412 protein-coding genes, 3 tRNA genes, 3 other RNA genes, 6 pseudogenes and 1 riboswitch (1 of these 425 running past the window's edge) are annotated in these 461,373 nt (G+C 39.1%); of the genes and pseudogenes, 215 read left to right on the top strand and 209 right to left on the bottom strand.

Annotation, left to right across the window (positions count from 1 at the left end; translation table 11 throughout):
• Both H8S90_RS18600 and H8S90_RS18595 read right to left on the bottom strand, forming a co-directional pair.
• Positions 1-113: the 5' end (the start) of an RteC domain-containing protein gene (locus H8S90_RS18600; RefSeq protein WP_187339336.1), read on the bottom strand. The gene continues 736 nt to the left of window position 1, outside the view; 113 of the gene's 849 nt are visible here — the first part of the coding sequence; its start codon is at positions 111-113; its stop codon lies beyond the left edge, outside the window.
• 28 nt (positions 114-141) lie between these two features.
• On the bottom strand, positions 142-1,437 hold the full coding sequence (locus tag H8S90_RS18595; RefSeq protein ID WP_222852132.1) for an IS1380 family transposase: 1,296 nt from the start codon (positions 1,435-1,437) through the stop codon (positions 142-144).
• Positions 1,438-1,682: 245 nt separating this feature from the next.
• On the opposite strand from H8S90_RS18595, the gene H8S90_RS18590 reads away from it, so the two are divergent.
• From H8S90_RS18590 to H8S90_RS18550, 10 genes are all read left to right on the top strand, one after another.
• Positions 1,683-3,392: a hypothetical protein gene (locus H8S90_RS18590; protein ID WP_187339334.1), complete on the top strand. Its 1,710-nt coding sequence runs from the start codon at positions 1,683-1,685 to the stop codon at positions 3,390-3,392.
• 56 nt (positions 3,393-3,448) lie between these two features.
• The gene (locus H8S90_RS18585) at positions 3,449-4,039 is read left to right on the top strand and encodes a hypothetical protein (protein WP_187339333.1); all 591 of its coding nucleotides are present in this window, start codon (positions 3,449-3,451) and stop codon (positions 4,037-4,039) included.
• A gap of 25 nt (positions 4,040-4,064) precedes the next feature.
• Positions 4,065-5,291 carry an IS256 family transposase gene (locus H8S90_RS18580; RefSeq protein ID WP_187339332.1) on the top strand — a complete coding sequence of 409 codons (1,227 nt, stop codon included), beginning with the start codon at positions 4,065-4,067 and terminating at the stop codon, positions 5,289-5,291.
• 163 nt (positions 5,292-5,454) lie between these two features.
• Complete coding sequence (locus tag H8S90_RS18575) at positions 5,455-5,745, top strand: hypothetical protein (protein WP_187339331.1); 291 nt, start codon at positions 5,455-5,457, stop codon at positions 5,743-5,745.
• Positions 5,746-6,286: 541 nt separating this feature from the next.
• Complete coding sequence (locus tag H8S90_RS18570) at positions 6,287-6,853, top strand: Crp/Fnr family transcriptional regulator (RefSeq protein WP_187339330.1); 567 nt, start codon at positions 6,287-6,289, stop codon at positions 6,851-6,853.
• Between the two features lie 110 nt (positions 6,854-6,963).
• Positions 6,964-7,548 (top strand): peptide deformylase, encoded by a 585-nt coding sequence (gene def, locus H8S90_RS18565; RefSeq protein ID WP_133713467.1) that lies wholly within the window; start codon positions 6,964-6,966, stop codon positions 7,546-7,548.
• A 74-nt stretch (positions 7,549-7,622) separates the two neighbouring features.
• The gene (locus H8S90_RS25970) at positions 7,623-7,889 is read left to right on the top strand and encodes a transposase (RefSeq protein WP_222852131.1); all 267 of its coding nucleotides are present in this window, start codon (positions 7,623-7,625) and stop codon (positions 7,887-7,889) included.
• Positions 7,890-7,909: 20 nt separating this feature from the next.
• Positions 7,910-8,713, top strand: a complete 804-nt coding sequence (locus tag H8S90_RS18560) for an IS3 family transposase (protein WP_222852130.1) — start codon at positions 7,910-7,912, stop codon at positions 8,711-8,713.
• Positions 8,714-8,828: 115 nt separating this feature from the next.
• The gene (locus H8S90_RS18555) at positions 8,829-9,359 is read left to right on the top strand and encodes a GNAT family N-acetyltransferase (protein ID WP_187339329.1); all 531 of its coding nucleotides are present in this window, start codon (positions 8,829-8,831) and stop codon (positions 9,357-9,359) included.
• Between the two features lie 107 nt (positions 9,360-9,466).
• Positions 9,467-9,700 (top strand): methyltransferase type 11, encoded by a 234-nt coding sequence (locus H8S90_RS18550; RefSeq protein WP_187339328.1) that lies wholly within the window; start codon positions 9,467-9,469, stop codon positions 9,698-9,700.
• Between the two features lie 21 nt (positions 9,701-9,721).
• Here H8S90_RS18550 and H8S90_RS18545 read toward each other — a convergent pair whose 3' ends face one another.
• Positions 9,722-10,537, bottom strand: coding sequence for an IS3 family transposase (locus tag H8S90_RS18545; RefSeq protein ID WP_222852336.1), 816 nt, complete (start codon positions 10,535-10,537; stop codon positions 9,722-9,724).
• A gap of 26 nt (positions 10,538-10,563) precedes the next feature.
• Positions 10,564-10,830 carry a transposase gene (locus tag H8S90_RS25965; RefSeq protein ID WP_222852088.1) on the bottom strand — a complete coding sequence of 89 codons (267 nt, stop codon included), beginning with the start codon at positions 10,828-10,830 and terminating at the stop codon, positions 10,564-10,566.
• Positions 10,831-10,956: 126 nt separating this feature from the next.
• On the opposite strand from H8S90_RS25965, the gene H8S90_RS18540 reads away from it, so the two are divergent.
• The 6 genes and pseudogenes from H8S90_RS18540 to H8S90_RS18520 all read left to right on the top strand — a co-directional run.
• Positions 10,957-11,784, top strand: coding sequence for an RteC domain-containing protein (locus H8S90_RS18540; RefSeq protein WP_187339327.1), 828 nt, complete (start codon positions 10,957-10,959; stop codon positions 11,782-11,784).
• A gap of 23 nt (positions 11,785-11,807) precedes the next feature.
• Positions 11,808-11,987: pseudogene (locus tag H8S90_RS26255) on the top strand (mobilization protein); the annotation flags it as partial.
• 110 nt (positions 11,988-12,097) lie between these two features.
• Positions 12,098-12,667 carry a Crp/Fnr family transcriptional regulator gene (locus tag H8S90_RS18535; RefSeq protein ID WP_187339326.1) on the top strand — a complete coding sequence of 190 codons (570 nt, stop codon included), beginning with the start codon at positions 12,098-12,100 and terminating at the stop codon, positions 12,665-12,667.
• An 80-nt stretch (positions 12,668-12,747) separates the two neighbouring features.
• The gene (locus H8S90_RS18530) at positions 12,748-13,719 is read left to right on the top strand and encodes an aldo/keto reductase (protein ID WP_013407623.1); all 972 of its coding nucleotides are present in this window, start codon (positions 12,748-12,750) and stop codon (positions 13,717-13,719) included.
• Positions 13,720-13,728: 9 nt separating this feature from the next.
• A complete protein-coding gene (locus tag H8S90_RS18525) occupies positions 13,729-14,976 on the top strand; it encodes a metallophosphoesterase (RefSeq protein ID WP_187339325.1) in 1,248 nt (415 codons plus the stop codon).
• Between the two features lie 137 nt (positions 14,977-15,113).
• Positions 15,114-15,581, top strand: a pseudogene (locus H8S90_RS18520) (RteC domain-containing protein); the annotation flags it as partial.
• Between the two features lie 226 nt (positions 15,582-15,807).
• Here H8S90_RS18520 and H8S90_RS18515 read toward each other — a convergent pair.
• From H8S90_RS18515 to H8S90_RS18505, 3 genes are all read right to left on the bottom strand, one after another.
• Positions 15,808-16,719, bottom strand: coding sequence for an AraC family transcriptional regulator (locus H8S90_RS18515; protein WP_187339324.1), 912 nt, complete (start codon positions 16,717-16,719; stop codon positions 15,808-15,810).
• Positions 16,720-16,739: 20 nt separating this feature from the next.
• The gene (locus tag H8S90_RS18510; protein WP_187339323.1) at positions 16,740-17,477 is read right to left on the bottom strand and encodes an SDR family oxidoreductase; all 738 of its coding nucleotides are present in this window, start codon (positions 17,475-17,477) and stop codon (positions 16,740-16,742) included.
• A 544-nt stretch (positions 17,478-18,021) separates the two neighbouring features.
• Positions 18,022-18,129, bottom strand: coding sequence for an AraC family transcriptional regulator (locus H8S90_RS18505; RefSeq protein WP_255501959.1), 108 nt, complete (start codon positions 18,127-18,129; stop codon positions 18,022-18,024).
• Between the two features lie 215 nt (positions 18,130-18,344).
• On the opposite strand from H8S90_RS18505, the gene H8S90_RS18500 reads away from it, so the two are divergent.
• Positions 18,345-19,466: an aldo/keto reductase gene (locus H8S90_RS18500; protein WP_187339322.1), complete on the top strand. Its 1,122-nt coding sequence runs from the start codon at positions 18,345-18,347 to the stop codon at positions 19,464-19,466.
• Between the two features lie 281 nt (positions 19,467-19,747).
• Here H8S90_RS18500 and H8S90_RS18495 read toward each other — a convergent pair.
• The 9 genes and pseudogenes from H8S90_RS18495 to H8S90_RS18455 form a co-directional block, all read right to left on the bottom strand.
• A pseudogene (locus H8S90_RS18495) lies at positions 19,748-19,976 on the bottom strand (RteC domain-containing protein); the annotation flags it as partial.
• Positions 19,972-20,205, bottom strand: a complete 234-nt coding sequence (locus H8S90_RS18490; RefSeq protein ID WP_370525657.1) for an EamA family transporter — start codon at positions 20,203-20,205, stop codon at positions 19,972-19,974. The gene H8S90_RS18490 and the pseudogene H8S90_RS18495, both read right to left, overlap by 5 nt.
• Positions 20,206-20,253: 48 nt before the next feature.
• The gene (locus H8S90_RS18485; RefSeq protein ID WP_187339320.1) at positions 20,254-21,642 is read right to left on the bottom strand and encodes a DUF5982 domain-containing protein; all 1,389 of its coding nucleotides are present in this window, start codon (positions 21,640-21,642) and stop codon (positions 20,254-20,256) included.
• A gap of 113 nt (positions 21,643-21,755) precedes the next feature.
• Positions 21,756-23,039 (bottom strand): histidine kinase dimerization/phospho-acceptor domain-containing protein, encoded by a 1,284-nt coding sequence (locus tag H8S90_RS18480; protein WP_187339319.1) that lies wholly within the window; start codon positions 23,037-23,039, stop codon positions 21,756-21,758.
• Positions 23,036-23,710 (bottom strand): response regulator transcription factor, encoded by a 675-nt coding sequence (locus tag H8S90_RS18475; RefSeq protein WP_187339318.1) that lies wholly within the window; start codon positions 23,708-23,710, stop codon positions 23,036-23,038. Before H8S90_RS18475 ends, H8S90_RS18480 begins: the two co-directional genes overlap by 4 nt.
• Positions 23,711-23,839: 129 nt before the next feature.
• Positions 23,840-24,193, bottom strand: coding sequence for a hypothetical protein (locus H8S90_RS25960; protein ID WP_222852129.1), 354 nt, complete (start codon positions 24,191-24,193; stop codon positions 23,840-23,842).
• Between the two features lie 423 nt (positions 24,194-24,616).
• On the bottom strand, positions 24,617-25,381 hold the full coding sequence (locus H8S90_RS18465; protein ID WP_187339317.1) for a CPBP family intramembrane glutamic endopeptidase: 765 nt from the start codon (positions 25,379-25,381) through the stop codon (positions 24,617-24,619).
• Positions 25,382-25,548: 167 nt separating this feature from the next.
• The gene (locus H8S90_RS18460; protein ID WP_187339316.1) at positions 25,549-26,391 is read right to left on the bottom strand and encodes a sterol desaturase family protein; all 843 of its coding nucleotides are present in this window, start codon (positions 26,389-26,391) and stop codon (positions 25,549-25,551) included.
• Positions 26,392-26,667: 276 nt separating this feature from the next.
• Positions 26,668-27,021, bottom strand: a complete 354-nt coding sequence (locus H8S90_RS18455; RefSeq protein ID WP_187339315.1) for a cupin domain-containing protein — start codon at positions 27,019-27,021, stop codon at positions 26,668-26,670.
• A 570-nt stretch (positions 27,022-27,591) separates the two neighbouring features.
• Here H8S90_RS18455 and erm point away from each other — a divergent pair.
• Both erm and H8S90_RS18445 read left to right on the top strand, forming a co-directional pair.
• Positions 27,592-28,392: a 23S ribosomal RNA methyltransferase Erm gene (gene erm / locus H8S90_RS18450; protein WP_187339314.1), complete on the top strand. Its 801-nt coding sequence runs from the start codon at positions 27,592-27,594 to the stop codon at positions 28,390-28,392.
• Positions 28,393-28,606: 214 nt separating this feature from the next.
• Entirely contained in the window at positions 28,607-29,371 is a 765-nt protein-coding gene (locus H8S90_RS18445) for an SDR family oxidoreductase (protein ID WP_187339313.1), read from the top strand.
• Positions 29,372-29,808: 437 nt separating this feature from the next.
• Here the strand turns inward: H8S90_RS18445 and H8S90_RS18440 are convergent, their stop codons facing one another.
• Genes H8S90_RS18440 through H8S90_RS18430 form a run of 3 tightly spaced genes read right to left on the bottom strand, consistent with a single transcriptional unit; the run spans position 29,809 to position 31,899 of the window.
• The gene (locus H8S90_RS18440; protein WP_187339312.1) at positions 29,809-30,987 is read right to left on the bottom strand and encodes a hypothetical protein; all 1,179 of its coding nucleotides are present in this window, start codon (positions 30,985-30,987) and stop codon (positions 29,809-29,811) included.
• 22 nt (positions 30,988-31,009) lie between these two features.
• Positions 31,010-31,444, bottom strand: coding sequence for an NAD(+)--rifampin ADP-ribosyltransferase (arr, locus tag H8S90_RS18435; RefSeq protein WP_187339311.1), 435 nt, complete (start codon positions 31,442-31,444; stop codon positions 31,010-31,012).
• A 2-nt stretch (positions 31,445-31,446) separates the two neighbouring features.
• Positions 31,447-31,899: a MarR family winged helix-turn-helix transcriptional regulator gene (locus H8S90_RS18430; RefSeq protein WP_187339310.1), complete on the bottom strand. Its 453-nt coding sequence runs from the start codon at positions 31,897-31,899 to the stop codon at positions 31,447-31,449.
• Between the two features lie 504 nt (positions 31,900-32,403).
• Here H8S90_RS18430 and H8S90_RS18425 point away from each other — a divergent pair.
• Together H8S90_RS18425 and H8S90_RS18420 are read left to right on the top strand one after the other, a co-directional pair.
• Complete coding sequence (locus H8S90_RS18425; protein ID WP_255501654.1) at positions 32,404-33,141, top strand: AraC family transcriptional regulator; 738 nt, start codon at positions 32,404-32,406, stop codon at positions 33,139-33,141.
• A gap of 224 nt (positions 33,142-33,365) precedes the next feature.
• Positions 33,366-33,854, top strand: coding sequence for a hypothetical protein (locus H8S90_RS18420; RefSeq protein ID WP_187339308.1), 489 nt, complete (start codon positions 33,366-33,368; stop codon positions 33,852-33,854).
• A gap of 685 nt (positions 33,855-34,539) precedes the next feature.
• Here the strand turns inward: H8S90_RS18420 and H8S90_RS18415 are convergent.
• Together H8S90_RS18415 and H8S90_RS18410 are read right to left on the bottom strand one after the other, a co-directional pair.
• Entirely contained in the window at positions 34,540-35,190 is a 651-nt protein-coding gene (locus H8S90_RS18415) for a YdeI family protein (protein WP_255501653.1), read from the bottom strand.
• A 24-nt stretch (positions 35,191-35,214) separates the two neighbouring features.
• Positions 35,215-35,535: a helix-turn-helix transcriptional regulator gene (locus tag H8S90_RS18410; protein WP_187339307.1), complete on the bottom strand. Its 321-nt coding sequence runs from the start codon at positions 35,533-35,535 to the stop codon at positions 35,215-35,217.
• Between the two features lie 277 nt (positions 35,536-35,812).
• On the opposite strand from H8S90_RS18410, the gene H8S90_RS18405 reads away from it, so the two are divergent.
• A complete protein-coding gene (locus tag H8S90_RS18405) occupies positions 35,813-36,286 on the top strand; it encodes an isoprenylcysteine carboxylmethyltransferase family protein (protein ID WP_187339306.1) in 474 nt (157 codons plus the stop codon).
• A gap of 51 nt (positions 36,287-36,337) precedes the next feature.
• Here the strand turns inward: H8S90_RS18405 and H8S90_RS18400 are convergent, their stop codons facing one another.
• The 3 genes from H8S90_RS18400 to H8S90_RS18390 are packed head-to-tail and all read right to left on the bottom strand — an operon-like array spanning position 36,338 to position 38,226.
• Positions 36,338-36,622 (bottom strand): putative quinol monooxygenase, encoded by a 285-nt coding sequence (locus H8S90_RS18400; RefSeq protein ID WP_187339305.1) that lies wholly within the window; start codon positions 36,620-36,622, stop codon positions 36,338-36,340.
• 12 nt (positions 36,623-36,634) lie between these two features.
• On the bottom strand, positions 36,635-37,528 hold the full coding sequence (locus H8S90_RS18395; RefSeq protein ID WP_222852128.1) for an NAD-dependent epimerase/dehydratase family protein: 894 nt from the start codon (positions 37,526-37,528) through the stop codon (positions 36,635-36,637).
• Positions 37,529-37,584: 56 nt separating this feature from the next.
• The gene (locus H8S90_RS18390; protein WP_187339304.1) at positions 37,585-38,226 is read right to left on the bottom strand and encodes an NAD(P)H-dependent oxidoreductase; all 642 of its coding nucleotides are present in this window, start codon (positions 38,224-38,226) and stop codon (positions 37,585-37,587) included.
• Between the two features lie 95 nt (positions 38,227-38,321).
• Here H8S90_RS18390 and H8S90_RS18385 point away from each other — a divergent pair, with 95 nt between their 5' ends.
• Entirely contained in the window at positions 38,322-39,239 is a 918-nt protein-coding gene (locus tag H8S90_RS18385) for a LysR family transcriptional regulator (RefSeq protein WP_187339303.1), read from the top strand.
• A gap of 155 nt (positions 39,240-39,394) precedes the next feature.
• Positions 39,395-39,574 (top strand): histone H1, encoded by a 180-nt coding sequence (locus tag H8S90_RS18380; protein ID WP_187339302.1) that lies wholly within the window; start codon positions 39,395-39,397, stop codon positions 39,572-39,574.
• 209 nt (positions 39,575-39,783) lie between these two features.
• Here H8S90_RS18380 and H8S90_RS18375 read toward each other — a convergent pair whose 3' ends face one another.
• Complete coding sequence (locus tag H8S90_RS18375; RefSeq protein ID WP_255501958.1) at positions 39,784-41,232, bottom strand: alkaline phosphatase family protein; 1,449 nt, start codon at positions 41,230-41,232, stop codon at positions 39,784-39,786.
• Between the two features lie 62 nt (positions 41,233-41,294).
• Here H8S90_RS18375 and H8S90_RS18370 point away from each other — a divergent pair, with 62 nt between their 5' ends.
• Entirely contained in the window at positions 41,295-41,594 is a 300-nt protein-coding gene (locus H8S90_RS18370) for a transposase (protein WP_187339052.1), read from the top strand.
• Positions 41,507-42,457 carry an IS3 family transposase gene (locus tag H8S90_RS18365; RefSeq protein WP_187342851.1) on the top strand — a complete coding sequence of 317 codons (951 nt, stop codon included), beginning with the start codon at positions 41,507-41,509 and terminating at the stop codon, positions 42,455-42,457. Before H8S90_RS18370 ends, H8S90_RS18365 begins: the two co-directional genes overlap by 88 nt.
• Positions 42,458-42,471: 14 nt before the next feature.
• Here H8S90_RS18365 and H8S90_RS18360 read toward each other — a convergent pair whose 3' ends face one another.
• The gene (locus tag H8S90_RS18360; protein ID WP_187339301.1) at positions 42,472-43,206 is read right to left on the bottom strand and encodes an alkaline phosphatase family protein; all 735 of its coding nucleotides are present in this window, start codon (positions 43,204-43,206) and stop codon (positions 42,472-42,474) included.
• Positions 43,207-43,476: 270 nt separating this feature from the next.
• Between H8S90_RS18360 and H8S90_RS18355 the strand changes: the two genes are divergently transcribed.
• From H8S90_RS18355 to H8S90_RS18290, 14 genes are all read left to right on the top strand, one after another.
• Positions 43,477-44,211 (top strand): ImuA family protein, encoded by a 735-nt coding sequence (locus H8S90_RS18355; RefSeq protein WP_187339300.1) that lies wholly within the window; start codon positions 43,477-43,479, stop codon positions 44,209-44,211.
• A gap of 6 nt (positions 44,212-44,217) precedes the next feature.
• Entirely contained in the window at positions 44,218-44,985 is a 768-nt protein-coding gene (locus H8S90_RS18350) for a DNA polymerase Y family protein (protein ID WP_187339299.1), read from the top strand.
• 39 nt (positions 44,986-45,024) lie between these two features.
• The gene (locus tag H8S90_RS18345; protein WP_187339052.1) at positions 45,025-45,324 is read left to right on the top strand and encodes a transposase; all 300 of its coding nucleotides are present in this window, start codon (positions 45,025-45,027) and stop codon (positions 45,322-45,324) included.
• Positions 45,237-46,187 carry an IS3 family transposase gene (locus H8S90_RS18340; protein ID WP_187342851.1) on the top strand — a complete coding sequence of 317 codons (951 nt, stop codon included), beginning with the start codon at positions 45,237-45,239 and terminating at the stop codon, positions 46,185-46,187. Before H8S90_RS18345 ends, H8S90_RS18340 begins: the two co-directional genes overlap by 88 nt.
• Positions 46,188-46,331: 144 nt before the next feature.
• Positions 46,332-46,976, top strand: a complete 645-nt coding sequence (locus tag H8S90_RS18335; RefSeq protein WP_187339298.1) for a hypothetical protein — start codon at positions 46,332-46,334, stop codon at positions 46,974-46,976.
• Positions 46,977-46,982: 6 nt separating this feature from the next.
• Positions 46,983-50,126, top strand: a complete 3,144-nt coding sequence (locus H8S90_RS18330) for an error-prone DNA polymerase (RefSeq protein ID WP_187339297.1) — start codon at positions 46,983-46,985, stop codon at positions 50,124-50,126.
• A gap of 105 nt (positions 50,127-50,231) precedes the next feature.
• Complete coding sequence (gene fdhD / locus H8S90_RS18325; RefSeq protein ID WP_187339296.1) at positions 50,232-51,098, top strand: formate dehydrogenase accessory sulfurtransferase FdhD; 867 nt, start codon at positions 50,232-50,234, stop codon at positions 51,096-51,098.
• Entirely contained in the window at positions 51,095-51,445 is a 351-nt protein-coding gene (locus H8S90_RS18320) for a hypothetical protein (protein WP_187339295.1), read from the top strand. The genes fdhD and H8S90_RS18320 overlap by 4 nt, the downstream gene beginning before the upstream one ends.
• Before the next feature lie 11 nt (positions 51,446-51,456).
• Positions 51,457-53,802: an FdhF/YdeP family oxidoreductase gene (locus tag H8S90_RS18315; protein ID WP_187339294.1), complete on the top strand. Its 2,346-nt coding sequence runs from the start codon at positions 51,457-51,459 to the stop codon at positions 53,800-53,802.
• 134 nt (positions 53,803-53,936) lie between these two features.
• Positions 53,937-54,092, top strand: a complete 156-nt coding sequence (locus H8S90_RS26485; protein ID WP_187339293.1) for an AraC family transcriptional regulator — start codon at positions 53,937-53,939, stop codon at positions 54,090-54,092.
• Positions 54,093-54,172: 80 nt separating this feature from the next.
• A complete protein-coding gene (locus tag H8S90_RS18305) occupies positions 54,173-54,613 on the top strand; it encodes a VOC family protein (RefSeq protein ID WP_187339292.1) in 441 nt (146 codons plus the stop codon).
• Positions 54,614-54,628: 15 nt separating this feature from the next.
• Entirely contained in the window at positions 54,629-55,009 is a 381-nt protein-coding gene (locus tag H8S90_RS18300; protein ID WP_187339291.1) for a VOC family protein, read from the top strand.
• Positions 55,010-55,218: 209 nt separating this feature from the next.
• Entirely contained in the window at positions 55,219-56,256 is a 1,038-nt protein-coding gene (locus H8S90_RS18295) for an RluA family pseudouridine synthase (RefSeq protein ID WP_187339290.1), read from the top strand.
• Between the two features lie 45 nt (positions 56,257-56,301).
• Positions 56,302-57,162: an aminotransferase class IV gene (locus H8S90_RS18290; RefSeq protein ID WP_187339289.1), complete on the top strand. Its 861-nt coding sequence runs from the start codon at positions 56,302-56,304 to the stop codon at positions 57,160-57,162.
• A gap of 32 nt (positions 57,163-57,194) precedes the next feature.
• Here the strand turns inward: H8S90_RS18290 and fmt are convergent, their stop codons facing one another.
• Entirely contained in the window at positions 57,195-58,112 is a 918-nt protein-coding gene (fmt, locus tag H8S90_RS18285; protein ID WP_187339288.1) for a methionyl-tRNA formyltransferase, read from the bottom strand.
• A 72-nt stretch (positions 58,113-58,184) separates the two neighbouring features.
• Here fmt and H8S90_RS18280 point away from each other — a divergent pair, with 72 nt between their 5' ends.
• Together H8S90_RS18280 and H8S90_RS18275 are read left to right on the top strand one after the other, a co-directional pair.
• Positions 58,185-59,405 (top strand): FtsX-like permease family protein, encoded by a 1,221-nt coding sequence (locus H8S90_RS18280; RefSeq protein WP_187339287.1) that lies wholly within the window; start codon positions 58,185-58,187, stop codon positions 59,403-59,405.
• Positions 59,406-59,434: 29 nt separating this feature from the next.
• Positions 59,435-61,588 (top strand): S9 family peptidase, encoded by a 2,154-nt coding sequence (locus H8S90_RS18275; RefSeq protein WP_187339286.1) that lies wholly within the window; start codon positions 59,435-59,437, stop codon positions 61,586-61,588.
• 75 nt (positions 61,589-61,663) lie between these two features.
• On the opposite strand, the gene mazG is transcribed toward H8S90_RS18275, so the two are convergent.
• The gene (gene mazG / locus H8S90_RS18270) at positions 61,664-62,467 is read right to left on the bottom strand and encodes a nucleoside triphosphate pyrophosphohydrolase (protein WP_187339285.1); all 804 of its coding nucleotides are present in this window, start codon (positions 62,465-62,467) and stop codon (positions 61,664-61,666) included.
• Between the two features lie 8 nt (positions 62,468-62,475).
• The gene (locus tag H8S90_RS18265) at positions 62,476-64,254 is read right to left on the bottom strand and encodes an aminopeptidase P family protein (RefSeq protein WP_187339284.1); all 1,779 of its coding nucleotides are present in this window, start codon (positions 64,252-64,254) and stop codon (positions 62,476-62,478) included.
• Positions 64,255-64,402: 148 nt separating this feature from the next.
• Here H8S90_RS18265 and H8S90_RS18260 point away from each other — a divergent pair, with 148 nt between their 5' ends.
• The gene (locus H8S90_RS18260; protein ID WP_187339283.1) at positions 64,403-64,603 is read left to right on the top strand and encodes a hypothetical protein; all 201 of its coding nucleotides are present in this window, start codon (positions 64,403-64,405) and stop codon (positions 64,601-64,603) included.
• 13 nt (positions 64,604-64,616) lie between these two features.
• Complete coding sequence (locus H8S90_RS18255) at positions 64,617-65,063, top strand: hypothetical protein (protein WP_187339282.1); 447 nt, start codon at positions 64,617-64,619, stop codon at positions 65,061-65,063.
• Between the two features lie 6 nt (positions 65,064-65,069).
• Here the strand turns inward: H8S90_RS18255 and H8S90_RS18250 are convergent, their stop codons facing one another.
• The gene (locus H8S90_RS18250) at positions 65,070-66,167 is read right to left on the bottom strand and encodes a mandelate racemase/muconate lactonizing enzyme family protein (protein WP_187339281.1); all 1,098 of its coding nucleotides are present in this window, start codon (positions 66,165-66,167) and stop codon (positions 65,070-65,072) included.
• Positions 66,168-66,381: 214 nt separating this feature from the next.
• On the opposite strand from H8S90_RS18250, the gene H8S90_RS18245 reads away from it, so the two are divergent.
• From H8S90_RS18245 to H8S90_RS18235, 3 genes are all read left to right on the top strand, one after another.
• Complete coding sequence (locus H8S90_RS18245) at positions 66,382-68,406, top strand: thioredoxin domain-containing protein (protein ID WP_187339280.1); 2,025 nt, start codon at positions 66,382-66,384, stop codon at positions 68,404-68,406.
• Positions 68,407-68,426: 20 nt separating this feature from the next.
• Complete coding sequence (locus H8S90_RS18240; RefSeq protein ID WP_187339279.1) at positions 68,427-68,924, top strand: peptidylprolyl isomerase; 498 nt, start codon at positions 68,427-68,429, stop codon at positions 68,922-68,924.
• A gap of 129 nt (positions 68,925-69,053) precedes the next feature.
• Positions 69,054-69,458 carry an EVE domain-containing protein gene (locus H8S90_RS18235; protein WP_187339278.1) on the top strand — a complete coding sequence of 135 codons (405 nt, stop codon included), beginning with the start codon at positions 69,054-69,056 and terminating at the stop codon, positions 69,456-69,458.
• 56 nt (positions 69,459-69,514) lie between these two features.
• On the opposite strand, the gene H8S90_RS18230 is transcribed toward H8S90_RS18235, so the two are convergent.
• The 3 genes from H8S90_RS18230 to H8S90_RS18220 form a co-directional block, all read right to left on the bottom strand.
• Positions 69,515-70,036 (bottom strand): acyl-CoA thioesterase, encoded by a 522-nt coding sequence (locus H8S90_RS18230; protein WP_187339277.1) that lies wholly within the window; start codon positions 70,034-70,036, stop codon positions 69,515-69,517.
• A gap of 45 nt (positions 70,037-70,081) precedes the next feature.
• Positions 70,082-71,365 (bottom strand): type IX secretion system plug protein domain-containing protein, encoded by a 1,284-nt coding sequence (locus tag H8S90_RS18225; protein WP_187339276.1) that lies wholly within the window; start codon positions 71,363-71,365, stop codon positions 70,082-70,084.
• Positions 71,366-71,514: 149 nt separating this feature from the next.
• Positions 71,515-73,425, bottom strand: coding sequence for an ABC-F family ATP-binding cassette domain-containing protein (locus tag H8S90_RS18220; protein ID WP_187339275.1), 1,911 nt, complete (start codon positions 73,423-73,425; stop codon positions 71,515-71,517).
• 153 nt (positions 73,426-73,578) lie between these two features.
• Here H8S90_RS18220 and H8S90_RS18215 point away from each other — a divergent pair, with 153 nt between their 5' ends.
• A complete protein-coding gene (locus H8S90_RS18215; RefSeq protein ID WP_187339274.1) occupies positions 73,579-74,607 on the top strand; it encodes a quinone-dependent dihydroorotate dehydrogenase in 1,029 nt (342 codons plus the stop codon).
• Between the two features lie 52 nt (positions 74,608-74,659).
• Here the strand turns inward: H8S90_RS18215 and queG are convergent, their stop codons facing one another.
• Positions 74,660-75,592: a tRNA epoxyqueuosine(34) reductase QueG gene (gene queG / locus H8S90_RS18210; RefSeq protein WP_187339273.1), complete on the bottom strand. Its 933-nt coding sequence runs from the start codon at positions 75,590-75,592 to the stop codon at positions 74,660-74,662.
• A gap of 264 nt (positions 75,593-75,856) precedes the next feature.
• Here queG and H8S90_RS18205 point away from each other — a divergent pair, with 264 nt between their 5' ends.
• Positions 75,857-76,192 (top strand): Rieske 2Fe-2S domain-containing protein, encoded by a 336-nt coding sequence (locus tag H8S90_RS18205; protein ID WP_187339272.1) that lies wholly within the window; start codon positions 75,857-75,859, stop codon positions 76,190-76,192.
• Here H8S90_RS18205 and H8S90_RS18200 read toward each other — a convergent pair whose 3' ends face one another.
• The 14 genes from H8S90_RS18200 to H8S90_RS18135 all read right to left on the bottom strand — a co-directional run bounded on the left by H8S90_RS18200 (position 76,193) and on the right by H8S90_RS18135 (position 92,580).
• Positions 76,193-76,891 (bottom strand): sulfite exporter TauE/SafE family protein, encoded by a 699-nt coding sequence (locus H8S90_RS18200; protein WP_187339271.1) that lies wholly within the window; start codon positions 76,889-76,891, stop codon positions 76,193-76,195.
• An 11-nt stretch (positions 76,892-76,902) separates the two neighbouring features.
• Positions 76,903-77,388: a FixH family protein gene (locus H8S90_RS18195; RefSeq protein ID WP_187339270.1), complete on the bottom strand. Its 486-nt coding sequence runs from the start codon at positions 77,386-77,388 to the stop codon at positions 76,903-76,905.
• Positions 77,366-78,781 carry a cytochrome c oxidase accessory protein CcoG gene (gene ccoG / locus H8S90_RS18190; RefSeq protein ID WP_255501651.1) on the bottom strand — a complete coding sequence of 472 codons (1,416 nt, stop codon included), beginning with the start codon at positions 78,779-78,781 and terminating at the stop codon, positions 77,366-77,368. The genes H8S90_RS18195 and ccoG overlap by 23 nt, the downstream gene beginning before the upstream one ends.
• Positions 78,744-79,655, bottom strand: coding sequence for a cbb3-type cytochrome c oxidase N-terminal domain-containing protein (locus tag H8S90_RS18185; RefSeq protein WP_187339268.1), 912 nt, complete (start codon positions 79,653-79,655; stop codon positions 78,744-78,746). The genes ccoG and H8S90_RS18185 overlap by 38 nt, the downstream gene beginning before the upstream one ends.
• An 11-nt stretch (positions 79,656-79,666) precedes the next feature.
• Complete coding sequence (locus H8S90_RS18180) at positions 79,667-79,852, bottom strand: hypothetical protein (RefSeq protein ID WP_187339267.1); 186 nt, start codon at positions 79,850-79,852, stop codon at positions 79,667-79,669.
• Positions 79,853-79,863: 11 nt separating this feature from the next.
• Positions 79,864-81,975 carry a cytochrome-c oxidase, cbb3-type subunit I gene (gene ccoN / locus H8S90_RS18175; protein ID WP_187339266.1) on the bottom strand — a complete coding sequence of 704 codons (2,112 nt, stop codon included), beginning with the start codon at positions 81,973-81,975 and terminating at the stop codon, positions 79,864-79,866.
• Positions 81,976-82,075: 100 nt separating this feature from the next.
• A complete protein-coding gene (gene ccoS / locus H8S90_RS18170) occupies positions 82,076-82,270 on the bottom strand; it encodes a cbb3-type cytochrome oxidase assembly protein CcoS (RefSeq protein WP_187339265.1) in 195 nt (64 codons plus the stop codon).
• Positions 82,271-82,287: 17 nt separating this feature from the next.
• Positions 82,288-84,696: a heavy metal translocating P-type ATPase metal-binding domain-containing protein gene (locus tag H8S90_RS18165; RefSeq protein ID WP_187339264.1), complete on the bottom strand. Its 2,409-nt coding sequence runs from the start codon at positions 84,694-84,696 to the stop codon at positions 82,288-82,290.
• Between the two features lie 11 nt (positions 84,697-84,707).
• Entirely contained in the window at positions 84,708-86,072 is a 1,365-nt protein-coding gene (gene hemN / locus H8S90_RS18160; RefSeq protein WP_187339263.1) for an oxygen-independent coproporphyrinogen III oxidase, read from the bottom strand.
• A gap of 31 nt (positions 86,073-86,103) precedes the next feature.
• The gene (locus H8S90_RS18155) at positions 86,104-86,529 is read right to left on the bottom strand and encodes a lactate dehydrogenase (RefSeq protein ID WP_187339262.1); all 426 of its coding nucleotides are present in this window, start codon (positions 86,527-86,529) and stop codon (positions 86,104-86,106) included.
• 165 nt (positions 86,530-86,694) lie between these two features.
• Positions 86,695-87,738, bottom strand: a complete 1,044-nt coding sequence (locus H8S90_RS18150; protein ID WP_187339261.1) for a response regulator — start codon at positions 87,736-87,738, stop codon at positions 86,695-86,697.
• 29 nt (positions 87,739-87,767) lie between these two features.
• Entirely contained in the window at positions 87,768-88,961 is a 1,194-nt protein-coding gene (locus H8S90_RS18145) for a PAS domain-containing sensor histidine kinase (RefSeq protein WP_187343096.1), read from the bottom strand.
• Between the two features lie 97 nt (positions 88,962-89,058).
• On the bottom strand, positions 89,059-90,897 hold the full coding sequence (yidC, locus tag H8S90_RS18140) for a membrane protein insertase YidC (RefSeq protein ID WP_187339260.1): 1,839 nt from the start codon (positions 90,895-90,897) through the stop codon (positions 89,059-89,061).
• A 69-nt stretch (positions 90,898-90,966) separates the two neighbouring features.
• Positions 90,967-92,580: a CTP synthase gene (locus tag H8S90_RS18135; protein ID WP_222852127.1), complete on the bottom strand. Its 1,614-nt coding sequence runs from the start codon at positions 92,578-92,580 to the stop codon at positions 90,967-90,969.
• A 319-nt stretch (positions 92,581-92,899) separates the two neighbouring features.
• Between H8S90_RS18135 and H8S90_RS18130 the strand changes: the two genes are divergently transcribed.
• The 4 genes from H8S90_RS18130 (at position 92,900) to H8S90_RS18115 (ending at position 96,565) form a co-directional block, all read left to right on the top strand.
• Positions 92,900-94,159, top strand: a complete 1,260-nt coding sequence (locus H8S90_RS18130; protein WP_187339259.1) for a DEAD/DEAH box helicase — start codon at positions 92,900-92,902, stop codon at positions 94,157-94,159.
• 21 nt (positions 94,160-94,180) lie between these two features.
• Positions 94,181-94,909 (top strand): lysophospholipid acyltransferase family protein, encoded by a 729-nt coding sequence (locus tag H8S90_RS18125; protein ID WP_187339258.1) that lies wholly within the window; start codon positions 94,181-94,183, stop codon positions 94,907-94,909.
• 57 nt (positions 94,910-94,966) lie between these two features.
• Positions 94,967-95,722, top strand: a complete 756-nt coding sequence (locus H8S90_RS18120; protein ID WP_187339257.1) for an ABC transporter ATP-binding protein — start codon at positions 94,967-94,969, stop codon at positions 95,720-95,722.
• Positions 95,723-96,013: 291 nt separating this feature from the next.
• Positions 96,014-96,565, top strand: coding sequence for a cob(I)yrinic acid a,c-diamide adenosyltransferase (locus H8S90_RS18115; RefSeq protein ID WP_187339256.1), 552 nt, complete (start codon positions 96,014-96,016; stop codon positions 96,563-96,565).
• A 5-nt stretch (positions 96,566-96,570) separates the two neighbouring features.
• Here the strand turns inward: H8S90_RS18115 and H8S90_RS18110 are convergent, their stop codons facing one another.
• The 4 genes from H8S90_RS18110 to trpS form a co-directional block, all read right to left on the bottom strand.
• Positions 96,571-97,512 carry a serine hydrolase gene (locus H8S90_RS18110; protein WP_187339255.1) on the bottom strand — a complete coding sequence of 314 codons (942 nt, stop codon included), beginning with the start codon at positions 97,510-97,512 and terminating at the stop codon, positions 96,571-96,573.
• Positions 97,513-97,620: 108 nt separating this feature from the next.
• The gene (kdsB, locus tag H8S90_RS18105; RefSeq protein WP_187339254.1) at positions 97,621-98,346 is read right to left on the bottom strand and encodes a 3-deoxy-manno-octulosonate cytidylyltransferase; all 726 of its coding nucleotides are present in this window, start codon (positions 98,344-98,346) and stop codon (positions 97,621-97,623) included.
• Between the two features lie 57 nt (positions 98,347-98,403).
• Entirely contained in the window at positions 98,404-99,018 is a 615-nt protein-coding gene (locus H8S90_RS18100; protein WP_187339253.1) for a deoxynucleoside kinase, read from the bottom strand.
• 96 nt (positions 99,019-99,114) lie between these two features.
• Positions 99,115-100,110, bottom strand: a complete 996-nt coding sequence (trpS, locus tag H8S90_RS18095) for a tryptophan--tRNA ligase (RefSeq protein ID WP_187339252.1) — start codon at positions 100,108-100,110, stop codon at positions 99,115-99,117.
• A 670-nt stretch (positions 100,111-100,780) separates the two neighbouring features.
• Between trpS and H8S90_RS18090 the strand changes: the two genes are divergently transcribed.
• The 3 genes from H8S90_RS18090 to H8S90_RS18080 are packed head-to-tail and all read left to right on the top strand — an operon-like array spanning position 100,781 to position 101,967.
• Complete coding sequence (locus H8S90_RS18090; protein WP_187339251.1) at positions 100,781-100,972, top strand: RHS repeat-associated core domain-containing protein; 192 nt, start codon at positions 100,781-100,783, stop codon at positions 100,970-100,972.
• A 27-nt stretch (positions 100,973-100,999) separates the two neighbouring features.
• Positions 101,000-101,551 (top strand): hypothetical protein, encoded by a 552-nt coding sequence (locus H8S90_RS18085; protein ID WP_187339250.1) that lies wholly within the window; start codon positions 101,000-101,002, stop codon positions 101,549-101,551.
• A gap of 2 nt (positions 101,552-101,553) precedes the next feature.
• Positions 101,554-101,967, top strand: coding sequence for a hypothetical protein (locus H8S90_RS18080; RefSeq protein ID WP_187339249.1), 414 nt, complete (start codon positions 101,554-101,556; stop codon positions 101,965-101,967).
• A gap of 55 nt (positions 101,968-102,022) precedes the next feature.
• Here the strand turns inward: H8S90_RS18080 and H8S90_RS18075 are convergent, their stop codons facing one another.
• Positions 102,023-102,280 carry a helix-turn-helix domain-containing protein gene (locus tag H8S90_RS18075; protein WP_187339248.1) on the bottom strand — a complete coding sequence of 86 codons (258 nt, stop codon included), beginning with the start codon at positions 102,278-102,280 and terminating at the stop codon, positions 102,023-102,025.
• Positions 102,281-102,597: 317 nt separating this feature from the next.
• Here H8S90_RS18075 and H8S90_RS18070 point away from each other — a divergent pair, with 317 nt between their 5' ends.
• The 5 genes from H8S90_RS18070 to H8S90_RS18050 all read left to right on the top strand — a co-directional run bounded on the left by H8S90_RS18070 (position 102,598) and on the right by H8S90_RS18050 (position 105,870).
• Positions 102,598-103,311, top strand: a complete 714-nt coding sequence (locus H8S90_RS18070) for a hypothetical protein (protein ID WP_370525656.1) — start codon at positions 102,598-102,600, stop codon at positions 103,309-103,311.
• 9 nt (positions 103,312-103,320) lie between these two features.
• A complete protein-coding gene (locus tag H8S90_RS18065) occupies positions 103,321-103,908 on the top strand; it encodes a hypothetical protein (RefSeq protein ID WP_187339247.1) in 588 nt (195 codons plus the stop codon).
• Between the two features lie 3 nt (positions 103,909-103,911).
• Positions 103,912-104,109 (top strand): RHS repeat-associated core domain-containing protein, encoded by a 198-nt coding sequence (locus tag H8S90_RS18060; protein WP_187343093.1) that lies wholly within the window; start codon positions 103,912-103,914, stop codon positions 104,107-104,109.
• A gap of 231 nt (positions 104,110-104,340) precedes the next feature.
• Complete coding sequence (locus tag H8S90_RS18055) at positions 104,341-104,649, top strand: Imm53 family immunity protein (RefSeq protein WP_187339246.1); 309 nt, start codon at positions 104,341-104,343, stop codon at positions 104,647-104,649.
• A 15-nt stretch (positions 104,650-104,664) separates the two neighbouring features.
• On the top strand, positions 104,665-105,870 hold the full coding sequence (locus H8S90_RS18050) for an exo-beta-N-acetylmuramidase NamZ domain-containing protein (protein ID WP_187339245.1): 1,206 nt from the start codon (positions 104,665-104,667) through the stop codon (positions 105,868-105,870).
• 21 nt (positions 105,871-105,891) lie between these two features.
• On the opposite strand, the gene H8S90_RS25955 is transcribed toward H8S90_RS18050, so the two are convergent.
• The 9 genes from H8S90_RS25955 to H8S90_RS18010 form a co-directional block, all read right to left on the bottom strand.
• Positions 105,892-106,035, bottom strand: a complete 144-nt coding sequence (locus H8S90_RS25955) for a hypothetical protein (RefSeq protein WP_222852126.1) — start codon at positions 106,033-106,035, stop codon at positions 105,892-105,894.
• Between the two features lie 105 nt (positions 106,036-106,140).
• Entirely contained in the window at positions 106,141-107,415 is a 1,275-nt protein-coding gene (locus H8S90_RS18045) for an MFS transporter (protein ID WP_187339244.1), read from the bottom strand.
• A 22-nt stretch (positions 107,416-107,437) separates the two neighbouring features.
• Positions 107,438-107,893 (bottom strand): nuclear transport factor 2 family protein, encoded by a 456-nt coding sequence (locus tag H8S90_RS18040; protein ID WP_187339243.1) that lies wholly within the window; start codon positions 107,891-107,893, stop codon positions 107,438-107,440.
• Positions 107,894-107,929: 36 nt separating this feature from the next.
• Positions 107,930-108,874 (bottom strand): RraA family protein, encoded by a 945-nt coding sequence (locus tag H8S90_RS18035; RefSeq protein ID WP_255501650.1) that lies wholly within the window; start codon positions 108,872-108,874, stop codon positions 107,930-107,932.
• 50 nt (positions 108,875-108,924) lie between these two features.
• Positions 108,925-109,959 carry a FecR family protein gene (locus H8S90_RS18030; protein WP_187339242.1) on the bottom strand — a complete coding sequence of 345 codons (1,035 nt, stop codon included), beginning with the start codon at positions 109,957-109,959 and terminating at the stop codon, positions 108,925-108,927.
• A 92-nt stretch (positions 109,960-110,051) separates the two neighbouring features.
• Positions 110,052-111,548 (bottom strand): mandelate racemase/muconate lactonizing enzyme family protein, encoded by a 1,497-nt coding sequence (locus H8S90_RS18025; RefSeq protein WP_187339241.1) that lies wholly within the window; start codon positions 111,546-111,548, stop codon positions 110,052-110,054.
• A 50-nt stretch (positions 111,549-111,598) separates the two neighbouring features.
• Positions 111,599-113,152 (bottom strand): SusD/RagB family nutrient-binding outer membrane lipoprotein, encoded by a 1,554-nt coding sequence (locus tag H8S90_RS18020; protein WP_187339240.1) that lies wholly within the window; start codon positions 113,150-113,152, stop codon positions 111,599-111,601.
• A gap of 13 nt (positions 113,153-113,165) precedes the next feature.
• Complete coding sequence (locus H8S90_RS18015) at positions 113,166-116,603, bottom strand: SusC/RagA family TonB-linked outer membrane protein (protein ID WP_187339239.1); 3,438 nt, start codon at positions 116,601-116,603, stop codon at positions 113,166-113,168.
• Positions 116,604-116,962: 359 nt separating this feature from the next.
• Positions 116,963-117,529, bottom strand: coding sequence for an RNA polymerase sigma factor (locus H8S90_RS18010; RefSeq protein WP_187339238.1), 567 nt, complete (start codon positions 117,527-117,529; stop codon positions 116,963-116,965).
• 298 nt (positions 117,530-117,827) lie between these two features.
• Between H8S90_RS18010 and H8S90_RS18005 the strand changes: the two genes are divergently transcribed.
• Together H8S90_RS18005 and H8S90_RS18000 are read left to right on the top strand one after the other, a co-directional pair.
• A complete protein-coding gene (locus H8S90_RS18005; RefSeq protein ID WP_255501649.1) occupies positions 117,828-120,182 on the top strand; it encodes an alpha/beta fold hydrolase in 2,355 nt (784 codons plus the stop codon).
• Between the two features lie 92 nt (positions 120,183-120,274).
• Positions 120,275-120,670: a DoxX family membrane protein gene (locus tag H8S90_RS18000; protein ID WP_187339236.1), complete on the top strand. Its 396-nt coding sequence runs from the start codon at positions 120,275-120,277 to the stop codon at positions 120,668-120,670.
• A gap of 2 nt (positions 120,671-120,672) precedes the next feature.
• On the opposite strand, the gene H8S90_RS17995 is transcribed toward H8S90_RS18000, so the two are convergent.
• Positions 120,673-121,188: an O-acetyl-ADP-ribose deacetylase gene (locus H8S90_RS17995; protein WP_187339235.1), complete on the bottom strand. Its 516-nt coding sequence runs from the start codon at positions 121,186-121,188 to the stop codon at positions 120,673-120,675.
• A 167-nt stretch (positions 121,189-121,355) separates the two neighbouring features.
• Between H8S90_RS17995 and H8S90_RS17990 the strand changes: the two genes are divergently transcribed.
• The 3 genes from H8S90_RS17990 to H8S90_RS17980 all read left to right on the top strand — a co-directional run bounded on the left by H8S90_RS17990 (position 121,356) and on the right by H8S90_RS17980 (position 126,322).
• Entirely contained in the window at positions 121,356-121,574 is a 219-nt protein-coding gene (locus H8S90_RS17990) for a hypothetical protein (RefSeq protein WP_187339234.1), read from the top strand.
• 252 nt (positions 121,575-121,826) lie between these two features.
• Complete coding sequence (locus H8S90_RS17985) at positions 121,827-124,853, top strand: TonB-dependent receptor (RefSeq protein WP_187339233.1); 3,027 nt, start codon at positions 121,827-121,829, stop codon at positions 124,851-124,853.
• A gap of 26 nt (positions 124,854-124,879) precedes the next feature.
• The gene (locus H8S90_RS17980) at positions 124,880-126,322 is read left to right on the top strand and encodes a RagB/SusD family nutrient uptake outer membrane protein (RefSeq protein ID WP_187339232.1); all 1,443 of its coding nucleotides are present in this window, start codon (positions 124,880-124,882) and stop codon (positions 126,320-126,322) included.
• A gap of 80 nt (positions 126,323-126,402) precedes the next feature.
• Here the strand turns inward: H8S90_RS17980 and H8S90_RS17975 are convergent, their stop codons facing one another.
• Positions 126,403-127,416, bottom strand: a complete 1,014-nt coding sequence (locus H8S90_RS17975; protein ID WP_187339231.1) for a zinc-binding alcohol dehydrogenase family protein — start codon at positions 127,414-127,416, stop codon at positions 126,403-126,405.
• Positions 127,417-127,553: 137 nt separating this feature from the next.
• On the opposite strand from H8S90_RS17975, the gene H8S90_RS17970 reads away from it, so the two are divergent.
• The 4 genes from H8S90_RS17970 to H8S90_RS17955 all read left to right on the top strand — a co-directional run bounded on the left by H8S90_RS17970 (position 127,554) and on the right by H8S90_RS17955 (position 133,842).
• Positions 127,554-128,417 (top strand): AraC family transcriptional regulator, encoded by an 864-nt coding sequence (locus tag H8S90_RS17970; protein ID WP_187339230.1) that lies wholly within the window; start codon positions 127,554-127,556, stop codon positions 128,415-128,417.
• Positions 128,418-128,546: 129 nt separating this feature from the next.
• Entirely contained in the window at positions 128,547-129,788 is a 1,242-nt protein-coding gene (locus H8S90_RS17965) for a hypothetical protein (protein WP_222852125.1), read from the top strand.
• A 206-nt stretch (positions 129,789-129,994) separates the two neighbouring features.
• Complete coding sequence (locus H8S90_RS17960; RefSeq protein ID WP_187339229.1) at positions 129,995-132,244, top strand: tyrosinase family protein; 2,250 nt, start codon at positions 129,995-129,997, stop codon at positions 132,242-132,244.
• Between the two features lie 53 nt (positions 132,245-132,297).
• Positions 132,298-133,842 (top strand): SCO family protein, encoded by a 1,545-nt coding sequence (locus H8S90_RS17955; RefSeq protein WP_187339228.1) that lies wholly within the window; start codon positions 132,298-132,300, stop codon positions 133,840-133,842.
• Positions 133,843-133,947: 105 nt separating this feature from the next.
• On the opposite strand, the gene H8S90_RS17950 is transcribed toward H8S90_RS17955, so the two are convergent.
• Positions 133,948-134,021: transfer RNA gene (locus H8S90_RS17950), tRNA-Arg, on the bottom strand.
• A 37-nt stretch (positions 134,022-134,058) separates the two neighbouring features.
• A complete protein-coding gene (locus tag H8S90_RS17945) occupies positions 134,059-134,442 on the bottom strand; it encodes a DUF488 domain-containing protein (protein ID WP_187339227.1) in 384 nt (127 codons plus the stop codon).
• A 191-nt stretch (positions 134,443-134,633) separates the two neighbouring features.
• Here H8S90_RS17945 and H8S90_RS17940 point away from each other — a divergent pair, with 191 nt between their 5' ends.
• Genes H8S90_RS17940 through H8S90_RS17925 form a run of 4 tightly spaced genes read left to right on the top strand, consistent with a single transcriptional unit; the run spans position 134,634 to position 139,012 of the window.
• Entirely contained in the window at positions 134,634-135,593 is a 960-nt protein-coding gene (locus tag H8S90_RS17940; RefSeq protein ID WP_187339226.1) for an SUMF1/EgtB/PvdO family nonheme iron enzyme, read from the top strand.
• Positions 135,594-135,630: 37 nt separating this feature from the next.
• The gene (locus H8S90_RS17935; RefSeq protein WP_187339225.1) at positions 135,631-136,956 is read left to right on the top strand and encodes a Gfo/Idh/MocA family protein; all 1,326 of its coding nucleotides are present in this window, start codon (positions 135,631-135,633) and stop codon (positions 136,954-136,956) included.
• Between the two features lie 5 nt (positions 136,957-136,961).
• Positions 136,962-138,020, top strand: a complete 1,059-nt coding sequence (locus H8S90_RS17930) for an FAD:protein FMN transferase (protein ID WP_187339224.1) — start codon at positions 136,962-136,964, stop codon at positions 138,018-138,020.
• A gap of 59 nt (positions 138,021-138,079) precedes the next feature.
• Positions 138,080-139,012, top strand: a complete 933-nt coding sequence (locus H8S90_RS17925; RefSeq protein ID WP_187339223.1) for a hydroxypyruvate isomerase family protein — start codon at positions 138,080-138,082, stop codon at positions 139,010-139,012.
• A 71-nt stretch (positions 139,013-139,083) separates the two neighbouring features.
• On the opposite strand, the gene H8S90_RS17920 is transcribed toward H8S90_RS17925, so the two are convergent.
• From H8S90_RS17920 to lepA, 3 genes are read right to left on the bottom strand one after another with little or no spacing between them, the layout of a single operon-like run.
• A complete protein-coding gene (locus H8S90_RS17920; RefSeq protein WP_187339222.1) occupies positions 139,084-139,494 on the bottom strand; it encodes a hypothetical protein in 411 nt (136 codons plus the stop codon).
• A 59-nt stretch (positions 139,495-139,553) separates the two neighbouring features.
• Positions 139,554-140,435 (bottom strand): bifunctional 5,10-methylenetetrahydrofolate dehydrogenase/5,10-methenyltetrahydrofolate cyclohydrolase, encoded by an 882-nt coding sequence (locus tag H8S90_RS17915; RefSeq protein ID WP_187339221.1) that lies wholly within the window; start codon positions 140,433-140,435, stop codon positions 139,554-139,556.
• Positions 140,436-140,467: 32 nt separating this feature from the next.
• Positions 140,468-142,255: a translation elongation factor 4 gene (gene lepA / locus H8S90_RS17910; RefSeq protein ID WP_187339220.1), complete on the bottom strand. Its 1,788-nt coding sequence runs from the start codon at positions 142,253-142,255 to the stop codon at positions 140,468-140,470.
• A gap of 77 nt (positions 142,256-142,332) precedes the next feature.
• On the opposite strand from lepA, the gene H8S90_RS17905 reads away from it, so the two are divergent.
• Positions 142,333-143,220: a fructosamine kinase family protein gene (locus H8S90_RS17905; protein ID WP_187339219.1), complete on the top strand. Its 888-nt coding sequence runs from the start codon at positions 142,333-142,335 to the stop codon at positions 143,218-143,220.
• Positions 143,221-143,302: 82 nt separating this feature from the next.
• On the opposite strand, the gene H8S90_RS17900 is transcribed toward H8S90_RS17905, so the two are convergent.
• Both H8S90_RS17900 and H8S90_RS17895 read right to left on the bottom strand, forming a co-directional pair.
• Complete coding sequence (locus tag H8S90_RS17900; protein WP_187339218.1) at positions 143,303-143,527, bottom strand: hypothetical protein; 225 nt, start codon at positions 143,525-143,527, stop codon at positions 143,303-143,305.
• A gap of 90 nt (positions 143,528-143,617) precedes the next feature.
• Positions 143,618-145,720 (bottom strand): cation-translocating P-type ATPase, encoded by a 2,103-nt coding sequence (locus H8S90_RS17895; protein WP_187339217.1) that lies wholly within the window; start codon positions 145,718-145,720, stop codon positions 143,618-143,620.
• A gap of 244 nt (positions 145,721-145,964) precedes the next feature.
• Here H8S90_RS17895 and H8S90_RS17890 point away from each other — a divergent pair, with 244 nt between their 5' ends.
• Positions 145,965-146,828: a helix-turn-helix domain-containing protein gene (locus H8S90_RS17890; protein WP_187339216.1), complete on the top strand. Its 864-nt coding sequence runs from the start codon at positions 145,965-145,967 to the stop codon at positions 146,826-146,828.
• Positions 146,829-147,153: 325 nt separating this feature from the next.
• Positions 147,154-147,717, top strand: a complete 564-nt coding sequence (locus H8S90_RS17885) for a mechanosensitive ion channel family protein (RefSeq protein ID WP_187339215.1) — start codon at positions 147,154-147,156, stop codon at positions 147,715-147,717.
• Here H8S90_RS17885 and coaA read toward each other — a convergent pair.
• The 5 genes from coaA to lpdA all read right to left on the bottom strand — a co-directional run bounded on the left by coaA (position 147,714) and on the right by lpdA (position 153,031).
• The gene (gene coaA, locus H8S90_RS17880) at positions 147,714-148,661 is read right to left on the bottom strand and encodes a type I pantothenate kinase (protein ID WP_222852124.1); all 948 of its coding nucleotides are present in this window, start codon (positions 148,659-148,661) and stop codon (positions 147,714-147,716) included. The two genes, H8S90_RS17885 and coaA, sit on opposite strands and share 4 nt — an antisense overlap.
• Before the next feature lie 137 nt (positions 148,662-148,798).
• The gene (locus tag H8S90_RS17875; RefSeq protein WP_187339213.1) at positions 148,799-149,209 is read right to left on the bottom strand and encodes an OsmC family protein; all 411 of its coding nucleotides are present in this window, start codon (positions 149,207-149,209) and stop codon (positions 148,799-148,801) included.
• 64 nt (positions 149,210-149,273) lie between these two features.
• Positions 149,274-150,506, bottom strand: a complete 1,233-nt coding sequence (locus H8S90_RS17870) for a nucleoside recognition domain-containing protein (protein ID WP_187339212.1) — start codon at positions 150,504-150,506, stop codon at positions 149,274-149,276.
• A gap of 10 nt (positions 150,507-150,516) precedes the next feature.
• A complete protein-coding gene (locus tag H8S90_RS17865) occupies positions 150,517-151,578 on the bottom strand; it encodes a patatin-like phospholipase family protein (protein WP_187339211.1) in 1,062 nt (353 codons plus the stop codon).
• 64 nt (positions 151,579-151,642) lie between these two features.
• Positions 151,643-153,031 (bottom strand): dihydrolipoyl dehydrogenase, encoded by a 1,389-nt coding sequence (lpdA, locus tag H8S90_RS17860; protein WP_187339210.1) that lies wholly within the window; start codon positions 153,029-153,031, stop codon positions 151,643-151,645.
• A gap of 639 nt (positions 153,032-153,670) precedes the next feature.
• On the opposite strand from lpdA, the gene H8S90_RS17855 reads away from it, so the two are divergent.
• The 3 genes from H8S90_RS17855 (at position 153,671) to H8S90_RS17845 (ending at position 159,031) form a co-directional block, all read left to right on the top strand.
• Positions 153,671-157,015: a carboxypeptidase regulatory-like domain-containing protein gene (locus H8S90_RS17855; RefSeq protein WP_187339209.1), complete on the top strand. Its 3,345-nt coding sequence runs from the start codon at positions 153,671-153,673 to the stop codon at positions 157,013-157,015.
• Positions 157,016-157,144: 129 nt separating this feature from the next.
• The gene (locus H8S90_RS17850; RefSeq protein ID WP_187339208.1) at positions 157,145-157,624 is read left to right on the top strand and encodes a hypothetical protein; all 480 of its coding nucleotides are present in this window, start codon (positions 157,145-157,147) and stop codon (positions 157,622-157,624) included.
• A gap of 138 nt (positions 157,625-157,762) precedes the next feature.
• Positions 157,763-159,031, top strand: coding sequence for an ectonucleotide pyrophosphatase/phosphodiesterase (locus H8S90_RS17845; RefSeq protein WP_187339207.1), 1,269 nt, complete (start codon positions 157,763-157,765; stop codon positions 159,029-159,031).
• 102 nt (positions 159,032-159,133) lie between these two features.
• Here the strand turns inward: H8S90_RS17845 and H8S90_RS17840 are convergent, their stop codons facing one another.
• Positions 159,134-160,672, bottom strand: coding sequence for a SusD/RagB family nutrient-binding outer membrane lipoprotein (locus tag H8S90_RS17840; RefSeq protein ID WP_187339206.1), 1,539 nt, complete (start codon positions 160,670-160,672; stop codon positions 159,134-159,136).
• A gap of 14 nt (positions 160,673-160,686) precedes the next feature.
• A complete protein-coding gene (locus tag H8S90_RS17835; protein ID WP_187339205.1) occupies positions 160,687-163,869 on the bottom strand; it encodes a SusC/RagA family TonB-linked outer membrane protein in 3,183 nt (1,060 codons plus the stop codon).
• A 372-nt stretch (positions 163,870-164,241) separates the two neighbouring features.
• On the opposite strand from H8S90_RS17835, the gene H8S90_RS17830 reads away from it, so the two are divergent.
• On the top strand, positions 164,242-165,609 hold the full coding sequence (locus H8S90_RS17830; RefSeq protein WP_187339204.1) for an exonuclease domain-containing protein: 1,368 nt from the start codon (positions 164,242-164,244) through the stop codon (positions 165,607-165,609).
• Positions 165,610-165,697: 88 nt separating this feature from the next.
• Positions 165,698-167,032, top strand: coding sequence for an NADP-specific glutamate dehydrogenase (gdhA, locus tag H8S90_RS17825; protein ID WP_187339203.1), 1,335 nt, complete (start codon positions 165,698-165,700; stop codon positions 167,030-167,032).
• A gap of 87 nt (positions 167,033-167,119) precedes the next feature.
• Here gdhA and H8S90_RS17820 read toward each other — a convergent pair whose 3' ends face one another.
• Complete coding sequence (locus tag H8S90_RS17820; protein WP_013666684.1) at positions 167,120-167,341, bottom strand: DUF2795 domain-containing protein; 222 nt, start codon at positions 167,339-167,341, stop codon at positions 167,120-167,122.
• Between the two features lie 231 nt (positions 167,342-167,572).
• Complete coding sequence (locus H8S90_RS17815; protein WP_187339202.1) at positions 167,573-168,715, bottom strand: putative sensor domain DACNV-containing protein; 1,143 nt, start codon at positions 168,713-168,715, stop codon at positions 167,573-167,575.
• A 141-nt stretch (positions 168,716-168,856) separates the two neighbouring features.
• Here H8S90_RS17815 and H8S90_RS17810 point away from each other — a divergent pair, with 141 nt between their 5' ends.
• Both H8S90_RS17810 and mgrA read left to right on the top strand, forming a co-directional pair.
• Positions 168,857-169,765, top strand: a complete 909-nt coding sequence (locus tag H8S90_RS17810) for a L,D-transpeptidase (protein ID WP_187339201.1) — start codon at positions 168,857-168,859, stop codon at positions 169,763-169,765.
• An 84-nt stretch (positions 169,766-169,849) separates the two neighbouring features.
• Entirely contained in the window at positions 169,850-170,884 is a 1,035-nt protein-coding gene (gene mgrA / locus H8S90_RS17805; RefSeq protein ID WP_187339200.1) for an L-glyceraldehyde 3-phosphate reductase, read from the top strand.
• A 70-nt stretch (positions 170,885-170,954) separates the two neighbouring features.
• On the opposite strand, the gene H8S90_RS17800 is transcribed toward mgrA, so the two are convergent.
• The 3 genes from H8S90_RS17800 to H8S90_RS17790 form a co-directional block, all read right to left on the bottom strand.
• Positions 170,955-171,281 carry a hypothetical protein gene (locus H8S90_RS17800; protein WP_187339199.1) on the bottom strand — a complete coding sequence of 109 codons (327 nt, stop codon included), beginning with the start codon at positions 171,279-171,281 and terminating at the stop codon, positions 170,955-170,957.
• Positions 171,282-171,472: 191 nt separating this feature from the next.
• Positions 171,473-171,652 carry a histone H1 gene (locus tag H8S90_RS17795; RefSeq protein WP_187339198.1) on the bottom strand — a complete coding sequence of 60 codons (180 nt, stop codon included), beginning with the start codon at positions 171,650-171,652 and terminating at the stop codon, positions 171,473-171,475.
• A 306-nt stretch (positions 171,653-171,958) separates the two neighbouring features.
• Complete coding sequence (locus H8S90_RS17790) at positions 171,959-172,708, bottom strand: DeoR/GlpR family DNA-binding transcription regulator (RefSeq protein ID WP_187339197.1); 750 nt, start codon at positions 172,706-172,708, stop codon at positions 171,959-171,961.
• Between the two features lie 93 nt (positions 172,709-172,801).
• Between H8S90_RS17790 and H8S90_RS17785 the strand changes: the two genes are divergently transcribed.
• Entirely contained in the window at positions 172,802-173,323 is a 522-nt protein-coding gene (locus H8S90_RS17785) for a 5'(3')-deoxyribonucleotidase (RefSeq protein ID WP_187339196.1), read from the top strand.
• A 7-nt stretch (positions 173,324-173,330) separates the two neighbouring features.
• Here H8S90_RS17785 and H8S90_RS17780 read toward each other — a convergent pair whose 3' ends face one another.
• The 5 genes from H8S90_RS17780 to H8S90_RS17760 form a co-directional block, all read right to left on the bottom strand.
• Positions 173,331-174,059 carry a LytTR family DNA-binding domain-containing protein gene (locus tag H8S90_RS17780; protein ID WP_187339195.1) on the bottom strand — a complete coding sequence of 243 codons (729 nt, stop codon included), beginning with the start codon at positions 174,057-174,059 and terminating at the stop codon, positions 173,331-173,333.
• The gene (locus tag H8S90_RS17775) at positions 174,056-175,159 is read right to left on the bottom strand and encodes a sensor histidine kinase (RefSeq protein WP_187339194.1); all 1,104 of its coding nucleotides are present in this window, start codon (positions 175,157-175,159) and stop codon (positions 174,056-174,058) included. The genes H8S90_RS17780 and H8S90_RS17775 overlap by 4 nt, the downstream gene beginning before the upstream one ends.
• Positions 175,160-175,161: 2 nt before the next feature.
• On the bottom strand, positions 175,162-177,192 hold the full coding sequence (locus H8S90_RS17770; protein ID WP_187339193.1) for a BamA/TamA family outer membrane protein: 2,031 nt from the start codon (positions 177,190-177,192) through the stop codon (positions 175,162-175,164).
• 145 nt (positions 177,193-177,337) lie between these two features.
• Entirely contained in the window at positions 177,338-177,988 is a 651-nt protein-coding gene (locus H8S90_RS17765) for a class I SAM-dependent methyltransferase (protein WP_187339192.1), read from the bottom strand.
• 8 nt (positions 177,989-177,996) lie between these two features.
• Positions 177,997-178,911: a UbiA family prenyltransferase gene (locus H8S90_RS17760; RefSeq protein WP_187339191.1), complete on the bottom strand. Its 915-nt coding sequence runs from the start codon at positions 178,909-178,911 to the stop codon at positions 177,997-177,999.
• 203 nt (positions 178,912-179,114) lie between these two features.
• Here H8S90_RS17760 and H8S90_RS17755 point away from each other — a divergent pair, with 203 nt between their 5' ends.
• From H8S90_RS17755 to H8S90_RS17735, 5 genes are all read left to right on the top strand, one after another.
• The gene (locus H8S90_RS17755) at positions 179,115-179,942 is read left to right on the top strand and encodes a universal stress protein (protein ID WP_187339190.1); all 828 of its coding nucleotides are present in this window, start codon (positions 179,115-179,117) and stop codon (positions 179,940-179,942) included.
• Positions 179,943-180,042: 100 nt separating this feature from the next.
• Positions 180,043-180,642, top strand: coding sequence for an RNA polymerase sigma-70 factor (locus tag H8S90_RS17750; protein ID WP_255501648.1), 600 nt, complete (start codon positions 180,043-180,045; stop codon positions 180,640-180,642).
• Positions 180,639-181,652: a FecR family protein gene (locus tag H8S90_RS17745; protein ID WP_187339189.1), complete on the top strand. Its 1,014-nt coding sequence runs from the start codon at positions 180,639-180,641 to the stop codon at positions 181,650-181,652. The genes H8S90_RS17750 and H8S90_RS17745 overlap by 4 nt, the downstream gene beginning before the upstream one ends.
• Positions 181,653-181,657: 5 nt before the next feature.
• Entirely contained in the window at positions 181,658-183,313 is a 1,656-nt protein-coding gene (locus H8S90_RS17740) for a carboxypeptidase-like regulatory domain-containing protein (protein WP_187339188.1), read from the top strand.
• Positions 183,314-183,382: 69 nt separating this feature from the next.
• Entirely contained in the window at positions 183,383-184,468 is a 1,086-nt protein-coding gene (locus H8S90_RS17735) for a hypothetical protein (RefSeq protein ID WP_187339187.1), read from the top strand.
• Between the two features lie 71 nt (positions 184,469-184,539).
• Here H8S90_RS17735 and H8S90_RS17730 read toward each other — a convergent pair whose 3' ends face one another.
• Positions 184,540-186,987, bottom strand: coding sequence for a TonB-dependent receptor (locus H8S90_RS17730; RefSeq protein ID WP_187339186.1), 2,448 nt, complete (start codon positions 186,985-186,987; stop codon positions 184,540-184,542).
• A gap of 258 nt (positions 186,988-187,245) precedes the next feature.
• On the opposite strand from H8S90_RS17730, the gene H8S90_RS17725 reads away from it, so the two are divergent.
• Together H8S90_RS17725 and H8S90_RS17720 are read left to right on the top strand one after the other, a co-directional pair.
• Complete coding sequence (locus tag H8S90_RS17725) at positions 187,246-187,779, top strand: YceI family protein (RefSeq protein WP_187339185.1); 534 nt, start codon at positions 187,246-187,248, stop codon at positions 187,777-187,779.
• 160 nt (positions 187,780-187,939) lie between these two features.
• Positions 187,940-188,629: a YafY family protein gene (locus H8S90_RS17720; RefSeq protein WP_187339184.1), complete on the top strand. Its 690-nt coding sequence runs from the start codon at positions 187,940-187,942 to the stop codon at positions 188,627-188,629.
• Between the two features lie 13 nt (positions 188,630-188,642).
• Here H8S90_RS17720 and H8S90_RS17715 read toward each other — a convergent pair whose 3' ends face one another.
• From H8S90_RS17715 to ribD, 5 genes are all read right to left on the bottom strand, one after another.
• Entirely contained in the window at positions 188,643-189,986 is a 1,344-nt protein-coding gene (locus tag H8S90_RS17715) for an alpha-L-fucosidase (RefSeq protein ID WP_187339183.1), read from the bottom strand.
• 192 nt (positions 189,987-190,178) lie between these two features.
• The gene (locus H8S90_RS17710) at positions 190,179-191,045 is read right to left on the bottom strand and encodes a nucleoside phosphorylase (protein WP_187339182.1); all 867 of its coding nucleotides are present in this window, start codon (positions 191,043-191,045) and stop codon (positions 190,179-190,181) included.
• Positions 191,046-191,056: 11 nt separating this feature from the next.
• Positions 191,057-191,674: a YigZ family protein gene (locus H8S90_RS17705; RefSeq protein WP_187339181.1), complete on the bottom strand. Its 618-nt coding sequence runs from the start codon at positions 191,672-191,674 to the stop codon at positions 191,057-191,059.
• 21 nt (positions 191,675-191,695) lie between these two features.
• On the bottom strand, positions 191,696-192,565 hold the full coding sequence (locus H8S90_RS17700) for an EamA family transporter (protein ID WP_187339180.1): 870 nt from the start codon (positions 192,563-192,565) through the stop codon (positions 191,696-191,698).
• A complete protein-coding gene (ribD, locus tag H8S90_RS17695; RefSeq protein ID WP_187339179.1) occupies positions 192,565-193,611 on the bottom strand; it encodes a bifunctional diaminohydroxyphosphoribosylaminopyrimidine deaminase/5-amino-6-(5-phosphoribosylamino)uracil reductase RibD in 1,047 nt (348 codons plus the stop codon). Before ribD ends, H8S90_RS17700 begins: the two co-directional genes overlap by 1 nt.
• Positions 193,612-193,713: 102 nt before the next feature.
• Between ribD and prmC the strand changes: the two genes are divergently transcribed.
• From prmC to H8S90_RS17680, 3 genes are all read left to right on the top strand, one after another.
• Positions 193,714-194,577, top strand: coding sequence for a peptide chain release factor N(5)-glutamine methyltransferase (gene prmC / locus H8S90_RS17690; RefSeq protein ID WP_187339178.1), 864 nt, complete (start codon positions 193,714-193,716; stop codon positions 194,575-194,577).
• A 16-nt stretch (positions 194,578-194,593) separates the two neighbouring features.
• The gene (locus H8S90_RS17685) at positions 194,594-195,385 is read left to right on the top strand and encodes a glycoside hydrolase family 25 protein (RefSeq protein WP_187339177.1); all 792 of its coding nucleotides are present in this window, start codon (positions 194,594-194,596) and stop codon (positions 195,383-195,385) included.
• A 158-nt stretch (positions 195,386-195,543) separates the two neighbouring features.
• Entirely contained in the window at positions 195,544-196,101 is a 558-nt protein-coding gene (locus H8S90_RS17680) for a biliverdin-producing heme oxygenase (protein WP_187339176.1), read from the top strand.
• Between the two features lie 70 nt (positions 196,102-196,171).
• Here the strand turns inward: H8S90_RS17680 and H8S90_RS17675 are convergent, their stop codons facing one another.
• A complete protein-coding gene (locus H8S90_RS17675; protein ID WP_187339175.1) occupies positions 196,172-197,410 on the bottom strand; it encodes a serine hydrolase in 1,239 nt (412 codons plus the stop codon).
• A 288-nt stretch (positions 197,411-197,698) separates the two neighbouring features.
• Between H8S90_RS17675 and H8S90_RS17670 the strand changes: the two genes are divergently transcribed.
• The 3 genes from H8S90_RS17670 (at position 197,699) to H8S90_RS17660 (ending at position 201,174) form a co-directional block, all read left to right on the top strand.
• Entirely contained in the window at positions 197,699-198,760 is a 1,062-nt protein-coding gene (locus H8S90_RS17670; RefSeq protein ID WP_187339174.1) for a YncE family protein, read from the top strand.
• A 156-nt stretch (positions 198,761-198,916) separates the two neighbouring features.
• Complete coding sequence (locus tag H8S90_RS17665; protein ID WP_187339173.1) at positions 198,917-199,984, top strand: oxidoreductase; 1,068 nt, start codon at positions 198,917-198,919, stop codon at positions 199,982-199,984.
• Positions 199,981-201,174 carry an NAD(P)/FAD-dependent oxidoreductase gene (locus tag H8S90_RS17660; RefSeq protein WP_187339172.1) on the top strand — a complete coding sequence of 398 codons (1,194 nt, stop codon included), beginning with the start codon at positions 199,981-199,983 and terminating at the stop codon, positions 201,172-201,174. The genes H8S90_RS17665 and H8S90_RS17660 overlap by 4 nt, the downstream gene beginning before the upstream one ends.
• Before the next feature lie 95 nt (positions 201,175-201,269).
• Here the strand turns inward: H8S90_RS17660 and H8S90_RS17655 are convergent, their stop codons facing one another.
• The 4 genes from H8S90_RS17655 to H8S90_RS17640 form a co-directional block, all read right to left on the bottom strand.
• Complete coding sequence (locus H8S90_RS17655; RefSeq protein WP_187339171.1) at positions 201,270-202,451, bottom strand: homoserine dehydrogenase; 1,182 nt, start codon at positions 202,449-202,451, stop codon at positions 201,270-201,272.
• Between the two features lie 39 nt (positions 202,452-202,490).
• On the bottom strand, positions 202,491-203,549 hold the full coding sequence (gene metX, locus H8S90_RS17650) for a homoserine O-acetyltransferase (RefSeq protein ID WP_187339170.1): 1,059 nt from the start codon (positions 203,547-203,549) through the stop codon (positions 202,491-202,493).
• Positions 203,550-203,574: 25 nt separating this feature from the next.
• Entirely contained in the window at positions 203,575-204,879 is a 1,305-nt protein-coding gene (locus H8S90_RS17645) for an O-acetylhomoserine aminocarboxypropyltransferase/cysteine synthase family protein (RefSeq protein WP_187339169.1), read from the bottom strand.
• A 253-nt stretch (positions 204,880-205,132) separates the two neighbouring features.
• Positions 205,133-205,241, bottom strand: a riboswitch (SAM riboswitch).
• A 160-nt stretch (positions 205,242-205,401) separates the two neighbouring features.
• Positions 205,402-205,932: a GNAT family N-acetyltransferase gene (locus H8S90_RS17640; RefSeq protein WP_187339168.1), complete on the bottom strand. Its 531-nt coding sequence runs from the start codon at positions 205,930-205,932 to the stop codon at positions 205,402-205,404.
• A 252-nt stretch (positions 205,933-206,184) separates the two neighbouring features.
• Between H8S90_RS17640 and mqnE the strand changes: the two genes are divergently transcribed.
• From mqnE to H8S90_RS17625, 3 genes are all read left to right on the top strand, one after another.
• Positions 206,185-207,384: an aminofutalosine synthase MqnE gene (gene mqnE, locus H8S90_RS17635; RefSeq protein ID WP_187339167.1), complete on the top strand. Its 1,200-nt coding sequence runs from the start codon at positions 206,185-206,187 to the stop codon at positions 207,382-207,384.
• Between the two features lie 54 nt (positions 207,385-207,438).
• Positions 207,439-208,077, top strand: coding sequence for a histidine phosphatase family protein (locus H8S90_RS17630; RefSeq protein WP_187339166.1), 639 nt, complete (start codon positions 207,439-207,441; stop codon positions 208,075-208,077).
• A 110-nt stretch (positions 208,078-208,187) separates the two neighbouring features.
• Positions 208,188-208,907, top strand: coding sequence for a menaquinone biosynthetic enzyme MqnA/MqnD family protein (locus H8S90_RS17625; RefSeq protein WP_187339165.1), 720 nt, complete (start codon positions 208,188-208,190; stop codon positions 208,905-208,907).
• A 57-nt stretch (positions 208,908-208,964) separates the two neighbouring features.
• Here the strand turns inward: H8S90_RS17625 and H8S90_RS17620 are convergent, their stop codons facing one another.
• Together H8S90_RS17620 and H8S90_RS17615 are read right to left on the bottom strand one after the other, a co-directional pair.
• On the bottom strand, positions 208,965-209,918 hold the full coding sequence (locus H8S90_RS17620) for an aldo/keto reductase (RefSeq protein WP_187339164.1): 954 nt from the start codon (positions 209,916-209,918) through the stop codon (positions 208,965-208,967).
• Positions 209,919-210,034: 116 nt separating this feature from the next.
• Positions 210,035-211,156, bottom strand: a complete 1,122-nt coding sequence (locus H8S90_RS17615) for an AI-2E family transporter (protein WP_187339163.1) — start codon at positions 211,154-211,156, stop codon at positions 210,035-210,037.
• A 125-nt stretch (positions 211,157-211,281) separates the two neighbouring features.
• Here H8S90_RS17615 and H8S90_RS17610 point away from each other — a divergent pair, with 125 nt between their 5' ends.
• The 6 genes and pseudogenes from H8S90_RS17610 to H8S90_RS17590 all read left to right on the top strand — a co-directional run bounded on the left by H8S90_RS17610 (position 211,282) and on the right by H8S90_RS17590 (position 216,219).
• Positions 211,282-212,208 carry a DMT family transporter gene (locus H8S90_RS17610; protein WP_187339162.1) on the top strand — a complete coding sequence of 309 codons (927 nt, stop codon included), beginning with the start codon at positions 211,282-211,284 and terminating at the stop codon, positions 212,206-212,208.
• Positions 212,209-212,369: 161 nt separating this feature from the next.
• Positions 212,370-213,270, top strand: a pseudogene (locus tag H8S90_RS26250) (alpha-L-fucosidase).
• A gap of 159 nt (positions 213,271-213,429) precedes the next feature.
• The gene (locus H8S90_RS26245) at positions 213,430-213,954 is read left to right on the top strand and encodes a hypothetical protein (RefSeq protein WP_255501646.1); all 525 of its coding nucleotides are present in this window, start codon (positions 213,430-213,432) and stop codon (positions 213,952-213,954) included.
• A gap of 155 nt (positions 213,955-214,109) precedes the next feature.
• Complete coding sequence (locus H8S90_RS17600) at positions 214,110-214,841, top strand: alpha-L-fucosidase (RefSeq protein WP_187339161.1); 732 nt, start codon at positions 214,110-214,112, stop codon at positions 214,839-214,841.
• A 71-nt stretch (positions 214,842-214,912) separates the two neighbouring features.
• Positions 214,913-215,506 (top strand): DUF6580 family putative transport protein, encoded by a 594-nt coding sequence (locus H8S90_RS17595; RefSeq protein WP_187339160.1) that lies wholly within the window; start codon positions 214,913-214,915, stop codon positions 215,504-215,506.
• A gap of 26 nt (positions 215,507-215,532) precedes the next feature.
• Entirely contained in the window at positions 215,533-216,219 is a 687-nt protein-coding gene (locus H8S90_RS17590) for an NAD-dependent deacylase (protein ID WP_187339159.1), read from the top strand.
• A gap of 308 nt (positions 216,220-216,527) precedes the next feature.
• Here H8S90_RS17590 and H8S90_RS17585 read toward each other — a convergent pair whose 3' ends face one another.
• From H8S90_RS17585 to recQ, 3 genes are all read right to left on the bottom strand, one after another.
• The gene (locus H8S90_RS17585; RefSeq protein WP_187339158.1) at positions 216,528-216,776 is read right to left on the bottom strand and encodes a hypothetical protein; all 249 of its coding nucleotides are present in this window, start codon (positions 216,774-216,776) and stop codon (positions 216,528-216,530) included.
• Positions 216,777-217,011: 235 nt separating this feature from the next.
• The gene (gene kdsA / locus H8S90_RS17580; RefSeq protein ID WP_187339157.1) at positions 217,012-217,827 is read right to left on the bottom strand and encodes a 3-deoxy-8-phosphooctulonate synthase; all 816 of its coding nucleotides are present in this window, start codon (positions 217,825-217,827) and stop codon (positions 217,012-217,014) included.
• A gap of 45 nt (positions 217,828-217,872) precedes the next feature.
• Positions 217,873-220,062 carry a DNA helicase RecQ gene (gene recQ, locus H8S90_RS17575; RefSeq protein ID WP_187339156.1) on the bottom strand — a complete coding sequence of 730 codons (2,190 nt, stop codon included), beginning with the start codon at positions 220,060-220,062 and terminating at the stop codon, positions 217,873-217,875.
• Positions 220,063-220,158: 96 nt separating this feature from the next.
• Between recQ and H8S90_RS17570 the strand changes: the two genes are divergently transcribed.
• Together H8S90_RS17570 and H8S90_RS17565 are read left to right on the top strand one after the other, a co-directional pair.
• Complete coding sequence (locus tag H8S90_RS17570; protein ID WP_187339155.1) at positions 220,159-221,124, top strand: SIS domain-containing protein; 966 nt, start codon at positions 220,159-220,161, stop codon at positions 221,122-221,124.
• Positions 221,125-221,177: 53 nt separating this feature from the next.
• Positions 221,178-222,257: a mannose-1-phosphate guanylyltransferase gene (locus tag H8S90_RS17565; RefSeq protein WP_187339154.1), complete on the top strand. Its 1,080-nt coding sequence runs from the start codon at positions 221,178-221,180 to the stop codon at positions 222,255-222,257.
• A gap of 48 nt (positions 222,258-222,305) precedes the next feature.
• On the opposite strand, the gene H8S90_RS17560 is transcribed toward H8S90_RS17565, so the two are convergent.
• The 5 genes from H8S90_RS17560 to H8S90_RS17540 all read right to left on the bottom strand — a co-directional run bounded on the left by H8S90_RS17560 (position 222,306) and on the right by H8S90_RS17540 (position 230,151).
• Positions 222,306-223,493: a lipopolysaccharide assembly protein LapB gene (locus tag H8S90_RS17560; protein ID WP_187339153.1), complete on the bottom strand. Its 1,188-nt coding sequence runs from the start codon at positions 223,491-223,493 to the stop codon at positions 222,306-222,308.
• Positions 223,494-223,499: 6 nt separating this feature from the next.
• Positions 223,500-224,624 carry a lipopolysaccharide assembly protein LapB gene (locus H8S90_RS17555; RefSeq protein ID WP_187339152.1) on the bottom strand — a complete coding sequence of 375 codons (1,125 nt, stop codon included), beginning with the start codon at positions 224,622-224,624 and terminating at the stop codon, positions 223,500-223,502.
• 51 nt (positions 224,625-224,675) lie between these two features.
• Positions 224,676-227,258: a DNA gyrase subunit A gene (gene gyrA / locus H8S90_RS17550; RefSeq protein WP_187339151.1), complete on the bottom strand. Its 2,583-nt coding sequence runs from the start codon at positions 227,256-227,258 to the stop codon at positions 224,676-224,678.
• A gap of 141 nt (positions 227,259-227,399) precedes the next feature.
• A complete protein-coding gene (gene hemF, locus H8S90_RS17545) occupies positions 227,400-228,305 on the bottom strand; it encodes an oxygen-dependent coproporphyrinogen oxidase (RefSeq protein WP_187339150.1) in 906 nt (301 codons plus the stop codon).
• 610 nt (positions 228,306-228,915) lie between these two features.
• Positions 228,916-230,151, bottom strand: a complete 1,236-nt coding sequence (locus H8S90_RS17540; protein WP_187339149.1) for an MFS transporter — start codon at positions 230,149-230,151, stop codon at positions 228,916-228,918.
• Between the two features lie 218 nt (positions 230,152-230,369).
• Between H8S90_RS17540 and H8S90_RS17535 the strand changes: the two genes are divergently transcribed.
• From H8S90_RS17535 to H8S90_RS17505, 7 genes are all read left to right on the top strand, one after another.
• Positions 230,370-230,858 (top strand): DUF4442 domain-containing protein, encoded by a 489-nt coding sequence (locus H8S90_RS17535; protein WP_187339148.1) that lies wholly within the window; start codon positions 230,370-230,372, stop codon positions 230,856-230,858.
• Positions 230,859-231,064: 206 nt separating this feature from the next.
• Positions 231,065-231,694: a helix-turn-helix domain-containing protein gene (locus H8S90_RS17530; protein WP_187339147.1), complete on the top strand. Its 630-nt coding sequence runs from the start codon at positions 231,065-231,067 to the stop codon at positions 231,692-231,694.
• A 79-nt stretch (positions 231,695-231,773) separates the two neighbouring features.
• Complete coding sequence (locus tag H8S90_RS17525; RefSeq protein WP_187339146.1) at positions 231,774-232,211, top strand: hypothetical protein; 438 nt, start codon at positions 231,774-231,776, stop codon at positions 232,209-232,211.
• Positions 232,212-232,220: 9 nt separating this feature from the next.
• Complete coding sequence (locus H8S90_RS17520; RefSeq protein WP_187339145.1) at positions 232,221-232,865, top strand: SCO family protein; 645 nt, start codon at positions 232,221-232,223, stop codon at positions 232,863-232,865.
• A 2-nt stretch (positions 232,866-232,867) separates the two neighbouring features.
• Positions 232,868-233,305 carry a cytochrome c gene (locus H8S90_RS17515; protein WP_187339144.1) on the top strand — a complete coding sequence of 146 codons (438 nt, stop codon included), beginning with the start codon at positions 232,868-232,870 and terminating at the stop codon, positions 233,303-233,305.
• Between the two features lie 124 nt (positions 233,306-233,429).
• Positions 233,430-233,808, top strand: an RNA gene (gene rnpB, locus H8S90_RS17510) — RNase P RNA component class A.
• Positions 233,809-233,865: 57 nt separating this feature from the next.
• On the top strand, positions 233,866-235,281 hold the full coding sequence (locus tag H8S90_RS17505) for a sigma-54 dependent transcriptional regulator (protein WP_187339143.1): 1,416 nt from the start codon (positions 233,866-233,868) through the stop codon (positions 235,279-235,281).
• A 53-nt stretch (positions 235,282-235,334) separates the two neighbouring features.
• Here H8S90_RS17505 and H8S90_RS17500 read toward each other — a convergent pair whose 3' ends face one another.
• Positions 235,335-235,895 (bottom strand): YqgE/AlgH family protein, encoded by a 561-nt coding sequence (locus tag H8S90_RS17500; protein ID WP_187339142.1) that lies wholly within the window; start codon positions 235,893-235,895, stop codon positions 235,335-235,337.
• 200 nt (positions 235,896-236,095) lie between these two features.
• Here H8S90_RS17500 and pdxH point away from each other — a divergent pair, with 200 nt between their 5' ends.
• The 6 genes from pdxH to H8S90_RS17470 all read left to right on the top strand — a co-directional run bounded on the left by pdxH (position 236,096) and on the right by H8S90_RS17470 (position 242,153).
• Entirely contained in the window at positions 236,096-236,743 is a 648-nt protein-coding gene (pdxH, locus tag H8S90_RS17495; RefSeq protein ID WP_187339141.1) for a pyridoxamine 5'-phosphate oxidase, read from the top strand.
• Between the two features lie 4 nt (positions 236,744-236,747).
• Positions 236,748-237,245: an NADH-quinone oxidoreductase subunit C gene (locus H8S90_RS17490; protein ID WP_370525653.1), complete on the top strand. Its 498-nt coding sequence runs from the start codon at positions 236,748-236,750 to the stop codon at positions 237,243-237,245.
• Between the two features lie 113 nt (positions 237,246-237,358).
• Positions 237,359-238,507: an NADH-quinone oxidoreductase subunit D gene (locus H8S90_RS17485; RefSeq protein ID WP_187343088.1), complete on the top strand. Its 1,149-nt coding sequence runs from the start codon at positions 237,359-237,361 to the stop codon at positions 238,505-238,507.
• An 86-nt stretch (positions 238,508-238,593) separates the two neighbouring features.
• A complete protein-coding gene (sucC, locus tag H8S90_RS17480) occupies positions 238,594-239,784 on the top strand; it encodes an ADP-forming succinate--CoA ligase subunit beta (RefSeq protein ID WP_187339140.1) in 1,191 nt (396 codons plus the stop codon).
• Between the two features lie 162 nt (positions 239,785-239,946).
• Positions 239,947-241,392, top strand: coding sequence for an asparagine--tRNA ligase (gene asnS, locus H8S90_RS17475; RefSeq protein WP_187339139.1), 1,446 nt, complete (start codon positions 239,947-239,949; stop codon positions 241,390-241,392).
• Positions 241,393-241,532: 140 nt separating this feature from the next.
• Positions 241,533-242,153 (top strand): L-threonylcarbamoyladenylate synthase, encoded by a 621-nt coding sequence (locus H8S90_RS17470; protein WP_187339138.1) that lies wholly within the window; start codon positions 241,533-241,535, stop codon positions 242,151-242,153.
• A gap of 40 nt (positions 242,154-242,193) precedes the next feature.
• On the opposite strand, the gene H8S90_RS17465 is transcribed toward H8S90_RS17470, so the two are convergent.
• Positions 242,194-242,826 (bottom strand): DUF1684 domain-containing protein, encoded by a 633-nt coding sequence (locus tag H8S90_RS17465; RefSeq protein ID WP_187339137.1) that lies wholly within the window; start codon positions 242,824-242,826, stop codon positions 242,194-242,196.
• A gap of 150 nt (positions 242,827-242,976) precedes the next feature.
• The gene (locus H8S90_RS17460; RefSeq protein WP_187339136.1) at positions 242,977-243,810 is read right to left on the bottom strand and encodes an energy transducer TonB; all 834 of its coding nucleotides are present in this window, start codon (positions 243,808-243,810) and stop codon (positions 242,977-242,979) included.
• Positions 243,811-244,084: 274 nt separating this feature from the next.
• Between H8S90_RS17460 and H8S90_RS17455 the strand changes: the two genes are divergently transcribed.
• Positions 244,085-245,389, top strand: a complete 1,305-nt coding sequence (locus H8S90_RS17455) for a GDSL-type esterase/lipase family protein (protein WP_187339135.1) — start codon at positions 244,085-244,087, stop codon at positions 245,387-245,389.
• Here the strand turns inward: H8S90_RS17455 and H8S90_RS17450 are convergent.
• The 3 genes from H8S90_RS17450 to H8S90_RS17440 are packed head-to-tail and all read right to left on the bottom strand — an operon-like array spanning position 245,370 to position 248,998.
• Positions 245,370-247,028, bottom strand: coding sequence for an MBOAT family protein (locus tag H8S90_RS17450; protein ID WP_187339134.1), 1,659 nt, complete (start codon positions 247,026-247,028; stop codon positions 245,370-245,372). The genes H8S90_RS17455 and H8S90_RS17450 overlap by 20 nt on opposite strands.
• A gap of 2 nt (positions 247,029-247,030) precedes the next feature.
• Positions 247,031-248,491, bottom strand: coding sequence for a hypothetical protein (locus H8S90_RS17445; protein ID WP_187339133.1), 1,461 nt, complete (start codon positions 248,489-248,491; stop codon positions 247,031-247,033).
• 15 nt (positions 248,492-248,506) lie between these two features.
• On the bottom strand, positions 248,507-248,998 hold the full coding sequence (locus tag H8S90_RS17440) for a glucosaminidase domain-containing protein (protein ID WP_187339132.1): 492 nt from the start codon (positions 248,996-248,998) through the stop codon (positions 248,507-248,509).
• Between the two features lie 351 nt (positions 248,999-249,349).
• Here H8S90_RS17440 and H8S90_RS17435 point away from each other — a divergent pair, with 351 nt between their 5' ends.
• The 3 genes from H8S90_RS17435 (at position 249,350) to H8S90_RS17425 (ending at position 251,465) form a co-directional block, all read left to right on the top strand.
• Positions 249,350-249,631, top strand: coding sequence for a SelT/SelW/SelH family protein (locus H8S90_RS17435; RefSeq protein ID WP_187339131.1), 282 nt, complete (start codon positions 249,350-249,352; stop codon positions 249,629-249,631).
• A gap of 54 nt (positions 249,632-249,685) precedes the next feature.
• The gene (locus H8S90_RS17430; RefSeq protein ID WP_187339130.1) at positions 249,686-250,513 is read left to right on the top strand and encodes an SMP-30/gluconolactonase/LRE family protein; all 828 of its coding nucleotides are present in this window, start codon (positions 249,686-249,688) and stop codon (positions 250,511-250,513) included.
• A gap of 106 nt (positions 250,514-250,619) precedes the next feature.
• Positions 250,620-251,465 (top strand): S1 RNA-binding domain-containing protein, encoded by an 846-nt coding sequence (locus tag H8S90_RS17425; RefSeq protein ID WP_187339129.1) that lies wholly within the window; start codon positions 250,620-250,622, stop codon positions 251,463-251,465.
• 183 nt (positions 251,466-251,648) lie between these two features.
• On the opposite strand, the gene H8S90_RS17420 is transcribed toward H8S90_RS17425, so the two are convergent.
• Positions 251,649-252,569: a helix-turn-helix transcriptional regulator gene (locus H8S90_RS17420; RefSeq protein WP_187339128.1), complete on the bottom strand. Its 921-nt coding sequence runs from the start codon at positions 252,567-252,569 to the stop codon at positions 251,649-251,651.
• Positions 252,570-252,863: 294 nt separating this feature from the next.
• On the opposite strand from H8S90_RS17420, the gene H8S90_RS17415 reads away from it, so the two are divergent.
• Positions 252,864-253,139, top strand: coding sequence for a hypothetical protein (locus H8S90_RS17415; RefSeq protein WP_187339127.1), 276 nt, complete (start codon positions 252,864-252,866; stop codon positions 253,137-253,139).
• 284 nt (positions 253,140-253,423) lie between these two features.
• On the opposite strand, the gene H8S90_RS17410 is transcribed toward H8S90_RS17415, so the two are convergent.
• Entirely contained in the window at positions 253,424-254,164 is a 741-nt protein-coding gene (locus tag H8S90_RS17410; protein ID WP_187339126.1) for an EcsC family protein, read from the bottom strand.
• Positions 254,165-254,278: 114 nt separating this feature from the next.
• Between H8S90_RS17410 and H8S90_RS17405 the strand changes: the two genes are divergently transcribed.
• Complete coding sequence (locus H8S90_RS17405; RefSeq protein WP_187339125.1) at positions 254,279-254,542, top strand: hypothetical protein; 264 nt, start codon at positions 254,279-254,281, stop codon at positions 254,540-254,542.
• 94 nt (positions 254,543-254,636) lie between these two features.
• Here H8S90_RS17405 and H8S90_RS17400 read toward each other — a convergent pair whose 3' ends face one another.
• The 6 genes from H8S90_RS17400 to H8S90_RS17375 all read right to left on the bottom strand — a co-directional run bounded on the left by H8S90_RS17400 (position 254,637) and on the right by H8S90_RS17375 (position 260,105).
• Entirely contained in the window at positions 254,637-255,200 is a 564-nt protein-coding gene (locus H8S90_RS17400) for a helix-turn-helix domain-containing protein (protein ID WP_187339124.1), read from the bottom strand.
• Positions 255,201-255,308: 108 nt separating this feature from the next.
• Positions 255,309-256,607, bottom strand: a complete 1,299-nt coding sequence (gene bioA / locus H8S90_RS17395; protein WP_187339123.1) for an adenosylmethionine--8-amino-7-oxononanoate transaminase — start codon at positions 256,605-256,607, stop codon at positions 255,309-255,311.
• Positions 256,608-256,689: 82 nt separating this feature from the next.
• A complete protein-coding gene (gene bioB / locus H8S90_RS17390; protein ID WP_187339122.1) occupies positions 256,690-257,670 on the bottom strand; it encodes a biotin synthase BioB in 981 nt (326 codons plus the stop codon).
• Positions 257,671-257,681: 11 nt separating this feature from the next.
• Positions 257,682-258,293 carry a dethiobiotin synthase gene (gene bioD / locus H8S90_RS17385; RefSeq protein ID WP_187339121.1) on the bottom strand — a complete coding sequence of 204 codons (612 nt, stop codon included), beginning with the start codon at positions 258,291-258,293 and terminating at the stop codon, positions 257,682-257,684.
• A 56-nt stretch (positions 258,294-258,349) separates the two neighbouring features.
• Complete coding sequence (locus tag H8S90_RS17380) at positions 258,350-259,441, bottom strand: 8-amino-7-oxononanoate synthase (RefSeq protein WP_187339120.1); 1,092 nt, start codon at positions 259,439-259,441, stop codon at positions 258,350-258,352.
• 10 nt (positions 259,442-259,451) lie between these two features.
• Complete coding sequence (locus H8S90_RS17375; protein WP_255501644.1) at positions 259,452-260,105, bottom strand: hypothetical protein; 654 nt, start codon at positions 260,103-260,105, stop codon at positions 259,452-259,454.
• An 81-nt stretch (positions 260,106-260,186) separates the two neighbouring features.
• Here H8S90_RS17375 and H8S90_RS17370 point away from each other — a divergent pair, with 81 nt between their 5' ends.
• The 3 genes from H8S90_RS17370 to H8S90_RS17360 all read left to right on the top strand — a co-directional run bounded on the left by H8S90_RS17370 (position 260,187) and on the right by H8S90_RS17360 (position 264,403).
• On the top strand, positions 260,187-261,680 hold the full coding sequence (locus H8S90_RS17370; protein WP_187339119.1) for a PLP-dependent aminotransferase family protein: 1,494 nt from the start codon (positions 260,187-260,189) through the stop codon (positions 261,678-261,680).
• A gap of 111 nt (positions 261,681-261,791) precedes the next feature.
• The gene (locus H8S90_RS17365) at positions 261,792-262,307 is read left to right on the top strand and encodes a hypothetical protein (RefSeq protein WP_187339118.1); all 516 of its coding nucleotides are present in this window, start codon (positions 261,792-261,794) and stop codon (positions 262,305-262,307) included.
• A gap of 194 nt (positions 262,308-262,501) precedes the next feature.
• On the top strand, positions 262,502-264,403 hold the full coding sequence (locus H8S90_RS17360; protein WP_187339117.1) for a long-chain fatty acid--CoA ligase: 1,902 nt from the start codon (positions 262,502-262,504) through the stop codon (positions 264,401-264,403).
• 93 nt (positions 264,404-264,496) lie between these two features.
• Here H8S90_RS17360 and asnB read toward each other — a convergent pair whose 3' ends face one another.
• The 4 genes from asnB to rplU all read right to left on the bottom strand — a co-directional run bounded on the left by asnB (position 264,497) and on the right by rplU (position 268,204).
• Positions 264,497-266,197, bottom strand: coding sequence for an asparagine synthase B (asnB, locus tag H8S90_RS17355; RefSeq protein WP_187339116.1), 1,701 nt, complete (start codon positions 266,195-266,197; stop codon positions 264,497-264,499).
• Positions 266,198-266,396: 199 nt separating this feature from the next.
• Complete coding sequence (locus H8S90_RS17350) at positions 266,397-267,473, bottom strand: exo-alpha-sialidase (RefSeq protein ID WP_255501642.1); 1,077 nt, start codon at positions 267,471-267,473, stop codon at positions 266,397-266,399.
• A 97-nt stretch (positions 267,474-267,570) separates the two neighbouring features.
• Positions 267,571-267,843, bottom strand: a complete 273-nt coding sequence (gene rpmA / locus H8S90_RS17345; RefSeq protein WP_187339115.1) for a 50S ribosomal protein L27 — start codon at positions 267,841-267,843, stop codon at positions 267,571-267,573.
• Positions 267,844-267,892: 49 nt separating this feature from the next.
• Positions 267,893-268,204: a 50S ribosomal protein L21 gene (rplU, locus tag H8S90_RS17340; RefSeq protein WP_187339114.1), complete on the bottom strand. Its 312-nt coding sequence runs from the start codon at positions 268,202-268,204 to the stop codon at positions 267,893-267,895.
• A gap of 318 nt (positions 268,205-268,522) precedes the next feature.
• Here rplU and H8S90_RS17335 point away from each other — a divergent pair, with 318 nt between their 5' ends.
• Genes H8S90_RS17335 through hutG form a run of 5 tightly spaced genes read left to right on the top strand, consistent with a single transcriptional unit; the run spans position 268,523 to position 274,482 of the window.
• Entirely contained in the window at positions 268,523-269,026 is a 504-nt protein-coding gene (locus H8S90_RS17335; RefSeq protein WP_187339113.1) for a MarR family winged helix-turn-helix transcriptional regulator, read from the top strand.
• A gap of 16 nt (positions 269,027-269,042) precedes the next feature.
• On the top strand, positions 269,043-270,605 hold the full coding sequence (gene hutH, locus H8S90_RS17330) for a histidine ammonia-lyase (RefSeq protein ID WP_187339112.1): 1,563 nt from the start codon (positions 269,043-269,045) through the stop codon (positions 270,603-270,605).
• Positions 270,583-272,256 carry a urocanate hydratase gene (gene hutU, locus H8S90_RS17325; protein WP_187339111.1) on the top strand — a complete coding sequence of 558 codons (1,674 nt, stop codon included), beginning with the start codon at positions 270,583-270,585 and terminating at the stop codon, positions 272,254-272,256. The genes hutH and hutU overlap by 23 nt, the downstream gene beginning before the upstream one ends.
• Before the next feature lie 22 nt (positions 272,257-272,278).
• Complete coding sequence (gene hutI / locus H8S90_RS17320) at positions 272,279-273,502, top strand: imidazolonepropionase (RefSeq protein ID WP_187339110.1); 1,224 nt, start codon at positions 272,279-272,281, stop codon at positions 273,500-273,502.
• Complete coding sequence (gene hutG / locus H8S90_RS17315) at positions 273,478-274,482, top strand: formimidoylglutamase (RefSeq protein WP_187339109.1); 1,005 nt, start codon at positions 273,478-273,480, stop codon at positions 274,480-274,482. Before hutI ends, hutG begins: the two co-directional genes overlap by 25 nt.
• On the opposite strand, the gene H8S90_RS17310 is transcribed toward hutG, so the two are convergent.
• Together H8S90_RS17310 and H8S90_RS17305 are read right to left on the bottom strand one after the other, a co-directional pair.
• Positions 274,479-274,892, bottom strand: a complete 414-nt coding sequence (locus H8S90_RS17310; protein WP_255501641.1) for a hypothetical protein — start codon at positions 274,890-274,892, stop codon at positions 274,479-274,481. The genes hutG and H8S90_RS17310 overlap by 4 nt on opposite strands.
• A gap of 179 nt (positions 274,893-275,071) precedes the next feature.
• Positions 275,072-276,490 carry a dicarboxylate/amino acid:cation symporter gene (locus H8S90_RS17305; RefSeq protein ID WP_187339107.1) on the bottom strand — a complete coding sequence of 473 codons (1,419 nt, stop codon included), beginning with the start codon at positions 276,488-276,490 and terminating at the stop codon, positions 275,072-275,074.
• 178 nt (positions 276,491-276,668) lie between these two features.
• Here H8S90_RS17305 and H8S90_RS17300 point away from each other — a divergent pair, with 178 nt between their 5' ends.
• The 7 genes from H8S90_RS17300 (at position 276,669) to rnhA (ending at position 282,443) form a co-directional block, all read left to right on the top strand.
• Positions 276,669-277,166, top strand: coding sequence for an RNA polymerase sigma factor (locus H8S90_RS17300; RefSeq protein ID WP_187339106.1), 498 nt, complete (start codon positions 276,669-276,671; stop codon positions 277,164-277,166).
• Entirely contained in the window at positions 277,153-277,758 is a 606-nt protein-coding gene (locus tag H8S90_RS17295; RefSeq protein ID WP_187339105.1) for a hypothetical protein, read from the top strand. Before H8S90_RS17300 ends, H8S90_RS17295 begins: the two co-directional genes overlap by 14 nt.
• Positions 277,759-277,899: 141 nt before the next feature.
• Positions 277,900-278,340 (top strand): MarR family winged helix-turn-helix transcriptional regulator, encoded by a 441-nt coding sequence (locus H8S90_RS17290; RefSeq protein ID WP_187339104.1) that lies wholly within the window; start codon positions 277,900-277,902, stop codon positions 278,338-278,340.
• Positions 278,341-278,383: 43 nt separating this feature from the next.
• The gene (locus H8S90_RS17285) at positions 278,384-279,772 is read left to right on the top strand and encodes a TolC family protein (RefSeq protein ID WP_187339103.1); all 1,389 of its coding nucleotides are present in this window, start codon (positions 278,384-278,386) and stop codon (positions 279,770-279,772) included.
• A 19-nt stretch (positions 279,773-279,791) separates the two neighbouring features.
• The gene (locus tag H8S90_RS17280; protein WP_187339102.1) at positions 279,792-280,751 is read left to right on the top strand and encodes an HlyD family secretion protein; all 960 of its coding nucleotides are present in this window, start codon (positions 279,792-279,794) and stop codon (positions 280,749-280,751) included.
• 14 nt (positions 280,752-280,765) lie between these two features.
• Positions 280,766-281,944, top strand: a complete 1,179-nt coding sequence (locus H8S90_RS17275) for an ABC transporter permease (protein ID WP_187339101.1) — start codon at positions 280,766-280,768, stop codon at positions 281,942-281,944.
• A 43-nt stretch (positions 281,945-281,987) separates the two neighbouring features.
• Positions 281,988-282,443 carry a ribonuclease HI gene (rnhA, locus tag H8S90_RS17270; RefSeq protein WP_187339100.1) on the top strand — a complete coding sequence of 152 codons (456 nt, stop codon included), beginning with the start codon at positions 281,988-281,990 and terminating at the stop codon, positions 282,441-282,443.
• A gap of 38 nt (positions 282,444-282,481) precedes the next feature.
• On the opposite strand, the gene H8S90_RS17265 is transcribed toward rnhA, so the two are convergent.
• Both H8S90_RS17265 and H8S90_RS17260 read right to left on the bottom strand, forming a co-directional pair.
• Entirely contained in the window at positions 282,482-283,129 is a 648-nt protein-coding gene (locus H8S90_RS17265) for a carbohydrate-binding family 9-like protein (RefSeq protein WP_187339099.1), read from the bottom strand.
• Positions 283,130-283,268: 139 nt separating this feature from the next.
• The gene (locus H8S90_RS17260; RefSeq protein WP_187339098.1) at positions 283,269-284,399 is read right to left on the bottom strand and encodes a phosphotransferase enzyme family protein; all 1,131 of its coding nucleotides are present in this window, start codon (positions 284,397-284,399) and stop codon (positions 283,269-283,271) included.
• 392 nt (positions 284,400-284,791) lie between these two features.
• Here H8S90_RS17260 and H8S90_RS17255 point away from each other — a divergent pair, with 392 nt between their 5' ends.
• The 4 genes from H8S90_RS17255 to H8S90_RS17240 all read left to right on the top strand — a co-directional run bounded on the left by H8S90_RS17255 (position 284,792) and on the right by H8S90_RS17240 (position 287,952).
• Positions 284,792-286,141: a Gfo/Idh/MocA family protein gene (locus H8S90_RS17255; protein ID WP_187339097.1), complete on the top strand. Its 1,350-nt coding sequence runs from the start codon at positions 284,792-284,794 to the stop codon at positions 286,139-286,141.
• Between the two features lie 130 nt (positions 286,142-286,271).
• On the top strand, positions 286,272-286,895 hold the full coding sequence (locus H8S90_RS17250) for a 7-carboxy-7-deazaguanine synthase QueE (RefSeq protein ID WP_187339096.1): 624 nt from the start codon (positions 286,272-286,274) through the stop codon (positions 286,893-286,895).
• A 60-nt stretch (positions 286,896-286,955) separates the two neighbouring features.
• Positions 286,956-287,531 carry a Crp/Fnr family transcriptional regulator gene (locus tag H8S90_RS17245; protein WP_187339095.1) on the top strand — a complete coding sequence of 192 codons (576 nt, stop codon included), beginning with the start codon at positions 286,956-286,958 and terminating at the stop codon, positions 287,529-287,531.
• A 103-nt stretch (positions 287,532-287,634) separates the two neighbouring features.
• Positions 287,635-287,952, top strand: coding sequence for a multidrug efflux SMR transporter (locus tag H8S90_RS17240; RefSeq protein ID WP_187339094.1), 318 nt, complete (start codon positions 287,635-287,637; stop codon positions 287,950-287,952).
• A 94-nt stretch (positions 287,953-288,046) separates the two neighbouring features.
• Here the strand turns inward: H8S90_RS17240 and trxB are convergent, their stop codons facing one another.
• The 9 genes from trxB to H8S90_RS17195 form a co-directional block, all read right to left on the bottom strand.
• Complete coding sequence (gene trxB / locus H8S90_RS17235; RefSeq protein WP_187339093.1) at positions 288,047-289,012, bottom strand: thioredoxin-disulfide reductase; 966 nt, start codon at positions 289,010-289,012, stop codon at positions 288,047-288,049.
• 142 nt (positions 289,013-289,154) lie between these two features.
• A complete protein-coding gene (locus H8S90_RS17230; RefSeq protein WP_187339092.1) occupies positions 289,155-290,783 on the bottom strand; it encodes an acyl-CoA carboxylase subunit beta in 1,629 nt (542 codons plus the stop codon).
• A gap of 145 nt (positions 290,784-290,928) precedes the next feature.
• Positions 290,929-291,966 carry a LacI family DNA-binding transcriptional regulator gene (locus H8S90_RS17225; RefSeq protein WP_187339091.1) on the bottom strand — a complete coding sequence of 346 codons (1,038 nt, stop codon included), beginning with the start codon at positions 291,964-291,966 and terminating at the stop codon, positions 290,929-290,931.
• A gap of 98 nt (positions 291,967-292,064) precedes the next feature.
• A complete protein-coding gene (locus H8S90_RS17220; RefSeq protein WP_187339090.1) occupies positions 292,065-292,703 on the bottom strand; it encodes a hypothetical protein in 639 nt (212 codons plus the stop codon).
• A gap of 14 nt (positions 292,704-292,717) precedes the next feature.
• On the bottom strand, positions 292,718-293,191 hold the full coding sequence (locus tag H8S90_RS17215; RefSeq protein ID WP_187339089.1) for a hypothetical protein: 474 nt from the start codon (positions 293,189-293,191) through the stop codon (positions 292,718-292,720).
• Between the two features lie 10 nt (positions 293,192-293,201).
• Positions 293,202-293,852, bottom strand: a complete 651-nt coding sequence (locus H8S90_RS17210; RefSeq protein WP_187339088.1) for an ABC transporter ATP-binding protein — start codon at positions 293,850-293,852, stop codon at positions 293,202-293,204.
• A 232-nt stretch (positions 293,853-294,084) separates the two neighbouring features.
• Positions 294,085-294,840, bottom strand: a complete 756-nt coding sequence (locus H8S90_RS17205; RefSeq protein ID WP_187339087.1) for an ABC transporter ATP-binding protein — start codon at positions 294,838-294,840, stop codon at positions 294,085-294,087.
• A gap of 4 nt (positions 294,841-294,844) precedes the next feature.
• Positions 294,845-295,717, bottom strand: a complete 873-nt coding sequence (locus tag H8S90_RS17200; RefSeq protein ID WP_187339086.1) for an ABC transporter permease — start codon at positions 295,715-295,717, stop codon at positions 294,845-294,847.
• A 105-nt stretch (positions 295,718-295,822) separates the two neighbouring features.
• Positions 295,823-296,797 carry an ABC transporter substrate-binding protein gene (locus H8S90_RS17195; RefSeq protein ID WP_187339085.1) on the bottom strand — a complete coding sequence of 325 codons (975 nt, stop codon included), beginning with the start codon at positions 296,795-296,797 and terminating at the stop codon, positions 295,823-295,825.
• A 145-nt stretch (positions 296,798-296,942) separates the two neighbouring features.
• Here H8S90_RS17195 and H8S90_RS17190 point away from each other — a divergent pair, with 145 nt between their 5' ends.
• Together H8S90_RS17190 and H8S90_RS17185 are read left to right on the top strand one after the other, a co-directional pair.
• Positions 296,943-298,103: a methionine aminotransferase gene (locus H8S90_RS17190; protein WP_187339084.1), complete on the top strand. Its 1,161-nt coding sequence runs from the start codon at positions 296,943-296,945 to the stop codon at positions 298,101-298,103.
• Positions 298,104-298,201: 98 nt separating this feature from the next.
• Positions 298,202-298,981: an amidohydrolase gene (locus tag H8S90_RS17185; protein WP_187339083.1), complete on the top strand. Its 780-nt coding sequence runs from the start codon at positions 298,202-298,204 to the stop codon at positions 298,979-298,981.
• 114 nt (positions 298,982-299,095) lie between these two features.
• On the opposite strand, the gene H8S90_RS17180 is transcribed toward H8S90_RS17185, so the two are convergent.
• Complete coding sequence (locus H8S90_RS17180) at positions 299,096-299,530, bottom strand: hypothetical protein (protein ID WP_187339082.1); 435 nt, start codon at positions 299,528-299,530, stop codon at positions 299,096-299,098.
• Positions 299,531-299,704: 174 nt separating this feature from the next.
• On the opposite strand from H8S90_RS17180, the gene smc reads away from it, so the two are divergent.
• Positions 299,705-303,244: a chromosome segregation protein SMC gene (gene smc / locus H8S90_RS17175; RefSeq protein WP_187339081.1), complete on the top strand. Its 3,540-nt coding sequence runs from the start codon at positions 299,705-299,707 to the stop codon at positions 303,242-303,244.
• A 190-nt stretch (positions 303,245-303,434) separates the two neighbouring features.
• Positions 303,435-304,364, top strand: coding sequence for a M20/M25/M40 family metallo-hydrolase (locus H8S90_RS17170; RefSeq protein WP_255501640.1), 930 nt, complete (start codon positions 303,435-303,437; stop codon positions 304,362-304,364).
• Between the two features lie 80 nt (positions 304,365-304,444).
• Here the strand turns inward: H8S90_RS17170 and H8S90_RS17165 are convergent, their stop codons facing one another.
• The 3 genes from H8S90_RS17165 to H8S90_RS17155 form a co-directional block, all read right to left on the bottom strand.
• Positions 304,445-306,043 (bottom strand): S41 family peptidase, encoded by a 1,599-nt coding sequence (locus tag H8S90_RS17165; protein WP_187339079.1) that lies wholly within the window; start codon positions 306,041-306,043, stop codon positions 304,445-304,447.
• A 252-nt stretch (positions 306,044-306,295) separates the two neighbouring features.
• Positions 306,296-306,571, bottom strand: a complete 276-nt coding sequence (locus H8S90_RS17160) for a hypothetical protein (RefSeq protein WP_187339078.1) — start codon at positions 306,569-306,571, stop codon at positions 306,296-306,298.
• Between the two features lie 288 nt (positions 306,572-306,859).
• Positions 306,860-307,603, bottom strand: a complete 744-nt coding sequence (locus H8S90_RS17155) for a DeoR/GlpR family DNA-binding transcription regulator (protein ID WP_187339077.1) — start codon at positions 307,601-307,603, stop codon at positions 306,860-306,862.
• Between the two features lie 590 nt (positions 307,604-308,193).
• On the opposite strand from H8S90_RS17155, the gene H8S90_RS17150 reads away from it, so the two are divergent.
• The 8 genes from H8S90_RS17150 to H8S90_RS17120 all read left to right on the top strand — a co-directional run bounded on the left by H8S90_RS17150 (position 308,194) and on the right by H8S90_RS17120 (position 321,432).
• Complete coding sequence (locus H8S90_RS17150) at positions 308,194-311,478, top strand: TonB-dependent receptor (RefSeq protein WP_187339076.1); 3,285 nt, start codon at positions 308,194-308,196, stop codon at positions 311,476-311,478.
• A 12-nt stretch (positions 311,479-311,490) separates the two neighbouring features.
• Complete coding sequence (locus H8S90_RS17145; protein ID WP_187339075.1) at positions 311,491-313,191, top strand: RagB/SusD family nutrient uptake outer membrane protein; 1,701 nt, start codon at positions 311,491-311,493, stop codon at positions 313,189-313,191.
• Between the two features lie 196 nt (positions 313,192-313,387).
• Entirely contained in the window at positions 313,388-314,641 is a 1,254-nt protein-coding gene (locus H8S90_RS17140; protein WP_187339074.1) for an exo-beta-N-acetylmuramidase NamZ domain-containing protein, read from the top strand.
• 12 nt (positions 314,642-314,653) lie between these two features.
• Positions 314,654-316,492 (top strand): PQQ-binding-like beta-propeller repeat protein, encoded by a 1,839-nt coding sequence (locus H8S90_RS17135; RefSeq protein ID WP_187339073.1) that lies wholly within the window; start codon positions 314,654-314,656, stop codon positions 316,490-316,492.
• Positions 316,493-316,495: 3 nt separating this feature from the next.
• Positions 316,496-318,322 (top strand): glycoside hydrolase family 9 protein, encoded by a 1,827-nt coding sequence (locus tag H8S90_RS17130; RefSeq protein WP_222852123.1) that lies wholly within the window; start codon positions 316,496-316,498, stop codon positions 318,320-318,322.
• A gap of 53 nt (positions 318,323-318,375) precedes the next feature.
• Positions 318,376-319,020, top strand: coding sequence for a polysaccharide deacetylase family protein (locus tag H8S90_RS25950; RefSeq protein WP_222852122.1), 645 nt, complete (start codon positions 318,376-318,378; stop codon positions 319,018-319,020).
• Between the two features lie 91 nt (positions 319,021-319,111).
• Positions 319,112-319,927, top strand: a complete 816-nt coding sequence (gene murQ, locus H8S90_RS17125) for an N-acetylmuramic acid 6-phosphate etherase (protein ID WP_187339072.1) — start codon at positions 319,112-319,114, stop codon at positions 319,925-319,927.
• Between the two features lie 26 nt (positions 319,928-319,953).
• Complete coding sequence (locus H8S90_RS17120; RefSeq protein WP_187339071.1) at positions 319,954-321,432, top strand: sodium:solute symporter; 1,479 nt, start codon at positions 319,954-319,956, stop codon at positions 321,430-321,432.
• Positions 321,433-321,460: 28 nt separating this feature from the next.
• On the opposite strand, the gene H8S90_RS17115 is transcribed toward H8S90_RS17120, so the two are convergent.
• Positions 321,461-322,663 carry an acyltransferase family protein gene (locus H8S90_RS17115; protein WP_187339070.1) on the bottom strand — a complete coding sequence of 401 codons (1,203 nt, stop codon included), beginning with the start codon at positions 322,661-322,663 and terminating at the stop codon, positions 321,461-321,463.
• 476 nt (positions 322,664-323,139) lie between these two features.
• On the opposite strand from H8S90_RS17115, the gene H8S90_RS17110 reads away from it, so the two are divergent.
• Both H8S90_RS17110 and H8S90_RS17105 read left to right on the top strand, forming a co-directional pair.
• Complete coding sequence (locus tag H8S90_RS17110; RefSeq protein WP_187339069.1) at positions 323,140-324,000, top strand: RNA polymerase sigma factor RpoD/SigA; 861 nt, start codon at positions 323,140-323,142, stop codon at positions 323,998-324,000.
• 173 nt (positions 324,001-324,173) lie between these two features.
• Positions 324,174-325,622 (top strand): glyceraldehyde-3-phosphate dehydrogenase, encoded by a 1,449-nt coding sequence (locus tag H8S90_RS17105; protein ID WP_187339068.1) that lies wholly within the window; start codon positions 324,174-324,176, stop codon positions 325,620-325,622.
• A gap of 65 nt (positions 325,623-325,687) precedes the next feature.
• Here H8S90_RS17105 and htpG read toward each other — a convergent pair whose 3' ends face one another.
• From htpG to H8S90_RS17090, 3 genes and pseudogenes are all read right to left on the bottom strand, one after another.
• Positions 325,688-327,574 carry a molecular chaperone HtpG gene (htpG, locus tag H8S90_RS17100; protein ID WP_187339067.1) on the bottom strand — a complete coding sequence of 629 codons (1,887 nt, stop codon included), beginning with the start codon at positions 327,572-327,574 and terminating at the stop codon, positions 325,688-325,690.
• A 348-nt stretch (positions 327,575-327,922) separates the two neighbouring features.
• A pseudogene (locus H8S90_RS17095) lies at positions 327,923-329,446 on the bottom strand (IS1182 family transposase); the annotation flags it as partial.
• A gap of 137 nt (positions 329,447-329,583) precedes the next feature.
• Positions 329,584-330,321, bottom strand: a complete 738-nt coding sequence (locus tag H8S90_RS17090; protein ID WP_187339066.1) for a DUF6733 family protein — start codon at positions 330,319-330,321, stop codon at positions 329,584-329,586.
• Positions 330,322-331,066: 745 nt separating this feature from the next.
• On the opposite strand from H8S90_RS17090, the gene H8S90_RS17085 reads away from it, so the two are divergent.
• The 4 genes from H8S90_RS17085 to aroC are packed head-to-tail and all read left to right on the top strand — an operon-like array spanning position 331,067 to position 335,455.
• A complete protein-coding gene (locus H8S90_RS17085) occupies positions 331,067-331,894 on the top strand; it encodes a prephenate dehydratase (protein ID WP_187339065.1) in 828 nt (275 codons plus the stop codon).
• 42 nt (positions 331,895-331,936) lie between these two features.
• The gene (locus H8S90_RS17080; RefSeq protein WP_187339064.1) at positions 331,937-333,043 is read left to right on the top strand and encodes a chorismate mutase; all 1,107 of its coding nucleotides are present in this window, start codon (positions 331,937-331,939) and stop codon (positions 333,041-333,043) included.
• On the top strand, positions 333,044-334,300 hold the full coding sequence (gene aroA, locus H8S90_RS17075; RefSeq protein ID WP_187339063.1) for a 3-phosphoshikimate 1-carboxyvinyltransferase: 1,257 nt from the start codon (positions 333,044-333,046) through the stop codon (positions 334,298-334,300).
• Between the two features lie 48 nt (positions 334,301-334,348).
• Positions 334,349-335,455: a chorismate synthase gene (aroC, locus tag H8S90_RS17070; RefSeq protein ID WP_187339062.1), complete on the top strand. Its 1,107-nt coding sequence runs from the start codon at positions 334,349-334,351 to the stop codon at positions 335,453-335,455.
• A gap of 99 nt (positions 335,456-335,554) precedes the next feature.
• On the opposite strand, the gene H8S90_RS17065 is transcribed toward aroC, so the two are convergent.
• The gene (locus H8S90_RS17065) at positions 335,555-337,972 is read right to left on the bottom strand and encodes a thiamine pyrophosphate-dependent enzyme (protein ID WP_187339061.1); all 2,418 of its coding nucleotides are present in this window, start codon (positions 337,970-337,972) and stop codon (positions 335,555-335,557) included.
• Positions 337,973-338,289: 317 nt separating this feature from the next.
• Here H8S90_RS17065 and H8S90_RS17060 point away from each other — a divergent pair, with 317 nt between their 5' ends.
• The 7 genes from H8S90_RS17060 to H8S90_RS17030 all read left to right on the top strand — a co-directional run bounded on the left by H8S90_RS17060 (position 338,290) and on the right by H8S90_RS17030 (position 343,665).
• The gene (locus H8S90_RS17060) at positions 338,290-338,670 is read left to right on the top strand and encodes a DUF1573 domain-containing protein (protein WP_187339060.1); all 381 of its coding nucleotides are present in this window, start codon (positions 338,290-338,292) and stop codon (positions 338,668-338,670) included.
• 198 nt (positions 338,671-338,868) lie between these two features.
• On the top strand, positions 338,869-340,068 hold the full coding sequence (locus H8S90_RS17055; protein ID WP_187339059.1) for a pyridoxal phosphate-dependent aminotransferase: 1,200 nt from the start codon (positions 338,869-338,871) through the stop codon (positions 340,066-340,068).
• 245 nt (positions 340,069-340,313) lie between these two features.
• Positions 340,314-340,680, top strand: a transfer-messenger RNA (tmRNA) gene (ssrA, locus tag H8S90_RS17050).
• Between the two features lie 203 nt (positions 340,681-340,883).
• On the top strand, positions 340,884-341,180 hold the full coding sequence (trxA, locus tag H8S90_RS17045; protein WP_187339058.1) for a thioredoxin: 297 nt from the start codon (positions 340,884-340,886) through the stop codon (positions 341,178-341,180).
• A 204-nt stretch (positions 341,181-341,384) separates the two neighbouring features.
• Positions 341,385-341,747 carry a PleD family two-component system response regulator gene (locus tag H8S90_RS17040; protein ID WP_187339057.1) on the top strand — a complete coding sequence of 121 codons (363 nt, stop codon included), beginning with the start codon at positions 341,385-341,387 and terminating at the stop codon, positions 341,745-341,747.
• Positions 341,748-341,801: 54 nt separating this feature from the next.
• Complete coding sequence (dinB, locus tag H8S90_RS17035) at positions 341,802-342,869, top strand: DNA polymerase IV (protein ID WP_187339056.1); 1,068 nt, start codon at positions 341,802-341,804, stop codon at positions 342,867-342,869.
• 148 nt (positions 342,870-343,017) lie between these two features.
• Positions 343,018-343,665: a porin family protein gene (locus tag H8S90_RS17030; RefSeq protein ID WP_187339055.1), complete on the top strand. Its 648-nt coding sequence runs from the start codon at positions 343,018-343,020 to the stop codon at positions 343,663-343,665.
• Positions 343,666-343,768: 103 nt separating this feature from the next.
• Here the strand turns inward: H8S90_RS17030 and H8S90_RS25945 are convergent, their stop codons facing one another.
• The 12 genes and pseudogenes from H8S90_RS25945 to H8S90_RS16975 form a co-directional block, all read right to left on the bottom strand.
• Positions 343,769-344,359, bottom strand: a complete 591-nt coding sequence (locus tag H8S90_RS25945) for a transposase (RefSeq protein WP_222852120.1) — start codon at positions 344,357-344,359, stop codon at positions 343,769-343,771.
• On the bottom strand, positions 344,360-344,668 hold the full coding sequence (locus H8S90_RS25940) for a transposase (protein WP_222852119.1): 309 nt from the start codon (positions 344,666-344,668) through the stop codon (positions 344,360-344,362).
• A gap of 174 nt (positions 344,669-344,842) precedes the next feature.
• Positions 344,843-345,496: an IS3 family transposase gene (locus tag H8S90_RS17020; RefSeq protein ID WP_187339054.1), complete on the bottom strand. Its 654-nt coding sequence runs from the start codon at positions 345,494-345,496 to the stop codon at positions 344,843-344,845.
• Entirely contained in the window at positions 345,475-345,672 is a 198-nt protein-coding gene (locus H8S90_RS17015; RefSeq protein WP_187339053.1) for a transposase, read from the bottom strand. The genes H8S90_RS17020 and H8S90_RS17015 overlap by 22 nt, the downstream gene beginning before the upstream one ends.
• A gap of 32 nt (positions 345,673-345,704) precedes the next feature.
• Entirely contained in the window at positions 345,705-346,004 is a 300-nt protein-coding gene (locus H8S90_RS17010) for a transposase (protein WP_187339052.1), read from the bottom strand.
• A 57-nt stretch (positions 346,005-346,061) separates the two neighbouring features.
• Positions 346,062-346,649 (bottom strand): annotated as a pseudogene (locus H8S90_RS17005) (transposase); the annotation flags it as partial.
• Positions 346,650-346,789: 140 nt separating this feature from the next.
• Complete coding sequence (locus tag H8S90_RS17000; RefSeq protein WP_187339051.1) at positions 346,790-348,043, bottom strand: sulfate adenylyltransferase subunit 1; 1,254 nt, start codon at positions 348,041-348,043, stop codon at positions 346,790-346,792.
• Between the two features lie 63 nt (positions 348,044-348,106).
• The gene (gene cysD, locus H8S90_RS16995; RefSeq protein WP_187339050.1) at positions 348,107-349,012 is read right to left on the bottom strand and encodes a sulfate adenylyltransferase subunit CysD; all 906 of its coding nucleotides are present in this window, start codon (positions 349,010-349,012) and stop codon (positions 348,107-348,109) included.
• 13 nt (positions 349,013-349,025) lie between these two features.
• Positions 349,026-349,727, bottom strand: a complete 702-nt coding sequence (locus H8S90_RS16990) for a phosphoadenylyl-sulfate reductase (protein ID WP_187339049.1) — start codon at positions 349,725-349,727, stop codon at positions 349,026-349,028.
• Positions 349,728-349,731: 4 nt separating this feature from the next.
• Positions 349,732-351,270, bottom strand: a complete 1,539-nt coding sequence (locus H8S90_RS16985; protein ID WP_187339048.1) for a TSUP family transporter — start codon at positions 351,268-351,270, stop codon at positions 349,732-349,734.
• The gene (gene cobA, locus H8S90_RS16980; RefSeq protein ID WP_187339047.1) at positions 351,245-352,033 is read right to left on the bottom strand and encodes a uroporphyrinogen-III C-methyltransferase; all 789 of its coding nucleotides are present in this window, start codon (positions 352,031-352,033) and stop codon (positions 351,245-351,247) included. Before cobA ends, H8S90_RS16985 begins: the two co-directional genes overlap by 26 nt.
• A 97-nt stretch (positions 352,034-352,130) precedes the next feature.
• Complete coding sequence (locus tag H8S90_RS16975) at positions 352,131-354,224, bottom strand: HEPN domain-containing protein (RefSeq protein ID WP_187339046.1); 2,094 nt, start codon at positions 354,222-354,224, stop codon at positions 352,131-352,133.
• Between the two features lie 329 nt (positions 354,225-354,553).
• On the opposite strand from H8S90_RS16975, the gene H8S90_RS16970 reads away from it, so the two are divergent.
• Positions 354,554-355,108: a hypothetical protein gene (locus tag H8S90_RS16970; RefSeq protein ID WP_187339045.1), complete on the top strand. Its 555-nt coding sequence runs from the start codon at positions 354,554-354,556 to the stop codon at positions 355,106-355,108.
• On the opposite strand, the gene H8S90_RS16965 is transcribed toward H8S90_RS16970, so the two are convergent.
• A complete protein-coding gene (locus tag H8S90_RS16965) occupies positions 355,105-357,324 on the bottom strand; it encodes a BamA/TamA family outer membrane protein (protein WP_255501639.1) in 2,220 nt (739 codons plus the stop codon). The genes H8S90_RS16970 and H8S90_RS16965 overlap by 4 nt on opposite strands.
• Before the next feature lie 125 nt (positions 357,325-357,449).
• Here H8S90_RS16965 and H8S90_RS16960 point away from each other — a divergent pair, with 125 nt between their 5' ends.
• From H8S90_RS16960 to H8S90_RS16945, 4 genes are all read left to right on the top strand, one after another.
• Positions 357,450-358,193, top strand: coding sequence for an RNA methyltransferase (locus H8S90_RS16960; RefSeq protein WP_187339044.1), 744 nt, complete (start codon positions 357,450-357,452; stop codon positions 358,191-358,193).
• A gap of 75 nt (positions 358,194-358,268) precedes the next feature.
• A tRNA-Cys gene (locus H8S90_RS16955) sits at positions 358,269-358,339 on the top strand.
• 30 nt (positions 358,340-358,369) lie between these two features.
• Entirely contained in the window at positions 358,370-358,549 is a 180-nt protein-coding gene (locus tag H8S90_RS16950; RefSeq protein ID WP_187339043.1) for a spore protein, read from the top strand.
• A gap of 100 nt (positions 358,550-358,649) precedes the next feature.
• Positions 358,650-359,198, top strand: coding sequence for an RNA methyltransferase (locus H8S90_RS16945; protein WP_187339042.1), 549 nt, complete (start codon positions 358,650-358,652; stop codon positions 359,196-359,198).
• A 34-nt stretch (positions 359,199-359,232) separates the two neighbouring features.
• Here H8S90_RS16945 and H8S90_RS16940 read toward each other — a convergent pair whose 3' ends face one another.
• Both H8S90_RS16940 and gltB read right to left on the bottom strand, forming a co-directional pair.
• Positions 359,233-360,705: a glutamate synthase subunit beta gene (locus H8S90_RS16940; protein WP_187339041.1), complete on the bottom strand. Its 1,473-nt coding sequence runs from the start codon at positions 360,703-360,705 to the stop codon at positions 359,233-359,235.
• A gap of 19 nt (positions 360,706-360,724) precedes the next feature.
• Entirely contained in the window at positions 360,725-365,239 is a 4,515-nt protein-coding gene (gene gltB, locus H8S90_RS16935; protein WP_187339040.1) for a glutamate synthase large subunit, read from the bottom strand.
• Between the two features lie 272 nt (positions 365,240-365,511).
• Here gltB and ffs point away from each other — a divergent pair.
• The 7 genes from ffs (at position 365,512) to purE (ending at position 370,423) form a co-directional block, all read left to right on the top strand.
• Positions 365,512-365,610, top strand: an RNA gene (ffs, locus tag H8S90_RS16930) — signal recognition particle sRNA small type.
• Positions 365,611-365,706: 96 nt separating this feature from the next.
• Entirely contained in the window at positions 365,707-366,366 is a 660-nt protein-coding gene (fsa, locus tag H8S90_RS16925; RefSeq protein WP_187339039.1) for a fructose-6-phosphate aldolase, read from the top strand.
• Positions 366,367-366,588: 222 nt separating this feature from the next.
• Positions 366,589-367,557, top strand: a complete 969-nt coding sequence (locus H8S90_RS16920) for a YpdA family putative bacillithiol disulfide reductase (protein WP_187339038.1) — start codon at positions 366,589-366,591, stop codon at positions 367,555-367,557.
• Positions 367,558-367,611: 54 nt separating this feature from the next.
• Positions 367,612-368,196, top strand: coding sequence for an NADH-quinone oxidoreductase subunit A (locus H8S90_RS16915; protein ID WP_187339037.1), 585 nt, complete (start codon positions 367,612-367,614; stop codon positions 368,194-368,196).
• Between the two features lie 2 nt (positions 368,197-368,198).
• Positions 368,199-368,693: an NADH-quinone oxidoreductase subunit B gene (locus tag H8S90_RS16910; RefSeq protein WP_187339036.1), complete on the top strand. Its 495-nt coding sequence runs from the start codon at positions 368,199-368,201 to the stop codon at positions 368,691-368,693.
• Positions 368,694-368,739: 46 nt separating this feature from the next.
• Complete coding sequence (locus H8S90_RS16905; protein ID WP_187339035.1) at positions 368,740-369,882, top strand: 5-(carboxyamino)imidazole ribonucleotide synthase; 1,143 nt, start codon at positions 368,740-368,742, stop codon at positions 369,880-369,882.
• A gap of 31 nt (positions 369,883-369,913) precedes the next feature.
• A complete protein-coding gene (gene purE, locus H8S90_RS16900) occupies positions 369,914-370,423 on the top strand; it encodes a 5-(carboxyamino)imidazole ribonucleotide mutase (RefSeq protein ID WP_187339034.1) in 510 nt (169 codons plus the stop codon).
• 66 nt (positions 370,424-370,489) lie between these two features.
• Here purE and H8S90_RS16895 read toward each other — a convergent pair whose 3' ends face one another.
• The gene (locus tag H8S90_RS16895) at positions 370,490-372,205 is read right to left on the bottom strand and encodes an IlvD/Edd family dehydratase (protein ID WP_187339033.1); all 1,716 of its coding nucleotides are present in this window, start codon (positions 372,203-372,205) and stop codon (positions 370,490-370,492) included.
• 93 nt (positions 372,206-372,298) lie between these two features.
• The gene (locus H8S90_RS16890; RefSeq protein WP_187339032.1) at positions 372,299-374,125 is read right to left on the bottom strand and encodes a glycoside hydrolase family 15 protein; all 1,827 of its coding nucleotides are present in this window, start codon (positions 374,123-374,125) and stop codon (positions 372,299-372,301) included.
• A 222-nt stretch (positions 374,126-374,347) separates the two neighbouring features.
• Between H8S90_RS16890 and H8S90_RS16885 the strand changes: the two genes are divergently transcribed.
• The 4 genes from H8S90_RS16885 (at position 374,348) to H8S90_RS16870 (ending at position 379,386) form a co-directional block, all read left to right on the top strand.
• Positions 374,348-375,121, top strand: a complete 774-nt coding sequence (locus H8S90_RS16885) for an SDR family NAD(P)-dependent oxidoreductase (protein ID WP_187339031.1) — start codon at positions 374,348-374,350, stop codon at positions 375,119-375,121.
• A gap of 86 nt (positions 375,122-375,207) precedes the next feature.
• Positions 375,208-376,296 carry a tRNA 2-thiouridine(34) synthase MnmA gene (mnmA, locus tag H8S90_RS16880; protein ID WP_187339030.1) on the top strand — a complete coding sequence of 363 codons (1,089 nt, stop codon included), beginning with the start codon at positions 375,208-375,210 and terminating at the stop codon, positions 376,294-376,296.
• Between the two features lie 192 nt (positions 376,297-376,488).
• A complete protein-coding gene (gene topA, locus H8S90_RS16875) occupies positions 376,489-378,849 on the top strand; it encodes a type I DNA topoisomerase (RefSeq protein ID WP_187339029.1) in 2,361 nt (786 codons plus the stop codon).
• A 129-nt stretch (positions 378,850-378,978) separates the two neighbouring features.
• Positions 378,979-379,386, top strand: coding sequence for a hypothetical protein (locus tag H8S90_RS16870; protein ID WP_187339028.1), 408 nt, complete (start codon positions 378,979-378,981; stop codon positions 379,384-379,386).
• A 79-nt stretch (positions 379,387-379,465) separates the two neighbouring features.
• On the opposite strand, the gene lysA is transcribed toward H8S90_RS16870, so the two are convergent.
• The 8 genes from lysA to H8S90_RS16830 form a co-directional block, all read right to left on the bottom strand.
• Entirely contained in the window at positions 379,466-380,644 is a 1,179-nt protein-coding gene (lysA, locus tag H8S90_RS16865) for a diaminopimelate decarboxylase (RefSeq protein ID WP_187339027.1), read from the bottom strand.
• Between the two features lie 33 nt (positions 380,645-380,677).
• Positions 380,678-381,994 carry an aspartate kinase gene (locus H8S90_RS16860; RefSeq protein WP_187339026.1) on the bottom strand — a complete coding sequence of 439 codons (1,317 nt, stop codon included), beginning with the start codon at positions 381,992-381,994 and terminating at the stop codon, positions 380,678-380,680.
• Positions 381,995-382,388: 394 nt separating this feature from the next.
• The gene (locus H8S90_RS16855; RefSeq protein WP_187339025.1) at positions 382,389-383,279 is read right to left on the bottom strand and encodes an exopolyphosphatase; all 891 of its coding nucleotides are present in this window, start codon (positions 383,277-383,279) and stop codon (positions 382,389-382,391) included.
• A gap of 1 nt (position 383,280) precedes the next feature.
• Positions 383,281-385,353, bottom strand: coding sequence for a polyphosphate kinase 1 (gene ppk1 / locus H8S90_RS16850; protein ID WP_187339024.1), 2,073 nt, complete (start codon positions 385,351-385,353; stop codon positions 383,281-383,283).
• Between the two features lie 139 nt (positions 385,354-385,492).
• Positions 385,493-386,173 (bottom strand): hypothetical protein, encoded by a 681-nt coding sequence (locus tag H8S90_RS16845; RefSeq protein ID WP_187339023.1) that lies wholly within the window; start codon positions 386,171-386,173, stop codon positions 385,493-385,495.
• A gap of 61 nt (positions 386,174-386,234) precedes the next feature.
• Positions 386,235-387,263: a Gfo/Idh/MocA family oxidoreductase gene (locus H8S90_RS16840; protein ID WP_187339022.1), complete on the bottom strand. Its 1,029-nt coding sequence runs from the start codon at positions 387,261-387,263 to the stop codon at positions 386,235-386,237.
• A gap of 113 nt (positions 387,264-387,376) precedes the next feature.
• Positions 387,377-387,916 (bottom strand): DUF4142 domain-containing protein, encoded by a 540-nt coding sequence (locus H8S90_RS16835; RefSeq protein ID WP_187339021.1) that lies wholly within the window; start codon positions 387,914-387,916, stop codon positions 387,377-387,379.
• Positions 387,917-388,021: 105 nt separating this feature from the next.
• Positions 388,022-390,595 (bottom strand): phosphoenolpyruvate carboxylase, encoded by a 2,574-nt coding sequence (locus tag H8S90_RS16830; RefSeq protein WP_187339020.1) that lies wholly within the window; start codon positions 390,593-390,595, stop codon positions 388,022-388,024.
• A gap of 532 nt (positions 390,596-391,127) precedes the next feature.
• Between H8S90_RS16830 and H8S90_RS16825 the strand changes: the two genes are divergently transcribed.
• Positions 391,128-393,296, top strand: coding sequence for an FUSC family membrane protein (locus tag H8S90_RS16825; protein WP_187339019.1), 2,169 nt, complete (start codon positions 391,128-391,130; stop codon positions 393,294-393,296).
• An 8-nt stretch (positions 393,297-393,304) separates the two neighbouring features.
• Here the strand turns inward: H8S90_RS16825 and H8S90_RS16820 are convergent, their stop codons facing one another.
• The gene (locus H8S90_RS16820) at positions 393,305-394,045 is read right to left on the bottom strand and encodes a hypothetical protein (RefSeq protein WP_187339018.1); all 741 of its coding nucleotides are present in this window, start codon (positions 394,043-394,045) and stop codon (positions 393,305-393,307) included.
• A gap of 61 nt (positions 394,046-394,106) precedes the next feature.
• Positions 394,107-394,721, bottom strand: a complete 615-nt coding sequence (locus H8S90_RS16815; protein ID WP_187339017.1) for a WbqC family protein — start codon at positions 394,719-394,721, stop codon at positions 394,107-394,109.
• A 144-nt stretch (positions 394,722-394,865) separates the two neighbouring features.
• Between H8S90_RS16815 and H8S90_RS16810 the strand changes: the two genes are divergently transcribed.
• From H8S90_RS16810 to H8S90_RS16800, 3 genes are all read left to right on the top strand, one after another.
• Positions 394,866-395,735: a lysophospholipid acyltransferase family protein gene (locus tag H8S90_RS16810; protein ID WP_187339016.1), complete on the top strand. Its 870-nt coding sequence runs from the start codon at positions 394,866-394,868 to the stop codon at positions 395,733-395,735.
• On the top strand, positions 395,732-396,757 hold the full coding sequence (locus H8S90_RS16805; protein WP_187339015.1) for a glycosyltransferase family 2 protein: 1,026 nt from the start codon (positions 395,732-395,734) through the stop codon (positions 396,755-396,757). The genes H8S90_RS16810 and H8S90_RS16805 overlap by 4 nt, the downstream gene beginning before the upstream one ends.
• Positions 396,758-396,828: 71 nt before the next feature.
• On the top strand, positions 396,829-397,536 hold the full coding sequence (locus H8S90_RS16800; RefSeq protein WP_187339014.1) for a membrane or secreted protein: 708 nt from the start codon (positions 396,829-396,831) through the stop codon (positions 397,534-397,536).
• 15 nt (positions 397,537-397,551) lie between these two features.
• Here the strand turns inward: H8S90_RS16800 and aroQ are convergent, their stop codons facing one another.
• A complete protein-coding gene (gene aroQ / locus H8S90_RS16795; RefSeq protein WP_187339013.1) occupies positions 397,552-397,965 on the bottom strand; it encodes a type II 3-dehydroquinate dehydratase in 414 nt (137 codons plus the stop codon).
• Positions 397,966-398,205: 240 nt separating this feature from the next.
• Here aroQ and H8S90_RS16790 point away from each other — a divergent pair, with 240 nt between their 5' ends.
• Both H8S90_RS16790 and murI read left to right on the top strand, forming a co-directional pair.
• Positions 398,206-399,849: an FMN-binding glutamate synthase family protein gene (locus H8S90_RS16790; protein WP_187339012.1), complete on the top strand. Its 1,644-nt coding sequence runs from the start codon at positions 398,206-398,208 to the stop codon at positions 399,847-399,849.
• A 74-nt stretch (positions 399,850-399,923) separates the two neighbouring features.
• Complete coding sequence (gene murI / locus H8S90_RS16785) at positions 399,924-400,748, top strand: glutamate racemase (protein WP_187339011.1); 825 nt, start codon at positions 399,924-399,926, stop codon at positions 400,746-400,748.
• A gap of 44 nt (positions 400,749-400,792) precedes the next feature.
• On the opposite strand, the gene H8S90_RS16780 is transcribed toward murI, so the two are convergent.
• Complete coding sequence (locus H8S90_RS16780; protein WP_187339010.1) at positions 400,793-402,214, bottom strand: ATP-dependent RecD-like DNA helicase; 1,422 nt, start codon at positions 402,212-402,214, stop codon at positions 400,793-400,795.
• A gap of 61 nt (positions 402,215-402,275) precedes the next feature.
• Here H8S90_RS16780 and H8S90_RS16775 point away from each other — a divergent pair, with 61 nt between their 5' ends.
• The 3 genes from H8S90_RS16775 (at position 402,276) to coaD (ending at position 404,181) form a co-directional block, all read left to right on the top strand.
• Positions 402,276-403,094 carry a DUF3822 family protein gene (locus tag H8S90_RS16775; protein WP_187339009.1) on the top strand — a complete coding sequence of 273 codons (819 nt, stop codon included), beginning with the start codon at positions 402,276-402,278 and terminating at the stop codon, positions 403,092-403,094.
• Entirely contained in the window at positions 403,085-403,639 is a 555-nt protein-coding gene (locus H8S90_RS16770) for an RsmD family RNA methyltransferase (protein WP_187339008.1), read from the top strand. The genes H8S90_RS16775 and H8S90_RS16770 overlap by 10 nt, the downstream gene beginning before the upstream one ends.
• A 74-nt stretch (positions 403,640-403,713) precedes the next feature.
• The gene (coaD, locus tag H8S90_RS16765; RefSeq protein WP_187339007.1) at positions 403,714-404,181 is read left to right on the top strand and encodes a pantetheine-phosphate adenylyltransferase; all 468 of its coding nucleotides are present in this window, start codon (positions 403,714-403,716) and stop codon (positions 404,179-404,181) included.
• Here coaD and H8S90_RS16760 read toward each other — a convergent pair.
• Entirely contained in the window at positions 404,176-404,763 is a 588-nt protein-coding gene (locus tag H8S90_RS16760) for an NUDIX hydrolase (protein ID WP_255501638.1), read from the bottom strand. The genes coaD and H8S90_RS16760 overlap by 6 nt on opposite strands.
• A 22-nt stretch (positions 404,764-404,785) precedes the next feature.
• On the opposite strand from H8S90_RS16760, the gene pyrE reads away from it, so the two are divergent.
• The 4 genes from pyrE (at position 404,786) to H8S90_RS16740 (ending at position 411,815) form a co-directional block, all read left to right on the top strand.
• Positions 404,786-405,436, top strand: coding sequence for an orotate phosphoribosyltransferase (gene pyrE, locus H8S90_RS16755; RefSeq protein ID WP_187339005.1), 651 nt, complete (start codon positions 404,786-404,788; stop codon positions 405,434-405,436).
• A 21-nt stretch (positions 405,437-405,457) separates the two neighbouring features.
• Entirely contained in the window at positions 405,458-405,859 is a 402-nt protein-coding gene (locus tag H8S90_RS16750) for an SRPBCC family protein (protein ID WP_187339004.1), read from the top strand.
• Between the two features lie 358 nt (positions 405,860-406,217).
• The gene (clpB, locus tag H8S90_RS16745; protein ID WP_187339003.1) at positions 406,218-408,815 is read left to right on the top strand and encodes an ATP-dependent chaperone ClpB; all 2,598 of its coding nucleotides are present in this window, start codon (positions 406,218-406,220) and stop codon (positions 408,813-408,815) included.
• 441 nt (positions 408,816-409,256) lie between these two features.
• Positions 409,257-411,815: a hybrid sensor histidine kinase/response regulator gene (locus H8S90_RS16740; RefSeq protein WP_187339002.1), complete on the top strand. Its 2,559-nt coding sequence runs from the start codon at positions 409,257-409,259 to the stop codon at positions 411,813-411,815.
• 8 nt (positions 411,816-411,823) lie between these two features.
• Here H8S90_RS16740 and H8S90_RS16735 read toward each other — a convergent pair whose 3' ends face one another.
• From H8S90_RS16735 to H8S90_RS16725, 3 genes are all read right to left on the bottom strand, one after another.
• On the bottom strand, positions 411,824-413,200 hold the full coding sequence (locus H8S90_RS16735; RefSeq protein WP_187339001.1) for a sigma-54 dependent transcriptional regulator: 1,377 nt from the start codon (positions 413,198-413,200) through the stop codon (positions 411,824-411,826).
• 111 nt (positions 413,201-413,311) lie between these two features.
• A complete protein-coding gene (icd, locus tag H8S90_RS16730; protein WP_187339000.1) occupies positions 413,312-414,589 on the bottom strand; it encodes an NADP-dependent isocitrate dehydrogenase in 1,278 nt (425 codons plus the stop codon).
• Between the two features lie 10 nt (positions 414,590-414,599).
• Positions 414,600-416,768, bottom strand: a complete 2,169-nt coding sequence (locus H8S90_RS16725) for a cation:proton antiporter (RefSeq protein ID WP_187338999.1) — start codon at positions 416,766-416,768, stop codon at positions 414,600-414,602.
• Between the two features lie 319 nt (positions 416,769-417,087).
• On the opposite strand from H8S90_RS16725, the gene H8S90_RS16720 reads away from it, so the two are divergent.
• Positions 417,088-417,423, top strand: coding sequence for a MerR family transcriptional regulator (locus H8S90_RS16720; RefSeq protein ID WP_187338998.1), 336 nt, complete (start codon positions 417,088-417,090; stop codon positions 417,421-417,423).
• A gap of 7 nt (positions 417,424-417,430) precedes the next feature.
• Here the strand turns inward: H8S90_RS16720 and fbp are convergent, their stop codons facing one another.
• The 8 genes from fbp to arfB all read right to left on the bottom strand — a co-directional run bounded on the left by fbp (position 417,431) and on the right by arfB (position 424,627).
• Entirely contained in the window at positions 417,431-418,456 is a 1,026-nt protein-coding gene (fbp, locus tag H8S90_RS16715) for a class 1 fructose-bisphosphatase (RefSeq protein ID WP_187338997.1), read from the bottom strand.
• A 206-nt stretch (positions 418,457-418,662) separates the two neighbouring features.
• Positions 418,663-419,157: a metallophosphoesterase gene (locus tag H8S90_RS16710; protein WP_187338996.1), complete on the bottom strand. Its 495-nt coding sequence runs from the start codon at positions 419,155-419,157 to the stop codon at positions 418,663-418,665.
• A 13-nt stretch (positions 419,158-419,170) separates the two neighbouring features.
• Positions 419,171-419,746 (bottom strand): Maf family nucleotide pyrophosphatase, encoded by a 576-nt coding sequence (locus H8S90_RS16705; protein ID WP_187338995.1) that lies wholly within the window; start codon positions 419,744-419,746, stop codon positions 419,171-419,173.
• A gap of 30 nt (positions 419,747-419,776) precedes the next feature.
• Entirely contained in the window at positions 419,777-420,295 is a 519-nt protein-coding gene (locus tag H8S90_RS16700; RefSeq protein ID WP_187338994.1) for an HAD family hydrolase, read from the bottom strand.
• Between the two features lie 17 nt (positions 420,296-420,312).
• Positions 420,313-421,104, bottom strand: a complete 792-nt coding sequence (locus tag H8S90_RS16695) for a Rossmann-like and DUF2520 domain-containing protein (protein WP_187338993.1) — start codon at positions 421,102-421,104, stop codon at positions 420,313-420,315.
• A gap of 89 nt (positions 421,105-421,193) precedes the next feature.
• Entirely contained in the window at positions 421,194-423,644 is a 2,451-nt protein-coding gene (locus tag H8S90_RS16690; RefSeq protein WP_187338992.1) for a heme lyase CcmF/NrfE family subunit, read from the bottom strand.
• A gap of 57 nt (positions 423,645-423,701) precedes the next feature.
• On the bottom strand, positions 423,702-424,106 hold the full coding sequence (locus tag H8S90_RS16685; protein WP_187338991.1) for a cytochrome c maturation protein CcmE: 405 nt from the start codon (positions 424,104-424,106) through the stop codon (positions 423,702-423,704).
• Positions 424,107-424,216: 110 nt separating this feature from the next.
• Positions 424,217-424,627, bottom strand: coding sequence for an alternative ribosome rescue aminoacyl-tRNA hydrolase ArfB (arfB, locus tag H8S90_RS16680; RefSeq protein WP_187338990.1), 411 nt, complete (start codon positions 424,625-424,627; stop codon positions 424,217-424,219).
• Positions 424,628-424,727: 100 nt separating this feature from the next.
• On the opposite strand from arfB, the gene cmk reads away from it, so the two are divergent.
• From cmk to H8S90_RS16665, 3 genes are all read left to right on the top strand, one after another.
• Positions 424,728-425,405 (top strand): (d)CMP kinase, encoded by a 678-nt coding sequence (gene cmk / locus H8S90_RS16675; RefSeq protein WP_187338989.1) that lies wholly within the window; start codon positions 424,728-424,730, stop codon positions 425,403-425,405.
• A 362-nt stretch (positions 425,406-425,767) separates the two neighbouring features.
• On the top strand, positions 425,768-427,708 hold the full coding sequence (rpsA, locus tag H8S90_RS16670) for a 30S ribosomal protein S1 (RefSeq protein WP_187338988.1): 1,941 nt from the start codon (positions 425,768-425,770) through the stop codon (positions 427,706-427,708).
• A gap of 157 nt (positions 427,709-427,865) precedes the next feature.
• Positions 427,866-430,250, top strand: coding sequence for a glycoside hydrolase family 3 N-terminal domain-containing protein (locus H8S90_RS16665; RefSeq protein ID WP_187338987.1), 2,385 nt, complete (start codon positions 427,866-427,868; stop codon positions 430,248-430,250).
• A 76-nt stretch (positions 430,251-430,326) separates the two neighbouring features.
• Here the strand turns inward: H8S90_RS16665 and H8S90_RS16660 are convergent, their stop codons facing one another.
• The 3 genes from H8S90_RS16660 to H8S90_RS16650 all read right to left on the bottom strand — a co-directional run bounded on the left by H8S90_RS16660 (position 430,327) and on the right by H8S90_RS16650 (position 436,707).
• Positions 430,327-432,246 carry a SusD/RagB family nutrient-binding outer membrane lipoprotein gene (locus H8S90_RS16660; protein ID WP_255501637.1) on the bottom strand — a complete coding sequence of 640 codons (1,920 nt, stop codon included), beginning with the start codon at positions 432,244-432,246 and terminating at the stop codon, positions 430,327-430,329.
• 25 nt (positions 432,247-432,271) lie between these two features.
• Positions 432,272-435,385 (bottom strand): SusC/RagA family TonB-linked outer membrane protein, encoded by a 3,114-nt coding sequence (locus H8S90_RS16655; protein WP_187338986.1) that lies wholly within the window; start codon positions 435,383-435,385, stop codon positions 432,272-432,274.
• A gap of 134 nt (positions 435,386-435,519) precedes the next feature.
• Positions 435,520-436,707, bottom strand: coding sequence for an ROK family protein (locus H8S90_RS16650; RefSeq protein WP_187338985.1), 1,188 nt, complete (start codon positions 436,705-436,707; stop codon positions 435,520-435,522).
• 218 nt (positions 436,708-436,925) lie between these two features.
• Between H8S90_RS16650 and ychF the strand changes: the two genes are divergently transcribed.
• The 3 genes from ychF to H8S90_RS16635 all read left to right on the top strand — a co-directional run bounded on the left by ychF (position 436,926) and on the right by H8S90_RS16635 (position 438,992).
• Positions 436,926-438,026: a redox-regulated ATPase YchF gene (gene ychF / locus H8S90_RS16645; RefSeq protein ID WP_187338984.1), complete on the top strand. Its 1,101-nt coding sequence runs from the start codon at positions 436,926-436,928 to the stop codon at positions 438,024-438,026.
• Positions 438,027-438,160: 134 nt separating this feature from the next.
• Positions 438,161-438,232: transfer RNA gene (locus H8S90_RS16640), tRNA-Arg, on the top strand.
• 325 nt (positions 438,233-438,557) lie between these two features.
• On the top strand, positions 438,558-438,992 hold the full coding sequence (locus H8S90_RS16635; RefSeq protein WP_187338983.1) for a DoxX family protein: 435 nt from the start codon (positions 438,558-438,560) through the stop codon (positions 438,990-438,992).
• Between the two features lie 36 nt (positions 438,993-439,028).
• On the opposite strand, the gene H8S90_RS16630 is transcribed toward H8S90_RS16635, so the two are convergent.
• Complete coding sequence (locus H8S90_RS16630) at positions 439,029-439,742, bottom strand: hypothetical protein (protein WP_187338982.1); 714 nt, start codon at positions 439,740-439,742, stop codon at positions 439,029-439,031.
• A gap of 229 nt (positions 439,743-439,971) precedes the next feature.
• Here H8S90_RS16630 and H8S90_RS16625 point away from each other — a divergent pair, with 229 nt between their 5' ends.
• The 3 genes from H8S90_RS16625 (at position 439,972) to H8S90_RS16615 (ending at position 441,986) form a co-directional block, all read left to right on the top strand.
• Positions 439,972-440,838, top strand: coding sequence for a helix-turn-helix domain-containing protein (locus H8S90_RS16625; RefSeq protein WP_187338981.1), 867 nt, complete (start codon positions 439,972-439,974; stop codon positions 440,836-440,838).
• A gap of 69 nt (positions 440,839-440,907) precedes the next feature.
• A complete protein-coding gene (locus H8S90_RS16620; RefSeq protein ID WP_187338980.1) occupies positions 440,908-441,384 on the top strand; it encodes a VOC family protein in 477 nt (158 codons plus the stop codon).
• A gap of 125 nt (positions 441,385-441,509) precedes the next feature.
• Positions 441,510-441,986, top strand: a complete 477-nt coding sequence (locus tag H8S90_RS16615) for a YdeI/OmpD-associated family protein (protein WP_187338979.1) — start codon at positions 441,510-441,512, stop codon at positions 441,984-441,986.
• 78 nt (positions 441,987-442,064) lie between these two features.
• On the opposite strand, the gene H8S90_RS16610 is transcribed toward H8S90_RS16615, so the two are convergent.
• The 3 genes from H8S90_RS16610 to H8S90_RS16600 all read right to left on the bottom strand — a co-directional run bounded on the left by H8S90_RS16610 (position 442,065) and on the right by H8S90_RS16600 (position 444,595).
• Positions 442,065-442,544 carry a CinA family protein gene (locus tag H8S90_RS16610; protein ID WP_187338978.1) on the bottom strand — a complete coding sequence of 160 codons (480 nt, stop codon included), beginning with the start codon at positions 442,542-442,544 and terminating at the stop codon, positions 442,065-442,067.
• 55 nt (positions 442,545-442,599) lie between these two features.
• Complete coding sequence (locus H8S90_RS16605; protein ID WP_187338977.1) at positions 442,600-443,871, bottom strand: hemolysin family protein; 1,272 nt, start codon at positions 443,869-443,871, stop codon at positions 442,600-442,602.
• A 73-nt stretch (positions 443,872-443,944) separates the two neighbouring features.
• Positions 443,945-444,595 carry an MgtC/SapB family protein gene (locus H8S90_RS16600; protein WP_255501636.1) on the bottom strand — a complete coding sequence of 217 codons (651 nt, stop codon included), beginning with the start codon at positions 444,593-444,595 and terminating at the stop codon, positions 443,945-443,947.
• A gap of 143 nt (positions 444,596-444,738) precedes the next feature.
• Here H8S90_RS16600 and H8S90_RS16595 point away from each other — a divergent pair, with 143 nt between their 5' ends.
• Complete coding sequence (locus H8S90_RS16595; RefSeq protein WP_187338976.1) at positions 444,739-444,927, top strand: PLDc_N domain-containing protein; 189 nt, start codon at positions 444,739-444,741, stop codon at positions 444,925-444,927.
• Between the two features lie 59 nt (positions 444,928-444,986).
• Here the strand turns inward: H8S90_RS16595 and H8S90_RS16590 are convergent, their stop codons facing one another.
• Positions 444,987-445,967, bottom strand: a complete 981-nt coding sequence (locus tag H8S90_RS16590; RefSeq protein WP_187338975.1) for a GlxA family transcriptional regulator — start codon at positions 445,965-445,967, stop codon at positions 444,987-444,989.
• A gap of 466 nt (positions 445,968-446,433) precedes the next feature.
• Here H8S90_RS16590 and H8S90_RS16585 point away from each other — a divergent pair, with 466 nt between their 5' ends.
• Complete coding sequence (locus tag H8S90_RS16585) at positions 446,434-446,847, top strand: hypothetical protein (protein ID WP_187338974.1); 414 nt, start codon at positions 446,434-446,436, stop codon at positions 446,845-446,847.
• Positions 446,848-447,145: 298 nt separating this feature from the next.
• On the opposite strand, the gene H8S90_RS16580 is transcribed toward H8S90_RS16585, so the two are convergent.
• Positions 447,146-448,426: a M23 family metallopeptidase gene (locus tag H8S90_RS16580; RefSeq protein ID WP_187338973.1), complete on the bottom strand. Its 1,281-nt coding sequence runs from the start codon at positions 448,424-448,426 to the stop codon at positions 447,146-447,148.
• A 251-nt stretch (positions 448,427-448,677) separates the two neighbouring features.
• Here H8S90_RS16580 and H8S90_RS16575 point away from each other — a divergent pair, with 251 nt between their 5' ends.
• Positions 448,678-449,814 carry a P1 family peptidase gene (locus H8S90_RS16575; RefSeq protein WP_255501635.1) on the top strand — a complete coding sequence of 379 codons (1,137 nt, stop codon included), beginning with the start codon at positions 448,678-448,680 and terminating at the stop codon, positions 449,812-449,814.
• A 22-nt stretch (positions 449,815-449,836) separates the two neighbouring features.
• Here the strand turns inward: H8S90_RS16575 and H8S90_RS16570 are convergent, their stop codons facing one another.
• The 8 genes from H8S90_RS16570 to H8S90_RS16535 form a co-directional block, all read right to left on the bottom strand.
• On the bottom strand, positions 449,837-450,697 hold the full coding sequence (locus H8S90_RS16570) for an aminotransferase class IV (RefSeq protein WP_187338972.1): 861 nt from the start codon (positions 450,695-450,697) through the stop codon (positions 449,837-449,839).
• A gap of 122 nt (positions 450,698-450,819) precedes the next feature.
• A complete protein-coding gene (locus tag H8S90_RS16565; protein ID WP_187338971.1) occupies positions 450,820-451,569 on the bottom strand; it encodes a DeoR/GlpR family DNA-binding transcription regulator in 750 nt (249 codons plus the stop codon).
• A gap of 22 nt (positions 451,570-451,591) precedes the next feature.
• Entirely contained in the window at positions 451,592-452,782 is a 1,191-nt protein-coding gene (locus tag H8S90_RS16560; RefSeq protein ID WP_187338970.1) for an MFS transporter, read from the bottom strand.
• A gap of 123 nt (positions 452,783-452,905) precedes the next feature.
• Positions 452,906-454,492, bottom strand: coding sequence for a sodium:solute symporter (locus H8S90_RS16555; protein ID WP_187338969.1), 1,587 nt, complete (start codon positions 454,490-454,492; stop codon positions 452,906-452,908).
• A 47-nt stretch (positions 454,493-454,539) separates the two neighbouring features.
• Positions 454,540-455,685, bottom strand: coding sequence for a four-carbon acid sugar kinase family protein (locus H8S90_RS16550; protein WP_187338968.1), 1,146 nt, complete (start codon positions 455,683-455,685; stop codon positions 454,540-454,542).
• A gap of 2 nt (positions 455,686-455,687) precedes the next feature.
• Positions 455,688-456,722, bottom strand: a complete 1,035-nt coding sequence (gene pdxA, locus H8S90_RS16545) for a 4-hydroxythreonine-4-phosphate dehydrogenase PdxA (protein ID WP_187338967.1) — start codon at positions 456,720-456,722, stop codon at positions 455,688-455,690.
• On the bottom strand, positions 456,715-457,653 hold the full coding sequence (locus H8S90_RS16540) for a dihydrodipicolinate synthase family protein (protein WP_187338966.1): 939 nt from the start codon (positions 457,651-457,653) through the stop codon (positions 456,715-456,717). Before H8S90_RS16540 ends, pdxA begins: the two co-directional genes overlap by 8 nt.
• Before the next feature lie 63 nt (positions 457,654-457,716).
• Positions 457,717-458,865 carry an iron-containing alcohol dehydrogenase gene (locus H8S90_RS16535; protein ID WP_187338965.1) on the bottom strand — a complete coding sequence of 383 codons (1,149 nt, stop codon included), beginning with the start codon at positions 458,863-458,865 and terminating at the stop codon, positions 457,717-457,719.
• Positions 458,866-459,128: 263 nt separating this feature from the next.
• Here H8S90_RS16535 and H8S90_RS16530 point away from each other — a divergent pair, with 263 nt between their 5' ends.
• Complete coding sequence (locus H8S90_RS16530) at positions 459,129-460,001, top strand: AraC family transcriptional regulator (protein WP_187338964.1); 873 nt, start codon at positions 459,129-459,131, stop codon at positions 459,999-460,001.
• A gap of 91 nt (positions 460,002-460,092) precedes the next feature.
• On the opposite strand, the gene H8S90_RS16525 is transcribed toward H8S90_RS16530, so the two are convergent.
• Positions 460,093-460,515, bottom strand: coding sequence for a hypothetical protein (locus H8S90_RS16525; protein WP_187338963.1), 423 nt, complete (start codon positions 460,513-460,515; stop codon positions 460,093-460,095).
• Between the two features lie 287 nt (positions 460,516-460,802).
• Positions 460,803-461,189 (bottom strand): hypothetical protein, encoded by a 387-nt coding sequence (locus tag H8S90_RS16520; protein WP_187338962.1) that lies wholly within the window; start codon positions 461,187-461,189, stop codon positions 460,803-460,805.
• Positions 461,190-461,373 lie beyond the last annotated feature (184 nt).

The raw sequence follows: 461,373 nt of genomic DNA, 5'->3' as shown, positions 1-461,373 counted from the left end.
TGGAGGTAAATCGTCATTTTATACGCCTCGTCAATGAAACTGGATGTTTCGGCTGACAGCTTTCTTTCTTGCTTTTGGATGTCAGCCACAATGTTGTTCAAAGGATGTCTCATAGCTAAAGTTTTTAACCCGGATTATGCATTAAGAATATTTGAGTTTAGGCGGTAGATTTTCGATTTTAGAGAAAATTCCGTCCATCCAAGCTCTTCTTTTTACAGGTAATGCTATTTTCAGCACCTTTCTGTTGGCGTGATTTACGGTCCAGGCTCCTAATGCAAAGCAATAGGATTTGAGTGTGTTGTGCATAGCTTTATTGTGTTCATTTAATGCAAAATGACGGAATAAACTAATCAAATTATAAGCTACCATAATGAATCTGAAAGAGGCTTCTGTTGCCCAAAAGTTCTGTAAGCAGAAATTTTCCAGTCCGAAATCCTGCTTAAGTTCCTTGATTCTATTTTCACAATCGGCTCTACTGTTATAGATATTCCAGATTTGATCCAATGGCATGTCCATATTGGTCACATAACAGCTATACCTGTAGCCGGGCATCTCATCAAAAAGTTTTCCGCCGCTGTTAGGGCGGTCATCTACTCGCTTTTTGACGATAATGTAACGACGTTGCTTTCCATTAAGATGTCCGAATGTCATTTCGGATAATTCTATTCCCTTGCTTAACGAGATCCAATTGCGTTCTCCCAAAACTTCCGCTTTGATATTGGGATACATCCTAACAGCAATCACATAGTTTTTATGTGATTCTTCCAGATAACCTAAAATATCCTCCGTATAAAAGCCGCTATCTGCCCTTACCAACCCCACATTCTTGCTGGACAAACAGCGGTCAAATGTTTCCTGCATGAATGCTATACAGGATGAACTGGCTGCCGTGTCCCCTGGACGAAGCCAGGCATTGGCCACCATACGGGTCTGACTTATAAATGCCAGCAAAGGATGGTGAGAATTACGGCCCCGCTTATTCGGGTTATAACCTTTAGCACTTCCCTCTTGGTCTCCATAACGGGTAATTACTGTACTATCAAAATCGACTGTGATGCTCCCGATATCAAATTGTTGCATAAACCAGTCTTGAAGAGCAGGAAAAACTTCCGTATTTACCGATTGATTGAATTTTCCAAAATACCGACTATAGGTGCTCTGAGAGGGCATCTGATCCAGACCGAAAATATCCTGCAACACCTTGTCATAACGCAACCAATCACAGTGGATGTATCGAGAGGCTCCTGTCCAAATTCCTAACCAAAAAGATAAAACCAAATCTTTGGGAGAGTAACCTCTATTTGAACCAGGCATTGGTAAATTCAAGGACGAAAGCGCATCTATAACACCTAATTTATCTATCATACGTTTCAACAAACTCATACCCCCAAAGGCGGTAACTGGCTTGTCTGAATATGCTATAGGTAAGTTAACCATATGGGTGATTGGGTAAAGCTAATAAAACTACTCAAAAATAAACACTTACACGATTTTTGAAAAGTCTAATGCATAATTAAGGTTTAATAGGTACACTATCACTATCTAAACACAAATATTATCCTTTACAATGAGTTTGGTACAGGACACAGGTCGAAGTAGGGAAAGATTTTTTTTATTGGTTTTCTCGTTCATCAAGATTTTTGGTCGGTAGCAACGGGAATTTCAGTAAATTTAAAATCAATATGGAGGGAATAAAAAGTTTAAAGGTGGTATATGGTTATCAGGATGTTTTTAATGCATCACTGCCGAGCGATACATTTTCACTGTTGCGAAAATACTCCACAAAAAATATCCTAATTAAGATTGCTTATATAAACGCCATAATATATCACGTAAAAGAAGAAGAACATGACAGAAGAATTTTTGAGGAAGTTCTTTTTGGAGAAATATCTGTCGTAAGAAAGTTAGTAGCTCATCTTGATTATAAAACAAGTAATGGTAGCTTTTTTGCCTCTGCCAATTTATCTGAACTCATAAAAGATGCTTTAAATAACTATAATGAAAGTCAGCCGGAGGATTTGCCATATACTGAATTTGCAATCGACCTTTTCAAAACTATACTCATTTATAACGAAAAATATAACGACAAATTAGATGCTACCAGCAATTTGACCAGTTTCAGAGATGTTTTTGCGTTAGATGCATTACAACAATATTATATACGTGATACAACACCGATAATATACCTTTTAAAATTTGCATTCATGTGCAAATTTCTAAGTGATAATGTACAGCTAAGAAATCCGACAATAAGTTTTTGTCAAGACTATGGTATAGCCTCTCCATGGAACATTGCCAAATTTTTGATAGGACTATATACAGATAATGACAAGAGTAACGTAAAATTCGTTTTGAAGAAAACGGACGTTCCAACTGACTTTCTCAAAGATTGGACAATAGGAAGAGAATATATAGATAAAAAACAGGAAGTAACTTTGAATTTTGATATTATACCAAGACCATTATTTGATTGTGATAATGACGAGTTCATAATACTTGATTTCAATTTTTTTCAATACACGATAGACCAAGGTTTTTTCTTTAAGATTTTCAAAAAAACTATTGAGCCATCCAGAAGTAAGTTGAGCAATTTGAATAATTTTTTATCTTTCATTGGTAAAGAATATTTTGAGGGTTACCTCTGTAAAATTCTACTTCAGAAAATTTTCTCACATAACCGACAAGTAGTTCATAGTGATGATAAATATCAAGATTTTCTCATAAAGACGTCATCAGACAATCTCCTTGTCATAGAAACCAAAATGACAAACGTGCATGTAAAGGCAATGGAGAATATTGACTTTGACGCCTTTAGAAAAGAGATAGAGGATAATTTTCTAAGCAAGAAAGAAGCAAGTGGTAAAAACAAGGGTGTTTATCAGATATTACATCAACTAAAGCAAATTTCTGACAATGCAAATCACGATGAAGTATCAGACATTTTCAAAATTAAAAAGATTAAAAGGTTGAATATTTACCCCATCTTGCTGACATCAGATACAAATTATAATGTGTTTGGTATAAATGCTTTTATTAATGAAAAATGTTCAGCCGATTTTGACGAGATAAGAGAGAAATACCAAACCGTTAAACCTGTTCTTGTTCTAAATGTAAATACATTAATAAAATATTTTGGCTACCTCAACCGTGATAAAAATAACTTCACAAACTTAATTAAAAGCTATTTCAAGGAGATTGACAGACAAAAAAAACAATATAATTCAAATAAAAATGATATATACAGTTACTTAGCATCATCAATATCTTTCGATAGTTATCTGCAAAAAAAACTGAAAGATGAGACTATTGGCAACCTTTTTAAACCATTTTCAGAGAATTTTGCAACAGAGCTGTCAGGGCTTGATTTTTCACCATCTCAGTCGAAATCTTAGTGTTTGCTGGTAAGCAAGTTGATTAGTATCTTTAATTAATGATTATTGTATAAAATATGTTATTTGAAGAACTATTAAACAAGAAATATGGAGAGCTAATAATAGAGTTCGATAAGTTACATGAACTCATTGTCAAAAATCAAACGCATGACAGTGATTTGTTGTTGGTGCATTTAAATGCATTTTACAATCCTGATGTACATAATTGGAATAATACTGAGCAAAAAATGAGTCCTTACATGTTTGGCCCTAATCACGAAGGTCACTCCGAGAATACTCATCATTCCTTTATAGGCCAATACATTAAACATAATACCTCATCAGAAACGTTAGAAAACCACTTAAAAAACTTAGTGTATTCCGAAGAAAAAAGGAAAGAAATTGACCAAATAAACTTTGATGAAGCAATATCCATCCAAACGGAAATGTTGATTTATTTGAAAATTTGGGAGTCAGATACTTTTATTAAGAAGTTTTTTCAACTCGCAAATCTTTCTTTGGGGTTCGCTTATGATTGGCATTACAAACTTCAAACAACAAGTAGAGAAAAAGGTGCAACTGGAACCAGAGACGTAATTATACGGACTAAAATTCGAGACCGATTCAAGCGAGACTGTAAAATAGACTGTGTCAAGGATAATAAATAGAAGTATTATTTTTGACATAGTAATTATGAGTATTAAAGAAAGCGATTTTGATTTTGAGTCCATGAAGGATAAAGCTCTGGAACAGTTACGCAGCGGAGAATCACTTTATGGCAAGAACGGAGCTTTTGCTCCTTTAATGAAGAAATTTTTAGAAGCCGCGTTGGAAGCTGAAATGGAGAGCCATATGGACGAAGCCCAACGCTCCGGTGGTAATCGGCGTAACGGCAAGTCCAGTAAGCAGATTCGGACTTCTGAGGGTACGATCGATATCGATACTCCCCGTGATCGTCGATCCAATTTCGAGCCCCAACTCGTTAAGAAACGGGAGACGATTTTAGCTGAGAGCCTAGAGAAGAAGATTTTAGGCATGTATGGCTTGGGTATGAGTTTTCGGGATATTTCCAACCACATCAAGGAGATGTACGATACGGATATCAGCCACAGTACACTTTCTTCGATTACCGATAAGATTATTCCCCAGGTCAGGGAATGGCAATCACGAAGCCTGGATTCTCTTTATACGATTGTTTGGATGGATGCCATGCACTACAAGGTGAAAGAAGACCATCGTTTTGTTTCTCGGGCTGTATACAATATCCTTGGCGTTGACCGAAACGGACATAAGCATTTATTAGGGATGTATGTTTCGGAGAGTGAGGGGGCTAACTTTTGGCTGAGCGTACTGACGGACTTACAGAACCGAGGTGTAGAGGATATCTTAATTGCCTGTATCGATAACCTAAAAGGGTTTTCAGAAGCAATACAGGGTGTTTTTCCCGATACCGAAGTACAGACCTGTATCGTGCACCAGATCCGGAATAGCTTAAAGTATGTGGCCAGTAAGGACCAAAAGGAGTTTATGAGCGATCTAAAGCCTGTCTACCGGGCTGACACATTGGATCTTGCCGGATTGCGGATGGATGAACTTCAGGATAAATGGGGTGAAAAGTATCCGGTGGTCATCGACTCCTGGCGGCGTAACTGGGATCGTCTGACCACCTATTTCCGATACGATAAATCCATCCGAAAATTGATCTACACCACCAATACGATCGAGGGATTCCATCGCCAGGTCCGTAAGGTCACTAAAACTAAAGGTGCCTTCACTTCAGATATGGCGTTATTGAAACTGATCTATCTAGCCCATAAAAACATTAAGAAGAAATGGACGATGCCACTGGCCAATTGGGGAACAACAGCACAGAAATTAGCCATTTGGTTTCCGGGAAGAATGGTGTTAGATTTGCAATAAGCAAAATGGCTGAATTACCGCCCCGCGGGGCGGTAATTCAGCCATTGACACAGTTTGTTTTACACTCCCATTCAAGCAATCAATCCCAAGATTATATGATGCGTTTAAAAATACTTATAATTTTCAAATCAGAAATTCAATCGCCCACTCTCAATACTCAATATTGGGAAGAAGCATTTTATTGAATAATTATGTCAAAAATGACCCTTACAGCCAATTGCGTAAACAATCTTTTGAAGAATGGACAGAGAGATTTCATGAAACATTAGCCCTGTATACTCTCTATCATAAACTATTGGATGTCATTAATGATAATTATGGAATAGTAGCCTCGCAAATGGATAATTCCCTGCCGATACGTATTTCAAGGAAAGACCCAAAGGAAGAAATAGAATATAGAATAGTATATTATCGGGCATCTTTTAGAGATTGGGGGTGGCATCCCGATGAATAGTCATAATTTTAATTTCCCTTTTTCAAATTTACATTTATCAACCGATTTTTCATCTAAACCATCATGATATGGACTGTCTTTCAATTGGTTTAACCGTCTTAAATCTTCCAAAAATTGGTTCGGCTGACGTACCAGTAAGTTCACAAAAAGCCTCACAGAAATGTGGGGCTTTTGTAGTTTATAGCTGGGATGAGAACAGAAGGGGTGGCCGGGTTCGAACTTGCTCTTGGCGGCCGACAGTGCGGGAAAAGCGGGACGCCAACAATCCCAGCGGGATCACCTCTTGGGACAAGTCTAAAAAAGAAAGACTTGTCCCATTTTTTTTGCCTTGTAACTTGTTGTTATTCTGATAGATAAGAGCAATCGCAGAATTTAGCCTCGGAGTTCGATGTTGTGTTCCGTCAAATTCCAAAAATTCGGGGAACATCGAACTCACTATAAGCCTTTTTTCCTCAATATCGCCGTTTTCATAGCGTTTATTATAAAAATGCTAAATTTGTATCTCCTTTCTTTAAAGACAGACTAAAAAGAGAATATTTTTATGGGGCACATCAGAGAATACTACGAGCGGATACTAAAATTACAGGAAACAGAATGGGAATTTATAGCTTCCCACTTTGACAGGAGGTTTTTTGCCAAAAACGAAACCATCACACGACAGGGCGAAACAGAAAAATACCTTTCCTTTGTAGAAACAGGCATCGTTCGATTTTATATTCCAGATGATGAAAACGAACTGACTTTTAATTTCTGTTTTGATAAAGAATTTACCTGTGCTTACAATTCATTCCTGACCCAGACACCATCTGAATACGAATTGCAGGCATTGACGGAAACCGTGGTTTGGCAAATATCTTATGATGATTTGCAAAAAGTATATGCAGAGACCAAAGCAGGAAACTATTTAGGGCGTTTTGTGTCGGAGAAACTGTTTTTGCAAAAAAGCAAAAGAGAATTGTCGCTTTTAAAACATACAGCCAAAGAACGGTATCTAAACCTGTTCAATGAGCAACCTGATATTTTAAAATTCATTCCGTTAAAATACGTTGCTTCCTATATCGGGATAACACCACAGGCTTTGAGCCGGATACGCAGACAAATTGCATAGCAATCACAAACATCGTTGAAAATCAACGGAATCCGTGCGCAAATACTTAACATAGGTTCATTGCCTACCATGTTTATTCTTTGGAAATTTGTTGAAAAATCCAAAGAATAATGAAACGATCTATCTTAGCATACGGACACCATATCTTAAAACAGAAATGCAACGACATCGAAAAGGATTATCCTGAACTGGATAAATTAATTGCCGATATGTGGGAAACTATGGAAAATGCCAATGGTTGCGGATTGGCATCACCACAGATAGGACTTCCGGTTAGATTGTTTATCGTGGACAGTAAATCAACTTTTGATAACCTCGGAGAAGAAGAGAGAAAGTTTTATTTCCCCCAAGATGATAAAGGCATAATGGAAACTTTCATCAATGCCAAAATCATCCAACGGTCTGAAGAACTTTGGGAAGACGAAGAGGGCTGTTTAAGTATTCCAAATTTATTCTACAAAGTAAAGCGGAATTGGGCGATAACGATTGAATATTATAATCGGAATTTTAAAAAGCAAATCCGTACATTCAGTGGAACGACCGCGCGAATGATACAGCACGAATACGACCATACCGAGGGAGTTCTCTATCTCGATTATCTCAAGCCTTTGACAAAAAGGCTTATGGCTTCCAAACTTCAAAAAATCCTAAAAGGTCAAATTGTACCGACCTATCCCATGAACTTTATACGATAGAAAAAGCAGCTGTAACCCTTCCTAAAAATCGGACTGGTTGAAGCACGAAAATTCGTAACTTTAACAACAGAACGATGAAAAAGTCAAGAATCAGTGAGAACCAGATCGTTTCAGCGATCAAAGAACATGAGTCAGGTAAATCCACGTCGGATATCTGCCGGGAACTGGGGGTGCACCAAGCCACTTTTTATAACTGGAAAAAGAAGTACTCAGGGATGGACAGCCAGGAACTCCGCCGGATGAAAGAACTGGAGGAGGAGAACCGCCGTTTAAAGCAGATGTATGCAGATCTGGCCCTTGACCATAAGATCCTAAAAGACGTACTGTCAAAAAAGTTCTAAAGCCCTGCCAGCGCAAAGACATGGCTGCTTATGTGATTTCCACTCATCATACCAGCATCAGCAGGGCTTGCAGGGTGGTTTGCCTACCCAAGTCCATGTATTATTATACGAAGAAAAAAGACGACAGCGAAACCATTGACAAACTCCGGGAGCTAGCCGAAAAGCATCCCACCGAGGGTCAGGATCTTTATTATTCACGTATCCGGCGTGAAGGTCTGAAATGGAATTATAAACGTGTCCGCAGGGTCTATTTGCTCTTAGGCATGAACCGCCGGAGAAAAGTGCGCAAGCGCGTCCCTGCCCGGGTGCAGGAGCCGCTGGTGATACCGGAGGCGCCCCTTAAAACGTGGTCATTGGATTTTATGGGTGATGTATTGACCAACAAGCGGAAGTTCAGGACATTGAACGTGATCGATGATCATAATAGGCAGGCGATCGCCATAGAAGTCGCCCACAGTATGCCAGCAACCACAGTGACCGGATTATTGGAACGGATCATCAAAGAGCATGGAAAGCCCTTACGTTTCCGTACAGATAATGGGCCGGAGTTTATCAGCAGGGAATTTCGGGAATGGTGTGCCAATAAAGGAATCGGTATACAGTTCATCCAACCGGGCAGACCGATGCAGAATGGGTATATTGAGCGGTTCAACCGCACATTCAGGGAAAATATATTAGACGCCTATCTGTTTGATAATATCACTCAGGTTCAGATTCTTGCAGAGGAATGGATGCAGGACTATAATTACAGTAGACCCCATGAAGCACTTGGGGGAAAGACGCCAATGGAATACCGTGCCCTGCCGGCGGCATGTTGTTATTAGGTCAACTTTAAAAAGATTGACCTAATAACAACAACTATTTTTACATTTGGATAATCGTCCCGACGCCAGTCCGAAAATGGGGAGGGTTACACAGCCATCTTAAACATACTTACTTATGATAAATATTAGAAAAGCCGACATAGATGACGTGATAACTATTTCAAAATTGGGACGTATAACATTTTCAGATACGTTTGAGTCTTTTTTCAACGACAAGAACGACCTGTTGGATTACTTGGAAGACATTTTTTCGGAAAAAAGGATTCACGACAGTATACTAAAAGCGAAATCCATTTATTGGATTGCTTTCTACGATAGCATTCCTGTTGGTTATGCGAAAGTTAAACTGGACTTCACAAGCCAATTGATAATCCCACCAAATACGTGCTATCTTGATAAGATTTATGTCGTAAAAAAATTTATAAGCAAAGAAATCGGTAAAGAACTGCATAAAATTTTAATGCAAGAAATAATTGCTTTAAAATATCAGCGTATTTGGCTCTCTGTATTAAAAGAGAATCAAAAGGCAATAAATTTTTATCACAAAAAGGGCTATCAGATAATAAGTCAGTATTCACAAAACATTGGTTCTCAGAAATTCGACTTTTTTGTAATGGCACTGAATTTAGACGAAAAAGCTACATGAATTTGCATACAGGGGCGCTGTTTGTAACTTCTATTTTGTCATTCACCCTTGAGATAAATAAGTTGCTATTGAAGTTGTTTCGAAACCCCGGTCTGATAAACAGAAACATGAAAACAGTAGAAATTTTTAAAACAGATGTACGGGATGAAAAAAACGCCTGTGAAATTATAAAATTCCTTTTAGTACAATACAAAACTGTCTACAAAATTAACTTCGACCTTGAAGACGAAGATAATATTCTTAGAGTTGAAGCTAACCGCACTGAAATTAAAATAAGAGATATTATACAAACTGTGGTTGGTTTGGGATACTGTAGGCTTACCAAATTTAGGACAGCATAAAATTCAGAAAAAAATAATTAATTAACCCGATTCAGCGAAGAATTTTAATTCTTTGCTGAATCGGGGTTTAAATTCCCTCGGTGATTTATTGCCCAATGAACTATGGGGATGGTTATTGTTGTAGTCCTCAGTCCATTCCCATACCTTTTCTCTCATCTGGTATATATCGTTGAAATAATAGGCGTCCAGTATATCCTCTCTGAAAAAACGGTTGAAACGCTCCACATATCCGTTCTGCATTGGTTTTCCGGGCTGCGTATATCTGATCTCTATGTGATGCCGCTGGCACCAGTTTATGAAAAGCTTCGAAAGAAATTCCGGCCCGTTATCGCACCTGATATATTTCGGTGTACCGATCTCATCCCTTAAGTTCTCCAGAGTTTCAATAACTGTACGTGCCGGAAAAGACAATCCAATATCGGAAGCCAGTGCCTCCCGGTTGCAGTCATCGATCACGTTGAATACCCGTATCCTTCTGCCATCGGTAAGCGAATCGCTCATGAAATCCATGCTCCAGCATTCATTTAGTTCCAGGGGAACCTCCAATGGGCATTTCTCCCTTCCGGGCAGGCGCTTTTTATGTTTTCTCCTCAATTTCAGTTTCATCTGGCGGTATACGCGCAGAACCCGTTTCCTGTTCCATTTCAAGCCCTCACGGCGGATCCTGTAATAATATTCATCGAAACCCCGGGTGGGGTATGCGACCGCAAGCTGGGAAAGTTTTCCGATCAACTCACTATCATCCCGCTTACTGCTGTAGTACCACATGGATCTGGTAAGTCCCGCAACTGCGCACGCACGCTTTATCCCGATTTTATATGAATTCATCAGATACATGGCGCACTGCCGTTTGCCGGAGGGCTTTAGAACTTTTTTGACAACAGGTCTTTCAGCATTTTATTGTCCAGACTCACATCCGCATACATCTGCTTTAAACGCTGGTTTTCCTGTTCAAGTTCCTTCAGGCGTTTCAGTTCCCCGCTCTCCATGCCTCCGTATTTTTTTCGCCAGTAATAAAACGTGCTCTTGTCTATGCCCAGTTCCCGGGATATATCCCCGACACTGCGGCCTCCTTCGTTCTCCTTTAATGCCTTGACGATCTGGCTCTCGCTGAATGTGTGTTTTCTCATGATAACAGTTAAGTTCTAAAATAACATTTTTTGGATAAATAACTGTCCTATTTCCGGGGAAGGCTACAATACCGTTGTGAAAGGATAGAATAGCTTTTGATAACGAATTAATGCATAAACCACTGAATGGACAATTTTTACAATGGAATAATATCTAAACTCGAAACGGCAATCGACACAATGGAGATTGAAGCAGACTGTTCTATTCAGCGGATAGAAGCGGTGATCCACCTTATCCTCGGATGCCTGTCCGAACTGAAAGCATACGTTCTGAAAAGAGGTTTTAAAAACATCGATGAAGAAATCCGTTTTTTCAAATATCAGAAACCTGCCATTGTTGCCAAGCTCATTTACTACAATGCCATCTACAAAATCGAAACAAAAAAGCCTTATGGAACAAAGCCCATAAGGAAATACCTTAACAAAGAACTGACAAAGCTAAAAAGGTTCTTTGACAACAACCTCGATTTTTACAAGTACTACCGTAGCAATAACTCGTTCCTCGACGAGAAAATGTTTTTAAGGGGTAACCACGATATAAAGCTATGGTTGGACACTTATTATTTCCAGTCAGACCACAATTTTTCTACATCACATGATTACAAGGTCGCCAAGATAATAGCCAACGATTTGATACAGGTTTACATCGAAGACCAGTTGTATAACAAATTCCAAAAAGACAAATCGAAAGCACCGAAAAATCTGAAATGGACAGGTAGCAAAGTGGCATTGATAGAATTGATTTATGCCCTGCATTATCAAAATGTGTTTGACAACGGGAACAACGATATAAGGGAAGTAGCCCAATATTTTGAAAGTGCCTTTGGCATTGATTTGGGCAATTTCTACCAGACCTATTTGGAATTGAGAAACCGGAAGATGAACCGTACTAAATTCCTTGATACACTTCGGGAGGAACTAATACGGAGAATGGATGAGCGGGATGAAAAGTAAATAACTTCATTGCCTAAACCAAAGCCTACAAAAAGATACCAAAGATATTATCCTTTACCGATGAACACGGCAACGACAATATGAAGCAGGTCATTGAAGCCAATTACAGGCAGGTTAAAACGGACGTTATGCAGATTGTCGAAAGCGAAATGGAGCGGATTAAGAACGACCCCGATTTACAGCATTTGATACAGCAGGAGTAAGGGTATAAGAATAAGTGACTAAACGATAGTTACCTTAGGAAACACAGAAATAATATTGCATTTTGTCATTTGGCAAATCGTCATACCAAACCATTTAATAATTTTGTACTATGGAAGAATTTATAAATTACCTGTTGCAGTTCGGTAATTTGAACAAACAGCAGATAGACTTGATTACAAGAAAGGCGACAGAAATAGAACTCAAAAAAGACGAATATTATTGGGAAGCGGGAAAAACAGTTAGACAGGTTGGGTTTCTTACGGACGGTGTTATTCGTGTTTTTTATTACAACAACAAAGGTGAAGAAATTACACGCTATTTTATTGAGGAAAACCATTTGATTTTATCGGGAAACACAGTTGATGAAGTTTTTACGCCTTCCGAATATCTGTCTGCCATTACCGATTGCAAATTGGTTGTTTTTTCAAAACAAAATTGGAAAGACCTTTCCGCAACGATTATTGGTTGGGATAGCATTATTCAAAAAATAATCACTAAACATCACGGCGAAAAAATTGCAAGAAGAAGCGAATTGGTTTCGCAGGACGGAACAGAACGCTACCTTGACTTTATCGAGAAGTTTCCAACATTGGTAAATCGTGTGCCTTTGTCATACATCGCTTCCTATTTGGGCATTACGCAATCATCTTTAAGCAGAATAAGAAAGAATATCCGCTAAAATCACTTTTTGCCAAATGGCAAATGGTTTCATTTTTTATTGAGCCAATTTTGTACTAACAAATTTTAAAATCAAAAAAGATGAACAAAAGAAAATTAGGAAACAGCGGATTGGAAGTATCTGTATTGGGTTTTGGGTGTATGGGATTAAGTTTTCCGAATGCACCTACAAAGGAAGACAGCATAAAGTTAATACGTTCGGCAGTTGAACACGGAGTCACTTTCTTTGACACGGCGCAAGGTTATGGAGAAAACGAACTCTTGGTAGGCGAAGCACTTGAACCATTGCGTAATGAAGTTGTGATTGCTACAAAATTCGGTTTCAAAGACGGGGATGGGAGATTGGGATTAGACAGTAGTCCCGAAAACATAAAAGCCGTTGCCGAAGCGTCTTTGAAAAGGTTGCGGACAGACGTAATTGATTTGTTTTATCAGCACAGGTTCGACCCGAATGTTCCTATTGAAGACGTTGCAGGTGCTGTAAAAGACCTGATAAAAGAGGGAAAAGTAAAACATTTTGGTTTGTGTGAAGTAAATGCAGAAACCATTCGCAAAGCAAACGCCGTTTTGCCTGTAACCGCTTTGCAAAGCGAATACTCAATGTTTTATCGTGAGCCCGAAGATAAAATTATTCCGACATTGGAAGAATTAGGTATTGGTTTTGTGCCTTTTAGTCCATTGGGCAAAGGATTTTTGACAGGAACAATAAACGCAGATGTGGAATTGGATAAAACCGATGCAAGAAATATGTCGCCACGTTTCAGCAAAGAAAATAGGGAAGCCAACCAAGCATTAGTTGATTTGGTTGTTTCCATTGCGAAAGACAAAAACGCTACACCTGCACAAATTGCATTAGGTTGGTTATTGGCTCAAAAACTTTTCATCGTTCCAATTCCGGGAACATCAAAATTACACCGCTTACAAGAAAACATTGGTGCGACAAATGTTTCATTAACCAATGACGAGTTGAGCAAAATAAATGCAGCATTGGCGACAATTAAAATTGTAGGCGAACGCTACCCTGCACAGGTTCAACAAAAATTAGGCAAATAAATATACCGTATGCTTCTTTTCTATGCCATACTTATTGTCGCTTTGGACTTTTATGTTTTCTTCGCATTGCGTGGGTCGAGCATCCCCTTTGCGAAGAAAATATGGTTTGGATGGCTGTGGTGGGGGTATAGCATCATGCTCCTAATCGGGTTATTCACAGCGCTTCGCTCCGATTTTCCGTTTGCTTACCGTTCCGGTATTGTGATTACATTTATCATTACGACCATGTGTAAATTTAGCTATGGACTGGTCTTGGTTACTGGCGACATTAGGCGTGGAGGCGTGTGGATTTCCCGTTTTCTCTTTCCAAAAAAAGAAAAAGAAACTCCCTCTCCCCAACTTATCGGAGACAAGCAGAGGCATGTAATCACACGTTCCGATTTTTTGCTCAAGTCGGGATTGGTCGTGGCTTCGTTGCCGTTCTTTGGGCTATCGTGGGGTGTAATTTCGGGTGCATACGATTATAGGATTCGTCGGCAAAAGCTGTACCTGCCTAATCTTCCACAAACCTTTCATGGTATGACCATTGCACAGATTTCGGATGTGCATTCGGGTTCGTTTTACAATAAAAAAGCGGTATCAGGTGGGATAGAGTTATTGATGGGGGAAAAACCGGATATGATTTTTTTTACGGGCGACTTGGTCAATCACCTTGCTTCGGAGATGTGGGACTATCAAGATTTGTTTTCCAAGTTGAAAGCCGATTTAGGGGTATTTTCGGTACTCGGAAACCATGACTATGGCGATTACCATTTCGGTTACGGGGATTCTCCCGAAAAGCACCGAAACCTCAAAAACCTCGTTGGCACACATAAGGTCATGGGATGGGATTTGCTTCGCAACGAGAACCGCAAGGTCAAAGTGGATAACGAAACTATTTCCATCGTGGGAGTAGAAAACTGGGGTACGAGGAACTTTTCGAATAGAGGGAATATTCAAAAGGCATTGCTCGGAACCGAGGAAGAAGCAGTAAAACTACTCCTGTCACACGACCCATCGCATTGGCGTGAACAGGTATTAGATACGGATGTTGATGCAATGTTTGCCGGACATACACATGGAATGCAGTTTGGTGTGCGGAGCGAACACTTCCAATGGAGTCCTGTGCAATACATTTACAAAGAATGGGCAGGGCTTTATTCGGAGGGAAACAAGCAGCTATATGTTAATGCTGGTTTTGGATTTCTTGGATATCCCGGTCGTGTGGGTATACTTCCAGAAATCACCATCTTTGAATTGCAGAAAGGCAGTGTTTAGCTATTCTTTATTAAAAAAATAGCGTGTAGATGATGGGTAGCCCTGTCATCTCTCTAAAATTATAAACGAGGAATTGGATAATGCCTAAACACAACAGATTTAGGCATTTCTAATAAAATAGCAATTAAAATAATTGGATGGATAAATTTTACAATGAAACACTTTCTAAACTGGAAACCTCAATCACCGAAACTGGAATAGATGCTGATTGCTCTGTACAACGAATAGAGGCTGTTATACACGTAATTGTACAATGCTTGTCCGAAGTAAAGGAATATGTCTTGAAAAGAGGGTTTAAGAATGTGAATGAAGAAATCCGTTTTTTCAAATATCAGAAACCTGCTATTTTAGCAAAACTCATTTACTACAACGCCATTTATAAAATCGAGACAAAGAAGCCCTACAGAGCAAAGCCCATAAGGAAATACCTCAAAAAAGAACTGAAAAAGCTAAAGAGGTTCTTTGACAACAACCTCGATTTTTACAAGTACTACCGTAGCAATAACTCGTTCCTTGACGAGAAAATGTTTTTACGGGGCAACCACGATATTAAGCTATGGTTGGACACTTATTATTTCCAGTCTGACCAGTCCTTTTCCACCTCACTGGTTGTTGTATTCAAAACAACGATGGAGAAATAGCAGACGATGATTCCCAAGAAGTGAAGAAATTGACCAGAGGGAAGATTGAGAAATTAGAGAAGCGATTAAATGACTTGGCGATAGTAGGCCTGATATTCCGGGTATTGAAAAAAATGCCTAAATCATAATATTTAGGCATTATCCTGTTTTCTTTTAAACCCTAATTTTCTGTGTCTCTCTTCCTAATTCTTTAATTAAAGGATTGTCTAAATTCCAAGGGAGATAGGTTTGTTTTTGTCTTGAACAATCGGCTAAATGACTGCGGATGCTCAAATCCTAATTGGTATGCTATTTCAGCTACGGATAAATCAGAGGTTGACAGTATTTTTTTCGCTTGCTCAATTAGTTTGTTGTGAATGTACTGTTGCGTATTTTGCCCTGTTAACGAACGTAGCATATCGCTTAAATACGTGGCTGATAAATTGAGTTGTTCAGCCAAATATTGCACAGTCGGAATACCATTGTCCAATGTTTTTCCACTATTGAAATAATCTTCCAAAATGTCTTCAAACTGTTGCAATAAATTGTTGCCAATCGTTTTGCGTGTAATGAACTGGCGTTTGTAAAACCTGGTGCTGTAATTGAGCAGCAACTCGATCTGCGAAATAATAACATCCTGACTGAAATCATCGATCCTGCTGTTCAGTTCATCTTCGATGATATTAAAGACAGAGAAAATGGTTTCTTTTTCCTTTTCAGATAGATGCAGTGCTTCGTTTGTATTATAGGAAAAGAAACCATACTGCCTTATTTTTTTTGCTAAGGGATAAGATAACAAAAAATCAGGATGGACAAGCAAAATATATCCTTTATGGATACTATTGCGCGGTTTCTCAAATAATTGACCGGGTGAAGTAAACACTAAGCCGCCCTCTCCAAAGTCATAATGATGCTGTCCGTATTTCGCCTTTCCGAGATTGTCTTTGTAGGCAATCTTGTAAAAGTCCAAAACCAATTGGTCCGCTAATTCCCCGGGCGGTATTTTCATGTCTTCAATGCGGATAAGACTTACCGAAGGATGCACGGGTTTTGATAACCCGAACACCTGATGGAAGTCTGATAACGACTGAAACTTATGTAGCTTATTCCCCTTACTTTTCATCTCACTAAATTACTGAATTATTACCACGGGGTTTCTCCGGTTTCAGGATTATATTCTTCACTGATGAATTTTCCAGTTGGTTCGTTTTCTCCAATCATTGCATATTTGGCAATACGAATACCACCTTCCTGAACGGTTCCAGTTCCCCTGTGACCATTGAAATCGGTAGCCACAAATCCCGGACATACTGCGTTTACTTTAAAAGGTGTATCCCTTAACTCATAAGCGAGATTAATCGTGTACATGTTCATTGCTGCTTTTGAAGCACCATATAGGGCGGCTTTATGCGTATAATATTTCCAGTTCGGGTCGCAATGTAGTGTAAGTGAGCATCCGCTTGATGATACATTGACAATTCTTGGTTGCTCCGATCTTCTTAACAAACCAATGAATGCCTGCGTTACCCTTATCACTCCATATAAATTGGTGTCCATTACTTGCTGAAAAGCATCGACACTTGATTCCAATGCTGCCTGTGGAAACCCTCCGTTGATGCCTGCATTATTAACAAGTACATCGAGTACCGCTATTTTATTATCAATTTCCTGACAGGCAGCTTGTACTGAAGTAGCATCTGTCACGTCTAACTGTATGGCTTCTACATTTTCAAAACCCTCGCTTTTCAATTGTTCTACCGAAGCAATACCATTGTCTAAATTTCGGCTTCCGATGAAAACGTAATATCCGTTTTGCAAAAGCTGTTTTGCTGTCTCGAAACCAACTCCTTTATTGGCTCCGGTTATTAATGCTTTTTTCATTTTTTTAAAGTTTGGCTGTTTTGTTTATTATACTTTGTTGATGCAAAATTGCGGCGCCGGGAAAGAAAATAAATAACAGAATTGCGGTATTGTGTAACAGAAATGAGGATTGAAGTATAATGTGTAAGGTCTGTGTTTGACGCTATTCTCAAATAGGAACAAATCATTTAGTTTTTCTACCCGGCTCTTTTTTATCCATTTGTCTCTCCTTTTTTTGGAATAAAAAGCACCGAAAAAATTATCGGAAAACAGCGATTTTGCTCGTTTCAAATTTCATTCTGACGGTTCTTCTTTTCAGGTTCTATTTTTGTTGCAACAAATGCTGTAAATCGGGGTCATTTTTGATACACTCCATTTCGCTTTCTACAATCTTAATAATGTACGATTTTTATCACCTTAAATCTTCCAAAAAAGGGTTCGAGTTCCGTACCAATAGGATCACAAAAAGCCTCACAGAAATGTGGGGCTTTTGTTGTTTATAGCTGGGATGAGAACAGAAGGAGGTCAACAAAATTAGGCCTATCGGCTTTTCAGAGACCCTCGTTTAATTTAAGCTTCGATGCTCATTCGGTGTTACCCCTGCTTTTTGCTTAAATAATCGCGTAAAATGTTGCGGATACTTAAAACCCAGTTCATAGGCAATTTTACCAATGGATTTGTCGATGTCAAAAACAAAGGCTTATTTGTTTTTTGAGGTGGTGAGCAGCTTGGTAAACCAATGACGACAGAAATCCGTCAACGGTTTGCCATCTGAATACACAAATCCGTAATAATGGTATGAAAATCAGTAATCTGTATAAATCAACACTACGATAAGGTTCGGAAATTTGCATGATCAAGTAGTATGAACAAATAAAGAATAGGATCATGAAAAATAACCGTCGCAGAAACTTTTTGAAAGCGGCCGCCTTAGCAGGCGGAGCATTCCTTATTTCCCCGGCAATGGGCTGTACCCGACCAACAGGGAAAGATGAAAAGGACCCTGATGCAACAGTGATCAAATACCGGACATTAGGTTCGGGCAACAATGCCTTGCAAGTGTCCGCTTTAGGGTTGGGTTGTATGGGCATGAGTTATCACAGGAGCTTTATTCCCGATAAAAAGCCGATGATTGCTTTGCTTCGCAGGGCGTATGAACTGGGGATGAATCTTTATGACACAGCCGAAGCCTACGGGCCTTTGGTGAACGAAGAACTGGTGGGCGAAGCCGTTGCCCCTTTTCGCAAGGACATTATCATTGCCACCAAATTCGGATTCAAAAATGGCAAACCAAGCGAAGGTTTGGACAGCAGACCCGACAGAATAAAGGCTGTGGTTGAACATTCTTTAAAAAGCCTGAGAACGGACTATATCGATTTATTGTACCAACACAGGGTTGACCCGAATGTACCGATGGAGGATGTTGCCGGAACGGTCAAGGATTTGATTAAGGAAGGGAAAGTGAAGCATTTCGGATTGTCCGAAGCGGCAGCGGAAAATATCCGCAAGGCACACGCCGTGACGCCTGTTACTGCCCTGCAAAGTGAATACTCGCTGTTCACCCGTCAGCCTGAACATGACGTGATAAAAGTCTGTGAGGAACTGGGCATCGGATTCGTGCCATACAGTCCGTTAAGTCGGGGGATGATTACCGGTTACCTGAACGAACGAACAAAATATAACGCTGCCAATGACAACAGGCCTTCGCTGCCCCGTTACCAGCCCGAGTATGTCATCGCAAATTGGGGACTGATCGACACGCTCAAAGAATTTGGCGACCAACGGGGATTAACCGTGGCACAGGTGGCATTAGCCTGGCTTTTGGCACAGAAGCCCTTTATCGTACCCATCCCGGGCACGACCAAACTGGCACACCTACAGGAAAATATATGGGCGGCAGATATTGAATTTTCCGGCGAGGAACTACAAAAGCTTACTACGGAACTGAACAAGATAAAAATTGTTGGCGAAAGATATACGGGTACCGCAGCGCAGCAAACCGCAAAATAGCGATGTAATGAAATATCCGGATTATTTTTACTCATTAAATCAAACGATACCAAAAGGAAGGTCGTCTTGAACTTCGGGGAAAACCGTAAATCCTGAACTTCTTGAGAAGGCAAAATATAGCGATGTCGTTTTTTTTCAATAGCATAATCGTTGTTGTCCAGTCGAAACTGACCTTTTCCACCTTGGCAAAGGATATGCGTGAAATAGGATTGCTCAAAATATTTGGGCGCTAATTCGTTATTCAGATGCTCTACCACTATGATGTCTTTCATTTTTTATTAGTATTTCCTAATGGGTTTTGCTCCATAGGTTTTTTTGTCTCGATTTTGTAAATCGCATTGTAGTAAATGAGTTTGGCTATAATGACAGGTTTCTGATATTTGAAAAAACGGATTTCTTCATCGGTGTTCTTAAATCTTCTTTTTAACACACATTCCTTTACTCCGGACAGGCATTCTACAATTAGTGTATAACGGCTTCAATCCGTTACACCGAGCAATTGGCTTCAATTTCCTACTAATTGTAGTGCTTTGAAATAAAACAGCCACGATAAGCTTGTTACCATTCCCGAAATGATAAGAAAAACGATATTCTGCTTTGATAAGGTGCTAATTCTTGTTACTTCGCCTCTTGCGACAACAATATTCCAAATCATTATCAGTATCACGATTGTCCGAATGCCTGTTGCAAGGTTTGAATTGACATTTGCGATACCTAACTTGGCAAATATCGCAGTCAATGAGTCAAACAAAGCTGATAATACTGCGTAAAACCTTTTACTACAAAGTTAAAATGCCTGCCCTATTCCAAAGAAAAACAGCCTATCCTCTTTAGACATTCCATAATCAAATGAGATAACAGTTGATTGGTTCCATGCAATCCGCAGCCCTCCACCATACGAATACTTGATGCTTTTAAAGTTCAGGTCTTGCCAACGGTCACGTACCGTTCCTGCGTCAAAAAACGGGGCTACTCCAAAGGCAAAATGTTGTTTACCCAATTGGGTTTCAGCCACTCTTGCACGTAATTCAATATTGGTAAACCACATAGACCTTGCTAAATACCTGTTTGCCCTGTATCCCCGTAGTGAATGTCTACCGCCCATGGCATTAATGCTTCCCTCGGGACTCCATTGATCTTGATATTCAAAAAATGGGGCATTGCTCCCAAAAATATTCCCTACTCCAACACGTCCTGCCAAAACCGTTCTCGAACCAAAAGGCAATTGCTGATAATAGCGTCCCTGTATGAATAACTTATCAAAATCGAATTGAGAACCTATATATTTACTCGAGTATTCATTGGCAATCTCGAAGTAAGCACCTTTAGTGGGGTCGGGTTCAAAATCCCTTGTATCATAAATGATAGCGTTTTGAATAATGGAAACCCAACCGCCATTCAGTCCTGAAATCAAACCCTGTTCAAAATCCCGCCTTAATAGTGGGGTTCCATTTGGTGCTTTGATGTTGTTGCCTGTTACGGGGTCTATGGCATCGGCTTCCATTCCCTCAAATGTCCTGTAACTTAAATGCTGGATTTCATAACCGCCCATAATACGCCATTTGCCATTTCCCAATGCGTAATCAGCTTTCAGGTTAAGCATAAATTCGGTTTCCCTAAAACGGTTAGACAAAGCATCGGTTACAAAATCATCTTCGCCAATTCCACCCGCACGCAATGTTTTTCTTGCGCTGTCAAATGCTCCGTAGGTTGCGAAAGTAGTGTTCGCATCAGACGGAAGATGCAACGCACCTAATGTATTTTCAGTAAGTCCGAAATACAGGTTTGCGGGGTTTTGCTGTGCTTTAAAATCAATCTTAAACCGCCAACGTGTGCCTTTGTAATAGGGAACGTCAAGCGATAACACTAATTCTCTTGCATTGGAACTGTAATAAGCTGCGTTGGCCCTCAAACGCATCAGATACGGCGTGTAGGCAAACAAACTGTCATTTCGTGTACCGTTCCAATGGATGTTGGTTCTTACTCCAAAACCAAATCCCGTCACAGGGTCTGAAGATAAATCGGGAATACCCGTAATAAATGTTCCCTCTTTCTTTTTTGCCAAATCTGCATCAGACATTCGTTTTGATTTAATAAACGAAAGGCTGTCGGTAGTCTGTGCAGATGAATAATGTACAATTGATGATAAAATCAGGCTTACTAATAAATGCTTCATTTTTCGGATAAATTTTTATTTTACCCTGCAAAGCTCCCAAGCGATTTAGAAGAAATTTTGAATTGCGAAGCAATCACGAACACCATATATGAATGAAAAAACTGTGAGTAACTTTACAATCGGATAGAAAAAAACTGTGTGTTATCCATAAACTGATAGTTGATAGTCCAATTATGGCGATTGCAGATTTGTTTGATTATTGCCAATCCTAATCCGCTTCCTGCGCTGTCGTTTGATACTTTTGCGAAGCGTTTAAAAATAGCTGATGAGCTTAATGCTGTATTTCCTGAATTAGCAATCCCCAATTCCTTTTTATTAAGCACAATAGTAATTGTGCCGTTTTGCAGGTTGTGGCGAATAGCATTTAACACTAAGTTGTTCAATAGGATTTCAATCAGTGTTTTGTTTCCCTCAATAATGATATTAGGTTCTATGTCGGGTTGAATAATAATATTTTTATTGTTAGCGTGTTCTTTAAATTGTTCTAAACATTTTTGGGTTAATTGACTGATATTAATCGTTTCGTTATCATCAAACTGATGATTTTCTATTTTGGCAAGCAACAGCAAGTTTTTGTTGATGCGTGTGCTGCGTGTCAATGCCCTGTTTATTTCTTCAATGATTTGGTATTGGCGGTCTGTTACTGTTTCTTTTTGCAGTAGTAAATCCAATTTGTTTTTGATGATTGCCAAGGGTGTTTGCAACTCGTGTGAGGCATTTTCGGTAAACTCTTTTTGGGTTCTGTAAACAGAAATATTGTGTGCTATCAGCTTCCGTAATGCTTCGTTCAGTTCTTCAAATTCAAGGGTATTGGATCGCTCAAATTCGATTGGTGTTTGACTGTTCAGGTTGAATGTTTTTAGTTTGGACAACGTACTTCTGAAAGGTTTCCATAATTTGGCTGATAACCGTCTATTCAAAATCCAAAACCCGACAACCATAATGAGAAAAAACAAAAGCGTAACAACAGCGATATAAGCCATAGTTTCTTCGCTTTCTTCCACATTGGTTTCAATGGTAACCGTAAAGTTCTTATTATTGATTTCAATATTCGTTATCAACCCTCGAAAACGGTCGATTGATTTCTTTTCCAAATAAGGGTTTTGTCGGCGAATGGTATAAACGCTGTCTTTTTGCAAGGGTTTTAGCGTAGGCCCAATTCTTCCTACGGATTGTATTTCATTCCAAAACTGTATGCTTTCTTCTAATTTCTCATCACTGATTTGTTGGTCGTTAAATTCGTTTTCGATACGTTGGACAATCAGCTCATTGTTTTCGTCCAATTCTGTTAGCCAAATCCAGTCAACTAACAGAAAATAGGATGGTATACTCAATGCAAAAACAATGGATGCAAAGATAGTAAGTGGTTTGAGCGATTTTTGTAATAAGCTTTTCATACTCCCCATTTATAGCCTGTACCATAAACCGTCTTCAAATAATTACTACATCCTGCCTCGTTGAGTTTCTTTTTCAAGTTCTTAACATGAGCGTACACAAAATCATGGCTGTCCAGCATATCGGCAAAATCTCCCGAAAGATGCTCTGCCAATGTACTTTTTGAAATAACCCTGTTTTTATTGCCGATAAAGTAAAGCAACAAATTAAATTCTTTTTTAGTCAATGAAACCAACGCGTTGTTTACTGATACAGTTTTAGCCAACAAATCAATTTGTAATTCGTTTTGCTGAACGGTGTTTGAGTTCCCAAACTGTTTTCTACGAATAACGGAATATATTCTTGCCGTTAATTCTGCAAGATGAAAGGGTTTGGTCAGGTAATCATCAGCACCAATTTGTAAACCTTGTATTTTATCGTCCAAAGCATCTTTTGCAGAAATAATAATAACACCGTCTTGTTTGCCCTGCTGTTTCAGTTCTTTTAAAATTTTCATTCCGTTGCCGTCAGGCAACATAATATCCAAAAGAATGCAGTCGTAATGATAGTTTTCGATTTTATCCAATGCCTGATGATAAGTAGAAGCAAACTCACACAAATAGCTTTCTTCCGATAAATATTCGGCTATGCTTTGTGCAAGGTCTTGTTCGTCTTCTATTATCAGGATTTTCATATTACAAATTTAGCGTTTCAATTTTGAAGAAATTTTGAAAGGCTGAAACAAATGGCCCATTTGGGTTTGGGAAGTATTTGCATTAGAAAAATATAAAACCTATTCATTTAAACCGCCAATTCACTCCTGCTACATCAAATGCTGTAAATCGGGGTCATTCTTGATACGTTCTAATTCGCTTTCCACCACCTGTACAATATCCGCGTTAACCTGCCTGTAATTGGCTTCAATTACCTGTTTCATATTATCGTTGTGGTTTTCATCGGAAGGATAATATGTGTGGGATCTTCTTATAGGCTTTGGTTTCGGCCTTTTTTGTTGATTAACCTTTTCTACATTCAAATCAGGCTGGTAGGTACTGTCTTTCAATTGGTTCAATCGTCTCAAATCTTCCAATAAAAAGTTCGAGTTCTGTACCAATGGGATCACAAAAAGCCTCACAGAAATGTGGGGCTTTTGTTGCTTATAGCTGGCATATCCCATCTACACAACGCACTATTGGGAATGGTAGCTGGCAAAACTTTTTTCTAGGAGTATAGTCCAAAACTCAAAACGCCTCAAAAATTGTCTTTTCGCTATTTTTAAGGTGAATGTGGCGTCAATTAGGAAGGAAAGTTTTATCAGGTTATCCCACTTTGGGCGGATTGTTGAAATGCTTGCGCTTTCCGTATTATTATTTTCGTGGAGCTACCTATATACGAATTCCGCTTTTTTAAGCTGACCGCTAACGGTCCGGTATTGTCGAAGACGGGGATTTTTAGCAATAAAGTTCAATAGAACTGTATCTGTTGAGCACTAAATGTTGTTCATTTGCATTTTCAGAATGTGTCTGTCAAGCGGCTTTGAATTCTCTGTCTTCATTTTTTTCGCGATGTCTGTTTAGTTTACCGTTGGCTTGAATGAAAGTTAGCATTGTATTGCCAGCCTGAGTAAAGGTATCCATCCAATACTATTCAGAACACCGTGGGCAACTATACCAATCCAGGCACTCTTACGGTACTGGGACATGAAAGATATTCCAAGGGCAATAGGAATCAGGGATATGATATCCCAAGGCTGGAACATATGGAACAAGGCCCACAAAAGCCCATTTGCCACCCACGCGTTCCTGCCAATACCTTTGACCTGTCTGGGGAGTATATACCCACGCCACCATACTTCTTCACCAATAACATTTGCTAAGTAAATGATTAGAAAAACAGCAATTAACCAACTGTTCTGTTCGACTGGGATGCCGAAAAACATTCCGTCTCCGAAAATTTGATACTGCCACGAGGGAAGGCCGAAAGGCCAAATACTTAATAACCAACCTGTAACACCCTGCAACTCTTTATAAGTCGCCAGACCGATAAGCCCAATAACAAGACCTATAAGAACATCCGAGACCCGGGAAGGTTTAAGCCAAAGTCTCCTGTATATTGAAGGCTTTTCTGTCTCCTTTTTCGCAAGGATAATCCCCAGGCAACCGAGTGTGGCAAGGCAGCCAACGAAGAGCCCTGTAAAACTCCATATCATAGAAACGCCAGCAGAAGTCAATGCCCTTACTGCCCACCAACTCATTACTGCAAAAAATAAAGAGGGCAGCATGAAGTACGGAATTGATTGGAGAAACGACAAAGGTGGAGGGGTAGGGTTGGATTTGTCTGTGGTCAGTTGTGTTGGTTTTTCCATTTGTTATTCAGTTTTTAGTTGTAGGGTCGTTTTTAAGTTGACCGCTAACGGTTCGGGTATTGTCGAAGACGGAGATTATCGGCACTACTGCTCGATAGAATTACACATATTGAATTACTTCCTTCAGCCCAGTAATATTGTGTCAGCCCGCTTTTGGCAATACCTTGTTAGGTGCTGGTTTTATTTTCGTCTGATTTTAGATTGTCAGATTTGTTTCTTCTAATGTCTATAAACGGACTTTTCATAAGATACAGGAATGTTTGTTTTTCTTCTTGTTCAAACTCTATTAATCCATGTTTCATTTCTCCGGCAGGAATTAGCTTAAATGTACCAAAAATTCTGTCCCATATAATTAAAATATCTGCAAAATTGGAATCAGTGTAAAATTGCTCTTGATGATGATGTACTCTATGATGGTCTGGCATTACAAAAACTAACCCTAATGTGCTGTTCAGCCATTTAGGATAATGCAGACTTGAGTGTTCAAGAAAGAAGAAAATATAAATGATGAAATAATATAAGGCCATCGAAGTTACATCTGTTCCAAATATTCCTGCTGTGAGAATATTTCCAGTTTGGTAGATCAAAATCAGTTCTAATGGATGAAATCTAAAAGTAGTTGACGAATCCATTGTTGTATCACTATGATGTACTCTATGTAGTCTCCATAAAAGAGGACTCTTATGTGATGCTCTATGAATCCAATATGTTGTAAAGTCATATAGCACCACACTCAGAAACAGCTTTGTCCAGAATGGGAATTCTACAAGATATAGCAGTCCAATTTCATTAGAATTCAACCACTCAATGCAATAGACTTGTATAGATACAAAAAATATATTTAGTATTGTCAATGTGATTTGAAAAAGGATATTCTGAAATAGATGATTCCCCCTTTTTTTCAATGAAAAAGGAGTTCCAGAAACTTGTTCCAAAGTGAAGAAAACTGCAAGTAATCCGATTATAATATAATTCGGATTTATACTCAGAATTTTACCCAATATTTCCATATTGTTTCTGTTTTAATCATTGTCTAAAACTCCCTGAACGTATTCATCTAACTGGTACCTAACATTTCGCGGCTATGCCCCGGGTGGGGCTTTTACCATCAACTTTCTCGTAAAGCAAGGGCATACAAATTTAGCGAAAAGTTTCATACAAAGACGTTTCCCTACCCATGCTTGCAAAACTGATGTTAGCGGTTCGTTTCTATTTTTCCGCTCGTTCTGTCAGTACTTCTTTAATTAAAGTTGAACATCAGAAGCTTGTTTTGTCGTTATAGTTTATCATTGTTCTATTGTAGTTCTGTCGTTATTGGTTGTCGGTTGGGAAATTACAAGAAAGTCAAGTTGCTCTGTGGTTTCATTTGCAATATAATGTTTCGTTTTCGGCTGAATTAATATTCCTTTTTGTTCGGCTACAATTACTTTAGTCTCCTCTAAATAAAAAGTTGCAGAACCTTTGAGAATATAGAAAAATTGTTGAGCGTTGGTATGAAAATGTAACTTTTCTCTTGTTAAACTTGGCATACTTTCTTCTTTAACCGAAAGCCCAATTGTATCAGTTAAAATCCAACTGTCACAATTGTCGCCCCATAAATAATGTTCTGCTGTTTGTTTGTCAATTATCTTTTTTGTCATAAGCGGTCGTTTCTAAAAAGCTGTACACAACTCGTTAGTATGCGTAATTAAATCCGCATGCGAATGGATATAATCGGCTCTATTCTTGTTTCTTATAAGATGGCCAATTTAAGTTATACAGAATACGCAGTCTTTTGCAAGCCCACATCACGATTGATCTTGCCTAGCTAGGTGCGTCTTCGATTCTAAAGATAAGGATATCTTCCGAAAATGATACTATCTCACTGGCCTTAGCCGCCTCATTCCGCTTTGCTCCGTTTGGCCGGTTTTCCTGACCAAATCATAAAAATATGGATCTGCATTTCTAAAAGAAATCTAATAACCCTATATTTGCAGCATCAATGCAAAAAAGTATATTATGTTAATAACGTCATTTTTCGGTTTCTTTAGACCTTGGGCTACTGCACAGTAATCGGTAGTTAATTCATTACTGGATGTTAATACTATTGCCATATCGGCAATATGCTTTTGGGCGCCTAATACCCATCACGCTATTTTCTTAGAGTTGGATGCTGCCGTCATCACGTATTCCGTGATGCCATTTTTAGTATTCATTCTTAAGAAATTTTCATGCAAAGATATAGAAGACCCGTTAGGTTCACTGGTCAGCATTTTACCATAGATAATGTATTGATAGCCGACGCCATTAATCTTGTTAATCTAAAACAAGATGATACAGTTTTAGATATCGGGGCAGGAAAAGGCTTTATAACTACTCATTTGACTAAACATTGCGATAAGGTGTATGCCGTTGAGAACGACCCCACTTTGGCCAAGTTACTCAAACAACGATTTCACGATAACAAAAGCGTTGAAATAATCAGTCTGGATTTTCGAGATTTCGTAGCTCCCAAAACTAGTTTTAAGGTAGTTGCCAATATTCCATATTGCCTTACATCAGCGCTTCTAAAGTACCTGATGTATGTTAATATGGAGTATTTTACGTCTGCATCGCTTATAATGCAATTCGAACCTGCTCAAAAACTGACAATGAAGTCTGGCACAGACCCCTATAAATGGTTTTACCGCACATTTTACGACTTCCAGATCCTATATGATATAGGCCCTGATAGTTTCTTTCCTCCTCCAAAGGTTAAATCTGCCCTTTTACGGATTACCAAAAAGAAAAACTGGAACATTGGGGTGGAAATGAAGGAAAAGTACCTCAGCTATCTTTTTTTTATGTTTAGAAAACCCAATTCAAATGTATCAACTATCCTGAAAACAATATTTAGAAAGAATCAGGCCAGGCACGTAATTCAAAAGCTTCATATCAGGGAAAATATCAAAGTCGCGGAATTGTCAGCAGAAAAAATTGCCGGATGTTTCGATCAAATGCTATTAAAAGTTCCTGACAGGTTCCATCCTTAACGTGAGCTTTGTGGGTGTATATCGTGAACTTATAGCTAGGGGCTTTTTCCATATTGGATTAAGAGACCCTCGAGATCGAATGAAATAGAGTAAATAAAATAAAATTGAAATGAAAAACGCTTTGATGACAACCAGATTGCTCAGATCATCATGGCTGTTGTTACCATAAATGCGTGGAACAGGATTATAGTAAGTACCAAGAGAAAAATAGAAAATGGATAGGAAAGTTTTAATAACAGGGGCCAATGGCACACTAGGTCAACAGCTAGTTCAACTGTTGGGAAAAGAACTCCCGCTGATTTTATGCGCTCGACGGCAGGAAGATAATACTGCCAATGGTATGGAATGGAGAAGATTCGATCTGGAGAACCCAACAACTATTTCGATGGACGGTGTGAAAACTATTGTTCACCTTGCATCCAGTATCGAGAAGAAAAGCTTCAAAATCGATGTGGAAGGAACAAAAGATCTATTGGCACAAGCACTTAGAAACAAGGTAGAACATTTTGTTTTCATCTCGATAGTGGGCGTTGATAGCTTTTCCACCAGATACTTTAGGATCAAAAACCAAGTGGAGCACGAAATCCAACAGTCCGGCATACCTTATACCATATTACGGTCAACTCAGTTTTTTCCCTTTTTTGAGCAGGAAATAATCAAATACCTACGTTTCCCCATCGCTTTTTTGCCGTCAGGCATCTTGTACCAGCCCATAGAGATTTCAGTTGTCGCAAAAAAATTGGCAAAGATTTCCTTGGCAGAGCCTGTCAATGGTATCGTGGAAATAGGAGGGCCGGAGGTACTGAATCTTGGAGAGGCTGCCCGTGTTTTCATGGAATATAAATCCTTGTCCAAACCCATTGTGAATGTGCCCATTTCCCTTCTGGGAAAGTTGGGGAGAACACTTCAGAGCGGTGTACTGACAACGAATGAACGTAATCAAGATGGTTTGAAATGGAGTGAATGGCTGAAAAAATAGGGTATAGATTTGACAATTTTTTCTTTTTAGAAGTATAAATCGTCAGCAAAAAATGGAAATAATCAGATAAAAACGAAAATAATAAAATGAAAAATAAAATGGATAACCTGCCGTCCATCTATATGGTTATTTTGGGGATGGTTTCTGTCCAAACGGGCACGGCGATCGAATTTATCGGGCCGTTGGTTTGGCTATTTCAACGTCCAGAAAGTACGTGGATTTTATCTGGGCGCTATTGACGGGGTTGGGAATCGCTATAATGGCACCTTGGAGTAATTCAGGTGCCATTGACTTCACTGGGGGAGCGCTGGCTGGACTGGCGGGAATATTTTGGGCTGGCGATATTTTGTGCGGGAAAAGCGTGTCCACCAAACGCATTCGCCAAATTTGTGTTCTAAAGATCGTTTTTATTTGTTGAAAAGGGAATTGCCCCGTAATTATTTTTTTACTGTTATTATAATCTTATCATCTGTCATATTCGAAGATTTATCAATTGCTGTAAAAGTCAGTTCAAAATCGCCCTCTACAGAAGGCAACCCTGATAATTTCATCTGCTTACTATCAAAATCCAGCCAGTCAAATTGATGTTGGTTGACGCTGTAAGTCAATTGTTTATCATCTATATCTTTAAAGTAATCTTTAGGGACGCATAGTTCGAATTTTTCCCCAACTTGAACTATTGTGTCAGAAAGTGAATGATAAACAAATGGTTTAAACAGTTTTGAAGTATTAACCCAAAATATATCTGATTCGGTTAACCCCTTTTCTCCGATTTGCAGTCGGGTAAAAAATAAAAATTTATTGTCGATACTTACAAATGGTCTTCTGTCCCAATCTTTTGAATTTATTGTTGAATCAATTATTTGAGGTTCAATCCAGTTATTATTAATATCACGATAACTGATATATAAATCCATCCCTGTTTCATCGTCTGTATATCTACAAAAAATGATGTATTCTTCCTTTGGGGAAATGAAAACACTTTCCTCATCATTCGATGAAATAAATTCAGAAATAATATCCACGCTTTGATACTCATTATCCGTTAGTTTTGAATAGAACAAATCAGCGGTGTGGCAATTTTCCTTTCCGTCACAATTCCTATTAGAAGAAAAATAGATTGTACCATCATATGTCATACAAGCGTTGGCTTCCCTACTTGTCGAACTTAATGGAGCTTGTATCACCTTTGGAGAAACCCAATCATCATTAATCTTTTCAATCATCCAAATATCGGTGTACACGTTGCCTGTATCAGGTTTACTTTGAGCATAAAGTAAAGATTTGCCATTAGGTGAAAAATAGGGCAGATATACACATTCATTTTTTAATGGTTCGAAAACCATCGGTTCGGTCCATTTTTCATTAATCTTCTTGGAATAAAGTATTTTTCCACTCAGGTCATCCTTGTTTAGTATCCCAAAAGTTAATTCCCGTGTATTGGGTGTAAATGAAATACCATGTTCTAATCTGTCTTTCATTGAAACGATACCTGGTGCAAAAATCACGGGAATAGAATCAGGACAGGTTTGCCCAAGATAATCGCTCGATTCGGTTGATGATTTACAACTGATGAGTAAGAGAATGAGAATAAATGATAGGATTATTTTAGTCATTATGTTGGTTATCGCAGTAATCTTAATCTTCTATTGCCTCAATACCCTGTTCTTTGAGCTTCGCTAAATGTTCTTTCATTGCTTTTACCTGTTCCGACGGATGCCTTTGCCAAATGGTAATTTCTCCTACAACCTTAAAAGGATGCTTTGAGCGGTAGGACATCGTCGGATTGCCTTTGAATTTTTTGTCAGTTAAATTGGGGTCGTCTTCTAATGAACCGGTCGTCTCTACCAAGTAAATTCTTTCTCTGCCTTCACCTAAGGCAAGCTCTGCCCCCCAGATAGCAGCGTCTAAAGTTGCAGTCAGATAGATGTAATTCGCTTTATTGTTTTGCCCGTAATTTGAGTTAATTCCGGTTTCGATATAGTCGCCTATTTTAAGGTCGGCTTTGGTTCCGTGGAAGTACGTTTGCGAAAACGGACTTTGAGCAGGCGTATTTGATTTGATGTCGTTCATAATTATTTATTAAACTTATTTTTTGTTACGCTCATTAATTCTGTGTTTTTTAGCAGGTACGATTTAATGATATTGATTTCAGTATCCGAAAAAGAAGCGAGCAAATCCTCCGTTTCTTTTTGAAATGCTTTATAAAAGGGTTCAAAAAGTGCCGTTATCTTTTTGGTATCCGGAACGATAAAGACTTTTCGCCTGTCACTTTTATCATATTGCCTTGTTACCAATTTCTTTTTTTCAAATCTGTCTATTAAGCCTGTTACTGCCCCTGTGGTCAATCCTGTTAAACCTGCAAGTTCTCCTGCCGTCAACTTTCCCTTTTGTAAAAAAAATCCCAGGTATTTGTGGTCAGTTCCTGAAAAGCCAGCTTGTCTGGCAATGGTTTCGTGCATTTGAATAGATGTATAAGCATAGAGCTGGCTTAGCTTTCTTACTTCAATTATTAAATCCTTACCCATTTTTACCTCTTTAACTAATTGTCTTAGTTACAAAGATATTTATGTTGTTTCAAATAAAAGCAAAAAATCAATAAAATTTTAGATTATTGCCACAATCGAACAATTTAAAAAGCTTACAGAAACAGTCTCATGAAGAACCTGAACAATCCGAAAGTCTGTTACATGACGACGGTGAGAGGTCAGTTGGATTAACAGCTGTTTCACTACAGTAGGCTTGCAATGCTCGTCCAAAAAATTTTGCTAAATTTAGCGTAATGTTGAATGAGCATTGTGCTTCTAATCTTGCACCATCGACAAAACATAAACATTGGTTATCATTGTAAAACAACGGTCTGCAAATCGATTGATAAATACGGCTGGGAGGACAAGGAGAATATTTTAAAACAAATGGTTACTGACTACAAAAAAATTGATTTGTATGGGAAAACTCTAATCCAAAAGGTGGTTTTAAAATCGCCTTTTGAATTTATTTTCCCTGTTTCGGAACAAGCTTGCTTTTTATATATGTTAGCAGGTGAGATGCAATATCAATTTGATGATGAGCATATTAATATTCCTACCAATTATTCATTATTGCTAAACTGCATACACTCGGGAAGACGAATACACGAATCAAATTTAAACAGCAATGGGGAAATTGTAATAGTTACTTTTCATTCGGATATATTAAAGAAGGTTTATCAAAGAGAATTCCCTATTCTCTTTCAGCAACCACAGAATAAGGTAACCAACCAGTCAAGCGAAATAGTAAATAATGAGTTTCTAATCAAAAAATATATTGAGGGATTATTGTTTTATTTTGAAAATCCATCTTTGGTAAGTGATGAAATTTTGATTTTAAAATTGAAAGAAATCATCCTTTTATTATCGCAGACACGAAATGCCGAAACCATACAGGTAATATTATCTCAACTTTTTTCGCCAATCACCTATACTTTCAAACAAATTGTAGAAGCAAATCTGTTTTTACAGATTGGTATTGAGGAGTTGGCACAACAAACCAATTTAAGTGTTTCTTCGTTTAAAAGGGAATTTAAAAAATTGTACAATGATTCGCCGGCCAATTATATTAAAACTAAAAGATTGGAGAGGGCTGCCGAGTTACTTTTAATTTCTGATGAACGTATTACAGACATCGCCTTTGATTGCGGATTTAACGATTTGGCTAATTTCACTAAAAGTTTTCGTGATAAATACGACATTACACCTACAAATTACCGGTTAAAACTAAATAATAAGTAATGGTGAATACAATAGATTAGTAGAATTAGTTAGCTATAAATTTTTTAAAAAAATATGCCTTAAAAGCATGGTAAAAAGGCATACCTAAAATTCGCACTTTTTAGGTATGCCTTTTTTTTGAACCATATTGCCAAATAATTGAGCTAATCTACAAAACCATTCTGTTTTTTGTATTGCAATTTTGCAATATCAATAAAAGACATTCAAATTTAAAAATTAAAATAATGGGACTATCAAATTTAGGAATTTTTCATACGGTCATAGGTATTGTTGCTATTGTTGCTGCAGTTATTGCTTTTATAAGAAGTGGTAGAATTGACTTAAGCCAACTTATTGGCAAGATCTATTTTTATGGTACACTTGTTACTTCACTAACAGCTTTAGGATTATCTAAACATGGCGGATTTAACCCGGGACATGCTTTTTCCTTAATTATCATAATTTTAATACTAATAGCGTATTTTCTCTATTCCAAAAGAAAGGGACACATTAAGGCCCGCTATTTTGAAAACTTTCTTCTTTCCTTTAGTTTTTTCTTATCGTTAGTTCCTACAGTTAATGAAACATTTACCCGTATTCCAATTGGACATCCTTTGGCAAAGGATATTAGTGATCCAGTCATTGGCAAAACGCTCCTTGCTCTTTTGGTACTATTTATTGTAGGCTCTATTTCTCAATTTAGGAAGCAAAAGAAAATTAATAAATCAGTATAACCTCTAGTCACTTCTGTTAACCATCCATACATTAGGATTCCAAAATAACTGATTGGAAAAATTTCACAACGAAACACTGGACAGGTTGGAAACGGCAATCAACGAATTGGATATTGAAACCTTCCTTGCGGACTGCTCGACCGAGATGCTGCCGTATACTATAGTCGTATGAGACCATTTTGAACGCGGTTAAATATGATCCGCTGGTTTCTTGAGTGAAGAAGGTGTAAAGAATCAATACTTCGGTGAACTACCCGAAGAAATATTACCCAGGGTCAGTCCGGAATTATGGATGCTTGATTGGGAATTTTTGAATTCGATGAGGTTTTGAAGCTGATCAGGGGGTTCCTGAATTAATAACAGTTAATCAGTACTTTGCGGCGGTAAACATAAAAAGCTGCTCTTATTGTAATTAGTATTGTGCCATAGCTGGATTAATGTTTTCAAGGATAACCTAATTGCTGCCAAACTCGTTACCATTCTAACTATCTGGCATTGCAAAAGTAATTTTCACTTTTGTTGACGGAGATGTGACCGGACCGCCTTGGCTGGCTGCTGATGCTTTGTTATCTTTGTTGAGGTTTAGGTTGATTTGAAAGGTCCGGCAATCCCAAAAAGCCGGGCTTTTCTGTTTTTTTGTAAGTGGCTTCAATCCCATATTAACTGGCTTTCTTTGGATGTTTATTTAATCATCAATTCCTTTCCCGTCTAAAATGTGCTGATAGTATTTTTCAATTCTCGCTTCTCGTGTTTTGGACTGTTTGGCCTGGTTGAAATAGAATAAATATCCTTTTTGTCGTCCCGATGTTAATGAATGGAACGCTTTAGTCAACGCTTTGTCTTCGTCTAAAGCTCGCTGAAATTCCTCAGGGATGGGATAGTCGGCAACTTTTTTCATTTCCACCTTTTTCCCGGATTTTTCAATTTCAACCGCTTCGTTGATGTAATCCCTGATAACAGGTTTCAGCTTTATGATTTGTTCGACATCGGTAAATCTGATTTGCCTTGCTGACTGCACATTTTCTGTTTGCTGTATTAAAACGTCTTTTGTGTCTTTTATCAAAGCGCCTTTGTGAAACAGCAATGCACAATATTCCTTAAATCCGTGAATAAGTACAATGTTTTTACCTTGGAAGGTATAACAGGGATGCATCCATTTATAATCTTCTTTGAGCGATTTATTTTCGCGGATGATTTCCCGCAACAAATGAAATTCTTCTTTCCATTTTTTGGCTTTCTCGAAAAAGCGTTCTGCTTGTGTGTTCATAAGTAGGTCTAATTTTTGTCCAAAATGATTCTTCTGTAATTGTAAGTTCCTGTTTACCTTCTTCGACATTGATTTTTGTTTTTTGTTCCATATTTAGTCATTTTTATAATTTTTCATTATAGCTTCCAGTTTGTTGAATCTGTCATCCCACATTTTGCGGAACGGTTCAATGAATTCAGCTATTTCTTTCATTTTTTGAGGGTTGAGGTGGTAATAAATTTCCCTTCCGTTTTGTTCGGGTTTTAACAGTTCACACTCGGTCAAAATCTGCAGGTGTTTGGAAACCGTTGGTCTGGCGGTGCCAAAGTTTGAAGCAATAGTGCCTGCGGTCATGGATTGCGAAGCAACCAACAGAAGTATTGCTCTTCTTGTAGGGTCGGCAATGGCTTGGAAAACATCTCGTCTTAAATTCATTACGAAGTCATTTGGCTATAAATATAAATGTAGTTATTTAACTACACAATTTTTTATAAAAATTTTTCCCGTTGACTCACATGACCTAATTTTATGAGCTGAACCCTTTTCGACTGCACTCAACGAATCCGTGGAAATGGTCGAGAACAAGCTCGAAGAGCACATATGTCCCACTGGCATTGTGTCATGAGTCGGTATTGACCTGTTTTACTTTAACCGCCTTTCGCCATATATTTGTAATGGCAAGAGAACCATTGACCTTTAACCGCAAACGATTATGATATCATTGTTTTTCAGAAACCTGCTCTTCACGATTTTACAGCCGGGTGTTGTAGCGGCATTGTTGCCTTACCTGATCCTTGGAAACAGGATTACGCAAGCCCTTGGGGAACCTTTTAACTTACGGCATTTTGCCGCATTGGCGGTATTCGTATTTGGATTCATCATCATGCTGGTCTGTATCGGAAGCTTCGCCATTTACGGCCGAGGCACTTTATCACCTGCAGACCCTACGAAAAAGCTGGTGGTGCAGGGGCTTTACAGATACTCCCGAAACCCGATGTATGTCGGTATCATGCTGATGTTGATCGGTGAGGGTTTTTTCTTCGGGTCGGGCGTGTTATGGGCTTATACACTGATTATTTTTATCCTGTTCAATATCTTCATAAGGTATTTTGAAGAGCCCCGTTTGATGCGTGATTTCGGTGCCGAATACACCCACTACCGCCAACGGGTCGGGATGTGGCTATGATTATTGTTTCCAGATAAATCTAAGCTGAAAAATAGAACATCGTGAGGTGACTTACAGTTTTCGGGTTAAATAAATCGTCGGGACCTCCTCTAATTTCTCCGGGACCGATGCTCCGAACGCTTTTATATAAGGTTGTTCATTATGTCGATCTAACCCTGCCTGATTTTGCCATATTTCATAGAAGACGAACAGGCTTTCGTTGTCCATCCCTTGGTGCAGGTCGTAGCGGATACAGGCTTCTTCCTTTCTGGACTGTATGACCATGTTGTCTAGTATGGATTTTACTTCGTCGACAAATTTGGGTTTGCTCTTGACTATTGCGGTGATATAGATCATAGTTATATTTTTTTAGTTGATGAATGGGATAATCGAAGAATGATATGGATTCCAACCCAATTCCTTCCGTGCTTTATCTGCATTGCAAAGGCTATTGGAAGCAAAACCGAAATATCCTCCCGCGGGCCCGAAACGGTCAAGGGCCACCTGTACACTGACCGAACGGGCTGGGCTGAGATTAAGCCTTTCGCTGATGCTTTCGGCTAGTTCCCTGAGCGTCGAAGAACCATTTTCGGTATAGTACAACGATCCCGGCTTAGCCTTTTCCAGGGCAAGCACGTAGAGATCGGCCAGGTCTTCAATATGCACGTTAGACCAACGGTTCAGCCCTTTACCGAAATATATACCGAAGCCCATTTCTTTGGAAAAATCGATGAGGGCAGGCAGCTGTATGCTATCTTTTTTCAGACCGAGTCCCTCACCATAGACCATCGTTGGGACAATGACGATACTCCTGACTCCTCTGTGTGCGGCCTGTTGCACGAATTGATTGAGCAAAACACGGGAAACCATTTCCAATCGAGGCTGTAGGGGAATATCTTCTGTATACACGAAGGGGTTGGCGTCTCCGTTTTCCTTTCCACCCAAAATGGCCGATCCCGAAGTCACGATCAAGGTTTTATGCGTGTCTTCCAGTAACCGGATAAGACTATCTGCCGAATACGCGTCGTCTGCTGATTCTGCCGTATGGATAATAGCATCAACATCTTGAATAGCATCTTTGAGCAAGTCCTCGTTATGTATATTCCCCAGAACACCTGTTATGCCCAATTCCCGCAGTCGCCGCAGATCATCTTCTTTACGCACAAGGCCGCTGACCCGGTATCCTTTTTTCTTTAGTTTAACCGCAACCGTACCGCCTATATAACCTGTGATTCCGGTGATGAATATATGATGTATGTTCATTTTTATTTGAATAAATAGTCCTTGTTTCCGAATATGAAAAAAAATCTGTTTGTCTGTCAATTCGCTGATAAATGTGCTCCATCCGTAAGTGATCTTTCGAAAACGAACGTTTGCCTTAGATGTTCCATGTATCTTTGCTTATAGTCGTCCACCTGCTCCTGTGTGACATTCTTTTCGAGGTCGTGGAAATGTATGCCGGGTAGCCGTTCCAGTGAAAGGAAAGCGTTCATGTGATGGAAACCAAAAAGCACACCGTCATCCACGCTGGTCTGCCCAAAAAATTCTCCCGGCAATGTGAACGCCGTTTCCGGTGCATTCCATGTGGAGATGACCATATACTTTCGCCCATGTAGTGAGCCACCCTTGCCATAATTGAGATGGGGAGTATCGATTTTTCGTCCGTCGCTGTAATACAGTCCCTTGCGATGGCCCGCTGTAAACACTTCGTCAATGTATTTCTTCAGTTTGAAAGGTACCGAAAACCACCATATCGGGAAATGATAGATAACCACGTCTGCCCATACATATTTCTCCACTTCCTCCATGAGATCGTATTCATCGTTGATATCGGTTATTTGTAACTGAAAGCCGTTTTCAGGTGTAAAAAACTCCCTGTCCAATTCAGTTAATGTTTTATTGAATTTTCCGCCTGAATGGGCGAATTGCTGCCCTCCATTGATGACAAATATCTTTTCCATAAAAATTCCCATTTTGTTATGAAGCAAAGATCTTCCAAAGTTATTTATAATAAAAATAATTTAAATTATATATTTGTATCATAAAAATTATAGAAATGCAAAGTAACTTGGAATGGTTTCGTACGTTCAGGGCGATTTACGAAACCGGCACTTTATCTGCTGCCGCGCAGGCGCTTTACATATCCCAACCCGGGGTGAGCCTACATCTCAATTCATTGGAAGCGTACACGGGTTACAAGCTCTTTGACCGGTCGGCCAGACGCATGGTACCGACAGAAAAAGGAAAGATCTTATACAACTTCATCCTTGAGCCGCTCAAGAAGCTCGAAAACGCCGAACAGCACTTTCACCGGCGTTCGCAATCGGAACGGCCCACGATCAGCGTAGGAATGTGCTTTGAAACTTTTCAGTACACATTGGAAGAACATATTGCCAAGTTACCATTCAACCTCATCATTAAATTCGGCGAATACCCACAGATGCAACAGGACCTAGACAACGGCCTTTTGGACCTGATCATCACGCCGCAGAAAGGAGACCAGAAGAACCTGATCTACCGCCCTTTTTCCAAGGAGAGGATCGTGCTTATCGGAGGAGGGGAGACGGACGTTACGGAATTGATCAAACTGTTGCAACATAACGAAATTCAGCAGGCCGGGCAATTCCTGAAACAACAACTTTGGTATAGCACTGCCGCCGACATGGAACATTTGACTCATTTTTGGTTGAAGAACTTCGGCGAGCACCCCGATTTCAAGCCCAACTACATTGTTCCCAATATAAGCTCCATTATACGTTGCCTGAGTGACGGAATTGGTTTCTCGATCGTTCCCGATTTTCTTTGCCGGGAGGCACTTGATTCGGGAAAGATAAAATTCGTGTGGGAGGGTAATAAGGCATTGGAAAATACCCTTTACTTTGGCACACGGAAAAAGACCATCTACCAACAAGAGCTGGAACAATTGGAACAGATCTTCAGGGAAAAATGGGAAATGGAGCCAGTAGTTATCTAGTTAGAAATACCGTATAAATTTTTTTGTATTTTATGATATTGGACGGCGATTATAGCATAACCAAAAATAAATATATATCATCTCGTATCTAAGATCTCTTGATAATATGTTCGAAATGCTTATTTTGCAACGGTACAATTTTAAATGGATAAATTATGAAAAAATTCAATGAACTAAAAGCACTTATCGCTTCAATTGAAGATGATGCAGTGAAATTCTATGAAAAAGGAAACAGTGCGGCGGGTACAAGAGTACGTACCGGTTTGCAGAAAGCGAAAACACTTGCCCAGGATCTTCGCAACGAAGTAACTGCGATCAAAAACAAGGCTAAATAAGTAAAGACACGCCACTTCCTGTGGCGTGTCTTTTTAATACCTGTTTCCTCCGCGTGCTGTATCAATTGATTAAACAATATATAATTATTTGTAATGTAAATATTTATATAATTTATTTTAACTGTTTATAGAGATATATTCTCTTCCTGTGAACAGAACTGTAAAGGCATTGCAAACACCATAATGATAATGTTAGAGGTAAGAATTGTCTAACTAACTGTCGATTCTTGTATTTCGGCTGCCATTGCGGGATCGCTAATTCCCGGTCGACCTGTTTCTACCCTTCCTGCAAATCTATGCAAAAAACCGCCTTCGGACTTGACTGTAAAATCATACCAATTACTGCTCTTCTCCAGACCTATAGGTATGCTTAGTTTTTTTCCTGGAGTCAAGGATATAGCGTCCAGTTTCGGGTATTCGTATGCGTTAGCTTTAATTTCCAGATTTAGGGGCTCCGATGAATTATTCCCTAGTAGAAAAGTAATACTTCCATTACTATGATCATATTGTAATTGGATTTCAGGTTCAACGTTCCAGATATTGCCGGTGAATTTGTGGAAGTAGCCATTAGGACCATAGACTTCAAGATCATAAGTACCGTCCGTTTCAATTAGGTCCCATTCATCTTTCAGCGATTTCGCAGCCTCCACCGTATACCGTCGCGGTATCATATCCAGTTGTTTCATATTGTAAACATGGTATACGGCACCTTTATTACCTTTATTCTCGAAAATAAGTTGAACCTGGTTATCGCCTTTAAGGTATTTCAACGTACAGTGCAAACGGTAGGGGAGCGCCCTTGACAAACGTGTTCCTTTTTCCTGATATAATTTGGATGGCTGTGCAGGGGCTGTAGCTTTAGGTAATTCTTTTGACGCCTTATCTATTTGCTCAAATCCAGACGTATCAGGCATAGCTGGTGGCTTTGGATCGTTGGGTGTGATAAAATCAAACGCCGAGGTAAGATCACTGCTGACAGCTCGGTGCCAAGGCGAAATAGCAGGGATGATTACACCGAACCGTTTTTCTATAAATTGGCCAACCGATGTATGGTCTGCCACAGCTGAATCCACCCATCCGCCCTTGCTCCAAGGGGAAAGGATATACATGGGCACACGCGGTCCCATGCCCCAAGGGCGTAATTTACCGGAGATAGTATCTCTTTTATCAATGTAGACCCGATCGGTTACAGTATCCTCAAGGTTGTCCTTGTCATTGTCAAAATACATACCAGCAATATCCAGGGTCGACTTGCCTGCCAGCGTATTGTTGAGGTTGTAAGAAGGTACGGCTGGAGCAGGCAAATGATCGAAAAGACCGTCATTTTCATCAAATGTCAGAAAGAACGCTGTCTTGCTCCATACTTCCGGATTTGATGTAATAGCAGACAATACTTCGTGTGTGAAATTAGATGCCCGATATGGACTTGAAGGTGCTCCCGGATGTTCTGAATTGCTCTGTGATGGCAGAATCCAACTCACCTGGGGTAACGTATTGTTCTTTACATCGTTGGCCAAGTCTTCAAGAGACCAGTGTCGCATGCCATTTTCATAAATCGGGGAACCTGGTTTGGCATTCCGAAAGCTTTCAAATGCCAAGCAGCCGTGCATGGCTCCGGTCCAATTGTCATTTGGATCCTGATAAATACGCCAGCTGATACCAGTGGAGTTGCTACCTTTAAAGCGAGACAGATTTAGACAGTAATTTTAAATTTGTAGAAATGCATAGAAAATTTGATGATTCGTTTAAGATAATGGCGGTCGATTTGAGCGTTGTTAAGGGATCTGTAGCCGATGTAGCTAAGGAATTAGACATAGACCCCAGTTTACTGAGTAAATGGCGTAGAAATCCACGTTATAATGGGAATAAGGTTTTACCTGACAATCCCAAGATCAGTCCGGAGGAGCAGGAGTTAAGGATTTTACGCAAGAAATTAAGAGATACAGAATTAGAACGCGATATCTTAAAAAAGGCCATAGCCATCTTCTCCAGGGGAGACGGTCCATATACCGGTTCATAAAGGAGAACCGAGAAGTATATTCCGTAGAGAAGATGTGCGAAGTATTGAACGTTAGCAGCAGTTGTTTTTACCGTTGGCTGGTTTGGCCCGAATCCCCCAGGGAACAACGCAGTAAAGCACTTGTGGATAAAATACAGCAGGTACACAGTGACAGTAAGTATATCTATGGCAGCCCACGGATAACCGCAGAGCTGCACAAAAAAGGTGAAATGGTATCAAGAAGCTACGTAGCAAGATTGATGAAGAAACATGGGATACGAAGTAAGGTTAAGAAAAAATATAGGGTGACCACAGATTCGAGCCATAGTTATAGGATAGCTGAAAATCTCCTCCAAAGAGATTTTTCAGCGGATTCCCTATCGCAAAAATGGGTTAGCGACATTACTTACATCCATACCGGCAAAGGGTGGCTTTATCTAACAACGGTTATCGATCTGGCGGACAGAAAAGTCATTGGATGGTCTTTAAGCACCGATATGACGACTAAAAACACTTCTGTACAAGCCATCAAAATGGCTATTAGAAACCGAGGTATCAAAGATGGTCTTATCTTCCATTCGGATAGAGGGATCCAATATGCCTGCGATGAATTCAGGAGGGTAATTGTAAAAAACAAGATACTTCAAAGCATGAGTAGGAAGGCCAATTGCTGGGACAATGCAGTAGCTGAGAGCTTTTTCAAGACACTAAAGGCTGAAATGATCTACCATAGAAAATTCATCGATCAGCAATCGGCTAAATTGGAGATCTTTGGATATATTGAAGGTTTTTATAATACCAAAAGAACACATTCTGCCCTGGGATATAAAACCCCTAAGCAGATCGAAGAGATGCTATTGGAAAAAGAGAAAATGGCAGCATAAAAAAGTCTCCTATTTTAAGTTGCAATTCCACCAGCCTCCTGCAGTACGTCCGGAATGGTAGGCCAATTGAATGCACTGCCTTGATAGGAATAGCCAGGTTCGGGCATTTCCCCTTTTATCCAACATCGGAGATTTACCGGTTCCGAATCTGCATCGGTACAATTGATACCGGCAGCTCGCTTTTCGGGATTGTTTACCGATCCCGACCAAAACACGATTCGATTGGGATCCGTTCCTGTGGCTACCGAACAGTGATAAGCATCACAAATCGTAAAATATTCTGCCATGGCATATTGAAAAGGGAGCTCCTCCCTTGTATAATAAGCCATTGAGTATGGTGTCTTGAATAAAGGCCAAAAGCCGTACTTACCTTGGTTCCAAGCGGCCTGCGTATCGGGAAAATTATGTGGAGTGCCACTAATGAATGCCGCATTGGATGTTTTTCCGTCGGCACGGAAAGGTGGGATGACCTTTTCGCCGTCTGACTGATGGAAAACCCGTTCACCACTTTCAAGTGGTATGGGAAAGCGGTCTCCAAATCCTCGAACACCTTTCATCGCTCCGAAATAATGATCGAAAGAACGGTTTTCCTGCATGAGAATGACAATGTGCTGTACATCATTTATTGAACGGGTGGCATTATATGCCTCTACAGCCAACGCCTTTTTTAAGAGTGGCTCCCATATGGATGCAGCTAGGCCTGCTGTCGCCGACATTTTAATGAAATCTCTTCTGTGTAGTTTAGACATGGTTAATTGCTTTTGTACAAATGTTACGTGTTTTTTCGGGATAATCAAGAAAAAACAATTATGAAATCATTAATTCCTAGCTGGTATATGGTGTAAGATGAATATTTTCGAAACCCCATTCTTCCTAACAGAATCTATCCACTCTTTCCGATTGCTATTGTAGCGTGCGGACGTTAAGTTTAATGTGTGCTAAATAAAATAGTATACCATATTTGTTTACTAAATAAATTAGTATTATTTTTGTTGTTCGAACTCAACAACAGGGCTGTGATGTTAAAAGACAAACATGAGGTATTAAGCCAATTGAAAAAGGATCTACTGTTTTGGCAGGGATTTAGGCGAAAAGAAAGCCATATGGACAGCATTGGCCTAGGCCCCCTGGAAGCAGCCTTTCCTAATGGCGTTTTCCCAACCGGTAGTATCCATGAGTTTATCAGTACATGCAGGGAGGAAAGTGCTGTTTCGAGCGGTTTCATAAGTGGTCTGTTGGCCAAACTGATGAAAAATGGGGGGGTCTGCATTTGGATAAGCAGCGTCAAAGCACTGTTCCCACCGTCTATCAAAACCTTCGGTGTAGAGCCGGATCGTATCATTTTTGTATACACGGAACGGGAAAAGGATGTTTTGTGGGCGACGGAAGAAGCGCTCAAATGCGAAGGAATTGCTGCTGTTATTGCCGAGCTTCAAGAATTGGATTTCGTGCAATCACGACGTCTGCAACTGGCTGTAGAAAAAAGCGGGGTAACGGGCTTTGTGCTCCGCAGTAACCCTCGAAGGATAGGTGCAACGGCTTGCGTTGCTCGCTGGCGGATAAGCTCCCTATCGAGTGAGTTAGAAGAAGGTTTGCCAGGAGTCGGCTTTCCAAGGTGGGAAGTCGAACTGCTCAAAGTGCGTAATGGTAATCCGGGAACATGGAAGCTGGAATGGTCAGAAGAGCGTTTCGTGCCTGTCACCCAGTCTCAAGAGGCTATCCATTCAATAGAACAGGGCCGAAAATCAGGATAATGAATAATGAAAAAACGGTTTGCTTCAATATGGTTCAGGCATCTAACAACGGATTGGTTTGCAATTCGACGTCCCGAGCTACGCAGGGTACCGTTCGTGTTTACAGCACCTGTTCATGGCCGCTTGCTCATCACGGCCGCTAACCCGATAGCGGAAGGACAGGGAGTGGGCGCCGGGATGGTGGTAGCGGATGCCAAAGCTATATTACCCAGCCTTGAGGTCTTCGATGACAGGCCCGGTATGGCCGAAAAATTATTGAAAACAATCGGCCTTTGGTGCATACGTTATACTCCTGTTGTCGCTATGGACTATCCCGATGGACTGACGCTGGATATCAGTGGATGTGCTCATCTTTGGGGTGGAGAAAGGGAATACCTGAGAGACATTGTAAGCCGACTAAGGGGTAAGGGATATGATACGAGGATGGCCATAGCCGACACCATTGGAGCTTCTTGGGCAACAACTCGTTTTGGTAAGGTGGTGCCCATTGTCGAGAGCGGTTCCCAGCTTGAGACCCTGTTGCCCATGCCTCCAGCAGCATTGCGACTGGAACAGGAAACGGTACAGCGACTACATAAACTTGGCCTCAAGACCATCGGCAGCTTTGTGGGAATGCCTCACGCTGTACTGCGTCGGCGTTTCGGTAAAGGTCTTTTACTAAGGATAAACCAGGCACTTGGTGTGGAAGAAGAGTTTATCGAGCCACTGAAACCCATACCTCCCTACGAGGAAAGATTGCCCTGTCTTGAACCAATCTGGAGTTGCTACCTTTAAAGCGAGACAGATTTAGACAGTAATTTTAAATTTGTAGAAATGCATAGAAAATTTGATGATTCGTTTAAGATAATGGCGGTCGATTTGAGCGTTGTTAAGGGATCTGTAGCCGATGTAGCTAAGGAATTAGACATAGACCCCAGTTTACTGAGTAAATGGCGTAGAAATCCACGTTATAATGGGAATAAGGTTTTACCTGACAATCCCAAGATCAGTCCGGAGGAGCAGGAGTTAAGGATTTTACGCAAGAAATTAAGAGATACAGAATTAGAACGCGATATCTTAAAAAAGGCCATAGCCATCTTCTCCAGGGGAGACGGTCCATATACCGGTTCATAAAGGAGAACCGAGAAGTATATTCCGTAGAGAAGATGTGCGAAGTATTGAACGTTAGCAGCAGTTGTTTTTACCGTTGGCTGGTTTGGCCCGAATCCCCCAGGGAACAACGCAGTAAAGCACTTGTGGATAAAATACAGCAGGTACACAGTGACAGTAAGTATATCTATGGCAGCCCACGGATAACCGCAGAGCTGCACAAAAAAGGTGAAATGGTATCAAGAAGCTACGTAGCAAGATTGATGAAGAAACATGGGATACGAAGTAAGGTTAAGAAAAAATATAGGGTGACCACAGATTCGAGCCATAGTTATAGGATAGCTGAAAATCTCCTCCAAAGAGATTTTTCAGCGGATTCCCTATCGCAAAAATGGGTTAGCGACATTACTTACATCCATACCGGCAAAGGGTGGCTTTATCTAACAACGGTTATCGATCTGGCGGACAGAAAAGTCATTGGATGGTCTTTAAGCACCGATATGACGACTAAAAACACTTCTGTACAAGCCATCAAAATGGCTATTAGAAACCGAGGTATCAAAGATGGTCTTATCTTCCATTCGGATAGAGGGATCCAATATGCCTGCGATGAATTCAGGAGGGTAATTGTAAAAAACAAGATACTTCAAAGCATGAGTAGGAAGGCCAATTGCTGGGACAATGCAGTAGCTGAGAGCTTTTTCAAGACACTAAAGGCTGAAATGATCTACCATAGAAAATTCATCGATCAGCAATCGGCTAAATTGGAGATCTTTGGATATATTGAAGGTTTTTATAATACCAAAAGAACACATTCTGCCCTGGGATATAAAACCCCTAAGCAGATCGAAGAGATGCTATTGGAAAAAGAGAAAATGGCAGCATAAAAAAGTCTCCTATTTTAAGTTGCAATTCCAATCCGTACAGACAAGGGAATAGAAATTGCCCTTGAACGATTACTGAAAGGTCTATGTAGACGACTTTCCGGAGAAGGCAAGGGACTGCGCGAAGCGATCTTGAAATGCTATCGTGTGGATGGTAGATCAGTGCAGGTGGCTATTGGCACCAGTCGTTCCACGGCCAGCGTTCGGCATATATTCAAATTATTTGCTCTTAAAATACCACAGATAGAGCCTGCATTGGGCATTGAACTGTTTGTATTGGAGGCACCAAAAGTGGAGGATATAGACCCCGGGCAGGAAGCCTTATGGGGCAATGAACCCGGGCTAGAAGATGTGGCACTAGCCGAACTGCTGGACAGGTTGAAAGGTGGAGAGGGTACCTGTTCCATTCATCGTTACCTGCCCGACGAGCACTATTGGCCAGAGCGCTCGGTCAAAGTAACTACATCCATCAAGGAAAAGCCCTCCACAGCGTGGTACAGCGGCAGACCGCGGCCTACGCGACTGCTGCCCAATCCCGAACCGATAGAGGTGACGGCACTGATACCGGATTATCCGCCCATGCTGTTCCGTTATAAAGGTAAAGTACACCCGATAAAGAGGGCTGATGGGCCGGAGCGGATCGAGCGGGAATGGTGGATGGATAAGGGCGAGCATAGGGATTATTATTATGTGGAAGATGATAAAGGCTGCCGGTACTGGCTATTCCGTTCGGGACATTATGGAGGAGAAGACCATACTCGGCAATGGTATATACATGGTTTTTTTGCTTGAGTGGTTATGGGCTATACGGAATTACAGGTGACAACGAATTTTAGTTTTCTACGGGGAGCATCGCACCCCGATGAGTTGGTGGAACGCGCAGCGGCATTGGGTTATAAAGCCATTGCCATTACCGATAGGAATAGTTTCGCAGGTATTGTTCGAGCACATACCGCTGCCAAAAAACATGGTATGCGTATCATTCCTGCTTGCCGCCTTGACCTGTTGGATGGCCCAAGCCTGTTAGCCTATCCCACAGATATGGATGCCTACGGGCGGCTTTCCACATTGCTGACAGTAGGTAATCTTCGCGCAGAAAAAGGGGAATGTCATTTATATAAAGCGGATGTTTATGCTCATAGCAAAGGCATGAAATTTATTGCCGTGCCACCCGATAAACTAACCACGACTTTCGAACTGGAACAATCCTTCGTACAGCACATGGGGGAATATCGGGAGGTTCTGGGTAAACATATTTCTTTGGGCGCTACCCGAACTTACCAAGGTGATGATGCGAAAAAGCTGTTCAGGTTGCACCAGCTATGCCAGCAGATTGATATCCCTATGGTGGCTTTGGGTGATGTGCATTATCATGAGCCGGCCAGACGGGAACTGCAAGATATACTGACCTGTATCCGGGAGAAATGCACCATTCACAACGCGGGTTTCCGGCTGCATCCGAATGCCGAGCGCCACCTTAAACCAATGGCGGAAATGCATCGCCTGTTTCGCCAGTATCCCGATGCTGTCAGTTATACGGAAAAAATTGCAGAAGCTTGCAGTTTCTCTCTCGATAGCCTGAAATATGTTTATCCCGAGGAACTGACAAGAGATGGCCGTACACCACAGGAGGAGTTAACCTATATTACATGGAAAGGCGCAAAAGAACGATTTGATGACGATATTCCCGAAAATGTTGTAAAGGCAATCGTTGATGAGCTGAATTTCATCCAGCGGAAAAATTATGCTTCATACTTCCTTACCGTGTACGACTATGTGCGTTTTGCACGTGAACGGGGCATCCTTTGTCAGGGACGTGGTTCAGCAGCCAACTCAACGGTATGTTATTGCCTGGGTATCACATCAGTGAACCCTTCGAAATTCAGGCTCCTTTTTGCACGTTTCATGTCTGACGCTCGAGATGAACCACCCGATATTGATGTGGATTTTGAGCATGAGAGGAGGGAGGAAGTAATTCAATACATTTATGAAAAGTATGGCCGTCACCGCGCCGCTATCGTAGCTACGGTAACACAGGTACGCTCGAAAGGTGCCATACGTGATGTCGCGAAGGCTATGGGACTGTCATTGGATGCCGTAGGTCGTCTATCCGGAGTTATCAGCAGTCATTGGGATGACCATATCGATTTGGAAAGGCTTGCCGAACAAGGCTTTAACCCTGATGATCCGCATTTAAGGAAAGTGCTCGAATTGACTTACCAATACATGGGTTTTCCCCGTCAATTGGGTCAACACACGGGAGGTTTTGTCATTACACAGGGTAACCTCCATGAACTTTGTCCCATCATCAATGCGCGAATGGAAGACCGCACGAACCTCGAATGGAACAAAGATGACCTGGAAGCATTAGGTTTCCTGAAGGTGGATGTACTGGGATTGGGTATGCTGACCTGCGTCCGCAAGGCTTTTGATCTGGCCAAAGCGCACTATAACCTTGAACTCACCTTGGCAAACATACCAGAGGACGATGAAAAAGTATACAAAATGATAAGTCATGCCGATACCCTTGGTGTATTCCAGATTGAGAGTAGGGCGCAGATGTCGATGCTTCCCCGCCTGCGCCCCAGTTGCTTCTACGATCTGGTCATCGAGGTGGCCATCGTAAGGCCGGGGCCGATACAGGGTGATATGGTGCATCCTTACCTACGTAGGCGTAACAAAGAGGAGCCAGAAGATTATCCGTCAGAGGAAATCGAGCACATTCTGAAAAAGACGTTGGGCGTTCCCTTGTTCCAGGAGCAGGCCATGGAGATTGCCATCGTAGCGGCGGGCTTTACGCCTGCTGAGGCCGATGAACTTCGCAGGAGCATGGCTACCTTCAAAGCCAAAGGGGAGGTGAGCCGTTTCCATAAGAAAATGGTGGATGGAATGGTGGCAAAAGATTATTCTGAAGATTTTGCCAATCGGGTATTCAAACAATTGGAAGGCTTCGGAAGCTACGGGTTTCCCGAAAGCCACGCCGCCTCGTTTGCCCTATTGGTATACGTTTCCTGTTACCTGAAATGCTATTACCCCGGTATTTTCGCAGCGGCCTTACTGAATAGCCAGCCAATGGGTTTCTACCAACCGGCACAGCTCGTTATCGATGCCCGTAAACATGGTGTGACCGTGCTTCCCATCGATGTCAACTACTCGGAGTGGGACAATACATTGGAAGGTGAAATGGGCAAAGAGCATGCCCTGCGCCTTGGTTTTCGACAAGCGGATGGCATATGTGAGGAAGATGCGGACTTGTTAGTGAACAAACGGAGCAATGGTTATGCCACCATTACTGCCATAGTGGATGCGGGTGTGTCGCTATCTGCGATGGAAAGACTAGCTGATGCGGACGCGTTCCGCTCATTGGGGATCGACCGAAGACAGGCATTGTGGGAGATTTCGGCTTTACAAGATAGGCCGATCGCGCTGTTTGAGGGACAACCGTTGAAATGTAGCAAAGAGGGGCAAATAACACTGCCCCTGATGACAACCAGTGAGCATGTAGTGCAGGATTATGCAGCTACCTCTTTGTCTATCAAAGCACATCCCGTCAGCTTCCTCCGCGAGAAACTGAATCTGCTACATGTCGTGCCAACTGAAAAGTTAAGTACGATGAACAACGGTATGCACGTAAAGGTTTGTGGCATGATAACGGTGCGCCAACGACCAGGTACGGCCAAAGGCGTGTTGTTCGTAACCATCGAAGATGAAACGGGATTTGCAAACCTTGTGGTTTGGGGCAAGGTGTTTACGAAATACCGGAAAGAGATCCTTAGGTCGAGGCTGTTTATGGTAGCCGGTAAATTACAAATCGAGGGTGAAGTCGTCCATGTAATTGCCCAACGCTGTTTTGATATGTCAGGATTATTGCGTGGACTTGTAACAGCGGATGATGAAGATATCACTAATAGCGTATTCCATAAGGGAAGGAATTTCAAGTAAGTGACAAACAACAAGCCGCCTATCAGGCAAATTATAGAAAAAGATGTTTTTTGGTCGGATTTTTTATTAAATTTACGTATTATGTTTTAATATATTTTTTTGAAAATGAACGGTTTGGAGTTAATTTCAGTCAAGCATATGCCTGTAAAAAAGGTAAACGGCTTTACAAGTTCACGGCTATCAGACATACTCTCGGTAGAAGAACCGCTGGAAATAAGAATTGACTACGGCCCTAGAGCAAAGCGAATACAAAAAAATATCTCCGTCACCATGCGCACGCCGGGTGATGATATAGCACTTGCTGTTGGCTTTTTATTCACAGAAGGAATTATATCCTCCTATCACGACGTGGTAGATGTCTACCATGCAGGTATGGAGTGTTCTTCAGGTAAAGAAAATATTATCCAGGTAGAACTCACTGAAAATTTCACACCTTCTCTAGCGCAGACAGACAGGAATTTTTATACAACATCCAGTTGCGGTGTTTGTGGAAAAAGTTCTATTCAATCCATAAGAACGGTTAGTTCTTTTTGCAACCTGAACAAGCCCCGGCTACATCTAAGTATAAACGTATTATACCAGTTACCCGCGAAGTTAAGAACCGCCCAAAGCAATTTTGAGGTTACAGGAGGCATCCATGCATCTGGCCTTTTTACTATTCAGGGTGATTTGGTTTTTTTAAGGGAAGACGTCGGACGACACAATGCAGTAGATAAATTAATAGGTGATGCTTTGATTAACAATTTATTGCCATTAGACCGGCATGTTTTACTTCTCAGTGGAAGGGCAAGTTTTGAATTGATTCAAAAAACGGCCATGGCCGGTATCTCCATTGTAGCGGCTATAGGGGCACCGTCAAGCCTTGCGGTAGAACTTGCCAGGGAATTTGATATTACCCTTTTGGGTTTTCTTAAAGAAAATAGATTCAACATTTACAATTCGAGTGATCGAATATTAATACAGAGCGTATGAAAATTAGAATCAAAGGCAATTCGGTAAGATATAGGTTGACTAAATCCGACGTAGAGAAATTAGGGGCTACAGGTTTTTTGGAAGAACGCTCGGAGTTTGCGGGAAAAACATTGGTATATGCAATAAATTCAACAAAAGACGATACACTTTCAGCTGATTATGTACTAGACCGTATCGAGCTCAGAATGCCAAAGGTAATGATCGATGAACTTAATAATACCGACAGCGTAGGATTTGAAGATCGAACCGGTCCTGTAAGTTTGCTTGTGGAAAAAGACTTTACTTGCCTTGACAATGTTGAAGAGGATCAAAGCGATAATTTCCCCAATCCACTAATACGCCAATAAATACCTGGATTATGGAAAAAGATAACGATAAAAAAATACCCGCTGCAGAGAACCCCTACAAGTTATTAGACTTGAAATTAACCAAGGTGAAAACATCAGCTGCAGGTTTACCTGCTGTGATAGCGGCATTTAGCGATTTTTTTGAAGAGGGGGTGCCGTTTAGAGGAACACGGGCCTTATTTAAAATGAATCAAGTGGGTGGTTTTGATTGTCCGAGTTGTGCATGGCCCGATCCTGATGATGACCGATCGCCATTGGGCGAATATTGTGAAAATGGAGCAAAGGCTTTGGCAGAAGAAGCAACGACAAAAAAGGTTACTGCAGCATTCTTTCAAAGCAATTCCGTTTATGATCTGGCTAAATTGGACGATTTTAAAATAGGTCGGATGGGAAGATTGACAGAACCTATGTACATGCCTAAAAACGGAACACATTATAAACCCATCAGTTGGGACAATGCGTTCAAAAAAATTGCAGAACACCTGAATGCCTTAGACTCGCCGAATGAAGCTGCGTTTTATACTTCTGGAAGAACGAGCAATGAAGCATCGTTTGTATACCAGCTATTTGCAAAAGAATATGGTACGAACAATATGCCTGATTGCTCGAATATGTGTCACGAGACTTCAGGAACTGCTTTATTGCCAACCATCGGGATTGGCAAGGGAACAGTCACATTACATGATTTCTATGATACAGATGTGATCGTAATTGTTGGACAGAACCCCGGAACCAATGCTCCTCGTATGATGACCGCCCTGGAGAAAGGCAAAAAAAATGGCGCGAAGATCATCGCAATCAACCCGTTGCCTGAAGCTGGTTTAATGGGATTCCGGAATCCACAGCAAATAAATGGCGTTATTGGCAAGGGGGTTACACTCGCAGATCTCTATTTGCCGGTGAAAATAAATGGTGACATGGCTCTCCTAAAGGCTATCGAGCTCCTATTGTTAGATTTCGAAAGAAAATCTCCCGGAGAAGTATTTGACCAACAATTCATAGGAGAAAAGACAGTGGGATATGATACATTTATCAAGCAATTTGATGATTATACACTGGAAGAGCTCGCGGTCGCTGCTGGCATATCGCCTGCAGCAATTTATGAGGCGGCTCAGCTGTTAGCATTCAAGAAGCGCATTATTTTTTGTTGGGGCATGGGATTAACGCAGCAACCAAATGGCGTTGATATGATTCGGGAGATCGTTAATTTGTTGTTGCTCAAAGGAAGTATCGGCAAACCGGGAGCAGGCGTTTGTCCGGTCCGTGGGCACAGTAACGTCCAGGGAAACAGAACTATGTTGATCAATGAAAAACCTACCAACGAACAGCTGGATAGGATACGGGACGTTTTCGGCTTTGAACCTCCACGTGAACACGGTTACGATGTTGTAGGAGCTATTAAGGCCATGCACCAAGGGAAAGTCAAAGTACTTTTTTGTATGGGAGGTAATTTTCTGTCAGCAACACCTGACACAACTTATACTTCTAGGGCGTTAAGAAAACTCAATTTAACCGTATGTGTGTCTACTAAACTAAATCGGGGGCATTTGATACATGGACAAGAGGCTTTGATACTTCCAACATTTTCGCGAAGTGATATCGATATAGTGAATGGTAAGCCTCAGTTCGTAAGTACAGAGAATTCAATGGGCGTCGTACAATCATCAAAAGGTGTATTAAAGCCAGTGTCCGAGATGCTTATGAACGAAACGCAGATTGTATGCCGTATGGCAATGGCCACTTTGGGAAGTAAATCCGTTGTTAATTGGCAGCGATACGCCGAGAGTTATGATACAGTGAGGGATGACATCGAAAAGTGCATTCCGGGCTTCGAAGACTATAATGTCAAGGTGAGGCAAAAAGAAGGATTTTATCTTCCCAATGCTGCACGGGATGGAAAGTTCATCACTAGGGATTTCGGAGATCGCGCGCCATTTACTTTAACCGTCGTACCGGATAATGAACTTGGTCCTGATGAATATATGATGGCTACTACCCGCACGCACGATCAATTCAATACGACAATTTATGGCCTCGACGATCGGTATCGTGGTATAAAGAACGGGCGTAGAGTAATTTTTATGAATGAAAAAGATATAGGGGACGCCGGGTTTAAAACGGGTGACAAGGTAGATTTATTCAACTACGACGATAATATCGAAAGAATTGCCCCTTTGTTCATTATTGTTGCTTATCAAATACCCGAACGGAATACGATGACGTATTTCCCTGAAACAAATGTATTGGTTTCTGTAAATAACGTTGTTCGGGAAAGTAACATGCCGGCATCAAAATATGTTAAAATTAAAATCAGAAAACATGACCCTAAAATATATGACTTAATAGACCAATTGTAATTAAGTACATAGTTTTAGGTCTCATTACCGTTGCTTCGCTGGCATGTTTTTAGAGGGTACAGCGTATTAACTTTGATATAAAAATATGATTTACACCCAAGTTGAACCTCATCCCGATTTAGTAGACTACATTGATGCTTTTTGGACACAGGCTTGCTCTTTCAAAAATAAAGCGCAACAAAGGGCAAAAAAATTTATTGGATATTGCTTTTGACTGCGGATATTATGACCACGCCCACCTTAGTAATGAAATAAAACGATACACAGGACTTGCTCCATCGCAATTTTAATTTTGTCGTTTTTTCCCAAAGTTGTTTATTATCAATAAGATAACTTTGCAGTAAAACATGAACCACAAAGTAAATTAAAAATGGAGCAAAGAATAAGCGTATTGACGATTGGTGCAGATGACTTAACTGCTATGAGAAATTTTTATGAGGAAAAATTGGGATGGAATCCGGTAGCTGTGAACAAAGATATTGTTTTTTACAAAATGAACGGTTTTTTATTTAGCATTGGAAAACGAAAGGAGTTAGCAACCTTTATAGGCATTAAACCTGAAGGCAGCGGTTTTCGTGCAGTTACTTTTGGTTATAATGTTCCGACAGAAAGAGAAGTAGGAGAGCTTTATAAACAGCTAAAGGCTAAAGGAGTGAAAATGCTGAGTGAACCAACTAAGCCACCTTTCGGCGGATTATTCTTTTACTTTGAAGATATAGAAGGTAATATCATTGAAATTGCCTACAACACCTTTATTCCACTTGATAAGAACAATAACGCCATTGACCATAAATCGATTAACCATTTGTAAATTAAAACCAAGATAATGGGAAATAATAAAATTTTAGGGCTTCGAACAGTTATTTATAAAGTTGGAGAGATCAGTATTGCCAAAGAATGGTATGCCAAAGCATTCGAAGTCGAACCTTACTTTGATGAACCGTTTTATGTGGGGTTTGATATTGGCGGATATGAACTTGGACTTCAACCCGAAGAACAGTCCAGGAAAGACCGGGTCGAAAGCGTGATAGCCTATTGGGGAGTTGATGACATTGCTACCGAGTTCAACAGGTTAGTAACCTTGGGAGCAACAGCCTATGAGAGGCCTAAAGATGTTGGAGAAGGCATTATCGTCGCGCAACTGAAAGACCCTTGGGAAAATATTATTGGTCTTATTCACAACCCTCATTTTAAGGTTACTTTCTGATATTACCTTGGATAAGAACGGATCGTTAATAAATTACAGCGCAAAAAAAGTAAAATAAAAAAATCCCTCCACATAGAAACTATTACTCCCTCTTTGGAGTTCCAACAACATCATATACTTTTGATGCTCATTTTAAGAAGAAAAACATTTAACAACCTTTTGGCTTAGCGGGGTTCAATAATCGAAGAAATATTATTTACTTTTGCAGCATGACTGAAGAATTCGATATAGAAGAGAACGGCGAGCAGGATTTATATGAACATTTACGCATAGCGGTAGATAAAGGGCAGGCGTTACTACGTATTGATAAATTTTTAATGCATCGCGTGGAAAATGCTTCCCGAAATCGAATTCAAAATGCTATTGAAGCAGATAATGTATTGGTTAACAACAAGCCAATAAAAGCAAGTTACAAAGTTAAACCTTTCGATATTATAACGGTCGTTCTACCACATCCGCCCAGAGATACCGAAGTATATCCTGAAGATATCCCTTTAGTAATTCCATATGAAGATGATGATTTATTAATTGTGAACAAGCCGGCGGGTATGGTTGTACATCCGGGCTACAATAATTATACCGGCACGCTGGTAAATGCCTTGGTTTTTCATTTCAGTAAGCTGCCGCATCTACCAGGTAACGATGGACGACCAGGCTTGGTACACCGAATCGATAAAGATACCAGCGGACTGCTGGTCATTGCCAAGAATGAACGGACGATTACCCAATTGGCTAAGCAGTTTTACGATCATAGTATCCACAGAAAATATCTAGCACTGGTTTGGGGAGATATCGAAAAGGATGGAACGGTAGCAGGTTATATAGGCAGAAGTTTAAAAGATCGTAGAGTGATGTCGGTTTATGACAATGAAGATAAAGGTAAATGGTCTGTGACACATTATACGGTATTAGAAAGGCTCGGTTATGTAACACTCATTGAATGTCAGTTAGAAACAGGACGCACACACCAGATACGGGCACATATGCAGTCTATTGGCCACCCGCTATTCAATGATGCGTTGTATGGAGGAAATAAAATCCTAAAAGGGACTGTATTTACAAAGTATAAACAATTTGTTGATAATTGCTTTGGCATATTACCCCGGCAGGCGTTACACGCTAAAAGTTTAGGATTTATACATCCCCAAAAGAAAACATATATAACCTTTGAAGCTGACTTACCACAAGATTATGCTTCCTGCCTAGATAAGTGGCGTTCCTATGTGCAATATGAAAGATCAAAATAACATTATTCAAGAACTAATTTTTCCTTTTTCCCGTTAAGAATACTGATGAACGATACATACATAAATAATAACGGCACCTTGATGCCGGAAAGTCAACCAGTGATACTCGCAAATAACCGAAGTCTACGTTATGGTGATGGAATATTTGAAACCATGCGTTGGGTAGATAATGATATTCGCTTTTTACAATACCATATAGAACGACTTCAGGAAAGCATGGAAATATTACATTTGGAAGGTGCCAATAAATTTGATGCATATTTCATTCGTGAGAAAGCAGCAGAGTTGGTCAAAAAGAATAAACTGGGTGAGGCAAGAATACGTTTAAATATCTATAGGGGCGGTGCTGGATTGTACAGTCCAGACACGAATAAATGTAATTACCTACTAGAAGCAACTCCTTTAGAGCATAGTGGCTATCGTCTGAATAAGACCGGTGTCATTATAGATGTCTACAGAGAGCATAGGAAACCCGTTAATAGTTTATCAAAATTAAAAAGCAATAACGCCCTGATATATGTACTTGCAGGTATAACACGCAAAAAGCTTGGATGTGATGATATGCTGATCTTAAACAACGAAGGATTTCTTTGCGAATCGTTGAGCGCTAACATATTTGTCTGGTATAATAAAACGTTATATACACCTGCGTTAAGTGAGGGATGTATCGCTGGAGTAATGCGTAGAGTTGTAATAGAGATGGCAAAAGAATACGGCATCGAGGTAGTAGAGGCTCAAATAAGTCCCGAAATACTACATGAAGCAGATGAAATGTTTCTAACGAATGCCATTCATGGTATTCATTGGGTAATGGGGTATAAAAAGAAACGGTATTTCAACTATTTGTCAAAACGGCTACAGGAAAAGCTTAGTAAATGGCAATTGGAAATTGATCTTGACGAGTAAATAGTGGGTACTACCCACTATTTCTTTATTGTTTAAAGCCTAATGCCTCTTAGAAATTCATCTATCTTCATTTTTTTCTTTCCTTCGAGTTGTATTTCCCCTACCGCGATATAACCATCTTTTGTTGCAAATTTCAAGTATTGTTTACCATCACTCACAAATTCTCCCGGATGTCTATCTACCGTAATTTTCTCCCGGGTACATGTAAAAATTTTTAATATTTTCCCTTGAAAGTCAGTGAAAGCCGTAGGGTAGGGGCTTAGCCCTCTGATTTGATTGTAAACATCATCAACGGATTTATTCCAGAGAATCTTGCAATCGTCTTTAAAAATTTTAGGAGCTTCCTTTAATACCGAATTTTCTGCATCTACTTCTTGGGAAATTTCCTCGAACATATTAGCTTTTATTGCCTGTACCGTTTTTACCAACAGTTTTGCTCCTGTATACATCAACTTATCATGAAGGTCTCCAGCTGTGTCATGATCTGCAATAGCCACACGTTCTCTAAACAATATATTCCCGGTATCAATTGCATGCTGTAGTTTAAAAGTGGTGACGCCGCTTTCTTTTTCCCCATTGATGACTGCGTGATTAATAGGTGCTGCACCGCGGTATTGTGGTAAAAGGGAGGCATGAAGGTTAATAGTCCCCTTTGGCGGCATATTCCAAACAACTTCAGGTAACATTCTAAAGGCTACTACTACTTGCAAATCTGCTTTGAAACTTTTAAGTTCTTTCAGAAAATCGGCATCCTTTAAACGAACAGGTTGAAGAACAGGGATATTTTTAGAAAGGGCATACTTCTTTATGGCAGATTCCTGTAGTTTTTGCCCGCGACCAGCAGGTTTGTCTGCAACGGTCACAACGGCTACTACTTCTTCCCCCGCATCTAACAGTGCTTCCAGAGAAGCAACTGCAAAATCCGGTGTGCCCATAAATATTATTCGCATTATTTTAGTTCTATGTTTTTTTTAAACAATCAATCTTTACCTTTGCTAAGGTACAAATTATATATTGCAGACTTGAATTTTCCTTTATACTTAGCGCGTCGTATTAGCCAAGGGGGGCAACGCACATATTCGAAATTAATAGTTCATGTGGCGATAGCAGGCATTATGCTTGGTTTAGCCGTGATGATTTTAGCAATAGCCGTGTTAAAAGGGTTTAAAGGTGATATCATTAACAAAGAAAGGGGCTTTAATGGAGATATCACGATTTTTAAGCACGATTTAAACAGCTCCTATGAACGTATGCCTTTTCATTTAAATGATGATAGTTTACATTTACTCGGTAAGCTCCCCGGCGTTAGTCATATAAGAGCCTTCGCTACCAAGGCAGGAATTATCAATGCGAATGATGAGGTGGAGGGTGTAGTGCTAAAAGGTATAGATAGTGCTTATAATCAACAATCGTTAAAACATATTCTTATCGAAGGTGATACGTTGAACTTCGCTGATAGTATACCTGCGCAACAGCAAATTCTAATATCAAAATATACCGCCAATCGATTGAAGCTTAAACTCGGCGACGATTTTTTGATGTATTTTGTGCAAGAGCCCTTACGCAAAAGAAAATTTACCATCGTCGGTATATACAATTTAGGTGTTGAGGAGATCGATAAAACCTATGTAATAGGAGATATCTCGTTAATAAGAAGGTTAAACAACTGGCAGTCAAAAGATGTAGGCGGATATGAGGTAGCTGTGAACCATTTTGAAAATGTCGCTCAAATTAATCAAGATGTTCTGAGTTTTCTACCGATACACCTGGTTTCAGCGACCGTTTTAGAGCAGTTTCCGGAAATTTTTGAATGGTTGGCACTGTTAGATATCAATTCACAGGTGATACTCGTTTTGATGGTACTGGTGGCTATTATCAATATGATTTCTGCTCTACTGATCATGATTCTCGAAAGAACAAATATGATTGGTATTTTAAAAGCATTAGGTTTAGATAACCTTTCTATCCGTAAAGTTTTCCTCTATAATGCATTTCAGTTAATAGGGGTGGGGCTCATTTTAGGAAATTTATTGGGTGTTGGCTTATGCCTTTTCCAACACTATACGCATTTTTTTACGTTGGATGAAAGCGCTTATTATATTTCCTACGTACCGATAAATATTGGGTTCGTAGAGGTCTTCCTTTTAAATATTGGTACAGCAATGCTATGCTTGATCGCCCTTTTAATTCCCTCCGGCCTGGTAAGCAGGATAAGCCCAATTAAAGCCATTAGATTTAAATAGTTACATAAACGTTTACAGCATTTAATTACATGAAGAGAAAATTATTTTTACTTGTCTTTTTTATTCAAACAGCTAGTGTTACCTGGTCGCAAAATGGAACCGATCCTATCTTAGTTACAGACATGCTGCGCATACAGCAAATCGGTCAGCTTGACTTATCACCTGATCGGCAAAAAATGTTATTTACAGTACAGCGAATCATTGAACGGGAAAATGATAAAAACAATTATGATTACGATAATCAACTATGGATTGGTAATACCTCAGGGCAGTATGAGCTAAGGCAACTAACCTATTCAAAAGATAATCCCAGTCAGGCAAAGTTCAGTCCGGATGGACAATCAATTCTATTTGTCCGTACAGTAAAAGAAAAGCCTCAATTATTTATGATGAGTCTTAGTGGGGGCGAACCGAAGCAAATCACCGATTTTAAATACGGCGCTACATCTCCTACATGGAGCCCTGATGGAAAGAAAATATTGTTTTCGTCTGCTATTAAATTGGATGAATTACTGCAAGACTCGGTTCTTAACCCAAACAAGCTTTTACCAGAATGGGATGCGGAAAAACCCGGTTATACGGATAACAATCACCTACGCCCGGATTCAATAAAAGCAAATCCCGATGGCAGTATAGAAGAGATTCGGGCATACCTGCTAAAAAATGAGCAAGATAAAAAGGCAAAAGTGATCAATAAATTACAGTTTCAAGGTGAAGCAAGCACTTCTGGCGAATTTCGCTTTAATCATCTGTTTGTTCTGGATGCAGAAGGTGATAAAGCACCCGAATTGCTTACTTCTGGATTTTATTCCTATGCAGATCCACATTTTATTAATAACCGTGAAATTCTGGTAAATGCAAAAATTAACGAAAAAGAAATTGGCGATCGCGTATTGGAATCTGCCGTGTATCGTATATCCTTAGAAACCAAGGAACTCAAAACTGTCTTTTCGGAAAAAGATAAATCATTTTTTGTGGAAGAAATATCTCCCTCAGGGAGATACGCTGTATACGCCGAAGCGAATACCGGTACACCAAATGTTCCTAAGGTGCATATTTATGATTTACAATCCGAGAAAGTATTGATGAATATCGACTTAGATCGTAATATGGGCAATTTTAAGTGGACGAGTAAGGAAGACGAACTTTATTTTACGGCATTAAGTAATGGGGGTGCCTTTCTGTATCGATTGGGGTTAAAAGATGGTAAGGTCAAAAAATTATCGGCTGAAGATGAGGGAATCGGCGATTTTGTTGTAGGGGACGGGAAATTATTATACGTAAAAACAAGTGTAGCAAACCCCAGCGAATTAGAGGAGGCCGATTTGAACATGAAGAACAATCAACCAATCAGTTCGTTCAACAGTTCTTGGTTAAAAGATAAGAAATTGAGTTTACCGGAGAAACATCATTTTACGAATGAAGAGGGTATGGAGGTTGAGTACTGGGTGATGAAACCGAGTAATTTTCAAGAGAGCCACCAATATCCTTTACTATTGGAGATCCATGGTGGGCCAAGTGCTATGTGGGGACCGGGCGAGGGGAGTATGTGGCATGAATATCAATATTTTTGTTCTCAGGGTTATGGTATAGTATATAGTAATCCTAGGGGGTCTGGCGGTTATGGAGAACAGTTTCTACGGGCAAACATGAATAATTGGGGCAAAGGACCAACAAGTGACGTTTTAGAAGCTCTTGATAGGACCGTCGATGAGGGGTGGGCAGATACCGGTAAACTGCTGATAACCGGAGGGTCTTATGCTGGTTATCTCGTAAGTTGGATCGTTGGACACGATCAGCGTTTTAAGGCCGCCTGTAGTCAACGAGGCGTATACGATCTAAAAACCTTCTTCGGTGAGGGTAATGCTTGGCGCTTGGTGCCCAACTACTTTGGTGGCTACCCCTGGGAAGAAGAGACACTGCAGACCATCGACCGGGAGTCACCTATCAATTATGTACAGAATATCCATACCCCCTATATCATATTTCATGGGGAGAACGATTTGCGAACAGGAGTAATACAGAGCGAGATGCTATATAAAAGTTTAAAAGTACTAGGTAGGCCAGTGGAGTACGTCAGACATCCCGGAGCCACTCATGAAATCACTAGAAGTGGTGATAATAGACAGCGTATAGATCAGCTACTGCGTACATATGAGTTTTTTGAACGGTTTGTTCGGTAATTAAAAATGTAATATAAAAAACTAAGGTTATCAAAGAGCCATATTAATGTTAATATCGCCCTTTGATAGCTCTTATTATAACCGCTTGGCTTCATTCCAGTAAACATCCATTTCTTCCAAGGTCATGTCCTCAAGGTTTTTACTGAGGGTTTTCGCTCGGTTTTCCAGATGATTGAAACGGGTAATAAATTTTTTATTGGTTTTTTCCAAAGCATTTTCTGGATTGATACCCAGGAAACGAGCGTAATTAATAAGAGAAAATAGCAGATCACCAAATTCACCTTCAGCCTTTTGTTGATCTATAGTGGTGCCTTTAGTAATATCCAGTTCATTTTTAAATTCTTGGAGTTCTTCTTCTACTTTTTCCCATACCTGTTTTTTATCCTCCCAATCAAAACCTACACCTCGCGCTTTGTCTTGGATGCGATAGGCTTTTACCAGCGCCGGTAAAGACTGGGGTACGCCCTCCAAGACAGATTGGTTGCCTTCTTTGAGTTTTAGTTGCTCCCAATTCCGTTTCACATCCTCTTCATCAGTCACTTTCACATCACCGTAAATGTGTGGATGCCTGCTTATCAACTTATCACAAACACCATTTAAAACATCCACAATGTTAAAATCGTTGTTCTCTTCAGCTATACGGGCGTAAAAAACAAGGTGCATCATAAGATCACCCAATTCTTTTTTTACTTCATTTAGGTTCTTATCCAGTATAGCATCAGCCAGTTCATAAGTTTCTTCTATGGTTAGATGTCGCAGACTTTCCATCGTTTGCTTCCTGTCCCAAGGGCATTCTATTCTTAATGTATTTAACACTTCCAGCAACCTTTCAAAGGCTTTGGCAGGTGTTGATTGAGCGATTGGAGCTGTATGTGGCATGTGTATATTTAAATAATAGCCGTTTTTTCGGCCAACCATTGTTGCTCTTCTACTTCTAGTAAGGGCGAGATACGTTCGTAAACCATGTTATTATAACTATTTAACCAATCGATATGCTTTTGGTCCAGTAAAGTCTTATCAACAAGCTGTGTGTCAATATAGCACAATGTAAGTGTTTCAAAAGCCATGAACTCACCAAAATCGGTTTCCTGATCAGCAATACTCAATACCAAATTTTCTATTCTTATACCATACCTCCCTTCTCTATAAAGCCCCGGTTCTATAGAGGTAACCATACCTTCTTCTATTTCGATATCAATATTGGCGGTATTGAAAACATGTGGTCCTTCATGCACATTCAGAAAAAAGCCAACACCATGGCCCGTTCCATGCCCATAATTGCGAAGCCTATCCCACAAAGGCTTTCGGGTAATAGCGTCAATTTGATACCCTCTGCTTCCTTTAGGATAGGTGGTGGTGCTTCCTTCAATCATACCCTTTAGAACCAATGTATAATCTACCCGCTCTGCGTCTGTCAATTCCCCAAGAGAAATCACACGGGTAATATCGGTAGTTCCTGTTCGATATTGCCCACCCGAATCAATAAGTAACAGTCCTTTGGACGCTAAGGTTGCATTACTTTGGTCTGTAGCTTTATAATGGGGTAGTGCGCCATGAGCGAGATAACCTGCAATGGTATCAAAACTTTCATTTACAAAACCTTCCTGCTGTTGTCTAAATTGTAGAAGTTTATCCGTAATGCTAAGCTCTGTTAAAGTCGTCTGGCTGATGTTTTCTTCCAACCATTTAAAAAAGCGGGTGAGCGCAACACCATCTTTTACCATTGTTTGTCTGATATGTTCGGCTTCCGTCGTATTTTTAATAGCTTTTAACCTGGTCGTTGGATTAAGCCCTTCAATAGTATTCTCATATTGGGGTATTTGTGTGTACACCGCATAACAGGTTCGTTTTGGATCAATAAGCACTGAGCCACCTACGGGAAGTTTTGCCAGTGAATCTACCAATTGATCATAAGCTGCAATATGTACTCCCGCCTTTTTGAGCTTTTCCTGATCATGCGGTTGGAGTTTTTCCTGATCAATGAACAATGTAACCTCCTTGTCAGATAACAGCGCAAAGCTTAACACCACGGGATTACATTTTACATCGTTACCACGTATATTGAATAACCATGCGATATCGTCTAACGACGAAATTAAGTGATATTTTGCACCAGCTTTAAGCATGATGTCCCGTACTTTTGCTATTTTCTCTGAAATCGCAGCACCAACTGTTTTTTCGTCTAATAGGTAAGCTTCGTTGTTAGGTAGGCCAGGTCTATCCGTCCAAATTTCATCCAACAGATCAACCGTTCCATCTATTAAAATTTTCGAGGGTTGAAGCTCAGCAATTAAATGCTTAGCTATGCTTACGGAGGCCAGTTTGCCATCAAAAGCAACTTTATTTCCTGCTGTCAAGGAATCAGATAACCACTCAATGTATTCTGGTTTGCCCTGATTTTTTAGCTTTACCAGCTGAAAGCCACTGTCCTTCAATTGCTCATTAGCCTGTACAAAATAACGTGCATCTGTCCACAGACCGGCAAAGTCTTCTGTAATAACTAAGGTGCCTGCCGAGCCCGTAAAGCCAGAGGCAAAAGCAATACATTTAAATCGATCGGGTAAATATTCACTGATATGAGGGTCTGAAGAAGGAATAATATAAGCGTCAATCTGCTGCTCTTTCATTTTTTTACGAAGCCCCAACAGTTTTTCAGTATATGTCATGGTATTATTTTGATTTCGCGCAATTTAAGCATTGACGGTTGATTGATGCATATTTTTTTGTAAAAAAGTGGTGATTGGTTTACAGATGAGTACAGGGACACTTCTTAGATTTCAAGACAATACCACCGTTTTTATTAAGTACAGAATCGTGAAGTTAATAATAGACTGTGCCGGTAAAGTCCTTTACAGCGATGATAGAAACTATTTCGCTGTGGAATCATTAAATGATAGTGATAAAGGTCTACTCCACTTACAATACAAGAGACGGTTTACTTTAACTTTTGTTATCACCGACGGGAAGGATGCCTATATATTGAGAAATTTTGGAGTCAGAAATAATGTTTTTTGATTAACTTCGTAAGATGAAAACTTTAAAACTAGTTATTGTCTGGGCATGCATGGCATTTATATTTGCCGCTTGTGCCACCAAAAAAAGTAGTAGCAACGAGGAAGAGGAAGACTGTCCTCCAACGCCTTGTACTATGGATTTTAGGAGTATAGGAGTTATCTTTAAAGATGCCAAAGGAGATACAGTTTCGGTAAACAATTACGCTGTTTCTCTAAAATCAACCGGCACATCTTTACCCAGTGCTTCTTCGGAGTTGTCATCCCCTGAAGGCACAGGTTACTTAGTTGCCAACGATGGTGATAAAAGCGAATTAAGTGTAGAAGGCGACACCTTAATTATTACAGGTACACACCCACTTACTGGTGAGGTCAAAACCAGCGAGATAGTTGTTTCCGGCGGCCGATGTGAATGTCACGTAAATAGAGTGTCTGGCGAGGAAGTAATCGTATTCAATGAATAGAAGGTGTTAAATCACCCATTTTTCACATGATTTTAAAAAAGAATCATCTACCGAAGCGCCGATCCCAGGTGCTTCGGTAATATTGACCTGAAAACCATCAAAAGTGACGCCATTGGTTATGGGATCTTCCAGATGTCCGATCATACAGGTATCCATATCGAAATATTTTATCCCGGGGCACGCATATGCTAAATGTACCTTAGCTGATAGCGCCAGTCTGCTTTCCAACATACCACCTATCATACACGGCACCTGATTGGTGTAAGCGATGTCATGAATTTTCATCGCTTCATTGATACCTCCCGATTTTGCCAGCTTGATGTTTATTGCATCACAAGCGTTTTCTCTAATTAAACGTTTCGCATCAAAGTGATCATAGCAACTTTCATCGGCCATAATCGCAATAGGCGATACAGACCTCAATTTAGGCAATAGAAAATCGTTATAAGTGCGCATCGGTTGCTCGCAGAATTCAATATTAGCCGTGGCCAAAGCACTAAGTACGGTTATCGCTTCATTATAGGTCCATCCTTGATTGGCATCTATCCGGATGGGAATCTGAGAACCGATTACGTCTCTTATCTGTTTAATACGACGAATATCTTCATCCGGTTCTTTTCCTAATTTCACCTTAAGTATGGTAGCCCCCTGCTCTTTAAAGTTAAGGGCTTTTTGAGCCATTATTTCGGGTGCATCTATCCCAACAGTTATATCCGTTGTAATTGGTTTCACTTCACCCTTGAGATATTTATATAGTGGAACACCGGAAGACTTAGCCGCTAGATCATAAAGAGCCATATCAAAAGCACTTTTTATGGTCATATTTCCCGCAATATACCGGTGGAGCTCATTCAAACGCGCCTTTATATCTAAAGGGTTTTTATTTTTCCAAATATGTGCAAAATCTCTAGCTAGAACCAGGCAGGTATCCTGTGTTTCTCCTACAATCATCGGAAAAGCCGAGCATTCTCCAAAACCAATTAGCCCCTGATCGGTATAAACTTTTATTAGCGTGTTCTGTGCATAGTCCATGGTACCGGTTGCAATAACAAAGGGTTCCATTTTGATACTGAAGCGATAAATTTCTACATGTGTTATGAGCATAATTGAAAATAGAACTAAATGGTGATTTTCCAAAAGTAAACATTAAAAAAAATGTATCTACAAAAAACTTTAACCTACATTTTTCATATCGATCCGCTTGTGCCACGTTATACATCAACTATAAAATATACACTGCCTAAAATAGGTATATGCCAATACAGCTATAAGGGCGTATTTTACCCTTTCCACATAAAATAGTACCTTTACCGATATTATGTCTAATAACCTGCAGAACGAAACGTCTCCTTATTTAAAGCAGCACCAGAATAATCCTGTTAATTGGTATCCTTGGGGTGAAGAAGCATTTACAGAGGCGAAAGCAGCAAACAAATTAGTAATTGTCAGCATAGGTTACTCCGCTTGCCACTGGTGCCATGTTATGGAGCGCGAAAGTTTTGAGAATGCAGGGGTAGCTGCCGTTATGAATGCAGATTTTGTATCAATCAAGGTAGACAGGGAAGAACGGCCTGATATTGATCAGATTTATATGACTGCTGTTCAGTTAATGACCAACAGCGGTGGATGGCCTCTACATTGTATCTGTCTACCGGATGGCCGACCAATTTATGGAGGAACTTATTTCAGACCAGATGATTGGAAAAATGTATTGGGGCAGTTACAGCAAATGTGGATGAACGAACCAAATGTTGCGTTTGATTATGCCGATCGGTTAACGCAGGGAATTAGAACAAGCGAGCAGCTCAATATCAGACGTGCACCTGAAAGTTACTCAATAACTGACCTGAATGAAATTGTCAACCCTTGGCGAGCAATGTTTGACAAAAGGGAGGGCGGGCTCCAGCGTGCGCCTAAGTTTCCGATGCCTAATAATTGGTTGTTTCTTCTTCGATACGGCTACCTAAGTAACGATAAAGAAATTTTAGCACATACGCATTTTACCTTGAGGAGTATGGCTTCGGGAGGTATTTATGATCACGTAGGAGGTGGTTTTGCCCGTTATGCCATAGATAGTCATTGGCATGTTCCACATTTTGAAAAGATGTTGTATGACAACGCTCAACTGGTAAGTTTATTTGCGGAAGCTTATGCGCAGCAACCCGATCCTCTGTATAAGCGTGTGGTAGAAGAGACCTTAGCATGGGTAAGTCGCGAGATGACTGCTGATACCGGAGGTTTTTATGCAGCTTTGGACGCCGACAGTGAAGGTGTAGAAGGCAAATTTTATACTTTTAACAAGAAGGAGATCGAAGAAGTACTAGGGGAGGATGCCGCGCTATTCGTCGAATATTTTTCCATTACGCCCGAAGGAAATTGGGAAGATGAAGGTATAAATGTATTGAAAACGGCTATCGATGCTGACAGGTTGGCAGTAGATGCGGGATACAGTTCGGAAGAATGGGCTATTTATTTAGGGCAAATAAAAGCTAAGTTACTGGCTTATCGATCTAAAAGAGTAAGGCCTGGTCTAGACGATAAAATACTTACATCTTGGAATGCTTTGATGATCAAGGGTTTTGTGGATGCTTATCGTGTTTTTAATGAAGAGAGGTACCTGCAAACTGCTATAAAGAATGCTAACTATATTTTAAATACCTTACAGACGGATGAAGGTGTTTTACTTCATCAACCAGCTTCTGCAACCAAGAAAATTGAAGGTTTTCTCGATGATTATGCTTTTACTATAGACGCATTGATAGCGCTGTACGAAGCAACTTTTGATATTACTTGGTTAGATCATGCAAAAAAGCTCGTAAATTACGTTTTAACACATTTTTACGATAGTTCAGCTGCTGCATTTTATTATACTTCTGATGTAGCAGAGGTGTTAATAGCACGTAAGTTTGAGATAATGGATAATGTAATCCCTGCGTCTAATTCCGTCATAATACATCAGTTGAATAAATTAGGCCTGCTTTTTGACATACCCCGTTACAAAATGATCTCCGCTCAGGTATTAGCCAATGTTTTTCCACAGATCAAGCGTTACGGCTCAGCATATTCCAATTGGAGCATAAGGTTACTGGAAGAGGTATATGGCGTTTACGAAATCGCAGTGACCGGACCCGAATGTGTTCCGCTTCGGAAACAAATTGATCAACGTTATCTTCCTAATAAGATAATATTAGGTGGGAACGAGGAAGGTTTACCCTTATTGATCGGAAGAATAAACGAGCATACAAAGGTTTTTGTTTGTAAAAACAATACCTGCAGTTTACCCGTTGACAATTTAAGAGACTTTGAAAAATTAATTTTTGAACCGGAAATCGAGAAAGGTTAGATTTCCATAAATTTAGATAGATGACAATTACACCAAACAGCGTGGTAGCGCTAACGTACAAATTGCACACCATTACAAATGGAGAGAGAGAGTTTGTTGAAGAAGCAGACAAAGCGAACCCACTGGTTTTTTTATATGGTGCAGGTATGATGTTACCAAAATTTGAAGAAAATATCAGCGGACTTAAAACAGGAGACACCACTGATTTTGAGTTGGTGGCCGCCGATGCTTACGGCGAAAAAGATGAAAGTGCTGTTGCTCAACTACCTGTGGATATGTTCAAAGAATCAGGTATACCTCCGGTTGGAGAAATTCTTCCTTTACAAGATAATCAGGGAAATCAGTTTCGTGCAAAAGTAGTTGAGGTTAGTCCTGAAGTAGTTATAGTTGACTTAAATCATCCAATGGCCGGACAGCATCTGCATTTTGATATCGAAATTTTAAGTGTGCGCGAGGCTACGTCAGAAGAATTAGCTCACGGACATGCACATGGAGCTGATGGCAATCAAGGTCATTAACGGTTTAGCAAGTAAGTTCAAATTCTTACATTAAAGTACTTTGGGGGGATAACGTTATCTATTATGTTATCCCCCTTTTGTATCTGGGCTTTTTATTATATTCGCAGTATTTTTAAGATTCAATAAACTATGAATTATTTCCTTGTAAAATCAGAGCCCTTTAAGTATAGCTGGGAACAATTATTAAAAGATAAGCAAACCTTCTGGGATGGAGTACGCAACTATCAAGCAAGAAATAACCTACAAGCCATGAAAAAAGGCGATCTCGTCCTTTTTTATCATAGTAACGAAGGCAAAGAAGTAGTAGGCATTGCCAAAGTAGTAAAAGAATATTATCAAGATCCCACTACTAAAGATGAACGATGGGTTGTAGTTGACATCGCACCTGTAGAAACGCTGAAAAAGCCGGTATCTCTAGAAATGGTAAAAGCGGATGAGCAATTACAGGACATAGCTTTGGTGCGGCAGGGAAGATTGTCGGTTATGCCGTTAAAGCGAGAAGAATTTGACCGGATTGTCGCGCTAGGCAGTTAGGCAGATTGCCCTTCCGGATGATGGTAGGGTTATCCGGAAGGGTGGAAAAGCCTTTATCAGGCCCCAATCTGATTAAAAAAACTATATAATTCCGTAGCTTCTTCAGGCTTCATCTTTCCCGCTAAAATCAAGCGTAATTGTCTTCTACGTAACGCCTCTACAAATAACTTTTTCTCCTCCTCGGTTTCGGGTAAAAGCTCGGGTACGGCAATCGTTCTCGAATTTTGATCAATTGCCACAAATGTATAAAAAGCTTCATTAGACTTAACTCGGGTACCCGATGGTATATTCTGGGCATATACTTGTAATCGAACTTCTACAGAAGTGTTAAATGCTCGGGTAACCTGTGCTTCGATGCTTATCACGTCACCAAGTTTAACGGGATGCTTAAAGGATACGTTGTCAACAGAAGCAGTCACCACAATGCGGTTGCAGTGTTTCTGTGCCGATATTGCTGCTGCGATATCCATCCAGTGAAGAAGTCTTCCCCCCATTAAATTGTTTAAGGTATTGGTATCATTTGGGAGAACCAATTCATTCATGATGGTAAACGATTCCTTGGCAAATTTTTTATTCATGCTGCAAACATAATCATTTTTGTCGGCATCGACCTTGCTGCCACATTAATTTGGTCGTGTGTTGGGTGTACTAACGAGCGTTCCATACCCCACTAACTCCTCCCACCGTGTCGCAGGTCTTTGGTAGTAAACCAATATGTCATAGGTGTTTTCGGTTTCAAAATGGCTGCCATTGTATTTATTGGCATTCTCGCTTGTGCTTGTGTAGGTGTAATGATATATACCTTGTTTAAGCAACAGATTACCCACCCATGCGCCCAAGCTCGAGTCATAGGTCATTTTATTTTCTTCCGTTTGTTGATAGTTGTTGAACAGCCCAACAATATACACATCTTCGTCATGCGCTGGAGTATCGCTTTCTAAAAAGAACTTGACCATGGCATAGTCACTTTCAATTGCACTATCACCAAAATCGTTGTTACGGATAAAAAATTTCCCATCTTCGTCAAATGCAAAAGCATAAGTTTCGTTCAATAAATCTCGATCGGCAACCAGAGAAAACTTTCTTATTTCCTCAATAGAGGTCTGATCAATGTGCTCAGAAAGGAGCCTGAAACTGCGAAGATCTACACTCCTAAACTCATTGCCACCATCAAAGTCCAATGTCTGGTTGTCATTATAAACCAATTGATTGTTTTTAATAAACATGGGTTTGCTGAGTATTTCCTGTATATCGTCTCTTCTATTTTGTTTAACAATAACTTTTATGTCCTGGTAAGGATTATTTACTTGAATGTTTCCAAGGTTAAGTGTTATATTTAATTTTTGATTAGTTTGGCGTTTATCGATTTCAAAAGAGGGAATAACCTTCGTTGAGATACCTACCTCTCTCGTTACAACATAAAACCTTCTAGTGAGGAGCAGTTGGGTCTGATCGCCATCTTCATAAACTTTTAAAAGGTAATTTCCGGATAACTTAGGTTTCATGCTACCGTCAGTAGGAAACTGAAAGCTATAGTGCGTGTATAACTGCAGAGTGTTTACGGAAGTTTTATAATCAAATATACGGTCTTCGGTCAATCCTTCGATATATGCCAACGCAGATAAGTTACTGCTTGCCCAATTTGCGGTACAATGCTCAATGGTATAATACAATGTACGATTATCAGCTCTTAGATCATCGAAAGACATAAGCAATTTTTCATTGTTATTGAGCACTAGGATGGGAATAGATTGTTCCTCTTTCGATTGGTAAAACTGAACCGATTTTATTGAAGAAATATAATCATGATTATCGTATACCAGTTTCTGTGACGTATTGAATGAATAAGCAACGTTACTGATAACGAGAAAAACAGGAAGTAGACAACTGGTTGTTAAACGTTTCATATATTGGTGAATAATGGTTATAGCGAAATGCAATAGGCTTTTCATCGGAAAAACCCTGATATATCGGACACCGCATTGAGTCATCAATATATCAGGGTTGATGTAAAAATAATACCTAAATACAACAAGTCAAAATACGCCGTTAAATTTTAACTTTCCAATAGCAGTATCTCTTCAGCTAGTTTTTCCCAAGCTAATTGCTGTCGCTCGAGATCGTTTTTTTTCCGTGCGTATAATAGGTTTGTTTCTTTCAACAATTCAGGATCGTTGTAAACTTGTGGGTCGGCTAAGAGTTTTTCCGTTTCAACCAGTTCATTTTCAAGTTTGGTTACCACATCTTCTAGCTGTTGTAACTCTTTATTCAGCTTTTGAAGTTGCCTATTTTTCTCTACCGGTTTATTTTCAACTGGCGGTTGTTTTTTAGGGCTGACCTTTTTTTGTTCTACAGATTTTTGCTGTACCGGCCGCTTTGCCTGCCATTCTTCATACTCTTGGTATGTGCCCGGATATTCTTTGATTTCCTGATCTTCGATAAACCATATCTTATTCGCTACACTATCTAGAAAGTAACGATCGTGCGATACGGCAATGAATGTGCCTTCAAATTGCTGTAAAGCTTGAATCAATATGTTGACCGATTGTATATCCAGGTGATTGGTTGGTTCATCGAGTATCAGGAAGTTGGCATCAGCCGTAAGTGCTTTAGCAAGAGCAACCCTTGATTTTTCTCCACCGGAGAGCACCCTTATTTTTTTGAACGCGTCGTCGCCCGTAAAGAGGAAACACCCTAGAATGGATCTTAATTCTGTTTCCGTATGTTTGGGTGCAAAAGCCTGTAATTCTTGTAATATTTCACTTTCCAGATGCAGGGCTTCCAATTGATGCTGGGCGAAAAATGTGGTGGTTACATTATGACCAGTCTCACCGAAACCAGTGAATTCTTTATCTGCATTTGCAACAATCCGTAACAATGTTGATTTACCTTTTCCGTTAGCTCCAATCAAGGCAATTTTATCACCTTTTTCAATAACGGCATTTGCATTTTTTAAAATAGGAACACCAGGATAAGCTTTTGTAATATTTTCTAAGCGAACCACATGCCGACCAGATTGCTTGCTGAATTTGAAACTGAAATTCACCGTCGGATTATCATCGTCAACATCGTCTACGCGCTCCATACGTTCTAAGGCCTTAATTCTCGACTGAGCCATTTTAGCTTTGCTAGCTTTAGCGCGAAAACGTTCGATCAAACGCTCTTCCTGCTTAATTCTTGCTTGTTGATTTTTAAATTGGCCCGCCTGTATTTCATTCCTTAACGCTTTTTCTTCCAAATAGAAGCTGTAATTTCCAGCATACAAGGTCAGTTTACCTTTTCGGGATTCTACCGTTTTATTGATCACTCTGTCTAAGAAGTAGCGGTCGTGCGAGACGATCACGATAGCGCCTTCAAATGCCTGGAGGTAACTTTCAAGCCATTTAATAGAAGGTAGATCCAAGTGGTTGGTAGGTTCATCGAGTAATAAAATATCAGGTGCTTGCAATAAAATCCGGGCCAGCATCACACGCATGCGCCATCCCCCGGAAAATTCTGAAAGCTTCCGTTCTTGCTGTTCCTCGTCAAAGCCCAGACCGGCAAGAATTTCATGTGCCCGATATTCGATGTTGTATCCATCTAAAGCTTCAAACTCTACCTGTTTATCACTTAATTTATTGAGGAGATCTTCACTATAGTCGGTCTCCATTTTCTTTAAAAGATTCTCAATTTCACTATGTAACTGGTTTTGTCTTTCAAAAGCTTCCATTGCCACGTGAAGAATGCTTTTTTCAGATTCGTATGATAGTAAATCTTGGTTCAAGTAACCGATTTTGAGATCTTTTGCCATGGAAATTGTTCCAGAAGTTGGCGTGTATTCACCCACAATTATACGCAACAGCGTTGTTTTTCCGGTACCATTTGCACCGATAAGCCCTACTTTATCACCTGGTTTAATATGCCAATTAGCTTCGTCATATAGCGCTCTGGCACCTATCTCGAACGTTAAATTATTAATTGCTATCATTACGGGTGCAAAAGTACCAAAATTTTCATACAAAAATTAAGACTTTCCGCTTTATGCAAAAAGCAGCTAAATCGGTTGATCTCTGCTAAATATAACCAACAACGGTAAACGGATCATCTTGTTTCATTGATCAATTTTGTTCATCTTTGCCGCATGTATAAACTGGTTAAACCACTATTTTTCTTAATGAACCCTGAAGTTGCGCATCATAACGTTACCGGGGGACTAAAAGCTATAAATAAGATATGGGGAGGGAGTAAGCTGGTACGGACGGCATTTACGGTTAACAATGCTGCACTTAAAACACAAGTATTTGGTCTTACCTTTAAAAATCCTGTTGGTTTAGCTGCCGGCTTTGATAAGAATGCTGAATATGTGGACGAGCTGGTTGATTTAGGATTTGGCTTTATCGAGATAGGTACTGTTACACCCCGGCCGCAGCCGGGAAACGAGAAGCCCAGAATGTTTCGCTTAACAGCAGACGAAGCGCTTATTAACAGGATGGGTTTCAATAATTTAGGCGTAGATGTAGCTGCTACACGTTTAAAGTATCTGAAAAAACGCGAAAATATCATCATCGGCGGAAATATCGGGAAAAATAAAGTTACCCCGAATGAGCAAGCCGTAAACGATTATATCAGCTGTTTTGATGCTTTATTTGATGTGGTAGATTATTTCGTAGTTAATGTCAGTTCTCCCAACACACCTGGCTTAAGAGATTTGCAAGAGAAAGAACCCTTAATGCACATCCTGAACACATTACAACAACGCAACCTTAAAAATGGTGTTTCTAGACCCATCCTGTTAAAAATAGCTCCCGATTTAACCAATAGCCAGCTTGACGATATCATTGAAATTGTAGCAGCAACCGGTATAGCCGGTGTTATTGCTACCAATACCACTATTTCTCGGGATGGTTTACGGTCATCGCCAACAGTAACAAAGGAAATGGGCGGCTTAAGTGGCAAACCGCTAACCAAACGATCAACGGAGGTTATCCGGTATCTCTCAGAAAAATCGAATAAGGCTTTCCCGATAATAGGTGTTGGAGGAATACATAGTGCTGAAGATGCGCAGGAGAAGATTGCTGCAGGGGCATCCTTAGTACAATTATACACCGGTTTTATCTACGAAGGACCGGCATTAGTTAAAAGGATTTGTAAGGCGCTCCTAAAGAAATGATGTGTCGATAAAAGTATATGAATGCGGTTAATGTATAGAAAAATACCAGCTGCTATCTCTTTAGAAAATCTATATTTCGCTTAATACCAGCATATTTCGTTCTTTTTACTGCGGATTTTTTGAATACGCGCTTAAAGGTTTCCTCCGTTATTTCCTCCCAATCCTTTTGTGTCATATCCAACAAATCCCCGTGTGGTTGAAAGGCTTGCTCCTGATGTTCTGAAGAGAAACGGTTCCATGGACAAACGTCCTGGCAAACATCACATCCGAACATCCAATTGTCCATCTTACCGGAAAAATCCGAAGGTATTTCGTTTTTTAACTCGATGGTCAAATAGGAAATGCATTTGCTCCCATCAACTACTTGAGGAGAAACAATTGCTTCTGTAGGGCAGGCGTCGATACATTTGGTACAGGTGCCGCAATAATCTTTGGTAGCTGGTATATCACATGCTAATTTAATGTCAACAATAAGTTCACATAAGAAAAAATAAGAGCCTTGCTGTTTGTTTATTAAGTTGCTGTTTTTTCCAACCCAGCCAAGTCCAGATTTCTTTGCCCATGCACGATCAAGCACGGGCGCAGAATCTACAAAGGCCCTTCCGCCGATTTCGCCAATCTCGGTCTGCATATAGCCAAGTAACTGCCGCAGTCTATCTTTGATAACGGTATGGTAATCCATACCGTAGGCATATTTGGATATTTTAGGTGCATTTTTATCAGTCTGTAAATTAGCTGTATAGTAGTTGTAACCTAAAGAAATGATAGATTTAGCGTCGTCAACTAATAATCTCGGATCTAAACGTTTGTCAAAATGGTTCTCCATATATTGCATTTCACCATGCATCTGTCCTTTTAACCATTTTTCCAGGCGCGGCGCTTCTTCCTCCAAAAAAGCTGCCTCAGAAATACCGCAAAAAGAAAAGCCAAGACGTTTTGCTTCATCTTTGATTAAGGCACTATATTTTGATGCTGCGTTTTGCATAGTGCAAAATTAGGTAAAGAACCGCTTATATACAATCAAGCTTAAGATAGGAATTTGTTAAGTTACGCAAAACGAACCAAGGTTTCTTTTATCCTACTCGGTAATCCAGTATCTACTTTCATATCTTACTTATTAATATCATATTTGTATGAACAGGCTATAAGCAAAGAAGTTTCATTTTCGTTAAGGTTACGAACAATTGATGTTTAAGCTTGTTGAAATTGTTTTATTACGTTTATTGAAGAATAAAAGTATCCACCAAAAATGACTAAATGGTACAATATTGATGAAGATTTGCCCAGCGTAAACACCATACGTAAGATTAAACGCGCTGGTAAGCATATTTGCCTCATTAACCATGAAAACAAATATTTTGCGACGTCGTGGCGTTGTCCGCATGCAGGAGCTGATCTTTCGAACGGATGGTGCGAGGAAGGACGTATTGTTTGTCCTTATCACCGGCATGCTTTCGATTTGGAAACTGGGCGCGGTGATAAGGGCCAAGGTAATTATATCAATACCTACCCGATAGAAAAGCGGGACGGGAAATGGTACGTGGGATGGAAAACGAATTGGTTACAACGTTTACTTGGCGGTTGATTACCTGCATAGTATATCTCCACGTTGTGGTGCCGATAAAGGACTTAAATAGGGAATGCCCAGATCCGCGCCACGTAATATAAACCATATACCAAGTACAAAAAACAGTAACTGTAGCCATCTAGAACGGTTAAACTTCATAAAACCTTTGAAGAAGTTACCGATAAACCCGGCTGTTAAAAGTAGTGGTAACGTCCCGGCGCCAAACATCAACATAAACAGAAACCCATCTGCTGGTGTGCTGGTGTTCAATGCAGTAGCCAAGGCCATATAAACCATTCCACAAGGTAATAAACCATTGAGTAGACCAACCATGAAGTGTCCGCCGGGCTGCTGTATCCAATAGCTCATCTTTTGGAGCAATGGTAAGAATAGTTGTTGTTGACGGCGAGCAATGAAGGAAACATATCGTCCGAAAATATGATAAACAGCCATACCTATTAGGAATATGCCAGTAAACATACTGAGGTATTGTTGCCAACCATGAACGTAGCTACCTGCACCTATGGCGCCCAATACCAAGCCTAGTAAACCATATGTCAATAAGCGCCCAAACTGATAGAGCAACAGGCGCTTTAGCCCTTTAAGGGAAGAACCGGAAGGACTAGGCATCGAAAACATCAAAGGGCCACACATACCTACGCAGTGGATACTGCCAAGCAAACCAATAAAAAAAGCCAAAATCAGAGTACCGTTCATTTCTTCGAATCTTAAGGAATATAAAGCTCTTCATTTTCCAGGTAAGTAATACCAGCGCTTTCCCACTCTAAACGAAGATGCCAAACACCCTTTCTTAGTTCATTGATGGGTATTTTATATAAAGGTGCTGTAGTGGTAAAAACGACGTTTCTGTCCATGGCGCGATCTGAAGGTCTACGAAAGCTGATCATGCCCCGGTTCTTTTCATGCTGAAAGTTTATGATCAGGCTGTCGTTCAGCAGTTTGATGGCCGGTCTTGCGTGATGGACAAGTACGTTTTCTTTTTTTGCGTACTCATCATCATAGCTCAGGCCTTTTTCATAATAGTCGCCCTCCTCCAATGTGTCGGTATCTTTACTGACCATGTAAATACCGGTCGCTACAATGGATGTCATGGCCATAGCCATGCCGATTACAATTTTTAATCCCCAATTCATCTCTTTGCTATGCTTATATCTTTGAATAATATTCGTTTCATTCTTGCGTTTTCCCGCCATTGGGAGGAGCGATAAAAGTAGTACTCATTTTCTTTACGATTTTACCAGCCGATAATATATTGATATCTACGCTGGTTTTATAAGTTTTCACCTCGTTCCTTGGGATGATGAGAAAGAAGGACAACTGTAAGGACTCGCCTTTTTTTAAAGTCTCTTTATTAGCTATTACCTGAATATCAAACGAATCATCCGCATTTTCTATCGTAAAAGGTAAAGTGAAAGTACCTTTATTTGTGATATCCAGGCTATAGAGGTTTGCTACAGTTCCGTCGTCCCTAAATATATAACTGGTTCCTTTTGTACGCAGTAAGGTTCCATCGATGATGCTTCTATTAAAAATCAGCCAGCCAAAGATGATCATGAGCAAGGCCAGCACCGAACTGTACGCAATGGTCCTCGTGTTGCTTTTTGGTGATAAAGGATTTTCAATGCTTTTTGTTGAATAAAAGCCGATGAGGCGTTTAGGCCGGTTTAACTTCGCCATTACGCCATCGCACACATCGATACAGGCTGTACAGTTCACACATTCCATTTGGATACCCTTTCTGATATCAATACCCGTTGGACACACCTGCACGCATAAATTACAGTCTATACAGTCGCCCATAAGATTCGTTATGACCTTGTTCTTTTGAATTTTACCACGAGGTTCACCTCTTTTGTAATTATAAACCACTGTAGTGCTCCTATCATCTAGTAATACCCCCTGGAGACGTCCATAAGGGCAAATAGTAGTACACACGATCTCTCGCATATAGGCAAACACGGCATAGAATACCAGCGTAAATAAAGTGATGGCAACAAACCCGCCCACATGTTCTTTTATAGGGTCGGTAACAATTTTAAATAAAGCATCAGCACCGATAATGTAGGACAAAAAAAGATTGGCGATCAGAAAAGACAACAAAAAGAATAATCCGTGCTTGATTAGTTTTTTCAACACTTTACCACGGGTTACAGGCGCTTGATCTAACTTACGTTGCTGAGCAGCATCGCCTTCGATCCAATATTCTATCCGCCTAAATACCAGCTCCATGAAAATTGTCTGTGGACATGCCCATCCACACCATACACGTCCGTAAACGACCGTAAAGAGTACGATGCATACCATGGCAATTAACATTCCCAGTACAAAAATATGAAGATCCTGAGGGTAGAATACACTTCCAAAAACCGAGAATTTGCGTTCAATAATATTAAACATCAACAAAGGCTCACCATTTATTTTAAGCAATGGCCCAGCAAACAAAATGCCCAATAGGAAATAGCCTACGTATTGTCTATAGCGAAAAAGCCGACCTGTTACCTTTTTGACATATATCCATTGACGCCCATTGGTTCTTTTTGCCTTTATCTCAATTTCCGGATTCATTGTCTCGTAGTGCTTGCTCAAGTGTTCCGTAGTGAACCGTATCTTCTAATACATCATTGACTGGTTCATATAGCTCTCCCTGCGGTGCTTTAGCATTAGAAGGGCCGGTACCTACAATTGAAGATATATAGTTAGACACCTGTGCTATCTGTGCTGGCGTCAATTGTTGTTCCCAGGCAATCATCCCTTTGTCTGGAACGCCCTTTTTGATAGTTCTGAAGATATCTTTAATGCTACCACCATGAAGCCAATAATTATCGGTTAAATTCGGACCGATACCTCCTTCACCCAGCGCACCATGGCATGGCATGCAACTTTGATCAAAGATCACTTTACCGGCAGCAATGGTTTCTGGATGCAGATCAAGCTCAACCGTATTTTCATCGACGTTATTTGCCTGGCTTTCGAGGTAAGCTTTGCGCTCGTTTTCCGCCAGAAGCATTTCCTGTTCATATTCTTCCTCTTGGCTTAACCCAACACCAAAAACATGATACACGGATAGGTATACTGCACCAAAAACAATAGTAGCATAGAAAAGCCCCATAAACCAAGCAGGTGTGGGGTTATCCAGTTCGCGGATACCATCGTAGGCATGGTCGATAACTAGATCATCTTCCTCAGCCAAGGGGTGCAGTCCCATTAATTTATTCCACCAGTTTTTACGGGCTGCAGCACGGTTCTTTCGTTTATCGGCAAGCATTTCCCTATCGGCTAGTGCTACTTCAGGCATCGTCACCCGTATAATTGTTTTGAAAGCTTTAAGAAGTACCAGCGCAGCTGCTAAAACCGTAATCATAACTACCATGAGCGCCGTTATTAAAATGATGTCGTGTAGATTAGTTACGGTAGTAGGCGTTTGCACATTGGCCACAATAATTAATACTAGGCTATTCATGTTGTTGTTGTTTAGTCGGTATTTGTATGCTGTTCACTTTCTTCATCACCAAAAGGTAGGTTACTCATGTAGGTTGTATGTTGCTTTTTCATTCTTATCAGGATAATACCCACGATAATAAAGAAGATAAAAAATATCCAAAGCGAAGCAATTAGGTATGCTTCGTTACCATTTAAACTGGTGATTTGCTTAAACATGACGTTAACTATTAATTTTCTGCTACTTTAATATCTGTTCCTAAACGTTGGAGGTAAGCAACAATCGCTACTATTTCCCGATCGCTAAGTACTTCTACCTGATTTTCACGTAAGTCGGCTCTAATTTCCTCTGCCTGTTTGACCAGGTCATTATTAGCTTGCTTTTCGTAACCAATTGGGTAGGGCACTCCCAATTTGCGCATCGCGCTGACTTTGCTCGCAGTAGTACTCGTGTCAAGCGCTTGATCTATGAGCCATGCATAGGCAGGCATAATACTTCCCGGTGAAGTGATGGTTGGATCCAACAAGTGATCATAGTGCCATTTATTCGGATATTTTTTACCTATGCGGTGCAAATCAGGTCCGGTGCGTTTTGAGCCCCAAAGAAAAGGGTGGTCATATACAAATTCACCGGCTTTGCTATATTCACCATAACGTGCGGTCTCCGAGCGGAAAGGTCTGATGGTTTGTGAATGGCAGTTCACACACCCTTCACGGATATAAATATCACGCCCTTGCAGTTCCAGCGGGGTATAAGGCTTCACACTACTGATGGTTGGCACATTAGATGATATCATGAAGGTTGGCATCATCTCTACCATTCCGCCTATTAAGATTACAATAAGTGCCAATACCATAAACAACGCAGGTTTGCGTTCCAACCTGCGATGCCGTGATTTTTCATTTACAACCAGTGGCTGTAGCGGCATAGCCTGAGCTGGTTCGTTAGCTAGCAGCGTGCCCTTCTTCATGGTTCTCACCAAATTGTATGTCATCAGTATTACGCCGCCTAAATATAGTGCGCCACCAATTGCCCGCATCATATGCATTGGGATTATCTGTAGGGTAGTGGTGAGAAAAGTAGGATACTTCAATACACCTTCAGGTGTAAATTCTTTCCACATAAGCCCTTGCACCACCGCTGCCCAATACATGGGAATGGCGTAGAAGAGAATCCCCAGTGTACCTACCCAAAAATGTATGCTAGCTAACTTTTTGGAATGTAATGATGTTCCGTATATTTTCGGTATAGCCCAATAAAGAATGGCGAAGGTCATGAAACCGTTAAAGCCCAATGCACCTACATGTACGTGCGCAACGATCCAGTCGGTGAAGTGTGCAATCGCATTAACCTGTTTCAGCGACAGCATAGGCCCTTCAAAGGTAGCCATACCATAAGCAGTTAATGACACCACCATGAATTTCAAAATCGGTTCTGTACGTACCTTATCCCATGCACCTCTAAGTGTTAACAGGCCGTTGATCATTCCCCCCCAGCTCGGCGCAATCAACATGATGGAGAATACCACGCCCAAAGATTGGGCCCATCCCGGTAGCGAGGTATAAAGTAAGTGGTGCGGCCCGGCCCATATATAGATAAAAATAAGTGACCAAAAGTGAAGGATGCTCAATTTATAGGAATAGATCGGGCGGTTGGCCATTTTAGGTAGAAAGTAATACATCATACCTAAATACGGGGTAGTTAAGAAAAATGCCACCGCATTATGCCCATACCACCATTGTACCAAGGCGTCTTGAACACCTGCGTATAGGTAATAGCTTTTCCAGGCCGATATAGGCAATTGAGCCGAATTAACAATATGAAGAACGGCTATGGTCACAAAGGTTGCAATAAAAAACCATATGGCCACATACATATGTCTTTCTCTTCTTTTAATGATCGTTCCAAACATGTTGATACCGAAAACCACCCAAATAATGGTAATAGCGATATCTATGGGCCATTCCAATTCAGCGTATTCATGCGAAGTAGTTAACCCGAGGGGCAGGGTGATAGCTGCCGCAACAATAATCAGTTGCCAGCCCCAAAAATGAATCTTACTGAGCAGATCACTATACATTCGTGCTTTGAGTAAACGTTGTAGTGCGTAATAGACAGCCATGAATATGGCATTTCCCACAAAGGCAAAGATTACCGCATTGGTATGGAGCGGACGTATACGCCCAAAAGTTGTGAACTGATTATTTAGGTTCATAAATGGCCAAACGAGTTGTACGGCGACAAGAAGCCCCACAGTCATACCAATAATTCCCCAGAAAATGGTTGCAATGCCAAAGTTTCGAACAATCCGGTTGTCGTAATTAAAAGTTTCGAGCTGCATAGTTGTTTATTTTAGCCAAAAGTAAGCGACGGGGCTGTGCTGCCAAATGACCGATCTTTTGGTAAAAAATGATGTTGATCACATATTAAAATCTATAGATTTAACCGCTATGGTTGTTAGTTGTTTCGGTTGTTGTTGTCGTATCAGCATCTTTCAACTCATCGTCAAACAGTATCCGTATTGCCGGCGTATAGGTGTCGTCATGTTGACCGTCTTTATTCGCCCAAAAAAAAGCGATCAGGAATATCAGGGCGATGATAACACTGCAACCGATGAGAAAATAAATAGCACTCATTTGTAATCTGTTGGAGATTAAAGCTTATTTTTTACTGCGCATACATGTGCAGCGATACTGGTAAATCCTATAATGCTTACCGTACTTAAGGGCATCAGTATCGCTGCAAATAAGGGCGACATCGTTCCCTGGACGGCGAAATATAAGCCTATGATGTTATACGTTAGCGAAATGCAGAAACTTGTATATATAATGTTCATGCCCTGTTTTGCCAAGCGCATGAATTGTGGTAATTTCCTGAATGATTGCCCTTCGAGTATGGCATCACAGGCCGGTGAAAAGTTATTGATATTATCGCTAACTGCTATGCCCAGGTGAGCTTTTCTCAGGGCTCCGGCGTCATTCAGGCCATCGCCCAACATGGCGACTTTTTTAGTCGTTTTTTGTAGATCATTGATATAATTCACTTTATCGGAGGGTGATTGATTAAAATGTAAATATTCTTTTTTTGGAAATAAGATCTCCAAAGCCTCTTGGTCGCGATTCGTATCTCCCGATATTAAGTGTAGTTCATAACGTGCCTGCATTTTGTGCAGCACATCGCCCAGTTCACTGCGCCACTGACGTTTGGTGTAGAAACTCCCTTTCATTACACCATTGATGCTTATGTACGTTTGGGCCTTTTTATCCATTGCTTGTGTTAAACCCAGAAATGCAGCGTTTCCTATGATGACGTAGGTGTTTTTATCAATTTCAGCCTGAATGCCACTACCGGGAATCTCTTTATAGATCCTTATCTGAGGAAGGTCGGGCAGCACCAGTTCTTTTTCCAATACCCGAACAATCTCCCGACTAATGGGATGATTGGAATTTCGACACACCGCAAATGCCAATAGCTTTTCTGCAGTAGTCAATGAACCGTTAAAAGAGAGTTCAGTGGCATTAATCGACGTAATAGTACCTGTTTTATCAAATACCATAGTGTTTACACCGGCCATTTTTTCCACAGATGCCGTGTTTTTAAGGTAGAAGGAATGCCGATCGAATATACTTAGGACTGCCGACAAGGTAAATGGGGAGCTCAGTGCCAACGCACAGGGGCAAGCGATAATTAGCACTGCTGTAAAAGCTCCCCATGCCAAATAGCTATTGTGTTGTAATAGCCAATAAATTGCACTCGTGAAGGCGATTGTTAAAAGCACTAAGGTGAAATATTTACTAACGGTGTTGCTGAAAGTATTGAAAGGGACCCGATCTTCTTCTTGCTCGGTATTATTCCATAAGCTTGTTAAATAACTCTGTGATACGGGCTTCACTACCTCCAGTTCAATAGCTCCTTTTGTTTGTTTTCCACCAGCATATATGATTTCTCCCAATACTTTTTCTACTGGTTCTGCCTCGCCGGTAACAAAGCTAAAATCGATGAAAGCGCCCCCTTTTAACAATATGGCGTCTGCCGGTACGATTTCGTTGTTACGGATCAGGATCCGGTCGCCCACCTTCAGTTGGGCAAGGGGGATAGCTTTTTCATGGTTTTCTGCACTTATACGTGTAACTGCTACTGGAAAGTACGACCGATAGTCGCGTTCGAAGGAGAGGTGATGATAGGTCTTTTGTTGCACCCACTTACCGATAAGCAGGAAAAAGACCAACCCACAAAGCGTATCTGAAAACCCGGCCCCGCTGCCGGAGACAATTTCTATAACCGACCGGATGAATAAGATTGCGATTCCTAAAGCGAGCGGCACATCGAGGTTCAATTGCTTTTGTCGCAAGCTGAACCAGCCAGAGCGAAAGTAATCCCTGCCACTGTATAGCATGACAGGGAAGGCAAAGCACAGATTGATCCAACCAAAAAGTGAAGCGTATTTTCGTTCAAATTCAGCCATACCAAAGTATTCCGGAAAACTGATCATCATGGCATTTCCGAAACAGAATCCCGCTACGGCTATCTTTTTAATCAATCCGTTTTGATTGATTTCTTTGTTGTCTTTTATAACATCTTGCAAGGTGATAACCGGAGGATATCCTATATCTTTTAAGAGCATTACCAGCTCTTTCAAAGAAATGCAAGTATGGAGGAAGCTTATCCGAACTTGTCGTTTCATAAAGTCTGCCCGGGAAACGATAATATGTTCGTTTATCCTATACAGATTTTCCAATAGCCATACACAAGAGCTACAATGGATATTAGGGATGTAAAGGTTAATGATACTCAGCTTATCGTCTTTAAAATCAAGTAGTTTTGAGGCAATGATCTCTTCATCCAGATAATTAAGATCAGCTATTCCTTCACCGGTTTTTTTCCCTGGATGATTATTATAGGTATAATAACCGGTTAGATTATTGTTACGGAGTAACAGATAAACACTTTGGCAGCCAAGACAACAAAAGAAATGCTGGTTTATTTGGTATAGGTTATCACTCACTTTGTCACCACAGTGATAACATTGCTGATCTGCACAGGTAAGTGTTTTGGTTCCCATTAAAAGATACGTTAAATTGCTTTACTAAATGTTTGTTTATCACTGTTACCTCCCAACATATCCAGCCTTTCATCAAATGCCATACAGATATTCCGTAAGAATGATTTACCGATAGGTGTAACCACTAGGTCATCGTTTTCCAGTGATAGCAGGCCGTCTGTTACAAGTGGTTGTATGCGCTTCAGGGTAGGTAACGACAAAACAGTATTCATAATATTGAGTTTCCTCTCGCACATCATGGAATGTATTTGTTCTTTTACCATTAGATCTGTATTACTATGCACATGGCCCTTCAGCAAGGGGAGTTTACCATCATCGATATATTGTTTATAATCCTCAACATTTTTTATGTTCTGGGCAAAAGCATCTCCGGTATCACTAATAGCAGAAACCCCTAAGCCCACAAGTAGGGATGTTTTTATATCGGTATATCCCATAAAGTTACGGTTCAATTTTCCAGCAGATGCCGCAATCGAAAGTTTATCGCCGGGCAAAGCGAAATGATCCATACCGATATCCCGGTAACCGGCATTTTTTATCATTTCTTTACCGGTAATATAAAAACCGAATTTCTCCTGTTCGGTGGGTAAATCGCTTTCGGTAAACATACGCTGTCCAGGCTTTAACCAGGGCACGTGTGCGTAGCTGTAATAAGCAATGCGGTCTGGCCGCATTGCTAAGGCTAGGTTGATGGTTTCTTTGATACCCTGTAATGTTTGTAAAGGCAGGCCGTAAATAAGATCAAAGTTTATTGAGGTGTAACCTAATTTATGGGCCTGTTGTATTACCCGGATGACATCCGCGGGGTTTTGCTGCCTATTGATGATCTTTTGCACTTTGGGATCAAAATCTTGAATCCCCAAACTCAAGCGTCTAAATCCCAGATCATAAAGTGTTTCCAAATGATCGCTGCTTGTATTGGCGGGATGTGCCTCAAATGAAAACTCAGCTCCAGCTAAGGTTTCCGTGTCTTCCAAAATTGCTGATAGAAGTCGAGCTAAGTTTTCCGGACTGAAAAAAGTAGGCGTTCCTCCACCCAAATGGATGTCGTGAATACGTGGTTTATATTCAAAATAAGATTTATAATACTGCCATTCTTTTAATACAGCCTCAACATATGGCTGTTCTACTCCATGATTTCTGGTAATCCGGGTATTGCAACCGCAGTACGTACATAAACTTTCGCAAAAGGGGAGGTGTATGTACAAACTAATGCCATCACTTTTACTTTTTTGTGCTGCTTGCGCAAATTTGTCTAACCAGATTTCTTCACTCCATTGATCCTTATCCCAATGAGGTACTGTGGGGTAGCTCGTGTAACGTGGAGCAGCCACATTATACTTTAATAATAAATCTAAGTGCGAAGGATTATTCATGTGCACGTTTTGTCAAAAATTCAATAATAATTTATTCAGTGCCGTGAGAAGTACCATTACATATTTTTTGGCAGCAACAGGCCTTACCCACACATTTACCAGCCTCCCACGAGTTTAAGTTCTTGATCGTTTGCCTGGCCGTATTTTCTGCCGACTGATCATCAGTATGGTTATTAGCTACTTTGATGCCCAGTGTAGCGGCAGCATTAAGGTCTATGTGCGCGGTTGTTTTAGATCTCGTGATAATATGTTTTATACCGATCTGTTTAAGTAAAAACAACAAACGCTCATCGAGCCTATCCCATTCCGAAATGATTACGACAGTTTTACCTGAACAATAAGATAGGGTTGAGTAGTTTAAATCATTGGATATCAGTGTTAAGTCATGTGTTTTAGCATTTGACTTGACAAGGAATTCTTTCTCATTTTTATTTATACTATAAGCAATTGCTTTCATGTAGTTGGGTCTGTCAATTAATCTGTTGTCTCAACCATTATAAGTTAGGAACAAAGCTAAATGGCAAAACCAAGAAAGCCTATGAAATCAGGCACCTTAAAGAGTGACGGTGCTCACTTTTTAAAGGCCGTAGGGTAATCTGGCTTAATAAATAAAATTAGTTTTTTATTGCTTGATTTTACTCAATTTTTGGATGGAGTGTATAATGATGGCATTACCGTCTTTGGAAAGCAGTTTCTCATCTTTGAAATCAGCTAATGTGCGACTGATAGTTTCGTTTGCGGTACCCGCCATAGCCGCTAAATCGTCTCTGGAAATACGAATAGTGCAAGTATCGTGCTTTTCTTCTGCCGTAAACTTCTTAGCTACTACTACCAATGCGTCAGCTACACGTTTTCGTACCGAATGATAGGCCAGTCGGAGCAATTGTTCTTCTTTAACACGGATATTGGTCGATAATAGGCTTATAAATTTTTGCGCCACGGCAGGGTTTTGATATAGGAGTTCAAAAAAGCTATCCTTGTTAATTAAACAAAGCTCACTATCTTCAATAGTTTGTGTATTATCAGAGTACTTTTCGTGTGCCAACAGTGCTTCGTAACCAAAATAATCCCCTGGCGTATATATGTTTGTTGAAAGTTCGCGCCCATCGTGGTAAAACAGGTAACTTCTCACTTTTCCGCTTTTTACCTGATAGATAAACAAGGGGGTATCACCTTCTTCGTATATACCTTGTTTCTTTTTATATAGCTTATTACGTCCTTTCAACTGAAGATCATTGAGCAGGAGCTTTTGTTCTTCTGCGCTTAGCCGCTGGTTTGCTGTATGTATTCCATTTTTTTCTTTCTTCTTCAGACGTATTTCAATGGCATTGAGCAGCTCCATATCGTCAAAGGGTTTGGTGAGGTAATCGTCGGCCCCCATTTCCATGGCTTTACGCATATCAGCTCTCTCGGCCTTAGCGGTAAGAAAGATAAAAGGTATATTCGATGTCTCGGCATGTTTACCCAGCAGAAACAACACCCCGTAACCATCAAGGTTAGGCATCATAATGTCGCATAAAATAATATCAGGACGATGTTGCAGAGCGATATCCACTCCAGACTTGCCTTCTGCTGCACTTCGTACATCGTATCCAGCCATTGCCAATATTTCCGCTGTACTTTCTCTGATATCGTCGTTATCTTCTATGATCAATACTTTCTTCATACGAAATTGCTTGTTTTACCTATAAATTACTAACCTTTCAAATGCGTAAAAATCAAGGTAAATATAGTACCTTCATTTTGATTACTTATAACGTTTACCTCACCATTCATGAGTTGTACGTATCGTTTCACGATATTGAGTCCCAGGCCAGTTCCTGGAATATTTCCCGTATTATTTGCACGGAAAAAGGGTTCAAATAAGCTTTTCTGTTCTTCTTTCGGTATACCTATCCCATTATCCCTAACTGTTATAATGCATTTATTTTCAGTAATTTCGCTATTGAACTCAATAAAAGTGTTCTCGCCCGAATATTTGACGGCATTAGAAATTAAATTGATGATGCTGTTTTTCAGCAAATTCGGATCGAGCTTGAACATTCCCGTTGAACCCGTGTGTTGGTAAACAATATGCTGGTTCTGTTTAGCCAACAATTGCATTTCTTCCGTGATATCTTCCGCCAGCTGAACAATATTGGTTTGTTCGGCAACCGCCATCACTTTTCCCGCTTCAAGCCTTTCCAGTGAGAGAAAATCATTCAGAATATTCGTCAGTAACTGTACTGATCCCTTTATTTTATTGGTATGTTTAGTGATGTTTTCAAAATCATGTTTATCCAGATAGCGCTCTATTAGTGAGGCAGAAAGCTGAACCGAACTCAGCGGCGTCCGGAATTCATGGGATGCCATTGATACAAACCTCGACTTTAATTGATTAAGATCTTTCTCCTTTTCCAATGAAAGGCTCACGTCTTCTTTTGCTTCTTCCAGTTCGCTGATCACTTTGACAAGGTCTTTCGTTCGTTCGCGAACCTTATTTTCAAGTTCCTGTGTATATTCCAACAATTGTTCTTCGGCTTCTTTCTGTTTAGAAAGATCATGTATAAAACCGGTGAAAATTTTTCGATCTTTATAACTCACTTCACTCACCGCTAAACGAAAAGGGAAGGTGCTGCCATCTTTTTTCTTACCCCGCACCTCTCTTCCAATACCAATAATATGTTTTTTCCCGGTATGCAAATAATTGCTGATATAAGAATCATGCCTACTGTGGTCGGGTTCTGGCATCAACATCGATATATTGTTCCCAATAACTTCTTCCGCGGTATAACCAAATAAGGTAAGCGCCGCCGGGTTGATAGATTCTACGACGCCACGATTATCGATAGTAATGATACCATCAATAGCATGATGAATAATGGCTTCGAGTAGTTTGGCTGATTCCATCATAAAGTTATCATATATTTAGGTCCAATATAAATGGTTTTTCACGCAAAAAAAAGAGGCGCACAACATGCGCGCCTCTTTTTTGTTTTCCCGTTATTTATTTCTTACTTTTTGCAGATTGCTGCTGGCGCATATATTCTTCCATCCTACGCTGAAAAGATGATTTTTTACTTGCTTCAGGTTTCTTTTTATTTGCCTGAATCATACCGTGTATCTTTTCATCGTTGATCGATTGTCTGATGAATACCTGTATGACGAAGGTAAGACAAGTAGAAAGGAAATAGTAGTAATTTAAACCGGCAGGGTAACTGTTAAGTACGAAAAAGAAAATAAGTGGCATAAAGTAACCAATATATTTCATTTGTCCGGTAGCACCAGACACCAGATTGTTATACCAGGTAGACACTAAAGTTGCGCCGGTCATCAATATACACATCAAGCTAATGTGGTTGATATTCAGAATTGGGATATTCGGGAAGCTAGCGATTGAATCGTAAGTTGACAGATCTTTCATCCATAAAAAACTTTCTCCCCGCAATTCAAAAAGGTTTGGAAAGAAGAAAAAGAAGGCAATCATGAAAGGCATCTGCAGAAGCATCGGAATACAGCCACCCATTGGGTTAACACCCGCCTGCTTATATAGTTTAAGATATTCCTGCTGCAACAAGGTTTGATTATCTTCACCAACTTTAGCCTTTATTTCATCCATTTCAGGCTTAAGCACACGCATCTTAGCCATCGAAACGTAAGATTTGTAGGTAAGAGGTGAAAGCACTAGTTTCAACAATACCGTTAGCACCAAAATGATCAGACCGTAGTTCCAATTAAATCCTTCCAGCAGATTAAATACGGGCAAAGTTATAAAGCGGTTAATCCATTTCATTGGGCCCCAACCCATATTGATCTGTTTTTCCAGGTCATGGCCGTGATCCTTCAGGATGCTGAATTTATTAGGACCAAAGTAAAAAGACATGGGATAACTGTTAATGTCCTGGCGGTTAAAGTCTAACTTGAGGTTAGCAATGAATGATTTAACAATATCGCCACCATCTACCGTTATCACCCTTACAGAACCGCCACTAAATCCATCCTGTGCCAAAATGACATTTGAAAAATAGTGCTGTTTAAAAGAAACCCAATCTGTTTTTCCCAACTCTTTGTCATCGTCACTGGTGGTACTAAGCTCGTCAACGTCTCCGTCAAATTCTTTGAAGTAAGCTGTTGAGCGATTGCGTTCATCTTTGAGGTCTTTTTCTTTCTGGGGCAGCTCCGCCTGCCAATTTAAAATCAACTGATTTTGATCAGGCGCTACCACTTCATGCATGCCTTTAGTCACAACGGTGAAACCCAGTTGGTAGCTATCCCCCTTGATACTATAGATATAATCAATATACCTGTTTTCGGCATAGTTCAGACGGAAAGTAACCGAAGCCGAGTCGGTCTCAGCTACCGTGATATTACTATTATTTTCTGGTAAAAAATACAGGTCGTTGGTATTGATATTGATACCTGCCGTAGTAAATTGCAGGCCAAATCTATTTTTATCCCCGCTGAATAATTGCAGTGGGTTGCCTAAATAATCTTTTTCACCTTTAATTTCAACAGATTTAACCCTTGCACCTTTTGTACTGATATTCGCTTTGATAACGTCATTCTCCAGTACAATAATTTCTTCATTCCCTACTTTAGCTGCTCCAAAAGGCCCGCTTATCGCTGCAGAATCAACAGTACTGGCCTCCAGTCCTTGCTGTGCCGCAAACAGACTGTCTTCGATAGTACTTTGGTTTTCCTCTGCTGGCGACGATTTACTTTGAGCGATGGAATCCTGTAGTTGCTGTTCTTTTTTTATTTCCTCTTCTGAGGGTTTCATCAAAAATACCGATCCTGCTAAGATTACCATGATCAAAAACAGGCCAGTAAAGGTATTTCTATCCATTTTTTATATTACGATTCAGTCTAAAATTTATATTTAATTTAAATTTCACGGCGTGTAAGTCCGTTAATATTATTTCCTCTTCTCCGCTTTAGCTAAAGAAGCGGCAACAAAGTTAACAAAAAGTGGGTGAGGATTAGCTACTGTTGATTTTAATTCTGGATGAAATTGTCCGGCAACAAAAAACGGGTGGTTTTTTAATTCAATTATTTCCACCAAATTATTATCTGGATTTATACCAGAAGCGACCATTCCAGCTTCTTCGAACTGTTTTAAATACTTATTATTGAATTCGTAACGGTGTCTGTGGCGTTCACTAATCCTTGCTTTGCCATAAATATGTGCTGCCTTTGTGCCTTTTTTAAGTTCGCAGGGATAGGCCCCGAGCCGCATTGTTCCCCCCATGTTTTTAATATTCTTCTGTTCTTCCATAAGGTTGATAACAGGGTGCTTAGTTTTAGCATCCATTTCAAAACTATTGGCACCTTTTAAGCGCAGCACATTGCGTGCAAATTCGATTACGGCAATCTGCATGCCCAAACATATGCCAAAGAAGGGTATATTATTTTCTCTTACATATTGAATAGCTGTTATCTTACCATCCAGGCCGCGTTCTCCAAATCCGGGGGCAACTAAAACGCCATGTAAACCTTTTAGCTTTTCCACTACATTTTCCTTATCGATACTTTCGGCCGCAATACTTTTAACGGTAACCTTACACTCATTTTTGGCGCCTGCATGTATAAAAGCTTCGTTAATAGACTTATACGCATCAGGAAGTTCAATATATTTACCAACCAACCCGATTTTTACCTCGGAAGTTGGATTTTTAATGCGTCCTAAAAAAGCTTTCCAGTTTTCCAGATCAGGTTCATTTTTATTGGATAATTTCAATTTAGCAAGTACCGTTTTGTCCAATTGCTCTTTTAACATCAACAAGGGTACATCGTAAATGGATGATGCATCGGCCGATTCGATGACCGCATTTATGTTAACGTTACAGAATAGCGCTATTTTTTTCCGAATATCATGACCGATTCTATGCTCCGTTCTGCAAACTAAGACGTCAGGTTGAATACCATATTCCAACAGCATTTTAACCGAGTGCTGTGTTGGTTTTGTCTTTAATTCGCCCGCGGCAGCCAGATAAGGAACGAGCGTTAGGTGAATCACCAGTGAATCGTTGTTACCTAACTCCCAACGTAACTGCCGAACCGCTTCAATGAAAGGTAAGGACTCGATATCACCCACTGTCCCGCCGAGCTCGGTAATCACAATATCATACTCACCTGTTTCACCCAAAAGCCGCATACGCCTTTTTATTTCATCGGTTATATGCGGAACAACCTGTACCGTTTTACCCAGGTAGTCACCTGCACGTTCACGCGCGATAACATGCTGATAAATTCGTCCGGTAGTTACATTATTGGCTTGTGAGGTAGAAGTGTTCAAAAAACGTTCATAATGGCCAAGATCAAGATCTGTTTCGGCGCCGTCTTCGGTTACAAAACACTCTCCGTGTTCGTAGGGGTTCAAGGTACCCGGATCGATATTAATGTAAGGATCAAATTTTTGAATGGTAACTCTGTACCCTCTCGCTTGAAGTAGTTTTGCTAATGAAGCCGAAATGATACCTTTACCTAAAGATGAAGTAACACCGCCCGTAACAAAGATGTATTTGGTCATGATAATAAAATGGAAAATTTTGTGCTGTGTTGCTGCTTTATTGCATTATCAGCATGTTCTTGTACGGGATACAAAAGTAGCGTTTTTTTTGGTCTTTTCTAGCAAGAAAAGATTATTTCTTCAGAATAACTATAAGTATTTGATTTTGAAAAGCGTAATTTTTCAGTTGCCGGTTACATGGAATAAGCCAATTCAAGCACTTTGATCCACATATGGATCCCAAATCGTGCATGATGGCCAAAGTGTTATCACGAGAGGGGTTGTATATTAACGTAACTTTAGCTAAGTTTGTATACAATCAAAAACAGTAAGTAGTATCTTGAATTTTAACGATTTTAATTTTGACGAAAGGCTTCATGAAGGCCTGAGTAGCATGGGTTTCAAAACCCCTACACCTATCCAGTCAGAAACTATTCCCATTATATCAAATAAACATGATCTTATAGCATGCGCACAGACAGGTACCGGGAAGACTGCGTCCTATCTTTTGCCGATAATGGATGCCATCTGTAAGGATACAGATAGACCTGCTATAAGCGCTTTGATCTTAGCGCCAACAAGAGAGCTAGCGGTACAGATAGACCAACAGATAGAAGGTTTAGCCTATTTTACCGGTATAAGCTCTATCGCCGTGTATGGTGGCGGAGACGGGATTGGGTATGAACAACAACGTAAGGCCCTCCGGGAAGGCGTAGACATTGTTATCGCAACACCTGGGAGGCTTATTGCCCATATCACTTCGGGATCCTCCCTGTTGAACAATATACGGTTTTTGGTATTAGACGAGGCCGATAGGATGTTGGACATGGGCTTTAAAGATGATATTTCGCGTATTGCCCGACAGCTCCCAACGCAGAGGCAAACCCTATTGTTTTCTGCTACCATGCCCCCCAAGATACGTACGTTTTCAAAAACAATGCTCAACTCTCCCCAACAGGTAAATATAGCTATTTCGCAACCTGCAGAGAAAATCAAGCAATTACAGTATCGGGTGTTTGACGAACAAAAAACAGCTTTAGCCAAGTTCGTGCTGTCGGCGGAAGATTATAAAAGTGTTATTATCTTCTCCTCGACAAAAGAAAATGTCAAACAGCTGGATAAAGAACTTCATAAAAGTAACCTTAAGGTTAAAGCTTTCCATTCAGATCTGGCACAGGAAGAGCGGGAGAAAATTTTGCTTGAATTCAAGAACAGGCAATTAAACGTGCTCGTTGGAACAGACGTGCTATCGCGGGGTATTGATATTGAGGGTATCGATTTGGTCATCAATTATGACGTGCCTTCAGATCCCGAAGATTATATTCACCGAATAGGTCGTACGGCCCGGGCAGAACGTACTGGTACGGCTATTACCTTTGTTAACAATCGGGATTATAGAAAATTGCTTTCGATAGAGAAATTGATGGAGCGAAAGGTAGAGGAAGGTCTTTTGCCCGAATTCCTAGGAGAGGGACCGAAGATTGTACCTATTCAAAAAAGAGGGAACAAGAAAAGAAAAGGAAACGGCGGTAAGGGCAAGCACAAATTTTTTAATAAAAAAGGAAAGAAAGAGAACAGTGGAGAATCTAAAGCCTCTTAGCGATTACTTTTTATAAGAACTATGTTCATCAGACTGTTGAGGAAAGTCCATCTAGGTATTTATGTTTTTTGGGTGGTTTTCTTTTTTTGCCTGTTTTACCCCTTTCTTTATTTTGCCTCCAAAAATCCAGATAGACATTTCTCGTTAATAGTAAATATACGCAAAACGGTAGCCTGGTTAAGCACGTTTTGCAGTGGCTTTTTCTACAAAGTATCTTTTTCCGCACCGATTGATTGGTCAAGAACCTATGTTATCTGCCCCAACCACACTTCGTTATTAGATATTTCTTTTGTAGCTATAATATGTAAATTGGATTTCTCTTTCATGGGAAAAGTGGAGTTGTTAAATAACCCAGTTACGCGTATCTTTTTCAATACCATCGACATACCTGTAAACCGACTGAGCAATATTTCATCATATCGCGCTTTTAAACAGGCGCAATCACGTCTTGCAGCTAACAAAAGTGTGGTCATCTTTCCTGAAGGTAGAATCGACGATACCTATCCTCCTATATTGCAGTCTTTTAAAAATGGACCGTTTAAATTGGCAATTGAAAATCAAGTGCCTATTTTACCCCTTGTTATGCGTGATGTTTGGAAGTTGTTATGGGATGAAGGGCGGAAGGGGAGCAAACCTGGTTTTTGCCGCATTGAAGTATTAGAACCCATCGAAACGCACAATTTTAAACCAGAAGACGCCGATTTACTAAAAGATATGGTTTTTAGGTCGTTTACCACCTATTTAAATTAGTTAATCGTGTAACATTTAACTTAACTTTCCGTCATAAGTTATATCAAGTATCATGCTATGTCATCACCACTTATAGATATTAAAGAAATCGGCAGGAAATATGTCATTGGTGCAGAAACCATTCATGCTTTAAAGTCAGTTACCCTACAAATCAACAAAGGCGAATTTGTGGCATTAATGGGACCTTCAGGGTCTGGGAAATCAACCCTGATGAATATCTTGGGCTGTTTGGACACGCCAACCCGAGGGGATTATATACTAAATGGTATTCGGGTAAGTGATATGACAGATGATGAGCTGGCGGAGGTACGGAATGAAGAGATCGGTTTTGTTTTCCAAACCTTTAATCTTTTACCGAGATCTACCTCTTTGGATAACGTGGCATTACCTCTTATTTATGCGGGATTGAATAAAACGGCGCGCGTAGAGAAAGCACAGAAGGCTTTGGAGAGCGTTAATCTTGGTAATAGAGTAGATCATAAGCCGAATGAGTTATCGGGTGGACAGCGTCAACGTGTAGCCATTGCGCGTGCTTTAATTAACGATCCGTCTATCATTTTGGCCGACGAACCTACTGGTAATCTAGATACCAAAACTTCCGTTGAAATCATGGGGTTATTGGAAGAAATACACTCCAAAGGAAACACTATTGTATTGGTTACCCATGAAGAAGATATTGCGCAGCATGCCCACCGCATTGTACGGATGCGTGATGGATTAATTGAAGATGATTATCCCAACCCGGAGATCAAGAACGTCTCACCAAGGTTAGCAGCGCTAAAAGAAAAAGGTACTGATTTCGAAGGGATTTAAGCAGTGATGAACCGATGAAACCTGCATACATAGGTTGCCCTTTACAGAAAAATAACGCATATAAACCTCATTGCCATTAAAATAAAGAACAGTTTATTCTAATGAAACCGAGATGTAAATAATATTGACACGCAGGGAAATGATTATTGACAAGTATTTACATTTTCAGGTGTCAATGAGCTTCGCTGTCGCTTCGGTTATTTACATCGAGCTCTCATCAGCCATTAACCGCCGAAGGCAGCATGAATGCTTATAAAAACAAGCAAAAAATGAATAAAAGAAAATAAATAGATGAAAATATATACCAAAACAGGAGACAAAGGGCAGACATCATTAATCGGGGGAACTAGAGTTTCCAAATACCACGAGCGGGTAGGGGCTTATGGAACACTGGATGAGCTAAACTCTTATATAGGCCTTATACGCAGTTACGACATTGATTTACGGTCAAAAGAAGAGCTGATAGCCATTCAACAACTGCTATTTGCCATTAGTGCCTTATTAGCTGCAGATCCTGAGAAATCTAAGATGAAATTATACACTATCCTGGACAGCGATATTGAATATTTAGAAAAGGCGGTTGATTTCATGGATAAGCAGTTAAAACCGTTGAAAAACTTCATCCTGCCTGGAGGTAACATCGTCGTTTCACATATTCATATTGCCCGTTGTATCTGCAGGAGAGCGGAACGGCTAGTTGTGCGTGTGGCAGAAAACAGTAATGTTCAGGAACTTATCATAGTTTATCTCAATCGTTTGAGCGACTATTTGTTCGTACTGGCAAGAAAAGTGGCCCAAGACACGAATTGTGAAGAAGTAGCATGGTATCCTCGGGAGCAATAAGTTTTTTAATAGCGCATTCCTTCAGCGAACTTATCAACCCCCTTTGCCGGCTTCCAGTCTGATTCGGGTTCAAAATAATTCCAGAGATAAGCTGATATTTTTCTAGCTAATTTCCATGCCTCATTATTTACTTTCCAACTTTGGTCTTTCAGGTTTTTAGTAGCAATATAGCATACATAATCTCCACTTGGCGCATTCACCATAAACAGCTCCGAACGCGAGTCGTTCACCATTCCCTGTTTGGATGCCGTTTGTATGTAGGGCGGTATTTGCGAGAGCGCGTATTCGTCATAATAAATATTGGTAAGCAAGCGATACATTCTTTCAGAGGCTGCCGGATTAATGATTTCGCCGTTTCTGATTTTTATTAATAATTTTGCCATCTCCCTAGGCGTTGTTTGTCCCCATCCATATTTTTTCCAAATTTCTTCACGGCCTTTAGTTCTGGAGTTTACTTTGGTATTCGGAAAGCCATAATCGTCCATTAAGTGATTGATAGCTTCGCCACCACCAGCCAGGCTCTGGCACCACAATGACGTAGTATTATCGCTATAAGTAATCATTAGCGCAGCTAAGGTGCTGAGATCTGTTTTCGTACTATCTTTAAAGAATTGCATCAAGCCAGAACCACCGTATTTAATGGAATCGTGGTAAACCAGCTCTTCATGGTATTTAAATTCACCCTGATCTATTTTGTCAAATAACCCCACCAGTATAGGTACCTTTACGATACTTGCTGTTGGAAATATCGTGTCGGCATTTACAGACGCCTTTTCACCCGTCTTCAGATTATACACGTAAACGCCCGCGGTGCCCTTAAAAGATTTTATCATTTTCTCCAAAGCATGTTGTAGCTTATTTTCCGCTTGCTGGGCCGGTAGTTTAACGTTGCAAATTGTTAGCGATAGCAAGGCCAGTAAACGTATAGTAATTATTCTGCGGTGCATATACCAATGGTTACTTAGTTTAAAGTTTGAAATTTTAGCAATAAATCTAGCGCTTAACAACAAATGAGCAAGAGACAAAAGCTATATGACATTGCCGTAAAGCATAATCTATTTAAGTTTATTCAAATCATCCGGTTCATCAATCGCCAAGGTTTCCAAAGATGTCTCTGCCGTTTTAATACGATAGCCATTTTCCAACCAGCGCAATTGCTCCAACGCTTCCGCTTTTTCCAATGCAGATATCGGCAGATTAGTCAATGCTGTCAACACTTCACATCTATATCCATAGATGCCGATATGTTTATAATAAACATAATGTTCGAGCCAGTTTTCAGGAGCAATATCCCGTTGAAAGGGGAGGGCGGTACGACTAAAATAGATTGCTTCCTGCATATTGTTCAACAATACCTTGGGCGTATTCGTATTGAACAGCTCATGGTAGGTATTTATTTTTTTTACCAATGTTGCAATTTGTGTTTCACTATTTTCAAAACAACTGGCAAGTAGTTCTATCTGTGCCGGATCTATATAAGGTTCATCGCCCTGGATATTAATAGCGATATCATATGTATTTTCAATTGCAATTACCTCAGCACATCTATCCGTTCCGCTCTGATGGGTAGGGGCGGTCATGATAACCTTTCCTCCAAAGCCGTCAACATGATGAGCTATCCGATCGTCGTCTGTAGCCACTACCACTTGCTGAAGCGAGGGCGCTTTTGCGGCCTGCTCATACACACGCTGAATCATACTCTTCCCATGAATAGCTACTAAAGGTTTACCCGGAAAACGAGTCGAGGCATAGCGGGCTGGTATAATTCCTATAATATTCATGTTTTCTAGTTATCAGTTATCAACAATTAGCCCGGAGCTAATCGTGTGTTCATCACTTTAAAACAATCCGTTCAAGTTCTTCTCAATTTCTTCAATAACAAAACCGAGATCTTCCGGCTTATTGGCAAAATCCAGTTTATCCTTATCCAGTATCAGCAATTTCCCGCCCTTATAACTGTTTATCCATTTTTGATATTTATCATTTAATTTAGATAGGTAATCAAGCCTTATACCCGCTTCGTAGTCGCGCCCACGTAATTGTATGTTGTCTACCAAGGTAGGAACCGAAGCTTTCAGATAAATCAGCAGATCAGGCGGTTTAATGAATGAGACAATACTTTCAAAAATACTGCTATAATTATCAAAATCCCTAGAGGTCATCAGTCCCATATCATGCAGGTTCTCTGCAAATATATAGGCGTCTTCATAGATAGTACGGTCTTGTATGATGTTTGCATTTCTCTTCTGGAGTTCTAAGATATGCCGAAAACGACTGTTCAGGAAGAAAATCTGCAGATTGAATGACCAGCGCTTCATGTCGCTGTAAAAATCTTCCAGATAAGGATTATCTTCTACCGCTTCAAATTGTGGTTCCCAGCCCAGATGTTTGGCCAAGAGTGCCGTTAAGGTCGTTTTACCCGCACCAATATTACCTACTATAGCTATATGCATGTTTTTTTATTTAATATAAATCGGCTATTTTATTTAACAATAACACGTTTTTATCACTTCCGCAAAAAAGCATTTATAATACCCTAAGTTTTGCGGCTAAAATTTACGGAATCCAATAATCTCTCTTACATCTTTAATCGTTTGCTGCGCACTTTCCCTTGCTTTTTCAGCGCCAAGGTTTATCACTTTTCGAATATATGCGTCATCAGCAGCAATTTCTTCAATTCGACTGCGAACCGGCTCAGTGGCCACCACCATATCTTCTGCTAACTGCTTTTTTAGATCACCATAACGTATTTGGCATTTGTTATATAAATCATCAAAATGTTGCACCGTATCTGAGGTTGAAACCACTTGCATTAAGTCAAAAAGATTCTGTATTTCTGTTGGTTTAACCTGGTTTTCCTGCGTAGGACCGCTGTCCGTGACCGCTCGCATAACTTTTTTACGTATAGCTTCGGGTTTGTCCGACAGGTAAACGCAATTGGCATCTCCTTCCGATTTGCCCATCTTACCTTTTCCATCAAGGCCAGGTATTTTTATCAGGTTGTTACCATAGCTAAAAGCATAAGCTTCCGGGAAATATTCGTTTTTGTACAATCGGTTAAAGCGGTTACCGAAGGTACGTGTCATTTCTAAATGTTGTTCCTGATCTTTTCCCACAGGAACCTTTGTTGCCCTGTGTAAAAGAATATCGGCGGCCATCAACACGGGATAGGTAAGTAATCCGGCATTGACATTATCCGGATTGGCACGTACTTTATCTTTGAAAGAAGTAGCCCTTTCCAGTTCCCCCAGATAGGCATTCATATTTAAATAGAGGTAAAGCTCTACTACTTCCGTTACATCGGACTGCACATAAATAGTTGCCTTCTCCGGGTCGATACCGGCTGCTAAATATTCTACAATAACTTGTTTTACATTGTCTTGCAGGTTTTCGGGAGTAGGATGTGTAGTTAGTGAGTGCAGATCGGCAATAAAGAAAAAGCAGTTATATTCATCCTGCATTTTTAAGAAATTCTTTATTGCACCATAATAATTTCCAAGGTGTAATTTTCCGGTACTCCGGATTCCGCTAACAACTGTTTCCATATGACGGCGAAAATAAGGAATTCTTCCTATATTTCCGCAAGACTCCTTCAAGCATGCGGTGATTTTCGGCGAAACACTTAATGATTAATCCGGTTTAAACCTCATTGACATGTCTTATACGGACATAGCTATAACAATTTAAGACGGCAAGCCGGGACACAGCGATCAACTTCCTAATGTATTCGGACAAACTTCGACTCTTCTCCACATTTCCAACAGGTTTTGTTCAGGTTTTCATCAGATATACCTGGTAAAAACCTGACGGGATCTGATAAAAACCTGGTAAACTATCGAAGGTAGTAGGGTAAATGTACGAAGCTGTTCCGAAAACATTTCCCAAATGATATTACACAATATTCACCTTAGGTTTAAAGGCAACTTTCATTAATATATCATAGAAATTAAGGGTAAGTTCTTTTCATCGACAACCGCACCCTCTCGCAGGAACATGCCCAGCAGGCCATAGATAATCAGCTGGACGGGAACCACTGGGAACAGCGGTCCATGGCATTGAGGCCGCTACACCTTCCGAAACCATCCCGATTTCATCGGGATAGCTTGATTGCCTTTGAAAACAGACAAGTGAATCAAAAATAACTATCTTTACAACGGAAAGGAAACCGTTTACGGTTCATGAGGACCGATAAAGAGCAAGTTGTTTACCGAATAATTGCAGGACAGACTGGCACTGTACGATTACGGGGCAAGGTTCTATGACCCGGTGATCGGTAGGTGGGGAAGCGTTGATCCGCTGGCGGAGAACCATTATGAACATACACCGTACAACTATGTGCTGGGGAACCCGGTTAAGTATGCTGACTTTATGGGACTGGATACGATCTCACTCAACAATAATACATAGGCTCCAAAAGCCGGGGATGACGTTCAGTTGGATGATGGTAGTTATGCTGTAGCATCAATAGATGCTGCCGAGGTAACAGCAAAGGTAGATAAGCCGAAGGATAATAGCTGGCTGCCGGAATTCAGTAAATGGAACGGGGGTATCGGTACACTTGCTGGCGGGGTTGAGATTCTTTCCGGAAGTGCCAGGATAGGAACTGAGTTCAAGTTACATAAGCCCATTTTAGATTTTAGACAATATCTCCCAACTACAAAAATAGCTACTTTAGGAAAGCTGGGAGGTCTTGCAACACTTGGTTTGGGAACAGTCGTAGATGGTGTTGGTGTTCTAAATTACTATAGGCTAGGAGCAAGTAATCCCAATTCGATTAGCCCTGCTAAGTTTGGGGTCAATACTGGGGTTGGAGTTTATGGGCTTTTAGGAGGAATCCCTGTGGCCATAGTTGGCGCTGGATATTACGGGATTGATACGTTTTATCCGGGAGGTTTTCCAGCCGCTATGGATAAATGGGCAGAGATAGATAAAAACGAACGGAAAAGTACAGGATATGGCATATTGACCGGGCCAAAAGGTTTTTAAAGATGAGAAATATAGTCAAGCCCATTTATTTGTTCTTTTTGGAGATTTACTTGTTTTTTGAGTCGATCTCCAATGATGGATTTAGTGAATGGAAAGCAGCATTAGTCGTTCAAACATTGCAGATTTTTATTTTACTGATCTTGTTTGGCTGGCTTGAGATAATTACAGGTGGAAATATTATTCCTACTGGGGATCCAAAATTGTGGGGTATACCAATAGCAATAGGATTGGCAATCATTAATTACTGTTTATTCTTGAGGCACAGTGACTTGAAGACCGAATATCTCAATGAGCTAAAAACACTTTCGAGAAAGAAAAGGGCTATTATTAGTGTCCTCACTATAATTGCTTGTTTAAGTGTTGCCCTACTTTTGGTTTTTACGTTTTACAAAAAAAGCCAAGTGAATTGGAGTTAGGGTGCTCTCAAAGGTGTTATAAAGAAAATAACCCGATCTTCTGACCGGGTTATTTTTATTTGAGTATAGCCTGTAGCTTGCTTTTTGCTAGGAAAGCATCGAGCAGGGCAAACATATGTTCCTTTTCGCCAGCTTCCAGCTTTTCAATATCCTGCAACCTTTCCACGGTCTTTCTGTCGAATGCGGCGCTGGTGGCCTCACCCCGTTCATATTTGCCTATCATCTCCCTTGAGACCTTGCTGTTGGTGGCGAGATCGGTCTGCGACCATCCCCGTTCTTTGCGCAGGGAAGTGATAATATTACCTTTTTCCATAGCTTATATTGCCTAATTGTGAACTATAATCACCTGTTACTGCAAATTTACGTAAATAAAAGCCATAAAAAAACCGGATAAGACTTGTATATTTTGGTAATATCAGATGATCAATCCAACCTAAGCACCAACCGGAACGAAGAACGAAATAACCCCTTGTAAATGCACTTTAAACCGCTATCTTTGGGGAAAGAAGAGTTCTTTGAATACAGCCTGAACCGTCGGTAGGAAACTTCACCGGAAACGTAAAAATCTGCAAAAGGACGTACGATTACGGCGCCAGGTTCTATGATCCGGTCATCGGAAGGTGGGGTAGTGTGGATCCATTGGCTGAGAAGTATTATTCCTATTCCCCTTATGGATATGCTATTAATAATCCGATAAAGTTCCTAGATCCCGATGGAAAGGATATCGAAATCTTCTACAATGTACGGGACAATAAGGGGCATTGGGTAGAGAATTCTTTCGTTTTCAATGGTTCTAACATGTCCAAAGCACCGGATAATTATTTCGTTCAGAATGCACTGAAAGCGTATCAATACAATGTCGAAAATGGAGGAGGAGATAATTTAAGATTAGCAGCGAATAGTGAAGATTTTACAGTATCCTTATATCAGTCAACAGACGATGTTCACCGGGAAGGAAAGGTTTATTGGAATCCATTTACTGCTCATGAATATGGCGATGTAACTTTATCTGCGGCAACAGCCTTAGAGCATGAGGTCTCTCATGCGGTGTCGTTTTTAACAGATCCCAAAGCTCATAAGGAAAGACAAAACCAATTTGATAATCAATATGAAACTAAGGAAGAAAGAAGAGTGATAACGGGATCGGAAAGGAAAACTGGAAGAAATAATGATGAACTAAAGCCAAATCAAGTTAGAAAATCACATAATGCGGGAAAATCTATTATGACGTATGATCCAACCTCCACTAAAGAATCGTCCGGTCTTCCTTGGTCTATATTTGATAACAACTTCCAAAACAATAATATTCTTAATAGGAACAGTAGACCATTTTTCGAATGGTAAATGTTACACATGAATAGAACCGAAATGAAAGAAAACTATAAAAAAAACATTGGTCTTATTCTGATCGTATTTATACTCCTTAGTTGTACAGGAGGTTCTAAAAATTTTCAGAAGGAGCATAATAAAAAAATAGAGATATATTATTTCAAAGGGTTAGTGGATGCAGCAGTTCCTTGTGATAAGGAATTTTCGTCCTCGGAAGTAGAGGATCTTGGTCAACGATTAATCGATACAGCCGTTTTTCTGGAAATAGCAGAAAGAATTGGTTATTTGAACAAGAATATTGACGCTAAGGAAGATAATTGCAATTTTAGAATGCAATGTAATCTATATAATGAAAATGGAAGTAAACAACGACTGTGCATTAGCCAGTTTAATTGTATGGTAGTTAACGGGGAAAAAGTAAAGGATGACAAAAAATTGATATATCTCTTAAGAAAACTTAGTGGCTATTACAATTATTTTGATTCCGATGTAGTGAAATCCTTCAGTGAAGTGGAGCAATTTGGTGTTCCAGATTCTTATAAGAATAGTAATGAAAATATCGAACAAAACAATTCAAGATTATATGCAAAAGTCGTATTATTACAGAGGTAAGGAATCAGTAAGCGACTGAATCTGTATGATTACGGAGCAAGGTTCTATGATCCGGTGATAGGAAGGTGGGGAAGCGTGGATGCGCTAGCGGAGCAGATGCATAGGCATTCGTATTACAACTATGCATTCAACAACATGATGAGGTTTATTGACCAGGATGGGATTGCATCTATTGATCCCCCGACTAGAAAAAGCAGATAAAGGTAGCAGGTGTTGTGTCGGCAGGAACCTGTACTATCATCGGAGCTCCTATAGGTTTGGCAGTTGGAAGCATTGCAGCTGGTGGACTTATCGCTACGAGAAGAACTCAAGAAACCCTAGCGGATTTGATAAAAAACAGAGGTTAGGAAATACCTACTCCGCACGTTCGTGAAGGGAAAAATACACGACCAGCAAGAGAGGATGAGTTAACGGATCAAAAAAAGATAGATTATGGAAAGTATAAAGCAATTGATGGATTGGTATGCTTCGAATTGTGACGATGATTGGGAACATACGTTTAGTATAAAAATACAAACTATTGATAATCCAGGTTGGAGTTTTAAGGCGGATATTATGGAGACGGAAGTTGAAGGTAAAACCACTTTTGAAGAATCAATAGATGATGACAATGACTGGTATAATATAAAAAGTGACGGTGAAACTTTTAAGGGATATGGAGATCCGACAAAACTCGGTTTCCTGCTTAATAAGTTTGCCGAGTTTGTAAAAACACCTGTTAACGAGATACCGCTTTCATGAACATACTTTAAGATTATGACAATAAAACTATTCATCGTTCTTTTTCTCTCTATACTTGTCTCTCCTTTGCAGAACAGCTGTGAAGCAAATAATGGAGACGGGATTGTTACAGGTGCCGACCAAGTGGAAACTTATCTTCCTTTGTTAAAATGGAAGCGAGTGGGAATGGTCGTCAATCAAACCTCTATCATCGGTAATCAGTTAAGTATTGATAGTCTGCACGCCCTTGGCGTAGATATCCGCTTTGTTTTTGGACCCGAGCATGGGTTCCGTGCGAATGCCAGTAATGGGGCTGAAGTGGACGATGAAATAGACAAAAAAACCGGAATACCCATTATATCGCTTTATGGTAAAAACCGAAAACCTTCCAAAGCAGCCTTGGATTCCATCGATGTAATGGTTTTCGACATACAGGATGTGGGTTGCCGTTTTTATACCTATATCAACACCTTGGCTGATGTGATGGAAAGCTGTGCGGAACAAGGTAAAACCCTCATGATATTAGACCGTCCGAACCCAAATGGCTATGTGGATGGACCTATACTGGACATGCGCTTTAAGTCGGGTATCGGAAAATTTCCAATCCCTATAACGCATGGAATGACGATGGGTGAATTTGCACAAATGATAAATGGTGAGGGGTGGCTTCCGAATGGTTTGCATTGTAAATTGCAGATCATTCCCCTGAAAAACTACGACCACAGCTTATACTACGAACTTCCGGTCAGTCCGTCACCTAATCTCAACTCGCAAGCGTCTATCATCCTCTATCCGTCCATTTGCCCATTTGAGGGAACCATTATCAGTCAGGGCAGAGGCACCCACATGCCATTTGCAGTCCTTGGCGCACCAGCGCTTAAAGGAATCTACGATTTTTCATTTAAACCGGTCAGTATACCGGGGATGTCTGAAATGCCGCTGCACCAAGATCAGACCTGCTATGGTATTGACCTGAGGAACTATGATATCAAAAGTTTACATGCGTCTGGAAAAATCAATCTCCAATGGATGATAACATCTTATCGGGACTATCCCGACAAGCAACTGTTTTTCGATTCTTCTTTTAGCAAGGCGATGGGGAAGATAGAAAACCTGATGGGGTATGATCAATTTCGGAAACAGATAGCGGAAGGGAAAACGGAAGAAGAAATAAGGGCTTCCTGGGAGCCGGGGCTTAGTCAGTACAAGCAGATGCGTATGCAATATCTGCTGTATGAATAAAATAATGCCCTTCATAATTTCTTATCCGAAACTGCCACCCATTTGGAATAAAGGTAGATACATGGCTATAAGGATGATACCCACAAAAATTCCGAGAAAAATGATAATAAAAGGTTCCATCAGTGAGGAAATCATGGCCGATTGGTGCTCATTAAAATGCTTCATTTACAAATTAATCGCTATTGTAGACAACTGGCGTATATAAACGAAAGCCTTATGTCAAATTAAGATTAACCATAACCACTAAGCTTGTGCAGCTAATTATACTAATTATAAAAGATCATCACGTTGTCTAATTAAAGCCCGTGGCGACTTCACTACCCACATGGTTAGGAGAGATGAAAGCAATAAGGTAACCGACATCAAGATATAAGAGGCTCCGAAACCATTGGTTACGCCATTAAGATAGCCAACGATGTAAGCGCCGCCAAAGGAGCCTAGGGCTCCCATACTATTGATCAAGCCCAGCGCACCACCAACTACGTTTTTAGGAAGAATATCTGTAATTGCTGCGAAAAATGGCCCGTAAGGAGCATACATAGCGCCGCCGGCCAATACAAGCAAGCTGAATGACAACCAAAAGTTACCGGTACCTATTAAGTAGGAGCCGTAAAAGGCGAGGGCTCCGACCAGCAAAAAAGGCCAGATGAATATTTTTCTGTTCAAGGTTTTATCAGATGCGTAGGACGCAACGAGCATGGTTATAATAGCCAATATGTAAGGAACAGCAGCTAACCATCCCGTGATAACGATATCCATATCCGGGGCCGCCTTAATAATCGACGGCAACCACATGACAAAGCCATACAGACCCATACTCCAAAACAGGTATTGCAGACACAAGAGGATCACGGTTTTTGATTTAAATGCCACAGCATAGTTTTTTACGGGTTTAATCTGTTGTTGCTCTTCCTGTAATTGTTTTTCTACCACTTCCCGTTCCTGAGGGCTTAACCAAGCTGCTTCGCTCGGTTTTTCATCGATTAAGCGCCACCAGATAAATGCCCAAACCACGGCTGGAAGTCCTTGAATAATAAACATCCAACGCCAACCCAACGCATGGATCAGATAGCCTGATAACACCGACATCCATAATACCGTTGCCGGATTACCCAAAATTAAAAAGGTATTGGCTCTGGAGCGTTCCGTTTTCGTGAACCATTGGCTTAGCAGGATGAGCATAGCGGGCATTACGGCACTTTCTACTACACCTAACATAAAACGGATAACAATCAGCATATTGACATTGCTCACCATACCGGTAGCAGCGGCTAGCGCACCCCATAATATTAACGACCAAAAAATTAACTTCTTGGCGCTCTTATGCGCTGCATAATGGGCGCCGGGTATCTGGAAGAAAAAATAACCCAGAAAAAAAAGTGACCCTAACAGCGATGAAATAGCAGGAGTGATATTTAAATCTTCTGCCATACCTCCCGCTGCAGCAAAACCAAAATTTGCGCGGTCTAAATAGGCGAGGCTATAGGTAATAAAAACTATGGGTATAATACGGTACCAGCGCGATGGCGCTATTTTCTGCTGCATATTTTTGCGGGTTAAGGGGTATTCATTGGATCTTAACTGCCTGCCTGGCCAGTAAACGCCATTGGTCGTCCTGTAACTGCCAAACCTGAAGAACCTTTAAGCTAACTGTACCGGGCTCTTTTCCTTCATCGTGTGTATGCGCAAAAAACTGGTGCCGCACAATAGCGGTATGGCCCTCCACGTCAACGCTTTGATCGCTTAACTCAATACTGTTGAACTTAAATTTGCCATCCACCATAGAAGCAATACAGGTTGCTCGATCTTCTATCAATCCATTGGAATGCCCATAGGTGAGTGCCTGTGCCGTTAAGGCTTCAAATTTTGCTTGATCTGGTTGTAACATCGTCTGCCTAAAAGATTCGACAGCTTCTTCAACGGCCTCTATTTGCCCGGAGGCACCTGCCGGAGACTCATTACAACTGAAACTGAGTATAGCAATGATCATCATAGGCATTAACCTTAAACTTTTATATATCATAAAAAACTGATTTTAAATATTATATATTAATTATTTTTAGTAAAAATCACGATTTTTCAGGTAGGCATCAAGTTCTTCCCTTGACATGGGTAACTCTTCTCCCGGTAAATCGGCTAACCATTGAATGAAATCGTTTTTGATGTCGTCGGTCCACTTACTATCAATCTGACCGGAAAGGTATTTTTTCTCCCGTAAGCGCTGGGCGCCAAAAGCATCTCTCAACATCGTAAATTCCGAACTGAGCACCAGCTCTTCGACAAGGTGAGATGGTATGAAGATGGTACCGTACTTATTGGCCAATACCGCGTCACCTGGAAGGACCGTCGCACGACCGATTCGGATCGGCGCATTGATTGTGGTGAGCGTCATTTCCATAATGTAGGAGGGATCCTGACCTTTCGCCCACACATTGAAGCCTTCAATCTGGCTCAGTCCATCCATATCTCTAACGGACCCCCAAAAGATCACACCATTCTTTGAATTGGTATAAATGGTATTGCCCAGCATATCACCAATCAGTGTGCCATCAACAATCTTACCGTAGCTGTCGGCTACATACACGTCATTGGATGTCAGGACATCTATGGGCCAGGTATTATTGCCGCCTTGTGTCGACCGACCCTCTTTTAGACCTTGAGCCTTGATCTGCTCAAGTAAATCTGGCCTTGCTGGCATATATTGCGCCGTGACCGCCCTCCCCACCATTACTTGGTCTGGATACATGATCAGTTCCCAGTTGGATTCAAACTGATTGTTATATTTTTGGCTTCGGAGATAACCCCAAGCTTGTTCCATGGATATTTTTTTCAGCCTTTCCAGCAGATTGTCCGGAATTTTCGGACGGCCATCGGGCAATCGTTCACCCTTCCATTGGGGGGTAAGCGCTTTGATATATTCGACAGATGAGCCTACCTGTTGGCTTTTCACACCTTGTACGGCCACTAAAAATAATAATAGGGTAGCAATTGCTTTCATCATCATAACATTTTTATTTTATTCAAAAACAAGAACCGGAATCCAGGTAGTATCCGCTAATAGATAAGGATTTCCTGCTCTTCGATTTTATACTGAAAAGGTTTAACTAGCTGCATGGCATCTAATAATTGTTTGATATCTTCACCTGCGATATTTGCGGTGTACCGATACTGCCTGATCTTTGGATCGCTTATCCGAATATTAACATTATACCAGCGTTCCAACTTAGGTAGCAGTTCTTCCATGCGCTCGTTCTTAAAAATGAGCTTATTCTCAATCCAGGAAGTCTCTTGTATGTATTCCTGATCTTTCATCTGAACTTTGGATAAGTTACTTAATGTAAAAACTAAACTACCTTCACCTTTTTTATTAGGTTTAATGACTTGATCATTATGTAGTACCTCGACTTTTTCGGATGGCTTTAACTGTATCTTTTCTTTTGGACGGTCTTTTATCGCGAGTTCAATAGCCCCACTAATAAGTGTAGCCTCCGTCTGCTGATCGTTTGGATAGGCCTTCACGTTAAATGCTGTTCCCAATACACTGATTGCAAGTTTGTCTGTCTTGATGATAAAGGGTTTGTGTTTATTTTTCGTTACATCGAAATAGGCTTCACCTGTTAAATTTACCAGTCGCTCGCCCTCTTTTTCAAAATCATTATACGACAATCTGCTATCCGCATTTAACCAGACCGCAGTTCCGTCGGGCAAATGCAACTTTTTGCGTACACCTTTTTCAGCAATAATTTCCGTGAAAGCATCTGAAGCACTTTCCGTTAAAAAAAGCTTCCAGAAAATACCCGTCAACACCAAACAGAGTAGGCAGGCAGCGAGCCCATACGCAAAGGTGTTTTTCTTCTCTGCCGAATCAAAATCCAGTTGCTCTCCGAACCTTTTCTTATGCCGCTGATAGGCCAGAGAAGCATCAGAAGACTGATCTTCTTTATGATGCCATAGTTCGCTGACAAATTCTTCATAATAGATCGCCTCAGGATTCTCTGCCAGTAATTTCGATAGCTCTTCCTGTTCCCTGTCGCTAATCTCACCCGCCATCTTACGGGTCAGCAGTATTATTATTCTGTTGTTATTCATATTATTCAGAGGCATCTTCTTATCCTGACGACGGTCCCTACTATAAAGACAGGAAATTACGGTAAATTCCCTAAAGTATATTTTATTTTTTGTTAGCTCCACGTCCGATCATGCGACCGCTGATCGTCCCATTGAGGTGTTGGTTCGAAATAGGATTGATCCTTTTCAATAAGATGTTCTTTGACCACATCATCGTTTAATTCTACGCCGAGCCCCGGTGCTGTCATTGGCACGTTGGCATAACCCTTTTCTATTAGTTTTCTGCCATCAGTGGTTTTAACCAGGTCTTCCCACCAAGGTACATCTACCGAATGATGCTCCAAGGATAAAAAGTTTTCGGTGGCGGCGGCGCAATGTACATTGGCCATGAAGGAAATGGGTGTGCCGGCTTGATGCATGGCCATACCTATTCCAAACTCTTCGGCATAGTCACCAATCCTTTTTGTTTCCAGCAGTCCTCCTGATGAAGCTAAATCCGGATGCACCAAATCGACCGCCCGATTGTGGATCAGGTCTTTAAAATTGCGTAGCAGGTAAATATCTTCGCCGGTAATGGTAGGTGTCTCAATAGCCTCGGTAATTGTCTTCCATTGTTCGGTGTATTGCCAGGGCACCACATCTTCAAACCAGGCTAACCTGTATTTATCCAGGACTTTGCCCAATCTTATGCCGTTGTTCAAATCAAAATGACCATAGTGGTCTGTAGAAATAGGAATATCATAACCCACCATATTCCGTACATTTTCCACAATTTGTGCGAGCTCCTCCAACCCTTTATCCGTAATTTGTATTTGCGTAAAGGGATGCATACGATTGGCATAGGACATGTAGTCATTGTCTCCCCATTGTGCCAATCGCCCCTCTAAGTTTTCCCAAGCCTTACTATTAACCACGGTTCCCGGCTTGCCCCTAAGCTCGCCAATCGATACATCCATCTTCAACCAGGTATAGCCTTGATCCTGAATACGGTACTGAATGAGTTTCTGCTGTTCTTCTACAGATTTAGATTCAGGGGTATCTGCATATAGGCGTACTTTATCGCGATACAACCCACCTAATAGTTGCCAAGCAGGCACATTATAAGCCTTTCCACAGATATCCCATAGCGCCATTTCAACGGCACATACACCGCCTGCTTGTCTTGAATCTCCTCCAAACTGCTTAATCATTTTAAATATTCTCTCGACATTACATGGGTTTTCCCCAAGAATTCTGCTTTTGAGGAACAAGGCATACCGCTCATCGGCTCCATCACGCACTTCGCCTAAACCGTAGATACCTTGATTGGTATCGATACGGATAATAGGTGTACGTCCCATTACGCGGGTCACACAGTAGCGCATATCGGTAATTTTGAGATCTGATGGGGCAGAAAGCCTGTTTACGCGTGATGTGCTATGTGCCAAGGTGTCTTCAAAAGGCAGACTTACCAGCCCCCCGAATGTGAGTCCTCCCATCGCCATTTTTTTTAGAAAATCCCGGCGCGGCTCACCGGTGCTTAGTTGCTCACAGGCTATAGCAGCCTCTTGCCGTTGTTTTTGTTCGGCAGTACGTGTTTGTTCTTTAATTACCTGAATGATATTTTTCATCTTAATCAATTTTTAGTAAATTTTTATCTGCTCGTTGTGCATAAAAGCGTTTATTCGGGGCTATCCCAAAAAAGACGGGTTCCCAAACTGTTTCCACCCATTCTACCGATTGCTTCCTGGACATGGGTAGCATTTACAGAGACCTCCCTCAACGGGTACACCAACCGTCTAATGAAACCACCGGCGGCAGGAACAGAAGGATCCTGGGAAGGAAAATTCACCGGTCTCAATTCCGGATATCCTGTTCTCCGAAAATTTGCCCAGGCTTCCGACCAGTTGCGGAACGAGCTCACCCAATACTGCGTATTGATCTGCTGGAGTGCCTGCTCCTGACTAAAGGCTATTTCGGCTTCCTGCAAATAGGCTTGCTTTTCCTCAGCACTGATATTGACCGTATTACCATACAATGGTGTCTGCTCCATATGTGCCTCTATACCACTTTCATAATAGCTCTGTGCATTGCCGATGCTCAGGTATCCCCGAACGATTGCTTCGGCCAGCAACAACTGCGTCTGTGAAAAAGTAACCATAAACTCCGGTGCATTAACACGCATAACGGTAGCACGGTTAAATTGCGAGTAACGCCATGCGGCACCTATCTTCCCCGGATAATCCGGCGCGCGTTCAATCGAACTTTCATCATAACCATAGGGCATTCCCTGTTGGTCTTCCGGGTTGATATTGGCCGCACCTGCCGTGGCCAGGGGATTAGCGGGGATTTCGTACTTCACGGCTATGTAGCGCAGTCTAGGATCGTTATTGTTTTTAAGAAAATCTACAAAAGGGGCACTGACATAATAGTTGGCACGTTCACCCCCCAAGAGTGGATTGGAGGTGCTATTGGTATAAGTGTCGTTAAATTGAATATAGGCATTGTCGTCATTAGATTGCATCACACCCCCGCGGGCGGGATCAACAGCGATACTTACGAGCGTTTGCGCTTTTGTTTCATCAAGTTTGGTAAAACGCATGGCAATCCGCAGCAGCAGCGAATTTCCCAAACGTTTCCAGCGATCAACCGTACCTTCATAAAACAAATCTGCCGCACCAATACCCGCTTGGTTGGGATCAAGGGCATCGGTAGCTTCCGTATATTCCCGGATGATCGCCTCGTAAATATCAGCCGCCGGATCGTATTTTGGCAAGTAATCGGCTTGCATAAAACCTAAACCAGCTTCACTATAAGGTACATCACCGTAAGTATCTACTAATAGTTGAAAACAGTAAGCTTTCCAGATGCGCGCCATTTGGTAGAGATTGTTTTGCTCTGGGATACCTGCTGTTTTGTCCATTACCTCTACGAGGTAGCGAATCGGACCGGTATAAAGTGTATTGAACGCCTCAGCCGCATGCTGGTCGTTAATGATATTCCGGTTTCCGGCGGCTAACAGTCCGCCATATGGCGTATTTATCTGTTGTACAATTTCGCCTTGATAATGGTATGTAGCGATAGCGGATAGTCGCTGGGCATTGGAAAACAGATAGGAGGGGTCAAGTTCATTGGCCAATGATGGATTAATATTGATCTCCTCAAAATCTCGATCGCAGGCGCTATACGTACATAGTACAATAACGGCCAAAAAACATCTGTAGATTTTTTTCATAACTGGCATACTATTAAAAATTAACATTGAGGTTTAAGCCGTATGTCCGCGTTGTGGGTAAAGCATGGGCCTCTAAGCCCGCGCTTAAATCCGACGCCGAATACTGCGTCTCTGGATCCAGGTTGTCGACCTGTTTTCGGATAATGAACGGATTGTTAACAAACAGGTTGGCATTGATGGATTTGATGAAGGTCTGGCGGAAAAACCTGCTCAGATCATAGCCTAAAGAAAGCGTGCGCGCGCGGATAAAACCGGCATCATAAATAAAGGGGGTTGCAATATTCCCGGAGCGGTATTGACTATAAAACAATTCTGCTTCAACAGGAGTGGCATTTGGTGAGCCGTCGCTATTTACGCCATCAAACACTACACCGCCTTCCCGACCAACCAAACTATTCTGATGTAGGCCATGTCGGGTCCAGTTGAAGTTGGAATTGGAGATCATTTTATGTCCTCCCTTGAAATCGATCTGCGCAAAGAAACGGATGCCTTTATAGGTAATCGTATTGAGCCATCCACCGGTATGAAGCGGTACTGCGCTACCGTAAGTGACGATATTTCCCGGAAGAAAAAGGCCGTTTGACGTAATAATCTCTCCGTTTTCATTACGGAGATAATCGACACCACGCAGGGAGGCCATGGGTAGGCCGACCTCATGCGAAACCACACCGATATATTCACCGGTACCGACATCAAATCGGCTTTGATTATCGGCCAGTTGCAGTACCTTGCTTCTATTATAGGCGTAATTGAACACCGATTCCCACTTTATATGTTCCTTTCTAATGGGCTCTACTGTAATTGACGCTTCGATGCCTCTATTTCGCAATCTGCCTACATTGACAAGTGTTTGTTCATAACCTGAAGCATTGGAAATATCAACGTTTAAGATTTCGTCCACCGTCAATTTATTATAGGCAGCCACATCAACCGATAAACGGTTATCAAATAGTTTAAAGTCGATACCAAATTCTGTTTCTTTTACGGTAAGTGGTCTTAAATTGGCGTTAGGACTAATATTGGATGTAATGATTCCTAAGGGAATCCCGTTGAATAAGTTGTTTTCGATATTGTAGTACAGGGTGTTAGTATAGGGGTTGGTATCACCACCCACCTCCGCATAAGAAGCCCGCAATTTACCGAAGTCCAACCATGATGGTTTAGACGTCCATATTTGACTGAATACAAAACTGGTGCTGGCAGAAGGGTAGAAGGCGCTATTGGATGCGGGATTTAAGGTAGAAAACCAGTCATTTCTGCCAGTCAAGTTCAAAAACAGGAATTCGTCAAAAGAAAAGTCTATAGTGCCAAATACTGCGTTTACCCTCTTATGCGATAAGGTGTAGATGGGATTTTTTATTTGGCCATTATCGACTGTGTATAAGTCGCGTATGAAAAAATTCGTTACCGAGGTACCCATACCTTCAGATTTTTGATCCATTGAATTCATCCCAAAAGTGGCATCGATACCCCATAATCCGATCTGCTGATTGGTACCCACCAAGAGATCGATGTTCCGTTCGCGGAAGGTGGCGGTATTCTGAAAATAGTTTCCGTTGAAACCGGTGGGTGCTACAGGTAACATTGCTGTTCCGCTAGGTCGATTGGCGTGCCGTACATTGGTGAAATAGTCTTGACCGATACGTCCTTGTGCCCATAACCATGGTGCAAATTGGTAGCGTAGGGAAACATTCCCGAAGAGCCGATCACGCTTTTGCGTTTCAAAACGTTCATTGATAGACCAATAGGGATTCGTGCGATCCGTAAACCGGGAAAGTCCGATTTCATCACCCGTTTCTGCATCTTTATAGGCATTCTCCAGCCATTGTAGATCAATACTATTGGCCAAGGTATAAAGGGTTTGATTAACATTGAAAGCTTGCTGGTTCACTACCGGTGGGTTGTCATTGAACTCATTGGAATAATTGGCGTTAACCTGTACCGATAAGTCTTTGCTCAAATTGTAATTAAGACCAACATTGAATATTTTTTTATTATAATTGGAATTGGGAACAATGCTATTGGCGGAGGTATTGGCAAAGGATACACGAAAATTACCTTTTTCATTTGCTCCTGATACGGCAAGTGAATTGGTAAATGTTCTCCCGAGATCGTAAAAATCCCGGACACGATTTCTGTAAGGTAGGTAGGGGCGTTCCACACCGTCATGTTGCATGATAGGTAAGCCATCGAAACGCGGTCCGAAACTCCATACACCGGTTCGCCTGGCATCGGCCAATGTTTCATTCCGAATACCATATTCACCCTGCCCGTATTCGTATTGAAAGTCCGTATAATCCAGGGCCTGATCTGCCTGGAAACTTGAACTGTAGCTGATGCCTAAACCGCTTTCCAATTCACTCCCAGCCTTGGTTGTGATAATAATGGCACCATCTTTTGCGCGGAAACCGTACAGTGCTGCAGCCGCCGCCCCCTTTAGCACGGTAAGGGAAGCAATGTCGTCCGGATTGATACTTTGTAAGCCATCGCCCAAATCGGTATTTACTTCCCCATCATTGCCGGCGCTGGCATCATTTGCACCGCCCTGCGGCGCGTTGTTGATCGGCACACCATTGACCACAATTAAGGGAGAATTATTCCCTCCAAAAGAGGACTGGCCTCTTAAACGAATTTTGGAAGAACCGCCCGGACCGGTTGGAGATGGCGACACGTTTAAGCCAGCAACCTTTCCGCTCAGGTTGTTTCCGAAATTTGTCATTCGGTTTTCAATCAGCTGATCTGGATTTACTGCCGAGGCGGAATAACCCAGCTTTTTATTTTCCCTTTTGATCCCCATGGCGGTCACTACTACTTCACCTAGTTGCTGCGCATCCTCTTGCAATACCACATCCAAGCGGTTTTCGTCCGAAACCGTTATCTCCTGCGATAAATAGCCTAGATAGGTAAAGATAAGCGTAGCATTGGCAGGTATCTCCAGACTATAAGAGCCATCTGCAGCCGTTCGTGTACCTTTCCCCTGCATGCCTTTGATAAGCACACTTGCACCGGCTATGGCTTGACCATCAGCGCTTTTAACCAATCCACTGATAGTTCGTGACTGTTGTTGGGATTTGTCGCGCACGACAATCAAATCGTCTTTTAGCTCTTTGTACTCCAAGCCTGTATCAACTAATAAACGGGCGAGCACCTCAAGCACAGGTATACCTTTGGCATCGATGCTTACCGGGATATGCAAGGCGGTACTTTCCTCACTGTACATCAGCCTGATTTTGCCTTTTTTTTCCAATATGGGAAGTACATTTTTGAGTGCGACATTTTGCACTGAAAGATCGATTTTCTCTCCCCGGTCAACTGATGTTGATGAAGTACTGAATGAGCAAAGAATAAGAAGCGCCAAAGCGCAGAGAGGTAGTAACCGTTTCGTTCCGGTAAGAATATAAACAAAAGGCCTCCCTTTAAGAACCCTTTCGTTTAGTTCTTTATTTTTCATAGTTTTGTTCATAATTGTAAAAAATCTAAGGATTAGTATTACACTAATTCAAGGAAGCAAATGAGAGGTGTTGGCGCACTTCTCATTTTTTCTATTTATGTTGCTCTCATAATGAAATCGTTTATAATGTTAACAATACATTTTATCGCTTAAGGCATAATGCTTTCCTACTAAAAGACGCAGCTTTGGAAAACGGTTTTATTGGTTCTGTTTTATCAGCATCTATTATAAAAGACAACTTATTTTTAAAATTTCCCTAAAAAAAAATAATTTTATAAAAACGGGCAGGTTTCTGGTAGTCGAAGGTCTTTGGAAACAGTAGGAACAGGTGATGGTGACAATATAACTTTGTCGAAAAGCTAAGCAAATCTAAATTCGGCTTTTAGGAGGTGGCTTAGTTTTTTCATCGCGTTTACTAAATGCGCATCAACCGTTTTTGTAGAGACTCCCAATAGTTCTGCGACTTCCTTATACGAAAAGCCTTCTTCTTTTACAAGTTGGAAAATGAGTTTACATTGTTTGGGTAGTTTGGCTATGGATTGTTCCAGTTTGATTTTCATTTCTCCATGAATAAATATCGCTTCCGGACTGGGACTATATAATTGAATATCCATATCTACATCGTCCAGTGATAAAACTTCCTTTCCCGTTTGTTGTTTTAAGCTATTGAACGATCTATTCTTTGCCGCGATAAAAGCATAATGCTTGACATTTTTTACGTCCATCAGTTGCTTACGCTTATCCCATAATATAAATAATACATCACTGGCAACCTCTTCGGCAAGCTCGGCCGACTTCAAGATACTGTAGGAAAATTTCCTGAGGGGTTCAAACAACTCCTTAAATAGTTCAACGTAAGCTAATTCGGCATTATTAATTGCCATCTGACGGACCAAAACGGTCAAATCACGTGTTTTCTTGGTCATGGTTATATAATTGGAGAAGTCAAACTTAGATAAATTTCCGCTATAAAAAAAAAAATCTAAGGCAGAGGAGAGGATAATTTGCCAACGTTGTCCTTATGGGTGAATAGTTAAAAAAGATTTAGAATAAATTTTTTTAATAAGAGACAACCGGGTTCAGATCAGCTAGCAGACATTAATAATAAAACATTTGGAAGTACAAATTTTATTCCAGTACTTAGTGTGTACGTTACCGTAAATTATAAACCTGTAGTAAAATGGGTATTACATTACACTTATCAATTTAGAAAATTTGTTGCTTATGCATAAGGTAATTACACTGTATCTATTCCTTACAGCTATTATTTCAACAGACGCCTTTGCCCAATCGTCAATTGCGCGCCGGAAGCAATTTTTAGCCGATACCAAAGAAATCATAATCAAACAGCGGTTCCGTGAGAATACGCGCCGGGTATCTGTGCAAGACAGCACCTGGGACGATTGGCTGAAAAGAACAGGCGAGCTCCCGCCGGATTTTGATCAGATGCCTTCCATACCGCTACTTCCAGATCCTTTGATTACCACCGATAGCGGTAAAATGAAACCAATAAAAACGAACGAGGAGTGGCAACGTAAAAGGGAATGGATTAAAGCAGAATATCAGCAATGGATCTCGGGACATATGCCTCCTGCCCCTAAAGATGTCAGGGCGGATATTTTGTCGGACAAAGTGGAGGAGGGTACGCGTATACAGACGATAGAGCTTCATTTTGGGCCTCAGAATCGGGCAAAAATGACTATAGAATTAATAATTCCAACTAGCAAAAAACCTGCTCCCGTATTTCTTACACAGTGGAACCACCGCGATTGGGCACAGCTTGCGGTGAAAAGGGGATATATTGCCTGCGTGTATGCGGCAGCGGATATAAAGGATGATACTGATCCCTACCAGTCGTTATACCCTGATTATGATTTTAGTTCACTTATGCGCAGAGCTTGGGGCGCCTCCAGAGTGGTAGACTATTTATTAAAACGCGAAGAGGTAAATGATGAGCAAATAGCCATTACCGGGCATTCGCGCAATGGGAAACAATCACTATGGGCGGCTGCATTTGATGAGCGGATAGCGGCTGTTGTTTCCAGCAGTTCGAGCACAGGGGGAGATGCGCCCTGGCGATACGGAGACCCTCAGTATGCCAGTGAAACACTGGATTATGTAACGGCGTGGAACGGGCATTGGTTTCATCCCAGATTGCGTTTCTTCTTCGGCAGGGAAGATCGGTTGCCGGTGGATCAAAACGCATTGGGGGCCTTAATCGCTCCCAGACCGCTGCTCTACCATTATTCCATTGTTGAGCGTGGACTAAATTCCTGGGCCAATGAACAGAACTATTATGCGGTTAAACAGGTATATGACTTTCTGCAGAAACCAGAAAACATTGGTGTGCTTACCAGAATGGGTGAGCATCCGGTTGCGGCAAGGGACGTGGAACGGACGCTGGACTTCTTAGATATTCATTTTAATAGGCTGGATGATAAATGGATTAACCATTTATACTACACGTATAGTTTCGATGAATGGGAAGCGTATCACCCAAATGATAAGGCAATTGCCGCTACACTACCGTCTGTTACGCTCAAAAAGGATTATACGGATACGTTGTCATTTCATAAAGATCGAACGGCTATTATTGAAAAACTGAATTGGCTTCTGGGCGATGAACCAACAGGTTTGAAGGCCGTTAATGTAGGTGCCTGGGATAACCCAAGACAAGACTGGATTGAAAAAATCAACCCACGCCCGAAGGTGAAGGGAGCAAAGGCTATATATTTAGGCCCCTATACAGCAATTGGTGATCATATAGGTGGCGTTTTATACTGCCCTGTTGACACATCTGATCAGCTTAAAACGAGAACAAATGGTAAATTACCGGTTATTATTTACGCGCATCAATACGCACACTCTACCGGTTTTTCTAAAGGATATGACAAAGATGGGCGGGCAGGCACCGCTGAATTGTTTCAAGAATTGACAAAGATGGGCTTTGCCGTTCTGGCCATAGATATGTTTGGCTTTGGGACACGTATTGAAGAGGCCAAAAATTTTTACAAACGGCACCCTACATGGTCAAAAATGGGAAAGATGATCAGGGATTTAAGGGGATGTATCGATGCAGTGGAACAGTTGGATTACCTGGATAATGAACATATATATCTTTTAGGAAATACGATAGGGGGCAGTGTATCGTTAATGACGGCTGCCTTGGACGATCGTGTTGCAGGCCTGGCAACCGTGGCTGCCTTTTCTCCCTGGAGAACTTCAAACGATCAATATGAATCAATAAGGATATATGCGCATCTGCATGGGTTTATACCTAGGTTGGGTTTTTTTGTAGATTCTCCACGGAACACCCCCATTGATTTTGGTGAAATTATAGCTGCAGCGGCCCCTAAACCGATGAAAATAATTGCTCCAGAACTCGACCGCCATACAGATATCCCTGCTTTGCAAGATATGATAAGTGCTGTGAGTGGCGTTTATGAGCTCTATGGAAAAAGGAAGGAGTTGGTATTGACTTATCCGCGTGAAATTAACCGGATGACCGTAGAAATGTATCAGGAGCTTGCTGATTTTTTTGATGGCTTATATCAGGATGGTAATCAAAAAGGACACTGAATCTATAAAATAATCGGTACATAGCCTTGATTCAATAGCCTAATGATAAATTAATAGACAGATTTTTTATCTTTGGGTAAAACATCTAAAATATGAACAACATCGCATTTCTCTTGGCTCGGTTGGCGATAGCAGGCAGTATGTTCGGACATGGACTGGTGCGCTTGCCGAAACTGCAGACTTTTAGTGAGGGAATGGTGGCTGATTTTAAAGATGCCGCTCTGCCGATAAGCCTTGTTTCTGCTTTTAGTTATATTATCCCGATCGCAGAGTTTGTAATTGGTCTTTTATTACTGCTAGGCTTATTTACCCGAGTGGCATTAATTGCCGGCGGTATCTTGATGCTTTTCTTAATTATGGGAACTTCGGCCATTGAAAACTGGGGCGCACTTCCGTCGCAACTGATTCATGTTGCTTTCTTTGCTGTATTGCTAAACCATGTGCAAAGTAACTATTTAGCTGTAGATAATCTCCTGAATAAAGGATAGTGTTAATCGATCTGTAACAGATCTTTATAGATAGCGTAGTTCTCTTCGTCAAAGCAAACGAAAATTACCTTTTCTATTTTATCGGTTGCGTCTAAAAAATCTTCTACCGTTTTAATCGCGATTTGAGCTGCGTGCTCTTTCGGAAAATGGTAAACTCCAGTGCTTATATTGGGAAAAGCAATGGTCTTGACGTCATGCGCTATAGCCAGTTCAAGGCTGGCTTCATAAGCTGATGAGAGTAAAATTTCTTCCTTGTCCTTTCCGCCATGCCAAACGGGTCCAACCGCATGGATGATATATTGAGCTGGCAAATCACCTCCATGGGTAATGACTGCTTCTCCGACCTTACAACCTCCCTGTTTTTCGTTAATCTTACGGCATTCTTCTAAAATACGCTTACCTCCCGCTCGATGAATAGCGCCATCTACACCATCACCGCCCAACAAAGAGGTGTTGGCCGCATTTACAATAGCATCTGCCTGCACTTTTGTAATGTCTCCCTTAACTAGCTCCACCATAGTAATCCTTTTTTTAACCTAAACTGTTTAACCCGATATATTGTTTGTGTCGAAAGTGTTTAATACGGTCTCATCAGTGTTATCTTGTAGAACAAAGAAAAGCGATAAATTTGGTAAGAGTAAAGCGATAATATTTTACCTTTGGCTTCGCAAAAATAATATAACAAATGACACCGGAAGAGATAAAAACATACTTTGACGATAACCCTCCGCCCTTTGAAGTGGAATGGAAACCTTGGGCTAAAATTATCAATTCGAAGAAATTTCTAGAAGCATGTTTTAACGGTATTCAACAATATAAAGGCAATTACACGAATTGTCCGGATTATTGGCATCTACTGGCGTTCTATCAGGATATTATCGGTAATAATGCCGATAATTCATGATATCGGCAATAATACCGATATGTTTTCACGCACCGATATGTAAATATTATTTAATCATTGGCTAATTGAGCAGAACTGACTCCACTTTTTCTGTTCTATATTTACCGCCACGAATATGTGCGATACTGGATGATTAAACTACATCTTGTTTAACTTACATGATGGTGTCGCTAAAGCTGCCTGTATAGCAAGCAACTGGTGTGACTGTTTTGTCATTTAACCAATTATTTATATACCAATTAATTTAATATTATGATGAACCGAAAAATCCTTATCGGCGGCGCGGTCTATTTATTAACGGCATTGGCCAACCCCTCCGTTCAAGCCGAAGGTTCCTTGAACACAATCAGTAATTATTCCCTGAAACAGTTTCCGACAAGTCTTCGGCAAGAGCTTATCGTTAAAGGAACCGTACGTGACCAAGACGGTAGTATACTACCTGGTGTATCCGTCACAGCCAAAGGAAATGAGACTTTAGGAACAATGAGTGACGACAATGGCAATTTCTTGCTCGAAGTTCCGGATGCAAACACTATTCTGGTATTCAGATATGTAGGCTATCGAGCAAATGAGGTTACAGCTGCGGAAAGATTGGAAGTGACCTTAACCATTGACGACAATCTCTTGGACGAGGTGGTTGTTGTGGGGTATGGAACCCAGAGACGACGGGATATCACAGGAGCTGTTGCCACCGTGTCTAGTCAAGACTACCAGAGCACAGCTATTACGAATGTTGGTCAGGCGCTGCAGGGAAGAACCGCAGGGGTACAGGTCGCAATGCCTTCTGGTCGACCAGGAAACGCCGCACAGGTGCGGGTACGCGGCGTTGGTACACTCGGCAACAGCAACCCAATTTACGTAATCGATGGACAGATTACAGAAGGTGGTATCACACATCTTAACCCAGATGATATCGAAAATATGTCAATATTGAAGGATGCTGCAGCATCGGCAATCTATGGGTCAAGAGCAGCTAATGGCGTGGTGATGATTACCACGAAACGTGGAAAGGCCGGAGCTGCTCAAGTTTCCTTCAATGCTTATTATGGTTTGCAGCAGATCAGCAATTATCCCGATATGCTTGATGCCCAAGGTTTCGCAACACTGCAGAACGAAGCTAGGGAAAATGCAGAATTAAATCCCCATTGGGAAGATCCCGCTTCCCTGGGAGTGGGGCATGATCGGCTGGCCATGATTTTTCGCACGGCACCAATGCAGAATTACCATACTTCAATAAGCGGTGGGAGTGAGCGTTCTCAATATGCCGCAAGTTTGGGGTTTATGAATCAGGAAGGCATAGGTGTGGGGTCTGACTACAAACGATATTCTGCCAGCTTCAATTCAGACCACCAAATAACTAAGATCTTTAATTTTGGCAATAGCTTAATGTTGACCCGAGGCGACCGAAGGGATGGTATTTGGCGAGAATCGCTCGTGAATTCAATTAGATACTCTCCTACAATACCGAAATACTTTGAAGATGGAAGCTACGCTTATGCCACACGGCCCGGCGAACAAGTTGGTTACCTTTCACCATTACCTTTATCCACTATTTTTGATGATGATGAGTCCATTTATCGTGTTTTAGGAAATGTTTATGCAGAATTCGTTTTTAATGATTACTTGAAGTTCAAGAGCACGCTTGGTATTGATTATCAGGTCACCAACTCCATGAACTTTGACCCAACTTATGCCTTCGGTACGCGCACAAATACCATCAATAGACTTTGGAAAGGTAATGACTTTTCCCGCACTTGGTTGAATGAAAATACGTTAAGCTATGATCGTACATTTCAGGAAAAGCATGAGCTATCCGCGCTAGTTGGACTTACGGCACAAGAAAATTATACCGAATATTTTTCTGCCGAACGTAGGAATCTGCCCAACAACGACCTACGTGCACTCAACGCCGCAAGCACTAATGACCTGGCACGGGGCGGGGGTTCCGATTGGTCATTACTTTCGTTTCTGGCGAGGGTAAATTATATTTATAATGATAAATACTTGTTCTCAGCAAACTTTAGGGCTGATGGTTCATCTAGGTTTGGACCGGATAATCGATACGGTTATTTTCCTTCGTTCTCTGCAGGATGGCGGATCAAGAATGAAGCATTTATGCAAGACCTCACATTTATTGATGATATGAAAATACGTGCAAGTTGGGGGCAGCTGGGTAATCAGGAAATTGGTTTATACTCCTATGCCAACGTTGTCGATCTTGCACAGAATTATGTTTTTGGACAAGAACAGGGAATAGCCAGTGGAGCGGCACCAATAACCTTAGGTAATAGAAATGTACGCTGGGAAACGACTCAAATGAGTAATATTGGTATAGACTTCACCTTATTCAACGGCAAATTGGATGTGGTGACGGAGTATTTCATTAAAGACACAAAGGACATGCTCTTGCAGACACCGGTACCATTGAGTACCGGCATTGCTGAGGCACCTTACCGGAATGTAGGAAAAATCCGTAATCAGGGCTTTGAACTGAGCCTGATTCATCGGGGAGAGGTAGGAGAGTTGCAATACCAAATCGGTGGGAACCTATCGACATTAAAAAATCGTGTCATTGAATTGGCAGGTCTTCCAGTCATCGATGGGCAATTCCGATCAGTAGAAGGTCGATCCATACGATCAATATTCGGTTTTATTCATGATGGTATTTTTCAAACACAGGAAGAAGTGGATGGAGCTGCTACGCAACCTGGAGCGGCTCCCGGAGATATCCGTTGGCGTGATCTTAATGGCGACGGTGTAATTAATGATGCTGATCGTGACTTTATCGGAAATACGATACCTACGCTTAATTATGGCTTTAATGCCAGCCTGAATTATAAAGGTTTCGACATGAATATCTTCTTTCAAGGTGTATCGGGAAATGATATTTACCTAGGCGGTTTTGGACGTGGCTTCATGCATAACTTCGATAATAGTGTGGCAGAATATTTAGGTAGATGGACCGGCCCCGGAACATCGGATTATCTCCCTAGAATGGTGTGGGGAGATCCGGCCAGTAATGGAAGAACATCTAACTTTCACGTATTCAGCGGAAGTTATCTACGCTTGAGAAATGCGCAATTAGGTTACACCCTTTCTAACAAAGTATTTGGCCTTAATCGCTTGAGGCTGTACGTAAGTGGCGAGAATTTACTGACCTTCACAAAGTATCCTTGGTTTGATCCGGAGGTTGTAGATGGGACAGACAACAATTTCGAAGAGGACATGACATATCCACTTGCCAGAACGTTTATGTTCGGCGTAAATGTCACTTTTTAAGCTAATATCCATTAATTGAAAAAAAAATGAAAGCATTTATCAAAAATATTTTATTCCTAGTAACTGTTTTTGGCCTAACAAATTGTTCAAACTTCCTCGACAAAGAACCGTTGGAGGCACTGGTCGATGAAAATTTTTACCAAACGGAAGAAGATGCATTGAGAGCTATCAATGCGACTTATGCGCCTCTGGCTAGTGGAGCTGGTCCGCTGATGGTAAATCGAATTGGCGACAGGATGGCAGGAGATACACAAACAGCAGAAACGGATGATCCATTGTCGCTTTTTACGATTTTACCTAACAATGAGACGGCAACAGCCTCTTGGCAAAATGCATATGCGGGTATTCTTCGGGCAAATCTAGCCATAAATAGGTTGGCGGATGCTGAACTCGACGAAGAATTAAAAAGTCGGCTACTCGGCGAAGCTCACTTTTTGAGAGGTTTGTACTACCACTACCTGGCGATCATTTTCGGTGAAGTTCCATTGATTTTAACCCCTTCAACAGATACTGATGATTATCTGGTAAGTCGCACACCGATCGACGAAATCTACCGACAGATTGAACAGGATTTGGCATTTGCGGAAGAGCAATTACCGACAAATTACACTGGAGCAGACGTTGGTCGAGCTACCCGGGGAGCGGCTAAGGCGTATTTGGCCAAAGTACATTTATATCAGGAAAAATGGGAAGAAGCCGCGGCTAAGGCGGCCGAAGTAACCGATAATGCGGCGTCTTTTGGCTATCGCTTGATGGATGATTATTTCCATGCTTTTGAACTCGAAAACGATAACAGTCCGGAATCGATATTTGAAGTGCAATATGCCTCTTTTTTAGGTGGCTTGGGTTCTATCTTAAATGATTACGACGCGCCCCGGGCATCAGGTTTTTCGCCCGACGGTGGCTATGGTCAAGGAACAGTCAGGAGAGCATTCGTTGAACATTTTGCGGAAGGGGATCCACGATTGGGTTTCAGTGTTTTTATGGAAGGAGATGTCTTTCAGGGTATTACCTACAACCCTGCCTTCACGCCAACAGGATTTAGTACAAAAAAATATATTGTTGGAAGAGGTCCGAACATTGAGCCCAGTAATAGCCCTAAGAATTTCATCATGATGCGGTACGCTGAATTATTACTTATTAGAGCGGAGGCACTGAATGAAGTAGGAAGTACAGCAGAAGCAGTAGTATATGTCAATCAGATAAGACAACGACCAAGCGTTAATATGCCTACAATTGCCACGGGAATTTCTCAAAATGCGCTACGCGAAGCAATTAAACTGGAACGTCACTCGGAACTGGGGCTTGAAGGACATTTTTTCTTTGACTTAGTACGTTGGGGCGATGCGGAATCTTATTTGTACGGTATTGGAAGAACTAATTTTAGACCGGGCGTACATGAACGGCTTCCAATCCCACAAGCAGAAATGGATCTTAATCCAAACCTGACACAAAATCCCGGATACTGATAATTGGGACAACAAATAAGTAAGTGGATGGTGCAGATATTGCCGGACCATCCACTCACTTATACCAGACAGCAGAGCAATCAAAATTTTACCATAGCTTTTATGACAGCGGAAGCAGGATCTAGCCAAGATGGGAAAACTTGTTCTACGTCTTCGAATCCCACCTGATGCGTAATATAATGTGTTGGTAGAATATACTGCCGCTGCATACAGCTTATCACATAGTCAAAATCTGTTCGGGTAGCATTTCTGCTGCTCATTAAAGTTGCTTCCCTCTTATGGAATTCAGGGTGGCTAAAATTGATGAATTCCTTTTGTAATCCGATGAGCACATATCGGCCGCCGTGGGCTATATACTGAAAGGCATTGTTAATAGCTTGCAGGTTTCCGGTACAGTCTATAACTACTGTAGGCATATTGCCAGATGTTATTTTTTCCAGCTTTTCGATAGGGGATGCCTCAAGCGGATTAATGGTATGGGAAATAGCCAGTTTGTCCTTGCAGAAGGCCAAGCGTTGATTGTTGATATCCATGGCAACGACTTCAGCACCGGCAATTCGGGCAATTTCCATTACGCCTAAACCAATCGGACCCGCACCAATCACCAATACATGTTCACCCGATTTTATGGCAGCTCTACGAATACCGTGTGCACCTATAGCTAAAGGTTCAATCAGCATTAGTTCGTTGAACGAAAGTGATGCGCCCTTAACAATAGCAGGATTTGGAACACAAATATATTCCTGCATGCCACCGTCACAATGTACACCAATGACTTGCATATCAACGCAGCAATTTGTTTTTCCATTACGACAGGCAATGCAGTTATCGCAGTGCAAGTATGGAATAACAGTTACTCGTTCACCTATTGTGAAACCGCTTCCTTTTTCAGTTTCGGCGATCTCGGCAGCAATTTCATGTCCGAGTATACGTGGATATTCAAAATAGGGCTGTATACCTTCAAAAGCATGCAAGTCTGTACCGCATATACCAATACTTTTTATTTTTAAAATGGAATGGTCGGGTTTAAGACTTGGCTTTTGGGAGTGTGTGAGCTTGAGCTGCCCGGGTTGCACGCACGAAATACTTATCATAATGTGCAAAATACGCTTATTCCATCAATATAAAGCTTATGTTGTTTAACCACCTTTTAAGGAATTTTAACATAAAATTGCTTTTCCAAGGTTTTTTTTGAAAATTGCTTTTAACTTATTGATATTCCGGGCTCCAAATGAAAGCAAAGCAATTGATTGTGCCGCATAATGCATCCAGTTCTTTTAGCATACGCAAAGAGCAGTTACCCAATATAAATAATAAGTGGCACTGCCATGTAGAAATGGAGTTGATCCATTTCCATAGAGGCTCGGGCACGCAGTTTGTGGGTGATCATGTGAAACGATTTTCTGCTGGTGATGTGGTGCTTGTTGGAACTAATTTGCCTCACTATTGGCGCTTTGACCAAGAAACGATAAGCAATAACCCAAAACCGTATTCAACAGTTCTACATTTCAATGAAGATTTTATCGGAGATCGCTGGAAAATCGCACCGGAGTCAAAAATGATTCAATCTCTCTTTAGAAAAGCCGATCAAGGCGTTTTGATTACCGGTAAAAGTGCTGCCAAGGTAGCAGAACATCTGGAAGCTATTTATGAGGCTGAAAGTTTTCAGCGTATTCTATGTTTATTGCAATGCCTGCACGAGATTTCATTGATGAAAGAGTTAAAACTACTTTCCTCCCTAGGTTTTGAATATAAAAACACCCGGGTTGAAACGAATAGGTTAAATGACATTTATACCTTTACGCTAAACAATTTCCGTAATAAAATCAGTTTGGAAGATATCGCGGCAGTGGCCGACTTAGTGCCCAGTTCTTTTTGCAGGTATTTTAAACATCATTCAGGAAAGACATATACGCAGTTTCTACAGGATATCAGAATAGGTTATGCCTGTAAACTCCTGTTGGAAGATAAAAACAGTCTGAAGCAAATCTGTTATGACAGCGGCTTTTCTAATTATACTTCCTTTCACGAAATTTTTAAAAGCGTAACCGGTAAAACTCCCCGGGAATATAAAGCGCAACATCAAGCCCTTTAATTTTATATTTTGCATCTTTGCGCTTTATTCAAAATATAGTGCTATATGCTGTTACGTCTATTTATTTTTGTGTGTTTTGGCGTTATAATGCTACCATTACAAAAAGCTTTTTCGCAACTTAATGAAAAAATGGAACCTGGCCATCGCGATACCATCTTGAGCGAAAAGCAGGAATTTCAACAACAACCCGGATTGGCCCTTGCAGCTTCTAAGATTTTCTTTTCTGACAAACGTTATGCTATCAGTGGTTTTGGTGAATTTAACTACGTACCTGTTCAGACAAATGTTGACAAAGGTTTGGGCGATCTGGAACTATATTATTCCGGCTTATACCGTTATTCCACTTTCTTTGGATATAAAATCACCGACAAACTTATATGGAATTCTGAATTTCAATTGGAGTTTATACACGATGGGGATAGAGAAGCGCAACACGAAATAATGGTAGAAGCATTTGTTGATTATCTTTTTAGGGATTACCTCAAGGCGAGGATCGGTTTTTTTCCGCTTACTATCGGATATGTAAACAATAATGATGAACCTATCATGTTTTATGCGGTGAATCGATCGGAGGTAGAACGGTTGATTATCCCTTCTACATGGATTGAGTTTGGTACAATGTTGTACGGAAACATTTCAAACGCATGGAATTACACACTGGGTTTTTCACAGGGTTTAAACAGCAAAAATTACTTAAGTGGTACCTGGATCAGACAGGGGCGCGAAATAAGGTTCGATCTTCCTCGGGCTATTAGTGTTAGTCCTCAACTTAATTATATAGGTGTAAAAGATCTGACACTATCTGTGTCTGGCTATTATGGAGATTCCGGACAAGGAGAAACGGTTATTTTAAATGATGTGGAAAATCGTGTGCGAGCAAATATCGTCCTAGGATCGGCCTATGCCAAGTATGATTGGAATAATTTTAGATTGTTGGCCTTGGGGACATATGGAAAACTATCCGATTCAGATAAAATATATGAGTTAACCAAACAAGATGATGGGATAGGGCAGGTGTTGGGAGAAAATGTTTATGGTTATCTTTTTGAGGCTGGGTGTGATGTGCTTCCCTATATAAGAAAACGTAAGCCCGTGAGTAGTGAGTCGAATTGGTTCTATGATCCTAAACAGATGAAATTGAGCTTTTTTGGTAGATACGAACGTTTAAATACCCATCAACAGGTGAATCAACATTTACGATCGTTACCACGAACAGAAAACAACCTTGCTATCTGGACAACCGGGCTGAACTTCAATAGTCGCGAGAATATTGTTTTTAAGGCTAATTACCAATATCGAAAGAATAAGTTTGAAGGCGATTTACATCCATCTAAAAACTTGGTAGAAACTGGAATAGGTTTTATTTTCTGAGCGGCGAAAAACGTCTTAATAACAAAAAAATAGCTGTTTTTGAGGTTTTTTGCTTAATGGTAGAATATAAGATCGATTTTGCCGGCAGCTCGTTAATTCCAAAAATGATATAATGTTGATATTTTGAGAACATTTTAGCTAATGTAAGTGTTTATCAATCAATATTTAAATCAACTTTCAATAATCAACATTCAAAAACCAAGATTATGAATTTGGAATTTGCAATCAACAATAGAACGCAAGGTTCATTCTATGCGGTGTATACGCCCGTTAGCTGTACCTTAAGACGAAGAGACGGTCAACCAGGCGCGGCGCCTGTGCCTGTGTTGGTTCGTAATCAAAACACCAATCAGGGTGGACAATTCGTGTTTTATACCGATTTATCTGCTCCACCAAGTGATTCGTTTATTTTGCAAGTGCCTGGAGATGGTTCTACCGTTAGCTTCTATATCGGAGGTAAACCAAACGCTCCAAGTACGAATTACAATGATGCTGCAATCGATTTTAGAAATGGTGGCTTCTCGCGCCTAGTCGTTCGGTTCACCATCCGAATTCGGAAGAATGCGAATAATCTAACGGTAGTGGAGCGGGATAAGTTTTTGAACGCATTTGTGCGCGTGGTGCAGGAAGGAATTTATCAGCAGTTTCTAGACATGCATAATGAAGCGGTAAGTAGCGAGATTCATAACCGAGCGGCTTTTCTCCCCTGGCATCGCATTTATCTCCTCGACCTGGAAAGACATCTGCAATTGTTCGATAGAAGTGTAACTATTCCGTACTGGGACTTTCAGGCCCCTGCACCTAACGTGTTCAGCTTGGATTTTATGGGCATACCGGCCAGTGGGTCTGGTGGACAGTTACAATTCAGTCCTAGTAACCCGTTAAATAATTGGTACCTGGAAAATTTGCCACCCCTTGCCCGTGTCCCCAGATTCAATACACAGCAGGATCGTGCTCTAGTGGAAGCACGAGCGACCACGCTGGCTAGACAACCTGGATTCAACAGCTTTGCCCGTATGGAAGGCAACCCTCATGGGAATTCCCACACCTCTTTTACAGGGCCCATAAATTTTGCACCAACAGCTCCTCAAGACCCCTTGTTTTTTATGCTGCATGCAAATGCTGACCGTATCTGGGCCGAATGGCAAATGCTAAATCCATCAAATGTGTTATTTGATGGGACAAACTTGTTGGCCTATAACCCTTCCACAATGAGGTCGCCTAATCCGCGAATTGGCGATTATCCGGATGATACGATGTGGCCTTGGAATGGAGTTACCGGAAATGGACGACCTGACACTGCCCCTGGTGGCCCCCTTATTGATTCGCCATTTACGAATTACCCTGGTCCGGAACCTAAAGTAATTGATACTATTGATTATCAAGGCAGGATAACGGGAAAGAGCCTCTATTTCGACTACGATCACTTACCTTTTGATAATACGGTTCCACCGCCGAGTCCACAGCGCTCAGGAATGGCTACAACAGCCGGCGCATTAGCCGTACAGGAACATCAAGAAGCCAATAAGCGTTTGTCAAATGCATTTCGCGAGTCGGAAACAGCAGACGAACTCATAAGGTGTTTAAACCACATTGATATGTTAACGGAAGAAGATGATATAACTAAGGCTATTGCCATATTAAAGGATACAAAACTTGATGCTGGTCTTAGAGCATTAGCGTTAAACCGACTCATTGAAGTTGTTTCTTTGAATGAAGACTTGTTCATATATGTTTTAAAGGTCTTGGAGAATCAAGAAGAGCCCTCCGAGCTCAGAAAGGAAGCGCTTAGGACTATCGAGACCTGCAGCTTTACTTCGCCAATCTTTCCGTCTTTAAAGCCCAAAATTATTCAGGTATTCCGTGGTCTGACAGATGACCACGATCAAGAAATTCGTGAGAACGGTATGAGTTTCCTTGCCAAATTTAAAGATGAATTTTTACAACGTTTATTAATAGAGGGCTTAGAGGTCCCTCAAAAAGCACTTGTACCGGAAGAGTTCGCCATAAGTCTTTTAGGTTATGATATTCACGCGGGTATTTACCCCTTATTGCAAAAAATCGTACGGACAACGAACAATGACAACAGTCGCGCCGCAGCCCTATACCTGCTCGCAGGTGATCCCAACGCGGAAAAACTATTGGTCGAAACTTTCCTGAATAAAGACGAGCGATTTGATGTACGCAAGAATAGTTTAATTGCCCTAAAACAACAATCTCCTGAGGATTTCCTGGAAATTGCTTTAAAAACGATTGCTGACAAAGACGAAAACGAAAATATCCGAATTATTTGTTTAAATGCTGTTCGTCAAATGACTCACATTGAAAAGACAAAGAACCGCATATTTACGCAGCTGCAGCGCATAAACCTACAAGAGGTACCAACCACCTTAGCACGTGAACTCCATACACTCTTGGCACAACAAGCTTCTGATGAAAACGGTGAAAACTTGTAGTCTAATCATTGTTGGTTAAAAAGCGTCATTGATTACCTGTAACCCGCTAAATTATGGATGAGTTTGCATTTAAAACCCGTATAGATGAGCTCAGGGCCCAATCCGATGCGAAAGGGCTCATCTCTTTTTTGAAGGAGCAACACCCGGCGTATAAGGAAAAAAGTGCCAACGCCGTTACACGGATGCGGGCTTATGTTATATATTCTTTTTATCTAGTTGGCCTTCCTGAAGAGGCGTTGCTTTTTATTTATGAAGAATTGGAGTCGAGCAAAGAGCCTTATTTGATAGCAGCGGCAGCTATTGCGTTACGAAGATCGCCGCAAAAATACACTGAAATGGCTGCTTTGCTGGTTACTGCCATTCATAACGTAAAATCTTCAGACACCTATATTTCCTTTCATAATTATTACCAACCCTGGCCATTAAATAATCCAACCACCGCCATTGGTGAGGTGCTGACCACTTTGCAATGGTTAGGTGCCTACGCAAGAAGTGTTTTACCGAAACTTCATACGCTTAGCCTTAACAGCAATCACTTCCTTAACGCTGAAAACTTAAGAGCACTTCGAGAAACTATTCAAATCATCGAACAGGATCAGACTATAGTAAAAGATTGTTGCAGTGATATTGCCGACTTAAACAGCCTGAGCACGGTTAATGCAAAGAAAAACAGGAAAAACTCCTTGAAACAGGTTTTACTTGAGGATCACGACGGAACGCGAATACCATTGGGGGCCTTACTCAAGGGAAAACTTACCCTCATTGCTTTTTTTTATACCAGGTGCGACAACCCGCTCAAGTGCTCTTTAACCATCACTAAACTAGCAGATCTGCAAAAGAAATTAGCGACAGCTTATTGGAACAAAGAAGTTAATTTAGTGGCGATCAGCTACGACTCCTTTTACGATCTGCCGTACCGGATGAAAAAATATGGAGAAGCCAGAGGGATGATGCTTAACGAGCAAGCACGTATGTGTAGAGCGCTGCCAGATATTGGCGCGCTCAGTGATTATTTCGACTTGAGTGTCAACTATACAGGGGAAGTGGTGAACCGCCATGCGATAGAACTTTATTTATTAGATGATAAGGCACAGATCATCAAACGCTTTAACCGAAGACAAATAGATAATAGCCGGATAATGGCTAATTTGGAAAAGATTGTAGTCAAACAGCAAACGAAAGTGGGGCAGTGGTTTTCAAACCTTAGGTATATGACAAATAGTGCCGCTTCTGTCGTATGGCCGGTGATGATATTGTTGCTTCCGAAATGCCCGTTTTGTTTTGCGGCATATTTTAGTGTATTGGGCATAGCCAGTATGCAGGTGATGCCTTATTTAAAATATATTTTCCCGATCCTTTTATGTGCAATGGCTATCAATATATATGCACTTTATAAAATGGGCTTAAGACGAAACAGCTTCATTCCATTGTACCTGTGTGTTCTGGGCTCCACACTGGTTATTGTATTTGGTTATTTTAGTCCAATGCAATTTGGCTTAATCGCCGGATTGATACTGCTCTTTTTGAGCGCCACGCTAAACAGCCTACCTAATCGGGTTTATTTAAAACTAAAGACGAAATTCCATTTGTTGAGTTAACCGTGGTATGGTAAGGTTGTACTGTTTAATTTGGAAAAACAATAAAAGGGCCCTCAAGATCGAAAGCCCTTTTATGTGTCCGAACACAAATTAAGATCGGTTAAGTACCCCCAACAGGATTCGAACCTGTGACCCACGGTTTAGAAAACCGTTGCTCTATCCAGCTGAGCTATGGAGGCCTGCTTCTTTAAAGCGATGCAAAGCTAATAAAATCTTTTATTCTGACCTAGATTTATGTGAAAATATTTTTCTATTAACCCCCTCTAAATAACGCTGAAGTACTATTGCATGGTTATATTCTTTATTATGAGCAGCATAAAGTAGCGTTACCCGCCGGTGATCATTCCATAGGCCAGTAAGCGCTTTCAGTTGCTGATTGCTTTCAAGTTCATGGAGGTAGCGTGTTTCAAACGTAGGCCAGCTGCCGCCTTGGTGAAGCCACTTTCTAAGTGCGGTAGATGGAGCGATATCTTTGGCCCAGAAATCTATCTTAGCTTTCTCTTTGCTGAGACCTCTTGGCCATAACCGATCAATAAGCAAACGAAAACCATCTTGCTCTTCTACGGGGTCATATATTCGTTTAATACGGTAAACAGTCATATTTCATCATGGGCGGGTTTTCTTTGCTTTAACAAAATAAGTAAAAAATTGTGTGTGCGTTAATCAATCGATTGCATGTCCATACTAGTGTCTATGTTACACAATTATTTTGCAATACATTTGTAAATCTTATAAAATATAACTTATTTAGTAAACTAATCAAAAACAAAAAGGCCAATTAAATAAAAATAATGTACAGAAAACTGATCAGTTTATCAATACTCGCTATTTCTCAATTAACATTGCATGCTACACAAGATACCAGCAGTTACACACAGGCTATAAACGGAACAAACCTCAGTTTCGAAATGAAGGCGATTCCCAAAGGCAAATTCAAAATGGGAAGCGAGTCGGGGAATCCAGATGAAAAACCTGTTCACGAGGTAGAGGTTGACGGCTTTTGGATTGGCGTACACGAGATAACATGGGATATTTTTGAACCTTTTTTATATAAGGATTATGAAGTGAGCCAAAGCATCGACGGAGAAGTACCATCAAATGTGGACGCCGTTACCAGACCTACAAAACCTTATTTAGATATGACTTTTGGCATGGGAAAAGAAGGGCATCCCGCCATCGCAATGACGCATTATAATGCTATTCAGTTCTGTAAATGGTTATATGAACGTACTGGCGTTTTTTATCGGCTACCAACGGAGGCAGAATGGGAGTATGCTTGCCGCGCTGGAAGTATAGGTGATTACTGTTTTGGAGATAGTGCAGAAGAACTAGAAGAGTATGCTTGGTATTTGGATAATAGTGATGGAAAAACACATCCGGTAGGTACTAAAAAACCAAACGCATGGGGTTTATACGACATGCATGGTAACGTGTCTGAGTGGACATATGATCAATATGATGAAAATTTTTATGCTTCCAGTCCCTCAATGAATCCAGTTAATGAGCCAAAAAAATTGTACGCGCACAGTGTTCGTGGTGGCGCTTATGACGATGAAGCTTTTGATGCGCGCGCAGCTTCACGCTTGGCATCCGATCCTTCCTGGAAACAGCTTGATCCGCAGATTCCAAAGAGTAACTGGTGGTTCCCTGAAGCTCCATTTGTCGGCTTCCGGGTGGTAAAGCCGTCCGTCCAACCTTCAAAGGCCGAAATAGATGCATATTATAATACCCCCCCAATTATTGACAAATAGGTAACTTTATCAGATATAAACAAACAATAAACCGAAAATGAATAATACATCAAAATTACAACAGCAAAGGCGTGATTTCCTGAAAGCGTCTGCTGTTATTGCAGGAGGGACCATGTTAAGTAGCATCCCTCTAATGGGCCATTCTTCTGTAAATGACATCATAAAAATAGCTTTAGTGGGTTGTGGTGGCAGAGGAAGCGGAGCCGCGGCACAAGCGCTTTCAACCAAATTTAATGTCAAACTTGTGGCCATGGCTGATGCCTTTAGAGATCAATTAGACAACAGTTATAAAGATCTCGAGGAAAATTTCAAAGAGAAATTGGCAGTACCTGAAGAGCACAAATTTGTAGGTTTTGATGCCTATAAAAAAGCTATTGAGCTGGCCGATGTAGTCATTTTAGCAAGTTCGCCGGGATTTAGGCCCGATCATTTTGAAGAAGCTGTTAAACAAGGTAAGCATGTTTTTATGGAGAAACCTGTTGCCGTTGATGCTCCTGGAATCCGTAAGGTATTGGCTACTGCCGAAGAAGCTAAAAATAAAAAGCTTAATGTAGTTGTTGGTTTACAGAGAAGGTACCAAAAAAACTATCGTGAGACAATTAAACGTATTCAGGATGGCGAGATAGGCGAGATTGTTGGCGGACAAGTATATTGGAACAGTGGTGGTGTATGGGTAAGAGAACGTAAGCCTGAGCAAACTGAAATGGAATACCAGATGCGTAATTGGTTTTATTTTAACTGGTTATGTGGTGATCACATAGTAGAACAACACGTACACAATATCGATATAGCAAATTGGGTTAAAGGTTCTTATCCGGTTTCAATTGAGGGAACGGGAAGTAGGGCTTGGCGTACCGGCAAAGATTATGGTGAGATCTACGATAATCATTCTATAGAAATGACTTATGCAGATGGGTCTGTCATTTACAGTCAGTGCAGACATTTCGAAGGCACGCAAAATAGGGTAGACGAGACTTTCTTTGGCACCAAAGGTAAAGCATACCTATCTGCCGGCAATGCCGGTAAGTTATGGGATCATCAAGGTAATTTGCTGTTCAACCATCCGACTAAAAGTCAGGCAAACCCTTATCAGACCGAACATGACGAGTTATTTGAAAGTATCAGTAAGGGAGAGTATAATCATTGGGATGCCGAATACGGTGCAAAAAGTACCTTAACAGGAATAATCGGCCGATATGCAACATATTCCGGTAAGGTAATCAAATGGGATGAGGCTTTAAATGCTAACAACTCATTGATGCCTGAAACGTTGGATTGGGACGCCAAACCTAAGATTTTACCCGATGAAAACGGTCTGTACCCATATGCTCAACCGGGCTTATTTAACTGGCAAAAAGCATAAGGCACATGTTTTTTAATTTCGGTAGAACAAGGGGCTTTGTAAAGAACACATCCAGCTGCTGGCTTTGCGTTTTGGCACTCTTGTTCTGTTCCTTTAGCATCAGTGAAATAGACGATGAAAAGGTTACTTTGACTGGCTTTGCACAGGGAACCAGTTACAATATAACCTACTATTCAAGTTTAAATAAAGTATATAAAAGTGAGATAGACAGCATTTTAGATGTCATAGATAATTCAATGTCTCTTTATAAAGATAATTCATTGATCAGTAAATTTAATACCGAAAATGACGGGATCACGATAGATGATCACTTTAAAAAGGTTGTTGAAAAATCAATACAGATCTATGAAGACACCAACGGTTTATTTGATATTACCGTAGCCTCTCTGGTAGAAGCGTGGGGTTTTGGTGTAAAGTCAATAAATGAATACCCAGACAGCGCAACGATACGTAATCTAAAGGCCTGTGTTGGTACCAATCTGCTTATATTGGAGGGTAACTATTTAAGTAAAAGCAGACCTTGTGTTAAAATAGATGTAAATGGTATTGCTCAAGGTTACAGTGTTGATGTAGTTGCCAATTACCTGCTCAGTAAGGGGATTAACGTTTTTGTAGTAGAAATAGGAGGAGAGCTAAGGATAAATGGGCTAAAGCCTGATGGGGATAAAATGCGTATTGGCATCGAAGGTCCTTCGGCTGATAATCAAGAACCTGTAATAAGGCATGTTGTTGCTTTACATGAAGGAGCCATTACAACCTCGGGTAATTATAGAAAGTATAAAACAAAAGACGACAAACGAATTTCACATTTAATTGACCCCCGCTCTGGTTTTCCTATCGAAACGCCACTCATCAGTGTCACACTGGTTGCTAAGGATGCAATTACTGCCGATGGATATGATAACGCTATAATGGCAATGGAAATCGACGACGCGTTACAGTTTGTTGAAAATCATAAGGATATGGAAGCCTATATTATTTATCATGATAATGCTGAGGCTAATAAGCAAGGCGTAGTAAGAGATACCATGACCAGTGGTTTTAAAAAATTACTAACTAATTGAAGACATTTACAAAATGACAGCGCTCACATTATAAATCTAGCTATATAATTACCAAAAAGATGAAAAGAAATGAATTTTTAAAAAACAGCTTATTAGCAACGGGAGCAATTGTAAGCGGCAGTTCGCTAATGGCTGGCACGAATACCGGTACAACGACTGTTTTTTCAACTAAGGCCAATGGACCTTTTAATCTAAATTACGGTCCCCATGACGGCATGTTCAAAAATTCAGCAGGCAACAATTTTCTTGATCAGATTCAATATATGTACGATCAAGGTTTTCGCGGTATTGAAGATAATGGTATGTCTGGTCGTTCAACGGCCGACCAGGAGAAAATCGGAGATTTATTAGCAAAGCTGGGCATGGAAATGGGGGTTTTTGTGCTAGATAAAGGTGGAAATGGAGCCAATACCTTGGCTGCGGGAAAAAAAGATCACATTGACGTATTTCTGAAGGGGTGCCATCAGGCAGTCGAAATTTCCAAAAGGTGTGGTGGCAAGTTTACAACGGTGGTGCCAGGCGATTTTGCCAGAAATTTTTCCCTTGACATCCAAACAGCAAATGTAATTGAAGCTCTACGACGGGGAGCCGAAATTTTAGAACCTCACGGCATAGTGATGGTACTTGAACCTTTAAGTGATACACCAGACCTTTTTCTGCGTACATCCAATCAGACCTATCTAATTTGTAAGGGCGTAAACAGCCCCTCATGTAAGATACTTTACGATGTCTACCATATGCAACGTAATGAAGGCGACTTAATTGCGAACATGGAAAGAACGTGGAGCGAGATTGCTTATATTCAAACCGGTGACAACCCGGGGAGGAATGAACCAACAACAGGTGAAATTAATTATAAAAACCTATTTAAGTTTCTTCATGAAAAAGGCTATAAGGGGGTAGTCGGTATGGAACATGGTATTTCGGGAAGTGGCAAGGAAGGCGAGCAACGTTTAGTGGAAGCTTATCGTGAAGTAGATAATTTCATGTAGTAATAATGATGCAAAAAAAGCCGTTAAAACAATTTAACGGCTTTTTCTTACTTTTTATCGTTGCGAAAGACTTAATCTTTCTTTTTTGTCGCGTCTTTTACACCTTCTTTCGCGTCCTTAAAGCCTTCCTTAGTTTTATCGGCAACTTTATTGGCTGCATCCTTAATATCTTTACCGGCTGCACTTGCAGCATCTCCAACTTCGTCTTTAGCTGCATTTAGGTCGCCCTTAATGTTTTCACCAGTAGTTTTTGCTTCACTTTCAGCTTCTACAGCAGTAGCATCTACTCCTTCTTTAGCCCGCTGACCTACTTGCTCTAAGGTGTCGATACCTTCATCAATTTGTTCACCGATAGTTTCATCATCAATAGTGGTGTCAATAGTATCTGATGAGTAGCTATCTTCTTCAGTATTTGAAGCATTGTTGCACGCTGCAAAGGCCATAGCAGCAGCGAAAGTCGCAATTAAACCTAATTTCTTCATTGTAATTTTTTTTTAATTTACCCCAATTGTAACAATTACGATGCCAAAAGGTTTTACAATTAGGAATAAACCTCTTTCTTAGCTGCAGCCAAGGTGTTTTTCAATAATCCGATAATGGTCATTAAACCTACACCTCCAGGCACCGGTGTAATATAAGAACTCTTTGGAGCCACCGATTGGAAATCAACATCTCCGTAAAGTTTATAGCCTGATTTGGTTTTCGTACTCACCTCACGATTAATGCCTACATCAATCACGATCGCTCCCTCTTTAACCATATCTCCTGTAATAAAATTTTTCTTACCAATAGCCGCGATAACAAGATCAGCTCTTAAGACCTCCTCTTGGAGGTCCTTCGTTTTGCTATGGGTCAACGTAACCGTACAGTTACCCGGTTGGGTGTTTCTTGCTAACAGGATACTCATAGGGCTGCCCACGATATTACTCCTACCTACGACGACAGCGTGCATGCCTGAAGTATTTATTTTATAATGTTCCATCATAAGTAAAATACCGTAGGGAGTGGCCGGAATGAAACAGGGCAAATTGCGTTGCATTCTTCCAAGGTTCACTGGGTGAAAGCCGTCAACGTCTTTTTTATAATCAATTGCTTCGGTAACGTTTTCTGGATCAATATGTTTAGGTAATGGCAACTGTACGATGAGCCCGTCTATCGTTTCATCCTGATTAAGCTCTCTAATTTTATTGATCAGTTGTTCTTCTGTAATATCGTCTTCATATCGAATGTTGGTTGAATCAAAACCTACCTGCTGACAATTTCTCATCTTACTGGCAACATACGTTTCGCTCCCCCCATCATGGCCAACCAAGATAGCCACTAAATGAGGTTTTCTTCCGGTTGTCATTAAAAAATCGGCTGCTTCATTAGCAATGTCCTTTTTTATTTTCTCTGATACAAGTTTACCGTCTAATAGTTGCATATGTGATAAGTATCTTCCTATTTATTATGATGCTAATCCAATTTCAAAACTGCCATGAAAGCCGACTGCGGAATTTCTACATTACCTACTTGGCGCATCCGCTTTTTACCTTTTTTCTGTTTTTCAAGGAGCTTGCGTTTCCTTGAAATATCTCCACCATAACATTTAGCGGTAACATCTTTCCGTAAGGCACGCACATTTTCACGAGCAATTACTTTTGCACCAATTGATGCCTGTATGGCAATCTCAAATTGCTGACGAGGTAACAGCTCACGTAGCTTCTCACATATTTTCTTTCCAAACTCATAGGAGTTGCTTCGATGGATCAATGAAGAAAGTGCGTCGACTGGTTCACCATTAAGGCGTATGTCTAGCTTCACAAGATCTGATTGTCTGTAACCGATCTGATGGTAATCAAAAGAGGCATATCCTTTGGATATTGTTTTGAGTTTATCGTAAAAATCAAAAACAATCTCGCCCATGGGCATTTCGAAAACCAGCTCTACTCGATCAGCTGTAAGATAGTTCTGGTTAATAATAACGCCACGCTTCTGAATACATAAGGACATTACCGGTCCAACAAATTCAGCTTTGGTAATGATATTTGCTTTTATATAAGGCTCTTCCACATACTCCATTTTACTAGGGTCTGGAAGATCTGAAGGATTGTTAACCTTTATCTCACCATCTCTGGTAGTATACGCTATATAAGATACGTTTGGTACGGTGGTAATAACCGTCATATCGAACTCTCTTTCCAAGCGCTCTTGGATGATTTCCATATGTAGCATACCTAGGAAACCACAACGGAATCCAAAGCCCAGAGCAGCGGAAGACTCGGGTTCAAAAACTAATGATGCATCGTTCAGCTGCAAACGGTGCATACTTTCCCGTAACTCCTCATAATCTTCCGTATCTACCGGATAAATACCCGCAAAAACCATGGGTTTTACTTCTTCAAAACCTTGAATAGCTTTTTCGCTAGGCCGTTTTACATGGGTGATGGTATCACCAACCTTCACTTCACGTGCCTCCTTAATACCGGAAATGATATATCCTACATCGCCTGTGCGAATCACGTCCTTGGGTACTTGACTGAGTTTCAACGTCCCAATCTCATCAGCTATATACTCTTTACCTGTAGCAATAAATTTTACTTTATCGTTCTTTCTGATTTCACCATTTTCTACTTTAAAATAAGCCATAATACCTCGGAAAGAGTTAAACACCGAATCAAATATGAGTGCCTGCAATGGTGCAGCGGGATCTCCGACAGGCGGTGGTACACGTTCTACTATAGCTGTCAAGATATCTGGAACCCCTAAACCGGTCTTTCCCGAAGCGGGTATAATATCCTCTCTTTTTCCTCCAATGAGCTCAATAATCTGGTCTTTTACTTCTTCGGGCATTGCCCCCGGTAAATCCATTTTATTTAAAATCGGAATTATTTCCAAATCATGTTCAAGCGCGAGATACAAATTAGAAATAGTTTGTGCCTGTATTCCCTGTGAAGCATCTACTATAAGTAATGCCCCCTCACAGGCGGCAATGGAACGTGATACTTCATAAGAAAAATCAACGTGCCCGGGTGTATCAATGAGATTTAAAACATATTCTTCCCCCTCGTGTTTATAATTCATTTGTATGGCATGACTTTTTATGGTAATGCCACGTTCTCGTTCCAAATCCATATTATCGAGCAACTGGGCTTGCGCCTCACGTTGTGTAATGGTGTTGGTGAATTCTAACAAACGATCTGCCAAGGTACTTTTACCATGGTCTATGTGTGCAATGATACAAAAATTGCGGATGTGCTTCATGTAGGCAAAAAAATTGCGTATTAAACGGCAAAGATAAAATTATTACGCTTACATTTATAATACTAGATTTATAAATCATGTTTTTGTCATCAGATTTTATTAAATATATCGAAGAGGTGCTTACACAGCTGGTAGGCAATCGATTCTCTCTGGAGAAGATTTTACCGATATCAGGCGGGGATATCAATGATTGTTATCGAATTGAAGGTAAAGATCAATCGTTTTTTATGAAGGTTAATCATGCAACGAAGTTCCCAAATCTTTTTGTATTAGAAAGGGAAGGACTACGTCTCTTAAAGCGTGTGGGCGGTGCAGCTGTACCCGATGTGCTAACAGTAGGGCAGTTTAATGATGACGCTTTTTTGATATTGGCATGGATTGAAAAGGGAGAACGTACTAAGATATCCCAAGAAAATTTGGGGCGTATGGTAGCGCTGCTACACAAGAATACAGCGGATGCCTTTGGGCTTGATTACGATAATTATTTAGGATCTATACCACAAATTAATAAGCAGCATGAAACATGGGTTGGCTTTTTCATTGCAGAGCGCTTAGAAAAACAACTGAGCCGCGCTACCGATAACGGCTTGATAGGAGAGGAGCTGCTTGACAAATTTGAGAAACTTTATCCTAAACTTCCTGATCTATTTCCGGTAGAACAACCCACCCTTTTACATGGTGATCTCTGGAACGGAAATTACGTTGTCGGCGCCAATAGTAGTGTTTATTTAATAGACCCCGCGGTATATTTTGGACATAGAGAAATGGATATAGCGTTAACATCGTTATTTGGCGGTTTCGATGATGCCTTTTATGATGCCTATCAGGAAATAAATCCCCTGGAAAAGGGGTGGCAAAGTCGACTGGACCTTTATAATCTTTATAGTCTGTTATTTCACGCCAATATATTTGGTGGGGGCTATATTAAACAGGTTGAGGCTATAGCGAATACGTATGTGGAGTAGTAATTCTAAAAACAGTCAGTTTGCTGGCTAACATCACCAACAAATTGACTGTCTTCCTCCATTTATTATGCACCACAACTAATTAAAACAGGTCTTTAACCTTGTTCACTATTCCACCTTCTCCATTGTCTTTATTGCCTAAAATTGACTGAACGTCAAGATTGCCATTCAGTAAACTTTCACCTTTTCCTTTAAGCGCTTCCGGTAGGTTTTTGTTAACATAGTCTAGCACGACGTCTGAAGCTTTTTTTGCTAGATCTGGCGACAAACCTGCTTTTTGTATCAATTCGTTAATTAACTTTTCCATTTTTTAATGTTTTTACGTAGAGAACAATCATCGTTAACCATTGTTTGATTTTATCGTAAGACCTATGCAATTAATACAAAAAACGTTTCCTTACCGCATTTTTTTATATTTCAACCGAATGGAATTACCAATAACCACTACATCGGAACAAGCCATGGTCAGCGCAGCCAGCATCGGGCTCAGAAACCCAAAGGCGGCCAGAGGTATCGCAAAAATATTGTAAAAGAAAGCCCAGAATAGATTCTGCTTAATAGTTAACAACGTGTGTTTACCAACTTTAAGAAGTGTAACAATAGACTTTAGGTCATTGTTCAGCAAAATCACTTTCGCTGACTGTATGGCGATCTGAGTCGAATCGCCCAGAGAAATTCCGACATCTGCTGTGGTAAGAGAAGGGGCATCGTTGATGCCATCACCTACCATGGCGGTTTTGCCTTTTGTTTTTAACGTCTCGATAAGACGTAATTTGTCGCTTGGAAGTTGCTCAGCATAAACCTCCTCGATACCAATTTTTTTTGCAAGGGCTTCACACTTTTCTTTTCTGTCGCCACTTAGAAGCACCGGCTTGATATCTTGTCGCTTCAATATGGTCATTAGTGAGGCAGCCCCGGATTTTAGCTCGTCCTCGATTGCTATTTTCGCTATCAACTTATCGTTTTTGAGGAGAAAAATATCATAATTGCTGTCATCGGTCTCTACAAGTTGTTTGGATCCAATCTGATAAGCATTTCCTTCACTATCAATTGCTTTTATGCCAATACCTTTTACTTCCTTTACCTGTGTAAATACGATTGGCTTTTTTACCTTGTCCTGTAGGTTACCTACCAGCGATTTGGCTATCGGATGATTGGAATAGCTTTCCATACCCACTACCATGGCAGCGACCTCCTCTTCGTTAAGTTCACTGCTCACTTCGCGGATAGCAAATTTACCGGTAGTGAGTGTACCTGTTTTATCAAATACCATATATTGGAGATTGGCCATTTCTTCCACCGTAGCCCCACCTTTAATCATCACGCCATTCTTGGCACCTCTGCCTAATCCAACCATAACAGCCGTTGGTGTTGCCAACCCCATAGCGCAGGGGCATGAAATAACCATTACAGCTATGGCATTCATCAATGACTGGCGGAAGCCTATATCGAACCCAAAATAAGCTAATAGGAAGGTCAATATTGCAATAGCGATGACAGTTGGTACAAAAATGGCAGCAACCTTGTCGCCCAGCTTCTGTATAGGCGGCTTAGCAGCTTGTGCACGCTTCATGAGGTCAATGATTTGTGAAAGTACCGTTTTACTGCCAACCTTTGTTACCATTAACTTGATGCTGCCGCTCTCTACAATGGTACCACCTATAACCGCATCGTATTTAGACTTCTCTATTGGAATACTTTCTCCGGTTAACATCGATTCGTTGATGGATGCGTCCCCCCAGATAATATCTCCATCGGTTGGAATTTTATCACCCTCATTCACCAATAGCGTATCACCCACGGCAATTTCCGTAGCATCTATTAGCTGATTTTCTCCATTTATTACTTTTGTAGCGGTGCTTACCTGTATCTTCATCAAATCTTTTACAGCTGATGTGGTTTGCGCAACAGACCTTTTTTCAAATACATTTCCTAATAAAACAAGCGTGATAATGGTAGCAGCTGTTTCATAGAACATATAATTTGGCCCTAAGGACATAATTGTTCCTATCAGGCTATAAACAAAGGCAGATGTCGAACCAACAAAGATGAGTACATCCATATTCGGCACACCGCCCCTTATGGAGTTGATAGCACTTTTCCCAAAATGAGCGCAACCGACAAGAAATACAGGCAAACACAGCGCGAGCTGTACATAGGGATTATGCAGCCACCCAAAAGGAAGGAACATATGTAAAAATAAGGGGAGGGTAAATATGAGGCTAAAAAAGAATTTATTTTCTACTTTATCAAAAAAGTGCTCCTTTGAAAGCTGTAGATCATCATGCCTAACTTTAAAGCCCAAGCCTTCAATATCAGCAATAACCTTTGGAAGGTTCACCGTTCCGTCTGACGAAAACTTCACCTCTTCACTGGCAAAGCTTACCAATATATTATCATAACCTTTCTTTTCAAGCATTTTATGTACAGATAATGCGCAGTTGTTACAATGCATGCCTGTTACGTGTAATTCTATTAATTTATCTTGATCTTGTTGCATGTCTTTCTTATTTCCGGTATTATGACGCCTGATATTCTTCGAATAGTATACATGTTCTAAAATTTCTCTTATGGAGAAAACCAATTACATATACAAAGATAGGTGGCATATAAAACTTTCCCTATAACAAAACAAGGCAATAATAGTACTTATCATGGATTTTTATATTTATAGCTATAAAATTTATTTTGCACATAGGATCTATTTCTCTATGTTTGATATATTTTAAGCAGCTACGGTAAACATGCCAAAAAAAAGTATACCGATTTACAATGTTTCCTCAGATAGTGACGGAAATTCGGAAGAATTCAGTGTTTCCAAGTTGGATTATGGCAGTGGTAGTTACGAAAAAACTACTCATCCACACCGACATCATCATTACACGCTTTTGGTACTATGTGCAGGTGAAACGAAGCAATTTATAGATTTTAAGGAATATAAGGCTGACGAAACCGCACTGATATTGATGCGGCCGGGCCAGGTGCATTACGAGGTAAATCCCGGGCATTCAGTGATGTATATGATCACTTTTACGGGAGAATTTTTATTTTCATATTCTGCAGACAACCACTGGGAGCAACAATTTAACATCAATTTGCTGCAGCTTAGGCAGGAAGAGATACAATCATTGATTCCCTTTTTAGAATTGCTGATTACAGAATACCGTCTATTTAAGAAAAACAAGGCAGTGGTAGCTCAGTTGTTGCTGGCGGTATTAGAAAAGACAGAATCCTTTATTGCTATGCATAGCGCCATCGAAGGCAGAAAACGTTATAGCACGTTGATGCGTAAATTTGCTGCTTTAATAGAGAAGCATTTTTTAACTGCAACAAAAGTGAACGATTATGCATCGATGTTATTTGTTTCTGCAGGACATTTAAATGATGTGGTAAAAGAAATGACGGGAACCAACGCTAAAACAATAATCGATGAGAGGAGAGTGCTGGAAGCTAAGCGTATGCTCTTCTGGACACAGCTTCCCATTAAGGAAGTAGGGTGGAAGATAGGTTTTGAAGATCCCGCTTATTTCACCCGTTTCTTTAAAAAACATACGGGGAAATTACCAGCAGCCTTTCAGCGCGATATACAAAAAGATATTCACCATTAAAATACTTATGAACGCCCAACAGGAATATATCCAAAGAACCAGTCATCTGAAAAGAGACTTTCTGATATTGATCATTAAAATCGTTTTATTCATACCATTAACCTATACCCTCATTGAATACGAATCGTATTATAGCGAAACACCCTTACTAAGACGTTTGATGTATGCGTTAAACGTATTTCTATCAGCAAATATTATTATATCAACCGGTAGAATATTACTTATATCCTGGTACAAACGGCGGTCATTATTTTTCCACTCGAGTACTAGAGGAAGCTTTGTTCTTGGTATTAATAGAATAACGTCGGTATTAAATACTATATTTTTGATTATTGGATTAATGTTAGCGTTCGGAATTGACCCAAAGGAATTTCTTACGAGTATTACGATCGTTGCTGCAGCATTGGCACTTACATTCCGCGACTACATAACCAACATGATCAGCGGCCTAATCATTATGTTTTCAGACCAACTTACCTTGGGAGATTATGTAAAAATAGGGGAACACCAAGGTCAGATTATTGATATCACCCTAGTTAATATCGTCATTAATAACGATGACGATGACATCGTGATGGTACCGAACAATTTTGTATTTACAAACAATATCATCAATCAATCTTTTCAGAATTCTAGAAAAGTAAGTGTTGAATTTGAGCTCGACCTTGCACATGCAATTGACCGCGAAATACTCAAGGCACGCCTTAGCGATTTACTTGCTCAGCACAACAACGAAGTACAGGAAGACAGTATGAAACTGAAAGTACTTGCCGTACAAAAAGATCTTGTGAAGTACAAAGTACAATTTACACTAACGAATAAAGGTAAAACACAATCGCAGTTTATAAAAAATGCTGTATTAAATGAGGTAATGAAGATAAAAAATTAAGTTTTCCTTAATTTTACACCTTTCACAAAATGATGACTACCTTTTTCTAGAATTAAATTAGCACGAAAACGTGTTGGCAAAATATTCTTAATAAGGTTGGGTTTATTAATCAAATCCCAAATATTATTGGCAAGCGTAAGTGTCTCTTCTTCAGAAAGTGAAGCATAACGATGAAAATACGAGCTTTCGTTCTGAAAAGCAGTACGTTGCAATTGCTCGAAGCGCGACACATACCACTCCAATAAATTCTTTTCACTGGCATGTACGTAAATAGAATAGTCAAAAAAATCAGAAACGAATACCTGAGGTCCCTTGTGTTTATCACTCAAATTCACCTGTAAAACGTTAATTCCTTCAACGATCACAATGTCGGGATTTAATATCTCCTGCGTTTCATGAGGTATCACATCGTATTCAAGATGTGAATAAATAGGAATTTCAAGTTTTTCCTTTCCCGCTTTCACATCTGCTAGAAAGTTAATAAGCTTTTTAGTATCATAACTTTCGGGAAAACCTTTTCTATTCATAATCTCCCGTTCTTCCAATATTCTGTTGGGATAAAGGAAGCCATCTGTTGTAACCAGTGCTACATTAGGCCGGTTGGGCCACAGTGATAAGACTTTTTGCAATACCCGTGCTGTAGTGCTTTTACCGGCAGCTACGCTCCCCGCAATGCCAATAATAAAAGGAGACCTTTTTCTAGCACTTTTGATATAGGCCCTTTCTGCTTTATAAAGATTATTTGCGTGATCGATATGAATATTGAGTAGGTGAGAGAGAGGAAAGTAAACTTCTTGTATTTCTTTAAGATTAAGTGGTTCGTTAAGGGCGTGCAATTTGTCTATGTCATCATCAGATAAGGAGAAATTCAGTACACCGTTCAGCGTTTTCCAGTCCTCCCTCTTTATATTTATATAGGGAGAATATAAATTTTTTCTTTCCATATCGGTCATGAGACAATATATTAGTGGTTCGCGTCGCAAACCTAACATAAAATCTATTTATTTAAAAATGCAAAAAATCATTTCTAAAGAAAAAAATCATCCTTAATTAATTATACGAGCAAACCTTTCAGCCTATATTAAACGGGCAACAAGTTACTATCTACTACTACAGGGTTCGATAAAATTTTATGTATCGGACATAATTCGGCGATTTGGAGCAAGCGTTGCCGTTGATCTGCATCAAGCTTACCGATAAGTTTAATATGATTTCTTATATAGGTGGTTTGTTGATGGCTGCTAGGTACCACTTCCATATTCAGTGAAATAATCACTTTCTGGAGATCCCATTTCTTGCGATCGGCATACATGCGTAAAGTCATTGCCGTGCAAGACCCCAAACTGGATAAAAGCAGTTCCTTAGGACCTAATCCTTGATCCGTTCCTCCCATAGACTCCGGCTCATCAGCGATGAGGATGCCCCGGCCATTACTAACCTCGGTCTTATATTTTTCTTTTCCGATGGTTACGGTTACACTTAAGTCTGACATATCTATTTAGTTATTAGCTTGCTGTTGCCACTATCATTTTCTCATGGAGTAGCAGCTAAATTAATTATCCGAAAAATATATAGGCGATAATAATTGCAGCAATTACACCGGCAAGTTCAGCTAAAAGCGCTGCTGGCAACGCATGTCGCGTTTTCTTAATGGCTACTGAGCCGAAATAAACGGCCAACACGTAAAAGGTGGTTTCCGTACTACCTTGGATAACACAGGCCACTCTTGACGCAAAATCATCCGCACCTTTTGCATGCATTAAATCGATCATTAGTCCCCTTGCACCACTTCCACTCATAGGCTTCATGAAGGCCACAGGCAGCGCTTCCACAAAGCGAGTATCAAGCCCCATCCAGTTCACGCACACACTCACACCCTGCACAAGATAATCCATTGCTCCAGAGGCACGAAAGACGCCAACCGCAACCAAGATACCAACTAGGTAGGGAATAATTTTTACAGCCACTTCAAATCCCTCTTTAGCACCTTCAATAAAAGATTCAAAAACATTTATTTTCTTGTAACAGGCCAATGCTATAAAGGAAGTAATTACTGTAAACAAAATAACATTACTGGCAACCTGCGATATGACGTTTATCTGATCCTGTGGAAGGGTAGAAAAATAATACAGGGCAGTACCAATCATTAATGTTAGGCCGCCGATATAGGCTAAAATTACCCGATTTAATAAGTTGATGCGCTGATAAATTGCGGTTACAATTAGTCCTACCATAGTCGAGAAGAAGGTGGCAAGTAATATGGGAATAAAAATATCCGAAGGGTCTGCAGCGCCAGCTTCTTTACGATATGCCATAATGGTGATAGGAAGCAGCGTTAGGCTAGAAGCGTTGAGCACCAAAAACATGATCTGTGCATTACTGGCTGTTTCCTTGTTGGGATTAAGTTCCTGCAATTCCTTCATTGCTTTTAATCCGACGGGAGTAGCGGCATTATCGAGCCCCAACATGTTAGCTGAGAAATTCATGAGTATGGAGCCCAACGCGGGATGGTTTTTGGGAATTTCAGGAAAAAGCTTATTAAAAAAAGGTCCGACAAGACGGGCAAAAATGCTGATCATGCCCCCTTTTTCACCGATTTTCATAATGCCCAGCCAAAAAGACATCAAGCCAATCAGCCCGAGTGATATCTCGGCTCCTGTTTTGGCTGTATCAAAAGTACCATTAATAATCGTCTGAAATATCTGTTGATCGCCCAGAAAAATAAGTTTAAATAGCGCAACGGTGAAGGCAATCAGAAAAAAAGCAATCCAAACGTAATTTAAAGCCATTTATTGATTGTTAATTATTACCTCTATTTAAAAAGCTCCACGGTTTACTTCCTGAACCGTTTTTCTTTCTTTCTTCAATTAAAAAATCAGTCATTTTATTCAATATGGCATCGTTCTCACTTATTGTACGATCCCCAAGGGCAATCAAGCGCTTCATATTAGCCTCGTTTGCGGCATCTAAACTTTCTTCTATGCTGTGTAAGTTGTCTGGTTCTATCCTAAGATAATCTTTATCCTTGTTAGAAGATTTAAATAGTTGATGTAAGAAAAAATCGCTACTTTCTGCTACGCCACTCATCATGATATCGATTAGTGCGGGTACCATTGACATTGCTCGACTTTTTTTAAAGTGCTCCAGATTATATGACTTTCTAGACCTGCCAGTCCCTAAGGAAAATATATGGATATCATTGATTTTTGTTTGATTAAAAGCCTTTGTAACCTCAACTAACCCGCTCAAAGCCGGGTTTGTAGCAAAGACGCCCCCATCTAATAAGGGGTATCTTGTACCAGCTATGGAGTAGATTTCAGCTACGCTGAAATAAGTAGGTGCTGCGGAAGTAGCCCTACAGACATCCTTCAAGTAAAAATCGCGCACATCGCCGCGTTCTATCGCCGTTTGCTGCCTAAAAAAGTGTGTTTTACGAAGTTCAATATTATAGGCCGAAATAATACAAGGTTTGATCAGTTCACTTAGCTTGCATTTACCAAAGTACTTGAGAAGAACGCGCTCAAGTGTATCGCTGTTATACCTTTCGCTTGCTAAACCTAATCTAGATACAACACGTTTTACAAAGCTCATTTTGAATATATCATGCCCATATTTCAAATAGAGGTCCAAGGCCTCCTTTGCCGAAAAACGCGGGCGCTTAGGGTCTTCCTGATCCGGACATAATAATAAACAAATAAGTATGCCACCAGTACTGGTACCGGCAAAAAAATCAAAAAAATCAACAATTGCGGCATGAGGATCTTCAGTCTTATTTTTGAGTTTCTCTTCCAGGGCGACCAGTATCATTCCAGGGATAATACCTCTTATACCTCCGCCGTCAATAGACAAGATTTTTTTCATTGGTTTTGAAGGGTTAGTCAATTAAAAAGGTGGTTAATAATTATTAACCACCTTCCTATTACTTTTATAAGTGAATCACCTCGCCATAGGCGTCAGCAGCGGCTTCCATTACCGCCTCACTCATAGTGGGATGAGGATGTATTGTTTTAATAATTTCATGCCCAGTGGTTTCAAGTTTACGTGCCGCAACAACTTCTGCAATCATTTCGGTTACATTGTTTCCTATCATGTGTGCTCCCAAAAATTCACCATACTTAGCATCAAAGATAACTTTTACAAAACCATCTTTAGCGCCCGCTGCGCTTGCTTTGCCGGATGCTGAAAATGGAAATTTACCAACCTTGATTTCATAGCCTGCATCTTTTGCTGCTTTTTCTGTATAACCAACAGATGCAATCTCCGGAGAGCAATAGGTACAACCTGGGATATTGTTATAATCAATTGGCTCCACGTGTAATCCTTTGATTTTCTCCACACAGGTAATTCCTTCAGCAGATGCGACATGTGCAAGAGCTTGACCTTTCACAATATCACCTATGGCATAAACACCGTCAACAGTTGTTTTATAAAAATCATCTACTATAACACGGCCTTTATCGGTTTTAACACCTACCTCTTCTAATCCAAGATTTTCAATATTTGGTGTAATACCAACAGCAGAAAGTACTACCTCCGCCTCGATAGTTTCTTCACCTTTAGCCGTTTTTATTTTCACTTTACTAGGGTTAGCGGAAGTATCTACCGCAGTTACTTCAGCTTTTGTTAATACCGTTATCCCATTCTTTTTCAAGCTTCTTTCCAGCTGTTTTGAAACCTCTTCATCTTCAACAGGTACAATACGATCAAGGAATTCCACAACGGTTACCTTGGTTCCAATAGCGTTATAGAAATAAGCAAACTCAACACCAATGGCACCAGACCCCACAACTACCAGTGATTTTGGTTGTTTTTCTAGATTCATTGCCTGACGGTAACCGACAATTTTTTTACCATCTTGTTTTAAGTTGGGCAATTCGCGGGAGCGGGCACCCGTTGCAAGAATCGTATGCTTTGCAGTATATTCTTTCGTTGAACCGTCGCCTCCTTTTACTTCTATTTTACCGCCCTTTTTTATTTTGGCGGTCCCCATGATCACGTCAATTTTATTTTTCTTCATCAAGAATTGGATCCCCTTGCTCATCCCGTCAGCAACGCCCCGGCTGCGTTTAATAATAGCATTAAAATCTGCCTCACCACCTTCAACCTTAATACCATAATCCGCTGCATGGTTTAAATATTCAAATACCTGAGCACTTTTAAGCAAAGCTTTTGTAGGGATACAGCCCCAATTAAGGCAGATACCACCAAGAGACTCTCTTTCAACGATAGCCGTTTTGAACCCTAACTGTGACGCTCTGATGGCTGCAACATAGCCACCAGGGCCACTTCCAATTACAATGATGTCGTAATTCATTCGTATTTTAGTATTAGTAATTAATCGATTTTTATACCGCAAACCTAATATAAAAATCTTAGATTCTGAACTATCTGGCTACCTACATACGTTTTTTTTAACCTTTTACATAGAAACCACATTTCATGTTAAAGAAAAAACTTAGACGGTAAAACTTCCATACGAAGCCATGTTTTCTCGGTAATGAAGGATTTTATTGGATTACGCCGTTAATATTTTCCCGTACAGCGCTATACATCGTAAAATCATTTAAAAACAGTTGAGATTTACAATGTAAATCAACTTTTATGACGGATTTTATTAGAATCGGTATCTTTTGTTACAAAAAGAACTAAAAAAATAGCCAGATAAGGTCTTTTTTATGCTTAATACAGAGAAAAGTTATCCACAATCCACAACTAGTGATATAAATTATATTTCTCCATAAGAAAAACATCTCTTTTTTTACAGGTCTTTTTTTTCTTAACAATAAGAATCTCTCTGAAACATCAATAATTCAGTAATTGCTGATATTATCTAATGCCGTAACCTAACATTAATTTAATATTAACTTAATAGAAATGATGGTGAATTTTCTAGTTTACGTCATTAATTTTGCAGGGAAAAACAAATCAAGATTAGTTATTTAATTCAACACACATGAAGAAGTTTTTACTTTCTTTTTTAATGTTACTCGGAACTGTATTAGTACATGCACAAGTGACAACCAGTAGTATGAGTGGCACGGTATTACAATCTGATGGAGAACCGTCAATTGGTGCCTCGGTAAGGGCTACTCACGTACCGAGTGGTACCATATACGGTGGATCTACCAACGAAAATGGCCGCTTTAATTTAGCGAACATGCGTGTAGGCGGGCCTTATTCCGTAGAAATTACCTATATCGGTAGCCAGCCGGCGAAATACGATAATATTATTCTGCAATTAGGGCAACCTTATGTGTTAAATGTAACCTTATCGGATGGCCTAACCCTTGATGAGGTCGTAATATCAGCCACAGGCTCTAAATTAAACACAAATAAAACGGGTGCCGGAACGAATGTTAATACCGATCAAATAAATACTTTACCGGCAATAAATAGAAGTATTGAGGATCTTACCAGACTAACACCTCAAAGTAATGGCTTCTCGATGGCTGGTAGAGACGGCCGTTACAACAACTTTCAAGTCGACGGTTCTAACTTCAATAACGGTTTCGGTCTGAGCGATACACCTATACCTGGCGCTCAACCAATATCGTTGGACGCTATTGAAGAACTTCAAGTAAATATTGCGCCATACGATGTGCGGGAGTCTGGGTTTACCGGTGGTGGTATCAACGCTGTTACAAGAAGCGGCACAAATATATTTACCGGTTCAGTATATGGCTTTTATAATAATGAAAATTTTAATGGCCGCAAAATATTCGGTAACCGTTTAGGGGAACAGGATCAAGCCATGCAGAGGACTTTAGGCGCCAGGTTTGGCGGTCCCATAATTAAGAACAAGCTGTTCTTCTTCGTGAATTATGAAGAAGTGATCAATGAAGGCGGGAGTGTTGGTGGTGTTAATTTATGGAGACCATCTCAGGATGGTGTAGCTGATCCGGCCAATAACATTACAAGAGTAAGGGAATCGGATTTAATAGCTGTACGAGACCACCTGATTAATCAATGGGGATATGATCCTGGCGCCTATCAGGGCTATGCCAACGAAGCAAGATCTACCAATAGAAAAATCCTTGCACGTATCGATTGGAATATTAATGAAAAACATCGACTGGCATTTCGGTATAATCAATCCATTAGTGAAGCACCGAGCTTAGTTAATGGTAATTCGGGACCAAATCCACGTTCGCCATTCAACCGTGTAAGTCAACAGTCTATGGCTTTCGAAAAATCAAACTATTCGACTGAAAACTCCGTTAGGTCTTTTGCTCTAGAGTTAAACAGCACTTTTAGTTCCAAATTATCCAACCAATTCTTAGCCACTTATAGCCGTATCCAGGACGTCCGCAATTCGCCAAGTGAAGAATTTCCCTTTATTGATATCGGTGATGGAACGGGACAGAGCACCGGTTCAAACACATCTTATACCAATTACATCACAGCGGGGTACGAACTGTTTACCAAAAACAATGATCTGCTGAATCAAAACTTTGGCTTCATCAATAACTTAACTTACTTAGCCGGTGATCATACAATAACGGGTGGTTTAGCATTTGATGTACAGAAGTTTGGCAATAATTATGTAAGGCTTGGTACTTCTTATTACAGGTATGCGACCGTTGCAGATTTTCTGGCCACGGGAGGTCCGAACGAAGTAGCTCCGATAAATTTTGGTATTACCTATCCATACGAAGGTATGGACCCTTATGCGCGTACAAATTACGGCTTAGCAAGTGCATACATACAGGACAAATTCAATCCAAATGAAAAGCTCGAACTGACAGTAGGGTTAAGAGCCGAGCTTCCTCTTTATTTGAATAATTTGACGCCAAATCCTTCTATAGACGCGCTAGAATTGTTAGATACGGATGGTAACACTGCTCACTATTCGACAGGCTCATGGCCGAAGTCAAGGATAATGCTTTCGCCCCGTGTAGGCTTTAGGTATGATGTATTTGGAGACCGTACCTTACTATTACGTGGGGGAACGGGTATATTTACCGGGAGGGTTCCCTTTGTTTGGTTGAGCAATATGCCCACAAACTCGGGTGTCCTACAAAATACTATTGAATTACCTTACGGAGATATTACGAATTGGATCGGAAATGTACGGTTTAATCCTGATCCCTACCATTGGGTTAATAATCCTCCTGCGGGAGGGGAAAACGTCTTTATAAGGACTCCCGACGATGGAATTCCTTCTAATTTTGCTTTAGTTGATCCTGATTTCAGGATGCCTTCGGTATGGCGTACCAGCATAGGAGGAGATTATCAAATCCCTGGTACAGCATTAATTGCAACTGCTGATATCATGTATACTCATGATATTAATGCGGTTATGCAATTTGCGCCGAACAGATTGCCGGCAACAAATAATCTTCAAATACCCGATGAAAATGAAAACCGTGAATTTTGGCCGGGAGGAAGTGGCTTAACTTATAATGATGCAATAGGCGCCAATAGCGGTGTTATTCTCACAAACGCCAAAAAGAGGGGGTATTCTTTCTCGTCTACAGTGGGATTATCCATCGCTGCCAGAAAAGGGTTATACGGAGGTCTATATTACACTTACACCGATGCGAAAGCAGTTTCTGATAATCCAGGCTCAAATGCTGGCTCTGCATTTGTGGGGTTAAACTCAATAAATAGTCCTAATGATCAAATTCTGCATCCTTCACAATACGGTATACCTCATCGCATCATGGCAAATTTATCTTATCGATTTGAGTACGCTAATCATTTAGCCACCACTGTATCTGTTTATTACGATGGTTCTCACCAAGGAAGATTTAGTTATATTTATTCTGGTGATGTAAATGGGGATGGAATTCCCGGCGACTTACTTTATATTCCAAATAATGTAAACAATTTAAATTTTGAACCTATTGTGGTAAGAAATGATGCTGGAGAAATTATCTCAATGGCATCAGAAGCAGATCAACGAGCAGCTCTTGAGGCATATATTAGTGGCGATCCTTATCTTTCTACGCGCCGGGGTCAGTATGCTGAAAGGAGCGGTGCTCTTCTCCCTTGGTTGAATCGCTTTGACGTTAGGGTATTGCAGGATATCTTTACCGATATCGGAGGTAGAAGACATAGTTTACAGGTAAGTTTAGATATTCAAAATTTTGGAAATCTACTTAACTCCGGATGGGGAATAATGCAACGCAATACTGGAGCACAGAGTTTAATGTCAATAGCCAGTGTATCGGAGAACGGTGATCCAACATATCAGTTAAACAAAGTCAATAATGCTTTTCCAGTTAGCGCAACAGAGAATTTGTCAACCGTTGCAACAACATGGAGCATGTTATTAGGTTTACGTTATATATTTTAAATAATAATAGCAAAACATAACTCAAGAAAGCACCTCCTATTAAGGAAGGTGCTTTTTCATTATTTAGACTATGGAGATGTAGCATATAGATACCCTTTTCCGTTAATAACAGCAAACAACCTTTCTGTTATGAAAAAGATCTACCTTACCTACCTAACTTTTGTAATCTTTGTTGTTGCCGTTTCACAATTGCTTTCCTGTGCTAAAGTAGACGACGAACCTGAAATTTATTGCTATAGCCCAGTAGTACACTTCATCCGCTTAAATTGGCAGGATAGTGAAGGTAAGGATCTGATATTTGGTAACAATGCGCCATACAAGGTAGGTGATATTTCATTCGAATCCGACTATAATGGGCAGATATTTACGGCAGAAGAGATGTATTTGCAAGTAGATTCTGTAATATCCGACACCTTATCGGTAGTGATGTCTTACATAGGGAATGGAGCGCTATCTCTTGGAGATCTGTCGCCCGATAAAATAGCCTTTTCTTTTGAAAATGTAAGCGGCGAACCGTGCGCGGCCTCTCAGTTTACCAAATTGACAATCAATGACAGTGTGGTCTGTGAGCCCTGTACTTCTCTCGAGCGCGTGATATTGAAGAAATAAAAGAGTGATACATCAGACTGGTTGTCTATTGTTTATCTAATAGACGGAAATGGGGTAATAAGAAATAATAGCTAAGAAAACGCTGTAATATAACCTTGCCCTAACAATTAATTCCATTAGATTTCCTAATATCGCAGTATGAATAAAGTACTACGTTTTCTTTTTAGCTGCGCTGTTTTATTTAGTAATTACTTAAATGTTTACAGTCAACCAGACACTGCTCAGGTTATCGTTCCAAATAGAGTGAATGCTTTTGAACAACAAGGAAAACCTTATGTTATTCTTATATCTGCGGATGGTTTCCGTTATGATTATACAACTAAATACAAGGCCAAACAGCTTAATAAACTCGCGGCTCGGGGAGTAAGGGCAGACGCTTTAATACCTGCTTTTCCTTCTGTTACTTTTCCCAATCATTATACTATTGTTACGGGCATGTATCCTGCACACCATGGATTGGTTGGAAATAATATTTATGATATAAAAACCAATAGCAGATATACCCTCAAGAACTTAAAAGCCGTAAGAGATGCCTCGTGGTATGGGGGCGTTCCCATCTGGACATTAGCCGAACAACAGCAACTATTAAGTGCCAGTTTTTATTGGCCGGGATCCGAAGCGCCAATAGGTGGTCTGTACCCTTCATACTACTATCCGTATAACGAAAAAATATCCATTGCCCGGAGAATACAAAAAGTTGTGGAGTGGCTGTCATTGCCTGCGGAGAAAAGGCCCCATCTGATCAACTTCTATCTTCCAGAAGTGGATCATGCGGGTCATTTGTTTGGACCGGACGCGCCGGAAACGGGAAGAGCCGTTCACTTTGTGGATTCAGCTATCTATGCGTTAACAACAGCCGTGAAAAAAACCGGTTTACCAGTTAATTTTGTTTTCGTATCAGATCATGGAATGCTTAACATAGACAATGAAAAGCCCTTAAAACTACCTTTCAATATTGACACCTCGCAAGTTGTTATTGCCAACAATGGTACTTTGGTAAATATCCATGTAAAGGATAAAAAGAATATAACACGGATATATAAAAGCATAGCTGCCAACGACGAATATTTCAGCGTTTACTTAAAAAAAACGCTCCCTTCAACGTATCATTATGGAAAAAAAAATGATAGATTTAATAGGGTAGGAGATATCGTATTGGTAGCTAATGCACCGTATTATTTCGCCAATAATAAACCTCATCCGGGGGCTCATGGCTATGATCCATATGAAACGCCGGAGATGAACGCAACATTTATCGCTTGGGGGCCCTCATTTAAACAGGGCAAGATCATTCCAGCCTTTGAAAATATTCACATTTATCCATTATTAGCAAAATTATTGGATCTCCGTTATCAACATACTATTGATGGCGATGACCGCGTAGCACAGGAAACATTAAAACATTAATATGATGTGGGGTTATTTATGTTTCCAGATTTTCCAGCACGTACACACACCTATGCGACAAATCATAAAAGGCAGTTTTTTAAAAAACTGCCTTTTATGATTCTACTTGTTCCACCACAAAGCGGTGGTAATTACGTCGTCTCCTTGAGCTGCCAACGCTTGTTGATAATTTTCCCTATTCACATTCTGTTCTTTGTTCGGATAATATAAACGTTCGGGTATACCATTGCCAAACAAGGGTTGAAAGGTATAATTGACAATGCCATTTTCTGTTTGCCTGCGCCATACTACTTCACCAGGTTTTATCAAAAAGATTGGAAAGCCCGTTCTCCTGATCTCTGACCATGCTTCTAAACCTTGGGTAAATAAAGCTAAATATTTCTGCGTAAGCACGGTTTCTTCATTTGCTGCCGGTAAATCTGCCGCGAAGGCAGAGGCTTCATCTGCTGGTATGCCCCACCTGGTGAGCGAGGCTTCAACCCCCTTACGGTAACTGGCGTCATCCCAATTGTTGTATTCTGATATCAGAAACTGCACCTCTGCATATTCTTGAAGCACTTCAGCGAAATCAGCAGCATTCACTACACTTCCAGGTAAACTGATAGCGGTTGGCCCGTTCAGTCCGCCCGCCTCCAAGGGCAATCCATAAGGTTGTCCAACGTAATTTCCCTGAGCATTTGGCAACGCATAACGCGATAGTCGGGGGTCTTCTACCTGGAAGGGACCTAATTCACCCGTCAAAGCGTTAATCAAGACGTGCGAAACAGCAAAATCTCTTCTATTAGCGGTAACTGTTGCCCGAAACAATGGTGCTTCATTTGGTGCCGCACTCGAGTATTTAAACGTTGCATTGTCTGCATTTGATTCAAAAACCCCTTTTTCCAATGCATCTGTAAAGTGCTCTTCAGATAGTAATGGGTTTTGAACGCTTATTCTTGTCGCTAACCTCAGACGCAACGAATTAGCAAATTTCGCCCACTTGTGATTATCGCCCTGATAAATCACATCAGCGGTGCCAAAAGTATTAGCAGTAGGATTTTTCAATAAGGTATCTGCCGCAGCCTGTAACTCAGCTAATAAATCAACATATATTTTTTCCTGAGAGGCGTAAGCAGGTGTATAGTTATCAGGGTTTTGTTGCAGTGCCTGAAACTCGGGGTCTTTATTTCCATATGATTCATAAGGTACATTACCGAACACATCGGTTAAGGAATGGAAAATAAAGGCCTTCAGAATCCTGCTAATTGCGATTTGATCGGCATTGCTACCGGCTGTTCCAGCACTGGCAATAGATTTTGTTTCCTCATCGGAATTCAATTTGATGATTTCGTTCAAATTGTTCAGTGCTTTATAAGACGACGCCCAAAAATCGTCTGAATAAGACCTCGGGATGTCATAACGCGATTGATCCGTATAAATATTCTGACTATAATACTGTGCGAAAAGCATAGTTCCCCTTAAGGAGAATTGTTCGTTCCTAATATTGTCAATTAACTGTTTCTCTGCAGATAGTAAAATGTTAGGTGTCGGAACACTTCCTGGGCGGTTCGGGTCATCATTAATTTCTGATAGTTTTTTATCGGAACAAGCGCTGATAAAAAAAATAGCTAGCAGACAAGATATATATTGCATGTTCTTCATGATTGTTCTGAGGCTTAAAATTTAACATTTAGATTGACGCCGTAAGTGGCAGGAATTGGAAGATTACCTCCCTCGATGCCTTGGACATTTCCACCACTATTAGTAAATTCGGGATCGATGTACTTACTTTTAGTATATATATTCCAAAGGTTACGTCCATATGCATTTATGCTCAATGCTTTTAATGTACCAGTAGGTTTTAAAGGAAAAGTGTACCCGAAGGTTACTTCCCGTAATTTGACAAAAGTAGCGTCAAATACACTAAAGGTTGTTGGTCCATTATACTCATTACGCGCCCATGTTTGTGCAGATATACGGGTATCGTTCGGACGGATATTGTCTACCGTATAAGATCCGTCTGCGTTGAATTGTACGTCGGCCTGCACTCCGTCTACAATAATTCCCGTTTCACGGATATCATTGGCTGCCGTACGGTCTAATATGCCCGAGTACATGCCGACTTTGTAGGTTTGTGAAAAGAAGTTGCCACCAATACGTCCATCAATTAGAAATCCGAGTGTAAAATTTTTATACTTGAAATTATTCTGAATACCAAAAAGATAGTTGGGCAGTACACTACCTAGGGTAGTCATCTGTGACGTTCTTAAAAAGGTACCATCTTCCTGCACAACCCGTTGACCATCGGATGTGTATACAAAATCATACCCTCTGATCTGCCCATAAGGCTGTCCCTCTTCAGCTACTAAGGAAACCAACGTGTTATCTAGCTCAAGAGTATTAACGCCTTCATCTAATCGAACAACCTTATTTCTGTTAAGCGACCAATTTATTGAACTATTCCATTCGAAATTAGCTTTTCGTATCGGACTACCACTGAGCGTAGCTTCTATACCTTTGTTTGTGATACGCCCTGCGTTTAAAATCTTGGTATCGTAGCCGAATGCTGAAGATACAGGCACAGGTATTATTTGATTTCTACTACTATTATCGTAATAGGTAACATCCACGCCAAGCCTATTCTTAAAGAGTTGGAGTTCTAAACCTGCTTCCCATGAACTGGTAATCTCCGGCTTCAGGTTCTCGTTATTCAAGATATCGGGTAAACTATAAGATGCTTGGCCGTCAAAAGTCGGTAAGGCATTAAAAACTTTTGCTAAGTTGTAGGGATCTGTATCATTTCCAACCTGTGCCCACCCAAGGCGTACTTTGGCATAATCAATCCATTGGTGTTTTTTAACGCCGGCAAGTTCACTGAAAATAAAGCTACTGGTTAATGACGGATACAAGAATGAGTTATTGTTTGTTGGTAGGGTAGACGACCAATCGTTTCGCAAGGTTCCATCTAAATAAATCAACCCTTTCCAGCCGGCAGAGAAACTTCCGAAAACCGAATAAATTTGCTTACGAAAAAAGCCATTTTCTGTTAATACAGATGGTGCATTCTTTAAATTGTAGTAATCGGGCACTATGAGTCCGCCTTGAGTAATTAAATCACTTATACGTCGTTTTTGATCCATAATATTTCCTCCAAGATTTCCAGAGAGCGAGAAGTCTTCCCAGACTTTATTGGCAGAAGCCAAAAACTCATAGTTGAACTCGTGAAAATTATTATTGTATTCCTGATACTGCGATTGCGAGCGTGAATATACGGCAATACGATCCTGATAGCTATATTGATAAATATCGGCATTTACCTTACCACTCAGATTTAGCCAGGAGTTCACCGCCGCGCTAATGCCCACGTTTCCATAAAACCGGTCTCTATTCTCCTCCAAATAACTTTCATATGCTGACCAATATGGATTGTCTATAAAACGGGTAGCACGATCATCTGGTGTGTCCTGATAGCCGGTTCGGTTCCAGGGACGCGGTGTTCCATCTGAACGTTTATAATCACTCAGCTTCTTATAATCTACTTGTACACCCCCCCACTGAAAAGCTTCAAGCATAATATTTCTATTGGAAGCTCCCGTCCAAGGTCGCCCAGTAGAACTATTGTTGATATAGTTGAAATTACTGAATACATTAACCTTACCTAGTTTTGTTGAACCAGAAAAATTAATGGTATTTCTGCCTTGACTAGCATTAGGTATGGTACCCCTTACGTTTCTGTTCGTATATGACAAGCGATAATTGGTGTTTCCACCACTACCGGCAATAGCTAGATTATTTGTATTTGCAATTCCTGTTCGAAAAAAATAGTTTACATCGTTTTCTGGATAGAGCCAAGGTTCGGGGTTTAGGTATTCACTGGAATATGCTGGATCCAAATTGTACCAATGCAATACAGGTGTGCCATCCAAACGGGGGCCCCAGCTTTCGTCTGACGCATAGTCTACAATATTATAGACCTGCCCGTTGATGGTGGCTTGTTCGAACAGCGTGTTATATCCTTGTCCATACAGCTTTTGCCTTTTTGGTAGTCGAACGATTTGTTCTAATTCAATCCCGGTATTTAATGTGATTTCTGTTTTTTCTTTGCCTGTTCCCTTTTTGGTAGTAATCAAAATAACTCCATTGGCAGCTCTGGTTCCGTAGAGTGCTGCCGCTGAAGGCCCCTTTAGTACTGATATGTTCTCGATATCATCGGGATTCAAATCCTGAATCATATTTCCCACATCTTTACCGGCACTGCCACCAACGGTGGAAGCCGTATTCAGATCAGTGTTATCGATGGGTGTACCGTCTATGATATAAAGTGGCTGATTATTTCCTGTAAGCGATTTGATGCCTCTGAGTAATACCCGTGTTGATCCGCCCATGTTACCTCCCGATGGTACAATCTGTAATCCAGCTATCTTTCCTGAAATAGCACTTAAAGCATTCGCTGGTCGAGTATTCAACTCAACACCGCTGACATCTTGTACGGCATATCCTAGTGCCTTCTTTTCTCTCGAAATACCAAGGGCAGTAACAACTACCTCAGCAAGCTGATTGTCATCTTCACTGAGATTGATGCTAATATTGGTTTCTTGGCCAACCGGCAATTCTACCGTTTTGTAACCTATGTATGAAATTACCAAAACGGAGTTGGGTGCATCTATTGTCAAAGTAAAATGCCCCTCATCGTTCGTTTGTGCGGTATGATTCGACTCTTTGATCCGTACCGATGCCCCGATAATAGGTGAATTGTCTGCATCAACTACCACACCATTTATTGTTCGCTGCTGTGCAAATGATAGTATAGGCGATAAGATGAGCAAAGCGCATAGTTTGCGCAAAAGCCATGTTTTCATAAAATTATAAAAGTTAATATAGATTTGTACTAATAATGTATTTGCTTAGAAACCGTATTATTGTTTTAGTATAACGGATAATACTACTAGCACATTCGCGCCATGGAGTTGGCTGCTGATGAGAGTGAAAGGGATGTTTTTGGTTTAAAATGAATGTCTAAACTTTTTTCCATATCGATAAAAATTAACGTAATTAACTTTGTGCGTGTCAAAAGTAAATATTAATATTATATTATCTATAGTTTTAGTAGTTTTTTGTATTTTATTATGAGCGGATGATTTAAACCTGACGTTTAACAGACATTAAGGAACCAGTAACTAGTTATTCAATTTAAGCTAATATTTTTAGTATATTTGCTTAAAAAACGGCTGATGGAGTACGCAATTGTGGACATCGAAACTACTGGGGGGTATGCAGCAGGTAATGGCATAACAGAAATCGCGATTCATATTTATGATGGCATGAGTACGACATTTACTTATGAAAGCCTCATCAATCCGCAAATGCCTATCCCTTTGTATATTACTGCACTTACAGGCATCGATGATGATATGGTACGAGATGCTCCAAGTTTTGCAGAAATAGCGGAGGAAGTGTACAGTTTGCTGGAGGGACGAGTATTTGTTGCTCACAATGTAAATTTCGACTACTCCTTTCTTAAACACCAGTTGGCCACTTGTGGTTACCAATTAACTGTGCCGAAGCTCTGCACGGTGAGACTTAGCCGTAGATTATATCCCGGTTTCCTTTCTTATAGTTTAGGTAAACTATGCCAACAATTACAGATCACCATTCATGAGCGGCATCGCGCCGCCGGCGACGTAAAAGCGACGACTATACTTTTTTCAAAGTTGTTGGCAAAAGATAAGGGGGAGGTTCAAACGATGCTGAGAAGAGCTTCTAAAGAGCAGGTACTACCCCCACATTTACCTAAGGAAAATTTCGATAAGTTACCAACCACACCGGGGGTATATTACTTTAGAAATCAAAAAGGAAAAGTGATTTATGTTGGTAAAGCTAAAAACATTAAGCATCGCGTGGCTGCACATTTTTCGGGACAAAATCCCAATCCGCAGCGTCAGAATTTTATACGTGATATCCATACAGTCGACTTTGTAAGTTGTGGAACCGAGTTGATGTCGTTTTTATTAGAGGCCGCAGAGATCAAAAAGCTTTGGCCTGAGAATAACCGCGCATTGAAACGTTTTGAACCAAAATTTGGCCTCTATTCTTACGAAGACCAAAAGGGATATCAACGATTGATTATCGATAAGCATAAAAGATTTCAACAATCCTTACATTCTTTTGGCAGCATTAGTGAAGGGTATAACTTTTTAAATAAACTCGTCAACGCTTATCGGCTTTGCCCTAAGCTTTGCGCCATACAGCGTCTACCCGGTTCATGTTTACTTTATGGAAATGGAGCATGTGATGGTGCCTGTATTGATGAAGAAGCTCCTGAACTTTATAACCCTAAGGTGGTACAAGCATTGCGCGACTTTGAAAAACTACTGCCTTCTTTTGTACTGTTAGACAAGGGACGAAATGATGATGAACAAAGCTGTATTTGGGTTGAAAAGGGCAAATTTTACGGTATGGGATACATTCCATATGAAAGTGACCTAAACCATCCTAACCTCATTAAAGATCATCTCGAGCGGTATGCTTCCAATGATTATATGATGCAGCTGATAATGAATTACGCGACTAAACACCCAGAAAAAACAATTAGCCTATAACTATTTATCCTCCCATACTAAACATAAAATAGTTTCATTTGTAATTATTCCAGCGAATCATTGGGCCTATTATTTAAAACAAGCATATATGAATACATCTGTTAAAAAGTTTATTAATCACGTAAAACAAAAAAACAAAGGGGAGAAAGAGTTTATACAATCGGTAGCCGAAGTTTCTGAATCGGTCATCCCATATATAGCAAGCCATACGAAATATGATCAAACAAAAATTTTGGAACGCATGATAGAACCTGAAAGGGTGATTATGTTCAGAGTCCCTTGGTTAAATGACCAAGGTGAAGTTGAAGTAAACAGAGGCTATCGCGTGCAGATGAACAGTGCTATAGGTCCATATAAAGGTGGCTTACGCTTTAGTCCCACTGTTAATCTGAGTATATTAAAATTTCTTGCCTTCGAACAGGTTTTCAAAAACAGCTTAACGGGTTTACCTTTAGGTGCTGGAAAAGGAGGTGCCGATTTCGACCCTAGGGGCAGGTCTGACAACGAAGTGATGAAATTCTGCCAAAGTTTTATGACGGAACTTCATAAACATGTGGGCGAAGATATGGATATCCCTGCGGGAGATATTGGTGTTGGAAAACGAGAAATTGGTTATTTATTTGGTCAGTATAAACGAATAAAAGGGGAGTTTACTGGAGTTATTACCGGTAAAGGTTCTGAATGGGGAGGGAGCCATATTCGACCAGAAGCCACGGGTTACGGACTCGTTTATTTTGTTGAGGAAATTTTGAAAAAGCATAACAAATCACTAAAGGGAAAAAAAATAGCAGTATCAGGCGCGGGAAATGTTGCGCAATACGCTGCCGAAAAATGTATAGAGCAGGGAGCAAAGGTTATTACGTTATCGGATTCTAAAGGAACAGTATATAATCCTAAAGGAATAAGTGTCGAAGAACTAGAATTTATAAAAGACTTAAAAAATAAACGAGGAGAACTTAAAGATTTTGCTAAAAAATATGCTTACGATTTTTTAGAAGGAGAGAAACCTTGGGGAATAAAATGCGATATAGCATTACCAAATGCTACGCAGAACGAGTTAAATGAAGAGGATGCCCAAAAACTTGTTGAAAATGATTGTTTTTGTGTGGCCGAAGGAGCAAATATGCCCTGTACGCCAGAAGCTATTGCCATATTCAATGAATATAATGTGTTTTATGCACCAGGTAAAGCAGCTAATGCAGGCGGGGTAGCAGTTTCGGGATTAGAGATGTCGCAGAACTCATTGCGATATTCCTGGACACGCAATGAGGTAGACAGCAAGCTACGCCAAATTATGCAGGAAATTCATCAAATATGCGTGAAATATGGCAAGGAAAAAGATTATATAAACTATGAAAAAGGTGCTAATGTTGGTGGATTCGTAAGGATTGCTGATGCAATGTTGGCGCAAGGCTTGGTATGAGCTTAGACACTACATCAAAAGCTGTCAAAATGACCGATTTATAAGAGGGCGTCGCAATATTTATTTTCCTTGCGACGCCTTTATTCATCAGTATTCATCTTCATTGAAAAGGAAATCATCTTTTGTAGGATAGTCTGGCCATACTTCTTCTATACTTTCGTACGCCTCTCCATCATCTTCCATTTCATTCAAATTCTCAAGTACACCTTCAGGTGCCCCTGAACGAATAGCATAATCAATTAATTCATCCTTTGTTGCTGGCCATGGTGCATCTTCTAAATGCGAAGCCAATTCTAGTGTCCAATACATAATTATCCTTTAAATACTTTTATTAACACAAATTTCTGTCACAAATCAAAACGCAATAAACAAAAACTGAACCAAACAACGCCGTGTCAAGGCTTTTTTGTTTATTTTCTGAATTTAGGCCGAATATAAGATATTGTAAACAATTTTAAAAGTATTTATATCACATCAAAGTTAATTGTGATAAGTATTGTTCGTTCACGCTATTTTACTCGGTGCATAATCTTTGTTAAGCTATAAAAGAAGGGTATCAATACGGTAAGCATGAACAATTTGCTTCGATTCTGACCATACAAAAATGGTAAAAAGGCCATCCTGTGAAGCGACCAGTGCCATGGAATCCCGCTGATCGTATACAAACTGTGCCGCAGCGAGATGCCTAGTACCCCCAATTTTCGTTGGATCTAATGGTTCCGGAGCCTGTCCTAAAACTGGCTCCATTATGGTTACGTTAGGTACGGAACGGCTATCGGGGGCTCTTGTGACCTTTGCGCCAAACGCCAACAATTCATGTTTTTTTGTAATTACCGTAGCGCCATCGATTGCGGTAAACCCGGCAATGATTTCGATTACTTTTAACATTTTGCTCTGCCAATCGTTTATAATATTGCCATTTTCCCTGGCGTTGGCCAGTAGATCCAACGCGCTGTAGGTCGGATCAATAGGGTAACTTATAGGATGTACCATAGAATCTTGCCACTGCCTATTACTTTCTGGCACAATTAATAGCAGGCCTCCACGCGCATGTTTACGCATAGCTATTGCCAGCTCGACCAAGATGTTGACTGACTCATTAACAACCGATGGCAGGGGGAATCCCAGTAATGAAGCCAATAAATCCGGACAACCCGCTATCTGTAATTGCTTCTCATCAATTATTTTCACCTGATCTCCCTTCAAAACGGCGATGTTTGTAAATTTACCGTAGCCATGGCTACGCCGATGTTTAACCACCAATAAACCAGGTTCTGCTACCTCCAACACCATACTTATTTCAGGTATGCCGTGTGTAGTACCCCATATATATAAGTTGCTATCTTCATGCCAAATACCCAAATGGATACCTGGCTGTATGACTGCGGGAGATAACTTAACAAGGTTAAGTGGGGTGAACCGCATCCGCTTGCCTAAAAGCACTGGATGATCGGCCCTGTCTGGAGGAATTAAAGCAATGGATATCTTGGGAGAGTAACCTTCCTCCCGCCTCAAACTTGCCCAAAACGCAACATCTATTGCAGCTTCTATAATAGATGCTTGAGGTAATAAAACGGATTGATCTTCACTCACCAAAGTCATATTTGCCAGCTGATCAACAAAGTACTGTTCAATCGTTGCCGAAACCATCTTTGCAGCCAAGTAAGAAGTTTCTGATATCATAAAGAGACAATATTAGGTATACATGTTATATGAGAAAAGTAAAGTTGAATAAATTATTCGATATTAAGAAGCTTTTCAACAAAACAAGTATTTTAGTGTTATTGGTGTATACTTTCAATAAATTTAATTACTACATAATATATGAAAAGAAGACTTCACTTATTTACCCTAATCCTGACCGTGTTTCTGTGCATATTATTTGGATGCGAAAATCGCCAAAGCCATACTGACGAAACTTCTTCTCAAGAGAAGGAAGCGAAAAAGCCAGACATAAAGCCCTTTGATGGAAACTACGAAACATTTGCTGTTAAGGGAAATGATAGTGCACTACAAATATTTAAGAACAGGTTTGACGTAGTACAACAACATCATGTATTAGCTTTAAACCGTATTGATTTCGATAATTTCAACAATGTAGACACCTTGATAATACCCGATACGGTTTTACAAGATTTTAATAGTTACACGCCTTTTCCCATTCAAGTGAAGGAGCTTGCTGAAGTTGAAAAAATCGTGTTTTTCTCATATCCTATTCAAGCTTTCGCAGTATACGAAAATGGGGGCTTAGCTCGCTGGGGCCCTACTAGTATGGGAAGTAAGGAGCACCCAACAAAGACCGGTCTTTCATTCGCCAACTGGAAAGCAGAAGAGCATGTAAGTACAGCTGACGATGAATGGCTATTAAAATGGAATTTCAATATCCGCAATAAGGAAGGGATAGGTTGGCACCAATATGCGATGCCCGGATATCCGGCATCTCATTCTTGTCTTCGGTTATTAGAAAACGATGCCAAATGGCTTTATGATTGGGCTGATCAATGGATTGTTGAAGTTGACCAACATATACTTGCTGAAGGAACACCGGTAATGGTGTTTGGAACATACGACTTCGATGCCGAGAGGCCTTGGTTGAAATTGACAGGTAATCCAAATGCAAATAAAATCAGTGAAACTGATTTGCTAAATGAGGTAAAACCACATCTGGAGGAAATTTTGGAAGCGCAACAAAATAGAAGCAGCATCGAAACTCATAAAACGGATTCCTTATAATCTAAGATAAAGCTGCCTATGTGTTCAACGCAATTTGTATTTTAGCCTGGGTATAGGATAAACTTTATTAATAAGAAGATTAATATGAATTGGAAACCTCACAAAGACCGTTATAACAAAATGGTCTACAATACCTGTGGTAAAAGCGGACTGAAACTGCCTGCCATATCATTAGGATTATGGCATAACTTTGGCGATGACATGCCACATGGAATCAAACAGGAAATATGTCGCACAGCATTTGACAATGGCATAACACATTTCGATCTGGCAAATAATTATGGTCCGCCTCCCGGAAGCGCGGAGAATGCTTTCGGAAGAATATTAAGAGAAGATTTTTCTGGTTACAGAGATGAACTGATCATTTCATCAAAGGCCGGTTATGATATGTGGCCCGGACCCTACGGTGAATGGGGGAGTAGAAAATACCTCATTGCCAGCTGTGATCAGAGTCTCAAACGTATGGGATTAGACTATGTAGATATTTTTTACTCGCATCGCTTTGATCCAAATACACCCTTGGAAGAAACCATGATGGCCTTAGACCATATTGTTAAATCGGGCAGAGCATTATATGTTGGCATATCTTCTTACAATACTAAAAGGACGCAAGAAGCAGCATCAATATTAAAAGAATTGGGCACACCATGCCTTATTCATCAGCCTAGCTATTCACTGCTCAACCGCTGGGTAGAAGATGACGGACTGCTAGACACACTGGACGATCTTGGTATTGGGTCTATTGTGTTTTCACCTCTCGCTCAGGGGATGCTAACGACTAAATATTTAACTGAGGTACCAAAAGATAGTAGAGCTAGTCAACAGAAGTCATTAAATCCTGGTTTTCTAAATGAAAAAAATCTCTCCAATATTCGCGAACTGAATAACATTGCCGGTCGGCGCCAACAAACATTGGCACAAATGGCAATTGCCTGGGTATTACGAAAAGGACGGGTAACATCGGCTTTGATAGGAGCAAGTAGACCAGAACAGGTAATAGATTGTCTTGGTGCGATAAATAATCTTAATTTCTCCGAGGAAGAGCTCCAAGATATAGATAAATACGCGTTAGACGCGTCCATAAATATCTGGGCAGCATCGGCAGAGCTTAAAAACTAACATAATAAAACATCATTCATTTCATTTACATGAACCCTGGAGGCCAAATACTTTCAGGGTTTGTGCTTTGCTAGAGTAATCGTGGATTGACGTTCCCCTTGTGCGGTACTGTTTCCTTTGAAAGATTATAAACCATTCTTCCTTCCTGTTCAGAACCTTTAATCAATCCTCTATCATACAAGTCTGTTAATATATGATCAAAATCAGCAAGGTCTTCGCTTTTAGTCGACCTTCCTCCGAGTTCCGATAACTTTTCTGCTATTGCTTTCACAGATCCTTTTCCTATTTCTGCGAGTGCAAATATAAGCTGATCTTGCAAGCTGTCGTTTTTATTAAAATTAGCTGGCACATGAATAGGTTTATATGCCTCGTTGAACATTTCGTCCTGTTTATCCATTTTTCAAACTGTTATATAACAGCTATAACAAAAATTACAGATAAATTGATTGCAAATAAAATATTATACGCTAAAAAGTATCGATTTGTTTCGGGTAAGGATTAGGCGACATCTTGTTAGGCTTGATAATAAATAAACAAGAAAGCCTGAAAAAATCAGGCTTATATTGCTTCATAGGTAGTTTGTAATGATTATTTACCGGAATTCTTAATTGAGGTTACATCATTACGAATTTCTTGGGCAAGACTTTTCACCTCTTGTAAGGCTTTACGTACTCTAGTGCCTGCAGCGGCATTTCCTTTGTTAAAGAATTTGTCTGCATCTGCTTCTACGGAAGAGATTAGCTCTTTTAATTTTCCAAATTTGTCCATTGTAATTAAATTTTTTATTTAAGTGATAATTTAATGACAAGAAAATCTTGCCCCTTTTTTGGTCTATATAACCCACATTTTTCGTACCAAAGCCTTCACATATTGAAAATATATCGTTTAATTGTGGAAAACCATCTGAAATATGGAAAAAAAACATCAAAAAAATAAGTAATACATATTACCAACAGCGAATATAAAATCATGAACTTTCCAGTACAAGCGTATTGTACTCTTTTTTATACGCACTGTCTAATTAATCCTTCTTATTATACAGCTTAAACGTATAAATTTTTTTTGATAAAAATGTTATTGAAGAGAAACACCAAGTTTGGCAAAGTTCATGGTAGTTTCCTCAGTGGTAGCAGCATCGGTTAATACAACGTCAACCGCTTGTACCGGCGCAACAAAAAAAGGTTCGGCGGTACCTATTTTATTAATGGTAGACAAGGCTATATTGTATCTTGAATTTGCAACAATCGCCCGTTTAATTATACCGTCTTCATAATTCGAAGTAGTAATGCCTACCTCGAGGTGTATACTGCATATACCGATAAAAGAAATATCTGCTTTGATTGTCCGGATTGCATCAACCGTTTCCAATCCAATTGTGGTAAACGACTTTTTATGCAACCTTCCACCTATGAAGATAACATCTACAAGTGGATGGTCTTCAAGCACATTAACTACAGGGAAACTATTGGTTATTACGGAAACGCGAAGATCTTTGGGAAGTGCAGCAGCAACTGCCAAGGTAGAAGTTCCTCCGTCAAAAAATATTACCTGATCATTTTTAATAAAGTTTAACGCCTTATGCGCAATGATTTCCTTCTGTTCCACCTGTAAATGTTCTCGCTCACGATAGTGTTGTGGAACAGGCGAATGGGCAATTGCACCTCCACGGACTGCTTTTAACACTCCTATATCTGATAGTTCTTTTATATCTCTTCTAATGGTATCTTCTGATACTTGCAGTAATTTGCTTAATTCTTTGAGCTGCGCTGACTGGTTACTATTGATGTGTTTTGCAAGTAATTGCTGTCTTTCGGCTTTAATCATGACGGTAATTTTAAGTAAAAGTAAATATTTATTTGCAACATTTTGCAATAATATGCTATATTTGATCACTTTTATTGCAAACAATCAAATAATATGAAGAAACAGTCTATCGCTATTGATATGGACGGCGTACTTGCCGACACGGAAACACAATATCTAAATTTCTATCAACAAATTTACGGAGAAAGCTTGAGTAGGGAAATATTTACCAATGTACCAGAAGGAGATGCTTTGCCAAATGGCGCTGTAATGGAATTTCTGTTTACTCCCGGCTTTTTCAGATCGCTACCAGTAATGGACAGTGCGGTAGCAGCCGTTAGAAAATTACAACAAAAGTATGATATCTATATTGTATCTGCGGCAATGGAGTTCCCACTATCATTATACGAGAAAAAGGAGTGGTTAACTGAGTATTTTCCTTTTATTCATTGGCAGCACATTATTTTTTGCGGCGACAAAAGTATCATAGACACTGACTACATGATTGATGATTATTGTAAAAACCTAGATTATTGTAAGGGCAAGCCTATTTTATTTACTGCGGGCCATAACCTTAATGTAAAACATCACACAAGGGTTAATAATTGGAACGAGGTAGTGAAGCTGCTACTATAGAAAAAAATTAGTTTTTCTTTTTTTTAAGAGAAAGCATCCTAGTATGAATGTGTTTAAAGAAGTTTTCTCTGTAAGCACTGCCAATCGGGATTTTTCGGGCTTGATTCAATATTTTAACAAAATTCCCTTCAACAGCCGAAAGCTGCTTTAGTGAAATGATAAATGATTTATGTATTCTCAGAAAACCTTCTTGCTTAAAATGCTCTTCTACACACTGTAAGCTGAGATGAACAGAAATCTGTTGCTGGTCGTTTGTATGAATATTTACATAGTTTCCTAATCCTTCAATATAAGCAATATCGTGTTTATGTATTTTTAATAATTTTCCTTTTTGTTCTGTTTTCACAAAAAGATAAGATTGTTCATCGGAGACAGGTAGATGATCAGAAGAACTTATTAGCCGATTGACCGCCTTTAAGAATCTGGAAAATGAGATTGGTTTTAATAGGTAATCGACTACAGCGTATTCAAACCCAGTTACAGCATAATCAGTATATGCAGTAGTCATAATAACTTGCACTTCATTTTTTTTTAATTGAAGTATTTCAATACCTGTGAGATTTGGCATTTGCACGTCAAGAAAAACTAAACCTCGTTGCATGTTATTCAGTAGTGCCAAACCCTCAACTGGATCGGTGGTTGTTTCTAATAAATTTAAAAAAGGCACCTGCTCCACATGGTGTACCAATAAATCTATCGCATGTTGTTCATCGTCAATAATTATACAGTCTATCATGAAGTCAACGGTATTTTTAATAATACGCTAAAATTTTCATATGTATCTTCCAATATAAACGTATGTTCATCGCCATACACTAAATCTAATTGCTGTTCTATATTTTTCAGACCAATACCATTCGACAATTCCTTTATTCCCTGTCCTTTTTTATTCTTTATATAAAACGATAGTTGTTCCTCACTAGTACATAATTTTATAATAAGAGGTGAGTTTTTATCATGTAGGTTACCATGTTTAAATGCATTTTCTACCAAGGTGATCAGAACCAACGGAATTATTGTTGCAGATGGATAAAGAACATCTTCTTCATAGAGAATGTTCAATTGATAGTTATGCCTCCTTTGATTAATCTCTATAACGTTCTTCATATGCGTTATTTCCCTGCTTATTTTCACTTTTCCATTACGATCCTCCTCCTTTCCAAGTGCGTAGCGCATAATATCGGCTAAAATCAAAACGGATTGCGCAACATCTTCGTCAAGTTTAACTGTTTTACCATAAATAAAGCTCAAAGAATTAAATAGGAAATGAGGGTTGATTTGATGTTTCAGTGCACTTAGCTCGGCTACTGCTTTTTGTTTTTCTAAGATAATTTGCTGTCTACTTTTACGCATCCACTCAATCATAAATGCAGCGGAAAAACTTACAACAAGATCAAATAGAAAGACGATATTACTCCACAATAGAAACCAATACACACTGTTTTCCGGAATCACACCTTTAGATGGTGTGAACGCTTTGCCTTGAGCTTCAATCTGGACATTTACAAACTCCCAATACCCAATACCTAGTTTTGCCAAGAATAACAGAAAGGTTATCAACAACGCATGCCACCTATCACCTTTGCGGATAAAAGGTATAATGACGCAGAAGATCAGGATATAATAAGTGACCGTGACCTCACAAATGTATAGTACCATATTTACCCATACACCATGCCTTCTTCCAAATTCACGGGTGGCTTTTTCTGGATCGGAGATATAGGATATAAAAAAAACAAAAGCATACAGCAAAGCACTGTATATCACTAATACAACTAAACGCTTCCAATTCTTTTTAAAGAATGTAGTAATCAATGAAATAGCACGTAAGGCCATGATTAAAAAGTTAAACCCATACCACCAAAAACACCAATGCTGCCACGTGTGGTTACAGAAAAGTCTATGCGAGACTGAAGTTTCAGTTTAGGGATTACCTGCTGCCGAAACCCTAAACCAAAGACACCAATAATTTTTGGGTCGTAGCCTTTAAAAAAATTATCAGATACATCCCCGGCACCGGCAAATAACACGTAGCCGTACCTCGGATCGATGTTGCTAAAATTAGACCTTAATTCTCCCTGAAGAGCAACAGCCTGCCTGTCGATATATAAATTGCGCCAAACGCCTCGTAAAATCCGATCTGCCGACAAATAGGGCAACTGATAAAAAGGAGCATTGCCATTAAAAACATTGTGATAGATCGCTTGGAAAGCAAATGTTGTCCCCTTAGTCAATATGGGTAAAGAATGGAAGCTTCTATAATCAATTTTGAGGTCGTTATAGGTATAATCACTACCTATCCATTTCCCATAATTTATAAGTGAGAGATCAATGTAACGCCCCGATGTGGGAAATAGCAAATCATTACGGGTATCGTACCTTATTGTACCCCCAATACCTAACAAAAGGCCGCCTTCACTATTAGGTATCATTAAGGATGCCGATTGGTCAAAATCCAGTCGACTATCGTTCCTGACATGATAATTGAGCCCTACGAAAAGACTTTCGTTAATAAGTTTTGTAACCTCTCCGTTCCAAGAAAATATGTTATTGTGATATACTGTATTACGGTCGTTTTCGGCATCATTTCCTAAGCCAAAATAAAAAGACCTATTATTTTTAAGAAAACCAATGTTGTTAAAAAAATGCCAACTTTTTTTATAAAAATAATCGGCACTTAGGCTTGCTTGAAGCTGACCATTGAAACCGTAAGCAACAACAGGTGTTAACGAAGAAGGCCGGAAGAAGGGCGAAACCAAGTTTTTTTCGTAATCATGACCATTGAATATAATATTCATCCCTAAGCCTAAAATCACGTTCGTTTCCGGGCTATAAGCCAAAATTGGCATCGGAACAACGCCGATCTTTTTTGTGGGCCCACCCAAAAATGCTGTATCTGGAGTTATTGAACGGTTTTTTTCACTGCCTGTATTTTTCCAATCCTGATCAATCACACGCCATCCTTCTTTTTGAAGTACCGTTAATTTACCTTGTTCAAACCCCTGCGTTGCTTTTACTTCGCTTAGGCAGGCTACTTTTAAACTATCTGTTAAGGACCATACGTTAAGCTTTCCTTGATCATCCAGGCTCAATAATCGTTCACCATCGGGGTCGTACGACAAATTTCCAATCTTTCCTCCGTCAGGACGAATGGCGTGTATCACCCGATCTTCTTCGAGATCTCTAACTTCAATAATATTTTTGTGGTTAACACTAGCATATTGATACGTGTTTACCGGGTTGAAGGTCAATAACCGCAATCTGGATGTTTCCCAATTTACTTTTTCAGTCTTTAATGTTTGTGGATCCAATATCCTAATAATTGATCTCGCTCCAGCAAGTAAACGGGAGCCGTCTGTATTAACAGCTAAGCTATTAGTATAGTCTGTGATAGACCTCATATTTAGTAATTGCCAATTTTCAGTTTCATAAACCGCTAAGTTTGCCTTCCAGAATGTTTTGGAATGTATAACGTAAACATGTTGACCGTCACCGGTAAACTCGGCAGATTCGAATACTACAGGGAGTAGCTGTTTTAACGCAACACCTTTTTCCAAGTTGTATATATAAGTCATCTTTTCTTCTTTGGAAGAATATAACAACCACTTGCCATCCTTACTAATTGTATAAAAATAAGGTGGTTCATCGGCAGGTAATGCAAGATTACCGAGTATTTCATCAGAAGGGACATCGGATACGATGAGATGTTTATCTTTATAAAAAAGTGCTTTTTCCCCATTACTAGTAAGTGCTAACGAACCATCTGATGTGGTATCTTCCTGAGCATATACAATAGAAGAAACGAAAGTACATAAGGTTATTAAAATTAATTTAGGAACGACCGTTTCCCGAAAATGAGCTGCTATCATATAGGTATATTGTTATTTTCTAAATATCATTTTTGTCATTACTTCCCCGCGTATTTTTCTCAAAAAATTTAAAAGTATAATATAGTTATCCTACTTCCAATAAAATTATCCCAACAAACTTATTCAAAATACCAACACCGACTTTCTATATTTCAACGCTGGAAGTGTATTTTTTATATACTGTTCCATGTATAAAATCATTATATTTTTTTAAGGTGGTTAACCTATTGTAAAAACAGCTGTCGAAATACAAGTTTATATCCATAAGATTTGACGCTTCTATCGCACCTATTCTCCTAAAAAACATATACATAATTCCTAAAAAAGCCCGTTTTAGTGGTGCACGCTCCAAAGGATCCAGGTAGAAATCAGTGTTTATCCAAATACCTTCTGGCTTAAGTCGAATGTTGAGCTTCATAAACACCACCAATGCTTTTTCTTCTGTAAGGTTATCAAATAAAAATGGCGTAAGAATCACATCATATTCTTCCCCTGGTGCGTCCAAAGCAATATCTCGATGAATGAAATCCACCCGATTTTGCCGAAAATTTCTTGTCTGAGCGCGCTTTAACATATTGGCTGACAATTCTACATATATAATATGCAATCCTGCCGGATGCAATTTACTGATCTCCTCTAGAATCCATCCGGTACCACCTCCTACAATAAGTACCGAGCTGTTTTTTGGAATATATGGCAATAGCTCGATCTGTGCGTTCATTTGCGACCGAAAAAAAATCAGTCTACTAAGAAAATCGTAGCAGAAAGCAATCTTATCATAATTATTTTTTGCCATCCAATATTTTAGTTAACATAATACAAAGCTGTAATACCGCAAACCGCCTTCACCAATAAAAGTCCATCGATAACGATCAAGTAATACAAAATATTTTGTCTTTTATGCATAGAATACGCAACAACCAACGACAATGCGAAAGGACAGATATTGATGACTAAGGGCACAAGTCCAAAATGACGATGCTTTGCAAAAAAAATCATAGCAACCACTCCAATCAGCAGTAACGGTATAAGTATTCTAAAAATTGTGTTCCGTAATCCAAACTGAACAACAAAGGTTTTCAGTTGTTTATTGGCATCCGCCGCATAATCTTTAATATCAAATATAATAGCATTTACGGTACAGAACATAAATGTTTTTAAGAATAACCAACCCACTAAAAACCAATCATCAGGTATAACTTGCTGTTCAATTTTTAGCATAACTAAGGGTAACAGATTGACGCAGCACGCCCAAACAAATCCAATGACAAACGATTTAAATAGACCTGTATTCCGCGTGTTTAACTTGATAAAAGAACCTGGAACTAGACCGTAGTACAAAAGTCCGGTTAGGATAATTACAACAATAATGCTCCAGTAAAATAATGGCAATTTCAATAAGGCATTAAAATTGCTCACGATAATATAAGTAAGTAACAACGCACAAATAATGATCGATAACCTTAGGCTTCGATACGTAAATTTACGGTGTGTAGCGTACCAATAAGTACGTGGATCCATTGCGTAGGAAGGTTTTGCAATAATCTTCGTATATGCGTAGGTATAGTAGGCTAATGTGGCAGAAAACAAAATTAAGTAATACGCTGTACTATTAAAAGGTAAGGCAAGCTGTATAGTAGCTTCTAAGGATAATGCTACGGCAAGTAGGGCGACAAAAATATTTCCGAAAAAAAAGAATTTTATGAGGCGATCTACCATAGTAACCGGATATAAGCGCGAAAATACGCATTTTTATATGTTATCATGATAAGTTAGTCTAGGAGCCTTTCATTAATTTCAATAGCGAGTTATACCTATTTTATTGTTATGATTATTTGATAACAGATTTCTTTTATTACCAAACCGCTAATATCAGGTTCATAGAATTAGATGAAAGAGGTCAATACAACTACCAATTAGCGATGAAAACGTTATTAATTTTGACGGATTTTTCTCAAGCAGCTACTCATGCCGCTAAATATGCCACTTTTTTTGCTAAGCAGCTGGGCATAGATAGAATTATTTTATTTAATAAATTACAGAGCATTACATCTATAGCTACCACTCCTTTGATTTCTGATAAAGCTTCTCAAGCAAAGGAAGAAGCGGTAATCAATTTAAAAAATTTGGTCAACGAGCTGAAGTTTTTAAAGCAAACAAATACAGAATTGTTTTTCTTAGCAAAGGAGGGGTCACTTGATGATCTAACCAATGAAATGATTAGCAAGTATCAAGTAGATTTTATCGTGATGGGATTAACTGGGAAGAGCAAGCTAGAACAGACGCTCATTGGCAGCAACACTATTCAATTATCAAAAACCATCAGCAAACCCTTGTTAATTATTCCGGAAACAACCAAACTGACGCCTATTACCAAGGTGGCGGTTTTTGTTGATCCACAGGATCTGCGACAGGTAAATGCTATTAAACTTCTGAACACACTTTTTTTACACCACACCGAGTTGCATATACTTAGCCATGAGAACGATCACACGCCAATAAAAAGTCTTCATAATCATAACCGTAGCTCCATACGGGAAAAACTAGCGTTATATAAACCTACTTATCATAATATGAATGGTATCGACATCGTTGAAGAAATACTTGACTTCGTAAACACACACGATATTTCATTGATCATACATATTGAAAAAAAAAGAAATTTATTTGAAAATCTTTTTTTAACCGATATTACCGAACGTATGGCCTATGTAACCAAGATACCGTTGTTGCTAATTAAACAAACTTAATTCTTTAAATAGGGGTAACGGGCTATTAAGCTGTCATGAATAATGAACAAGGGTGGCTAAGCTGCTTTAATTAATTATTTTTGACAAGATACTTACACGCATGCTAACTAATGATATGATGCAAAGTGATACAGAAATGCTTCATTTGTTAAAAGAAGGTGATGAAGTGATGTTTGAAAAGATCTTCAAGCAACATTTCAATAATCTACACGCCTATGCATTCACTATTTTGAAAGATGCAGTAGCTGCTGAGGAAGTCGTACAGGCGCTCTTTCTCAAATTATGGGAAAGAAAGGAGGAATTGATGATAAGAACGTCGTTGAAATCGTACCTCTACCGGGCAACATACAATGATTGTATGAACATCATCAAACACCGTCAAGTTAAGCAAAAGCATCATAATCACGTGGCAACCTTTGACGACCACACGGTGTCGCAAACAGCAGATAGGTTACATGAAAATGAGCTTAAACGAGAATTGTTTAAAGCTATGAACCTCCTTCCGGAGAAGTGTCGTACGGTATTTCAAATGAGTCGATTCGAAGAATTAAAATATCAGGAAATTGCTGACAGATTAGATATTTCGATAAAGACTGTAGAAAACCAGATAGGCAAGGCTTTAAAAATATTGCGGTTGGCCCTGGCAGATTACCTGCCCTTATTAATATTTTGTTTACTTTATTTATTTCTCGGGCTATGAATAATGAATTGTTAATCAAATTTCTTTTGAAGGAAACATCCCCTGAAGAGGATCAGGGTGTGAAAGAGTGGTTGGCCCGTGACGACGCCAACATGAAAAAGTTCAGTCAATTTAGGTCGATATGGGAAACAAGCAAAACCTTTGCTTTTGAACACCCTATCGATAGCGATACCGCATGGCAACGTTTTAAGTTGCTTAGGGATCGACATAAGGATGAAAAGATCTTAAATAATTTATCCAATGAAGAAAATACCCACAAAGCTATCCCTTTAAACCAGTCGGATAAAAGGAAATGGTTCAATATAGCTGCTACAATAGGTGTAGGGATTAGCTTACTTCTGGGAGTCTATTTTTATTGGATAGCACCTAAACATCCTTACTTTCATACGATTGAATATACTGCCGGCGAAGATATCCGTAATAGCACATTACCTGATGGCACCTCCATTACACTTAATAAACATGCAAAAATCGCTTACACCGAAGCGTTATTTGGTAGAAAAAGAAAAGTAACTATGGAAGGAGAGGTATTTTTTGATGTGCAGCGTAATGAAAAGCTTCCGTTTGAAATAGTGGTAAATGACGTTAATGTGACAGTATTGGGCACTTCTTTTAATATTAAAAGTAACAAATCAATTACTGAAGTTATCGTAGAAACAGGAATGGTTCAAATACAACACAACGATGTTTTGATCAAATTAAAGCCAGACGAAAAGGCGATTGCCCAAGTGGGAGAAAAAGGTATTGAACAATCGGCACAAACCGATAGGTTATACGATTATTACCGAAGTAAAGTTTTCAAGCTTGAAGAAACGCCTTTATGGCGATTTGCGGAAGTCTTGGGAGAAATTTACAACGTTAATATAACGATTGAAAGTACGTCATTAGGCAGCTTACCTATTACAACTAGATTTGATAACGATTCTCTAGATAATATACTTTTTACACTCGGTGAGACCTTTCAGCTCCAAGTTGAAAGGAGTGGGAGAAATATCACGATAAAAAAATAAGAACATTGAAATATCAATTACTGCATTTTAGTAGATGCCTGTCATTAACCTTACTGATGTTAATGGCAGGTATAGTTGTTTTTGGACAAAATTATCTCGACAAACCGGTAACTATCGATGAACAAAACCGTAAACTAGGCGATGTGCTAGGTATCGTGGCAGAGCAGGGTGGGTTTCATTTTTCCTATAGCAGTGGTATCATTCCCACAGATAGTTTGGTAACCATAACATATACTGGTGAAGTAAATGGCCTACTGCATCTCTTGCTGGATAAATCTATTGAATATAAACAAACAGCCACACACATAATACTAAGACCCGCCCCTTTTAGGTTAACCCTTATGCCTGAAGAGGTTGGAGAAAAAAAAAGAACGTATACAATTAAAGGCTATGTTGTAGATGAAAAAACAGGTAAAGGTATACACAATGCTAGTGTATATGAAAAACGTCTGCTCTCGGGTACTTTAACGGATAAAAAAGGACATTTTAGGTTGAAGCTAAAAACAAAAGATAATTTCCCGGTGGCACTTACGGTCAGTAAAGAGCTTTATAAGGATACTACAACGGTTTTTCTACCAACAGTTGATATCGCTAATATAAAAAGTGGAAAGGGGGATGATAGGTATATAAACACCGAAGGAGAAAATGTTTCGAACACGGCTTTTGGCCGACTTTTTTTAAGCTCACGCCAAAAAATTAACGCATTAAACATTGGTGATTTTTTCGCGTACACGCCAGTTCAATTGTCTTTAACTCCCGGACTCAGTTCACATGGGATGATGAGCAGTCAGGTTATCAATAAATTTTCGGCCAATCTGATTGGAGGTTATTCAGCTGGTGTTGACGGTGTAGAAATAGCCGGTGTATTCAATCTCGATCGGCTTCATGTGCAGTATGTTCAGGCAGCGGGTGTGCTCAATATGGTAGGCGGTGGCTTATCGGGAGTACAGCTTTCGGGGGTTTATAATACGGTAATGGACACGCTAAAAGGTGTGCAGGCCGCCGGTGTTTTTAATTTGGTTGGAAAAAATGCCAGCGGTGTACAGCTTGCAGGCGTGGCCAACGGTGCGGATACGTTAAAGGGAGTACAGGTTGCAGGTATAGTTAACAAAGCAAAATACAACAAAGGTTTTCAATTTGGGCTTATTAATGTTGCCGACACTTCTTCCGGAGTGAGTCTTGGTATGATCAATTGGATAGGTAACGGCTTTAAACGTCTAAGTATTTCAACGAACGAAACACTTTTTGCCAATGTTGATTTTAAAAGCGGGACACAAAAATTTTACACAGTCGTTTCCATCGGGGCGGGCACATGGAGTAAGGACAGAATTTTTGTTACCGGCTTTGGTGTAGGGCGTGAATTCAAACGCAAAAAACAACAGAAAGGCAGCAGTTACTTTGCCACTGAATTATTATCTCACCAATTATTGTCCTCTAGAGATGACAATTTTCTTTGGTTAAAAGGCCAAGTATTATACCACCATAAGATCAACAGAACAATTAATTTTTATATGGGACCTAGCATAAATTTTATACATCTGAATAAGTTTATTGATTCCGAACCTTTTGTGGCTATTCCTTTTAACGGTTATCCTCACCTTATAGACAATATAGACTCAAAATTGTGGATAGGATTAGGCTTGGGTCTTTCTTTTTTCTAGGAGCGAAGTAGGGGGGGAACAAGTATATGTTGTCTTATAACTAAACTAATAAAATAAAAGATGACATTGATGAAGAGAAAAGAATTATTACGCAGGACAGTGGTATTAGGAATCATTTCTATATTATTTTCTTTTGGATCCTCTTGGGGGCAGGAAAATTCACCAGCGCACATAGGTATTATCTATCCTATAAGTACTCATGGAACCAGAGCCGTCGACTACACCAACAATATTAGCTTACATGCTATAGCAGGTTTATCCGGTGGAGAAAATGGTTTCGCACTTTATGGTGCCGCTGGAGTAGTAAAAGGAGATGTTTCAGGTTTTCAAGCAGCGGGTATAATTAACCAAGTTTCGGGATCCTTAAACGGTGTACAAATGGCCGGAGCTATTAATCTTGCTGGTAGTGTCTCAAAGGGCGCTCAGTTTGCCGGCATATACAATAGGAGCAACGGCATGTTACAAACACAGCTAGCTGGCGCGATCAATCAATCGCAACAAGTCCAAGGTTTCCAGGCAGCAGGTATAACTAATCTTACAAAAGAGCTGCATGGCGTACAGCTAGCTGGAGCTGTTAATGTAGCCGATGAGGTAAATGGTTCGCAGTTCGCAGGCATTTTGAATAAAGCCAAAAATGTAAAAGGTGTACAACTTGGATTCATGAACATAGCCGATAGTAGTGACTACCCCATTGGAATGATAAACCTGATCAAAAACGGCGAAAAGCGGATTGGATTGGGCACCGACGAAAACCTCTCGACTTTTATTAGCTTTCGCTCAGGAGGACGAGTACTCTATGGCATCTTGGGCGTAGGATTAAATCCACAGTATGAAAGCCTACGTTTCGGATTTGAAGGAGGTATTGGGGCAAAAATAATCGACAAAGAACATTTTAGGCTGGATGCAGAGGCAACATCGGGTACGTTGACAGATTTTAAAGGGAAGGACTTCACCAAATCGGGTATAAGAATACTTCCTGCTTTACGCATCGCCCAGAATTTATACTTATATGGTGGCCCTAGCATAAATTATGTCAATACAGACAACGAAGATGGTAAGGATTTAGTCAAGCTAAAAGTTTGGGATAAGCAAACTACCGAACATTATCAAGCCGTTCAAGTTGGCTTTACAGGTGGGTTGCAATTTGTGCTCTAAGTATTTATTTAAGTGTGTGGTACGGCTGTAATCATTTATAACATGTTTACAGCCGTACCATTTTATTTGTACTAAAATTTATAAGTGATATTAGCCAAAAAGCTGCGCGGCATTTGTGGCTCAACCGTTGTCCAACCCTTAAAATAGATTTTATCTGTAAAATTATCTGCTTTAAGGCCAACTCTGAATCGCTTGGCATCAAAAAAAACGCTAGCATTCAACACGGTATAAGCTGGAAGGGTGAAGGTGCCGGTACGTGCATCATTTGTAATAATATTTTCGCTGGCATAGTTTCCTCCAAAGCCTAATCCCATACCTTTTAAGGTACCATGGGTTAAGGTATAACTAGCCCAAGCATTTATTAGATGAGCAGGGCCAGCACTAGTTGGTCTGCGATCGTTCACAAACTCATCGGCATTGGTAATTTTACTGTAGTTTTTACTATAGCCCATGATGAGATTCAAGCCCTCTATAGGACGGGCAACTAAGTCAAATTCAAACCCCCGACTAAGTTGAGTACCATTCTGAACGGTAATATTGTAGGTGCTATCGTCTCGTATAATAGACTCGGTGCGTGTAATATTAGAGACAGAAATGTCATAGAAACTTGCTGTAAAGCTGAGTCTATTAGCGAAGACGTCTAATTTAACACCACCTTCAAACTGATTGGCCTGTTGTGGTTTGAACGTATTAGGTATATCAGGGAATGGCTGTGTTGCAGGAGCTACATTTCTAAACCCGTTCATGTAATTGGCGAATACTGAAACCTGATCTTTCACCAGTTGATATATCAAGCCAAATTTAGGAGAGAAAGCCGTCTGCATATAGTCTCCCGTTGTTACATCGGTGGCTAAATCCTGTGTTCCAAAATTCTGAAAGCGATCTGCCCGTAAGCTCAATAGCGCAATAAACCTATCGGTTAAGTTGATGATATCGGAGGCGTAAATACTGTAGATATTGGTGGCCGCCCATGTATTTGCGCGCGGAAAAGTGCTCGCTGCAATCCGTTGATCAACTAACTCTCTGTTGATATTGCCATAATTCGGATCATTAATACTAGAATTTAAGCGGTCGAATACTACCCACGGAGAATTATCGTTTTCATTAACCTGCCTTAAAAAGTCTAGGCCAACAACCAAACGATTTCTAAAGCCAGCAAGCTCAAAATCCCCTATAAAATTTTGCTGTATATTAATGGCTTGGCTAAGTGCATCCTGATTGGTAACATAACGAGTCAACATGGTGTCGTTCGCTACCATAGGAGGATTATCGGTATCCAAATACATGACATATTGTAAGTAACCATTAGATTTGCGACGGTTATAGCTGATGTGGGTATTGGAGATCCATCGATCTGACAACTTGTACTGTATCTGTCCCCTGAAATTAGTAGTAGGTGTACGCACGGTGAGGTCATCGGTGGTATATGATTTATTAAAATCAAACTGCAGCTCACTGGGATTTGTTGCAATCAACTGTCGCACTCTGTTGGGAAACACCATCAGCGCATTGGTGCCTTTATAATGGTAAATTTCTGCATCAAGGTTAATGGTTAACCGCTCATTGGGTCTGTATTCTAAAGAGGGTGCAATAAATGTTGATCTTCTAAAACCAGCATCCTGAAAGCTGTTTTGCGTATGATAAGCCGCGTTAATGCGGGCTAAGAGGTTTCTACTTTTATTAATAGGACTGTATACGTCGGCAGCTACGCGATGTTGGGCAAAGCTTCCAGCGGTATAAGATACTTCGCCACCAATAGAATCCAAGGGTCGTTTGGTCACGACATTTATTAAACCACCAAAATTTACTAACGCGCCACCAAACAAGGTGCCAGATGGACCTTTTATCACCTCTATCTGTTCTATATTAGCTGGATCTAAATCGCCATTGGTAAGACTGCCTACCCCATTAATTAAACTTGGCTGTGTACTAAACCCTCTTAAAGTATAAAAGGCAGCTCCATCGCCACTTCGTCCGGTGGACGACCAAAGTTTATCGAGCCCGGAACTATTTTTTAAAGCATCATTAAAATTTGTAACCATCTGGTCTTTCAGCACCTCTTTGGTAATGGAAGTATATACTTGCGGGTTCTCTAAATTGCTTAACGGCATTTTCGATACAAATTCGCTTCGTTTTCTTGTATACTTATTAGTACCTACCGCATCAATAATTACCTCCCTTAACGCTGACGCGTTTTCGGTAAGGGTAAATAGCGGAATTTGCATTTCAGGTGAAACAACCTCAATATCGAGCGATTTTGCGTTTAAACCGAGTGCTGATACACGTATCGTGTAAACACCATAAGGGACGTTATTAATTTCATAGTCGCCATTTTCATCAGTTGAACTACCTTGTTTTAACTCTATCAGAGTTACGGATACACCAACTGCCGGTTCTCCATCAGCAGTAAGTACTCTCCCCTTAAGATTTGATCGTGTCTGGGCATGTGTGAGTAGGGGAGAAATAGTAAAACATACCAGAAAATATATGAGGGAACGAAAAAATAGATGTGCTTTCATTATTTATTTGGACTTTTTCTAAATTACTGCAAAGAAAAGAAGTATAACCATAAAATACAATCATTATTGAAAATAATTCTAAATAATAGGTTTCTTAGCGATTTATGAATGTGTGAGTAAAAATATACGAATCCCCAACCTTTACAGATAAGTAATGTCGCGTACGAGAAGTCAGAAGAGTATCATTTTAAATGTTTAAACATCTAATTATTGCAATAACCCGCTATATTTACAATCATTATTTAAATATTTACTCTTATGGCTACAACAACATGGACGGTAGATCCAACACACTCCGATGTACAGTTTAGAATTAAGCATCTCGTGATTTCAACGGTCACAGGCGCTTTTAACCAGTTTGAAGGCACTGCGTCTGTTGCTGGCGACGATTTTGAAAATGTAAATGCTACTTTTAAAATTGCAGTAAAAAGTATCGATACAAAAAATGAAGACCGAGATAACCATTTAAGGACGGGAGATTTTTTCGATGCGGACAGTTACCCCGAAATCATATTCTCATCGGCTTCATGGAATAGGGTCAGTGATGATGAGTTTGAGTTACTTGGTGATTTAACTATGCGAGGTACTACCAAACCCATCAAATTAAAAGCAGAATTTGGAGGTATTGAAAAAGATGCTTACGGCAATACAAAAGCCGGATTTGAGATTACTGGCAAAATCAATCGAAAAGAATTCGGCTTAACATACAATGCATTAACAGAAACCGGAGGGTTAGCACTTGGTGAAGAGATCAAATTGGTAAGCAACATTCAATTGATAAAGGAAGCTTAAAGCCTACTGTAAAGCGCCACCGTTGACCCATCAAAAAAACAGCAACAATGACCTTAATTAGGTTATTGTTGTTTTATTTTTACCATGTTCGGCACTAAATTGTAAAAAAACAAGGTATAGAAGGGTAAAAAAACTATATTAGTCAGTCAAAACTAGCGCTATGAACAGAATTGACCGGCTATTTGGGATTGTAACGCTTCTTCAGTCACGCAGGTATGTCGATGTAGAAACTATTGCAGAAAAATTTGAAATCAGCACCCGTACAGTTTACCGTGATATACGAGCCATTACAGAGCAGGGTATTCCGTTAAGTTTTGAGCCCAGCAAAGGTTATTTTATTGTACAAGGATATTTCTTACCTCCTGTTTCTTTCAATAATGAAGAGGCAAATGCTTTAATATTAATGGAAAGACTTATTACCAGTTTTGCCGATCGTTCTATACAGAAACACTATATCTCTGCGCTTAATAAGGTGAAGAATGTCATGAAAAGCACCCAAAAAGAGCAACTTGAGTTTTTAAATGATAACATAAAATTTCAAATACCTGATCGACTGAATAATGATTTCGAATATCTCTCTGTCATACAAAATGCCATTGCTAACAAGTCTATATTGGCCATGGATTACCAAAAAGAAAGTGGCGAGCTTAGCTGTAGACAAATAGAAGCAATCGGTTTAATTTTTTATGCTTTTAGTTGGCATGTCATGGCCTGGTGTCACCTCCGAAACGAGTATAGGGATTTCAGAGTGTCTAGAATAAAGAAGCTGCGTGATACGCAAACTCCTTTTCAAATAAAAGATCATGTGCCTTTAGCAGAATTTATGAAAAAACTACCTGTCGATTATTGAAAAAACCATCTCCTTACATGGCGTTTTCCACTTTGTACACCCAAGCATGTTCGCAGGGCATGTTCCCCGGATGAATTTGAGGAGGTGTAATAGTCAGTTTATCTTGCAATTGCTCAACCTTCACATCTATAGACGAGCCTAACAAACTAACTTTAACTTTTTTCGCCGAATTAGTAGAAACAGTAATAGGTTTATCCGTCCAGGCCGTACAGATCACATATAGGGCATCGCCTTTCTTGGTATAATAAATTTGATCTTCTTTCATAGTAGCAGGCTTATCTTCCCATACCTGTGTACCGTAGATAGCATCTCCATTTACGTCCAACCATTTTCCAATGGCCAGCAGGCGTTCCTGCATAATAACTGGAATCATTCCATCGGCTTTAGGGCCAACATTTAATAGCAAGTTTCCACCATTACTCACTTTATCTATCAGTAGGTCGATTAACTGCTTAGAACTGAAATAATGAGCCGTTGTTTCGAAACGATTATAACCATAAGAAGTACCAATACCTCTACTTTCTTCCCATGGATGGCTCGCCTGTTCGCCTATACCTTCCTTATCATGTACCAAATCGTATTCTGTGGTATAATAGTCGCCATGTTTGCTTCGTGTTTCCTTACCCCAGCGATCGTTTACCACTACTTTTTCCTTCACCGGTGACTCATTATATAACCATGTTAAGAAGCTAGTGCTTTTTAGTGTATCACTTGGATAGTCCCATTCTCCATCGGAAAAAATTATAGCTGGTTTATAGGCTGTAACCAGTTCTTTCATTTGTGGAATCATATGTTCGTCTACCCAGTTATTAATGGTCTCTTTTGTGTATAATGGATGGTTCCACTCCAGCAGCGAGTAGTAGAAACCCATTTCCAAACCAGCCTTCTTTACTGCTGTACTTAACTCACCGGCCAAATCCCGATGAGCTCCAATATCAACACTATTCCACTTAGGACTGTATTTACTGGGCCATAAGCAAAAACCATCATGATGCTTGGAAGTCAATACAACATATTTTGCACCAGCCCGCTTAAACAAGCTTGCCCAGCTGGTAGGATCAAAATTTTCTGCTCTGAAAAGAGGAGCGAAGTCTTGATAGGTAAAGTTGTCGCCATAAATTTTTCGGTGATAATCAGTGAACAACTTGTTTTTTGTTAACAAACGGTTTTCATAGTGCTCTGCGTATTTTTCGTATACACCGTCGACCTCGTCAATAGGCGCATAAGCCGGAACAGAATAAGGCCCCCAATGGATAAAGATACCGAACTTAGCGTCGCTCCACCAAGAAGGTGTAACGCGCTGATCAATAGACTGCCAATTAGCCTGGTAATTTTGCGCCGAAAGTTGCGTAGCCATGAAAAAGTAACCTAAGATTAAAAAACAGTAATTTTTTTTTGTGAAGATCATCATTTATCTCAATACGTTGCTTATAAATCGGGCACTTGCACATAACAAGTTTTTGGTTAAAATACTACTTTTTTATGTCTTTTGCCGCTTTCGACGAATAAAAATCAATTGGAAAATATAAAGGCTGTTTGAGGTAGCTAACTAAATCCTTTCCAACACCAATTGTATGGCTTTTTCAATAGTAGCAGAAGGGTGTTGACTGAAGGTATGATTAACCCTACTAGCCAAAATAGCATTTATAGAAACCGCCTGATGCCCCAATAATTTGGCCAAAGCATAAATTCCAGCTGTTTCCATTTCCAAATTGGTGATTTGTCGCCCATGATAGCGAAAAGAATTGATCCGTTCCAGCAAATCAACCCGTACTTGATGAGCTCTGGTCGACCTACCTTGCGGTGCATAAAAACCCGGAGATGTTAAGGTGATCCCCTTAGGCAGATCGTATGCGAGCTTCTCCAGAAGCAAGCCGCTCGCTGAAGTAATATAAGGACGAATACCAATATTGCTGAAGTGATCAATACTTGCTTGATGTAAGCCATCATTTAGGCCCTTCTTGTCTGCTGAATAAAAACACATTAAATTATCAAAGCCCAAACCATAAGTAGAAGCCAATAGCGTACCCACAGGAATATTAGGCTGTACCGCACCTGAAGTTCCTATCCGTATAATGTGTAATGAGCGGAATGTCTCCTTTGGTTTTGTTGTTCTTGTAGACAGATCAATATTTACCAATATATCGAGCTCATTCAATACAATGTCTATATTATCTGTTCCTATACCTGTAGAAATCACACTGATACGTTTTCTACCAATGAAACCGGTATGTGTAATAAACTCCCGTTTGCCCTTCTTTAACTCAATACTGTCAAAGTACTTGCTTACTTCGGCAACACGTTCCGGATCGCCAACGGTTATGATAATATCAGCAACATCTTCCGGTAAAAGGTTTAGGTGATAAATACTCCCATCGGCATTTAATATGATATCGGTTTCTGAAAAATTCGCCATTGGCAAAAATATTAGATCGTTCTTAAATAGTTAATCCGTAACCGCTCTATCTTATGCAATTTTTCCATACTACGGTTTACTTGCCCCTGCCTTATTTCGAAGGTAATTGAACAGTTAATATCAAAATCTTGTTTCAATATATGTAATGTATCTTCCTTTATTACCCGCATAACATCGTTCATCTGCTCATACCCGAAGTCTATCTGATAGACATCGTTTACCGTTTTTTCTATAATTTCAGCGCTATCTATAGCGTCTTGTGTGGCCGACTTATAGGCATTGATTAATCCAGGAACTCCCAAAAGTGTACCTCCGAAATAACGCACTACAACCACTACCACGTTGGTTAAATCATTTGATAACAAGGTGTTCAATATTGGCCTCCCGGCGGTGCCAGATGGTTCACCATCGTCATTTACTCTAAATACTGAACGATCTGACGTTAGGCGGTATGCCCAGCAATGATGCCGAGCCTTAGGGTGCATGGCTCTTAAATCGGCCATTATACTTTTGAGTTCGTCTATATCGGAAAAAGGATAGGCATAGCCCAAAAACTTGCTTCCTTTATCTTTAAAAATTCCCTCCGAGGATTTAGCAATTGTATGATAAGTATCTTCAAATAAATTCATTATACATTTTTTCACTGCCGTTTAAAGGCTGATGATCAATACCGAAATAATGGCAAGAACAAGACCCACTTTGTTCAAAATAGATAATTTTTCGCCGAACAAAAAAATTCCTGTTACGGCGCCAACAATAATTACCCCTATATTCATCCCCGAAAACACCACTGATGGATTATCTGGCAATGCTTGATGTGCACGCATGTAAAAGATAATATTACCGAAATTAAACAGGCCCAACAGGATCCCCCAAAGGGTTCCTGAGAGCGAAAAACGCATTTTTTTTATTACACCCAAATAGGCAATGGACAAAAAAGAAGTCAGGGTACACAGTACAAATACGACAAAGATGGATGTTTTATAAGATACTCCTTGGTATTGTGCTAAATGTTTAAATAGAATATCTATTACACCCATGCCAAAAAAAACGATCAAAGGGTATAACCAACTACCGAACCGACCAACCTTGTTTACAGATAAGCTATTAGTATGGTGCCATCTGATAGAACACACAACGGCAATTAAACCAACTATGACACCTGACAGTTTAATCGGAGCAGGGTGTTCGTTGAAAATGAAAAAGGCTGCAATCAGCGGTATAAAGAGCGATAGGCGCTGAGCTACTTCCGTTCGTACAATACCCGTATAACGGATAGAGGCCGCTATAATAACAAATAACGAAGGGAGTAAAAGTCCTAATATGACGTAGGTTGTTACAGGCGCTTGATCAAACGTAAGGTTATCAAAATTTGGCTTTAAATAATAATAGCTCAGTAATACGGCGACTGGATAGTTCCAGGCGATCATCTGAATAGTATTAACCGAATAGCGCCTGGCTAGCTTAATGATGACAGAAACTGTCACGCTACATAAAACACTTAACAATACCAGATGCATCAGTTATTAAAATAAGTAGTGAGTATATCCTTATCTATCAATTGAATATCCTTTGGAATCCTATCTAACTCAGGAGCTTTAATACCATTTTCCCAGTAGTTTGGTCCCCTAAACACGCGGGCTTCATCCCATAATCCCGCGGTTATGAACAGATGGAGCGTTTTTACCCCGCCTTCAATAATTAGCGATTGTATATCCATCAAGTGTAGCTGATAGAGAATATACTGAGGTAAATACCAATCAAAGTTCTCAAGTGTTATGTATTTGATGTTTTCTTGCCATTCGGTTCTTACTGCATTAAAAACCAGTGTTTCAACGCTTCCATCAAACAGGTGAAGGTTATCTGCTAGTGACAAATCTTTGTCGATAACTACACGTTTTGGATTTTTACCCTCCCAATGCCGAACGTTAAGCTGGGGATTATCTATACGTGCGGTATTTGCTCCAACGAGGACAGCGTCTTCCTCACTCCGCCATTTATGACTAAGTATTTTTGCAGTCGATCCGGATATCCATTGTTGGGTCCCGTCTATCGGAGCAAAGTAACCGTTGGCAGTTTGAGCCCATTTTAGTATTACATAAGGCCGACTTTGGCTCACACGTGTAAAAAAACGTCTATTTATAAAAGAAGCTTCCCGCTTAAGTACGCCCTCTATAACGTTAATTCCAGCGCTTCGCAGCTTGTCGATTCCTTTACCGTTTACCGCATCAAAGGGATCCCTGCATGCCACCACCACTCGAGGAATCCCATGCTTGATAATCAAATCGGCGCAGGGAGGGGTTTTTCCTTGGTGTGCACAGGGTTCCAGGGTAACATACAAAGTTGATTCTTTCAACAGCTCGGCGGCATGGTCGTATTTTTCAAATACTTCGTTTATGGCATTGGGTTCAGCGTGCGCTTTTCCATATTGCCGATGCCAGCCCTCACCTATAATCTTATCTTGATGTACAAGGAGTGCTCCCACAATCGGGTTAGGGCTTACAAACCCTTGACCCAATTGAGCCAACTGAATACAGCGTTGCATATAGCGTTCGTGATTAGGCATGTACAAACCTAAACATTTTATCTTATGTGCGCTACTAAGCCTGTTTTTTTTACAATGGGATAATGATTCTGTCTTTTTCGTATGTTTGCAGGTATAAAAGTCATGCAGCAACTCAACCATCTTAAAAAAGAATTCATCGATAAACTCAGTCCTTTATATCCCGTTTCGGAGATCGAAAGCCTTTTTGCTCAAGTGCTAGAAGATGCCTTACAGTTAAAAAGAAAAGATTACCTATTGGATAAATCCTTTACACTGAGTGCTGCTGGTCTGGAAAAGATAAAAAAAATAAGCGATCGGCTATTGAAAGGAGAACCCCTGCAATATATTTTAGGCGTAGCATGGTTTATGGGGCTTCATTTAAAAGTAACAGAAAAAGTCTTGATTCCCCGTCCGGAAACAGAGGAACTAGTTGATTTGATCATACAAGATCATTCATCGTCTATTGATCAACCCTTACAAATCATCGATATAGGCACAGGTAGTGGATGTATTCCCTCTGCTTTAAAAGCACATCTAAGAGATGCTCAGGTTTGGGCAGTGGATATTTCCAGAGAGGCATTGGAAATAGCAAAATATAATGCAGCCAAACACCATACTTCCATAAATTTTATGTTAGCCGATATTTTGGATTGGGAGTTTGTTTTTCAGGATGGGCAAAAATTCGATATCATTGTCAGTAATCCACCTTATATCACACCTGGAGAAAAAGAAGAGATGCACCCAAATGTACTGCAATTTGAACCACATCTCGCCTTGTTTGTTGAAGAGAAGGCGCCATTGTTATTTTATGAAACCATCGCTTCTTTTGCATTAGAACATTTACAACCTAAGGGAAAGCTATATTTCGAGATCAACAGTAACTACGGGGTGGAGGTAAAAAACTTATTGTATAAAAAAGGCTTTAAAGTGGTACGTCTTCTACAAGATATGCAGGGAGCCGATAGAATGATCAGCGCATCATTTTAGACAGTGTTGTTTATCAATGGCAAAAAAAACAGTGCGGAAAAGCAGGAGAAAAGAACAAAGGTTAATTAGGCACTGGAAGTTGATTGTGGTAGGCATAAGTGTTGTCGGCGTAATGGCCATCGCATTGTTGGATCAGCTGATTTTTCATGAGCCCATGCATTTTGGCATTTCTGTACCAAAAGGGTTTCACACACATGGAATAGATATTTCTCAGTATCAAGGAGACATAAACTGGAAAAAAGTTTCTACACCACAAGATAGGGATATTAGCATTTCTTTTGTGTATATGCGGGCTACAATGGGCATGCGAACGGATAAGAAATTTAAATACAATTGGCAAGAAGCAAAAAGATATGGGTTAAAAAGAGGGGCCTATTTATATTTTCACCCCAATAAAGATGGTATAAAACAAGCAGAATTATACATAAAAAGGGTGGGAATACTAAACGACTGTTTGGCGCCAGTAGTAGATATAGAACACACCTATAAAACAGATAAAATAACACTAAGAAATAACTTGGAAGCATGCTTAAACAGGCTTCAAGAACATTACGGCGTACAACCAGTAATTTACACCTATACCACATTTTACAGAGATTTTTTGGGATCAGCATTTGACAATTACCCCTTATGGATAGCACACTACGAAAGAGAAGACGGACCGGATTATATTGAAAGACCTTGGGATATTTGGCAATATAGTGAAAGAGGTAGAATAGAGGGGATAACAGAACATGTCGATTTCAATGTATTACATTGTGAAAACGACGGCATTATGCCTTGTTTTGTATGTAAACGTAATAGCTAATGAGCTATTTTAAGAATACCGGCTTTTCTTTCGGAAAAATCTTAATAAAATTTAGGAAATATTTTTTTAATACCAAAAATAAAATAAAACGAATAAAGTTATTTATATAGAGGTTAGTAGTGACCTTTATGTATCAATAAGTAATATAATATCTAAATATGCTCAGCGCAAAAATCAAAGAAGAGACTAAATCGGCTCATCAACAGCTCGAAAAGAAGGTTGTAGAAAAATTAAAAGCTATTCGTAGTGAAGAAGACTATGCTGATTTTTTAAAATATTTCTACGCTTATTTCAGTACGGTAGAAAAAGCTATTACCCCCTTCATTACCGACGAACTGTTACCCGATCATAAAGAGAGACGAGACTCATCTTATCTTAAACGTGATATTGAAGCACTAGTCGGGCGGGTAGATGCCCTCCCCGAGGTTCGGATACCTAGTATGTCAGATGTATTGGAAGCTATGGGAGCACTGTATGTTATGGAAGGGTCTATTATGGGAGGCAGTATTATTGTAAAAATGCTTGAAAAGAATGGTATTGTCGACGGCATATCTTTTTTTTCTGGTTATGGAGAAACCACCGGTCAGAAATGGGCAGTATTTACCGCCGTACTCAACAACATCGCTAAATCAGAAGAAGATGAGACAAAGGTAATTGACACTGCAAATCAAACCTTTTCCTGCTTTGAAAATCTTTTTGACACGGTGACTATTTAACCTACTATGAGGGTGGCTAGGCTTTTGAGAATTGCGTAGCTGCCTACATTTCGAAAATAAGCTATCGTTCTCAAAATTGAAACCTATTCAGATTTGGTTTTACCTTTTTTCTTCGTTGGAGCTCATACTCATAGATAACACGACCCAGATTCTTCAAAAAAGGATAGGTCACCTCTTTATATTCGTAAACTCCATCGTTATAGATATTATTTTTATTTGCTTGTACTACCGCGGCGAGTAGAAATTCTACACCATGTTCAAAATCAACGATATAGGCATTGTCGATATTGTAACCGTAAGAATCACCGTATTTGTTGAAACTTCTGATACTATCCGTTAACTGGTGCTTTTTGTCGCGACCAAAATAGAGGAGCTTACTATAGGTAGGCCAGAAGTCTTGCGCATCGTATTTCGGATAATCTACTTCCTGTGGGAAGCGCGACATATAATAGTAAATAAACTTATAATCCTCCGGTGTAAGTAAGAAGCGTTCATCTTTTGCAAATGCTTCAGGAAATAGCAGTTTCTTTAGAATAAGCTGCTGATCCGCTAGAGGATACACGTTTAATCCTTCAAAGCTGAAGGGTTCATGAATTAAGCTATCGTTAGCACTAATATACCCCTTTCCTCGTACAACATTTTGAAGTTTTAATGGATAATCGTTAGGATCATATTGCGCTTTCTGCTGGTAAATGATTTTATCACCTTCATAAAACGTAAAGGGATTGGTATGTTTTGCCGATTCGCCCTTGTCGCCTATTGCCAATCTATTAACAATACGACTGTTGTCAGCCCCATGTTTACGCAAGTGTTGGTTAATTTCAGCACGGCCAAGAAATTCGAACAAACGATTATAAGCATCATTATCACTCGTCAGTAGAATCTTTTTGATATAGTGGCCAATGCTAGGTAAACCATTGGCCGAAGAAGAGTCTGTGCTGACTGAAGTTTGTTTATCCCAGGCACTATCTATTTTTAAGCTCGTTTCTTTATTTAGCCCTTTGATACGCAATGCATTTATTTTCTCGAGAGCAAAGATAGATGTAGGTAATTTTACAGTACTAGCAGGGTAGAAGTACCACGAGGGATCCATCCGGTAACCAAACGACTTAAAATGTGGGATATCGTTTTCATCACGATCTATTTGCGTATATAAAATCTGTATTTCGTGCCTTTGCGGATGCTCTAATACCGTCTTGAACAACTCAGGGTGACTTTCCAAAAGATTCCTCAGGAATACAGTGTCTAAATGTTGGGCGGAAGCTGTCATGAGGGTAAAAGATAGTAAGAAAATGGTGAACTTTCTCATTACACTTGAGGTTTTATGAAGCTAAAATATAAAAATACTCTTAAATGGCATGATATTAGAACATTTAACAAATAAGACCTACATTATAGACTATAAAGTAGACAATCTATGTAATTGCATATCGAAGAAATTTATGTAAGTTTGTGTTAAATAGACCTTTTAAGAAGGCGTTTATTAAAGTGCTTTGGTGCTGATCAAAGAAAAGACATCTTCTCTAGTAGCATTATGCTTCGATAGCACGTTATAGCTGGTGATAAGCAAATAACATACATTTTTTATAATCAACAGATGAAAAGAAAACTAAACTATTTTTACCTAAGTTTACTGGGATTTACTTTACTTACTTTAGGGGCTTGTAACAAGAATGATGACGTAGGTCCCGAACCGCAAATACCTGATCATATTGGCATGTACATTTTGAATGAAGGTAGGTTTGGTCAATCAGATGCCACTCTGGGTTTTTTCACGCTGAATTCCCAGCAGTATAATGACAACGTCTTTTCGGAAATAAATGATGGTGCTACCCTGGGCGATAACGCAAATGATATGTTAAGACATGGCGCTAAGCTCTACGTTACGGTTACCGAATCTAACAAGATTGAAGTGTTGGACTATTCGAATGGAGAAATTATTGCTACAATTCCAATGAATAAACCCAGGAGCCTCGCTTATGCCGGTAATAAAATTTTCGTTACAAACTATAATAACCACGTGGTTGCCATTGATACGTCTTCGTTGGAAAAAACTGATTCTATCCAAGTAGGGCGTACACCAGAAGAAATTGTACGATTTAATGGCAGGCTTTATGTTGCCAATTCCGGTTCTGAGAACGGTTGGTCAACTGGTGAATTTGACAATAGAGTCTTCGTTCTAAACCCGTCGCCATTATCCATTGACCGCACAATTGAAGTAGCAGATAATGTCACCAGTTTAACGGTAGATTCAGTTAGAAGCAGAATTTTTGCGAACGCAGTGGAAACAAACACCAACCCCTCAAGTTTGTATGTAATTAATACACAAACTAATGAATCTCCGGTTAAGTTTAACTATGGGGCAAAGAAAATGCTGGTAGTAGGCAATCAAGCGTTACTTATAAGTGATAACTTCGAGGACGATAAAAATATAGTGCTATTGATGGATCTTACTACACGCGATGCAGTGAAGTTTATCGACAATGAGGAAATTAAATATCCTTATGGTCTTGGTGGAATAGAACTTGGAGAAATTTGGATAGCTGATGCTGGGGACTTTACTTCAAAAGGAAAAATACATAGATACGCAAATAACGGTTCTCCCGTTGGAAATATCGAGGTCGGTATAGCTCCAAAAAAAATCATTCTAAGACAGTAACTATTTGAAACTTCACTGAAAAGAGATCAATTAAATCGATCTCTTTTTTATTTTATACTGTTACCAAAACATTATTACAAAGTAATTTTTTATTATTAATAACATAAGTTAATTAGGCTTTCCTGATATCTCCCCATTTCCGTATCTTCGCTCTCTATGCAACAATCCATCAATGTAGGCCTTATTGGCTTTGGTATGGCCGGCCAGGTATTCCATGCGCCCATTATCAATTGTGTGCCCGGTTTAAGACTGCATACGATCTATGCACGCAGAGCTGAGCAGCAGGCCATTATCCACTCAAAATACCCGCAAACCCAAATTGTGGCCGACCCCCAAGATATTATCCAGGATCCAGATATCGAGCTAGTTATCGTAGCAACAGCCAACTCAGTACATTTTTCATTAACTAAAGATGCACTACTTGCTGGTAAACACGTAGTAGTAGAAAAACCGTTTACCAATACTGCGACGGACGCAGAGGAATTAATCGCTTTAGCCCAAAAACAGGGTAAGATATTATCTGTTTTTCATAGTGCTCGGTGGCACAGTGATTATCTAACCGTTCAGGATGTTTTGAAAAGCGGTGAATTGGGTCGGCTTGTAACTTATGAAGTACGTTATGACCGTTTCCGAAACTACCTTCGTCCAGGAGCTTGGCGCGAGGAAGACCTTCCAGGTTCAGGTATTTTTTTCGACCTAGGCGCCCATCTGATCGACCAAAGTCTTCAATTGTTTGGAAAACCTCAAGCGATCTTTACTTATCTACGCAAAATGCGGGAAGGCGTAAAGGCCGTAGATGATTTTGAGATAATGCTTTACTATCACAACCTGAAAGTGTCTCTAAAAGGCAGTATGCTTATAAAAGAACCTACGCCAAGGTTTGCACTATATGGTACGGATGGTGCTTTTGTAAAGCATGGTGTTGATCCACAAGAGGTAGCGCTTAAGGAAGGCAGGACACCATTAAACACATCTAATTGGGGGGAAGAACCAAGCGATATTTGGGGCATATTGCATACCGATACCAAAGGCTCAGGTTTTGACGCAAGAGGACCGATTCCAAGTAAAAAGGGTAATTATCCTGGTTTTTACGAGAATGTTAGGGATGCTATTCATGGAACGGCAGAACTTGTTGTAAAGCCAGAACAGGCCAAGGATGTCATTGAAATCTTAGAGTTGGGTCTAAAAAGCCATGCAGAACGACGAGTAATTGATCTTTCATGATTTACGACGCTATCATTATAGGCGCCGGAGCTTGTGGTATGATGTGCGGCGTACAAGCTGGCTACCTCAACAAAAAGGTGCTTCTATTAGAAAAAAATGATCGGCCAGGTGCTAAAATATTAATTTCTGGTGGTGGTCGCTGTAATTACACTAATCTTTATACAGCCCCTAAGAACTTTCTTTCCAAAAATGAACATTTCTGCAAAGCGGCATTATCTCAATGGACCGTTCAGGATACTATAGATTTTTTTGAAAGTAACGGTATATCCGGACATGAGAAAACACTGGGGCAACTTTTTCCAATTAGCAATAAAGCAAAAGATGTGGTTGGCGTGTTCATTAAGCTATTGCAACAATTAACGCAACCTTTATACTTGGATACAGTAGTTACAAGCGTTACCAAGCGTAGCGATAAGCTATTTAATGTTGGCTTCAGCAGACATGGTAAAACGGACATAGCGACTGCCCGATCAGTAGTAATAGCTAGTGGTGGGCTTCCAATACCTAAACTAGGAGCCAGTGATTTTGCACTTAAAATAGCGCAACAATTTAATTTACACGTTGTGCCAACTACCCCTGCACTGGTGCCTTTAACTATCACCGGTAAAGATGCCGACTGGTTCAGCGCGCTTGCTGGAAATAGTATTTTCAGTAGAGTTTCTAACGACATCATTAGCTTTGAAGAAAGTATCTTATTTACACACTGGGGGTTGAGCGGACCAGCTATACTACAGATTTCTTCCTATTGGCAGCCAGGCGAAAGTATCCATATCAACTTATTGCCGCATATTGATATTATGCACGTCATTCAAGAGGAGAGAGGGCGAGGCGGTAAACGCCTATTGCTAAATATATTGCAAGATCACTTTACTAAAAAATTTGCCGAGGCACTCGGCAAATTCTTACCAATAGACAAGAAAATTGCTTCAATGAGTAAACAAGAGGCAAAAGAAGTACATCGTGTTATCCACCACTTTGTTGTTAAACCAGCAGGTACTAAAGGCTACGATAAAGCCGAAGTGATGAAAGGAGGGGTTGATACACAAGAGCTATCATCGAAAACCTTGGAAGCAAAAAAGGTTTCCGGATTATTTTTTGGCGGGGAGTGTTTGGATGTTACCGGGTGGTTGGGCGGCTATAACTTTCAGTGGGCATGGGCCAGTGCCTATATCATTGCACAACATATTTAGGTCGCGCGTTAGGAGAATATTAACCCCGAACATTAATAACTCCTAACGTACAAGTGAGCAGAGCTCCATAAGTTATTCCAGAATTCTTTCTCTCATTAAGCGATTTCTACAACAAAACTATTATCAGCATTCAAGATATCTTTGTATTCAATCAAAGATTCTAAATTAATATCGCCAATAATGTACTTAAAGTCACGCGCATAGTAACGCTCCGATACTTTCAAGAAATTCAGTTTTTCAACCAAGCCTTCATTATTATACCGTAGATAGACGGTAATATTGTGGTCGTTACTATGTATCAACTGCGTAGCAGCAATATGTTTTTTGTACTCGTAACGATAATCATAGCGAAGCGCCGCTATATCAGATAGAACGGCCGATCCAGTGGGATGTCCGCCGGCACCTTTCCCATAAAAAAACTGTTGGTCAGCAAAAGCAGCTTGAACTACTACACCGTTATATTCATTCTCAACGGCGTAAAGTATACTCTTGGCCGTCACAAATTTAGGAATCACATAAAGGATCACTTTTTCATTGCCGATCTCCTTGGCCGTAGGGATCAACTTGATTTTATAGTTTTTTTCACGCGCAAAACGAACGTCATAATCATTTAACTTGTCGATGCCAATATTTAATATTTCTTCTGGTTTAACGTAAAGGCCATATGCATGAGAGGCCACAATCGCTAATTTAAACTTGGCATCAAAACCACCCACATCCAAGGTGGGGTCCGTTTCTGCGAAGCCCAAATGTTGGGCTTGCTTTAAAGCGGTATCATAGTCAATATATTCGTTGAAAATCTTTGAAAGAATATAATTCGAAGAGCCGTTAAAAATACCACTTACGGAATGTAACAACTCATTATCATAATACTCTTCTAAATTTCTTATGATAGGAATACTACCACATACCGCGCCTTCATAAAGCAAGCTGGTTCCATATTCATGTTGTAAATCTACCAATTCCTGCAAGTGGTTAGCAATCATCTTTTTGTTAGCCGAAACCACATTTTTACCTGTTTTTAACGCTTTAGAAACAATATTAAAGGCCGCTTCTGCATCATCTATAAGTTCAACGATTGTGTTTATTTCCGGGTCGTCTAAGATATCGTCGGCATTCGTGGTAAACAAATCTAAAGGAAGTGTTCTTTTTTTATCGGGATTCTTAATAGCGAAACGCTTGATCTCGAGGTTTAGCTTCTTAGTTTTTATAATATCATAAAGACCTTGGCCTACCACACCAAAGCCAAATAGTCCTAAAGTTAGTTTTTTGCTCATTAAAATAATTCTGTTAGTCCTTCTTTTTTCTTCATACAATCAGGTAAGTGACTGCAAACTACGATTGTGTGCCGCAGGATGAACTTTCCCTAGAAAAATTGCTATTGCATTACTTATCTGTTTAGTTTCAATTAAAAAGCCGTCGTGTCCATAAAAAGAATCAATGGATACATGTTTGGCACCGGGTATATATTTTGCTAAAAATTTCTGTTCCTCAGGAGGAAAAAGCATATCACTGGTGATACTGACGATAAGTGTTTGAGCCCTTATGATCTTTAGCGCATTTTCCGCACCATTTCTACCCCGTCCAATGTTATGAGCATCCATCGCTTTGCTCAAAAACCAATAACTATACGCATTAAAACGCTTAACAAGTTTCTCTCCCTGATAATTTTGATAAGAAGACGCCTTAAAATAGTCTTGCTTCTCATCTGTTGTCTCTAACTGCGTTGCTCCATAGGTTTCATACGTTCTGTAAGAGAGTAACGCGATGCTTCTAGCTACTTTTAAACCTTTGGCTCCACCATCTGGTTGATTAGAAAAAAATGTTCTATCTGCAGTAATAGCCAAACGCTGACTCTCGTTAAAAGCAATCCCCCATGGAGAATGCTGGGCATTGGTAGCTAATAGGATCAATCGCTCTACACGCTCTGGATGTAATATAGACCACTCCATTGCTTGCTGTCCACCCAACGACCCCCCTATAAGCACCTTGATTTTATCAATTCCAAGATGCTGTGCCAACAACTCATGTGCTGCTGCCAAATCCCTAATAGTAAACGATGGAAAAGCAAGATAATAGGGCAACCCTGTAGTTGGATTTATGCTTAAGGGATTTGTTGTGCCATAATTAGATCCTATGATATTGGCACATATAATGAAATGGTCCTGAGGATTGAATAGATCATTTTCGCCAAACAATCCTGGCCACCAATCAAAAACATCAGCATTTGCCGTTAGGGCATGACATACCCAAACCACATTATCCTTACGTGTATTTAAACGCCCATAAGTATGGTAGGCAATTTCCAGACCTTTCAGGCGTTTCCCACTTTCCAACCTGAATGTTTTATTATAACTGTATTTATGAATACTCATATGCTATGGAAGTGATTAAACCACTTTAATTTATCTGATCAAATGCTTGCTGCAGATCAGCTTTTATATCATCAATATGCTCCAAGCCCACAGATATCCGTAACGACGTAGGTTTTACTCCGGCAGCAGCTTGCTCGTCTTCACTCAATTGTTGGTGAGTCGTTGCAGAAGGCTGGATAATCAGCGTTTTCGTATCTCCTACGTTTGCAAGGTGGCTGATTAACTTCAAGCTATCTACAAACTGGGTTGCTTTTTCTTTTTCACCTTTTATTTCAAAAGACAAGACTGCTCCAAAACCATTCTTTAAATATTTTTTCGCACGGATATATGTAGGATTATTGGGTAAGCCCGGGTAACTAACAGAAAGCACCTGCGAATGATCTTGCAACCATAGCGCTAATTCCAACGCATTATCCACATGACGCTGCACGCGTAATGATAACGTTTCCAATCCCTGTAACAGCAGAAAAGAATTGAAAGGAGACAAAGCAGGACCAAAATCACGTAACCCTTCCACACGTGCGCGGATAGCAAATTGTATGTTACCAAAAGGACCGTTACTGCCAAAAACATCATTAAAAACGAGACCGTGGTAACCTTCGGAAGGCTCACTAAATTGCTGAAACTTACCATTACCCCAATTGTAATTTCCCCCGTCAACAATAACTCCACCGATACTGGTGCCATGGCCACCAATCCACTTAGTGGCCGATTGAACAACTACATGTGCGCCATGTGCAATAGGTTGAAATAAATAACCCGCTGCACCAAAAGTATTATCTACAATCAATGGCAAGTCGTATTTTTGCGCTACCGTTGCCACTGCCTCAAAATCAGGGACATTGAAGCTCGGATTACCGATAGTTTCCAAATAAATGGCCTTTGTTTGCTCGTCTATTAATGCTTCCATATGCTCAGCACTGTCGTTTTTTGCAAAACGGGCCTCAATACCCAACCTTTTAAATGACACCTTAAACTGATTGTAGGTGCCCCCATATAAATTGGCGCCAGAAACAAAGTTGTCACCACTTTCTAAAATATTACTTAAAGCTATAAATTGTGCAGCCTGTCCCGAAGCCACTGCGACAGCAGCAACACCCCCTTCCAGAGCCGCCACACGCTTTTCAAACACATCGGTGGTAGGATTCATAATCCTCGTATATATATTACCAAACTCTTTCAGCGCGAAAAGATTTGCGCCATGTTCTGAATTATTAAATACATAGGACGTTGTTTGGTAAATCGGAACAGCTCGGGCATTGGTAGAAGCATCTACTTCTTGTCCTGCGTGTATTTGTAGTGTTTCGAATTTTAAGTTTTCTTGTGACATCTTTATAAAGTGTTAGGATGAAAAATCAGTTTGCTTGTACTCGCACGAGTTAATTCATGCAATAAACTATCATGATATGTAAATAAAGATGATAGGTTAGCATCTGCTACTGGCACATACACATATAACGGCGATTGAGGTTCAAGGCGATACCTCTGCTATTACCATTGCCGAAAATAACACTTTTATGGAAAAGTGCCCTTGCACCTTTAAGAGTAGAATTACTAGTTGAAATTGATTTCATTGTCTTTCTCATTTATATGCTCCCATTAATTCGGGACAGGATTTGGCACCTTTTCCTAAAAATATGGATGGTTGCCAGTGGGTCGCAGAGCCGGTCTCTCGCCACTTCTTTATAAATCAAGACTCTTTCTTCAAGAGGAATTGATCAGTACATCCTGAAATGATGTATGCCGCAAATATACACTTTATTTTTATTGCGCAAAAGATTTTTTTTGCAACAACACCCAATCTCGATAATGTAAAAAGTCATCGGGATTCGAATTTCAGGGCATATTCAGTTCATATTGCTCGTTGAAAACCTTTGTTTTTATTAATCAATTTAGCGATTGACGGCGGTAGATCAATAGGTCTGCTAAAGGTAGTGAGGTTGTTTTCTTCAACAGCGTTAAAAAATCCCAACTTCTCAACCATACGTTTGGCGGGCTGATTGTCTTTATTGATAGATATTTTAATATGAGATGCACCCAAACAATATTTTGCCATTTCTATCATTTGATTAAAGGCATTGGGCATAATACCTTTTCCCCAGTATTCGGGTAAGATGGAACCTCCAAAAAAGATCTCTCTTTTCTTTTTGTTCCAATTATACAATACGCAAGCGCCTATTACCTTTAACGGATCGCGTTTCAGACGGATAGTATAAATGTACTTACATAACCAAAGCATGCGTTTCGCAAATTCTTCCGCGTTTTCATTGCCGCTGCTATCATTGTTGATTTTCCAAAACAACTCAGGCCTCGTGTAAACATTGTCGAATATTTCACTATCCTCAATCGTCAATTTTTTAATGATAATGGGCTCTGTTTTCATATTATTTTCCATAGCCTATTCAAAATTTCTTAATAATTAATAAATCTTAGAAATAACTTTCGGAATTATTAATGAACGGTTTACATATTTGTTTAGCTTTCCGAAGGTACCTAATTAAACAAATAAGAACAATATATGTTTGTTAGATTTACAAAAATAAGCTCCTATTTCTTACACCTACTCCTATTTCTTACACCTAATTGATAATTGTTATGGAGCAGTTTTTGTACATTTGCGTTAAGATTTTAGCGTATGGAAGCAGATAAAAGACTAAATTTAGTAATAGACGATTCAAATCTTGATAAAGACTTAAAGACTATCGCATTAAAAGTCCTTAACAACCAACGCATTACTTTTGAAGAAGGTGTTGTTCTTTATGAAAAAGGGGAGTTGGGGTATCTTGGTGTACTTGCTAACCATATTCGAGAGAAAAAGAATGGTAATTTCACTTATTTTAACCGTAATTTCCATATCGAGCCTACCAATCTTTGTGTATATGACTGCAAATTCTGCTCATACTCACGCCTCATAAAAGAACGATCAGAGGGATGGGAGGCAACGATGGATGATATGTTGGAAACTATCAAGAAATACGATGATGAGCCGGTTACCGAAGTACATATAGTAGGAGGGGTGCTGCCCCAGTATAATTTGCAATTTTATACGGAATTGTTTACAGCTATTAAAAAACATCGTCCAAATCTACATCTTAAAGCACTTACTCCAGTGGAATACCACTATATATTCAAGAAAGCGAAAGTCGATTATGCAACGGGCATGCGAATGATGAAGGAAGCGGGCTTGGAATCTATGCCGGGAGGAGGGGCGGAGATTTTCGCTCCGGAAGTGCGCGATAGAATTTCAAAAGATAAATGCAACGCTGAACAATGGCTGGCTATCCATGAGGAATGGCATAAGTTAGGGATGCATTCCAATGCTACTATGCTCTACGGACATATTGAACAATTCCAGCATCGTGTTGATCATATGAACCGGCTGAGACAACTTCAAGATAAAACAGGTGGTTTTCAAACGTTTATACCGTTGAAATTTAGAAATAAAGATAATCAGATGTCTGATGTACCGGAAACCTCAGTTATAGAAGATCTCCGTAATTACGCCATAGCTAGAATTTATCTCGATAATTTCCAACATATAAAAGCATACTGGGCTATGATTAGTAGAGATACTGCTCAGCTTTCCCTCAGCTTTGGTGTGGATGATATAGATGGCACGCTCGACGATACCACAAAAATATATTCGATGGCAGGTGCAGAGGAGCAAAAACCTGCGATGAGTACAAGAGAGTTGGTAAATCTTATTAAACAAGTAGGAAGACATCCCATAGAAAGAGACACATTGTATAATGTAATCACCGACTATAAAGACTACATCTTTGAAGAAGACGATGCAAAAAAAGCAAGTTATTACAGTCTTCCTGTGGTAAATTGATTCAATTAAAGTATTATAATAAGAGCATCTGCATAATAAAACATAACGACCCTAATGAAAAAACTACTTTATATCATTCGACATGGAGAGACTGATTTAAACAAAAAAGGAATTGTTCAGGGAAAGGGAGTAGACACACCGCTTAATCACCTCGGCAACCAGCAGGCAAATGCCTTTTATGAAGCCTATAAACACACCTCATTCAATCGCATATATACTTCAACGTTACAGCGAACGCACCAAACTGTTGCTAGTTTTATTGCTGATGGCCTTCCTTGGGAACAACTCGAAGGCTTAGATGAGATTTGTTGGGGAATATATGAAGGCAAAGAACAAACGCAAGAAATATTGACAGGCTTCAATTCAGTAACAAAAAAATGGAGCGAGGGTTTGCTTGATCTCCGTGTAGAAAATGGCGAAAGCCCGAACGATGTGCAAAAACGACAAAAGAAAGCGATTGACTACATCCTCTCAAAAGATGGCGAAAAACAAGTGCTCATTTGCATGCACGGTAGGGCCATGCGAATACTCCTATGCTTACTCAGTGGAAAGCTCCTAAAGGAAATGGATGATTTTCCTCATACGAATACCGCACTTTATATTGTCTCTTACGAAGATGGAATCTTCACTATAGAGGATCATTACAATACCGATCATCTAGCGAAACTACAGCAAGCTAAGCAATCGGTATAACACTACCTAATTTCGAGAGCAAAATAAACAACAAACGCAAAAGGTTTAACATTTAAATTTTAAACAGATAATATCAGCCCATCTAATAATTGCTGATTACGGAGATAAATATGGACAAAATTAGAGTATCAGCCGTTTCCTACACCAACACAACACCCTTCATATATGGTATAAAGAACACTGCTATCATCGACAAAATAGAATTAAGTTTGGATATACCTAGTACCTGTGCACAAAAGCTTATAGACAATGAAGTGGATATTGGTTTAGTACCTGTTGCTGCTTTACTGCAGATACCGGGGTACGAAATAATTTCCGACTATTGCATAGGAGCAAATGGACCAGTGAACTCCGTATTTATATTTAGCAATAAACCTGTTGCTGCTATTGAAACGCTACGTCTCGACCTACAATCCAGAACATCCAATAATTTAGCCCGGGTGTTATTCAAAAATTATTGGAAAAAAAACATCTTACTCACTAACAGTGATGATGCCGATGCTTTTGTGCAAATAGGCGACAGAACATTTGGTAAAAAAGATTACTACCCTTATGCTTATGATATGGGCGAGGAGTGGCTGAATTTTACAGGCCTTCCTTTTGCTTTTGCTGCATGGGCCACCAATAAAGTTTTACCAACAGCATTTATTGAAATTTTTAACCAGTCTATGAAATTTGGTTTAGACAATCGGGATGAGGTAATCAGAAATTTACCAAAACGTGCCGATTTTGATATTGCCTATTACTTAAATCATTCTATTGATTTTATACTTACTGATAAAAAGAAAAAGGCAATACAACTTTTTCATCAATATATAAAGGAATTGTAAAAAGTGCAGAGATTTTATTAATCTCCGCACTTTTTTGTATCTTTTGATTATTATTGTTCAATACTCGCTTGCTCGGTCTAAAAGGATTATTTCTTCATCTTTCAATTTAACATCTACTGCATTAATTAAATCATTCAGTTGCTTTTCATTAGTAGCACTTGCAATTGGCGCCGTTATATATGGCTTGCTTAGCAACCACGCCAAAGCAATTTGTGAAGGTGGTACATCATTATTGCTCGCAACTTCACTCAAAGCGGTTAAAATTCTCTGTCCCCGCTCGTTCAGATACTTTTTTATTCCTTCTCCACGTGGACTTTTATTTAAATCGTCTGCCGATTGGTACTTGCCACTAAGAAAGCCACTAGCCAAAGCATAGTAATTTAACACCGCTAATTTTTCGTCCCGCACTAAAGGCAAATAGTTTTTTTCAAACCCTTCCCGATCATATAGATTATACAAGGGTTGTAGAGTGGTATAAGGTTGCAGCTGGTTTTCCCTTGCAAATCTGTTCGATTCGGCAATACGTGCAGCTTTGAAGTTTGAAGCACCTATATAACGCACTTTACCTTCTTTTATTAACTCATTTAATGCTTCCATCGTTTCTGCAACAGGCGTTTCTTCATCGTCATAATGTGTTTGGTAAAGATCGATATAATCTGTCTTTAATCTTTTCAACGATTCTTCAACTGCTAGTTTAACATACGGGGCCGTTAAACCTTTATGTGTTTCACTCATTTGTCCACCCAACTTCGTGGCAATAATAACATCATTTCGATTTCCACGACTGGATAGCCACTTACCAATGATAATTTCTGATTCGCCACCCTGATTTCCTGGAACCCAATTAGAATAAATGTCAGCAGTATCTATGAAATTAAAATCTGCATCTATAAACGCATCCAAAATTTTAAATGACGCCTTTTCATCTAATGTCCATCCAAAAACGTTTCCGCCAAAAGTGATAGGCGATACCTCTAAATCTGAAAGACCCAATTTTCTTTTTTTTGACATGATATTTCTTATACTTTGATCAATAACATAATTTGTTACAAAAGAAAACGACGGTTGAGAAAATAAGTTTTCAAGGGCGGCGACTCACCGTTCAAAATGACATCCAGTTAACTGTTCTATTGCAGCGAATCTTTCCCCCGTGTATCATCATCAGTTATAATCAGAACGTCTTGCTTTAACAAAGTTGGCGCAGTATCTTCTCCCAATAGCATTCCCCAAGGTTTGAGTTCAGGCACGCGATCGAACACTACCTTTATAATGGCGATGACGGGTATTGATAAAAACATACCTGTTATACCCCATAGCATCTCGCCTAAGACAAGACCTATCAATGCAATAAGTGTGTTAATTTGTACCTTTGACCCCACAATCTTTGGCATAATATAGTTTCCATCAATAGCATGGATGACGATGATTGCAATAATCACAAAAAGTACATGAGTAGCTGAGGATGTAGCAAAAGTTATCAATATAGTCAACAATAATGCTGTAAAAATACCTATATAAGGGATAATGTTAAATATTCCGGTAATAAGCCCGAGGAGAAAACTGTATTTGACACCTATAAAATAGAAAGCAGAACACGCCATAATCGTAACAATCACCATTTGCAAAAACAAACCAACAATATAGCGTTTAACAATATATTGTATATGATGGACGATATCATACACAATAGCGCTGTGTTTTTCTTTAAATGAATTAACTAAAAACTTAACAATAAGTCTTCTATGATAGAGTATGAAGAAGGTATACAAAAAGGAGAACAGTAATAGTAGAAATAAGGAAGAAAGGGAGATCAACGTTTTGCTCAAAATAGTTGTGCCGGTACTTAACGATTTGGATGCAGCCTCATTTATATAATCTATCTGTGCTTGGTTATTTACGTGAAAAGTTTGTGAAATCCATAATTGCAGATCGGAAGTCGATATCAACACCTGTTGCTTAAAAGCCGGCCAATCTTTTGCTAGAGACGATAATTGCGTACCTAGGACAGTAAAAACAGAAGCTATGATAATAAGTAAAGTGATCGATGACAACAAAGATGATAAAGCTCTTGATAACTTAAATTTACGCTCTAAAAAATTAGCTAGCGGAAGGAGCAATATTGCACATAGGAATCCAAAAATTAAAGGAGCCAGAATAGTATGTCCCAACACGGCCAAGTAGCCAATAAGTAAAATACTTAGCAGTACACAAGCTAGTTTTACGTAGAAAGGTAGAATTAATAATCTCATATTTTTGAAATTTATTGCTTGGTAATAAACAGGAGGTCTAAAAAGAACTACCTTCACAAACTTAGATAATGTTGCTATCAAAAGCAAAACACCCCTAGAAAACAAATATATACAAATAACAACTCATGAGAATTCATTATGCTGCACTCGTGTTTATCGGCGCCTGTAGTTTTGGCATCCTGTCGACATTTGTTAAAAAAGCTTATGCTGATGGTTTTACTTTGGGGCAAGTTACAGGAGTGCAGATGTTTTTTGGACTAGCTTTTCTATGGGGTCTTTATTATACTCCTTTTCGTCAATGGTTAAGAAACCATAATGATTCCGAGAGTGATCATAAAGATCGGCCTTGGAAAGTAATGCTCTCTGGCGTCTCTACTGGATTGGTCAGTATATTTTATTACAAATGTGTACAATTGATTCCCGCTTCGATTGCTATCATTTTATTGATGCAATATGTCTGGATCGGCTTAGTAATCGAGTTATTATTATTTAAACGTATTCCGACACTCCTCCAGATCCTATGCGTGTTATTGGTCTTCTTAGGAACCATTCTTGCAGCAGGCTTATTTTCCGAAAGACCAACAAGCATCAGCATATCAGGAGTATTATACGGTATACTCGCAGCTAGCTCTTATGCTACATTTCTAATTGTCAGTGACAGGATAGGAAAGGACTATCACCCGCTAAGGAAAAGTGCCCTTATGCTAACAGGCAGTACACTACTTGTTTTTATCATATTTCCACCAACATTTCTTATAAATGGACTATTATGGAAGGATCTTTGGTTTTGGGGGCTTATATTGTCGATCTTTGGTACAGTAATTCCGCCGTTATTTTTTGCCATAGGAATCCCTAAGATTGGGCTTCCATTTGCGGCTATACTCAGTACAGCCGAACTTCCTGTTGCAGTATTAATGTCACACTTCCTGCTTAACGAAAAAGTGATGCAGCTACAATGGCTTGGCATACTAATCATATTAATCGCCATATTAACTCCTAATATTCTTCAGATAGGTAAAGCAAAAAAACATCCCTACACATTACAAAAATAATTTAACGTTTTGAGCGATAGCCAAAACGAATTATCTTTATTGAAAAAAATGAAATGTAGAGCGACTTATGTTAAAAAAAACAAAAAAACTACCTTTTTATTTTTCTACTTTCCACTATCGGAGCAAGTCAGCAACGGGTAAATCACACCGAAGGTGATAAAATGAAATGGTTTAAGGAAACTAAATTAGGTATTTTTATCCATTGGGGTATATATTCCGTGAATGGCATTTCCGAATCATGGTCTTTTTTCAATAACTACATTAACTACCCAAATTATATGTCGCAACTGCAGGGGTTTTTTACGGCATTCGATTATCACCCGCAAACTTGGGTAAACCTCATTGAAGAAAGTGGTGCTAAATATGCCGTGATCACTGCGAAGCACCACGATGGCGTCGCACTATGGAATAGCAAGACTAATGATGCCATCACTACTTATACGCATAGTGCAGCAAAAAAAGATGTATTAACACCTCTCGTACACGCACTCAAAAACAGGCTTCTAAAAACGGGTATATATTTCTCGTTACCCGACTGGAGTTGTCCAAACTACGACGTCTTTACTAGAACTCGTAAAAGATACCATATCACTACTGAACCTGATCGCTGGAAGAGATACCAAGATTATTTTCAAGAACAGCTCAATGAGCTTTCTGAACAATTTAATCCTGATCTTTTATGGTTTGATGGCGATTGGGAACATACTTCAGAAGAATGGCAATCAGATCGCATTTTATCAAATCTTAAAAAGTATAACCCCAATATTATTGTAAACGCACGTTTAGCATCACATTGAGATTACGATACCCCAGAACAAGGAGTACCTGTTGTAAGGCCTGATCAGACTTATTGGGAACTATGCTATACCTTGAACGACTCTTGGGGTTACCAACCTTATGATAAGAAATATAAATCCACAAACATGATTATACGAACACTAGTGGATTGCATCAGTATGGGAGGGAACTTGCTTAGATATTGGGCCAAAAGCAGATGGTACGATTCCGAAAGAACAAGTTCAAGTTTTAAAAGGACTAGGCCGCTGGACAAAAAAATACTGAGAGGCCATATACCAGACCGTTGAAGGACTACCTGCAGGCCATTTTACTGGGAAAAGCACACTTTCTACAGACCAACGGACAATTTACCTTTATCTTGAGCAAAGAAATAATCATACGCTTACCATAAATGGATTAAAATCTACGATTCAACAAGTAGAAGTGCTAGGACATCAAATGCATATACCCTTCAGAAAGGAGGGAAGTACGGTAAAAATAACCATTCCTTCTAACGTCGAAGACACTGACGTGACAGTGGTAGCTATCCGCTTGGCAGAAGAATTGAGTCTAGAGAAAACACCAACAACAGCCATCACTTATGCAGCTCTTCAAGACACCTCGTTAAAGACTCAATATGCTGTTGAAGCTATTACTCAATCCATAAGTGAAGGAAATAATCCCTTTGATAAAAGTAATTTAAGCAGCGATGGTTTAAATTATAGTTTAACCGATAGTAATTTGACTCGCTGGGTTACCAAACATGCTGAGGCATTGTATAAAACAACTAAAGGTATGCCAAAGGGTCATTTTATAGGTTCTAGCGCATTATCAGCAGATAAACAAACACTTTATTTATTTGTAAAAGGCATTCCAACTGGCCCTATTGCTATCAAAGGGCTTAGAAATATTATAACAACGTGCGCGAATAGTAGGAGAAGGCACAATGTTAGAACCGGAAATATATAACAAACTTTATTGGAGCAAAATCCCTGGCATTGTCTATATCCCCATCCCCGAAGAACGGTTGGATAAAGATATGACGGTTATCGCATTATTGCTAGATAGTCCTTTAAAATTATATCGGGAAAATGTTGGGGCTATTGAAAGCAATTTATAACTAAATGAATAAATTAATATTAGGCTTTTTATGCTCACATCTCGTTCTTTATAGTATTGGACAAGAACATAATACATCTGCTAACTACACTAAGCCATCAGATTCTCTGGCACAAAAAAATCTATCAGAATGGGGTGATCTGAAATTTGGATTGTTTATGCATTGGGGTACTTATAGCCAATGGGGAATTGTCGAGAGCTGGAGTTTATGCCCTGAAGATGAAGATTGGACGCAAAGGAAGGATCCCCGTTCTGATAACTATTATGAATACGTAAAAGCTTATGAAAACCTACAAACACAATTCAATCCTGTTGAAAATTATTTGTTGAACATAGCTCCTGGACCCAATGGGGATTGGGATACCGACGCCTATAAAAGATTGGAAAATATTGGGGAGTGGATAAACGATTACGGGGAAGGTATATACAACACTCGTCCCGTATCGACATCTACAGTAAAAAATATCTATTTTACCCAAAACAAAGATGAGAACACGGTATATGCGTTTCTTTTGAATGAAGATCAGGACAAAAACTTACCGGCTAAGCTAGTTGTTCCATTAAAGGAAGGAGGGAAACTCCGCAATGTTAATATGGGAAGTAGTGGTTTAGCAGCCAATCGCGTTAAATGGAAAATTGTGGGTAAAAATATTGAAATAATAATACCTAAGAAAAAGAGGCTGCTAAAATCCAATGACTACGCGACTATGATAAAAATGAAATACATTTACTTATAAAGGGAAAGAGGGTTGTTTTTTTAATTTTAGGTCATTTTTTTCTTAGGTTTGTAAATAAATTTAAGGATATCATGACCTCAACTAATAATTACACAAACAAAGTCAATACGAGAAATCTTATTCTGATACTCATTATCATAACTGTAGCCTTATTGCGAATTTTCAATGTTGGAAAATTTGGTGATTGGGCTAACTTCACACCGGTAGGTGCAATAGCCTTATTTGCTGGAACGTATTTTAAAGATCGATGGGCGGCCTATTCAACTCCTCTGCTCGTTTTATTCTTATCAGACATTATCGTAAATTATGGTTATTTTGGCAAAGTAATATTGTTTTACGATGGCATTTTCTGGGTATATTTTGCGTTTGCACTCATGGTATTAATCGGAAGTTTTATTAAACGCGTCTCTGTGTTAAGTGTAATTGCAGCCGCTCTATCATCGGTTATTATTCATTGGTTACTAACTAATTTTGGTGTTTGGCTTGGAGGTAAACTTTATCCCAGAAATCTACAAGGACTAATAGATTGCTACATCTTAGCCATTCCATTTGAAAAGAATCTCTTGCTGGGTAGCTTAGCTTACGGAGGCATTTTATACGGCGGATTCGAATGGGCTAAACGTCATTTCCCGAACTTAAAGTGGTCTGGCGAGCTAAGTAGTTGAAAAAGTAAGTAGATTGGCCAGGGGTTATGCATATCGTTATATTTACAGGAGCAGGTATCTCTGCCGAAAGTGGACTAAAGACTTTTCGCGGCGATCATGGTTTATGGGAAGGATACCGTGTGGAAGATGTGGCCACACCTGAAGCATGGGCAAGAAATGCAGAACTTGTACAAGAGTTTTATAATATCCGAAGAAGAGCAATACTTGAAGCACAACCGAATGAAGCACACAAAGCAATTGCTCTACTTGAAGAAAAACATCAAGTAACCGTTATTACGCAGAATATAGATAATCTGCATGAGAGGGCAGGCTCAACCAATATCGTACATCTTCATGGGTTGATTACTAAATCTCAGTCCTCAATAGATCCTACACTTATCTATGACATCGATGGCTGGGAATTGAAAATTGGAGATCTGTGTGAAAAACAATCCCAACTCAGACCGCATGTAGTATGGTTCGGCGAAGCAGTGCCAATGATTAGTATCGCCATAGGTATATGCAAACAAGCGGATCTATTTATTATTGTTGGAACCTCGTTACAAGTATATCCTGCTGCAAGCTTAGTAAATTACGTCCCATCAACAACAAAAAAAATTCTAATTGACCCAGCCGCCGATCAATTGAATAAAAATTATGAGGAAATTATAAATGTCTCCGCAAAAGCGTGCATTGGCGTTCCTATGCTTGTAAAAGAATTACTATCTTCCTAGAGAGGATCATATCACTGGTCCGTTAAAATAACTACCTATTGCAAGACGAAGGAGGGAGGTTATCTCATTTACCAGATATTTACTGGATAAACAAACGAAATATAATTTTTAAACAAATATTAACATGCTGTAATTCAGATTTTTACATCAAATATATACAGTTAATATCTATCTAAAAAAACCATGGAAAATATAACAAAAGGAACAACGCAAAATAATATTTGGCACATGAATTCTATATACCACAAAACATTGATAAACTGAATATTATGTCATTTATATAATGTAAAAGTAAATATAAATAACCATCAATATTCATGCCGATCATAAGTTGCTTTAAAATCTGTACGCATGACTTTAAATCGCTCAATAACTGAATTTATAAATGGCTCGTCTATCAATTGGAAAAGGCCATTGACACCGTCGGTGATATCTAGTTCAGAAATTTTATAGCTCTGTTCTAGAGCGCCTTGCTCAAATTTAATAATGAATTTTTGATTCATAATGAAAATGCTGATTTTGCAATCTTTATGCGGAAGTTCTGCAATTGCCCTCATATATTGTAATTTTTTTAAAAGCGTTTCGACGACCGCTAAAATAGTAAATTTAAGAAAAGTAGATCGCTAATTATTGTAGTTCCGTAATACAGGGGTTAAGTCGGTAAAATGATTTATCCGAACGAAAAGATTTATTCTATTTAACATAATATAAATTATAAAAAATAAATATGTCTAAAGTTTATTCCATCGTACACACATATCGTTATGATTCTTTGCCTGTAAAAAATGGCTTTTACAAAACAGCCTCTCGAATGCGAATTAACTTCAGTAACAACTCCTCTAATAAATCTAAATGTAGCATGTTAGCTCCATCAGATTTTGCGTTGGCCGGATCTGGATGTGTTTCAATAAATAATCCATCGGCACCTACGGCAATAGCTGCTTTAGCTATCGTTTCAATCAACGCCGGTTTACCTCCAGTAACGCCACTTGTTTGATTAGGCTGTTGTAAAGAATGCGTGCAATCCATTACTACAGGCACGTTAAAACTTTTCATTACTGAGATTCCTCGAAAATCAACAATCAGATCCTGATAACCAAAAGAGTTTCCACGATCAGTAAGTATCACATTAGAATTACCACTTTCAATTACTTTATCGACGGCGAACTTCATAGAATCAGCAGACAGAAATTGCCCTTTTTTAACATTTACGGTTTTGCCTGTTTTACCAGCGGCCAATAGTAAATCCGTTTGTCTGCACAAAAATGCGGGAATCTGCAAAATATCTACATATGTTGCAGCCATCGTGGCTTCTTGGCTTTCGTGGATATCTGTCACTGTAGGAACACCAAAAGTATCTCGCACTTTAGCTAATACTTTAAGTGCTTTTTCGTCTCCAATTCCCGTAAAAGAATCTATTCTCGACCGATTGGCTTTTCGGTATGATCCTTTAAAAATAAAAGGGATATTCAACTTATCTGCAATCTTTACAATCCGTTCGGCGATACGTAATGCTATGTCTTCACTTTCAATGGCACACGGCCCTGCCATTAAGAAAAAATTGCGGGAATCAGCATGTTTAATTCCAGCTAATGAGCTTATAATCATTCATTTCAATTTAAAAAGTCTGCAAAACAACCAAACCACTTCAGCTTAATTCCCCAATTCTGACATAAATTTGATCCGCATCAATTGTATCTCTTCAAAAGTATAATCATCTGTTCCTAAGTCTTTTAGAGCAGAATCAATAGAATCAATCTCTGCAGAACGGAAGTAATCATATACTTCTTCTTGACGATCAAGATCAATCATTTCATCAATAAAATAATTCAGATTCAATTTTGTACCTGAATTAACTATAGATTCGACCTCTTTCAAAATATCTTCATAAGAAAGACCTTTTGCAGACGCAATGTCCTCCAAGCCAATTTTTCTATCAATATTTTGGATAATAGACACTTTTAATGCAGATTTATTCGCAGTACCTTTAATGATCAGATCTACCGGCCGATCAATGTCATTCTGCTCTACGTATGTTTTTATAAGATTAACAAATTGGCTACCGAATTTCATCGCTTTTCCAGCCCCCACTCCATGGATCTGTTTTAATTCATCGATTGTAATTGGATAGTGCGTACACATTTCCTCCAAAGATGGATCTTGAAAGATTACGAATGGTGGTAAACTTTTCGTTTTGGCAATCTTTTTTCTAAGATCTTTTAACATCTGAAGCAACTGAGTATCCAAAGCTCCATTGCCTTGAATTGGCGTTTCATCACCATTTTCATCAGCTTTTTCCATAGGCTTGTTCATATAGAACTTAAGGGAATAAGGATTTTCAATGAAATCAAGGCCGGCTTTAGTTAATTTTAACAAACCGTAATTATCGATATCCTTCAATAAAAAATTATCAAGAACAGCCTGACGTATGAGTGCTTTCCAATAAAGTACTCCCTCATCTTTCCCTGAGCCAAATAAAGTATGTGTGTCATGTTTATAGGATGCAACAGGCTGATTATTTTGACCAATAAGCACGTTTATTACATGAAAATCGTCAAATTTCTCTCCCTGTTCTTTTATAAAAGACAATATTTTATGCAATGACAATTCGGCATCAAACTGAATACGTTGACTATTACAATTATCACATTTATTATTGCATCCGGCTTCATTGAAGTTTTCACCAAAATAATGGAGAATTTGCTTTCGCCTGCAAACAGAAGATTCTGAATAATCGATAACTTCTTTCAAGATCTGCGTTCCGATTTCTCTTTCAGAAACCGGTTTGTCTTTCATGAATTTGGTTAGCTTTTCAATGTCTTTTTCAGAATAAAAAGCTATACACACCCCCTCTCCCCCGTCCCTACCCGCACGACCGGTTTCTTGGTAATATCCTTCCATACTCTTTGGTATGTCATGGTGAATGACGTAGCGAACGTCGGGTTTATCAATTCCCATTCCAAAAGCAATCGTAGCAACGATAACTTCTACATCTTCCATCAAAAATTTATCTTGTGTCTCTGCTCTAGTTTTTGCATCAAGACCTGCATGGTACGGCAAAGCTTTTATACCATTTATATTTAATACTTCAGCAATCTCCTCGACCTTTTTACGGCTTAGGCAATATATAATACCAGATTTAGAAGCATTGTTTTTTATAAATCGAACAATCTCTTTCACAACACTCCTCTTCGGGCGTACTTCATAATAGAGATTAGCCCGATTAAAAGAGGATTTGAATAGCGTTGCATCATTCATCTGCAAATTCTTCCGGATATCCGACTGTACTTTTGGAGTAGCTGTAGCTGTCAGTGCTATAATCGGAATTCCTTCTCCTATGCCATTAATTACCTGCCTTATCTTACGGTATTCAGGTCTAAAATCATGTCCCCATTCGGAAATACAATGTGCTTCATCCACAGCTACAAATGACACAGTAATTAATTTCAAGAATTCAATATTGTCAGCTTTTGATAAAGATTCAGGAGCAACGTAAAGCAACTTTGTTTTGCCCTCCAATACATCCTGCTTAACTTTGGTAATCTCGCTTTTATTAAGTGATGAATTTAAAAAATGCGCGATACTATCTGTTCCACCAAATGCTCTTAATTGATCTACTTGATTTTTCATTAATGCAATTAGCGGGGATATAACAACAGCAGTTCCTTCGCTCATCAATGCCGGCAGTTGATAACATATGGACTTTCCTCCACCCGTCGGCATTATCACAAATGTGTCTTTCTTTTGCAGAATATTGGTTATTATAGCTTCTTGATCGCCTTTGAATGTATCAAAACCAAAAAAGTTCTGCAGATTGTCAAATAATGTTTTTTCTATCTCCATTGTCCTTCCGAAAAATTAAAGAAAGGCTTATGTTTATTAATGCTCAAAATAACATAAATTTGCCTTAATTCTTACTAAAATTAATAAAAAATATTTGTGAAAACCAAATTCGATATTGAAAATATTGCCATTAACGCCTTAAAGCTTGAAGCAGAAGCTATAACTGATTTAACTAAAAAAATCAACGACGAATTTATCAATGCTGTCTTTGCCATTCTCGATATTAAAGGGCGAGTAATAATCACCGGAATAGGTAAAAGTGCTATAATAGCACAGAAAATTGTAGCCACCATGAATTCAACAGGAACACCAGCTATTTTCATGCACGCCGCTGACGCCATCCACGGAGACTTAGGAATGATCCAAAAGGATGATATCGTGATTGCTATCTCGAAAAGCGGTAATACCCCTGAAATCAAAGTATTGGTTCCATTATTAAAAAATTCTGGAGCAAAGATAATTGCAATGGTCGGAAATACAAAATCGTACTTAGCAGAACATGCAGATTTTATTTTGGACACTACCGTTTCCCGCGAAGCTTGCCCTTTAAATTTGGCTCCAACAACAAGCACGACAGCTCAGCTCGCGATGGGCGACGCTTTGGCCATCTGCCTACTCGAATGCCGATCTTTTACTGATAATGACTTCGCTAAATATCATCCAGGTGGGGCGTTGGGAAAACGTCTGTACCTCAAAGTCGAAGATTTAGCCAGTCAAAATCAGAAACCACAAGTAAGCCCCGATAGCAGTATAAAGGAGGTACTCATTGAAATTACTAAAAATAGACTAGGGGCTGTAGCCGTTGTAAACAATGGCAACATAGCGGGAGTAATAACCGATGGCGATATCCGCAGAATGTTAGAAAGCTATCAAAATATTGATCATTTGACAGCTGCTGATATTATGGGCAAAACGCCAAAACTCATCCATCATTCGGAACTAGCCGTACATGCATTGAATATGATGCGCAACAATAACATAACTCAGTTGTTAGTGATACGTGAGGGGGCTTATTTCGGGATCATACATCTACATGACCTATTAAAAGAAGGAATCATTTAGACGACTTCCGATTCCTTCTTTGGGGTAAGCAGCTCAAAATAGCATAAAAGGAAATGAATAACAATTATGTAGTTATAATGGCAGGAGGAATTGGCAGTAGATTTTGGCCTATAAGTCGTTCCGTCTACCCTAAACAATTCATTGACGTATTAGGTATCGGAAGAACGTTAATTCAAGCAACCTATGATCGATTCGTTAAGCTTGTTCCTAAAGAGCATATTTACGTTGTAACAAATGACCAGCATATTGAAACGGTACGAAAACAGCTACCGGGCATCGACTCCTCGAATATTTTGGGCGAACCAATCATGCGCAACACTGCTCCCTGTGTGGCCTACGCAAGTCATAAAATTTATCAGTTAAATAGTGAAGCAATTATTATAGTTACACCCGCAGATCATCTCATACTCGAAACACAAAAATTCAATGAAGCTATTCAGAAATCTTTAACGAAAGCCTGCGAAAATGATTGGTTGATTACCTTGGGCGTGTTACCAACGAGGCCTGACACTGGATATGGCTATATTCAATATATCGGTGAAAGAACAGATTTTAAGAAAGTCAAAACTTTTACTGAAAAGCCAAATATTGAACTTGCGGAAATATTTATTAAGAGTGGTGATTTTTTGTGGAATGCGGGTGTTTTTATTTGGTCTGCTCAAGCGATAATAAAAGCCTTTGAACGGTACCAGCCCGAAATGAATGATCTTTTCAAAGAGGGTGATGAAGAACTTTACAATACATCTTTAGAAAAAGCTTTTATAAACACTGCATATCTGCGTTGTATAAACATATCCATTGATTTTGCAGTAATGGAAAAAGCAAACAATGTATATGTATTACCTGTCGATTTTGGATGGTCTGATCTGGGCACCTGGGCTTCTGTTTATGAGCATACACCGAAAGACGCTTATCTTAATGCCATCCAAACAACCAATAAAGTGCTGTTAAAGAATTCGTCAAATTGCATCGTGAACGTACCAAACGAAAAATTAGTGGTCTTAAGTGGGCTCGACAATTACGTTATTATCGATTCAAATGATACACTACTCATATGTCCAAGAGATGAAGAGCAACAAGTGAAAAAAATTATATCTGAAGTTAAATCGAAGTATGGGAAAAAGTATATTTAAAAAAAACGGGATTATAAATCCCGTTTTTTTTGTAATCGCTTTTTTTTACTATAAGCTATTTAATTTCTCAGTAACTTCTTTCGCTTTTTCGTCCTCGCCTTTCAGCTGATAATAAAAGCGGAAATTTTCCCAACCAGCACGCTCTTCAGGAGCTAATTCTGTAGCTTTTTCCAAATAAGGTATGGCAGTATCTGCTAAATCATAAGCTTCTTTGAGTTTAGCATTGTACTCGTCCTCTTGATTAGTAGGGATACCACTCGCCTCATTGTAAATATCTCTCGCTTGATTCAATATAACAGCTGCCGCTGCTCCATAGTTACGGGCATCATCATCTTTAGCTTCGATGCCTTTCTTGTAAGCCTCCAGCGCTTTATCAGGCTGCTTAGTAGACTCATAAGCATAACCCAAGTAGAATGGTAAATCTGCGTTACTTGGATCTGCCGCCATTTGTGCTTCAATGTCGCTAATTACATTCTCACTTTTACCAGTTGAGATATTCAAGACAATTTTTTGATTAACAATTTTGGCGCTATCCGGAAAATTCTCCGCCGCTTCATCAATATACTGTAATGCAGCAGTTGTATCACCTTTTCTCAAATAGGCATCGGATAAATTCAAATACGCATCGGAACTTTCTGGAATTAGCTCTTTAAACTTATCAATAGCCTCATCGTATTTTTCACTATTTTGAGCAGCAATTCCAGCATAAAGCGTTAATATTGAATCACCTGGCATATACGTCAAACCATTATTAAAGGCAGTATATGCGGCCTCGAAATCATTAGTTTCAAATGCTTTCACACCATTACCTATTTCATAGTTTGCCAGCAAACTACCTGTACGTTCCAAATTACCTTGTAATTCTTCATCGTCTTCCCCTTCACTCAAACTTTTAGCTTTGGTGAAGGCCTCTCCAGCAGTTTTGTAAGAAGCCTCTGCCTCAGGCTGTTTTTCGGCTTTCTGATTGATAACTGCGTATTCAGAATTGATTAACGCTAAATATGTCCAAGTATCTGGAAGATCTTTTGTTTTATCATGTTCTGAAGCTTTATCAATCGCCTCTTTAGCTTCCCCTAGCTCCTTTAAGGCCAATTCCGGCAAATTTTCTACCGCTCCACCCGTTAGTGTGGCATAAGAATTATATTTATTCTTTGCCTTATTCAGCTCGCCTTTTTGCGCAAAAGCAGCAGTTGAGCTTAATAACAGTGTAGCTAATAAAATTGATTTGATTTTCATCTTACTTTAATTTATGTTAACTTGATTTAACTGATTGTTTACTCTCTCTAATTGAACACTATTACCTGATTTGTCGAACAAAACAGCAAGCGACTTCAATGCATTAACAGCATTAGGGTTAATTTCGTTTGCTTTTAATAGATATTCTTGTGCAACGTATTGTTTCTCCAGATCTGATGTATCTTTCACAAAGTCTTTCAAATACAGTAAACCAAGCTCATAATTGCTATTGTAATCATCAGGGTCCAACTCGAGCGTTTTCTTGAAATAGCTTTCAGCTTTCTCACGGTTCCCCGTCACTTCGTATGCAAAACCCATTAAATAATTTAGGTTAACATTTTCAGGTTCCAAGGCAATCGCCTGATCTTCTAGTGCCACAATAGCTTCGTAAGCGCCATTCACTGCATATAAATTCATCAGTTCAAACAGAATATCTTTATTAGTTGGAAAAAATTCCCGTCCTTTTAAAAGCACATTTTTTGCAGCATTATCGTCTCCTTTATCAAGATGTAACTTTGAGAGTGTCAAAATATAGCTCGGTTTAGCTTGTGATTTATCCTGTATAAAATTATCGTAAAAACCAATAGCGTCATCTTTCCTATCTAAACGATCACTTAATAAAGCTAGGTTATGTTTCGCATTGATATCATCGCCATACTGGTCAACCTTCGTAAATAGATTGAAGGCCTCATCGTAATTATTATTGGTTAAAGCCCTATTAGCTCTGATTAAATAAGCCGCTGCCAACCGTTTTTTAAGATAATCAATCTGAGCACCATTCTCATGATTGAGTTGATCATCGTCTAATCGTGTAAGCATAAATTCCGCTTCATCAATGGGATCCTTTTCATACTTCTGAGTCCTGTTTGAGTCTGCCACAGCTAAACTACTATATACGAGCCCGCGTAATAAGGTATTATCATACGAAGCTGAATCTCTTTTCTCTATATATCCCTGATCTATAAATTTTCTAGCTTCCAATAGATATTTTATATCGCCTGATTTCGTATACCGGGCAAAGTTATTGCTTCCCTCTTTATAATTGGATTGAGCATAACCGTCAAACAAGCCAAAACCTAATAGAAAGGTCGCACAGGCTATGATATATTTTGTACAATGAATAGCTTTCATTTCAATATTTTTTTTGTAGTTGCTATGAACAACTAACTATTTTACCAAAATTTAATCTTCTTGTTCATTGTTTTCAGCTTCTCCGTTTTCTGCATTACCATCCTCATCGGTCACGGGAGACACGTTGACTACAATATCGGTATTTTCTTCAATCTCCTCTTCATCGTGATCAACTTTAGTGACAGATGCAATTTGATCGTTACCTTTTAGATTTATTAAGCGAACTCCTTGGGTAGCTCTTCCCATTACCCTCAATTGGCTAACAGCAATGCGAATAACGATACCGGACTTATTGATGATCATTAAGTCCTCATTATCTGAAACATCTTTAATAGCAACAAGTTGGCCTGTCTTTTCGGTAACATTTAAAGTTTTCACCCCTTTACCACCCCTGTTAGTTACCCGATAATCGTCAATATCTGTACGTTTTCCATACCCCTTTTCAGAAACAACCAACACTGTTACTTCTTTATTGTTAACACTAATCATGCCAACAACCTCATCTTCTGCAGATGCTAAGGTTACACCACGTACTCCTGTTGCCGTTCTTCCCATCGGTCGAACTGTAGATTCATTGAATCGAATTGCTCTACCTGATCGGAGGGCCATTACGATCTCACTATCGCCATTCGTCAGGCAAGCTTCCAACAGCTGGTCACCATCATTAATATTGATTGCATTAATACCATTAGCGCGTGGACGGGAATAGGCTTCTAATGAAGTCTTCTTGATAGTGCCCCTTTTTGTACACATAATGATGAAATTATTCTCCAAATACTCTTGATCTTTTAAATTTTTCACCCTGATATATGCTTTGATTTTTTCCTCCTTAGGGATATTAATGATGTTTTGTATAGCTCGGCCTCTGGATGTTCGAGTTCCTTCCGGTATCTCAAAAGCCCTTAGCCAGAAACAACGTCCTGCCTCGGTGAAGAAAAGCATATAATTATGTGAGGACGCCGTAATGATATGTTCTGTAAAATCCTCTTCTTTAGTGTTCGACCCTAACGACCCCTTCCCTCCTCTAGCCTGTATACGATACTCCGTTAAGGGGGTACGTTTTACGTAACCCTCATGTGAAATAGTGATTACAATCTCTTCATCATCAATAAAATCCTCCATGCGCATATCTTCTGCAGAATGCACAATCTCCGAACGGCGGTCATCTCCATATTTCTCTCTAACCTCAAGCAGTTCATCTTTGATGATCTTCATTCTCAACGCCTCGTCAGCCAACACAGATTTTAAATAATCAATGGTTTTCATCAATTCGGCATATTCCTCCTTTATCTTGTCGCGTTCAAGTCCTGTCAACCTCCGAAGCGTCATGTCCAAAATAGCTCTTGCTTGTACATCAGACAAACCAAACTTCTCCATCAAACCAACACGGGCATCCTCTGGAGTATCAGATGAACGTATCAATTGGATAACTTCATCCAGATGATCAAGTGCTATTAACAAACCTTCTAGAATATGCGCTCGCTTTTCGGCTTCAGCAAGCTCAAATTTAGTACGGCGAATAATCACCTCATGGCGATGCTCGACAAAATAGTGAATCATGTCTTTCAGATTCAACAACATTGGTCGGCCATGAACAAGCGCTATATTATTTACACTAAATGATGTTTGTAAAGCTGTATATTTAAAAAGGTTATTTAACACGATAGAAGCGTTTGCATCCCGTTTTATGTCATAAACGATACGCATACCTTCACGATCAGATTCATCCCGTATGGCAGAGATACCTTCAATCTTTTTTTCATTCACCAGATCGGCAGTACGTTTAATCATATCTGCCTTATTAACCTGATATGGAATCTCGGTAACAACAATGGTTTCTTTATCATTTTTAGAGACTTCGATTTCAGCCCTGGCACGCATAACCACACGCCCCCTTCCGGTTTCAAAAGCATCTTGAACCCCCGAGTACCCATAAATCACACCTCCGGTAGGAAAATCAGGAGCCTTGACATATTGCATCAATTCACTTACTTCAATATCTCTATTATCAATATAAGCTACTGTGCCATCAATTACCTCACTCAAATTATGCGGAGCCATATTAGTGGCCATACCCACGGCTATCCCTGACGCACCGTTTACCAATAGGTTTGGTATCTTGGTAGGTAATACGGTCGGTTCCTGAAGTGAGTCATCAAAATTCAGTTGATAATCAATGGTGTCTTTATTAATATCAGCCAACATTTCTTCGGCAATCTTCTTCAGTCTAGCCTCCGTATAACGCATGGCCGCCGGACTATCGCCATCGATCGACCCAAAGTTTCCCTGTCCGTCTACTAATGGATATCGTAAACTCCAATCTTGTGCCATACGCACCATAGTATCGTAAACAGATGAATCACCATGGGGGTGGTATTTCCCTAATACATCACCCACAATACGCGCTGATTTCTTATAAGGTTTACCACTGGTTACACCCAAATCCAACATGCCATACAATACCCTCCGATGTACAGGTTTTAATCCGTCTCGCACATCTGGCAAGGCTCTTGAAACGATTACCGACATTGAATAATCAATGTAGGCGGATTTCATTTCCTCTTCTATACTAATAGGGATGATCCGGTCATTAGCCGGCACCAAATTATCGTCATTTTCTGTTTCGTCAGCCATACTAATTTTTAGTTCGTTAAAAACTATTTCGCTTTTTTACGCATGCGAAATTAATAAAAATCTTTGATTATCGGGCATTGAGTAATTTACGGGGGGTCCATGCTTTATATTGAAGCTCACATGCGCTCAACCATTTATACATTAACTAATACCCACCCAATCTACTCCCTTCTTGAGCCAAGATAAAGTCCTTTCCTCTTCCGAATCACGTGGCGTCTGATAGTTATACTTCCAACGAGCCTGTGGTGGTAAACTCATTAATATAGATTCAATTCTACCATTGGTTTCAAGTCCGAACTTGGTACCTGAATCGTACACCAAATTAAATTCCACGTAGCGACTCCTCCTAAGGTATTGCCATTCTTTATGTTGTGCAGTAAACACCTTATCTTTACTCTTGGCGATAAGCTCGGTATAAATTGGTAAAAAACTACGTCCTAAAGCCTTAGAGAAATCAAAAATGTGTTCATAATCTAGACCTGTGCCCTCAGGCTGTAAACGATCATAGAAAATACCTCCTATGCCTCTTGTTTCATTCCTGTGCTTAATAAAAAAATAATCATCTGCCCAGTCTTTAAATCGTTGGTAGAATGCCGGGCTGAACTCATCACAGATTTTTTTTAGGTATTGATGAAAAAAAACAGCGTCCTCAGGAACAACATAATGGGGCGTCAGATCAATTCCACCTCCAAACCATCTAGTCTCTTCGTTTAACTCAAAATAGCGTATATTCATATGAATAATTGGAACCCACGGATTTCCTGGATGAATAACAATCGACACGCCTGTAGCAAAAAAATCGTTTTCGTCCACTTTAAACGCCTTTTTAATATTTTCGGGCAACTTACCATATACAGCGGAAAAATTAACACCCCCTCTTTCAATTACGTTTCCTTCTTGTAGGATACGGGTACGCCCTCCTCCCCCTCCTTCCCTTGACCACAATTCTTCTTCAAAATGTTCGGCTCCATCTGCCTTCTCCAACCCACTGCAGATTTCATCCTGAATCTGCTGATAGGTCGCAGCAATTTCTTTTTTGTCAATCATATCAGACAAAGATAGCAAATTAAGAGTCTATTACCGACAATAAACACTATCAGAGAAACATCATGCATATCATATTTATACGACTGTCATATCTTCTAAAAAGGCTAATACCGCAGCTTTTTCTTTCCAGAAGAGTTGTACCATTGAAAATTCGTATACCACCACCAACCGATATAACAAGATTTACGTGAGGCTCAAGTGACCCCTCTAAACTAATAGGTTTATTATACAGATTTTATTGTAAAATGATAAGTATTTTTTCCAATTATATTACAATATTTCTATTAAAATTAAACTAAAAATCCCGTGAGTCCATACGAATCCCTACCCCCTTTATTATATCAAGACAAATATTTATATCAATATTATATTAATACACTTACTATCAATGAAATACATCAAACAAAGTAAATCACTAATGAATACCATTTTTTAATAAAGTGGAATAGGCTTATCTTTGCGTTATCATAATTTAGGTTTATAATTGGTTAGTAAAGCCCTTCAATCTCCCCGGTTGAAGGCTTTTTTATTTTAGGAAAACTCAGCAGCATATCAATCTATTCTAAAACTTTACATTTGTTATATTATTTCCGTGATAATAAGCAACATATTATTCTTCTATATAATCTAAATCCTTATCGAAACTCTCTTTTAGCTGACTTAAAGCAAAAATAGCAATCCCCGACAGTAAACAGATCATGATCAAGGCAGCTTTAAGGATGTCAAATTGGTGTACAAAAAACTCGAACAGAAAAGTACTTGGAATAAGCGCTCCACGTACAAAATTTGGTGCTGTTGTGGCCACCGTAGCACGTAGGTTCGTACCAAATTGCTCCGAAGCAATAGTTACGAAAGTAGCCCAGTAACCAACGGAAAAACCCATAAAAAAAGCTAACCAGATAAACTTCGTTGGTGTTATCCCCATACTAAAAAGATACCCGATAGAACTAATTAAGATTAATACCTGAAAGAGAAATACTGCCTTCTTCCTAGACTTGGTAAGTTGGGCATAAAGCCCTGCAAATATGTCTCCCAAGGAAATACCTATATATGCGTACATAATGCCCTTTCCAGCGCTTAACGTTTCCTCTGCCCCCAGCGCTTTGCCAAACTCTGGAGACTGTGTTATTAATATGCCTACAACAAACCAAATGGGTAAGCCTATAAACAAGCAATATATATATCGTAAAAAGCGGTCCCGTTTTTCAAACAACATAAAAAAGCGGCCCCTGACAACATCTTTACTATTTGGCTGCTTAATAAATAGTCCTGACTCGAAGGTTCCAACACGCATCAACAATAACAAAACACCCATGCCCCCACCAACAAGATAAGCATTTCTCCAATTGAAATGTTCCGACACATAGAACGCCGCCACCGCTCCAAGGACACCTATACCGGCAATCAACATGGTACCATAGCCTCTTTTATTTCTGTCCATACTCTCACTCACTAACGTAACCCCAACTCCTAATTCTCCTGCTAAACCGATACCTGCAATGAACCTAATCCAAGCGTAAGCATGGATATCCTGCACAAAACCGTTGGCAATATTAGCCAACGAATACATGAGAATAGATCCGAATAGAACTTTAACTCTTCCATATTTATCCCCCATAATACCCCAGAGAATTCCACCAAGGAGTAGACCGCCCATTTGCATATTCAACACATATTCTCCATCTGTACGCATCAAGGCTTCTGGTACTCCAATATCTTTAAAGCTTTGCATCCTCACGATAGAAAATATAACCAGATCATAAATATCAACGAAATACCCTAGAGAGGCAACCAAAATAAGCAACCATACTCTTGACTTTCGCTTCTTGGCAATAGTTTGTTCCATATAATTAGTTTGATAATCAATTACGAAAATAGAAAATTTCTCAATAGCCGCGAGAGATCAATGGCGTGAAGTATTTAGTTAAGCTTAACCTAGGGTGTTGCTAAATAAGACACACTCTTTACAGATTAAAATGTGCACGAATAAAAAAAACTTCTTACTTTAGCCTGTGACAAGCGGAGCGGATATTAACCCCTTGTGTGTATTTTTAATCGATATTCATGAAAGCTTCCGAACGAACATTAAAGTGGGTAATGCGTTTATATCCTCCATTATTTTTTCAACGCATCTGGGTACAAAAGTTTCATAAAGGATTCTTGGGAGTAGACGTCAAAATCGCTCACAGTATGTTTAATAGGAACTATAACTCTTCTATTTTTGGCGGCACCATTTATGCTGCCGCCGACCCTTTTTTTGCTTTGTTATTTGACCAAATCTTCAGAAGAAAGGGATACCAGACGAGAGTATGGCTCAAAAGTGCCTCAATCAATTACTTGAAACCTGGAAGGACTTCTCTGTACTTTCGTATTAAGATTACCAACAAAGATATAGAAAGGGCAAAAAAAGATTTAGATACACTGGGCAAATTCATTCAGGAGTTTCCATTGGAAATTAAAGATAAACACGGAAATTTATGTGCGACAGTAACAAATGAGGTATACGTCAGGAATTTAAAGTATAACAAGGAGCATCCAACAGTTTCTTATTAATCCACCGGTAAAGGTTAAGTCTGACGACACTCACCTCAACTATTGATCAGAATAATAAACAATAAATAGCTTATGCAGCTCACTTACTATTTAAGGACAACTTAGCTTTGCGGTCTTATTGTCAACATAGACAAGAGTCGATCAATAACCGAGCGTACGCGAGCTCATTAGTGTTATAAAAAACAAAATATCAATAATTTATATAGATGAAAATAAAAGCTGCTATTTTACAGGGAGAAGGAGAACAGCTGGATTTTAAAAACAAAATCAGCAATGAAAGTAAAATTGCCAAAACCTTGGTTGCCTTTGCAAACAATAAAGGCGGGCGACTATTGATTGGTGTAGCAGATGATGGTCAAATAATAGGCGTAAAGAATGAGGATGAAGAAAGATACATTCTTGAAAAAGCTGCCCATCGATACTGCAGACCTGCCATAGAAATTAAGTTTGAAGAAGCAGCTATTGACGACAAACTGGTCTTAATTGCAGAAATTCCAGAAAGCGATGTAAAACCACATTATGCTCTTAACGAAGATGGCAAATGGTGGGTATATATCCGTGTAAAAGACAAAAGTTTACTTGCTGGAAAGGTTGTGGTAGACGTACTGAAAAGGCACACAACTTCTGATGGCGTTTTAATCACCTATACTGATAAAGAAAAACAGCTTCTTAACTATCTGAATGAACATGATAAAGTACTATTGATAGATATTTGCAAACACCTTAAGCTCTCAAGAAGAAAGACCCAACGTTTGCTGGTAAATATGATTTTAGCGGGTATCGTAAAAGTAGATACGACAAAAGAAGCTGAATTTTATATGCCTGTTGCTATTTAACGACTGCTACCTTACATTAATACATCCTTTTTTTATAGGTTTGCAAATGATTTGAATTTGCACTAAAATAAATACGCATATGAAACATTCTCTTTTATATTTAGCAATTGCACTAACCTCATTATCGGCCTGCAACAACATTGCTAATGAGAACCAACAATTGCAGGACGAAGTAATTGCTGTTCACGACTCTATTATGCCTAAAATGGGGACAATTGTACGAGACAACCTGAAGGTAAGTATTTTACTAACTAAAATGGATAGTCTTAAAAAGATTAATCCAGCTCTAGATACAACACTTGAAAAGGAGAATTTAGCAAACTTACAAGAAAAATTAAAAGAGGCTAATGAATCGATGACGGATTGGATGCACGAGTTTGACGCCGATCAAGAAGATAAAACTCCCGAAGAAGTCCGCAATTACCTACAGGGAGAGCTAGGGAAAATACAAGAGGTCAAGGTTAAATTTGCTAAAGCAAGCGCAGAAAGTCAACAAGTATTAGAAAAGTACAAATAGCCATATAAAATGTTATCATTTCTTAAAAACTATATTGCTGCCTTATTAGTTATACACTTATTTATAGGCTGTAATAACACAGAAGATAAACTACCGGTTCTTGGAGAAAGAGAAACCATCACCAAAGAAATTGACGGAAAAACAGTGATAGATACTGTTTACCAAACAATTCCTGATTTTTCTTTTGTAAACCAAGATAGTATTGTTATTAACAATAAAACATTCAACAATAGCATTTATGTTGCTGATTTTTTCTTTACTTCTTGTCCGAGTATTTGCCCTATCATGAGTAAAAATCTCCTAAAGGTACTGAAAAAGTATAAGGGCAACGAAGAAGTTAAAATACTTTCACATAGCATTGACACGAAATACGACACGCCATGGGTGCTCAAAAAATACGCTAACAAACTGGGCGTTGAAGGAAATCAATGGCAATTTGTACATGGAACTGAAGAAGCTATCTATGGTATGGCAAATCGTTACATGGTATATGCCAAGGAAGATGAAAGTGCTCCGGGTGGATTCGAGCATCAGGGTTGGTTTATTTTAATAGATAAAGAGAAAAAAATACGTGGAGCATATGATGGTACCGACGACGAGCAGGTTGCGCAACTTTTAAAAGATATGGACATCTTATTAGAAGAATATCGATAGCCATGTTGTCCAAATCAACCTGTAGCTTGCTAGCTATTTTAACGATAGTTTTAATAATAGGTTCCTGCCAAGGCGAAGAACAGATAAAAAAAGCACAGTTTTTTACAAATGGCAAATCATTGTACACTTCAAAATGTGAGAATTGTCACAATAATGATGGCGAAGGGTTAGGAAATCTATATCCTCCACTAACGGACACAAATTTTATTAAACAACACCGACCAAACCTTCCCTGTATAGTAAAATACGGCATGTCTAAGACCATAACAATAAATGGAAGGGGTTTTGACACAGAAATGCCAGCCAACATTAGTTTGACCGATCAAGAAATAGCTTATATCCTCACTTATGTTGGTAATTCATTTGGCAACGAACTCGGCTTAATCACTACGGAGGAAGTAAATGGATATCTGAAAAACTGTACTATGCAAAACGAGTAAAATAAAATAAGTAACTAAGTGCTAATAGTCGGTATATACTGAAGTTTGCGATATTTAACAGCTCTTCCTTGATAGCTATAATTGCTATTTCCAATTTTAATATTTTTGTAGTAGGTTTGCACCAAAAGCAAGTTGTTCTATCGCCGCACCTTTTGGTGAGGAGGAAAGTCCGGACAATACAGAGCATCTCGCTTCCTAACAGGAAGGTCCTGATAAATCAGGAACGGAAAGTGCCACAGAAAACAAACCGCCCCGATTTATCGGAGTAAGGGTGAAAATGTGAGGTAAGAGCTCACAGCCTTGTATGGCGACATACATTGCGGTAAACCCCGGGAATTGAAAGACCAAATAGGTCCTGAGATGAGGGTTGCTCGCTCTCTTCGCCAGCTGGCGAACTTAGGATGGGTAGGTCGTTAGACCTTATGAGTAATCATAAGGCTAGATAAATGATAGAAATCTGCGATTGTCAGATACAGAATCCGGCTTATAAACTTGCTTTTTTATATCGAATATAACGATTCAGCATATTAAAATTGCGTGGTTATTCGCAATAAACAATTATGGCTAAAATATTAATCATTGATGATGAGCGTGCGATTAGAAGCACCTTGAGGGAGATTTTAGAATACGAAGATTATCAGGTAGTAGACGTAGATAATGGTCTTGATGGACTTGAAGTCATCAAGAAAGACACCATTAACCTCGTGCTATGTGATATTAAGATGGGCCGTATGGACGGCATGGAAGTGCTAACAGAAGCCTTAAATATCAAACCAGATTTACCATTTATCATGATCTCCGGCCACGGTACAGTTGAAACTGCAGTGGAGGCAAGTAAAAGGGGTGCTTATGATTTCATTTCCAAACCACCTGATTTGAATCGCTTGTTGATTACCGTTCGTAATGCCCTAGAGCGAGGTACGTTGGTGACCGAAACTAAGGTTCTGAAAAGACGGGTTAGTAAAACCCGGGAAATTCTAGGTGAGTCAGAAGCTATATCTAAAATTAAGGAAACTATTGAACGAGTTGCTCCTACGGAAGCTCGTGTATTGATTACAGGCGCCAATGGAAGCGGTAAAGAGCTTGTTGCCAGGTGGCTACACGAAAAATCGAGCAGAGCCAATTCTCCTCTCATTGAAGTAAACTGTGCTGCCATACCCTCTGAATTAATTGAAAGTGAACTGTTTGGACATGAAAAAGGCTCTTTTACCTCGGCGGTTAAGCAACGTATAGGTAAGTTCGAACAAGCGGATAAGGGCACCTTATTTTTGGATGAAATAGGTGACATGAGTCTCTCTGCTCAGGCAAAAGTTTTACGGGCATTACAAGAAAATAAGATCACACGTGTTGGAGGCGATAAAGAAATAGAAGTAAATGTACGGGTGATCGCAGCGACTAATAAAGATTTACAAAAAGAGATCGAAGCCGGGAATTTCCGTATGGACCTTTACCATCGTTTAAGCGTTATTCTAATACATGTTCCGCCTTTATCCGAACGTAGAAGTGATATACCAATTATTGCAGAACAATTTTGCGAAGAAATATGTTCCGACTACGGTATGCCTATAAAGAAAATATCGAATAGTGGCATTGAGGCTTTAAAATCCTTACAGTGGACCGGAAATATCCGTGAATTACGAAATATGGTAGAACGGCTGATTATCTTAAGTGACAAATCGATTACCGACAAAGATGTTTATGCCTATGCAAACCCAGGTGGCGCTACAACGGCAGACCACTCCTTAGGTACGAATGGTTCTATCAATGGCAGCGAAGACAAAAAAGCTGTTGCATTGAATCATTTTGACCAGTTCTCTTCTTTTCAAGAATATAAAGATCATGCCGAACGTGAATATATCAAGTATAAATTAGAGAATAATGCGTGGAATGTATCAAAAACAGCTGATGATATTGAAATCCAGCGCAGCCATCTCTATAGTAAAATAGAGAAATACGGATTGAAAAGGGAAAATTAATATAATTACTTAGTGAGTTACGATAAAAAAGAGTGCTTTTTTATCGTAACTCACTAATTCCACATAGGATTTTGTGGGAAGCCTGCGACATGTGCATAACGTGGCCCCAAGCTGATGACAGCTTGTTTCCATAAGTTTTCCTCGTCATTTACAAATATTATATCGGGATGATAACTGTTACCTATCATCCAAGTATTTTCTCTAAGCTCTTTTTCTAATTGTCCCTCTCCCCAACCGGAATATCCAATAAAAAATTTAATCTCATCTAACCCAATAGCCTTTTCTTTAATAAGTAACTGCAGTGCTTCGAAATTACCACCCCAGTATAAGCCTTCTCCTATTTCTACACCACTGTTTAATCGATCATAACATTTATGCACAAATTGTACACTATCCTGCCCCACTGGCCCTCCAATGAATAATTGATATTCGGCGTCTGGCATACCGTTCATGACATCTTTTAATAAAAGTGCGCTTGGTTGATTTAATACTAAACCTATACTTTCTTCCTCATGCTCGCATAGTAGAACAACAGAGCGTCTAAAATTTGGGTCCATCATGAAAGGTTCAGAGAGCAGTAAGCTGCCTTTTTGGGGAGTATTGTTGCTAAGCATAAATAAAAAAATTGACGATCCGCTAATATAAATATACAACAAATATTAGACCTAATTGTTGAACCACACTCAGATATCAAGCTAAGTACAAATTTTGCATTCAGATTTCCGTCAATTTATGCATTTTGAGTGTATTAATTCACATGTTTTTTTATGTTTGTAGTTAAACAAGATGTGCAAAAAAAGAAGGATTGCCACTCATGCATAAAGAAACAACTATTAACGCTATCAGAACTGATTACAAAAGATCTAAGCTTACTGAAAATGAAGTTAAAAAAAACCCGATTGAACAATTTAAATTTTGGTTCGAGCAAGCGATTAAAGCGTGTGTTATAGAAGTGAATGCGATGACTTTAGCAACGGTTGATCGCGAAGGTTCGCCTTCAGCCCGTATTGTGTTGTTGAAAGGTGTAGAAGATAACGGTTTTGTTTTCTTTACGAACTATAATAGTCAAAAAGGACAGGATTTGATCGTTAACAACAAAGCCTCTCTAGTTTTCTTTTGGCCTGATCTCGAGCGGCAAGTTCGCATTAAGGGTTTTGTAGATAAGACAAGTAGCGAGGTTTCAGACTCTTATTTTCATTCGCGACCCATTGGTAGTCAGTTAGGAGCCTGGGCCTCGCCGCAAAGTACGATCATTGCTGACAGGGCCGTTCTTGAAAGCAACTTAGAACGGATAACTCAGAAGTACAAAAGCACATCGGTACCACGGCCGCCACATTGGGGAGGATATATTGTACAACCTATAACAGTTGAATTTTGGCAAGGCCGCCCTAATCGTCTGCATGACAGAATTCTGTATACTAAAAAATCAAATTACTGGCTGATTGAACGTCTAGCCCCTTAAACTCATGATAGAACTTAGCGAAATAAAAAATATTCTACAGCGTAAACTCGGAAACGACTGTATAGTTGATGAGAATTTAGAAGGTTTACAGCCTACATTGATAGTACATAGAGACTATATACTAGATGTCTGTAGAGAACTTCGAGAGAATAACGAAACCTGGTTTGACTTTCTATCCTGTATATCGGGGGTAGATTACGGTGTGAATGAAGGTTTCGGAGTAGTTTATCACTTAGCTTCCATCCCCTATAAAACACAGCTTACGTTAAAAGTAAAGCTTGAAAATTTAAGGGACACTTCTGTGTTACCATCTGTAGACAGTGTAAGTACGGTATGGCAAAGTGCTAACTGGCATGAAAGAGAGGCTTATGATTTGGTTGGTATATTTTTCAAAGGTCACCCAGATCTAAGACGTATTCTTTTACCGGATGATTGGCGGGGGTATCCGTTACGTAAAGATTATAAAGATGCCGATGCGTATCATGGCATACCGATTAACTAATTAGCAAGATTAATTTATTATTCCTTTGGATAGCATTCTATCATATACAAGTAAAAGATATGGTTACTGAGACAACGGATACTAACGCAGCATTAAACGCGTATCAGGAGCGGATGACTAATTTAGGTCCTGAGGAAATGATTATCAATATTGGCCCCCAACACCCCTCTACACATGGCGTTTTGCGTTTGGAAGTAGTTTCTGATGGCGAGATTGTAAAGGAAGTAGTTCCTCATATGGGATACCTACATCGTTGTTTTGAAAAACATGCAGAATCGATGAATTACGGAAAAACTATTCCCTTTACTGATCGGATGGACTATTTGGCTTCTATGAATAACAGCCATGCCTTCGTTATGGGGGTAGAACGTATGTTGGGCATTGACAAACAGATACCAAAGCGGATCGAATATATTAGAGTATTGGTGTGCGAATTGAATCGTATTGCTTCTCATTTAATTGCTATAGGTACGTATGGAATAGATATCGGCGCCTTTACACCTTTTATGTGGTGCTTTAGAGACCGCGAACATATCATGAATATGCTAGAATGGGCTTCTGGGTCTCGTATGCTCTATAATTATATCTGGGTAGGAGGTTTATTTTATGACTTACCTATTGGTTTCGAAGAAAGATGCACTGAGTTTGTTAACTATTTTAAACCAAAATTAGTAGAATTGGACGATCTCTTAACAAACAATCAAATTTTTATTTCCCGAACCGCTAATATAGGTGCTTTACCATTGGATGTTGCTATTAATTATGGTTGCTCCGGGCCTATGTTACGCGCTTCTGGATTAAAATGGGACCTGCGTAGGATTGATGAATATTCCGTATATCCTGAGATAGACTTCGATATTCCTATTGGTCAGGGTATAATGGGTGCCAAAGGCGACTGCTGGGACCGCTATAAGGTAAGAGTTGACGAAATCGTAGAATCTGTTAAAATTATTGAGCAGTGTTTGGAACGCTTAAAAAAGGAACTTAAACGTACGCCAGATTTTGATCCCCGAGCCCTTGTTCCCAAAAAGGTCTCCCCAAAAGCGCAGGATTATTATGTACGTGCAGAGAATCCAAAAGGTGAATTGGGATTCTACTTTATCACTGATGGTCGTTTGGATATTCCCAGACGAGTGAAAGCCAGAGGACCAAGCTTTACCAATCTTTCTGTTTTGCCTGAGCTTTCAAGAAATATTCTGATAGCAGACCTAATTGCCATATTGGGTTCGATTGATATTGTATTAGGTGAGGTAGATCGATGATAAGTACAACAAATCTACTTTTTAAGGATCAATTCCATTGGTATATACAATATAAAATACTATTTTTACCGCAAAATTCTTAAATAATGAACATTCACGAATATCAAGGTAAAGCTATATTAAAGAGCTTCGGCGTGCGCATTCAGGAAGGCATTGTTGCTGACAACCCTGAGCAAGCAGTAGAGGCTGCAAAAAAGTTAAAACAAGATTTTAATTCGGATTGGGTTGTTGTAAAGGCACAAATCCATGCTGGAGGCCGGGGAAAGGGCGGCGGTGTGAAATTGGCTAAAAACATCGATGAAGTTAGAGAAAAGTCGAAAGAAATCATAGGCATGCAGCTTATTACACCGCAAACTGGTCCTGCTGGAAAAAAAGTAAATAAAGTGCTCATTGCACAGGATGTGTACTACCCTGGAGCCAGCGAAACCAAAGAATTTTATATGAGTGTTCTATTGGACAGATCGCGCGGACGCAATATCATCATGTATTCTACCGAAGGCGGTATGGATATTGAAGAAGTTGCCGAAAAAACACCCCACCTGATCCAAAAGGAAGAAGTAGATCCTGCCGTTGGTTTACAGGGCTTTCAAGCTAGAAAAATTGCCTTTAACCTTGGGTTAAGTGGAGCGGCATTCAAGGATATGACAAAATTCGTTGCCGCACTTTATAAAGCTTACGAATCAACTGATTCTTCTCAATTTGAAATCAATCCAGTATTAAAAACATCGGACGATAAAATATTAGCTGTTGACGCTAAAGTTAATCTAGATGAAAATGCATTGTACCGCCATCCAGATTACGCAGAATTACGCGATTTATCAGAAGAAGATCCTACTGAAGTAGAAGCAGGACGTTCTAATCTTAACTATGTTAAGTTAGATGGTAATGTAGGTTGTATGGTAAACGGTGCCGGCCTAGCAATGGCGACTATGGATATCATTAAGATCGCAGGTGGCGAACCTGCCAATTTTTTAGATGTAGGTGGTACTGCTAACGCCGAAACTGTAAAAGCTGGCTTTAATATTATCTTAAAAGATCCTAATGTAAAAGCTATCTTAATTAACATATTTGGTGGCATTGTGCGTTGCGACCGTGTGGCACAAGGTGTGATCGATGCTTATAATGAAATAGGAAATATTCCCGTGCCAATTATTGTACGCTTACAAGGTACCAACGCTGAAGAAGCGAAAAAACTGATTGATGAATCAGGTTTGGAGGTATTTTCTGCTATACAATTAAAAGAAGCTGCAGATTTAGTGAGTAAAGTACTTTCTTAAATTCTGGCTATCGGTCTGCCAAAACAACGCATAGCGAAATTTATTTAAGTAAACCTCCGGAAGTAATTTCGGAGGTTTATTGTTAACTATTACAGACGATTTTAATATGTATAATGCTTACCACTCCATGGCGAAAGCCAAGGTTGCATTCAAAAGTATAACATGACACACACAAGAATAAAAGAACTCTTAAACAGTACAGATTACGGCATTGACATTACGCTAAAAGGCTGGATTAAAACATTTAGAAACAACCAGTTTCTCGCCATTAACGATGGTTCTTGTTTAAGTAATATACAGGTAGTTGTTGACTTTGAAAATACCGATGAACGTTTATTGAAACGTTTAACAACCGGGGCGGCCGTCTCCATTAACGGCACCTTGGTAGAATCACTAGGTAAAGGCCAGCGAATTGAAGTAAAGGCAAAAGAAATTGCTGTTTTGGGAGATAGTGACCCCGAGCGTTTTCCGTTACAACCTAAAAAGCATAGCTTGGAATTTTTGCGCGAAATTGCACATTTACGTTTTCGTACAAATACGTTTAATGCTGTTTTTAAGGTACGGAATGCCTTAGCTTTTGCTATTCACAAATTCTTCAATGAAAAGGGGTTTGTTTATTTACACACACCTATTATTACCGGATCCGATGCAGAAGGCGCCGGAGAAATGTTCAAGGTCACGACACTTGATTTTGAAAATCTTCCACGGAACGAAGATGGTCTTATCGATTATAAAGAAGATTTTTTTGGAAAACAGACTAACCTCACGGTATCCGGACAACTAGAAGGTGAACTAGCTGCGATGGCATTAGGTAATATTTACACATTTGGTCCTACGTTTCGCGCAGAAAACTCTAATACTACCAGGCACTTGGCCGAATTTTGGATGGTAGAACCTGAAATGGCTTTTTACGATCTTCACGACAATATGGATTTAGCTGAAGAGCTATTAAAATATGTCATCCGTTACGCACTTGATAACTGTAGTGAAGAGATTGAATTTCTTAAAAATCGATTGACAGAAGAAGAGAAATCAAAACCGCAAAACGAGCGTTCTGCATTGGATTTGATTGACAAATTAAACTTCTGCCTAGAACATGACTTTGAAAGGATAACCTATTCAGAGGCCATTGAAATATTGAAGCGTTCGAAACCAAATCAGAAAAAGCAATTTAAATATGTAATTGATGAATGGGGCACTGATTTGCAATCGGAACATGAAAGATACCTAGTTGAAAAGCACTTTAAGAAACCGGTAATCTTAACAGATTATCCGGCCAACATCAAAGCTTTTTATATGCGTATGAATGAACCAGACGAATATGGTAGAAAGACGGTAAGGGCTATGGATATACTTTTCCCAGGCATTGGCGAAATAGTGGGAGGATCGCAACGTGAAGAGCGGTATGATCGGCTGATCGCGAGAATGGAAGAAATGCATATCCCTGTAGATGAAATGAGTTGGTTTTTAGATACACGGAGATTTGGTTCAGCCCCACATGCTGGATTTGGTCTAGGTTTTGAAAGATTAGTTTTATTTGTTACGGGAATGACTAACATTAGAGATGTTATCCCCTTCCCTAGAACACCAAAAAGTGCCGCATTCTAATCCATCAAACAGTGAGTAACTTATTAAAGGTGGCTATCCCCATTTACTTCTTGATAGATTACTTACTGTTATAAAACCTTTTCTGTCATTGAAGGTTATACGTAATGTCATAAGCATCCGTCATCATTATAATTAACATTATGCTGTTAAAGATATATCCAGAAAACCCTAACGAACGTGCCATCGAGCAAGTGGTCAACGTGCTAAGAAAGGGTGGCATTATTATTTACCCAACAGACACGGTATATGGTATCGGTTGCGATATTACCAATCATAAAGCCATTGAAAATTTATGTAAAATACGTGGGCTAAAACCAGAAAAAGCAAACCTTTCCTTTATCTGCTACGACCTTACCGATATTGCTCAATATACAAAACCTATAGATACCGCCACCTTTAGATTGCTTAAAAAGTCGCTCCCTGGACCTTTTACTTATATTTTCAATGCAAGCAACCAAGTCCCTAAACTTATGAGTTCCAATAAAAAAACCGTTGGTATCCGGGTGCCTAACAATAGTATAGCAAGAGAAATTGTTAAACAGCTAGGTAACCCAATTGTCTCTGCTTCCATACATGATGAAGATGAAATTTTAGAATACTCAACAGACCCCGAGCTTATTCATGAAAAATTTGAACAGCAAGTGAATATCGTTATTGACGGTGGTTACGGAGATAATGAGGCTTCCACGGTTGTTGATTGTACCTCGGGAGATTTCGAAATACTCAGGCAAGGTAAGGGTGATCTAAACCAATTTCTCTAGCAGATATAACTGGTGATGCATATCTATTTGGACACCCTTATTACTTAACTCTCCGCTCACCTTTATATTTCCCTTCAAATTTTTTTTCTCCTGCTTCTACTGAAATATTCAGCGCATTTTCCGGTGGTGGAATCGGACAATTATATCCAGCACTATAGGCACAATAAGGATTATATGATTTATTAAAATCTATGATAATTTCATTCCCCTTGATATCACTTCTTTTCAGATCTAGATAACGACCGCCACCATAGGTCGTAACATCATTCGTGGCGTCAGTGAACGGCAAAAACAAGTAATCAGCGTATATAGGGTCTGACAAACCCAGACTCTTAAAGAGTGTGAGTTCTATCTCCTCATCATGTAGCTTGAAATTTAAAGCAGCAAATCTCAAATACTTTTTGTCTACACCACTATATGTAGGAATTATAAAAGGCTCGGGATCATGAATAAACGTGACATAGGCCTTTATTTTATATGTGCTATCCGGTTCGTAAAACCGAAGGTCATCTAAGTCTGATTCCTCTAACGGACTATTCGCTTCCTCAACAAAAGCTTGTTTATAGCTCTCCCGGTAACATATAATCTCTTCAGCAAAACCTTGCGCGCGACTATCAACGGTTGCAAGCACTAAAAAGCAACCATTCAAAAGTAAAATTAATAATGTCCTCATGCTTTCAGTATCATTATGGCGAAGAAAACAACGCACGCCAAAATTAAACAATATCGAGGAATGCGCTGTATAACTAAATAAATATTTAACTTACGCTTTAAAAAAATTATTATATTTCCATATATAGGCGTTTTATCATCCATTTTTCTATTATTGTAATTGTAAATCTATTGGCAAACTATAGCTTACCCGAACAGCTCGTCCATTTTGTATACCTGGCTTCCATTTTGGTGACGATTGCAGTAGTCTAACCGCCTCTTCACCTGTCCCCCATCCTAGATCACGCAATATTTTTATATGAGTTAAGGATCCGTCTCTTTCTACAACGAAGCTCAATATAACACGACCTTTTAGAGCTCGCTCTTTTGCTTGGCTTGGGAAGCGATAGTTTTTAGCTACATAATTAGCAAAAGCCTTCATCCCTCCGGGAAACAAAGGGTCTACTTCAACCGATATAAACAAATCCGTTTCATCGGTACTTTCAGTTACTGCACCTAAATGGTCGGTTGCTCCTGCTTTCGTGTCGTCAACATATATATGAGCTGTCGGATCCCCAACAACACTCTGAGGAGCTGGTGACGCATTTTTTAACTTTTCTAGGTTTGGCATTTCATCAACTATTAATTGTTGAGAAACGACCTTAGGCTGTAAAAACCTGACTTTATCCTCTTTCACTCTGGCGCCAGCGTCAGCACTTATCGGTAATAATTGAATGTTTTCTTTTTTCGTTAGCAGTTGAACATCTTCCAGCACAACAGTATTCTCATCAGCAGGTACTGTAGGTAGATCTCTTTCAATTTGACGAGTTATTATCATCGGTAGTACTATACCAGATATAAATACTAGTGTTCCAAAAAATAACGCTCTTGTCAAGTCCTCATTAGCCTTTTTACGTATTATAAATGCCCCGTATGCTTTATTTCGGTTATTAAAAACAAGATCTAACCAAACGTTTGTGTAAATACTTAATTTTGCGTTTAACATAATAATGGGGTATTAGAGGTTAATATTCGTTTTTACTTATTAGATTATCAATCATCTATATTTCCACATAATTTCTAGGAAAATATGTATTAGCTCCTCAAAAACTTTGACCCGACTACCACACTACTCCTTTCAATATTTTGTATATCAACAAATTGTGATATTTTATATATATTTGTGACCGAATTATTAAAAATGGCAGCAAGCCTTAAATAGGACATACCAAATATTTCAATAGATCGTTATGGTATAAAGAAAATGTGAAGAAATATCAATGAATTACGTATTACTCTTATACCTTCTATCCATTTCTTCCGGTGCATTATATGTCGGAAAAACATTAACCAAAGCACCCAATACCAAATATAGTAGCGAAAAAAAAAAATTCAGAATAGCTTCACTTCGTTATAATAGCACCTATGCTTTTATTGATCCGTTAATTGACACTATCAATAATGTGGAAGGACTGGCATCATTTTATCAAAAATTGTTTGAGCTAAGAAATGGCGATATCCAAAGAGTATCTGTCGTACAGATAGGCGATTCGCATATACAGCCTGATCTCATTTCTAGAGAGGTGCGTACAGGTTTACAGGATTTTTTTGGCAATGCGGGCAGAGGGCTTGTTTTTCCCTATCAAGTTGCTCGCACCAACGGGCCACTAGATATAAAAAGCGTCGCTAGCACGCGCTGGCAAAATACTAAAATTAGCCAAGCACGATCGCCCTTTAGTGCCGGTCTAACAGGTTTCTCACTCAGTGGCCTCTATGGAAGGAACGAATTGCACTTAACACTTAAACCAGATGTTAGTGCCCAACAACAATCCTTTGATCACGTTAAACTATTTGTAAGTAAAGGTCCTTGGCAGCTATCGACAATAAACGGCAAATCCGCGATTGGTCAGACTACCACAGTGGCCGACGGCGATTTTGAGACAAGGGAATTTAACTTGGGCTCCTCCGTCAATGAAGTCACCATTAGTGCTGAAAAAACAAAAGCTTATTTTTTTGGAGCTTCTTTGGAGAAAAAAAATGTGCCTGGTGTTCTACTACATACGATCGGTGTAAACGGGGCTCGTTATGAGCAATATAATAAGGAACCACTGTTCTGGAAACAGTTACCGAAACTGCAAGCTGATTTATACATACTATCAATGGGCACCAATGAAGCTTTTTATAATGATATGACAGAGGAGGTGTATATTAATCATGTTGCCGAAACGATAGCCAAGATAAAAACGATCAATCCAAATGCAGCCGTACTGTTAACTACAACAGCCGAATCGTTTAAAAAAGGAACCAGAAATCCTATGATAGAACGTCTTAATTTAGCACTTCGATACTATAGTGGCCGCCTTGGAATTCCTTTATGGGATTTATATGAAATTACCGGAGGAGTGGGGTCATCCAACGAATGGTTAAAAAATAACCTTCTTCAAACGGATAAAATCCATTACCAACAGAAGGCCTACAGTATACAAGGAGCATTACTGTTTGACGCACTGGCAAACGGTTACAACCGATATCTAGATAATCAGCATATCGTTGACGCTCATCTAGCTAAAACTGCAGATAGATAGGCATTACCGGCTTGGCTGATTTAAACACACCGTATAAAAGTAGAAAGCAAAAAAACACAACTAAATAAGCAATAAGTGGCAATCTTCCCAACCTTTCTATTACATTATCGGCCAAATCATCCGGAATAAAATGAATAATAAGCGCAAATGCCATCATAGCTACTACACTGATGTAGTTATCAATAAAAGCTTTCCATACGTTAAAGTCAATATCGTGACTAATCTTTTCTATCATCACAATGGCGTCATCGTAATCAGGTGCTTTAAAGAATATCCAACAAAAACACAAGAAATGGAATGTACAAATAGTAGCTAACACGGTGTACACCGTTCTACTTTTTATACCATCCATCCACCCATTAGTAATCAGCATCCAAATTTTATGCAGGGCCAAGGCAAGTCCATGCAAGGCTCCCCAGATTAAAAAGTTGAAACTTGCACCATGCCAAAATCCGCCTAATAACATAGTAGTAAGCAGGTTCATATTAGCAGAGATACCCTTTATCTGTTGGTTAATAACAGCAGGAATAATCAAAACAAGTAATATAATGCCGCATAAAATGCCTGCATACTCATCATTAAAATTCAACAGATGCTTACTGCCATAGAAAACGCCAATAAAAAAACATATACAAAACAGAAATGACGCCATTGTGCTACTTCTGTTTCCTCCTAATGGTATGTATAAGTAATCGCGTAGCCACGAAGAGAGTGATATATGCCATCTCCGCCAAAATTCTGTGATATCTTTACTTTGGTAAGGGGATAAAAAATTTGGAGGAATAGTAAAACCTAACCATTTGGCGATGCCTATAGCAATATCACTATAACCGCTGAAATCACAGTAAATTACAATCGCATAACCATATACCGCAAACAGGTTTTCAAGACCAGTATATCTTGCCGGGTCGTCAAAAACATAATCAACAAAATTTAAGGTTATATAATCAGAGATGATCAATTTCTTTATCAAGCCCGAAATGATCAAATAAAAACCTTTGGCAAAACCGGTATCTGTAAGAAAATAAGGTTTGTTTATTTGTGGAACAAAATCGTGCGCACGCACTATTGGGCCCATCATCAGTTTAGGAAAGAAAGATAAAAATAATAAATATTCGCTAAATTTTTTCGCAGGCTTGAAATCTCTCCTATATACGTCAATGTTATAGCTTAGATTCTCAAATGTGTAGAAAGAAATACCTATGGGTAAAAGGATGTTCAGCAAATTTAAGTCCGTATAAAATAGCTGATTGGTAACTGAAATAAAAAAATTTGTATACTTAAAATAAAAGAGAACACCTAAATTAAATATCACACAACAAAGGAGCAGGATTTTTCCTCTACCCCCGCTTCTTTTCTTGTAAATGGCGTGCGACAACCAATAATTAACAACTGCCGATATAATAACTAAGCTTACAAAATAGCCACTTGCTTTATAGAAAAAGTACAACGAAAAGCTACAAAAGATGTACCTTCTTACGCTATATTGATTCCTAAAAAGGTAATATAGAATAATGAAAAAGGCAAAAAAGAAAACAAAAAAACCATTATTAAAAAGTAATGGATTTTTGGAATCATAAAAAAATTCACTGGTAAGTGCAGTGTAATCTAATTCGATAGATGGTAAATTCCAATCCATTATCAATGCTCTTCTGAATATCTATTGACATCAAATCTGTCAACGTCCTTTTTTATAGCGTCAAACAAATTCTTACCTAATATATTAGCTCCCAACGCATTGGGATGTACATAATCTTTATTAGCTAAACTTGGCGTCTGATTTGCCCAATTTACCATAGAATTTTTACCCCCCATAGCAGCATATAAACTAAAGAATGAACACTTCGTTTGTGAAGCCAAAGACGCCTGTACGCTGACAAGTTCCTCGATGCCAATAGCCGACTGATAACCCTCAGGATATCTAAAGGCCCTATCACCGGTACCAATAATTAAAATATCTGCTTCTGGAAAACAAGTCTTCATTTTATTAATAACAGGAATGGCAGCTCTCTTATACCAGTTAAAATTGGTTTCCTCAGGATCGTATATAACATTTACACCGTACTGGAAAATAATAAGATCATAGGAGTTAGACTGCTGAATAGCTTGAAGAAAACCGGTATCAATTCTACCAAACTCCAAACCAGAAATGCCTCTAAAAGAGAAGTTGTCAACTATGATACCTTGTTCTGACTCAAAACTTAAACCATAAACCGGAAGTTGTCGATCACTAAACGCGATATGCATAGTTTTCGACTTATCGCTCAATAAATTTTGTTTATTGAACGGGGCTTTTCCTGACAGTTTAATTGCTTTGCCATTTACTGTTATTTGTGAAGTATCTGTAGAAGGACCGTAAAAAAGATACTTATCCAGAATTATTGTAGTATCTCGTGTGGTATTATCTTTTACCTTAATCCAATCAGCTCCTGACGAGAAAAACACATGCCCAGATAAAAAAAGGTGTTTATTTTTCGAATTTTTAAAGTTTAAATCTTTCCAACCATCGGAATAGGTTGCTTGTGCGGTTTGCCTAAATTGTGCCACCTGGGATGTAATGGGAACAAAGCCAACCCCAATACCACCATACGTTTTTTGCAACCAATTTCTCAATGTTTTCGACAGTAGATCACCTTCGATCATACTATCACCAAGATAGGCTATCCGAACGCGCACATTTTCGCCTTTCTTCAGTCGATAAATTTTCTCGGCAAATTGAGTTAAGGCAGACTGTACCGTGTCGTCAGAAAAGCCAATTATTTCTTTTCTCGTTATCTTATTTGCAAGGGATATAGGCCGAGAGCGCTTTGCTGTAGATTGTTCAGTAACCTCTTGGATTTGTTTCTGTAAACTATCTTTTACTTCGGTAACCGTAGATGAAGATGGTTTATAATCAATTTCTTTAGAAAGTAATTCATCAGATAACGTATCACGTACAGTAATATCATCTATTGCATTTGGATGAACAACAATATCTGCAATTAAGTTAATTCTATCAAATAGCTTCCACGTTTTATGATAGGCTAAGTTTATATAGGAAAAAAACAAGTATAAAATTAGGCTAAAAAAAATAAACAAGAATACACGTTTATTCGCATTCATATATAGTCTAACATATCATAAATTGCATTTTGATATCGTTCTCAAGATACGGGCCTTCCAAGTTTCTGGATGGGTAGAATAACCGGATTTACTAATAGCCTCCACCCATTTTGTCGCGTCGTCTGTTCCCTTCAATTTCGTGTAAAAATATTTATTCGATATCACTTTACAGAAATGAACAAAAGATCCAGTTGGACTTTTATATTGCCTATACCTACTTTTAATTCCGTGTGTTTCTTTAAGTTTGTTGGTTCCAACAATACCAAAATGATTATGTAACAATTTAGAGTTTCTACTTTGTCCGTTCCCTGATTCTAAAATGGCTACTCCTAAAATCACTGAAGAAGGAATTCCGTAGGCCTTAGAAAGAGAATCTGCAAGAGATTTATGTTTCTCAATATATGCAGATTGGGCATAACTTTCACTTGCAAATCCTATAAATAAAAATGCCAGAAGTAAAACTTTCATTCCGACTGAACGTATTGTTCGAATGTTTTTTCCTATCATATTACTACTTTAAGAATACACAATCGTTCTTTACAATTACAATGCAACTATTAGTTTAGTTCAGCATTTACCCGAGTTAAGAACATATCTTTCTGGAGTTATTATTTTTCCAGAATTGCTGCGAAAATAAGTTTTTAATTTTTCTTATGGAAACATAATAGCACAACAAGCTGATTAACAATAAATTAAAATAGAACATCCACTATTATCTTTACAATTCAGGTATCATTAATTTATAAATAATAAACTCAAATTGGTGCTTTTTATTATCTTATCCGGTATATTTATTTTTCAATCGATCTTCTTTTCTGATATTGTTAATTTTACAAAAATTACTAGACACATCATCATATGAAACCTACACTTACCATAGAGTATTGTCCGAAATGCGGGTGGCTTTTACGTGCAGCATATATGGCCCAAGAAATTTTGAATACGTTCGAAGCAGATCTTAACGGCGTTTTACTGAAGCCCAGTTCAATAAGTGGACGCTACACGATAAGTATTGATAGTCGCGAAATATTTGATCGCAAAAGACAGGGGGCCTTCCCAGAAATAAAAATGCTTAAACAGCTCATTCGCGATGAAGTTAACCCTTCAAAAAAATTGGGACATTCAGATATTAAACCATAACAAACATTCATCTCGATAATTTTGTTACTATTAATTCACTAATCACCATCTATTATGTTCAAGGTATTTATCATTGCTTTCTTTTTTCTTGTTGCTAGCTACCTAAGCAATGCACAAACAAAGCTTACCAAAGTATGGGAAACAGACACCCTATTACCTGTGCCTGAATCTGTACTTCTCAAGGAAGACGAACAAGCGCTTTATGTAAGCTTAATTGGCAAAGGGGATGCAAGCGCTGCTGACAATAACGGCAGTATTGCCAAACTGGATATGGACGGAAATATTCAAGCTCAAGACTGGATAAGCGGCTTAAACTCTCCTAAAGGCATGGCTCTCCATAATACGTATTTATATGTAGCTGATTTGCAGGAACTGGTTGTCATAGATATTGAAAGCGAGACAATTGTCAATAAAATTGCCATGCCTGAAGTAGGAATGTTCAACGATGTTACAGCCTCTTCAAACGGAACAATATATGTTTCTGACTCAAAAGGGGGTAAAATTTATGTATTGAAGGATGATAAGTTAACTGTTTTCTTGGACGGTTTAACTAATCCCAATGGCGTGCTTGCTGAGGGGATTTCCTTTTATTTTGTAGATAGCGGTGCTTTATATGAAGTTACAACGGATAAAAAAATTAATAAATTAGCCGATGGAATGGAAAAGTCTACCGACGGATTGCAGAAAGATGAAGAAAATTTTCTAATTAGCTGTTGGGCAGGCTTGATTTATTATGTAACACCCGACGGGAAGGTTGAGGAACTAAAGGATAGCAGGATCGAGAAAATGAATACTGCGGATTTTGCTTTTTCTTCTAGAACCCGTACCCTATTTGTTCCAACATTTTTTAAAAATAAAGTAATCGCCTATAAACTAGAATAAACGTTTCAAGCTGATAATATAGCTACTTATAATCCTTTAGGTCTGTTAAAGATTGCTAACTTTGCGGGACGGATAGAAATTGTTTCCTGCCAAAAATTTTATACATATGATAGTAATCGGAAATTTCAACAAGCTTAAAGTGGTTAACACAACGGGATCTGGGTATATTCTCTCAGATGGTTATACAGATATCGACCTTCCTTTTGCAAACACAAATGCCACCGAACTTGAAAAAGAGCAGGAGCTTGAAGTCTTTGTTTACAAAAATAAAGGGGGGGAAAGTACTGCTACGCTGAAAAAGCCTTATGGTATTGTAGGCGAGTTTGCTTTCCTTAAAGTTATTGCAGAAACTCCCAACGGCGCATTCTTAGACCTAGGAATAGAGAAAGATCTTTTTGTACCAAAAAAGGAACAACGGTGGCCAATGGTTAAAGGTCGTAGGTATATTGTCCATGTTTACGTAGACCATGTGACAGATCGCATGATTGGTTCGGCCAAAGTATTTAAATTTGTCGAAAAAGATACCATTGATATACAAGAGGGAGACGAAGTAAACATCTTAATTAGTGAGGAGACTGACTTGGGTTTCAATGCTATCATTAATAATAAATACATAGGACTATTATACTACAACGAGATTTTCGAGGATTTACAGCCTGGTAATAAACGCACCGCCTGGGTAAAAAAGATCCTACCCGAAAACAAAATAGACCTTAGCCTACAACCTCAAGGATATAAGCATGTTCTGGAGACAAAAAGTGTCATCTTGGAAGCCATCAGAAAAAATGGCGGGCAAATCCCATTGGGCGACAAAAGCACGCCGGAAGACATATATAAACACTTTAAAATAAGTAAAAAAGTTTTTAAAAAAACTATTGGCGCATTATATAAAGAAAGAAAGGTAGTCGTAGAGGATCACAAAATAAAAATAGTCCATGGAGGGAATGAATAGATGCCTTTATTTTTAGCCTAGCTATTTCGATGTAGCTCCTTGTCAAACAACGCCATGTTTCTTTACCAGGCAAGTTTTGCCGCAGACGCACCTTTATTAAGCGTATAATTAAATAATCTTTTGATCCTTGGGTATTTTTATTAAAAGGATGTTTAGTTCATATAGGTAATACAAACAAAAAAATTAAAGTTTACTTGGCAGAAAACCAAAATGCTTTTTAAAAGCCTTACTGAAATTATACGGATCACTATAACCCAGCGTGTAAGCTACTTCACTTATGGTTTTTGAAGTATCTAAGAGCACCTGTCGCGCGTAATCCATCCTAAATTGTGTTAGACAATCGAATACCGTAGTACCAAAAAGTTGTCTAAAGCCCTTTTTCAATTTGAACTCGTTCAGACCTATCTCCCGGGATATCTTTCTAATCGTTAAGGGTTCAAAAATATGGTGCTGTATAAATTGTCTAGCTGCATTTAGCTTTTCCCGATCACTCGATTTTAGTAGCAAAAAACCTTCTTTTGGTAAATTATTGGCTTGTTCTGCTTGTAAAAAGAACAGTTCAGTAATTTTTGATTCAAAATACAGTTTACGCATCTGTCCTTGATAAATACAGTTGAGCATTTCATTGATTACTGAACGTTGTTGCCAGATAATTGGCATCGGATGGGAAGTCATTCCGGTTTCTACACCTTTCTGTACGTTATCCCAAAATTGTTGCAAGCACGCTAAATCGGTAACGATTAGTTTTTGAAAGTAAGATTCCTTCATACAAACACCAAAAATCTCCAGCATATTCCCTTTAAGTGAATAATCACCTTCAAAAAAAGGTGTATATCCTACCATGTGTTGGTTGTCTGTCAGTGAATATTCTATCCCCGAGTATAAATGTTTAGAGCTAGATAATCCTTGAAAAGAGAAGAACATGTTTAAATAAGGTTCTTCCTGATAATCCCTCAAGATTATCTCTTGATGTCTATGAGTTTTCATAGTAAAAACTTCGGTACCATCTTCTTCATAGAGTGTTTCCGCCGGAAGTTTTTCTTTCAGTTTATCGCCTTCATTCAGATTTAAACAAATCTGCTGAAGTACATCTATTTCATTCATTTTAAGAAAGTTATTGTTAGTAACATGCTATAACAAGCGCGAATAGTTAAGACACTGAATCTCAAATTTAAGATTAATTTCCCAAATACTTTCTGTTTTCGATAAAATCCTCTTTGTAGGGATAAAAATCCGTTTTGGAAGGGATGAATCTAACATTTTATCCGACTTTTGGAAACGTTAATGATATCAGCTTGCGAAATCCTGTATCACCAATAAACGTATAGAGTACTGTAACAAAATGTCCTGAAAGTTTATCTAATACATTAAGGTCGAAAATCAATAAAAGCAGTTGAGATGAAAGTTTTTAATCAAGAAGAGCACCTGTCAGTAATTAATGCACCATCAACATTACATCCGGATGTGATGATTTCCGTTTTTAAGACAAATGTTTGCAGCCTTGTCGATGCGCAATCTATTCTGCGGTTTCTTTATAAGAAGTATCCCGACGGAATGTTTAATTTTGATTTAGAGGATCATGATCGTGTTTTTAGGATTGCATATCACCAAGATATCATCTCAGACGTTGTGACGATTTTAAAGGAAAGAAATTTTATGTGCGAGATTCTTTAACATTATCGGAGCTGGTGGTATATTTAGTAATAATAAGATAACAATAAGTTAATAATAGGTAGTTATAATTGCTTTATGATAGTATATTGGATTGCCGTACCTATTTATATACTCGGCGTTATAGTGGCTTGTGGCATGGGGGTAAAAAGGGGTATTCTTTTTTTGTGTTTTCTTTTTTTAATGACCTTTTTATTATACCTTATGTTTTTCCACTCTAACGAATCTGCTTTAGGTATCATAATCATAGGTTTTTTTACTTATATCATAAATAGGAGGAAATAAATTCACGATGTTCCTATTTCCTTTATAGCATGAAAGTAGCGTTGTCTGTAGCAATTAATGGCTGTTGACCCCAACTGTTCTACCAATTTATTGTTCGCTACCGCACCAACAACAGAACCTATTACCGGTAAAAGTTGCGCCATTTTTGCTAAATCTATATAGTCTCTATATTCCTGCTGAAAAATCAGCCAATCAAAATTGTCTACATTGTTTGGCAATGTATCTGCATATGCCGACCAATGTACAATACGGTCTAAAAGCTCATTTCTTCTTTGTTGACTACTAAACGTAATCTGAAACAGATATAAAATAAACAGTCTTTCTTTATAATCTTTAACTTGAAAGCCATACAATACTGCTATGTTAAAGAGCATCTTAATCTTGATAGTCAAGAACGCAGGAAAGTCCGCAAAGCCCATTAAGATCCCCCCTGCTCCAGTAATTGCTCCTTCAATGGTTGCAGCTTTTTTATAATGCCTTATCGACCTTTTAACGTAAGCCTCACGTAACTGTAAAGAGCCTTCCTTTTTGGGATGTCCACTAATATATTTAGAACCGAAAAGAACAGCCTTCATCATTTTTTCAATACTTAATGTGATAACCTGATGTACCTTATCGGGAAGAAGATTGTTTATTTTTACCTGTAGTTTCTTTGTGAACTGCTCACTACGCGATGGCTTTTTACGCATCTTTTCCTGCCATAAGACCATCTCCTCCATTACCTTTTTTTCATATGTTGTCATTCAGAAATTCATCAGTATACAAATGAATATAACCTATTCTATGGATAATATAAATATACGTAAAAAACATTTGACCCTCTAATTGGTTATTCTATTAATAACAAACACTATATTATGGAACAATCACTTAGTATAGATTTACTTAGAAGACTGAAGCTGAATGGATATACTGCGTTGATTCCTAAGGCTAAGAGAAACGATTTACAGGTTTTTGCCATAAGCAATTACCCAGTAAATGAATTACAGGATAAAGATCCAAATGCTCCTTTTCATGAGGATGATATTTTAGCGATTGATGAGTTATTATTACACGAGGAAAACCTAACCCTTGAAGGCATAGTTGTTTTACCAGATGAAGACCTGTCCTCAGCATTGTAACTTAGGTCTGCAGGAAAGAATATGTAGCGCTCCAGCTTCAAAAAATTCGACGCTCACTGTAAATTGAGCACATGTCGTGCCTAATATTCCGTATTTACAAACCATCAAGCGGACTTCTTCTATAGGCTTTGATAGACTTAAAATGTGAAGGTGTTAAGCCAGTGACCTTTTTAAATTGGGTAGACAGATGCTGCACGCTGCTATAACCCAGTTTATAAGCTATTTCGCTTAACGTAAATTCATTGTATATCAAAAGTTCTTTAGCACGCTCTATCCGTTGAAGAATAACAAATTGCTCAATTGTAATACCCTCGGTTTGAGAAAACAAAGCACTTAAGTAACTATAATCGATACGTAAAGCTTCTTGAAGGAATGCCGAAAAATTGATTTTCATTACAATATCCTCTGAACCATGTATCTGGCCTATAAGCAAATTTTTTACTTTTTCTACTAACTGCTGCTTACGATCATCCAATAATTCAAAGCCAACCTCTTCTAACTTATCTCGTAAAACATTCAACTCGTCGTCAGATAAGTCTTTATCAATATCCACCTCACCTAGTTTAATGGACAACGGGTTTATTTCCAATTGCTTTAAGACTTGGTTTACCACCATAACGCAGCGATTACACACCATGTTTTTAACGAATAGTTTCATTTTTAATGATTATTGTACCTCCTATTGTAGGTTTTCGTAAACTTACAAAAGTCGAAAAAAATTAATTTCGAATTTTATACAATTTACAGATTATCTTACAAAATACCGCTATTCTAAATCATCTAAGGCGTGCTTAATAGTTTGATATATAAACGCTAAATCTTCGTCACTAATACAATATGGTGGTAATATATAAATCACATTTCCTAAAGGACGTAATAAAAGACCTTGATTCAGGAAATAATGATACAGTTGATTTCTATAAGTATTAAAATAAGAAGTTTCCTCTCCTGTCTCCCATTCCAATGCAAAAATTGTTCCATTGTAACGCACCGCTTTAACCTTAGGATGGTTACTGATATTCGCAGCAAATGAACTATGTTTTCGACTTATATATTGTATTCTACGTTGAGTATGTTCAGATAATAATAGATCCAAACTAGCTAAAGCAGCTGTACACGCTAGTGGATTGGCAGTAAACGAGTGTCCATGAAATAAGGTTTTATGATTATCATTTGAAAGAAATGCCTGATAGATATTATCGGTACAAGTAGTTAAGCCTAAAGGTAGCGCTCCCCCTGTTAATCCTTTAGAGAAACACATAATATCTGCCTGTTCTTTTAAATGGTTAGCTGCAAAGAGCTTTCCTGTTCTCCCAAAACCGGTAAATACCTCGTCTTGCACTAGCAGCACATCCAGTGCCCTACAATGGTGCATCAACATATTCAAAGGCGAAGTTTCGTACATAAGCATCCCAGCAGCCCCCTGTACTAAGGGCTCGTATATAAAACAGGCAAGAGTGTGTTGCTCTTGTGAAATAAACTCCATAATAGCATGAATATTTTGGCTATTTGGCCTGTCGATGAAACATACATCAAACATAAAATTTTCAAAAGGTACAGTCCATTTACTCCTACCGCTTACCGACATGGCGCCGAATGTATCGCCGTGATAGGCATCTTTTAAAGCCAACACCTTTCGTTTAGGTATTCCTCTATTGAACCAATACTGTACGCACATTTTAAGAGCCACTTCAACCGCAGTTGAACCATTATCCGAAAAAAAAGCCTTGGTTTGTAAAGAAGGAAGCAAATGCAACAAACGCTCGGCAAGGGCTATCGCAGGTGGATGTGTAAAACCTGCAAAGATTACATGTTCCAACTGTCTAAATTGTGCGTATAATTTTTCGGCAATATATGGATGAGCGTGTCCATGTATATTTACCCACCAGGAGGATATTGCGTCGATATATCGTTTGCCATCTGCGGCGTATAGGTAAGCTCCCTCTCCCCTTACAATGGGAATTGCTGGGTCCGCTTGGTGCATCTGCGTATAGGGGTGCCAAATATGGGCCGAGTCTCTGCGGCTTAAATTTTTTATCAGTATATCGTTATTTTGAGTAATCATTTAGTTATTATATATAGAAAGAAGCCTTCATATACCTGCCTCTTAATAGACAAACGTCAATTTTTTAATAGCCGATCAACAGCTATTTAATCAACGGAGATAAGCCTAAGAGTTTAAACATATCTCTATCTTCATCTAGTTTGGGATTTGGTGTCACCAGTAGCTCTTCACTTTCGCTTGTAAAAATTGAGTTTGCTCCAGCCATAAAACACCACGATTGTTCCAGCGTACCCATTTCCGATCTTCCGGCACTTAGCCTAACCATTGCTTTAGGCATAATAATACGCGCAGTTGCAATCATACGTACCATCTCCCATATATCAATTTTAGGTAGATCAGCCAAAGGTGTCCCCACCACCCTTGCCAATGCATTAATAGGGACTGATTCTGGATGTTCAGGTAAATTAGATAAGATGTACAACATACCTATCCGATCCTCGTGAGTTTCACCAAGTCCTATAATACCTCCGCAACATACTGATATACCGGCTTCCCTAACGCTCTTCAATGTATTTAAACGGTCATGATAGGTACGTGTACTAATGATTTCCTCATAATAATTTTCAGAGGAGTCTAAATTATGATTATATGCATACAATCCGGCCTCCTGCAAGCGCTTTGCTTGTTGCTCAGATAGCATTCCTAAAGTGCAGCATACCTCCATACCCAAGGCATTAACGCCTTTAACCATATCCAACACACGATCAAAATCCCTATTATCACGCACTTCCCTCCATGCTGCGGCCATACAGAAACGGGTAGATCCGGCCTCTTTAGCCCGAGCAGCACACGCTAATACCTCGTCTTTATCCATAAGCGCTTTCACCTTAATATTCGTGTGATAACGTGCAGCCTGGCCACAATAGGCACAATCCTCTGTACAACCACCTGTTTTGATAGAAAGTAATGTACATACTTGTATAAGGGAAGCTGAATGCCATTGCCTATGTACACTTGCTGCTTGATATACCAGCTCTAAAAGAGGTTGGTTGTAAATAGCTTTGATCTCAGCTAAAGACCAGTCATTTCGGATTTCTTTTTTGTTCAATTCAACGGTATTCATGATTATTGAGATTAAAATTTTAAGCAGGAAGTTGCTTGCTTAATGGTGTTTTTCGTAAGCGTTTCCATTTCCGGTAAACGCCAGATATCAGTTTCTCTTCCTATGTAAGTGGAAATGATCTTTTCTGAATCAGGGTCCATTGTTCCATTGAAAACAATGGCCTTTACCTCGATCTCTTTCATACGTAAGTATGCATAAGAAAGTAAACTGTGATTGATACAGCCCAAATAGTTTCGTACAACCAATATTACTTCGGCACTAAATTTTTCAATGAGGTGGACCATTAGCAACGTGTCAGATAGCGGAACCATAATTCCTCCCGCCCCTTCTACAACCAATGGGCGATCGCTTTCTGGCAAACTAAAATCATCCAACGTAATTTGTATTCCTTCTAGCGCCGCAGACTTGTGAGGTGATGCGGACAATGCTAACCTGAACCGTTCAAGATGGACAGTTGATTGAGCATTAGTTAATAACCGGCGAATAAGATCGCTATCGCTATCATCCAAATCTCCCGATTGAATTGGTTTCCAATAATCGGCCATTAGCCGTTCTGTAAGTACAGCTGCAACGACACTTTTTCCGACATTAGTACCTATACCTGTTATAAACAATGGTTTCATCGTGACCTGATTATTATTTATTTCCGAAACAATGAACTATTTTCGGATTACTCCTATTAAAGATCTTTTAATACTTTACAAAGTGCCCTGATTTCCGTGGCTTTGTTAAAAGTGTGCAAACAGATACGCAAGCGTTCCTGCCCCTTTTTAACTGTTGGGCTCCTAATCGCGCGAACATCAAAACCAGCATACTGCAACGCTAAACTAGCAGCTTTTACTGCGTCATTCTCTGGAACAATATAGGTTTGAATAGGACTTAACCGCTGCATAGGTTTAGGAAGTCTGTTGCTCATTTCTAGCATAAAAAATCGACATTTATCCTGTAGTTCATCCTGTTTTTGCTGTTCATTTCTTAGAAAGTGATACCCAACTTTTACAGTGATCAATTGAAAAAGGGCCGGAGCTGTGCTATAAATGAACGGGCGACAGAAGTTAATCAGGTATTGTTTCAACACATGAGAGCCTACTATAGCGGCTCCCTGACTTCCAAGTGCCTTTCCAAAAGTAACCACCCGGGCAAAAACGTCATGCTGTAGCCCTAGTGTCTGCACCAAACCACCACCAAAAACTCCTAACGCATGCGCTTCATCTACTATTAAAAAAGCATCGTATTGCTTGCATAGAACAATTAAATCTCTTATGGGAGCGAAATCTCCGTCCATGGAGTACAAACTTTCAACCACTACATATCGAGGAGCATCTACTTTTATAAGTTTAGATGCCAGGTCATCCAAGTCATTATGTTTAAAATGGTAAGAACGGGCGAGACTAAGTCTGCAACCATCTACTACTGACGCATGTACATACTCATCTCGTAAGATATAGCAATTTCGTTGACCTAAAGCGGTCATCAAACCTACATTTGCCATATAACCAGAGCATAGGAACAAAGCACTTTCTGCCATGTGGAAAGATGCAATTTCATGCTCAAGCGCTTCAATAAAGTGACTATTACCTGATAAAAGGCGAGAACCTGTTGCTCCCATTGATAAATTGCTCTCTTTCAAAAGCGCATTTACATATACACCGAAAGCTTCTGAAGATGCCCATCCAAAATAATCGTTAGAACAAAAGTCTACTAAACCTTTGGTAGTTGACAATTCCCTCAACTCCCCTGCTTTTTCCCTTTTTGATAAAGCTGATATCATAAATGATTCCTTAGGACACATATACCTCATGTTCCAAAGATTTCAACCACTCCTTAAACAGACTACTTTCAATCGCCAGTATATATTGCGCGTGATCTTCCCATCTCGAAGAAAAAGACCGTAATTGCGTAACCATTTCTTCTAAATGTCCTTGTTCTTCCAAAATAATAGACTTCACATTTACTTTGCTAGATAAGCGTGTGAGCATGGTCTGGTAACATGGGTATAATTTATCAGCACGCACTTCAATAGCATAGGTAACGAACAAATACGCGCCGAACCGCAACGCTTTACCGGAAATTTTCATATTATTTTTCAAGTATCTAGAGGTGGATACGTCCAGTTTATGTAGATACTGTCTACTCGCTACTGGAGCTAGCAGTTCCTGTTCTGTATAGGTGTTATTATATAGGCCCTGCTGTAATTTCAGCATTTGTTTTTTTAAGTAAAATGCATGTCGGTGCTCCTCTGCGGCATGCTTCAGCACCATTAAAGTTGTTGTTGATGTATCCTCTGATGCCGATATCTTCCGAGCACCAGTATTCTCCATAAGAGATAAAGTATTTAGAAATTTCGCATGTAAATAATTATTGGGAATTATTTTCTCAAATAAGTTTTTAATAGCCAAAGTATCGTTAAAAGTGCTACAGTATGATGTTTCCATATTATTGAGATTAGTATAATATCTTTTCCGGTTCAAAAATAGTATCTTGCCGGACGATATAGATAGTCCAGATAGCATATAATGAGTAGTCCGGTTAAAATTCCATTCAAAAGTCTTATTGTAATAGACAAAGGAAATAGTACACCTGTATATTTACAGATTGCAAGACAATTGATTAACGCTATACAACGGCGTGTATTAGTTACTGATATACAGCTTCCTGGTACACGAGCGCTGAGTATAGAATTAGGTGTACATAGAAAAACAGTTATTGCAGCATATGAAGAGTTATATACCCAGGGATGGACAATTATAAAACCAAATAAAGGAACTTTTATTTGTAGTAAGTCCGACTTTGAAAAACCCGACCCCCTATTATACAACAGCACTTATCTATCAAGTTACCCCACTCATACAGGATTTAGTTTTAAGCAAAATATATTATTAGATAACCCTCCCTCTTTATCAAACTGTCAGTTAGCATTTAGTGATGGACTTCCGGATACAAGAATTGCGCCTTTGAAAAAACTGGGAAAAATGTACGGAGGTATTTTAAGGCGTAAAACAAGTATAAAGCACCTAGGTTATTCGCATATTGAAGGGAATGAGTTCTATCGGGAGACCTTGGCATTTTACCTAAATAATACAAGAGGTTTACCCATAAATAAAGGGAATGTACTTACCACAAGGGGTGTACATATGGCAATATATCTTGCCGCCTGTGTATTAATTTCTCCAGGCGACCTAATTATTGTTGGAAACTTAAGTTATTATATTGCCAATATGATATTTCAGCAAGCCGGTGCGACCATACACGCTGTTCCTGTTGATAATCAGGGTATATCTGTAGAAGCCATTAAAGCTTTATGCCAGTCGAAAAAGGTACGAATGGTTTATATTACCCCTCACCACCATTATCCTACAACTGTCACACTAAGTGCCGAAAGACGCATGGAATTGCTCGACCTTTCGTCCAAGTATGGTTTTGTTATTCTGGAAGACGATTATGATTATGACTTTCATTATACTAGCAATCCCGTATTACCACTTGCAAGCGCCGATAGTGAGGGAATGGTGGTTTATATTGGTTCTTTTTGCAAATCGCTTGCTCCTGGTTTACGTTCTGGATATTTGGTCGCTCCCGAAAATTTAATTAAGGAAATAGGCAGTTTTAGACGTATTATTGACCGGCAAAGTGATATGCTAATGGAACAGGCTCTTGGAGAGCTTTTAGTTGAGGGCGAAATTCACCGTCATCTAAAAAAAGCATTAAAAATATATGAAGAGCGTTGTGCTCATTTATCGGGTTTGTTAACGCGTGAATTGGGTAAATACGTCCGTTTTAAATCACCACCTGGAGGTTTAGCAATATGGTCTGAATGGAGCAAAGAGTTAAATTTAATGCGTATTAGTAAAAACTGCCTGAACAATAGGTTACATTTGCCTCACACCCTACTCTATCAAAACGATGGCGTAACCGCTATGCGCTTAGGGTTCGGAAACCTTGATACTGATGAGCTCACGAGAGCCGTTGAAATTCTAAAAAAATCGGTGGAAGATGCAGCTATGGGTTGAGCCATTTATAGATTTATTTTCTTTTTTTGGACGAAAAAAATAGCTCGAACAAAAAAAGTAGAAAAAGTGTATAAATATGGTTAAGTTTATCCACACTTATCTGCAAAGGGAATGAAAACGACACACCACTTTAACTTCGCAATAGCAGTATGTTTTACTACCTTATTTGCTGCCTGCCAACAACAAGCACAAAGACCGAGTCATGCAAATTGGGCAGACAGTAGCTTTATTGATAAAGATTCCACGACTAATCCGTCAGAGGATGGATATATTGATCAGCAATATTGTTTTCTGAACCTGAGTGGTAACAGAAAAACCCAAGACTCTTCCTACGTAAGTTTAACAATTAACGGAGAAAAGGTCAGTGGTAATCATCATTGGTCGCCATTCGAAAAAGATGGAAGAGCCGGTACTATTAACGGCTTAAAAAGGGGTGATACGCTGGATGTAGTATGGAGTTTCATGCAGGAAGGAATGCAAGATACTTTACGTACTGTATTTTTACTAAAGGGCGATATATTAAAACAGAAACCTTACAGTGTAGATCAACAGGTAGGCAGACAGGTAACGGACAACCAATCAGATTTCAGTATTATTTACAAAAAGGTTAGTTGTGAAGATTTATAATCGTTAACTCTTCTTCATGAACACGAATTTATAGCTATTCTCTTTTAATTCTAAAATACCTACTTTTGCTTTCTGGTTATATGCCTATGTGAACATGTTTGACAAACTTATTTGTACCCGTTGAAGTGTAGTTCAGACAATTACACCCGGGCATTTATATATCATGAAAAGTAGTATAGAATAAAGTAAAAGCAATGAACCCCATCGATACCGATATGACCGTTCCGGCGATGTTAAGGAATGTCGTCAAAAACATTCATCCCATTACTCATCCCTTTCTTATTCATTATCAAGATCAATCCTGGAAAGAAATCTCTTATCATACTGCCATAGCCCATATTGACGCCGTTTCTGCCTATTTGCTGTCTATCGGAATAAGAAAAGGAGACCGTGCGGCTTTGTTACTTGAAAACTCTCCTTTTTATGTATATTTTGATCAAGGGATACAACAAATAGGTGTTGTAAATGTTTCTATTTACCCTACCTTACCTGAAAGTGATACTGAATATATTCTAAACGATTCAGGAGCACGCACTATTATTGTTAATACTCCTTTTCTGTTACGTAAAATTCTAAAAATTGCTAATAATTGCCCTTCACTTATGCGGATTATACCGACTTTTGATGGTTATGAAAAGTATACCTATTCTCTCAAACTAACAGCTGGAGTAATTCCTTTTCATAAAGTTATTGAAGAAGGTAAATCATTGGTATATAATTTCGCAAAAGATATAGCGAGTGCGCGTGAAGGCTTATTAATTTCTGACATCTCTACACTTATTTATACCAGTGGAACCACTGGTACTCCCAAAGGTGTAATGCTAACTCACGCTAATTTGACAAATAATGTAAAGGGATGTTTAGATCAGATCCCTGTTGTTGATCAAGACGATATTTTCCTATCTTTCCTGCCATTATCTCATGTTTTTGAGCGGACGGCAACTTATCACGTATGTCTAGCGTTGGGTGCTAGAATAGCCTTTGCTCAAAGCATTGATTTGCTGGCTAAAAACATGTACGAAGTAAAGCCTACCGTTATGTGTGCAGTACCTAGGCTATTGGAGAAAATTCACGATAAGGCGTTAAAAAACGGCACAGAACAGGGGCTTATTAAGGCCAGAATATTCAACTGGGCTGTCAAGACAGGAAAGACGGTTAGAGAAAAAAAAGAAAGGTTAAAAAAAATCAACCCGATTTTATCTGCACAACATAAACTGGCAGATAAATTGGTTTTCGGCAAAATTAAAGAAAAGACAGGAGGAAAATTAAAGTTTATGATCTCAGGCGGTGGCGCACTACCACAAAATGTGGGTGAATTTTTTGGTAATATCGGCATTAAAGTATTAGAGGGCTATGGCTTGACAGAAACTTCTCCGGTCGTAGCGGTAACAGAGTTTTACAGGCAAGTTTACGGTACCGTAGGACGTATTCTACCAGGTATAGAAGTAGCTATACAGCATGTTGACACCCTAGAAATATTCACAAAACAAAATCATCAAAGTTTTGATCCTAGTCTTAATAGCGAGGAAGGGGAGATTATTATTCGGGGCCATTGCATTATGAAAGGCTATTGGAACAAACCTGAAGAAACGCAAAGTGTAATAGATTCGGATGGTTGGTTTCATACCGGAGATATTGGTAAATTTTATAAGGGCAATCTAAAAATAACTGATCGATTAAAAAATATGCTGGTAAATGCTTACGGGAAAAATGTATACCCTACACCTGTAGAAAACACTTATTTGAAGAGCAAGCGCATCGAGCAAATTTTTCTAATTGGTGATAAACGTGAATACTTAACTGCACTTATTGTGCCTAATCAAGAGCTACTTAAAGAAACTTTTAATCTAAGAGAGAGATATTTCACCAAAGAAAATCCTTTTATCGAAGATGTTGCTATTTTAGATTGGATAGAACAGGATGTCAAGCGCTTATCCAACGAGTTAGCAAAGTTTGAAAGGATTCGGTCGTTCAAAGTGAAACGCACACCTTTTAGTATTGAGTCGGGCGAGCTCACCCCTACCTTAAAAGCAAAAAGAAAAATAATCGAACAAGTCTATGCGCAAAGTATCAATGAACTCTACGAAAACCATTGATCAGATATAAAACCAAAAAAAAAGGTCAAAAAAAACGGGATTAGTAATATCTACTAATCCCTAAATATGCTATTCTTATTTTAACAGGGCTTTTTAAACAGCCAATTTAGCTTTATTATCCTTCTCCTTCTCATAACCGTCGTTGTGTACGTTGGATACAGCCCGGCCTGAAGGATCATTAAGGTTTTGGAAAGAAGCATCCCAAGCCAAAGCCTCTGGTGTACTACAAGCAACCGATTTTACAGATGGCACGCAAGAAGCGGCAGAATCCGAAGGAAAATGCTCACTAAAGATACTTCTGTAATAGTATTCTTCCTTAGACATTGGTGGATTAACAGGAAAACGGTACCTCGCATTTGCCAATTCTTCGTCGGTAACGGCTTTAATAGCTTCAGCCTTTAACGTGTCGATCCAGTTATAACCTACGCCGTCAGAAAATTGCTCTTTTTGACGCCAAGCGATGCTCTCTGGTAAATAATCTTCAAAAGCTTTGCGGAGAATCCATTTTTCCATTTTTCCATTACCAGCCATTTTATCTGCAGGGTTCAATCGCATTGCAATATCCATAAATTCCTTGTCTAAAAATGGAACTCTCCCTTCAATTCCCCATGCTGCCAAAGATTTGTTGGCACGTAGGCAATCATACAAATGGAGTTTTCCTAGCTTACGTACCGTTTCCTCATGAAATGCTTGTGGGTTTGGAGCCTTGTGAAAATATAAATATCCTCCAAACAATTCATCTGAACCTTCACCACTTAACACCATTTTTATACCCATAGATTTAATAACTCTACCTAAAAGGTACATAGGAGTAGATGCACGGATAGTTGTAACATCATACGTTTCCAAGTGATAGATCACGTCTCGAATGGCATCCAATCCCTCTTGGATAGTAAAATGTATTTCATGGTGTATAGTGCCGATATGATCAGCTGCCTTCTGCGCAGCTGCCAAATCTGGAGAGCCTTTTAAACCTACTGCAAAAGAATGAAGAGCGGGGTACCAAGCATTCTCGCGATCATCTGTTTCGATACGTTTCGATGCAAATTTCTTTGTAATAGCTGCAATAATGGAAGAGTCTAAACCACCAGATAGTAATACCCCGTAGGGCACATCAGACATCATTTGCCGGTGCACAGCATCCTCTAATCCTTTACGTAGAACAGCTATATCAGATACGTTCGTTTCAACATCTGCATAGTCACGCCATGCTCTTTTATACCAAGGCTGAAAATCCTGCCCTTGCTTGCTGTAAATATAATGACCCGGCTTAAATTCTTCAATTTTATTACAAATGCCCTCTAAGGCTTTCAGTTCAGAAGAAACATAAAAATTCCCCTTTTTATCCCATCCCATATAAAAAGGGATAATGCCTATATGGTCTCGTGCAATTAAATAAACATCATTTGCTATATCATAAAGTGCAAAAGCAAAAATACCATTTAAATCTTCTAGAAAATCTATTCCCTTTTCCTTATAAAGCGCTAAGATTACTTCACAATCAGAATTAGTGGAAAAATTATAATTTGGGAGCCTTTCACGGAGTTCACGATGATTGTAAATCTCTCCGTTAACTGCCAGCACAACACTTTTATCTTCACTGTACAATGGTTGTTTACCTGATTGCGGGTCTACAATTGCCAAACGCTCGTGCGCTAATATGGCTTTATCTGAGCTGTAGATGCCCGACCAGTCAGGACCACGGTGACGAATTTTTTTGGACATCTCCAATACTTGAGGACGGAGATCCTGTGATTTAACCTTTAAATCAAATGCACCAATAATTCCACACATAAATCAATTTTTTTATCAGCTTTTTATACAATTATAAATGTACACAAATTAACGAAAAATTATTCGATATTTGCAATATATTAATATTATTTTAATAATTTTAACAACAATTGTTACATTTCTTTGAAAAATCATACAAAACAATAGCATTAATATTGAATACATTACTTCGATAAAAACCTGCACAAGCTATTGTTTATCAAGGCTTAAACTTAATGTATTTTATACACTTTCTATCATAAGTATATACCATATGGATAAAACCATCTGCACTTTGAATAATGGCCGGATAGCTATATTCTCCCTTTTCTTTTTCTTCCAATGTATGAACTTCTTCCCAGTTTATGCCATCGGTAGATGAAGCAAGCTTCAAAACAGAACGTCCCTCCCACCAGTTTTTACCGGCCAGTAAAGGATTATAAACTAAAAGCTGTAAACCGTTTGATAATGTTACCGCATCTGATCCTGAATTGGGGTTAGGTAAATGGGTAGGATCAAGCGCTGTCCAATTTTTTCCATTATCATACGACCAGCTACTCACAATTTTATTATTACGACTTCTAGCTAATAATTGCAAGCGGTTGTCTTTATAAGACAATATACTTGGCTGTATAGCATTAAAATTATTGTTATCAATTGCTATTCTCTTCCAATTATTTCCTAAACTGTCACTTTTCTCCAAATGAATACGCCACTTTTTATCGTCTATGCTCTCGGTACTTGATGGGTAAAGAATATCACCGTTGGCTAACTGTAGTGGTTTGTTCTTAATCGGCCCCAACATATTTTCCGGAAGTTTCTTTGGTTTGCTCCATGTAGAGCCTTTATCATCTGAAACAATCACTTCCGCCCACCATTCTCTTGGTGATTTGCCTACTTTATAATGTAAAAACAACTTACCAGCTCTCGATTTAAAGAGAACGGGGTTCCAACAGGCTGTCGGTTGACCAAGACTATCAGCTCCTGCAGCTACCTCAATTGGTGCGCTCCAAAAATCACCCATATGATGTGATACCCATATACCAACATCCGCATTCCCTTCGTGTTTACCCGCAAACCAAGCCGCTATTAAATGTCCATCCCCGGCATCTACTATAGTGGCAGCATGGCAACTTTCAAATGGAGCTTCGGTAAAAACGAACTCATCCTTTATATATTGTGGTTGGGCAATTATCATTTCACCTTCCTGCGCATCTGCGCTCCCTAACTTTAAACCGAAAATTAAGATAAACCATATTGCTCGCTTTAAAAAATTTATATAAAAATGCTGCTTCATTAGATTGAACAATTTACCACTATTAAATAAAAAACCGTAAACAACTATAAAGATAGCCGTTTACGGTTATAATTCTTTTTTTATAGCTTAAAGAATACTAAGCGGTTGCGTTGTTTTCTACAGGAACTACCGACACATATGATTTATTGTCAGCTTTCTTACGGAATACAACTTTTCCATCAACTAATGCAAACAAGGTATGATCTTTACCTAACCCTACATTTTTGTCTGGATGATGTTTTGTACCCCTTTGACGTACGATTATATTACCTGCAACAGCATGTTGACCACCAAAAATTTTAACACCTAATCGTTTGCTATGTGATTCGCGACCGTTCTTTGAACTACCCGCACCTTTTTTATGAGCCATGTTTTATTTCCTTTATGATAGGCATCCCTATCTCATTTAAAAATCAATTTTATAAAGTAATTCCAGTGATCTGGATCTTAGTGAATTGCTGACGGTGACCATTTTTCTTTTTATAACCTTTACGGCGTTTCTTCTTGAAAACAATCACTTTATCTCCTTTTAAATGCGACAAAATTTTAGCCGAGACCTTAGCGCCAGCTACACTTGGAGTTCCAACTGTAAACTTACCGCCATCTTCTGCTAACAATACATTGTCAAATTCAATACTAGCGCCCTCATCCCCCTGTAAACGGTGCACGAAAAGATGTTGGTCTTTTGCAACCTTAAATTGCTGTCCGGCTATATTTACTATTGCGTACATTGTTAATAATTTAAAATATTTAATAGTTCTGTTAAAAATTCGAAGCGCAAAGATATGCTTAATAATTTAAAACTGCAAGATTTTACACTTAATAAACACATCTACTCCAAAATTAGTAATTATCCTATGCAAATGCTTCCCAATAGCTTCTGTTCAAAAACATAACGTGTGTAGAGGCTCCTCGCTAACCATGTGCTATTTTTTGTTGTTGATATATTGTCTGACGATAGTATTCACGCAGTTTTGGATATAAAAAATTAAATCATTATACTTGTATAAGTGCTTATATATTTACTGCATTTATAAATCTACCTCCCAATGGATTTTTATCAGAGATTAGGCTATTTAATCCTAGGCAGTAGGCTTAGGCGTTTAAGTGAATCTTATATTGGGGAAATAAACAAAGTGTACCAATCCTTGGATATTTCCTTTGACACTAGTTGGTTTCCTTTCTTTTATGTCCTATCAAACCAAAAGGAAGTCTCCTTGATTGATCTATCTCAACAACTCCAAATATCTCATTCATCCGTTAGCCAGATGATCAACAACCTTCGCAAAAAGGCATTAGTAAAAACTATAAAAGACCCGAAAGATGCTCGTATAAAACTAGTTACGCTTTCTATAGAAGGTAAAAAATTGTTAAAAAAAATCAAGCCCGTTTGGCAGGCGATTGAAAATAGCCTACAATTACTAGAACAGCGAGATGATTCTTTACAGGAGCTGCTATTTACTTTAACGACGCTGGAGAACCAACTGAAAAAACATCCACTGGCTGATCTCATTCTCGATCAGATTAAGTTGAAAGAGGAGGTTTTTAACTAAATAGATTGCAACACATATGGTATTCAAATACGGAATTGATAAGCTAACATCCGCCAGTGCATTGGCCATTGCAAGTGGCTCATTAAGTGGTGTGATAGATACTTTTGCCATGAGCAAAGTGAAAAAGAGCTGTTCGCATATTGATGAGATCGTTAACAACGAGCAGGTAGTATATGGTGTTAATACTGGATTCGGACCCTTATGCGACACTAAAATATCTGCAGCAGATACTACCCAGCTGCAACACAATTTATTAAAGAGCCACGCCGTAGGTGTTGGGAATCTGGTTTCGCCAGAAATTTCAAAAACCATGCTCATTATTAAGCTGCATGCCTTATGTATGGGATATTCAGGGATACGTCCTAGAACAATAGCGCGTATATTATGGATGATAGACCACAATATTTTACCTTGCGTACCCGAACAGGGTTCTGTAGGGGCTTCGGGAGATTTGGCTCCCCTATCACATTTATTTTTACCACTTATCGGCCTAGGTGAGGTATATTATAAAGGACAAATCACACGTACCGAAGCTGTTCTAAAGAAAAAAAATCTTGAACCATTAACGCTAGGCCCTAAAGAGGGTTTAGCCCTTATAAACGGTACACAATTTATAGCTGCTCATGCAGTCCAAGCTATAGCAAAATTGCACAACTTGCTGGACGCAGCCGATATTATCGGTGCAATGTCACTCGAGGGGTTAATGGGTTCGATCAAACCATTCGATCCTAGATTGCATCACTTACGTCCATTTCAGGGTAATCAATATGTAGCCAACCGTCTATGGACGTTACTCAAAGATTCTGCTATCCTGCAGTCGCACGTGGATTGCAAGCGCGTCCAGGACCCCTACTCCTTAAGATGTATGCCTCAGGTACATGGCGCCTCTCGAACAGCGTGGCTACACCTGAAACAGCTTCTAGAAATTGAGCTTAACGCAGTTACCGATAATCCCATTATTCTAGGCTCAAGGGATACAATAAGTGGTGGTAATTTTCACGGTCAACCTTTAGCCATCCCTCTTGATTATGTCGCTATTGCTGCCGCTGAACTCGGGAACATATCAGACAGACGAAGCTACCTAATAATAGAGGGTAGGTACGGATTACCCAAATTACTTATTCAAGATGCGGGACTTAATTCAGGCTTCATGATCCCACAATACACCACGGCAGCATTAGTGTCTGAAAACAAAGGTCTATGTTTTCCGGCAAGTGCAGATAGCATACCAACATCTCTAGGACAAGAAGACCATGTATCCATGGGTTCAATAAGCGGTAGGAAGTTGAATCGTATCATTGACAATCTACAATATATATTAGCTGTGGAATTACTATATGCCACACAGGCACTTGACTTCAGACATCCATTACAATCAACACCTATTTTACAGGCCTGCCATCGTGAAGTACGTAAAGTTGTAAGTTATGCGAGTGAAGACCGCATTTTTGCGTACGATATCAATGCTTTAAAACAAGTAATAGCGAATGGTGTATTAGTAAATACTGCAAATCAAGCAGCTAAAGATAACCAGATAACTCTAAATAAAGACGAATATGAACAGTTCCGACTTTCTTGAGAAATATGCTAACCATCCTCGCTACCAAGCCCCAGTAGGCAAGCAACTGCATGCAAGAAACTGGCAAACCGAAGCAGCTATACGTATGTTACTGAACAATCTTGATGCTACTGTAGCCGAAGACCCAGATCAACTGGTTATTTATGGGGGCACCGGCCAGGCTGCTCGCAATGTAGACGCCCTCCGCAACATTATTTCCGTATTATTGGAGTTAGATCTAGACCATTCTTTATTGATACAATCGGGAAAAGCCGTTGGAATTGTAAGATCCACACCAGAAGCTCCCAGAGTTCTAATTGCCAACAGCAATTTAGTACCTGTGTGGGCAACTTGGGATCATTTTAATGAACTTCGGGGAAAAGGACTGATGATGTACGGACAGATGACTGCTGGAAGTTGGGTTTACATAGGCAGCCAGGGCATTTTACAAGGCACTTACGAAACGTTTATAGAATGTGGTAATCAGCATTTTTCTGGCGATCTTTCCGGAAGGTTATTGGTAACAGCAGGCCTAGGTGGTATGGGAGGGGCGCAACCATTAGCAGCAACCATGGCCGGAGCAATATTCCTCGGAGCTGATGCGAATCCAGATAGGATAAAAAAAAGGCTCCAAAGCCAGTATATTGACAGAATGACCTATTCTTTTGAGGAAGCCGTCCAGTGGATCAATGAGGCTAAATCGGATAAAACGGCGCTCTCTATTGGACTTGTTAGCGATGCCGGCGACATGCTTGAAAAACTATTAAACAGGCATATCATTCCGGATATCTTAACAGATCAGACATCTGCGCACGATCCAATCAACGGTTACATACCAAATGGATTGAGCTTGGAAGCTGCGGCCGACTTAAGAAAAAGAGACCCCAATCAATATAAAGAGTTAGCTATCAAGAGCATGGCAAGACATGTACAATACATGTTGTTGCTCCAACAAAAGGGGGCTATCACTTTTGACTATGGAAACAATTTACGGGAATTTGCCAAACAGGGGGGAATAAAGAACGCTTTCGATTTTCCCGGTTTCACGCCTGCCTATATACGACCGCTATTCTGCGAAGGAAAAGGGCCTTTTCGATGGGTAGCATTATCAGGAGACTCCGAAGATATTTATACAACAGACAAGGCACTTATGGAGCTTTTTCCTCAAAATATGCCGTTAAAAAACTGGCTTGAGAAAGCCCAGAAACGAGTCAGCTTTCAAGGATTACCGGCAAGGATCTGTTGGTTGGGTATGGGAGAGCGAGAAAAAGCCGGACTGCTATTTAACGAACTGGTGCGTACCAGAAAGGTAAAAGCACCCATTGTCATTGGAAGGGATCACTTGGATTGTGGATCGGTAGCTTCGCCAAATAGGGAGACGGAAGCCATGCTGGATGGCTCTGATGCCGTATCCGATTGGCCGCTACTTAACCTCATGAGCAATACGGCTGGTGGCGCCACGTGGGTATCATTCCACCATGGCGGTGGCGTAGGAATGGGTTATTCTCAACATGCAGGAATGGTTATTGTTGCTGATGGCACAACACTTGCCGACAGATGTCTACGTAGAGTACTCTTTAATGATCCTGCAATGGGTATCTACCGACATACAGACGCGAGGTATGAAAAAGCAGTCGCATGGGCCAAGAAGTTTAATTTAAAGACTTGGTAATATATCAATAAAATATATTTCTATGAAAATTATAGGTCCATTTACCCAGATCGTTCCGTTAGCAGACTTACCATTTAAAGGTCGCTTAAACGACGATGCCTTGACAGTCATTTATGATGCCGGAGTACTCGTAAAAGAGCATAACATCGTAGCGGTTGACACTTTTGAAAAATTACGTAGGGAGTATACTGCCACTCCAATTGAACACATTCACGATAAACTAGCCCTGATCCCAGGATTTATCGATTGCCACACACATATTTGCTATGCGGGCAGTCGCGCAAAAGACTATGCATCGCGTGTGTCTGGTAAAAGTTACTTAGAAATTGCTCAGGCCGGTGGTGGCATTTGGAATACGGTGAGACAAACAAGACTGGTTTCTGAAAGCGAATTAATACATAGTATTTTGAAACGAGCGGAAAAGCTGTTTAGTGAAGGAGCTACCACCATTGAAGTGAAAAGTGGCTATGGCCTTGAAAGAAATGCTGAACTCAGGATATTAAAGGCTATAGCTTCTGCAAATCAACTGGCATCAGCTGATTTGATTAGCACGTGTCTGGCGGCTCACGTGCTTCCCAAAGATTTTTCTGGCGATGAATCTGATTATTTAGACTTTATAATTGCTGAGCTCATGCCTGTTATCAAAAAAGAGAAGCTCAGTGGTCGTTTTGATATTTTTGTTGAACAGTCGGCTTTCCATATCAAAACCGCTATACCCTTTCTACAGCAGGTTAAAACCGCAGGTTTTGATTTAACTGTTCACGCAGATCAGTTCACTACCGGCGGATCAAAAGTAGCTGTGACCTGCGGAGCAGTGTCCGCCGACCATTTGGAAGCCAGTGGTGAACATGAAATAGCCCTTTTAGCAAAGTCAGCGACAGTTGCTGTTGCCTTACCCGGAGCATCTTTAGGCTTAGGTATGCCTTTTACTCCTGCCCGAAAGCTGCTGGACGCGGGAGCATGCCTGGCTATTGCCAGCGATTGGAATCCTGGGTCAGCCCCGATGGGACAGCTACTCACTCAAGCCGCCATTCTTGGCGCTTACGAGAAACTCTCCTTAAGTGAAACCCTTTCCGCCATAACCTTCAGAGCTGCCAGGGCATTAAATTTAACTGATCGAGGCGCTATAGCGCCAGGTAAAATAGCGGATCTACAAGCTTATCCTACAGACGATTATAGAGATATATTATATCATCAGGGGAGCATGAAACCTTGCAAAATATGGAAAAAAGGACAACAGATATAGTGAGCGACACCTTTTATAACCCACCTACAAAAAGCAACTGGGATGGCCGTAATGATGGTACAGCTGACGAACACTTGCGTTGGCATCAATGGGTTAAGCTGTTACATTTGGATGACCTCCATACAGTTAATAAAAGATCTATCATTTTATTGGGTTTTGCATGCGACGAAGGTGTAATACGTAATAAAGGAAGACTCGGAGCTAGCAACGCTCCACTAGCACTTCGCTCAGCGCTTAGCAACGTTCCAATTCCGGTTAACAAAATAGATATTTACGATGTGGGTGATGTGTTATGTCCTAATGGAGATATGGAAACTGCCCAGTTTCGCTTAGCTGTGGTAGTTAAGGAAATCCTCTCTTCTGGAAACTTTCCTATTCTAATAGGTGGAGGTCATGAGATAAGCTATGGCCATTATCTTGGTATAGCGAAATATTTAAATAAGGAAGATACAAACTTAGGTATCATTAATTTTGATGCGCATTTCGATATACGGAAAGCGGATGAAAATGGCAATAGCTCCGGTACAGCTTTTTGGCAAATAGCGCAACATTGTAAAAATAAAAAACAGACTTTCAATTATTTAGCTTTAGGTATACAAAGAATTAGTAACACAACACATCTATTCCAAACAGCTAATACATTAAACGTACAATATGAATTTTCAGATGAGTTTTTGGCGGCAAATAAAACACGTTTACAAGAACGAATTATCTCCTTTCTTAAGACAACTGATCACATCTATCTAACGATTGATATGGATGTATTCGCTGCAGCTTTTGCACCCGGAGTTAGTGCTTCAGCATATAATGGAATATACCCAGACGACACTTTCTTTTCTTGTTTACGTACTATTATCAATAGCAAGCAAACATTGTCTATTGATCTTGCCGAAGTTAATCCTACATACGATTTGGATAACCGCACTTCCAAATTAGCTGCAGCTATCCTATTTGAAATAATAACAATGATCGCTGATTAATTTCTATCTTCAGCATCATTTAGTATACGCTCTACCTCGCCAATCATCGTTTTCGCCGCATCAAAAAGCTTGGGATCCCCTTTGAAGTCTGAGTCGAACACGACCTCCTTGCTTTTTTCTTTGTAATTAAATTTTAGAGAAAAACGCATTTTATTAGGGTCTGCACTATTTTCTGGCATAGTCATATCTTCCGGAAAGTTCCAGAAACCGTATTCTGTAGCTTTTCTATGAAGATACAATAAATCATCCTTACGAAGCTTCAGGCTAGCAGTAATCACTGAATCCTTTTTATTAATATATTGATAATGTTCCGACGCTGAGTTAAATTTATTGACCATATTTTCGGGAGAGCCATAATTAAACTCAATCGATTCAAAATCAGAGAATCTAAAAGGTGCATTTTTTATCATATTACTATAATAGAAAATACAGTATCCAAGAAATGGAACAATTATACATATATACAAGAATATTTTTTTAGAACGCTCGCTCATTTGGATTAGAAAATAAAAAGTAAAATTTAAAAAATGTTGAGTACAAAGTGAACAAATATACTGAAAACCGACACTTAACGCCCGGAAACGAGTTATTACGATACCCGGTCAGACTCTTCAGGTGTAAACTCGGGTGTCTCGACTTTTAAAATTTCAGTATTTACAGCATTTGGATTATACTCATTTTCCCATCTAGCCACAACCACCGCGGCCAAACAGTTACCAAGCACATTAACAGACGTTCTAGCCATATCCATCAGCTCGTCAATGCCTAGAATAATAAAAATTGGCCAAACTGGTAAACCAAAGGATGCCGCGGTACCCATCAATATCACTAAGGATGCCCTCGGAATACCTGCAACACCTTTACTAGTGATCATTAACGTAAATACCATTAAGAGTTGCTCGCCAAATGATAAATCAATACCAGCGGCCTGAGCAACAAAAACACTTGCCAGCGATAGGTATAACGTTGTCCCATCGAGGTTAAAACTATAACCGGTAGGCATTACAAAGGCTACTATTTTACGAGGCACCCCAATACTCTCCATTGCTTCCATGGCTCTTGGAAGAGCTGCTTCCGAGCTGGTAGTGGCGAAGGCAATAGAAACCGGCTCGCCAACTGCAGCAATGAAACGCCTAATAGGTAAACCTACGATAAGCCCTATAGGTAACAGAACCAATAGAATAAATAGGATTAATGATACATATAAGGTTGCCAATAGTTGAAAAAGGTTAACCAAAACGCCTAATCCCATGTGCCCTACCGTATAAGCCATGGCTGCACCTACCCCTATCGGTGCAAAATACATCACGATGTTTGTAAACTTAAACATGACTTCCGATAAACTTTCCGTAAAGTTCACCATTGGCCGACGTTTCTTTTCTGGAACCATGATCAATGCCAAACCAAAGATAACACTAAATATAACGACCTGTAACACCTCTCCCTCTGCAACGGATTTAGCTATATTTTCTGGAAAAATATGAAGAATAATATCGCTGACTGTTTGCGGCTTTACATCAGGTAATTCCTCATGCTGGTTTGCCGGGGGAATAATTCCTTCACCAGCTTTGGTAATATTGATCGCTGCCAGACCAATGAATAGCGCAATGGTGGTAACAACCTCAAAGTATAATAACGATTTCCATCCCATTCTTCCCACCTGCTTAATATCCGAATGGCCTGCTATACCATAAACTAATGTTGCAAAAATCAATGGAGATACAATGGTCTTTATTAATTTTAGGAAAGCCTTACTCGCCACTTGCAAAGAGACCCCTGCTTGTGGCCAATCGTGACCAATACAGGCACCTATAACCAACGATATTAATATCCAAGCAGTAAGCGTTCTTTTTTTAAAGCCATATAAAATAAGCCCCAGTACCGCCAACCATCTCACACCAAATAAAATATCCGAAGGTACATTTTGAAAGATAAAATCGACAGCGTAAAGAATAGCGGCTAAACTGAAAGTTGATAAGGTGAAAATTACAGAAAATTTTGACTTCATATGTATGGTACGTGCGGTATGAATTTTCACAAAAATAACCATTTAGCCAAACCTTACAACAAATAGATGTAATTTTACCTTATACATATACTAAAAACAGTCGCCTATAAAAGAAAAACAGCCTATAATTTGTAACATTACCTGGCTGTAAAAGTCTAATTTGCAGGTTTTATACAAAATGACGCATAACGAATCGCTATTTAAGGAAATTTTTGATAAAAATAACAGAAAGGTCTACCACCTCTGTTATGGTTATACGGGCGATAGCGATGCAGCCAACGATCTTATGCAGGAAACCTTTATTAAAGTTTGGCAAAACTTAGGCAAATTCAGAAATCAGTCGCAGATATCAACATGGATATACCGTATCGCTGTTAACACCTGTCTCTCCTATCTAAGAGTTGAAAAACGGAAAGCGACCGACGAAATCAACGAGAAGATTATTGAAACCAAAGCAGAAGAAGCAACCGACAAACAGGAGCAGGTTAATCAACTGTATAAGTGCATTGCACAATTGGAAGAAAATGAAAGGATTATTATTACCATGGTATTAGACGAAATACCTTATCAGGAGATTGCTGAAGTATCAGGTATTTCTGAAGGAAACCTGAGAGTAAAAATACATCGTATTAAACACAAGCTAACAGAAATATATAATCGCCATGAAAGATTTTAATGAGTTAAAACAGATTTGGCACGTGCAGAAAGAAAATGAAGAAGTTAGCTATGATGCTATCTTAAATACGGTCAAACAAACTAAAAACAAGTATACCGGTAAGCTTTTAATCCATGTGATAAGCATCGCTATCATTGCCGCTATTACCCTCTATATTTTTATAACGATCCCTTTCTATACCTGGACAACGCAGCTCTCTATGCTAATTGTAATGCTGTGCCTAACCTATTATATGTTTACACAGATCAAGGATTATAGAACAATACATAAAAGTGAAAAATTACTCTACAAACCTGAAGAATTTATCGCTTATCTTACCGCCTATAAACAGCACCGCTACAAGTTTAATACCCGCAATTACACTATATATACCATTTGCTTGTCTATAGCTTTTGCTTTATATCTAGTGGAAATGTCATTTTATGTCACACCACTTCTCTTAGCGCTTTTCATCGCCGCGACGATTGCCTGGTTCCTAATCTGTTATTTCATCTTGATGAAAACTTACATAAAAACAGAGAGTGAAAAACTGGAAAGCTTGATCAATAAACTGGAAACCCTAAAAGATCAGTTTACCGACAGTAATCATTAACAATAAACTGTAGAAAAAACAGACACTCCCGAGTAACCTATCGGTAATTACCGAAAAAAGCTTATTTTAAGAATGCCTCCCTATCGGTATGCATTGGCATTATTTTTGTTAGTTGCATAAACAACTTAATACTCGGATATTATGGGCAAATTTATTTTCAGAGAACGCGAGCTGGTAGACTTTTTAACGGGCAAAACTAACACGGCGATTAACCGGCGATTGATTAGAAACTTCAAAACAGCCAATTTAGAGATAACCATTGAGCAATGGACAGTTTTGAATGTCTTATGGGATAAAGACGGACAAAGCCAACAAGAATTGTCCAACAGCACTTTCAGAGATAAGCCAAGTATTACTCGTTTAATTGATAATCTTGAAAAGCAAAATTTAGTGGTAAGAATTCCCGACAAGGCCGACCGAAGAACTAATCTTGTTTTTTTAACGCATAAGGCAAAAAAACTAAAAGAACCAACCCTTCAAGAAGCAAAAAAAACGATGGAAGAAGCTTTAATAGGAGTAACCGAGATACAACTAGATACTTGTAGAGAGGTGTTGGCGAAGATATTTGATAACTTAAAGTAGAAAGTTGCATATGCAACAGTAAGCTGTATAATTATTTTTTATTATGATCTATTTTAAAGCAAAAAAATTATTAGTGATTCTTTGTTTGTCTGTTGTTCCACTCGCTCTGTATGCACAAACACCTAGCTTGACAGAATTGGCGGAACAAGCGATTGCCAAAAGTTACGATATTGCTAATAAGGAATTAGACATACAGGCAGATCAAGAAACCAGTAAAGGTCTCAAAGAAATATACCTTCCACACCTGGAGGCTGGTGGACGATATGCTTATCTTAACAGTGACCTAACAGTTGATCTTCCGGCAATGGCGTTGCCGCTTATTAATCAAACCTTATTTAATGGTGCTACAACCTTTGGCACCTCGGGCAATTTGTGGACGGCGAACTTAACGGCTAGTATGGTATTGTTTAGTGGCACAAAAGCTCCCAAATTACAAAAAGCTGTTGAACAAAAAATCAAAGGTCAGAGAATCATGCTAGAAAAAGACCGGCAAGAAATTATTTCACAGGTAAGCACCGCCTATGATCAACTGGCCTTATTAGAGCAAGTAAAGCTGGTATTAAAAGAAAGCGAGTTACGTTTAACAGAGGAGAAAAAAACAGCAAACAAAGCTTTCAAATATGGTTTGATTACTTCTTATGAGTTGAATAAAATTGATATTGCTACAGCCACATTGGAAGCCAAGCAGGAAGAATATGAAGGGAAAAAATCCCTGCTCCTTCACCAGCTTCATCAACTGACGGGAATTTCTTTAGATCGACTGGCCTTGATCAACAATGAATTAAGTGCATATAGTGAGCTGAATACTGTAGATAATATCGATAATAGACCTGAAATTGCAGCACTAGATGCAGCCATTGAGGCTAATCAATACAAAGTGAAAGCCGAAGTAACGCATTTTATACCCAAAGTACAAGCGCTGGCATCCGCTCAATACTTGGGCTTAACCAGCGCCAGACTCAACACTCCATATCACCTTCCCATTTCAAATAGCTCAGTTAACTTCCGGGCAAATAGAATTGAGGCTTTTCCAGCCTTTATTGTAGGTATTGGTTTTAAGTGGGACTTATTTGATGGTTTCCAGTCTAAACGAACCATCAATAAGGCGAAGATCGAAGTAAAAAAAGCTGAAAATCAAAGACAACAAGCTGCTGAGTTATTAAATCTAAATCTTCAAAAGGCTAAAACAACATATCAGATTGCCAATAAACAGTTAATAACAAACAGTAAAAGAGAGCAGTCCGCAAAAAAAGCACTACAAATTGCTGTCAAGGAATATCAGGTTGGATTAATTAGACCAGCCGATCGTCTATCGGCAGAAACCGACTATCAACAAGCTGCTTTGGACTATTATCAAGCGGTTTTCAACCAAAGAAGAGCCGCATTAGAATACCTAAAAGCAACCGGAACCCTCTCTATAGATAAATTGTAACAGATTAAAAAATATTACCATGAAGAGAAAAATATATACCTTCAGTCTTTTAGTAGCTATTTTACTTGCTGGTTGCAAGCAAACGCTAAATAACGAAAAAATAGAAGGAAAAATAAATCGCGAGTCGGTTACCATTACGACCAAAATCCCAGGACGTGTCGAGAAACTGAATATACAAGAAGGAGATACGGTATTAAAAGGAGACACGTTAGCGATTTTAGGTATTCCTGAGGTAGATGCCAAAATAGCACAAGCGCTAGGCGCAGTTAAATCTGCAGATGCACAATACAAAATGTCAGAAAATGGAGCAACCAAAAATCAGCTAAAGCAACTTGAGGCTAAACACCACGCTTTGAAAGAGCAATATGAATTTGCTCAAAAATCATTTGACAGAGTAGATGCTATGTTTAGCGATTCATTGATTTCCCCACAAAAATATGATGAAGCTGTCGCAAAATATCAAGGTGCAAAATCACAATATGACGCTGTTGCAGCCGAATTGGAGGAAGTGAAAAATGGCGTTCGGCTTGAACAGCGTTTGATGGCTTTAGGACAAAAAGACAGGGCCAGTGGCGCTTTGCAAGAAGCCGAAGTTGCTTCAAAAGAACGCTACATTATCGCCCCAACGAATATGACTATCGAAACCGTAACACTTCATATAGGAGAATTAGCAACCCCCGGTTATACGTTATTCAGTGGCTATCTACCTGAAAGCACTTGGTTTAGGGTGACAATACCCGAAGCGCATATCGGGCAAATCAAAAAAGGGCAGCAAATCAATATATATGTCCCCTACCTCGACAAAGAATTTACAGGCAAAGTAGCGGTTATAAAGCAGCTGGCAAAATATGCCAATATTACTACCGCATACCCCGATTACGAATTGGAACAGTCATTATATGAACTTAAAATAGTTCCAGACGATAAAAAGGAGGCCGACAGATTGCTGACAAATGCATCTATACTGATTAAAGAATAGAAAAACTAATACATATGAAGAATTTTCTCCAGTTAATAAAAAGAGAATTTGGTCTTTTTTGGGCGAACTCCGTTTTACGAATGATTTTCATTGGAGCGCCAGTAGCATACGGTGTGTTGTTTGGTTTTGTTTACCAAAAGGGTAAGGTGACCGATTTAAATATTATTGTAGTTGACGAAGATAATACAACCATGAGCCATCGACTCATCGATATGCTTAATGATACAGAAACATTACACGTTATAGAAATCAAAGCCGATAATTTTAACTTAAAAGATGACCTTATACGTTATGACGGACAAGCCGTTGTTTATATACCCCGTAAATTTGCCGCTGATATTTATCAAAGCAAATCTCCTGAAGTTAATGTATATATCAATATTGCCAATGTATTAACCGCAAATTTTGCATCAAGAACCATTCAGGTTGTCCTGGCTTCGTTGAACGCCGGCATGGAAATGGAAGCACTTAATAAGAAAGGTACACCCAGCGTTGCGGTATTTGATAAATTTCAGGCCTTCAATGCTAACTACATTAGGTTATACAACCGCTCTTCTAATTACATGAGCTTTTTATGGCCGGGTATGCTGGCAACCATTGTGCAGCAGGTAATTTTATTAGCATTGGCATTAAGCTTCGCGTCAGAATTCGAGAAAGGTACTTTTAACAGTACGTTCCTACCAAGGGTCAAATCGCCCATTGACGCAATACTCGTAAAGTGTGTTCCTTTTTGGCTTATGACTTGCGGCATATGGCTTTTTTTTATCGGTTTACAGTACTTTTTCAGGGTTCCGCTGGCAGCCCATAATGTAATTGCCAATCTTGTTTTAGCGGCTTTATTTATCGTAGCGGTATCATTTATGGGAATATTAGTGAGTATACTAATTCCCAGTCAATTGAAGGCAACCGAAATATTAATGGTAGTAGCGACACCAAGTTTCGTGATCAGTGGTTTTACTTGGCCCTTGAGCCAGATGCCTTTATGGGTAGCATACCTTGCTAAAATGATACCGCTCACCCATTTTTTGGAAGGATATCGCATTTTGCTCATGCAAAACGGAGATTTGCATCATATCCGTCCTCAACTTTTTGGGCTCGTTATCTCTTGCTTAATTTATGGTTTGCTCTGTTTAATAGCCCTTTATTACAAAATGAAAAAAGCTGTATCGATCGGCTCGGCGGATACTAATTGATAAAAGACTAGGAGAATTATAAATTGCTTCTATCTTTGCAGCAATGATTGAGATATTTACCGATGGAGCATCAAGTGGCAACCCTGGCCCTGGCGGTTACGGAGTAATACTCAGAGCAGGGAAATATTATAAAGAACTATCGCAAGGTTTTCGAAGGACCACTAATAACCGTATGGAACTATTGGCAGTTATTGTTGGTTTAGAAGCGTTAAAAAAGCCAGGCAATGAAGTTACGATATATTCTGATTCCAAATATGTGATCGACGCTATCACAAAAAATTGGGTATTCGGCTGGTTAAAAAAAGGATTCTCCGGAAAAAAAAATAAAGACCTTTGGTTGCGGTTTTTACAAGTGTATAAACTGCATCAAGTTAAGTTTGTTTGGGTAAAGGGGCATGCTGGTCACCCAGAAAATGAGCGTTGTGATTATCTGGCAGTTCAAGCCGGGAAAGACAATACCAATCACCAAATCGATCATACCTTCGAAATGGAAAATTAACTTCACAAAACCTTATGGTTATTTGACTATTTGTATTATTATTTAAAAATTAAATCACCGAAAAACTGCGGGAGATGAAAATTTGGTGTAGGGTGTTTTATTTCGCTCCATGAAACAAAATGAGGTTCTGGAAGGTCATCTCCACATTTATAGAAATTTGCCGAGTACCGTTTACCAGCCAAACTCCCGATCTGATCTTCTGTAAACACAGAAAAAGGGATGTTAACCGTTAGTTGCCAAGTAAAATCAGATGAAATCCCGTTTGCAGAATTGATGACACAGTATTTTTTTATAGAAAGAATAACGTCTTTCGCTAAGTATGTTCTATTTGCTTTATTGGAAGTGCCATAGCCGACTAAAGGCGTTCCTATGCAATTGAACTCAAAATTATAATAGTTCAAGCTATTAAAAGAAACAAAAAACTCTACACAACTATCTTTATATACGGGATCATTTACATCATTATATATAGCCCTCAAGTCTTTTTCAGCAACAAGGTATTGAATTAATAAACTATCATTTGTATAAGCAATCTTAAACTCGACTTTAGGCACGTAGTTATAATCTTCCCAGTTGGCGATTTCAATCCGATGGGAGATCAAACTATTCATCCTATCGAGCACATCACGCATATCTGAAGCGTAATCCAATGTTTGTAGGTGCTCAACTTGTAATTTCTTTTTCATACATCTGATAATTTATAATTGGTATTTACCATTCAGTTTCCTCCACATTAAACACAGACAATTAATATCAGGCAATCCAAACAACACATAAAGAATTATAAAAAGCTACTTAAAAAGATAAAAGTCTATAATATTTAAGCTATGTCTGATAAGTATCAGCTTCTTTTCTTACAATGTTGCGCAATAAAGATTCATGCTTTTCAATTTCCTGTACTAATTTCATCTGTGCTTTAGTTCGCTGCAAATTATGTTTTGGGTGATTTATCTTATAATAGGTATCGCCACTTAGATAGTCCGTTAAAAACCTAACCATTTGCATATAGGGTAACAATAAGACACCGTCAACAAGGGAAGTAACTTCCATAGGATAAAGAAAATGATGAGCCGATTCTAGGTATCCTTTTGTGTATGCTTCGAAAAGCGGAATATTTAAAAGCACCTTACGCGTATCAGCTTCATCTTCAGCTGCAGTATTGATAATGGTTCGTATTGCATCACCAAAATCATAAGCCACATATCCCGGCATAACCGTATCAAGATCAATTACACATTGTGCCCGATCATCCCTATTCAATAACACATTATTGAATTTTGTGTCATTATGTGTAATACGCAAAGGTATCTGAGATTTAGCCGCCATGCCGAGCACGGTATTCATTTTATTTTCGCGTTCGAGAATAAAGGTTGTCTCTTCTTTCAATTCGTTTACGCGACCGGCAGCATCCTGCTCAATTGCCTGCTTAAAATGACGCAAACGACTTCCTATATGCAAAAAACTTGGAATAACTTCATGGATATCGAGCGGGTTTAAGTCCGCCAACATCGCTTGGAATTTGCCAAAAGCCCGACCTCCCTCTTTGGCTTGCTGCGTAGTCTCTACAATATCGTAAGTCTTTGTACCTTCAATCAATACAAATATTCTCCAGTAATTATCTTGTTCGTCTTTATGATACAGCGCTCCGTTTTTGGTTGGGATTGGCGTCAACACATGATCTTCCAACGCGCTGACTCCCTCTGATTTCAATTTGTTTTTAATATGGTTGCAAACCTTATCAATGTTTTCCATTAGGTGGTCAACATTTTTGAAAACATTGTTGTTAATTCGTTGCAACATATAGTTTGGTCCGTCAGGACTGTCTGTTAATATTTTATAGGTATCATTAATATGCCCCGAACCAAACGGTGTAATACTCACCGGAGAACCCTCAATAGCAAAACATCCAACAAGTTGTAAATATGTTGTTACTTGGTTATTATCTGTATCAATCATTAAATATATTACTTCTAAAAAAACTTAAGTTGATAATTAATTATCTAAAAAAGTACAAAAAACATTTATTAAAGTTAGACAGTTGGTTCAATATACAATTTACGAAAAATACACATACAACCAACCTATCTACCGCTTTTACCAATTGTAAAGGATTTAGCAAAAAGTAATATAGTAAGTTTCTATATTTTGTCGCAATATGCAAAAATGAAGAATAATTTCATACTCGATCAAAAACACAACCGATTGCGCAATTTTTTTTAAAAATAGAGCAATCGGTTGCATAATTTTTTGTTGAATTGTTTTTTTATGTTTGTTTCCGGGGAGTACGATAACATCGCTTTAGATGAAGATTATGAACTCTTTGTTATTACCTAATATCATAAAACATAATGAATAGAAGAAACTTCATTAAATCTGGTTCATTCGCTGCAGCTGCTACCGGTATTTTGCCTAATACGAACGTCTTTGCACAAGAAAAAAAGAAAATAAAACTTGCTTTTATTGGAGTAGGCCTTCGAGGCAGAAACCATGTGGCTTTGGCATTGAGAAGAGATGATATAGAAGTAACAGCTATTTGTGACACGCAAGAAGAACCTCTAGCAAGTTGCAGAAAACAATTTCAAAAAGCCAATAAAAAGCTGCCTAAAGAATATACTGGAGGAGCGGATGCCTACAAAAAATTGTTAGAGAAGGAAAAGCTAGATGCCGTTGTTATAGCTACGCCATGGCAATTCCATAAAAATCAAGCTATTGACGCTATGAAAGCGGGCTTATATGTTGGCTGTGAGGTTATTGCCGGATTGACGGTTGACGACCACTGGGATGTAGTGAAAGCCTCTGAACAAGCGGGTAAACCTTATATGACTTTGGAAAACGTTTGTTACCGACGAGACGTAATGGCCGTATTAAACATGGTAAGACAAAATCTGTTTGGAGAATTGATTCATCTTGAAGGTGGTTATCAACATGATTTAAGAGAAGTGCTCTTTAATGATGGTAAACAACCCTACGGCGGGGGCGTTGAGTATGGTGAAAAATCGATGAGTGAGGCGCAATGGCGCACCCAGTATAACATCGATCAGGATGGAGATCTCTACCCTACTCATGGACTAGGCCCTTTAATGCATTATACAAATATTAACCATGGTAATCGCATGACCAATATGGTTACTTTCTCAAGCAAGGCGAAAGGCCTGGCCAATTATGTCGAGAAAACTTCGCCGGGACATGCAAATGCAAAAATCAATTACAAAAATGGCGACGTGACCACCACTTTGATCAACTGTGCAAATGGTGAAACACTGTTGTTGTCACATGATGTACATTTGCCAAGACCTTATTCAATAGGTTTTAGAGTACAGGGAACCGACGGCATCTGGATGGACGTGAATAACGGTTTATATATAGAAGGCAAATCTGCCAAAGGTCACGCTTGGGATACTGCCGATGATTGGTTGAAAAAGTATGATCATCCGCTATGGGCGAAGTATGCAAACGACGCCGCTGGTGCGGGTCATGGGGGAATGGATTGGTTTGTTTTCAATGCCTTTATACAAGCTGTAAAACAGAACAGTCAAACGCCAATTGATGTTTATGATTCTGTAACAATGAGCGTAATTACCCCTTTATCAAAAATATCTTTAGCAGAAGGCAACAAGTCGGTTGAGATTCCTGACTTTACAAATGGAAAATGGAAAGAACGCCAAGTAGTGTTCGCATTAGACGATAGTGGCTTTTAGCCATAGTGTTTGGATAATTGGTTGGGCCGTGGAGGATTAATATTCTTCACGGCTTTTTTTTCAACGTAAGTATGAGAGATTACTGCTTCATGACGTCGTAAAGCTAAAAATTAACTACCTTTACACCATTATGTCAAATCAGGTTCCAGAAGACGGTACGCTGCTCCCTTTAATGGAAGAATTTTACACAATTCAGGGCGAAGGCTATCACACAGGTAAGGCTGCATATTTTATTCGTTTAGGTGGTTGTGATGTTGGCTGCCATTGGTGTGACGTAAAGGAAAGCTGGGACGCAGAATTACATCCACTTACAGCAGCTGATGCCATCATTTTAAATGCTATGAAGTATCCAGCCAAAACAGTAGTGATTACGGGTGGGGAACCTCTAATATACAATCTGGATTACTTGACAAAAGGCCTTCAGTCTGTAGGAGTTAAAACCTTTATAGAAACATCTGGAGCTTACCCTTTAAGCGGCTTTTGGGACTGGATATGTTTATCGCCGAAAAAATTTAAAGCGCCTAGACCGGATGTCATCCACGCGGCAGGAGAACTAAAGGTTATTATATTCAACAAAAGCGATTTTGCCTGGGCAGAAGAATACGCTAGCCAACTTCCTGCTAACAGGAAATTATATCTACAACCAGAATGGTCTAAGGCTTCACAGATGACGCCTTTAATAATTGATTATGTGAAGGAAAACCCTAAGTGGGAGATATCGCTTCAGACGCATAAATACCTCAATATCCCTTAATATTTGCATTTAAGTAGGTATTTTTATCCCCTGAGTGAAATTGCCGCGAATTGATTTATCATGTTGGAAGAACATCCTTTCATACGGAGAAAATTAGATGCTTTAGGCTTAAGGTTGAATTCTTTAGCTTTGTTAAGGGACGAGTTCGAAGAAGTGCATTATCCTAAAGGCAAAGTCATTATAAAATCCGGTCGCATAGAAAATCAATTATATTTCATCTCCAAGGGCATTGCTCGTATTTACCTACAAGCAGTGAACCGGGAAACAACATTTTGTTTTTGCTCCGAAGCAGATATTATTTTCTCATATAACAGCTATTTTACCCAAACACCTGGCTATGAAAACGTAGAACTATTGGAGGATAGTACCCTGTTAAGAATTAGCTGTGAAAAAGTCAAGGTTCTCTGTGAGGAAGATATAGGTGTTGCTAACTTCTTTAATCGCCTGATCGGTGAGGAGTTGGTTAAAACGGAAGAACGTTTTATCCGCTCACAATCACAAACGGCTACTGAAAGGTATTATGATCTGATGAACAAGCATCCGGGTATTATTCGACGTGTTCAACTCGGTTATATTGCTTCTTATCTAGGGATAAGCCAGGTAACATTGAGTAGAATAAGGGCCAAAGTAAGGTAGCACAAGTCGGGATACAAGCAACTATAGCTTTCTTATTTTTTAACATATGTAAAAAAATAAGTTGAAGTTAATGAAGATATTTGCAGTTATAAAAACAAATATCATGGCTTGGATTTATTTAATTGTCGCTGGACTATTTGAGATAGGATTTACTTCTTGCTTAAAATTATCCAATAATTTCACTAACATAAAATGGTCGACAGCATTTTTTTTCTGTATAATCACGAGCTTTTTGCTACTCAATAAAGCTATACAAGAGATTCCGATAGGAACGGGTTATGCCGTTTGGACGGGAATAGGTGCCGTTGGAACCGTCGTAATGGGAATTCTTTTATTTAAGGAACCTTCTGATTTTTGGAGAATATTTTTTATTTTCACGCTTATTGCTTCCATCATCGGGCTCAAATTAGTTTCAAAATAGAAGACCGTATATTAAAACTGAACAAATGAGGCCTCTTAAGACGTGTTAAGAGACCTCATTATGATTTTTATTTTATAAAGTAAAGCTAAAACAACTATTCAGAAGTTAAAATCACTGGGTGTTCTTTGGCTGCCAAGTACCTTTCAGCTTCCAATGCTGCCATACATCCGCTGCCTGCAGCTGTCACAGCCTGTCTATAGATATGATCCTGTACATCTCCTGCAGCGAATACACCTTCTACATTGGTTTGTGTGCTATCTGCTTTGGTAATTAAATACCCAGATTCATCCATAGCTAACCAATTGACAAAAATATCTGTATTGGGCTTGTGTCCTATGGCCACAAAAAAACCAGTAATAGCTAAAACCTGATGTTCTTTGGTTTGATTATTTATAACCCTCAAACCGTTAACCGTTTGACCATCGCCCACAACCTCTTCAGCCTCAGTGTTATAATGTATTTCGATGTTAGGTGTATTAAATACGCTATGCTGCATTGCTTTAGATGCACGAAACTCGTCACGGCGCACCAACATATGTACTTTTCTACATAACTTCGCAAGATAAGTTGCTTCTTCTGCAGCTGTATCTCCTGCGCCTACTATAGCAACGTCTTGCCCTTTAAAAAAGAAGCCATCGCATACGGCACATGCAGAAACGCCAAATCCGTTATATTTTTGTTCACCTTCAAGCCCTAACCACTTAGCCGTTGCTCCGGTAGCAATGATGACCGTATCCGCAGTCACTGTTTTTATTTCGTCTATAACTACTTTGTGTATCGGGCCGCTAAAATCGACAGATGTGGCGTAGCCGAAACGAATATCGGTGCCGAAACGCTCAGCTTGCTTTCTAAAATCTTCCATCATTTCTGGTCCCATAACACCTTTTGGATAACCTGGAAAGTTCTCCACATCCGTTGTCTGGGTTAATTGTCCTCCAGGCACAATCCCTGTATACATTACCGGTTTCAAATCAGCCCTGGCGGCATATATTGCTGCAGTATACCCTGCTGGCCCTGAACCAATTATTAAACATTTTATGTGTTCTATTTCTTCTGTCATGGAATAACGTTAATATTTGCACAAAAATAACTATTTATTGAAACCATTAGGTTTACTGTTTGTAAATTTTCATAGTAGGAGTTATAACTTGAAGTAATTAGTTTTTATTCTTGTAATAGAACCTCTCCTAATCAGTGTTTTCCTAGGTTTGTATTACGCCGACATTAAATGGTTTGATCATCGGATTGTTGTTTGCGGCTTCTATTCCCATAGAAATCACTTTTCTTGTTTCTAGGGGGTCAATAATCCCGTCTACCCACAATCTAGCAGCAGCGTAATAGGGTGTTGTTTGCTCGTTATATCGTTCCGTTATATCTTTCAACAATGCCTGTTCATTTTTTTCATCCGTTTCTTCTCCATTAGATTTCAAAGTAGCTTTTTGTATTTGCAATAAAGTTTTAGCCGCTTGCGCTCCGCCCATAACAGCAATTTTAGCAGATGGCCAAGCAAATATCAATCGCGGGTCATAGGCCTTTCCACACATGGCATAATTCCCCGCTCCATAGGAATTGCCTATGATTATGGTAAACTTTGGAACAGTAGCATTGGAAACAGCGTTTACCATCTTTGCACCATCCTTTATAATTCCTCCGTGCTCAGATTTACTTCCTACCATAAATCCAGTGACATCCTGTAAAAACACCAAAGGTATTTTCTTCTGATTACAGTTCATTATAAAACGTGCTGCCTTTTCTGCGGCATCCGAATAGATGACACCACCGATTTGCATTTCTCCTTTTCTACTTTTAACTATCTTTCGCTGGTTAGCCACAACGCCTACTGCCCAGCCGTCTATCCTGCCTAACCCACAGATAATACTTTTTCCGTAAAGTGCCTTATATTCATCAAAAGTCGAATAGTCTATTAAACGCATAATAATTTCTTTCATATCATATGGCTTTTCTCTCGACTTTGGTAAGATGCCGTAAATTTCCTTCGCATCATGCTTGGGTAAGGCGGGCGGCGTTCGGTTAAATCCAGCTGACGGGTTATCTCCTATCTTGTCAACAATACTTCTAATGCTATCCAAACAACTTTTATCATCTGGATGCTTATAATCTGTAACACCGGAAATTTCGCAATGGGTAACCGCTCCACCTAAGGTTTCATTATCCACATCTTCTCCAATGGCCGACTTCACCAAATAAGAGCCTGCTAGGAAAACAGAGCCGGTCCCTTCCACGATCATTGCTTCATCACTCATAATTGGCAAGTACGCACCTCCAGCAACACAGGAGCCCATAATCGCCGCTATTTGAACAATTCCTTCGCTACTCATACGGGCATTATTTCTGAAAATTCTTCCGAAATGTTCTTTGTCTGGGAAAATTTCATCCTGCATAGGTAAGTATACACCTGCCGAATCTACCAGATAGATAATTGGCAAACGGTTTTCCATTGCAACCTCCTGAGCTCGCAAGTTCTTTTTCGCTGTTAAGGGGAACCATGCTCCGGCTTTTACCGTTGCGTCATTTGCAACTATTACGCATTGTTTACCAGATACATAACCTACACCCGTAACCACGCCAGCAGAGGGACACCCTCCCTGTGCCTCATAACATCCGTCTGCTGCTAACGCTGCCAATTCCAACCAGGGTTTATCCTTATCAAGCAAGTATGCTATACGCTCACGAGCCAACATTTTACCTTTAGCATGTTGCTTGGCTGATGCTTTAGCTCCTCCACCCTCATATATTTTTTTTAAACGGGCATTTAACTGATAAAGCTGTTGTTTATTGAAGTCTTCGTTTGTATTGAAATCTAGGTTCATGTTCAAACCTAGCATTAATATTTTAGCTTTTCAAAGAAAAAAAATGTAAAATATCACATATTGTTCGTGTTACACCAACCTAAAATATTGATATACAAAAAACTATATCAAACCAATGTAGATGTTATTATTTAGTCATATACCTCTAGGCATGCTGGCTAACCAGTTTCGATTCGAGAACTATCTTTTTTCCTTCAACAGCCGAAATATCGTCACTGGAATCGCCGGTATTTAGATCAATCAAATCAAACAACATCTGTGCGGCATTGGCTCCTTGCTCTCCCGGAAGCTGCTCGATAGATGCCATTGGAGGATTTTCCATATATTTCCATATTGGATAATTGGCATAACTAATAAAATAGATGTCTTGATTTACTACTAAACCTTTACTGCGCACGGCATTCATAGCATCTAACGTAACATAATCATTGAAAGAAACTACCGCAGAAGGACGTTCACTCAAATGAATCAATTTGAGTACAGCTTCTTCATTACCTTTTTCAGAAAGATCCGTATATACAATATTCTCCCTATTTAGATCTACATGGTTTCTTTTTAGCGCTTCAACAAAGGCGTCTTCTCTCTCTTTACTGGCTGGCAGATGTGTAGGTCCGTTAATAAATGCAATAGATTTATGTCCGCATGATACAAAAGTATCAACAGCCTCAAACATACCTGTTTTTAAATTGCTTACTATCGCATTAATGTTGGGTATATCTGGAACACAATCAAAAAAAACAATAGGAATGCCTGCTTTATTTAGCACTTCAATGTATTCAAAGGCCGTAGTATTCTTGGCGGAAGAAAGAATGATTCCATCCACACGATGACTTTTCATCGTACTAATAATTTTTAATTCTCGCTCAGGATCATCTAATGATTGGCCCAAAATAACCGTATAGTTTTTACTACTGGCAAAATTCTCAATTTCACTAATTGCAGCAGAAAAAAAAGCCTCTGATAGACTAGGTAAAATAACGCCTATTGTAAATGTCTTTCTTTGTTTAAAAAAAATAGCCGTTCTGTTAGGTTCATAATCTAACTCTTCTGCCAACTTCTTAACACGCATTGTAGTAACTAAACCGATGCTTGGATGATCATTCAAAGCCCTGGAAACTGTAGAAGTCGATATTTTCAAACGCTTTGCTATCTCTTTTATGGTTGGTTGTTTGCCTTTATTCATAGATATAAAGAATTAGGAGCCCATATTGCAGGCAAAACAATTAAATATTTAAATTGATCATTTAAATGATTGGCAAGTTACAAAATCTTTTTATGTTTTTACGATAGTTGCTCATCTAGCAGCAAGCTGACAGACATATAATCTAGTCTTTCATTGCCTTTGTCACCATAATGGTAAGGTGTTTCTGCTCCAATCAATAACACTTCATTTGGTTGAAGTGCATTAACCTTTAATAATTGGCTAATCGGGCTACTGAACCCCTGTAAAACCAAATCATCAAAAAAATAAGCCCTCAATTGCTGATCTATTCCTTCCCAGGCTATTTGTTTTAACTTATTTAACTGCATCAGTGGGTTACCACGTGTAAGTACGTAGATGCTTTTACCATCTTCTATCATTTGATGCAGCATTTTTTTTATTGAAGGAAACAGCAGCAACTTTAAGGGTAATTTAGCATTTACGTGCAAGCTGTTAAATTTTTCCCGGTACTTTTCGTCAATACCAAAAACAGCTGCTGCTCGCTGGAAAATATTATTTGGCCCATAGCCCTCATATGCTTTCTTAAAAAAAACTACGAGTTCATTGGCTGGAGGCACAGTTTCCGTATATTCTAACAAATTAGCAAATAAATAATATACTTGCAGCAAATAATCTTTTTGCGGATATAACACATCATCTAATTCAAAAATAAATGCCTTTTTAGATTTATCTATATCGTAATAAGTTAACATCGCCATGTCTATTTGGGTATTTAATCATCTAAACAACATAATAAGACTCCTTCTGCTGTATCCGAACACACGCCGGTGTATCCTTTTAAAGATAATTTTTCGGTGTTTAACGACTCTCCATTGACAAGTACATTTGGGATAAACCCTTTTCCGGGATTGGAAATAAACTGCAAGTGTTTTAACGATTCAAATGCTGGCACTACAAGTGTTATATCGTATTCATGAAATAAGTCTTTGCATGCAGAAAGCTGTACTATTTCTCTTTTCCGGAGCGGAATAATAATATCAACATTATGGTCTAATGCTGAACTTAAAAGTTCGTGATTGAACGAAATTCTCGAAGTAAGAGGTAGGTCAATATATCTACCACTTTCTAGCAATATTTTAGGAATTGCCTTTGAATCACCAAAAATAACTTTAAACTGCTCGTTTAGACCGCGTGCCACGCGCTGTGCAAAGAATTCAGTTCCCCCGGTAATTAAAACATTTTTCATCTAGAAGTACTTATATGATTGTACCATCTTTCATATGAACTTTCCTATCTGAAATATCTGCCAGGTGTTCATTATGCGTTACAATAATAAATGTTTGTTGAAGTTCCTTTCTGAGTTCTACAAAAAGATGATGCAAACTGTTGGCGTTTTCAGAATCTAGGTTACCCGAAGGTTCGTCTGCCAATACTACAGAAGGATTATTCATCAAAGCCCTAGCTACGGCCACACGTTGTTGCTCGCCACCCGAAAGTTCAGTGGGTTTATGATTTGCTCGATTACTTACATGGAGTAATTCTAGAAGATAGGCCGCTCGCTTCTCACTTTCGCTCTTACTATTACCCGCAATAAAAGCAGGTATGCAAATATTTTCGAGAGCCGTAAATTCTGGTAGCAGGTGATGAAACTGAAAAATGAACCCTATATGTGTGTTCCTGAAAGCACTCAGCTTTTTAGCAGATAATTTGGCAGTATTTACACTGTTTAAGATTACGCTACCGGCATCTGGTGCGTCCAATGAACCTATAATATGCAATAAGGTGCTTTTGCCTGCACCTGAGGCTCCAACAATGCTTACAATTTCTCCTTTGTTAACCTCTAAATCTACACCTTTTAGTATTTTAAGGTTTCCATACGACTTATAAATTCCTTTAGCGCTCAACATAGGGCGAATATACTTGTTTTAACCCGAAATTATGTATTGGGCTTCGTGATAAGCAGTAAAAAACAAGAAAAAGAGGTTGTTTGGAGACTAAGGGATAGCTATGTTATGATGAGGTTGAAACCAATAGCAAAGTGGCAGACTTTGAAGTTGTTTTCATGCGTAATAAAAAATTTAGTGCATAATCAGGATTTAATGATGGCCGCTCTGATTTGTTATAAAAATCAGAGCAAATTTAAAGTTCATTAAACCATTGAAATAAATCTTGTGGTTTCAATAATTGCTTCTCCTGCGCATTGAAGTCTCTTTTTATTTTGCCTTCAGCTAACTGCACTAATCTATCTCCATAATTCAGCGCTTCATTCATATTATGGGTAATAAGCAATACCGTTAGTTTATATTCTGCAACAAGTTTCTTTGCAATTACCATTACCTGATGAGCGCTTCGGGGGTCAAGGGCAGCTGTAGGCTCATCCAATAAAAGTAATTTTACATCTGTCATAACGGTCATCAATATTGTTAATGCCTGCCTCTGTCCGCCACTCAGACTGCCCACCGGCTGTTCTATCTTGTTCTCGAGCCCCATATCAAGTAATGCGAGGCGCGCTTTAACTTTTCTCTTGAAACGGTCATCAATCCCGATGCTAAGCTTCTTAGGCTGTCCGCGAAGTGCTGCCAATCGGAAATTATCTAATATACTGAGTTCTGGCACCGTCCCTGACAGCGGGTCCTGAAAAACTCTGGCAATCCATTTACTCCTACGATAATCTGGTAAAGTTTCGATCGCTTTATCTTCCAAATAAATATGCCCTTGATCAGGCACGACATTACCTGAAATAACATTTAACAATGTACTTTTACCTGATCCATTTGCGCCAATAATTGTCAAAAACTCATGCTTCTCTACACGTAACGAAAAATGTTCCAGCACTTTTGTTTCATCTGATTTACTTCGTGAGAAAGTTTTAGAGATATTTTCCAATAATAACATTAGCCTAGCGTTTTAAATATTTTGCCCAGTTCCTACCTGGTATCGCTACTATCAGGAGCACAAAGCAAGAGGTTAATAACTTAAGCAAGCTTGCGTCCACGCCTATACTAAGTGTAAAAGCCAACACAAGTTGAAAAATCGTGACACCAACTAGAACAAGAAGCAGCCCTGTCAATATACCGTTCGTTTGAAACACTTTAACAATTGTTTCTGTAATCATAACAGACCCTAACCCACTAATTACTATACCAATGCCCATATTTACATCAACAAAACCTTGAAATTGAGCGATTAGGGAGCCACTAAATGCGATAAGCCCATTAGTAAATGCCAGTCCCAATACTTTCATACTGGCGGTATTCACTCCCAATGACCTAACCATCAAATCATTACTCCCTGTAGCTCGCATAGCCAAGCCAAAATCAGTGCGTAACAGGTAATACAACACAAATATTAGTAATAACACCCAGGTACCGGCGATGATCAATGTATTCAGTGAATCGTTAGATACAATATAGGTAGAAAAAACAGTGTTATACTCAAGTAAGGGCATATTAGATTTCCCCAATAAGGAAAGGTTTACCGAATACAACGCTGTCATAACCAAAATTCCAGATAGTAATGCGTTTACTTTGAGTTTCGTATGAATGTAAGCTGTCATCATACCAGCCAACGCTCCACTCAAAAAAATAAGTGGAAAGGCAAGCCATAAAGGAAAACCATTACTTAAACATAAACCACAAACGACCGCTCCTAATGTATAACTTCCGTCGGTTGTTATATCAGGAAAGTTGAATATTTTTATTGTTATATAAATTCCAAGCGCCATTGGAGAAAAGCATAACGCCTGTAAAACCGCTGCTAAATAAAAATCCATCAATAAAAATAACAATTTTATAAACGCAAATAAATTACGATTACCCTGCCATATAACAAAATGGTGAAAGACGCAATTTAGTCCATCAGTGTTAGCAGTTGGCAATCAATCTACTGGAAGAAAATTAGTGGGAAAAACAAATTTATAACGTTCGGCTACGGCAGTGTTGACTACATGTTTCCTAACTTTAACCAGTTCTACTGAAAAACCTCTGGTATCCTTTTTATCCAAAAAATCAGCCATTGCCAGACCGGCCTGTTTTCCCCATTCATAAATATCAGCACCATAAGCTGCTACCGCACCACGTTTAACCAAACCAAGCTCACTTGTAAAGATAGGAACGTCCCTATTATTGCAATTCTTTACGATGGTTTCAAAAGCTGAAAAGACTGTGTTATCAGGATTGGCAAAAAAAGCGTCGATTTTTTTGTTGAGCAGTGCATTTATTACAAGTTGTGCGTCAGCAGAATTATTTAGGGGTAGTGCTTCAAGCACGATTTGTTGCTCATTAGCCAAAGTTTTCAGTCTGTTGAATGCATCAACAGACTGAGGTTCTGCCTGATTATATATCATTCCGATCCTCAAAGGCTTGCTGTTTTTTGGTTTCACAGTGTTTTTTATGATCATAAAAGACGTATCAATGTATTGGAGGTTTTCCCCTACCCCGAATAAATTCTCAGGATGATTTCCTTTGCTATCTTCCAAACCTAAAATATTTGGCATTGCAGTTACACACATAAAAATTGGAATCTCTTTAATGCGTTGTGTTGCAGCTAATGTAGCTAAAGTTGTGGAGGTTCCTATGCCCACAACTTTTTTTGCTTGCATGAAGCTAACAATCTGATTCATAGCTCCCATATCTCCCTGTGCATTCTTGTATAAAATTTCAATTGTACCTTCATTTTCCCGATAACCTCGTTCGGCTAAGGCTTCTATAAACCCCTTTCTGGCGTCAGCTATTGTAGCATCCTCAAAAGCTTCAATAAATCCAACCGTTGGTGCATCAGCATTTTTCGGTCCTTTACACGATAAAAGTCCTATTCCTGACAATAATAATAGTAAAAATCTGTTATATTTCATTGACATAAATTATATCGTTGCAATTTACAATAATATGCTGTAGACTTGGGTTTTTAAAGTAAAATATCAAAGACAAAATAGCGGTTTTATTTTGAATATCATCTACAACCAGTTTCAGTAAGCACATCTTTAATAAAGAACACTTATGATCAACATATCATCTAAACTTCCCAATATCAGCAATTCAATCTTCAGTACGATGTCTCTATTAGCTACTAAGTATGAGGCGATAAACTTGTCGCAAGGTTTTCCTGATTTTGACTGCTCTCCTAAGCTTATCGATCTCGTCCACTCGCACATGAAAAAGGGGCACAATCAATACGCCCCTATGGCAGGTGTTCAAAGCTTACGAGAAAGAATAGCTGAAATAACCGAAAATCTATATGCAGCGATTTATCATCCTGACAGCGAAATAACCATTACTTCTGGCGCTACGCAAGCAATATTTTCCGCAATAGCGAGCATCATACGATCAGACGATGAAGTCATCTGCTTTGATCCAGCCTATGACTCTTATGCACCAGCCGTCGACCTATGTGGTGGTATTGTCAAAACGGTAACACTTTTGCCCGATAACTTCACCATTAATTGGGACGATGTGAAAAAACTTTTCTCCCATAAAACTAAATTAATTATAGTCAACACACCACAAAATCCAACGTCACGTACCTTGACAGACGATGATATGCGTCAACTGATAAAACTGACTAACGGTACCGATATTTTCATCATCAGTGATGAAGTTTACGACAAAATTGTATTTGACAATAACAAACATATAAGTGTTTCAAGCTACCCCGAATTGCGTGAACGAAGTTTTGTTATTTCATCGTTTGGTAAAATGTTTCATATGACAGGCTGGAAAGTGGGTTACTGTTTAGCTGCGAAGAAGTTAACCACTGAATTCAGAAAGATACATCAATATTTAGTGTTTAGCGTAAACACGCCAATTCAACATGCATTGGGGGATTTTTTGGAAGATGCCGACGAGTATCTACAATTGTCAGATTTTTTTCAGGGGAAACGAGACTTTTTGACAACAGCATTAAACAATACTCCATTTCGGGTATTACCTTCAGCAGGATCGTATTTTCTTTTGGCAGACTATGAAAAAATCAGCGACGAAGATGATATAGCCTTTACTAAAAGACTCGTCGCAAAACATGGCGTCGCTGCTATACCTTTATCCGTATTTTATAAGAACAAGATAGATAAACATCTTATCAGATTTTGTTTTGCCAAGAAACAAGAAACACTTGAAAAGGCTGTTGATTGTTTATCGAGTATCCATATACAGAGTAGATGAGTTATCTATCAATAATAAAGCATAGATAACTTATAAACCAAAGATATAAATTATCTACCATTTTGATTACTTTTATTATATTAAAGTTAAATTAAGACATGACACCGTTAAAAATAACTATATTTCAAGCATATTTATTTTGGGAGAATACAGAAAAGAATCTTTCAAATTTAGCTTTACGCTTATCTTCCCTTAAAGAAAAAACAGATCTTATTATTCTTCCAGAAATGTTTAATACTGGTTTTACAATGAATACAGGTAAATGTGCCGAAAAAATGGATGGCGTAACCATTTACTGGATGTTGGAGCAAGCGCGCAAATACAATTGTGTAGTGGCCGGCAGTCTCATCATTGAGGAAAACAATAAATACTATAACCGTTTCATCTGGATGAAGCCCGATGGTTCTTATCACAAATATGATAAGCGACACTTATTTACCATGGCCGGAGAAGAAAAGGTTTTTGCTGCCGGAAAAAAAAGAGTGATTGTTGAAATTAAAGGTTGGCGTGTGTGTCTACAAACATGCTATGACCTGAGATTCCCAGCCTTCAGTCGCAACTTGGGTAATGTCTATGATATCTTACTTTATATTGCGAGCTGGCCAGACGCACGAATTGCACATTGGAGGGCCTTGATACCTGCGCGAGCATTGGAAAATCAATCTTACGTAATTGGCGTAAATCGCGTAGGATACGATGGAAACCAGGTGTATCATTCAGGAGCATCAACCTGTGTAGCACCTGACGGGAGTGTAGTGTATTATAAGCCGGAGGATGAGGATCTATATACATTTACGCTCTACCCAGAGGACTTAAAGAAGATACGTGAAAAACTACCTTTCCTCCAGGATGCAGACCGCATACAAATTATTGATTAATTGAATTGGTTTAAAAGTTTTCACCGCCTGCCCAAACTTGGATCCTTAACAGGATAATATGTTGAGACTTTAGAGGGATAACCAATTCATGTTCGGAATGGAGCAGAACGAATATTAGTCCTTATAAGGTCTGTCTAATATTGCGGCTTTTATCACCGCATCGCGAAGATCAAAATCAGCATAGGTATTAAGGTTACTTTCATCTATTACATAAGGATCTAACCGTCCAGAGTGATGACCATAGGCAGGACGTGTTTCCTTTGTTCGTCTAACTTCTTTTGCTTCGTTCAGAACGCCCGTGTATCGCTCATATCTCTGATGAACCTCCGGTTGCTTTCTTTCCACCAATACTTCTTTATCTCTTATCTTTCTAAGCGGCTTCTTTTGATGTGGTTCAGCCTCTTCATATTCTATTACAACCTCACCTCTGGGCTGTTGGGGTTGAGAAGGATTTCGTTTTCTTGCTTTCTCCTGCTCCTTTTTAAAGTTAGCATATATCTGAAATCCAAAAACGATAGCGGCTATTATGAACGGCAGAATAGTTTCCATATAATAAAGGTAACAAATAGTTTCCATATTCAAGTATCCTTCAGAAAAGAGCTCATCAAAAATCGATTAAACTTGCTATTGAATCAGGAGTTACTTCAAGAAAAACCATAGAGAAAGCTAATTAATTAGTTCAATTCATTAAATTCGCAGCCACAAAAAAGTTCGTTCCGTTAAATGCAACTCACACGCTTAGAAATTAAAGGGTTCAAAAGTTTTGGTGACAAGATAACCATCAACTTCAATGAAGGTGTTACAGCAATTGTTGGTCCTAATGGTTGTGGTAAATCTAATGTAGTGGATGCCATCCGATGGGTACTTGGTGAACAAAGAACAAAAAATCTCCGTTCAGAAAAGATGGAGAATATCATCTTTAATGGTACAAAAACGCGTAAATCAGCAAATTTAGCCGAAGTATCATTATCTTTTGACAACACGAAGAATGTACTTCCCACCGAATTTTCACAGGTAACCATTACGCGTAAACTCTATCGGAGTGGTGAAAGCGAATATCGCTTAAACGACGTGCAATGCCGTTTAAAAGATATTACTGACCTATTTCTTGATACCGGTATTGGCAATGACTCTTACTCAATCATCGAGTTGAAAATGATTGATGAAATCATCAATAATAAAGAAAACTCAAGAAGGGCACTCTTTGAAGAAGCTTCTGGAATTTCTAAATATAAAGTACGCAAAAAACAGACGCTAAACAAATTAAAAGATACCGAGTCTGACCTAGACCGAGTAGAAGATCTGCTTTTTGAAATTGAGAAGAACCTTAAAAGCCTAGAAAATCAAGCAAAGAAAGCGGAGCGATATTATCGTCTTAAAGATCAGTATAAGGAATTGAGTATAACCTTAGCCTCTTTTCGTATTGCTAATTTTAGGGAAGCACTCATGCATCTCGATGAACAACAAAACCATCAAGACACTGAGAGAAATACCATAAGTGCACAGCTGGACGTTCTGGAGGCTACACTTCAAAAGTTAAAACAATCATGTTTAACGCAAGAAAAGAATCTTTCCGTACAACAAAAGGCGGCCAATGAATATACTTCAAAAATCAGAACGTATGAAAGTGAAAAAAAAGTAAAGAATGAGCAATTACGCAATCTGAACGATAAAGAGCAGCGTTTGCATAAAGAACTTACTAGCGACAAACAGCAGATTAATCATATACTTTACAATATCAAACGTTTGAATGAGGAGTTACTCGCTGAACAGCTGAAATTGGATGAGATTAAAGTGTCCCTAGACGAACAAAAGCAAGAAGTTGACGAATTGAGAGGTCAGCAACAAAACTCGAAAGCTAAGCTAGATCATGCTAATCGGGAAAGCAATGAGCTACAAAACAATATTTATAAACTAGAAAAGGAAATTACCGTTCTCCATATACAAAAAGACGCCTTAACGCAAGAAAGTGAAAGAAATATTATTGATACGGAAGCCAAAGAAACAGCCTTAGATGAATTTACAAAAGTGGTTGTTAATTTAGAGGAACGTGTAGCCGGTCTTCAGGAAGAATACAACCAGGTACTTTCCTTTGAAGAAGGACTTAGCCAACGCATTATAACCAAAGAATCGCTCATTCAGTCTCATAAGGATGAGCTTGCAAAAGGCAATCGAACACTAGACGCTAAGCAGAACGAATATAATCTTACTAAATCTTTGGTAGACAATCTTGAGGGTTACCCCGAATCCATTCGGTTTCTTAGAAAAAATGCTGGTTGGGCCAAACCCTACCCACTGCTGTCAGACATTCTATTCTGTAAAGAAGAGTATCGGGTAGCTATAGAAAATTTCTTAGAGCCTCTAATGAATCACTATGTAGTTAACAAACGTGCTGAAGCGATTAATGCCATTAAACTGCTAACTAATGCTTCTCGTGGGCGCGCCGGTTTTTTTGTATTAGAAGCGTTAACAGATACAACACCAGAAAATACCACTATAGAAAACACCCGAATGATTTCGGCGCTGGCAGTAGTTGATGCCGATCAGAAATATCGCCCGCTTATACAAGCGTTATTAAACCATGTTTACATTTTGAAAGCTGATGATGAGGCTGATTTAGAGACTGATTTGCCAGACACTCCCATGACCATTTTACACAAAAATGGGAAATTTGCAAAATTCAGACTAGGTTTAAATGGAGGGTCTGTAGGGTTATTCGAAGGGAAACGTATAGGCCGGGCTAAAAACCTCGACAATTTAAATAAGGAGATAAAGCAAATCACTCAACACCTGGAAAAACTTCAGAAAACCACATTACTGGAATCAGAGGAACTCAATAATTTAAAGGCGGACACTAAAAAGGAGGTTCTGGAGGAGACAAAGTTACAGCTTAACCGTTTGAATAATGAGCTGATTTCTGTAAAAACAAAACAAGAACAATATGTTACCTTTATCGAAAATAGTCAAAATCGTAAACACGATATCGCAACAAAAATAGCGGCAATTACGCAAGACCTGCTGGCATCAGAACCGAGATTAAACAGTTTAAACAAACAAAAAATCACACAACACGAAGAGTTGTTACGATTACAGGAGAATTTCAACGAGGTATCTGAGCGTCTAACAATGCTTTCTTCAGCTTTTAATCAGGAAAATATCAAGTTTCATCAGCAGCAGAATAAAGTCAATACCATCCATAAAGATCTTGAGTACCGAGAAAGTCAACACCATAGTTTAGAAAAGCGGATAGCACAATATACAACAGAATATCAACAAGTTAAAGAAGACATTAAAGACACCTTGCAACATGTAGATCATTCTGATGAAGATCTAATCGCTATGTATGCCGAAAAAGAATTGCTTGAAAAAGCGCTCCAGGAATCAGAGCAAGACTATTATGCTACGCGCGGGAGCATAAACAAAAAGGATGAGGAGATTACTGCTTTGCGTAAGCGCAAAGAGCACTTTGATTTGTTAACTAATGAAATAAAAGATAAGAAAACAACTCTTCGTCTAGAACTGAATACGTTAAAAGAACGATTGTCTGTTGAGTTTGATATAGATATCAATGATTTACTCGACAATGAGCTATCTGAGTCTTTAGGAGACGAAGATGAATTGAGAGCACGTACCGAAAAACTAAAAAAACAGCTGGAAGAATTCGGATCGATCAACTCCATGGCTATGGAGGCTTTTCAGGAAATTAACGAGCGCTATACTTTTATTCAGAAAGAACGGAAAGATCTTTTCGATGCGAAAGCATCTCTTTTAGAAACTATTAAAGAAATTGACGATACGGCTCGTGATAAATTTATGGAAGCCTTTACCAAGGTTAGAGCGCATTTTATCACCGTTTTCCGCTCCCTTTTCAACGAAGAAGATTCTTGCGATCTGGTGTTAAGCAAACCCGATGCACCATTAGAATCAGATATAGAAATTATGGCGCGCCCAAAAGGCAAACGCCCTTTATCCATTAACCAGTTATCTGGTGGGGAGAAAACGTTAACATCAACCGCTCTGCTATTCTCTTTATATCTATTGAAGCCTGCTCCATTTTGTATCTTTGACGAAGTAGATGCACCATTGGATGACACCAACATTGATAAGTTCAACAATATCATTCGTAAATTTTCCAATCAGTCGCAGTTTATTATCGTATCCCATAATAAACGTACCATTGCAAGCACAGATATTATCTACGGCGTAACCATGGTTGAACAAGGTGTGTCAAGAGTTGTTGCTGTCGATATGCGTGAAGTATAGTTATGGCTCGTTATGAGAGTTTAGCCGATACTTTACCACATCTTAACCGCAAAAACCGAGTAATATAGATAAGAAGACCCTGAAGCAAGTTATCGGTATTCAACAAATTTCAGTATGTTTGTTAAAATATCATTCTAGCCATATGCAATGTATCCCGAGCAAATTTCCTTTTGTAGTATTGTTACTTATTATGAGCTGCTGTGCAAGTGTTAAGCAACAAGAACAGACGGCGACGGTATCAGGTGGTGTAAACAATGGCCTATTATCGGATTTAAAAACACTTTCTTCTGATGTTTTTGAAGGCCGGAAGACGGGGACAGCCGGAGCGCAAAAAGCGAGGGAGTTTATTACAGAACGATTTAACAAATTACGACTAGAGTCATTCTCTACTGAACAGCATTTTCTCCAGGTTTTTGACTTCACTGATAAGAGCGGAGACACCATCAGTGGAACGAACATAATAGGTTACATACCCGGAAAGATGAAGGAAACTATCGTGGTATCTGCACATTATGATCATTTAGGTATAATCGATGGAGAAATATACAACGGCGCGGATGACAATGCTTCTGGTGTTGCAGCTTTACTTCATTTCGCTGAATATTTCACACACCACAAACCTAATTTTACCATTATTTTTATCGCCTTTGATGCAGAGGAAATGGGACTCCGAGGGGCCAAAGCATTTGTGGAAAATCCGCCCACATCCTTGAATAACATACATCTGAACATAAATATGGACATGATTGCCCATAATGAAAAGGGGGAGCTCTATGCTTCGGGAACATACCATTATCCAGAGTTAAAGGAATATATAAAACCAAATGACAGTCCTCAGCTAAAAATACTATTTGGTCATGACAACCCAAGAGAAGGCAGTAACGACTGGACTAATCAAAGTGATCACGGTGCTTTTCACACAAACAATATTCCTTTTATCTATTTTGGTGTTGAGGACCATAAAGATTATCACCAACCGACCGATATTTACGATAACATCAACGAAGAGTTTTATACACATGCAGTGGCAGCAATTTTAACTATTATCAAAAACATAGACGAAAAACTATCGAGTAAGGTCCAGATTCAAAAGAATAAGATTTCCTCATTGGTTAAATGAACAGGCTGTTAACAACATAACCAGTACGATAGATATCTATTGTACTGGTTATGTTCAATCATCGAGATAATCCTAACTGGCTATCTGTTACCTGTTTCGATCATCCCTTTAAATTCTTTATGTTTACCTAGGCTGCGCATAAGTCCTACAGACGAAGCGCTAACCTGTTGGCCCCTAAGTGACATCATTCCACGTTCACTTGTAGTACTTGAACCTGAAGGGCTTAGTAGTCGAAGTGCTTCAGCAATATACAATTCGCGTTCATCACCAAAATCGTAAGTGGCGATATCGAGATCATCTTCGCCTCTGAGCATATTAGTTCCCGAAATTTCATTTCCTGGAGTAAAACCGCTATAATAGTCTCCTTCTTCTTCGGCGTTTTTGGTAGAAAAGCTTGTTAAATATAAGTCGTAAATCCCTTCTATGCGTACTGGAAAAAAACCGACCGGCTTACCGTATGTGGTGGTGCCAACCAATTGTACAGTTACTCCTGAGGTTGTAGACCTTAAAGAATTAATCACCAGCTCACTGGATGAAGCTGTATTATCAGTTACCAGAAAAACAACGTTTTTAACTCCGTTTAGATTGCCTGCCTTAGCAAAAGTTCTTGTATTAGCTTCAACAGTATAACGGCCAAAATAGGTATCTGTACCTATGATTTCGCCACTACTATTTCTTACTGGCTGATTTTTCAAAATTTCGGCCTGTCCGTTCTGCATCATGGTGTTATAGTGTTCGGAAAACATGGTACCCGAAGCACTCGGAGGAACAATAAGATTAATTAAATGTTCCGCTGTACTCACATAACCTCCTCCATTATAACGCAAATCAATAATAAGATCTTCTACATCTTTAATAGCAAACTCATTGAACGCCTCGTTCAACACTTCTACAGAATTATCGCTATCCGAAAAACGAGCATAAGCTAAATAGCCTATATTTTCCCCATTTCTCTCGATCACAGATGACTTATATATAGGGCTACTTTCATATCGAGCGCTAACAAGATTTACCTCATAATCAGAACCATCTGTTCTTTTACCCGCTAGACGAACCATAAAAGGATCAGACAGCAATTCATTATTGATCACCTGTAGATCACGATTAAAATTCGAGCCAATCTCTGTATCATTAATTTTTGTTATAGTGGCAGCTCTTGTCAAACCCGCTTCTGAAGCAGGAGAACCTGGATATACCGCTTTAATAAACAATTCATAATCATTGTCGCTTGCACCAACAGCGGAGACAAAATAAATACCGATGTCATTCCCCTCTCCCTGTAAATTTACACCATTGATGAGATTTCTGATACCGGCACTTGCTCCCCCGTCTTGATCGGAAACATCTTCTATATAAGAGAATTTAGGTGCGCCCGAAACCGTACCCTCATGCTGTTCGGTAAGATCCAATAAGTTCTGCTCATAGTTTGCTAAATTAGAAGAGCCTGTAGTATACCTTCTAGGGTTAAAAGTATCGTAAGTAGGTAACTGCTCGTTCCAATAATAAATTTCTTTAGCATAAAGAAAAATGGAGTCATTGGTAAGTGCTACTCTATCGTCTGTTGGAGTTTGAAGTGTATTTCCCGTATCAATAGAGGCAGGATCTTTCTTACATGAGCTTGCTAAAACAAGTAGTATAAAAAAAACCGGGAGTAATTGATTGAATATGCTAGAACCCATATAGCGTTAAGCCTTAAATTATATTTTTCTCGCAATATACAATAAGTCTGTCTTTTTTTTATTTCGCGGTCCAAAGTTTTAACAGGATTTCACACTATTTTTATTATTTTGTATAGCGAATGGTAATTCATACGATCTGCAAAAAAAATTTACGGCACGCCTATTCTAATGGCATGCCGTAAATCCACAATGGACATGTGGGAAATCTGACGGATAAGTACCGGGTCAATATGCTCTCATTACCCTCATCTTCTAATAATCAATATCTAACAAGCTACCTAATGGAATCATAATTCCATTTTTTAGTTGTAGATAGTCTTCGGTTAACATCCATACCGTAGTTTCTACACGTTTCGGACCTTCGGTAGTATTAAAAGTAATAACCGATTTAGACTTAAATTCATTTCCCAGTCTTACGGCACTCTGTAGTTTATAACGTAATTCACTAACGTGGCTCTCCGGGGCATCAATTATCTTATACCTTTTTATATCCTCTTTATTAATCAATTCGGCAGCAATTGTGCTCATAACTATGTGTTTTAGATTCATCCATTATTAAACTCTAGGCCCATCATTAGATGAAGCTCGATACGAAGATTTTTCACTGTTACAAGTCGTAAATAAAAATCTCTTTTGGTTGGTCTGTTTCAACAATATTAAACAATTACAACCGTATGTTCAAACAGCAAAATAAATAAAAACTTTGCATTGACATATTCATGTTATAAAAATACGATTTAACATTAAAATGAAATAAGAAACCTTATAAAAACGTAAACTCTTAACAATTTTTAACGCTTTCGGGTTACTATTAGGTTATATAATCTTTACGACCTGAGAAAATCTAGCCAAACTATCATGTAAGGGATCGAGATCAGTCACTAGATAGTCAATCGCATTTACATTACAGACTTTCATTTTTTGTACCGAATTTAACTTTTCGGCTATACTGAGAATACCTGTTTTCTGAGAGCATCTTAGCATCGCTTTTTTTATCTGTACCACTTCCCAATCAGAATCAGTTACGCCATCTTCTACAGAAAGACTATTGGTACCCAATAAACATAAATCCACTCTGATTTCGGAAAGTTGATTGATTACCTGCGAACCGATTGTTACATTTGTGCTTCTTGCTAACTTACCTCCTATTAAGATCACATCGTCTTCAGATCGTTCTGCTAATTCGAGCGCTACAAGCGGGCTGATTGTAAAAAAAGTACACTGCATTTTTTCTGGCACCATTCGTGCAAGTTCTAACATGGTAGTACCACCTCCCAATAACACTGCCATACCATCCTGTATAAGTGTTATAGCCTTTTGCGCTATGCTCTTTTTGGATTCTCGCGCGTAAACCTCGTTGTCCTGAAATGGATACTGAAACGATTTTGACAAAGCTCCTCCATAGACTTTCAGCACTTTCCCACTTTCAGCCAGTTCATTCAAATCTCTACGTATTGTGTCTTCCGATACATTAAGCTGAACACTCAGATCTGATGACAATACTTTATTATGCAGATTAACTTCATGTATAATAAATGCCTGCCTTTCTTCTTTTAGCATATCCCAGTTAAAATTAATATGAATCGTAAATATAATTTTTTTTATCAACATTCATCCCTTCACTTATAGTTGGGCAATGCAATAGTATAAAACCATAGTAAACAAACACAAATTAACTTCTGACCAAAATCGCCGATTATATCGGGATCTATCAGGGTTTATCGGGAAAATGCTGATTAAAAGTAAGACATACCCTGATACCACGCAGATATATGGGGCCTGTTGGTTAGGAGTTAATAGGTAAAAAGCCACAAGAAACAGCTTATTAGTTTAAAATATAAAGCGAATTAATAAAACAATCTATTTTTAACACAAACATAATACATAATGCATAAAATTGCATTAAAATAGCCATTTAAATGCATATTTACTTAGTTTTTAAAAAGTAAAAATGCACAAACTTGCATAATCAAAGTAGATTACTTATTATTGTACAGCGATAACCAATAAAAAGACCTACGCATTTTTAAGGCGACTTGTGTATTAAGCTGATCGGGATTTTTCGAGAACAAAAGCGACTTAGCTTTAAATATATGGCACGAAGATGAACTTAATTAATCCTACATATCACCCCTTAAAATCAATCTACAATGAAGAAAAGACTACTCCTGTTTTTTATGGGATTTTTATTTGTGGCAGTCCATGTACTGGCCCAGGAAAAAACAATTACCGGTAGGGTAAGCTCTGCCAAAGATCAATCGCCTTTACCGGGTGTTTCGGTAAAGGTTAAAGAAACCAATCAAGGAGTTGGGACAGATGCACAGGGAAATTATAACATCCGCGCGGATGTTGGCCAGACGTTGATTTTCACCTTCGTTGGATCTGAAAGTAGAGAGGTTATCGTTACCGATAGCGAAGATCTTATTAACATTTCCTTAGACGACGATCAACGAGCGTTAGAAGAAGTAGTGGTGGTGGGGTTTGGAACGCAGAAAAGGACGTCATTAACGGGTGCGGTATCCACTGTTGATGTAGAAAAGACACTGCAAACACGCCCGATCACTGACGTTGCCCGCGGACTTCAAGGTGCCGTTGCCGGATTGAATATCTCCACTCCCAGCGGTGCCTTAGGGCAGAATCCCACGATCCGGTTACGTGGCGTAACCGGATCACTCAATGCCGGCGACGCAGGAGCCGCCCCTTTAATTCTGGTAGATAATGTGGAAGTACCCAGCCTCAATATGGTTAATCCAAATGACATCGAAAGCATGTCTGTCGTAAAAGATGCTGCCGCTGCGATTTATGGTACCCGGGCAGCCTTTGGTGTTATTTTGATTACGACAAAATCAGGTAAGCGAAATACTCCCACACGCGTTGAATACAGCAATAACCTGGCCTGGCAGAAACCAACAAAAACACCGAATATCGCTCCTGCAGCTGAAGGCGCAAGCGCTCAGCTAGCTGCTGCAAGAAGAGAAAACCCTTCACAGGAATTTGTATCGGTAGTTGGTACGCGCATTGATGATATTGCCATTGAACGTATGCGGGAATGGGAATCTTTATATGGTGGCCAAAATCTCGGAATGGAGATGGTGGAAGGACGTGACTGGGAGATGCGGGGCGGCGGACTCTATTTTTACCGCCCATGGGATGCCCCGGAAATGTATATGCGCAACAGCACGCCGCAGCAAAATCACAATCTTGGTTTCAGCGGCGGAAGCGAAAATATCAACTACAATTTAGGCTTGGGTTATTTAAATGAAGGCGGTGTATTAAAAGTCAATCCCGATAAATTTGAACGTTACAATTTAAACTTAGGACTGAACGCTTCCGTAAACAAATACCTGGACGTGTTTACCAAAGTGCTCTATTCCAATACAAATTATAACCAACCATATTCGTTTGGCGGCGATATTTACGACCCCTGGTTTTATCTCTATCGTTGGCCAAAAACTTTCCCTTATGGTACCATCGACGGTGAACCCTTGCGTAATTCCATTACGGAAGTGGAACAGGCACAAATGAATACTTTTAAAAATGATATGACGAGAATAACGTTAGGCGCTAAGCTTAATTTATTACCCGGACTTACCCTGGATGCCGACTATAGCTTTACCGCCTTCAATCAACAGGATCATATCAATGGTGGATGGGTTTCCGGTCTGGATTTTTGGGATGGCGGCGGACTAACCTACCGGACTTTCACCTCGGATGCACATAACCGCGTAGCATTTACCAACAGGAAAGAGAATAGACACGTGGTAAATGCGTATGCTACGTATGATAAGTCCATTCAAGATCATCACATGAAACTGACCGGCGGTCTCAATATGGAAACATTCCGTATGGGCGGTCAAACGGCACAACGCTTGGGCCTTATGGACTCGGAAATGCCGGAACTACCACTGGCAACCGGACAGCAAACCGTCAATAGCGAAGCCAGGCAATGGTCTACCTTAGGCTACTTTGCGCGGATTAACTACGATTATAAAAACAAATATTTACTGGAGTTGATCGGGCGTTATGATGGTTCTTCCCGCTTCCCGATGAATGACAACTGGGGCTTCTTCCCTTCCGCATCTGCGGGTTATGTACTGTCTGAAGAAGCCTTCATGGATTTTGCTAAACCTTACCTCAGTTTCTTTAAAATACGTGCTTCCTATGGAAGTGTTGGTCAGCAGGAAGTAGGCCTCAATCGATTCCTATCGACCATGCCCATGACGCCGACTTCAAATGTTAACGGACAATGGCTGATCGGCGACGCCTTTGTACCAACAATTGACAGCCCTGTCCCGGTATCAAGTACCTTAACCTGGGAAACGCTTACAACAAAAGAGATCGGTCTGGATGCTAACTTCTTTGACGATAAGTTAAACCTCGTATTTAATCGCTATAGAAGAACGATTAGTAACATGTTGTCGCCGGGCATAACGCTTCCAAACAGTTTCGGAGCCCAATCGCCAGTACGAAATTTCGGTGAAATGCAAACCAATGGTTGGGAACTGGAACTCGGCTATCAACACGCCTTTAATAATGGACTGAATATCAGCGTGCGTGGTCAGTTGAGCGATTTCACCGAAAAGATCACAAAATATGAGGATATCTCGAATATCAGTACCACAGGTACCTCAGACAGTCATTATCAAGGCAAAGTGCTAGGCGAGATATGGGGCTATGAAACCGATCGTTTCTTTACCCGTGACGATTTTCAACAGGATGCCAACGGAAACCTGATTACTACCGATAATGGCCGCTATATCCTCGTTCCGGGAATAGCCGATCAAAGTTTTTATGAGGCGGGAAACTTCTTTTATGGTCCGGGTGACGTGAAATACCGCGACCTCAACGGAGATGGCGTAATCGATGTGGGTGATGGAACGGCAGAAAACCCGGGCGATCGACGGGTTATCGGGAATACCACACCGCGCTATTTCTATGGTTTACGTATGGATTTTGCTTATAAGGGTTTTGACCTAGGGTTCTTTTTGCAAGGCGTAGCAAAACGCGACCTTTGGGCGTCTGGTAGCATGTTCGTTCCCGGCTTCCGAAACGAAGAGGCATGGTTTGAACACCAAATGGATTACTGGACCGAAGATAACCCTAATGCCTTTTATCCCCGGCCAACCATGCATAATCAAAGCAACGGGGTAAGAAACATGATGCCACAAACGAGATATTTATTAGACATGTCTTATTTGCGACTGAAGAATCTCACATTCGGTTATACACTACCGGAACACTTGACAGATAAAATCAAGATGCAAAGGGTAAGGGTTTTCTTTAGCGGAGAGAACCTGTTTGAATTTGATAACCTCGATGTTCCCATTGATCCCGAGGTGGATTATACGGATCTCGGCGAAAATGACCCCAATACCTTCGGACGGGTCTATCCTTACCGCAGAACATTTTCATTTGGTATACAAGCAACGCTATAAATTGACGAAATCATGAAAAAGTACATATATAAATGGGTTTTACTGATCGGTATCTTAACCTTCAGCAATTGTAAAAAAGATTTTCTGGAACGCGAGCCTTTGGATAGTATGACCGATGATAATTTCTGGAGCAATGAAGGCAATGTAGAAACGTTCTCCTATCGCTTTTATCGGGAGTTTTTTATGGGCTATGGCGCCGGGTATGGTTGGGGACCTTTTTGGTTCGGAAGTCAGGATATGATTGATGATTTTGCGCCAACGGCGCCAGCACAGTTTCCGCTCAATGTTCCCACGAACGACGACGCCAATTGGAATTTTGAATCGGTTAGAAGGGCGAATATTTATATCAGTCGTATCCCTCAAGTTCCCATGGAAGAAGAAGCCATTCAACATTGGACGGGCATAGCACGTTTTTTCCGGGGAATGGCCTATGCCGATCTGGTGAATGCTTATGGAGATGTGCCCTGGTACGATCAGGAATTGGAAGAAGATGATCCTGAACTCTATCGGCCACGGGATCCACGTACGGGAGTCATGGATCGCGTACTGGAAGATTTTCAGTTTGCCGCAGAACATGTCAGAATTAGCGATGGAACAGCAAAACTATCCGTTAACAAAGACGTCGTATTAGCTTATATGTCAAAGGTATTCCTTTTTGAAGGTACCTGGTTAAAATACCACGATATCGATCAGGAACGCGCTGCCACTTACCTTGAAGCAGCAAAATGGGCAGCCGATGAGCTCATCAGTTCCGGAAGATACAATCTACATGCAGACTATAGGGAGGTCTTTACGTCGACCGACCTTTCCGGCAATGCCGAAATTATACTTTTCAGACAGTATGAGGCGGGCATTCTAACGCACTCTCACATGTCGTATAACAACCGCGAATCGCAAACAGGTATCTCCCGCAATGCAGTTGAAAGTTACCTATGTGATGATGGTTTGCCCATCGAACTGTCTCCCCGTTATCAGGGCGATCGAAGCATTGAGCAGATACTCGCTAACCGCGACCCCCGTATGACGGCCACCCTTCGTTCTACGCTGAACGTTCAGGGCGTCCACGCCCCCTACTCATCCAGCGCCTATATGTCACACAAATTCTTAAATGATGGGCTGGCAACACTGCCGGAAGGGAGCGGCTCCCTGAACATCACCGACGCACCGGTGATGCGTTATGGTGAAGTGCTGATCAACTACGCTGAGGCAGCTGCAGAATTGGGTAATCTAACTCAGGAGGACCTCGACAAATCGATCAACGTATTGCGTGCCCGGGGCGGTAGTGAAATGCCGCCCCTGGAGGTTTCGGGTAATCAGGCCATGGTAAATGGTGCGGTTTATGACGATCCCGAACGAGACCCAACAGTGCCCGGTATCATTTGGGAAATAAGGAGAGAACGTCGCATAGAACTCATGTTTGAAGGACAGCGATATAATGATTTGCGCCGCTGGAAAAAGCTAGAGTATGTGGATACCAGAGGGAATGAGACCATGAACATGGGTGCATGGATAAATAAGTCCGACTATTCCGAACCACTAAATGACCTGATGCTGGATAGAACAGGTAATGAGGGCTATATTGTTCCAGCTTACCGGGCAGAGTCACAACGCCTATTTGACAATGACAAATATTACCTGGATCCACTACCAATTGATCAAATTACACTTTACCGTGAAAATGGTTCGGAATTAGTACAAAATCCAGGATGGTAATAAACAGATCAAAAATTATTTAACATAAAAATCCTTTGGCAAAAGACAAAATAAACTTATATTTTCATCTACAATAAAATAAATTCCAGTGGCAAACATCGATAAATGTTATTTAAATGCTATTGCTGTAAGCAGCATATAAATAACATTTATCGATGTTTGCCAAAAATTCTTTTTTGACGACAAGCGCATTATTATGATAAATAAAAAGTATTTCAGATTTTTCGTTTTAGCAGTTATTTGTTTCCATACCGCCTGTACCCAGGGTGCCTCAAATAATGCCGATAAAGAAAACAAAAAGTTAAAAAGCACCTCATCAGAAACCAATGCTACCATACTTACGGGGGCCGACCAGACAGCGGCTTACCTTCCCCTGCTTGAGGGGAAAAAAGTAGGGTTAATGGGTAATCAAACCTCCATTGTAGGTCCTGACGAAAAGCATCTGGTTGATGTTTTATTAGCAAATAACGTTGACCTGCAATTCGCTTTTGCCCCTGAACATGGTTTTCGGGGCAGCATAGAACGTGGCGAAAAAGTGGCAAATGATTTGGATGAAAAAACCGGATTGCCTCTGCACAGTTTATACGGAAAAAATGAAAAGGCCGACTCTATCGTTGCATCTATCGATGTTATGATTTTTGACCTACAAGACGTTGGTGCCCGCTTTTATACCTATATCACGTCCATGCATCGCGTGATGCAGTTATGTGTTAATCAAAATAAAAAACTGATAGTACTAGACAGACCTAATCCAAATGGCGACCAAGTGAACGGTCCCGTGAGAAAAGATGATAAATTCAAATCCAATGTAAGTTATCATAAAATAGCCATGATACATGGTTTAACCGTGGGAGAATTAGCCCAAATGATTAATGGTGAGGGCTGGCTGGAAGATGGCAAACAATGTGATTTAACGGTCATTCCTGTTAAAAATTGGGATCATAATACCAAATATGAATTACCAGTAGTCCCATCCCCTAGCCTACCTAACTATTTATCTGTACGCCTGTATATGTCGCTATGTTTATTTGAAGGAACAGACATCAATGTGGGCAGGGGGACAGACTGGCCTTTTCAGGTGTTGGGTTACCCGGACCCTGAGTTTGGTGATTTCACGTTTAATCCAGGATCAAAACCCGGAATGAGTGCGCACGTTGAGCAGCAGGGAAAAACCTGCTATGGCATAGATCTGAGAGAAGAAGACGCCGTTGATGCTACATTTACCTTAAAATACCTGATTGACTTTTACAATAAATCAAAAAAAGCAGGTTTTGCCGACAAGTTCTTTTCCCGTCCCGAATTTTTTAACAAACTTGCCGGTAACGACCAACTCATCAAACAGATAAAAGCTGGGATGACGGAAGAGCAAATTGCGGACACCTGGCAAGACGAACTTCGTGATTATAGAAATATGCGTAAGAAATATCTTCTGTACACAGATTTCCAATAAACACTACCTCAGATGAAAATACTAAACAGCATACTTATCCTTTTATTTCCGTTTTTAACATCCCATGCGCAACATTTTAAGTTTGCTCATGTAACCGACACTCATATTGGCAGCAAAACAGGTGCGGAAGATTTAAGAAGAACGATAAAAGACATCAACCAGAACAATGAAATTCAGTTTATTATCATCTCCGGAGATATCACCGAATTTGGTTCCGATGAAGAGCTGACCTTAGCCAAACAAATACTCGATAGTTTACACAACCCCTATTACCTAGTGCCCGGCAATCACGACACGAACTGGTCTGAAAGCGGGGGAAATAGCTTTCGAAAAATTTTTGGTGATGAAACATTTTATTTCATCCATGATGGCTATCGTTTTGCAGGGACAAACTCCGGACCCAACATGCGTATGGGGCCTGGTCAAATACCAAGAGAAAACTTGGTATGGATGGATTCTATACTCGCAATTGATCCGGAATTGCCCTTAATTTATGTAAATCACTACCCACAGGATTCTTCCTTAAACAATTGGTACGAATCCATTGATCGATTAAAAAAGCACGATATACGCTTAATGTTATGTGGACATGGTCATATTAACGAAAGCTATGATTTTGAGGGTATACCCGGCGTTATGGGTCGTTCAAACCTGCGAGCTGAGCAGGAAACCGGAGGCTATAATATCGTGACGATTTCCTCAGAAGAAGCTACATGTCAGGAACGAACCCCAGACAGTATAACACACAAACCTTGGCATAGCGTTAAATTGCACAATCACCATTTTGATCAGTCGCCGAACGGATACCCGCGTCCGGATTATTCGATTAATAGAAAATATAGCGCTGTTAAGCAAGCATGGATATTTGAAGATAAAAGTGATGTTGGTGCAGGTATGGCTTATGCAAAAAATAAAATTGTTAGCGGAAACACTAACGGTGAGGTCTACGCTATAAATGCCAAGAGTGGCAAAAAATTATGGCAGTTTAAAACCAAAGGCAAAATATATTCAACGCCGGCCGTGTGGAAGAATACGGTAGTGGTTGGCTCAAGCGACAATTATATTTATGGCATCGACCTAAAAAGCGGTTCGTTAAAGTGGAAAATAGAGACGCAGAAAGCGGTTCTGGGATCGCCATCAATTGAAAAAGGGATCGCCTACATTGGCGGGTCAGATGGAACTTTTAGGGCTATACGTGTGACTGACGGCGATGTTTTATGGACCTTTGAAGGTTTAAAAGGTTACCTCTCCGCTAAACCAACGGTATACAACAATATAGTCTATTTCGGCACCTGGGGAAATGAATTTTATGCTTTGGATATTTCCACCGGAGAAAAAAAATGGGAATGGCATAATGGAGCTACAAGCCGGATGTTATCACCTGCAGCATGTTATCCCGTGGCTACAAACGGGCGGATCTTTATAGTTGCACCAGATCGCTATATGACAGCACTGGACGCAGAGAACGGAGAGCTTATTTGGCGAAAACAATTAGACGACTACAGGGTCAGGGAATCAATTGGCCTTTCTACTGATAGCTTATTGATATACGCAAAAACGATGGACGGGCAGCTTATAGGGATCTCTACAACTGCTCCAGACATGGAAATAGCCTGGCAGTCTACACTCAGGCTTCCTTATGAATTAGCACCAACCGCCATCGTAGAATCAAACAACAATATACTGGTTCCTAGCCATTCAGGTTTACTATCTGCCGTTGGTAGGCAATCTGGAAAGGTAATTTGGCAATATAAAATATCCAACTGCCTGATTAACCCACTATTACCGATAAAACGCAATAAATTGGTGGTAAGTACAATGGATGGTAAAATTGTCAGTCTAAAATACTAGTTAATGAAAACCAAAGGATTATTCAAACCGGTTTTAATATTTATCCTATGCTTGATGGTTAGTATCCCCTCGTGTACAATAAAGGACAATAAAGCACCCAAAACGGTTATCCGTATTAACCAACTGGGCTATTACCCGAAAGGCGTAAAAGTAGCTGTTTGGGGATCCCTTCAGGAGCGAAACATCGACTCCTTTTTCTTGGTCGACGCCCGAACAAATAAGGAAGTGTATCAGGCGAAAGCGAGCGATCCCTATGGAAAATATGGGCCATTTCAACAGACATATAGATTGGACTTTTCGGCTTTTACCGACACCGGCAAATACTATTTAAAAACTGGCGCCATCAGATCTCCCGAATTCCGCATTGCTAACGACGTATACAAGGGAACCGCCGACTTCGCCCTCCGCTATATGCGGCAGCAACGTAGTGGATTTAACCCTTACTTAAATGACTCCTGTCACACTCAAGACGGTTATACGATGTACGGCCATATGCCAGACAGCACCATCATTGATGTTTCAGGCGGATGGCATGACGCTTCTGACTACTTACAGTACAGCACCACCACCGCCAACGCTACCTATCATTTGCTGGCCGCCTATAGAGATTTTAAATCGGTTTTCGATGATCGTTATCAAGCTAATGGTTTAGCGGGAAAAAACGGAATCGAGGATATCTTAGACGAAGCTGCCTGGGGATTAAAATGGTTAAAGAAAATGCATCCCCGTGAAGATTGGTTATTTAATCAACTGGCCGACGACCGTGATCATGCTGGGATGCGACTGCCTACCGACGACACCACCGACTATGGGATGGGATCCGGTGGACCTCGCCCCGTATATTTCGCTAGCGGAGAAGTACAGGGTTTAGGTAAACATAAAAATAGAACTACTGGAGTTGCCTCTACTGCCGGTAAGTTTGCCAGCGCCTTCGCGCTCGCATCCCAGTTATATAAAGATATAGATAATGGAGAAGCCATGATCTATAAAGACAAAGCATTATCGGCATATCACCTAGGGTTAGCCAAACCTGGGGTATGCCAAACAGCGCCTAACATGGCACCGTATTTTTATGAAGAGGATAATTGGGAAGATGATATGCAACTTGGTGCTGTAAACCTATGGAAACTAACCAAAGAGCGGCACTTTTTAGTACAAGCGATAGATTACGGAAGAAAAGAAAAAATCACAGCCTGGTTAGGAGCCGATACCGCTAGGCATTATCAATGGTATCCTTTTCACAATTTTGGACATTACGAAATAGCCAACGGAAATGCAGAACCCAGTGGAGAGTTCAGTGATTACTATAAGGAAGGCATCGAAAAGATAAATCGAAAAGCAGAAAAAAATGCCTTTTTGAGAGGAGTACCATTTATATGGTGCTCTAACAATTTAACAGTTTCTTTTGCAATACAGTGTTATTTATACCGACAACTAACGCAAGATGCCACCTATAAGGCATTGGAACAAGCTAACATTGATTGGCTTTTCGGTTGTAATCCTTGGGGAACTAGTATGGTATATGGCTTGCCAGAATGGGGAGACACACCTACCGCGCCCCATTCTGCATTTACAGAACTGAATAACTATCCTGTTGATGGTGGTTTGGTAGACGGGCCTGTATATGGGAATATTTACAATAATCTTATTGGAATAACCCTATATAAGCCTGACACATACGCCTCATTTCAATCTGAACTTGTCGTCTATCATGATGATTATGGCGACTATAGTACGAATGAACCAACGATGGACGGAACAGCATCATTAGTTTATTTACTCGCAGCTAAAGAAAACGAGTCATCGGAGGTGGCTCGTGCAAAAAAGTAACCGACAGTTATGGGGCTGTTATACGTGGTGATACTACTGAAAGGAATATTTCATTGATTTTTTCGGGAGATGAGTATACAGAAGGTTTAGAAACCATTTTAGATGTATTAAAAGATAATCAGGTAAAGGCATCTTTCTTTTTTACAGGTCGGCTATATGCAAACAGGGAAAACAAACCATCTATTGAGCGTATAATAAATGACGGACATTATATTGGTGCGCACTCCGACCAACATTTACTATATTGCGATTGGAAAAAACGAGATAGCTTGTTGGTTACTGAGAAGGAATTTAGTGATGATTTGAATGAAGTATATCGAAAAATGCAAGCATTTGGAATAGATAAACAGAAAGCCGCTTACTTTCTTCCTCCTTATGAATGGTATAACAGTGAAATAAGTAAATGGACAACAAAACATCATTTACAATTAATTAACTTTACGCCCGGAACATTGACAGCAGCAGACTACACATACCCCGAAATGGAAAACAGTTATCGTTCGTCTGAAGTAATTCTGAATTCGATATTTCATTACGAGAAAGAAAGTAGTACGGATTTAAATGGATTTATTATGCTTATACATGTCGGCGCCGGGCCGAAGAGAAAGGATAAGTTTTATAATAAATTGCCCCATCTCCTCAATAAACTGATGGAGAAAGGCTACAATTTCAAAAGGATTGACGAGTTATTGATTTAATATGCATGTTTATTTATATTTAAAATATAAAAATGCATAAAAATGCATATTTTAGCTCTTTAAAAATAAAGATTGACAGTTAAACAATACGATGGATTATACAACTGAAAAAGAATCAAACTACAATGATTTGGAAAAAATGTCAGTTAAGGAACTACTTACTAACATTAACAGAGAGGATCAAACTGTTCCCGCTATTGTGGAAAAATCCATTCCACAGATTGAAACCGTGGTAAACATTACAGCGGCAAAGATGGAAGAAGGCGGCAGATTATTTTATATAGGTGCCGGAACAAGTGGTAGATTGGGAATATTAGATGCCTCTGAGTGTCCACCGACCTTTGGGGTACCATTTGATTGGATTGTGGGACTCATTGCAGGCGGAGACCATGCTATACGAAAAGCGGTTGAATTTGCGGAGGACGATAAAGAGCAGGCTTGGAAAGACCTTTCAGAACATAGAATCAATAGTAACGACGTAGTATTAGGTATCGCCGCGTCAGGAAGTACGCCGTATGTGATAGGTGGACTGGAGGCTGCAAATAAAGCTGGAATTACAACAGCTTGCTTAGTATGTAATGCTAACACACCAGTGGCAAAAGTAGCCAAGTTTCCTATTGAAGTTATTACCGGTCCTGAATTCGTAACCGGCTCAACCAGAATGAAAGCCGGCACCGCGCAAAAGTTAGTGCTAAATATGCTGAGTACTTCTATTATGATTAAATTAGGAAGGGTAAAAGGCAACAAAATGGTTGATATGCAGTTAACCAACAACAAACTATTTAACAGAGGCGCTAGAATTATTATGCAAGAAACCGGAGTTAATCAAGAGAAAGCGAACCAACTATTGGAAGAATATGGGAGCGTCCGTAAAGCCATCGAGAAAATTCAAGATATAAAAGCCTAACATACATCAGTTAAACAAAGAAAAGAATGGCGCCTCTAACCTTATTTAGCTTTCTATTGATCTATTTTGGCGTATTAGTGATCGTTGCCCACGTCACTTCCAAAAAGTCTGCAGACAATGCCACCTTTTTCATCGCGAATAAAAATTCCAAATGGTATATCGTTGCTTTTGGAATGATCGGTACGGCATTGTCTGGTGTGACTTTCATATCCGTACCTGGAGCAGTTGGAAACGGAAGTTTTGCTTATTTTCAGTTCATATTAGGCAATGCTGTAGGCTTCGTTATTATAGCGCTGGTATTACTCCCCCTTTACTACAAGATGCATCTTGTTTCTATCTACACCTACCTGGAACATCGCTTAGGGTATCTCAGTTACAAAACAGGTGCAATGATTTTTTTGATTTCCAGAACCATCAGCTCTGCCTTTAGGCTTTACTTAGTTGCAATTGTATTGCAACGTTTTATATTTGATGCCTGGAACGTCCCCTTTGCGCTTACCATTATAATCTGTTTGGCCCTTATTTGGCTTTATACGCACAAAGGCGGGTTGAAAACGATTATTATTACCGATCTTTTGCAAACGTTCTTCTTACTATTATCGGTTGTTCTTTCCATATATTTCATAGCAGATAGTTTAGGGTTAAATTTCTTACAGACGATAGAGACCGTAAAGAATAGCAGTTATTCAAAAATTTTCTTCTGGGAGGATTTTATGGGCAGTAAATCTAATTTTTGGAAGCAGTTTTTGGGAGGTGTATTTGTCACCATAGCAATGACCGGGCTTGATCAAGACCTCATGCAAAAGAACTTGAGTATGAAAACAATTGGTGAAGCACAAAAGAACATGTTAACTTTTACTGTTATTTTTGTTTTTATTAACCTTTTCTTTCTTTCCGTCGGAGCTCTTTTATATATTTATGCGGCTAAAAATGGTATAGACTTTGATTCCTTAAGAACTCCCGATCATCTATATCCTGAAATCGCCTTAAATCATCTAGCAATTGTTCCCGGCATTATTTTTATGTTAGGGCTAACTGCCGCTACCTTTGCTACTACCGATTCTGCATTAACGGCTTTGACCACCTCCTTTTGTGTTGATTTCTTAAATTTTAACAAAAAAGTTGATCCGAACGATAAAAAACTTATTCAGACCAGAAATAAAGTTCACTTTACTTTCTCACTCCTCATGCTGGTGATCATCTTGCTATTTCGTGTAATAAATAACGACTCCGTGGTTATAGCTATTTTTGTAGCAGCAGGCTATACTTACGGCCCTCTATTGGGGCTGTTTGCTTTCGGAATGCTTACAAAACGCACTGTACGAGATAAGATTACACCATACATCTGTGTTCTATCACCAATACTTACCTTTGCCATCGACTATTGGCTGCAACATAGTATTGGTTATATTGTTGGATTTGAGCTGATCTTACTGAATGGCTTCTTAACATGGTTGCTACTCATGATTACCAGTAATAAACATGCCCCACATCAAATTTCATAAGAATCTAGTGTCAACGTAACGTCGTTAGTTATACCTTAATGTATATTTTATTTTTATCTAATAAATAACAGATCACCCACAACAGACATAGAAAACATACAGCATAGACAAAAGATCCCACTTCAGGGGGACCAGGGAATTCAGCACAGATATTAGTATAAAACCACCGCAACGGCGTAGTGAATAACTGTTCTCCTGCGTCGTCTACCCCGGCCTTTATTCTAACGAGCGCTAATGTTTTTGGTATTAATGCACTTACCACGAAAATAAAAAGCGGGTTTTTACCAAATACATCGAAAAACCCGGTGAGCCAATTCCTGACTTTTTTAATTTCAATAAACCAAATCATCGTGCTGATAGTAGTTAGTGCTAAACCTCCTGCATATAAGACATAGGAGCTGGTCCATATCTTTTTGTTAACAGGAAAGATTAAGCCCCAAGATAGGCCAGCAAGTGTTAATAATGCTGCTGCTACCATGAATACACTAATCATCCGAAATACCAGATAGGGCTTTTCGACATTACTTGCTGCTACATTTCCCGTATAACGTATATAATTTCCAACCAAATAGCCGATAATCACTTGAACAGTAGCAGGAAATGTACTCATCAAACCTTCCGGTTCAAAAGCAACCCCTTCCCCTTTATACATATGCGCTACTCCCAGCAGTTTCTCATCGATAGCCGTACCGAACCAGCCTTGCAGACTGTATGGATCGGCTCCCCCAAAATAAATACAAGCTATCCAATAAAGTACCAGTATAGCTGTACTAGTGAGTATAATAGCTTTGGGTTTCAGAAAATAAACAATTATTGAGGCCAAACAATAACATAGCGCTATCCGTTGCAAAACACCCAAAATACGAACACCATTTGTAGCGTCTGTTGGATCTACCCACCCTCTGAAAGTAATACTATTCCCAGACCAACCGACAAAAGGCCACCAATTCAGTACCAGGCCTATTAAAAAAATCAAAGCACTACGCTTAAGAACCTTTTGCCAAAATAATCGGTTGCCATGATCCTTCAATTTGGGCATTACAAAAGCCATAGCATTTCCTACCGCGAATAGAAAAAAGGGAAACACCAGATCAGTAGGCGTGCATCCATGCCAAGGCGCATGTTCCAAAGGAGAAAATATAGCATTCCAGCTTCCCGGATTATTTACCAATATCATTAAGGCTACTGTAGCACCTCGAAAAACGTCTAATGAATAGTATCTTTGATTCATAAACTACTTTTAGTGATTACAAAAATTTAAGTTAATCAATAGTTATCATAATTAATACGATTAAGATAAAAAATTAGTCAACAGCAACAATAGGGTACGTATTCGTACATGTGGGTGTAGCGATACATATTTTATAATAATATTGTAAAATTTAACTTGTCAATATAACATGTTTAATAATCGTCTATATATTTCAGAATCAAAAAATGCACTTAAAACAACGTTTATGTAACAAAACAAGCGACTCAACTGGCCTTTTGTCATTAATTCTTCAAAAAGAGTTGCAACGGATAAAATCATATCATAATAATACGACAAAAACCATTGATTGGCTCGTTTTTTGCTATAGAAAGGTAGCAAAAAAAAAGTGGTAAAACCCTAAAAATCAGACAACTTTTTTGCTTCTCAATCGTTATAAGAAAAATAAATTTTGTACTTTTGCACACTTTATAAAGAAAGGGGCATATAAATAATTAATGAGACAGCTCAAGATAACACAGTCAATTACTAACCGTGAATCGCAATCGTTAGATAAGTATTTACACGAGATTGGTAAAGTTGACCTTATTACTGCAGAGGAAGAAGTAATTCTTGCTCAAAAAATCAGAGAAGGCGATCAAGCCGCTTTAGAACGTTTAACTAAAACAAATTTACGTTTCGTTGTATCTGTAGCCAAGCAATACCAAAATCAAGGGTTAACGCTAGGCGACCTTATAAATGAAGGAAATTTAGGTTTGATCAAAGCTGCCAAGCGCTTTGATGAAACAAAAGGTTTTAAGTTTATTTCATACGCTGTATGGTGGATCCGTCAATCTATCTTGCAGGCTATCGCAGAACAATCACGTATTGTACGTTTGCCATTAAACCAAGTTGGCTCTTTAAGTAAAATCAGTAAAGCTTTTTCTCGTTTGGAGCAAGAATATGAGCGCGAACCCTCTCCGGAGGAATTGGCAGATATTCTAGAAACTACTGTAGATAAGATTTCTGATACATTAAGCAATTCAGGTCGTCATGTTTCGATGGACGCACCATTTGTACAAGGTGAAGAAAACACACTACTTGATGTATTAGAGAACCATGATCCGAATACAGACAGTACGTTAATAGATGAATCCTTGTCGGAAGAGATTAAACGTTCATTAGCCACTTTAACGGAGCGGGAAAGGGAAATCATCGTATTGTTCTTCGGCTTAGGTTCCAATCACCCATTATCGTTAGAAGAAATAGGCGAAACTTTCAATCTAACCAGAGAACGCGTACGTCAAATTAAAGACAAGGCACTTCAAAGGTTAAGACATACGTCACGGAGTAAAATCTTAAAGTCTTACCTAGGGTAAGTGCTTAAGATATTCTACTAATGAAATTTCAAAGCAGCTTTTCTCTAAAGCTGCTTTTTTTTGTTTGACCAACAATCGCGTTATTATATGAAATTATCAAATTGATATTTTAAAGCTATATTTAAAGCTATATTTTATAGATTTGTCAAAAATTAACCTTATAACATCACATAATGACAAATAAATACCAATCAGAGTTTAACTCTTGGATCGAGAAAGAAAAACAAGCAATAGAACTTATAGGAATTGTTGGGCAATTATGGTTTGAGAGATCAATTGAACTTGTACTCTTTAGGAGCCCCCTGTTCGATGTCAGCAGTAGTCAAATTCTGGCTACCCATCAATATGCGCGTGAAATAAGCAATAAAGATATTTCGATATACGATACTTTAGATATTGCAAAGGCTATAAAAAACAGTAACATTGCCCCTAGTCGAATCGATGTAGGCAAATTACTTATTCTTTGGGTAGAAAATCATCAAAAATATTCTTCTGTACACGATTTCGTAATCAAAGAACTCGCTAAGCATATTGGAAAAGGTAAGAAAAACTTACGCAAAAGAGATGTTATACTATATGGTTTTGGTAGAATTGGGAGGCTGCTGGCAAGAGAAATAATTACGCAAACGGGAAAAGGAGAACAACTTCGCTTAAGAGCAATTGTTATTAGAGGAAACGATAACGATAGTTTGCAAAAGAGAGCTGATTTACTGGCAGCCGATTCTATTCACAATCGCTTCAAAGGAACTGTCAGCTTAGATACCGAACATAAAACACTAATTATAAACGGACAGCGAATACATCTAATCAGTTCGGAGGAACCAGATAAAATCGACTATACAAAGTATGGAATCACTCATGCTTTGCTTATTGATAATACCGGAGCATATCGTGATAGAGCAAACCTAAGCAGACATTTAAAAGCAAAAGGTGTTGAAAAGATCCTACTCACCGCTCCTGCAAAAGACGATGTCCCAAACGTAGTTTCCGGTATAAACGAACACACAATTAACTTGCAGGATGAGCATATTTTCTCTTGCGCTTCTTGCACGACCAATGCCATCGTGCCTGTTTTGAATCTAGTAGATAATCTATTTCAAATACGTAAAGGACATATCGAAACAGTCCACGCATATACTAACGATCAAAATCTACTGGATAATTATCATAAAAAAGCGCGCAGAGGGAGAGCTGCACCACTAAATATGGTTATAACAGAAACGGGATCTGAAAAAGCGGTGGCCAAAGTTCTTCCTTCACTTGCCGGTAAATTAACGAGTAATGCCGTTAGAGTGCCTGTGCCAAATGTATCATTGGCCATTTTAAACTTAACAACCAATAGGACATTATCGTTAAAAAATATTTCAGAATCGTTAAAGCACGCGGCCTTATTTGGTGATTTTTCCGAACAGATAGACTATTCGATTTCAAAAGAACTAGTAAGCAGCGACGTCATCGGCAATAGTCACGCCGCAATTATTGACGGTCCTGCAACAATAGTTTCAAAAGACAGTAAATCTGTTATTTTATATATATGGTACGATAATGAATACGGTTACAGCAGACAGGTCATTCGGTTTGCAAAGAAGATAGCTGGAGTTGTACGCCTTACTTACTATTAATGTACAACAACAAGGACCCCTAAAACATGAATTGGGGTCCTCTATTAACGTTCGGCTTCTCTTTTTTAATTTATTAAGCTAACACTTCTTTTTACAAAACTAGTAAGTTCAGATCCTGTCAGCAAGCCTCTCGATAACAGCGCTAAATCAAAAGCTTGCTTTGCCAAATTCTCCTTTTCTCCATCGTCAGCAGATGATAAGATACGTCTAATAAGTGGGTGATTGCCATTGACAGATACTTTATAACTATCCGGGAGATTACCGTAAAATCCCATTCCTCCACCATTTTGGGCCATGTCTTTCATTCTGCGCATAAACTCGTCCATAGTTACGGTTACCGGCATTTCCTCACTTCCAAGTGCCTCAATTTCTACCTGCATATTCTCTTTACCAATCGCTTTCTCAAATAGCGACTTAACAGTACCACTTTCCTCTTCGCTTAGATCCAATGCTTTATCGTCATCCTTTTGAATAAGCTTATCAATCACATCGGAGTCTACACGTTTAAGTTGCGTCTTCTCTAGCTTTTGCTCCAAATAATTAACAAAATGACTATCAATTGGAGAATCTAATAGCAATACATCGTAGCCTTTATCTTTCGCTGCTGTGACGAAACTATCTTGCGTTGCAAGATCATTGGAATAAAGGTAAATGATATTATCATTTTTATCTTTCTGGATATCCTTCACCTTTTCAGCATATTCTTTTAAAGTGAAGAACTCCTTGTCAACATTCTGAAGTAAAGCAAAATCATTTGCTTTTTCTGCAAACTTATCCTCACTTACCATACCATACTTAACAAATAGACCGATATCTTTCCATTTGTCCTCGAATGATTTACGTTCAGTTTTAAACAATTCATTCAGTTTATCTGCTACCTTTTTAGTGATGTAATTACTGATGCGTTTCACGTTGCTATCGGCTTGCAGGAAGCTTCTTGATACGTTCAACGGAATATCAGGTGAATCTATAACCCCATGTAACAACATCAAAAACTCAGGAACGATGTCCTTTACCTCATCCGTAATAAACACCTGCCGAGAGAATAATTTGATCTTATTACGTTGAAGGTCAAAATCATTCTTGATTTTTGGAAAGTACAGTATTCCTGTTAGATTAAAGGGATAGTCTACATTTAAATGAATCCAAAATAATGGTTCGTCAGAAAACGGATACAATTCCCGGTAGAAGGCCAAATAATCCTCATCCTTAAGTTCGGATGGAGCCTTAGTCCACGCGGGGTTAGTGTTATTGATGATATTATCTACTTCGATAGACTTATATTTAGGCTTACCTTCCGCATCCTCACCGTCCGGCTCTGATTGTGTTTTTTTTCCAAATTTTATTGGAACAGGTAGGAACCGACAATATTTGGCCAAAATTTCGTCAAGCTTGGACTTATTAAGAAATTCTTCTGACTCCTTGTTGATGTACAAAATGACATCGGTCCCTCTTTCAGCTTTTTTCCCTGTCGAAATTTCATAAGAAGTACTACCATCACATACCCATTGAGCGGGCTCAGCGTCGGTTTGATAAGAAAGTGTTTGAATTTCTACCTTATCTGCCACCATAAATGCCGAGTAAAAACCTAAACCGAACCTACCGATGATTTCATTAGCATCTTTAGCTTCCTTAAATTTCTCCATAAATTCGGTAGCACCGGAAAACGCGATTTGATTTATATATTTTTTAATCTCGTCAGCTGTCATTCCAATCCCCTTATCAGAAATCGTAATAGTTTTCGCCACTTCATCTAATGAAATCTCTATCGTGGCGTCTCCAACTTCTCCCCGATAATTTCCCAATGACGCTAATCTTTTTAGCTTTTGAGTTGCATCAACGGCGTTCGAAACTAATTCGCGTAAAAATATTTCATTATCTGAATATAAAAATTTCTTGATAACCGGAAAAATATTCTCGGTATGAATAGATATGTTTCCTTTCTCTTGCATAATAATTCTATTGTTTTTCAAATGATTTACAAGATATGTTCCATTTTATACAAAAGACATCCTGACACGCCAATTTGACACAAAATAAAAAAAGACAAAAAAGAATGTCATTCTCTCACCGTCAGTAAGTTTAGTTTTCAAATCTTTTAAGGATTTTTTATACTAAAAAAGAAGGCGTCTAAAAAGGGCGCCTTCTTTCTTTTTGTATCTACCTGTAGAGTCTATCGGTTTTAGGATGTTACTCTATGCGACCAATGGTTGATAGCAGTAGTTTATCCATTTGGGGTCATAAATAAGGGGATTATTGTATTTAGGTTCGTTGTTTGGGCCTGACGAAGTTGTTTTCAGGAGCTTTTTCGACCATTTTCTCAGGTTATGCCCTATACACATCAGGGCGAACTCAATATCGACCTTTTCAAGCCCCCTCATGGTTAACCTGTTGAATCTGTTGTTGCTTTTCATCTGTCCGAAGACCGCCTCCACTTCTATGGGGCGTTTACTCCGGTGGTACTTTCCTGTTTCCGATGTTAGACGTTCGCGTGCCCTGGTCTTCAGTTCGTTCAACCGGTGGTTGACTTCGATGATCCTGTTTCCCTGCGCTTTATGGCACTGCCCCCGAAGCGGGCAGCCTTCACAGCGTTCGGCCCTGTAATAGCTCACCCGGGAACTATATCCATTGGTGCTTTTGCGTATTCCCTTACCGGCAAACTCCATCTTCTGTCCCATCGGGCACACATAGAAGTCCTGCTCTTTATGATAATACAGGTTCTGTAATAGAAAAGGATTGTTCCTCTGGTTGCGTTTCTGCTCTTTGTGGAAGTAATTATATTTCACGTAACCTTCTATGTTCTTTGATTCCAGCATTTCATAGTTCTCTTCACTTCCGTAACCGGCATCGGCCACCACCACATCGCTCTGCCTGTTATATTGATCTTCGAAGCTATCAAGATGGTCTTCCAATGTGGTGGTATCGGTGCTTGTCTGGTGGATACTGTAGTGGGTGATGAACTGTTCTTCCGTACTGATCTGCGTGTTGTAGGCCGGTTTGAGCTGCCCGTTCTGCATGTGGTCATCTTTCAGCCGCATGAAGGTGGCATCTTCATCGGTTTTGCTGTAACTGTTCCTTTCCCCCAGTGTAGCCAATTGCTTTTCGTACTTTTCCAGCCTTGGAAGATGTTCTTCCCGCAGCTTTTTAAGCTGTTTTTGGGTAGGTTTTGCTGTTGCTTTGAGCTTTTCGTTCAGTAAAGAAAGTCTGTCCCTGAGCTCATTGCTCTTAATAGGTTTGGGTGTTTCATCCCTGCCCAGTTCCGATTGGTCCTGTTTTATCTGTGATTCAATGTCCGAGAGGACCGACTGTATTTTATTTTCCAGTTTTGCTTTGTTCTTTTCCACCGAACCTTTCCATACAAAAGTGTAACGGCCTGCCGCCGATTCAATCTTTGTACCGTCTATGTACTGGACCTTTAGGCTTACATAGCCCAGTTCGGCAAGCAAACGGACAACATCGGCAAAAAGGGAATGGATATGCCCTTTAAGTCTTTTGCCACGGAAGTGGTTGATCGTTCGGTAATCCGGTGCACTGTGGCCCGAAAGCCACATGAAATAGATATTCTCCTGTAAGGCCTTTTCTATCCTGCGGCACGAATAGATGTTGCCCAGATAGGCATAGAACAGCACTTTGATCATCATACGCGGATGGAAACTGCTCGTGCCGCCACCTTTGTACTGTCCTATGATGTGGTCGATGTTCAGTCTGTCAACCACTGCATTTACCAGACGTACCGGGTGGTTCTCTGGGATCTTTGCAAAAATATCTTCCGGAAACAGGCTCGGACTGTTGGACGGTAATGCTTTGAATAGTATGTTTGCCATATTGTTTGGGTGCACCTAAAAATAACTGTTTTTTAGGACAAAAAATAAAAATCCCCGACACTTTTTCAGTATCGGGGATCTTCTATTAATAGGGCTTTTTAGACAGCTCCGTTTTCTAAACTAACAAAATAATATAATTAAAAACTAAAACCAGTACTCACTTTAAAGAAAGAGTCGTTACCACTTACTAGATCGCCTCCAGCTGATAAACGTGCAAAAATGCTATGTTTTGGTGAAGAAAACTGAATATATGGACCCAACCATTGGTATACACTTGTAGATTCTTCCACGTTTGATCCACCAGAATTGATTAATTCCTCGAAATGTGCACCAAAAGAGAATTTGGGACTAACTTTATACCCTAAATTTGCCCAGTAGTGAATATAAGACAAGGTAGTTCCTCCTTCTGGTGCTTTGTTACGCAATGGTGCATAGTATCCAAAATATCCTTCACCTTCCACATATTGTTTATCCAGTGAAAGAATAAGATTAGGAACAATACCGTCACCAAATATAGCTGGCCCTTCTACTCCACTGGATAATAAATTACCTCCAGTTACACCAATATTTGGATTTATACCAAAGCCATCAGCAACGGTAAAATTTGCACCAATACCAAACTCTGTCCAATTACCCCATCCTCCACCAGTACCGCCAGACCATAGTATGCCGTAAAAGGTTAAATCTGTACTTGGACTTACAGCATATGCACCAGAGAAAGAGGGAGCAAAGCCGAAAAACTGATCAGAATTCAACGCAACGGTGAAACTGAACCTATCGTCATCTTCTTGCCCTTGCACAGTTGTAGAAATAAGTGCAAGAAACAAACACGATAATACTGCAATGTTTTTGGATAAAGTTGTCATTTTTTTCATAAATTTAATAAAAATAAATAAATCAATAATAATAGTTAAAAAAATAAAAATATAGTTAATAATAAAGCCAAAAAAATTCTCATACCGACATCCTCCCTCAAAAGCAAATCAGCTGTTGTCTCAATGAAATTCTAATTGCAAAAAAAATAATAGAACTGGCGATTCATACACAGGCACATCACCCAATATAAAAACAATTAATCATCATAATATAAGCTAAAAAACACAAAAACACGATAAAAAAATACATATAACACAAATTACACAGCAAATAAAAACCATTTTTATTAAAAAAACAAGTATTTTATATATTTTTAATAAAAAAAACCAAAAAATATTAACAAACAATAACAAAAAATACTGTTTTAATATTACAATAATCAAAATTGTTCACTTTTAACACGATTCATACATAAAATATAAAATAAACTGATTATTAAATCGATAAAAAACCACAAAAGATAAAAAAACACGTAAACAAACAATCAAACCAAACACCATACTTTTATACGATCATTTTTCTCGTGGAGTTTTTTTTATATTTTTTCTAATATTTCTCTTGTTTCTTAATAATTGTTATATATATTTGCGGAAACAAAAAGGAATAATGAAATACACTACAGCATATTGGTTCTTTGGCTACTTTTACTTTAGCAGTAAAAGCCGGGATTAATATGCATATATAAAACATTAATGTATAAAAAAGTCCCGGTAAACAGCCGGGACTTTTTTTTTGAACAATAAAATGAGTAAAATTAAAGTAGCTATTCAAGGGACACGTGCTTCTTTTCACGAAGAAGCAGCATTTAAATATTTCGGACATAACATAGAAACAATCGAGTGTGAAACATTTAAACACACTTGTGAGGCGCTTAAGAAACAGGAAGCCGACTATGTAGTAATGGCCATAGAAAATTCTATTGCTGGCAGTCTTTTGCCAAATTATTCACTCCTCCATGATTATCATTTTCCGATCATAGGAGAAGTTTACCTTAGCATTCAACTACACCTGCTCGCTTTTCCGGGAGTAAAAATGAGTCAAATACGAAATGTCGAGTCTCACCCCATCGCTTTACGACAGTGTGCTGACTACCTTGAAGAACATCCGTTATTAAAAATAACTGAGGGAATGGATACTGCATCCTGCGCGAAAAAAATAGCTGATAACAAGTTAACCGATACTGCTGCAGTTGCCAATGCATTAGCTGCAAAACTGTATAATTTGGAAGTTTTAGAAAGAAGGATAGAAACCAACAAGAAAAATTATACGCGCTTCCTAATTTTATCAAACGAAAAAAGTGAGAATCCAAAAGCCAATAAGGCAACACTGTTGTTTCAAACAGACAACAGCATTGGCTCGCTAGCTAGAGTACTCACGTTCTTCTCAGAAGAACAGATAAATATGAGTAAAATCCAATCAATGCCCGTATTAGGGAAAAAAAATGAATATGACTTCTATGTAGACATTGAGTGGAAGAAACAGAATAACTATGATGCTGCCATAAGAAAAACACTCAAGCATACTATAAATTTCAATATACTCGGTGAGTACGTGAAGAATGATAAAGTTTAAGCAAAGAATAATAAAAACGGAAAATCAATAAACAGTAACAAAATGAAACTAAATTTAGACATCGTGCCTTTAAGCTCTTGGTCAGCAACAGGCAAAGAACCATTGGTAATCTCCGGACCATGTAGTGCGGAGACCGAAGAACAATTAGTGGCAACAGCACATCTGCTAGCCGCTACAGGTAAAGTATCGGTGCTTCGTGCGGGCATTTGGAAACCTCGCACGCGTCCAGGTGAATTTGAAGGGATTGGAAGTATTGGTTTGGAATGGCTAAAACGGGCAAAAGAAGAAACAGGATTGCCAACGGCAACTGAGGTCGCTACTGCGAAACATGTAGAAGAAGCTTTGGCAGCAGGCGTAGATATTTTGTGGGTGGGTGCACGATCAACAGCTAATCCATTTACTGTGCAGGAGATAGCCGATGCACTGAAAGGCGTAGATGTTCCTGTTTTAGTGAAAAACCCTGTAAATCCCGATCTATCTCTGTGGATAGGAGCACTAGAAAGAATCAACAGGGCAGGTATTAAAAAATTAGGTGCAATCCACCGAGGCTTCTCTTCTTATGAAAAGACTGCTTTTCGTAACGAACCTATGTGGGATCTTGCTATTCAGTTAAAAACTGTTGCTCCTGAACTCCCTATTATTAACGATCCCAGTCATATCTGTGGAACCCGCGAACTGATACCATACGTTGCGCAAAAAGCTGTGGATCTGGACATGCAAGGTTTTATTATTGAATCACATATTGATCCTTCTGTAGCATGGACCGATGCTAAACAACAAGTTACTCCTGCTTCTTTAGCGGAGATATTGAACAACCTTTCACTGAGAAAGGCAGAATCAAACAATCCGGTATTTGAAGATAAACTCGCAGAGCTTCGTAAAGAAATAGACGGGTTAGACGACCAAATAATAAAAAAGGTTGCTGATCGGATGAAAGTAGTTGAAAAGATCGGTGAGTACAAACGAGATAATAATGTAACTATCCTTCAGGTAAACCGATGGGAGGAGATTATTGAAAAACGAAGCAATTTTGCAAAAGCTTTGAACTTAGAAAAGGACTTTACCGTAAAATTGTTGGAACTCATTCACGGAGAGTCAATTCGTAAGCAAAATCAAATCATGAATGCCAAACCAGCTGTGGAGGCTTAAATGAATACGGAAAAATTGCAACTAACCCACCCAGGAGGGATAATAAAAGGAACGGTGCAGCTAACCGGGTCTAAAAGCGAAAGCAACCGCGCGCTCATTTTAAGCGCATTGACTAATGGTAAAGTCCGTATTAACAATTTGTCAAATGCGGACGACACCATCACCCTAAGCAAGGCAATAAAAGTAGCTAAAGACAAAAAGGATCCAGTCACAACGATAGATATAGGGCCTGCTGGAACGGCAATGCGTTTCTTGACAGCCTATCTATCCTTTGTAGATGGGGAGTTTATACTTACAGGGTCTGATCGGATGAAGCAACGACCTTTAGGCGTTCTGGTCGATGCATTACGGACAATAGGCGCGACTATTCAATATGTAGAACAAGAAGGTTATCCGCCACTCCAAATATCTGGGAATATTCTCCAAACGGAAGAGCAGGTTAATATTAAGGGGGATGTAAGCAGCCAGTACCTGTCAGCTCTTTTATTAATCGCTCCTTTCCTTCCTCATGGCTTAAGCATTCATATTACTAGCGACTTGACTTCAAGGCCCTATGTAGAAATGACCTTAAGTATGTTGGAGGAAACCGGCATAAAATATAAGTGGCATAAAAACATAATCGCTATTGAACCACAAAAGGTAATGGAATCAGTTCTTACTATCGAACCCGATTGGAGCGCCGCCTCATATTGGTATACTATTATAGCTCTTTCGCCCATTGATAGTTCAATATTCCTTCCACACCTTAAAAAAAACAGTTTACAAGGCGATAGTGCGATCCAGGAGATTATGACCAACTTCGGCGTAGTTTCTACCTTTGATCAAAACGGGTTAAAGATTGAAAAAACGGCTACGCCTAATGAGCGTTTAAACATATTCGATTTTAAGGAATGCCCAGATTTAGCCCAGACGGTGATTGTTTGTTGTGCAGCCTTGGGGTATAATGCTAGTTTTACTGGTCTTGAGACCTTAAAAATTAAAGAAACAGACCGTATTAAAGCGTTACAAAATGAGTTGGCCAAATTTCGAGTTACGCTTTTAGAAGAAGGTAATGTTTATCACTTAAATACTGATGATAAGATTGCGCCACAAAATATCGTCATTGATACATATGAAGATCATAGAATGGCCATGGCTTTCGCTCCTTTAGCAATGGTATTCGATAAATTGACCGTTAATGACCCGGCAGTGGTCGGAAAATCATACCCTGCATTTTGGGAACACCTGAAACAAATTGGTTTCACGGTCGATTCTTAAGTAGAATCGAGAAAGGGCTTTTATTATTTAGTAAATTATAAAAAAGAAATGGCAGGAAATTCATTTGGACAAACTTTCCGGATTACAACTTTTGGCGAATCTCACGGAAAAGCCATTGGTGTAATTATTGACGGATGTCCACCAAATATCGATATTGACATCGATTTTATTCAATCTGAGCTTGATAAGCGCAAACCTGGGCAATCAAAAATAACCACACAACGTAGAGAAAGCGATACTGTGCAAATCCTCTCCGGGGTATTCGAGGGAAAAACAACTGGTACGCCACTGGCGATGCTTATTCCAAATGAAGATCAGCGGTCTAAAGACTACTCCCATATACAAGATAAGTATAGACCCTCTCATGCCGACTATACCTATCAAGTGAAATATGGTATTCGGGATTATCGAGGGGGGGGGCGCTCATCTGCGAGAGAAACTGCCGCTCGAGTAGCCGCTGGTGCTATAGCAAAAAGTTATTTAAAAAAACTTGGCATCGAATTGTTTGCTCATGTATCAGCTGTAGGTAACATCCAAGCGCCAAATTTAGGAGAAGCTCCTATTGAACAATTATTAGCTATCAGAGAAAAAAACATTGTACGTTGTGCAGACCCTGCCACCGCAAACCAGATGATTGCTTTTATTGAGTCTATCAGAAAAGAGGGAGACACCGTAGGCGGAATCGTTAGCGCCATCATTAAGGGAATACCTGTTGGTTTGGGAGAACCGGTATTTGATCGATTGCATGCTGATCTAGGAAAAGCCATGCTAAGCATTAATGCAGTACACGGCTTTGAATATGGATCCGGGTTTTCAGGGGCAAAAATGCGTGGATCTGAACATAACGACATTTTTGTAAGTGAAGATAAAGACGATAAAACCATCAAAACACGTACAAATTTTTCAGGGGGTATACAAGGCGGTATTTCTAATGGTATGGATATTAATTTCCGCGTAGCTTTTAAACCTGTAGCTACTATTATGAGAGCACAAAGCACTGTCGATATTAAAGGTCAAGAAACCCAAATAGCAGGTAAAGGTCGTCATGATCCCTGTGTAGTCCCAAGGGCCGTAGCAATTGTCGAGGCAATGGCAGCCTTAGTTATTACAGACCACTATCTCCGGAATTTAAGTGTTAGTCGCGAATCAAAATAACCAATTTGCAATTATTCCAATCATGTAAGAAGCGCATTTTTCCTATATAGGCTAAGCATTATTTTACAAATTGCTTAGCCTCTTCTATAATTTTTTATGTCAGTATAATGCTGGAAATTTTATCGGGTTAAACTCGTGCATCATTTTATAAGTGATTTCGATAATATCATCAACCGAAGGTTTAGTGAAATAATCACCATCGGAGCCGTAAGGTGGTCGGTGGGCCTTTGCTGATAACGTCTTTGGTTGACCATCTAAGCTAAAATATCCTCCTTGCTCCTCTAATATATGCTGAAGAATAAACGCTGATGCTCCACCAGGAACATCTTCATCTACAACCAACAATTTATTCGTTTTATTCAGAGATGCCGCACAGATATGTCCCTCATCGAAAGGCTGTAACGTTTGAGCGTCAATAATCTCAATAAAAACACCGAGTTGTTCCAGCTCCAGCGCCGCCTCTTGTACTAACCTTAATGTGGAACCATAAGAAACCACCGTAATATCGCTCCCTTCCCTCAATATTTCGGCTTTACCTAATGACACTGTAAATTCTCCCACATTAGAAGGCATGCGTTCCTTTAAACGGTAACCATTTAAGCATTCAATTATCAAAGCCGGCTCATCAGATCTTATAAGGGTGTTATACATTCCTGCCGCTTGCGTCATATTTCGCGGAACACAGATGTGCATTCCACGCAAGGAACCAAGAATCATAGCCATAGGAGAACCAGAATGCCAGATACCTTCTAAACGATGCCCTCTAGTTCTCACAATTAATGGTGCTTTCTGCCCTCCTTTTGTTCGGTAACTCAAGCATGCCAAGTCGTCACTCAAAACTGTTAATCCATACAAAAGGTAATCCAAATACTGAATTTCGGCAATGGGCTTTAATCCTCTCAAAGCCATTCCGACGCCTTGGCCAATGATAGCAGATTCTCGAATACCGGTATCAAAAATCCTGTGTTCACCAAATTTAGCCTGTAATCCCGCAAAACCTTGGTTTACATCTCCAATAGCGCCTACATCTTCTCCAAACGCCAACAGCCTTGGCTCACGCTCAAAATTAGCGGAGAAACACGCATTTAAGACCTCTCGCCCATCAACTAACCTTGCGTCACTATCATAGTGAACGGGCACTTCTTTAACCAATGAAGGAGATTCCGCGGAATTTGTAAACAACATTGAGTTATATCGTTCATAGTTGATTACCTTTTTTGCTTTATACCATTGTAGAAGAAGGCTTTTCTCATCGCTAAGATAAAATCTTAATTTTCGAACTCCTTTACGGACAATACTATATATATTCTTTAAACTCGGCTCCTTAATAGTTTCTAATTCTGTAGCCAACTTTTTTGCATCGTCATGATCAATTGCACGAAGTAATTCTACAGCTTCTTTACTCTCCCTATTAAAGGCCTCAACGTAATCACGCCAAGCTCTTTTCTGCTCCCCTTTTACAAAAACCTTTGCTTTAGCTTCTATTGCAAGTAACTGATCTTCGTCAGCAATAGCGGACTCTAATATCCACTTACGCATTTGAACAACACAATCATATTCTGCTTCCCAAGCTAAACGTTCTTTTGATTTATACCGCTCATGTGAGCCGGAAGTAGAATGTCCCTGCGGCTGCGTCATTTCTGTGACATGAATGAATACAGGAACATGCTCTTCTCTACATACTTGTATAGCTTGCTCATATGTTTCGCAAAGACCAGGATAATCCCATCCCCTAACTTTGAAAATTTCGTAACCATCCCCCTTTTCATCCCGTTGAAAACCGCGCAACACCTCTGATATATCTTCCTTCGTCGTTTGGTATTTAGAAGGTACCGAAATTCCGTAACCATCATCCCAAACAGAAATTGCCATCGGCACTTGTAATACACCAGCTGCATTAAAAGCTTCAAAAAAAACCCCTTCCGAGGTAGAAGCATTACCTATGGTACCAAAAGCTACTTCATTACCTTTATTAGAAAAGTGTGTTAAATAATCCAGATCGCTATTTTTACGATAGACTTTTGATGCCTGTGCAAGTCCTAACAAACGTGGAATTTGCCCACCTGTAGTCGAAATATCTGCAGATGAATTTTTTAGTTCCATTTGATTTACCCAACTTCCATCATCATTCAATTCCCTAGTGGCAAAGTGTCCGTTCATCATTCTTCCACCAGATGCGGGTTCGGCTTCAATATCCGGATGGGCATACATCTGAGAGAAAAATTCATATACATTAGAAATGCCCGTTGCAAAAGCAAATGTCTGGTCTCTATAATAGCCAGATCTCCAATCCCCCTTCCTAAACACTTTCGCCATTGCTATCTGAGCCACTTCTTTCCCATCACCGAATATTCCAAATTTAGCCTTACCTGTTAGTGCTTCCTTTCTACCTATTACACTAGCCTCCCTACTCTCGCGTACAATGCGATAATCGTTCAGCACCATCGCCTTAAAATCATCAAAACTCAACTTAGATGCATCAATGGGATCGGTATGTTTCAAGTTAGTATCAGACATGTGACAGTATTAAGCTTAAAATCCAAAAGTAATAAAAAATTATATAAAATTCTGCATTGGCCATTGCAACCGTAAAGCTATTTCAAAATAGGAAGCAAACAACAAACAAAATTTTCCCGCACCTACCTTTCTCATCTTTACCCCTAATTAATTGTCAGTCAGAAAAAAACATCATGATAACGCGATATGAAATTACTACACCTTTAATGGAAACAAATAAATTACCGATATATTGGCATTATAATTGCCTTTTATTGGTAACTTTGTGCCAGTTTAGGTATTGAATGCCATAACATACATTAAATTGACAGTTAACAATGAGAAAAGTATTATCGATTTTTGCGCTACTAGTTGCTTTTGCAACGTTCACAGCCCTAAAAGCAGATGGAAATGCTGAATTTAAATTTGAAAAAGAAACGTACGATTTTGGAAAAATTCCGCAAGGCAAACCAGTTTCCTATGAATTTAAATTTACGAATGTTGGTACAGAGCCATTGATCATCTCTAAAGTAGAATCATCTTGTGGATGCACCGTACCAAAATACACAAATGCTCCGGTAAAACCGGGTGAGGCCGGCTCGATAAACGTCACATTTAATGCTGCTCAGGCTGCACCATTTAGCAAATCTGTAACGATACGCTCAAATGCGAAAACACCTCTTAAATCACTATACATCAAAGGAGAAGTTGTGAAATAATATTTTTACTATAATTTGAACAAAAAGGTCATCTGGTATATGGCCTTTTTTTGCTGTGTGCTCTTTGATCTTCCGCTATAACTTTTAACACTCTAGCATGTTAAAACGTCGGATTGTCACCAAAAAAATGCTATTTCTTATAGAATTGCATATCAAATCAAGTTTATCTAAGTTTGTAGCCAAATTCAATAATTTTATATGCCAAGCATTTCAATTAAAGGCAAGCGAATGCCTGCCTCCCCAATCAGAAAACTAGCTCATTACGCCGAGCAGGCAAAAAAAGATGGAAAAAAAGTATTTCATCTAAATATTGGTCAACCAGATATCGCCACGCCCGAAATTATGTTAGATGCTGTAAGAAACATCGACTTTAAAGTATGGGCTTATACTCCGTCCGAAGGTACTCCAAGCTATCGGGAAAAGCTCGCCACCTATTATAATAATATAGATTATAATATCATCCCTTCAAACATAATAGTTACCAATGGCGGGTCCGAAGCAATAACAATTGCCATGCAGACTTGTCTCAATCCAGGGGATGAAATTATAATACCCGAGCCCTTCTACGCCAATTACAACGGTTTTGCCTGCATGGCCGATATTAAAATAAAACCTATATTATCTACTATTAACGATGGTTTTGCCTTACCGAAAATTGACGCCTTCGAAACATTAATCAATGCTAAAACTAAAGCGATAGCCATATGCAATCCAAATAATCCTACGGGTTACCTTTACTCCCGGCAAGAAATGGAAGCGTTAAAGGAGCTTTGTTTAAAGCATGATCTCTATTTATTTTCCGACGAGGCATATCGGGAATTCTGCTACGATGGTAACAAGTTTATATCGCCGATGCATTTAGACGGAATAGACGAAAATGTCATAGTATTCGACACGGTATCTAAAAGATATAGTGCGTGCGGTGCACGATTAGGTTGTTTAATAACCAAAAATGAAAGAATTTTGGAAGCTTCTCTTAAATTTGCTCAAGCCAGATTAAGCCCACCAGCTATTGCACAGATTGCAGCAGAAGCTGCTATTGATACACCTAAACGCTATTTCAACAACGTTATTACAGAATATTCAAAAAGGCGTGATTTACTGGTTGCAGGATTAAACAACATCCCAGGCGTAAATTGCCCCACACCAAGAGGAGCATTTTACGTTGTGGCGAAACTACCAATCGATGATGCCGATAATTTTTGCCAATGGATGTTGGAAGCGTTCGCTTACGAAAACAAAACGGTCATGATGGCCCCTGCGACTGGTTTTTACAGTACAAGTGGTGAAGGCCTGGATCAGGTGAGACTGGCCTATGTATTGTGTCAGGAAGATCTAAAACAAGCTTTGATATGTATTCAAAAGGGATTGGAAACATATCCAGGTAGAACAAGCTAATATATAAAGCTGCATTTTTCCTATAAAAAGCCAGTATCTATCGGACTCGATAGATTTTGGCTTTTTAAACAGCAATGTAAACCGCTAACCCAATGAGATGACACATGCCCGACTTTTTAATGAAGCCTTTCATTTACTACCGGAGTAAATTCCAAGTCCGGAATAAAATAATATTCCACACCAAAAGCAACATGAACACATTATTTCAATAAAAAATGCGTATATTTGTATTTTGCGTAATCAATGGGGTCGACCGGAATTGACAGGATGGAGACGGTTATGTAAGCATGCAGTGCATTGTTAGTCTAGCACTTTAATCTGAACTTTCAACTTTTTAAATGGCGAAAATAACTACGCCTTAGCTGCCTAATTTAGAATTAGCATAGCTTTTGTTCCGCTGTATTCTGCTTCGTAATATAGCGTCAGGAGCATCGATTAACGAAGCTAGTTGGTTCAGAGACGTGATGAATCAATGAAATAAAACGTCTACGGAAAACAGTACAGGTAAGCAGCCGACCTTCTATTTCCCGACAATTAAACGGAAGCTAAGCATGTAGAAAGCATAAACAGTACCATGTTTGGACGAGGGTTCGAATCCCTCCGACTCCACAAATTTAAAAGCATTAATGAAAGTTAGTTGTCGTTATTTTTTAGAGTTCTGAACGAACATTTAGATCTCGACAATTAGGAAGATTGGTTCAGAAGTTTCAATGTAACGCTATAACATAATAAACCACGAGTAATCGTATAAAATTTTACGTTCATACGGTAGGTAAAGCTATATTTTTACTAAATAGATAATTGGGAGGATAACTATGTCAAAATTCTCGGATTTGATTAACGGCCAAACACCTGTATTAGTTGACTTTTATGCGGAATGGTGCGCCCCCTGCACAGCCATGACTCCGGTTATGAAAGAAGTAAAGTCTTCCGTAGGAGAAAAAATTATCATTCTGAAGGTAGATGTAGACAAAAACCCGAGAATTTCTTCGGCTTTCAGGATTCAGGGAGTTCCAACGTTTATACTTTTTAGAGAGGGTCAAATAAAATGGCGACAGAATGGTGTTGTGCAGAAATCTCATTTAGAACAAGTAATACGGCAATATCTTTGACAAATTCCTAAAATTCAAAACAACTGCGGTTCATGCTATTACTAGACAAATCGCTAAAATTAAAATAAATTAATAGTTAGTTTAAAAAAATTACATAGCATAAGGCCAAACACATTTTTTTTGTATAAATTAGCTTTCGGTGTTTCATAATAATTTATTCAGCTTACTTTATAGATAAAATAAACGTTTTTAAGATTACAGGTTATGCCAAACAAGATACTGATATTAGACGACGATGAAGATATACTTTATTTCTGTTCGGTAGTTTTTGAGAACCTCGATTTTGAGGTAGCATCATCTCCCCACAGCAATAATATTATAGAGCAGGTCGAAAAAGCAAGTCCTGATATTATTTTGATAGATAACTGGATTCCCGGATTAGGCGGTGTGAAGGCTACCCAAGCTTTAAAGGCGACATTACATTTAAAAGAAATTCCTGTAATTCTGTTTTCAGCAAATAGCAATCTCCCTGCGTTAGCAGAAGAAGCCGGTGCTGATAATTATCTTAAAAAACCGTTTGACCTTGACGAGCTGGAAAGCTTAGCATTATCGCTATTAAAAATATAAGTTAACACAACATTAGTATCGACAATCTACTAATGCAATTTTAAAAGTACCTTGATGGAACCTCGAAAGATTATTCATATAGACATGGATGCCTTTTATGCTTCCATAGAACAACGAGATAATCCATTATATAAAGATAAACCAATTGTAGTAGGTGGTTTACCTGATCAACGCGGTGTGGTTGCAACAGCAAGTTATGAAGCACGTAGGTTCGGCATACGTTCTGCCATGTCTTCCCGCAAGGCATTAGCCCTTTGCCCTCAATTAATTTTTGTTAAACCGAGGTTTGAAGTGTATAAGCAAGTTTCTAAACAAATACGCGATATATTTAAACGGTACACAGATTTTATTGAACCGATGTCGTTAGATGAAGCATATTTAGATGTTTCCCAAGATAAACTAGGGATATGTTCTGCGATCGAAATAGCTAAACAGATAAAAGAAGCTATCAACGATGAACTGAACCTCACAGCATCTGCTGGTATTTCTACTTGTAAGTTCATTGCAAAAGTAGCGTCCGACCTGAATAAACCTAATGGGTTGACCTTTATAGGTCCATCGAAAATTGAAAACTTTATCGAAAATCTACCTGTCCAAAAGTTTCACGGTGTTGGAAAGGTTACTGCACAAAAGATGAATAAATTGGGTATTTATACTGGTGCTGATTTAAAGCACCTCACTAAATACGATTTAGTTAAACATTTCGGCAAATCAGGAAATTTTTACTTTGATATTGTCAGAGGTATCGATAATAGACCAGTTCGTCCGTTTAGAAAAGTAAAATCTGTTGGAGCCGAAGATACCTTTAATACAGACTTGTTTCTCATAAGCGAAATTATTGACGAATTAAAAATCATAGTGCGGAAAGTTTATGACAGACTGCTTTCTAAAAGCTTAAAAGGGAATACGATAACTGTTAAAATAAAATTCAGCGACTTCAAACAGATCACACGCAATTACACGCATATTGCTCCGCTGTCCAGTATAGAACAGATAGAAAAGTACGCCATTGACCTCCTACATGCAGCACCCATAAACGGCAAAAGTATACGGCTTTTAGGAGTTGCCATTTCCAATTTTTACACCAATAAACCATTGAAAAACCAACTCTCGTTGTTCTAAACAGACCATTTCATGTGTACTGTCTTAAAATAAGTACATCCCTTTCTCTAAAACCGTCAACATAAAAACCTGTTTATTAATCGGTTACAACTTTTGGCGCATCAATTGCATATATTGTAGATATAACAAATAAATAAAAAATAAAACCATGAAAAAATTATTATTATCTTTAATAGCAGTATTATTAACTAGTAGTGCAACATTTGCCCAACAAGAAATGGGATTTGGTTTAAAAGCGGGAGTTAATTTTCCTAAATACAACTTTTCGAGCAATGGAGAAAATATCTCCTCTACAGGCTCAACTACTAATTTTCATGTAACAGCATTTCTAGATGCTCCAATAGCAACAGACTGGTTTTATATCCAACCTGGCGTATCCTTGCAAGGAAAAGGTGCTAAGTTATCAGAAAATCAACTCGGCAACTATACTCAAAATACCATGTGGATAGAAGTTCCCGTCAACTTTGTCGCTAAATTTCCAACCGCAGATGCTGGCAGCTTCTTTTTAGGGGCAGGTCCTTATATCGCTTTTGGAATATCAGGCAAAAATAAATGGGAGTCTAATAATGGTGGTTCTGTTGAAACAGATATACCCGATTTTGAGTTTGGTGGAGATGGTGCCTTAAAGTCAACTGATTTTGGTTTAAATTTCATCGGCGGCTTTGAGTTCAGGAATGGATTAATGATTCATGGCGGTTATGGCTTAGGTTTAACCAATTTAGCTACTCGCTTTGACGGAACCGATATAAAACAAACAAACAGAGTTTGGACGGTTGGATTAGGCTTCAGAATATAGACTTTTTCTATAGATAGCTAAAAACAATAAGAAGGCGTCTAAAAAGGGCGCCTTCTTTCGTTTTGTATCTACCTGTAGAGTCTATCGGTTTTAGGATGTTACTCTATGCGACCAATGGTTGATAGCAGTAGTTTATCCATTTGGGGTCATAAATAAGGGGATTATTGTATTTAGGTTCGTTGTTTGGGCCTGACGAAGTTGTTTTCAGGAGCTTTTTCGACCATTTTCTCAGGTTATGCCCTATACACATCAGGGCGAACTCAATATCGACCTTTTCAAGCCCCCTCATGGTTAACCTGTTGAATCTGTTGTTGCTTTTCATCTGTCCGAAGACCGCCTCCACTTCTATGGGGCGTTTACTCCGGTGGTACTTTCCTGTTTCCGATGTTAGACGTTCGCGTGCCCTGGTCTTCAGTTCGTTCAACCGGTGGTTGACTTCGATGATCCTGTTTCCCTGCGCTTTATGGCACTGCCCCCGAAGCGGGCAGCCTTCACAGCGTTCGGCCCTGTAATAGCTCACCCGGGAACTATATCCATTGGTGCTTTTGCGTATTCCCTTACCGGCAAACTCCATCTTCTGTCCCATCGGGCACACATAGAAGTCCTGCTCTTTATGATAATACAGGTTCTGTAATAGAAAAGGATTGTTCCTCTGGTTGCGTTTCTGCTCTTTGTGGAAGTAATTATATTTCACTTAACCTTCTATGTTCTTTGATTCCAGCATTTCATAGTTCTCTTCACTTCCGTAACCGGCATCGGCCACCACCACATCGCTCTGCCTGTTATATTGATCTTCGAAGCTATCAAGATGGTCTTCCAATGTGGTGGTATCGGTGCTTGTCTGGTGGATACTGTAGTGGGTGATGAACTGTTCTTCCGTACTGATCTGCGTGTTGTAGGCCGGTTTGAGCTGCCCGTTCTGCATGTGGTCATCTTTCAGCCGCATGAAGGTGGCATCTTCATCGGTTTTGCTGTAACTGTTCCTTTCCCCCAGTGTAGCCAATTGCTTTTCGTACTTTTCCAGCCTTGGAAGATGTTCTTCCCGCAGCTTTTTAAGCTGTTTTTGGGTAGGTTTTGCTGTTGCTTTGAGCTTTTCGTTCAGTAAAGAAAGTCTGTCCCTGAGCTCATTGCTCTTAATAGGTTTGGGTGGAATTGCAACTTAAAATAGGAGACTTTTTTATGCTGCCATTTTCTCTTTTTCCAATAGCATCTCTTCGATCTGCTTAGGGGTTTTATATCCCAGGGCAGAATGTGTTCTTTTGGTATTATAAAAACCTTCAATATATCCAAAGATCTCCAATTTAGCCGATTGCTGATCGATGAATTTTCTATGGTAGATCATTTCAGCCTTTAGTGTCTTGAAAAAGCTCTCAGCTACTGCATTGTCCCAGCAATTGGCCTTCCTACTCATGCTTTGAAGTATCTTGTTTTTTACAATTACCCTCCTGAATTCATCGCAGGCATATTGGATCCCTCTATCCGAATGGAAGATAAGACCATCTTTGATACCTCGGTTTCTAATAGCCATTTTGATGGCTTGTACAGAAGTGTTTTTAGTCGTCATATCGGTGCTTAAAGACCATCCAATGACTTTTCTGTCCGCCAGATCGATAACCGTTGTTAGATAAAGCCACCCTTTGCCGGTATGGATGTAAGTAATGTCGCTAACCCATTTTTGCGATAGGGAATCCGCTGAAAAATCTCTTTGGAGGAGATTTTCAGCTATCCTATAACTATGGCTCGAATCTGTGGTCACCCTATATTTTTTCTTAACCTTACTTCGTATCCCATGTTTCTTCATCAATCTTGCTACGTAGCTTCTTGATACCATTTCACCTTTTTGTGCAGCTCTGCGGTTATCCGTGGGCTGCCATAGATATACTTACTGTCACTGTGTACCTGCTGTATTTTATCCACAAGTGCTTTACTGCGTTGTTCCCTGGGGGATTCGGGCCAAACCAGCCAACGGTAAAAACAACTGCTGCTAACGTTCAATACTTCGCACATCTTCTCTACGGAATATACTTCTCGGTTCTCCTTTATGAACCGGTATATGGACCGTCTCCCCTGGAGAAGATGGCTATGGCCTTTTTTAAGATATCGCGTTCTAATTCTGTATCTCTTAATTTCTTGCGTAAAATCCTTAACTCCTGCTCCTCCGGACTGATCTTGGGATTGTCAGGTAAAACCTTATTCCCATTATAACGTGGATTTCTACGCCATTTACTCAGTAAACTGGGGTCTATGTCTAATTCCTTAGCTACATCGGCTACAGATCCCTTAACAACGCTCAAATCGACCGCCATTATCTTAAACGAATCATCAAATTTTCTATGCATTTCTACAAATTTAAAATTACTGTCTAAATCTGTCTCGCTTTAAAGGTAGCAACTCCAGGGTGTTTCATCCCTGCCCAGTTCCGATTGGTCCTGTTTTATCTGTGATTCAATGTCCGAGAGGACCGACTGTATTTTATTTTCCAGTTTTGCTTTGTTCTTTTCCACCGAACCTTTCCATACAAAAGTGTAACGGCCTGCCGCCGATTCAATCTTTGTACCGTCTATGTACTGGACCTTTAGGCTTACATAGCCCAGTTCGGCAAGCAAACGGACAACATCGGCAAAAAGGGAATGGATATGCCCTTTAAGTCTTTTGCCACGGAAGTGGTTGATCGTTCGGTAATCCGGTGCACTGTGGCCCGAAAGCCACATGAAATAGATATTCTCCTGTAAGGCCTTTTCTATCCTGCGGCACGAATAGATGTTGCCCAGATAGGCATAGAACAGCACTTTGATCATCATACGCGGATGGAAACTGCTCGTGCCGCCACCTTTGTACTGTCCTATGATGTGGTCGATGTTCAGTCTGTCAACCACTGCATTTACCAGACGTACCGGGTGGTTCTCTGGGATCTTTGCAAAAATATCTTCCGGAAACAGGCTCGGACTGTTGGACGGTAATGCTTTGAATAGTATGTTTGCCATATTGTTTGGGTGCACCTAAAAATAACTGTTTTTTAGGACAAAAAATAAAAATCCCCGACACTTTTTCAGTATCGGGGATCTTCTATTAATAGGGCTTTTTAGACAGCTCCTTATTGTTTTATAACAATTTTCTCCCTTATCTAATAATCAAAGGCGACCCGAAACATCAACGCTCCAACGGTTAAATTGGTTCTACTATCAACTAAGATTGCAGAACCATTTGTTCTATTATCGTCATATAAATCAAAAGGTAATGCTTCTGCAGTCTTTAACCTCACCCTGCCTATATCATTGAGTTTAAATTCCTCCGCACTATGTTTCTCCAAGGTATTAATATCTACGTTATAGACAATTTCTTGAATCTTACAGCGTGTTATTTTACTATTATGCTGTATGAGATAGGTAATTGATGAATCCAATGGACGTGTATCCATCCAGCAAAGGTCTGCTTCAATTATCTGGCTTTGATAGGGCAAGTTCGTACTGTTGACAATAACGTCTCCTCGACTAATATCAATATCATCCTTGAGATGCATGACAATTGACTGGCCGGCATAAGCCTCTTCAGGAGACAGATTATACTGCTCTATCTTACTAACTACCGATGTTTGGCCAGACGGTAAAACAGTTACCTCATCATTTAATCTAAAAGTTCCACTAGCGACCTTCCCAGCGTACCCACGGTAATCATGCAAATCATCAGTTTGCGGCCGAACGACCCATTGCACTGGCAATCTAGCGTAGGCAACATCCAAAGTGGGTGTAACATCTACTTGTTCCAAATAATGAAGTAAACTTTTTCCCCGATACCAAAACATACGTTCAGATGTTTGCACTACATTATCGCCTTTCAAGGCGCTTACAGGAATGTAGGTAACTTCTTCCAAATTCAGTTGATGTGCTAACGCTTTATATTTCTGAATGATAGACCCAAACACCTCCTCACTATAGTCTACCATATCCATTTTATTTACACAAACAATTAAGTGTTTAATTCCCAGAAGTGAAACTAAATACGAGTGTCGTACAGTTTGTTCAACCACTCCGTTACGTGCGTCTATCAATACAATAGCTAAATCGGCTGTTGAAGCTCCCGTAACCATATTTCTGGTATATTGAATGTGCCCGGGAGTGTCTGCAATTATAAATTTGCGCTTTTCTGTTTGAAAATATTTGTACGCTACATCGATAGTAATGCCCTGCTCTCTTTCTGCCCTTAATCCATCGGTGAGTATAGCCAGATCTATAGTTCCGTCATCATTTTTACGATTGGAATTCTGTAATGCTTCCAACTGATCTGCCAGGATCGATTCGGTGTCATAAAGCATCCTACCAATAAGTGTACTTTTTCCATCGTCTACACTACCTGCCGTAAAAAATTTTAAAATATTCATTTTGTCAATTCAATTCCAATTAGTCATTCATTAATTTACCCACGTGAAGAATCTGATCATTTATTAAAAATAACCACCTTTTTTTCGATCCTCCATAGCCGCTTCCGAAACTTTATCATCCATTCTCGCGCCGCGCTCGCTAATTTTCGACTGACTGATTTCCGCAATAATATCGTCAATAAGCACGGCTTCAGATTCAACAGCAGCAGTACAAGTCATATCACCCACCGTACGAAACCTAACTTTTTTCCTTTCTATAAGATCGTCTTCGTCCATATTTAGAAAGGGTGAAGCGGCCATTAACTGGTTATTTCTGGTAATACATTCCCTTTCATGTGCAAAATAAATCGAAGGTAATGATATATTTTCGCGCTTGATATAATTCCACACGTCCAACTCTGTCCAATTACTGATCGGAAAAACGCGCACATTCTCTCCTTTATGGATCCGCCCGTTGTATATATTCCATAACTCTGGCCGCTGACGCTTTGGATCCCACTGTCCAAACTCATCTCTCACCGAGAAAATACGTTCTTTAGCCCGAGCTTTCTCCTCATCTCTTCGAGCTCCACCAATACACGCATCAAATTGATGTTTAGCGATGGTATCTAAAAGAGTGACTGTTTGTAATGCATTTCTACTGGCATTCTTACCTTTTTGTTCTATAACTTTACCTTCATCTATTGATTCCTGCACATAGCCAACGATAAGCCTCTCATCAATTCGCTCAATCATCTGATCCCTGTAACTGATAGTCTCTTCAAAATTATGACCTGTGTCGATATGTACTAAAGGAAAAGGGAACTTCCCTGGCCGAAAGGCTTTTTCTGCCAACCGTACCAAAGTGATGGAATCCTTTCCTCCTGAAAATAAAAGTGCAGGTTTTTCGAACTGACCGGCCACCTCTCTCAGAATATGAATAGCCTCTGCTTCCAGCTGGTCTAAATAATCTAACGTGTTTTTACTCATTTTATAAGGTATATTATGATTCTACGGTATGTAAACCGCATTCTTTTTTCGACTGATCCTCCCACCACCAACGTCCTGCCCTAAAATCCTCTCCTTCTCTAACAGCCCTAGTGCAAGGAGCACATCCTATACTTGGAAAACCTTTATCATGCAACGTATTATAAACAATGTTATGAGTCTGAATGAAAGACTTTACATCCGCTAAGCTCCAATCAAAAATAGGGTGGTATTTAATCATATTATTTCCCTCATCCCATTCCAAATTATCCATATGTTGCCTATTCGTTGATTGATCTGCACGAATACCTGTAATCCAACATTGATTACCTTCAAGAGCTCTCTTCAGCGGTTCAATTTTTCTTATGTAACAGCACTCTTTTCTATTACTAACCGATTCATAAAAGCTACTAGGGCCTTTAGTACTTACCATTTCCTGAAGAGAAGAACTATCCGGATAATATGCATAGATCGGCTTGTTATAAATTTCCAGGGTTCTATTCCAAACATAATATGTCTCAGGAAATAACCGACCTGTTTCTAAAGTAAATACCTTAATCGGTATATTGTTGGAAAATATAAGATGTGTTAACACTTGATCTTCCAAACCAAAACTTGTAGAAAAAACGATCTCATCCTTAAATTTATCCGATAAGAAAACCAAAGACTCGATAATATCTTTATTCGCTAATTCTTTTCTCAACAATGTTAAATCCATACCACTAAACAATTTTCATGATAAATACGATGACATTTCTTAAGCTTACCATCAAAACAATGATACCGACTAAAACCATGATGGTTTTTGCCGATATTCTATTAGACACTTTCGCCGCAATAGGTGCAGCTAAGGAACTCCCAATAACTAAACCCAATACCGCTTCCCAATAGGCTCCACCCAACATGGATATAAAGGTAATAGAACTTAAAATCGCAATAAAAAAGCGGGTTATTTTTACCGTACCGAGTGAAAATAAAGGGTGTCTTCCTCCTGCAATTAAACTCGACAACACAATAGAGCCCCATCCCCCACCAAATGCCGCATCAATAAAACCTCCAAAAAAGCCTAGTGTGCCTATCTTTTCAATTTTTTTCTGCTTTTTTCTTCGTTTAATATTAAAGGCTTTTAACAGAATAATTATCCCTAAAATACTCGTGTATATAGCCACAATAGGTCGTGTATAAGCACTATAATGTTCCAGTGACGATAATAGGTAAGCCCCAATTATAGCGCCAACAACCCCTGGTATAAGCAACAGTTTGAATAGCTTCCAATTAACGTTACCCATTTTATAGTGCATCCAACCTGCAATCCCGTTGCTCAATACTTCAGATAGATGTATTCCCATACTGGCAGGTGCAGGGGGAATTCCCATCGCTAATGAAAAAGAAGAGGACGTCACCCCGTATGACATGCCAATGGCCCCGTCTACCATAGCAAAGGTAAAACCTGCTGCAAGAAAATAATAAAATAACGGATCTACTTGTTGCAAAAACAGTTGAAAATCGGGCTCCCTATGCCAAAAAACAAATACACCTACAGCTATAGAAAACACGATAGCGGTCCATAAAAGCCATTTCAATTTAGCTCTTACATTTTTACTTTCTGTGGGAATAGCAAATGTGTCTTGTTCGTCAACTAAGGACGCGGTCACTGCATTTAACTTTTTAACTTTAAATGCGAAATCCCCTTTAAGCCGCAATCTCAATGCACTCATCTGCTGCAAGATATGGTCAATTTCCTCTGGAATACTCTCTTTTAAAACCTGTTTTAACCGCTTAGCAATAGTAGGTGATTTACCATTTGTAGAAATTGCAATCTTCAAATCTCCTTTCTTGACAATACTTCCTAAGTAAAAATCGCATAGGTCAGGTTTGTCAGCAACGTTTATTAATAAATTTCTTTCATGCGCTGCCACTCTTATAGTCTCATTCAAAGTATTGTCATTAGTAGCAGCAAGAACTAAATGCACTCCTATGAGATCTTCAGAATCAAATGATTTTTCAATTAACTCTAGCTGTGGATATTGTTTAACAAGCTCATATATTTCAGGTCGTATACTTTCAGCTATCAATTTGATTTTTGCCACATGGCTATTGTCAAGCAGAGCCACCAATTTTTCTAGCCCTACATTTCCTCCTCCCACTACTAATGTAGTAAGTTCATTCAACTTAACAAATATTGGAAAAAGTTGATTTCCCAATTCTTTTTTACTGTTAAACTGAATTATATTATCATCCTTCTCCAATAACTGAGGCATAATTTTTAATAACCTTCTTAAAAGCTGGATGTAATGAAACTACCTCGCCAAACACTAGAAGTGCCGGCGCACCGATCTGCGCTTCTTTAGACTTCTCTACAATATCCGAAACACAGCCGCATACCGTTTTTTCATTGTCCGTAGAGCCACTTTGAATAATCGCCACCGGCAACTGGTGTTTTCCTTCAGACATAAAAATAGCTACGATTTCCGACAATTTTTTTAATCCCATCAATACGATAACAGTTGCTTCAGATTGAGCTGCAATATAGATGTCTTTAGAAACGGTTCCTGATGCCGTTGTCCCGGTAACCACCCAAAAGCTTTCACTTAGGCCTCTATGCGTTACAGGTATTTGTTGTAATCCCGGTACGCCAATGGAACTCGATATACCAGGAATAACGGTTACTGGCACATCATGTTGCCGAGCAAATTCAAGCTCCTCATAACCTCTACCAAACACAAAGGGGTCACCACCTTTTAACCGAACTACATGGCCAAAATTTAACGCATAATCAATCATTAATCTATTTACAACTTCCTGCGAATAGGAATGATCGCCTGATCGCTTACCAACGTATACTTTAATAGCATGTGCAGGAACGTAGTCTAATAATTTATCTCCTATCAATGCATCATAAAGCACAACATCGGCACTTTCCAATGCTTTGAGCCCCTTCAAAGTTATCAACTCAGGGTCGCCTGGCCCCGCTCCCAATAAGGTAATACGTGCCTCCCTATATTCTCTTCCTTTACTTTTCATCCGTAATTTTTTTTTATCCATCGGTCGGATAGAGCCTGCATGTCTAAAATTTACATACTTCTATGTGGTAGAAAATGAAATTTTAAACATGGATATTTCATGATTGCAATACGGCGTCCCGTTTAGCTTTAGTTAGTTGTAAAAATTCAGCAGCCGCACGCACATATTCTTTTGCGAAAGAAACGCTAGGCTCATTTTTATTTACCTGCAAAATAAGATCTGCAAAGGTTTTATGGTTTAATTCAAACTCACCATTTTCAATATAATTCGTATCAAAATCTCTGATGATGTTAAATTGTGTGCTACCATTTATTCCCTTGTCTAAAAGCATTGCTTTGGCACCGCTGATAAACATGTTATATGCATGGTATATTGCATCAGACCACAATTCTTTCGTCAATGCCGTTTGTGCCCATGTCAATTTTTCGTCTGCTTCATATAAAAGAGTTGCAACTAAATCAATTACTACTCCCGCACATTCACCAACACCAATAGCTGTTTTAAAGGTTTCTTCATGTCCCCAATCTACAAATTCTTCTTCTTTCAGTGCACTTAAATCTGCTAATGGCTTTAATAATTGATAAAAGTAATCTTTACTTTTTCTATCGTAATATTGGTGAAAACCTTCATTTTCAATACTGTTTTGCTTAAAGTCGTTTAACAAGGTCCTTAGCACATCTGTAGCGCGCTTCGATGGAGTTTTTATTACCCTTTCGGCAACTCGCCCAATACCATCACCAACAGTGCCTCCACCCAGCATTACCTGAACAGCCGGTACTACCTTTCCTGCAGCCTTCAACGAACTACCATGAAAGCCTATCTCCGCTAAACCATGTTGACCACAGGAATTCATGCAACCGCTTATCTTTATTTTAATATTTTTCTCAAATATAAATTCAGGGTATTCTTTATAAATTACGTCTTCAAGCACCGCAGCCAAAGTCATACTGTTTGAAATCCCTAGATTACACGTATCTGTTCCTGGACAGGTCGTAACATCTGCTAGGCTATCAAACCCACGTTGTGTAAAACCAATGCTGTGTAATGCATTATAAAGTGCAGGTAAGTTTTGCGCAGGAACAAATTTTAGTAGAAGACCCTGATTTTGGGTAATACGAATCTCGTCAGCCACCAAGGGTTTAATTAGCGATATAAATTTACGCGCCACATCTGTTTTAATGTCGCCAACCAACACTTTTATATAAACGCCGTAAAAACCCTTTTGCTTCTGTTCAAATACATTGGTATCTAACCACTGTTGATAATGTAGTTCATTATCTGGGCCGGCCTTCTGTTCTGCTGCGATCGGTACTACAGGTAAACTAACGGTATCCCTGTCGATTATATATGATTTGGATTTAACAGCAGTTTTTTCTTCATCAATAAGCTTTAAAACTTCATCTAATCCGAACTTCTGAATCAGATATTTCATACGTGCTTTATTGCGATTATTACGTTCTCCATAACGGTCAAAAACTCGTATAACAGCCTCAATAAACGGTATAATCTTGTCTTCGTGCAGAAAATCATAAATAGGGTGTGCAAGAATCGGCTGTGCACCAAGCCCTCCACCAATTAATACCTTGAACCCTCGTTCACCGTTTTCATTAACCTTAGGTATTAAACCAACGTCATGTACATAGCTAAATGCAGTATCTTTATTGCTAGAAGAAAAAGCTATTTTAAACTTCCTACCCATTTCCTGACAGATAGGGTTTCTTAAAAAATATTCGAATACAGCCTGGGCATATGGTGAGACGTCAAAAGGTTCTTCTGGATCTATACCCGCTGTTGGAGAAGCAGTTACATTTCTTACCGTATTCCCACATGCTTCCCGGATCGTAATATCATCTTGCTCCAATTTAGCCCACAACTCCGGTGTACGGTCAAGACTAACATAATGAATCTGTATATCCTGACGAGTAGTTAAGTGCATGTTACTACTCCCGTATTCATCGGCTATATCAGCTATACGTAAAAACTGCTTAAAACTCACCTTACCGAAAGGAAGTTTTATACGTATCATCTGCACACCTGGCTGTCGCTGGCCATATATTCCTCTGGCTAACCTCAAGCTTCGAAATTTCTCCTCATGAATAGTCCCTTCGCGAAAAGCATGTATTTTCTTTTCGAGATCTATAATATCCTGCTCAACAACCGGATTCTCTAATTCAGTTCTAAAACTCTGCATTTCTTTACACTTTCATTAATACTAGGTCTCGCCCTCTTCTGTTTAAAAATCATCAACAATATACAAACAATATTAAAAATATCGAAATTTATTATGATTTTGTATTACAAGTCGATAATAGATACAAGGAGCAAATATATAAAGTATATAGTATTAGTAGTATATTGAACAGCTGATTTTTTGAAATTTTTACACAATCTAAACAGCGCCGAATGGTTTTGATAAGAAAAGTTTTATTTTTTTTGCCGCTTAACTATATTAGCGCAGTTTTTAGTAGGTTTGGTACTGCCGTTAATATATGTCAGAAGAATTTATAAAGTGACGCCCTCATGAAGCCAACAACTAGGTGTTTTATTTTTCATTTGATTTTACTGTCGACACTCACGCTCTACAGTCATGCAAAAGGCTCAAAATATGCACTCGATAATTTTATTATTAAAGAGAACTTAATCAAGAACGATAAATTGGCGATTATTGCCTGCGACTCTTCTGATCAGCCTAGCGATCGGATAAGCGGTACGTTCAATTTCACTATTAATGGTTTTAAACAAGCATTAGTATTTACTGATGGCGTCGCAATAGCCCCACAGGAGATTGATAAATCTTCTTTTGTTTTTCTTAAACATCAAAATCAGAATGGCATACACACCAAATTATACTATGTAGTCAAAAGTGATGACGGTCTCAAACCGATAAAAATAAACTGGATGTTGTTGTTGATTGTTCCACTTTGCATTATCATTATTGCAAGCATTTACAAACGTCTTCTTTTAATTGCTCTTATTGCATTGCTCGCCATTGCTTACTTTAATTACAATAAGGGATTGAGTTTTGAAGGTATATTTGAGACCATATACCACGGTATACGCAATATAGTTTTCTAAAAAGGCATGCCTATTCCAAAATTGTATTGAATAAAGTTATAGCGGTCTGGATTATTTGACTGAAGATAACTATCTTTAAACTCCCTACTATTAAAAAGTTCAGTTATCACCCACTGTTTCTCACCTTCAAACTGCGGATCCTTGACTTTAACGCCCGCATCAAAACGGAACACAAAATAATCCAGGTCAAACCGTAACCCTGCCCCCGCTCCAATAGCTATCTGCCCCAGAAATTTATCAAGTTTAAATTCTCCTCCCGGATTTTCCTCTGCCTCCCTCAGTCGCCAAATATTACCAAAGTCAGCAAACGTTGCGCCTTTCAGTTTCGCTCCAAAAAAACTATTTAACACTTTAAATCTATATTCAAGGTTTCCCGTGATCTTTATTTCACCTAACTGGTCTAAATTTCTAAGTCTCGATCTCAATTCGTCAGATAGCACAGCTCTATTATAATTTCCGGGTCCAAGTGTCCGAGCTTGCCATGCCCGTATATCATTCATCCCTCCACCGAAAAATTGCTTTTCAAAGATCAAGAATTCCTGATTGTTACCAAATGGAACACCTACCCCTGAATTTATTCTTCCAACAAATTGTCTTTCTCCTCCTAAGTGCCGATACACTCTAAAATCAACTTCTGCTTTTACATATTGTAGATACGGCACATTCAAAACCGTATTCTGTCCGATGTCATTCTTTTTAAAGTTTATGATCTTGCTCAGAAGATTCAACGTGTTTCCGCTTAAATCCAAAGCGCCTCTAAAGAACAAAAAATTATCGTAAGTGGTAAGGCGCAATGTATTATAGGTATAGGCATACTGACTTCCAATACCAAAATAGGCTCGGTCATTACTTTGAACGTAAAGCTCATAACCCGAACTTTGAAGGGTATCTCGAAAGATAGGATCCAACCTTCCCAATCGATATTCTAACGCCAACGGTGTAACGCTATGCAATTTATATCGGGTGTCGTACCAATTATAGGATACTGAATTAATAACATACCTATTGCTATAAGTATTTAACTGGTCAAATATTTGCCAATTTGTCGAAAAAATGGTGTGAGGCATACCGTTTTTTCCCATTACTGGTATCCGGAAGGGAACAATCAGACGAGGAATAGTAAGATTTGCCCCAAACTGAAAGTCTCTATTCCATACCTTATTCCAAAGGGGGCCACTTAAACGTGGATCGAACAACACGCCATATCGAGCCTTAATCTCTAAATGCTCGGATCCTCCAAATAGATTTCTATTGGTATAAGTATTTCCAATATTGAATCCGCTTCTACCCGATGCAAAAGTATATTCTCCTTCTACTCGGTTAGCCATTCTTTTTAGTGGAATGAGTTCATAGTTAACGATGAGACTCGTAGAATCTTTCTTCTTGTAGGTTGTTCTAACTCCTCGGAAGCTGTTCAGCTCATACAGTCTGTCATAAGTTAGGTTCTCCCGATCTATATCAAAAACATCCCCCCTCCTAGGGTAGATATAACGCGCTAAGGTCTTTGCCTTAAACCGTCCTGAAAAGTCATCGATAACTAGCGCTCCGGGCAGAATGCTTTTATTTGCTAAACTATCGCCATATTCACCTTCACTGTCCTTGATGACCACATAGCTACTATCTATTTCGAAAACAGCATGAGCTTCCCTATCTTCAGGATTATCAATAAAAAGACGGAGGTCGGCCTGACTAGTATTTAAATTAGTATCTACTTCAAACCGTACATACTGTCTCACATAATCGTAGTAGCCCTTACGTTTCATTAAATTATAAATCGTTTCGCGTTCTTTGGCCAACGAATCTGCATCAAAACGCATCCCACTTTTTAAAGAAGAATAATAGTTGGAATACGCGTCATAGATTTCATCAACTTTACGATCTACAATTTCTTTCTCGATGTTTCTAACACGAAATACACCCCCTTGCTGAACATCAAATACCACATGGGCTTTTTTTCTTTTTTTGTATATGCTACTTTGCACCCTGGCGTTAAAGTATCCTTTGGCTGCTAAAAATCGCTGAATTTGCATTCTAGAAATTTCAACCAGCGAACTATCGAGCAAGCTGGGAGGCTCCCCTACGTTTCTAACTTTATCAGTTCTGTATTTACCCCCTTTACTGTTTGCAAAATTGTAGATGAATAAGTTAATAGATGAATTAGGTCTGATATCACGCTGTATATATTCTTCCGCTTGGTCTTTAAACTCTTTATTCACCCCATTTAACTTGATTTTTGTAACTAGTGCCTGATCATCGCTTAATAGTCTTGTAGACCGACAAGATGAGGTAAATAGCAACAAAAACGTTATAATTGCAAATAAAAATAAGTTAAACAATCGTGATGCTCCCAAAGTCTCAGCTTCAATTTATTAAATCATTACACCATAAAAAGTTCAGAAAAGAACACGGACTTTTTATTGTTGAAGGTATTAAGTCCATAACGGAATTTCTGCAATCAGATTATACTGTCCATCATATTTTCCATTCTTCAAACCTAGGGCCAAAAATCGACATTTTTTTGAAAAATGTAAAACTAAATACGATAACTGAGAGAGAATTAGCCGCTATAAGCACCGTTAAAACTCCTCAAGGTATACTTGCGCTCGTTGAAATACCCTCTGATGAACCTATCAATTACAATCAATTAAGTGGCAATTTCACTTTGGTTTTAGACACTATTCAAGATCCGGGAAATATGGGTACCATTATACGAACAGCCGATTGGTTCGGCATACATAAGATAATATGTTCAGAAAACACCGTTGATATATTCAACCCCAAGGTTGTGCAAGCCACCATGGGATCCTTAGCTCATGTTTCGGTCGTATATACCAATCTGACAAGCTTTTTATCCAACATCAACGTACCCGTCTACGCAACATTATTAACAGGTCAATCCATCTATAAAACCGATTTTGGCAACGAGGGAGTGATATTACTTGGAAATGAAGGAAGTGGTATCAATCAAAACTTATTACCGAACAATACTATCGGTATAACTATTCCGCGATACGGAAGCGCAGAGTCGCTGAACGTTGCATTATCTACCGCCATATGTTGTTCAGAGATAAGGCGGAGAGAATAAGTCCACATAAAATTTGAAAAAAATTAGTAAAACAATATTATTTTACTAATTTTGCATGCCTTTAGAAGGGAAAAGGGTCGGATGGCCGAGTGGCTAGGCTGAGCTCTGCAAAAGCTCCTACAGCGGTTCGAATCCGCTTCCGACCTCATCAAAAAATTATTAAAAGTACAACAACCATGGGAGTTACACGCTTAAAAAGAAAAGATAGAAGAAATAAAACAGTATCTCGTCTTGAGGTACAGTTCCTGAAATTAGGACGTAATATTGAAGTTGGAGACAGATCCAAAGAATCTGGAGCAAGCCAAATTGCCAAAAACAATGAAATTTTGAATAAATTGGCCACCAACAATAAATAAATAAGTATATCTTAACGATATCATTTTATAGAGCATAGACCTGAAAAATATACTTTCAGGTCTTTTTTGTTTGTAAACGCTTACACCTAATCCAATATATATGCGCAAATTGGCAATGCAAGAGCTTTCAAGGGCATCGGTTGAAGAATTTAAACAATTGGAAAAGTTGCCTATTACTGTGGTATTAGACAGTGTTAGAAGTCTGCACAACGTTGGTTCAGTATTTAGAACAGCAGATGGTTTTGCTGTTGAACGGATCATTTTGTGTGGTATAACAGGTAAGCCACCACATAGAGATATTGAAAAAACGGCTTTAGGCGCTACACAGTCCATGGAGTGGATATACATGGAAAATATCGTAGATGCACTTACCTTAATAAAGAAAGAAGGTAAAAAAATTATTGCAATTGAACAGGCAGAAGGGAGCTCTATGTTACACGACTTCAATCCGGAGCAAGAAGAACAATATGCATTGATTTTTGGAAATGAAGTAAACGGTGTCTCCGAAGAAGCTATGAAAATGGTTGACACCTGTATCGAGATTCCTCAATTTGGCACAAAACATTCATTTAATATTGTAATATCTGCAGGTATTCTACTCTGGGATTTTTATTCTAAGCTGAAATTAAAAAGCGGCAGACAACAATAGCGCCTGCCGCAATTTCAATTAGCATTAGCAGAAGCTATACGATATCATGTTCTACTATTACATCTTTACTTTCTAATGAAGAATAGCCCATGAGGTATTCATCCACTTTACGAGCGCACTCTCTGCCCTCCGATATTGCCCAAACTACCAGTGATTGTCCTCTCCTCATATCCCCAGCGACAAAAATATGGTCTTGGCTTGTTCTATAAGCTCTCTCAGAGGCTTTCACATTCCCCCTTACATCTAATTCAATCCCTAATTCCTTGAGTAATCCTTCATGTTGCGGGTGCAAAAATCCCATAGCCAAAAGAACGAGCTCACAAGGTATTTCTCTCTCAGAACCAGCCACTTCGTTAAACTTCACTGGACGTCCCATAGCATCGGTTTCCCATTCAAGATCGACCACCAGGGCTCCCTTCAGATTACCATTATCATCTCCTATGAATGATTTTGTATTGATACTCCAAAAGCGTTTACACCCTTCCTCGTGTGATGTTGTTGTTTTCAATAACATAGGATAAGTTGGCCACGGCATAGCTTCGCTACGCTGATCGGGAGGTTTAGGCATTAATTCAAACTGCGTAACAGAGGCTGCTCCATGTCTATTGGAAGTCCCCACACAATCTGAGCCGGTATCGCCCCCACCTATTACCAGAACATTTTTTCCTCTCGCATGAATATCTTCTTCCTCAAAAGTAGAATTACCCACGCGTTTATTCTGTTGTTTGAGAAACTCCATTGCAAAATGAACACCTTTTAATTCACGTCCAGGGATATTTAAATTTCTTGGAACGGTAGATCCTCCAGTTAATACCACAGCATCAAAAGACTTTAGCTCTTCCGTGGGAACGTTAAAGCCGACCTCAGCATTACACTTAAAAACAACGCCTTCTTGTTTCATCAGCTCAACACGTCTGTCAATAACCCATTTCTCTAATTTAAAATCTGGAATACCATAGCGTAATAGGCCGCCAGGTTTATCGTCTCTCTCAAAAACCGTAACCTCATGCCCTGCCTTTGACAACTGCGCGGCGGCGGCTAAACCCGCAGGCCCGGAACCTACCACTACAACAGTTTTTCCTGTTTTAACTGATACAGGTTTTGCCTTGGCAAAGCCTTTTTGATAAGCTATCTCCGCTATATGCTTTTCAATTTCTTCAATTGCTACCGGCGAACGATTAATTCCCAACACACACGCAGATTCGCATGGTGCAGGGCAGATGCGTCCGGTAAATTCCGGAAAGTTATTCGTGGACGACAGTATCTCAAACGCTTCTTCCCATTTCCCGTCGTAGACGGCATCATTAAATTCAGGTATTACATTACCTAACGGACATCCTGAGTGGCAAAATGGAATGCCACAATCCATGCAGCGTGCTGCTTGTGTATTTAGCTCCTCATCGGTATAACTACGTACAAATTCATTATAATTTTTGAGTCTATCTTTTGGAGCATCCTTGGATGGAAGCTGTCTTTTAAACTCTTTAAAGCCAGTTACTTTTCCCATTTCTCTTTCCTAAATATTTTTATGCCTCAACTAATTTTGCCTGTAAAACTTTTTTATACTCTTTCGGGAATACTTTTACAAACAGGTCTTTTTCATTTTTCCAATTACTTAAAATATTGGAAGCAAGCTTACTATTTGTCAAATTGATGTGCCTCTTCAGTAGATTGATGATTTGCGTTTCATCTTCTGTTTCAAGAGGATCCAGATCAACCATCTCTAGATTACATCTGTCTTTAAAAGTGCCACTAGAGTTGTAAACCCAGGCGATCCCACCGCTCATTCCTGCTGCAAAATTCCTTCCGGTTTCGCCAAGTATCAACGCTCTACCTCCAGTCATATACTCACAACCGTGATCGCCCACTCCTTCCACTACTGTAGTAGCGCCTGAGTTACGAACAGCAAACCGTTCCCCTGCCTGTCCACAGACAAACAGATGACCAGAAGTCGCACCATATAATGCCACATTACCTATAATAATATTTTCATGTGGCACAAGTTTACTTCCAGCGGCTGGATAAATAGCTAACTGGGCCCCCGAAAGACCTTTTCCTACATAATCATTAGCTTCTCCTTCCAATTCAAAAGACAAGCCTTTGGCGGCAAATGCTCCAAAACTCTGTCCAGCTGATCCTATGAATTTAAAATTAATGGTATTATCCGGTAGTCCCTCTGAAGCATATATTTTGGAAACTTCATTAGATAGTAATGTTCCAATGGTACGATCAGTATTCTTTACATTAAAGGTTCCGAATACTGGTGTTTTGCTTTCTAAGGCTTTGGCAGCTTGCTTCAACATCCCCCAATCGAGTATCATATCCATACCGTGATCTTGTGATTCTGTTTGGTACAAACTCTGCCCTGAAGGATTCTGCGCGGCATATAAAATAGCTGATAAATCCAACTTGTTTACTTTCCAATGATCGAGATCTTCTCTTACTTTCAAAAACTGCGTTCTGCCGACCATCTCATTGATTGTCCGAAAACCAAGGCCAGCCATTATTTCCCTCAGCTCTTCCGCTAAAAATCTAAAGAGATTAACCACATCGTCTGGTTTTCCTGTAAACAGCTTACGCAGTTCCGGATCTTGTGTAGCTACTCCAACAGGGCAAGTATTGAGATGACATTTACGCATCATTATACAACCACCTGCTACCAACGCAGCAGTAGCAACGCCCCATTCTTCTGCACCCAGCAAAGCCGCTATCGCCAGGTCTCTGCCGGTCTTCAACTGACCGTCTGCCTGAAGAACGACTCTGCTTCGTAACTGATTCTTCACTAACGTTTGTTGTGCCTCTGCCAAACCAAGTTCCCAAGGCAGGCCAGCATGTTTTATAGAGCTGATAGGAGAAGCACCGGTACCTCCATCGTAGCCTGCAATCAATATAACATCGGCATGAGCCTTAGCCACACCGGCCGCGATAGTCCCCACGCCGGCCTTTGATACTAGCTTTACATTTATACGAGCGGTACGATTTGCATTCTTTAAGTCAAAAATAAGCTGTTTTAAATCCTCAATTGAATAAATATCATGATGTGGTGGCGGCGAAATCAATCCAACTCCAGGTGTAGCGTGTCTTACCCTAGCAATCCACTCATCAACTTTATGACCTGGAAGTTGCCCCCCTTCCCCGGGTTTTGCTCCTTGAGCCATTTTAATTTGCAGTTCATCAGCTTGCGATAGGTAGTGAGAAGTAACACCAAAGCGAGCAGAGGCAATTTGTTTGATTGCCGAACGCATGGAATCACCATTGGGTAATGGTTTGTACCTAATTTCATCCTCTCCTCCTTCACCTGTATTACTTTTCCCTCCTATACGATTCATAGCGATAGCCAACGTACTATGCGCTTCATGAGATATTGAACCAAAAGACATCGCTCCTGTAGCAAAGCGTTTCATGATATTCTCCGCCGGCTCAACTTCTTCTAAAGGGATCGAAGCACGATGTTTTGCAAAATCGAACAATCCTCTCAACGTATACATACGTTCTTTCTGGTTGTTTATATGTTCTGCATACTGCTTATATATTTCATAGTTATCGGTTCGACAAGCTTGTTGAAGTAAATGCACAGTTGTAGGGTTAAACAAGTGCGCCTCTCCTCTCCTGCGCCATTGGTAAACCCCTCCTTCAGGCAATAAAGTATTTCGCTTATTATTTTTAAACCCTCTATTATGTTTACTGAGCACTTCTCTCGCAATATCATCCAAACTCAAACCACCGATCCTAGATACAGCTCCGCAAAAATAATTGTCCACCACCTCTTTGCTGATGCCAAGCACTTCAAATATCTGCGCACCATTATACGATTGAAGTGTGGAAATACCCATTTTAGAAAATATCTTCAAAAGGCCGTTGCAAATAGCTTTAACATAATTTTTAGACAGCTCGGGCCAGCTTAACGGAGTTTCAATTACACCTTCTTCTTTAAGTGTTCTAATAGAGGCTAAGGCCATATAAGGGTTAATAGCAGTGGCGCCAAATGCCAACAAACAGGCGAAATGATGAACCTCCCAAGCATCACCTGCTTCAACTACCAGTCCAACAGCACCTCTATATCCAGTTTTTATTAAATGATGATGGACAGCTGAAACAGCCAATAACGACGGGATTGCGGCATGTTGTGAGTCTATAGCCCGGTCTGATAATATAAGTACTTCAAAACCGTCGCGCACGGCATCTTCCGCATAACGGCACAAACGAGCCAGTCCTTCTTCAAGAGCTCCTTCACTTCCATCTGCTTTGAAATAAGTTTGTATTGTTTTAGCCTGAAAAATACCTGTATCGATGCTACGAAGTTTTTCTAAATCTCTGCTAGTTACAATCGGATGCTCTAGTGCTACACAATGACAATGCATTTTGTCTTCGTCAAGTATATTACCAGAGTTACCAATAAAAGTTGACAAACTCATCACCAAACGCTCCCTGATAGGATCAATAGGTGGGTTGGTAACCTGTGCAAAATATTGCTTGAAGTAACTACTTAAATGTTGGGGGTGTTCAGATAACACTGCCAAGGGAACATCGGTTCCCATCGATCCAATAGGTTCTTTACCTTCCAAGGCCATGGGTATCAAAATCCCCTCAATGTCTTCCCTTGAATATCCAAAAATCTGTTGATACCTGAACACCGATTCTTTTGAAAGATAAGTAAAGGTTACTCGTGGTTCAGCAAGGTCTTTTATATTTATTTTATACTTTTCCAGCCACTCTCCATAAGGCTGCTTACTGGCAAGTTCATGTTTAATATCGGCATCACTTAATATCTCTCCTTTATCCATATCCACCAAGAAGATTTTCCCTGGCTGTTGCCTTCCCTTTCTGATAACTATTCCCTCCTCAATTGGCAATGCACCAGCCTCAGAAGCGACTACAACTCTATCATCTTCGGTGACTGCATATCTCAAAGGTCTTAAACCATTACGATCTAGCATCGCTCCAATGGTTCTTCCATTAGTAAAACAAAGCGCAGCAGGACCGTCCCACGGCTCCATAATAGTTGCATGATATTCGTAGAACACTTTTCTCAAGGGGTCCATAGCACTATTTCCATCCCATGCTTCCGGAACCAACATTAGCATAACATGTGGTAACGATCGCCCGCTATGTAACAGCAACTCCACAACGTTATCTAACGACGCAGAATCAGACAAACCAGGATCCACGATAGGTAGTAATATATCAAGCTCTTCGTCGGTAAAGTATGGAGAAGAAATTGATCTAAGTCCCGCATAAAAACGATTAAGATTACCGGTCAATGTATTAATCTCTCCATTGTGGGCCACAATTCTGAAGGGTTGGGCAAGTTTCCACGAAGGAAAGGTATTAGTAGAGAACCGGGAATGAACTAAACCGAAAGCAGACACCACACGCTCATCTGATAAATCGTTAAAATAAGATCGCACTTGATAAGTAGTCAGCTGACCTTTATAGATGATTGTTTTACTCGAAAGCGACGGAATGTATAATTGTTCTTTAACCTCCGGAAGCTCCTCCTTGACTTTTTTAACGATCAACCTCCTTAGAACATATAATTTACGGTCAAAGTCTTCCGTATTACGAATCCCTTTCGGTCTGTCGATAAAGAATTGAACAATGTTAGGCTCGGCACTTAAAGCGGTCACTCCTACACCCTCTGAGGTAATCGGCACCTCTCTCAAACCTAAAAAAGTTAAGTTTAACTGTGCCGCAGCCACCTCTATCAACGCGCGGCACTGCTGATTTAAAATCGGATCCTTTGGCAAAAAGGTCATTCCCACACCGTAATAACCAGGCTCTCCCAATCTAATATCCAATTTATTACATTCGTCCCATAAAAATTCATGGGGCAACTGAATCATGATACCAGCCCCATCTCCACTTTCCTCATCGCAACCACAAGCACCTCTGTGTTCCATATTCTCCAACATAGTCAACGCATCCTGAACTTGGCGGTGACTTTTCACTCCTTTTAAATGAGCTACAAATCCAACCCCACATGCATCGTGCTCGAAATCAGAGCGATATAATCCCTGTTCTTCCATATCTTCAACTGTCATTATTATTGCTTAGTTTAAATAGATTGCTAAAATAATATTTATTATCGACAAAATTAATTTTTTATTATTTTTTTCAGTAAAAGCTTGAATAAATACTCACAATAACACAATATACTTAAAAAAATCATAAACACATCTAAGAGCTTATTCTTCTTTGTTATTATGCAACTACTCGAGTAACTGGTTATAAAAAAATACATTGATTACCAAGCTACTACAACAAAGTATAAAAATTATAGTACTAATTTAACATTTTTTTCTACTTTTGCCACGGGTAAGTCTTTTACGACCAGCTCCCTTTGAACTCCCCCAGGGTGGGAACACAGCAAGGGTAAGAGGTTGAGCGGTGCGATAAAAGGGGCTTGCCCTTTTTTTATTTCCCTCATTTTGTTTTTCTGTGTTTATAAAATTGTAAATAATGGTTACTTTTGTAGTAATCAAATATCCAAATTTAACAGCTAATTTTTATGAAATTTTTTATAGATACTGCCAATCTCCGCCAAATTAAAGAAGCCCAAGATCTAGGTGTGCTTGATGGCGTTACTACTAATCCAAGTTTGATGGCTAAAGAAGGCATCAGCGGCAATGAGCAAGTAACTAATCACTATAAAGCTATTTGCGATATAGTCGATGGGGATGTTAGTGCAGAAGTGATCAGTACCGATTATGACAATATCATTAAAGAAGGCCGTGAACTTGCTAAGCTAAATGACAAGATCGTTGTTAAGGTACCTATGATTAAGGAAGGCGTAAAGGCAATCAAATTTTTTACCAGCGAAGGAATCAAAACCAACTGCACATTGGTTTTTTCTGCCGGGCAAGCTCTTTTAGCAGCAAAAGCTGGAGCCACATACGTTTCGCCATTCATTGGGCGCTTGGACGACATTTCTACAGATGGTTTAGCGCTCATAGAAGACATACGACTAATATACGATAACTATGCTTTTGAAACGCAAATATTAGCGGCATCTATTCGTCATACTATACATATTCTGGAATGCGCAAAGATAGGTGCCGATGTCATGACAGGACCGTTATCCGCAATTTTAGCCCTATTGAAACATCCGCTTACAGATAGTGGACTAGCACAATTTTTAGCAGACCACGCCAAAGCAGCAGGGAAATAACTATTATTTACAAATTCAAGCAGTACGCCTGCATAGCATATTAATTTTTTACTAGCACCAAGATTTGATGCTAGTAAAAAATCATTCGGTTTCAGTAGAGAAGAGATACTGATCATTTTCTTTTATGTGCTCTCTTGGAAAACTTTCACTTACTTGCGAAGGTCGCTTGAATACCAAAATCATTAACATTTATCTAAGTTTGCTATTTATTGACTTTTTTTCATGGATATACTTGACATTGCCGTTGTTGGCGGAGGACCCATCGGACTAGCCTGTGCAATAGAAGCAAAAAAAGCTCAACTCAGTTACTTGGTCCTTGAAAAGGGTTGTTTGGTTAACTCCCTCTTCAATTACCCTCAGCATATGACTTTTTTTTCCACTTCTGAGAAACTGGAAATTGGTGACATCCCTTTTGTGTCCGTCAACCCAAAGCCTAAGCGCCTGGAAGCCTTAGAATATTACAGAAGAATACAACAGCAATTTCAGCTAAATGTAAAATTGTTCGAGCAAGTAGTAGCTGTTAAAAAAACAGACTATTATTTTTCGATACAAACCACAAAAAGTGCTTACAAAGCGAAAAGTGTTATCATTGCAACTGGTTTTTATGACAAACCAAACCTCATGAACATACCAGGAGAAGAACTTCCAAAAGTAAAACATTACTATAATGACCCGCACTATTATGCTAATCAACATGTAGTGGTCATAGGTAGCAGTAACTCTTCGGTGGATGCGGCTTTAGAAACTTACAGAAAAGGAGCACACGTAACCATGGTTGTTAGAAAAAACGAAATAAGTTCACGCGTGAAATACTGGGTAAGGCCCGATATTGACAATCGCATTTCCGAAGGATCTATAAGAGCCTATTTCAACAGTTGCCTAACTGCAATTGAAGAAGCCTCGGTGCATATAGACACTCCAGAAGGCCCTATCACTATACCAAATGATTTTGTCTTGGCATTAACAGGCTATAAGCCCGATTTTGATTTTTTGAGAAAAATAAATATTGAACTTTCTAAAGACGAACTACTTATACCCCAACATAACCCGACTACAATGGAAACCAATATTCCAAACTTATATCTTGCTGGAGTTGTATGTGGTGGTATGAACACACATCTTTGGTTTATAGAGAACTCAAGGATACATGCCAGGCAAATAGTCAAACACATACAGGAACACAGGAAATAATCAATTTGAATAAATAACACCGTAAACCCTACAATTTTTATTACTTTTGAAAATATGGAAGACGGTTCTCAAATAACGGAGTTCGGTAAAATCTTTATCTATTTGATAATTGGCACATTATTGGTTCTTTTCACGCTTCTTCTTGGAAAAATAATATCTCCCAACAAACCAAATAAAGAAAAACAAAGCACTTACGAATGCGGAGAAGTATCACAAGGAAGTTCGTGGATACAATTTAATTCAAGATTTTACATTATTGCGCTTATTTTTTTATTATTCGATGTGGAAATGGTGTTTATTTTTCCATGGACAACCGTTTTCGGGTCGGCAGACCTTATCGCCGCAGACAATAGATGGGGCTGGTATACCATAGCAGAAATGTTTATTTTTGTAGGAATTTTAATAACTGGTCTGGTTTACGTTTGGAAAAAAGGCGATTTGGATTGGGTAAAACCATCACCTAAAATACCTGTCATTAAAAGTACAACTCCGGCTCACGTATACGAGTGTATAAATACCGAAGTTTATATTGTTAAATCATTTCACTCCGTAGCAGCAGCTATAGCAAATGCTCAAATCGTTTCCAAGGCATCAGCGAAGCCTGCTTTTAAACCTAAATTTATAAAAAGAGGTTCTTAACGATGAGTATTAGTAAACAGACAACAGAAAGTGGGATTGTAGTAGCTAAATTGGATGATCTCTTAAACTGGGCTCGTTTATCATCTATGTGGCCGGTCAGTTTCGGAATTGCCTGTTGCGCTATAGAAATGATGGGTGCCATGGCGGCTACTTATGACTTGGACAGATATGGAGTCTTTCCTCGGGCCTCGCCACGTCAGGCAGACGTTATCATCATAGCTGGAACGGTAACCTTTAAAATGGCGGACAGGATACGACTCTTATATGAGCAAATGCCTGAACCAAAATATGTGATATCAATGGGTTCATGTTCCAATTGCGGAGGGCCTTATTGGCAACACGGCTATCATGTGGTAAAAGGGGTAGATAAAATAATTCCTGTTGATGTCTATGTGCAGGGATGTCCCCCTAGACCAGAAGCATTAATTGGAGCATTCTTAGAATTACAAAAGAAGATCGGCCAAGAAAGTATTATTAACGAAAAAATTAACACCTAAAAAGAGAAAGTATATTAGTTAAGGCTATTACTTAACTATAATAAATATGGAAAAAGAGTTTTATGGCGATTTGCGTTTGGGTATTCTCGGAGGGGGGCAACTCGGACGTATGCTTATACAAGAAGCAATCAATCTAAATGTTAATGTATCAGTCCTCGACCCCGACCAAAATGCACCTTGTAAAAAATTGTGTAATAGATTTGAAGTAGGGGCATTGGATGATTTTGACACCGTTTATAAGTTTGGTAAGCAACTAGACATGCTTACCATTGAAATAGAGAAAGTCAATGTTGATGCTTTGGAAAAACTGGAAGAAGAGGGTGTAACTGTTTACCCGCAGGCAAGGGTAATCCGTCTAATACAAGATAAAGGTCTTCAAAAGCAGTTTTTCAAGCAAAATGACATTCCTACAGCAGCTTTTCAAATGGCATCATCGAAGGACAACCTAAGAGAGTGTCAAATACCTTTTCCTTATATACAAAAACTTAGAAAAGACGGTTACGATGGAAAAGGTGTTTACAAAGTAATAAGTGAAGCAGATTTGAATGATGCGTTTGATGCCCCAAGTATAGTGGAACAATGGGTAGACTTTGATAAAGAGATAGCCGTAATAGTAGCCAGAAACGACAAAGGAGATGTTGCGACTTTCCCCATGGTTGAAATGGAATTTAACCAAGAAGCAAATCTGGTGGAGTTTCTCATCTCCCCTTCTACGTTAACTTTTGAGATCCAACAACGAGCAGAACAACTTGCCATAAAAATAGCAGAAGACTTGCAGATCGTGGGATTATTGGCTGTAGAAATGTTTTTGACCAAAGACGGTAATATATTAGTAAATGAATTGGCCCCGAGGCCTCATAACAGTGGCCATCATACTGTAGAAGGTAATTTTACATCTCAATTTGCTCAGCACCTGCGGGCCATATTCAATTTACCTCTTGGGAACACTAATGTAAGGAGCAATGCCGTTATGATCAATCTATTGGGGGAAACACCATTTGAAGGGTTAGCAATCTATAAAGGCCTGGAGGAGATACTGGCAGAAGAAGGTGTTTATGTTCACCTTTATGGTAAAAAGTTTACAAAACCGTTTCGTAAAATGGGACACGTAACCATTGTAAATGAGGATAGGGATAAGGCCATAGAGCTTGCACGAAAGGTGCAGCAAACCATCGAAGTGATTGCGTAAAAAAATACATTACATTTAAATAAATCTACGTATGCATACTCATCAACACCCTGCTGTAGGAATCATTATGGGTAGTAAATCTGACCTTCCAATAATGGAAGACGCTATAAAGATTTTAAAAGAACTAGGCGTTAACATTGAGGTTTCAATAGTGTCTGCACATCGAACTCCCGAACGCATGTTTGACTATGCTCAAAATGCTGCATCAAGGGGAATAAAAGTAATTATAGCAGGTGCTGGAGGAGCGGCCCATTTACCGGGCATGGTCGCATCCATCACACATTTGCCGGTTATAGGAGTGCCAGTAAAGTCTTCCAATTCAATAGATGGTTGGGATTCCATACTGTCCATCTTACAGATGCCGAATGGGATACCTGTAGCAACCGTGGCACTAAATGCAGCAAAAAATGCAGGACTTTTAGCCGCACAGATTCTCGCTACTTCCAATGAACAACTTGCTCAAAACATCCTCAATTTCAAAAAAGAATTAAAAGAAAAAATTGAGCATACGGCTGAAGAAGTTGAAAACATGAAATTCTAATTTCATGTTTTCAGTCATTCAAAATGACTGTGTTAGTAAATTATTATCACAGTCATTGCAAAGAAATCAATGTGAATCTCTTGGAACAGCACTTCCAGATCCTCCTTTTAGGAAATCGAAATCAGCTCCTAAATGTGCCTGTTCTACATGCGTTACGTATAAACCAACATATCCCCTTTTTATAGCTAGATTTATCAAAGGCATATTTTCTCTACGACGGTCCAATTCTTCGTCACTCACTTCCAAAACAATTGATCTATCGGCTACGTTAACACTTATATAATCACCGTCTTTCACGTATGCCAAGGGGCCTCCGGCAGCCGCCTCAGGTGATACGTGCAAAATTACGGTTCCAAAACCTGTACCACTCATTCTTCCGTCAGAAATACGCACCATATCTGTTACGCCCTTTTCGAGTATTTTTTTTGGCAAAGCCATGTTTCCAACTTCAGCCATACCAGGGTATCCCTTTGGGCCAACATTCTTCAACACCAACACCGAGTTTTCGTCTACATTCAAATCAGGCAAGTCAATTCTCGAGTGATAATCTTCTATTGTTTGGAAAACAACAGCTTTACCCCGATGCTTCATCAGATGTGGTGAAGCAGCAGAAGGCTTTATCACAGCACCTTCTGGTGCAAGATTACCTTTTAATACCGCGATTCCAGATTCAGGCTTGATGGGTTTATCAACCGAAGCGATAATATTTATATCATAAATAGAAGCTTTTTCACTATTAATACCTATTGATAATCCATTAACTGTTTTTGTGCTTAAATGAAGAAAATCCCTTAATTCATTTACAACAGCTGGAATCCCCCCTGCATAATAAAGGTCTTCAACATAATATTGACCAGAGGGTTGTACATTTGCCAGTAAAGGAATGTTATGAGACAATTTATCAAAGTCTTCAATTGTTAAATCAACACCAATTCTACCGGCTATTGCTAATAAATGAATAACAAAATTAGTAGATCCTCCCACTGCAGCATTGACCATAATAGCATTTTCAAAAGCCTGTCTAGTCAGTATATCACTAGGCTTTAAATCTCCCTCTACCATTTCTACAATCCGCCTACCTGAGAGCTGGGCCAAAACCTTCCGTCTCGAATCTGCCGCAGGTATCGTAGCATTATCTGGCAGACTCATTCCCAGCGCTTCAATCATAGTAGCCATGGTAGATGCTGTTCCCATAACCGCACAATTTCCCTGTGTACGAGCCATACAGGCTTCTGCATCAATAAACTCCTCTTCAGTAATTTCTCCCAATTTAAAGGCTGCGTCAAATCTCCAAACATCCGACGTACCTATATCTGTTCCTCGCCAATGGCCTTTTAACATAGGTCCACCTGAAACAACGATAGTTGGTATATCTACACTGCAGGCTCCCATTAATAATGAAGGAGTGGTTTTATCACATCCGCAAAGTAACACAACACCGTCCAAGGGATTAGCCCTGATAGATTCTTCCACATCCATACTTGCCAAATTACGGTAGAGCATTGCGGTAGGCTTAATAAGAGTTTCTCCTAACGACATCACTGGAAATTCTACAGGAAAACCACCTGCTTGTAAAACACCTTTCTTCACCGATTCAGCTAGGTCTCTAAAATGCGCATTGCAGGGTGTCAATTCAGACCAGGTATTGCATATCCCAATCACTGGTCTTCCGTCAAACATATCATGGGGAATCCCTTGGTTTTTCATCCAAGCACGATATATAAAACCATCCTTGCCTTCACGTGAGAACCATGCTTTACTCCTTCGTTTCTTTTCTTTCATTGATTTGTTATTTTGGCTTATAAGGTTTTAAATATAAATAAAAATTACTTAAAATAAACAGCCACCTCCTAATCCTTTACGGTTTTGTAATAGCTACTTTCTACTTAGCTGCTTATCTAATTCCAAAGCGGCACTTATTAGCCCTAAATGTGTAAACGCTTGCGGAAAATTACCCAAATGTTCTCCCTTTTTACTTATTTGTTCAGCGAACAAACCAAGATGGTTCCCGTACCCAATCATTTTCTCAAAATTCTCAACGGCTTCATCTAATCTTCCAGCTTTTGCGAGACACTCAATGTACCAAAAAGAGCACATAGTAAAAGTTCCCTCCTCTCCTTCCAAGCCATCAATTTTATTAACATTATTGTTATAGCGATATACCAGTACATCCAATCGAAGTTGTTTATCTACTGCGGACAACGTGGAGATCCATCGAGGTTCCTCCGGAGTCACAAAGTGTACAAGCGGCATTAACAACACACTGGCATCAACGGTATCAGAGACTTTATTACCATCTTTGTACTGCGCCCAACATTTTAACTTTTCATTCCAGAAGTTATTAAAAATGTCCTCATAAAGCTCATTTCGTACTGTTATCCATTCTTCCTGAGGAAAAGGAAACGACCGTTGCTGCCCTATTTTAATTGCTCGATCCATGGCCACCCAGCACATTAAACGGGAATGGAGAAATTCATGTTTTTCATTTCTTATTTCCCAAATGCCATGATCCGTTTGGCGCCATTTTTTTATAACTATTTTAACTTCTTTACAAATGATTTTCCATAATTCAAAGGTGATCGGGCGATGATACATATTAAATATATAGATGGTATCGAGAAGCTCTCCGTAGATATCCATTTGTAATTGGTTATCTGCTTCGTTACCGATACGTACAGGACTTGACTTTCTATAGCCCTCTAAATGGTCGAGTATCTTTTCTTTCATATCCGACTCACCGTCCACCTTATAAATTAAATGAAGGTCCCGATTTTTATCTTGCGCTATAATCCATTTAAGAAAAGCTACAGATTCGTCAGCAAAACCAAGCTTGAGAAAAGCAAACATAGTAAAAGCAGCATCTCTAATCCACGTATAGCGATAATCCCAATTACGGTCGCCTCCAATCTCTTCTGGTAAACCAAAGGTTGCTGCAGCAACCACTGATCCGAATTGCGCTGACGTTAATAATTTTAATGTAATCACCGACCGTTGTAAGATCTCCTTCCAACGACCCGAGTATGTCGATTTACTAACCCACGACCTCCAAAACTTGATCGTTTCAAAATAGGTTTTATGCTGATAAAATGAAATATCAGCAAAACTGTCCTCTTTTCCCTCATCAACCGATTCTAAAACAACCCAAGCCTCTTCCGCCTCTTCTAATTCAAAAGCAGCATAGCCATCATTTTTCTTCACCGATAATGAAAAAGTAGCCTGTAAACGCATGGCTGTTTTCGTACCGTCATCAGCATTTATAGTAATGACACCATTTTCATTATTACTCTTATGTTTCTCCCTAGCATAATCAAACCGTGGCTGGCAATGCATAAAAAACTTGATGGTACCGCGAACAACCTTTACCTTTCGCACAATAGCATTATAACTCGTACAAGTGTCTTCACGCACCGGCATATAGTCTGTTAGTTCAACGATACCTTCATCAGAGAAAAAACGCGTAATCAGTACAGCCGTTCCAGGAATATATAACTGTTTTGTGTGCATGCTTTTCATCTGTGGTTCGACAGAATAAAAGCCTCCTTTCTTTGCATCCAAAATACGTGCAAAAACGCTGGGAGAATCGAATCTAGGAAAGCATAAAAAATCGATTGATCCATCTAAACCAACAAGCGCCGCTGTTTTCATGTTTCCTATAATACCATAGTTTTCTATTGGTTTATAACTATTGTGTGTATTTTTCATCCGCAAATAATTTTATACCTCGTCGGTCGGGTGCCCGTCTACTATCGGCGGGAAACTTACCACGTCTAAAATCCACATACTGTAAAACGAAAGTGAAATTTTGAACACGAGCGGGTTCATCAAATATGTATTAAAACACCTCATTAAGTGCTCAACAATTTAATAACCATGTTGTTTAGATACTAAACATTGAATCCTAATATTATAATATTCAAATTTAATATGGCACGATTAAAAGATAAAGTAGCACTGATAACGGGCTCGGACTCGGGCATTGGAAGAGCAGTAGCTGAAGCCTACGCAAACGAAGGCGCAAAAGTAGTTATTACGTATCATTCAGATGAAGAAGCAGCAAACGAAGTAGAAAAAAAGTTAATCCAGATAGGCGCCGAATCTGTAGTTCATCAGTTGGACGTCAGTGATGAAGATAGTGTAAAAACGGTGTTTTCAAAAGTAGTTGATCATTTTGGCAACATAGACATTTTAGTGAGTAACGCAGGAGTAAATGGCAGTAACATCCCTGTGTCAGACATGGATACCAAAACATTTGACACTTGTATTAAAACCAATTTATATGGTGCTTTTTTTTGCTGTAGGGAGTTTTTACAGCTCAAAACCTCTGATAGAAAAGGCAAGATTATTATCGTAAGTTCCGTACACGAAGACGTCAACAATAAAGGGAATGCTGATTATAACGCTTCCAAAGGTGGCGTCAAAAACTTTAGCAGAAGTTTAGCGCTTGAACTTGCTGATAAGAATATAAATGTCAATAATATAGCCCCAGGCATGATTCTTACTCCTATGAACCAGAAAGCTATGGATGATGAAAAAGTAAGAAAAGAGGCAGAACAAAATATCCCCATGAAACGCGCCGGGAAAACTGAAGATATAACCGGAATTGCCATATATCTTGCTTCGGATGAAAGTGATTATGTTACTGGAGCAACATTTTTTGTGGATGGAGGATTAAGTATTAATTTAGGACAGGGCGCTTAGCTGCTATATTACATTGAATTGACTTCTCATATCAATCATTATTAAAAAATAGCTTTATCTTTGCGGCTTATTTATATTTATCGGTAATGAGCAAGCACGGACGTATTTTAGTTGCTATGAGTGGCGGGGTTGACAGTTCTGTTGCAGCAGTAATGCTTCATGAACAAGGGTACGAAGTAATTGGTTTGACGATGAAAACTTGGGATTATGCTTCTTCCGGTGGATCATCAAAAGAAACTGGTTGTTGCAGTTTGGACAGCATTAACGATGCTCGTTCATTAGCCGTTGGTTATGGGTTTCCACATTACATATTAGATATTCGTAACGAATTTGGAGATTTTGTAATCGATAATTTTGTGGATGAATACTTGGCCGGGCGTACACCAAATCCTTGTGTTTTATGCAATACCCACATTAAATGGGAAGCATTGCTTAAACGCGCAGATAAACTTGATTGTGAATTTATCGCGACCGGTCACTACGCAAACATCCGTTTAGCACAAAACGGACGTTATGTCATTTCCAAAGGAAGAGACGAGCATAAAGATCAATCTTATGTTTTATGGGGCGTATCACAAAAAAATTTAGCTAGAACAAAGTTTCCTTTAGGCAGCTTCACGAAAGCTGAAATTAGACAAATGGCGTTAGAAATGGGCCAACTTGAACTAGCCAATAAATCTGAAAGCTATGAAATATGCTTTGTTCCAGAAAATGACTATCGAGCATTCTTGCGGCATCGTGTAGAAGATATTGACGAGCGTATTGGTGCAGGAAATTTTATATTAGCAGATGGAACCGTAGTAGGTCAACACGCAGGTTACCCTTACTACACTGTAGGTCAACGCAAAGGACTTGGAATCGCACTTGGCAAGCCTGTTTTTGTTACAAAAATACTACCCGAGAGCAATACCGTGATGTTGGGATCAGAAGAAGATTTAGCTAAAAACAGCGCCTTTGTACGAAACTATAACCTAATCAAATACGAGCATATAATTGATCCAATTGAAGCTGCTACCAAAATACGGTATAAAGATGTGGGTATGTTGAGTAATATAGTGGAAGAAGATGGAAAGATTAAAGTTGATTTTCATCATCATGTAAAAGGCATAGCTCCTGGCCAATCAGCAGTTTTTTATGAAGATAACGATTTATTAGGTGGAGGGTTTTTAATGTAAAGTTTTGTTAACGTAAATTTTAATAAAATTCTAATCCAGAAAGCACTAAATATTAATTTTCAATAATTACATTTGATCACCATGATACATAAGCCGGAGTTCAATTTCTTCGGCTTGTTTTTTATCAAAAAATTTAAAGGGGTTTGCTAAAACATGAATAAATCCCTTTATTTGCAAAAATCAAGATACTGAATGGCAAAGAATTTATTAATTGTAGAATCACCGGCAAAAGCAAAAACCATAGAAGGATATTTAGGAAAAGACTTTCTAGTCAAATCAAGTTATGGCCACATACGTGATTTGGTTAAGACCGACGATGCCATCGATACCAACGATAATTTTAAACAAAAATATGAAGTCCCTTCCGACAAAAAGGCAGTAGTTAGTGAACTAAAAAAGCTTGCAAAAGCTGCCGAAACGGTATGGCTAGCATCCGATGAGGATCGTGAGGGGGAAGCTATATCGTGGCATTTATATGAAACACTAAACCTAAAGGCACAAAGTACCAAGCGCATTGTGTTCCATGAAATCACTAAACCAGCTATTCTAAAAGCAATAGAACAACCTCGTAATATCGACTTTAATCTAGTAAATGCCCAACAGGCCAGAAGGGTGTTAGATAGGCTGGTTGGTTTCGAACTTTCACCGGTATTGTGGAAGAAAGTTAAGCCTTCACTTTCGGCAGGTCGTGTGCAATCCGTTGCGGTACGGCTATTGGTTGATCGAGAACGAGAAATCAATAGATTTGAACCCGAAGCGGCATTTAGAGTTGTCGCACTATTTTTCACAGACGATAAAAAGGAACTCTTCAAGGCTGAATTGTCTCAACGTTTCGCTGATATAAATGAAGCAGAAAGGTTTTTACAAGATTGTGCAAAAGCAGTTTTTGAAGTCAAAAGCTTAGAGACAAAACCTAGTAAAAGAAACCCATCGGCTCCATTTACTACGTCAACTCTTCAGCAAGAGGCTAGCCGCAAGTTAGGGTTTTCGGTCGCCAGAACGATGACTATCGCTCAGCGACTTTACGAATCGGGCAAAATTACCTATATGCGTACAGATTCGGTCAATTTAAGTAATACTGCTTTACAAGCAGCAGAGCAAGAAATAAAATCTGCTTATGGCGATAAATACTATAAGAGAAGACAGTATAAAACAAAATCTGCTGGAGCACAGGAAGCGCACGAGGCCATCCGCCCTACTTATTTTGGTCAGCATAGCATTGAAGGCGATGCTTCAGAACGCAAACTCTACGAATTGATATGGAAACGCTCCATAGCGTCGCAAATGAGCGAAGCGGCATTTGAAAAAACCATTGCCAAAATAAGTATTTCTACCCGAAACGAGGAGTTCACTGCAAACGGAGAGGTAATGAAATTTGACGGTTTTTTAAAGGTCTATTTTGAATCTACTGATGAAGAAAGTGAAGTAAGCTTAGACGAATCTGGTGACAATACGCTTCTTCCTCCTCTTCAAAAAGGTCAGCACCTCGGATTAAATGAAATGATTGCTACAGAAAGGTTCAGTCGGCCTGCTGCTCGATATACCGAAGCCAGCTTAGTCAAGAAGTTGGAAGAGCTTGGTATTGGCAGACCTTCTACTTACGCTCCAACCATTTCAACTATTCAAAATCGTGGGTACGTGGTTAAAGAAGATCGTGAAGGGAAACTGCGTAATTACCGTGTACTAACTTTATCTTCTGGCCAGGTACTTGCTCAGGAAAAAACAGAAATAACAGGAGCAGAAAAAGCAAAATTATTTCCTACAGACATTGGCATATTAGTCAATGATTTTTTAGTTGAGCATTTCAAAGATATTGTTGATTTCAATTTTACTGCCACTGTGGAAAAGGAGTTTGATGAAATAGCTAATGGCTTAAAAGAATGGACGGCAATGCTGCACAACTTTTATGGTCCTTTCCATAGCGAAGTAAAAAACACGATAGAAAATGCAGACAGGGCAAGTAGTGAAAGAATGTTGGGAATTGATCCTGAAAGTGGGAAACAGGTGAGTGTAAGAATTGGCCGTTTTGGCCCATTAGTTCAAATAGGCTCTCCTGATGAGGAAGAAAAACCTCGGTTTGCAAGTCTTAGAAGCGGACAAATGATCGAAACCATAAACCTTGAAGAAGCACTTGAACTATTTAAGCTTCCTAAAAAGGTGGGGACTTATGAAGATAAAGATATGACGGTTGCTATTGGTAGGTTTGGACCTTACATCCGTCACAATAGCGCCTTCTACTCTTTACCTAAAGGAATAGATCCTATGGATGTAAATGAAGATCAAGCTATCGAAATCATTGAAATTAAACGTAAAAAAGATATCGAAAAAATAATAAAAACTTTCGACGAAAATCCTGAAGTAAAAATTGAACAGGGAAGATGGGGACCCTTTATACGTTTTGGTAAACAAAATATTAAAATACCTAAAAACAAAGACGCTGAAAAATTAACATACAGCGAAATTGTAGAACTCGCAGAAGCTGATAAAAATACGGGAACTTCTGGGGCTCGAAAAAAAGCGACAGCAAAAAAAGCAGTTAAAAAGAAGTCCTAATTCTCCGCTAAGAAGTACTTGAATAAAAATAATAAACGGGGCATAGCGATCTCTTCGACACCGCTAAAAAAAATGAAAAATAAAGAAGAACCCATGCAAGCTTCATCGCTATAAAAACCATTTATTCTAATGAAAAAAGACTTGCCACCAAATATTGTAGAAGATATTTACATCGCGGTTATCCTTGAAAATGAATCGCCAGAGGGTAAAGTCTGGAATGTCTATCTGATCAATGAAAAAAATGAACAGATAGACAATGTATTAGTTAGTAGTAAAGGTTATGGTATAAAAGATGATCGAGAAGTCAAAACATCCGTTTTAAGACATTTTATTGGTGATTTAGCAGCAAAGAAATTTTCGCTAATCGAAGCAATTGATGAGCAAGTTTTTGGTTTAACAAACGAGTATCTTTTAAGTTATTATATCAACGGTACTATATATGATAAAAAATATATATTTTTACCCGAAAGTATTATTGATTCCAATCTTATTCGGGTACCACTATTGAATAAGCCAGGTATATTAATTGGTGCATGAAAGATCGCGTATCTTTAAAATAAAAAAGCGACAATACTAAATGAAATATTATCGCTTTTTTTATTAGGAAAATTCGTATTTATAATTCATCACTATATACATACCTAATTTCATCACGTAAGTTGTACTTGGAAGCCATAACTTCACCATAAGCGCCCACAGTACGAATAGCAATTAAGTCCCCCCTTTTTGACAAAGGCAGCTCAACTTCTTTACCAAAGCAATCGGTGCTTTCGCAAATAGGCCCTACGACATCATAATGTGTAAAATCGGAGGTATTGGACCTATCCTTCTTCTCTATAGCTTTCAAACTTTCTATTTTGTGATATGCTTGATATAAGGCGGGACGCATGAGTTCTGTCATACCTGCATCCAATATAAGAAAATTCTTTTTGATACCATTCTTCACATATAGCACCTTACTAATCAGACTGCTACACTGGGAAACCAAAGCACGCCCTAGTTCAAAGTGCACTTCCTGTCCAGCTTTTCTTTCCAGAAAATGATCGAAAATTTCAAAATATTTCCTAAAATCAACAATAGACTCTTTATCCGGTTCGTTGTAATTCACTCCAAGACCTCCGCCTACGTTCAATATTTTCAGTCGATAACCTCGTTCATCAAACCAGCTATTAAATTCGTTAACTTTCACACATAAGCTCTTAAACACATTCATATCAACTATTTGAGAACCTACGTGAAAATGTATTCCGATAAGCTCGATAGATTTATTTTCCTTAATAACGTCCAGACAAGCACTTAGTTCCCAAGTTTTTATACCAAACTTATTCTCGTCCAAACCAGTGGTTATATATTTATGTGTCTGTGCATCAACATTAGGATTTATTCTGAGTGCCACCTTTGCTATTTTACCACTTGCTTTTGCAAGATCTGCGATAACAGAAAGCTCCTGTACAGATTCCACATTGAATGCAGAGATATTATGATCCAGTGCATTTAAGATTTCCTTATCGGCCTTGCCAACCCCCGCAAAAACAATATCTTTGGGAGCAAAACCAATCTCGATAGCTTTAAGCACTTCATTACCGCTAACACAATCAGCTCCAATACCTGTTTGCTGAATAACGGTCAATACTCGTTCGTTGAAATTGGCTTTCATAGCATAGTGAATATGAAAATCAAAAGCATTAGCTGCGCCCTGCGCACTTTTTAATGTAGCCTGCAACAAATCTAAATCATAATAAAAAAAAGGCGTTTCTTTCTGCTCAAAAGCAGTTATTATATCTTTATTAAACATGAATTTGGGTTATATCCATTTAGGACTCAACAATTAAAACAAACGATTATGCAAAGAACGTAAGACTTCAACCTTATTTTCAGCATCTATCAGCAAGGAAATGTTAAAATCACTACCTCCGTATGATATCATCCTTATAGGAATGTGTTTAACAGCATCCAATACTCGTGAGGCATAGCCGTGAGTGTTTATGCTAAAATCACCTACTACACAAACGATAGTTTGATTAACATCAATTTCCACAGATCCAAAATCCTTTAATTCACGCTCAATATCACTTAAAAAACGTGTATCATCAACTGTCAGGGAAACCGCAACCTCTGATGTTGTAATCATATCGATAGGTGTTTTGTAACGTTCAAAAACTTCAAACACTTTCCTCAAAAAACCAAAAGCTAATAACATGCGCGACGAATGGATTCGAATAGCTGTGATACCATCTTTCGCAGCAATAGACCGGACCTCTCCCTTTATGGCACCATCTTTACTAATCAGCGTACCTGGAGCCTTTGGTTCCATAGTGTTTAAAAGTCTTACCGGTATATTATATTTTTGCGCAGGAAATACACTTTGCGGATGCAGTATTTTTGCACCAAAATAAGCCAATTCCGCTGCCTCATCAAACGTAAGGTGTGCTATCGGATAAGTGCCTTTCACGATTCTTGGATCATTATTATGCATACCATCTATATCAGTCCATACCTGTACTTCTTTGGCATGTATAGCCGCTCCAATTAACGAAGCCGTATAATCACTCCCGCCTCTTCTTAAATTATCTATTTCTCCAAAAGCATTACGACAGATATATCCTTGCGTGATAAAGAGATTATGATCAGTAAGCCCTCCAAGTATTACTTCCAGATGGTCACTGATATATGGTATTACGGGCTCATTGTCCTCATCAATTTTCATAAAATCAAGAGCTGGCAGTAGCTTAGATCGCACACCGATCTCTGTTAGGTAAAAATGATACAAGGTGGTCGATAATAGTTCACCCTGTGCTAATATTATCTTTTCTTCTATAGGCGTAAATAGCTCATTTGCAAATGACTGTATAAAATCAAAATGATAACTAATCAACTCCCTCCCATTCTCTTTTCCTTCAGCAGAAAGAAATAATTCGTCAACAAATTCGTCATACTTAGCACGTAGCCCTTTTATAAGCGCTTCGGCCTTTCGCTTATCTCCTGCAATAAATGCTTGAGATATTTCAACCAGTGTATTGGTTGTACCTGCTACAGCAGATAAAACAACGATCTGTTTCTCTTCAGCAGGACGAATAATATCCAGCAATTTTTTCATGCGTTCTGGACTTCCCACCGATGTTCCACCGAATTTTAAAATTTTCATTAGTTAATTAATTTATCCTATTAAAATCGCCATGTGCTTATCACTCTTTTTACACCGAGGCTTTTATACTATTAAATAATTGCTTAAGTTGTTTATCTGCTTTTGATGGTGTACAAAAATACACAACAAACTTAGATAAACAGCCCTTTATATGCAATTTATCGAAAGGGTACATAAATTCTTTATTTACCATAAGGTATTCATAAAACTTTGATCTGTAATCCCTCTTCAGCTATTAGAATTTTTAATACATGAAACCCCGTATAAAAAGTACTATTTTATACGGGGTGCCAAAAGTAATCAAAAAATGTTATTTTATTAAAAAAACGTTATTTTTATTATAAAATAATAACATTTAAGCACAATTAATTTAAAATATAAAACTAAACCACACCTATTTTATGCTGAAATTGAGGTTACTCCTATCTATTAATGTCTGTATGATGCCATCCACTAGCCCTACTCTTGGAACCACTATACTCTTCACTCCACCCCACTTCATCACGTTCAGAAAGATCTCACAAGCTGGAATAATTACATCTGCTCTATCGCTATTTAAGCCTAACACATTGATGCGTTCCTTTAAAGAAAAAGAATTCAGGTATTCATAAATAGCCTTTAACTTATTGAAGGATAATGGCTTTGTCGCCTTTTCCTCAGCTAATCTGTAAAGCTTATTAATGTTACCACCCGTACCGATACCTATAATCCCCTTATATTGCCTCGTATGATCTTTTATCCACTCCTTCATTTCATACCAAGTTTCTTCACTATCCTGATTATCCAAAATACGTATGGTACCAATGTTAAATGATTTCGACCCCTTTAAACTTCCGTTGCTGAATATAGATAACTCCGTACTTCCCCCGCCTACATCAACATATAAATAATTTTTCTTTCTTTCTAACTGTTGTTCAATATGGCTGTTATAAATAATATTTGCTTCCTTAACCCCATCAATAATCTCTAGCTCTACCCCCACCTTTTTAATTTTCTTTACTAATTCTGCACCATTTGTTGCCTCACGCATTGCCGAAGTTGCACAGGCCATATATTGAGTGACTTTATAAACATCCATCAGATTTCTAAAGGCAGCCATTGCTTTGATAAGATCTTCTGATTTTCTTTCTGAGATTGCTTTATCAATAAATGCATCATCTCCTAAACGTAAAGGAACTCTTATCAATGTATTTTTCTTAAAAGAAACAACTGCGCCGTTTTCAACAATGTCTGCAATTAAAAGTCGAATGGCATTAGAACCAATATCTATAGCTCCATATCTCATATTAATTATTCTTATTTTTTAGATAGTAGTAAGTATCATGCTGGGCGCGACGGCTAGATTTTCCTAGTTCTCGTTTGACATATTTATTATCATTTGTTGCATTAATTACACGCGCTTTTGTATTATCATTCAATTGAATATCTATAATGTCCCGGATTTCCTTTTTTATAGAATTATCCAATATAGGAAAACTTACCTCCAGCCTCCTATCAATATTTCTGGTCATCCAATCAGCAGATGATAAATAGACTTTTTCGTTTCCTTTATTGCCAAAGATCCATACTCGGGCATGCTCCAAGTATCTATCAATAATGCTTATCACCTCAATATGCTCGCTATAACCAACCTGCCCAGGCACCAAACAACACATTCCCCTAACAATTAGTTGTATTTTAACGCCTGCGTTATTTGCTTCATATAATTTAAGAATCATTTCCTCATCTGAGAGACTATTCATTTTCAAAATCATATAGGCTTTGGCCCCTTCTCTTGCATGGGAGATTTCATTTTCAATAAGGTCATAAACGGAGTGTCTCATTTCCAGGGGCGACGTAATAATATATTTATATCCTTTAAAAAACTCTTTATTATCCAACCCATTAAAAAGCCTTTTCAAGTCTTCCGTTATCCCTCGATGAACCGTAAATAAACTATGATCACAATAAGTCCCTGCACTTTTTTCATTATAGTTGCCCGTTGCCAAATTTGCGTAGTACGTCAACTGCCCTTTTTCGTATCTACTTACCAAGCAAATTTTCGAGTGAACTTTGTATGCCATCATACCGAAGTTGACATTGACCCCGCCCTCTTCCAGTTTATTACTCCAATAAATATTTGCTTCTTCGTCAAATCTGGCCTTTATTTCTATTAGGCAATTCACCTTTTTTCCATTTTTTGCTGCATTAATCAATGCGTTAATAACCTTAGAGTTTTCTGCCAAACGGTATAAGGTGATGTTAATTTCCGCGACTTTAGGATCTATGGCAGACTCTCTTAAAAAATGTATAATATAATCGAAAGATTGGTAAGGTAAGCTGATCAAATAATCACGTTTGGCCACCTGATTAAAAATGCTTTTCCCCAGGTCAAGATCCTTAACTGCCAGCTTCAGCGTCTTAGCGTACTCTAGAGAGGTATCTCCTACATTAGGAAAATCTATAAAGTCTTTAAAATTATGGTATCTGTTTCCTGGAATCAAAACACTATTGTGCAAGTGCATGCGGGAAACCAAGTAGCTAATCATATCCAACGGCATCTCACTGTCATAAAGAAGGCGCATAGGCTTACCCTTCGATCTGCGCTGCAAGCTTTTACTTAAAGATTCTATAAATTTTTCGCTTACATTAACATCAATATCAAGTTCTGCATCACGAGTTAATTGCACGGTATAAGCTTCAATATTATCATACTTAAAAATAAAGAAGAGCTCATCTAGACAATATCTAATGATATCATCTAAAAGTATAATAAATTTAAGGTTATTACTATCCGGTAAAACTAAAAATCTACTCACACTTTTCGTAGGTACCTCTAATAACGCATACCTTATTTTTTTTTTGTATGTTAATTTTACGAGAAAGTAAATACGCCTATCTTTCAACTCCGGAAAAGGCTTTTCCGGAGTTGAAAGATCTAACATTATCGGCACAAGATCAGGTAATACCTTTTCATGAAAATAGGTCCTAACAAATTGTCCTCTACTAACATTAAGTTGTGTATCATTAATAATGAATATCCGCTGTTCGGCAAGTTCTTTTATTATTTTGTGTTCATAGAGATACTCAAATCTTTTCTCTTGTTTTACAACAATATTCTTAATTTCACTAAGTATTTTCTTAGGGCTAAAGCCCAAGAATTCCTTTGCCTTAGTATTTACATCTGTTAGACGGTTTAAAGTCGCTACGCGCACCCGGTAAAATTCATCAAGATTAGAAGAAAAGATAGCTAAAAACCTAAGTCTCTCAATTAAAGGTACAGTCTCATCTGCTGCCTCTTGAAGAACACGTTCATTAAAAAACAGCCAGCTGATTTCTCTATTTATTAAGGGAGCTTTACTCCTAAAAGATGCAGACATCAATAAAAATACCTTTATTTTAATAAACAAAGGTTACATAAAAATGTTAATTTTTTGTTAACCAAATATTACCTTTTATTCAATCGAACCTTTATTTGCACAAACAGTCAACGCTATCTGAGTACAGCTTAAAACGAGTTCAAGTTGACTTTTTGGTATCGTCTGGAGTTATTTTTGTTTTGACAGCCGATTTTTGCACTTTCTCCTCAGCTTCTACTACCGGTACATTTCCTGAAGAGTTACTAATAATTTTTGTTGTTTTTTTTTCTCGAAGAGGTTTTTTCTTAGCAGTTTCAACGGTCTTATTTACAAGGGATTTTGTATTTATATTAGCATTCTGGGGTCGTTTAATAATCTTTTTCGTAACTTCAGGGTTTATTTCCTGATTAATCGGATCCCCATTCGGCTTACTTTGCCCTATTGATTGCGACTTTTTTATCGTATTTACTTCAAGCGCTTCATTCTTAGTAACTGCCTTTCCATCGTCCTTTATACTAGGAATAGTATCTCTATTTTTATCGCTTTTCTTCTTTATAGATACTTTTTTATTCTCTTTGGCTAGCTCTTTTTTATTGGTTTCTAGCGTCTTACCTTTCGTGTTCCGCTTGTCTCGTTTGCCCGCTTTCTTCTTTTTATTCTTATTCAAATCGGCTTTACTTATTTTTTTTGAAAGCTTATCAGTTAGTGTTTTACTTGCTTTCTTAATATCCTTAGTAAAACTTTTTGTTTCACCACCGAATTTGCCCAACAACGATTTAAGGCGTTTCACTAATGATTTTTGGATCGCCTTCCTGTCTATACTTTTTATTTTCCTTGCCATAACACGCTTAATTTTAATTGATATATTAACAAAGTAGCATGAAGGCCCAGTGGCATTTTTTTCAGTTCCATGGTTCCTGTTCCAACAGCTCCATCTGCCAAAGAATCTGCTCTTCTGTAATTGGATAAGGTTTATCTTTACGCAGCTGTTCGTAGACAGCATTAAATAATCCTTTATAATTCCCTTTTAAAGCTTCTTTGAAGGAAATTTGCTTCTGATTGTTTTTATTAATAACTGTGAGCAGCCCCTCCTCACCTACCGGCTCCAATCCAAACAATTCGTCGGTCGGCCACATACTTTTGTCTAACTGCTCTTCTTGCACATCTGCCCTGGATTTTTGAAAAGAACCTTTCGTACCATGCACTACATATGCTGGTAAAGGTTGTGCAACTAGTAAGCTCGCATAGGCAAATACCGTTAACCCCTTGTTATAACTCAGTACATAAGTAAAAAAATCATCTACTTCTGAATGCTCTCGATGAGTAGAACATAATTTTATACTTTTTTCGGGTTTACCAAATAATGAAATAATCTGATCTAATAAGTGAGGTCCTAAATCATAAGTAAGGCCACTGGCACTTTGCTTCGTTTCCTTAAACAGCTTCGGACTTTTCTCTCTTCTATAGCGATCAAAGCGCACATGAAATTCGATAATTTCACCTAAACTTCCACTGTCAATAATTCTCTTAACCAATTTAAAATCACTATCCCACCTCCTATTTTGAAATACCATAACGTGTCTCTGCTGTCGCCTTCCTATATCAAATAGTTCCTTTACCTCCTTACTTGTAGCTGCACATGGCTTTTCAATTAAAACATGCTTTCCCCTTAGAAGCGCTTTCTTTGCAAAATCATAATGCGTTTGATTAGGCGTGTTCACCACAACCAATTCAATCTCCTCATCGTTAAGCATTTGCTCTACATCGTCATAGCTTATAATGTTTGGATACCGCTCCTGTGCTTGCTTTTTACTTCGCTCTACTACTGCCTTCAATTTAAAACGCGTATTCGTTTCTAAAAATGGCGCATGAAATATTCTTCCCGACATTCCATATGATAATATGCCGGTTATTATTGGGTATTTAGACATAATGAAACTATATAAGTTCTATACAAAAATGAGAACAACAATATTTTATCTATAAAACATAATCTAATCAGATCTGAAGACCCAATTAGATTAAGTAATTTGTCGTTTTATCGTTATAATAACGCTTCAGTTTCTTCCTTTGTTTTCTTTAAAATGGGTAAGACTTCCGAAGCATAACGGTTAGTAGATAATTTGGTGTTATTCGTTACATTCTTAAATTGGTGGATGATGTATTCTTGGTTATGAAGAGACTGCTCAACATACACCTTTTCCAGTACATTTGTCCCTGCGGAGTCCAAACCTGCCGTTAATTCAAATGTCGACTGTCCTGGAAAAGGTAACAATACATTTGCTTCATCTGCTAACTCACTTAATTTTGACAACACCTCACCGTATTGGTTACTCAGATTGTCGGCTAAGGATTTTACATTTGCAGATGTCCCCCTCTGAGACACAACTTGAGCAAATGCAATTTCATCACTAGCCAGCTGATAAACTGTTCTTAAAAAGTCATATTCCTCGGTATCCGCCTTTGTAAAGTTTAAATAATATAATGAAGGACTGGTCTTATGTTCGCCAACAGTTGTACACGAATTCATTAACATAAGGCAAGCAAAAGCAGAAACACCTAATAAAGCAAATTTACTATTCATTGTCAATTTGTTTTTTAATTTTATATAGCAAACCTAATACAAAATTTCGCTATTTTCAATTTTAACTGTAATTACGTCTATTCTAATATCGATGTTGATAAACTATTAAACTAAATTTCTTCCAGCGTTTACTATTCCATAAACTGTTCTTGTTAAAAGCTTGCCGTATACATCATAATTTGGATCATCCTGCTTAATATCATGAAGCTTTTTGATCGCATAGTGCTGTATAATCACGAGAGGTAAAATGATTTTCTCTCTTGTAGCAATCGATCTGCGCTCTACCGGATATCTCTCCATTAAAGTCTCGGTATTCGTCAGTTTTAAGAAGTATTTTTTCGTTATCTCAAACTCTTCAAATAACATTTTCCAAAATTCTCCAAATTTCTGATCTTCTTGAAGATAAGAGGTTATATCGAAATTGGATTTTTTCATGGCCATAACACTATTATCTATTATGGTTTTAAACATGCCCGAAGTTTGATATAATTCTTCGACCTTTCCCCATTCTCCTGCTTCATCCGCGCTTTTCAATGCAGTACCTACACCGTAACAACCAGGCACGCTCTGTTTCAATTGACTCCAAGCCGTAACGAAACTAATTGCCCGCAAATCTTCTAATTTTAATTCCGACGTTGAATTTCTTTTTACTGGTCTGCTGCTAATATTTATTGAAGATAAGAATTTAAGCGGGCTAAATTCTTCCAAATATTTTAAAAATAACGGGTGGTGACGCAACTCCATAAATTTCTTATGGCTAGCTGCCGCCATTTTATCGATCAACTCCTTTTTCTCTTTGTTTAAAGTATCACCTGGACTATTCTGTATACCAGAAGTCATACCTGCATTTAACAATTGTTCGATATTGTAGTGTGCAGTATCAAATGAACCATACTGACTACTGATAGTTTGCCCCTGTATGGTTAACTGTATATGATCATTGGCAATTTCATCTCCCATAGAAGCATAAAAACGTTGCGTTTTTCCACCCCCACGTGCGGGCGGCCCTCCTCGTCCATCGAAGAAGGTAAGATCTATATCATATTTTCTCGCTATGGCAGTAAGTTCAATCTTGGCTTTATAAATTGACCAATTTGCCATTAAATATCCACCGTCTTTCGTACTATCAGAGAAACCGAGCATAATGGTTTGTTTACCGCCTCTGGTGTTTAAATGCTTTTTATAATACGTATTGTTATATAATGTTTCCATTACATCAGCCGCTCTATTGAGATCATCAACGGTTTCAAACAATGGAACAAAATCCATTGTCAATTCGGACTCCTTCCAGCCACTCCATAGAAAAAGTTCAATCAAACATAAAATATCTGTTGCTTGTTGACAATTACTTATTATAAATCTATGAGATGCTTTCTCCCCACCCGAAAGCTGTATGTGACGGATATATTTGATCGTTTCTACCGTATCTAAAATTAGTTTATCATCTGATTCTATGGGGAGATCCACTTCACGGAAACGGATGAGCTTTAATTTGGCCTTCTCATCCATCTCTTCAAATGTTTCGCTTATACCAGTTTCTTCTGGAAATGTACGATGAAGATATTTATAAGTTTTCCGAAGCACACTACTATCTTGCCTAATATCTAAACTGGAAAAATATGTACCAAAGATTTTAACTTTCCTTAATAAATCTTCCACTAAATCTACAAATAAACCATCGTGGTAGTCCGTAAGTACTCGTTTCACTTCGTTCAGGTTATGAATAATCGCCTCTTTATCGTTCTTTGGCTTCTCCACAGGGTTAAAACTATTTTCGTAGAACACTTCTTGTAAAGCATCCATATATTTCTCAACACCCTTGAACGTAATCCGGCGTTTGATAACTCTGAAGTCACGATAATAACACCGAAAAAGAATAGTTCGAAGGAGTGATGAAACTTCCTTTGTACTCTCTACGGTCACATTGGGATTCCCATCTCTATCACCTCCGGGCCAAAACCCCAACTCCACCAATTGTTTTTCTTCTTCGGGTAGAAAATCAAAATTATTATCAACCAAGAACTGTATATCAGACACCACAGGGTAAAAAACATGTTCTAAAAACCAAGTCAAACTTCGTGCTTCATCAACGGGAGTCGGTTTTTCTTTCTGGAGAAAAGGTGTTTTTCCTAGTTGTTGTAACAACAAATGGATATCATTGATATCATTATTTTTTAATGCCAGAGTAAGGTCAGTGATTATCCCAAGCACTTCCCCGGGATAAAACTGTGTGGGATGAGCGGTTAATACCAGCCGAAGCGAAAACTCCTTTAAACGCTCTACCACCTTATCTCTTAATGAGTTATTATTTTCAGCACGCTTAAATAACTCTTCCAAAGAACCACCGTCATCTGCTTTACCCGTTTTAAAAAAAGCGGCATCTTCTATCGCATCAAAAAGCACCACTTGACGCTCAATATATTGTATGATACGAAACAGTAGATCAAAACGATCTGCTTTGTGAATATACTGTTCATATTGACCAAAAAAACTTTCAATGATTGCTTCGGGATCCAATTTATCTGCAACTCCTTTTTCGATGTGCGTTGAAAAAAATGGCAACAATGTACCTGTATGTTTAATCTGATAAAATGGCAATGTTAAAAAAAGACTGTTATAAAGCTCGAAGCGTGTAAGAACTTCATTTTCATAAACAGCTTCTTTCTGACTTAATTTCATAAAAATTTCGAGTAAGTAGTTAATATATGTTTAAAATGCTTTATTAGGATTTGATTTTTTACCTGTCGTTTTTTCAACAAAACGGCACAAAATACAAATATTTTTCAACAAAAATGAATAGATAATAAACAATTCATACCGCGATATATCAGTAACAAAGCAACCATCTGCTAACGAATTAATTATTTTATCACGTACTATGATAATACCTCTTTTGATCTTAAACAATCCTATTGCAATTTAGTTGGAGCAAATAAGCTAAAGGAATAAAAACCTACCTAACCTATAGCAAATTATGAAGATATAAAGCGGCTAAAGCCTACAATAGAAATAGCCGGAACTAATACAATTATTTCGTATATTCGTCCATAAATCCAAGATAGGCACAATTTTGGTTTAGCGTATCATATCAAATTGAATTTTCTGATTTTTTCTCGTGAAATCTACTGGAACGCTGATAAGAAAGAAAGCAGTTAAGTAGGATACCGATGAAAGAAGATAGCCGCAAAGTCTTAAAAAGTGGTAAATACCAATGAAACAAACGCAAGAGATTAAATCATTTCTGTACAGCCAGTATTTTGCAGACGGATTGAGGATTGCCTTTGGCGCATTGGTTCCCGCTTTATTATTTTCCTATATTGGAGATATTAAAATAGGAACTGTAGTTTCATTAGGGGCTATTATTACCAGTATAGTAGATACTCCTGGGCCTACGAAAGATCGTAGAAATGCTATGTTGGTATTGGTAGGCTCCATTTTTTTGATTTCATTTATAACCAAAACGATCAATCAATATGAGCCTGCGACCGTCTTTCTTTTGTCCATACTTTGCTTTAGTATGTGTATGATAGCTGTTTATGGCGCAAGAGCGGCAGCCTTAGGCACCGCATCTATCCTCGTCATGATTCTAAATATTGACGATTTAAAAATGGGTGCAGACACCCCTCTGGCGCATGCATTTCTTATAACAGTAGGTGCCGCTTGGTATATGCTCTTGAGTTTAACACTCACGCAATTCAGACCCTTTCGCCTTTCGCAGCAGGCTTTAGCTGAGTCTATTCAAAATACGGCCACCTATCTGCGATTAAAAGCAAACTTTTATGACTTAAAAATAGATAGTGAAAAAAATTATCAAAAACTGATTGATCAGCAAGTGATTATCCACCAACATCAAGATACTGTACGTGAACTGCTTTTCAAAAGTAAAGCTATTGTAAAAGATACGACCCAAATAGGCCGTCTACTTGTCGTTATCTTTACCGATATGGTGGATGTCTTTGAAAAGATAATGGCTACACATTATGATTATCAAGCCATTAGGAAGAATTTCAATAATACACACGCCCTACGTATTATCAAGCTAACGTTAAATCGTATTGCAAACGAAATGGACAACTTAGCTTATCACATTAATGCCAATAAAAGGCCTCAACAGCTTTATAATTTTAAGTCGAATATTGAGAATATCAAAACTGCAATAGATCAAATAGAAGCACATGGAAAAAATGCCGTGGTGCTCAAAAAAGTATTGATAAACATCAGAGATTTGACAGATAAGATAGAAAACATCTACCAACACTTTACTACAAAAGAACGTCTTTTAGATAAAAATGATGAGACAGATCTCAGCAAATTTCTCTCTCACCAATCTTTCAATCCTAAAATTTTAAAAGACAATATTAGTTTGGGTTCTGGAACATTTAGACATGCGCTCCGAATGGTAATTGTGATGCTCATTGCATACGGACTTTCTAAATTTATTCCTTTTGGAAATCATAGTTATTGGATACTAATGACAGTATTGGTGATTTTAAAACCGGGTTTCAGCCTTACCAAACAACGAAACTACCAACGTATGGTCGGAACAATCATCGGAGGAGTTGCAGGGGTTGGTGTGTTATTAATTGTAGAAGAAGAGGTTGCACGCTTTGCTTTCCTGATGGTCTTTATGGTGCTTGCTTATAGCTTCATTCGAAGAAACTACATCCTTGGTGTAATGTTCTTAACCCCCTATTTACTTATACTTTATAGCTTTTTGGGAATAGGAACCATTCAAATATTACAGGAAAGGGTAGTTGATACTGTGATAGGTAGTTTACTCGCCTTTTCATCAAGCTATATTATTTTTCCTAGCTGGGAAAGCAAAAATATTCAAAGCACTATGCGAAAGTTACTAATTGCCAACTACAACTACTTGGTTAAAGCTTTAGAATATATGGCAGGTATAACAATTACACAAACAGAATATAAACTGGTGAGAAAAGATGTTTATGTTTGTATGGCCAATATGACATCGACTTTCCAGCGGATGATTACAGAACCTAAGAGCAAACAAAAAAATGCAAACGATTTAAATAAGTTCTTAATATACAATCACATATTATCCTCCTACTCTGTAGCATTAGTAAACGTTGTAATCAATGCCGATGAAGAATCTATAATACATGAGCATATTAAGCTTTTAAAGAGTGTATTACTGCAATTGGCGCGAACTATCAAACAATTTAAACCTTCTGAAACAGACGATCCATTTATCGAAATTGACGTTTTAGCGAAATTAACTATAAATGAAAACGAAATAACTAATGAAGAAACCAAACTCATCACCGAACAGGTTCTCTTCATAAAGAAAATAACACAAGACCTTAACAAGGTTTGTGAGAAAATGGAACTATTAAAGGTCGATTCACCGAACAGTTAACGTCTGCATCATTGCTGCGGGTCAGCTTTGACGTCAGTCCCCTTTCTCTCAAATACAGTTATTACCCTATCGGCTACATTGGTAATATCGGTTTTTAACCCTACGTAAAACGATAATATATTTAAGGGTCTGTCTTGTATACTGCCAAATGAATGCATCCAGCCTGTATCAAAATAAATAAAAAAGCCTTTAAATTTATAATCCGCTCCAGCGCTTATCCGTCCGCCCATCAGCAATTTACTGGTAAAGTCATTTCGTATCACTTGTGTACTTTGAACAACTGCACGAGGCTCGAAGAATAACCCGACAGAAGGGCCGATAGTTACATAAGAGTTTAATCGATGAAACTGTCTACGTGTTCCAATTGGAAGATTTAAATTAAAATAACGGGCGCGACCATTTTCTATTAAGTACGAAGACTGGTTGTCTAAATTCTGCTGATTATACCCAAAAGACCACATATCAAGCGAAGGATATAACACATAATGTCTGTTGGGTAAAGAAATATCCATCCCCCAACTACTCGCTAAACGAACATCCAGGACCTCCCGTGTTCTCCCCATCGGAATACCTACACCTAAACTGCCACTAACAATATACACTTTGCTGCTATGAATCGTATCAGTATGTTTACTTATTTTCTGGTTAGTTCCTTCCTTAGTTATCAACCTAAACCGCTGCTGTTGAGCAAGCAGCATACCCTGAGCAAAAAGCGTAGTAAATATAAACAATAAAAAAAGCCTTAGCATGGTTATAACGTTTGTCTTACTGCCTATACGAACGTTTAGCCTTATGGCATTGTTTTACTAATTATAAATAATTTAAACTATTAGGACCTTGGTTAAACAATAAGTCAATAATACTCAAATTAGCTATAAAGCCGTTTTTTGGTTCAAATACTTGAAAATACGGCTTAACATCATAGGTTGGGTATTTTTTTTTAGGATGAATACTTTCGCGCAGATCTATGCCTTTTGTGTAATTTTTCTCATAAGTGTTGGTATAGCATATTGTTTTATTAACTTTCAGCAGTTTCAAAATTAACGATAATAGGGCTACATCATAATCTATTAGAAAATCGTACTTTTTTTCAAAAAAAGGTATAAACTCATCTTCATAAAACTCGAAATAGGCCGATCTCCGATAAGATGTCTGTATGCTCATCCAATGTAAGCGTTGCCAATTACTTTCATAACTTATTTTTACGTCTTTCATTATCGTATGTACCTTTGCTCCTTTCACTATCGGAATGATTAAATTCAGTTTGCCATTAGGCGAATGAATAACCGCTCGGTTTCTATATGTCTGCTTCGGAAAATGTTCAAATTGCTCTATAAGTATTTGCTTATCTGGTTCCTTTAACATTTCTGATACAGCAGCAATAGGTGGTAAATATAGACAAGGGAATAAATTATTCTTCTCCATTATAAAGATTAGCTTTTTGAAAAGACGAAAATACATATTCGTGATCAAATCTTCGCAACAAAAGCTGAGTACTAAATATTATATTTGCACTTTGTAGTTTTGCGCACGTTTCTTTAACAGGAACAAATTAGTTTTTAGTATTAAATGAATATCGGCAACCGCATACTATCCTTTTTAATCGGAATAGTGTCTTTGTTTCCTTTTTGGTTAATATATGTATTAAGCGATATATTATTTATTCTCTTATACTATGTTTTTCGCTACCGCAAAAGCGTTGTCGATGAAAATTTATCTCAGGCTTTTCCAGAAAAAACAACAAGTGAGAGAAACAAGATTACTAAAAAATTCTACAAACACCTTGCAGACATGGTGTTGGAAACCATTAAAATGAAAGCCATCACCGCTAAGGAAGTACGTAAAAGAATCCGACTTAACAACCCACAAGAAGTATATCAATATCTAGACCGCAAGCAATCTGTTATTGGGGTCACAGGTCATTACGGCAACTGGGAATTAGGGATACACAGCTTATCATTAATGATAAACAACCCGGTTCTAATCATCTATAAACCCTTAACTAACAAAGGCTTTGAAAGTATTTTTAATAAAATAAGGAGTAGATTCGGTGCTCAGATGGTTCCGATGAAGCAAACACTCAGGCAAATATTATCTCATAAAGATATTCCTCACGTAAGCATCTTTCTTTCCGATCAGACACCTGCACCCAGTGAATCCAACTACTACACTCCCTTTTTAGGTCAGGAAACACTTGTTTTTCAAGGGGTAGAGAAAATAGCAAGAAGCACCAACTTTCCAGTTGTATATTGCCATATTAATCGGCTAAGGCGTGGGTATTATGAATGCACTTTCACGACACTGTGCTCGGAACCAAAAAATGCTGATGCACATCGGATAACCGCAAAACACGTTCAGTTTCTGGAAAACATCATTAAGCAGCGGCCTGAACTGTGGTTGTGGTCACATCGCCGATGGAAATATAAACCAATCTCATGATCAAAAAAGTAGCAATTGTTATATTAAACTGGAATGGAAAATCGTATTTAGAGAAATTTCTTCCATCTATTTGCTCAAGTAACTATTCAAACCTGGAGATTGTAGTGGGTGATAACGGTTCAACGGATGATTCCGTAAGATTCTTAGCACATAATTACCCACAGATAAAACAAATTAAGACAGGAGTTAACTTAGGCTACGCTGCAGGCTATAATTACGTACTCAATCGAGTCGATGCTGACTACTTCATCCTGTTAAATTCGGATGTCGAAGTAAGTAGAGATTGGATAAAACCGGTTATAAAAATGATGGAAAGTGACCCTGCTATCGCCGCAGTTCAACCAAAAATATTATCCTATCGTCAACCTGAAGAATTCGAGCACGCGGGGGCCGCCGGAGGTTACATAGATAAATTTGGTTATCCGTTTTGTGCCGGCAGAATTCTTGACTCTACCGAAACCGATCATGGGCAATATGACGTATCAAGAGAGATATTCTGGGCAACTGGAGCAGCATTCTTTATCAGACGGGACGCTTGGCAGGAGATGCATGGACTAGATAATGATTTCTTTGCACATATGGAGGAAATTGATTTATGCTGGCGATTAAAAGCCGCAGGGTATAAAATTTGGTATTGCGCTCAATCAACGGTTTATCATGTTGGTGGAGGTACCCTGAACAAAGAAAATCCTTATAAAACTTATCTTAACTTCCGAAATAGCCTTTATATGCTACAGAAGAATCTATCGTTAATATCTGCATTATTTGTTATTTGTCTGCGCTTATGGTTAGATCTACTAGCCTTGATCCGCTTCCTATATGAGGGTAAACGAAAAGATGCGTTAGCTGTAAATAAAGCCCACATTAGTTTTTTTAGAAACTTCAGAAAAACTGCAAATAAACGTAAAAAACAAATAAAAAACTATAAAATTTCGTGCGTCTATAATGGGAGTATTGTGTGGGACTATTTTGCTCGGGGAATAAAAAAATACAGCAAATTAAAACAAGAAAAATTTTTGTGACGACATCTATAGTCTAAAAAACAAAAAAACGTGATTATTGTTATCATAGTCTATAGACAACCAGTTAAAATATGAAACTATCTACAGCTATCAGTTCATTTCTTCTTGTTTTTTTTGTAGCCACTATAAATGCGCAAACAACTACGATAGAGGGTACATGGCATGTTAAAGAAGGAGACACCGAACATACCCTCGTTTTGGTAGACGGCTACCTATCTTATAGTATATTTGATGTCAAAAATAAAAAATTTATTAATACAAGCGGGGGACCATATAGTTTACAGGGTGATAAATTAAAGGTAAATGTAGAATTTAATGCTCAAGACAAATCCGATGTTGGTGGTGGGCACGTATATATGGCTTCCTTATCAAACACTTTGAAAACCAATATTAGTGGGAAAGATTTATCATGGACAAAAATCGATGACAACAACGCTCCTTTGTCAGGCGTTTGGAGAATTACCGGTAGGCAAGTTAACGACAAAATGAATGAAATGCCTTTGAGAGATCGTAGAACACTTAAAATTCTTTCAGGAACAAGATTTCAATGGATAGCGATCAACATAAAAACCGGAGAATTTTCTGGAACTGGTGGAGGTACATATACCTTTGACAATAATAAATATACCGAGCATATTGAATTTTTCTCGCGAGACAATGACCGTGTTGGAGCATCGTTAAGTTTCGATGGTAAAATAGAAAACGGACAATGGCATCATAGCGGCGCTAGCTCCAAAGGTGATCCCATTTACGAAATTTGGAGCAAGATGTACAAATAACAATTATGATTATTTTTATAAAAAACTCTGTACGGCCAAGCGGTAACTAGTTAATCCGAAACCACATATAACACCCATACAATTTTTCGCCATAAAAGATTGATGTCTAAACACTTCCCTTGCATGTATATTCGATATATGCACTTCAACAACAGGTGTATCTATTGCTGCTATGGCATCGGCAATACCCACTGATGTATGGGTATAGGCTCCTGCGTTGATCACAATACCATCAAAAGAAAAACCTACCTCATGCAGCTTGTCAATAATGCTTCCCTCGTGATTTGTTTGAAAATAATTCAGCTCAACCTCCGGAAAAGTTTCGACTAATTCGGCAAAATAATTCTCAAAGCCTTTATCTCCGTAGATACCAGGTTCGCGAATGCCCAATAAATTTAAATTTGGCCCATTAATAAGTAATATTCTCATCAGTAATTTTTTAATATTTCCAATCCGCTATACCGAATTATTTCAGCCAAAAACGCATATGGTTAATATACTTTAAGTCAAAAAGTGATAAAATTAAATCATAAAAACGTCATGCTATCAGAAAAACCACCTTTTCTTATTTCATTCTCATAATATCTTATAACCTTTGTTTCAAATTATATAGCACAAAGATAATATTTTGTCGAAAGAAACAGTATCACAAAGGACTAAATCAGCAATATGAAAACCACATTTATTTATGCATCTATCTTCACTTTTTTAAGTATATTTATCGGAAGCTTTTGGTGGACGCCAATTCTATGGATACTCTTACTCGCCATACCTTTATTCGTTATAGGCTTGCTTGATATTGTTCAACCACGGCAGGCTCTTAGGAGAAATTTCCCATTAGTGGGAAGATTCCGCTATCTCTTGGAAGACCTTCGACCTAAAATACAGCAATACTTTATCGAAAGTGATACGGATGGCCGTCCATTCAGTAGGATACATAGAAACGTCGTATATCAACGAGCTAAACAAGAACTCGATACCACACCCTTTGGAACACAGCTAAACGTGTATGAGAACAACTACGAATGGCTAAACCATAGTATTAACGCCCTTCCGTTTAATACCATCACTGAACCTCCACGGGTAATTGTAGGCGGCCCGAACTGTAAACAACCCTACTCTGCCAGCGTTTTCAACATATCGGCTATGAGTTACGGTTCATTAAGTAAAAATGCTATTATGGCGCTAAATCAAGGAGCCAAACTAGGAAATTTTGCGCATAATACGGGAGAAGGAGCTATAAGCAAGTACCACCTAGAGGGTGGTGGTGATATTATTTGGCAAATTGGTACCGGTTATTTTGGCTGTCGTTATCCTGATGGTAATTTTAATCCAGATGCTTTTCAGGAAAGGGCTAACATGGAACAAGTCAAAATGATTGAAATAAAGCTATCTCAGGGAGCTAAACCCGGCCACGGGGGCATGCTTCCAGGAGCAAAAGTAACGGATGAAATTGCCTACATACGCTTGGTAGAAAAAGGTAAAGATGTTGATTCTCCACCCTATCATAGTGCATTTTCGACTCCTATTGAACTCTTAAATTTTATTAAACTGCTACGCTCCCTCTCCAAGGGAAAACCTATTGGTTTTAAGTTATGCATTGGCCATCGAAGCGAATTCATAGCTATTTGTAAAGCGATGAATGAAACGGGGATATACCCTGATTTTGTTACAGTTGATGGCGGTGAAGGTGGTACAGGAGCCGCGCCATTGGAGTTTTCTAACCATGTTGGAATGCCCTTGCGTGATGCGTTGGCATTTGTATATGATGCTCTTACTGGTTTTGATCTAAAGAAACACATAAAAATTATGGCTTCCGGCAAAATTGCGACTGGTTTTGACTTAGTGAAATGTTTTGCGCTTGGAGCTGATCTATGTTATAGCGCTAGAGGAATGATGATGGCTTTAGGTTGTATTCAAGCATTGGAGTGTAATACCAATAAATGCCCTGTAGGAGTTGCTACGCAAAATCCCACTCTCGTAAGAGGATTGGTTGTAGAAGACAAAAGAGTGCGTGTAGCCAATTTTCATAAACAAACCATTAAGAGCGCGTGTGAATTAATGGCCGCAGCAGGAATAAAACATCCAAATGATATCCATCGGGCTTACATTCATAGAAGAATATCGCCAGACAAAATTTTAACATACCTAGACACTTATCCTTATATTCCAAAAGGTTCTCTACTGAAAACACCTTACGCTAAACAATTCGAACTACTTATGACCATTAGCGATCCGTATTCTTTCACTCCAAACTTCGAAAAACTTAATTGGGAAGAACTGGAATGGGCCAGAAAACCGATGACTGATTAAACAAGCTTTTTAAGTTTGCGCGATCCCCTTGTATGCAAGGGAAAGTTTATCTAAGTTTGCCTTTTGAAAAGTAAATGGGACCTATAGGCATATTTGACTCTGGATATGGCGGTTTAACCGTGTTTAAGGAAATAGCAAAAGTATTACCAGCATATGATTACATCTATCTGGGTGACAATGCGCGCGTGCCTTATGGCACACGTTCGTTTGAAACCGTTTACATGTATACCTTGGAATGTGTAGAACAGCTTTTTAGTATGGGATGCCAGCTAGTGATACTCGCCTGCAATACTGCTTCTGCTAAGGCCTTACGTACTATTCAACAGAAAGATCTGGTGGCGTATACGGATACAAGAAAGGTACTTGGAGTCATTAGGCCTACAACAGAAATTATAGGTCACTATACAAAAACCAGACAGGTCGGTATCATGGCCACATCGGGCACAGTTAATTCGCATTCATATATACTGGAAGTAAATAAATTCTTTCCCGATATTACTGTATACCAGGAAGCCTGCCCCATGTGGGTACCATTGGTGGAAAACAATGAAATTAATTCACCCGGTGCGCGATATTTTGTTAAGCAACATGTACAAAGATTATTAAATCTTTCGTCAAACATTGATACTATTGTATTAGCATGCACACATTACCCGCTGTTACTCCCTATTATACAAAACCTTACCCCTGAAGGTATTCGGCTACTCACTCAAGGTCATATTGTTGCGAAAAGCTTAGCTGATTACCTTAGCAGACATTCCGAAATTGATTTAACATGTTCAAAAAATGGTATAAAGGAATTCTATACAACCGAAAGTCCAAAAGCTTTTAATCAAAAAGCTGCTTTATTCTATGGTGAACGGGTTTCGGCCAAACACCTGAAAATAACTAACTCTTAAGATTTACTGGCTATCAGTTTACCAACACAGAGCGCTTTCGTATATCAATCAAAAAATTGGTCATTGAAATTTAAAAGAAACAATTCTGTTGTCGCCCGTGTGCAAGCCGTATAAAGCCAACGTAAGAACTCTGTATCCAACATTTCGTCGGTTAAATAACCCTGGTCTATAAAAACAGCATCCCATTGCCCACCTTGTGCTTTATGACAGGTAACAGCCATTGAAAACTTGATCTGTAGGGCATTATAGTATGGATCTGTTTTTATAGCAGCTAGTCGGTCTTTCTTATTTTCAATATATTCATAGTCCCTCATGACCGCCTCAAACAGCTTTCTATGGTCTTCTTGTACTAAACCGGGCGCATCCGCATATAGTACATCCAACAGCACCCTACAAGATAAAGGCTCCTGTTCCTCCTGATCAATAAAACGCAATGTCACATCGGCAAAGCGAAAACCATGCTGCTCGTGTACGTTTCTAACTCGTTTTACAACCGCCATATCTCCGTTTGCAATGAAACTTTGGATTTGCTCACTTTCAAATGTCCAATAGTAGTTATTTCTAACAACCATCACATGATCCCCACCGGTAAGTTCCTCCTCACGATATAATATACGATTTCTTATGTTTTGATTATATAAGTTAGCATTTTTATTTGAACGGCAGATAACCAACGTGTTCTCCATACCATATTTATCGTAGGCATAATGCAGTCCCTCCACTAAACGTTCACCCGTCATACGAAAAACATCTCTATAACCTCCCACCTTTAATTTAGGAAATCTAAGTCGATCATGACAATCTGAATCAAGCCTAATCTGTTCACGAATCGATGTAGCATTGAACAGAATGCCTGAATGCTTGTCCTGTCTTACGACATCTGTTAACTCATAGCTGAATACTTCATAACCAAAAAAACGGTTTAAATAAGCAGCATCCAAAGCTGGGCTTTCTATTAAACCAACAGGTGGAAGCTGTGCAACGTCTCCAACAAACATTAAACGACAATCCTTACCTTGCTCCACATAGTTTATCAAATCTTCCAATAAACTTTTTCGATCAAGTGAAATATCCTCATTCGAGATCATTGAGGCCTCATCAACAATAAATAAGGTATTTTTGTGGTGGTTATCGGATAAGCTGAAATTCATTTCCGGTGTACCTGCCACCTTTTTTCTATAGATTTTTTTATGGATGGTAGTCGCTTTCTTCCCAGCGTATGTTTGCATCACTTTGGCAGCCCGTCCTGTTGGTGCAAGTAAAACGGAACGCATATTTATCATTGGTAATGCCTTTACTATCGCACTGATTGCAGTTGTCTTACCTGTTCCTGCATATCCCTTCAGGATAAAACATATTTTATCGTTTGGAGTAACCAAAAATTTCTCAAACAGCTTAAATGCATTTAACTGTTGTGTAGTCGGTGTACCCAAAAAAGATTGGATAAGCGCTCGTGTAAGTTCCACATTCAAACCTAATACAAAAAATTGCTTTTTGCAATATCGTTTCTAAAGGGTACTTTTGCTAATGATGAGTGAATTATTACGAATAGAATTTATAGACGATAACTTCACAGTTGAAAAAAGTGAGGACTACCAATTATTCATACAGCTAGGCGAGATTAGAAATCAGCTATCTATTCTTGACAACAGCCATGCATTGCTATTATTATTATCTTGGCAAAACGATCTAGAAGAGGATCGAGTTAATCATCTCCTAAATTTACCTTACAAATCTAAACAAATAATATACAACAACAACAACATACTACTGATACCCAAAGAATTATATACGGAACAGCAAAACATATACTATCTTAACTTATTGTGTCTATCAAAGCAACAGCATAAATTATTAGGAAATAGCACTTGCAACCAGCGCATACAGTGTTTGTATTCTGCACCTTATGATACGTTGCGTGCTGTTGAAAACATGTACAAGGAGTTTGACGTTATATCTAGGTCTGCCATATTATTAAATGTACTTCAAAAACAACTAAGGGGAGAAGATACAGTATTGGCTATAAATTTTGAAGAAAGCGCATCTGACTTCACATATTTTGAAAGTGGGGAGCTAATATATCACGCCGTTCAGCCAACCGTCGATGCCGATGAATTCAATTTTTTCTTATTAACTATTGTTGAACAGCTAAACATAAAATTAGTAGACACATCCATATTAGTCACCGGAAAAGTCGACGAAAAAAGTGATTACTACAAACGTCTTACTAAATACAGTACCCGTGTTCGTTTCTTAGACCTGACCGACCAGGTACAATGCAGCAATAGTTTGATAATTGATAAGTTATATCGAAACGTCACACTTCTGGGTTTGTCATGCGTATAATAGGCGGCACATTAAAAGGGACTAGAATTGTGGCTCCAAAAAACTTGCCTGTTAGACCTACAACTGACCTTGCGAAAGAGGCTCTCTTTAATATTTTACAATATCGACTAGACTGGGAAGATATTATAGCCCTCGATTTATTTAGTGGTACGGGCAATATTACGATGGAATTAGCGTCCCGTCAAGTTAAGCATATTAGCGCTGTAGATAAACACGCGAAATGCTGTTTACACATTCAATCATTGAAGAAGAAGTTCGATTTGCCACAAATCGATGTGTTAAAATACGACGTACTGAAGTTTCTACCTAATTGTCGACAACGCTTCGATTTTATCTTTGCTGACCCACCCTATGATTTGCCGGAGCTTTCTCAGATACCAGTTATGATTTTTAAATATCAACTACTACAGCCCAATGGATTATTCGTACTCGAACATCCGAGCACAAAAAAAATCAATGATCACCCTTGTTTTACCGAACAAAGAAAATATGGTTACTCGTCGTTTAGTTTTTATGAAATGGACAATTACGTAACAAGCGGCTAGATGCTGCATTTTTGTATATCAAGCCAATTTTACATAAGTTTGAAAAAAACGAGTTCAACTACTAAAGCCACACTATGAGAAAAAAAATTGCGCTATTCCCTGGATCATTTGATCCTATTACCAATGCTCATTTAGATATTATTAGCAGAGCACTCCCGCTCTTTGATGAAGTACATGTGGCTATTGGGCTCAACAGTTCCAAAACGCCATTGTTAACCTTGCAGCAACGTTCTGATATCTTAGACGAAATCTTTAGCGGCAACTCCAACGTTACCATTGGCACATATACAGGTTTAACAGTTGATTATTGCAAAAAAATAAATGCCCAATATATTTTAAGAGGATTGCGGAATAGCACGGATTTTGACTTTGAAAATGCCATTGCACAAAACAATTTACAGTTAACTCCCAGTATCGAAACTATTTTGTTAATGAGCAGCCCAGGCAATGGGCACATCAGCTCCACCATCGTTAGAGATATTTTAAAAAACAATGGTATAATAAATCATTTAGTTCCCAAAGAAGTAATCAACTATTTATAAGTCATTTTCTTTAAGCACATCTTTTATAAGGCCGTAGGTATTACTTAATACTTTCGATAGGTTCTCTTTACGAATCCACTGCGCATCTGTGATGTCTTCACTATATTGTGGTATCAATTCCGGAGATTTGTTCACCCCCATTTCATACCAATTTGTTTTCTTTAGCACGACCTCACCCTTCATCTCGTAGGCATGATAAGTAGATAGTATTTTCTGACCCAAATAATCAACCTTTATCCCACACTCCTCCTCCACTTCCCTAACAGCGGCCTTTTTACTTTTTTCGCCTGGATCTATTTTTCCTTTCGGCAAATCCCACTTTCCCAGCCTGTGTATAAACAAAAACTTACCCGTTCCATTTTTCACCAGACCGCCCGCCGCGCCGATCACACGTAAGTTTTTCTTAATTTCTCTGAAAAATGTCTTCGGACTTTCAACCAATAATAGAAAATTATCGGGTTGAGCCAACAATTTACTTTTCTTAAAAAGTTTAACAAAATCAAATAACTGTAAATCAATTTGTTGATAACCCTCTAATTCGGTAGGTTTAAAATCAGCCACAATAAGGACCGATTCGTTCATATAAATTTTATAAATTTGCGTCATGAATCACAAAAGTGAGATTGAACAAAAAGTTGCTGAATTTTTATTACAAATTAAAGCAATTAAATTACAACCTTCCAAACCTTTTACATGGGCTTCAGGTTGGAGGTCGCCTATTTATTGTGATAACCGCATATCTTTATCACATCCTACGGTGAGAACCTATATCCGTCAGAAGTTATCAGAAGTCATTCAGGAGGAGTTTGGCTCCATAGGTATGGTAGCCGGCGTCGCCACCGCTGGTATACCTCAAGGCGTATTAGTAGCGCAAGAGTTAGGATTACCTTTCGCTTATGTAAGGGCAAGTGCAAAAGATCACGGCAGACAAAACATGATTGAGGGAGAAATAATTGAGGGCCAGCGTGTTGTTATTATAGAAGACCTAATCTCTACGGGAAAGAGTAGTTTAAAAGCTGTTGAGGCTCTTCGTCAAGCAGGCTGTGATGTAGTAGGTTTGGTAGCCATTTTCAGTTACGGATTTGATGTTGCCGATGAAAACTTCAAAGCAGCGAAATGTAGGTATACTACTTTATCAAACTACAACGCATTGATAAAATATGCATCTGAAAACGGATTTATACCCCATGAGGAAGAAGAACTTTTACGCGAATGGCGAAGGGATCCTGCAAACTGGGAACCTAAAGCTGTATAATCCTATTTACACCGAGTTACTATGACTACTATAGCAAGCAAATGCATTATAAAACAACCTATAGAGACTGTTTATAATTTTTTGTCGGATTGTAACAATCACGAACAACTAATGCCGGAGAACGTGTACAATTGGTCATCAACAACAGATGAAGCCAGCTTCACGGTTCAGAATATGACCAAATTATCACTAAAGATAGGTCAGCGGATAGAGAATAAAGAGATCTTATTTGTACCGGTTGGAGAAGCACCCTTTGACCTGTCGCTTACTTGGAAACTAAATATGATTGATGCGACGGCAACTGAAGCTGTATTTACAATTATTGCCGATTTAAATATGATGATGAAAATGATTGCTAGTGGCCCACTAAAAAAGCTGGTAGACTTTGAGACTTCTAAACTAAAAAATACACTAGAAACATAGTTGATAGTTAACACTTTCGACTTCCTCTATCACCGCCCCCAGCGACGTTTTCACTTCAACATAAAATCCCTGCAAATTTCAATAGTGATATGCACGACATTTTTTCATCATAAGAAACTATAGAACAGACACTTAGTCATATTCATATAAATTTATAAGACAAAATGTCTACTTTATAAAAACTTGTTCCGCTGGTATTCGTTTTGATATTAAATTACGGAAAAATATCGGAAGTAACGTCGTTCTTCGTACTGGAAAATTTACTTTTCTTTACCAATTACCTCCTCTTCAGTTATAAGAAAAAGAAGCGGAAGGTGACTTCCGGATATTCATCGAAATGTATTTTAATAATAAAAAAATGAATTTAAACAATTTTACAATCAAAGCACAAGAGGCTATTCAGAAAGCTTCGGAAATAGCTGGTGGAAATCAGCACCAGGCCATAGAGAATGCCCATTTACTCAAGGCCCTATTAATGGTGGATGAAAATGTTGTAAATCACTTATTTAAAAAACTTAATGTTAATATAAATAGATTAAACGATTCGTTGGATGAACAGATCAATAGTTTTCCAAAAGTAAGTGGCAGTAATGTATACTTATCTACATCAACAAACACTGCATTACAGAAGGCGCAAGGATACCTAAAAGATTTTAAAGATGAGTTTGTTTCGGTTGAGCATCTTTTGTTAGGTATTTTAAATGCTGGAGATAAGACAGCTGCCTCGCTGAAAGATCAAGGTGTTACAGAAAAAGATTTAAAAAAGGCAATTACAGAGTTACGCGGCAATAGTCGTGTAACCGACCAAAATGCGGAGGCAACTTATAATGCGCTGAACAAATATGCACGCAACTTAAATGATTTTGCGGAGTCGGGCAAGTTAGATCCGGTAATTGGGAGAGATGATGAAATTAGGAGAGTTATACAAATTTTATCTAGACGAACCAAAAACAACCCAATTTTGGTTGGTGAGCCAGGTGTTGGTAAAACAGCTATAGCGGAAGGCATTGCACACAGAATTATCAAAGGTGACGTTCCGGAAAATCTAAAAAGCAAAACTGTTTTTTCACTTGACATGGGGGCTCTTGTTGCAGGCGCCAAATACAAGGGAGAATTTGAAGAACGTTTAAAGGCTGTAGTGAAAGAAGTAACCGATAGCAACGGTGAAATTATACTTTTTATAGACGAAATACACACATTAGTTGGTGCCGGAGGAGGTGAAGGAGCTATGGATGCGGCTAATATTCTAAAACCGGCGTTGGCTAGAGGTGAATTACGTGCTATCGGAGCCACTACATTAAATGAATTTCAAAAGTATTTTGAAAAAGATAAGGCATTGGAACGTCGATTCCAAAAAGTGATGGTTGACGAACCGGATGCCCAAGATGCTATATCGATTTTACGAGGTATCAAAGAAAGGTATGAAACCCATCATAAAGTAAGGATAAAAGATGAAGCCATTATCGCTGCAGTGGAATTGTCTCAACGTTATATTGCTGATCGGTTTCTACCCGATAAGGCTATTGACCTGATGGATGAAGCCGCTTCTAAATTGCGTTTAGAAATGGATTCTGTGCCAGAAGCCGTGGACGAAATTGAGCGTAAAATAATGCAGCTGGAAATCGAACGGGAAGCGATAAAAAGGGAAAACGATACGGTTAAAGTTGAAGAGCTCAGCAGAGAAATTGCCAACCTCGCCTCCGAAAGAGACTCTCTAAGAGCTTCGTGGCAAAGTGAAAAGTCACTTGTTGACAATTTAAATAACCATGTCCAGCAAATAGAGGATTTTAAGCTCGAAGCTGAACAAGCAGAGCGGGCTGGAGATTATGGGAAAGTAGCCGAAATTCGTTACGGTCGTATCAAACAGGCCCAGGACGAGCTTGAACAGTTAAAAAAAGAATTAGAAGAAAAGCAAGGTAAAGGGCGAATGCTCAAAGAAGAGGTAACGGCGGAGGATATAGCTGACGTGGTATCTAGATGGACCGGCATACCTGTGAGCAAAATGATACAGAGTGAAAGAGAAAAATTACTTCATTTAGAAGAAGAACTTCATAAGCGTGTAGCGGGACAAAGTGAGGCTATAGAGGCTATTTCAGATGCAATCCGTAGATCAAGAGCTGGGTTAAGCGATAAAAGACGTCCGATCGGTTCATTCATATTCTTGGGAACCACAGGGGTTGGTAAAACCGAACTGGCGAAAGCACTCGCAGAATTCTTATTCAACGACGAACATTCGATGGTGCGCATTGATATGAGTGAATATCAAGAACGCCATGCTGTTTCTCGGCTGATTGGTGCGCCTCCAGGATACGTTGGTTATGAAGAAGGCGGACAGCTCACCGAAGCCATTCGCCGTCGTCCTTACTCTGTTGTACTTTTGGATGAGATAGAAAAGGCACACCCCGATGTTTTCAACATACTATTACAAGTGCTCGATGATGGACACCTAACGGACAACAAAGGACGCGTGGTAAATTTCAAAAATACGATCATCATAATGACCTCCAATATTGGATCCCATTTGATACAGGAAAATTTCAGCGAACTGAATGAAGTAAATAAAGATGAGGTTATTGCAAAAACAAAAAATGAAGTTTTTGAACTGCTAAAAAAATCAATCCGACCAGAGTTTCTGAATCGTATTGATGAAGTAATCATGTTTACTCCGCTAAATAGAGAGGAAATTGGAGAAATAGTACGTTTACAATTCAAAGGCATACAAAGGCAATTGGCAGAAATGGGCATACAAATTGACGCTTCTGACGAAGCTTTGGATTGGCTTGCACAATTGGGTTATGACCCACAGTTTGGAGCACGTCCACTAAAACGGGTTATTCAAAAAAGAATTCTCAATGAATTATCGAGAGAAATACTTGCTGGAAAAATAGATAAGGAAAGTAAGATAAAACTGGACACCTTCGATAATAAATTTGTGTTCCTGCAAGGAAACCAATAAGGCTGCTTTTACGATCGTTAAAGCCTATAGACCAAATTGATTGGTCTATAGGCTTTTTCATTTAATCAATTATGCTAATTTCCATTGCCTCCCTTTTAAAAACACATTATATGTTCAGACTGGATATTCATGGTAAATCCTTATTCCATTCATGTGGTACCTCGCTCCTATCCGCTTCGGTTATAAGCGTCTTATAGGCGATAGTAGGTGACGAACAGCTGAGGAATAGGCGAAGCATAGGTAAAGTATGAGCGAAGTATAGCTGAATGAAAGCGAAAGAAGTAGCGGACTTGAACGGAGTTTTACAGATTTTTTGGATATGGAAGGAGCGGTCTAAATTAACAAAGCAACCGAAAGATGGTCGGCATGAAAACAAAAGTAAGTTTTTATTATGAATAACATCATATTTATCACTGATAAAAAATCATTAACTTTACAATAATGGTAAATCAAAAGCAATCAAACAGAAATGTAAGAAGAAAAGTAATATTTGTCTTCATTTGTTGCTGTGCAGCTTTGGGAACGGCTTGGATTATCAGTAAAGATGCATTTACACGTGTTCTTTCAACTGTCGATAATATTGCCAAACCGAATGAAAAGATGCGGCTGGTAAGCCAGGTATCAAAAGATATTATGCAACTTGATCAATTGCAGCGTGCACAAGTGTTGGCTTATGACAACGACACTTACGATCAGTTTCAGCAAGAATCCAAACTCGTTTCTCAGACACTAGACTCGCTTAAAAGTCTATATTCCGAAGAAAACGAACAGATCAAGAGAATTGATTCCATAAAACATTTGCTGGTGGAACGCGATAAGCTTTTTAAAGCTTATGTACAAGTAAGAGAAAGACTAGTAGATGGTCATGAATTCTCAGAACAATTGCAAACAATAGGAGATATTCTACAAAACACTCCTCAGGCAGATAGTACGGTAGTCACCAGTAGAAAGAAAATTGAAACAACGACTATTGAGCCTGGCGACGTTGCAAAAATAGATTCCTTTTCAATGCAAGACGACCGGTCTTTTTTTGGCAAACTATTTGGCTCTAGAAAAAGACCTCAAATAGAACCCAATGTTGTAACACAACCGCGCCGGATTGTTAAAGAAGAATTAAATGTCTTGATAGACACTATTAGTACGGCTAGGCAAGACAGCGCCATTAAACTTATCGATAGTGTATTACGGCAAATTGAAGAAACCCAACGAGCACAGAGCAGCTCTTTCATTGACCGAGAAATTGAGCTTACTTACGCGGGTAACCTATTGGTCAGTAAAATGCTTAATATTCTTAATGACGTTGAGAACGAGGGCATGTTACAGATGGAAGACGAAAATGCCCAAGCGCGTTCGGTTATCAATCACAGTGTCAATAGAATCAACTTAGTTGTGTTGGGCTTCTTTGTGATCACCGCTGTGTTGGTATTATTGATATTGGCCGATATTAGAAAAAGCAATCGTTATCGGATGGAGCTGGAAATAGCAAAGGAGGAAGCAGAATATCACAGCGCTGCAAAGCAACGTTTTCTTTCGAATATGAGCCATGAACTACGTACCCCTTTACAATCCATTATCGGTTACGCAGAACAGCTGCGCGAAGAAAATCCCTTAAATAGTCGTAAAGTAAATGTTATCTATCAATCATCGGAACATTTGTTGCAGATAGTAAACGAAATATTAGATTATAACCGTATAAATTCAGGTAAGTTTAACTTTAATAACCAAGACTTTTATTTGGAGCAACTCGTTGATGAAGTGATTGCTGCCATGCAGTTACAGGCAGAACAAAAAGCCTTAAAGCTTATATTCGTCAAAGATATTGATCAAAATGGATATGTTTATGGAGATCCTTTTCGCATAAAACAAATATTATATAACTTACTTAGCAATGCCATTAAATTCACAGACGAAGGTACTATTACATTAAATGTAGAAACAAAGGAACGTGGTGCCACTTCAGAACTGTATATACAAGTAAATGACACAGGAAGAGGTATTCCGCAGGAAGATATCCATCGGGTTTTCAATGAATTTGAGCAAGCTGAAAATTCAAATTCTGGCGTGCACTTTGGGAGCGGCTTAGGATTAAGCATTGTTAAAACCTTATGTGACGCTATGCAAGGCACCATTAATATTAACAGCGAATTGGGCAAAGGATCTATATTCGAAGTTTACATCCCCTTAAAGACCGCCTATCCGCTATCAGATAAGGCTTTAGGAGAGGATCTCCTGCCAATACACGATTTTACAGGCACCATTTGGGTTATTGATGATGACGATTTTATACTAGAACTTTGTCATAATATTTTTAATAAATATGGGATCGATCACCGCACATTTTCCAACCCAGAAGAATTACTTAGCACCTCTTGGGACCCAGAAGTAAACATTTTATTAATGGATATGCGCATGCCTGGAAAGACCGGTATTGAATTGAACCGTGAACTAAAACCCCGTATAGGTGATCATGTTAAAACCTATGCCTTTACGGCTCAAGCACTACCCGAAGAACGTGAACAAATACTAGCACAAGGTTTCGACGGTTTACTTTTAAAACCTTTTAAGGAAATAGATTTATTACGGCTACTAGGCCTCAAAAAGGACATTGAAGAGACCATAAAAATAAGAAATAGAAATGACTTGCGTGATTTCGACTTTTCAAATCTTAGGAAGATGGTTTTTAATGATGAGAACCAGATGCTCAAAATACTCACGATATTTAAAAAGGACACCACAAAGGACCTCGCTAGATTAAGAAATGCTTTGCAAGCTAATGATAGAGATCAGATGGCACTAATCTGCCATAAACTGGCTGGTAGGACTTCACAGATAGGTGGGCAAAAAATTGCTATTAAATTAAGAAAACTGGAAATCGACATACGTAGCAACACCTTTGATATTCTTGAAATCCAATCGACAATTGATCAGCTATACCGATTATTGGATTATCTAAACGACGAATTGCACACTCCAGCTATAAATACCGGTATTTCCTCATAAATGTTCAATCATGAGATACCATATTTCTCTAATTTATTATAAAGTGTTTTCCTATCGATATTTAAAACTTGAGCTGCCTTACTCTTATTGTACTTAACCTGTTGTAAGACATCTATGATCAACTGGCGCTCATGTGCTTCACTTTGTGATTTCAAATCAGAAGCAATATGATCATGATCTGCTACTACTTTGAGCTGTTTATCATGTTTTATAGACAATACCATTTCATCTGGTAGTGCAGAAATCTCGGCTCTGTCTCCTGGTGTTAGAAGCACCATTCTTTTGATTACATTCTTTAGTTCTCTGAGGTTGCCGGGCCAATCGTAAGCATAAAAAATAGATCGCACTTCATCAGACAAACTGGATACATTGCGATTTAATTCTTTATTAGCTTTATCAACGAAGAATTCTATAAATGTATTCATATCCTGTTCTCGATCTCTTAAGGCTGGTACGATTATCTCGAACTCATTGATACGATGATATAGATCTTCCCTAAAACTCCCGGCAGAAGAGTTTCCCAACAAATCGTCGTTTGTAGCGGCAATTACCCTGACATCTACTTTAATGTGTTTATTGGCTCCTATTGGTTGAATAACTCGTTCCTGTAATGCCCTTAATAGTTTGACCTGTACATCGTAAGTCAAATTGCCTATCTCATCTAGAAATAGTGTACCACCATTTGCTTCCTCAAACTGCCCTTTTTTATCAGTCAGTGCCCCCGTAAAAGACCCTTTTATATGACCAAACAATTCGCTGGCCGCCAATTCTTTTGATAGTGTCCCACAATCTATTGAGACAAAAGGCTTGGTTGCTCTATTACTGTTTAAATGAATAGACCTCGCCACGTATTCTTTACCGGTACCGCTTTCACCCCTTACCAACACAGACATATCAGTAGGAGCTACTAAATTTATATACTCGTGTAATTTTTTTGACGGCAGACTGATACCTTTCACAAAATCAGTCGTTTCAATCGAATCTTGCTTTTTTTCAGTTTTAGATGTGTCTGGGACATAGATACTGGTCTTGTTGGTTAAAGCCTCGTTTAACACCATTAGCAATTCGTCTGGATTTACTGGTTTCGTGATATAGTCAAAAACTCCTTGTCTCATGGCTCTTACAGCAGTACGCACATCGTTGAAGCTTGTCATAATGATAACAGGAATATTCAGTTCCCTGTTACGCATTTCCTCTAAAACATCCAATCCGGTACCATCACCCAAACGATAGTCCAATAACATGAGATCAATGGAATCGTCCAGCGTCTTGATACTTGTTTTTACATTATATTTTACTTCAACATCATGACCATTTTTTTTCAAAAAGCCATCTAAAATAGCTGAAAATGTAGTATCATCTTCTACAAGCAAGATTTTTGCCATATAACCGTTTATCTGTCCTCCAACAGTATTATATATTTAAACTACAAACGTACTATTTTTATTTAGCACTAAAGATATAGCATAAATATTTCATTACTTATAACTGTTTTTTTACTTCTGCTGATGAGCCATATTACCTATAATAGCATCTGCAAATTCGCTTGTTTTAAGCAGCGTAGCATCGCTCATCTGATTAAAGAAATCTACCGTTACTCGCTTTTCATTTATTGTTTTACGCAGAGCTGTCTTTATAACTTCCGAAACTTCACGCCACCCTAAATAGTCGAACATCATTACACCGCTTAGTATAACAGATGACGGATTCATGGTGTCCGTATCAGCAAACCTGGGAGCAGTGCCATGCGTCGCTTCGAAAACAGCGTGACCTGTTGAATAATTTATATTAGCTCCAGGAGCGATGCCTATGCCACCAACAATTGCAGCAAGTGCATCAGAAATATAGTCGCCGTTCAAATTTAACGTGGCTATAACCGCATAGTCTTTAGGGTTAAGAAGAATCTGTTGCAAGAAATTATCTGCAATCACGTCTTTAATAATTACTCTTCCTTCTTCCTCTGCGGCTTTCAACGCGTCATTAGCAGCGGACTCCCCAGCCTCCACCTTTAACTTTTCCCATTGGTTCCATGTAAACACCTTATCGGGATATACTTCCTCCGCCAGTTCATAGCCCCAATTCTTAAACGCTCCCTCCGTATACTTCATTATATTTCCCTTATGCACTAAACTTACTGAAGGTAAGCCATGCTGTATGGCATATTCAATGGCTGCTCTAATCAACCGTACAGAGCCTGCTTTAGATACCGGTTTTATACCTATAGCGGTTTCTTTCTTAAATGGGTAGTCAATAGCAAAGGTGTCCATTAAAATAGATGTTAATTTTTTTACTGCTTCACTACCTGCTTCAAACTCGATCCCTGCATAAATATCCTCCGTATTTTCCCTAAAGATTATCATGTCTACATCCCCTGGGTGTTTGACAGGGGAAGGGACACCTTTAATCCATGACAATGGACGCTGACAAACATAAAGATCAAGAGCTTGTCGAATAGCCACATTTAGCGACCTGATACCTCCACCAACCGGGGTAGTTAAAGGTCCTTTAATAGACACTACATAATTACGCATTGCGCTTATACTTTCGTCCGGCAACCATTCCCCTATTGTGTCATACGCCTTCTGACCAGCCAATATTTCTTTCCATTCGACACGCCTTTTGCCAACATACGCCTTCTCAATTGCATGATCAAATACACGTACAGAAGCTTTCCATATATCAGGCCCGATGCCATCCCCAATTATAAACGGAATAATAGGAACTGCTGGAACACTTAACTGACCTTTTTCATTACTTGTTATTCGATCCGCCATAAATCATTTTTCATTTATTCGACACCTTGTTTTTTACCTTGATTTTCAACACGTTACTAAGCCCTTTACCTACACGTTGCAAATGGGTTAAACCGCTGTTGATTGGAATTGCACCCACTTCTTCATAATTGTCGAACATACTGGTAGGCCTTCTGCTCGGGTAAACTAATATTCTATTATTATGTTCATATTTTCGAGCCAATTTCTTCGGAATGCCATCAAACATTCGTTGATAAGAAACTTCGCCTGCCCGTGCTGAAACAAAAACCAGTAAATCAGACTCCTTTACATAAGCCTTAAAAGAAAGAAATTCATCCCATACTTCATGAAGGAGAAATTTTATAGTAGCACTAACCTTGTTTTTCTTAAAATAATCTAGTATCGCATGCTCAGACCTTTGGTTAGCTATACAAAAGATCGGTAACGTAAGTTCTTGAGCTAAACGTGCTAACTTGTTAAGCCAATACGAAAATCCTTTCTCATCCTCAGCCATTGGAGGACATATGAGTAAAATTCTATCATTGCCTACAAAAGGCTTACCAAAATGGCACATAAAAATATTAATGTCTGTCCTATTGAGAATGCTCTCCGTCTTTTCTCCAACCATCTTTTCAATAATACCTACTTGACTTGGCCAGCCTAGTAATATACTGTCGGCCATGATCTCCCGCGATGCTCTACTGATCCCCCCCGCAATATTATAATCAATAGTAGCCATCATATTCACTTCAATTTCACTCCCTGATGCATACTTTGCCGTTGAGTCAAGATTCTTCCTAGCTCTTTTTAAATTCTCTTCTGCGAGATCATTGTTTGGTACCACAGACAATATAGTAACGGGATGGGGTGACCTTTTGTTTTTTATCATTGTTGCAAAATCCAATAAAATCTCCATATTATTAAGATTAGCAATAGGTACAAGAATATGTTCATCCTTTAGCACATCCTTATCTTCCGATATCACATCCTGCTCACCTGCCAAAATAACCTTTTTCGATGCTGTTTCAGTCACAATAGACGCCACGATACAGGTGATCAATATGAGTACTATTGTGCCATTTAAAACATTTTCATTGATGATGCCATTGGCGTAACCAACCATAATAATAGCCAATGTAGCTGCAGCGTGGGCACTGCTCAGGCCAAATATAACTTGTCTTTGTGCCGAGCTGTATTTAAAGGTAACCTGTGTGAACCAGGCAGCTATCCATTTTCCTAATATAGCCACCACTGTTAACGTGCCAGCAACTATCAATGCCGCCGGACCACTGTAAAGCACTTTTACATCGACGATCATACCTACACTTATCAAAAAAAATGGTATGAAAATCGCATTTCCAATAAATTCAATTCGATTCATTAGGGCTGACGAATGTGGAATGAATTTATTGAGTGCCAAGCCGGCAACAAATGCTCCAATAATAGGTTCCAGTCCCGAAACCTCCGCCATAAAAGCGGCAAAGAAAACGACAAGTAATACAAAAATATAGTGGGATGTTTTTTCACTTTCAACCCTCTGAAAGAACCATTTTGCAATTTTAGGAATGATACCAAACATAATACCAAGGAAGACGGCAAAGGATATAGTAAGTTTAATCCAGAATTGTTGATCCAGCTGCCCCTGAGAAGAACCTACAATGACAGCTAAAATAATAAGAACAGCCGTATCAGTAAGTATGGTTCCTCCGATTGTAATGGCCACCGCCTGATTTTTCGCAATACCATAGCTGTTTACTACCGGATAAGCGACTAGTGTGTGGGTAGCAAACATGCTTGATACCAATATGCTAGCTCCCATATCGAAGTCCAGCATATAATAACATACCGGATAACCTATTAAAATGGGTATGATGAAGGTGTAAAAACCGAATACTAGACTTTTATGCCTCGTTTTCCTAAACTCATTCATGTCTAGCTCCAATCCGGCAATAAACATGATGTACAACAAACCAATAGTAGAAAATAACTCCACCGCTGAACTACGTTCCAAGATATTCAGTCCATGCGGGCCAATAACAACTCCTGATAAAATCAAACCTATAATCCCTGGAATTTTGATCTTTCTCAATAAGATCGGCGCCAATAAGATAATAAATAAAATTAAGGAAAATATGAGTACAGAGTTCGTTAGCGGTGTTTCAAATGCGTGGGCTATATGCTCAAAAAAGTTCTTGTTCATAAACAATGATGGTTCTACTATGATATGCTTTCTTTAACCGTTAGCTTATAAATATAGCTTTTTAAATTAATTTTCTCATCAGCTAAGGACGAATTTTACGAAAATAAAAAAACGGTGGTAGTTACTTCCTATCCATCAAATAAGCACGTAGGTTCTTTTTCAACCAAAATAAAAATCATTGCTCATATAGTTGACCAAAACGTTAGATCCATTTGAATATTTAGGTATTTTCATTTAGTTTTGGAAAGCATATCATATTTGTTGATTATTATTTTATTGGCAATGCATCTTATGCGTAACATTAATCAGTTGAAAAAGAATGCCATATAAAGAACGTGAAATTAATAAGCTTTACTACACGATGGGTGAAGTTACGGAAATGTTTGGGGTAAACGCATCCCAAATAAGGTTCTATGAACGCGAGTTCGATATTATACAGCCGAAGAAAAACAAAAAAGGAAATCGGCTATTTACTCCTGAAGATATTGAAAACTTCAAAATTATCTTTAACCTAGTAAAAGAGAAGGGGTATACTTTACAGGGAGCTAGGGACTACCTCAAAACCAATAAAAATCAAGCAAAGGAAAATCAGCGCGTCATTAACTCCTTAGAAAAACTCAAGGCATTTCTAATTGAGGTAAAAGAACGCCTTTAATGCTGGATTAACTCACTTGTTTTTTTTCTTTATTTGTTTGATTCAAACAATCCATTAATTTAAGCACCATTAATTCAGAACCCAAAAAAATTGCCGATCGTTGATGCAGCTTAAGTGGTGTCAAATCTAATATTCGGTTAAAACCATCAGTAGCCCCCCCCCCAGCCTGCTCTAGAATAAAAGCCATCGGGTTGCACTCATAAACCAACCGTAGCTTTCCTTTAGGATAGGCCGCAGAAACAGGGTATAAAAAAATACCCCCCTTAATAAGGTTTCTATGAATATCGGCCACCATTGAACCTATATATCGTGAAGTATAAGGTCTTTTCGTTGCCACATCCTCTTCCTGGCAGTACTTAATATAGTCTTTAACTCCTTGAGGAAAATGCACGTAGTTCCCTTCATTAATCGAATAAATATGACCTTCTTTAGGTATAGTCATATTGGGGTGCGAAAGACAAAACTCTCCAATCGACGGGTCCAAAGTAAAACCATTGACTCCTTTTCCTGTCGTATAAACGAGCATAGTAGATGACCCATAAATAATATAACCCGCGGCGACCTGCCGACTGCCTTTCTGTAGTACATCGCTAATAAGTGCTTTTCCATTAGTGCTTTGGCGGCGGTATATTGAAAATATTGTACCAATTGCTACATTGACATCTATATTAGACGAACCATCCAATGGATCAATTGCTACAATATATTTAGCATTTTTTGATATTTCAGACTCAATATATATACAATCATCGTGTTCCTCTGAAGCCACTACACAGCACTCTCCACCACTTCTTAAAGCAGAAATAAATTGTTCGTTTGCATAAACATCCAATTTTTTTTGTCCTTCGCCCTGAATGTTTATTGTGCCCGCATCACCTAGTATGTCGACTAAACCGGCTTTGTTCACCTCTCGATTAACAATTTTTGCTGCGATACCAATGTCTCGCAATAATCGACTCAACTCTCCTTTAGCATATGGAAAATCCGCTTGCTTCTCTATTATAAATTGACCAAGTGTTTTTACTACAGACATAATTTAGCTTTTTACGATTAATTAATAATTGTTTATTTGACAATAAAAAAACAGCACACAGTAAAAATACTAAAAAATAAACAACTTAGTGTAATAAAAATAAACAAAAACATGTGTATTTTATACACGTAAAACCGTACAATAAACTAATAAAAAGACGATTATGAAAAAATAATAGTAATAAAAAAAACTGTTAAGGTGTACATTTAATAACCTTTAATTTCTATAACCTCAAGGTCTCGTATAATCTTAGAATCGATTGTAAAACGCATCAGGGTTTGCACTTTGTGCCACCCTTGTTTTCCTGCGGCACCTGGATTTAGGTGTAAACAATCGATTTTTCTATCATACATAACTTTAAGGATATGAGAGTGCCCAGTGATAAATAGTTTAGGAGGATTTTCGTATATCTCATCACGTATTCTCGGCGTATATTTACCGGGGTATCCGCCAATATGCGTCATCCAAACGTCTACTTCTTCACAAAAAAACCTTAAATCTTCTGGGTAAGATACGCGAATGTCTCTACCATCTATATTACCGTATACTCCCCGAAATGGTTTAAAATCGCGTAAACGTTCTATTAACTCGACACTACCGAAATCTCCAGCATGCCAAATTTCATCGCATTTGGCAAAATGTTTAAAGACAGCCTTATCTAAATATCCATGTGTGTCTGAAAGTAGTCCTACTTTTGTCATTAATCTCCAAAGCTTATAGTAGCTTGATCAACTCATTATAAAGTTTAGCTGTGGGCAGTCCCATAACATTGGTATATGAACCGTCGATATGACGAACAGCAACTGCTCCAATCCATTCCTGAATGCCATAGGCTCCAGCCTTATCATAAGGTTCGAAATTTTCAATATAATATTTTATCTGCTCGTCATTTAGCTGGTTAAAGTAAACTGCTGTTACTTCATGGAAAGTCCTAATTCTATCTCTTGTTTTTAAAGCAACGCCAGTAATCACTTCATGTCTCTTTCCCGACAAGCGTGTAAGCATCTGAAATGCTTCATCATAATCTTTCGGTTTCCCTAGAATTAGATCATCGACGCAAACGATAGTATCGGCTGTAATCACTAGCTCATTATCATACACCACATCAAAGGCCTCCGCTTTCTTACCTGCTATATAAAGTGCGACGGCAGCCCCATTCATCGTATCAGGGTAAGACTCGTCAACCTCTTTAACATCCGTTTTGAATGTTAATCCCAATGCACTTAACAGTTCTTTTCTCCGTGGAGATTTCGAAGCTAAAATGATAGTCTTTTGACTTAAATCTTCCATGATTATCTATTATTCAGATTCAAAACAGGCCTAAATGCTTTTGACAACATTTTCGTGATCCCATTTACCCTGCAATTTTAAAACCTTCTCTATCACATCTCTTACAGCCCCCCTCCCCCCTTCTCTAGCACTAATATAATGAGATATAGACTTTACCTCTTCTATTGCGTCAGCGGGACAAGCAGCCATTCCCACCAATTTCATGACACCCAAATCGGGCATATCATCGCCCATATATAATACATCGTCAAGATTAAATCTGTGATCATCTAACCACTCCTTCAAGACCTTTATTTTATTGTTGACCCCCAAAAAAATATGTTTTACGTGCAGTCCGGATAAACGCATAAGAACACCTTGAGATTTTCCTCCGGTAATAACCACTACGGGCATTTCTCGCTTTACAGCTAATTGCAACGCGTATCCATCACGTATATTAAAGGTTCGTAGTTGATCACCATTTTCTGTCACTAAAACCTTGCCGTCGGTCAGCACACCGTCCACATCAAACACCAGCACCTTTACCTTTCTTATTTTATCAAATAACATTTTCAGGGCAAGTTAGTTTAAATTTTATCATCGTACTTACTTTCATTCCAAAATTTTTTTACAATCCCCTCACTTAACAACCGATATACCCGCTGCCAATCCTCATGTTGCTGAAGCAGATTAATATGTTTATCAATAATCTGCTGATCGTTTCTTACCGCGGGACCTGTCTGTACGTCTTTCGGATTATGATCTTGCGCCTTGTTTGCAGTTTCGACAATCAGCGGCCGCAATAAATTAAAATCTACTTTTTTTTCCGTTAAAAAATCATGAGCTATCGCGTACAGATAATTACTGAAATTACAAGCGATTACCGCCCCCAAATGAAGGCATCTTCTTTGTTCTGAATTATATTCATAAATTAGGGGAGATAACTTAAAAGCCAAATTCATAAGCTCGGCTTTTGTTTCAGGATCTGAAAACTCTAAAATAAGTGGTACTTTAGTAAAATCTAATTCTACTTCTTTAGATATGGTTTGAAGGGGATATATCACACCATAACAAGAGGAGAAGGGTGTCAAAACGTTAATATCTGTACTACCTGACGTGTGTAATAATATTTTATTTCGAAGCCTCAACGCAGCTGCCACCGATTCTATCGCTTCATCTTTTACGGCAATTAGGTACACATCTGCCTCAGAAGTCACATACCTTAAGTCATCTAAAGGCTCTGCTCCAATACCGTCTGCTAAATGTTTGGCATGAGAAAAATTTGGGCTATATACCTGTCTAATGTGGTACTGGGCCTTTTTCAAGGCATATGCTAGATGCGTAGCAACATTTCCACTTCCTAAGATTACAATATCCATATGTATTGTCTGAAAAATTATAGGGGCCGTGGTAAGCTAAATACCACAGCCCCCATGGGATAAAATTAACAATAAAAGGGTATAAAAGTTTAAACTATCTTACCTTTTAGCTCTTTATTTCTTCTTAAGATAGCTAATAAGAAACCAATAGTCATGATAATTGTCCCACACCAAAAGAAATTTATATAAGGGAATTCAATAGCTTTCATTACCACCCATTTTTTTTCTGGCAAAGGTTTTTGATAAACCATCAGTTCCATACCTTCATTAGGCACAATTTTCGTAAATCTCAATCGCAATCCCTGCTCTTCAATATCTCTGGCAAAATCGAAACTATTACCATTTTTGATCAGGTACTTAGGATCGGCCTCGTAAATTTCACCATTTGCTGCATGAACTTCCAATTGCAGTGCAAACAACAAATCATCGCCTGCCAAAGGCATATTCTGTAGGGCAGCATTTCTATCGATACTTTTAACGACAATAAAGCCATTCTTATATCGTAGGGTATCGCCTATATTAACCAGCTGGGTTGAAGGCTCCTCATAGCCCTCGTTCGGATCATGGCCCTCGTGGTTGTGGTCATGTTCGTCCGGATCGTCTAGCTTAGGTGCAGACGTAATAATGGTGTAAATGTCTTTCGTAAGGTAATGCCTAGTACTCGGTGTTCCTATTAATCCCATTTTCGGGTTTTGTTGTGCGTTTGGGGTCAGTTGAAAGCGTTCTTGAACAGCACCTGTTTTTCCATCTCGCTTCTCATAATTCACTTTATAATAGGTATTTGGTCCAGAGGTGCTATCCCCTACATAAGTAATGGTATAATCATCCATCTCCATTGGTTCATCAATATACAAAAATAGGTTTTCACCCGGTTTTTCTGCCTCTTCAAAACCCGCTATGGGAATGGATCCACTAGAATTGAGGGATACGACCTTATTTGTAGCGGCGGCTACCAAAGCCCCAATTAACAACAATGCAAAACCGATATGCGCTACCGACGATCCTGCCAACTTCCATTTCCCTTTAAATGCATCTCCCAAAACACGGGCATTCGCTACTAAGGCAAATACAGCCGAAAAGGATAACAAGATATAAATAAAATTAGTAAATACTTTCGTCACATAGACCAAGATAGCCGTCACTACCACAGCCACGATAACAGACACCAATAAATTGGCATAAAATACTTTTGGTGTAGTTTTCTTATACTTCAAAAACTGCCCGATAGCAGACAATATAAGCACCAAAATAGCAAAGGCCGCTTGCCACTTATTATAATGAGCAATGGCATCTACTGGTGGTGCTATTTTTGTTCCAAACATGGCATTGAATACCGGTATAGAGGTCGTTGCAATAATCTGTACACAGGCAACCACTAAAATTAATGCACCAATGAATAGCCAGAATTCTCTTGAGTAGGTCTCCTCATCCTTTTTAGTAATAGGCAATTCTTTCCATCTGGAAATTAAAAAATAAATCATTATAACTAAAAAGAGCAAATTGAAAGCCACCAGTTGCCAATACATCCCCAAATCTGTAAAGGAATGCACAGAGGTCTCTCCCAGCACCCCACTTCTGGTTAGAAATGAAGCATAAATTACTAATACAAAACTGATCAGTACTAGAAAAGTTGCAGTAAAATACGAATGTCCAGAATTCTTATAAGCCACAATCACATGTACCGCAGCAATCAGCGTAAACCAAGGTATAATAGAAGCATTTTCCACCGGATCCCAAGCCCAGAAGCCCCCAAAGTTTAACGCTTCATAAGCCCAAAACGATCCCATAATAATTCCTGCTCCAAGTACCATAACAGCAAACAGCGACCATGGCAGCGCTGGCTTCAACCAGTCTTTATACTGCCTTTGCCACAACCCCGCTATGCCGTAAGCAAAAGGCACGATCATTGAAGCAAAACCCAAGAATAAGGTAGGCGGGTGTATCACCATCCAATAATTCTGCAATAACGGATTTAAACCCTGACCGTCGGCAATCATACTTAAATAATTAGGATTAGAGAATATAGGCGCGTTCATCTCATCCCGCAACAAAATGAACGGCGAACTTCCTACCCTTTCGCCAAACACCTCAATTCCCAATAGCATAGATGCCAAAACTGCCTGACAAAGCATGATTATAGTCATTACCGGGCTTTCCCAGCTTTTGCTCCGCGCTACTACCACAACAGCCAATACTGCTTGCCAGAACATCCACAGCCAGAAACTTCCTTCCTGCCCCTCCCAAAAACTGGAAATTATATAGTAAACAGGCAAAGTGCGTGAGGAATGGGCCCACGCATAGTGATACTCAAATAAATGATTGTAAATAATATAGAACAAACAGCAACCGATGCCAATAACTGCAACTACATTGCTAAAGAAAGCAATACGGGCTATTTTTTGCCAAGAACGGTCGTCTTTGTGTTTTGAAGCAAAGAAATAACTTATACAAGATAAAAGCGCTGTGCCAAACGATAATATAATAAAGAATTGACCTAATTGGCCGGGGAAAAGGCTTTCGCCCTGAAATTGAATATCCATTTAAAATATTTAAATAGTAAATGAGGAGATGCTGTTTAAATCTATACTTTGCTGTTTTTATACGTTCGAAGCGACCGATTCTGTAACTTCCACCTCATCTTGGTTATATTTAGAAGGGCACTTCATCAAAATTTTTGAAGCATGAAACTCTTCACCTACCATCTTGCCTGTTAATACGATCTGCTCAGATCGCTCAAAATCTTGGGGTTTAGAGCCGTTAAAAACTACCCGACATTCTGTACCATCATTATCTATCATGTAGAAAGCAAAATAATTGGCGTTTTCTATTGGTTTATAATGCAGTTCTTTAGCTTTGTTCAGTTCACCCACAACATGTATCTCAGATTCAGTTTTTTGTGCATCATTAAATGAAGCATAAGTACTTGAGTCTGTATAAATACTGACAATCATTGCAATCGCTACTGCAATGATTATTATCCCTAATATAGAGCCCTTTTTCATATACTATATCCTGTCCAAAATTAAATTTCTGCAAAAATACGAAATACTAATAGATAGGAGGTAACAATACAAGGCTCGTCTATTATTAAGAAACATTCTAATTAATTGGTTTATTCTTCTATTCGTCTATTTATTTTCAGTAGAGATTTCCTTCGCTTATTCTCCAATCTCTTTTCAACAGATGCTCTGCTTCTCTTCGTTGGTTTACGTTCCTTTTGAATCTTCAACGCACTTACAATCAAAGAAATCAATTTACGCTGAACAATTTTCTTATTAGTTAATTGGGTACGGCCTTGCTGGCTAACGACTTGTATTTTCCTTTCCGATTGTATACGCTCCCTTAGATTTTGATATAGACGCAATTTCTGCTGATCATCAAACAAAGGACATTTTTCAAAATCAAAGAGCAGTTCAACTTTTGTTGCAACTTTATTCACGTTTTGTCCCCCACTTCCCCCGCTCCTTGAAGTGTTATACTGTATACACGGTTTTAAGTCTTCTATGTCAATAGGGAATAGCATTTCGCAAATTTAACACTTAAAATCATAAATAGGCTTTCCGTAACGTTAAATGGCAGACGTAGTGATAAGTCTCATCATAATTAGTTATTTTTGCCAGCCCATGAGTAATAAAAATATTATCGTAGCAATTGATGGATATTCATCATGCGGCAAGAGCACCGTCGCAAAAGCATTGGCAAAGGAGCTCCATTATGTCTATGTAGATAGTGGAGCGATGTACCGAGCAGTAACCTTATATTTTTTACGCAACAATATTGATATAACCAATATAGGCGTAGTAGATCAAGCACTTGAAGACATACACCTCGATTCGCATAAAGAAGCTGGTGTTACGAAAATTTTCCTTAATGGTGAAGATGTATCAGAAGAAATCCGACAAATGCATGTATCAGAAAATGTGAGTGCGGTTAGCGCGATCAGAAACGTCAGGAAGGCCCTTGTTAAACAGCAACAAAAAATGGGTAGCCGAAAAAATCTAGTGATGGACGGTCGCGATATCGGAACCACCGTATTTCCGCATGCACAGGTAAAGATATTTATGACCGCAGACCCGAAAGTACGGGCAGAACGTCGGTTTCTAGAACTTACCAGTAAAGGTGAAAAAATCACTTTAGAAGAGGTTTTCGAAAATATTGCCCATAGAGATTATCAGGACACTACACGAGAAGAGAGCCCATTAATTAGAGCCGACGACGCCGTAATATTAGATAACACCAATATGAACGAAGAAGAGCAACTTCAATTTGTGTTGGGAGAAGTAGAGAAAGTCCATGCTTAATCAAAATAAATACAAACACCCAGAAGTCTGAATACCATCCAAGTCATATTCTTGTTCTATCCTCCCGACATCTACTGATCAAGTCACTTGGTAATAGGGAATAAAAGCTGAATGACGATGTGATCATAGTGAAATTGTGATTTTCAGCAGAGGAAAGATTTTGGTCAAGGGCGACTGCACAGCAGCCTGTTTGATTAGGTCTTAAAGGATGCAATGAAACAATTTTTAGTAATTTTTTTTTTGCAAAAATCTGTAAATCACCAATGTTTCTAAACAAAAATGACACTTTTTGCTTGTTTTAAAAATAATTTTTGCACTTTTGCAGTCCCAATGAATTTTGGGAAAAGGAGATAAATTAATTAATGGCAAAAAAACAAGAAGCAGAAAAAGAGTTAAAAGCTAAACAAGCTGAAATTCAAGACACTGACGAAAAATCAGTTAAGGAAAAAGAGAACATCGAATCAGAAGCTGATTCAAAGTTCATCGACGAAATCAAATCTAACACTTGGATCACTCCGGAAGGGGACTTTGATTGGGACCAAGACGAAAAAGGTTTCGGCAACTACAGCGCCGAAGAACGTTCTAAATTAGAAGAGCAGTACGCAGGCACTTTCAACTCCGTGAACAAAGGAGAAATTGTTGAAGGAACCGTAGTTTCTATCAACAACAAAGATGTGGTACTTAACATCGGATTTAAATCAGATGGCTTGGTATCTCTTTCTGAATTCCGTGATCTACCCGAACTAAAAGTTGGTGATAAGGTAGACGTATTCGTTGAGTCTCGTGAAGATGAAAATGGTCAGTTGGTGCTTTCCCGTAAACGTGCCAAAACGCAAAAATCTTGGGAAGCTATCAACGAAGCTTTAGAAAATGACACCATTATCAATGGTTTTGTAAAGAGCCGTACCAAAGGAGGTCTTATTGTTGATATTAAAGGTGTAGAAGCATTCTTACCTGGTTCGCAAATAGATATCAAACCTATACGTGATTATGATATTTATGTTGGAAAAACAATGGAATTCAAGGTTGTAAAGATCAATCATGAATTTAAGAACGTTGTGGTGTCACATAAGGTATTAATCGAAGACGACCTAGAGAACCAAAAATCTGAAATTGTAGCTAAACTGGAAAAAGGGCAAGTACTGGAAGGTACTGTTAAAAACATAACTGATTTTGGCGTGTTCATCGATCTTGGTGGTGTTGACGGTTTATTGCATATTACTGATATTTCTTGGGGCCGTATAGAGCATCCTAAAGAAGTATTATCGTTAGATGAAAAAATCAATGTTGTTGTGCTTGATTTTGACGATGAGAAAAAGCGTATTGCTTTAGGATTGAAGCAACTTACTCCGCATCCTTGGGAGTCTCTTGATACCGAGTTAGCAGTTGGCTCTAAGGTAAAAGGTAAAATCGTTACCGTTGCAGATTATGGTGCTTTCTTAGAGATTACACCAGGTGTTGAAGGTTTAATTCACGTATCAGAAATGTCATGGTCTCAGAACTTACGTAGCCCACAAGAATTTTTGAAAGTTGGCGACGAAATCGAAGCGGAAGTATTGACTTTAGATCGTGATGAACGTAAAATGAGCTTAGGTATTAAGCAATTGACGCCAGATCCATGGAAAAACATAGCTGAACGTTATCCTATCGGAAGCAAACATAAAGCGATTGTAAAAAATATGACGAACTTCGGTGTATTTGTTGAGATCGAAGAAGGCATAGATGGATTGATCCATATTTCTGACTTATCTTGGTCTAAAAAAGTAAACCATCCGAATGAATTTACTAAGGTAGGCGAAGAATTAGATGTGGTTGTTTTGGAACTTGACGAAGAAAACCGTAAATTAAGCTTAGGTCACAAACAATTGGAAGAAAACCCTTGGGACACTTTTGAAACCGTCTTCACAGTGGATTCTATTCACGAAGGAACTGTTCTTAAAGTGACTGATAAAGGAGATATCGTAGCACTTCCTTATGGTGTAGAAGGTTTCTGCCCTAGCAAACATAGCATCAAAGAAGATGGTAAAGCGCTGAAAGCAGAAGAAACTGCTGATTTCAAAATTATTGAGTTCAATAAGGAAGCCAAGCGTATTGTTATTTCGCATTCCCGTATCTGGGAAGATGAAAGAGCTGAAGCTCGCGTTGAAGAATTCAATAACCGTAAGAAAGAAGCAAAAGCAGCATCTAATGCCGTTAAAAAGGTGAAAGATTCTGTTGAAAAATCTACTTTAGGTGATCTTGATGTATTAGCTCAATTAAAAGAGCAAATGGAAGGTGAAGAAGGATCTAAAAAATCGAAGTAAATAAACTTTTTAGTTCAACCATAAAATTATAAACCGTTCTAAGAAGTTGGAACGGTTTATTTTTTTGTCCAAAAGTATAATTGTACTACAGACACCTATTTATTTTTTGCATATTTTTACAAGATCAATCCCTCCGAATATTTAGTGTATAAACAATATGAACAAATATTATTACTTAAGTTTAATCTTAATCACCTGTTTTTCATTATTTTCTTTTAAAAAGCCAGCAGACAAACCTGCTTATAAAAACGCTTCCCTCCCGATCAATCAACGTGTAGATGACCTATTAAGCCAAATGACACTGGCAGAAAAAGTAGGACAATTATCAACGCTTCTAGGCTGGGAAATGTATAAAAAAACAAGCAGAGGTATTGGGATAAGCGATCAATTCAGAGAAGCTGTACAACAACAGCATATTGGTATGTTATGGGCTACTTTACGGGCGGACCCTTGGACAAAGAAAACATTGGAAAACGGCTTATCACCTGAAGAAGCTGCTCAGGCAACAAATGCTTTACAAAAATATATGGTAGATAGTACCCGTTTGGGTATTCCCTTACTGCTTGCTGAGGAGTGTCCACATGGGCATATGGCAATAGGAACTACAGTCTTCCCCACTGCTATCGGACAGGCAAGTACCTGGAACCCTTCGCTCATTAATAAAATGGCAAAGGTAATAGCAAAAGAGGCTAGATCCACAGGAAGCCATATAGGTTACGGCCCGATATTAGATCTTGCCCGCGATCCTAGATGGTCTCGATTAGAAGAAACCTATGGAGAAGATCCAGTGTTGAATGCAAAGATGGGAATAGCGATGGTTAAAGGTTTTCAGGGAAACGATTTAACAAGTGGGAAAAATATTATATCAACACTGAAACACTTTACCGCTTACGGCGTTCCTGAGGGTGGACATAATGGTGGCAGTGTAAGCATTGGCCTACGTGAGCTCTACCAATCCTATCTACCACCTTTTCATGCGGCAGTTAATGCAGGAGCACTTTCGGTGATGACAGCCTACAATTCAATTGACGGTATACCCTGTTCGGCAAATCCATGGTTATTGAAAGAAACGCTGAAAAATGATTGGAATTTTAAGGGCTTTGTGGTTTCTGATTTAGGGAGCATATCTGGTATTGCAGGTAGTCATCACACCGCCTCCGATCCAGCTGAAGCCGCTGCGCAAGCCATAAATGCCGGTTTAGACGCCGATCTTAGTGGCTATGGTTTTGGCGATGCATTGCTTGAGGCAATAAATGAAGGAAAGGTGTCTGAGGAGACACTTAACGCGTCCGTAAGGCGTGTGCTTGAACAGAAATTTGCTTTAGGACTGTTTGAAAAACCTTATGCAGATGTCCATCGGGTAAAATCCATAGTCCGTAGCAAAGAACATGTTGCGTTAGCCCGAAAGGTTGCACAAGAATCGATTATCCTGCTAAAAAACGATCAACAAACCCTACCGCTGAGCAAAGCTGTGAAGAAAATAGCAGTCGTTGGCCCTAATGCTCATAATATTTATAATCAACTGGGAGATTATACGGCACCTCAAGCTAATGACAACATCGTGACCGTTCTGAAGGGCATCCAACAAAAATTGGGAAACACCGTCCAAGTGAATTATGTCAAAGGCTGTGATATTCGAGACACGACCAATACCGAAATTGAAGAGGCCGTTAACATTGCCAGGAAGGCCGATGTCACTATCGTGGTACTCGGAGGTTCCAGTGCTCGTGATTTTAAGACATCCTATCAGGAAACAGGAGCGGCTGAAGTAAAAACAGATGAAGGTGTGATTAGTGATATGGAAAGTGGTGAGGGTTTTGATCGCGCGACACTGGATATGTTAGGTCATCAAATCAAGTTATTGCAGGCCATCTATGAAACGGGTACGAAGGTGGTGCTGGTGACCATCAAAGGACGACCACTAAATCTCAACTGGGCTCAAGAGCATATTCCGGCAATCATCGATGCCTGGTACCCCGGACAAGAAGGCGGTCATGCCATTGCCGACGTACTATTTGGGGATTATAATCCTGCTGGTAGATTAAGCGTATCAGTACCTAAAGCAATCGGCCAATTGCCCATTTACTATAATTACAGGAGTCCATCACGGCACGATTATGTAGAAGTTAACGCCAAGCCTTTATATAGTTTCGGGTACGGTTTAAGTTATACCTCTTTTACCTATAGCGATCTTTCCTATGAAATGCAATATGACGAGGGTCAACCTGTTGTGAAAATTCAGTTTACATTGAAGAACACGGGCGAATATGACGGCGATGAAGTAATACAGCTTTACGTTCGCGACGAAGTTGGCAGTACGGTGACGCCCATTATACAACTCAAAGATTTTAAACGTATTCACCTGAATAAAGGAGAAGAAAACAAAATCTATTTCGAGCTGACAGCGAACGATTTAAAACTGATGAACTCGGAAATGAAATGGGTAGCAGAAAAGGGTAAGTTTAAACTACTGATAGGTTCAGCTTCTGACGATATCAAGCTATCTGCAGATTTTGAATTGGAGCAGGATTATTATTTATAACTCTTTATTAACAAAAAACGGGCGCCAGCATTTGGCGCCCGTTTTTTGTTATACTTATATTCACTCCTTAAATCAATTAACGCTTCGCCCACCACAAAGGAGTTAAAACACCATCTTCTCCTTCCAAAAACCCTACGGCTTGCTGGTAACCTTGCTGGTTGGTGTTCCTTAAGCTAGAGGGATATCTCAACCGTTGCGGAAAGAATTTGGTTGATGCATTCATATAATTGGATCTTGTTAAATCAGGTAAATTTGTATTAGGCTCTTCAACCGCAGGTGTTTCAAAAAATGGTAAACCTAATCTCCTATGATCTGACCACGTTTCCAAAGGCAACCATGGACACTGCGCAATAAATTTTTGCGTAATAATCTTCGTTAAATGATCATTTTTCACGGCACCGTTTCGATACAACGTGTTTGATGGGTATGGAATATCCACCGTACCGGTGGTATTCGCATAGCCGTCCACAAAAGTCATTCGATGTGAAGCAGGAGGTTCTGGTGTATGGTCCCAACTCACAGAGGTTCCCACCCGGTTATAATTGGTAGACGACAGGTATTGGCCCAAATGAGCGCCCACATTATTGTAATCAAAGCTGAGCCTAACGCCCTGTTCATACGCTTCCTTAGCGGCAACCGGCGTAGACCAGCCTCGTACACCTGCTTCCGCCAAAAGAAAATTGGTTTCCCAGGGCGCGAAAAAAATACGCACATTATCACTGCTTCTATAACGTTGCACTAAACGAGGGTTTGTGCCAAGGTATGTATATACTTGATTTCTGGCACCTTTCAAACCCCAGTTACCGATAGCAAAAGCATTCCAAGTATATCGTGCCTCAATCGTTTTAACAACACCATCATTTGCATTGACCAAGTTTCTGGACGTCGTCACGGCATCTTGGGTATAAGTTGGATAACGGCTAAAATCGGGATTGTTCAAATCACCTGGAATAGCAAAAGTTTTATATGCCCTGGGATCAATCACTTTTGGTAATCCATCCAACCAATAACCAGCAGATGGATCGTTGGTTAATGTAGAGAAATGTTCGGAAAATCTTAAACCAATATAATCTTCATCCTTCACATATTGATGCAAATTGGTACCCAATTGATTTTCAGAAGGTATTCCTCCTAATCCCAAATATAGATTGTTTAATGTGGCAGAAATCTGTTGTCCATTCCACTCACGACTCATAACTCCTGTCAAACCATCCCAGCCTGGTCTTTCGGTTACCTGAAATGCCTCATCCATTGTTGTGATGTATAAACCACCTCTTATCGCATCTTCAAATTCCGACTGTGCTTTGCCCGGATCTACTTCCGACAAACGCATAGCAAAACGCATTCTTAACGAATTACCATATTTAATCCATTTATTGTAATCGAAATTATACGCGTGATCAAAATTTCTTAGCACATCGGGGTTCGTAACCGATGGATCTATCGCCTCCACGGCCTCTTTGAGCTCTTGTAACATAAAATAATACACCTCCTGTAGATTGTTGAATGATGGGTTTTCTCCTTGAAAGCCGTTGATAGGTAAGGGTCCAAAGTTATCTGCTAGTTCACTCAACAAGTAAGCTCTCCAAATCCGAGCAACTTGCAACAGGTTATTTGTATAGGGCTGAGCCTCGCCAGTCTCCATCTGATGCTCGGCAACTTCTACGGCGGTATACGCTGCATTCAGCCATCCAGAAGCTGCAGAATAATAATCCTGGCTCCAATCGTCGGTATAAACCCCGGTAGATAAACCATTCGACCTATGCTGTCTTCCCGCAGTCTTCCAATACAACACAAATGCACGTTCGGCAACATGGGGGTCCTGTTGAGCTCCAACGATAGCGGCGTTAATAAAATATTCCACCTGAACTTGATCTATACTTGCCACTTTAGGGTCGACATTTATCTCATCAAATTTCGAGCAGGAAACAGCGGTGAAACTGAGAGCAAAGGCAAAGATGCTCTTTCCAATATTTTTATACATTTTATTTTTCATTACACTTCAATTTTAAAATTACCACTTAGAACGTTACAGAAAGGTTAAATAAGAAGGATCTTGCTGTTGGAGCACTCCCTCCTTCAAATCCTACGGCATTCGTTGCAGTAGCAAAAACGGATTCGGGGTCTACACCATTCATATGACTAGAGATTAGCCATACGTTATTGCAAGTAAACCCTACTCTAGCCCGTTGTATTGGTGTATTTTGTACCCACCTTCTCGGTAAGTTATAATTTAACTGAATATTTCTAACCCGGATATTCGATGCGTCGTAAAGATTGGCCTCATTAATACCCAAATTACCACCGGATGTCGTGATCGCCGTCCAATACTGCTCTGGACGTATTTCTACCCCGTTAGGAGCGTAGGTATTGCTTTCCACGTCTAAAATGACACCAGGAACTACAAAATTTGAACGGCCATTTTCTGCAGTTATCGAAGCTGTTCCACTTTGTTGCATAGACCGATTCGTGTTAGAGAAAATTTTTCCTCCAAAACGACCATCAATTAAGAAGCTCAAGGATAGGTCTTTGTAAGTAAAAGTATTGGTTATCCCTAATAAGGCCCTAGCTTGTTGGTCGCCCAGCGGATGCGCTTCCTGGGTTGATTGTGGCAAGCCTCCAGCAGTTAAAACCAACTCACCGTTATAAGGGCTATTAGCATCTTCCACTCTAACAAACTTTGTTCCCCAAATCTGTCCATATAATTGTCCTGCCACTGCGTTTACACTCACGTTATCAAACCCCCCAAGAGAATAACGCTCAATTTCATCTGTAAGCGCTTTAATGGTATTGATATTTCTGGAGAAATTCACGCCTAAATCCCAGGAAAAACCTGCTGGATTATCGAGTACCCTACCGGTCAACATCAATTCCACACCTTTATTCTCTATATCCCCGGCATTTACAATTTGATTTTGATAACCACTTAAAGGGTCCATTGGCAAGGAGATAAGCTGATTCGTTGCATTGGATTTATAAAATGCGGCATCAATACCTAATCGATTATTAAAGAGTCTAAAATCAGCACCTACCTCCCAATTCTTGATCAATTCGCTTCGAACAAATGGATCAAATTTTGTGGTGTTTCTACCGGCTGTAGTATTTCCTAGTGGATCCTTCCCAATGGTGAAAATATTATAGAGCTGATACGGCTGCATATCATTACCTACCTCGGCATAAGAAGCTCTAACCTTTGCAAAACTTACCCAAGATGGCATGGAACCGCCCGAGCGTTCAAGCATTTCGTTGATAATCAAGGAAGACGAAACCGAGGGGTAAAGGAAAGACCTGTTATCCGGATGCAAGGTTGTCGTCCAATCATTTCTTATTGTTCCATCCAAGAAGAAATAACCATCCCAATTAAGTCCTAAAGACCCGAAAACAGAATTTATTCTTCTTTCGGAAAAGAAATCGGTCACTGTAGGATTGGCCTTTCCATTGTTAATTGAGAATAAATTCGGGACCTCCAGTTCACCAGCGCTGCTACTTAAGTTATCTCTTGTTTGTTGCATTAATTGGCCACCCAATGAAGCAGTAAACCCTAGCTGTCTCCAGATATTATCCTTTTTCGCATTAATCATCGCAATATAGTTGTTTTCCACAAAGGTCTCTTTCCCTTTACTATATCTACCTGTTTGACTTAAAGGACTTCCGGCAAATTGGCGAGCCTCTGTTGCTGTTGTATATAAATCAGAACCGACCTTCACTTCCGCATTCAACCAATCATTGAAATCATACCGTATACTCCCATTTAATAGAAAACGATCCCTAACATCTTGGTTGAGGTTATATCGATAGTTCCAATAAGGGTTAATTTGATTACTCGCCCCATACCACAGCATAGAGCCAAGCTCATTTGTAGCTGCACTAAATTCCTGGATATCTAAAGATCTTGGCATCAAATAAGTAGTTAAAAAAGCATTAGAGGTATTCACACCATTCACAGGTCTGTTTTGTGCATTAGAATTAATGTATTGCACCTTAAAATCAGTCGTCCATCGGTCGTCTTTTCCGAATTTACTTACTGCTCTGGTAATCATATTTGCCCGAGTCAATTTGCTCCCAGGAATGATTCCGCTATTTTGCAAGAAGTTAATAGAAGAATAAACAGAGGTAGACTGTATCTGTTGTTGAAACGAGATATTTTGTATGTTATTAAACCCCTTATTAAAGTAATTGGTCACATTATCGTAAGCACGCATACTAACCGTTTCATCATTCCAATTGGTAATTTCTTGACCTTCAATCCGCGGTCCCCAACTTAAATTCTGCTGATCATCAAATGATCCTCCAGTTCCCTGACCAAATTCATTCTGAAACTTTGGATTAGTGAAAATTGACTCGAATCCTAAACTAGATGAATAGGTAATGCCTAAACCATTTTGTTTTGACCCTGTTTTTGTCGTAATTAAGATCACCCCATTACCAGCCCTAGATCCATATAAAGCAGCGGCTGCACCACCTTTAAGTACCGACATGCTTTCAATATCGTCGGGGTTAATGTCACCTAAACCATTCCCACGGTCCTCTGATGGATTCCAAAAATCATTATTGCTAGCGCCGGTAAAGTTGTCCATAGGAATACCGTCCACCACAATTAGCGGCTGGTTGTCTCCAGTTAAGGAATTGAATCCGCGCAAAACGATTTTACTTGATCCCGCGGGGCCATTACTCGATCTGGCAACCTGTAAACCCGCAACACGACCGGATAGCGAATTTGTAATATTAGTTTCTCTAGCACCGGTTAATGTTTCACCCTTTATATCTTGATAAGCGTAACCTAAAGATTTTCGCTCGCGTTTTATACCCATCGCAGTAATAACCACCTCACCTAACTCCGACATATCTGCCGAAAGATTGATATCTAGTGTTGTCATCCCTTCTGTAACGGCAATTTCCTTCGGCTGATACCCGACAAAACTTATGGTAAGGATATCGCCAGGTACAACTTCAATTGCGAATTGCCCGTTGGCGTTGGTCTGCACACTGATTTTCCCTTTTACAGCTACGGTTGCTCCAAGTATAGCTCCCTGATTATCAGACACAACACCTGTAATATTTTGTTGAGCAAAGCTGCTGAGTGCTATAAAGCAACATATCACAACAGCGAAAGCCCTTGAATAACTTTCTTTCATGACTTGATTGGTTTGTTAAAATTTTAATTGTAGTTGATTGATGTCTAAATTGACTAGTCCTAACATATAAGACTCATTGGTTAAGTGATTTTTACTTCATAGGCAATTGATTAAGGGTTGATTTTCATAAAGTGTTAAAACTTCTCGATCCTTTCCATGACCAGAGTAGCTGCCCCAAGCAATTCCGCATCTTTGTTCAATTGAGACGGTATCGTTATGCACTGCTCGGCCAGCATTGGAATGCAAAACTCATTAATAGCCTGCTGCACAGGAGCTAACAATATTTTAGAGGCTATAGCTCCTCGGCCGCTGATAACTACGCCTTGCGGATTCATAATATGTATTAATGTAGCTATACCTTTGCCGATCAGAAAAGCTGCTTTTGAAAGCAAATTGATCGCTAGCTGGTCTCCGGCATTTGCTGCTTTAAGAATTACTTCTCCCGTTAGCACGCCAGATTCGGTAAACATTTGAGTCATTTTCGACGCTACTCCACGGTCCATCTCCTCCTGAGCTTTCCTTGTTAATACTAATAAAGAAGAGTCTACTTCCAAACATCCTTTTTTGCCGCATGCACATAAATTATTACTGTCTGCCAGCGGGACATGGCTAAATTCCCCTGCAAATCCGTTATGTCCTCTGAAAAGCTTCCCATTAACAATCATTCCTAAGCCTATCCCCCACCCAACATTTACTACCATCACATCCTTCATTCCTCTTGCTGCACCAAAATTCAACTCCGCTAAAGCAATAGCACTAGAATCATTATCAACGTATACTGGAAGCCCGATCCGCTCGCTGATATAATCAGAAATGCTGTTCTCTCCCAAGCCGTAATAGGTTCGGTTGATACCTTGTTCAGCATTCACAAAACCAGGCATAGCCATACCAATACCTAAAATGTGTTCCTGAGCCACGGCAAGTCCGTCGATATAGGCTTTAAGAAAAGCTATTAATTGCGACAATGATTCCTTAGAGTTGCAGAGATTTATTTTCTGCTCACTCGGACCAATAATAATCTCATTATGAAGATCAAATAAGGCTATACATGAAACGACCTGATCAATAGATATCGCCACAATATATTTATGGGCTGCTTTATTCAAGCAATACTCGAGGGCACGCCTTCCACCCGTAGAAGGCGCTAGCTGATTGTTGATTACAAATGATTCTATTTTTAAGCTATTGACCACAGCAGTAATCAAGGGTAAACTTTTACCCGTAAGTCTACTCAATTCATTGATAGATAAAGCACCTTTATAATACAGATGCCTCAAAATATCAAGCCTCAATGCGCTATGTTTATCCGATCTACCTTCCACGATAATTTAGATTGATATAGCAAACATAATAAGTAATAAAAATAAAAAACAAATAACTTATTATTTTTTTTAAAAAAGTATCTATACTTATATATTTATATAAGATAAAAACCTCTTTTTTAGTAACAAAAACATAGATATTTTAAAAATCTTTTTATTTCCTATCTTTGCGGCTATTGTAACAAAATATTGAGGCTATATAATCTAATTCATCACCAATGGCACTACAATGCGGCATCGTTGGTTTACCCAACGTAGGAAAATCCACATTATTTAATTGTTTATCAAATGCGAAAGCACAAGCTGCAAACTTCCCGTTCTGTACAATAGAACCTAACGTAGGGGTTATTTCTGTGCCGGACGAACGGTTAAACAACCTAGCGGAGCTTGTAAAACCGCAGCGGGTAGTTCCGAATACTATCGAAATTGTTGACATTGCTGGTCTGGTAAAAGGGGCGAGCAAAGGCGAAGGACTGGGAAATCAATTCTTGGGTAACATACGAACGACAAATGCTATTATACACGTACTACGTTGTTTTGACAATGGCAATGTCATACATGTTGATGGCTCTGTAGATCCTATTAGAGATAAAGAAATTATAGACACAGAGTTACAATTAAAAGATTTAGACACTGTTCTCAAACGTATACAAAAGGTGGAAAAGATGGCTAAAACAGGTGGAGACAAAGATGCCAAAAAAACGTTTGACATTCTCTCCGTTGTAAAAAGTCATTTGGAAGCAGGTAAATCTGCCCGTACTGCTCCTATATCAACTGAAGATTTCGACTACATCAACGACCTCAGTTTATTGACAATCAAACCTGTATTATACGTTTGTAATGTCGACGAAGCATCTGTAGTGTCTGGAAATGCATATGTAGATCGTGTAAAGGAAGCGGTTAAAGATGAAGATGCGGAAGTTTTAGTGATATCTGCTCAGATTGAGTCGGAAATAACACAGCTTGACAGTTATGAAGAACGCCAACTGTTTTTAGAGGATTTGGGTTTAAACGAATCAGGTGTTCATAAACTCATCCGTGCGGCCTATAAGTTACTCGATCTTGCCACCTATTTTACCGCTGGCGTACAGGAAGTAAGAGCTTGGACAATAAATAAAGGTTTTACCGCGCCACAAGCTGCCGGTGTTATCCACACAGATTTTGAAAAGGGATTTATTCGTGCAGAAGTTATTAAATATAACGACTTCATAACGTATGGTTCTGAAAACGCATGTAAGGAAGCTGGAAAACTAAGTGTTGAGGGAAAAACGTATGTGGTGGAGGATGGAGACATTATGCACTTCAGGTTCAATGTTTAACCACTGTCTGGGCACAACTCTTTGCGTATTATCTATTTAGGACAGTAGCTCCGTACGTAAAGAAAATACGATACGAGCCGACTCGTTTAAAATTGCATATAACAACAATTTTATCTATGTTTGCCAAACATTTTTCACCCGTAGTTCAATGGATAGAATGTCAGATTCCGGTTCTGATGATGGGGGTTCGAATCCCTTCGGGTGAACAAAGAAGGCCTTTCACTAAGAAAGGCTTTTACGTTTGACAAGGGATGAGAACAGAAGCGAAGACAGGGTTCGAACTTTCTCTTGGCAGCCAAGCGTGCGGGTAATATGTGGGACGCCAACAATCCCTTCGGGTGAACAAAGAAAGCCTCTCACTAAGAAAGGCTTTTGCGTTTAACAAGGGATGAGAACAAAATAGCCAACCAATTTGTGAATCAGCATATCGCAGCTGTTATATAGATTTTATTCCAATACTCTTTTTTAAAATCATTAAAATTCGTGATATTTGATAACTGTAGATACAATTACCGTTATTAACCTCTTATTATGTTTTACAATAGGCCTAATCTTTTTTTTAGAAAAAATGGAGCATGGGCACCACTTTTCATAAGATTAATAGTAGGTTTCCACCTAATATATGGTGTTCATGATAATATTATCGATCAAGCGGCTATGGGCAAATTCAGCGCGTTCTTGAGTACCTATAACTTTCCTGCCCCTCCCATTGCAGCGTATATTTCCGTATATGCACAGCTTATCTGCGGCATCCTCTTTGTCGTTGGGTACTACCTGCGTATCGCAGCCCTACTAATGATTATCAATTTCACCGTAGCCCTTTTAGCTGTACATATCAGCGACAGCTATACAAATATGTTTCCCGCCCTATTCATGCTCTTTTCGTCCTTTTCTTTGTTCTTTAGTGGCGCTGGAAAATTCTCTGCAGACCAACTAAAAAGAAACAGCAAAAGGATCGGCTATTGAAGAGCTTGATGAGGTCAATATATTAAACAGGATATATTATAATTCTTTGAAAACAGCCTCTACGCTTGTATAATATAAAGCTGTCTCGCCTTCAAAGCCGGAATCCGTACCTACAATTACCCAAATACTACCCGCATCATCAGTTTGTGCCACAAATTCTCCCGTATTACTTAGCATGGTGTATACATATTCCTCAGTCCCGTTAGCTACATCCCCTATTACTACCATATCTTCACCATCAGTACAACACTGATTGATTTTACCAATATTCATTTCGTAAAAATTATTATCATTTGGTTCGGAAACAGGCTCTTCAAAGCTTGCTCCGACTCCCATGCCAACGGACTCCCCCGGGGCGCCGCCAACACCCACACCTCCGCTCCTCGCATTAGAAGCGAATTCCACGGTAAAGGTTATCCTGTAAGTTGTTAATGGCTTTAAATCGGTTACCTGTCTTTTCAGATACATAAATAAGTCATCACTCCTATTGACACCTGATATACGATAGGCTTGTTGATCGGTATCCAATGGCTCTGGAAGATTGGTAATGCCCTCTTCAAGCTCATAAATCTCCACATTGTCTCCATTGTATTCCGCAAAATCTGCTATCCAGCCATCTTCACCTTCAGAAAACTCAGATCGTATAATAAGCTCACCATCAGTTCGATCGTCATCCTTCTGGCAAGAAGTGACCAAGAGAACCATAACAGGAATTAAAGGAATTAACTTTCTAAAATTTAATCGTTTCATAGCTAGACAATATTGGTTTCTATTATTAGGGAACGAGAAAGGCTCAAATTGTGCTACATATAGACAAAGCGCTTGCTATGATGTACCATAACTTCATCTACAAATGTGGAAATACAGCGCTTTTACCTGCGATGATTTTTTGTTATTCTACGTTCGTGAATTCAACGCATTTTATCTAAGTTTGTTGGAAAGAACATAAGCTTGTAAAAACCAATAGTTGTAAACATTCATGGCGAGTTTTCTAAATTTTGGTTCCTCATTTAGGCCTGTCCAACCAACTATCGATGGCCATAAAGACGTTACTTATTTAGAATCTCCACCTACGTCATATCTGGCAAACCATATCTATTGTTTTTGGGAACTGAAAACGAAAAATTGCTTAGGTGATGCTTTTGCCTACAAAGTTGTCGCAGATGGCTGTATTGATCTTTTTTTCGATATATATTCTTTCCCAGAAATATACATCATGGGAATAGCTAGTAGTTACACAGAGTTTCTGCTACCCTCTACATTCCACTATATAGGTATAAGATTTCTTCCCACGGTTTTTCCCTTGCTATTTCAAATCGATGCCCACGAGCTTACTAATCGCTTTGAGCTTGTCAACGATGTAGTGCCCACATTGCAAATACAATTATCTGAGATTATTTCACGGCAACTGCACCTACATTATAAATCTAATAAAGCTGAGGCAGGAGCAATAAACACTACAAACAGTATCTTTGAAATACTAAAGGAGGCATTTAATACTTTTTTCACGTCGCTAGCTTTAGCACAAAATTCGCTCTTAGATAAAAGACTATTTCATGCCATCAAATCCATTATAGATGCGCGGGGCACATTAAACATTGAAAGAGATCTAGATGTTGCGCTGAGCTCAAGGCAGCTCAGACGTTTATTTAGTTTCTATATTGGCGAGTCTCCTAAAACCTTCAGTAAGATTGTTCGTTTCCAGAATATCTTGCACGCAAAACCTTCATTAGAAGATCTAAGAAAAAATAAACTCTTTTTTAATGCCGGTTATTATGATCAAGCGCATTTCATTAAAGAGTTTAAAAATATGTACGGGCTCCTCCCGTCTAAAGCCTTAAAATAGAGATGTCCGTTTTTTACAATTTTATTTCCCTGGTAAAGGCCACTTTTGTTGTATAATACAACGCTAATAATGAAAAAGTTATCGTTTTCTATCGTTTGCATCATGTTATGTAGCATGGCCAATACTTTTGCACAAACCGATTTAATCACTGAAAAAATGAAAAAAATGAAATTAAACGCAGGAATTATCACAGATAAGCTGCAAGAAACTAAAGATTTTTACCGCAGCATTTTAAATTTCGGTATCACTTTTGAAAATGACTTCTACTTGTTGATGCATACGCCTGACCAAACAAGTGAAATCAGTTTTTTGCTTCCCGATCATCCCAGCCAACAAGTGCTTTTCCAATCTAAATTTGAAGGCAGAGGAGTTTATTTTACTATTGAAGTTGATAATATAAATGAAATCTATCAAGAAATTAAGCGTAAAGAGGTAACCATAGAGATAGACTTACGTGAAGAGCCTTGGGGCGATAAGCATTTTGCAATAAGGGATCCAAATGGCGTAGGAGTAGATATTGTAGAATATCATCCCTCCTCACATTAACGGATAAAATACGGTTATAAGCGACCTTTATATTACCCCATATTGCCGCTGTGGTTAACATGGGTATGGGGTGATTCCATTTCTTTTTATTTTGTAATTTGGCTCCCTAAAAGTACTTTTAAAAAATGGAAGAGGTTATAATTAATCGCCAGGCACTATTGGAAAAATTTGCAGGAAAGGGTGGTTGGACATATATATCGGTGCCGGAAATAACACCAAATTATCGTAATCAATCAGGGCAGGTAAAAATAAATGGTTCTATAGATAACTATACCTTAAAAAATGCAACCTTAATGCCTTTTGGTAATGGTACACTCTTTCTTCCAATTAACGCTGCGATACGTAAAACGATTAAGAAATCAGCTGGCGATACTGTCAATTTAAAAATTTTTGTTAGAAAAGCTGTTAATATAACTAAAGAAGCATTCGTCGAAGTATTAGCAGACGAACCGGAGGCACTCGCCTATTATAATGAACTCGCTAGCCAAGAACAACAGCACTACATCGATTGGATAAATGAGACAAAAGATGAAAATGTGAAAATTGAACGCATGGCCTTTGTTGTAAATAAAATCTATGACTTATATCGGCATAAAAAATAAATATCAGGTCATCTCTTTAAAATCAGCAAATGAATATGGCGAATTAATTACTAACAAACATTATCTGCTTGCCCAAATCTATTTTCGTAAAACATCCCGCAACAAACTCGCAATTTTACAGATAGTTTGGTCAACAATCTCTTCACTGGTTCCAGAGAACACGCTACTAACAGATAAAGTAAGATTTTCTAATAACAAATGTATAAACATAGTTCCAACAGGTTTTACAGGTGACTCACTCCCGCCACTGGCAGTTAACCCTGTTATTGCTACATAGATATCTGCGTTCATCATTTTTTTCAATGCGTTTGCCATTGTCTCTGTCACCTCGGCCGATTCTGGTGTATACCTTCTGATAAGCGCTGCTGGGATGCCCAGTAGGCCAATCTTTACAGATGCGTCATAGCAGACAACACCACCTTTCAGTACTTTTCCTGCATAAGGAGTAAACGAGAACAGCGAACAGGCCCTCCCGGCGGTTGCACTCTCTGCAAAGGCTATCGTCAAGCCCTTATCTGCGATAAGCTTACTGCACTCAACAATTAATTCTAACGACATAAAACAATCAATAGTTAGTAAGAAACACTTTCTCCAGAAACAAAAAAATGAAATATCAAGAGGTTCGGGTAATTAAAATTTTATCAATCCTCATACCATTCATATCAATAACCTCTAAATTAAAGCCCTTCCATTTAACCCTATCAGTTACTACAGGTATATGGTTCAATTGATCAAGTATAAGACCTCCTAGCGTTGTAAAACCTGCTGTTTCCTGAACATCATCTAAATTAAAATATTCAATAAACTCGAAAAAAGGAAGTTGCCCGTCAGCCAGCCAGCTATCTGACGACCGTTGAACAATTTTATAGTCGTCATACGCTTTAACATGATTTCCAATCAGTTCATCTACCACATCGCTTATTGTGATCAATCCCTGTAGATCTCCATATTCGTCTAATACCATCGCATAACGCCTTTTTGACGACCGTAATCGCTCTAACACCCGGTAGGCCGCGGTATATTCTGAAACATATAACGGTTTATGAACAAACTTTTTTAAGTCAAATGTGGCGCCATCTAAATATTGCAGAAAAAGTTCTTTTACCGAGACTACCCCCAATATGTTATCCAACGAACGATCGCATACTGGGTAGAATGAATGTGTATTTTGTTTGATTTTTTCCTTTACATCTTTTAAGTCGTCGTTTACATCGAACCACTTAAGATCAATTCGGTGTGTCATAAGTTCAGCCGCACGTCGATCGCCCAAAGCAAACACCCGTTCAACTATCAACTGTTCAATAGGCTGTACCTCTCCTCCTTTCGTACTTTCTCTTATTATTGCATTGATTTCTTCTTCGGAAACAGCTTGCTCCTGGTAATCTTTTATTCCAAACAACTTAAAAAAAACATCGCTGGTTTTTGTTAATATCCAAATCAACGGGAGTGAAATCTTTGATATGATAGTCATCGGCAAAGCAATCGAAGAGGCTATTTTTTCGGAAAAATATAGTCCGAATCGCTTAGGAATCAATTCACCAAAGACAATGGTAAGATAAGTTATAGCTATAACTACTAAAAGAACAGCTAGCGAATCTGCATAGGCCGCTATAACGTCCCATTCTGCCAAAAATCGGCCGAGGATGGCAGTAAGGCTCTTCCCACTATAAATACCAGTTAAAATACCGATAAGTGTAATTCCAATTTGTACTGTCGACAAAAACGTGTTGGGATTTTTAGCCAGATAAAGCGCTCTTTCTGCACCTCTATCACCTTTTTTACTAACCACCTCCAGTTTGAATTTTTTTGATGATACCAAAGCTATCTCACTCATGGAAAACACGCCGTTCAATAGAATGAGTATTACAATGATGATTATCTCCATTAGCTAATATTTTATGATAAAAAGAGGAATAATTGATTTAACAAAACGGGTCTTAGCATAAAAAAGACACCACTTAGCTATAACTCTTAACATACGGTAATACTAAAATTTCTTCTTCTAGTTCGTGAAGCTGTCTATTATTGGCGGTAATTTCAATAATAACATGTAATATCTTATCATGTTTACGAAGGGACACTCTTTTATTTTTCACTTGCTTATTTATGAGAAATTTTTCTATCGTATATAAATTTCTTATATCATCATTTACAAATGTGATGTTTAAAAGTTTACGATTGTGTATCAAAGTTATCAAAGATTCTATCTTCATGAATAAGGATAAAATCAGGATGGTAATAATTGTTAGCGTAAATGCTAATGCATGATAACCTATTCCCGCTGCCATACCAATAGCTGCTGTTGTCCAAATCACGGCTGCTGTAGTAAGCCCCAAAACAGACAATCTATCTTTAAAAATCACTCCAGCACCTATAAAACCAATACCGGTAATTATATTTGCTGCGATACGATCATCACTCCCTGCACCATGTTGTGACACGATTGTAAAAATCGTTGATCCCAAACATATCAATATAATCGTTCTAAAGCCCGCAGATTTATTATTGTATTCGCGTTCAAGTCCTATAATGCATCCACAGATCACGGAGACGAAAATACTCATCATATCTCTGCGCTCTAACACCCATTCTAAGTCATTCACTTCCATTTATTTAATAGTTAAATCATTTTTCTAAAAAACCTCTTGGACGTATCGCTATAAGGTCATTTTAGCCAACGCGCCCACGCGAATGGATTACTGTTAAACCAAACAATAAATCGCTAAATATGTTTATAAAGTAAAAAACAATTATGGAAGATCAGCATGAGAATAGCTCAAAAACCGCTATCGAAACGGACTATAGTGCTCATCAGGACAACCCCGGTCCATCGAAAGAGGCCGTAGAAGAAAAAGATGACCGTAGTGTAGGCAATACGATAAAATGGGTAATCGTAATAGCCGTAATAACATTAGTTATAGCTTATTTCATTTTCATGTAGGCAACAAAGATAGACTTAGTTTGCTATGTTACATACGTTTTTTTAATAAAAAACTCATATTATATCACCTTGGCTTTTTTGTATTTATTTCTATATTCAACTGGTGATAATCCTGTCAATCGTTTGAAGGTACCACGGAAAGATTTCGTATCACTGTATCCTACATTGTACATGACTTCATTCACATTGTCATTGGAAGTCTCAAAGCTCATTTTCGCGGCTTCAATTTTTACACGTTGGATATACTCCAAAACGGTGTTTGTCGTCGCTTTTTTAAATCGTCTTTCAAAGTTTCTTCTCCCTAATGATAACATCGAAGCTAATTGATCCACAGTTATTCTGTCGTGAAAGTTACCTTCTATAAAATCTTGGGCTTTTTTTACCAACTCATCAAAATGATCTTTTTGGCGTTGGAAGATTATAAAAGGCGATTGACTATTCCGATCAATATCAATCTCAAAGATTTTTGACGAACGAATGGCCATATTGCGTCCTACATATTTCTCTACAATATACAATATAAGATTTAATGACGAATAGGCGCCCCCACTCGTATATACACCATTTTCATCTGTAATAATTTTATAGGGCATTAAATTGACTTCTGGAAACATCACTTTAAACTCCTCTGCAGCTAACCAGTGCGTCGTGCACTTTCTCCCATTCAATAATCCAGTAGATGCCAGAATAAAGGCACCAATGCATAAGGACGCTACCTCAGCCCCTTTTTTATACTGTTTAAGAATCCACGGTATAAAATCTTGATTTGCAGCAATTACATCCTTCATTTCCCCATGAACTGCGGGTATCAATATCAGATCAGTACCATCAACATCCACAATTGATTTTCCAGGTTTTACACTAAATAGACCATTAGACAACGTCGATTGATTTGTTAACCCCACTAAATGTACGTCAAAAGGCTTTGACCTACCCTGTTTTTCCATTGCCTCATTAATCTTCGAGAAGATCTTAAAAGATGCTTCAATATTACTTAAGCTTACATCCCCTTCGGGAACTACTATCGAGATATTTTTCATTCGAATAAATTATTGATATTTTAGTTTTTTTATGGCATCAATAAGCTCCCTTATGCTTGGTTCTTCTTTAATGGCAATGAGCCTTGCATGAACTATCTTTGTTTACGTTTCTTTTAAGCAGTAGCTTATGGTTTCATCATTATAGTTAGTCAACCGCAAACCGAGTTGCTTCCGTCTTCATTGGGTATTACCCTTCAAAGGTAGCTTAAAGATCAGTCGCAATCAACCCCTCTGATTGCCGTAATTACACCCGAAAGCCCACGTATAAGCAAACGTAAATCAATCGATAATAAAATAGGTTTTATTATGACTATACTACTCTTTTGAGTCTAAAAATCATTTTATGTGTAAGGAAACTGCACTTTCGTGTAATTTTCTAGGTTTGCTTACCAATTTAGCTTAACTTAACTGATGCAAAGGTTATTTGGAATGTTATAACTGATTTTACCTCAAAAATTCAATTGCCATGAGACAACGGGGAAAATTAAATTTGATAAATCGTACAGCTTACGATTGGATCAAGACTTATCAAAAGAATTACAAAATGGATCGCTGGCATTTTCCTGAAATCATTCCGGCAAAAACCTCTGTTGAAATAGATATTGAATGGACGGATGAGCAAAAAATCATCACTCGTTCTAATAACAGAGGTGCCGCCAACTACATGCTATTTGGCAGTCGAGACCGTTGCTTTCAGATTCATGCATCAACAAAAAACAACCACAACTGCGACCTTGAAATTCGTTTCGTTAATCTCAAAACATCTAAGCATCCAATTGGTAGTATTCTAAATCTCGACTGGGAGGGTAACGGGAATGTCAACTTTGCGCTATCGGGCACAGCTGATGAATTTGAAGTTTCGAACCGGAAAAAAAGGTAACTATGGTATATGTTAAATTGGGTTCCACTTATTAAGAAGACCAAACTCATTATATCATACTTCTTGTCTATAGATAACCCGAAGTTTTTCTTGAATCAACTAGAACTCATGACAAAATCTTCAAGACTTAAATTGTGCAAGAATTTAGATCTTACCCATATGTTTATTTTAGAATAACACTATTACAAATCTACTATTTTGTTGAGCAAATTTTTCCATGTTGGTTTCTATGCTTTACAACCCACATTATCCCAAACAAGTCATTGCGTCTTCTGCAACATCTTACCTAGAAAGATTATCATTTGGATATCCATCCGCTTCTGTCATTTTTTTTTATAAAGTAGTAAGAATTACTTTCAGCAAATATATCAATCACCGTTCCCTCCAATAACTCACTCACATGCGCGGCCGAAGAATCTGGTTGATGGTAGAGCAATTGCGTTTCTTTCAATTTATGGGTACGTAAAGGAGACTTTAAAGTCGATACCTGTCGTTGGTCTATCGTTGTGTTAATTCCTTCAGGCAATACAATTCTGTAACTATTTTTCATGGCGGCCTGAATAATGCCAAGAGCATACCTGTTCGGCTTTGTTAATATGCGTACGGTATCTCCTGGCGAAAAGTTATTGACTAAAATCTTTGGAGGACTAGATTTATCGGGCTTCAAAAAAGGCATGGGATCTACGGCTCCATTAGCAGTATAAATACCAAAATGTAAATGGGGAGCTGTCGTTTGCGCATTACCGGTATTACCCATTAAACCTATAGTATCTCCTCTAGATACCTCATGACCACCAGTAACCAATTGTGAATCTAAATGTGCATAATATAGCGTTATATTCCTATCGGCAGGTTTCAGCCAAACCACTTTCCCTCCTAAATTATTTGTACCTACCCTACTTACTCTTCCTGAAGCAGCGGCTACAACTGGTGTTAATCGTTTTGCGAAAATATCAACACCTTCGTGTTTTCTCACACCAGCATCTCTCCCATCACCGAAAAAGCTACCAAAGTTAGCACGGGCTGAAGAAGCTACCGGAGATGCCAACGAAGGTTCCGCTGTAATTTTTACGTTATACGATATACTTGCCAAAAGCTCAGGTTGTATACGTAAAAGATAGGTTCCATCAGTTTTAATTTCATATGCAAGCGTATCCGAAAGCGTATCAATGGAAATCAAATGCTTACGTTCTGAACTCATATCATCAATAAGCTGAAATAAATCAATAAAGAGCTTTACACTGTCTTTTGAATGTTTCTCGATAAGTACCTGCAAATACTCCCCCTGCCTTGCATCAAAAACGAAACCCGTAGCCTGCGGATTTTCTGCGGTAAAGAACCCTTTCTCCTGATAAGGAATTGTTATCGTCTGTGGTTGCAATAGACTCTCCTTTGCCGCCTTTTGCCAATGGCTAAACAATATGGTATTTCCTAATCCTGCCGCTTTCAATTGTTCCTCATAACGTTCATGTGCATATTTTCCTTTAAATAAATTTTTCGTGATAGGGTTGTTGCAGGAAATCACAGAAAATATTGTTAGACAAATACACCACGGAAAAAAAAGGTGATTACTTCTCATTATTCTTTATATTAAACAGCTGAACACACATGTGTATCTTGCATTGAAACAAGCGGCATAAACAAAAAGTTGACAGTATCTTTAATATTATCAAAGAACTATTGGATCGGGTTACTATGCAATCCCTCAATAAGAGATATGGGATCAATAACGCTTGTAATTTGTATATAAATGCATTTTCTCTAAGTTTGTATTATGAAGCAGTCTTAAAGGTATTTATCAATGCCTTCTGGCAATAAAAAAACGAAACGATGCACTTTAAATTTTATCCCCTCTTCGTTGTTGCTCTATGCTTGTCGATGCAAGCTTATACGCAACAGAAAAGGGCGCGCTCCTATGGCATTCAAATAGGCGTACTCCCTACCGGCCATTTAAATGCCATTACAGATGTACAAGGTATAAAAATAGGGCACGTCACACGTTTTGAAGGCGACGACATACGGACGGGAGTAACAGCTATTCTCCCCCATGAAGGAAATATATTCCAAGAAAAAGTTCCTGCGGCAGTATTTACCGGAAATGGTTTTGGCAAATTGGCGGGTAGCACACAGATTACAGAACTAGGCAATATAGAAACGCCTATTATTTTAACGAATACACTCAATGTAGCTACGGGAATTGATGCCGTAATAGATTATACGCTAAAACAAAAAGGAAACGAAAAAGTACAATCAGTCAATGCTGTGGTTGGTGAAACCAATGATGGTTACCTAAACGACATCCGTGGACGGCACGTGACCAAAGCCGACGTGATCAATGCCATTCAAAAAGCTAACGGTGGTCTACTACAGGAAGGAAATGTTGGCGCTGGCACCGGCACCGTATGCTTTGGATTTAAAGGTGGGATTGGCACGTCATCACGTCAATTACCTCAAAAGCTGGGAGGATACACTGTTGGGGTGATAATACAAAGTAATTTCGGTGGTGTTCTACAGATCGATGGTGTAAATATTGGACGCTCTCTAGGATTTTTCGATTTCAGTAACCACCTTTTGAATAATGTGGATGGTTCTTGCATGATCGTTGTAGCTACCGATGCACCATTGGATAATAGAAACCTCCATCGATTGGCAAAAAGAGCTTTTATGGGACTGGCGAAAACGGGAGGTATAGCTTCGAATGGCAGTGGAGATTACGTAATTGCTTTTTCTACTGCAAAGCAATTACGTATACCGCATGACACCGAACATCATCTTTTAGAAACGAGCTTAGTGCCAAATGATCAGCTCTCTCCTCTTTTCATGGCTGCCATTGAAGCTACAGAAGAAGCGATCATTAATTCACTTTTTATGGCCGAATCAGTCACAGGTGTAAACAATAGGACAATTGAATCTCTTCCTTTAGATAAAGTGTTACCTTTACTCCATATTAAGCAAAAAGATCAATAGCATTACTAAATTAAAAGACCAATTATAAATTTTCTATTTCTTCAATAAAAGCCTGCTGCATCTTGCTGGTTATGGAGCCAGTTCTTTTGGTAATGGTACTTCTGTCTGCCAGCATAACTTCAGTAACGGCAAGTATTTGGGCTGTAGTGCCGGTTAAAAACAATTCATCTACTTCTTGCAGGTCGTTGATAGGTAAAGCCTCCTCCTTTATTTCAATATTAAGCTTAAAACACATATTTATAACCCAATCACGAGTGATTCCGGGAAGAATATGCGGTCCGGCCGGATGCGTATAAACAACTCCATTGCGAACACAAAAAAAGGACGTATGCGTACCTTCGGTGATTATTCCGTTGCGTTCAAGTATACTTTCATCGAAAGCTAAACCATGCGCATATTCGTTTGCCTGAACATTGGCTATCAGAGAAGTCGATTTTATGTCGCATCTATGCCATCTCAAGTCCTTTGCAACAAGCACCTTCGCTTTACGGTGTTCGAAGCCACTCAGCTGTAGCTCAAAGGCATATATCAAGATGGTAGGAAGCACATTTTGAGGAAAATAATGTGTCCGTGGAGCCGCACCTCGGGTTATCTGTATGTAAACCGCACCATCCGATGCTGTTAAACCAGCTTGAGCAATTGCTTCATCAATTACTTCGCTCCATGCAAATCTTTGCTCCAACAAAATAGACACTTCATTTAAACAATACTCTAGTCTTCTTATGTGTGCTGAACTTAAAAAAGGTTTACCTCTATAGAAAGGAATCACTTCATACACGCCATCTCCAAGCATGAAACCTCTGTCGAAAACTGACACCTTCGCTTTATCAGCATTCAACCACTCACCATTTAAATATACTTTGTTGGGATATTTATTTGCCATATTATGAATTATCTAAAAGCTAATTTTTAAATACTTAAGATATATTTTGTCGCTAATCTATCGGTTACACTTTGGATTAGCAAATAAAAGAACAACATACGAGACAAATCCCCCTGGCATTTTTAAAGCAGCTGTAATGTTTTATATCGGTAGGCATCAAGTCTGCTGTCCATACTATCTAAATCTGTTATTAATACATCTATCTGATTGATATCGCAAACACGAAATGGATCTATGTTTTCTAACTTTTCCGAGTTACTAAGTGCAATACTTTTCAATGATGAGCGAAACATGGTTCGCTTCACCTCAGCCTCCGCTGCTATAGCAGTGGTGATACCAAAAGCGCTGTGCGTAGCACACAACCCCATAAAATATACATCAGCAACATATTGCTGCACTTGGGTACAGGTCGTCATGCCTATATTTGTTTCAGTTGCGTTAAGATAATTACCTCCAAGCACAATGACGTCTATATTCTTAAAAGGCTTTAAAATCGGAATTAAAGCTAAATTATTCGTTACGACGCGTATACTAAGGTTTATATTGAAATGACTTGCTAGTTGGCAAATAGTAGTTCCTCCATCCAAAAAAACCGTTTGTCCATCTTTTAGAAACTGTTGTGCTTTTAACGCTATAACCTCCTTACCTTCATTTAAAAACGATTGACGATCATGAAACGTTAAAGGATTCTTCGAACGTGGAATAGCGCCTCCTCTCACTTTCGAGAGTAGACCAGTCCGGTCTAACATGTCAATATCTCTACGGATAGTGTCTTCTGATACGTTGACAATTAAACTTAACTCTTGGTAAGTAACCCTTGTCTTTGTTTCCAGCTGATTTAATATTTTTCTAAAACGTTCTTCCCGAAGCATAGTAACTCAGTTAGGTATTTAATTATTTTCTCTTTAAGTAGCTTAAAGAAACTACAAATAGTAGCAATGCCACCAATGCAAAAGCTATTGGCAGAGAAAACTGAAATGCAACGAACCCCAGCAGGGCAGGTCCTGCTAGTTGCCCGGCATATCCCATTGTAGTAATCGCCGGAATAGCCACAGAAGCTGGTATGCCGGGCATTCTTCCGGCGGCACTAAAAAAAACAGGAACAACATTTGCCGCTCCTAAACCCAATAGTATAAACCCGAAGATTGATGCAAATGTCCACGGGGATAACACTGCCAGTAAAAAACCAATCCCAGCTACAAAACTACCAAGCACAACTGTTTTATTTGGACTGAAATGTTCTACTAGACGGTCGCCCGCTAAACGCATAAATGCCATAGCTATTGAAAACGCTGCATAACCAACACCAGACCATTCCGCATCCACTGATCGTTCCTCTCTTAAAAAAACTGCACTCCAGTCAAGCATTGCTCCTTCCGCTAAAAAAACGATAAAACACATGGCTCCTAAAAATAGGACACCGTGGTTTAGCCACAATGCTCCTCCAATTTTACTATTGCCAGCCGTTTTACCTATAGGCGCTGTCAATGCTGTTTCTGTGCTAACGCTAAATAAATCTTTATATTGACTACATACGATAATTATTAATAATATCGCTATAGTCACAGCAGCAGCTATCGGTTCGAGTCCAAGTTTCATTAAGGCACCTAAACCTAATGAACCGAACAAACCACCTACACTAAACAAACCATGAAATGAAGACATGATATGCCTACCGTATACCTCTTGAACATGTACTGCATGTGCATTCATGGCAACATCAACTGCACCTACACCGGCACCAAAAAAAAACAGTGTAATACCAAGACTTACCGGCTGTCCCATCATTAACAACAACGGCAATAACAACGCTATCATTAATGCAGAAAGCAGAATTATTATTCGTGAGCCATAACGATGTATAAGGAAACCAGTAATAGGCATCATTATTAAAGCTCCACCTCCCAGTAACAAGAGCAACAAGCCTAGGCTAGCCTCGTTCATAGCTAGTCGTTCTTTGGCATACGGTACCATAGGTGCCCAACTAGCAACTCCCAATCCACACAATAGAAAGATTAGCTGCGTCGCTCGTCGTGCTTTTAATACAATTCTTTTTTCTAAGGGAATAGCAATGCATACAGACATAATAAACGATTTATTAATTCGGGTGCTAAGGTAGTGTTTTTTGCAAAAATTTGCAAAATTGCAAATTTTTGCAAAAAACACTACCGCTAATTTCTCTTGATTTATGTGAGGTGCTGCGAAAATTTAAACTTTTGCAGGTGTTTCTACATTCATTTGTTTACTGCTTACGGGTACTGAAGTGTTTTTCTTTTTTCTTCCTTTGTACAAAAGATTGGGATCAATAGATGGCTTGGGAAAAAATAAACTTGCCAAATATCCCACCACAATAACCAATACGTGACTGTAAACACCCAACATCAATTTATGATGGCTGAAGTTGTACTGCCCTAAATCTAATATTACCCGATTACCAATCGCAGTAGAAGTCAAAACAGCATAACCTGTAAATAAAATACAGGTTACAATAGCGATATTCACCCCTTGTTCGTTTGCTCTTGTTGAAAACAATCCTAGCAAAAAGACACCTACTATCCCGCCAGAAAAAATAGCATAAAGCGTAAATATAATTCCAAGGATCCCTTCACTTCCTATATAAACGTATAGCGCTCCGATAGCTATCGCTAAAAAACCTGAAAAGAAAATAATCCACCGTCCGCTCTTAAGATAAATACGATCCGGCAAACCCGGTTTCATTTTCTTAAAATAATCTTCTACACCTACTGCTGCGAGTGAATTTAAATCGGCACTAAGACTACAAATTGCAGCAGATAACATAGCTGCCATAACAAAACCCGTTACTCCCACCGGGAGCTTTGTAGTGATAAAATAGGGAAAGACACTATTGGCATCAATTTCGGGAGGTAGTGGCTGTTGCTTATAATAGGCAAACAGCGCTGTACCAATTAGCATAAAAAGGGCCCATACTGGAACAGTTAATAAGATACCTAATAAAGAAGCCCTAATAGCCGACTTATTCGTAGTTGCGGTTAAGTAGCGCTGCACTACGGTTTGATCAGTACCATATTTTTGGACACCATAGAACAAGCCATTTATAGCCACTACTACGAACGTTAGATGCTTAAAATCGAGCGTATATGGACCAAAACCCGTCCGTTGATTTTTTTCTGCTATGCTAAACACTTCTTTCATGCCACCATCCATCGCATAAAAGATTATACCCAAACATAAAATACCACTTATAAATAGCATAAACCCTTGGAAAACATCTAACCAGATAACCGCTTCTAATCCTCCAAGTAGATTAACAATGATGATAATGCTTCCGACGAAAACGACAACAAAAAAGGTACTGATCCCCGTCATACTCCACACAGCCACTGCTAATAAGTAAAGCACGGTTCCCATGCCCGAAAATTGACGAAGTACAAAAGCAATAGAGCTATAATATCTTGCAAATGAACCAAACCTCTTTTCAAAATATTCATAAGTACTTAATCGTATTACTCTTCTATACAAAGGTACGATGAACCAGATGCTTCCCAACAACACTACTGGCACCATTAAGCCTTGAACCAAAAGTATCCAATTAGATGTATAACCTTCGCTAGGATACCCCAAAAAAGTCACACTGCTAATTAACGTTGCCAGCAAAGACATACCGATAGCCCAGGCTGGGACCCGACCTTTTGCAGCAAAAAATGACTGTGTGGAATGTTGGTTCTTCGCATACCTTAACCCAAGGTACAATGTAATTAATATAACAATAATGATTATGATATAATCTATTATGCTCAATGTAGGTCTATCCATAACGGTTAGCAATATGATCAGAATTTGAATTGGTATAAAATAATTTTTTATAAAACTGATTGCCAATCATAACTGCCAGGTTTCATTGTTATCCACAGTTTTCTTTTTCCAATAGCAGCACACCGTACAACGCCTGGTGCCAGCTCATTTTTTGGGTATAGCTGTGTAATGCCCAATGCCTTTAAAATAGCTGCTGCCGTTGCTCCACCCTCTATAAAAAGTTCCTTTACAGGACTTTCATTCAACACCAGTGTGACCGCTTCTGCCATTAAATTTCTCAGCATGACAGCATTATTTTTCAGGTTAATCGGCTGATCACTTTCGAATGCTATAATAGCTTTTTTTTGCTGAAATAACGAAAATATCGGGGAAATAGCCCATTCCATCATGGATTGGTATTGCTTAGTGATATTTGAAGTGTTGCTTGGCAAAAAAAACACTGACTTATGGTGCTTATGCCACATTTTCACCTGCTTAATACTATCGGGAAAACTGCTCCCACAGACAAACAATTGCGGATACAGGAGGTCAACTTTAGCCATAGGTACGGTAGGCTCACGCTGAAGTATTAACCGTAACAGCGCCTCAAAAAAAGCAGATGACCCCGCAGCCAAAGTCCCTTCCTCTATTTTGTCTACCCATAATATCAAATCATCAACGTCACTAACCTCTCCAACAATTTCGCCTTTATCCGGGAGAGGCTCACCCTGATTTTTTACAACAAACGTATGGCTATTGCCCAACATTTCCAGCACATCCGATGTTTTAGTCGGGAACTCAGGGTCCATCGCAAAAGCTGTTTCGTGTATAAGTTTATCATTTACAAAATAGCATCCTTTTTTTACAACTCTACCGAGGAGAGGATTTGCAGGGATTAATATGATTCGTCGGTAAGTAAATCTTTCCGACAGGAGCATTAACTCGTCCTTAACATACCCTCTCAAAACAGAATCGACCTTCTTATATAAATAACTATATGGAAGCTTAGCCACCCAATCCAATACGCTACTTATAACAACCATAGCCTCTTGCCTAGGTAGCGAACGAGTATCTGTATTGATAACCAAAAGATCCGTTGTTATATCGCGGTCTGTACAAACGCCGTTAACCATAGTAACCGCTAAGTTAAACCTTATCCCTATACCTCCTATTTCAGCTGCTCCCGTTAAATCATCTGCGATAACTACAATCATTTCTAGCTAAAATTATTAATCGACAATTTTGCAGCAGCTTTGATAGCTAATAACATTGCGTCACAACTCGCAATACCCTTTCCAGCAATTTCGAAAGCAGTTCCATGATCAACTGAAGTTCTGATAATAGGCAACCCCAAAGTAATATTAACGCCTTTTACACTTTCCATTTGTTGCTTTTCTTTGCTCCACTTGAATCCCGTCAATTTGAAAGGAATATGTCCTTGATCATGGTACATCGCTATTACTCCCCCATAATGGCCTGTCGCAGCCTTCGAGAACAAAGTATCTGCCGGTATAGGTCCGTCTATATCGTAGCCTAAAAGTTGTGCTTCCTTTACAGCTGGTGCAATCTCCTCTTCATCTTCTGTTCCGAATAACCCTGAATCGCCTGCATGAGGATTTAACCCAGCTACACCAATTTTGAGATTAGTAACTCCTAGGTTTTGCAAACCTTGGTGCAATAACGCTAAAACCTCCAATATTCTATTTTTTTTTACAAGGTCACACGCCTGTCTCAAAGAGACATGCGTTGAAACGTGTATTACGCGCATCTGTTCTTCTATCAACAACATAGCATATTTTTTCGTAGCGGTAAAATGAGCATATATTTCGGTGTGCCCTGGAAATTTATGGCCGGCTTCGTTAATGGCTTTTTTATTAATCGGCCCGGTAACAGTAGCATCAACAGCCCCCTCTAGCGCTAATGATATAACCTCCTTAACAGCTAAGAAAGCAGCATCCCCAGCTTTAGCAGAAATTTCACCAAACGTTATGGCTGTTAGATCCAGCTCACCCAAGTCATATACATCTGGTGTTCCATATAGGTATTTTGCATCATTTACGTTGTTAATGCGGTTAATAGTGACACCTAAATTCAGTTTATTTATGATATGCTCAAACACACAAGCATTTCCGATGAGTACTGGGCAACAAGTGTCGTAAATGTCCCTAGAAAGCAATGCTTTTATCGCTATTTCAGGACCGATACTTGCTGGATCTCCCATCGTAATTCCTATGACTGGCTTCTTATACATGATTATATATACTCAATTTTATATTTTCTTCTTTAACTAATTCATTAAACGAAAATTTCAGACGCTCTTCTTCTTCTACAGACATCCCAAGCAAAGGAGGTGTCATATAACTCTGGCAAAGACCAACCTGTTGCATCAAAACCTTTAATGCCCAGATAGATTCTCCTAGTGATCTGCCTGCTTGATAAATATTTCCTAAAAGATCAGACAATTGTTGATAATAATAAGCTTTTTCATGCAGCCCTAGCCGCAGTGCCTGTACCATTTCATCATAAATCGATGGCACTAAGTTACCTGTACTTGGAACTAAACCATCACTACCATGAAGCAATGCATAAGCTGATTTTGCAGCCCACCCCAATAAGTGACTGAAATCTTTTCTATTTGACCACAATTTTAATGATGCGTCCAGCCGTGTGTCTGAACGTTCAGAATCCTTTGTCGCTACGATGTTTTCATGAAAGCTTAACTCGTCAATCAATGTCAACGGAATAGACATATGCGTGGTAGCCGGAATATTATATACGATCATATCGCCATCAAGTTGATCAGCAAGATTTAAAAAGTACTTTCTCATTTGATTTTCCGATAACTTGTAGTAAAAAGGAAGTGACACCACAACGGCATCTGCTCCCAATCCAAAACATTGTTTGGAAAACTCTATGGTTTCCTTTATAGCATTCGCAGGTGCTCCGACATATAATTTGACGTTATTTGGCTTAAGCTTAATGATCGTTTCTAAATATTCTATTTTCACCTGATGACTTAATAATGGAGACTCGCCAGTTGTTCCCAATATGAAAGGAGATGCATTAAATTGTCTTAGATTAAGTAAAATTCTGCTAACCGCCTCTTTATCCAATTGTAAATCCGCTGTCATTGGAGTAACAAGTGGGACGATTAAGCCATGATGTTTCTTTGCTATGTTCATTAGAGTAATTATTCGTTTTCGAAGTTTTGACGTATATAAATAATCCTTATATTAATAAACAATTTAATATGCTGAATTATAAATATCTAAAGCATCCTTTAATTGGATATCCCGAGGATTATTAACCAGTAACCTCGTGATCTTCATCGCATCTTCTGCCATTTGCGGAAGCGCGTTTCTGGGAATCTTTAGGTCTCTTAATCGGGCTGGCATTTTACAGTCTTTTATTATTTTCTCTATTTTTTCCACGCCAGCTTTGGCTGTATTGTTGTGACTAACGTCTCGCTCACAGCCTAAAGCAATCGCTACCTGTGCGTATCTTTCAGGTGCTGATGGTATGTTATACCGCATTACATGAGGTAATAATAAGGCGTTGGACAATCCATGTGGCACATGGTAGCCACTACCTAGCGGATAGGCTAGTGCATGTACACCCGCAGTATTAACCGGACCCAAACAGAGGCCTCCATATAAACTTCCGATGGCTACCTGATATCTCGCATGTTCATCTTCACCATTCCTCACCGCCCGCAAAATATTTGCCCCAATCAATTTGATACCCTCCAATGCATACAAATCCATCATGGGATGTGCATGTTTATTTACATAAGCCTCTAAACAATGTGTTAAAGCGTCAAGGCCCGTTGCGGCAGTAACCTCCTGAGGTACTGTATGCGTAAGCGAAGGATCAATACAAACTATATCTGGCACTAAAAAAGGACTAATTATACCTTTCTTTTGATCATCCGAAGGATCAATCAATATAACATTTGGAGAAACCTCACTACCAGTACCGGCTGTTGTTGGTACACAGATTAATCGTTTTGCTCGAGAACTTATCAAACCATTGCCTACTGTATCTTTTAAAACCTGATGATGATCTAGCAAAACAGACAAAAGCTTGGCCACATCCAGTACACTGCCTCCGCCAATACCGATAACCGTATCGATATCATGATCTTTAAACTTTTCCAATAAACCTTCAATATCTATAAAAGAAGGTTCGTCGTTTATATAGATATCTAAAAAAACAGTACGTTTCAGTCTTTTAAGATTATCAATAAATTCTTTTATACCAGAAACTAATGGCGGTATAGTAATAATCAGTATTCTACTGCCTTCTATCTCGTTGGCTAAGGGCTCTAATGTACCATTGCCCACAAACATTCGCCGTGGAAATGTTATTTTTAAGATATCAGTATTTATCGTCATTCAGTATAGATTTTGCTAGATAGTAAATAATTCAAATGGCAAAGGTGAAACAAATCATCAGCTTATAATGGTTTTAATATTTTTATATTAACGGATCATCCGGTAGATAAAACGAATCAAAGATAGCCCTAAGGGCAAGGAGTATCTTGTACAATTTTCCCTTTATCATGTACAATATTTGCAAAGAAATCAAATTTCTACTAGCTTTGATGTAACCATATTACAATACCGCATAGAACGGTTGCTAACAAATTATTAACTTAATGAAACCTCGTCTCAAAAAAGTCAGCGCGAAACTCGAAAGCTCATTTAATATTAATCATGATATTTCTCCCAATTTTGGCAATATCTGGCACTATCACCCTGAACTGGAATTACATTACAATATAAAGGGAGAAGGGCTCCGATTCATTGGTGATAATATTGACAACTTCACATCTGGAGAAATTATTTTGCTCGGGGAAAACTTACCCCATGCCTGGCGCTGTCGGGATGAATATTATCAGGATAACACTCAATTAAATATTGAAGCAATTGTCATACAATTTCTTCCTGATTATTTAGGAAAAGATTGGACAGGTATTCCGGAAGCGTATCTTATACCGAAATTATATGAACGGGCAAAAAGTGGGATGATGTTTTACGGCGAAACAAAGGAAAAAATAGCGCACCTCATGCGGAATGCAAAAGCGGTACACGACCTCGACCGTATTATAGCTCTTCTCTCCATTCTTAAGATCATTTCAGAAACTAAAGAGTATAAACTGATTACCAATGAAAACAATGCTTTTAATTCACCCAATGAAGCGGATACGATTAGATTAAATAAAGTATATACCTACTCATTTGCAAACTACAAAAAGGAAATTTCTTTGAAGGAAATTGCTGCTATCAGTAACCTTAGCGTTACTTCGTTTTGCAGATATTTTAAAATGATGACCCGTAAAAGTTATTATGATTTTCTTATAGAAATACGAATTAGCCATGCCTGCCGTATGCTGATAGAAGACAAACTTCCTACCGAAATTATTTGCTTTGAATGCGGATTTAATAATGTATCTAACTTCTATAGACATTTCAAAAAACATAAAGGATTAACGCCTTTGGAATATAAACGAACACACCTCTTTCGCTAAAGAAGGCTCTTTAAACAATTGAGTGCTTATGGCCTATTTTAGAACGGTAACAAAAAAGGGCCGGAGATTAATGCCGGCCCTAACTGCTTGATTATGCATCTGACTTTTTATCTTCACCTCTTCCTTTCCAATGCTTGCCCCTTTTTTGATATTTTTGTTTCCCTTGCACCCTATCTTTCTTCAACTCCTGATAGATGCTTTTTTGCGAATCGTCTAAAACACTGTTAATCTCCTGATCTCTCTCCTTCATAGCACCTCTGACTTTTGACTTGTCTTGTTCACGATGCGCCTTCATTTTATTAATGCTTTCTAAATTGATCGCATATATCTTGCCTTTCTGGTCTTCAGTAAACGACAGTTTTTTATCAAGGGCATCTGTCATAAACTGAGCGTGCTCCTCAGGAGTTTTACGTTCGAATTTCCGTTCTGGTTTAACTGTAACACTATCTTCCTGTGCAAATGCGATACTACCCATTCCAATGAACAATACCGCAGATAAAATTAACTTTCTCATAATGTTTTCCTTTTGTTTGAAGATTTAGAGCTGCTTTTTAGCGAATAGTTTAATTGGCTAAATGTTAAGAAATGTTAATGTTTCTTATAATATGCTATAAAACCACATCCATATTTGATATAAAACTGCGTTACTTCGTGCACCGATAACAAATCAGTGAAGTGGTGAAAAATGAGATTGTTTTTACAGTCGATTGATTAAAGTGAGGTGCTGGTGAAAGCAACAATTTAGACAACTATGAATATTGGCCCCATTATCATGGGACCAATTTATTGAAGTCTATTTCATTAGGTAGAAAAGACCATGGTATCAAACTTACCGGTACTATTAATTGAAAGTATCTGGTTATATTCTTCCAGTAGAGCAATATACTTGTCTTTCCAATAATTCACCTTTTCCTGTTCTTCAACAAGACGATTTGAATTCTTCAATTTGCCATTATAAAGAAAGGCTTCCTGAAAGTCTTCCTTTGAGAAGAGTTTCGGAAACTCTGAGGAAAAATCGTGTGCTAGCGCGCAACCAATCTTAAAAATAACATCCTCTTTTAACTTTGGTTGGTTGAACCAATTATAAATGGACCTTCTATTTACCTTCATTAGTCTTGCCAGTTCACTAATACTACAACCGTTTCTTCTAATAGTTTTCTCAACAATTTCGCCACAGTGCTTATTCATAGTTTTTCCTATTTTTGGTAATGGTAATTTCTATTACAAAAGAAAATCATCGAAAACACAAATGGAAGAGGGAATTTCACATAAAAAAACAGGAAATTTCCTATTTTTTTATGTGAAATTCAGAACAATTGATTTTTTTTTCACTGCAATAGACGGCCATATTATGATATAAAATAAGTTTTGA

Source organism: Olivibacter sp. SDN3 (assembly GCF_014334135.1).
Classification (GTDB): domain Bacteria; phylum Bacteroidota; class Bacteroidia; order Sphingobacteriales; family Sphingobacteriaceae; genus Olivibacter.
Note: the sequence above shows the minus strand (reverse complement) of the source record. Positions and strands in the feature narration are given on the sequence as shown.

Coding starts and splice junctions, on each gene's coding strand:
- gyrA (WP_187339151.1), bottom strand. CDS start 227,258: ATGGCTGACGAAACAGAAAATGACGATAATTTGGTGCCGGCTAATGAC.
- H8S90_RS18380 (WP_187339302.1), top strand. CDS start 39,395: ATGAAAAAATTCAATGAACTAAAAGCACTTATCGCTTCAATTGAAGAT.
- H8S90_RS17285 (WP_187339103.1), top strand. CDS start 278,384: ATGATCTATTTTAAAGCAAAAAAATTATTAGTGATTCTTTGTTTGTCT.
- pdxA (WP_187338967.1), bottom strand. CDS start 456,722: ATGTATAAGAAGCCAGTCATAGGAATTACGATGGGAGATCCAGCAAGT.
- cmk (WP_187338989.1), top strand. CDS start 424,728: ATGAGTAATAAAAATATTATCGTAGCAATTGATGGATATTCATCATGC.
- gdhA (WP_187339203.1), top strand. CDS start 165,698: ATGAATACATCTGTTAAAAAGTTTATTAATCACGTAAAACAAAAAAAC.
- H8S90_RS17415 (WP_187339127.1), top strand. CDS start 252,864: ATGAAAGTTTTTAATCAAGAAGAGCACCTGTCAGTAATTAATGCACCA.
- H8S90_RS17010 (WP_187339052.1), bottom strand. CDS start 346,004: ATGCATAGAAAATTTGATGATTCGTTTAAGATAATGGCGGTCGATTTG.
- sucC (WP_187339140.1), top strand. CDS start 238,594: ATGAACATTCACGAATATCAAGGTAAAGCTATATTAAAGAGCTTCGGC.
- H8S90_RS18430 (WP_187339310.1), bottom strand. CDS start 31,899: ATGGGTAAGGATTTAATAATTGAAGTAAGAAAGCTAAGCCAGCTCTAT.
- H8S90_RS17150 (WP_187339076.1), top strand. CDS start 308,194: ATGAAGAAAAGACTACTCCTGTTTTTTATGGGATTTTTATTTGTGGCA.
- H8S90_RS18405 (WP_187339306.1), top strand. CDS start 35,813: ATGATATCATTGTTTTTCAGAAACCTGCTCTTCACGATTTTACAGCCG.
- H8S90_RS16975 (WP_187339046.1), bottom strand. CDS start 354,224: ATGCAGAGTTTTAGAACTGAATTAGAGAATCCGGTTGTTGAGCAGGAT.
- H8S90_RS17660 (WP_187339172.1), top strand. CDS start 199,981: ATGATTTACGACGCTATCATTATAGGCGCCGGAGCTTGTGGTATGATG.
- H8S90_RS17705 (WP_187339181.1), bottom strand. CDS start 191,674: ATGAATTTATTTGAAGATACTTATCATACAATTGCTAAATCCTCGGAG.
- H8S90_RS17230 (WP_187339092.1), bottom strand. CDS start 290,783: ATGAACCTAGATTTCAATACAAACGAAGACTTCAATAAACAACAGCTT.
- H8S90_RS16585 (WP_187338974.1), top strand. CDS start 446,434: ATGAGACAACGGGGAAAATTAAATTTGATAAATCGTACAGCTTACGAT.
- H8S90_RS16820 (WP_187339018.1), bottom strand. CDS start 394,045: ATGCTAAGGCTTTTTTTATTGTTTATATTTACTACGCTTTTTGCTCAG.
- pdxH (WP_187339141.1), top strand. CDS start 236,096: ATGCATAAAGAAACAACTATTAACGCTATCAGAACTGATTACAAAAGA.
- H8S90_RS18110 (WP_187339255.1), bottom strand. CDS start 97,512: ATGCACCGCAGAATAATTACTATACGTTTACTGGCCTTGCTATCGCTA.
- H8S90_RS17735 (WP_187339187.1), top strand. CDS start 183,383: ATGAAGAGAAAAGAATTATTACGCAGGACAGTGGTATTAGGAATCATT.
- pyrE (WP_187339005.1), top strand. CDS start 404,786: ATGAATCACAAAAGTGAGATTGAACAAAAAGTTGCTGAATTTTTATTA.
- H8S90_RS18030 (WP_187339242.1), bottom strand. CDS start 109,959: ATGAATAACAACAGAATAATAATACTGCTGACCCGTAAGATGGCGGGT.
- bioA (WP_187339123.1), bottom strand. CDS start 256,607: ATGATTACTCAAAATAACGATATACTGATAAAAAATTTAAGCCGCAGA.
- H8S90_RS18145 (WP_187343096.1), bottom strand. CDS start 88,961: ATGGAATCAGCCAAACTACTCGAAGCCATTATTCATCATGCTATTGAT.
- H8S90_RS17140 (WP_187339074.1), top strand. CDS start 313,388: ATGATAAATAAAAAGTATTTCAGATTTTTCGTTTTAGCAGTTATTTGT.
- H8S90_RS17200 (WP_187339086.1), bottom strand. CDS start 295,717: ATGGATTTTTATTTAGCAGCGGTTTTACAGGCGTTATGCTTTTCTCCA.
- H8S90_RS17900 (WP_187339218.1), bottom strand. CDS start 143,527: ATGGAAAAGTTAATTAACGAATTGATACAAAAAGCAGGTTTGTCGCCA.
- H8S90_RS17790 (WP_187339197.1), bottom strand. CDS start 172,708: ATGATTAAAGCCGAAAGACAGCAATTACTTGCAAAACACATCAATAGT.
- H8S90_RS17530 (WP_187339147.1), top strand. CDS start 231,065: ATGAAAATAAAAGCTGCTATTTTACAGGGAGAAGGAGAACAGCTGGAT.
- H8S90_RS17835 (WP_187339205.1), bottom strand. CDS start 163,869: ATGAAAACATGGCTTTTGCGCAAACTATGCGCTTTGCTCATCTTATCG.
- H8S90_RS17350 (WP_255501642.1), bottom strand. CDS start 267,473: ATGAAGCAGCATTTTTATATAAATTTTTTAAAGCGAGCAATATGGTTT.
- H8S90_RS18545 (WP_222852336.1), bottom strand. CDS start 10,537: ATGTATCTGATGAATTCATATAAAATCGGGATAAAGCGTGCGTGCGCA.
- H8S90_RS17485 (WP_187343088.1), top strand. CDS start 237,359: ATGACTAATTTAGGTCCTGAGGAAATGATTATCAATATTGGCCCCCAA.
- H8S90_RS16555 (WP_187338969.1), bottom strand. CDS start 454,492: ATGGATAGACCTACATTGAGCATAATAGATTATATCATAATCATTATT.
- lpdA (WP_187339210.1), bottom strand. CDS start 153,031: ATGAATTACGACATCATTGTAATTGGAAGTGGCCCTGGTGGCTATGTT.
- H8S90_RS18055 (WP_187339246.1), top strand. CDS start 104,341: ATGGAAAGTATAAAGCAATTGATGGATTGGTATGCTTCGAATTGTGAC.
- H8S90_RS18330 (WP_187339297.1), top strand. CDS start 46,983: ATGGGCTATACGGAATTACAGGTGACAACGAATTTTAGTTTTCTACGG.
- H8S90_RS18400 (WP_187339305.1), bottom strand. CDS start 36,622: ATGATCTATATCACCGCAATAGTCAAGAGCAAACCCAAATTTGTCGAC.
- H8S90_RS17375 (WP_255501644.1), bottom strand. CDS start 260,105: ATGGAAACATCATACTGTAGCACTTTTAACGATACTTTGGCTATTAAA.
- H8S90_RS18035 (WP_255501650.1), bottom strand. CDS start 108,874: ATGATGATGAAAGCAATTGCTACCCTATTATTATTTTTAGTGGCCGTA.
- H8S90_RS17440 (WP_187339132.1), bottom strand. CDS start 248,998: ATGATAGGAAAAAACATTCGAACAATACGTTCAGTCGGAATGAAAGTT.
- H8S90_RS18390 (WP_187339304.1), bottom strand. CDS start 38,226: ATGGAAAAGATATTTGTCATCAATGGAGGGCAGCAATTCGCCCATTCA.
- H8S90_RS16570 (WP_187338972.1), bottom strand. CDS start 450,697: ATGGCAAATAAATATCCCAACAAAGTATATTTAAATGGTGAGTGGTTG.
- cysD (WP_187339050.1), bottom strand. CDS start 349,012: ATGAGTAAAAACACGTTAGATTATTTAGACCAGCTGGAAGCAGAGGCT.
- H8S90_RS17935 (WP_187339225.1), top strand. CDS start 135,631: ATGAATAATACATCAAAATTACAACAGCAAAGGCGTGATTTCCTGAAA.
- H8S90_RS17275 (WP_187339101.1), top strand. CDS start 280,766: ATGAAGAATTTTCTCCAGTTAATAAAAAGAGAATTTGGTCTTTTTTGG.
- H8S90_RS18455 (WP_187339315.1), bottom strand. CDS start 27,021: ATGACAAAAAAGATAATTGACAAACAAACAGCAGAACATTATTTATGG.
- H8S90_RS17535 (WP_187339148.1), top strand. CDS start 230,370: ATGAAAGCTTCCGAACGAACATTAAAGTGGGTAATGCGTTTATATCCT.
- H8S90_RS17645 (WP_187339169.1), bottom strand. CDS start 204,879: ATGTCACAAGAAAACTTAAAATTCGAAACACTACAAATACACGCAGGA.
- ccoS (WP_187339265.1), bottom strand. CDS start 82,270: ATGAGTGCTATTTATTTTCTCATCGGTTGCAGTGTTATCATCGCCCTG.
- H8S90_RS18570 (WP_187339330.1), top strand. CDS start 6,287: ATGGGGCACATCAGAGAATACTACGAGCGGATACTAAAATTACAGGAA.
- H8S90_RS16905 (WP_187339035.1), top strand. CDS start 368,740: ATGGAAAAAGAGTTTTATGGCGATTTGCGTTTGGGTATTCTCGGAGGG.
- aroQ (WP_187339013.1), bottom strand. CDS start 397,965: ATGAGAATATTACTTATTAATGGGCCAAATTTAAATTTATTGGGCATT.
- H8S90_RS18555 (WP_187339329.1), top strand. CDS start 8,829: ATGATAAATATTAGAAAAGCCGACATAGATGACGTGATAACTATTTCA.
- H8S90_RS17020 (WP_187339054.1), bottom strand. CDS start 345,496: ATGGTATCAAGAAGCTACGTAGCAAGATTGATGAAGAAACATGGGATA.
- H8S90_RS17765 (WP_187339192.1), bottom strand. CDS start 177,988: ATGGCAAAAAATAATTATGATAAGATTGCTTTCTGCTACGATTTTCTT.
- H8S90_RS17590 (WP_187339159.1), top strand. CDS start 215,533: ATGCATATCGTTATATTTACAGGAGCAGGTATCTCTGCCGAAAGTGGA.
- H8S90_RS17700 (WP_187339180.1), bottom strand. CDS start 192,565: ATGCATCTGGTATTGTTAAGTGTTTTATGTAGCGTGACAGTTTCTGTC.
- H8S90_RS16810 (WP_187339016.1), top strand. CDS start 394,866: ATGAATATCGGCAACCGCATACTATCCTTTTTAATCGGAATAGTGTCT.
- H8S90_RS17165 (WP_187339079.1), bottom strand. CDS start 306,043: ATGGGTTCTAGCATATTCAATCAATTACTCCCGGTTTTTTTTATACTA.
- H8S90_RS18425 (WP_255501654.1), top strand. CDS start 32,404: ATGTTAGCAGGTGAGATGCAATATCAATTTGATGATGAGCATATTAAT.
- H8S90_RS18040 (WP_187339243.1), bottom strand. CDS start 107,893: ATGATATATAAAAGTTTAAGGTTAATGCCTATGATGATCATTGCTATA.
- ccoN (WP_187339266.1), bottom strand. CDS start 81,975: ATGCAGCTCGAAACTTTTAATTACGACAACCGGATTGTTCGAAACTTT.
- H8S90_RS18025 (WP_187339241.1), bottom strand. CDS start 111,548: ATGAAAAATATCATTCAGGTAATTAAAGAACAAACACGTACTGCCGAA.
- H8S90_RS16620 (WP_187338980.1), top strand. CDS start 440,908: ATGAAAAAGTTATCGTTTTCTATCGTTTGCATCATGTTATGTAGCATG.
- H8S90_RS18395 (WP_222852128.1), bottom strand. CDS start 37,528: ATGAACATACATCATATATTCATCACCGGAATCACAGGTTATATAGGC.
- H8S90_RS17130 (WP_222852123.1), top strand. CDS start 316,496: ATGAAAACCAAAGGATTATTCAAACCGGTTTTAATATTTATCCTATGC.
- H8S90_RS17255 (WP_187339097.1), top strand. CDS start 284,792: ATGAATAGAAGAAACTTCATTAAATCTGGTTCATTCGCTGCAGCTGCT.
- H8S90_RS16910 (WP_187339036.1), top strand. CDS start 368,199: ATGAGTATTAGTAAACAGACAACAGAAAGTGGGATTGTAGTAGCTAAA.
- H8S90_RS17630 (WP_187339166.1), top strand. CDS start 207,439: ATGAAAAAACTACTTTATATCATTCGACATGGAGAGACTGATTTAAAC.
- H8S90_RS18540 (WP_187339327.1), top strand. CDS start 10,957: ATGGACAATTTTTACAATGGAATAATATCTAAACTCGAAACGGCAATC.
- asnB (WP_187339116.1), bottom strand. CDS start 266,197: ATGTGTGGAATTATTGGTGCATTTGATTTAAAGGTTAAATCACAGGAT.
- H8S90_RS18590 (WP_187339334.1), top strand. CDS start 1,683: ATGGAGGGAATAAAAAGTTTAAAGGTGGTATATGGTTATCAGGATGTT.
- H8S90_RS18150 (WP_187339261.1), bottom strand. CDS start 87,738: ATGAAGAAAGTATTGATCATAGAAGATAACGACGATATCAGAGAAAGT.
- H8S90_RS17365 (WP_187339118.1), top strand. CDS start 261,792: ATGAAAACGACACACCACTTTAACTTCGCAATAGCAGTATGTTTTACT.
- H8S90_RS17675 (WP_187339175.1), bottom strand. CDS start 197,410: ATGAGAAAGTTCACCATTTTCTTACTATCTTTTACCCTCATGACAGCT.
- H8S90_RS16590 (WP_187338975.1), bottom strand. CDS start 445,967: ATGAAAAATATCTCGATAGTAGTTCCCGAAGGGGATGTAAGCTTAAGT.
- H8S90_RS17795 (WP_187339198.1), bottom strand. CDS start 171,652: ATGGACAAATTTGGAAAATTAAAAGAGCTAATCTCTTCCGTAGAAGCA.
- H8S90_RS17370 (WP_187339119.1), top strand. CDS start 260,187: ATGAGTAGTCCGGTTAAAATTCCATTCAAAAGTCTTATTGTAATAGAC.
- H8S90_RS17335 (WP_187339113.1), top strand. CDS start 268,523: ATGGATTTTTATCAGAGATTAGGCTATTTAATCCTAGGCAGTAGGCTT.
- H8S90_RS17730 (WP_187339186.1), bottom strand. CDS start 186,987: ATGAAAGCACATCTATTTTTTCGTTCCCTCATATATTTTCTGGTATGT.
- H8S90_RS17520 (WP_187339145.1), top strand. CDS start 232,221: ATGTTATCATTTCTTAAAAACTATATTGCTGCCTTATTAGTTATACAC.
- H8S90_RS18250 (WP_187339281.1), bottom strand. CDS start 66,167: ATGCTCATAACACATGTAGAAATTTATCGCTTCAGTATCAAAATGGAA.
- fsa (WP_187339039.1), top strand. CDS start 365,707: ATGAAATTTTTTATAGATACTGCCAATCTCCGCCAAATTAAAGAAGCC.
- H8S90_RS16660 (WP_255501637.1), bottom strand. CDS start 432,246: ATGAAAAATAAAATGTATAAAAATATTGGAAAGAGCATCTTTGCCTTT.
- H8S90_RS17620 (WP_187339164.1), bottom strand. CDS start 209,918: ATGTCAAAAAAAAGAAAATTGGGTCTTTCAGATTTAGAGGTATCGCCT.
- H8S90_RS17625 (WP_187339165.1), top strand. CDS start 208,188: ATGGACAAAATTAGAGTATCAGCCGTTTCCTACACCAACACAACACCC.
- H8S90_RS18225 (WP_187339276.1), bottom strand. CDS start 71,365: ATGAAACGTTTAACAACCAGTTGTCTACTTCCTGTTTTTCTCGTTATC.
- H8S90_RS18125 (WP_187339258.1), top strand. CDS start 94,181: ATGTTCATCAGACTGTTGAGGAAAGTCCATCTAGGTATTTATGTTTTT.
- H8S90_RS16520 (WP_187338962.1), bottom strand. CDS start 461,189: ATGAATAAGCACTGTGGCGAAATTGTTGAGAAAACTATTAGAAGAAAC.
- H8S90_RS17565 (WP_187339154.1), top strand. CDS start 221,178: ATGAATAACAATTATGTAGTTATAATGGCAGGAGGAATTGGCAGTAGA.
- H8S90_RS16855 (WP_187339025.1), bottom strand. CDS start 383,279: ATGAGATATGGAGCTATAGATATTGGTTCTAATGCCATTCGACTTTTA.
- H8S90_RS17225 (WP_187339091.1), bottom strand. CDS start 291,966: ATGAATAAAGGCAAACAACCAACCATAAAAGAGATAGCAAAGCGTTTG.
- H8S90_RS18415 (WP_255501653.1), bottom strand. CDS start 35,190: ATGTCGAAGAAGGTAAACAGGAACTTACAATTACAGAAGAATCATTTT.
- H8S90_RS17080 (WP_187339064.1), top strand. CDS start 331,937: ATGAAACTAAATTTAGACATCGTGCCTTTAAGCTCTTGGTCAGCAACA.
- H8S90_RS17000 (WP_187339051.1), bottom strand. CDS start 348,043: ATGAATATTTTAAAATTTTTTACGGCAGGTAGTGTAGACGATGGAAAA.
- H8S90_RS17560 (WP_187339153.1), bottom strand. CDS start 223,493: ATGAAAATCAAATCAATTTTATTAGCTACACTGTTATTAAGCTCAACT.
- H8S90_RS17040 (WP_187339057.1), top strand. CDS start 341,385: ATGCCAAACAAGATACTGATATTAGACGACGATGAAGATATACTTTAT.
- H8S90_RS18535 (WP_187339326.1), top strand. CDS start 12,098: ATGGAAGAATTTATAAATTACCTGTTGCAGTTCGGTAATTTGAACAAA.
- H8S90_RS16960 (WP_187339044.1), top strand. CDS start 357,450: ATGCTCCCAAAGTCTCAGCTTCAATTTATTAAATCATTACACCATAAA.
- H8S90_RS17990 (WP_187339234.1), top strand. CDS start 121,356: ATGACACCGGAAGAGATAAAAACATACTTTGACGATAACCCTCCGCCC.
- prmC (WP_187339178.1), top strand. CDS start 193,714: ATGCAGCAACTCAACCATCTTAAAAAAGAATTCATCGATAAACTCAGT.
- H8S90_RS18370 (WP_187339052.1), top strand. CDS start 41,295: ATGCATAGAAAATTTGATGATTCGTTTAAGATAATGGCGGTCGATTTG.
- H8S90_RS17610 (WP_187339162.1), top strand. CDS start 211,282: ATGAGAATTCATTATGCTGCACTCGTGTTTATCGGCGCCTGTAGTTTT.
- H8S90_RS17065 (WP_187339061.1), bottom strand. CDS start 337,972: ATGTCTGATACTAACTTGAAACATACCGATCCCATTGATGCATCTAAG.
- H8S90_RS18120 (WP_187339257.1), top strand. CDS start 94,967: ATGTCATCACCACTTATAGATATTAAAGAAATCGGCAGGAAATATGTC.
- hutU (WP_187339111.1), top strand. CDS start 270,583: ATGAACAGTTCCGACTTTCTTGAGAAATATGCTAACCATCCTCGCTAC.
- H8S90_RS17310 (WP_255501641.1), bottom strand. CDS start 274,892: ATGATAAAAAATGCACCTTTTAGATTCTCTGATTTTGAATCGATTGAG.
- H8S90_RS18585 (WP_187339333.1), top strand. CDS start 3,449: ATGTTATTTGAAGAACTATTAAACAAGAAATATGGAGAGCTAATAATA.
- asnS (WP_187339139.1), top strand. CDS start 239,947: ATGACACACACAAGAATAAAAGAACTCTTAAACAGTACAGATTACGGC.
- H8S90_RS16985 (WP_187339048.1), bottom strand. CDS start 351,270: ATGCCTCAGTTATTGGAGAAGGATGATAATATAATTCAGTTTAACAGT.
- mqnE (WP_187339167.1), top strand. CDS start 206,185: ATGGAAGCAGATAAAAGACTAAATTTAGTAATAGACGATTCAAATCTT.
- H8S90_RS17195 (WP_187339085.1), bottom strand. CDS start 296,797: ATGAAATATAACAGATTTTTACTATTATTATTGTCAGGAATAGGACTT.
- coaA (WP_222852124.1), bottom strand. CDS start 148,661: ATGGAAAGAAAAAATTTATATTCTCCCTATATAAATATAAAGAGGGAG.
- H8S90_RS17380 (WP_187339120.1), bottom strand. CDS start 259,441: ATGATATCAGCTTTATCAAAAAGGGAAAAAGCAGGGGAGTTGAGGGAA.
- H8S90_RS18510 (WP_187339323.1), bottom strand. CDS start 17,477: ATGAAAAAAGCATTAATAACCGGAGCCAATAAAGGAGTTGGTTTCGAG.
- mazG (WP_187339285.1), bottom strand. CDS start 62,467: ATGCCACATACAGCTCCAATCGCTCAATCAACACCTGCCAAAGCCTTT.
- H8S90_RS18550 (WP_187339328.1), top strand. CDS start 9,467: ATGAAAACAGTAGAAATTTTTAAAACAGATGTACGGGATGAAAAAAAC.
- H8S90_RS18240 (WP_187339279.1), top strand. CDS start 68,427: ATGACAATTACACCAAACAGCGTGGTAGCGCTAACGTACAAATTGCAC.
- H8S90_RS17710 (WP_187339182.1), bottom strand. CDS start 191,045: ATGGCGAATTTTTCAGAAACCGATATCATATTAAATGCCGATGGGAGT.
- H8S90_RS18465 (WP_187339317.1), bottom strand. CDS start 25,381: ATGGAAAAACCAACACAACTGACCACAGACAAATCCAACCCTACCCCT.
- H8S90_RS17670 (WP_187339174.1), top strand. CDS start 197,699: ATGAAAAGAAAACTAAACTATTTTTACCTAAGTTTACTGGGATTTACT.
- murI (WP_187339011.1), top strand. CDS start 399,924: ATGGGACCTATAGGCATATTTGACTCTGGATATGGCGGTTTAACCGTG.
- H8S90_RS17145 (WP_187339075.1), top strand. CDS start 311,491: ATGAAAAAGTACATATATAAATGGGTTTTACTGATCGGTATCTTAACC.
- H8S90_RS17540 (WP_187339149.1), bottom strand. CDS start 230,151: ATGGAACAAACTATTGCCAAGAAGCGAAAGTCAAGAGTATGGTTGCTT.
- H8S90_RS18475 (WP_187339318.1), bottom strand. CDS start 23,710: ATGAAAATCCTGATAATAGAAGACGAACAAGACCTTGCACAAAGCATA.
- H8S90_RS17300 (WP_187339106.1), top strand. CDS start 276,669: ATGACGCATAACGAATCGCTATTTAAGGAAATTTTTGATAAAAATAAC.
- hemN (WP_187339263.1), bottom strand. CDS start 86,072: ATGAATAATCCTTCGCACTTAGATTTATTATTAAAGTATAATGTGGCT.
- H8S90_RS18220 (WP_187339275.1), bottom strand. CDS start 73,425: ATGATAGCAATTAATAATTTAACGTTCGAGATAGGTGCCAGAGCGCTA.
- mnmA (WP_187339030.1), top strand. CDS start 375,208: ATGAGCAAGCACGGACGTATTTTAGTTGCTATGAGTGGCGGGGTTGAC.
- H8S90_RS16540 (WP_187338966.1), bottom strand. CDS start 457,653: ATGAACATAGCAAAGAAACATCATGGCTTAATCGTCCCACTTGTTACT.
- lepA (WP_187339220.1), bottom strand. CDS start 142,255: ATGAAGCACATCCGCAATTTTTGTATCATTGCACACATAGACCATGGT.
- H8S90_RS17720 (WP_187339184.1), top strand. CDS start 187,940: ATGAACAGAATTGACCGGCTATTTGGGATTGTAACGCTTCTTCAGTCA.
- H8S90_RS16970 (WP_187339045.1), top strand. CDS start 354,554: ATGAAGCCAACAACTAGGTGTTTTATTTTTCATTTGATTTTACTGTCG.
- H8S90_RS16530 (WP_187338964.1), top strand. CDS start 459,129: ATGAAACCTCGTCTCAAAAAAGTCAGCGCGAAACTCGAAAGCTCATTT.
- H8S90_RS17960 (WP_187339229.1), top strand. CDS start 129,995: ATGAATTTGGAATTTGCAATCAACAATAGAACGCAAGGTTCATTCTAT.
- kdsB (WP_187339254.1), bottom strand. CDS start 98,346: ATGAATATTATAGGAATTATACCAGCCCGCTATGCCTCGACTCGTTTT.
- H8S90_RS16775 (WP_187339009.1), top strand. CDS start 402,276: ATGATGAGTGAATTATTACGAATAGAATTTATAGACGATAACTTCACA.
- H8S90_RS17600 (WP_187339161.1), top strand. CDS start 214,110: ATGAATAAATTAATATTAGGCTTTTTATGCTCACATCTCGTTCTTTAT.
- H8S90_RS17265 (WP_187339099.1), bottom strand. CDS start 283,129: ATGAAAAAGAAATTACAAGTTGAGCACCTACAAACATTGGATTACGCT.
- H8S90_RS17490 (WP_370525653.1), top strand. CDS start 236,748: ATGATAGAACTTAGCGAAATAAAAAATATTCTACAGCGTAAACTCGGA.
- H8S90_RS17205 (WP_187339087.1), bottom strand. CDS start 294,840: ATGTTATTATTGGAAAATATCTCTAAAACTTTCTCACGAAGTAAATCA.
- H8S90_RS18300 (WP_187339291.1), top strand. CDS start 54,629: ATGGGAAATAATAAAATTTTAGGGCTTCGAACAGTTATTTATAAAGTT.
- H8S90_RS17685 (WP_187339177.1), top strand. CDS start 194,594: ATGGCAAAAAAAACAGTGCGGAAAAGCAGGAGAAAAGAACAAAGGTTA.
- yidC (WP_187339260.1), bottom strand. CDS start 90,897: ATGGATAGAAATACCTTTACTGGCCTGTTTTTGATCATGGTAATCTTA.
- H8S90_RS17085 (WP_187339065.1), top strand. CDS start 331,067: ATGAGTAAAATTAAAGTAGCTATTCAAGGGACACGTGCTTCTTTTCAC.
- H8S90_RS16915 (WP_187339037.1), top strand. CDS start 367,612: ATGGAAGACGGTTCTCAAATAACGGAGTTCGGTAAAATCTTTATCTAT.
- H8S90_RS18420 (WP_187339308.1), top strand. CDS start 33,366: ATGGGACTATCAAATTTAGGAATTTTTCATACGGTCATAGGTATTGTT.
- H8S90_RS17585 (WP_187339158.1), bottom strand. CDS start 216,776: ATGAGGGCAATTGCAGAACTTCCGCATAAAGATTGCAAAATCAGCATT.
- H8S90_RS17895 (WP_187339217.1), bottom strand. CDS start 145,720: ATGCAACAAGATCAAGATAAATTAATAGAATTACACGTAACAGGCATG.
- trpS (WP_187339252.1), bottom strand. CDS start 100,110: ATGGAAACAGTTGTTAGCGGAATCCGGAGTACCGGAAAATTACACCTT.
- H8S90_RS18595 (WP_222852132.1), bottom strand. CDS start 1,437: ATGGTTAACTTACCTATAGCATATTCAGACAAGCCAGTTACCGCCTTT.
- H8S90_RS16720 (WP_187338998.1), top strand. CDS start 417,088: ATGCCATATAAAGAACGTGAAATTAATAAGCTTTACTACACGATGGGT.
- H8S90_RS16560 (WP_187338970.1), bottom strand. CDS start 452,782: ATGTCTGTATGCATTGCTATTCCCTTAGAAAAAAGAATTGTATTAAAA.
- H8S90_RS16700 (WP_187338994.1), bottom strand. CDS start 420,295: ATGTTATTTGATAAAATAAGAAAGGTAAAGGTGCTGGTGTTTGATGTG.
- H8S90_RS16940 (WP_187339041.1), bottom strand. CDS start 360,705: ATGGGAAAAGTAACTGGCTTTAAAGAGTTTAAAAGACAGCTTCCATCC.
- H8S90_RS25965 (WP_222852088.1), bottom strand. CDS start 10,830: ATGAGAAAACACACATTCAGCGAGAGCCAGATCGTCAAGGCATTAAAG.
- H8S90_RS17030 (WP_187339055.1), top strand. CDS start 343,018: ATGAAAAAATTATTATTATCTTTAATAGCAGTATTATTAACTAGTAGT.
- H8S90_RS16770 (WP_187339008.1), top strand. CDS start 403,085: ATGCGTATAATAGGCGGCACATTAAAAGGGACTAGAATTGTGGCTCCA.
- H8S90_RS17745 (WP_187339189.1), top strand. CDS start 180,639: ATGAATAATGAATTGTTAATCAAATTTCTTTTGAAGGAAACATCCCCT.
- H8S90_RS18255 (WP_187339282.1), top strand. CDS start 64,617: ATGAAAACTTTAAAACTAGTTATTGTCTGGGCATGCATGGCATTTATA.
- H8S90_RS18265 (WP_187339284.1), bottom strand. CDS start 64,254: ATGACATATACTGAAAAACTGTTGGGGCTTCGTAAAAAAATGAAAGAG.
- H8S90_RS18530 (WP_013407623.1), top strand. CDS start 12,748: ATGAACAAAAGAAAATTAGGAAACAGCGGATTGGAAGTATCTGTATTG.
- H8S90_RS17775 (WP_187339194.1), bottom strand. CDS start 175,159: ATGGCCTTACGTGCTATTTCATTGATTACTACATTCTTTAAAAAGAAT.
- cobA (WP_187339047.1), bottom strand. CDS start 352,033: ATGAAAAGTAAAGGAAGAGAATATAGGGAGGCACGTATTACCTTATTG.
- H8S90_RS18230 (WP_187339277.1), bottom strand. CDS start 70,036: ATGAATAAAAAATTTGCCAAGGAATCGTTTACCATCATGAATGAATTG.
- arfB (WP_187338990.1), bottom strand. CDS start 424,627: ATGCTATTCCCTATTGACATAGAAGACTTAAAACCGTGTATACAGTAT.
- fdhD (WP_187339296.1), top strand. CDS start 50,232: ATGAACGGTTTGGAGTTAATTTCAGTCAAGCATATGCCTGTAAAAAAG.
- H8S90_RS18440 (WP_187339312.1), bottom strand. CDS start 30,987: ATGACTAAAATAATCCTATCATTTATTCTCATTCTCTTACTCATCAGT.
- H8S90_RS16535 (WP_187338965.1), bottom strand. CDS start 458,865: ATGACGATAAATACTGATATCTTAAAAATAACATTTCCACGGCGAATG.
- H8S90_RS18355 (WP_187339300.1), top strand. CDS start 43,477: ATGTTAAAAGACAAACATGAGGTATTAAGCCAATTGAAAAAGGATCTA.
- H8S90_RS17180 (WP_187339082.1), bottom strand. CDS start 299,530: ATGGAAACTATTCTGCCGTTCATAATAGCCGCTATCGTTTTTGGATTT.
- H8S90_RS17980 (WP_187339232.1), top strand. CDS start 124,880: ATGAAAGCATTTATCAAAAATATTTTATTCCTAGTAACTGTTTTTGGC.
- H8S90_RS18010 (WP_187339238.1), bottom strand. CDS start 117,529: ATGACCAAGAAAACACGTGATTTGACCGTTTTGGTCCGTCAGATGGCA.
- H8S90_RS16920 (WP_187339038.1), top strand. CDS start 366,589: ATGGATATACTTGACATTGCCGTTGTTGGCGGAGGACCCATCGGACTA.
- H8S90_RS18345 (WP_187339052.1), top strand. CDS start 45,025: ATGCATAGAAAATTTGATGATTCGTTTAAGATAATGGCGGTCGATTTG.
- H8S90_RS17515 (WP_187339144.1), top strand. CDS start 232,868: ATGTTGTCCAAATCAACCTGTAGCTTGCTAGCTATTTTAACGATAGTT.
- recQ (WP_187339156.1), bottom strand. CDS start 220,062: ATGGAGATAGAAAAAACATTATTTGACAATCTGCAGAACTTTTTTGGT.
- H8S90_RS17505 (WP_187339143.1), top strand. CDS start 233,866: ATGGCTAAAATATTAATCATTGATGATGAGCGTGCGATTAGAAGCACC.
- H8S90_RS16690 (WP_187338992.1), bottom strand. CDS start 423,644: ATGGATATTCAATTTCAGGGCGAAAGCCTTTTCCCCGGCCAATTAGGT.
- H8S90_RS18050 (WP_187339245.1), top strand. CDS start 104,665: ATGACAATAAAACTATTCATCGTTCTTTTTCTCTCTATACTTGTCTCT.
- def (WP_133713467.1), top strand. CDS start 6,964: ATGAAACGATCTATCTTAGCATACGGACACCATATCTTAAAACAGAAA.
- rplU (WP_187339114.1), bottom strand. CDS start 268,204: ATGTACGCAATAGTAAATATAGCCGGACAGCAATTTAAGGTTGCAAAA.
- H8S90_RS17640 (WP_187339168.1), bottom strand. CDS start 205,932: ATGAAAACAGAGCCCATTATCATTAAAAAATTGACGATTGAGGATAGT.
- H8S90_RS25960 (WP_222852129.1), bottom strand. CDS start 24,193: ATGGGATATGCCAGCTATAAGCAACAAAAGCCCCACATTTCTGTGAGG.
- H8S90_RS17830 (WP_187339204.1), top strand. CDS start 164,242: ATGGAGTACGCAATTGTGGACATCGAAACTACTGGGGGGTATGCAGCA.
- H8S90_RS17810 (WP_187339201.1), top strand. CDS start 168,857: ATGAAAAGAAGACTTCACTTATTTACCCTAATCCTGACCGTGTTTCTG.
- H8S90_RS16825 (WP_187339019.1), top strand. CDS start 391,128: ATGAAACAAACGCAAGAGATTAAATCATTTCTGTACAGCCAGTATTTT.
- dinB (WP_187339056.1), top strand. CDS start 341,802: ATGGAACCTCGAAAGATTATTCATATAGACATGGATGCCTTTTATGCT.
- H8S90_RS16565 (WP_187338971.1), bottom strand. CDS start 451,569: ATGCTTCGGGAAGAACGTTTTAGAAAAATATTAAATCAGCTGGAAACA.
- H8S90_RS17680 (WP_187339176.1), top strand. CDS start 195,544: ATGCTCAGCGCAAAAATCAAAGAAGAGACTAAATCGGCTCATCAACAG.
- H8S90_RS17400 (WP_187339124.1), bottom strand. CDS start 255,200: ATGAAACTATTCGTTAAAAACATGGTGTGTAATCGCTGCGTTATGGTG.
- bioB (WP_187339122.1), bottom strand. CDS start 257,670: ATGAATACCGTTGAATTGAACAAAAAAGAAATCCGAAATGACTGGTCT.
- H8S90_RS18065 (WP_187339247.1), top strand. CDS start 103,321: ATGAATAGAACCGAAATGAAAGAAAACTATAAAAAAAACATTGGTCTT.
- H8S90_RS18180 (WP_187339267.1), bottom strand. CDS start 79,852: ATGTTTAAGCAAATCACCAGTTTAAATGGTAACGAAGCATACCTAATT.
- H8S90_RS17855 (WP_187339209.1), top strand. CDS start 153,671: ATGAAGAAGTTTTTACTTTCTTTTTTAATGTTACTCGGAACTGTATTA.
- coaD (WP_187339007.1), top strand. CDS start 403,714: ATGAGAAAAAAAATTGCGCTATTCCCTGGATCATTTGATCCTATTACC.
- H8S90_RS18205 (WP_187339272.1), top strand. CDS start 75,857: ATGACTAAATGGTACAATATTGATGAAGATTTGCCCAGCGTAAACACC.
- H8S90_RS17945 (WP_187339227.1), bottom strand. CDS start 134,442: ATGACTGTTTACCGTATTAAACGAATATATGACCCCGTAGAAGAGCAA.
- H8S90_RS17930 (WP_187339224.1), top strand. CDS start 136,962: ATGTTTTTTAATTTCGGTAGAACAAGGGGCTTTGTAAAGAACACATCC.
- H8S90_RS18580 (WP_187339332.1), top strand. CDS start 4,065: ATGAGTATTAAAGAAAGCGATTTTGATTTTGAGTCCATGAAGGATAAA.
- H8S90_RS18385 (WP_187339303.1), top strand. CDS start 38,322: ATGCAAAGTAACTTGGAATGGTTTCGTACGTTCAGGGCGATTTACGAA.
- H8S90_RS16740 (WP_187339002.1), top strand. CDS start 409,257: ATGGTAAATCAAAAGCAATCAAACAGAAATGTAAGAAGAAAAGTAATA.
- erm (WP_187339314.1), top strand. CDS start 27,592: ATGCAAAGATATAGAAGACCCGTTAGGTTCACTGGTCAGCATTTTACC.
- smc (WP_187339081.1), top strand. CDS start 299,705: ATGCAACTCACACGCTTAGAAATTAAAGGGTTCAAAAGTTTTGGTGAC.
- H8S90_RS18015 (WP_187339239.1), bottom strand. CDS start 116,603: ATGAAAAATAAAGAACTAAACGAAAGGGTTCTTAAAGGGAGGCCTTTT.
- H8S90_RS18195 (WP_187339270.1), bottom strand. CDS start 77,388: ATGGCGGGAAAACGCAAGAATGAAACGAATATTATTCAAAGATATAAG.
- H8S90_RS17555 (WP_187339152.1), bottom strand. CDS start 224,624: ATGAAAGCTATTCATTGTACAAAATATATCATAGCCTGTGCGACCTTT.
- H8S90_RS18245 (WP_187339280.1), top strand. CDS start 66,382: ATGTCTAATAACCTGCAGAACGAAACGTCTCCTTATTTAAAGCAGCAC.
- H8S90_RS16615 (WP_187338979.1), top strand. CDS start 441,510: ATGGAAGAGGTTATAATTAATCGCCAGGCACTATTGGAAAAATTTGCA.
- H8S90_RS17170 (WP_255501640.1), top strand. CDS start 303,435: ATGAGCTGCTGTGCAAGTGTTAAGCAACAAGAACAGACGGCGACGGTA.
- H8S90_RS17185 (WP_187339083.1), top strand. CDS start 298,202: ATGACACCGTTAAAAATAACTATATTTCAAGCATATTTATTTTGGGAG.
- metX (WP_187339170.1), bottom strand. CDS start 203,549: ATGAGTATTCATAAATACAGTTATAATAAAACATTCAGGTTGGAAAGT.
- H8S90_RS17240 (WP_187339094.1), top strand. CDS start 287,635: ATGGCTTGGATTTATTTAATTGTCGCTGGACTATTTGAGATAGGATTT.
- H8S90_RS17970 (WP_187339230.1), top strand. CDS start 127,554: ATGAAAGCAAAGCAATTGATTGTGCCGCATAATGCATCCAGTTCTTTT.
- H8S90_RS18480 (WP_187339319.1), bottom strand. CDS start 23,039: ATGAAAAGCTTATTACAAAAATCGCTCAAACCACTTACTATCTTTGCA.
- H8S90_RS17665 (WP_187339173.1), top strand. CDS start 198,917: ATGCAACAATCCATCAATGTAGGCCTTATTGGCTTTGGTATGGCCGGC.
- H8S90_RS25955 (WP_222852126.1), bottom strand. CDS start 106,035: ATGAAGCATTTTAATGAGCACCAATCGGCCATGATTTCCTCACTGATG.
- H8S90_RS18135 (WP_222852127.1), bottom strand. CDS start 92,580: ATGACCAAATACATCTTTGTTACGGGCGGTGTTACTTCATCTTTAGGT.
- H8S90_RS16790 (WP_187339012.1), top strand. CDS start 398,206: ATGAAAACCACATTTATTTATGCATCTATCTTCACTTTTTTAAGTATA.
- H8S90_RS16600 (WP_255501636.1), bottom strand. CDS start 444,595: ATGGAAGTGAATGACTTAGAATGGGTGTTAGAGCGCAGAGATATGATG.
- H8S90_RS18305 (WP_187339292.1), top strand. CDS start 54,173: ATGGAGCAAAGAATAAGCGTATTGACGATTGGTGCAGATGACTTAACT.
- H8S90_RS17410 (WP_187339126.1), bottom strand. CDS start 254,164: ATGACAACATATGAAAAAAAGGTAATGGAGGAGATGGTCTTATGGCAG.
- H8S90_RS17435 (WP_187339131.1), top strand. CDS start 249,350: ATGAAACCTACACTTACCATAGAGTATTGTCCGAAATGCGGGTGGCTT.
- H8S90_RS16635 (WP_187338983.1), top strand. CDS start 438,558: ATGTTTTACAATAGGCCTAATCTTTTTTTTAGAAAAAATGGAGCATGG.
- queG (WP_187339273.1), bottom strand. CDS start 75,592: ATGCAAAACGCAGCATCAAAATATAGTGCCTTAATCAAAGATGAAGCA.
- H8S90_RS17875 (WP_187339213.1), bottom strand. CDS start 149,209: ATGTCAGACTTAAGTGTAACCGTAACCATCGGAAAAGAAAAATATAAG.
- H8S90_RS17160 (WP_187339078.1), bottom strand. CDS start 306,571: ATGAGCACAATTGCTGCCGAATTGATTAATAAAGAGGATATAAAAAGG.
- H8S90_RS17120 (WP_187339071.1), top strand. CDS start 319,954: ATGGCGCCTCTAACCTTATTTAGCTTTCTATTGATCTATTTTGGCGTA.
- H8S90_RS17865 (WP_187339211.1), bottom strand. CDS start 151,578: ATGAAAAAAATCTTGTCTATTGACGGCGGAGGTATAAGAGGTATTATC.
- H8S90_RS17135 (WP_187339073.1), top strand. CDS start 314,654: ATGAAAATACTAAACAGCATACTTATCCTTTTATTTCCGTTTTTAACA.
- rnhA (WP_187339100.1), top strand. CDS start 281,988: ATGATTGAGATATTTACCGATGGAGCATCAAGTGGCAACCCTGGCCCT.
- H8S90_RS17015 (WP_187339053.1), bottom strand. CDS start 345,672: ATGTGCGAAGTATTGAACGTTAGCAGCAGTTGTTTTTACCGTTGGCTG.
- arr (WP_187339311.1), bottom strand. CDS start 31,444: ATGAACGACATCAAATCAAATACGCCTGCTCAAAGTCCGTTTTCGCAA.
- H8S90_RS16595 (WP_187338976.1), top strand. CDS start 444,739: ATGGAAGATCAGCATGAGAATAGCTCAAAAACCGCTATCGAAACGGAC.
- H8S90_RS16710 (WP_187338996.1), bottom strand. CDS start 419,157: ATGACAAAAGTAGGACTACTTTCAGACACACATGGATATTTAGATAAG.
- H8S90_RS17060 (WP_187339060.1), top strand. CDS start 338,290: ATGAGAAAAGTATTATCGATTTTTGCGCTACTAGTTGCTTTTGCAACG.
- H8S90_RS17220 (WP_187339090.1), bottom strand. CDS start 292,703: ATGGCGATGTTAACTTATTACGATATAGATAAATCTAAAAAGGCATTT.
- H8S90_RS17920 (WP_187339222.1), bottom strand. CDS start 139,494: ATGAAGAAATTAGGTTTAATTGCGACTTTCGCTGCTGCTATGGCCTTT.
- H8S90_RS17425 (WP_187339129.1), top strand. CDS start 250,620: ATGATAGTAATCGGAAATTTCAACAAGCTTAAAGTGGTTAACACAACG.
- hutG (WP_187339109.1), top strand. CDS start 273,478: ATGGAAAAAAGGACAACAGATATAGTGAGCGACACCTTTTATAACCCA.
- H8S90_RS17525 (WP_187339146.1), top strand. CDS start 231,774: ATGAAACATTCTCTTTTATATTTAGCAATTGCACTAACCTCATTATCG.
- ribD (WP_187339179.1), bottom strand. CDS start 193,611: ATGCCTAATCACGAACGCTATATGCAACGCTGTATTCAGTTGGCTCAA.
- kdsA (WP_187339157.1), bottom strand. CDS start 217,827: ATGATTATAAGCTCATTAGCTGGAATTAAACATGCTGATTCCCGCAAT.
- rpsA (WP_187338988.1), top strand. CDS start 425,768: ATGGCAAAAAAACAAGAAGCAGAAAAAGAGTTAAAAGCTAAACAAGCT.
- hemF (WP_187339150.1), bottom strand. CDS start 228,305: ATGATTGACAAAAAAGAAATTGCTGCGACCTATCAGCAGATTCAGGAT.
- H8S90_RS18045 (WP_187339244.1), bottom strand. CDS start 107,415: ATGCAGCAGAAAATAGCGCCATCGCGCTGGTACCGTATTATACCCATA.
- H8S90_RS25970 (WP_222852131.1), top strand. CDS start 7,623: ATGAAAAAGTCAAGAATCAGTGAGAACCAGATCGTTTCAGCGATCAAA.
- H8S90_RS17305 (WP_187339107.1), bottom strand. CDS start 276,490: ATGAAGTCAAAATTTTCTGTAATTTTCACCTTATCAACTTTCAGTTTA.
- H8S90_RS18295 (WP_187339290.1), top strand. CDS start 55,219: ATGACTGAAGAATTCGATATAGAAGAGAACGGCGAGCAGGATTTATAT.
- H8S90_RS17845 (WP_187339207.1), top strand. CDS start 157,763: ATGAATAAAGTACTACGTTTTCTTTTTAGCTGCGCTGTTTTATTTAGT.
- H8S90_RS17965 (WP_222852125.1), top strand. CDS start 128,547: ATGGAACCTGGCCATCGCGATACCATCTTGAGCGAAAAGCAGGAATTT.
- trxB (WP_187339093.1), bottom strand. CDS start 289,012: ATGACAGAAGAAATAGAACACATAAAATGTTTAATAATTGGTTCAGGG.
- H8S90_RS17470 (WP_187339138.1), top strand. CDS start 241,533: ATGCTGTTAAAGATATATCCAGAAAACCCTAACGAACGTGCCATCGAG.
- H8S90_RS26485 (WP_187339293.1), top strand. CDS start 53,937: ATGCTTTTTGGACACAGGCTTGCTCTTTCAAAAATAAAGCGCAACAAA.
- H8S90_RS17975 (WP_187339231.1), bottom strand. CDS start 127,416: ATGATAAGTATTTCGTGCGTGCAACCCGGGCAGCTCAAGCTCACACAC.
- H8S90_RS17940 (WP_187339226.1), top strand. CDS start 134,634: ATGTACAGAAAACTGATCAGTTTATCAATACTCGCTATTTCTCAATTA.
- H8S90_RS17850 (WP_187339208.1), top strand. CDS start 157,145: ATGAAAAAGATCTACCTTACCTACCTAACTTTTGTAATCTTTGTTGTT.
- H8S90_RS16860 (WP_187339026.1), bottom strand. CDS start 381,994: ATGAAAATTTTAAAATTCGGTGGAACATCGGTGGGAAGTCCAGAACGC.
- H8S90_RS16605 (WP_187338977.1), bottom strand. CDS start 443,871: ATGGAGATAATCATCATTGTAATACTCATTCTATTGAACGGCGTGTTT.
- H8S90_RS16800 (WP_187339014.1), top strand. CDS start 396,829: ATGAAACTATCTACAGCTATCAGTTCATTTCTTCTTGTTTTTTTTGTA.
- H8S90_RS17055 (WP_187339059.1), top strand. CDS start 338,869: ATGCCAAGCATTTCAATTAAAGGCAAGCGAATGCCTGCCTCCCCAATC.
- gltB (WP_187339040.1), bottom strand. CDS start 365,239: ATGACAGTTGAAGATATGGAAGAACAGGGATTATATCGCTCTGATTTC.
- mgrA (WP_187339200.1), top strand. CDS start 169,850: ATGAATTGGAAACCTCACAAAGACCGTTATAACAAAATGGTCTACAAT.
- H8S90_RS18315 (WP_187339294.1), top strand. CDS start 51,457: ATGGAAAAAGATAACGATAAAAAAATACCCGCTGCAGAGAACCCCTAC.
- H8S90_RS16805 (WP_187339015.1), top strand. CDS start 395,732: ATGATCAAAAAAGTAGCAATTGTTATATTAAACTGGAATGGAAAATCG.
- murQ (WP_187339072.1), top strand. CDS start 319,112: ATGGATTATACAACTGAAAAAGAATCAAACTACAATGATTTGGAAAAA.
- H8S90_RS18080 (WP_187339249.1), top strand. CDS start 101,554: ATGAGAAATATAGTCAAGCCCATTTATTTGTTCTTTTTGGAGATTTAC.
- hutI (WP_187339110.1), top strand. CDS start 272,279: ATGAAAATTATAGGTCCATTTACCCAGATCGTTCCGTTAGCAGACTTA.
- H8S90_RS16895 (WP_187339033.1), bottom strand. CDS start 372,205: ATGAAAGAAAAGAAACGAAGGAGTAAAGCATGGTTCTCACGTGAAGGC.
- H8S90_RS17450 (WP_187339134.1), bottom strand. CDS start 247,028: ATGGATTGGAATTTACCATCTATCGAATTAGATTACACTGCACTTACC.
- H8S90_RS18235 (WP_187339278.1), top strand. CDS start 69,054: ATGAATTATTTCCTTGTAAAATCAGAGCCCTTTAAGTATAGCTGGGAA.
- H8S90_RS16885 (WP_187339031.1), top strand. CDS start 374,348: ATGGCACGATTAAAAGATAAAGTAGCACTGATAACGGGCTCGGACTCG.
- icd (WP_187339000.1), bottom strand. CDS start 414,589: ATGGCGGATCGAATAACAAGTAATGAAAAAGGTCAGTTAAGTGTTCCA.
- H8S90_RS17760 (WP_187339191.1), bottom strand. CDS start 178,911: ATGGTAGATCGCCTCATAAAATTCTTTTTTTTCGGAAATATTTTTGTC.
- H8S90_RS17280 (WP_187339102.1), top strand. CDS start 279,792: ATGAAGAGAAAAATATATACCTTCAGTCTTTTAGTAGCTATTTTACTT.
- H8S90_RS17290 (WP_187339104.1), top strand. CDS start 277,900: ATGGGCAAATTTATTTTCAGAGAACGCGAGCTGGTAGACTTTTTAACG.
- trxA (WP_187339058.1), top strand. CDS start 340,884: ATGTCAAAATTCTCGGATTTGATTAACGGCCAAACACCTGTATTAGTT.
- H8S90_RS16610 (WP_187338978.1), bottom strand. CDS start 442,544: ATGTCGTTAGAATTAATTGTTGAGTGCAGTAAGCTTATCGCAGATAAG.
- H8S90_RS17800 (WP_187339199.1), bottom strand. CDS start 171,281: ATGGATAAACAGGACGAAATGTTCAACGAGGCATATAAACCTATTCAT.
- aroA (WP_187339063.1), top strand. CDS start 333,044: ATGAATACGGAAAAATTGCAACTAACCCACCCAGGAGGGATAATAAAA.
- H8S90_RS16890 (WP_187339032.1), bottom strand. CDS start 374,125: ATGAAAAATACACACAATAGTTATAAACCAATAGAAAACTATGGTATT.
- H8S90_RS17250 (WP_187339096.1), top strand. CDS start 286,272: ATGTCAAATCAGGTTCCAGAAGACGGTACGCTGCTCCCTTTAATGGAA.
- H8S90_RS16705 (WP_187338995.1), bottom strand. CDS start 419,746: ATGGAAGATTTAAGTCAAAAGACTATCATTTTAGCTTCGAAATCTCCA.
- H8S90_RS17430 (WP_187339130.1), top strand. CDS start 249,686: ATGTTCAAGGTATTTATCATTGCTTTCTTTTTTCTTGTTGCTAGCTAC.
- H8S90_RS16950 (WP_187339043.1), top strand. CDS start 358,370: ATGGGAGTTACACGCTTAAAAAGAAAAGATAGAAGAAATAAAACAGTA.
- H8S90_RS16815 (WP_187339017.1), bottom strand. CDS start 394,721: ATGGAGAAGAATAATTTATTCCCTTGTCTATATTTACCACCTATTGCT.
- H8S90_RS18515 (WP_187339324.1), bottom strand. CDS start 16,719: ATGAAAAGTAAGGGGAATAAGCTACATAAGTTTCAGTCGTTATCAGAC.
- H8S90_RS17890 (WP_187339216.1), top strand. CDS start 145,965: ATGCCAAAAAAAAGTATACCGATTTACAATGTTTCCTCAGATAGTGAC.
- H8S90_RS16750 (WP_187339004.1), top strand. CDS start 405,458: ATGACTACTATAGCAAGCAAATGCATTATAAAACAACCTATAGAGACT.
- H8S90_RS17785 (WP_187339196.1), top strand. CDS start 172,802: ATGAAGAAACAGTCTATCGCTATTGATATGGACGGCGTACTTGCCGAC.
- H8S90_RS16945 (WP_187339042.1), top strand. CDS start 358,650: ATGCGCAAATTGGCAATGCAAGAGCTTTCAAGGGCATCGGTTGAAGAA.
- H8S90_RS18005 (WP_255501649.1), top strand. CDS start 117,828: ATGCATAAGGTAATTACACTGTATCTATTCCTTACAGCTATTATTTCA.
- H8S90_RS17465 (WP_187339137.1), bottom strand. CDS start 242,826: ATGAGGACATTATTAATTTTACTTTTGAATGGTTGCTTTTTAGTGCTT.
- H8S90_RS17595 (WP_187339160.1), top strand. CDS start 214,913: ATGACCTCAACTAATAATTACACAAACAAAGTCAATACGAGAAATCTT.
- rpmA (WP_187339115.1), bottom strand. CDS start 267,843: ATGGCTCATAAAAAAGGTGCGGGTAGTTCAAAGAACGGTCGCGAATCA.
- H8S90_RS17725 (WP_187339185.1), top strand. CDS start 187,246: ATGGCTACAACAACATGGACGGTAGATCCAACACACTCCGATGTACAG.
- H8S90_RS17770 (WP_187339193.1), bottom strand. CDS start 177,192: ATGATAGCAGCTCATTTTCGGGAAACGGTCGTTCCTAAATTAATTTTA.
- H8S90_RS18000 (WP_187339236.1), top strand. CDS start 120,275: ATGAACAACATCGCATTTCTCTTGGCTCGGTTGGCGATAGCAGGCAGT.
- H8S90_RS18100 (WP_187339253.1), bottom strand. CDS start 99,018: ATGCATATAGCTATAGTAGGTAATATTGGTGCGGGTAAAACGACCTTA.
- H8S90_RS17360 (WP_187339117.1), top strand. CDS start 262,502: ATGAACCCCATCGATACCGATATGACCGTTCCGGCGATGTTAAGGAAT.
- H8S90_RS17905 (WP_187339219.1), top strand. CDS start 142,333: ATGTTTTTGTCATCAGATTTTATTAAATATATCGAAGAGGTGCTTACA.
- H8S90_RS16840 (WP_187339022.1), bottom strand. CDS start 387,263: ATGTCTAAATACCCAATAATAACCGGCATATTATCATATGGAATGTCG.
- aroC (WP_187339062.1), top strand. CDS start 334,349: ATGGCAGGAAATTCATTTGGACAAACTTTCCGGATTACAACTTTTGGC.
- H8S90_RS18320 (WP_187339295.1), top strand. CDS start 51,095: ATGAAAATTAGAATCAAAGGCAATTCGGTAAGATATAGGTTGACTAAA.
- H8S90_RS18275 (WP_187339286.1), top strand. CDS start 59,435: ATGAAGAGAAAATTATTTTTACTTGTCTTTTTTATTCAAACAGCTAGT.
- H8S90_RS16870 (WP_187339028.1), top strand. CDS start 378,979: ATGAAAAAAGACTTGCCACCAAATATTGTAGAAGATATTTACATCGCG.
- H8S90_RS17870 (WP_187339212.1), bottom strand. CDS start 150,506: ATGGCTTTAAATTACGTTTGGATTGCTTTTTTTCTGATTGCCTTCACC.
- H8S90_RS16665 (WP_187338987.1), top strand. CDS start 427,866: ATGAACAAATATTATTACTTAAGTTTAATCTTAATCACCTGTTTTTCA.
- H8S90_RS17915 (WP_187339221.1), bottom strand. CDS start 140,435: ATGCAACTATTAGACGGTAAACTTGTATCAGAGAAAATAAAAAAGGAC.
- H8S90_RS17995 (WP_187339235.1), bottom strand. CDS start 121,188: ATGGTGGAGCTAGTTAAGGGAGACATTACAAAAGTGCAGGCAGATGCT.
- H8S90_RS17780 (WP_187339195.1), bottom strand. CDS start 174,059: ATGATAGACTGTATAATTATTGACGATGAACAACATGCGATAGATTTA.
- H8S90_RS17155 (WP_187339077.1), bottom strand. CDS start 307,603: ATGCTAAAAGAAGAAAGGCAGGCATTTATTATACATGAAGTTAATCTG.
- htpG (WP_187339067.1), bottom strand. CDS start 327,574: ATGCAAGAGAAAGGAAACATATCTATTCATACCGAGAATATTTTTCCG.
- H8S90_RS17750 (WP_255501648.1), top strand. CDS start 180,043: ATGCTAACTAATGATATGATGCAAAGTGATACAGAAATGCTTCATTTG.
- H8S90_RS17090 (WP_187339066.1), bottom strand. CDS start 330,321: ATGAAAAAAATGACAACTTTATCCAAAAACATTGCAGTATTATCGTGT.
- H8S90_RS16735 (WP_187339001.1), bottom strand. CDS start 413,200: ATGGCAAAAATCTTGCTTGTAGAAGATGATACTACATTTTCAGCTATT.
- H8S90_RS18155 (WP_187339262.1), bottom strand. CDS start 86,529: ATGAAAGCAATTGCTTATAGTATAAATAAAAATGAGAAAGAATTCCTT.
- H8S90_RS17955 (WP_187339228.1), top strand. CDS start 132,298: ATGGATGAGTTTGCATTTAAAACCCGTATAGATGAGCTCAGGGCCCAA.
- bioD (WP_187339121.1), bottom strand. CDS start 258,293: ATGAAACCATTGTTTATAACAGGTATAGGTACTAATGTCGGAAAAAGT.
- H8S90_RS17210 (WP_187339088.1), bottom strand. CDS start 293,852: ATGTTGAGCGCTAAAGGAATTTATAAGTCGTATGGAAACCTTAAAATA.
- H8S90_RS17105 (WP_187339068.1), top strand. CDS start 324,174: ATGACAAATAAATACCAATCAGAGTTTAACTCTTGGATCGAGAAAGAA.
- fmt (WP_187339288.1), bottom strand. CDS start 58,112: ATGCGAATAATATTTATGGGCACACCGGATTTTGCAGTTGCTTCTCTG.
- H8S90_RS18075 (WP_187339248.1), bottom strand. CDS start 102,280: ATGGAAAAAGGTAATATTATCACTTCCCTGCGCAAAGAACGGGGATGG.
- H8S90_RS18445 (WP_187339313.1), top strand. CDS start 28,607: ATGGATAGGAAAGTTTTAATAACAGGGGCCAATGGCACACTAGGTCAA.
- H8S90_RS16625 (WP_187338981.1), top strand. CDS start 439,972: ATGGCGAGTTTTCTAAATTTTGGTTCCTCATTTAGGCCTGTCCAACCA.
- H8S90_RS16525 (WP_187338963.1), bottom strand. CDS start 460,515: ATGAGAAAGTTAATTTTATCTGCGGTATTGTTCATTGGAATGGGTAGT.
- ppk1 (WP_187339024.1), bottom strand. CDS start 385,353: ATGTCTGCATCTTTTAGGAGTAAAGCTCCCTTAATAAATAGAGAAATC.
- H8S90_RS16725 (WP_187338999.1), bottom strand. CDS start 416,768: ATGAACAAGAACTTTTTTGAGCATATAGCCCACGCATTTGAAACACCG.
- H8S90_RS17190 (WP_187339084.1), top strand. CDS start 296,943: ATGATCAACATATCATCTAAACTTCCCAATATCAGCAATTCAATCTTC.
- topA (WP_187339029.1), top strand. CDS start 376,489: ATGGCAAAGAATTTATTAATTGTAGAATCACCGGCAAAAGCAAAAACC.
- H8S90_RS17985 (WP_187339233.1), top strand. CDS start 121,827: ATGATGAACCGAAAAATCCTTATCGGCGGCGCGGTCTATTTATTAACG.
- H8S90_RS18410 (WP_187339307.1), bottom strand. CDS start 35,535: ATGAATTTAAGACGAGATGTTTTCCAAGCCATTGCCGACCCTACAAGA.
- lysA (WP_187339027.1), bottom strand. CDS start 380,644: ATGTTTAATAAAGATATAATAACTGCTTTTGAGCAGAAAGAAACGCCT.
- H8S90_RS16990 (WP_187339049.1), bottom strand. CDS start 349,727: ATGGATTTAACATTGTTGAGAAAAGAATTAGCGAATAAAGATATTATC.
- H8S90_RS18350 (WP_187339299.1), top strand. CDS start 44,218: ATGAAAAAACGGTTTGCTTCAATATGGTTCAGGCATCTAACAACGGAT.
- H8S90_RS17445 (WP_187339133.1), bottom strand. CDS start 248,491: ATGAATGCGAATAAACGTGTATTCTTGTTTATTTTTTTTAGCCTAATT.
- H8S90_RS16830 (WP_187339020.1), bottom strand. CDS start 390,595: ATGAAATTAAGTCAGAAAGAAGCTGTTTATGAAAATGAAGTTCTTACA.
- H8S90_RS17500 (WP_187339142.1), bottom strand. CDS start 235,895: ATGCTTAGCAACAATACTCCCCAAAAAGGCAGCTTACTGCTCTCTGAA.
- H8S90_RS18115 (WP_187339256.1), top strand. CDS start 96,014: ATGAAAATATATACCAAAACAGGAGACAAAGGGCAGACATCATTAATC.
- H8S90_RS16550 (WP_187338968.1), bottom strand. CDS start 455,685: ATGATTGTAGTTATCGCAGATGATTTAACGGGAGCAGCTGAAATAGGA.
- H8S90_RS17655 (WP_187339171.1), bottom strand. CDS start 202,451: ATGAGCAAAAAACTAACTTTAGGACTATTTGGCTTTGGTGTGGTAGGC.
- H8S90_RS18215 (WP_187339274.1), top strand. CDS start 73,579: ATGTATAAACTGGTTAAACCACTATTTTTCTTAATGAACCCTGAAGTT.
- H8S90_RS17405 (WP_187339125.1), top strand. CDS start 254,279: ATGGAACAATCACTTAGTATAGATTTACTTAGAAGACTGAAGCTGAAT.
- H8S90_RS17755 (WP_187339190.1), top strand. CDS start 179,115: ATGAAAACGTTATTAATTTTGACGGATTTTTCTCAAGCAGCTACTCAT.
- H8S90_RS18360 (WP_187339301.1), bottom strand. CDS start 43,206: ATGTCTAAACTACACAGAAGAGATTTCATTAAAATGTCGGCGACAGCA.
- H8S90_RS16575 (WP_255501635.1), top strand. CDS start 448,678: ATGCACTTTAAATTTTATCCCCTCTTCGTTGTTGCTCTATGCTTGTCG.
- H8S90_RS16580 (WP_187338973.1), bottom strand. CDS start 448,426: ATGAGAAGTAATCACCTTTTTTTTCCGTGGTGTATTTGTCTAACAATA.
- H8S90_RS18485 (WP_187339320.1), bottom strand. CDS start 21,642: ATGAAGCATTTATTAGTAAGCCTGATTTTATCATCAATTGTACATTAT.
- H8S90_RS17820 (WP_013666684.1), bottom strand. CDS start 167,341: ATGTATTGGACACTAGAATTGGCTTCGCATTTAGAAGATGCACCATGG.
- H8S90_RS16845 (WP_187339023.1), bottom strand. CDS start 386,173: ATGGCAAGGAAAATAAAAAGTATAGACAGGAAGGCGATCCAAAAATCA.
- H8S90_RS18185 (WP_187339268.1), bottom strand. CDS start 79,655: ATGAATAGCCTAGTATTAATTATTGTGGCCAATGTGCAAACGCCTACT.
- H8S90_RS17455 (WP_187339135.1), top strand. CDS start 244,085: ATGAATTACGTATTACTCTTATACCTTCTATCCATTTCTTCCGGTGCA.
- H8S90_RS17715 (WP_187339183.1), bottom strand. CDS start 189,986: ATGGCTACGCAACTTTCGGCGCAAAATTACCAGGCTAATTGGCAGTCT.
- H8S90_RS17260 (WP_187339098.1), bottom strand. CDS start 284,399: ATGATTGATACAGATAATAACCAAGTAACAACATATTTACAACTTGTT.
- ychF (WP_187338984.1), top strand. CDS start 436,926: ATGGCACTACAATGCGGCATCGTTGGTTTACCCAACGTAGGAAAATCC.
- H8S90_RS18560 (WP_222852130.1), top strand. CDS start 7,910: ATGGCTGCTTATGTGATTTCCACTCATCATACCAGCATCAGCAGGGCT.
- H8S90_RS18165 (WP_187339264.1), bottom strand. CDS start 84,696: ATGGGAACCAAAACACTTACCTGTGCAGATCAGCAATGTTATCACTGT.
- H8S90_RS16835 (WP_187339021.1), bottom strand. CDS start 387,916: ATGAATAGTAAATTTGCTTTATTAGGTGTTTCTGCTTTTGCTTGCCTT.
- fbp (WP_187338997.1), bottom strand. CDS start 418,456: ATGTCTGTAGTAAAAACACTTGGTCAATTTATAATAGAGAAGCAAGCG.
- H8S90_RS16630 (WP_187338982.1), bottom strand. CDS start 439,742: ATGAAACGATTAAATTTTAGAAAGTTAATTCCTTTAATTCCTGTTATG.
- H8S90_RS16685 (WP_187338991.1), bottom strand. CDS start 424,106: ATGAAAAAGGGCTCTATATTAGGGATAATAATCATTGCAGTAGCGATT.
- H8S90_RS18020 (WP_187339240.1), bottom strand. CDS start 113,152: ATGAAAAAAATCTACAGATGTTTTTTGGCCGTTATTGTACTATGTACG.
- H8S90_RS18525 (WP_187339325.1), top strand. CDS start 13,729: ATGCTTCTTTTCTATGCCATACTTATTGTCGCTTTGGACTTTTATGTT.
- H8S90_RS16655 (WP_187338986.1), bottom strand. CDS start 435,385: ATGAAAGAAAGTTATTCAAGGGCTTTCGCTGTTGTGATATGTTGCTTT.
- H8S90_RS18200 (WP_187339271.1), bottom strand. CDS start 76,891: ATGAACGGTACTCTGATTTTGGCTTTTTTTATTGGTTTGCTTGGCAGT.
- H8S90_RS17460 (WP_187339136.1), bottom strand. CDS start 243,810: ATGTTAAACGCAAAATTAAGTATTTACACAAACGTTTGGTTAGATCTT.
- H8S90_RS18500 (WP_187339322.1), top strand. CDS start 18,345: ATGAAAAATAACCGTCGCAGAAACTTTTTGAAAGCGGCCGCCTTAGCA.
- H8S90_RS17815 (WP_187339202.1), bottom strand. CDS start 168,715: ATGATATCAGAAACTTCTTACTTGGCTGCAAAGATGGTTTCGGCAACG.
- H8S90_RS17420 (WP_187339128.1), bottom strand. CDS start 252,569: ATGAATGAAATAGATGTACTTCAGCAGATTTGTTTAAATCTGAATGAA.
- H8S90_RS17110 (WP_187339069.1), top strand. CDS start 323,140: ATGAGACAGCTCAAGATAACACAGTCAATTACTAACCGTGAATCGCAA.
- H8S90_RS17925 (WP_187339223.1), top strand. CDS start 138,080: ATGAAAAGAAATGAATTTTTAAAAAACAGCTTATTAGCAACGGGAGCA.
- clpB (WP_187339003.1), top strand. CDS start 406,218: ATGAATTTAAACAATTTTACAATCAAAGCACAAGAGGCTATTCAGAAA.
- H8S90_RS16695 (WP_187338993.1), bottom strand. CDS start 421,104: ATGGATATTGTAATCTTAGGAAGTGGAAATGTTGCTACGCATCTAGCA.
- H8S90_RS17245 (WP_187339095.1), top strand. CDS start 286,956: ATGTTGGAAGAACATCCTTTCATACGGAGAAAATTAGATGCTTTAGGC.
- hutH (WP_187339112.1), top strand. CDS start 269,043: ATGGTATTCAAATACGGAATTGATAAGCTAACATCCGCCAGTGCATTG.
- purE (WP_187339034.1), top strand. CDS start 369,914: ATGCATACTCATCAACACCCTGCTGTAGGAATCATTATGGGTAGTAAA.
- H8S90_RS18460 (WP_187339316.1), bottom strand. CDS start 26,391: ATGGAAATATTGGGTAAAATTCTGAGTATAAATCCGAATTATATTATA.
- H8S90_RS17215 (WP_187339089.1), bottom strand. CDS start 293,191: ATGAAAAATGTTTTAATTACCGGGGGAACTGAATTCTTTGCACAGCGC.
- H8S90_RS18290 (WP_187339289.1), top strand. CDS start 56,302: ATGAACGATACATACATAAATAATAACGGCACCTTGATGCCGGAAAGT.
- H8S90_RS17840 (WP_187339206.1), bottom strand. CDS start 160,672: ATGAAGAACATGCAATATATATCTTGTCTGCTAGCTATTTTTTTTATC.
- H8S90_RS17115 (WP_187339070.1), bottom strand. CDS start 322,663: ATGAATCAAAGATACTATTCATTAGACGTTTTTCGAGGTGCTACAGTA.
- H8S90_RS17615 (WP_187339163.1), bottom strand. CDS start 211,156: ATGAGATTATTAATTCTACCTTTCTACGTAAAACTAGCTTGTGTACTG.
- H8S90_RS16760 (WP_255501638.1), bottom strand. CDS start 404,763: ATGAACGAATCGGTCCTTATTGTGGCTGATTTTAAACCTACCGAATTA.
- H8S90_RS17295 (WP_187339105.1), top strand. CDS start 277,153: ATGAAAGATTTTAATGAGTTAAAACAGATTTGGCACGTGCAGAAAGAA.